This is a genomic window from Natronoarchaeum sp. GCM10025703 (assembly GCF_042661985.1).
Taxonomy (GTDB): Archaea; Halobacteriota; Halobacteria; order Halobacteriales; family Natronoarchaeaceae; genus Natranaeroarchaeum.
On sequence record NZ_JBHSZF010000001.1, the window covers coordinates 1,236,984 to 1,690,241 of the forward strand.

368 protein-coding genes, 6 tRNA genes and 122 pseudogenes (2 of these 496 running past the window's edge) are annotated in these 453,258 nt (G+C 62.9%); 257 read left to right on the plus strand and 239 right to left on the minus strand.

The window, feature by feature from the left end:
* Window positions 1-459: pseudogene (locus ACFQH2_RS07030) on the plus strand (class I SAM-dependent methyltransferase) (its annotated part extends 132 nt beyond the left edge of the window); the annotation flags it as partial.
* Window positions 460-522: 63 nt separating this feature from the next.
* Here ACFQH2_RS07030 and ACFQH2_RS07035 read toward each other — a convergent pair.
* Window positions 523-1,107: a Gfo/Idh/MocA family protein gene (locus tag ACFQH2_RS07035; protein WP_377076589.1), complete on the minus strand. Its 585-nt coding sequence runs from the start codon at window positions 1,105-1,107 to the stop codon at window positions 523-525.
* Window positions 1,108-1,241: 134 nt separating this feature from the next.
* Window positions 1,242-1,544, minus strand: a pseudogene (locus ACFQH2_RS07040) (Gfo/Idh/MocA family protein); the annotation flags it as partial.
* Between the two features lie 175 nt (window positions 1,545-1,719).
* Between ACFQH2_RS07040 and ACFQH2_RS07045 the strand changes: the two are divergent.
* Window positions 1,720-1,998: an antitoxin VapB family protein gene (locus ACFQH2_RS07045; protein WP_377052199.1), complete on the plus strand. Its 279-nt coding sequence runs from the start codon at window positions 1,720-1,722 to the stop codon at window positions 1,996-1,998.
* Window positions 1,985-2,386 carry a type II toxin-antitoxin system VapC family toxin gene (locus tag ACFQH2_RS07050; protein ID WP_377052201.1) on the plus strand — a complete coding sequence of 134 codons (402 nt, stop codon included), beginning with the start codon at window positions 1,985-1,987 and terminating at the stop codon, window positions 2,384-2,386. The genes ACFQH2_RS07045 and ACFQH2_RS07050 overlap by 14 nt, the downstream gene beginning before the upstream one ends.
* A 71-nt stretch (window positions 2,387-2,457) precedes the next feature.
* Here ACFQH2_RS07050 and ACFQH2_RS07055 read toward each other — a convergent pair whose 3' ends face one another.
* The 4 genes from ACFQH2_RS07055 to ACFQH2_RS07070 all read right to left on the minus strand — a co-directional run bounded on the left by ACFQH2_RS07055 (window position 2,458) and on the right by ACFQH2_RS07070 (window position 5,477).
* Window positions 2,458-2,910: a hypothetical protein gene (locus ACFQH2_RS07055; protein WP_377052203.1), complete on the minus strand. Its 453-nt coding sequence runs from the start codon at window positions 2,908-2,910 to the stop codon at window positions 2,458-2,460.
* A gap of 120 nt (window positions 2,911-3,030) precedes the next feature.
* Complete coding sequence (locus ACFQH2_RS07060) at window positions 3,031-3,537, minus strand: hypothetical protein (RefSeq protein WP_377076590.1); 507 nt, start codon at window positions 3,535-3,537, stop codon at window positions 3,031-3,033.
* A 345-nt stretch (window positions 3,538-3,882) separates the two neighbouring features.
* Window positions 3,883-4,161, minus strand: coding sequence for a hypothetical protein (locus tag ACFQH2_RS07065; RefSeq protein WP_377076591.1), 279 nt, complete (start codon window positions 4,159-4,161; stop codon window positions 3,883-3,885).
* Window positions 4,162-4,193: 32 nt separating this feature from the next.
* Window positions 4,194-5,477 (minus strand): hypothetical protein, encoded by a 1,284-nt coding sequence (locus tag ACFQH2_RS07070; RefSeq protein ID WP_377052208.1) that lies wholly within the window; start codon window positions 5,475-5,477, stop codon window positions 4,194-4,196.
* Window positions 5,478-5,722: 245 nt separating this feature from the next.
* On the opposite strand from ACFQH2_RS07070, the gene ACFQH2_RS07075 reads away from it, so the two are divergent.
* A complete protein-coding gene (locus tag ACFQH2_RS07075) occupies window positions 5,723-6,742 on the plus strand; it encodes an aldo/keto reductase (RefSeq protein ID WP_377052210.1) in 1,020 nt (339 codons plus the stop codon).
* Between the two features lie 9 nt (window positions 6,743-6,751).
* Here ACFQH2_RS07075 and ACFQH2_RS07080 read toward each other — a convergent pair whose 3' ends face one another.
* The 5 genes and pseudogenes from ACFQH2_RS07080 to cyoE all read right to left on the minus strand — a co-directional run bounded on the left by ACFQH2_RS07080 (window position 6,752) and on the right by cyoE (window position 10,909).
* Window positions 6,752-7,165: a universal stress protein gene (locus ACFQH2_RS07080; RefSeq protein WP_377076592.1), complete on the minus strand. Its 414-nt coding sequence runs from the start codon at window positions 7,163-7,165 to the stop codon at window positions 6,752-6,754.
* Window positions 7,159-7,470 carry a hypothetical protein gene (locus ACFQH2_RS07085; RefSeq protein WP_377076593.1) on the minus strand — a complete coding sequence of 104 codons (312 nt, stop codon included), beginning with the start codon at window positions 7,468-7,470 and terminating at the stop codon, window positions 7,159-7,161. The genes ACFQH2_RS07080 and ACFQH2_RS07085 overlap by 7 nt, the downstream gene beginning before the upstream one ends.
* Before the next feature lie 42 nt (window positions 7,471-7,512).
* A pseudogene (locus ACFQH2_RS07090) lies at window positions 7,513-8,732 on the minus strand (MFS transporter).
* Between the two features lie 49 nt (window positions 8,733-8,781).
* On the minus strand, window positions 8,782-9,465 hold the full coding sequence (locus tag ACFQH2_RS07095) for a DUF7546 family protein (RefSeq protein ID WP_377076594.1): 684 nt from the start codon (window positions 9,463-9,465) through the stop codon (window positions 8,782-8,784).
* A gap of 4 nt (window positions 9,466-9,469) precedes the next feature.
* On the minus strand, window positions 9,470-10,909 hold the full coding sequence (gene cyoE / locus ACFQH2_RS07100) for a heme o synthase (RefSeq protein WP_377052218.1): 1,440 nt from the start codon (window positions 10,907-10,909) through the stop codon (window positions 9,470-9,472).
* 118 nt (window positions 10,910-11,027) lie between these two features.
* Here cyoE and coxB point away from each other — a divergent pair, with 118 nt between their 5' ends.
* The 4 genes from coxB to ACFQH2_RS07120 all read left to right on the plus strand — a co-directional run bounded on the left by coxB (window position 11,028) and on the right by ACFQH2_RS07120 (window position 15,369).
* Entirely contained in the window at window positions 11,028-11,765 is a 738-nt protein-coding gene (gene coxB / locus ACFQH2_RS07105) for a cytochrome c oxidase subunit II (RefSeq protein WP_377052220.1), read from the plus strand.
* Window positions 11,766-11,903: 138 nt separating this feature from the next.
* Entirely contained in the window at window positions 11,904-13,835 is a 1,932-nt protein-coding gene (locus tag ACFQH2_RS07110; RefSeq protein ID WP_377052222.1) for a NosD domain-containing protein, read from the plus strand.
* The gene (locus tag ACFQH2_RS07115; RefSeq protein WP_377052224.1) at window positions 13,832-14,557 is read left to right on the plus strand and encodes an ABC transporter ATP-binding protein; all 726 of its coding nucleotides are present in this window, start codon (window positions 13,832-13,834) and stop codon (window positions 14,555-14,557) included. Before ACFQH2_RS07110 ends, ACFQH2_RS07115 begins: the two co-directional genes overlap by 4 nt.
* On the plus strand, window positions 14,554-15,369 hold the full coding sequence (locus ACFQH2_RS07120; protein WP_377052226.1) for an ABC transporter permease: 816 nt from the start codon (window positions 14,554-14,556) through the stop codon (window positions 15,367-15,369). The genes ACFQH2_RS07115 and ACFQH2_RS07120 overlap by 4 nt, the downstream gene beginning before the upstream one ends.
* On the opposite strand, the gene ACFQH2_RS07125 is transcribed toward ACFQH2_RS07120, so the two are convergent.
* Window positions 15,370-15,936, minus strand: a complete 567-nt coding sequence (locus ACFQH2_RS07125) for a nitrous oxide reductase accessory protein NosL (RefSeq protein ID WP_377052228.1) — start codon at window positions 15,934-15,936, stop codon at window positions 15,370-15,372.
* Window positions 15,937-16,257: 321 nt separating this feature from the next.
* Here ACFQH2_RS07125 and ACFQH2_RS07130 point away from each other — a divergent pair.
* Together ACFQH2_RS07130 and ACFQH2_RS07135 are read left to right on the plus strand one after the other, a co-directional pair.
* Window positions 16,258-17,096: pseudogene (locus ACFQH2_RS07130) on the plus strand (cytochrome c oxidase subunit 3).
* Window positions 17,097-17,102: 6 nt separating this feature from the next.
* Window positions 17,103-17,375, plus strand: a complete 273-nt coding sequence (locus tag ACFQH2_RS07135; protein WP_377052232.1) for a DUF7410 domain-containing protein — start codon at window positions 17,103-17,105, stop codon at window positions 17,373-17,375.
* Here the strand turns inward: ACFQH2_RS07135 and ACFQH2_RS07140 are convergent.
* Window positions 17,376-17,650 (minus strand): annotated as a pseudogene (locus ACFQH2_RS07140) (hypothetical protein). It lies immediately after the preceding gene.
* A 114-nt stretch (window positions 17,651-17,764) separates the two neighbouring features.
* Between ACFQH2_RS07140 and ACFQH2_RS07145 the strand changes: the two are divergent.
* Complete coding sequence (locus ACFQH2_RS07145) at window positions 17,765-18,037, plus strand: PadR family transcriptional regulator (protein ID WP_377052236.1); 273 nt, start codon at window positions 17,765-17,767, stop codon at window positions 18,035-18,037.
* Here the strand turns inward: ACFQH2_RS07145 and ACFQH2_RS07150 are convergent.
* Window positions 18,038-19,182: pseudogene (locus tag ACFQH2_RS07150) on the minus strand (acyl-CoA dehydrogenase). It abuts the gene before it with no gap.
* Window positions 19,183-19,282: 100 nt separating this feature from the next.
* On the opposite strand from ACFQH2_RS07150, the gene ACFQH2_RS07155 reads away from it, so the two are divergent.
* From ACFQH2_RS07155 to ACFQH2_RS07165, 3 genes are all read left to right on the plus strand, one after another.
* A complete protein-coding gene (locus ACFQH2_RS07155) occupies window positions 19,283-19,966 on the plus strand; it encodes a haloacid dehalogenase type II (RefSeq protein ID WP_377076595.1) in 684 nt (227 codons plus the stop codon).
* A gap of 177 nt (window positions 19,967-20,143) precedes the next feature.
* Window positions 20,144-21,205, plus strand: a complete 1,062-nt coding sequence (locus ACFQH2_RS07160; RefSeq protein WP_377052242.1) for a phytoene/squalene synthase family protein — start codon at window positions 20,144-20,146, stop codon at window positions 21,203-21,205.
* A 73-nt stretch (window positions 21,206-21,278) separates the two neighbouring features.
* Window positions 21,279-21,740, plus strand: a complete 462-nt coding sequence (locus tag ACFQH2_RS07165) for a hypothetical protein (protein ID WP_377052244.1) — start codon at window positions 21,279-21,281, stop codon at window positions 21,738-21,740.
* Between the two features lie 24 nt (window positions 21,741-21,764).
* Here ACFQH2_RS07165 and ACFQH2_RS07170 read toward each other — a convergent pair whose 3' ends face one another.
* Both ACFQH2_RS07170 and ACFQH2_RS07175 read right to left on the minus strand, forming a co-directional pair.
* Window positions 21,765-22,481 (minus strand): ThuA domain-containing protein, encoded by a 717-nt coding sequence (locus ACFQH2_RS07170; protein ID WP_377052246.1) that lies wholly within the window; start codon window positions 22,479-22,481, stop codon window positions 21,765-21,767.
* A 58-nt stretch (window positions 22,482-22,539) separates the two neighbouring features.
* Complete coding sequence (locus tag ACFQH2_RS07175) at window positions 22,540-22,767, minus strand: ribbon-helix-helix domain-containing protein (protein ID WP_377052248.1); 228 nt, start codon at window positions 22,765-22,767, stop codon at window positions 22,540-22,542.
* A gap of 44 nt (window positions 22,768-22,811) precedes the next feature.
* Here ACFQH2_RS07175 and ACFQH2_RS07180 point away from each other — a divergent pair, with 44 nt between their 5' ends.
* The 3 genes and pseudogenes from ACFQH2_RS07180 to ACFQH2_RS07190 all read left to right on the plus strand — a co-directional run bounded on the left by ACFQH2_RS07180 (window position 22,812) and on the right by ACFQH2_RS07190 (window position 24,690).
* Window positions 22,812-23,570, plus strand: coding sequence for a DUF2391 domain-containing protein (locus tag ACFQH2_RS07180; protein ID WP_377076596.1), 759 nt, complete (start codon window positions 22,812-22,814; stop codon window positions 23,568-23,570).
* Between the two features lie 50 nt (window positions 23,571-23,620).
* Window positions 23,621-23,887: a DUF5827 family protein gene (locus ACFQH2_RS07185; RefSeq protein ID WP_377052252.1), complete on the plus strand. Its 267-nt coding sequence runs from the start codon at window positions 23,621-23,623 to the stop codon at window positions 23,885-23,887.
* A 3-nt stretch (window positions 23,888-23,890) separates the two neighbouring features.
* Window positions 23,891-24,690 (plus strand): annotated as a pseudogene (locus tag ACFQH2_RS07190) (ATPase).
* A gap of 16 nt (window positions 24,691-24,706) precedes the next feature.
* On the opposite strand, the gene ACFQH2_RS07195 reads toward ACFQH2_RS07190, so the two are convergent.
* The 3 genes from ACFQH2_RS07195 to ACFQH2_RS07205 are packed head-to-tail and all read right to left on the minus strand — an operon-like array spanning window position 24,707 to window position 26,321.
* Window positions 24,707-25,300: a DJ-1/PfpI family protein gene (locus tag ACFQH2_RS07195; RefSeq protein ID WP_377052256.1), complete on the minus strand. Its 594-nt coding sequence runs from the start codon at window positions 25,298-25,300 to the stop codon at window positions 24,707-24,709.
* Window positions 25,301-25,354: 54 nt separating this feature from the next.
* A complete protein-coding gene (locus ACFQH2_RS07200; protein WP_377052258.1) occupies window positions 25,355-25,933 on the minus strand; it encodes an MBL fold metallo-hydrolase in 579 nt (192 codons plus the stop codon).
* Between the two features lie 49 nt (window positions 25,934-25,982).
* Window positions 25,983-26,321 (minus strand): cupin domain-containing protein, encoded by a 339-nt coding sequence (locus ACFQH2_RS07205; RefSeq protein WP_377052260.1) that lies wholly within the window; start codon window positions 26,319-26,321, stop codon window positions 25,983-25,985.
* A gap of 79 nt (window positions 26,322-26,400) precedes the next feature.
* On the opposite strand from ACFQH2_RS07205, the gene thyX reads away from it, so the two are divergent.
* The 10 genes and pseudogenes from thyX to ACFQH2_RS07255 all read left to right on the plus strand — a co-directional run bounded on the left by thyX (window position 26,401) and on the right by ACFQH2_RS07255 (window position 37,438).
* Window positions 26,401-27,144 carry an FAD-dependent thymidylate synthase gene (gene thyX / locus ACFQH2_RS07210; RefSeq protein WP_377052262.1) on the plus strand — a complete coding sequence of 248 codons (744 nt, stop codon included), beginning with the start codon at window positions 26,401-26,403 and terminating at the stop codon, window positions 27,142-27,144.
* 86 nt (window positions 27,145-27,230) lie between these two features.
* Window positions 27,231-28,451, plus strand: coding sequence for a helix-turn-helix transcriptional regulator (locus tag ACFQH2_RS07215; protein WP_377076597.1), 1,221 nt, complete (start codon window positions 27,231-27,233; stop codon window positions 28,449-28,451).
* A gap of 222 nt (window positions 28,452-28,673) precedes the next feature.
* Window positions 28,674-31,754 (plus strand): annotated as a pseudogene (locus ACFQH2_RS07220) (MMPL family transporter); the annotation flags it as partial.
* Between the two features lie 725 nt (window positions 31,755-32,479).
* Complete coding sequence (locus ACFQH2_RS07225) at window positions 32,480-33,241, plus strand: TrmB family transcriptional regulator (RefSeq protein WP_377052268.1); 762 nt, start codon at window positions 32,480-32,482, stop codon at window positions 33,239-33,241.
* A 154-nt stretch (window positions 33,242-33,395) separates the two neighbouring features.
* On the plus strand, window positions 33,396-33,821 hold the full coding sequence (locus ACFQH2_RS07230) for a hypothetical protein (RefSeq protein WP_377052270.1): 426 nt from the start codon (window positions 33,396-33,398) through the stop codon (window positions 33,819-33,821).
* Between the two features lie 54 nt (window positions 33,822-33,875).
* Complete coding sequence (locus ACFQH2_RS07235; protein WP_377052272.1) at window positions 33,876-34,433, plus strand: carboxymuconolactone decarboxylase family protein; 558 nt, start codon at window positions 33,876-33,878, stop codon at window positions 34,431-34,433.
* Between the two features lie 102 nt (window positions 34,434-34,535).
* Window positions 34,536-35,216, plus strand: a complete 681-nt coding sequence (locus tag ACFQH2_RS07240; RefSeq protein WP_377076598.1) for a sulfite exporter TauE/SafE family protein — start codon at window positions 34,536-34,538, stop codon at window positions 35,214-35,216.
* 11 nt (window positions 35,217-35,227) lie between these two features.
* The gene (locus ACFQH2_RS07245; RefSeq protein WP_377076599.1) at window positions 35,228-35,632 is read left to right on the plus strand and encodes a TSUP family transporter; all 405 of its coding nucleotides are present in this window, start codon (window positions 35,228-35,230) and stop codon (window positions 35,630-35,632) included.
* Window positions 35,619-36,482 carry an SDR family oxidoreductase gene (locus ACFQH2_RS07250; RefSeq protein WP_377052276.1) on the plus strand — a complete coding sequence of 288 codons (864 nt, stop codon included), beginning with the start codon at window positions 35,619-35,621 and terminating at the stop codon, window positions 36,480-36,482. The genes ACFQH2_RS07245 and ACFQH2_RS07250 overlap by 14 nt, the downstream gene beginning before the upstream one ends.
* Window positions 36,475-37,438, plus strand: a pseudogene (locus ACFQH2_RS07255) (patatin-like phospholipase family protein). Before ACFQH2_RS07250 ends, ACFQH2_RS07255 begins: the two are co-directional and overlap by 8 nt.
* 4 nt (window positions 37,439-37,442) lie before the next feature.
* Here ACFQH2_RS07255 and ACFQH2_RS07260 read toward each other — a convergent pair.
* The 3 genes and pseudogenes from ACFQH2_RS07260 to ACFQH2_RS07270 all read right to left on the minus strand — a co-directional run bounded on the left by ACFQH2_RS07260 (window position 37,443) and on the right by ACFQH2_RS07270 (window position 41,636).
* Window positions 37,443-38,804, minus strand: coding sequence for a dihydrolipoyl dehydrogenase (locus tag ACFQH2_RS07260; RefSeq protein WP_377052280.1), 1,362 nt, complete (start codon window positions 38,802-38,804; stop codon window positions 37,443-37,445).
* A 154-nt stretch (window positions 38,805-38,958) separates the two neighbouring features.
* Entirely contained in the window at window positions 38,959-40,479 is a 1,521-nt protein-coding gene (locus ACFQH2_RS07265; RefSeq protein WP_377052282.1) for an ATP-binding protein, read from the minus strand.
* 90 nt (window positions 40,480-40,569) lie between these two features.
* Window positions 40,570-41,636: pseudogene (locus ACFQH2_RS07270) on the minus strand (mRNA surveillance protein pelota).
* Window positions 41,637-41,747: 111 nt separating this feature from the next.
* Between ACFQH2_RS07270 and ACFQH2_RS07275 the strand changes: the two are divergent.
* On the plus strand, window positions 41,748-43,430 hold the full coding sequence (locus ACFQH2_RS07275; RefSeq protein ID WP_377052286.1) for a histidine kinase N-terminal 7TM domain-containing protein: 1,683 nt from the start codon (window positions 41,748-41,750) through the stop codon (window positions 43,428-43,430).
* Between the two features lie 12 nt (window positions 43,431-43,442).
* On the opposite strand, the pseudogene rqcH reads toward ACFQH2_RS07275, so the two are convergent.
* From rqcH to ACFQH2_RS07305, 6 genes and pseudogenes are all read right to left on the minus strand, one after another.
* Window positions 43,443-45,559 (minus strand): annotated as a pseudogene (gene rqcH, locus ACFQH2_RS07280) (ribosome rescue protein RqcH).
* 110 nt (window positions 45,560-45,669) lie between these two features.
* The gene (locus ACFQH2_RS07285) at window positions 45,670-47,271 is read right to left on the minus strand and encodes a potassium channel family protein (RefSeq protein ID WP_377052290.1); all 1,602 of its coding nucleotides are present in this window, start codon (window positions 47,269-47,271) and stop codon (window positions 45,670-45,672) included.
* Between the two features lie 348 nt (window positions 47,272-47,619).
* The gene (locus tag ACFQH2_RS07290; RefSeq protein WP_377052292.1) at window positions 47,620-48,024 is read right to left on the minus strand and encodes an SHOCT domain-containing protein; all 405 of its coding nucleotides are present in this window, start codon (window positions 48,022-48,024) and stop codon (window positions 47,620-47,622) included.
* Window positions 48,025-48,288: 264 nt separating this feature from the next.
* Window positions 48,289-49,947, minus strand: coding sequence for a tRNA uridine(34) 5-carboxymethylaminomethyl modification radical SAM/GNAT enzyme Elp3 (locus ACFQH2_RS07295; RefSeq protein ID WP_377052294.1), 1,659 nt, complete (start codon window positions 49,945-49,947; stop codon window positions 48,289-48,291).
* 49 nt (window positions 49,948-49,996) lie between these two features.
* Window positions 49,997-52,223: pseudogene (locus tag ACFQH2_RS07300) on the minus strand (DHH family phosphoesterase).
* Window positions 52,224-52,302: 79 nt separating this feature from the next.
* A complete protein-coding gene (locus tag ACFQH2_RS07305) occupies window positions 52,303-52,566 on the minus strand; it encodes a hypothetical protein (RefSeq protein WP_377057026.1) in 264 nt (87 codons plus the stop codon).
* Window positions 52,567-52,740: 174 nt separating this feature from the next.
* Here ACFQH2_RS07305 and ACFQH2_RS07310 point away from each other — a divergent pair.
* The 4 genes and pseudogenes from ACFQH2_RS07310 (at window position 52,741) to ACFQH2_RS07325 (ending at window position 54,579) form a co-directional block, all read left to right on the plus strand.
* Window positions 52,741-53,468, plus strand: a pseudogene (locus ACFQH2_RS07310) (metal-dependent hydrolase).
* Window positions 53,469-53,519: 51 nt separating this feature from the next.
* On the plus strand, window positions 53,520-53,906 hold the full coding sequence (locus ACFQH2_RS07315) for an OsmC family protein (RefSeq protein ID WP_377052300.1): 387 nt from the start codon (window positions 53,520-53,522) through the stop codon (window positions 53,904-53,906).
* A gap of 56 nt (window positions 53,907-53,962) precedes the next feature.
* Window positions 53,963-54,420, plus strand: a pseudogene (locus tag ACFQH2_RS07320) (DUF5799 family protein).
* A 6-nt stretch (window positions 54,421-54,426) separates the two neighbouring features.
* Window positions 54,427-54,579 (plus strand): hypothetical protein, encoded by a 153-nt coding sequence (locus ACFQH2_RS07325; protein WP_377057143.1) that lies wholly within the window; start codon window positions 54,427-54,429, stop codon window positions 54,577-54,579.
* A gap of 15 nt (window positions 54,580-54,594) precedes the next feature.
* On the opposite strand, the gene ACFQH2_RS07330 is transcribed toward ACFQH2_RS07325, so the two are convergent.
* The 3 genes from ACFQH2_RS07330 to ACFQH2_RS07340 form a co-directional block, all read right to left on the minus strand.
* Window positions 54,595-54,735, minus strand: coding sequence for a DUF7557 family protein (locus ACFQH2_RS07330; protein ID WP_377052304.1), 141 nt, complete (start codon window positions 54,733-54,735; stop codon window positions 54,595-54,597).
* 42 nt (window positions 54,736-54,777) lie between these two features.
* Window positions 54,778-55,158: an SHOCT domain-containing protein gene (locus tag ACFQH2_RS07335; RefSeq protein WP_377052306.1), complete on the minus strand. Its 381-nt coding sequence runs from the start codon at window positions 55,156-55,158 to the stop codon at window positions 54,778-54,780.
* A gap of 79 nt (window positions 55,159-55,237) precedes the next feature.
* Entirely contained in the window at window positions 55,238-56,215 is a 978-nt protein-coding gene (locus ACFQH2_RS07340; RefSeq protein ID WP_377052308.1) for an isocitrate/isopropylmalate family dehydrogenase, read from the minus strand.
* 264 nt (window positions 56,216-56,479) lie between these two features.
* Between ACFQH2_RS07340 and ACFQH2_RS07345 the strand changes: the two genes are divergently transcribed.
* Complete coding sequence (locus ACFQH2_RS07345; RefSeq protein ID WP_377057028.1) at window positions 56,480-57,631, plus strand: inorganic phosphate transporter; 1,152 nt, start codon at window positions 56,480-56,482, stop codon at window positions 57,629-57,631.
* Here the strand turns inward: ACFQH2_RS07345 and ACFQH2_RS07350 are convergent, their stop codons facing one another.
* The 10 genes and pseudogenes from ACFQH2_RS07350 to ACFQH2_RS07395 form a co-directional block, all read right to left on the minus strand.
* A complete protein-coding gene (locus ACFQH2_RS07350; protein WP_377052310.1) occupies window positions 57,632-58,063 on the minus strand; it encodes a universal stress protein in 432 nt (143 codons plus the stop codon).
* A gap of 103 nt (window positions 58,064-58,166) precedes the next feature.
* Entirely contained in the window at window positions 58,167-58,370 is a 204-nt protein-coding gene (locus tag ACFQH2_RS07355) for a plastocyanin/azurin family copper-binding protein (protein ID WP_377076976.1), read from the minus strand.
* Window positions 58,371-59,150: 780 nt separating this feature from the next.
* Window positions 59,151-59,785: pseudogene (gene leuD, locus ACFQH2_RS07360) on the minus strand (3-isopropylmalate dehydratase small subunit).
* Window positions 59,782-61,202: pseudogene (gene leuC / locus ACFQH2_RS07365) on the minus strand (3-isopropylmalate dehydratase large subunit). Before leuC ends, leuD begins: the two co-directional pseudogenes overlap by 4 nt.
* The gene (locus ACFQH2_RS07370; RefSeq protein WP_377052318.1) at window positions 61,199-61,444 is read right to left on the minus strand and encodes a hypothetical protein; all 246 of its coding nucleotides are present in this window, start codon (window positions 61,442-61,444) and stop codon (window positions 61,199-61,201) included. The pseudogene leuC and the gene ACFQH2_RS07370 overlap by 4 nt, the downstream one beginning before the upstream one ends.
* Window positions 61,437-62,468 carry a ketol-acid reductoisomerase gene (ilvC, locus tag ACFQH2_RS07375; RefSeq protein WP_377052320.1) on the minus strand — a complete coding sequence of 344 codons (1,032 nt, stop codon included), beginning with the start codon at window positions 62,466-62,468 and terminating at the stop codon, window positions 61,437-61,439. The genes ACFQH2_RS07370 and ilvC overlap by 8 nt, the downstream gene beginning before the upstream one ends.
* 14 nt (window positions 62,469-62,482) lie before the next feature.
* On the minus strand, window positions 62,483-63,142 hold the full coding sequence (gene ilvN / locus ACFQH2_RS07380; protein WP_377052322.1) for an acetolactate synthase small subunit: 660 nt from the start codon (window positions 63,140-63,142) through the stop codon (window positions 62,483-62,485).
* 2 nt (window positions 63,143-63,144) lie between these two features.
* A pseudogene (ilvB, locus tag ACFQH2_RS07385) lies at window positions 63,145-64,904 on the minus strand (biosynthetic-type acetolactate synthase large subunit).
* A 346-nt stretch (window positions 64,905-65,250) separates the two neighbouring features.
* The gene (locus tag ACFQH2_RS07390) at window positions 65,251-66,462 is read right to left on the minus strand and encodes a LeuA family protein (protein WP_377076600.1); all 1,212 of its coding nucleotides are present in this window, start codon (window positions 66,460-66,462) and stop codon (window positions 65,251-65,253) included.
* A 182-nt stretch (window positions 66,463-66,644) separates the two neighbouring features.
* Entirely contained in the window at window positions 66,645-67,001 is a 357-nt protein-coding gene (locus ACFQH2_RS07395; protein WP_377076601.1) for a hypothetical protein, read from the minus strand.
* Window positions 67,002-67,170: 169 nt separating this feature from the next.
* On the opposite strand from ACFQH2_RS07395, the gene ACFQH2_RS07400 reads away from it, so the two are divergent.
* Window positions 67,171-67,470, plus strand: coding sequence for a DUF5779 family protein (locus tag ACFQH2_RS07400; RefSeq protein ID WP_377052328.1), 300 nt, complete (start codon window positions 67,171-67,173; stop codon window positions 67,468-67,470).
* A 3-nt stretch (window positions 67,471-67,473) separates the two neighbouring features.
* Here ACFQH2_RS07400 and fer (ACFQH2_RS07405) read toward each other — a convergent pair whose 3' ends face one another.
* Entirely contained in the window at window positions 67,474-68,121 is a 648-nt protein-coding gene (fer, locus tag ACFQH2_RS07405) for a ferredoxin Fer (RefSeq protein WP_377052330.1), read from the minus strand.
* Between the two features lie 136 nt (window positions 68,122-68,257).
* On the opposite strand from fer (ACFQH2_RS07405), the gene ACFQH2_RS07410 reads away from it, so the two are divergent.
* Complete coding sequence (locus tag ACFQH2_RS07410) at window positions 68,258-68,938, plus strand: hypothetical protein (RefSeq protein ID WP_377052332.1); 681 nt, start codon at window positions 68,258-68,260, stop codon at window positions 68,936-68,938.
* A 52-nt stretch (window positions 68,939-68,990) separates the two neighbouring features.
* Window positions 68,991-69,425, plus strand: a complete 435-nt coding sequence (locus ACFQH2_RS07415) for a hypothetical protein (protein ID WP_377052334.1) — start codon at window positions 68,991-68,993, stop codon at window positions 69,423-69,425.
* 1 nt (window position 69,426) lies between these two features.
* Here the strand turns inward: ACFQH2_RS07415 and ACFQH2_RS07420 are convergent, their stop codons facing one another.
* Together ACFQH2_RS07420 and aglJ are read right to left on the minus strand one after the other, a co-directional pair.
* The gene (locus tag ACFQH2_RS07420) at window positions 69,427-69,636 is read right to left on the minus strand and encodes a ribbon-helix-helix domain-containing protein (protein WP_377052336.1); all 210 of its coding nucleotides are present in this window, start codon (window positions 69,634-69,636) and stop codon (window positions 69,427-69,429) included.
* Window positions 69,637-69,807: 171 nt separating this feature from the next.
* Window positions 69,808-70,725: an S-layer glycoprotein N-glycosyltransferase AglJ gene (gene aglJ / locus ACFQH2_RS07425; RefSeq protein ID WP_377052338.1), complete on the minus strand. Its 918-nt coding sequence runs from the start codon at window positions 70,723-70,725 to the stop codon at window positions 69,808-69,810.
* A gap of 225 nt (window positions 70,726-70,950) precedes the next feature.
* Between aglJ and ACFQH2_RS07430 the strand changes: the two are divergent.
* Together ACFQH2_RS07430 and ACFQH2_RS07435 are read left to right on the plus strand one after the other, a co-directional pair.
* Window positions 70,951-71,259: pseudogene (locus ACFQH2_RS07430) on the plus strand (RtcB family protein); the annotation flags it as partial.
* Complete coding sequence (locus ACFQH2_RS07435; protein WP_377057032.1) at window positions 71,251-73,839, plus strand: RtcB family protein; 2,589 nt, start codon at window positions 71,251-71,253, stop codon at window positions 73,837-73,839. The pseudogene ACFQH2_RS07430 and the gene ACFQH2_RS07435, both read left to right, overlap by 9 nt.
* A gap of 140 nt (window positions 73,840-73,979) precedes the next feature.
* Here ACFQH2_RS07435 and mce read toward each other — a convergent pair whose 3' ends face one another.
* Both mce and ACFQH2_RS07445 read right to left on the minus strand, forming a co-directional pair.
* Window positions 73,980-74,363 (minus strand): methylmalonyl-CoA epimerase, encoded by a 384-nt coding sequence (mce, locus tag ACFQH2_RS07440; RefSeq protein ID WP_377052340.1) that lies wholly within the window; start codon window positions 74,361-74,363, stop codon window positions 73,980-73,982.
* Window positions 74,364-74,457: 94 nt separating this feature from the next.
* Window positions 74,458-76,139, minus strand: a pseudogene (locus ACFQH2_RS07445) (acyl-CoA mutase large subunit family protein).
* Between the two features lie 104 nt (window positions 76,140-76,243).
* On the opposite strand from ACFQH2_RS07445, the gene ACFQH2_RS07450 reads away from it, so the two are divergent.
* Together ACFQH2_RS07450 and ACFQH2_RS07455 are read left to right on the plus strand one after the other, a co-directional pair.
* On the plus strand, window positions 76,244-76,873 hold the full coding sequence (locus tag ACFQH2_RS07450) for an NUDIX domain-containing protein (protein ID WP_377052344.1): 630 nt from the start codon (window positions 76,244-76,246) through the stop codon (window positions 76,871-76,873).
* 43 nt (window positions 76,874-76,916) lie between these two features.
* Entirely contained in the window at window positions 76,917-77,147 is a 231-nt protein-coding gene (locus tag ACFQH2_RS07455) for a hypothetical protein (RefSeq protein WP_377052346.1), read from the plus strand.
* 16 nt (window positions 77,148-77,163) lie between these two features.
* On the opposite strand, the gene ACFQH2_RS07460 is transcribed toward ACFQH2_RS07455, so the two are convergent.
* The gene (locus ACFQH2_RS07460) at window positions 77,164-77,739 is read right to left on the minus strand and encodes a GNAT family N-acetyltransferase (protein WP_377052348.1); all 576 of its coding nucleotides are present in this window, start codon (window positions 77,737-77,739) and stop codon (window positions 77,164-77,166) included.
* A gap of 306 nt (window positions 77,740-78,045) precedes the next feature.
* Here ACFQH2_RS07460 and ACFQH2_RS07465 point away from each other — a divergent pair, with 306 nt between their 5' ends.
* From ACFQH2_RS07465 to ACFQH2_RS07475, 3 genes and pseudogenes are all read left to right on the plus strand, one after another.
* Window positions 78,046-78,411, plus strand: coding sequence for a hypothetical protein (locus ACFQH2_RS07465; protein ID WP_377076602.1), 366 nt, complete (start codon window positions 78,046-78,048; stop codon window positions 78,409-78,411).
* A 54-nt stretch (window positions 78,412-78,465) separates the two neighbouring features.
* A pseudogene (locus tag ACFQH2_RS07470) lies at window positions 78,466-79,502 on the plus strand (NAD(P)/FAD-dependent oxidoreductase).
* Window positions 79,503-79,559: 57 nt separating this feature from the next.
* Window positions 79,560-81,560 (plus strand): AMP-binding protein, encoded by a 2,001-nt coding sequence (locus ACFQH2_RS07475; RefSeq protein WP_377052354.1) that lies wholly within the window; start codon window positions 79,560-79,562, stop codon window positions 81,558-81,560.
* A 22-nt stretch (window positions 81,561-81,582) separates the two neighbouring features.
* Here ACFQH2_RS07475 and ACFQH2_RS07480 read toward each other — a convergent pair whose 3' ends face one another.
* The 7 genes and pseudogenes from ACFQH2_RS07480 to ACFQH2_RS07510 all read right to left on the minus strand — a co-directional run bounded on the left by ACFQH2_RS07480 (window position 81,583) and on the right by ACFQH2_RS07510 (window position 89,169).
* A complete protein-coding gene (locus ACFQH2_RS07480; RefSeq protein ID WP_377052356.1) occupies window positions 81,583-82,323 on the minus strand; it encodes a hypothetical protein in 741 nt (246 codons plus the stop codon).
* Between the two features lie 302 nt (window positions 82,324-82,625).
* Entirely contained in the window at window positions 82,626-83,807 is a 1,182-nt protein-coding gene (gene dnaJ / locus ACFQH2_RS07485) for a molecular chaperone DnaJ (RefSeq protein ID WP_377052358.1), read from the minus strand.
* A gap of 102 nt (window positions 83,808-83,909) precedes the next feature.
* A pseudogene (locus ACFQH2_RS07490) lies at window positions 83,910-84,649 on the minus strand (NRDE family protein).
* A gap of 90 nt (window positions 84,650-84,739) precedes the next feature.
* A pseudogene (gene menE / locus ACFQH2_RS07495) lies at window positions 84,740-86,282 on the minus strand (o-succinylbenzoate--CoA ligase).
* Window positions 86,283-86,288: 6 nt separating this feature from the next.
* Window positions 86,289-87,332 carry an o-succinylbenzoate synthase gene (gene menC / locus ACFQH2_RS07500; RefSeq protein ID WP_377052364.1) on the minus strand — a complete coding sequence of 348 codons (1,044 nt, stop codon included), beginning with the start codon at window positions 87,330-87,332 and terminating at the stop codon, window positions 86,289-86,291.
* A pseudogene (locus ACFQH2_RS07505) lies at window positions 87,333-88,282 on the minus strand (1,4-dihydroxy-2-naphthoate polyprenyltransferase).
* Window positions 88,282-89,169 (minus strand): 1,4-dihydroxy-2-naphthoyl-CoA synthase, encoded by an 888-nt coding sequence (locus ACFQH2_RS07510; protein ID WP_377052368.1) that lies wholly within the window; start codon window positions 89,167-89,169, stop codon window positions 88,282-88,284. Before ACFQH2_RS07510 ends, ACFQH2_RS07505 begins: the two are co-directional and overlap by 1 nt.
* A gap of 80 nt (window positions 89,170-89,249) precedes the next feature.
* Here ACFQH2_RS07510 and ACFQH2_RS07515 point away from each other — a divergent pair, with 80 nt between their 5' ends.
* Window positions 89,250-89,648, plus strand: a complete 399-nt coding sequence (locus tag ACFQH2_RS07515) for a hypothetical protein (protein ID WP_377052370.1) — start codon at window positions 89,250-89,252, stop codon at window positions 89,646-89,648.
* On the opposite strand, the gene ACFQH2_RS07520 is transcribed toward ACFQH2_RS07515, so the two are convergent.
* Complete coding sequence (locus tag ACFQH2_RS07520) at window positions 89,642-90,022, minus strand: PH domain-containing protein (protein WP_377076603.1); 381 nt, start codon at window positions 90,020-90,022, stop codon at window positions 89,642-89,644. The two genes, ACFQH2_RS07515 and ACFQH2_RS07520, sit on opposite strands and share 7 nt — an antisense overlap.
* 274 nt (window positions 90,023-90,296) lie before the next feature.
* On the opposite strand from ACFQH2_RS07520, the gene ACFQH2_RS07525 reads away from it, so the two are divergent.
* On the plus strand, window positions 90,297-91,322 hold the full coding sequence (locus ACFQH2_RS07525) for a J domain-containing protein (protein ID WP_377076604.1): 1,026 nt from the start codon (window positions 90,297-90,299) through the stop codon (window positions 91,320-91,322).
* On the opposite strand, the pseudogene menD reads toward ACFQH2_RS07525, so the two are convergent.
* Window positions 91,255-93,041 (minus strand): annotated as a pseudogene (gene menD, locus ACFQH2_RS07530) (2-succinyl-5-enolpyruvyl-6-hydroxy-3-cyclohexene-1-carboxylic-acid synthase); the annotation flags it as partial. The gene ACFQH2_RS07525 and the pseudogene menD sit on opposite strands and share 68 nt — an antisense overlap.
* Before the next feature lie 6 nt (window positions 93,042-93,047).
* Window positions 93,048-94,388: an isochorismate synthase gene (locus ACFQH2_RS07535; RefSeq protein WP_377052378.1), complete on the minus strand. Its 1,341-nt coding sequence runs from the start codon at window positions 94,386-94,388 to the stop codon at window positions 93,048-93,050.
* A 115-nt stretch (window positions 94,389-94,503) separates the two neighbouring features.
* Between ACFQH2_RS07535 and ACFQH2_RS07540 the strand changes: the two genes are divergently transcribed.
* Window positions 94,504-96,039 (plus strand): lipopolysaccharide biosynthesis protein, encoded by a 1,536-nt coding sequence (locus ACFQH2_RS07540; RefSeq protein WP_377052380.1) that lies wholly within the window; start codon window positions 94,504-94,506, stop codon window positions 96,037-96,039.
* 25 nt (window positions 96,040-96,064) lie between these two features.
* On the opposite strand, the gene ACFQH2_RS07545 is transcribed toward ACFQH2_RS07540, so the two are convergent.
* Entirely contained in the window at window positions 96,065-96,676 is a 612-nt protein-coding gene (locus ACFQH2_RS07545; protein ID WP_377052382.1) for a sulfite oxidase-like oxidoreductase, read from the minus strand.
* Window positions 96,677-96,809: 133 nt separating this feature from the next.
* Between ACFQH2_RS07545 and ACFQH2_RS07550 the strand changes: the two genes are divergently transcribed.
* The 12 genes and pseudogenes from ACFQH2_RS07550 (at window position 96,810) to psmA (ending at window position 104,285) form a co-directional block, all read left to right on the plus strand.
* Window positions 96,810-97,262 (plus strand): hypothetical protein, encoded by a 453-nt coding sequence (locus ACFQH2_RS07550; protein WP_377076605.1) that lies wholly within the window; start codon window positions 96,810-96,812, stop codon window positions 97,260-97,262.
* An 11-nt stretch (window positions 97,263-97,273) separates the two neighbouring features.
* A complete protein-coding gene (locus tag ACFQH2_RS07555) occupies window positions 97,274-97,687 on the plus strand; it encodes a DUF4129 domain-containing protein (RefSeq protein ID WP_377076606.1) in 414 nt (137 codons plus the stop codon).
* Complete coding sequence (locus ACFQH2_RS07560) at window positions 97,684-98,265, plus strand: DUF7269 family protein (RefSeq protein WP_377052386.1); 582 nt, start codon at window positions 97,684-97,686, stop codon at window positions 98,263-98,265. Before ACFQH2_RS07555 ends, ACFQH2_RS07560 begins: the two co-directional genes overlap by 4 nt.
* A complete protein-coding gene (locus ACFQH2_RS07565) occupies window positions 98,258-99,622 on the plus strand; it encodes a DUF58 domain-containing protein (protein ID WP_377052388.1) in 1,365 nt (454 codons plus the stop codon). Before ACFQH2_RS07560 ends, ACFQH2_RS07565 begins: the two co-directional genes overlap by 8 nt.
* Complete coding sequence (locus ACFQH2_RS07570; protein WP_377052390.1) at window positions 99,619-100,137, plus strand: DUF7519 family protein; 519 nt, start codon at window positions 99,619-99,621, stop codon at window positions 100,135-100,137. Before ACFQH2_RS07565 ends, ACFQH2_RS07570 begins: the two co-directional genes overlap by 4 nt.
* 49 nt (window positions 100,138-100,186) lie before the next feature.
* A complete protein-coding gene (gene fer, locus ACFQH2_RS07575; RefSeq protein WP_377052392.1) occupies window positions 100,187-100,987 on the plus strand; it encodes a ferredoxin Fer in 801 nt (266 codons plus the stop codon).
* Window positions 100,988-101,040: 53 nt separating this feature from the next.
* A complete protein-coding gene (locus tag ACFQH2_RS07580; RefSeq protein ID WP_377052394.1) occupies window positions 101,041-101,220 on the plus strand; it encodes a DUF1918 domain-containing protein in 180 nt (59 codons plus the stop codon).
* 7 nt (window positions 101,221-101,227) lie between these two features.
* Window positions 101,228-101,667: pseudogene (locus ACFQH2_RS07585) on the plus strand (RNA-binding protein).
* Window positions 101,668-101,739: 72 nt separating this feature from the next.
* A pseudogene (locus ACFQH2_RS07590) lies at window positions 101,740-102,437 on the plus strand (RNase P subunit p30 family protein).
* Window positions 102,421-103,035 carry a class I SAM-dependent methyltransferase gene (locus ACFQH2_RS07595; RefSeq protein WP_377052400.1) on the plus strand — a complete coding sequence of 205 codons (615 nt, stop codon included), beginning with the start codon at window positions 102,421-102,423 and terminating at the stop codon, window positions 103,033-103,035. The pseudogene ACFQH2_RS07590 and the gene ACFQH2_RS07595 overlap by 17 nt, the downstream one beginning before the upstream one ends.
* 2 nt (window positions 103,036-103,037) lie before the next feature.
* A pseudogene (locus tag ACFQH2_RS07600) lies at window positions 103,038-103,516 on the plus strand (Rpp14/Pop5 family protein).
* Between the two features lie 4 nt (window positions 103,517-103,520).
* On the plus strand, window positions 103,521-104,285 hold the full coding sequence (gene psmA, locus ACFQH2_RS07605; RefSeq protein ID WP_377052404.1) for an archaeal proteasome endopeptidase complex subunit alpha: 765 nt from the start codon (window positions 103,521-103,523) through the stop codon (window positions 104,283-104,285).
* Between the two features lie 81 nt (window positions 104,286-104,366).
* On the opposite strand, the gene ACFQH2_RS07610 is transcribed toward psmA, so the two are convergent.
* The 10 genes and pseudogenes from ACFQH2_RS07610 to ACFQH2_RS07655 form a co-directional block, all read right to left on the minus strand.
* Entirely contained in the window at window positions 104,367-105,497 is a 1,131-nt protein-coding gene (locus ACFQH2_RS07610; protein ID WP_377052406.1) for a DUF2157 domain-containing protein, read from the minus strand.
* Between the two features lie 101 nt (window positions 105,498-105,598).
* Window positions 105,599-106,153: a hypothetical protein gene (locus tag ACFQH2_RS07615; RefSeq protein WP_377052408.1), complete on the minus strand. Its 555-nt coding sequence runs from the start codon at window positions 106,151-106,153 to the stop codon at window positions 105,599-105,601.
* Window positions 106,150-106,887, minus strand: a complete 738-nt coding sequence (locus ACFQH2_RS07620) for a DsbA family protein (protein ID WP_377052410.1) — start codon at window positions 106,885-106,887, stop codon at window positions 106,150-106,152. The genes ACFQH2_RS07615 and ACFQH2_RS07620 overlap by 4 nt, the downstream gene beginning before the upstream one ends.
* Window positions 106,888-107,134: 247 nt before the next feature.
* Window positions 107,135-107,218: transfer RNA gene (locus ACFQH2_RS07625), tRNA-Leu, on the minus strand.
* Window positions 107,219-107,260: 42 nt separating this feature from the next.
* Window positions 107,261-107,770, minus strand: coding sequence for a DUF7547 family protein (locus ACFQH2_RS07630; protein ID WP_377076607.1), 510 nt, complete (start codon window positions 107,768-107,770; stop codon window positions 107,261-107,263).
* Between the two features lie 206 nt (window positions 107,771-107,976).
* A pseudogene (locus ACFQH2_RS07635) lies at window positions 107,977-109,064 on the minus strand (phosphotransacetylase family protein).
* Window positions 109,061-111,157 (minus strand): acetate--CoA ligase family protein, encoded by a 2,097-nt coding sequence (locus ACFQH2_RS07640; protein ID WP_377052416.1) that lies wholly within the window; start codon window positions 111,155-111,157, stop codon window positions 109,061-109,063. Before ACFQH2_RS07640 ends, ACFQH2_RS07635 begins: the two are co-directional and overlap by 4 nt.
* Before the next feature lie 159 nt (window positions 111,158-111,316).
* Window positions 111,317-112,410: pseudogene (locus ACFQH2_RS07645) on the minus strand (metal ABC transporter permease).
* A complete protein-coding gene (locus ACFQH2_RS07650; RefSeq protein WP_377052420.1) occupies window positions 112,407-113,150 on the minus strand; it encodes a metal ABC transporter ATP-binding protein in 744 nt (247 codons plus the stop codon). Before ACFQH2_RS07650 ends, ACFQH2_RS07645 begins: the two are co-directional and overlap by 4 nt.
* Before the next feature lie 45 nt (window positions 113,151-113,195).
* Entirely contained in the window at window positions 113,196-114,638 is a 1,443-nt protein-coding gene (locus ACFQH2_RS07655; RefSeq protein WP_377076977.1) for a metal ABC transporter substrate-binding protein, read from the minus strand.
* 45 nt (window positions 114,639-114,683) lie between these two features.
* Between ACFQH2_RS07655 and ACFQH2_RS07660 the strand changes: the two genes are divergently transcribed.
* Window positions 114,684-114,890, plus strand: coding sequence for a hypothetical protein (locus tag ACFQH2_RS07660; RefSeq protein ID WP_377076608.1), 207 nt, complete (start codon window positions 114,684-114,686; stop codon window positions 114,888-114,890).
* 339 nt (window positions 114,891-115,229) lie between these two features.
* Here ACFQH2_RS07660 and ACFQH2_RS07665 read toward each other — a convergent pair whose 3' ends face one another.
* Together ACFQH2_RS07665 and ACFQH2_RS07670 are read right to left on the minus strand one after the other, a co-directional pair.
* Window positions 115,230-115,673, minus strand: coding sequence for a plastocyanin/azurin family copper-binding protein (locus ACFQH2_RS07665; RefSeq protein WP_377052426.1), 444 nt, complete (start codon window positions 115,671-115,673; stop codon window positions 115,230-115,232).
* Between the two features lie 87 nt (window positions 115,674-115,760).
* The gene (locus ACFQH2_RS07670) at window positions 115,761-116,276 is read right to left on the minus strand and encodes an Lrp/AsnC family transcriptional regulator (protein WP_377052428.1); all 516 of its coding nucleotides are present in this window, start codon (window positions 116,274-116,276) and stop codon (window positions 115,761-115,763) included.
* 289 nt (window positions 116,277-116,565) lie between these two features.
* Between ACFQH2_RS07670 and ACFQH2_RS07675 the strand changes: the two genes are divergently transcribed.
* From ACFQH2_RS07675 to ACFQH2_RS07685, 3 genes are read left to right on the plus strand one after another with little or no spacing between them, the layout of a single operon-like run.
* A complete protein-coding gene (locus ACFQH2_RS07675) occupies window positions 116,566-117,639 on the plus strand; it encodes a glutamate--cysteine ligase (protein ID WP_377052430.1) in 1,074 nt (357 codons plus the stop codon).
* A 45-nt stretch (window positions 117,640-117,684) separates the two neighbouring features.
* Window positions 117,685-118,398 (plus strand): winged helix-turn-helix transcriptional regulator, encoded by a 714-nt coding sequence (locus tag ACFQH2_RS07680; protein WP_377052432.1) that lies wholly within the window; start codon window positions 117,685-117,687, stop codon window positions 118,396-118,398.
* Between the two features lie 55 nt (window positions 118,399-118,453).
* On the plus strand, window positions 118,454-118,948 hold the full coding sequence (locus ACFQH2_RS07685) for a phosphopantetheine adenylyltransferase (protein WP_377052434.1): 495 nt from the start codon (window positions 118,454-118,456) through the stop codon (window positions 118,946-118,948).
* Window positions 118,949-118,962: 14 nt separating this feature from the next.
* On the opposite strand, the gene ACFQH2_RS07690 is transcribed toward ACFQH2_RS07685, so the two are convergent.
* Both ACFQH2_RS07690 and ACFQH2_RS07695 read right to left on the minus strand, forming a co-directional pair.
* Window positions 118,963-119,271 (minus strand): transcription initiation factor IIB family protein, encoded by a 309-nt coding sequence (locus ACFQH2_RS07690; RefSeq protein WP_377052436.1) that lies wholly within the window; start codon window positions 119,269-119,271, stop codon window positions 118,963-118,965.
* 42 nt (window positions 119,272-119,313) lie between these two features.
* Window positions 119,314-121,184, minus strand: a pseudogene (locus tag ACFQH2_RS07695) (S9 family peptidase).
* A gap of 283 nt (window positions 121,185-121,467) precedes the next feature.
* Here ACFQH2_RS07695 and ACFQH2_RS07700 point away from each other — a divergent pair.
* The gene (locus ACFQH2_RS07700) at window positions 121,468-121,767 is read left to right on the plus strand and encodes a helix-turn-helix transcriptional regulator (protein WP_377051105.1); all 300 of its coding nucleotides are present in this window, start codon (window positions 121,468-121,470) and stop codon (window positions 121,765-121,767) included.
* 9 nt (window positions 121,768-121,776) lie between these two features.
* On the opposite strand, the gene ACFQH2_RS07705 is transcribed toward ACFQH2_RS07700, so the two are convergent.
* From ACFQH2_RS07705 to ACFQH2_RS07715, 3 genes and pseudogenes are all read right to left on the minus strand, one after another.
* Complete coding sequence (locus ACFQH2_RS07705; protein WP_377052440.1) at window positions 121,777-122,466, minus strand: LysE family translocator; 690 nt, start codon at window positions 122,464-122,466, stop codon at window positions 121,777-121,779.
* A 58-nt stretch (window positions 122,467-122,524) separates the two neighbouring features.
* A pseudogene (locus ACFQH2_RS07710) lies at window positions 122,525-124,779 on the minus strand (CDC48 family AAA ATPase).
* Window positions 124,776-125,018, minus strand: coding sequence for a DUF7127 family protein (locus ACFQH2_RS07715; protein WP_377051101.1), 243 nt, complete (start codon window positions 125,016-125,018; stop codon window positions 124,776-124,778). Before ACFQH2_RS07715 ends, ACFQH2_RS07710 begins: the two are co-directional and overlap by 4 nt.
* A gap of 191 nt (window positions 125,019-125,209) precedes the next feature.
* Here ACFQH2_RS07715 and ACFQH2_RS07720 point away from each other — a divergent pair.
* Window positions 125,210-125,969, plus strand: a pseudogene (locus ACFQH2_RS07720) (alpha/beta fold hydrolase); the annotation flags it as partial.
* Window positions 125,970-125,994: 25 nt separating this feature from the next.
* Here ACFQH2_RS07720 and panB read toward each other — a convergent pair.
* Entirely contained in the window at window positions 125,995-126,810 is an 816-nt protein-coding gene (panB, locus tag ACFQH2_RS07725; protein ID WP_377052442.1) for a 3-methyl-2-oxobutanoate hydroxymethyltransferase, read from the minus strand.
* Between the two features lie 118 nt (window positions 126,811-126,928).
* On the opposite strand from panB, the gene ACFQH2_RS07730 reads away from it, so the two are divergent.
* Window positions 126,929-127,168, plus strand: a complete 240-nt coding sequence (locus ACFQH2_RS07730) for a hypothetical protein (RefSeq protein ID WP_377051099.1) — start codon at window positions 126,929-126,931, stop codon at window positions 127,166-127,168.
* Window positions 127,169-127,176: 8 nt separating this feature from the next.
* Here ACFQH2_RS07730 and ACFQH2_RS07735 read toward each other — a convergent pair whose 3' ends face one another.
* The 11 genes and pseudogenes from ACFQH2_RS07735 to ACFQH2_RS07785 all read right to left on the minus strand — a co-directional run bounded on the left by ACFQH2_RS07735 (window position 127,177) and on the right by ACFQH2_RS07785 (window position 134,177).
* A complete protein-coding gene (locus ACFQH2_RS07735; RefSeq protein WP_377057177.1) occupies window positions 127,177-127,467 on the minus strand; it encodes a molecular chaperone TorD family protein in 291 nt (96 codons plus the stop codon).
* A complete protein-coding gene (locus tag ACFQH2_RS07740; protein ID WP_377076609.1) occupies window positions 127,437-127,745 on the minus strand; it encodes a hypothetical protein in 309 nt (102 codons plus the stop codon). The genes ACFQH2_RS07735 and ACFQH2_RS07740 overlap by 31 nt, the downstream gene beginning before the upstream one ends.
* 15 nt (window positions 127,746-127,760) lie before the next feature.
* Window positions 127,761-128,668, minus strand: a pseudogene (gene nrfD, locus ACFQH2_RS07745) (NrfD/PsrC family molybdoenzyme membrane anchor subunit).
* 122 nt (window positions 128,669-128,790) lie between these two features.
* The gene (locus ACFQH2_RS07750; RefSeq protein WP_377051087.1) at window positions 128,791-129,399 is read right to left on the minus strand and encodes a 4Fe-4S dicluster domain-containing protein; all 609 of its coding nucleotides are present in this window, start codon (window positions 129,397-129,399) and stop codon (window positions 128,791-128,793) included.
* Window positions 129,400-129,401: 2 nt separating this feature from the next.
* Complete coding sequence (locus ACFQH2_RS07755; RefSeq protein ID WP_377076610.1) at window positions 129,402-131,540, minus strand: molybdopterin-containing oxidoreductase family protein; 2,139 nt, start codon at window positions 131,538-131,540, stop codon at window positions 129,402-129,404.
* A 121-nt stretch (window positions 131,541-131,661) separates the two neighbouring features.
* Window positions 131,662-131,730 (minus strand): annotated as a pseudogene (locus tag ACFQH2_RS07760) (twin-arginine translocation signal domain-containing protein); the annotation flags it as partial.
* Complete coding sequence (locus tag ACFQH2_RS07765) at window positions 131,723-131,950, minus strand: 4Fe-4S ferredoxin N-terminal domain-containing protein (protein ID WP_377051083.1); 228 nt, start codon at window positions 131,948-131,950, stop codon at window positions 131,723-131,725. The pseudogene ACFQH2_RS07760 and the gene ACFQH2_RS07765, both read right to left, overlap by 8 nt.
* Window positions 131,951-132,114: 164 nt before the next feature.
* On the minus strand, window positions 132,115-132,624 hold the full coding sequence (locus ACFQH2_RS07770) for a rhodanese-like domain-containing protein (RefSeq protein WP_377076978.1): 510 nt from the start codon (window positions 132,622-132,624) through the stop codon (window positions 132,115-132,117).
* Window positions 132,506-132,778 (minus strand): hypothetical protein, encoded by a 273-nt coding sequence (locus ACFQH2_RS07775; RefSeq protein WP_377076611.1) that lies wholly within the window; start codon window positions 132,776-132,778, stop codon window positions 132,506-132,508. Before ACFQH2_RS07775 ends, ACFQH2_RS07770 begins: the two co-directional genes overlap by 119 nt.
* Window positions 132,757-133,425, minus strand: a complete 669-nt coding sequence (locus ACFQH2_RS07780; protein WP_377076612.1) for a hypothetical protein — start codon at window positions 133,423-133,425, stop codon at window positions 132,757-132,759. Before ACFQH2_RS07780 ends, ACFQH2_RS07775 begins: the two co-directional genes overlap by 22 nt.
* Before the next feature lie 98 nt (window positions 133,426-133,523).
* Window positions 133,524-134,177 (minus strand): helix-turn-helix domain-containing protein, encoded by a 654-nt coding sequence (locus ACFQH2_RS07785; RefSeq protein ID WP_377051079.1) that lies wholly within the window; start codon window positions 134,175-134,177, stop codon window positions 133,524-133,526.
* Window positions 134,178-134,307: 130 nt separating this feature from the next.
* On the opposite strand from ACFQH2_RS07785, the gene ACFQH2_RS07790 reads away from it, so the two are divergent.
* The gene (locus ACFQH2_RS07790) at window positions 134,308-134,562 is read left to right on the plus strand and encodes a DUF5822 domain-containing protein (RefSeq protein ID WP_377051077.1); all 255 of its coding nucleotides are present in this window, start codon (window positions 134,308-134,310) and stop codon (window positions 134,560-134,562) included.
* Here ACFQH2_RS07790 and ACFQH2_RS07795 read toward each other — a convergent pair.
* Window positions 134,551-134,790 carry a hypothetical protein gene (locus ACFQH2_RS07795; RefSeq protein ID WP_377057145.1) on the minus strand — a complete coding sequence of 80 codons (240 nt, stop codon included), beginning with the start codon at window positions 134,788-134,790 and terminating at the stop codon, window positions 134,551-134,553. The genes ACFQH2_RS07790 and ACFQH2_RS07795 overlap by 12 nt on opposite strands.
* 235 nt (window positions 134,791-135,025) lie before the next feature.
* Here ACFQH2_RS07795 and ACFQH2_RS07800 point away from each other — a divergent pair, with 235 nt between their 5' ends.
* Window positions 135,026-135,799, plus strand: coding sequence for a hypothetical protein (locus ACFQH2_RS07800; protein WP_377077021.1), 774 nt, complete (start codon window positions 135,026-135,028; stop codon window positions 135,797-135,799).
* Window positions 135,800-135,876: 77 nt separating this feature from the next.
* Here ACFQH2_RS07800 and ACFQH2_RS07805 read toward each other — a convergent pair.
* Window positions 135,877-136,011: pseudogene (locus ACFQH2_RS07805) on the minus strand (DnaJ domain-containing protein); the annotation flags it as partial.
* A gap of 166 nt (window positions 136,012-136,177) precedes the next feature.
* Window positions 136,178-137,447: pseudogene (locus ACFQH2_RS07810) on the minus strand (DNA polymerase Y family protein).
* A 74-nt stretch (window positions 137,448-137,521) separates the two neighbouring features.
* On the opposite strand from ACFQH2_RS07810, the gene ACFQH2_RS07815 reads away from it, so the two are divergent.
* From ACFQH2_RS07815 to pyrI, 4 genes are all read left to right on the plus strand, one after another.
* Window positions 137,522-137,755 (plus strand): hypothetical protein, encoded by a 234-nt coding sequence (locus tag ACFQH2_RS07815; protein WP_377077022.1) that lies wholly within the window; start codon window positions 137,522-137,524, stop codon window positions 137,753-137,755.
* Between the two features lie 157 nt (window positions 137,756-137,912).
* Window positions 137,913-139,535, plus strand: a complete 1,623-nt coding sequence (locus ACFQH2_RS07820; protein WP_377076613.1) for a gamma-glutamyltransferase family protein — start codon at window positions 137,913-137,915, stop codon at window positions 139,533-139,535.
* 149 nt (window positions 139,536-139,684) lie between these two features.
* Entirely contained in the window at window positions 139,685-140,611 is a 927-nt protein-coding gene (gene pyrB / locus ACFQH2_RS07825; RefSeq protein ID WP_377052454.1) for an aspartate carbamoyltransferase, read from the plus strand.
* Window positions 140,608-141,066 carry an aspartate carbamoyltransferase regulatory subunit gene (gene pyrI, locus ACFQH2_RS07830; RefSeq protein ID WP_377052456.1) on the plus strand — a complete coding sequence of 153 codons (459 nt, stop codon included), beginning with the start codon at window positions 140,608-140,610 and terminating at the stop codon, window positions 141,064-141,066. The genes pyrB and pyrI overlap by 4 nt, the downstream gene beginning before the upstream one ends.
* Window positions 141,067-141,194: 128 nt before the next feature.
* On the opposite strand, the pseudogene ACFQH2_RS07835 reads toward pyrI, so the two are convergent.
* Window positions 141,195-141,400, minus strand: a pseudogene (locus ACFQH2_RS07835) (cold-shock protein).
* Between the two features lie 145 nt (window positions 141,401-141,545).
* On the opposite strand from ACFQH2_RS07835, the gene ACFQH2_RS07840 reads away from it, so the two are divergent.
* A complete protein-coding gene (locus ACFQH2_RS07840) occupies window positions 141,546-141,815 on the plus strand; it encodes a DUF7571 family protein (protein ID WP_377052460.1) in 270 nt (89 codons plus the stop codon).
* Between the two features lie 97 nt (window positions 141,816-141,912).
* Here the strand turns inward: ACFQH2_RS07840 and ndk are convergent, their stop codons facing one another.
* Genes ndk through rpl7ae form a run of 4 tightly spaced genes read right to left on the minus strand, consistent with a single transcriptional unit; the run spans window position 141,913 to window position 143,299 of the window.
* Window positions 141,913-142,380, minus strand: a complete 468-nt coding sequence (gene ndk / locus ACFQH2_RS07845; protein WP_377052462.1) for a nucleoside-diphosphate kinase — start codon at window positions 142,378-142,380, stop codon at window positions 141,913-141,915.
* Window positions 142,377-142,700, minus strand: a complete 324-nt coding sequence (locus ACFQH2_RS07850; RefSeq protein WP_377052464.1) for a 50S ribosomal protein L24e — start codon at window positions 142,698-142,700, stop codon at window positions 142,377-142,379. Before ACFQH2_RS07850 ends, ndk begins: the two co-directional genes overlap by 4 nt.
* Before the next feature lie 2 nt (window positions 142,701-142,702).
* Window positions 142,703-142,927, minus strand: coding sequence for a 30S ribosomal protein S28e (locus ACFQH2_RS07855; protein ID WP_377052466.1), 225 nt, complete (start codon window positions 142,925-142,927; stop codon window positions 142,703-142,705).
* 9 nt (window positions 142,928-142,936) lie between these two features.
* On the minus strand, window positions 142,937-143,299 hold the full coding sequence (rpl7ae, locus tag ACFQH2_RS07860) for a 50S ribosomal protein L7Ae (RefSeq protein WP_377052468.1): 363 nt from the start codon (window positions 143,297-143,299) through the stop codon (window positions 142,937-142,939).
* A 272-nt stretch (window positions 143,300-143,571) separates the two neighbouring features.
* Here rpl7ae and tmcA point away from each other — a divergent pair.
* A pseudogene (gene tmcA / locus ACFQH2_RS07865) lies at window positions 143,572-145,832 on the plus strand (tRNA(Met) cytidine acetyltransferase TmcA).
* On the opposite strand, the pseudogene ACFQH2_RS07870 reads toward tmcA, so the two are convergent.
* A pseudogene (locus tag ACFQH2_RS07870) lies at window positions 145,833-146,558 on the minus strand (SDR family NAD(P)-dependent oxidoreductase).
* A gap of 81 nt (window positions 146,559-146,639) precedes the next feature.
* On the opposite strand from ACFQH2_RS07870, the gene ACFQH2_RS07875 reads away from it, so the two are divergent.
* Both ACFQH2_RS07875 and rtcA read left to right on the plus strand, forming a co-directional pair.
* Window positions 146,640-147,119 (plus strand): DUF456 domain-containing protein, encoded by a 480-nt coding sequence (locus ACFQH2_RS07875; RefSeq protein WP_377052472.1) that lies wholly within the window; start codon window positions 146,640-146,642, stop codon window positions 147,117-147,119.
* A 39-nt stretch (window positions 147,120-147,158) separates the two neighbouring features.
* Window positions 147,159-148,196 carry an RNA 3'-terminal phosphate cyclase gene (rtcA, locus tag ACFQH2_RS07880; RefSeq protein ID WP_377052474.1) on the plus strand — a complete coding sequence of 346 codons (1,038 nt, stop codon included), beginning with the start codon at window positions 147,159-147,161 and terminating at the stop codon, window positions 148,194-148,196.
* 36 nt (window positions 148,197-148,232) lie between these two features.
* Here rtcA and nasA read toward each other — a convergent pair.
* Window positions 148,233-150,285, minus strand: a pseudogene (nasA, locus tag ACFQH2_RS07885) (assimilatory nitrate reductase NasA).
* 367 nt (window positions 150,286-150,652) lie between these two features.
* Between nasA and ACFQH2_RS07890 the strand changes: the two are divergent.
* The 3 genes and pseudogenes from ACFQH2_RS07890 to ACFQH2_RS07900 all read left to right on the plus strand — a co-directional run bounded on the left by ACFQH2_RS07890 (window position 150,653) and on the right by ACFQH2_RS07900 (window position 153,362).
* A pseudogene (locus ACFQH2_RS07890) lies at window positions 150,653-151,632 on the plus strand (acetamidase/formamidase family protein).
* A 212-nt stretch (window positions 151,633-151,844) separates the two neighbouring features.
* A pseudogene (locus ACFQH2_RS07895) lies at window positions 151,845-152,989 on the plus strand (helix-turn-helix domain-containing protein).
* A gap of 40 nt (window positions 152,990-153,029) precedes the next feature.
* Entirely contained in the window at window positions 153,030-153,362 is a 333-nt protein-coding gene (locus ACFQH2_RS07900) for a HalOD1 output domain-containing protein (RefSeq protein ID WP_377052482.1), read from the plus strand.
* A gap of 206 nt (window positions 153,363-153,568) precedes the next feature.
* Here ACFQH2_RS07900 and ACFQH2_RS07905 read toward each other — a convergent pair.
* A tRNA-Glu gene (locus ACFQH2_RS07905) sits at window positions 153,569-153,643 on the minus strand.
* A 169-nt stretch (window positions 153,644-153,812) separates the two neighbouring features.
* Between ACFQH2_RS07905 and ACFQH2_RS07910 the strand changes: the two genes are divergently transcribed.
* The 4 genes and pseudogenes from ACFQH2_RS07910 to ACFQH2_RS07925 all read left to right on the plus strand — a co-directional run bounded on the left by ACFQH2_RS07910 (window position 153,813) and on the right by ACFQH2_RS07925 (window position 157,099).
* Window positions 153,813-154,310, plus strand: a complete 498-nt coding sequence (locus ACFQH2_RS07910; RefSeq protein ID WP_377052484.1) for a YeeE/YedE family protein — start codon at window positions 153,813-153,815, stop codon at window positions 154,308-154,310.
* A complete protein-coding gene (locus ACFQH2_RS07915; protein WP_377052486.1) occupies window positions 154,310-154,774 on the plus strand; it encodes a DUF6691 family protein in 465 nt (154 codons plus the stop codon). The genes ACFQH2_RS07910 and ACFQH2_RS07915 overlap by 1 nt, the downstream gene beginning before the upstream one ends.
* Before the next feature lie 50 nt (window positions 154,775-154,824).
* A pseudogene (locus ACFQH2_RS07920) lies at window positions 154,825-155,558 on the plus strand (fumarylacetoacetate hydrolase family protein).
* A gap of 169 nt (window positions 155,559-155,727) precedes the next feature.
* Window positions 155,728-157,099 (plus strand): annotated as a pseudogene (locus tag ACFQH2_RS07925) (hemolysin family protein).
* 46 nt (window positions 157,100-157,145) lie between these two features.
* On the opposite strand, the pseudogene ACFQH2_RS07930 reads toward ACFQH2_RS07925, so the two are convergent.
* Together ACFQH2_RS07930 and ACFQH2_RS07935 are read right to left on the minus strand one after the other, a co-directional pair.
* Window positions 157,146-157,894 (minus strand): annotated as a pseudogene (locus tag ACFQH2_RS07930) (ribonuclease H-like domain-containing protein).
* Between the two features lie 156 nt (window positions 157,895-158,050).
* The gene (locus tag ACFQH2_RS07935; protein WP_377076614.1) at window positions 158,051-158,698 is read right to left on the minus strand and encodes a hypothetical protein; all 648 of its coding nucleotides are present in this window, start codon (window positions 158,696-158,698) and stop codon (window positions 158,051-158,053) included.
* 137 nt (window positions 158,699-158,835) lie between these two features.
* Here ACFQH2_RS07935 and ACFQH2_RS07940 point away from each other — a divergent pair, with 137 nt between their 5' ends.
* Window positions 158,836-159,099: a hypothetical protein gene (locus ACFQH2_RS07940; protein ID WP_377052496.1), complete on the plus strand. Its 264-nt coding sequence runs from the start codon at window positions 158,836-158,838 to the stop codon at window positions 159,097-159,099.
* Here ACFQH2_RS07940 and ACFQH2_RS07945 read toward each other — a convergent pair.
* Window positions 159,093-159,467: a TlpA family protein disulfide reductase gene (locus ACFQH2_RS07945; protein ID WP_377052498.1), complete on the minus strand. Its 375-nt coding sequence runs from the start codon at window positions 159,465-159,467 to the stop codon at window positions 159,093-159,095. The genes ACFQH2_RS07940 and ACFQH2_RS07945 overlap by 7 nt on opposite strands.
* An 85-nt stretch (window positions 159,468-159,552) precedes the next feature.
* Here ACFQH2_RS07945 and ACFQH2_RS07950 point away from each other — a divergent pair.
* Window positions 159,553-160,463 (plus strand): annotated as a pseudogene (locus ACFQH2_RS07950) (PLP-dependent cysteine synthase family protein).
* Between the two features lie 60 nt (window positions 160,464-160,523).
* Entirely contained in the window at window positions 160,524-161,225 is a 702-nt protein-coding gene (locus tag ACFQH2_RS07955) for a phosphatase PAP2 family protein (RefSeq protein ID WP_377052502.1), read from the plus strand.
* Between the two features lie 12 nt (window positions 161,226-161,237).
* Here ACFQH2_RS07955 and ACFQH2_RS07960 read toward each other — a convergent pair.
* The 6 genes and pseudogenes from ACFQH2_RS07960 to cyaB all read right to left on the minus strand — a co-directional run bounded on the left by ACFQH2_RS07960 (window position 161,238) and on the right by cyaB (window position 165,922).
* Window positions 161,238-162,415, minus strand: a pseudogene (locus ACFQH2_RS07960) (PQQ-dependent sugar dehydrogenase).
* A 108-nt stretch (window positions 162,416-162,523) separates the two neighbouring features.
* Window positions 162,524-163,243 carry an alpha/beta fold hydrolase gene (locus tag ACFQH2_RS07965; protein ID WP_377076615.1) on the minus strand — a complete coding sequence of 240 codons (720 nt, stop codon included), beginning with the start codon at window positions 163,241-163,243 and terminating at the stop codon, window positions 162,524-162,526.
* Window positions 163,177-163,398 (minus strand): annotated as a pseudogene (locus tag ACFQH2_RS07970) (alpha/beta fold hydrolase); the annotation flags it as partial. The gene ACFQH2_RS07965 and the pseudogene ACFQH2_RS07970, both read right to left, overlap by 67 nt.
* Before the next feature lie 16 nt (window positions 163,399-163,414).
* A pseudogene (locus ACFQH2_RS07975) lies at window positions 163,415-163,968 on the minus strand (DUF5804 family protein).
* A gap of 39 nt (window positions 163,969-164,007) precedes the next feature.
* Window positions 164,008-165,267: a methionine adenosyltransferase gene (locus ACFQH2_RS07980; protein ID WP_377052510.1), complete on the minus strand. Its 1,260-nt coding sequence runs from the start codon at window positions 165,265-165,267 to the stop codon at window positions 164,008-164,010.
* 103 nt (window positions 165,268-165,370) lie between these two features.
* Window positions 165,371-165,922, minus strand: coding sequence for a class IV adenylate cyclase (gene cyaB, locus ACFQH2_RS07985; RefSeq protein ID WP_377052512.1), 552 nt, complete (start codon window positions 165,920-165,922; stop codon window positions 165,371-165,373).
* 187 nt (window positions 165,923-166,109) lie between these two features.
* Here cyaB and ACFQH2_RS07990 point away from each other — a divergent pair, with 187 nt between their 5' ends.
* Window positions 166,110-167,048, plus strand: a complete 939-nt coding sequence (locus ACFQH2_RS07990; RefSeq protein WP_377052514.1) for an FKBP-type peptidyl-prolyl cis-trans isomerase — start codon at window positions 166,110-166,112, stop codon at window positions 167,046-167,048.
* An 82-nt stretch (window positions 167,049-167,130) separates the two neighbouring features.
* Here the strand turns inward: ACFQH2_RS07990 and ACFQH2_RS07995 are convergent.
* The 3 genes and pseudogenes from ACFQH2_RS07995 to ACFQH2_RS08005 all read right to left on the minus strand — a co-directional run bounded on the left by ACFQH2_RS07995 (window position 167,131) and on the right by ACFQH2_RS08005 (window position 173,805).
* A pseudogene (locus ACFQH2_RS07995) lies at window positions 167,131-167,756 on the minus strand (RAD55 family ATPase).
* 159 nt (window positions 167,757-167,915) lie between these two features.
* Window positions 167,916-168,434: an acyltransferase gene (locus tag ACFQH2_RS08000; RefSeq protein WP_377052518.1), complete on the minus strand. Its 519-nt coding sequence runs from the start codon at window positions 168,432-168,434 to the stop codon at window positions 167,916-167,918.
* Between the two features lie 78 nt (window positions 168,435-168,512).
* Window positions 168,513-173,805 (minus strand): annotated as a pseudogene (locus ACFQH2_RS08005) (DNA polymerase domain-containing protein).
* A gap of 117 nt (window positions 173,806-173,922) precedes the next feature.
* Between ACFQH2_RS08005 and ACFQH2_RS08010 the strand changes: the two are divergent.
* Both ACFQH2_RS08010 and ACFQH2_RS08015 read left to right on the plus strand, forming a co-directional pair.
* Window positions 173,923-174,384 (plus strand): MaoC family dehydratase, encoded by a 462-nt coding sequence (locus tag ACFQH2_RS08010; RefSeq protein ID WP_377052522.1) that lies wholly within the window; start codon window positions 173,923-173,925, stop codon window positions 174,382-174,384.
* 197 nt (window positions 174,385-174,581) lie between these two features.
* On the plus strand, window positions 174,582-177,473 hold the full coding sequence (locus ACFQH2_RS08015; RefSeq protein WP_377052524.1) for an alpha-amylase family glycosyl hydrolase: 2,892 nt from the start codon (window positions 174,582-174,584) through the stop codon (window positions 177,471-177,473).
* A gap of 18 nt (window positions 177,474-177,491) precedes the next feature.
* Here ACFQH2_RS08015 and ACFQH2_RS08020 read toward each other — a convergent pair whose 3' ends face one another.
* A complete protein-coding gene (locus tag ACFQH2_RS08020) occupies window positions 177,492-178,100 on the minus strand; it encodes a hypothetical protein (protein ID WP_377052526.1) in 609 nt (202 codons plus the stop codon).
* Window positions 178,101-178,227: 127 nt separating this feature from the next.
* Here ACFQH2_RS08020 and ACFQH2_RS08025 point away from each other — a divergent pair, with 127 nt between their 5' ends.
* Together ACFQH2_RS08025 and ACFQH2_RS08030 are read left to right on the plus strand one after the other, a co-directional pair.
* Window positions 178,228-179,226: a ComEC/Rec2 family competence protein gene (locus ACFQH2_RS08025; RefSeq protein WP_377052528.1), complete on the plus strand. Its 999-nt coding sequence runs from the start codon at window positions 178,228-178,230 to the stop codon at window positions 179,224-179,226.
* Window positions 179,226-179,522 carry a DUF3006 domain-containing protein gene (locus ACFQH2_RS08030; protein WP_377076616.1) on the plus strand — a complete coding sequence of 99 codons (297 nt, stop codon included), beginning with the start codon at window positions 179,226-179,228 and terminating at the stop codon, window positions 179,520-179,522. The genes ACFQH2_RS08025 and ACFQH2_RS08030 overlap by 1 nt, the downstream gene beginning before the upstream one ends.
* Here the strand turns inward: ACFQH2_RS08030 and ACFQH2_RS08035 are convergent.
* Window positions 179,506-180,233 (minus strand): annotated as a pseudogene (locus ACFQH2_RS08035) (MBL fold metallo-hydrolase); the annotation flags it as partial. The gene ACFQH2_RS08030 and the pseudogene ACFQH2_RS08035 overlap by 17 nt on opposite strands.
* A 99-nt stretch (window positions 180,234-180,332) precedes the next feature.
* On the opposite strand from ACFQH2_RS08035, the gene ACFQH2_RS08040 reads away from it, so the two are divergent.
* Both ACFQH2_RS08040 and ACFQH2_RS08045 read left to right on the plus strand, forming a co-directional pair.
* Entirely contained in the window at window positions 180,333-180,911 is a 579-nt protein-coding gene (locus ACFQH2_RS08040) for a DUF7504 family protein (RefSeq protein WP_377052534.1), read from the plus strand.
* A gap of 184 nt (window positions 180,912-181,095) precedes the next feature.
* The gene (locus ACFQH2_RS08045; protein WP_377052536.1) at window positions 181,096-181,233 is read left to right on the plus strand and encodes a DUF7503 family protein; all 138 of its coding nucleotides are present in this window, start codon (window positions 181,096-181,098) and stop codon (window positions 181,231-181,233) included.
* 148 nt (window positions 181,234-181,381) lie between these two features.
* Here the strand turns inward: ACFQH2_RS08045 and ACFQH2_RS08050 are convergent, their stop codons facing one another.
* From ACFQH2_RS08050 to ACFQH2_RS08065, 4 genes are all read right to left on the minus strand, one after another.
* Complete coding sequence (locus ACFQH2_RS08050; RefSeq protein WP_377076617.1) at window positions 181,382-182,569, minus strand: hypothetical protein; 1,188 nt, start codon at window positions 182,567-182,569, stop codon at window positions 181,382-181,384.
* Window positions 182,569-183,207, minus strand: a complete 639-nt coding sequence (locus tag ACFQH2_RS08055) for a hypothetical protein (protein WP_377076618.1) — start codon at window positions 183,205-183,207, stop codon at window positions 182,569-182,571. Before ACFQH2_RS08055 ends, ACFQH2_RS08050 begins: the two co-directional genes overlap by 1 nt.
* A gap of 209 nt (window positions 183,208-183,416) precedes the next feature.
* Complete coding sequence (locus ACFQH2_RS08060; protein WP_377076619.1) at window positions 183,417-184,028, minus strand: sensor histidine kinase; 612 nt, start codon at window positions 184,026-184,028, stop codon at window positions 183,417-183,419.
* A 52-nt stretch (window positions 184,029-184,080) separates the two neighbouring features.
* Window positions 184,081-184,839: a PAS domain-containing protein gene (locus ACFQH2_RS08065; RefSeq protein ID WP_377076620.1), complete on the minus strand. Its 759-nt coding sequence runs from the start codon at window positions 184,837-184,839 to the stop codon at window positions 184,081-184,083.
* A gap of 237 nt (window positions 184,840-185,076) precedes the next feature.
* Here ACFQH2_RS08065 and ACFQH2_RS08070 point away from each other — a divergent pair, with 237 nt between their 5' ends.
* The 4 genes and pseudogenes from ACFQH2_RS08070 (at window position 185,077) to ACFQH2_RS08085 (ending at window position 189,338) form a co-directional block, all read left to right on the plus strand.
* The gene (locus ACFQH2_RS08070; protein WP_377052542.1) at window positions 185,077-185,433 is read left to right on the plus strand and encodes an ArsR family transcriptional regulator; all 357 of its coding nucleotides are present in this window, start codon (window positions 185,077-185,079) and stop codon (window positions 185,431-185,433) included.
* Between the two features lie 50 nt (window positions 185,434-185,483).
* Window positions 185,484-188,255 (plus strand): annotated as a pseudogene (locus tag ACFQH2_RS08075) (ATP-dependent helicase).
* A gap of 158 nt (window positions 188,256-188,413) precedes the next feature.
* The gene (locus ACFQH2_RS08080; RefSeq protein ID WP_377076621.1) at window positions 188,414-188,953 is read left to right on the plus strand and encodes a MinD/ParA family ATP-binding protein; all 540 of its coding nucleotides are present in this window, start codon (window positions 188,414-188,416) and stop codon (window positions 188,951-188,953) included.
* A 49-nt stretch (window positions 188,954-189,002) separates the two neighbouring features.
* Window positions 189,003-189,338 carry a carboxymuconolactone decarboxylase family protein gene (locus tag ACFQH2_RS08085; RefSeq protein ID WP_377052548.1) on the plus strand — a complete coding sequence of 112 codons (336 nt, stop codon included), beginning with the start codon at window positions 189,003-189,005 and terminating at the stop codon, window positions 189,336-189,338.
* A gap of 15 nt (window positions 189,339-189,353) precedes the next feature.
* On the opposite strand, the gene sucD is transcribed toward ACFQH2_RS08085, so the two are convergent.
* Both sucD and sucC read right to left on the minus strand, forming a co-directional pair.
* Complete coding sequence (gene sucD, locus ACFQH2_RS08090; protein WP_377052550.1) at window positions 189,354-190,223, minus strand: succinate--CoA ligase subunit alpha; 870 nt, start codon at window positions 190,221-190,223, stop codon at window positions 189,354-189,356.
* A complete protein-coding gene (gene sucC / locus ACFQH2_RS08095) occupies window positions 190,220-191,437 on the minus strand; it encodes an ADP-forming succinate--CoA ligase subunit beta (protein ID WP_377057034.1) in 1,218 nt (405 codons plus the stop codon). The genes sucD and sucC overlap by 4 nt, the downstream gene beginning before the upstream one ends.
* Before the next feature lie 284 nt (window positions 191,438-191,721).
* Here sucC and ACFQH2_RS08100 point away from each other — a divergent pair.
* The 5 genes and pseudogenes from ACFQH2_RS08100 to ACFQH2_RS08120 all read left to right on the plus strand — a co-directional run bounded on the left by ACFQH2_RS08100 (window position 191,722) and on the right by ACFQH2_RS08120 (window position 196,895).
* Window positions 191,722-191,805 (plus strand) — tRNA-Leu (locus tag ACFQH2_RS08100).
* Between the two features lie 648 nt (window positions 191,806-192,453).
* Window positions 192,454-194,255 (plus strand): annotated as a pseudogene (locus tag ACFQH2_RS08105) (DEAD/DEAH box helicase).
* 242 nt (window positions 194,256-194,497) lie between these two features.
* The gene (locus ACFQH2_RS08110; RefSeq protein ID WP_377076622.1) at window positions 194,498-195,880 is read left to right on the plus strand and encodes a DUF7289 family protein; all 1,383 of its coding nucleotides are present in this window, start codon (window positions 194,498-194,500) and stop codon (window positions 195,878-195,880) included.
* 65 nt (window positions 195,881-195,945) lie between these two features.
* Window positions 195,946-196,713 (plus strand): hypothetical protein, encoded by a 768-nt coding sequence (locus tag ACFQH2_RS08115; RefSeq protein WP_377076623.1) that lies wholly within the window; start codon window positions 195,946-195,948, stop codon window positions 196,711-196,713.
* Entirely contained in the window at window positions 196,710-196,895 is a 186-nt protein-coding gene (locus ACFQH2_RS08120; RefSeq protein WP_377076624.1) for a hypothetical protein, read from the plus strand. The genes ACFQH2_RS08115 and ACFQH2_RS08120 overlap by 4 nt, the downstream gene beginning before the upstream one ends.
* On the opposite strand, the pseudogene cysS reads toward ACFQH2_RS08120, so the two are convergent.
* Window positions 196,892-198,330 (minus strand): annotated as a pseudogene (cysS, locus tag ACFQH2_RS08125) (cysteine--tRNA ligase). The gene ACFQH2_RS08120 and the pseudogene cysS sit on opposite strands and share 4 nt — an antisense overlap.
* A gap of 99 nt (window positions 198,331-198,429) precedes the next feature.
* On the opposite strand from cysS, the gene ACFQH2_RS08130 reads away from it, so the two are divergent.
* The 6 genes and pseudogenes from ACFQH2_RS08130 to ACFQH2_RS08155 all read left to right on the plus strand — a co-directional run bounded on the left by ACFQH2_RS08130 (window position 198,430) and on the right by ACFQH2_RS08155 (window position 208,744).
* Window positions 198,430-199,323 carry a DNA-3-methyladenine glycosylase family protein gene (locus tag ACFQH2_RS08130; RefSeq protein WP_377052558.1) on the plus strand — a complete coding sequence of 298 codons (894 nt, stop codon included), beginning with the start codon at window positions 198,430-198,432 and terminating at the stop codon, window positions 199,321-199,323.
* Window positions 199,324-199,890: 567 nt separating this feature from the next.
* Window positions 199,891-201,963 (plus strand): PrkA family serine protein kinase, encoded by a 2,073-nt coding sequence (locus ACFQH2_RS08135; RefSeq protein ID WP_377052560.1) that lies wholly within the window; start codon window positions 199,891-199,893, stop codon window positions 201,961-201,963.
* Window positions 201,963-204,244, plus strand: a pseudogene (locus ACFQH2_RS08140) (PrkA family serine protein kinase). The gene ACFQH2_RS08135 and the pseudogene ACFQH2_RS08140 overlap by 1 nt, the downstream one beginning before the upstream one ends.
* Window positions 204,244-205,551: a YeaH/YhbH family protein gene (locus ACFQH2_RS08145; protein ID WP_377052564.1), complete on the plus strand. Its 1,308-nt coding sequence runs from the start codon at window positions 204,244-204,246 to the stop codon at window positions 205,549-205,551. Before ACFQH2_RS08140 ends, ACFQH2_RS08145 begins: the two are co-directional and overlap by 1 nt.
* Window positions 205,548-206,440, plus strand: a pseudogene (locus ACFQH2_RS08150) (SpoVR family protein); the annotation flags it as partial. The gene ACFQH2_RS08145 and the pseudogene ACFQH2_RS08150, both read left to right, overlap by 4 nt.
* A 675-nt stretch (window positions 206,441-207,115) precedes the next feature.
* Window positions 207,116-208,744 carry an LAGLIDADG family homing endonuclease gene (locus ACFQH2_RS08155; protein WP_377076625.1) on the plus strand — a complete coding sequence of 543 codons (1,629 nt, stop codon included), beginning with the start codon at window positions 207,116-207,118 and terminating at the stop codon, window positions 208,742-208,744.
* Window positions 208,745-209,705: 961 nt separating this feature from the next.
* On the opposite strand, the gene ACFQH2_RS08160 is transcribed toward ACFQH2_RS08155, so the two are convergent.
* Window positions 209,706-210,050: a hypothetical protein gene (locus ACFQH2_RS08160; RefSeq protein ID WP_377052568.1), complete on the minus strand. Its 345-nt coding sequence runs from the start codon at window positions 210,048-210,050 to the stop codon at window positions 209,706-209,708.
* A gap of 236 nt (window positions 210,051-210,286) precedes the next feature.
* On the opposite strand from ACFQH2_RS08160, the gene ACFQH2_RS08165 reads away from it, so the two are divergent.
* From ACFQH2_RS08165 to ACFQH2_RS08200, 8 genes and pseudogenes are all read left to right on the plus strand, one after another.
* A complete protein-coding gene (locus tag ACFQH2_RS08165) occupies window positions 210,287-211,654 on the plus strand; it encodes an ABC transporter substrate-binding protein (RefSeq protein ID WP_377076626.1) in 1,368 nt (455 codons plus the stop codon).
* Window positions 211,655-211,911: 257 nt separating this feature from the next.
* Window positions 211,912-212,733: a carbohydrate ABC transporter permease gene (locus ACFQH2_RS08170; protein ID WP_377076627.1), complete on the plus strand. Its 822-nt coding sequence runs from the start codon at window positions 211,912-211,914 to the stop codon at window positions 212,731-212,733.
* The gene (locus ACFQH2_RS08175) at window positions 212,733-213,725 is read left to right on the plus strand and encodes a carbohydrate ABC transporter permease (protein ID WP_377052574.1); all 993 of its coding nucleotides are present in this window, start codon (window positions 212,733-212,735) and stop codon (window positions 213,723-213,725) included. Before ACFQH2_RS08170 ends, ACFQH2_RS08175 begins: the two co-directional genes overlap by 1 nt.
* A gap of 93 nt (window positions 213,726-213,818) precedes the next feature.
* Window positions 213,819-214,999: pseudogene (locus tag ACFQH2_RS08180) on the plus strand (ABC transporter ATP-binding protein).
* Window positions 215,000-215,157: 158 nt separating this feature from the next.
* Complete coding sequence (locus tag ACFQH2_RS08185) at window positions 215,158-217,668, plus strand: methyl-accepting chemotaxis protein (protein WP_377052578.1); 2,511 nt, start codon at window positions 215,158-215,160, stop codon at window positions 217,666-217,668.
* 252 nt (window positions 217,669-217,920) lie between these two features.
* Window positions 217,921-220,278, plus strand: coding sequence for a methyl-accepting chemotaxis protein (locus ACFQH2_RS08190; RefSeq protein ID WP_377076628.1), 2,358 nt, complete (start codon window positions 217,921-217,923; stop codon window positions 220,276-220,278).
* 411 nt (window positions 220,279-220,689) lie between these two features.
* Window positions 220,690-221,847, plus strand: coding sequence for an MBL fold metallo-hydrolase (locus ACFQH2_RS08195; RefSeq protein WP_377052582.1), 1,158 nt, complete (start codon window positions 220,690-220,692; stop codon window positions 221,845-221,847).
* On the plus strand, window positions 221,844-222,245 hold the full coding sequence (locus ACFQH2_RS08200; protein WP_377052584.1) for a secondary thiamine-phosphate synthase enzyme YjbQ: 402 nt from the start codon (window positions 221,844-221,846) through the stop codon (window positions 222,243-222,245). The genes ACFQH2_RS08195 and ACFQH2_RS08200 overlap by 4 nt, the downstream gene beginning before the upstream one ends.
* Before the next feature lies 1 nt (window position 222,246).
* Here ACFQH2_RS08200 and ACFQH2_RS08205 read toward each other — a convergent pair whose 3' ends face one another.
* From ACFQH2_RS08205 to ACFQH2_RS08220, 4 genes and pseudogenes are all read right to left on the minus strand, one after another.
* Window positions 222,247-222,414, minus strand: coding sequence for a hypothetical protein (locus ACFQH2_RS08205; RefSeq protein ID WP_377052586.1), 168 nt, complete (start codon window positions 222,412-222,414; stop codon window positions 222,247-222,249).
* A complete protein-coding gene (locus ACFQH2_RS08210) occupies window positions 222,411-222,785 on the minus strand; it encodes a hypothetical protein (protein WP_377052588.1) in 375 nt (124 codons plus the stop codon). Before ACFQH2_RS08210 ends, ACFQH2_RS08205 begins: the two co-directional genes overlap by 4 nt.
* A 314-nt stretch (window positions 222,786-223,099) precedes the next feature.
* Window positions 223,100-223,372, minus strand: coding sequence for a glycerophosphodiester phosphodiesterase family protein (locus tag ACFQH2_RS08215; protein WP_377076629.1), 273 nt, complete (start codon window positions 223,370-223,372; stop codon window positions 223,100-223,102).
* A gap of 152 nt (window positions 223,373-223,524) precedes the next feature.
* Window positions 223,525-223,812: pseudogene (locus tag ACFQH2_RS08220) on the minus strand (glycerophosphodiester phosphodiesterase); the annotation flags it as partial.
* Window positions 223,813-223,845: 33 nt separating this feature from the next.
* On the opposite strand from ACFQH2_RS08220, the pseudogene ACFQH2_RS08225 reads away from it, so the two are divergent.
* Window positions 223,846-224,555, plus strand: a pseudogene (locus ACFQH2_RS08225) (SDR family NAD(P)-dependent oxidoreductase).
* Here ACFQH2_RS08225 and ACFQH2_RS08230 read toward each other — a convergent pair.
* Window positions 224,482-225,930 carry a sodium-dependent transporter gene (locus tag ACFQH2_RS08230; protein WP_377076630.1) on the minus strand — a complete coding sequence of 483 codons (1,449 nt, stop codon included), beginning with the start codon at window positions 225,928-225,930 and terminating at the stop codon, window positions 224,482-224,484. The pseudogene ACFQH2_RS08225 and the gene ACFQH2_RS08230 sit on opposite strands and share 74 nt — an antisense overlap.
* A 223-nt stretch (window positions 225,931-226,153) precedes the next feature.
* Between ACFQH2_RS08230 and ACFQH2_RS08235 the strand changes: the two are divergent.
* Window positions 226,154-227,698, plus strand: a pseudogene (locus ACFQH2_RS08235) (acyl-CoA carboxylase subunit beta).
* 47 nt (window positions 227,699-227,745) lie between these two features.
* Here ACFQH2_RS08235 and ACFQH2_RS08240 read toward each other — a convergent pair.
* On the minus strand, window positions 227,746-228,060 hold the full coding sequence (locus ACFQH2_RS08240) for a hypothetical protein (RefSeq protein ID WP_377076631.1): 315 nt from the start codon (window positions 228,058-228,060) through the stop codon (window positions 227,746-227,748).
* Between the two features lie 106 nt (window positions 228,061-228,166).
* Between ACFQH2_RS08240 and ACFQH2_RS08245 the strand changes: the two are divergent.
* The 6 genes and pseudogenes from ACFQH2_RS08245 to ACFQH2_RS08270 form a co-directional block, all read left to right on the plus strand.
* Window positions 228,167-229,684: pseudogene (locus tag ACFQH2_RS08245) on the plus strand (acetyl-CoA carboxylase biotin carboxylase subunit); the annotation flags it as partial.
* A gap of 80 nt (window positions 229,685-229,764) precedes the next feature.
* A pseudogene (locus tag ACFQH2_RS08250) lies at window positions 229,765-230,031 on the plus strand (biotin/lipoyl-containing protein); the annotation flags it as partial.
* Between the two features lie 13 nt (window positions 230,032-230,044).
* A complete protein-coding gene (locus ACFQH2_RS08255) occupies window positions 230,045-230,728 on the plus strand; it encodes an SCO family protein (protein WP_377052598.1) in 684 nt (227 codons plus the stop codon).
* Entirely contained in the window at window positions 230,725-231,264 is a 540-nt protein-coding gene (locus ACFQH2_RS08260) for a TlpA family protein disulfide reductase (RefSeq protein ID WP_377052600.1), read from the plus strand. Before ACFQH2_RS08255 ends, ACFQH2_RS08260 begins: the two co-directional genes overlap by 4 nt.
* Before the next feature lie 67 nt (window positions 231,265-231,331).
* Window positions 231,332-231,916, plus strand: coding sequence for a cytochrome C biosynthesis protein (locus ACFQH2_RS08265; RefSeq protein ID WP_377076632.1), 585 nt, complete (start codon window positions 231,332-231,334; stop codon window positions 231,914-231,916).
* Between the two features lie 41 nt (window positions 231,917-231,957).
* Window positions 231,958-232,966, plus strand: a pseudogene (locus ACFQH2_RS08270) (sodium:calcium antiporter).
* Here ACFQH2_RS08270 and ACFQH2_RS08275 read toward each other — a convergent pair.
* Window positions 232,961-235,995 (minus strand): annotated as a pseudogene (locus ACFQH2_RS08275) (FAD-binding and (Fe-S)-binding domain-containing protein). The pseudogenes ACFQH2_RS08270 and ACFQH2_RS08275 overlap by 6 nt on opposite strands.
* A 250-nt stretch (window positions 235,996-236,245) precedes the next feature.
* Here ACFQH2_RS08275 and ACFQH2_RS08280 point away from each other — a divergent pair.
* The 9 genes and pseudogenes from ACFQH2_RS08280 (at window position 236,246) to ACFQH2_RS08320 (ending at window position 241,962) form a co-directional block, all read left to right on the plus strand.
* Window positions 236,246-236,437: an HEWD family protein gene (locus ACFQH2_RS08280; protein ID WP_377052608.1), complete on the plus strand. Its 192-nt coding sequence runs from the start codon at window positions 236,246-236,248 to the stop codon at window positions 236,435-236,437.
* Window positions 236,438-236,479: 42 nt separating this feature from the next.
* Entirely contained in the window at window positions 236,480-236,782 is a 303-nt protein-coding gene (gene cutA, locus ACFQH2_RS08285) for a divalent-cation tolerance protein CutA (protein WP_377052610.1), read from the plus strand.
* A 112-nt stretch (window positions 236,783-236,894) separates the two neighbouring features.
* The gene (locus tag ACFQH2_RS08290) at window positions 236,895-237,371 is read left to right on the plus strand and encodes a 50S ribosomal protein L11 (protein ID WP_377052612.1); all 477 of its coding nucleotides are present in this window, start codon (window positions 236,895-236,897) and stop codon (window positions 237,369-237,371) included.
* A 60-nt stretch (window positions 237,372-237,431) separates the two neighbouring features.
* The gene (locus tag ACFQH2_RS08295) at window positions 237,432-237,884 is read left to right on the plus strand and encodes a thiol-disulfide oxidoreductase DCC family protein (RefSeq protein ID WP_377052614.1); all 453 of its coding nucleotides are present in this window, start codon (window positions 237,432-237,434) and stop codon (window positions 237,882-237,884) included.
* 229 nt (window positions 237,885-238,113) lie between these two features.
* Entirely contained in the window at window positions 238,114-238,752 is a 639-nt protein-coding gene (locus ACFQH2_RS08300) for a 50S ribosomal protein L1 (RefSeq protein ID WP_377052616.1), read from the plus strand.
* A gap of 1 nt (window position 238,753) precedes the next feature.
* Window positions 238,754-239,809 (plus strand): 50S ribosomal protein L10, encoded by a 1,056-nt coding sequence (locus ACFQH2_RS08305; protein WP_377052618.1) that lies wholly within the window; start codon window positions 238,754-238,756, stop codon window positions 239,807-239,809.
* Window positions 239,810-239,815: 6 nt separating this feature from the next.
* A pseudogene (gene rpl12p, locus ACFQH2_RS08310) lies at window positions 239,816-240,165 on the plus strand (50S ribosomal protein P1).
* A gap of 105 nt (window positions 240,166-240,270) precedes the next feature.
* Window positions 240,271-240,963, plus strand: a complete 693-nt coding sequence (locus ACFQH2_RS08315; RefSeq protein WP_377052622.1) for an HAD family hydrolase — start codon at window positions 240,271-240,273, stop codon at window positions 240,961-240,963.
* A gap of 105 nt (window positions 240,964-241,068) precedes the next feature.
* Window positions 241,069-241,962 carry a bifunctional methylenetetrahydrofolate dehydrogenase/methenyltetrahydrofolate cyclohydrolase gene (locus ACFQH2_RS08320; protein WP_377052624.1) on the plus strand — a complete coding sequence of 298 codons (894 nt, stop codon included), beginning with the start codon at window positions 241,069-241,071 and terminating at the stop codon, window positions 241,960-241,962.
* 18 nt (window positions 241,963-241,980) lie between these two features.
* Here ACFQH2_RS08320 and ACFQH2_RS08325 read toward each other — a convergent pair whose 3' ends face one another.
* The 5 genes and pseudogenes from ACFQH2_RS08325 to ACFQH2_RS08345 all read right to left on the minus strand — a co-directional run bounded on the left by ACFQH2_RS08325 (window position 241,981) and on the right by ACFQH2_RS08345 (window position 246,309).
* A complete protein-coding gene (locus tag ACFQH2_RS08325) occupies window positions 241,981-242,202 on the minus strand; it encodes a hypothetical protein (RefSeq protein WP_377052626.1) in 222 nt (73 codons plus the stop codon).
* A 224-nt stretch (window positions 242,203-242,426) separates the two neighbouring features.
* A complete protein-coding gene (locus tag ACFQH2_RS08330; RefSeq protein ID WP_377052628.1) occupies window positions 242,427-242,780 on the minus strand; it encodes a DUF7344 domain-containing protein in 354 nt (117 codons plus the stop codon).
* 83 nt (window positions 242,781-242,863) lie between these two features.
* Window positions 242,864-243,523, minus strand: a complete 660-nt coding sequence (locus ACFQH2_RS08335; RefSeq protein ID WP_377052630.1) for a helix-turn-helix domain-containing protein — start codon at window positions 243,521-243,523, stop codon at window positions 242,864-242,866.
* Between the two features lie 175 nt (window positions 243,524-243,698).
* Window positions 243,699-244,420: pseudogene (locus ACFQH2_RS08340) on the minus strand (TFIIB-type zinc ribbon-containing protein).
* Window positions 244,421-244,482: 62 nt separating this feature from the next.
* On the minus strand, window positions 244,483-246,309 hold the full coding sequence (locus tag ACFQH2_RS08345; RefSeq protein WP_377076633.1) for an N-6 DNA methylase: 1,827 nt from the start codon (window positions 246,307-246,309) through the stop codon (window positions 244,483-244,485).
* A gap of 218 nt (window positions 246,310-246,527) precedes the next feature.
* Here ACFQH2_RS08345 and ACFQH2_RS08350 point away from each other — a divergent pair, with 218 nt between their 5' ends.
* From ACFQH2_RS08350 to ACFQH2_RS08375, 6 genes and pseudogenes are all read left to right on the plus strand, one after another.
* The gene (locus ACFQH2_RS08350) at window positions 246,528-246,701 is read left to right on the plus strand and encodes a hypothetical protein (protein WP_377076634.1); all 174 of its coding nucleotides are present in this window, start codon (window positions 246,528-246,530) and stop codon (window positions 246,699-246,701) included.
* Between the two features lie 114 nt (window positions 246,702-246,815).
* A pseudogene (locus ACFQH2_RS08355) lies at window positions 246,816-247,172 on the plus strand (zinc ribbon domain-containing protein); the annotation flags it as partial.
* A 45-nt stretch (window positions 247,173-247,217) separates the two neighbouring features.
* A complete protein-coding gene (locus ACFQH2_RS08360) occupies window positions 247,218-247,391 on the plus strand; it encodes a hypothetical protein (protein WP_377077023.1) in 174 nt (57 codons plus the stop codon).
* A 310-nt stretch (window positions 247,392-247,701) separates the two neighbouring features.
* The gene (locus tag ACFQH2_RS08365) at window positions 247,702-248,121 is read left to right on the plus strand and encodes a universal stress protein (RefSeq protein ID WP_377052638.1); all 420 of its coding nucleotides are present in this window, start codon (window positions 247,702-247,704) and stop codon (window positions 248,119-248,121) included.
* Between the two features lie 39 nt (window positions 248,122-248,160).
* Entirely contained in the window at window positions 248,161-248,418 is a 258-nt protein-coding gene (locus tag ACFQH2_RS08370) for a glutaredoxin family protein (protein WP_377052640.1), read from the plus strand.
* A 198-nt stretch (window positions 248,419-248,616) separates the two neighbouring features.
* Window positions 248,617-249,273, plus strand: a complete 657-nt coding sequence (locus ACFQH2_RS08375) for a lactate utilization protein (RefSeq protein WP_377052642.1) — start codon at window positions 248,617-248,619, stop codon at window positions 249,271-249,273.
* Window positions 249,274-249,363: 90 nt separating this feature from the next.
* Here the strand turns inward: ACFQH2_RS08375 and ACFQH2_RS08380 are convergent, their stop codons facing one another.
* The 3 genes and pseudogenes from ACFQH2_RS08380 to proC form a co-directional block, all read right to left on the minus strand.
* Complete coding sequence (locus ACFQH2_RS08380; protein WP_377052644.1) at window positions 249,364-250,695, minus strand: glutamate-5-semialdehyde dehydrogenase; 1,332 nt, start codon at window positions 250,693-250,695, stop codon at window positions 249,364-249,366.
* Window positions 250,688-251,521: a glutamate 5-kinase gene (gene proB, locus ACFQH2_RS08385; protein ID WP_377052646.1), complete on the minus strand. Its 834-nt coding sequence runs from the start codon at window positions 251,519-251,521 to the stop codon at window positions 250,688-250,690. The genes ACFQH2_RS08380 and proB overlap by 8 nt, the downstream gene beginning before the upstream one ends.
* A pseudogene (gene proC / locus ACFQH2_RS08390) lies at window positions 251,514-252,256 on the minus strand (pyrroline-5-carboxylate reductase). The gene proB and the pseudogene proC overlap by 8 nt, the downstream one beginning before the upstream one ends.
* A gap of 182 nt (window positions 252,257-252,438) precedes the next feature.
* Between proC and purL the strand changes: the two are divergent.
* Together purL and ACFQH2_RS08400 are read left to right on the plus strand one after the other, a co-directional pair.
* A pseudogene (gene purL / locus ACFQH2_RS08395) lies at window positions 252,439-254,611 on the plus strand (phosphoribosylformylglycinamidine synthase subunit PurL).
* A gap of 112 nt (window positions 254,612-254,723) precedes the next feature.
* A complete protein-coding gene (locus ACFQH2_RS08400; protein ID WP_377052652.1) occupies window positions 254,724-255,296 on the plus strand; it encodes a response regulator in 573 nt (190 codons plus the stop codon).
* Window positions 255,297-255,355: 59 nt separating this feature from the next.
* Here ACFQH2_RS08400 and ACFQH2_RS08405 read toward each other — a convergent pair whose 3' ends face one another.
* The 4 genes and pseudogenes from ACFQH2_RS08405 to ACFQH2_RS08420 form a co-directional block, all read right to left on the minus strand.
* On the minus strand, window positions 255,356-256,255 hold the full coding sequence (locus tag ACFQH2_RS08405) for a thiamine-phosphate synthase family protein (protein WP_377076635.1): 900 nt from the start codon (window positions 256,253-256,255) through the stop codon (window positions 255,356-255,358).
* Between the two features lie 212 nt (window positions 256,256-256,467).
* The gene (locus ACFQH2_RS08410) at window positions 256,468-257,256 is read right to left on the minus strand and encodes an SDR family oxidoreductase (RefSeq protein ID WP_377052656.1); all 789 of its coding nucleotides are present in this window, start codon (window positions 257,254-257,256) and stop codon (window positions 256,468-256,470) included.
* A gap of 58 nt (window positions 257,257-257,314) precedes the next feature.
* Window positions 257,315-258,450: pseudogene (locus ACFQH2_RS08415) on the minus strand (pyridoxal phosphate-dependent aminotransferase).
* Window positions 258,447-258,932, minus strand: a complete 486-nt coding sequence (locus ACFQH2_RS08420) for an Lrp/AsnC family transcriptional regulator (RefSeq protein WP_377052660.1) — start codon at window positions 258,930-258,932, stop codon at window positions 258,447-258,449. The pseudogene ACFQH2_RS08415 and the gene ACFQH2_RS08420 overlap by 4 nt, the downstream one beginning before the upstream one ends.
* A gap of 397 nt (window positions 258,933-259,329) precedes the next feature.
* On the opposite strand from ACFQH2_RS08420, the gene ACFQH2_RS08425 reads away from it, so the two are divergent.
* The 4 genes and pseudogenes from ACFQH2_RS08425 (at window position 259,330) to acs (ending at window position 263,918) form a co-directional block, all read left to right on the plus strand.
* Complete coding sequence (locus tag ACFQH2_RS08425) at window positions 259,330-259,872, plus strand: tRNA (cytidine(56)-2'-O)-methyltransferase (protein WP_377052662.1); 543 nt, start codon at window positions 259,330-259,332, stop codon at window positions 259,870-259,872.
* Window positions 259,873-259,900: 28 nt separating this feature from the next.
* Window positions 259,901-260,113: a hypothetical protein gene (locus tag ACFQH2_RS08430; RefSeq protein ID WP_377052664.1), complete on the plus strand. Its 213-nt coding sequence runs from the start codon at window positions 259,901-259,903 to the stop codon at window positions 260,111-260,113.
* Between the two features lie 75 nt (window positions 260,114-260,188).
* A pseudogene (locus tag ACFQH2_RS08435) lies at window positions 260,189-261,887 on the plus strand (acyl-CoA mutase large subunit family protein).
* Window positions 261,888-261,948: 61 nt separating this feature from the next.
* Window positions 261,949-263,918 (plus strand): annotated as a pseudogene (gene acs, locus ACFQH2_RS08440) (acetate--CoA ligase).
* Between the two features lie 28 nt (window positions 263,919-263,946).
* Here acs and ACFQH2_RS08445 read toward each other — a convergent pair.
* The 5 genes from ACFQH2_RS08445 to ACFQH2_RS08465 all read right to left on the minus strand — a co-directional run bounded on the left by ACFQH2_RS08445 (window position 263,947) and on the right by ACFQH2_RS08465 (window position 267,146).
* Window positions 263,947-264,234 (minus strand): DUF7520 family protein, encoded by a 288-nt coding sequence (locus ACFQH2_RS08445; protein ID WP_377052670.1) that lies wholly within the window; start codon window positions 264,232-264,234, stop codon window positions 263,947-263,949.
* Window positions 264,235-264,456: 222 nt separating this feature from the next.
* A complete protein-coding gene (locus tag ACFQH2_RS08450) occupies window positions 264,457-266,304 on the minus strand; it encodes a cbb3-type cytochrome c oxidase subunit I (protein WP_377057046.1) in 1,848 nt (615 codons plus the stop codon).
* A 96-nt stretch (window positions 266,305-266,400) separates the two neighbouring features.
* Window positions 266,401-266,670 carry a DUF6684 family protein gene (locus ACFQH2_RS08455; protein ID WP_377076636.1) on the minus strand — a complete coding sequence of 90 codons (270 nt, stop codon included), beginning with the start codon at window positions 266,668-266,670 and terminating at the stop codon, window positions 266,401-266,403.
* Between the two features lie 72 nt (window positions 266,671-266,742).
* Window positions 266,743-266,910 (minus strand): hypothetical protein, encoded by a 168-nt coding sequence (locus ACFQH2_RS08460; RefSeq protein ID WP_377076637.1) that lies wholly within the window; start codon window positions 266,908-266,910, stop codon window positions 266,743-266,745.
* Entirely contained in the window at window positions 266,907-267,146 is a 240-nt protein-coding gene (locus ACFQH2_RS08465) for a DUF7541 family protein (RefSeq protein ID WP_377076638.1), read from the minus strand. The genes ACFQH2_RS08460 and ACFQH2_RS08465 overlap by 4 nt, the downstream gene beginning before the upstream one ends.
* Window positions 267,147-267,234: 88 nt before the next feature.
* Between ACFQH2_RS08465 and ACFQH2_RS08470 the strand changes: the two genes are divergently transcribed.
* A complete protein-coding gene (locus tag ACFQH2_RS08470; RefSeq protein WP_377052676.1) occupies window positions 267,235-268,401 on the plus strand; it encodes a thiolase domain-containing protein in 1,167 nt (388 codons plus the stop codon).
* A complete protein-coding gene (locus ACFQH2_RS08475) occupies window positions 268,398-268,793 on the plus strand; it encodes a Zn-ribbon domain-containing OB-fold protein (RefSeq protein ID WP_377052678.1) in 396 nt (131 codons plus the stop codon). The genes ACFQH2_RS08470 and ACFQH2_RS08475 overlap by 4 nt, the downstream gene beginning before the upstream one ends.
* Here ACFQH2_RS08475 and ACFQH2_RS08480 read toward each other — a convergent pair.
* The 3 pseudogenes from ACFQH2_RS08480 to ACFQH2_RS08490 all read right to left on the minus strand — a co-directional run bounded on the left by ACFQH2_RS08480 (window position 268,770) and on the right by ACFQH2_RS08490 (window position 271,220).
* Window positions 268,770-269,706 (minus strand): annotated as a pseudogene (locus ACFQH2_RS08480) (alpha/beta fold hydrolase). The gene ACFQH2_RS08475 and the pseudogene ACFQH2_RS08480 overlap by 24 nt on opposite strands.
* Before the next feature lie 50 nt (window positions 269,707-269,756).
* Window positions 269,757-270,808, minus strand: a pseudogene (gene meaB / locus ACFQH2_RS08485) (methylmalonyl Co-A mutase-associated GTPase MeaB).
* A pseudogene (locus ACFQH2_RS08490) lies at window positions 270,805-271,220 on the minus strand (cobalamin B12-binding domain-containing protein). Before ACFQH2_RS08490 ends, meaB begins: the two co-directional pseudogenes overlap by 4 nt.
* A gap of 85 nt (window positions 271,221-271,305) precedes the next feature.
* Here ACFQH2_RS08490 and ACFQH2_RS08495 point away from each other — a divergent pair.
* The 4 genes and pseudogenes from ACFQH2_RS08495 (at window position 271,306) to ACFQH2_RS08510 (ending at window position 274,302) form a co-directional block, all read left to right on the plus strand.
* Entirely contained in the window at window positions 271,306-271,911 is a 606-nt protein-coding gene (locus ACFQH2_RS08495) for a DUF420 domain-containing protein (RefSeq protein ID WP_377052686.1), read from the plus strand.
* Between the two features lie 78 nt (window positions 271,912-271,989).
* Window positions 271,990-272,673 (plus strand): PHP domain-containing protein, encoded by a 684-nt coding sequence (locus tag ACFQH2_RS08500; protein ID WP_377052688.1) that lies wholly within the window; start codon window positions 271,990-271,992, stop codon window positions 272,671-272,673.
* Between the two features lie 2 nt (window positions 272,674-272,675).
* Window positions 272,676-273,783 (plus strand): annotated as a pseudogene (locus ACFQH2_RS08505) (asparagine synthase C-terminal domain-containing protein).
* A 21-nt stretch (window positions 273,784-273,804) separates the two neighbouring features.
* Window positions 273,805-274,302, plus strand: a complete 498-nt coding sequence (locus ACFQH2_RS08510; RefSeq protein ID WP_377052692.1) for a small multi-drug export protein — start codon at window positions 273,805-273,807, stop codon at window positions 274,300-274,302.
* Window positions 274,303-274,308: 6 nt separating this feature from the next.
* Here ACFQH2_RS08510 and ACFQH2_RS08515 read toward each other — a convergent pair whose 3' ends face one another.
* Window positions 274,309-275,529 carry an acyl-CoA dehydrogenase family protein gene (locus ACFQH2_RS08515; RefSeq protein ID WP_377052694.1) on the minus strand — a complete coding sequence of 407 codons (1,221 nt, stop codon included), beginning with the start codon at window positions 275,527-275,529 and terminating at the stop codon, window positions 274,309-274,311.
* A gap of 44 nt (window positions 275,530-275,573) precedes the next feature.
* Complete coding sequence (locus ACFQH2_RS08520; protein WP_377052696.1) at window positions 275,574-276,113, minus strand: GNAT family N-acetyltransferase; 540 nt, start codon at window positions 276,111-276,113, stop codon at window positions 275,574-275,576.
* An 88-nt stretch (window positions 276,114-276,201) separates the two neighbouring features.
* Here ACFQH2_RS08520 and ACFQH2_RS08525 point away from each other — a divergent pair.
* Both ACFQH2_RS08525 and ACFQH2_RS08530 read left to right on the plus strand, forming a co-directional pair.
* Window positions 276,202-276,965: pseudogene (locus ACFQH2_RS08525) on the plus strand (phosphotransferase family protein); the annotation flags it as partial.
* Between the two features lie 78 nt (window positions 276,966-277,043).
* A complete protein-coding gene (locus ACFQH2_RS08530; protein ID WP_377077024.1) occupies window positions 277,044-277,400 on the plus strand; it encodes a hypothetical protein in 357 nt (118 codons plus the stop codon).
* Here ACFQH2_RS08530 and ACFQH2_RS08535 read toward each other — a convergent pair.
* Both ACFQH2_RS08535 and ACFQH2_RS08540 read right to left on the minus strand, forming a co-directional pair.
* Window positions 277,309-277,779, minus strand: a complete 471-nt coding sequence (locus ACFQH2_RS08535) for an NUDIX hydrolase (protein ID WP_377052700.1) — start codon at window positions 277,777-277,779, stop codon at window positions 277,309-277,311. The genes ACFQH2_RS08530 and ACFQH2_RS08535 overlap by 92 nt on opposite strands.
* Before the next feature lie 72 nt (window positions 277,780-277,851).
* Window positions 277,852-278,838: a transcription initiation factor IIB gene (locus ACFQH2_RS08540; RefSeq protein WP_377052702.1), complete on the minus strand. Its 987-nt coding sequence runs from the start codon at window positions 278,836-278,838 to the stop codon at window positions 277,852-277,854.
* A 155-nt stretch (window positions 278,839-278,993) separates the two neighbouring features.
* Between ACFQH2_RS08540 and gatC the strand changes: the two genes are divergently transcribed.
* The 3 genes from gatC to ACFQH2_RS08555 all read left to right on the plus strand — a co-directional run bounded on the left by gatC (window position 278,994) and on the right by ACFQH2_RS08555 (window position 281,740).
* Entirely contained in the window at window positions 278,994-279,272 is a 279-nt protein-coding gene (gatC, locus tag ACFQH2_RS08545; RefSeq protein ID WP_377052704.1) for an Asp-tRNA(Asn)/Glu-tRNA(Gln) amidotransferase subunit GatC, read from the plus strand.
* Window positions 279,269-280,534 carry an Asp-tRNA(Asn)/Glu-tRNA(Gln) amidotransferase subunit GatA gene (gatA, locus tag ACFQH2_RS08550; protein ID WP_377052706.1) on the plus strand — a complete coding sequence of 422 codons (1,266 nt, stop codon included), beginning with the start codon at window positions 279,269-279,271 and terminating at the stop codon, window positions 280,532-280,534. Before gatC ends, gatA begins: the two co-directional genes overlap by 4 nt.
* A 279-nt stretch (window positions 280,535-280,813) precedes the next feature.
* Window positions 280,814-281,740, plus strand: a complete 927-nt coding sequence (locus ACFQH2_RS08555; protein WP_377052710.1) for an alpha/beta fold hydrolase — start codon at window positions 280,814-280,816, stop codon at window positions 281,738-281,740.
* Between the two features lie 21 nt (window positions 281,741-281,761).
* Here the strand turns inward: ACFQH2_RS08555 and ACFQH2_RS08560 are convergent, their stop codons facing one another.
* The 4 genes from ACFQH2_RS08560 to ACFQH2_RS08575 all read right to left on the minus strand — a co-directional run bounded on the left by ACFQH2_RS08560 (window position 281,762) and on the right by ACFQH2_RS08575 (window position 284,316).
* Complete coding sequence (locus ACFQH2_RS08560) at window positions 281,762-282,025, minus strand: hypothetical protein (protein WP_377052712.1); 264 nt, start codon at window positions 282,023-282,025, stop codon at window positions 281,762-281,764.
* A gap of 50 nt (window positions 282,026-282,075) precedes the next feature.
* Window positions 282,076-282,426 (minus strand): helix-turn-helix transcriptional regulator, encoded by a 351-nt coding sequence (locus ACFQH2_RS08565; protein ID WP_377052714.1) that lies wholly within the window; start codon window positions 282,424-282,426, stop codon window positions 282,076-282,078.
* Between the two features lie 102 nt (window positions 282,427-282,528).
* A complete protein-coding gene (locus tag ACFQH2_RS08570; RefSeq protein WP_377052716.1) occupies window positions 282,529-283,824 on the minus strand; it encodes a hypothetical protein in 1,296 nt (431 codons plus the stop codon).
* 48 nt (window positions 283,825-283,872) lie between these two features.
* Window positions 283,873-284,316 carry an acyl-CoA thioesterase gene (locus ACFQH2_RS08575; RefSeq protein ID WP_377052718.1) on the minus strand — a complete coding sequence of 148 codons (444 nt, stop codon included), beginning with the start codon at window positions 284,314-284,316 and terminating at the stop codon, window positions 283,873-283,875.
* 91 nt (window positions 284,317-284,407) lie between these two features.
* Between ACFQH2_RS08575 and ACFQH2_RS08580 the strand changes: the two genes are divergently transcribed.
* From ACFQH2_RS08580 to ACFQH2_RS08595, 4 genes are all read left to right on the plus strand, one after another.
* Window positions 284,408-284,983: a class I SAM-dependent methyltransferase gene (locus tag ACFQH2_RS08580; RefSeq protein WP_377052720.1), complete on the plus strand. Its 576-nt coding sequence runs from the start codon at window positions 284,408-284,410 to the stop codon at window positions 284,981-284,983.
* Window positions 284,984-285,068: 85 nt separating this feature from the next.
* Window positions 285,069-285,293, plus strand: a complete 225-nt coding sequence (locus ACFQH2_RS08585) for a hypothetical protein (protein ID WP_377076639.1) — start codon at window positions 285,069-285,071, stop codon at window positions 285,291-285,293.
* On the plus strand, window positions 285,224-285,487 hold the full coding sequence (locus ACFQH2_RS08590; protein WP_377076979.1) for a DUF3054 domain-containing protein: 264 nt from the start codon (window positions 285,224-285,226) through the stop codon (window positions 285,485-285,487). The genes ACFQH2_RS08585 and ACFQH2_RS08590 overlap by 70 nt, the downstream gene beginning before the upstream one ends.
* Window positions 285,488-285,581: 94 nt before the next feature.
* Window positions 285,582-286,580: an ornithine cyclodeaminase family protein gene (locus tag ACFQH2_RS08595; RefSeq protein WP_377052724.1), complete on the plus strand. Its 999-nt coding sequence runs from the start codon at window positions 285,582-285,584 to the stop codon at window positions 286,578-286,580.
* An 11-nt stretch (window positions 286,581-286,591) separates the two neighbouring features.
* On the opposite strand, the gene ACFQH2_RS08600 is transcribed toward ACFQH2_RS08595, so the two are convergent.
* The gene (locus ACFQH2_RS08600) at window positions 286,592-287,644 is read right to left on the minus strand and encodes a presenilin family intramembrane aspartyl protease PSH (RefSeq protein ID WP_377052729.1); all 1,053 of its coding nucleotides are present in this window, start codon (window positions 287,642-287,644) and stop codon (window positions 286,592-286,594) included.
* A gap of 451 nt (window positions 287,645-288,095) precedes the next feature.
* Between ACFQH2_RS08600 and ACFQH2_RS08605 the strand changes: the two genes are divergently transcribed.
* The 3 genes and pseudogenes from ACFQH2_RS08605 (at window position 288,096) to phnE (ending at window position 291,163) form a co-directional block, all read left to right on the plus strand.
* Window positions 288,096-289,214 (plus strand): phosphate/phosphite/phosphonate ABC transporter substrate-binding protein, encoded by a 1,119-nt coding sequence (locus ACFQH2_RS08605; RefSeq protein ID WP_377052731.1) that lies wholly within the window; start codon window positions 288,096-288,098, stop codon window positions 289,212-289,214.
* Window positions 289,215-289,240: 26 nt separating this feature from the next.
* A pseudogene (locus ACFQH2_RS08610) lies at window positions 289,241-290,013 on the plus strand (phosphonate ABC transporter ATP-binding protein).
* 127 nt (window positions 290,014-290,140) lie between these two features.
* Window positions 290,141-291,163 (plus strand): phosphonate ABC transporter, permease protein PhnE, encoded by a 1,023-nt coding sequence (gene phnE / locus ACFQH2_RS08615; RefSeq protein WP_377057048.1) that lies wholly within the window; start codon window positions 290,141-290,143, stop codon window positions 291,161-291,163.
* A 14-nt stretch (window positions 291,164-291,177) separates the two neighbouring features.
* On the opposite strand, the gene ACFQH2_RS08620 is transcribed toward phnE, so the two are convergent.
* Window positions 291,178-292,005 (minus strand): inositol monophosphatase family protein, encoded by an 828-nt coding sequence (locus ACFQH2_RS08620; RefSeq protein WP_377052735.1) that lies wholly within the window; start codon window positions 292,003-292,005, stop codon window positions 291,178-291,180.
* A 61-nt stretch (window positions 292,006-292,066) separates the two neighbouring features.
* Window positions 292,067-292,612: a hypothetical protein gene (locus tag ACFQH2_RS08625; protein ID WP_377052737.1), complete on the minus strand. Its 546-nt coding sequence runs from the start codon at window positions 292,610-292,612 to the stop codon at window positions 292,067-292,069.
* A gap of 292 nt (window positions 292,613-292,904) precedes the next feature.
* Here ACFQH2_RS08625 and ACFQH2_RS08630 point away from each other — a divergent pair.
* Window positions 292,905-293,156: pseudogene (locus tag ACFQH2_RS08630) on the plus strand (AAA family ATPase); the annotation flags it as partial.
* A 58-nt stretch (window positions 293,157-293,214) separates the two neighbouring features.
* Here ACFQH2_RS08630 and ACFQH2_RS08635 read toward each other — a convergent pair.
* On the minus strand, window positions 293,215-294,459 hold the full coding sequence (locus tag ACFQH2_RS08635) for an HD domain-containing protein (protein WP_377076640.1): 1,245 nt from the start codon (window positions 294,457-294,459) through the stop codon (window positions 293,215-293,217).
* 87 nt (window positions 294,460-294,546) lie between these two features.
* Here ACFQH2_RS08635 and ACFQH2_RS08640 point away from each other — a divergent pair, with 87 nt between their 5' ends.
* The 5 genes from ACFQH2_RS08640 (at window position 294,547) to yqeC (ending at window position 300,100) form a co-directional block, all read left to right on the plus strand.
* Window positions 294,547-294,822 (plus strand): acylphosphatase, encoded by a 276-nt coding sequence (locus tag ACFQH2_RS08640; protein ID WP_377076641.1) that lies wholly within the window; start codon window positions 294,547-294,549, stop codon window positions 294,820-294,822.
* A 306-nt stretch (window positions 294,823-295,128) separates the two neighbouring features.
* Complete coding sequence (gene katG / locus ACFQH2_RS08645; RefSeq protein ID WP_377052745.1) at window positions 295,129-297,270, plus strand: catalase/peroxidase HPI; 2,142 nt, start codon at window positions 295,129-295,131, stop codon at window positions 297,268-297,270.
* A 131-nt stretch (window positions 297,271-297,401) separates the two neighbouring features.
* Window positions 297,402-298,844, plus strand: coding sequence for an NAD(P)H-hydrate dehydratase (locus ACFQH2_RS08650; protein ID WP_377052747.1), 1,443 nt, complete (start codon window positions 297,402-297,404; stop codon window positions 298,842-298,844).
* Complete coding sequence (moaC, locus tag ACFQH2_RS08655; RefSeq protein WP_377052749.1) at window positions 298,837-299,343, plus strand: cyclic pyranopterin monophosphate synthase MoaC; 507 nt, start codon at window positions 298,837-298,839, stop codon at window positions 299,341-299,343. Before ACFQH2_RS08650 ends, moaC begins: the two co-directional genes overlap by 8 nt.
* A 10-nt stretch (window positions 299,344-299,353) precedes the next feature.
* On the plus strand, window positions 299,354-300,100 hold the full coding sequence (gene yqeC, locus ACFQH2_RS08660; protein WP_377052751.1) for a selenium cofactor biosynthesis protein YqeC: 747 nt from the start codon (window positions 299,354-299,356) through the stop codon (window positions 300,098-300,100).
* A 24-nt stretch (window positions 300,101-300,124) separates the two neighbouring features.
* Here the strand turns inward: yqeC and ACFQH2_RS08665 are convergent.
* Window positions 300,125-300,735 (minus strand): annotated as a pseudogene (locus tag ACFQH2_RS08665) (molybdenum cofactor guanylyltransferase).
* A 50-nt stretch (window positions 300,736-300,785) separates the two neighbouring features.
* Window positions 300,786-301,343 carry a hypothetical protein gene (locus ACFQH2_RS08670; RefSeq protein ID WP_377052755.1) on the minus strand — a complete coding sequence of 186 codons (558 nt, stop codon included), beginning with the start codon at window positions 301,341-301,343 and terminating at the stop codon, window positions 300,786-300,788.
* A 135-nt stretch (window positions 301,344-301,478) separates the two neighbouring features.
* Here ACFQH2_RS08670 and fdhF point away from each other — a divergent pair, with 135 nt between their 5' ends.
* The 3 genes and pseudogenes from fdhF (at window position 301,479) to ACFQH2_RS08685 (ending at window position 306,724) form a co-directional block, all read left to right on the plus strand.
* Window positions 301,479-303,590, plus strand: a complete 2,112-nt coding sequence (gene fdhF / locus ACFQH2_RS08675; protein ID WP_377052757.1) for a formate dehydrogenase subunit alpha — start codon at window positions 301,479-301,481, stop codon at window positions 303,588-303,590.
* 84 nt (window positions 303,591-303,674) lie between these two features.
* Window positions 303,675-305,419 (plus strand): annotated as a pseudogene (locus tag ACFQH2_RS08680) (aldehyde ferredoxin oxidoreductase family protein).
* 135 nt (window positions 305,420-305,554) lie between these two features.
* On the plus strand, window positions 305,555-306,724 hold the full coding sequence (locus ACFQH2_RS08685; protein WP_377057050.1) for a glutathione-independent formaldehyde dehydrogenase: 1,170 nt from the start codon (window positions 305,555-305,557) through the stop codon (window positions 306,722-306,724).
* 500 nt (window positions 306,725-307,224) lie between these two features.
* Here ACFQH2_RS08685 and ACFQH2_RS08690 read toward each other — a convergent pair whose 3' ends face one another.
* The gene (locus tag ACFQH2_RS08690) at window positions 307,225-308,328 is read right to left on the minus strand and encodes a CobW family GTP-binding protein (RefSeq protein ID WP_377052763.1); all 1,104 of its coding nucleotides are present in this window, start codon (window positions 308,326-308,328) and stop codon (window positions 307,225-307,227) included.
* A 40-nt stretch (window positions 308,329-308,368) separates the two neighbouring features.
* Window positions 308,369-309,667 (minus strand): GTPase HflX, encoded by a 1,299-nt coding sequence (gene hflX / locus ACFQH2_RS08695; RefSeq protein WP_377052765.1) that lies wholly within the window; start codon window positions 309,665-309,667, stop codon window positions 308,369-308,371.
* Between the two features lie 106 nt (window positions 309,668-309,773).
* On the opposite strand from hflX, the gene ACFQH2_RS08700 reads away from it, so the two are divergent.
* On the plus strand, window positions 309,774-310,376 hold the full coding sequence (locus ACFQH2_RS08700; RefSeq protein WP_377052767.1) for a hypothetical protein: 603 nt from the start codon (window positions 309,774-309,776) through the stop codon (window positions 310,374-310,376).
* Between the two features lie 13 nt (window positions 310,377-310,389).
* On the opposite strand, the gene ACFQH2_RS08705 is transcribed toward ACFQH2_RS08700, so the two are convergent.
* The 3 genes from ACFQH2_RS08705 to ACFQH2_RS08715 form a co-directional block, all read right to left on the minus strand.
* Window positions 310,390-311,355: an aldo/keto reductase gene (locus ACFQH2_RS08705; RefSeq protein WP_377052769.1), complete on the minus strand. Its 966-nt coding sequence runs from the start codon at window positions 311,353-311,355 to the stop codon at window positions 310,390-310,392.
* Between the two features lie 66 nt (window positions 311,356-311,421).
* Window positions 311,422-313,599, minus strand: coding sequence for a PAS domain-containing protein (locus tag ACFQH2_RS08710; RefSeq protein WP_377076642.1), 2,178 nt, complete (start codon window positions 313,597-313,599; stop codon window positions 311,422-311,424).
* 19 nt (window positions 313,600-313,618) lie between these two features.
* The gene (locus tag ACFQH2_RS08715; protein ID WP_377052773.1) at window positions 313,619-315,070 is read right to left on the minus strand and encodes an ATPase domain-containing protein; all 1,452 of its coding nucleotides are present in this window, start codon (window positions 315,068-315,070) and stop codon (window positions 313,619-313,621) included.
* 159 nt (window positions 315,071-315,229) lie between these two features.
* Between ACFQH2_RS08715 and ACFQH2_RS08720 the strand changes: the two genes are divergently transcribed.
* Window positions 315,230-315,535, plus strand: a complete 306-nt coding sequence (locus ACFQH2_RS08720; RefSeq protein WP_377052775.1) for an FUN14 domain-containing protein — start codon at window positions 315,230-315,232, stop codon at window positions 315,533-315,535.
* On the opposite strand, the pseudogene ACFQH2_RS08725 reads toward ACFQH2_RS08720, so the two are convergent.
* Together ACFQH2_RS08725 and ACFQH2_RS08730 are read right to left on the minus strand one after the other, a co-directional pair.
* A pseudogene (locus ACFQH2_RS08725) lies at window positions 315,532-316,256 on the minus strand (ribosome assembly factor SBDS). The gene ACFQH2_RS08720 and the pseudogene ACFQH2_RS08725 sit on opposite strands and share 4 nt — an antisense overlap.
* 40 nt (window positions 316,257-316,296) lie before the next feature.
* Complete coding sequence (locus ACFQH2_RS08730; protein ID WP_377052779.1) at window positions 316,297-317,271, minus strand: deoxyhypusine synthase; 975 nt, start codon at window positions 317,269-317,271, stop codon at window positions 316,297-316,299.
* Between the two features lie 118 nt (window positions 317,272-317,389).
* On the opposite strand from ACFQH2_RS08730, the gene dacZ reads away from it, so the two are divergent.
* The 4 genes and pseudogenes from dacZ (at window position 317,390) to ACFQH2_RS08750 (ending at window position 322,403) form a co-directional block, all read left to right on the plus strand.
* The gene (gene dacZ / locus ACFQH2_RS08735) at window positions 317,390-318,205 is read left to right on the plus strand and encodes a diadenylate cyclase DacZ (RefSeq protein ID WP_377052781.1); all 816 of its coding nucleotides are present in this window, start codon (window positions 317,390-317,392) and stop codon (window positions 318,203-318,205) included.
* A 19-nt stretch (window positions 318,206-318,224) separates the two neighbouring features.
* Window positions 318,225-318,991 (plus strand): annotated as a pseudogene (locus ACFQH2_RS08740) (mechanosensitive ion channel domain-containing protein).
* 48 nt (window positions 318,992-319,039) lie between these two features.
* Window positions 319,040-321,699 (plus strand): annotated as a pseudogene (gene mutS / locus ACFQH2_RS08745) (DNA mismatch repair protein MutS).
* A gap of 119 nt (window positions 321,700-321,818) precedes the next feature.
* The gene (locus tag ACFQH2_RS08750) at window positions 321,819-322,403 is read left to right on the plus strand and encodes an NAD(P)/FAD-dependent oxidoreductase (protein WP_377052785.1); all 585 of its coding nucleotides are present in this window, start codon (window positions 321,819-321,821) and stop codon (window positions 322,401-322,403) included.
* 94 nt (window positions 322,404-322,497) lie between these two features.
* Here the strand turns inward: ACFQH2_RS08750 and ACFQH2_RS08755 are convergent.
* The 3 genes and pseudogenes from ACFQH2_RS08755 to ACFQH2_RS08765 form a co-directional block, all read right to left on the minus strand.
* Window positions 322,498-324,241, minus strand: a pseudogene (locus ACFQH2_RS08755) (Rieske (2Fe-2S) protein).
* Between the two features lie 90 nt (window positions 324,242-324,331).
* A complete protein-coding gene (locus tag ACFQH2_RS08760; protein WP_377052789.1) occupies window positions 324,332-325,681 on the minus strand; it encodes an FAD-dependent oxidoreductase in 1,350 nt (449 codons plus the stop codon).
* A 107-nt stretch (window positions 325,682-325,788) separates the two neighbouring features.
* A pseudogene (locus ACFQH2_RS08765) lies at window positions 325,789-326,342 on the minus strand (class I SAM-dependent methyltransferase).
* A gap of 145 nt (window positions 326,343-326,487) precedes the next feature.
* On the opposite strand from ACFQH2_RS08765, the gene trxA reads away from it, so the two are divergent.
* The 5 genes and pseudogenes from trxA to ACFQH2_RS08790 all read left to right on the plus strand — a co-directional run bounded on the left by trxA (window position 326,488) and on the right by ACFQH2_RS08790 (window position 329,446).
* Window positions 326,488-326,919, plus strand: coding sequence for a thioredoxin (gene trxA / locus ACFQH2_RS08770; protein WP_377052793.1), 432 nt, complete (start codon window positions 326,488-326,490; stop codon window positions 326,917-326,919).
* Window positions 326,920-327,040: 121 nt separating this feature from the next.
* A pseudogene (locus ACFQH2_RS08775) lies at window positions 327,041-328,482 on the plus strand (MATE family efflux transporter).
* A gap of 70 nt (window positions 328,483-328,552) precedes the next feature.
* Window positions 328,553-329,041 (plus strand): CBS domain-containing protein, encoded by a 489-nt coding sequence (locus ACFQH2_RS08780; protein ID WP_377052797.1) that lies wholly within the window; start codon window positions 328,553-328,555, stop codon window positions 329,039-329,041.
* Window positions 329,028-329,294, plus strand: coding sequence for a hypothetical protein (locus ACFQH2_RS08785; protein WP_377076643.1), 267 nt, complete (start codon window positions 329,028-329,030; stop codon window positions 329,292-329,294). The genes ACFQH2_RS08780 and ACFQH2_RS08785 overlap by 14 nt, the downstream gene beginning before the upstream one ends.
* Window positions 329,291-329,446: a hypothetical protein gene (locus ACFQH2_RS08790; RefSeq protein WP_377076644.1), complete on the plus strand. Its 156-nt coding sequence runs from the start codon at window positions 329,291-329,293 to the stop codon at window positions 329,444-329,446. The genes ACFQH2_RS08785 and ACFQH2_RS08790 overlap by 4 nt, the downstream gene beginning before the upstream one ends.
* A gap of 931 nt (window positions 329,447-330,377) precedes the next feature.
* Here ACFQH2_RS08790 and nucS read toward each other — a convergent pair.
* Window positions 330,378-331,109 (minus strand): annotated as a pseudogene (gene nucS, locus ACFQH2_RS08795) (endonuclease NucS); the annotation flags it as partial.
* 94 nt (window positions 331,110-331,203) lie between these two features.
* Here nucS and ACFQH2_RS08800 point away from each other — a divergent pair.
* Both ACFQH2_RS08800 and ACFQH2_RS08805 read left to right on the plus strand, forming a co-directional pair.
* Window positions 331,204-332,931 (plus strand): glutamate--tRNA ligase, encoded by a 1,728-nt coding sequence (locus ACFQH2_RS08800; protein WP_377052805.1) that lies wholly within the window; start codon window positions 331,204-331,206, stop codon window positions 332,929-332,931.
* A 78-nt stretch (window positions 332,932-333,009) separates the two neighbouring features.
* Window positions 333,010-333,083: transfer RNA gene (locus ACFQH2_RS08805), tRNA-Lys, on the plus strand.
* Between the two features lie 206 nt (window positions 333,084-333,289).
* Here ACFQH2_RS08805 and ACFQH2_RS08810 read toward each other — a convergent pair.
* Complete coding sequence (locus tag ACFQH2_RS08810) at window positions 333,290-333,883, minus strand: hypothetical protein (protein ID WP_377052807.1); 594 nt, start codon at window positions 333,881-333,883, stop codon at window positions 333,290-333,292.
* A gap of 450 nt (window positions 333,884-334,333) precedes the next feature.
* On the opposite strand from ACFQH2_RS08810, the gene ACFQH2_RS08815 reads away from it, so the two are divergent.
* Window positions 334,334-334,702: a DUF7344 domain-containing protein gene (locus tag ACFQH2_RS08815; RefSeq protein WP_377052809.1), complete on the plus strand. Its 369-nt coding sequence runs from the start codon at window positions 334,334-334,336 to the stop codon at window positions 334,700-334,702.
* A 17-nt stretch (window positions 334,703-334,719) separates the two neighbouring features.
* On the opposite strand, the pseudogene guaB reads toward ACFQH2_RS08815, so the two are convergent.
* Window positions 334,720-336,209, minus strand: a pseudogene (gene guaB / locus ACFQH2_RS08820) (IMP dehydrogenase).
* Window positions 336,210-336,432: 223 nt separating this feature from the next.
* Here guaB and ACFQH2_RS08825 point away from each other — a divergent pair.
* The 8 genes and pseudogenes from ACFQH2_RS08825 (at window position 336,433) to ACFQH2_RS08860 (ending at window position 341,823) form a co-directional block, all read left to right on the plus strand.
* Window positions 336,433-336,630 (plus strand): hypothetical protein, encoded by a 198-nt coding sequence (locus ACFQH2_RS08825; protein ID WP_377052813.1) that lies wholly within the window; start codon window positions 336,433-336,435, stop codon window positions 336,628-336,630.
* A gap of 3 nt (window positions 336,631-336,633) precedes the next feature.
* Window positions 336,634-337,515 (plus strand): DUF5794 domain-containing protein, encoded by an 882-nt coding sequence (locus tag ACFQH2_RS08830; protein WP_377052815.1) that lies wholly within the window; start codon window positions 336,634-336,636, stop codon window positions 337,513-337,515.
* A 48-nt stretch (window positions 337,516-337,563) separates the two neighbouring features.
* Entirely contained in the window at window positions 337,564-337,791 is a 228-nt protein-coding gene (locus ACFQH2_RS08835) for a DUF5795 family protein (protein ID WP_377052817.1), read from the plus strand.
* Between the two features lie 47 nt (window positions 337,792-337,838).
* Window positions 337,839-338,013: transfer RNA gene (locus ACFQH2_RS08840), tRNA-Trp, on the plus strand.
* A 415-nt stretch (window positions 338,014-338,428) separates the two neighbouring features.
* The gene (locus ACFQH2_RS08845) at window positions 338,429-339,448 is read left to right on the plus strand and encodes a hypothetical protein (RefSeq protein ID WP_377052819.1); all 1,020 of its coding nucleotides are present in this window, start codon (window positions 338,429-338,431) and stop codon (window positions 339,446-339,448) included.
* A gap of 216 nt (window positions 339,449-339,664) precedes the next feature.
* Window positions 339,665-341,143, plus strand: coding sequence for a molybdopterin-dependent oxidoreductase (locus ACFQH2_RS08850; RefSeq protein WP_377052821.1), 1,479 nt, complete (start codon window positions 339,665-339,667; stop codon window positions 341,141-341,143).
* Between the two features lie 101 nt (window positions 341,144-341,244).
* Window positions 341,245-341,521, plus strand: a pseudogene (locus tag ACFQH2_RS08855) (winged helix-turn-helix domain-containing protein).
* A 2-nt stretch (window positions 341,522-341,523) separates the two neighbouring features.
* A complete protein-coding gene (locus tag ACFQH2_RS08860) occupies window positions 341,524-341,823 on the plus strand; it encodes a hypothetical protein (RefSeq protein ID WP_377052825.1) in 300 nt (99 codons plus the stop codon).
* 19 nt (window positions 341,824-341,842) lie between these two features.
* Here the strand turns inward: ACFQH2_RS08860 and ACFQH2_RS08865 are convergent, their stop codons facing one another.
* The 5 genes and pseudogenes from ACFQH2_RS08865 to ACFQH2_RS08885 form a co-directional block, all read right to left on the minus strand.
* Window positions 341,843-342,778: a hypothetical protein gene (locus ACFQH2_RS08865; RefSeq protein WP_377052827.1), complete on the minus strand. Its 936-nt coding sequence runs from the start codon at window positions 342,776-342,778 to the stop codon at window positions 341,843-341,845.
* 47 nt (window positions 342,779-342,825) lie between these two features.
* On the minus strand, window positions 342,826-344,787 hold the full coding sequence (locus tag ACFQH2_RS08870; protein ID WP_377052829.1) for an AAA family ATPase: 1,962 nt from the start codon (window positions 344,785-344,787) through the stop codon (window positions 342,826-342,828).
* Window positions 344,788-344,886: 99 nt separating this feature from the next.
* Window positions 344,887-345,721 (minus strand): annotated as a pseudogene (locus tag ACFQH2_RS08875) (MBL fold metallo-hydrolase).
* 103 nt (window positions 345,722-345,824) lie between these two features.
* Window positions 345,825-346,217 (minus strand): YlbF family regulator, encoded by a 393-nt coding sequence (locus ACFQH2_RS08880; RefSeq protein WP_377052833.1) that lies wholly within the window; start codon window positions 346,215-346,217, stop codon window positions 345,825-345,827.
* A 47-nt stretch (window positions 346,218-346,264) separates the two neighbouring features.
* Window positions 346,265-348,325, minus strand: coding sequence for a hypothetical protein (locus ACFQH2_RS08885; RefSeq protein WP_377052835.1), 2,061 nt, complete (start codon window positions 348,323-348,325; stop codon window positions 346,265-346,267).
* Window positions 348,326-348,458: 133 nt separating this feature from the next.
* On the opposite strand from ACFQH2_RS08885, the gene glyA reads away from it, so the two are divergent.
* Window positions 348,459-349,715, plus strand: a complete 1,257-nt coding sequence (gene glyA / locus ACFQH2_RS08890) for a serine hydroxymethyltransferase (RefSeq protein WP_377052837.1) — start codon at window positions 348,459-348,461, stop codon at window positions 349,713-349,715.
* Window positions 349,716-349,844: 129 nt separating this feature from the next.
* Here glyA and ACFQH2_RS08895 read toward each other — a convergent pair whose 3' ends face one another.
* Window positions 349,845-350,150 (minus strand): hypothetical protein, encoded by a 306-nt coding sequence (locus ACFQH2_RS08895; RefSeq protein WP_377052839.1) that lies wholly within the window; start codon window positions 350,148-350,150, stop codon window positions 349,845-349,847.
* 114 nt (window positions 350,151-350,264) lie between these two features.
* Between ACFQH2_RS08895 and ACFQH2_RS08900 the strand changes: the two genes are divergently transcribed.
* Entirely contained in the window at window positions 350,265-350,453 is a 189-nt protein-coding gene (locus tag ACFQH2_RS08900) for a hypothetical protein (RefSeq protein ID WP_377052841.1), read from the plus strand.
* On the opposite strand, the gene ACFQH2_RS08905 is transcribed toward ACFQH2_RS08900, so the two are convergent.
* A complete protein-coding gene (locus tag ACFQH2_RS08905) occupies window positions 350,454-350,651 on the minus strand; it encodes a hypothetical protein (protein WP_377052843.1) in 198 nt (65 codons plus the stop codon).
* An 83-nt stretch (window positions 350,652-350,734) separates the two neighbouring features.
* On the opposite strand from ACFQH2_RS08905, the pseudogene ACFQH2_RS08910 reads away from it, so the two are divergent.
* Window positions 350,735-351,585, plus strand: a pseudogene (locus tag ACFQH2_RS08910) (translation initiation factor eIF-2B).
* A 64-nt stretch (window positions 351,586-351,649) separates the two neighbouring features.
* Here ACFQH2_RS08910 and ACFQH2_RS08915 read toward each other — a convergent pair.
* The 5 genes and pseudogenes from ACFQH2_RS08915 to ACFQH2_RS08935 all read right to left on the minus strand — a co-directional run bounded on the left by ACFQH2_RS08915 (window position 351,650) and on the right by ACFQH2_RS08935 (window position 356,131).
* Window positions 351,650-352,788, minus strand: a pseudogene (locus ACFQH2_RS08915) (Gfo/Idh/MocA family protein).
* Between the two features lie 81 nt (window positions 352,789-352,869).
* Window positions 352,870-353,148: a hypothetical protein gene (locus ACFQH2_RS08920; protein WP_377052849.1), complete on the minus strand. Its 279-nt coding sequence runs from the start codon at window positions 353,146-353,148 to the stop codon at window positions 352,870-352,872.
* A gap of 204 nt (window positions 353,149-353,352) precedes the next feature.
* Window positions 353,353-353,778, minus strand: a complete 426-nt coding sequence (locus ACFQH2_RS08925) for a hypothetical protein (protein WP_377052851.1) — start codon at window positions 353,776-353,778, stop codon at window positions 353,353-353,355.
* A gap of 246 nt (window positions 353,779-354,024) precedes the next feature.
* A pseudogene (locus ACFQH2_RS08930) lies at window positions 354,025-354,992 on the minus strand (sugar phosphate isomerase/epimerase family protein).
* Window positions 354,993-355,035: 43 nt separating this feature from the next.
* Window positions 355,036-356,131, minus strand: a pseudogene (locus tag ACFQH2_RS08935) (Gfo/Idh/MocA family protein).
* A gap of 181 nt (window positions 356,132-356,312) precedes the next feature.
* Between ACFQH2_RS08935 and ACFQH2_RS08940 the strand changes: the two are divergent.
* Window positions 356,313-356,540 carry a DUF7385 family protein gene (locus tag ACFQH2_RS08940; protein ID WP_377052855.1) on the plus strand — a complete coding sequence of 76 codons (228 nt, stop codon included), beginning with the start codon at window positions 356,313-356,315 and terminating at the stop codon, window positions 356,538-356,540.
* On the opposite strand, the gene ACFQH2_RS08945 is transcribed toward ACFQH2_RS08940, so the two are convergent.
* Window positions 356,541-358,085: a uracil-xanthine permease family protein gene (locus tag ACFQH2_RS08945; protein WP_377052857.1), complete on the minus strand. Its 1,545-nt coding sequence runs from the start codon at window positions 358,083-358,085 to the stop codon at window positions 356,541-356,543. It lies immediately after the preceding gene.
* 87 nt (window positions 358,086-358,172) lie between these two features.
* Between ACFQH2_RS08945 and ACFQH2_RS08950 the strand changes: the two genes are divergently transcribed.
* Both ACFQH2_RS08950 and ACFQH2_RS08955 read left to right on the plus strand, forming a co-directional pair.
* Entirely contained in the window at window positions 358,173-358,547 is a 375-nt protein-coding gene (locus tag ACFQH2_RS08950; protein WP_377052859.1) for a cupin domain-containing protein, read from the plus strand.
* 38 nt (window positions 358,548-358,585) lie between these two features.
* Complete coding sequence (locus ACFQH2_RS08955) at window positions 358,586-359,254, plus strand: O-methyltransferase (RefSeq protein WP_377052861.1); 669 nt, start codon at window positions 358,586-358,588, stop codon at window positions 359,252-359,254.
* Here ACFQH2_RS08955 and ACFQH2_RS08960 read toward each other — a convergent pair.
* Genes ACFQH2_RS08960 through ACFQH2_RS08970 form a run of 3 tightly spaced genes read right to left on the minus strand, consistent with a single transcriptional unit; the run spans window position 359,239 to window position 360,865 of the window.
* Window positions 359,239-359,925, minus strand: a complete 687-nt coding sequence (locus ACFQH2_RS08960) for a sensor histidine kinase (protein ID WP_377076645.1) — start codon at window positions 359,923-359,925, stop codon at window positions 359,239-359,241. The two genes, ACFQH2_RS08955 and ACFQH2_RS08960, sit on opposite strands and share 16 nt — an antisense overlap.
* Window positions 359,925-360,533: a hypothetical protein gene (locus tag ACFQH2_RS08965; protein ID WP_377076646.1), complete on the minus strand. Its 609-nt coding sequence runs from the start codon at window positions 360,531-360,533 to the stop codon at window positions 359,925-359,927. Before ACFQH2_RS08965 ends, ACFQH2_RS08960 begins: the two co-directional genes overlap by 1 nt.
* Window positions 360,530-360,865, minus strand: a complete 336-nt coding sequence (locus ACFQH2_RS08970; protein ID WP_377076647.1) for a hypothetical protein — start codon at window positions 360,863-360,865, stop codon at window positions 360,530-360,532. The genes ACFQH2_RS08965 and ACFQH2_RS08970 overlap by 4 nt, the downstream gene beginning before the upstream one ends.
* Window positions 360,866-361,055: 190 nt before the next feature.
* Here ACFQH2_RS08970 and ACFQH2_RS08975 point away from each other — a divergent pair, with 190 nt between their 5' ends.
* Together ACFQH2_RS08975 and ACFQH2_RS08980 are read left to right on the plus strand one after the other, a co-directional pair.
* Window positions 361,056-362,090 carry an ABC transporter ATP-binding protein gene (locus ACFQH2_RS08975; RefSeq protein WP_377052865.1) on the plus strand — a complete coding sequence of 345 codons (1,035 nt, stop codon included), beginning with the start codon at window positions 361,056-361,058 and terminating at the stop codon, window positions 362,088-362,090.
* Window positions 362,090-362,887 (plus strand): ABC transporter permease, encoded by a 798-nt coding sequence (locus tag ACFQH2_RS08980; protein WP_377057054.1) that lies wholly within the window; start codon window positions 362,090-362,092, stop codon window positions 362,885-362,887. Before ACFQH2_RS08975 ends, ACFQH2_RS08980 begins: the two co-directional genes overlap by 1 nt.
* On the opposite strand, the gene ACFQH2_RS08985 is transcribed toward ACFQH2_RS08980, so the two are convergent.
* Complete coding sequence (locus tag ACFQH2_RS08985; protein WP_377076648.1) at window positions 362,888-363,682, minus strand: creatininase family protein; 795 nt, start codon at window positions 363,680-363,682, stop codon at window positions 362,888-362,890. It abuts the gene before it with no gap.
* Window positions 363,683-363,796: 114 nt separating this feature from the next.
* On the opposite strand from ACFQH2_RS08985, the gene ACFQH2_RS08990 reads away from it, so the two are divergent.
* Complete coding sequence (locus ACFQH2_RS08990) at window positions 363,797-364,468, plus strand: HAD-IIB family hydrolase (protein ID WP_377052869.1); 672 nt, start codon at window positions 363,797-363,799, stop codon at window positions 364,466-364,468.
* An 8-nt stretch (window positions 364,469-364,476) separates the two neighbouring features.
* Here ACFQH2_RS08990 and ACFQH2_RS08995 read toward each other — a convergent pair whose 3' ends face one another.
* Both ACFQH2_RS08995 and ACFQH2_RS09000 read right to left on the minus strand, forming a co-directional pair.
* Complete coding sequence (locus ACFQH2_RS08995) at window positions 364,477-364,680, minus strand: hypothetical protein (RefSeq protein ID WP_377076649.1); 204 nt, start codon at window positions 364,678-364,680, stop codon at window positions 364,477-364,479.
* On the minus strand, window positions 364,662-365,075 hold the full coding sequence (locus ACFQH2_RS09000; RefSeq protein WP_377076650.1) for a metal-dependent hydrolase: 414 nt from the start codon (window positions 365,073-365,075) through the stop codon (window positions 364,662-364,664). Before ACFQH2_RS09000 ends, ACFQH2_RS08995 begins: the two co-directional genes overlap by 19 nt.
* A 161-nt stretch (window positions 365,076-365,236) precedes the next feature.
* On the opposite strand from ACFQH2_RS09000, the pseudogene ACFQH2_RS09005 reads away from it, so the two are divergent.
* A pseudogene (locus ACFQH2_RS09005) lies at window positions 365,237-366,348 on the plus strand (OBG GTPase family GTP-binding protein).
* A gap of 7 nt (window positions 366,349-366,355) precedes the next feature.
* The gene (locus ACFQH2_RS09010; RefSeq protein WP_377052875.1) at window positions 366,356-366,826 is read left to right on the plus strand and encodes a TIGR04206 family protein; all 471 of its coding nucleotides are present in this window, start codon (window positions 366,356-366,358) and stop codon (window positions 366,824-366,826) included.
* A gap of 73 nt (window positions 366,827-366,899) precedes the next feature.
* Here ACFQH2_RS09010 and ACFQH2_RS09015 read toward each other — a convergent pair whose 3' ends face one another.
* The 4 genes and pseudogenes from ACFQH2_RS09015 to btuC form a co-directional block, all read right to left on the minus strand.
* Window positions 366,900-367,886 (minus strand): transcription initiation factor IIB, encoded by a 987-nt coding sequence (locus tag ACFQH2_RS09015; RefSeq protein ID WP_377052877.1) that lies wholly within the window; start codon window positions 367,884-367,886, stop codon window positions 366,900-366,902.
* Between the two features lie 276 nt (window positions 367,887-368,162).
* Window positions 368,163-369,167, minus strand: coding sequence for an ATP-binding cassette domain-containing protein (locus ACFQH2_RS09020; RefSeq protein ID WP_377076651.1), 1,005 nt, complete (start codon window positions 369,165-369,167; stop codon window positions 368,163-368,165).
* Window positions 369,168-369,256: 89 nt separating this feature from the next.
* Window positions 369,257-369,469: pseudogene (locus tag ACFQH2_RS09025) on the minus strand (ATP-binding cassette domain-containing protein); the annotation flags it as partial.
* Complete coding sequence (btuC, locus tag ACFQH2_RS09030; RefSeq protein ID WP_377057056.1) at window positions 369,466-370,560, minus strand: vitamin B12 ABC transporter permease BtuC; 1,095 nt, start codon at window positions 370,558-370,560, stop codon at window positions 369,466-369,468. The gene btuC and the pseudogene ACFQH2_RS09025, both read right to left, overlap by 4 nt.
* Window positions 370,561-370,700: 140 nt before the next feature.
* Between btuC and ACFQH2_RS09035 the strand changes: the two genes are divergently transcribed.
* From ACFQH2_RS09035 to ACFQH2_RS09050, 4 genes are read left to right on the plus strand one after another with little or no spacing between them, the layout of a single operon-like run.
* Complete coding sequence (locus tag ACFQH2_RS09035; RefSeq protein ID WP_377076652.1) at window positions 370,701-371,531, plus strand: ABC transporter substrate-binding protein; 831 nt, start codon at window positions 370,701-370,703, stop codon at window positions 371,529-371,531.
* Window positions 371,504-371,824, plus strand: a complete 321-nt coding sequence (locus ACFQH2_RS09040) for a PGF-CTERM sorting domain-containing protein (RefSeq protein WP_377076653.1) — start codon at window positions 371,504-371,506, stop codon at window positions 371,822-371,824. The genes ACFQH2_RS09035 and ACFQH2_RS09040 overlap by 28 nt, the downstream gene beginning before the upstream one ends.
* A 50-nt stretch (window positions 371,825-371,874) precedes the next feature.
* A complete protein-coding gene (gene srp19, locus ACFQH2_RS09045; RefSeq protein ID WP_377052883.1) occupies window positions 371,875-372,153 on the plus strand; it encodes a signal recognition particle subunit SRP19 in 279 nt (92 codons plus the stop codon).
* On the plus strand, window positions 372,153-372,383 hold the full coding sequence (locus ACFQH2_RS09050; protein ID WP_377052885.1) for an H/ACA ribonucleoprotein complex subunit GAR1: 231 nt from the start codon (window positions 372,153-372,155) through the stop codon (window positions 372,381-372,383). The genes srp19 and ACFQH2_RS09050 overlap by 1 nt, the downstream gene beginning before the upstream one ends.
* On the opposite strand, the pseudogene ACFQH2_RS09055 reads toward ACFQH2_RS09050, so the two are convergent.
* Window positions 372,380-372,813 (minus strand): annotated as a pseudogene (locus ACFQH2_RS09055) (metal-dependent transcriptional regulator). The gene ACFQH2_RS09050 and the pseudogene ACFQH2_RS09055 sit on opposite strands and share 4 nt — an antisense overlap.
* 55 nt (window positions 372,814-372,868) lie before the next feature.
* The gene (locus ACFQH2_RS09060) at window positions 372,869-373,345 is read right to left on the minus strand and encodes a ferritin-like domain-containing protein (protein ID WP_377052889.1); all 477 of its coding nucleotides are present in this window, start codon (window positions 373,343-373,345) and stop codon (window positions 372,869-372,871) included.
* Window positions 373,346-373,554: 209 nt separating this feature from the next.
* Between ACFQH2_RS09060 and ACFQH2_RS09065 the strand changes: the two are divergent.
* Window positions 373,555-374,936, plus strand: a pseudogene (locus tag ACFQH2_RS09065) (APC family permease); the annotation flags it as partial.
* A 423-nt stretch (window positions 374,937-375,359) separates the two neighbouring features.
* Window positions 375,360-375,713: a universal stress protein gene (locus ACFQH2_RS09070; RefSeq protein WP_377076980.1), complete on the plus strand. Its 354-nt coding sequence runs from the start codon at window positions 375,360-375,362 to the stop codon at window positions 375,711-375,713.
* 111 nt (window positions 375,714-375,824) lie between these two features.
* On the opposite strand, the gene ACFQH2_RS09075 is transcribed toward ACFQH2_RS09070, so the two are convergent.
* The 6 genes and pseudogenes from ACFQH2_RS09075 to ACFQH2_RS09100 all read right to left on the minus strand — a co-directional run bounded on the left by ACFQH2_RS09075 (window position 375,825) and on the right by ACFQH2_RS09100 (window position 381,964).
* Window positions 375,825-376,268 (minus strand): DUF4870 domain-containing protein, encoded by a 444-nt coding sequence (locus ACFQH2_RS09075; RefSeq protein ID WP_377052894.1) that lies wholly within the window; start codon window positions 376,266-376,268, stop codon window positions 375,825-375,827.
* Between the two features lie 275 nt (window positions 376,269-376,543).
* A complete protein-coding gene (gene sufD, locus ACFQH2_RS09080; protein WP_377052896.1) occupies window positions 376,544-377,755 on the minus strand; it encodes a Fe-S cluster assembly protein SufD in 1,212 nt (403 codons plus the stop codon).
* A 1-nt stretch (window position 377,756) separates the two neighbouring features.
* Window positions 377,757-379,187 (minus strand): Fe-S cluster assembly protein SufB, encoded by a 1,431-nt coding sequence (gene sufB / locus ACFQH2_RS09085; RefSeq protein ID WP_377052898.1) that lies wholly within the window; start codon window positions 379,185-379,187, stop codon window positions 377,757-377,759.
* A gap of 51 nt (window positions 379,188-379,238) precedes the next feature.
* A pseudogene (gene sufC / locus ACFQH2_RS09090) lies at window positions 379,239-380,155 on the minus strand (Fe-S cluster assembly ATPase SufC).
* A 123-nt stretch (window positions 380,156-380,278) separates the two neighbouring features.
* A pseudogene (locus ACFQH2_RS09095) lies at window positions 380,279-381,564 on the minus strand (O-acetylhomoserine aminocarboxypropyltransferase/cysteine synthase family protein).
* 88 nt (window positions 381,565-381,652) lie between these two features.
* On the minus strand, window positions 381,653-381,964 hold the full coding sequence (locus tag ACFQH2_RS09100; protein WP_377052904.1) for a DUF7521 family protein: 312 nt from the start codon (window positions 381,962-381,964) through the stop codon (window positions 381,653-381,655).
* Window positions 381,965-382,370: 406 nt separating this feature from the next.
* Between ACFQH2_RS09100 and ACFQH2_RS09105 the strand changes: the two are divergent.
* The 3 genes and pseudogenes from ACFQH2_RS09105 to ACFQH2_RS09115 all read left to right on the plus strand — a co-directional run bounded on the left by ACFQH2_RS09105 (window position 382,371) and on the right by ACFQH2_RS09115 (window position 385,267).
* A pseudogene (locus ACFQH2_RS09105) lies at window positions 382,371-383,290 on the plus strand (extracellular solute-binding protein).
* Window positions 383,287-384,104 (plus strand): annotated as a pseudogene (locus tag ACFQH2_RS09110) (ABC transporter permease). Before ACFQH2_RS09105 ends, ACFQH2_RS09110 begins: the two co-directional pseudogenes overlap by 4 nt.
* On the plus strand, window positions 384,101-385,267 hold the full coding sequence (locus ACFQH2_RS09115) for an ABC transporter ATP-binding protein (RefSeq protein ID WP_377052910.1): 1,167 nt from the start codon (window positions 384,101-384,103) through the stop codon (window positions 385,265-385,267). The pseudogene ACFQH2_RS09110 and the gene ACFQH2_RS09115 overlap by 4 nt, the downstream one beginning before the upstream one ends.
* On the opposite strand, the pseudogene ACFQH2_RS09120 reads toward ACFQH2_RS09115, so the two are convergent.
* Together ACFQH2_RS09120 and ACFQH2_RS09125 are read right to left on the minus strand one after the other, a co-directional pair.
* Window positions 385,210-386,416, minus strand: a pseudogene (locus ACFQH2_RS09120) (TIGR04347 family pseudo-SAM/SPASM protein). The gene ACFQH2_RS09115 and the pseudogene ACFQH2_RS09120 overlap by 58 nt on opposite strands.
* 2 nt (window positions 386,417-386,418) lie before the next feature.
* Entirely contained in the window at window positions 386,419-386,736 is a 318-nt protein-coding gene (locus tag ACFQH2_RS09125; protein WP_377052914.1) for an Htur_1727 family rSAM-partnered candidate RiPP, read from the minus strand.
* 136 nt (window positions 386,737-386,872) lie between these two features.
* Between ACFQH2_RS09125 and ACFQH2_RS09130 the strand changes: the two are divergent.
* Together ACFQH2_RS09130 and ACFQH2_RS09135 are read left to right on the plus strand one after the other, a co-directional pair.
* Window positions 386,873-387,951, plus strand: a pseudogene (locus ACFQH2_RS09130) (radical SAM protein).
* Window positions 387,952-388,202: 251 nt separating this feature from the next.
* Complete coding sequence (locus ACFQH2_RS09135; RefSeq protein WP_377052917.1) at window positions 388,203-389,048, plus strand: succinylglutamate desuccinylase/aspartoacylase domain-containing protein; 846 nt, start codon at window positions 388,203-388,205, stop codon at window positions 389,046-389,048.
* 54 nt (window positions 389,049-389,102) lie between these two features.
* Here the strand turns inward: ACFQH2_RS09135 and ACFQH2_RS09140 are convergent.
* The 4 genes and pseudogenes from ACFQH2_RS09140 to ACFQH2_RS09155 all read right to left on the minus strand — a co-directional run bounded on the left by ACFQH2_RS09140 (window position 389,103) and on the right by ACFQH2_RS09155 (window position 393,928).
* Window positions 389,103-390,085, minus strand: a pseudogene (locus ACFQH2_RS09140) (VOC family protein).
* A 75-nt stretch (window positions 390,086-390,160) separates the two neighbouring features.
* The gene (locus ACFQH2_RS09145; protein WP_377052921.1) at window positions 390,161-390,607 is read right to left on the minus strand and encodes a UPF0179 family protein; all 447 of its coding nucleotides are present in this window, start codon (window positions 390,605-390,607) and stop codon (window positions 390,161-390,163) included.
* Between the two features lie 95 nt (window positions 390,608-390,702).
* Window positions 390,703-391,089, minus strand: coding sequence for a DUF5820 family protein (locus ACFQH2_RS09150; protein WP_377052923.1), 387 nt, complete (start codon window positions 391,087-391,089; stop codon window positions 390,703-390,705).
* Window positions 391,090-391,231: 142 nt separating this feature from the next.
* Window positions 391,232-393,928 carry an AAA domain-containing protein gene (locus ACFQH2_RS09155; RefSeq protein WP_377052925.1) on the minus strand — a complete coding sequence of 899 codons (2,697 nt, stop codon included), beginning with the start codon at window positions 393,926-393,928 and terminating at the stop codon, window positions 391,232-391,234.
* Between the two features lie 725 nt (window positions 393,929-394,653).
* On the opposite strand from ACFQH2_RS09155, the gene ACFQH2_RS09160 reads away from it, so the two are divergent.
* The 6 genes and pseudogenes from ACFQH2_RS09160 to ACFQH2_RS09185 all read left to right on the plus strand — a co-directional run bounded on the left by ACFQH2_RS09160 (window position 394,654) and on the right by ACFQH2_RS09185 (window position 400,549).
* Window positions 394,654-394,797, plus strand: coding sequence for an HNH endonuclease (locus ACFQH2_RS09160; RefSeq protein ID WP_377076981.1), 144 nt, complete (start codon window positions 394,654-394,656; stop codon window positions 394,795-394,797).
* Window positions 394,798-394,890: 93 nt separating this feature from the next.
* Window positions 394,891-394,994: transfer RNA gene (locus ACFQH2_RS09165), tRNA-Gln, on the plus strand.
* Window positions 394,995-395,436: 442 nt separating this feature from the next.
* Window positions 395,437-397,257 carry an alpha-amylase family glycosyl hydrolase gene (locus ACFQH2_RS09170; RefSeq protein WP_377076654.1) on the plus strand — a complete coding sequence of 607 codons (1,821 nt, stop codon included), beginning with the start codon at window positions 395,437-395,439 and terminating at the stop codon, window positions 397,255-397,257.
* Window positions 397,179-397,700: a carbohydrate-binding module family 20 domain-containing protein gene (locus tag ACFQH2_RS09175; protein ID WP_377076655.1), complete on the plus strand. Its 522-nt coding sequence runs from the start codon at window positions 397,179-397,181 to the stop codon at window positions 397,698-397,700. Before ACFQH2_RS09170 ends, ACFQH2_RS09175 begins: the two co-directional genes overlap by 79 nt.
* 759 nt (window positions 397,701-398,459) lie before the next feature.
* Window positions 398,460-399,319: pseudogene (locus tag ACFQH2_RS09180) on the plus strand (TIM-barrel domain-containing protein); the annotation flags it as partial.
* A 57-nt stretch (window positions 399,320-399,376) separates the two neighbouring features.
* The gene (locus tag ACFQH2_RS09185; protein ID WP_377076982.1) at window positions 399,377-400,549 is read left to right on the plus strand and encodes a DUF5110 domain-containing protein; all 1,173 of its coding nucleotides are present in this window, start codon (window positions 399,377-399,379) and stop codon (window positions 400,547-400,549) included.
* 20 nt (window positions 400,550-400,569) lie between these two features.
* On the opposite strand, the gene ACFQH2_RS09190 is transcribed toward ACFQH2_RS09185, so the two are convergent.
* Complete coding sequence (locus ACFQH2_RS09190) at window positions 400,570-400,992, minus strand: universal stress protein (protein ID WP_377052932.1); 423 nt, start codon at window positions 400,990-400,992, stop codon at window positions 400,570-400,572.
* Window positions 400,993-401,147: 155 nt separating this feature from the next.
* Between ACFQH2_RS09190 and ACFQH2_RS09195 the strand changes: the two genes are divergently transcribed.
* From ACFQH2_RS09195 to ACFQH2_RS09205, 3 genes and pseudogenes are all read left to right on the plus strand, one after another.
* Window positions 401,148-402,188, plus strand: a complete 1,041-nt coding sequence (locus ACFQH2_RS09195) for an NAD(P)/FAD-dependent oxidoreductase (protein ID WP_377076656.1) — start codon at window positions 401,148-401,150, stop codon at window positions 402,186-402,188.
* Window positions 402,189-402,273: 85 nt separating this feature from the next.
* A pseudogene (locus ACFQH2_RS09200) lies at window positions 402,274-403,348 on the plus strand (ABC transporter ATP-binding protein); the annotation flags it as partial.
* 31 nt (window positions 403,349-403,379) lie between these two features.
* Window positions 403,380-404,252, plus strand: a complete 873-nt coding sequence (locus ACFQH2_RS09205) for an ABC transporter permease (protein ID WP_377052938.1) — start codon at window positions 403,380-403,382, stop codon at window positions 404,250-404,252.
* On the opposite strand, the gene ACFQH2_RS09210 is transcribed toward ACFQH2_RS09205, so the two are convergent.
* Complete coding sequence (locus ACFQH2_RS09210; RefSeq protein ID WP_377076657.1) at window positions 404,246-404,566, minus strand: hypothetical protein; 321 nt, start codon at window positions 404,564-404,566, stop codon at window positions 404,246-404,248. The two genes, ACFQH2_RS09205 and ACFQH2_RS09210, sit on opposite strands and share 7 nt — an antisense overlap.
* Window positions 404,563-404,805 carry a hypothetical protein gene (locus ACFQH2_RS09215; RefSeq protein WP_377052942.1) on the minus strand — a complete coding sequence of 81 codons (243 nt, stop codon included), beginning with the start codon at window positions 404,803-404,805 and terminating at the stop codon, window positions 404,563-404,565. The genes ACFQH2_RS09210 and ACFQH2_RS09215 overlap by 4 nt, the downstream gene beginning before the upstream one ends.
* A gap of 130 nt (window positions 404,806-404,935) precedes the next feature.
* On the opposite strand from ACFQH2_RS09215, the gene thiE reads away from it, so the two are divergent.
* From thiE to ACFQH2_RS09250, 7 genes are all read left to right on the plus strand, one after another.
* Window positions 404,936-405,610: a thiamine phosphate synthase gene (gene thiE, locus ACFQH2_RS09220; protein WP_377052944.1), complete on the plus strand. Its 675-nt coding sequence runs from the start codon at window positions 404,936-404,938 to the stop codon at window positions 405,608-405,610.
* Entirely contained in the window at window positions 405,607-406,437 is an 831-nt protein-coding gene (thiM, locus tag ACFQH2_RS09225; protein ID WP_377052946.1) for a hydroxyethylthiazole kinase, read from the plus strand. The genes thiE and thiM overlap by 4 nt, the downstream gene beginning before the upstream one ends.
* Window positions 406,434-407,012 (plus strand): SDR family oxidoreductase, encoded by a 579-nt coding sequence (locus ACFQH2_RS09230; RefSeq protein WP_377076658.1) that lies wholly within the window; start codon window positions 406,434-406,436, stop codon window positions 407,010-407,012. The genes thiM and ACFQH2_RS09230 overlap by 4 nt, the downstream gene beginning before the upstream one ends.
* Window positions 407,009-407,206, plus strand: coding sequence for a hypothetical protein (locus ACFQH2_RS09235; RefSeq protein WP_377076659.1), 198 nt, complete (start codon window positions 407,009-407,011; stop codon window positions 407,204-407,206). Before ACFQH2_RS09230 ends, ACFQH2_RS09235 begins: the two co-directional genes overlap by 4 nt.
* Before the next feature lie 60 nt (window positions 407,207-407,266).
* Window positions 407,267-408,310 (plus strand): DNA-methyltransferase, encoded by a 1,044-nt coding sequence (locus tag ACFQH2_RS09240; RefSeq protein ID WP_377052950.1) that lies wholly within the window; start codon window positions 407,267-407,269, stop codon window positions 408,308-408,310.
* A gap of 150 nt (window positions 408,311-408,460) precedes the next feature.
* Window positions 408,461-409,255, plus strand: coding sequence for a J domain-containing protein (locus ACFQH2_RS09245; RefSeq protein ID WP_377052952.1), 795 nt, complete (start codon window positions 408,461-408,463; stop codon window positions 409,253-409,255).
* A 159-nt stretch (window positions 409,256-409,414) separates the two neighbouring features.
* Window positions 409,415-410,104 carry an HD domain-containing protein gene (locus ACFQH2_RS09250; RefSeq protein WP_377057058.1) on the plus strand — a complete coding sequence of 230 codons (690 nt, stop codon included), beginning with the start codon at window positions 409,415-409,417 and terminating at the stop codon, window positions 410,102-410,104.
* Window positions 410,105-410,109: 5 nt separating this feature from the next.
* Here the strand turns inward: ACFQH2_RS09250 and ACFQH2_RS09255 are convergent.
* A pseudogene (locus ACFQH2_RS09255) lies at window positions 410,110-411,296 on the minus strand (threonine synthase).
* Between the two features lie 138 nt (window positions 411,297-411,434).
* Here ACFQH2_RS09255 and ACFQH2_RS09260 point away from each other — a divergent pair.
* Window positions 411,435-412,706, plus strand: a complete 1,272-nt coding sequence (locus ACFQH2_RS09260) for an NAD(P)/FAD-dependent oxidoreductase (protein ID WP_377052954.1) — start codon at window positions 411,435-411,437, stop codon at window positions 412,704-412,706.
* Between the two features lie 382 nt (window positions 412,707-413,088).
* On the opposite strand, the gene ACFQH2_RS09265 is transcribed toward ACFQH2_RS09260, so the two are convergent.
* Both ACFQH2_RS09265 and artA read right to left on the minus strand, forming a co-directional pair.
* The gene (locus ACFQH2_RS09265; protein WP_377052956.1) at window positions 413,089-413,787 is read right to left on the minus strand and encodes a metallophosphoesterase; all 699 of its coding nucleotides are present in this window, start codon (window positions 413,785-413,787) and stop codon (window positions 413,089-413,091) included.
* Window positions 413,771-414,694 (minus strand): archaeosortase A, encoded by a 924-nt coding sequence (gene artA, locus ACFQH2_RS09270; protein WP_377076660.1) that lies wholly within the window; start codon window positions 414,692-414,694, stop codon window positions 413,771-413,773. Before artA ends, ACFQH2_RS09265 begins: the two co-directional genes overlap by 17 nt.
* A gap of 169 nt (window positions 414,695-414,863) precedes the next feature.
* On the opposite strand from artA, the pseudogene ACFQH2_RS09275 reads away from it, so the two are divergent.
* Window positions 414,864-415,682: pseudogene (locus tag ACFQH2_RS09275) on the plus strand (MarR family transcriptional regulator).
* Here ACFQH2_RS09275 and ACFQH2_RS09280 read toward each other — a convergent pair.
* Complete coding sequence (locus ACFQH2_RS09280) at window positions 415,652-415,969, minus strand: J domain-containing protein (RefSeq protein WP_377076661.1); 318 nt, start codon at window positions 415,967-415,969, stop codon at window positions 415,652-415,654. The pseudogene ACFQH2_RS09275 and the gene ACFQH2_RS09280 sit on opposite strands and share 31 nt — an antisense overlap.
* Before the next feature lie 89 nt (window positions 415,970-416,058).
* Here ACFQH2_RS09280 and ACFQH2_RS09285 point away from each other — a divergent pair, with 89 nt between their 5' ends.
* The 4 genes and pseudogenes from ACFQH2_RS09285 (at window position 416,059) to ACFQH2_RS09300 (ending at window position 419,209) form a co-directional block, all read left to right on the plus strand.
* Window positions 416,059-416,412: a hypothetical protein gene (locus ACFQH2_RS09285; protein WP_377076662.1), complete on the plus strand. Its 354-nt coding sequence runs from the start codon at window positions 416,059-416,061 to the stop codon at window positions 416,410-416,412.
* Window positions 416,413-416,670: 258 nt separating this feature from the next.
* Window positions 416,671-417,429, plus strand: coding sequence for a hypothetical protein (locus tag ACFQH2_RS09290; RefSeq protein ID WP_377076663.1), 759 nt, complete (start codon window positions 416,671-416,673; stop codon window positions 417,427-417,429).
* A gap of 54 nt (window positions 417,430-417,483) precedes the next feature.
* Complete coding sequence (gene mvk, locus ACFQH2_RS09295; RefSeq protein ID WP_377052966.1) at window positions 417,484-418,473, plus strand: mevalonate kinase; 990 nt, start codon at window positions 417,484-417,486, stop codon at window positions 418,471-418,473.
* Window positions 418,470-419,209, plus strand: a pseudogene (locus ACFQH2_RS09300) (isopentenyl phosphate kinase). Before mvk ends, ACFQH2_RS09300 begins: the two are co-directional and overlap by 4 nt.
* Window positions 419,210-419,237: 28 nt before the next feature.
* Here ACFQH2_RS09300 and ACFQH2_RS09305 read toward each other — a convergent pair.
* Together ACFQH2_RS09305 and ACFQH2_RS09310 are read right to left on the minus strand one after the other, a co-directional pair.
* Entirely contained in the window at window positions 419,238-419,801 is a 564-nt protein-coding gene (locus tag ACFQH2_RS09305) for a sugar O-acetyltransferase (protein WP_377052970.1), read from the minus strand.
* Between the two features lie 49 nt (window positions 419,802-419,850).
* Window positions 419,851-420,453, minus strand: coding sequence for a metal-dependent hydrolase (locus ACFQH2_RS09310; RefSeq protein WP_377052972.1), 603 nt, complete (start codon window positions 420,451-420,453; stop codon window positions 419,851-419,853).
* A gap of 303 nt (window positions 420,454-420,756) precedes the next feature.
* Here ACFQH2_RS09310 and ACFQH2_RS09315 point away from each other — a divergent pair.
* The 3 genes and pseudogenes from ACFQH2_RS09315 to ACFQH2_RS09325 all read left to right on the plus strand — a co-directional run bounded on the left by ACFQH2_RS09315 (window position 420,757) and on the right by ACFQH2_RS09325 (window position 424,481).
* A pseudogene (locus tag ACFQH2_RS09315) lies at window positions 420,757-422,108 on the plus strand (RNase J family beta-CASP ribonuclease).
* A gap of 1 nt (window position 422,109) precedes the next feature.
* A pseudogene (gene idsA3, locus ACFQH2_RS09320) lies at window positions 422,110-423,161 on the plus strand (geranylfarnesyl diphosphate synthase).
* 102 nt (window positions 423,162-423,263) lie between these two features.
* Window positions 423,264-424,481, plus strand: coding sequence for a sugar ABC transporter substrate-binding protein (locus ACFQH2_RS09325; protein WP_377052978.1), 1,218 nt, complete (start codon window positions 423,264-423,266; stop codon window positions 424,479-424,481).
* A 12-nt stretch (window positions 424,482-424,493) separates the two neighbouring features.
* Here the strand turns inward: ACFQH2_RS09325 and ACFQH2_RS09330 are convergent, their stop codons facing one another.
* Window positions 424,494-425,366: a CBS domain-containing protein gene (locus tag ACFQH2_RS09330; RefSeq protein ID WP_377052980.1), complete on the minus strand. Its 873-nt coding sequence runs from the start codon at window positions 425,364-425,366 to the stop codon at window positions 424,494-424,496.
* A 910-nt stretch (window positions 425,367-426,276) separates the two neighbouring features.
* The gene (locus tag ACFQH2_RS09335) at window positions 426,277-426,495 is read right to left on the minus strand and encodes a helix-turn-helix domain-containing protein (protein WP_377052982.1); all 219 of its coding nucleotides are present in this window, start codon (window positions 426,493-426,495) and stop codon (window positions 426,277-426,279) included.
* Window positions 426,496-426,955: 460 nt separating this feature from the next.
* Here ACFQH2_RS09335 and ACFQH2_RS09340 point away from each other — a divergent pair, with 460 nt between their 5' ends.
* From ACFQH2_RS09340 to ACFQH2_RS09350, 3 genes and pseudogenes are all read left to right on the plus strand, one after another.
* Window positions 426,956-427,360, plus strand: coding sequence for a universal stress protein (locus tag ACFQH2_RS09340; protein ID WP_377052984.1), 405 nt, complete (start codon window positions 426,956-426,958; stop codon window positions 427,358-427,360).
* A 78-nt stretch (window positions 427,361-427,438) separates the two neighbouring features.
* Window positions 427,439-427,859: pseudogene (locus ACFQH2_RS09345) on the plus strand (universal stress protein).
* Window positions 427,860-427,956: 97 nt separating this feature from the next.
* Window positions 427,957-428,406 carry a universal stress protein gene (locus ACFQH2_RS09350; protein WP_377052986.1) on the plus strand — a complete coding sequence of 150 codons (450 nt, stop codon included), beginning with the start codon at window positions 427,957-427,959 and terminating at the stop codon, window positions 428,404-428,406.
* A 31-nt stretch (window positions 428,407-428,437) separates the two neighbouring features.
* Here ACFQH2_RS09350 and ACFQH2_RS09355 read toward each other — a convergent pair whose 3' ends face one another.
* Both ACFQH2_RS09355 and ACFQH2_RS09360 read right to left on the minus strand, forming a co-directional pair.
* On the minus strand, window positions 428,438-429,655 hold the full coding sequence (locus ACFQH2_RS09355; protein WP_377052988.1) for a CBS domain-containing protein: 1,218 nt from the start codon (window positions 429,653-429,655) through the stop codon (window positions 428,438-428,440).
* A 145-nt stretch (window positions 429,656-429,800) separates the two neighbouring features.
* A pseudogene (locus ACFQH2_RS09360) lies at window positions 429,801-430,435 on the minus strand (phosphoribosyltransferase).
* 104 nt (window positions 430,436-430,539) lie between these two features.
* Here ACFQH2_RS09360 and ACFQH2_RS09365 point away from each other — a divergent pair.
* Window positions 430,540-431,180 (plus strand): annotated as a pseudogene (locus ACFQH2_RS09365) (dienelactone hydrolase family protein).
* A gap of 106 nt (window positions 431,181-431,286) precedes the next feature.
* On the opposite strand, the gene ACFQH2_RS09370 reads toward ACFQH2_RS09365, so the two are convergent.
* From ACFQH2_RS09370 to ACFQH2_RS09395, 6 genes and pseudogenes are all read right to left on the minus strand, one after another.
* Window positions 431,287-431,883: an HAD family hydrolase gene (locus ACFQH2_RS09370; protein WP_377076664.1), complete on the minus strand. Its 597-nt coding sequence runs from the start codon at window positions 431,881-431,883 to the stop codon at window positions 431,287-431,289.
* A gap of 102 nt (window positions 431,884-431,985) precedes the next feature.
* Window positions 431,986-432,747, minus strand: a complete 762-nt coding sequence (locus ACFQH2_RS09375) for a proteasome assembly chaperone family protein (protein ID WP_377052996.1) — start codon at window positions 432,745-432,747, stop codon at window positions 431,986-431,988.
* A gap of 135 nt (window positions 432,748-432,882) precedes the next feature.
* Window positions 432,883-433,877 (minus strand): annotated as a pseudogene (locus ACFQH2_RS09380) (CapA family protein).
* Window positions 433,878-433,968: 91 nt separating this feature from the next.
* The gene (locus ACFQH2_RS09385) at window positions 433,969-434,169 is read right to left on the minus strand and encodes a DUF2196 domain-containing protein (protein WP_377053000.1); all 201 of its coding nucleotides are present in this window, start codon (window positions 434,167-434,169) and stop codon (window positions 433,969-433,971) included.
* A gap of 99 nt (window positions 434,170-434,268) precedes the next feature.
* Window positions 434,269-435,746: pseudogene (locus tag ACFQH2_RS09390) on the minus strand (AMP phosphorylase).
* Window positions 435,747-435,823: 77 nt separating this feature from the next.
* Window positions 435,824-436,705: a coenzyme F420-0:L-glutamate ligase gene (locus ACFQH2_RS09395; protein ID WP_377053004.1), complete on the minus strand. Its 882-nt coding sequence runs from the start codon at window positions 436,703-436,705 to the stop codon at window positions 435,824-435,826.
* A gap of 178 nt (window positions 436,706-436,883) precedes the next feature.
* Between ACFQH2_RS09395 and fabG the strand changes: the two are divergent.
* Window positions 436,884-437,653 (plus strand): annotated as a pseudogene (fabG, locus tag ACFQH2_RS09400) (3-oxoacyl-ACP reductase FabG).
* A gap of 93 nt (window positions 437,654-437,746) precedes the next feature.
* Here fabG and ACFQH2_RS09405 read toward each other — a convergent pair.
* Complete coding sequence (locus tag ACFQH2_RS09405; RefSeq protein ID WP_377053008.1) at window positions 437,747-438,367, minus strand: SagB/ThcOx family dehydrogenase; 621 nt, start codon at window positions 438,365-438,367, stop codon at window positions 437,747-437,749.
* A 110-nt stretch (window positions 438,368-438,477) separates the two neighbouring features.
* On the opposite strand from ACFQH2_RS09405, the gene ACFQH2_RS09410 reads away from it, so the two are divergent.
* Window positions 438,478-439,344, plus strand: coding sequence for a universal stress protein (locus ACFQH2_RS09410; protein WP_377053010.1), 867 nt, complete (start codon window positions 438,478-438,480; stop codon window positions 439,342-439,344).
* A gap of 68 nt (window positions 439,345-439,412) precedes the next feature.
* Window positions 439,413-439,904, plus strand: a complete 492-nt coding sequence (locus tag ACFQH2_RS09415) for a universal stress protein (RefSeq protein WP_377053012.1) — start codon at window positions 439,413-439,415, stop codon at window positions 439,902-439,904.
* A gap of 60 nt (window positions 439,905-439,964) precedes the next feature.
* On the opposite strand, the gene ACFQH2_RS09420 is transcribed toward ACFQH2_RS09415, so the two are convergent.
* The 4 genes from ACFQH2_RS09420 to ACFQH2_RS09435 are packed head-to-tail and all read right to left on the minus strand — an operon-like array spanning window position 439,965 to window position 442,996.
* Entirely contained in the window at window positions 439,965-440,687 is a 723-nt protein-coding gene (locus ACFQH2_RS09420; protein ID WP_377053014.1) for a 2-oxo acid dehydrogenase subunit E2, read from the minus strand.
* Window positions 440,688-440,693: 6 nt separating this feature from the next.
* Window positions 440,694-440,957 carry a lipoyl domain-containing protein gene (locus ACFQH2_RS09425; RefSeq protein WP_377053015.1) on the minus strand — a complete coding sequence of 88 codons (264 nt, stop codon included), beginning with the start codon at window positions 440,955-440,957 and terminating at the stop codon, window positions 440,694-440,696.
* On the minus strand, window positions 440,958-441,983 hold the full coding sequence (locus ACFQH2_RS09430; protein ID WP_377053017.1) for an alpha-ketoacid dehydrogenase subunit beta: 1,026 nt from the start codon (window positions 441,981-441,983) through the stop codon (window positions 440,958-440,960).
* Window positions 441,983-442,996, minus strand: coding sequence for a thiamine pyrophosphate-dependent dehydrogenase E1 component subunit alpha (locus ACFQH2_RS09435; RefSeq protein ID WP_377057062.1), 1,014 nt, complete (start codon window positions 442,994-442,996; stop codon window positions 441,983-441,985). Before ACFQH2_RS09435 ends, ACFQH2_RS09430 begins: the two co-directional genes overlap by 1 nt.
* Window positions 442,997-443,336: 340 nt before the next feature.
* Here ACFQH2_RS09435 and ACFQH2_RS09440 point away from each other — a divergent pair, with 340 nt between their 5' ends.
* Entirely contained in the window at window positions 443,337-444,068 is a 732-nt protein-coding gene (locus ACFQH2_RS09440) for a ZIP family metal transporter (protein WP_377053019.1), read from the plus strand.
* A gap of 49 nt (window positions 444,069-444,117) precedes the next feature.
* On the opposite strand, the gene ACFQH2_RS09445 is transcribed toward ACFQH2_RS09440, so the two are convergent.
* On the minus strand, window positions 444,118-444,819 hold the full coding sequence (locus ACFQH2_RS09445; RefSeq protein WP_377053021.1) for a proteasome subunit beta: 702 nt from the start codon (window positions 444,817-444,819) through the stop codon (window positions 444,118-444,120).
* A gap of 90 nt (window positions 444,820-444,909) precedes the next feature.
* Between ACFQH2_RS09445 and ACFQH2_RS09450 the strand changes: the two genes are divergently transcribed.
* From ACFQH2_RS09450 to ACFQH2_RS09465, 4 genes and pseudogenes are all read left to right on the plus strand, one after another.
* Complete coding sequence (locus ACFQH2_RS09450) at window positions 444,910-445,539, plus strand: class I SAM-dependent methyltransferase (RefSeq protein WP_377053023.1); 630 nt, start codon at window positions 444,910-444,912, stop codon at window positions 445,537-445,539.
* Between the two features lie 170 nt (window positions 445,540-445,709).
* Window positions 445,710-446,471, plus strand: a pseudogene (locus tag ACFQH2_RS09455) (ABC transporter ATP-binding protein); the annotation flags it as partial.
* Window positions 446,472-446,537: 66 nt separating this feature from the next.
* Window positions 446,538-447,218, plus strand: a pseudogene (locus tag ACFQH2_RS09460) (ABC transporter permease); the annotation flags it as partial.
* A 72-nt stretch (window positions 447,219-447,290) separates the two neighbouring features.
* Window positions 447,291-447,725: an ABC transporter permease gene (locus tag ACFQH2_RS09465; RefSeq protein WP_377076983.1), complete on the plus strand. Its 435-nt coding sequence runs from the start codon at window positions 447,291-447,293 to the stop codon at window positions 447,723-447,725.
* A gap of 748 nt (window positions 447,726-448,473) precedes the next feature.
* Here the strand turns inward: ACFQH2_RS09465 and ACFQH2_RS09470 are convergent.
* Window positions 448,474-448,620, minus strand: coding sequence for a hypothetical protein (locus ACFQH2_RS09470; protein WP_377053029.1), 147 nt, complete (start codon window positions 448,618-448,620; stop codon window positions 448,474-448,476).
* Between the two features lie 350 nt (window positions 448,621-448,970).
* Here ACFQH2_RS09470 and ACFQH2_RS09475 point away from each other — a divergent pair, with 350 nt between their 5' ends.
* The 5 genes from ACFQH2_RS09475 to ACFQH2_RS09495 all read left to right on the plus strand — a co-directional run bounded on the left by ACFQH2_RS09475 (window position 448,971) and on the right by ACFQH2_RS09495 (window position 452,430).
* On the plus strand, window positions 448,971-449,153 hold the full coding sequence (locus tag ACFQH2_RS09475) for an FAD-dependent oxidoreductase (protein ID WP_377053031.1): 183 nt from the start codon (window positions 448,971-448,973) through the stop codon (window positions 449,151-449,153).
* A 161-nt stretch (window positions 449,154-449,314) separates the two neighbouring features.
* The gene (locus ACFQH2_RS09480; RefSeq protein ID WP_377076665.1) at window positions 449,315-449,953 is read left to right on the plus strand and encodes an IS6 family transposase; all 639 of its coding nucleotides are present in this window, start codon (window positions 449,315-449,317) and stop codon (window positions 449,951-449,953) included.
* Between the two features lie 80 nt (window positions 449,954-450,033).
* Window positions 450,034-450,285: an FAD-dependent oxidoreductase gene (locus ACFQH2_RS09485; RefSeq protein WP_377053035.1), complete on the plus strand. Its 252-nt coding sequence runs from the start codon at window positions 450,034-450,036 to the stop codon at window positions 450,283-450,285.
* 63 nt (window positions 450,286-450,348) lie between these two features.
* Complete coding sequence (locus tag ACFQH2_RS09490; protein ID WP_377053037.1) at window positions 450,349-450,762, plus strand: hypothetical protein; 414 nt, start codon at window positions 450,349-450,351, stop codon at window positions 450,760-450,762.
* Window positions 450,763-451,578: 816 nt separating this feature from the next.
* Window positions 451,579-452,430 (plus strand): polysaccharide lyase, encoded by an 852-nt coding sequence (locus ACFQH2_RS09495; RefSeq protein WP_377053039.1) that lies wholly within the window; start codon window positions 451,579-451,581, stop codon window positions 452,428-452,430.
* A 32-nt stretch (window positions 452,431-452,462) separates the two neighbouring features.
* On the opposite strand, the gene ACFQH2_RS09500 is transcribed toward ACFQH2_RS09495, so the two are convergent.
* Together ACFQH2_RS09500 and ACFQH2_RS09505 are read right to left on the minus strand one after the other, a co-directional pair.
* Complete coding sequence (locus ACFQH2_RS09500; protein WP_377076666.1) at window positions 452,463-453,092, minus strand: ATP-grasp domain-containing protein; 630 nt, start codon at window positions 453,090-453,092, stop codon at window positions 452,463-452,465.
* Window positions 453,093-453,103: 11 nt separating this feature from the next.
* A protein-coding gene (locus ACFQH2_RS09505; RefSeq protein WP_377076667.1) for a hypothetical protein crosses the window boundary here: on the minus strand, window positions 453,104-453,258 show its 3' end. Its footprint extends 175 nt past the window's final position; the window shows 155 of its 330 coding nt (coding positions 176-330); its start codon lies off the right edge, out of view; it ends in the stop codon at window positions 453,104-453,106.

The following is a 453,258-nucleotide window of genomic DNA, read 5'->3' on the forward strand; positions in this document are numbered from 1 at the left end:
GGCTACTTCGCGCTCCCTGCGGCACGAATTACCGCTCCTGCAACCGTCTATGCGGTCGATATCGACTCCTCTCTGTTGGCGGAACTGTCTCATCTCGCCGACCTGCAGTCGATAGAGAACATCGAAACGATCGATTGCGACGCCCGAACGCTATCGGAGCGGCTTCCCGAGCCAGTCGATACCGTGATGGTGGCGAATATCTTCCATGGAATCGACGACCCCAACTCGTTCGTTCGGGAGGCGTTCGATTCACTCCGCCCGGATGGCCGGTTCGTGATCTTCAACTGGCACGACACTCTGCGGGAGACGACTCGAATCGACGACGAACCACGCGGGCCGCCGACCGAGTTACGCATGACGCCCGAAGAAACCCAACAGTGCGTGCTCGATGCTGCAGACGTCACGCTCGAACGGACTGTCGAACTGCCGCCATACCATTACGCGATGGTATTCAGAAGGATAAGCTCACTTACGGACCGGACTGGACGAGGATTTCTCACTCCACCGAATCGGGGCGCGGTATCAACTGTGGCGAGCGTCTGCGATCAGTTCCTGCACGTCGACGCATTCGCCACGCTCGGCCGATAGCGTCGCCGCCTCGCTGAGCGCGATGGCGCGAAGGCCGTCCTCGGGCGGCACCGCGATGTCGGCGTTGCCGCGGATCGCTTCGACCAGATTCGTCAGTTTCGCCTCGGTTAACACGACGAACTCGGTCTCGTCCTCGACGGAAATCTCCGTCGGATCGGCGCCGCGTTTGGCGAGAACGAGACCGTCCTGGGCGTACTCCAGTTGGCCACTCCTGCCGTAGACGTCCAGCGAATCGCCCACGTCCGGCGTTGTCGGCCCGTCGCCGATCAGCGCGACGCTCGCAGTCACCCGGTTCCCATTGCGCTCCAGTTCGACGGAGAGCGCGCTGTTGATGTCGACGCCGGTCCCCCGGGGATCCGTGGTTGCGCTCACGGACGCTGGCTCGGCGTCGAGAGTCCAGAGCAGGACGTCAAGCAGGTGCGACCCGGAGTCATAGAGGAAGCCGCCGCCGGATAGTTCGGCATCGCCGCGCCACGTCTTCGCGTAGTCGACCCAGTCCTGTTCGAGGTGACAGTCCACGAAGTGGGTTCGCCGACGACTCCCCTATCGAGGCGCTCGCGGAGTTCCCGATACCGCGGATCGAAGTGACGCTGGTAGCCGACCTGCACCAGTTGGTCGGACGCCGCGGCGGCGTCGACCAGTGAAGCAGCGTCCGCTACGGTCGTCGTCATCGGCTTCTCGACGTGGACGTGCGCGCCGGCGTCGAGTGCCGCCATGACCTGCTCGTAGTGGACCGAGTGGATCGAGGCGACGTTGACGATGTCGACGGCGTGCTCGTCGAGCAGTTCCTCGGCCGTCCTGTAGGCCGGGGCGTCGAATCCGGTATCGAACTTCTTGCGCGCACTCAGCGCCGGGTCGGCACCGGCGATCACGTCGACGCCGTCCATGTCCGCGAACAACTGGAGTTCTAGCTGGCCGAGGCCGCCCAGGCCGAAGCCCGCGACAGTGAGTGTCATGATTCGGGGTTGTCGCCGCGCCGACTAATCACTGTGGGATCGCGGTATCTCTCCGCTCGGCCAATCGTGAGTCGTACGCCTCGATATCTAGCAGTCCACACGATCTAATTTCTGTCTCGATCCCAGTTTTGGAGTCCTAGAAAGTATTTTGTGTTTGTGTATGCATACACAAACTATGGGGACGAAAACCATCGGCATCCGGGAGGACGTATACGAGCGGTTGAAGGCTCGAAAACGGGAGGACGAGAGCTTCACGGACCTCGTGGATCGCATACTGGACGACGCGACCGCCGATTGGCGTGAGGGATTCGGAACGCTCCCGGAGGGAGACGCAGACGAACTCGAACGGATCGTTACGGACTCCCGTGATCGGACTGGTGAAGGGCTGTCCGCACGCCAGCGGGAGGCTCTCAACGAACTCGCGGATGTAGAGGCAGACGATGAAACTGCTTGATACAACCTTCCTCATTCATTACTGGGCGGGACGGCAAGCGGTGGCGGACTATCTCGAACGGCACGAACAAGAGGAGTTCGTAACGACGACACTGAACATCAAGGAAATCGCCGTCGGACGGGAGATTCAGGGGAAGCTGGACGCAGTCAAGATCCAGTCAAAATTCGAGTGGACGACGATCCTCCCGTTCCAGATGGAACATGCGGTTACTGCTGGCGAGCTAGAAGCGGAATTTCACCGGGACGAAACAGTGAATCAGGACAAAATCAATTCCCTCGCCGGAGATCTACTGATTGCCGCCGTCGCCAGAGAGGAAGGTGCGACAGTCGTCACGCAAAATACGGACGACTTCGAGCGATTCGATGGAGTGGCTGTAGAGAGCTACTGAGTGTGTGTGCCTGTGAATCAGGACTCGCTCAGGTTACTCTTCACGCCCGATTCCCAGTGTCACGATTGCGATCACTTCTCCCTCATGGTCGAGATATGGGCGTTCGGAAGTCCCTCCGCATTCTGCTGGGGGAGGTCTTCGTAGGCGTCCTGTGTCGCCTCGGCTTTGTCGGATGTCGCACTGACTCCGTGGATCGAAATCCCCTCGAACTCCCCGTAATCAGAACTGCGAACAGTACCGCGTTCGTACTTTTCGTCCGAAAGCTTCTCGAACAGCTCGGCGAAGAGCCCTACCCCGTCGACTCTGTCGTCGTCCGATGGAATCGGATCGATCGATGACGGAACGTCTTCGATAACCCAGGCCTCGATATACATCAGTTCCTCGGATTTCTGCTCGTCCCCAGTAGTGTCTTCACGTTCACCGCCGTTTTCTTCGCCGCCAGTCGTCGAGTTGGAGTCTAGACAGCCCGCGAGGAGCGTCAGAGCACTCACGGAGAGGACCTGCCGACGGCTCGGCGGCGTCATCGACTCACCTCCGGCGCGTGTTCAGGGGCGACCATGGGTATCGGTGATCGGATCGTCGTATAGGTTTTTGCCGGCTCTACTCGGTTTTGAATCGGATCCTGTGAGCGAGATCCGGTGTCCTCACTCTTCTTGTCCAACGAGGAGCCGTATTGTGATGACCTCGTCCTCGTGTTCGAGGTATGGAGCCGTGGGGAGCCCGTCCGGACTTTGCTCGGGAAGTTCGTCGTATGCCTCCTGCGTCGCTTCGGCCTTGGAACTCGTAGCATCACTCTCGTATAGCTCGAACGCTCTGAACTCCCCATACTCGGCACTCCGCACAGTGCCTCGTTCGTAGTCCTCGTCGGCCACTGTCTCGAATATTTCCGGGAAGAATCCGACGCCGTCCACTCGGTCGTTGTCCGACGGGATCGGATCGAGGGACGACGGAACCTCGTCGATGAACCACACTTCGATGACCATGTCCTCACTCCGAGGTTCTGCCTCTTCTGGGTCCTCATTCTCGTTGTCGTCGGAGTCGTCGTTGTCATCGCCGTTCTCGTCTTCCGATTGCGACTCTTGATCGAGACAGCCAGCGAGGAGAGCCAGAGCACCCGCAGTGAGGACCTGCCGACGGCTCGGAGGGGTCATCGGCTCACCTCCGGCACGTATTGAGGGGCGACCATGGGTATCGGTGATCGGACCGTCGTATATGTTTTGTGCTGGCTGTGGCGGTTCTGTTAACGATATACAATTCTGCGAATCAGGACCTGATCCGGTTACTCTTCCTGTATAACGCGGAGACGGACACTTACGACTTCTCCCTGATGTTTGAGATATGGGCTCGTCGGAAGACCTTCTGCAGTCTGTTCAGAGAGACTCTCGTAGGCTTCTCTTGTAGCCTCTCCTTCATCAGAGTCTGGGCTAATATCGTCGGTACTGATGCTCTCGAACTCCCCATAATCAGCCGTATGAACAGTACCACGCTCATACTCTTCATCGGCGAGCCTTTCTGAATAGGTCTGCGAAGAGACCGGTACCATCGACCCGTTCGTCATCCGATGGAACTGGATCGATCGACGACGGGACATCTTCGATCACCAGCGCCTCGATACTCATATATTCGTTGTATTGTGGTTCCGTCGGTGTTTCCTCAGATTGATTATCGTCTGTACCATTCTCGTCAGACGTTGACATCTCGTCATCATCGTCCTCAGTTGGCGTTCCGTCATCCAAACAGCCCGCGAAGAGAGTGAGGAGGCTCGCGACGATCATATTCCTTCTATTAATTCCATCCATAGTCTACCTCACCTCACTTCCATATCTAGCTCCTGTTCTATATTTCCAATATACGTTCCATAGCCTAAATAATCGTCCCCAGCACGATGAATCGCAGCGGGGAGCAAGTCGTCGCCGTCTTCAACAAAATAGGGGCCTCCAGAATTACCCGATCCCTCCGTGTAAGTCCGGAAAATCTCTAGCTCTCCATCATCAGTTATTCGATTAATCTCCTTTCTACATCGACCTGACCGGATTCCCTGAGTACAAACATCCGGAAAATGATCAACTAAATCATCCTCAGCAACGATATCACCGGAAAGATCCCCTGAGATTTCGCCATTATTTCCAGCTAGCTCAGAACGAGCCTCCATTGTCCCGGATGGCTCCATGAGAGCTATATCTATGGGAGATTCCACATCATCATCTGAACTATGATACCACACGCGTTTTATTTCTCCGATCGGATCACCACCGTATGGTTGGAGTATCTCTCGTCCGATAGCATCGTCACTATCTTCGCCATCAGCAATTGCAGTGTGTGCCGCAGTGGCCATATACATCGTATATTCGTCCGGATCGTAAAGTCTTAGCCCGAGAGTCGCCCGTCTAAACGAGGTGCTGTCACCCATCGGCTGGATCTGACACCCTCCCGGAATCCCCTCGTTCCAGCGATCAGTGAGGCGATATTCTTCGTTGAAGTGAGTTCTCTCCGGCCGCCATTCACAAGTGACATCCTCACATGCCTCCTCGGAAACATACCCCTCAGAGAACTCGACTGGGATGTTTTCGACAGTGTAGGACGTATCTTTTGTCTCTCCGACTGTACCAGTTGCCTGATCAGGCAGTGTTGCCTTCAATTCGTCAGCGGTGATATCGGGCGTCTGAACGGCTGAATCGTCTTCGAGTTCGCTGACTGACTCTACCGCTCTCCGTTTTTCGGCAGGAACTCGTTTCTGAACGCTCACACTGACTGCATACTTCGTATGTTGCCCACGAGTCGTTCTCGTAATTCCGGCTGTCACCAGCCCGGTCGAATCAAGTGAATCGATTTGTTCCTGAAACCGACTGGCGGCATCTCGGGCCGTTTCGACCTCGATCCACTTGTCCCGAGAAATGGTGTAGAACTCAGGTTCTCTCGGCAACAGTTCGTCCGGATACGGCGGCTCTTCCCAGTCTTCCGGGTTCTGTACTCTGAAGGCTTTTACGCGGGGGACTTCGTCAGTAGGATCTCCGGTAAGATCTTCGAGATCTTCCTTTGTCATGTGTCGCACAGTTTCCGCTGAGAGTCCCAGTTTGCTGAGATTCTCCACGAATCGGCGACGTCCCATTCGGGTTAACTTGGTCGTTCTATTGACCATGGATGGTAGACATACCGAAGTAAAAAAAAACTTAACTGAATACAAGTAATATATTTAATGCTGTACGATCGTAGGTATTTTACATATTGTCAGTTGGTTCTTACATACTCTAGAGTTTCCGGTGCGTAGAGTGTGAACTCGAAATAGGTAGCCGCTACCCAACTGCTTAACTCGATTCCGACGGGAGAGCCGAGTGTATGGAGTACACACAGCTCGGTTCGACCGGTACGTCAGTTTCACAGCTCTGTCTCGGTACGTGGCGCTTCGGCCGCGAGACCGACGGGACCGTCGAGACGACGAAGGAGGAAGCCCACGAACTGCTCGACTCCGCCGCCGAGCGCGGGATCAACTTCATCGACACCGCGAACGTCTACGGCACGCCGAACGGAAAAAGCGAACAGTGGATCGGCGAGTGGCTGGAGGATCAGGACCGCGACGACTTCGTCCTCGCCTCGAAGGTCTACTTCCCCTACGACGGCGACGGCGAACCTGGCCCGAACGACTCCGGGCTCGGACGGAAACACATTCGATCACAGATCGAGGGCACGCTGGATCGGCTCGGCACCGACTATCTGGATCTGTACTACATCCACCGCTTCGACGACGACACGAAGGTCGAGGAGACCCTACGGACGCTCAACGATCTCGTGCGCGAGGGGAAAGTCCACTACATCGGCGCGTCGTCGATGGCGGCCTGGAAGCTCACCAAGGCCCTCTGGAAGAGCGACGTCGAGGGGCTCGAACGGTTCGACGTGACACAGCCGCTCTTTCACGCCGCCTATCGCGACGACGTCGTCGACTATCTCGATGTCGCCGCCGATCAGGACCTCGCGGTCTGTCCCTACTCGCCGCTGGCTGGCGGCTTCCTGACGGGCAAGTACGAGCGGACCGAGGAGGGGGTCGAGGCACCGGAGGGCTCTCGCGGTGCGATCGATCCCAACTTCGACGACTACTACGTCTCCGACCGCGGCTGGGAGGTACTCGACGAAGTCCGGGCCGTCGCCGACGAGGTCGGTGCCACGCCCGCGCAGGTCGCCCTGCGCTGGTTGATCGACCAGGAGAAGTTCACCTGCGTCCCCATCGTCGGTGCGCGGACCGTCGACCAGTTGGACGAGAACGTCGGTGCGGTCGACGTGGAACTCACCGACGACCAGCACGACCGGATCTCGGAGGCCCGCTACGACGAGGAGGGCAAGCGCTGGGGCCACCGCGACTAGACGTCTTCCCTACTTGCTTCTGACGACGAGCGTCGGACTGCTCGTCCGATCGTTCACGCTCCGGGTCACGGTCCCGAGGATCCGCCTGCGGAGCGAGGGCTCCGATTCCCCGACGACCAGCAGGTCGTAGTCCTCGGCCTCCGAGACGATAGCGTTCCCCGGCGATCCGGATCGCACCTGTTTCCAGCCGACCCGATCGGCTTCGATGCCGAACTCCCGTAATCGATCACAGGCACCGCGCAGGAGGAACTCCGAGCGCGCCTCGTCCTCGTCGGAGTCGGCGACGTGAAACACCGTCACGGCGGCGTCGCTGTTCCCGAGCAGTAGCCCGGTGAACTCGACGATGTGTACGATGTTCGGATCGCCCTTCAGCGGAACCAGCACATCATTGAGGCTCTCGCCCATGTCGCCGGGCGTCAACACCGCGTCGGCATCGTACTCCCTGACGACGCGGTCCAGCGTCGTTGAGCGCCCCTCGTGAAGACGACTGTCGACGTCACGTCGGTGTCGCCCTCGAACTGACTCACGACCTCCTCGACGGTCTCGCGCGCTTCGTCTCCCAACTCCTCTTCAGCCTGCTCGATCGGGGTCTGATCCGGCACCCTGTAGTAGCTCAGAATCACCAACTGATGTGGCTGTAATAGCTCGACGAGCGCAGCGGGCGGGGTGTCCGGATCGGCCACATCGACCGGGATGAGGATCGTCGATCGATCAAGCATCGTTGCCATATGTGATACTGTGTGGCCTGTAGAATCAACATCCCGGTGCAGTCACTGTTCGGTGCCGACGGCCAGCAACAACGCCGCGAGCACGGTCGAGCAGGCAACCGACGCCGTGAGTAGCCAGAACGCCGGGACGAAGCCGACCGATTCGGAGAGTACGCCGACCACCGCGGGTGCAACCGCGCCAGCGCCCATCAGCAGCGTCCGGACGATTCCCAGACTACCTCCGGCCAGCGATTCCGGGAGCACGGCCATCCAGTAGGCCCCCGCACCGGCCGGAAGCCGTGTGAGCCCAGACCGATTACGACGACGACGGCACCCAGTACGAGGGGGTTTCCGGTCGGCGTCAGGACGACCAGCGCAACGAGCGCGGCCGTCGCGAGCGCGAGCGTGGCGACGATGACTGGCAACTCGCCGACGCGGTCGCTGAGTACGCCGGAGACGACCTGCACCACGCTCGCGGCGAACAGCGCAGCGAAGACCAGTCCGGCAGTCGCCGACGTCAGCCCGGCCTCGCTGGTGAGATACAGCGGCAGAAAGGCGACCACGCCGTTGTAGGTGAACCCGAACAGCACCGTGACGACGACGAAGGCCAGCAGTCGGGGGTTCCGAAAGAGCGTGACGTACTCGGCGAGCGTCCCGCTCTGTGCGTCCGTGGGTGCAGGCCGCTCCGGGTTCGAGACCCGGACCGTGAACGTCGCGGTCGTCGCGAGTCCGACGACGCCTGCCGCGAGAAAGAGCGTTCGCCAGTTGTCGCCGAACAGTGCCGGCCCCGCGAGGACGGCGACTACCACGGCAGGTGCGGCGACGCCCGCGAACGTCCCGATGGTGTCCATCGTGCCGAGCGCGCGCCCGGTGCGTGCCGGATAGAGTCGCGAGAGCAGGCCGATGGCGACGGTCTTGTGCGCGCCCGTTCCTGCGCCCATGAGCACCATCGCGCCGACGAGGACGTAAAAGGGCGAGTCGACGCCGAGGGAGAGCGCGGCCAGCGCGGCGAGCAGGCTCCCGGCCGAGATGACGGTCACGGAGCCGAACCGATCCGCGAGCGCGCCGGAGGGGAACTGCATCGCCGCGTAGGTCAGCATGAAGCCGGTGTACGCGAGGCCGATTTCGGCATTCGTGACGCCGTAGACGCCCTGTAGCGGCTCGAAGAGTGGTGGAAAGGCGTAGCGGACGAACTTCGCGAGAAACCAGAGCAACGAGACGAGTAACAGGGCGTCGAACTCGTGCAACCGACCGGGAAGTGTTCGGATCGACGAGAGGTCCACGACTAGAGCAGCCTTTCTCCCTCTCCAGTATAAAGCGCCCGAGACGTCGCTACCGGCCGAACGGTCGCCAGTAGAGCAGCCCCACGGTCACGACGAAGACGACCGTCGAGAGCCCAAACGAAAAGCTCGAGGTGGCCGCAGTGAACGCGCTCGCGGAGCCGCCGGTGAGACTCGCCACGACGGCGGCGATCAGCGGCCAGGTACAGCTAACACACGAGACCAGGCCTGGGATCCCGGAGATGGCGGCGTTCGTCGCGTCGATGATCGTCGCGTAGACCAGATAGGCTAGCGCGGCGTAGCCGACGATGAAGGCGGGCATCAGCGTGAACTCGATCAACTCGCCGCCGTAGTACAGGTTCGGGACGAGACCGGGCGGCCCCTCGACGTTGAGGTTGAGGCCGCCCGCGTACGCGACCTCGTAAAACGACGCGCCCGGCCCGACCATCCCGCCGAGGACGGCGAGCATGCCGAAGTAGAGCACGGCGATGCCCCCGGCGAGCCAGCGCGTCCGTCCCGATGCATCGGAGGGGGACGTGCGGTAGATCGCCCACGCTCCCACGTTCAGCCAGATTAGCGGGTATATCTCGAACGTCGTCACGCTCGTTCGACCGATCAGGAGGAGATAGATGCCGACGAGGACGAGTTGCGTGTTGATGAGGACTGCATAGACCAGCGCTGTCTCTCTGTCGGGGAGGATTCGATCGAGATTCGAGCGCTGTGTGAGCGAACTCATCTGTCTACAGTACCAGCGTGTCCACGACGATTGCGACGAGCAGTGCGCCGAGATACGCGTTCGAGGCGTGGAACGCGCGGAACGCCGCCTGTTCGGTCCGTTCCCAGTGCAGTCGGATCACTGCCCAGAGGAAGACGCCACCGAGTGCGACGCTCGTTACGGCGTACAGTACGCCGAGGCCGCTGATCGCCGACAGTGCGCTCGCGCCCAGCAGTGTGGCCGCGAGATACAGCAGAATGTGCTTTCGCGTGACGGCTTCCCCGCGGACGACTGGCATCATCGGGAACCCGCCGCGGGCATAGTCGTCCTTGTACGCCAGCGCGAGGTTGTAAAAGTGCGCGGGCGTCCACAGGAAGATGACGCCGGCGAGGGCGAGACCGGGCAGACCGATCCGGCCGGTGACCGCGACCCAGCCGATCATCGCGGGAAGCGCGCCGGCCGCACCGCCGATGACCGTGTTCTGAACCGTGTTCGGCTTGAGGACCAGCGTGTAGATGACGCTGTAAAACATGATCGCGACCAGGCCGAGCGCCGCCGCGAGCAGGTTCACCTGCAGGAAGACGGCGAGCGAGGCGACCGTCAGCAGGCCGCCGAAGGCCAGCGCGTTCCGGGCCGGGACGAGATGCGTCGCCACCGGTCGGTCGGAGGTCCGGGCCATCTTCTTGTCGACGTCACGTTCGAGGACGTGGTTGTACGTGCCGCTTGCGCCGATTGCGAGCACGCCGCCCGAGAGCGTTAGTACGATGGTTCGGATCGTCAGATCTGGGCCTGCGGCGAGGGCCATCCCGGCCGACGCGACGAGACAGAGCAACCACATAAGACGGGGCTTCATGAGCCGGAAATACGCAAACGCCATCAACTTCGCCCGTCCGAACAGGCTGTCCGGAACCGTGGGCGTCGGGACGTCTTCGACCGGGTCGGCGTCCTCCTCGGGACCGGTGGGTTCTGGCTCCTCGTCGAGTCCCGCCGTCTCGGTCTCGAGCGTCCACGCGAGCGCGAGAATCAGCGTGCCGAACACCAGCATCGCGACGAGTAGATGGACGTTGGCAAGCAGGCCCGACAGTTCTGCCGTCGCCGCGATAGCGCCGATTCCGACCTGTACGGCGTAGAGCACGAGACCGAGACCGAGAGCGGCACGAACACGTGTGGACGCGTCGCCGAGCACTGCGAGCGCCGTCGTCGCCAGGACGAGCATGCCGACGATCAGCGCGATGACGCGATGGCCCCATGCGATTGCGATCTGCGTGTCCGAAATCGCGAGCCATTCGCCGCCACAGGCGGGCCAGCCACCACAGGCCGCTGCGGCATCGGTGATCGCTGTCGTCGCACCGACGACGATCAGCAGATACGCACCCATCACTGTTGCCGCGAGCAGCCACGTGAAATTGGTGTGGCTGTCGACGAGCGGAAACGACGGGTTCGTCCGGTGGGATGGATGTGTCACGAACGCGTACCTCTTGCTGTATTCTTCGACTGGGGATACTTATGCGACGCGCTTCTCCGGGGTCGATCCCTCGAAAAGTCAGCACATATTTAACCCCTTTCCCTAAGAACGACCCATCATGAAGGGATCGCGGATCGCCCTGATCACTGCGTGGGCGGGGACGCTATTACTGATGCTGGCCCAGCCAGCAGCAGCGGCGTCGACGTCTGCCGAGTTGATCAACGACCTCAACGAACGGCTGATCATCGTTGCCCTCCCGATCACACTACTGGTCGAAGGGATCCTCATCTACGCCGTTCTCAAGTTCCGGAACAACGACGAACCGAGGCCGACTCAGGAGAACCGACGTCTCGAAATCACGTGGACGATTGCGACCGCCATCGTCCTGCTGTTCGTCGGATTCGCCGCCTTCGAAGTCATGGCCGACCCGCAGATCAGTTCGATGGCCGACGACGAACCGCCGGAGGACGCAGTCGTTATCGAAGTCGAGGGAACTGACGCGTGGCAGTGGGAGTTCACCTACCAGAACGAGTACGAGGGTGTCCAGACCAGAAACGAACTCTACCTCCCCAAGGGCGAGCAAGTCTATCTGCAGGTGTCGTCCGAGAACTGGTTACATATGGTCCACATACCCGATCTGGGCGTGAAACAGCAGGCCCAGCCGGGCACGGTCAACACCGTCTCCACGACGCCGAACGAGGTCGGTGAGTACCAGGGCTACTGTACCGAATACTGTGGTGTGGGTCACTCCGGAATGCTCTTTGAGGTGTACGTCGAGGAGCCCGAGGACTTCGAGAACAGCATGCAAGAACAGATGGAAACGTCCGAGAACGGCGACGAAGCCGACGCCGAATAACGCGCCTCCCCTTTTCGACGCGCTGTCCCCTTCGAGCAGACTCGGTCCCAACGAAGACGTTGAGGAAGTGGCCGACGGCGTCGAGGATTCGAGAACCGCACCACACGATGTAAACCGATCCCACCGAAAGGAATAGCTGTGACTAGCGGACTGTATCGCGGGAGAGAGTTGTCAGTAGCACTGCTCCTGCTGGCGTGTCTCGTCGGCGCGGTCGGTGCTGGCGTCTTCATGACGGACGTCGACGACGCCGCGCCGTCACCGGAGCCGTTCGACTCCGTGACGACGCTCGGCCTCTCGCAGGAAGACGAGCGGGCCGCCGCGCAACAAGAGATATCTATCCCCCGCGTAGAGGTGTTTTACTCCCAGTACGAGTACGTGGTCGGCTACTACGGCGTCGAGCAGGCCGTCGATACGCTGAATCAGCCGGAACACGACCAGCAGTTCGGCTACCCGCTGGTCGTCTACGTCTCGAACTACGCCCACACGACTCTCGAACTCACCGATAAGGGGTATCTGACCCCGGAGACCTCGGTCGGATGGACCGACGCGAGTGAGGCCTCCTTCGTCGTCGGTAGCGAAGCGCAGACGCCCGCGGGCGAGACGGTCGTCCCGTTCAGCACCCGTTCGGCCGCCGTCGAGTTCACCGAGGAGTACGGCGGCGAAATCGTCGGCTGGAGCGAGCTTCAGAGCCGGTCGTTCGACATCGACACCGCCGCCGTCGTCCGCGACCGGGTCGACGACCAGCGCGCGCAGGCCGACGACCGGGTCGCAGCCGTCAGACCGTTGCTCGACCGCGACCCCGTTCGGACCCTCGGCGAGGACGAGACGGTCCAGGAGGCCGTCAACGCCGCGCCCGCTGGCTCGACGGTCGAGATACCCCCTGGCATCTACGAGGAGACCGTTCGCATCGACAGACCGCTCACGGTCCGGGGCGAGAACGCCACTATCCGCGGCGACGGCGAGGGGAACGTCGTCGAGGTGCGGGCCGACGACGTCGCAATCGAGGGTATTAACGTCGACGGCGTCGGCAATCAGACCCGGGACCCCGAGCAAGTAAGCGGCGAAGACGGCGACTGGGACCAGAACATCGAACTCGGCTACGGGCACGGCGATGCGGGGATCCACGTCGTCAACGCCAGCGGCGTCTATGTCACCGACGTCTCGGTCGAGACGCCGGCCAACGGCGTCTTGCTCCGTGACGCTCCTGACGCGGTCGTGGACGACATCGCAGTCGACGGGAGCGAGGAGTGGGCCGAGGGCTTCATGGGCGTCATGTCGATGCGCTCGCCCGCGGTCGTCCAGAACTCCACCTTCGACGGCGGCCGCGACGGCGTCTACCTCCATCGCTCCCACGGGACGGTGATCCGGGACAACGCCTTCTACGAGAACCGCTTTGGCGTCCACCTGATGCACACCTCCGATTCGGTAATCGCCGACAACGTCGCCCGCCGACAGGACATCGCCGGCCTGACGATCATGACGAATCCGACGCACAACGCAGTCGTCGGCAACGACATCCGCGAGTCGGATTACGGTATCCTCCCCGCCGGGTCGCGAAGCTACATCGCGAACAACGTCGTCGCCGACAACGGCTACGGGATCACGACCAGTGCCGATCAGTCGCTGTACGAGGAGAACGTTATCTACGACAACGAGGTCGGTCTGCGAACCGGGTCGATCCTCGCCTCCAACCGCGTCGTGCGAAACGACATCGTCGGCAACGACCAGCACGTCGAGGCCAACGTCGGGCCGCTCCGGATCTGGACGTTCGAGGGGCGAGGCAACTACTGGGACGGCGCGTACGGGACGGCATCGGGTGGCGTGCTCGACCGGTCGTACTCGCCGACCGACCCCGTCGACGGACAGCTTCACAGGACGGAGGGCGCGCTGACGCTCGCCGAGTCGCCCGCGGCCCGCGGGCTAAGCGAACTTCGCGGGACCACGCCGGGCCTGCGAACCGGGAGCGTCGTCGACACTGCGCCGCTCGCGGAGCCAGTGAATCCCGACGTGCTGGCGGAACTCGAAGCGGAACAGCAGGACGAAGACGATGACGGAGGTGCCGGGTCGTGAGCGACGGGCCGATCCTCCGCGCCGAGGACCTCGATCACTCCTTCGGCGACGTGGCGGTGATCGACGACGTCTCGGTCGGCGTCGAGGCAGGCGCCGTAACGGCAATCGTCGGGCCGAACGGCTCGGGCAAGACGACGCTGCTGCGACTGCTCGCCGGACTCCTGACGCCGACCGCCGGATCGGTGGAGTATCTGGGGCCGGACGCAGAACGCGAGATCGGCTATCTCCCCCAGCGCCCGACGTTCAGGCCCGGGTTCACGGTGTACGAGACGCTCGCTTTCTACGAAGCGCTCGTCGGCGACGCACCGGGTGACCGCCTGGAACAGGTCGGCCTCCCGGATGCCGCAAACAGACGCGTCGAGGCGCTCTCGGGCGGGATGACGCGCCTGCTCGGGGTCGCACAGGCGACTGTGGGCGATCCGCCGGTCGTCGTCCTCGATGAACCGGGGAGCGGCCTCGACCCAGGCATGCGTCGACGCACCTTCGAGGTTGTGACCGACCTCGCGAGCGAGGGGACGGGGGTCGTGTTGAGTTCGCACGATCCGGAACTGGTCGAGCGGACGGCCGACCGCGTACTCGTGCTCGACCGTGGCGGTGTCGTCGCCGATGGTTCGCCCGAGCAACTGATCGAGGAGTACGAGGTCGACTCGCTCTGGGACGTCTTCGAGGCGGCGATCACCGGGGCAGCCGAAACCGTCGACGTCGTGGGGGTACCCCGATGAGTGGCCGCCGCGCGGCGCGGGTGATCTTCGGCCGCGAACTCGCGAGCGTCGCCCGGTCGCGGTCGTATCTCCTGTTGTTCGTCGGCGTCGCCGCCGTCATCGTCGGCATCGCGACCGTCGGTGGCGGCACTGAGGCGGGCTACGTCCCGACTGCGGTCGATCTCCTCTTGCCACTGGAACTGCTCGTTCCGGTGGTCGCGTTCGGTATCGGCTACCGTTCGATCGCTGACGACGTCCAGCGCGAGGAACTCGAAGTGCTCAACACGTACCCGGTGCCGGACTGGGCGTACGTCGGGGGCGTCTACGCCGGTCGCGCGGTCGCTGTCGTGACGACCCTCGCCGTGCCGCTGATCGTCGTCGGCGTGCTGATCTGGCTCTCTGCAGGGCCCGGTACCACGATTGTCGCGACCCACCGTGGCATCGACTCGCCCGTTCTGTTTGGCCGGTTTATCTCCCTGACGCTCGGCTACGCGCTGATGGTGCTTTCGGTCGTCCTCGCTCTCTCAGCGCTGGCGAGCAGTCGCAAGGTCGCGCTCACGCTCGCCGTCGTTGGGGTCGGCGGAATCGTCGTCGGCCTCGACCTGCTGGTCCTCCGGGGCGTCGGCGCGGACTGGATCGCGAGCGATACGCTGGTGACTGCGCTCGCGGCGTCACCTGCGAGCGCGTTCCGTGGGCTGGTCTTCGAGACCGTGCTGTACGTCGCGTTCGACGCCGAGACCGGCTACGCCTCGCCGGTCGCGAGCGCGTTTAGCCTCGTTAGCTGGACGCTCATCGGGCTGTCAGCCGCCGCAGTCGGCGTCTCGCGTCGGTGATCACATTCCGAGCGAGTCGATCAGTTCTCGCGTAATCTCGTCGTGTGTAATGACCTGGCCGCCGTACTCGTCGGCGAAGGAGTCGGCATCAGTGGCCTCTCCGAACGGGATCAGGTCCTCGCCCATCGCGCCGCGCACGTCCGAACCGGCGACGAAGTTCAGGTCGGTCTCGTCGGCGTACTCGTCCGCCTGCAGATGCGCCGAGATGAACTGCGACTCCCCCTCACCGGAGACGGTGTACTCGACGGTGCTGTAATCGGTGAGATAGGTGACGATGGGCGTCTCGCCCCTGTCCTCGGCGTCGAACCGGTACCGGTAGGTACAGACGCCGCTACAGAAGTGGGCGGGGCCGTCCCTGTCTTCGGGATGGTCCTCGAAGAACACCTGTCCTGTCGGCCCCGGATGCTCCTCGATCACCATGCCACACTGGTCACAGGACTGCCCGGCGTCGAGTGCGATTGGCTCCGGCGCGGCCTCGTCGTCGCCGAGACAGCCGGCAAGCACTGCGACTGTGCCTGCACCCGCGAGAGCGAGCATGCGCCGTCTGGTGGGATGAGACTCGTTCATACTAAAACGGACGGCCGCGACGGCATTAGGAAATCTGGTACGACCGCCGAAAACCCTCACAGCGAGCGCGAGGAGTTGACGACCACGAGGAGACTCGACAGCGCCATCGCGCCGGCGCGCTGACGAACATTCCGAACCTGCTGATCGGGTCACTCGTCTTCGTCGGCCTGCTCGTGGCAGTAGTCCTCTACGTCGGCCGCGTAATGAGTGCGAACTACCGGCCACAGCAACGATTCTGACCTACCCGGGACCCTCTATTCGGCCCGCTCTCCACCGGCGCGGTTGGATGGATTTTTAGTAGTTCGACTGTAACCCCTCTGTATGACCGTAGCCGACGACACAGCGGACGACCACGGGCACCACCTCCCGGCGGTGAAAGACTTCCCGAGGGGGTTCGGGGAGGCGAGTTGGTGGCCCTTTATAACAGCGATCGGCGGATCGGGCTTTTACATCGCGGCCGCCATCTACATCCTCGGCGAACAGATGATCGGTGGCAGCCTCTTTGCCCTGAGCGCGCTGACCTTCCTCGGCGGCATCTACGGCTGGCTCTACCACGCCTTCGTCGCCGACTTCTGGAACCGCGAGGCCGACACCAAACACGAAGCGAAGCTTCGGTGGGGATGCTCGCGTTCCTCGGGTCCGAGATCGCGACGTTCGGCGCACTGTTCGTCTACTACTTCTTCATCCGGGTCGGTAGCTGGCCGACCGGCGACTTCGGCGACGTGCCAGCACTACTGAACTCCGTTGTGCTGTTCAACACCGCGATGCTGCTGGCCAGTAGCGCGACGATCCACTACGCTCACGTGGCGCTACTCAACGATAACCGGAAGCGATTCATGCAGTTGTTCGGCGCGACGATCCTGCTCGGCCTGATCTTCATGAGTGGCTGGGCGTTCGAGTACTACGAGTTCATCATCCACTACAACTACGGCTTCTTCGAGGGCGCGTTCTCCAACGGCTTCTTCGCCCTGACCGGGCTTCACGGCCTCCACGTGTCGATGGGAATCGTCATGATGAGCATCGTCATGGTGCGGGCACTCAGAGGACAGTACTCCGCGGAACGGCACGTCTCCGTGAGCACCGTCTCGATGTACTGGCACTTCGTCGACCTGGTCTGGGTGTTCCTCGTCGTCGTGCTGTACGTCGGAGCTGGCCTGTAATCAGCAATGGAAGAGGTCACAGCCATCGACGTCGAGGTGCCGGACGACGCCACCGAATATCGGTGTCCGTACTGTGACCGACCGTTCCGCACCGAGCGCTACCGGACACTCCATCTCGGACTGGACCACCCGGATCTGATCGACGAGGCGGAACGTGATGCGTTCCAGGACGCGTATCTCGAAGAGAACGACGATATCGGCCGGTTCAGACTGAAAGTACTCGGCACGCTCGTCCTGGTTTATTTCCTCTTTCTGTTCGTCTACCTGCTCGTCAACTGATCACATTCCCATGTCGCTCGCGTCGTCGGGGATCGGCAGGTCGTTCGGCGACGCACCGAGCAGTTCTGCGGCGTGATCCAGCGCCATGTCGAAGCCGTAGTAGCGCTCTGCTCGTCGCCGCCCTCGCTCGGCCGAACTTTCAGCATCGCGTAGCCCTCGATGTTCTGTGCGATTGCAGCACTGCGGCCGTCCCGATCGAACGCCAGCACGCGCTCGGACTCGGTGGTGTAGTACTCCGCGTCGATGTCGCCAGCCTCGGCAGTGGCGTCGCTCATACCCGGCGCTTAGGACGGCCCCTAATCGAAGTTGTCGGTTCCGGAACCCGCGAGGATTCGGGCACGCCCCATCGAACCGGAACGCCAAAGCGGCCGCCGCGACTGCTACTGGGTATGAGCCAGTGGCTCCAGAGCGGGTTCCGACGTGACCTCTGTATTCTGCTGTACGGCGAGGAACGGAGCGGACAGGCGCTCAAGACGGCGATCGAGCGCCGATACGACAGGCGATTCGAGCCCCGGCGGTTCTACGGCGCGCTCGATCAACTCGTCGACAAGGGGTTCGTCGAGGAACGAACCGAAGGGCTCCACGACATTTACGCGCTGACGGAGCCGGGTCGCCGGAGTGTCGAGCGGCAGTTCGAGTGGATGGACGAGCAGGTGGCCTGATTACCCGTCGAGTACCTGATCGCCGATGGTGTTGCGCAGGATTTCGCTGGTCCCCTCGTAGATCTCGTTGAGTTTCGCGTCTCGGTAGTACCGTTCGGCCGGGAAGTCCTTCGTGTAGCCGTAGCCGCCGTGGATCTGGATGCCCTCGTTGGCGACCTCCCGGGAGACCTCGCTGGCGTACAGTTTCGCCTGTGCGGCCTGTTTGATGTAGTCCTCGCCGCGGATCTTCCGGTCGGCCGCGCGGTGCATCAGTAGTTTGGCGGCCTGAAGTTTCGTGTCCATGTCGGCGATCTTGTGTTTGATCGACTGGAACTCGCCGATAGACTGGCCGAACTGCTCGCGCTCGTTGGCGTACTCGACGGCGGCGTCGAGGGCGGCCTGCGCGATGCCGACGCCGCGGGCCGCGATGGTGATCCGGCCCGCATTGAGCGTCTTCAACCCCTGGACGAACCCCTCGCCTTCCGCGCCGAGTCGACGGTCTGCCGGAATCCGCAGGCCGTCGAACCGTAACTCGGCGGTCGGACAGCCCTTGTCGCCGAGTTTGTGCTCGGTCCCCTCGACGTGGAAGCCGTCGTCCTCCTCGGGCCGGACGACGAACGAGGAGATCCCCTTGTTGCCGGCGTCTTCGTCGGTCTTCGCGAAGACGACGACGGTATCGGCGACGGAACCGTTCGAGATCCACAGTTTCCCGCCGTTCAGTATGTACTCGTTGCCCTCGGCCATCGCAGTCGTCTCCATCGCCGGGACGTCGCTACCCGCGCCGGGTTCCGAGAGCGCGAACGCTCCAATGTCTCGGCCCTCGTTCAGCGGTGTCAGATACGTCTCCTTCTGGTGGTCGTCGCCGAACTCGTAGAGCATGTTGCCCGCGAGGCTGGTGTGGGCGGCGACGATGGTTCCGAGACCGCCGCTCCCGCGACTGATCTCCGCGAGCGCGAGCGCGTAGCTGTGGTAATCGAGTCCGGCCCCGCCGTACTCCTCGGGAAACGGCATGCCCAGCAGGCCGAGCTGGGCCATTTCGTCGAGCAGTTTTCGGGGAACTCGTCAGTCTCGTCGATCTCGGCCGCCCGCGGGACGACCTCTTCGTCGACGAACTCCGTCACCATCTCCTCGATCTGGCGTTGCTCTTGGGAGAGCGCGAAATCCATGTTCGAAGGTTCGTCCACCCCTACTTGACGGTTTCTGTGACCAATGCACATGGACCTGGAAGATCGAGGATTATCACTCGGGCACCCGTTGTAGTCCGTGATGACGTTCGATCCCGAGCGCGTTACGACGGTTACCTTCGATTCTTACAGTACGCTCGTCGACGTGGATGCGGCCGAGAACGCACTCGCTGACCGCGTTGCGGATCCTGAACCCGTTTCGAGACTCTGGCGTGCACGATCACTGGAGTATACGTTCGTCGCGAATCAGATCGACGCGTATCAGCCGTTCTACGAGATGAATCGTGACGCCCTGCAGTACGCACTTGACGTCCACGATGCCGATATCTCACAGGCGGAGCGAGATGAGATCCTGGTAGTGTACCACGAACTCGATGTGTTCGACGACGTTCGCGACGGCATCGAACAACTCCGTGATGACGGATACGCCTGCTACGTCGTTCTGAACGGAAATCCGGCGATGCTGTCGTCGATGGTTCAACACGCCGACATCGAGGATCTGCTCGAGGACACGATCAGTGCCGACGAGATCCGGACGTTCAAGCCCGACGCCGAACTCTATCGCCATGCTGCCGCCCGGACGGGAACACCGATCGACGAGATTGCACACGTGACGGCCGGGTGGTTCGACGTCATGGGTGCACAGCACGCGGGGATGCAGGGTGTCCGGGTGGATCGGCAGGCAACACCGTGGGAACCGTTCGACGGCGACCCTGATCTGACGATCGACTCGTTGCAGGAACTGGCGATTGCACTGAGCGAGTAGGCCGACCGAGTACGATCTGCTCACTTTTCAAATCCGGAACTGGATAGTGCCTGCTCGTCGCAAAACCATCCTGAAAAACCATTTATAACCTGCGGGCGGTGGGGCCGCCCGTTCTGAGTGTCAGGACAAATTCCTCAGACCTTTTTATCCCCGGAGTCTAAGGAAACTACTACGAGGATGAACGACACCCAAGAGGTGACGTTCGACGAGGACCTGGCTTGGTGTTTCGACGCCGTCTCGGACGTCTCGCGAACGTTTGCAATCACGATCGACGTGCTGGACGAGCCGATGGCTTCGCGGATCTGCGTCGGCTATCTCCTCTGCCGTGTTGCGGACACGGTCGAAGACGCCGGCCATATCCCGCCGACTATCCAGCAGGCCCTTCTCGAAGAGTACAACGACGCGATCGCTCGTGAGGCCGGCTCGGACGTGACGGTCCACGAGTTCAGCGAGGACATCGCCGAGTGGATCCCCGAGGAGCCTGGCGAGGACAAGGACGATTGGGGAGTCGTCGCCAACGCTCCCCGCATCGTCCGGACCTTCGAGAACCTGCCCGCCGAGGACAGGGAAGCTATCCGCGAACCGGTGCGCGAACTGGTCGGCGGGATGGCGACGTTCGTCGACCGTCACGCCGAAACCGGTGGACTCCGGATCGAAACGGCCGACGAACTGGAGGAGTACTGCTGGTACGCGGCCGGCACCGTCGGCGAACTGATTACGAACCTCATCACGCGAGGGACCGACCCCAGACAGACCGAGGTACTACAGAAGAACGCCCGCTCGTTCGCCCTCCTGCTCCAGTTGGTAAACGTCGCAAAAGACGTCACTGACGACTATCACGAGGAGAACAACGTCTATCTGCCCGCAAACTGGCTGCGAGAACAGGGCGTCGAGCAGGACGCCGTCTGCGAGGCGGATAACGTCCGCGAGGTGACGACTGTAATCGAGCGCGTCACCGACCAGGCCGCGGGCTATCTCGACGACGCGCTCCTCTATCTCGAAGCGCTCCCAGAGCATCGAGGTAACACGCTGGCCGCGTGGGCGATTCCGTACTTGCTCGCTGTGGGGACGATCCGCGAACTCCGCGAGCGACCAGAGGACGTGCTCAAACAGGGTGGCGTCAAAGTGCCGAAGCCGGAGGTACTGACCCTGATCGCGCAGTTCGACGGCGGCGTCGACAAATCGACGCTCGCCGAGTTGCGCCAGCAGATGGAGCGTCAACCCCTCCACCAGCACTGATCGCGACCCCAGCATCGAGTAGTCCGCCGCCGTCTGCGGGACGCTTATTCCCTCCACGCTCTTACCGCTCAGTATGAGTCTCGATGTCGACCCGCCGGACCCACCAGAACTGAGCGAACAGGTACCCGACAAGTACGACGACGACGATCACCTGGATGAAGACTCCGAGTACCGGCGGAACGACCTGGAGACGTTCTTGCACGAGGGGGCATGGACCGACGGCTTCGACGAGTGGGCCGAGCATACTGACCTCGACGAGGACGAATACGAGATTGCGGTCGAACTCGGTATGTTCGCCGCCTTCGACTTCTTCTGGGACGACTTCGCGGATCGGGTCGGCTACAACGCGCCGGGTATCCCCGAGGACTGGCGGGAAAAAGAGTACCACCCCGACCTCGACTCGTGGGGGACCGTGTCGGGCATCAACGCCGCGATGACCGAGTTCGGTCAGACCATCTCCGAGGTGCTCAAAAACGACTACATCGACTGGGAGGCCGAGTACGACGCGCCCGACGACCTGCCGGATTTCGACTGAGTTCGCCGCGTCGGACCGCCCGCGCTACTCGATCCGCTCGGCAGGATCGGCGTTGCCGAAGTACGGTTCGGGCCCCTCCGTCGGTGCCGCCCAGTCGACGGCGTTGACGAGCACTTGTCGGATCCCCTCCTGGAAGTAGATCGGATACTCCTCGTGGCCGGGCCGAAAATAGAAGATCCGGCCGCTGCCACGGCGATAGCAGGCACCGCTCCGGAACACTTCGCCGCCCTCGAACCAGCTAACGAACACCAGCGCGTCTGGCTGTGGAACGTCGAAGCGCTCGCCGTACATCTCCGCCTCGGGGACGACGATGGACTCGTCGAGTCCCGCAGTGATCGGGTGTCCTGACTCGACCGTCCAGAGGCGCTCGGTCTCACCGACCTCGCGCCACTTGAGCGAACAGCTCGTTCCCATCAGTCGCTTGAACGGCTTGGAGTAGTGTGCGGAGTGTAGCGGGAGAAAGCCCATGCCCTCGCGCACGCGCTCGACGACGCGGTCGACCACTTCCTCAGCAACTTCGTCGTGGGCGATGTGGCCCCACCACAGCAAAACGTCGGTGTCCTCGAGGACGTCCTGCGTGAGTCCGTGGTCGTCTTCGTCCAGCGTGGCGGTGCGGACGTCGTGTCCCTCGTCTTCGAGCAGTTCGGCCAGCACGGCGTGGATGCCGTTCGGGTAAAGCTCTGCGACCGCTTCGCTCTCCTGTTCGTGGCGGTACTCGTTCCAAACTGTGACGCTGACCATACCTGCTGGTCTACCTCGCGCGTAAAATCATCCTCGCTTCGCCGCGACAGCGAACGGTCTAGAAGACGTACTCGTCGTCGTGGCCCATCATCCCGTCGTCTTCTAGTGCGTCGTCGTATCCTTGCTGCTCGTCATCGTCAGACGGACCGCTGGTCTTGTACGCTTTGAGGCCTGCTGATAGCAGGTCTTCGATTGCCTCTTCACGGTTCACGAACTCGCCTTGCTCGACCATCTGCGTGATCTGCATATCCAGATGATCTGGCACGTTGATCTCGACTTTAGGCATCAGACAGTGAGGCTTTGCCGGAGGCATATATAAGTTTGACGGGGATGGTCCGTGATCGCCCGCCGCTCACCGTCAAATATGCACAACGCTTTACACGATTCCTGACCGTCATGCGGTATGAGCGATCCAGGATCGGGAGGGGAGCCCCGTCGGAGCACGCCGGAGACGGTCCGGAAGAGCCATCCCGTCCTGATGGCGGCACACCCGACCAAGAGAAACTGCCACAGAGCGCGAACGTCGCCGACCTGATGGACGAACTCCGACTGCTCGAAGAGACGGTAGACGATCCAGCCGAACGCGAGCACGTCCAGCGGACCATCCAACTCGCACACCGGGTTCCGGGCGGGAAGACGTTTGGTAAACAGATCGACAAGTACACCGGCCGTGACGTCGCCGAGACCTTCGTCGGGAGCATCCTGATCTCGTTGCCCATGCTGGTCGAGGACGGCGTCTTCGCTATCGGTGACCACTTCGTCGCGGAGCCAGCCTTCTTCGTCGCCAATGCGGCCTTTGTCGTCGTGATGACGATCGGCCTGCTCTACTGGGCCGATATTCAGGAGGTAAAACGGGCGAACCCGATCCTCGGCATCGTCCCGCGACGGCTAGCCGGAGTCCTCTCGATTGCCTTTTTCACCGCGGCGTTCACGATGACACTGTGGGGCCGCGTCGACTGGTCAGTCCCGTGGGTGGCGCTCTGTCACGTCAGCGTCGTCTGGGCGGCCGCCGCGTTCGGCGGCGCGCTCGGCGATATCCTCCCCGGCGAGAGCAAGGGGAGCGATCTCACGCTCTCCCGCGACCGCTAGGTCGGCATCGAATCGCGCCATTTACCCACTCGACACGTCTACCGACAGCTATGCCCGTACCGAAATCCGAGTTCGACGAACTGTTTCCCTGTGACTTCAGCACCCCCGAGGACCTGCTCGAATCGGGGCAGATGTACACCGTCTACGAGATAGCGCGATTGCTCCAGCAACTCGATCCCGACGCCGAGATCGAGGCCGAGACCGAGGACGTCCTGCTCGACTGGGCGATTCCGTGGGTGATGGTCCACGCCGAGGATCTGGTGATCGCGGAACCGCGCGCGGAGGACGAACCGGGCTACTACGGCCTCAAGGAGTAGCGTATGCGGCTGCTCGTCGCCGGTAGCGATCGGGTCGACGCCGGGAAGACGACGTTCTCGACCGGACTTCTCGACTGGATCGACGGCACCGGCTTCAAACCTCGTGCGGGCAACGACTACTGGTTCGACCAGGACGACGTCCGGCAGGCCATCGGAGACGGTCGACTGTACGGCAAGGACGCGAAACGGCTCGCGGCGGCCAGCGCGGACGACGTGTCGCCGGAAGAGATCAATCCGATTCACCGCCTGTGGCGTCCCTCGCCCGGCCCGGACGGCGGGCTGATCGGTGCCGCTCACCGACGGTTCGTCCTCGACCGGGTCGCAGGGGCGTTCGTACGGAACGGGGCCGCGGACGTGCCTCACGCGGTTCGTGAGCGGCTCCCGCTCGCGGATGCGCCGACCGTCGAGACGGTCGACGAACTGAACGACGTGACGCGCAAGCGCCATCTCCCGGCCCTCGACGCCGTCGCGACGCGGATCGAGCGTCACGACCGCGCGGTGGTCGAATCCTACGGCGACATCGCGCGGCCCCTCCAGGGGTTTACGGCGGACGCCGTCGCGGTCGTCGAACCCGCTCGTGCGCGCATCTACGACGGTGACCGCTACGCGACCGCCTGCGAGGCGGCCCGCGGAAGCGCCCGCGAGGGGACGCTCGAACAGTGCGTCGAGGACGTCATCGCACAGATCGACCCGGTCGCAAGCGTCGGGCTACCAGCGCTCGGTGGCGAAAAAGGGGCGAACCGGGTGCGGTCGCAGATGCCTACTCGCACGCCTACGACGAACTGCTCGCCGTCGCCGAGTGACGTTTTAGCTGTTCTCTCAGTCGTCCGCGGCCATCGGCTCCTCGTGGTCGATTTCGGTGCCGAGCACGTCCAGGAACGCCTCGATCCAGCCGGGATGGTCGGGCCACGCCTGGGCCGTCACGAGGTTCTCGTCGACTGCGACGCCCTCGGCCCACTCGCCGCCCGCGTCACGGACGTCCGCTTCGAGCGCCGGATACGCCGTGCAGGTCCGCCCCTCGACGACGTCCGCGGCCGTGAGGATCTGGGCGGCGTGACAGATGGCCGCGATCGGTTTGTTCGCCTCGTCGAACGACTGGACGGCGTCGATCACCTGCTCGAAGTTCCGCAGATACTCCGGCGCGCGCCCGCCGGGAAGCACCAGTCCGTCGTACGCCTCGACGTCGACGTCCGCGAACGTCGCCGTCAACTGGAAGTCGTGGCCGCGCGACTCCATATACGTCTGGTCGCCACGGAAGTCGTGGACGGCCGTCTTGACCGTCTCGCCGTCCTCTTTCTCGGGACAGACCGCGTCGACCTCGTGGCCGACCGCCTGTAGCGCCTGAAACGGTACCATAATCTCGTAGTCCTCGCCGAAATCGCCGACGATCATCAGCAGTGATTTGCCAGTCATTGTCGCTCCCAGGAGTTGGCTACGACAGCAACTGTCAAAGAGCTACGCCCGGCGTTACTGCTGCCGAGCCATCTTCGCGGACAGTTCGATGTGCGAGTACGGTTCGTTCGTGATGCTGGGGCCGTGGCCGACGTACAGTTCCGCGAGCGAGTCGTCGACGCGGTCGAGCACCCGGTCGATGCTGTCGACCAGTAGCCCCCGGTCGCCCTCTGGGAGATCCGTCCGACCGAAGCTCCCGTTCTGGAAGACGAGGTCGCCCGCGAACAGCCTCTCCCTGCCTGCCGCGTAGAAACAGAGATGATCGTCCTTGTGACCGGGCGTGTGCAGTGCGACGTACTCGTCGTCACCGATCTGGACGCGCGCCTCGTCTTCGATTTCGACATCGACGCCGAACTCGTCCGGATCGTACCCCCACGCCTCGACGTCGAACGCGTCCTTGACTGCGGGGAGGTTGTCGACGTGGTCCTGATGGGTGTGAGTCAGGACGACGGCGTCGAGGGCGTCGACGCGGTCCCGAACCGCGGCGACTGCGTCGAAGTTCGCGCCCGTATCGACGAGCACTGTTCGGTCGCCGGAGACGAGAAACGCGTTGCTCGTGAACGCCTGTACGCCTTTCGCGATGTTGGTCACCATGCCGGGCAGCTATGCGTGGCCCGCGTTTGGGCCTGTCGGCTGGGTGGTCCTACTCCGGCGCGCTCATCAGCACTAGCCGTGCTCTCTCGTCGCTTGTGTTGTGGACCTGGCGGGTCTGGTCGGCCGGGAGCCGGATTGCCTCGTCCGCGCCGAGGCGTTCGGTGTCCCCGTCGAGTTCGATTTCGACCGTGCCGTCGACCACGACGTATACCTCCTCTATTTCGTCCTCGATGTGATCGTGCTTCATGCCGCTCGCGCCCGGTTCGAGTTCGAGCACGGAGACGCCGAGCGACTCCGTATCGAGTGGCTCCTTGAGAAACCACAGGCCGCCCTGTTCGTCGCCGAGCACCGATTCGACGTCGTCCGGTGATGCGGTCTGATACGACATATGGAATACTGCTCACGAGAAGCCTTCAAATCCGTGGGAGAACAGCAGCGTTATCTTTCTGCCTCCCAGCCACGTGTGTATGGAAGTCCAACTGCTCGAAGCTACGGAGAACCCGGAGGAGGTCATCTGTACCGGCGCGCGCAACGACTACATGTCGGGATTCGTCGGCGACCAGTCGTTCGAGGAGATCATGGAATCAGTCGGCGGTGACTCGATGGAAGACAAAAAGGAGACGCTGATCGGCCACCTGCTTGACCACGGCCACTTCGGCCCGTTCGAGCACCCCCAGGCGACCTTCGTGATCAAGGGACTCAGCCGCTCGTGTATGGCCCAGATCACCCGTCACCGGCACGTCTCCTTCGACGTCCAGTCCATGCGCTATGTCGCCTTCGACGAGGTCGATCCGGCGGACGTGGAGGACGGCGAGATGGTCGTCACGCCGCCCTCTGCGAGCGATCCCGACTGGGTCGGCCGGAACCAGACGGAGGGACAGGTCGACGAGGAGACCGTCGAGCAACGCGAGGAGATATTCCAGCGCTCGGTTCGTCAGTCCGTCGAGGACTATCAGGAACTGCTCGATCTGGGAATGCCCCCGGAGGACGCCCGCTTTGTCCTACCGATCGGGACCGAGGTGAACATGGTGATGTCGCTGAACGCCCGGATGCTGATGCACGTGGCTGACATGCGTGCTGCGGCAGACAGCCAATGGGAGGTCCGCGGCATGACCGAGGACATCCTCGACCTCGCGGAGGAGTGGTGCCCGATCACCTTCGAGCACTACAACGAGCAGATGAAAAACCGGAAGAACCGTCTGGCTCCCTGAGGCTACTCCCGCCCGTAGTGACGCCTTACCATACGCTGGTATCGGTCGCAAGGTCTTTTGTATGGCCCGCGTTCTTCTTATACAGTATGAACCGATCGCTGGGCATCGGGCTTTTGTTGACGATCCTGGTTGGGGCCGCTCTTCTCATGGCCCTCTCTGGGGCCGCGGCGACGCCGACGGACGGGCACGACGGTCCGCTCGCCGTGTCACCCGAATACGGCAGTGATCTCGCCGCACAGTCAGATGGCGATCTCTCACTCGCACAGTCCGGCGAAGTCGATGTCGAGCGCTTCAAGATAACGGTTCACGAGAACGGCACGGCAAAGTGGACGTTTCAGTCCGATCGCTATCTCGAAGATCAGGCGGAGCGCGATCAGTTCGAGGCGTTCGCCAAGGAGTTCAACTCGAACCGCGAGCATCAACTGTTCGTTGACTTTCAGAACCAGGGACAGACCCTCGTAGCAAACGCTGACGGCGAACTCGACCGGGAGATGAACGCCCGGGACTTCGAGCGCGAAGCCACCATCGAGAGCGATTCCCAGGGTAACGATATCGGCGTCGTCAGGATGTCGTTTTACTGGGACGGCTTCGCCAGGCAACAGGACGACCGCGTCGTCGTCGGCGACATCTACGAGGGCGGCCACTACATCGGCGAGAGCCAGTGGATCGTGTTCGAGGCTGGCGAAGGGCTCTCGTTCACCGAGTACGATCCCGAGAACGCCCAACTCTCCGGGGAGAACCTGACCGACAGCGAGACGCTGACCTGGCAGGGCGAAGAGACGTTCACCGACAACCGCCCCCGGGTCGTCCTCCAGCCTGCTGATGCAGTGCAGGACGATACGACTGCTGACGGCGACGTGAACGGGACGACGAATGGCGAGGACGATCCGCTGATGTTGCTGACGGGCATCGTCGTCCTTGTCGTCGGAATCGGAACTATCGTCGCCTGGCGACGGGACGGGAGCGTGCTCGACAGACTCCCGTCGTCCGAGGCCGAGACGGCGACGCCTGCATCACCGCCCGAGGAGTCGGCCGCGGCCGAGCAGAGCAGCGAAACGACAGTCCCCGACGAGGAACTCCTGACCGACGAGGTCCGCGTGGTGACCCTGCTCGAAGAGAACGGCGGCCGAATGAAACAGGTCAACATCGTCGAGGAGACTGGCTGGTCGAAATCGAAGGTGAGTATGCTGCTGTCCGACATGGAAGACGAGGGCGAGATTTCAGAGCTACGTGTGGGCCGCGAGAACATCATCAGCCTCGATGGCCACGAACCGGAAGCCGCGGGGTCGCCGTTCGAGGACGAGTAACCGGTCCCGACCGGGTAGTCTGCGTCCCGTGTTTTCCTTGTTGTCACCGGCTCACCAGTCAGTTGTAACGCGATTACCGGACGGTTTTGGAACGGCGGAGTCATGCTCCGATACCGACACGGTTATATCTAAAACGTTGTTAGTAGTCGAATAACAACAGGACTGTTGTATGGATCCTACTAACAGCATATTTTACGACAACGATCGAAGCGAGGTGTCGCTGTGAGTCTTCCCGAACGACTCGCATCGCTCGTAACGACCTACAGCAAAACCGCTATCGCGGTGATGCTGGTGATAACACTGGTTCTTGGAAGCGGCGCGGCGATGGTCGAACAGTCATCGTCGCTCGACCAGTTCGAGAGCGAGAACGAAGAGGTCGACGCACAGGAGTACGTCGACAACAACTTCGTCCCGCCGGGCGAGGAGAACATCACACGAGTACAGGTAATCGTTCGTGGAGACGACGTCCTCACGAGAGAGTCCGTCCTGTCGACGCTCCAGTATCAACAGACGATACAGGACGATCCGGAGATCACTGATACTCTGGCCGAAGACAACGCCATCACCGGCGTCTCGAACCTGATCGCCATCACGTCGATTCAGACCGAGCGGGCCGCCGAACTGGAAGCCCGCGGCGCGCAGCAGAAGAGGACACTGCGGCCCTCGAAGGCCGTGCCGGTGAACTCGAAGCGGCACTGAACGAGACCCGTGCACTGCAGACCGAACTCGACGAAGTCGAACGCCAGTTCGAGAACGGCGAGATAGATCAGGCGACCTACGAGTCCGAACAGCAGCGGATCGAATCCGAAATCGGTACCGTCGTCGACGACGCTACCGCGGATCTGGATGACGAAGAGACGGCGACGTTCGAGGATGCGGTCGCCCAGCTTCGGGGGCTCGTGAGCGATCGAAACGACCTCGTCGCCGCACAGGAGCAGGGTGCCGACAACGAGGCGGAGATCGAGCAGATCGACGAATCGATCGGCGAGGTCTACGAACTCGGTACTGTTGGCGTCTTCGAAGCGGAGTTCGACGAACTCGAAGAGCGCGGTGAGCAACTCGAAGCCGATCAGCAGGCGCTACAGGACGGCACGACGCCCTCGCTCGACGAGCAGATCGAGCACGTAGAGGGAATGGACGACGAGGAGTTCGAGAACGTCACGACGACGGTGCTCGATCCGGAGGAGGGTCAGGACTTCGCCTTCCAACTGATGCCGACCGGCTACGAACCGGGCAGTAGCTCCTCGGACGCGCGGATGATGCTCGTCCGACAGGACGTCGCCCAGGCCGGCAACTTCGAGACTGGTGACGTCTCCGACACGCTGATCGACAGCCAACTCGCGATGCAGTCGGTCGGCGACGAGCAGATAACCGAAGACGAAGTGATCGTCTTCGGCTTTGGCGCGATCAGCGAGGAGATCGACCGATCGATGGGTGAGTCACTGGCAATCGTTGGGCCGCTCGCCTTGCTCTTCGTCGTCGTCGCGCAGCAGTCGCCTACCGCGACCTGGTCGACATTCTACTGGGTACTATGGGAATCATCGCGGTGCTGATCTGGACCTTCGGGTTCATGGGCTGGGCCGGTATCCAGTTCAACCAGATCTTCATCGCCGTTCCCGTCTTACTGATCGGGCTCTCGATCGACTACGCGATACACATCTTCATGCGCCATCGGGAGCAACGGGAAGCCGGTGGTTACACCGGCCGTGGCGGGATCCGAGAGGCGATGACCGTCGGCCTAACCGGGGTCGGCGTCGCGCTCGTGTGGGTAACCGCCACCACCGTGTTCGGGTTCCTCTCGAACCTCGTCAGCCCTGTCGCGCCGATCCAGGAGTTCGGTATCGTCAGCAGCGTCGGCATCATCTCCGCGCTGCTGATCTTCGGCGTGCTGATGCCCGCCCTGAAAATCGAGATCGACGAGATACTCGAGGGCTGGGGCTTCGACCGCAAAAAGACGGCATTCGGAACCGGCGGCGGGCGCTTCAGCGACCTGCTCTCGACGGGATCCGTTCTCGCACGGAAGGCACCCTATGTCGTCATCGCCCTCGCGCTGGTCATCAGCGTTGGTGGTGCTGTCGGCGGATCGCAGGTCAGCACTGCTTCGACGACGAGGACTTCCTCGCCGACGACCCGCCGGACTGGATGAAAGATCTCCCCGACGTGATCGCCCCCGGCGACTACACTGCCAAGGACAACTTCGAGTACGTCAACGCGAACTTCATCCGGCAGGACACGCAGGCGAACGTGTTGGTCAGGGGTGGTGCGACCGACGCGGAGACGTTAGAGCGGATCGATGCCGCGGAAGCGGAGGCGGCGGAGACTGACTCTGCCGTGACCCTCTCGACGGGTGGGGCCGACACGCGGAGTCCGATCGGAACGATGCAGGCGGTCGCCGACCGGAACGAGTCGTTCAACGAGACGTTCACCGCAGCGGATACGGATGGCGACGGCGTTCCGGACCAGAACATCGAGGAGGTGTACGACGAACTGTACGAGGTCGCGCCGAGCGAGGCGGCCAACGTCGTCTACCAGACGGATGACGGCGAGTACGAAGCACTCCTGCTCTCCGTCTCGATTCGCGGTGACGCCGCAACGGGCGACGTGACGAGCGAGATGCGGACGGTTGCGGACGGCATCGACGACGCGGGACAGAGCGAGTCCCGAACTGCAATCGCCACCGGTGGCCCAGTGGTCAACGAAGTCGTCCAGGGTCAGCTATTCGACACCGTCATCCAGAGCCTGCTGGTGACGCTCGTCACAGTGTTCGGCTTCCTGGCCGTGATCTACCGGATCCAACACGGGAGCGCGGTTCTGGGCCTCGTGACGCTCGTCCCGGTTGCGCTCTCGGTGAGCTGGATCCTCGGGACGATGTATCTGCTCGGGATGCCGTTTAACGTGCTGACGGGGATGATTACGAGCCTCACTGTCGGGCTTGGCGTCGCCTACAGCATCCACATCAGCGAGCGGTACATTCTGGAACTCGACAGACACGAAAGCGCCTGGGATGCGATGGACGTCGCGGTCACCGGTACGGGCGGCGCGCTGCTCGGCAGCGCGGCGACCACCGTCGGCGGCTTCGGCGTGCTCGGCTTTGCCATCCTACCGGTGCTCCAGCAGTTCGGCATCATCACCGGGATGACGATCATCTACGCGTTCCTCGGGAGCGTGATCGTCCTCCCCTCGCTACTGGTGCTGTGGACACGTCACTTCGGCCCCGGTGAGAAGCTAGAGATCGAGCCGTCGGACGACCGCGACGACGACGCTGCAGCGGCGGCGGCTGATCCCGAACCCGGTGAGTCACCGGCTGGAGCCGCGAGCGAGGCGTCTTCGGCGCCCGCCGTCGACGAGGCTGACGCACAGGCGACCCGAACGGTGTCGAGAGAGGAGCTTTCGGCTGGCGAGGAGTTCGAGGCCACTGTGGCCGTCGAAGCCTCCGAGGGCCGGGTCGTCCTGGCCGAGGAGGCACCGGGCGAAGGTGGCCACGTGACGGCTCTTAGCCCGGAACCGACCGAGTGCGAACAGATCGGCCGGACGCTCTACGTGCTCTGGGAGACCGTCACGCCGGTCGATCTCCGAATGAGCTACGTCGCGACGGTGCCCGAGGACGTCCCGGGCGGTGAGACGATCGAGTTCGACGGAACGCTCACCACGGCTGACGACGACCACCCTGTCGAGGGTGCAGAGACTATCCCCGTCACGACGCCCGAGTCGGAGCGACTAGACGCGGTGGACGCCCCCGACGAGAACGTGCTCAGCGAGGCTGGCGTCAGCGCGAGAGAGGGCCGGATCGCCCAGTCGGTGCTCGAAGACGTCTATCACCGCTGGGTCTCGACGGCCGAGAGCCAGTCCGCCGCCAACTCAGCCGCGGAGGCTGACGAGAGTCAAATCGCCGAAGACTCGGCCGCAGAAGCCGCCGGTAGCCAGTCGAGCGACGACACGGCCACCGTCTCGGACCCGGCATCCCATACGGCCGATACCGACGGCGGCACGACCGAGGAGTTCCCCGAAGACTGGGAAGGTGCGGATAAATGAACGAGTCCGACGCTATCGAGTCGCTCGAACGACTCGGGCTGACGAGCTACGAGGCGAAAGTGTTCATCGCCCTCCAGAAACTCGGCGGCGGCACCGCACGTGACGTCCATCAGATAACGGATGTCCCACGCTCGCAGGTGTATAGCGTCGCCGACGCGCTGGCCGACCGCGGTCTGGTCGAGGTCCAGCAGTCCAACCCGATCCAGTACCGGCCTGTCGGGATCGAAGAGGCACAAGAGACGCTCCGCTCGCGGTTCGAGCGGGAGCAAAAACAGGCGTTCGACTACGTCGAGCAGGTTCAGTCCCAGCACGACGATGGCCAGGAGGAAAAGGAGGCGATCTGGACGCTTCGCGGCCGTGAACGGATCCATGCCCGGGCCCAGGAGGTTCTCGATGGCGCGAACTCCCGGATCGTGTTCGGTGCCGGCGAGCGAGCGCTGTTGCCCGACGAGATCGAGCAGACACTGCGGGACAGGGCTAAAGAGGGTATCTCGGTCATGGTGATCAGCGAGTCCCCGGAGATCCGGGGTATCTTCGCTGAGTACGCGGAAATCGACGTCGTCGAGCCAGCGATGCCGTACGACGAGGACAATCCTGCCGGTCGTATCGTGCTCGCCGACGGCAACGCGCTCCTCCTGAGCGTGACCGACGACGAGACGTTCGACGACTCCGGCGAGGAGACCGCTATCTGGAGCGTCGATACCAACTTCGCGGCGATGCTCTCACAGATCATCGAGTTGAATCTCGGTATCCAGTAAGCGCCGCCCTGCGAAGTCACGCGACTGCGGCCCGTTTTCTCCGCGAGAACGGAGCATCCAGAACCAGATACATCTTAAAACCAACTGCGGCAGTGTATGGAAACTGCATCATCGGAGTTGTTTAAATTAGGCGGGCAGCGTCTGTCCGATCACGATGGCTTCACTCATCGCTGGACTGATCGGCGGCCTCGTAGCAACGATCGTAATGACTGTGCTGATGTCGACACTGGGCGACGGTGGTCCGCCACCGACGGCCGGTCTCGTCGCGAAGATCGCTGGAGGCGACCCCGAGGAGTACGCAATGCCCGGAATGGCGTTACACCTCCTGTACGGGATCGGCGCGGGTATCGTATTCGCTTTCGGCGTCCCGTTCGTCGGGCTTAGCTTCGATTCGCTGGCCGTCGCCGCTGGTCTGGGCCTGCTCTACGGCATCGTCCTGATGATCGGCGGGATGATGTTCTGGATGCGTACGGTTTTGGGAATGGCTCCCGACACGAACATGATGATCACCTTTGGGGTCGTCCATCTCGTGTACGGGGTCGTTCTCGGTGCCTTCCTCGGGGCTGGCATCCTTGCGTAGAACAGATCGGGACCGGACGAACCCGCAGTGACCATCCTCAAACAGAGGTGAACCATGTCACGACTACCACTACTCGACAGAGACGAGATCCCGGAGGAGTATCACCACCTGTTCACCGACGAGTATCTGGGGGACCGCCATATCTTCCGCGTCTGGGCGCACAACCCGGAGGTGCTCGAAGCGACGCTCGAGTATCTGAACACGCTGTACGAGCAGATCGGAGACCGGCGAAAAGAACTCGTTATCCTCACCGTCGCGAAGGCACGCGGTGCCCGCTACGAGTGGCACCAACACGTCGATATCGCTCGCGACAGGGGCGTGACGATAGTGGAGATGCAGGCGATCGGTGGCGGCGACTTCTCGCCGTTCGACGACGCCGAGTTCGTCCTGTTACAGTACGCCCGTGCAGTCGAATCCGGTCGGGTCACCGACACGATTCACGACGCCCTGGCCCGCGAGTACTCGCCCTCGGAAATCGTCGCAGTTGGCCTGCTGATCGACTTCTACGTCGGCCTGTGTAACTACGTCGCCTCCGCAGACCTCTCGTTCGAGGGCGGCGAGTTCGTTGGCTGGACGCCCGACGAGGAGCGGGTAACGGAGCTATTCGGATGATCATCGGGCCAGGAGACGCCACCCGGGGATGGCCGATGGCGACGGAGTACAGTCGAGTCCGGGCGGGATCCGCCGTGTGTCAGACACGCCAAGCCGAGACCGATGACTGAACGTCGATCCGTACTGTTCGGCGCGGCGGTCAGCGTCCTCGGAGTCCTTGCTCTCGTCGCGTTACACGGATCCGGCGGCCCCAGCGCGTTCGATGGCGTTTTCGGAACGACCATCGTGCCCTCCGGCTTTCCGGTCGAGCAGTTCCTCGATCACTGGTGGGTGTTTCCGGCCTCGGTCGTCTTTTCGCTGGTCGCGCTCTCCTCGGGCGTTTCGGGGGCGCTCTTCTTCAGCCCGTTTTTCATTCTGGGCGTCGGACTCGCTCCCGCGCAGGCCATCGGTGCCGGCCTCCTGACCGAGGTGTTCGGGATGGGGAACGGTCTGCTCAACTACGTTCGGCAGGGCGTCGTCGATTACGCGACCGCAAAGTGGCTGCTTCTGGGCGCAGTTCCTGCGACTGTCGTCGGCGCGTTCGCCGCTCACGTCGTCCCGACAGTACTGTTGACTATCGCTTTCGGCGTCGGACTGCTCGTACTCGGCGGGTTTCTCGTCTACTACGATCCACCGGAGAAGTGTGTCCCCGGGGAGCGTGAAGGATCGTTCCTCGAAGAGAAAAACGACGATCGGGGCGAAACGGTGATCGAAACCGCCGACGGCGAGGTGTTCCGATACGACACCTGTTGGCGACCGCCGGGAATCGGGCTATCGACCCTGGGGGGTTCATCACCGGCCTGATCAGCGCCGGCTTGCCCGAGATCACGACGACACAGTTGATCGTTCGCTGTCGGCTACCGCCCCGCGTCGCCATCGCGACCAGCGTCTTCGTACTCGGCGTCGCGGCGATTGCCGGTGCGGTCGTGCACGCCCTCTCGGCGACGCCAGTCTGGTACGTGGTCGCGTGGTCGATTCCGGGCGTGCTCGTTGGCGGGACTATCGGGACGAGAGTCTCGAAGTACGTTCCGAGCGAAGTGATGGAGCCAGTACTCGGTGTTGTCTTCGCCGTCGTGGGCGTGGTGGTGCTGGCAACCGAGTTCGTGGCCTGCGGTGATCTCGGAGCCGTATCAAACGCCTCGTGTGTCAACTCAGTGCACGCCCGACCTACGATTATACGTAGGGGCAGTGTATTGGTCATAGTCCATGGCAAACAGTGACTTCGACCTCACGGAACCGGAACTGACAGCTGATGACCTGCTCGTTCTCGAAGACGACCATTTCACGGGCGACACCGTCGCTATCGTAACGGGTGCCGCGTCGGGAATCGGACAGGCAACGGCGGTCACGCTGGCGGCGAACGACCTCACCGTCGTCGGGGCCGACATCGACGAGTCGGGACTGAAGGAGACGGCCGATATTGCGGCCAAGGTCGATGTAGGCGGCGAGATAGTCCCAGTCGAAACGGATCTCACTGACGAGACCGAGGTCGAGGCGATGGTGGAGACGGCGGCCGATCACGGCGATCTCCGATACGTCGCCAACATCGCGGGGATGCAACATATCGCCTCGATCCCGGAGTTCTCGATGGAGCAGTACGACCTCCTGCTCGATATCATGCTCCGGGCACCGTTTTTCGTCTCGAAACTCGCCATGCCACACATCCGGGCGAACGCGGACGGCGTGGGTGCGATCGGCAACATGTCCTCGGTTCACGGCCACTACGCGACCCAGGACAAAGCGGCGTACATCACGGCCAAACACGGCCTGCAGGGGCTCACGAGATCGATCGCAGCCGAAGGCGAGGGGACTCTCCGCGGCTTTTCGGTCTCGGTGGGCTACGTGCTGACGCCGCTGATGGTCGATCAGATCGAGGACACTGCGGCCGAGCGCGGCATCTCCGAACGAGAAGTCGTCGAGGACGTGATGCTCGGACAGGCCCGGACCAAGGAGATGATGACTCCTGCAGAGGTAGCGAACCTCTTCGTCTTTGGCTTTTCGCGACACGGAAACCATCTGAACGGCGGCGATATGCTCTGGGACGGCGGGTATACGACGACCTATGAGTGAGACGGAGCCGACAAAAATCGCTATTGCCTGTCAGGGCGGGGGAGCCACACCGCGTTTACTGCCGGTGTGCTCAAGGAACTGCTCGCGAACTGGGAGGACGGCTATGAACTCGTCGGGATCAGCGGCACCTCCGGCGGCGCGTTCAACGCCCTCGCGACGTGGTACGGCATGGTGACGGCGGACGAGGACCGGGCGATCGAACTCCTCGACGCTATCTGGGATGACCTGTCGGCGTCGGACTCCTCGGATCGGTGGCTGAACGGCCTCGTCGTCGGCTTCTCGCGCCTCCGGAGTCTGGGGGTTCCGGTGGTCGAGGCTGCCCCTACGACATCCCCGGTTCGGAACTGGGCAAAGACGAGATCCGGGGGACTCTCGAACGCCACATCGACTTCGATTCGGTGCCCGACCTCTGCGGGCGTGACTCGCCCGAACTCGTCGTCGGAACCGTCAACGTCAACGAAGGTATCTTCGAGACGTTCACCAACGAGGACGTGACCCCGGAAGCGGTGCTGGCTTCCGCCGCCGTTCCGGACCTCTTCGAGGCCGTCGAAATACACGATCATTATCACTGGGACGGCCTGTTCTCGCAGAACCCGCCGATCGACGACCTCCTGAGCCTCGACGTGGACCGAAAGCCGGACGAACTGTGGGTCATCCAGATCAACCCGCAGGAACGCGATGGCGAGCCACAGACGCTCGAAGAGATCGCCGACCGACGGAACGAACTCTCGGGCAACATCTCGCTGAACCAGGAGCTACGAGCCGTCGAACGCGTCAACGAGTGGATCGAAGCGGGGCATCTCCCAGAGAGTAACTTCTCGAAGGTCGATGTTCACCGCATCTCGATGGGGAAGGCGTACCACTGCTCGACGAAGGTCGACCGAACCCCGTCGTTCATTCAGGAGTTGATGGACCTCGGCAAGCAACGGGCCATGGAGTTTCGCCAGTCGAAATAGCAGGTCAGGCCGACACGTCCCGGAACGCGGCCTCGACGACCTTGCTCAGCGTCGGATGCGCGTGAATCGTGTTTGCGATGTCCTCGACCGTCGCGCCGGTTCGCATCGCAACGACGGCCTCGTGGAGTAGTGAGGACGCCTCGTAGCCCAGCGCGTGACTGCCAAGGATATCGCCGTCCGGCGATGCGAGCACTTTCAGGAAGCCGTCGTCGAGTTTCTTGGCCCGGCCCATCGCCGAGTCGGCGTACTCGGCCCGTCCGACGACGTACTCGACGTCCTCGGATTCGAGTTCGTCTTCGGTCGCCCCAACGCCAGCGATCTGTGGCTCAGTGAAGATGGTGTGGGGCATCGCCGAGAGATCGATCGGCTGTTTCTCCTCGTGGACGACGTTCGCCACCGTGTGATGCGTCTCGTAATCGCCCGAGTGTTTGAACATCGAGTTGTCAGCGACGTCACCCTGCGCCCAGACGTTCTCGGCTGTCGTCGCCATGTGTTCGTCGACCCGGATGAACCCGTTGTCGTCGGTTTCGATCCCCGTCTGGTCGAGACCGATAGAGTCGCTGTTCGGTCGCCGGCCGAGCGCGACCAGCACCTCGTCGCTCTCGACAGTTAGCTCTGCCGCGTCTTCGGTCTCCGCGTGAACGGCATACCGACCGTCGACGTCCTCGACGGCCGTCACGCGGTGACCGGTGTGGACTTCGTGACGCTCGGCCGCGATATCGGTGAACGTCTCGGCGATCTCGCTGTCCTCGCGCGGGAGCAGCGAGTCCATCATCTCGATGATCGTTACGTCGGTGCCCATCGACTCGAAGAAGTAGCCCAGTTCGACTGCGATGTATCCCCCGCCGAGTACCACCAGACTCTCCGGGGTCTCCCGGAGGTAGAGCGCGTCCTGGCTGGTGAGGTAGTCGATGTCGTCGAGGCCATCGATCGGTGGAACGATCGGACGGCTTCCCGCCGCGACGACGACTTTCTCGCCCGTAACCTCCTCGCCATCCAGTTGGATCGTCCGGTCGTCGACAAACTCGGTGTACTCGTCGAACATCGTCAGGTTCTCTTTTTCCCGGTATCGGTCCGCCATGTCCTCGGCGAGGCCGCCCAGCAGGTCGTCCATCTCGTCGACGACGGCCGCGTGGTCGACATCCTGGAGTGACGCGTCGACGTGGAACTTCCCGGCGTCTCTGACGTCGTTGACCGCGTTTGCGGCCTGAATGAGCATCTTCGAGGGGTTACAGCCGCGGTTGAGACAGGTCCCGCCGAGCGGTCCCGGTTCGACGAGCGCCGTCTGCAGTCCGGCCTCCGCCGCGGCCGCAGCCACGTTGTTGCCTGTCCCCCCGCCGATTACGATGACGTCGAACTCTGCCATATGCCATCCACGACGACGGAGAATAAATACGGTCCGTGGCCGTGCGACTGGGATGCACAGCGGACGGCCCTATCGGTTCAGTCAGCCGGGTAGTCAGCGGTCACGGCGCTCCGTTCCAGAGGGGATCGAGACATCCAATTTGCGAGTGAACGTTTCAGACCGACGACCGCCCCACTCGCTGGAACAGGACGTACGCGAGGCCCAGCGTGACGCCCCAGACAAGATGGCCCACAAAGCCGATGACGGTGAGGTTCGGGACCGTTGCCTCGATGCCGACGAGACGAAGCCAGAGCGGCATGGCGACCCCGGCGGCGACAAGCCAGAGGATGATCCCCCACCCAGCGCCAAGGGCCGTCGCTGTCACCGTCTTGCTCGGCGAATCACGCCCCGCAAGCCGCGAACAACCGACCGCAAACAGGAGCGCGAAGACGACGCTGTGGAACAGGTGTGTGACCCAGCCGATGACCGGTATCTCGACGCCGTACAGCGCGCCGATCACCGGGAAGAGGCCGGTTGCGACCGAGTAGACGATGCCCATCGCGCCCCCGGCGACGATACCGGCGGCACCCGCCCGGTAGAGGTTCGGAAACGTCACGCCGAGCGCGGCCGCCAGTCCCCGGTCGGCCTCGTCGCGTGGAAGCCGAACCGTGATCGTAGTCGCCTCGCTATCCGCGACGGATATCCGACCGCCGTACCGGTCGACGAGTAGCCTGACGACCTGCAGGCCGAACCCGGCCGTCGGATCGTCGTACTCCGGGAACACGCCGTCTTCGAGGAGCGCCCGCTGTGTGGCCGGTAGCTCCGGGCCATCGTTCCGTACCGCGATACAGAGTTCGGGGCCTTCGATGTCGACGTCGACGCCGACCGAGGATCCCGTCCCGTGGTCGTGGGCGTTCTTGAGGAGTTCCCGGAAGATGAGGTGGAGTCCCTCGCCGGCGACCGCCATGTCGTCGGCGTGACAGTCGAACTCGACTCTCGACGATCGGTCGTGCTCGAACGTCTCGATCTCGCGTTCCAGAACGGTCGTGACGTCGATCCGTCCGGGCTTTGATCCGGTCGCATCCTGAGCGATCGTCCCGATTTCGTCGACGGTGTCCTCGATCCTGCCGACCGATTCCCGGATCGCCGCCGTTGCCTCGGACCCTCCTTCGTCCGAGCGCATCCCTGCGTAACCGTCGATGATCGTCGCGGCGTTGATCACCTCGTGTCTGAGGAGTCGATTGACGAACAGCGCACGATTCGACTGCCGGTCGATTGCCCGGCGCTGCTGTCGGTTCTCGGCGACGCGATGGCCGATCAGCATGCCACCGACGGCACCGCCCAACAGTACGTTGCCGACCAGGATCCGTGAGTCAGCAAAAAAGCGGAGTCCTCCGGTTCGGAGCAGTTCGTCGACGGCGGTCAGTCCGAACACGAACAGCATCGTCCCGGTCCCGGCGAAACTCCAGCGCATCACGGTGTTGACGTAGCCAGTCGAGAACGTACCGACGGCCAGCGTGACACCGTAGACGGCCATGCCCAGTCCGATCAGTAACGGAAGCAGGCCGACGACGAGAAACATCGTCGCCGTATCGGTCTGGACGGTTTCGGCGACGAACAGTCGGGTGATCGTGAATCCGAGCACTGCAATAGCGAGTCCGCCGTACTGGATCCATTCCTCACCCGGAACGTTCATTCTCTCGTAACGTATCCGGGCAATTCGCAATAAACCCCCTGTTGCTGTGTGTCGGCTACGGCAAGGCGGTCAGGGGATTCTCGCTGTCGCTCACTCCAGACGGTACCGAAGGAGCGCGGCAATGCCGCCCAGATTCGATAGCTGCTGGCCGGGGTCGAACTCCCCGGAGAAGACCACTACGTCGCCGCCTTGCTGTTCGACCTGCGTGATCACCTCGTCGGCGTCGATATCCCACTCGCCCTCGCCACTGCGTTCGGTTCTGAGTCGGTTGTCGAGGATCAGCAGTGTCTCGACTGCGCCGAACTCCGTCGCCTCCGCGACGTTCTCGGGGCCGTAGGAGGCCTTCGCACCGCTCGCAATCCGCTTGGTCAGTTCGTCGATGAGTTCGGCCTCCTCGGCGATGCGGGTCTCCGCCTGGACGTCCTCGACGGCACCGCGTTTGAGCACCTCGTGGACGCCCCGGTCGCCGACACCGCTCGTGTCGACCATCGTGATCTGGTCGGTGATTTCGGGCGCTTCCTCCTCGATGTACGAGAGGGCGTCTTTCTTCGTGAACCCCGGCCCGGCGAGGATGATGGCGTCGACGTCAAGCCGGGAGAGCGCGTCGGTCAGTTCGGCGAACAGTTCCTCGCGCGACCGCGAGAACTCGCCCTTGCCGGTCGTTCCGGTGAAACGGGCGTACTCCTCGGTGCCGTACTGCTCGACGGTGTGGATGTGCGCTTGCCCTTCCTCGACGGTCGCGATGGCTACATCCGGGTTTTCGGTCGCCTCGACCGCTTCCTGTAGCCGTTCTTCCTGATCGGGCTTGAATCGCTTCTCGACGGTGATTTCGTCGCGCTCTTCGACGTTGAGCGTGTGATGCAGACCGAGTTGGTCCTCCCGGGAACAGTCCTCGATGGTCCCAGCCACGCGAAGCCGGTTGGAGAACTTGTGGAACTCGACCTCCTCGACGCGGATAGTGACGTACATGTGCTCGCGCTCGCCGCCGGTGTCACGCATCTGATCGTCGTTGCGCTGGATCCGACGCGTCGTGTCGCCGCCGACGAGGTCGCCCGGCTCCAGCACGTACTGGAGATGCCAGAGGTCGTCGAGGCTCTCGGGGACGAGCGTCATCCGCTCGCGGCCCCCTCGACCCGATGGCGATCCTGAATTCTCATACCCGAACGTGGGCGTTCCGACGATAAGTGAACTGTTATTCGTGACTGCAGAATCGCCACAATCGGCACACTAAACTATCATCGAACTAACGATAGCACAGATCCTCGGCAATGCAGGAATTAGTCGCCGTTCCGGCCTGGGTATGGATCCTCGTCATCGTGGTGCTCTCAGCCTTTGCGCTGGCCGCGTACACGTTCCGGAATCGGACGATTCCTGGTGCCCTCTATCTCACAGCGATGAACGTCCTTGTCGGGGTGTACTCGACGACGTACGTTCTCACGGCGACAATGGTCCGCTCGCCCGATGTACTCATACTATTCGAACATCTTCAACTCGCGCTCGGGACGCTCTCTGTCGCGGCCTGGTTCCTGTTCGTCCTCACGTACACCGGTCGGGAAGAGTTGCTGGCTCGTCGCGGCCGCGTCGCAGTCGCAGTACTGCTCGCGTTGTTAGTCCTCGTCGACATCACTGGGCCGTACCATGGCCTCGTCTACTCGGAGGTACTCGTCGACCTGTCCGGCGAGGTCCCGGTCGTCACGACGGAATCGAACGCCGTCGGCGTCTTCCAACTGCTCGCACTGTTCTCGCTCTCGCCGATCGGACTCGTCTTCCTCCACCGGTCGCTTTCGGAGTACGATCAACTGTTCTCCGAGCAGGCGCTCGCGCTGTTGCTGGGATCGGTCTCGCCGTACGTGGTCGCCGGGATCGACGTATTACAGCTCGAACCGTATCCTGCGATGCCCCTGTTGCCACTCGGGTTCGGCTGTATGAGCATCGCTGTGACGTACGCGGCGGCCAGACACCACCTGTTCGAGTTCGTCCCGGCGACCCGCCGGATCGGCGAGGACAGAGCGCTTCAACAACTCGACGAGGGTGTCGTTATCGTCTCTACGAACGGCACGGTGTTACAGACCAACGAAAGCGCGTGCCAGCTACTGAACTGCAACCGGCCAAACTGTCTCGGCGAACCGCTGGAGTGTGTCCACGATACGGGAGCCGACGGCCCGACTGACGTGCCGGCGATCATCGAACTTCGCGGGCGGACGCTCCGGACGAGCAAGTCGTCGGTGGAGGGACCGACCGGCGACGTGATGGGGTACGCCATCGTCTACCGAGACGTCTCCCGGAAACAGCGGCGCGAACAGCGGATTACGGTGCTGAACCGCCTCCTCCGGCACAACCTCAGAAACGAGCTTTCGGTCGTGGAGGGCCACGTCAGTCAGCTAGTCGACGTCGAGGACCGGGAGCACCGCCGAGAGCAGATCGACGAGATAGAGTCGCTGGTGGAGGGGATCGTCGACCTCAGCCGGAAAGCCCACTCGGTCGAGCGCCATCTGAAGACGGACGACTGTGCAGTCGAGCGGCTATCCGTCGATGACCTTGTCGAACGGCTCGGCGAGCGAGTCGATCGGCGATACCCGTCGGCCACGATAGTGACGACGATAGAGTCCGAGGCCACGATAGCCACGTACCGCGAACAACTGGAAGTCGCGCTGGAAAACCTCCTCGAGAACGCAATCGAGCACAACGACTCGGCGAAGCCACACGTCGAGATCGCGGTCAGGACCGACGAGGATGTCGAGTTCGTCGTCTCCGACGACGGTCCCGGAATCCCCGACTACGAGATCGAAGCGCTCGAAACCGATGGCGAATCCCAACTCTATCACGGAAGCGGGCTTGGCCTCTGGCTCGTTCGCTGGCTGGTCGCCGTCCTCGGCGGCGAACTCGACTTCGACGTGAGCGAGGCTGGGACGACAGTCTGCGTCCGGATTCCGACCCACCCAAACCAGTGACTCTGGCGCGGATCAGTCCTCGATGATTCGGCTCCCGCCCGGGGGCAGGAAATGCTGGATGAGGTCGGGACTGGCTACTTTTCTGACGAACGAGGTGTCCTCGAAGCGCTCGCGGAACTGCCGGTAGATCCGCTTTGCCACGTCGCCCTGTGCGTATCGCCCCGGCTCGACCTCGATGGTCGTCTCGGCGTGCTCACGGATCGCTGACGGCGGGCCGCCGATCACGCGCGTCGATGGCTCGCAGGTGATGCCGACGCAGGCACCGATCCCGACGTCCCGGAAGTACTCCCGATCCCCGCGGATCGCGAAGCCACCTTTCTCCAGGAACTCGCCGCTCTCGGGGGTCTTCGAGACCTGATCGTGATCGACGGCGTAGACGTCGCCCGAAAAGCGCCCGTCCTTCCAGACCGACGAGTACGAGACGGCGAACTGCGCGGCCTCGCGCTCGCTGGACTCGGGAAGGCTGACGTCACGTGCCGCTTCGCTCGGATCGGTGGCCTTGAGAATCGTCACTGGGCCACCGTGGGCCTGGGCGTGGAAGAAGCGATCCCCTTTGTCGAGATACTTCTTGACCAGTTCCTCGTTCTGGTCGGCGTTGCGCCCGCCGATCACGAGGAAGTCGTCGCTCGTGTGGAACCAGCGGAACCGCTCGTACCACTGCTCCGAACTACGGACGGGGATCGAGGGCTCGGAGAGCCAGTCGCGGTCGCCCGGTTCCGTCTCTTCTTCCTCGTCGTCCTGCTGCTCCTTGCGCTCCCACTCGTCGCGGCGCTGTTTGGCGTCTTCGAGCGCCTCGCGGGTGTCCTCGATGGCGGCGAGCGCGCCCTCTTTTTCCCCTTGATGCGCTTTGCCTCGCGGTAGAGCCGATCCGCATTGTGCTCTACCCCTTCGCTCGCGTCGAGTCGCACATCGGTCCCGTCGACATCGACGGTGACGAACCCCTCGTCGGCGTCGATCCGCTGTACCGCTTCGGCCTCCTCGATCCCTTGCTCTGCGCCCTGGGCGAACGTCTCCTCGATCTCGTCCCACGGGACCTCCTCCTCGCGCGCGGACTGGATCGTCGAGAGCACCTCGTCGACCAGATCGTAGTGTGCGTACAGCAACTCGGCTTTCTCACGCTCGGCTTCGGCGTCCTGCTCGAACCCCTCGATCGCCCCCTCCTGCTGTTCGATGATCCGTTTCTGTTTCTCGATCTCGTTCTCGAAGTCGGGCCGCTGGGTGCCGCCCGCGTTCTCCTCGTCTTCGGTCAGATCGAGTTCGTAGAAGTAATCGTCGACGGCCGCGTTGAACGTGTCGAAGGCCTCGCTTTCGAGGTGGCTGTACTCCTCGAGGGGGACCGGCGTCACGTCGACGCGCCGCCTGCTCTCGCCGTCCTCTGTGTCCTCGTAGTACACTCGCGGGTTCAGTCCGCCGGTCCGGAGTTCGATCGCGAGTTCGTCGATAGCGGCGAACAGCGGTTCGTACTCGTCGTCGTCGGCCTCGCTGATGTCGATCGTCTTCTCGACGCCGGCGCGGGTACATAGCTCCTCGGCGTAGAGTCCGCCGAAGTTCAGTTGCGTCGCGAGCGTCCGGACGACGTCGGTGTCCGAATCCTCCATCATCGCGACGAACGCGTCGTAGGACATCGTCAGCGGATTGATCCGCGAGTCCGGGAACTCGTACTGTGCGCCAGGGGCTACCGTCCGCGATTTCAGGCGGACGGTGTCCAGACAGTCGACGACCTCACGGTTCGAGTCGATCACTGCGATGTTGCCGGGCCCGAACAGTTCGGTGACGATTGTCGTGTTCTCGTCGCCGCGCTCGAAGGTGAACTCCAGGATTCGGTCGAACTCGTACTGCTCGACACCGGCAAAATCGGCTCCGCTGAGCCGGTTCCGGAGCATCATCGCGAAGTTCGGCGGCCGCCCCGGCGCGTCGGGCACGTGTTCGGGCTTCGCGAGGTGGGCCCGTTTGACGTCGCCGATTTCGACCAGCAACTCGATGCGGCCGCGGTCGAAGTCCCGCATCTTCAGCCGGAGAAAATCGTCGCCGTAGAGGTAGGCTTTGTCGACTTTCGCCCCCTCGTACGCTCCGAACTCGGAGACGAGGGCTGCGAGGTCGACGCTCGTCAGCTCCTGCTTTTGATCCATACCGATAGGTCCGTCCGGGCGCAAAAATGCGTGTCGCTACGGTGGCCCCTGTCGGCCGCTCCCGATACGGCCAGCGCCGGTACGACGCGTCATCGAACATCTGGCTCGCCTCATTCGCCCTCGATGGTGGCGATCGCCCCGTCGTCGCCGACCACGAGCAGGTCGTCGTCGTCCCGGAACTCGAACGACGGCGAGATGTCCGTGAGGAGTTCGTCGTCCCGCTCGACGGCGACGACGATGTAGTCCAGCGCAGGGATACTGGTGCCGGCCATCCGCTGTCCGGAGATCTCTGAGCCCGAGATCCGAACGACCTCAAGCTGTCGATCGTACGAGAGGATCTCTTCATGTAACACCTCACGGACGAGGATCCGGCCGCTGATCTCGGGAAGCGAGAGGACGTAGTCCGCCCCGGCGCGGCGGAGCTTCGAGGAGTTTTCCGCGTGGGTTGCCCGTGCGATCGTATCCATCTCCGCGTTCTGTTCGTTGGCAACGAGAACCGTGAGGATCGCCTGATCGTCGTCACCGATCGCGACGATGAACGCCGATGTGGTCTCGATGTTGGCTGCCCGGAGCGTCGATTCGTCGGTCGCGTCACCGACCACGTCGACCGCGTCGGCTGGCTGGAGATCGATCGTCGTACACTCGACTCCGGCCGATTCGAGCGCCGCTCTGACCGTCGATCCGACGATTCCGTTCCCCGCGATGATGGCCCCGCCCTCGATCCCACGTGGCTCCGTCTCTATGGTGTCGAGGTCGTCGTCGTACCCCGCGACGAGTGCTACCGTGCCCTCGTCGACGAGACAGTCGTCGGGCGGCGAATCGACGAACTCGCCGTCCTGCCACACCCCCACGACCGTCAGCGAAGGCTCCTCCATCGCCTCGATTTCTTCGACAGTACAGCCACAGACTCGACTTTCCTCGGTAACGCTCAGTTCGACCAGCGAGTACTCCTCTCCCAGCGAGATCGAGTCGCTTCGCCCTGGGATCAGTTCGGTCAGGACCCGCTCTGCGAGACGTCGCCCGAGCAGGTCTCGTGGAGTCAGCACCTCGTCGGCACCAGCGTAGGTCAGATGCTGCTCGAACTCGAGATCGGCAACCAGCGCGATAATCCGGACCGACTCGTCGAGTTCCCTCGCGGCGAGAATGACGCTCGCGGTCCGTTCGTCGATCGTATCGACGACGACTGCGGACGCGCGGTCGAGGCCTGCGCATCGGAGCGTATCCACGGAAGTCGGATCGCCGTGGACTACCGAGATGCCGTCCTCCTGCAGCGACAGCGCCTCGGATTCGGTCGTCGCGACGACGACGTACTCGACGTCCCGTGTCTCGAACTGCTCGACTAAGCGATCGCTTTGCTGTTCGAGGCCACAGACGACCACGTGGTCCGACGCCTCGGTCGCCGTCGGGGCGTCCGGTCCCAGCGCCTCTTCGAGCACCGGCCGGAAGACGTAGGGAACGACGATAAACAGGAGCAGGAAGGTCGAGAGATCGACAGCGGAGACGAAGACGTTCCCCATCGTCGTGTCCCACGGCGAGTCCGAACCGTAGCCCGTCCCGGTGAACGTCTCGATGATTACCTGCAGACTGTGTGCGAAGAGCGGCTCTCGCCCCTCGACGGCGACCATGACGGTGTGATACAGTATCGAAGTAACGAGTACGAGTACGAAGATCGCACCAACCGTCCTGAGCGCCCGTCGGAGCCAGAGTTCCATTCGAGATCACCTAGCGATTGCAGTAAGAACTTCCGCACCAAGACCTATCATGATACCGGCACCTGCCAGTGGACCGGACCGTCGAGACGACATATCGACGAGTCCGTCGCTGTACAGATCATGAGGCCCATCGAACGTCGTCGCCGACCGACGAGCCCGATACCGCGATGGTCCGGTCAGTGGAGCGTCGACCGCCGGAGTGATCCACTGTAGCGGCTTTCGATGTCGGACTCATCGCGCTCGCTGCGGGGGCGACCACAGGCTTGGGTGCACTCCCGGAACCCCTTGCGGCGGCGGTCGGGGTCGGCGTGATGCTGGTCGTCGACGTGGCGCTCGCAGTGTGACCGCTTACTGCTCGAACTCGATGTCTCGCTCCTGTCTGCGCTGTCTGTCTTCGACGTCTTCGAGCGTCTCCGTCTCCAGCAGTCGGTCGAGTTTTCGCTCGAACTGCTCGTCGGTGAGTTCGCCGCGGGCGTACCGGTCTCGCAGGGTCTCCAGCGCGTCCTGTACCTCCTCGCTATCACTCTCGGTCGACTCGACCGGATCGTAGTCGTCGAGCCACTCGTCGATATCGTCGTCGTCGCCGTAGAGGAGGGCAACGATCGGAACCACCACGATGTAGCCGAACAGCATCACCCCCAGCCACCAGTTCCCTGGCCCGACGAACAGCAACGCAAGCCAGAGACCCGTGACCAGCATCGACGTCACCTCGACGGCGTTTTGCCGGAGCCGTTCTTCCGGTCCGTCCTTCATGCGTTAGGCTATGCGGGGCTGGATAAAAACCGTCATGATAGCTGGCGGAGCTGTCAACAGTGCTTCCGGAGGGCTGGCGGAGTCGCGACTCAGCGGCGCTTGCTCACGTACGGCCCGTCACTACGACCTTTTTCATCGTCGGGTGGCTACGCTCCGCTCGCCACCCTTCCTCGAAAAATCTCGGCCAAAAACTGCTCGCTCGGAAGACTCGCGTTGCTCGTCTTCCACGGATCTCGTTCGCTACACTCACGAGATTTTCGCTCGCTACAGTCGCTTGCTCACGTACGGCCCGTCCTGGTAGTAGTCGAGTTTTTCGCGGTAGTACTCGCGGGCACCGATGCCGCTGATGATGCTGACTTTCCCGTAGCCCGCGTCGGCGGCGAGCCCTTCAGCCTCCTCGATCAGACGGCGACCGTAGCCCTTGTGCTGGTGCTGGTCCCCTGCGGCGTCCTGTCCGATTGCGGCCTCGCTACCGTAGACGTGTAGCTCCCGGACCAGCGCGGCGTCCTCTAGTTCGCGTCTAACAGGGTTGTTCGGGAACCGAAGCCGACAGAAGCCGATCAGCAGGTCCTTCTCGAAGTCCTCGAAACTGATGAAGTGTTCCGTCCCGCCCCCCGCCTCGTAGGTCATCACGTCGAGTTCGACGTTCTCTGGCGTTTCGTCGTTCATCCCGGCCTCGCGACAGCGGATACACTCGCACTCCCAGCCGTGTTCTTCCATGCGTTTCCAGGCTAGCTGGCGGAGGTTCGACTTCCAGACGCCGGCGTCGATGAAGTCCGCAGGAATATCTCGCTGGACGCGCTGAAGCCGCGTGTAGCGGGGGATCATCGACTTGATCTCGGCGACGATTTCGGCAGCCTCCTCGTTCGTCAGGGGGTCGTACTCGCCCTCGTGCCACATATCGTAGGTCTGGGTGCCCCGGACGATCAGCGTCGGATAGATCTTCAGGTAGTCCGGCTTCCATTCCTCGTCCTCGAAGAGGCGGCGGAAGTCCTCGATGCACATCTCGTGGGACATCCCGGGCTGGCCGGGCATCATGTGGAAGCCGACTTTGAACGCGGCGTCCCGAAGCCGTCGGTTGGCGTCGATAGAGGCCTGCGCGCCGTGGCCGCGATGCATCTCGCGGTTGATCCGCTCGAAGGTGGTCTGGACGCCGACTTCGACCTTCGTCCCCCCGAGGTCGAGCATCCGGTCGATCTGTTCGGGATCACACCAGTCGGGTTTCGTCTCGAACGTCGTTCCGATGTTTCTGATCTCGTTCGTCTCGTTTTCCGCGATGACGTCTTCGAGATACTCGAACTCCGTCTCCTCCGGATCGGGCGCGAAGCTTTCCTCCTCGGCAGGCGAGGGCTCGCTTTCCAGGTCGTAGTCGTTCATCGCCTGTAGCGCGCGTTTGACGAACCACTCCTGATAGTCGTGGCTCCGGGCGGTCATCGTCCCACCCATCACGATCAACTCGGCCTTGTCGACGGGGTGACCGATCTCTCGAAGCTGATGCAGTCGGAGCGTCACTTGCCCGTAGGGGTCGTAATCGTTCTGCTCGCCGCGAGCGGCGGCCGGTTCGTGCCCCGTGTAGCTCTGTGAACTCGTGAACTCCGATCCCGGGCCGCCGGGGCAGTACAGACACTGCCCGTGCGGGCAGTTGTGGGGGCTGGTCATGATCGCAATCGGCGAGACGCCCGAGGCCGTCCTGACCGGTTTCCGCTGGAGGACGGCTTCTAGCTCTTCGCGTCGCTCCTGGGGTGCGTAGTCCAGCAACTCGGTGTGTTTGGGCACCTTCGGCGAGGAGAACTCCGAACAGACGTCGAGCTTTGCGCTCTCCAGGTCATCTCGCTCTACGTCCCCGGCGAGGATCCGATCGACCAGCTCCGAACAGGCGTTCTCGAACGCCTCGCTTTCCGTGGCGTCCGACTCGGTACTCATTACTGGATCAGAGCGACTTGCAGCGAATAAGAGTATCGACTGTGGGTCTCTACAGCTCGCTCGCGATCGAGGCGATGGCCGCTTCGAGCACCTCGTCGCGGGCGCCCGCGAGGAACTCGATGTGACCGTCGCGGCCGCCAACAGCGGTGACGGCGGCGTTGTCGGCTCGCTCGGCGGCCTGCGCTGCGATCTCGCGGACGTCGAGATCCTCGGAGCTTCGGACGTGGATCTCGTCGTCGTCGACACCCAGCGTGACCAGCGGCGTTCCGAGTTCTTCGCTCTCTCGGCGGTGGAGCGCGTCGACGAGCAGCGTCGTCGTCGGGAAGTCGTACTGGTGGGTGTAGGCGTCGGTGTCGAGGACGGCGAAATGGACGCCGTCGGCCTCTCGAGTCGTCAGGTTCCGCTCTGCGGTCTCGATTTCGGTCTCGAGTTTCGTCCGGAACTGTTCGCTAATGTGGCTCGCCAGCCCCTCGGCCTGCTCGAACAGCAGGTCGATGATCAGTTCGCGTTTGTCGCGGTAGGTCTGGTAGTAGGCTTCGAGCGCGATTGCCTCGCGGAGTTCCTGCACGGAGTCGGCGTCGTAGCCGGCCTCGGCGGCGAGATTGACGTACGCCTCGGGAGCGGCCTCCCAGTAGCCGATTGCCGGGACGTGCTCTAAGTCCTCGCGAACGTCCGGGTTGACGGCGGCGGCGACGTTCGCCGCGAGCGCGGGCGTCGTGACGCCCTCGGTGGAGACGAACGTGTCGACGGCATCGGTGACGTCCTCGTCAGGCGCGTGCGTGTCGACGACGACTCGCTCGACGTCGTAGACGTCCAGCAGTTCGTAGCCATCAGTCGACTCTTTCGTGCTGCCGACGTCGGCGAGCACGACGAGGGTAGCTGTTCGCCGTGTCGGTCACGGGCTTCCAGCATGTTCGTCACGTCGTTGGTCGCCGCCTCCATGTCGTAGATATGGCCTTCGAGCGGTCGTCGGTTGAAGTAGTTGTAGACCGCGTCCTGCCGGTCGTGCTCGTCACGGATCAGCGGTAGGGCGGCGCGTTCGATGGCCGCGCCGGCCGCGTAGCCGTCTGCGGTCGCGCTGTGTCGGACCACGATCGGTCGGCCGACCATGATCGCTCGGCGGATCGCCGTACTGGCCGCCTCGATGCCACCTTCGACCTCGGCGACGGCGTCGTTATCAGCAGCAAGTCGATCTCGTCGGGCCGAGCGGCTTCCGAGAGCGCGGCGCGGAGCCGTTCCTCGACGACGGCGCGCTCGCCGCCGGACAGCCGCATGACGGCCTCGGTCTCGACCTGCAGTTCGTCGCGGCGCAGTTCGGCCTCGCCATCGAGTCGGACGAAGTCCTCGGCCTCGATGTCGGGGTAGGCACGAACGCCCGCCTCCTCGAAGGCAGCACACTCGACAGTCCCTGTCTCGTCGCGAAGCTCGAATATAGTCGGTCCGCTCGTCTGTCGGACGCTTGCGACTTCGCCCTCGATCCGGACGCGGTCGCCGACACGCTCGCCGAGCGTTCCGATCTCGGAGCGTTCGATCGGTTCGTCCTCGACTGCTTCGCCCTCCTCATCGACCGTTTCTTTGACTGTTTCTTCGACCGTTTCTTCGACAGTCTCTTCGACAGTTTCCTCGACCGTTTCTTCAACTGTTTCTTCGACAGTCTCTTCGACTGTTTCCTCGACCGTTTCTTCAACAGTTTCTTCGACAGATTCTTCGACCGTTTCTTCGACGACAGCCGTCTCGGACTCGTCGGCGGTGGTCGGTTCGGGCTGACTGCCACCGCCGTCCGTAGTCCTGCTCTCCTCGGGCGTGTCGGTCGATTCGGCAGTGTCGGTCTGCTCGGGCGTCGCTAGGGTATCGTCGCCGGCCGCTGCCGACGACTTATAATCGTTTCCCGACTCGTCCTCGTACATCTTGTCGCCGCTCGGCGCGTCGATGAGTCGACCCCGGAAATCGCGGTCCTCCTGTCGGATCGACCAGCCCAGGTCGACGTCGCCGTTATCGCGAATAGATTTTACTTTGACGTACATCTCATCGCCAGCGTCCCAGTCGAGACTGTCGAGGCGCTGGTCGAGTTCGCTGCGGTGGAGAAGGCCGGTGACGCTGTCACCGATGTTGACGAAGACGCCGAACTCGGCGAAGCCGTCGACGGTGCCTTTGTAGTAGCGGTTCGGTGTTAGCTGATCCGGGGAGCTACCGCGGAACTCGAATGCTACGTCCTCCTCGTGCGTACTGCAGACTAGCCCGTCCACGGGCTTGCCACAGATGATACAGTTGCTCATTTAATCGGTTTGAATAGCCCCGTCCTAAAACTGTTGTCGAAACTCTCTCGCTGTGGTCGACAGTGTACGGTCGAATCTGCTACTCGAAGAGGGGGCTGTTGGCCTCGAGTTGCTCGATATCGTCGGCGATCGATCGAATGTCCTCGGGAAAGAGTGCGACCTGTATCTCGCTACCGTCTTCGTCCTCGAAGACGAGTTTGACGCGCTCGTCGCCGAACTCCCTGGCTTCGGCACTTTCGACGTCGTACAGTTTTGCGGTGGCGCTCTTGTTCGACGCCCCGACGTTCTTGATCGCACCGTCTTTGAGTTCAAGCATGAAGTCGTCCAGTTGTAGCGTGAGCATGGGTGTCGTTGGGTCGGCAGACAGAAAACGGACTCCCTGTGAGACGCATCTCCGCGGGGGTCCCGTCTCCCAGGCGAGCACGTCCCACTCGGGACCGAACAGGGGCACGACGACGTGTGGCCCCATGCTGTCAGGTATCACTAAGTGAGTGAGAGGAGTAGCTTTTGATGTACCATGGAACTCACCTGGCACGGTCATTCGACCTGGCGTGTAACGGTTGGAGACACCGATCTGTTGATGGATCCGTTCTTTGACAACCCCCACACGGACCACGATCCCTCGGAGATCGAGACGCCGGATTACGTGCTCCTCACGCACGGCCACGCGGACCACATCGCCCACATCGGCCAGTATGCCAACGTCACGGCGGTCGGGACGCCGGAGGTGACAGGCTACGTCGCCGACCAGTACGGTGTCAAGGACACCATCGGGATGAACATCGGCGGGACGGTCGAACTCGGCGACGCCTACATCACGATGCATCGCGCCGATCACACGAACGGACTGGACACGGCCTACGAGAACGCGGGTGGGACGCCGGTAGGCTACGTGATCAGCGACACCAAGCCGACTCAGATCTCCGACGAGGAGAGCACGACGTTCTACCACGCCGGCGACACGGGCCTGATGACCGAGATGCGCGAGGTGATCGCGCCGTATCTCGAACCGGACGCGGCGGCCGTCCCGGCGGGCGATCACTTCACGATGGGGCCGATGCAGGCGGCGATTGCGGTCGATTGGCAGATGTCGATCACGCGTTCCCGATGCATTACGACACCTTCCCGCCGATCGAGATCGACGTCGAGCAGTTCGAGCGCGAAGTGAAGGCGACCGGGAGTGAAGCCGAGGTCCACATCCTCGACGGCGACGAAACCTTCGAACTCCCGCCCGGTCCACTCTGAATTTTCCGGTGGAACAACCCTTACATCGACGGGGTTGAAGAGGGAGGTGCTATGGCCAAAGAAGTACACAGCACCTCCACAGAGGGTTTTTCGACACACAACAAGATCCGAGAGTTCGAGACGACCGTCGATGCGACCGGCGAGGACGCCCCCGACACGCTCGAATCCCTGCTTGCCGCCTACAGCGCGTGTTTCGTCCCGGCGCTTCGCGTCGGCTCCGAACAGCGCGGTGGCGGCGACCTCGGCGAGATCGAGATTGCGGTTACCGGCGAACTGAATGACGACGACAAACTGGATTCCATCTCGTTCGACGTCACCACCGAGACCGACCTCGACGACGAGACGGCCGACCAGATCACGGAACGCGCGTTCGAGCTGTGCAAAGTCCACGACGCGCTCAAGGACAGTCTCCACGCCGACGTGACGCTCCACAGCTAAGCCACCAGTTCCGCTTTTTCCGCAGATGTAATAGGACCGTCAGTCGTAGTACCGGTATGAGCAACAGCGACTGGACCGACAGAATCGTCGGCGCACGCATGAAAGTCGATCAGGAGTTCTCCGAGCGAGTGCAGGCCTCGGAGTTCTCTACCAGGAGTGGGGGATGATCATGACCGCGGTCGAACTCGAAATCGAGAACCCCGAAGACCCGGAAAACGCCCGCGTCGTAGCGAACACTGACAACGTTCCGCAGGTGATGCCAGCACTGGACGACGTCCGCAGTCAGATGGGGGCGATGGGCGGCGCACCGAGTGGCTCCTCGGAGAGCGGTGGCGGTATCGTCAGCGCGCTCAAAGGGCTGTTCGGAATGGACGGCGGTGGCGGCGGGGATCAGGAACGGCTTGACGCGGCGGAGGCTCTCGCCGACGAGTACGCCGAACGGCTACAGTCCCACCTCGAATCCAAGCATCAGTGGGAGACCGCCTGTAGTGCGGCAGCGCGCGGAGCCGAATAGCGCACGGTGGCTCTCCCCAGCGATAGCTCCTTTGTCTACATGTTGTTGCTGTTCGGTCTCGGCGCGTTCGGTGCGGGCCGGACCCTGGGGCTGGACGGTCGCCTCGAACAGACCGAGTTCGTACAGAACAACTCATGGCTACGCTACCTGATGGGGTAGCTACCACCTCCTTGATTACCCGCTTTTGAACAGGGTCAACTCCTCGACCTCGTAGATGTTGATCAGTTCGTTGATCAACTCGTCGTAGGACTCGTCCTCGATTTTGAGATCGTCGAGACGCTCCAGTGTCTCTTCTTCGAGTTCGACTTCAGGCATATGTGTCTCTTCGAGTCGGACGCGCTTAATCGGCGGGGGCTCTCACTCCATCTCGTACTCTCTGGACCGTGACTCGTCGTCCAGCGACTCTACATCGACCGGATCGAGATACCGTTCGAGGCGACGCTCGTACTCCGCTTCGTCGATTTCGCCCTCCACGTAGCGCTCTTTGAGCCGTTCCTCCGGCGATATCGACGAGCGTCGGCCCTTGTTCGCTTCTTCACCACCGCTCCCGTACATCGTCACCGCGGCGTACGCGATGAGCGCAAACACGACGACTGGAACGACCACCGCGAGGACGGTCCAGACGATACTGAGCGCCACCGAGATGACTGCCGTGACGACGACGAACACGACGAACAGCGCGAGCAACGCGAGTACCGTCCGCCCGAGCAGGCCGAGGGTGCGTGTATCGCTGGGCATGTCTCCTCGTACGTCCTCGTCGAGTGTAAAAATGAAGCCGCAGTTTCCCCGTCGGAAGCCGCGAACCGAACCGGCTGATTCAGAGACGGTCGACGATGGCTCCGGTGACGTCCTGGGTCGACGCCGACCCGCCGAGATCCGGCGTTCGGGGCCCCTCCTCGAGCACGGCCTCTGTAGCCGCTCGGACGCGGTCTGCCTCGTCGCCGTGACCGAGATGGTCGAGTAGCATCGCTGCCGAGAGGATCATCGCCGTCGGGTTGGCGATGCCCTCGCCCGCGATGTCAGGGGCGGAGCCGTGAACCGGTTCGAAGAGGGCGTTTTCCGCGCCGACGTTCGCGCTCGGGAGCAGGCCGAGGCCGCCGACCAGTCCCGCCGCCAGGTCGGAGAGCATGTCGCCCGCCAGGTTCGGGCAGATGATAACGCCGTAGTCCTCGGGATGGGTGATCAGATGCATCGCCAGCGCGTCCATCAGCGCGGTGTCGTACTCCGCGCCACGTTCTTCGGCGACGGCTTCGGCGGCGTCGAGGAAGAGTCCGTCCGTCTTGCGCATGACGTTCGCCTTGTGGGCGATTGTCACATCGTACTCGTTCTCTTCGGCGTAATCGAAGCCGAACTCCGCGATGTCGCGGGAGGCCTCTTCGGTGATGACGCGGGTGAGCGTCGTCACGCCGTCGGCGATCTCGCTCTCGATGCCCGTGTAGACGCCCTCGGTGTTCTCGCGGACGAAGACGAGGTCGGTCTCCGGTTGGACGGCGTCGAGACCGGGGTAGGAGACGGCCGGTCGAATGTTCGCAAAGGAGTCGACGACGTCCCGTAGCGGGAGGATCACGTCGGCGGCCGTCTCGCCGGCCGCGCCGAACAGCGTCGCGTCAGCACTGGCAGCCAGTTCGCGGGTCTCTACCGGGAGCGCCTCGCCGGTCCTGGCTTTCGTCGCGTCGCCCGCCTCGCCGTCCACAAACTCGAACGAGACGTCGAGCGCTTCGAGGACCTCGACTGCGGCCGGCGTCACTTCCTGTCCGATTCCGTCGCCCGGGATCACCGCGATCCGATGTGTCATTACCACCTCAGATGCTGTGGGGGTTGGAAAGGGATTCGGTTTGTCACCATTCGGGGTTTCTGATCGAAGTCCCAGAGGATTCTCCGGTACCCCCTCAACTATTAACGGCTCCGGCGATAGATCTCCATGATATGAACGCTGTTAGCGCCTTTCTTTGCGGACGGCAGCCAACCGAACTGACTCTGCGCTGTCTGCAGGGGTGGCGCTGACGTGTCGATCGCTTTCTGGGCTCTCGTCGGTCTGGGGACACTGACCTGTCTGTTCATGGCGTGGGCACTGGGCGCGAACAGCAACTCTCCACCCTTCGCCCCGGCTATCGGCGCGAACGCCATTTCGACGATGCGTGCAGCGTTTCTGATCGGTATCCTCGCGGCGTTAGGGGCGCTGACACAGGGCGGTGCGATCTCCGAGACGGTCGGTGCGAACCTGATCCTGAACGCTCCGATCACTGCTCTCGCGGCGATTTCAGGGCTCATGACGGCGGCGTCGTTCATGATCTTCGGCGTCTACTCGGGCTACCCGGTGCCCGCCGCCTTCGCCACCACTGGCGCGATGGTCGGCGTCGGCCTCTCGCTGGGCGGCGATCCGGCGACCGCGACCTACCGGGAGCTAATCATCTTCTGGCTACTGGTGCCGCCGACCTCCGGCGGCATGGCGTATCTCACCGCGAAACTGCTCCGTCGGGACGACATCCCGGATGCGATCGGGGTGCCACTGCTCGCCGGGATAGTCGGCGGGATCCTTGCAAATATCCGGCTCGGTGTGATCCCGTCGCCGCCCGACGTCGAACAGAGTTCCGTCGCAGAATTTTTCTCACGGACCGCCGGCGAACCGTCGGTACTGGGTACCGACATCGTCGTGATCCTGGCGACGATCGGGTTCGCAGTCGCCGGGTTCGCGTACATTCGTCGACGAACGCTCGATTCCGCAGAACAGGGGATCAGAACGTTCCTGCTGTTGCTCGGCGGCGTCGTCGCCTTCTCCAGCGGCGGAAGTCAGGTCGGACTGGCGACCGGGCCGCTGGAAAACCTGTTCGGGACCGAACTCGGGCTTCCGAGTATCGTCCTGCTCTCGGTCGGTGCCACCGGGATCATCGCCGGCGCGTGGATGGGCGCACCTCGCCTGCTCCAGGCGACCTCACGCGAGTACGCCCAACTCGGCGCACGTCGCTCGATTGCCGCACTCGTCCCCGGTTTCGTCATCGCACAGATCGCTATCGCGCTCGGCGTTCCCATCTCATTTAATAACATCATCATCTCCGGCGTGATCGGCGGCGGCCTCGCCGCTGGCTCTGCTGGGGTCTCTCGCAGAAAGATCGGTGTCACGGTCGCGTTCTGGCTGATTACGCTTTCGACGTCGATCGTCATCGGCTTCGGGCTGTATCGGCTCCTCTCGACGGTGTTAGGAATGAGCTGATCACTTCACGACCGTCACCGGAACCGGCGATTCCCCGACGACTGCGGTCGCAACCGTCCCGAGCAGTCGTCGTGCGACCCGGTTCGTCTCGTCGCTGTGACCGCCCATGACGATGTGATCGATATCCTGCTCTTCTACCATCTGAAGGATCGCATCGGCTGGATCTCCCGTCTCGATGATGACCTCGACTGGGCGGTCCGCCTCGGCGGCCCGTTCTCCGGCCAGTGTGATCACGCTCTCGGCATACTCGCGAGCGGCGTCGAGGCGCTGGTCGTCAGCGCCGAGCAGGCCGCCCTCGCTCATCGGTGCATCGAACGGCAGAACGACGTTTACGACCGTGATCGGGCAGTCGAACGTCTCGAGCGCGTATTCGAGCGCCTCGTCGGCGAGCGGTGAGCCATCGAGCGGAACGAGAACGTGTGAAGGTGCCACAGAATCACTTCGTCAGGGGGTTTAGTATCTCACGGCGTTGCTCTCCTCGCGGCCAGCAAAAAATCGCCCGTCCGTCAGTATCGCGGCCGGTCACTCGGTCGACTTACTGGTCTGGCGCGACGACGTCGACTGCGCCGAGCATTCCCAGATCGACGTGGGGTTCACAGTAGTATCGCTGGATCCCGTCGTCGAAGGACTGCTCGAAGGTTTCGCCCTCTTCGAGGACGACGCTCCCGCTTTTGAACTCAGCGGCGGAAGCCGCATCGGAGACGACGTTGTGTGCACCACCCTGCCAGAGCCACTGGATCGTGGTTCCCGAATCGACACGAACTGCCGGCGGTTGAACACGCTCTCGGCCGTCAGCGCAATCGTTACCTGATCCTGACCCGTCGCGTCAACCATTCCCCCGTCGTAGTTCGGAGCATCCTGGAGGTAATCGTCGATCTCCGTCGGGACCTCAGCGACCATCGGAACGTCATCCTCGCCGTTCTCCACTTCTTCGTCGTCGCCGTTCTCCTCGCCGTTTGCCGTTTCCTCGTCGCCGCTCTCCTCGCCGTTTGCAGTTTCCTCGTCGCCGTTCTCCATTCCCCCTCGTCGGCGTTTCCATCCGCAGAGTCTTCGTCGCCACCGAGACAGCCTGCGATTGTGGTGAGGGCTACTGCGCCGCTTGCACCGAGAAACCGTCGACGGCTCTGTCTATCAGACATGCACAGTAGGATTGGTCTCTACAGGTATACGATGCGTGATAGAATACAACTGATATGTAGTGGTCGATGATAGGGTTTCTCCGGGGCAGTCGACAAATTACGCAGGAACGTTCGGATCGCGACGAACCAGGCCGACAGCCGTCGGATTCGACGTCACCATCGGGATGCTCCCGAAGCCACTTCCGGAGGTTCCTCACGGTCTCTTTGTCGGCGGTTGCGGCGGGGATGCCAAGCGACCTGCAGTTGTCCGTGGAGCTCTCCGCGAACGTCTCGACGACGTCGCGCTTAACATTTGCACAGATACAGTTTTTATATGCAGGCTGATATATAACGGAAGATAATTTTCTTCCCACTACCGACCGAATCGCCAAGAGAGCCGGTTACTCGGCTTCGGGGATCGCAGTATCCTGCACGTAGGGCAGACTCTCAGATTTCTCGCGGACAGAGTGCGCGTTGGATTTCATCAGCGCTGTGGTATCCCAGACGCCGTCGACCAGCGCCTTGCGCTGAGCGTCGTCGACGGTGACGCTGATCTCGTTGCTACCGTACGTAACGGTCTCGGCGTCGATGTCTACCTGGATCTCGCCGTCGGGATTGTCGTCGACCCACTGCTGTAGTGCGTTGATCGTCTCGTGGTCGGCAGTCACGGTCGGGACGCCCAGCGCGAGACAGTTGCCCGCGAAGATCTCGGCGAAACTCTCGCCGATAATGGCGTCGATACCCCAGCGCATCAGTGCCTGGGGGCGTGCTCGCGGGAGGAGCCACAGCCGAAGTTCGCGTTGACGACCAGTACGTTCGCGTCCTGAAATTCCTCGTCGTTGAACGGGTGTTCTTTCTGGTTGTCTTCGTCGTCGAACCGCTGATCGAAGAAGGCGAACTCGCCCAGTCCGTCGAAGGTGACGACCTTCATGAAGCGGGCGGGGATCACCTGGTCGGTGTCGATGTCGTTTCCGCGGACGGGGATACCCGACCCGGTAACGTAGTTGACTTCCGGAATCTCGATTTCGTCGGTCATACTGTAGTCACCTCTTTCAGATCGCGCACGTCAGAGACCTCGCCGGTGATCGCCGCGGTGGCGACCATCCGTGGGTTCATCAGGACGGTGCGGCCGTCCTTGCTTCCCTGTCGACCGACAAAGTTACGATTCGACGAGGACGCGCAGGCTTCGTCGCCCTCTGCTGGTCCTCGTTCATGCCCAGACACATCGAACAGCCGGCGTTTCGCCACTCGAACCCGGCCTCCTCGAAGACGTCCTTGAGACCTTCCTCTTCGGCCTGTTTCTGGACGCGCTGGCTGCCGGGAACGACCATCGCACGGACGTCCTCGTGAACCTCGCGGCCCTTCACGATGCCCGCGGCGCGGCGCAGGTCGGGCAGGCGGGCGTTGGTACACGAGCCAAGGAAGGCAACGTCGATATCGTAGCCTTCCATCGTCTCGCCCGGTTCGACACGCATGTGTTTCTGGGCGCGCTTCGCGGTGTTCTGTTTGTCATCGGCCAGCGTTTCCGGCGCTGGGATCGGATCGTTGATGCCGACGCCCTGACCGGGCGTCGTCCCCCACGTGACGACGGGGTCGAGTTCGTTCGCGTCGATGGTGACGACGTCGTCGTATTCTGCGTCCTTGTCGGATCGGATCGACTCCCAGTAGGGTTTCAGTTTCTCGAACTCCCCTGGGTTCTCTTGGAAGTAGTCGGTCTCCTCGAGCCACTCGAGGGTGGTCTCGTCGGGGTTGACATAGCCCGCCCGGGCACCGCCCTCGATTGACATGTTACAGATCGACATTCGGCCTTCCATTCCCAGGCTCTCGATCACGTCGCCGGCGTACTCGTAGACGTAGCCAACGCCGCCCTCGGTGCCGAGCCGGCGGATGATTTCGAGGATGATGTCTTTCGCTTCGACGCCCTCGCCGAGCTCACCGTTGACCTCGATCTTGCGAACCTTCTGTTTCTCCATCGCGATGGTCTGGGTCGCCAGCACGTCGCGGATCTGGCTCGTCCCGATGCCGAACGCGAGCGCACCGAACGCGCCGTGAGTTGAGGTGTGACTGTCCCCGCAGACGATCGTCTTTCCGGGCTGAGTGATCCCCTGCTCCGGTCCGATGACGTGGACGATTCCCTGATCGCCAGTCGTCGGGTCCGAGAACTCGATACCTGCGTTGCGGACGTTCTCTTCGAGTTCAGCCATCATCTCCTCGGCGGCGTCCTCCTTGTACGGGCGAGACTGGTCCGCCGTCGGAACGATGTGGTCGACCGTCGCGTGCGTTAGCTCCGGATAGGCCACTTCCAGTCCCCGCTCCTGCAACATTCCGAACGCCTGCGGACTGGTGACCTCGTGGATGAGGTGGAGTCCGACGAACAGCTGGTCCTGCCCGGTCGGAAGTTCGGTTATCTTGTGCTCTTCCCAGACCTTGTCGTATAGCGTTCCCTTGCTCATCTGTTGTCCTTATCTACTGCTACGTTCACGGATACGTCAGCCTGCCGCTTCTTCCCGCGCTTAAAGACCGGACTCGCGCCCTCGCCGTGGGGCGGGACGTGGTCGACGTCCGCCATTCGTTCCTCGGTCTGTTCGTCCTGTCCACCGTCGGTGACGACGGTCGGGCCGCGCTCGAACGAGCGGGCAGCACTCCTGTCACCGAACGGGTGGGTGTGATCGACGTTTCGCATCTGTTCAGTCATCTGCTGGGACTTCTTCTTTTGCTTCCTCCCACGCGAACAGTTCGCGCAGGCGGCCGCCGACGGCTTCGATTTCGTGGTTCTCCTCGGCGGCGCGGAGTTGTTTGTAGCTCGGTCGATTCGTCTGGTTCTCGGTGATCCATTCGCGGGCGAACTCGCCGTTCTGGACCTCTTCGAGCACCTGCTCCATCCCTTCGCGGGCGTACTCCTCGTCGACGACGTACTCGCCGCGGGTGAGTCCACCGTACTCGGCGGTGTCGGAGACGGAGTTCCACATCCCCATCAGCCCACCCTCGTAGATGAGGTCGACGATGAGTTTCATCTCGTTCATGCACTCGAAGTAGGCCATCTCGGGCGAGTAGCCGGCGTCGACGAGCGTCTCGTAGCCCTGTTTCATCAGGTCAGTGACGCCGCCACAGAGGACGGCCTGCTCGCCGAAGAGGTCGGTCTCGACCTCCTCCTGAAACGACGTCTCGATGACGCCTGCTCGCGTACAGCCGATAGCTTCCGCGTAGGCGAGCGACTGCTCTTTGGCGTTGCCGGTCGCGTCCTGATAGACCGCGATCAGTCCCGGAACGCCCTCGCGGCGCTCGTAGGTTCGGCGGACCAGGTGGCCCGGGGACTTCGGCGCGACCATCGTCACGTCGACGTCTTCCGGCGGTCGGATCTGGCCGTAGTGGATGTTGAACCCGTGTGCGAACTGGAGCGTGTCGCCCGCTTCCAGACCGTCCTCGATGGCTTCGTACACTGCAGGCTGAATCGTGTCGGGCACGAGCATCTGGACGATGTCGGCCTCGGCGGTGGCGACGTCCGGCGTTTCGACGCGCAGGCCTTCGCTTTCGGCTTCCGGCCACGAGGACGAGTCCTCGCGCAGGCCGACGATCACGTCGACGCCACTGTCGTCGAGGTTGAGCGCGTGGGCGTGCCCCTGGCTACCGTAACCGAGTACGGCGACCGTCTTGTCTTCGATATACGAACTGTTCGCGTCCTCGTCGTGGTATACTGTCGTGGTAAACTCGTCTGCCATATGTTTCTCAATCTTCAGTCGTCGGCCGGCACTTCTTTGCTTTCCGGTTCCGCGGTCGGTGGCACTTTGGCGGCCGTCTGCTCCGCACCCCGCGTGAGTGCCGCGGTTCCGGTGCGAACGATCTCCTCGATTCCGAACCGCTCGAACGCCTCGACCGCGGCGTCGATCTTCTGCTCACTGCCCGTAACCTCGATAGTGACAGTTTCCTGGCCCGCGTCCACGGCCTGTCCGCCGTACATATCGGCCATCGCGTTGACCTGGTCGGGATGGGTGCCGTCGACCTTGATCAGCGCGAGGTCCCGCCTCGTCGCGTCGCTCGGCAGTTCCGTCACGGAGACGACCGGGACGAGCTTCTGGAGCTGTTTTTTGGCCTGCTCGACGCCCGGCCCGGGCTCCTCGATGACGAGCGTGATCCGCGCGCGGTCGTCGTCGGTCGTCGCGCCGACGGTCAGGCTCTCGATGTTGAACTGTCGCCGGCTAAACAGCGAGGCGACCTTGGCGAGCACGCCCGGTTCGTGAGCGACCAGCGCGGAGAGCACCGCGCGTTCGGTATCCGGTTCGGCCTCGGCGTCGGGGTCGATCCGGATCCCCTGTGCGTTGCGCCGTCGCGACGTCTCCGGTCGCTCGTTCGGGTGCGGTCCATCCAGTGCCTTGGAATCTGTATCGTCGCTCATTGTTAGATCTCGTCCAGTTGGCTTTCCGACAGTGCGAACTTCCCGTTGTTACCGCCGCTGGGAACCATCGGGTAGACGTTCGCCTGTGGGTCGATGCGGAAGTCGATGACCGTCGGACCGTCGTACTCCATCGCGGCCTCGACGGCGTCGGGGACTTCGTCGTAGTTCTCGACGGCCTCGCCATGCGCGCCGAAGGCTTCGGCGAGTTTGTCGAACTCGGGACACCAACCGTACTCCGAGGCGGCGTGTCGCCCCTCGAAGAAGGCGTCCTGCCACTGGCGAACCATCCCGATATACTCGTTGTTCAGCACCGCAACGGTGATATCGAGGTCCTCGCGGACCGCGACGGACAGTTCCTGCATCGTCATCAGGAAGGAGCCGTCGCCCTCGAAGCAGATGACTTCCTGGTCGTCGTCGGCCGCGACGCGGGCGCCGATGGCTGCCGGCAGCCCGTAGCCCATCGTTCCCAGCCCGTTTGAACTGACGAACGTGCCCGGTTCGAGCCAGTCCCAGTACTGCCAGGCCCACATCTGATGCTGGCCGACGCCGGTGGTGACGATTGCACGGTCGCTGGTCGCTTCGTCGAGCGCCTCGACGACGAACTCCGGCTGGAGCGCCCGGTCTTCGGGGACCGGGTAGTCCATCGGATACTCGGCTTTCCACTCCTTGCACTGGTCGCGCCAGGTGTCGGCGTCGGGCGTTCGCCCGACTGCGTCGGTGAGTTGCTCGATGACGGTCCCCGCGTCGCCGATCAGCGGGTAGTCGGCGTGGACGTTCTTCGATATCTCGGCGGGGTCGATATCGACGTGGACGACCTCTGCTTCCGGCGCGAACGTCTCGATGCCGCCGGTCAGTCGGTCGTCGAAGCGCGTGCCGATGCCGATGAGCAGGCTGGAGTGATGCAGGGCCATGTTGGCGAAGCCGGTGCCGTGCATCCCGCCGCCGCCCATCGAGAGTTCGTGGTCTTCGGGGAACGCGCCGGTGCCCGGCATCGTCGTGACGACGGGAATCTCGTAGCGCGTCGCGAACTCGTACAGTTCCTCGGAAGCCTCGCTTCGGATGACGCCGCCGCCGGCGAGGATGACGGGCCGTGCGGCCTCCTCGACGGCGCTCGCCGCCTCGTCGACGCTCTCTGTCTCGGCGTGTTCCCTGTACTGGTAGGTATCCGGCACCGAGGCCTCGCCTGGTTCCTGGTCGGTCTCGCCGTTGGTGACGTCTTTGGGCAGATCGACCAGCGTCGGGCCGGGCCGCCCCTCACGCGAGAGCGCGAGTGCGGACCCGACGTCGTCGCCGACCCGGTCGGAGTCGTCCGCGAAGATGTTGTGTTTCGTGATCGGATCGGTCACGCCGGTCGTGTCCGTCTCCTGAAACGCGTCGTTGCCGACGAAGTTCGTCGGGACCTGACCGGTCAGCGCAACGAACGGGTCGGAGTCCATCGACGCGTCGGCGATTCCCGTGATGAGGTTCGTCGCGCCGGGGCCGGACGTCGCCAGACAGACCCCGGGTCGTTTGCAACGACGCCGTAGGCGTCCGCAGCGTGGGCCGCGCCCTGTTCGTGGGCCATCGTGATATGCGTGAGCTGGTCGGAGTCGTACAGCGCGTCGTAGACGGGCATGATCGCCCCGCCCTGGACGCCGAAGAGGTGTTCGACGCCGTCGTTTTCGAGCGCGCGAACGACGGACTGAGCGCCGGTGGTAACCGGCTCCTGGTCGGTTTCCTCCTCGCTGTCCGTGATCTCTGCGGCGTGTGCTGGCTCACTCATGCGCCTGCACCCGCCGATGGCCGTTCTGGTGGCGTGGTTGTCTGGCTATACTGTCGTCGTGGGTGTCGAGGTCGATACATGGTTCGAGCGGTGGCTGTGTGATCTATGGTCGATACGGTCGGGGTCGAAAACTGTGGTAGTGGTGGGGCTATAGAGCCCCTACAATCACACCGAGAAGACGCCGGACGGACCGTCCGCTGGTGGCAGTGGCGGCACCAGTCGGAGCGATCCGTTTCATCACGCCGTACCTGATGCTCTTTGAGTACATAATTCTTGTGTGTTATCGAGTACCGGTCGTAGACCAGTCGCTCGCAGTTGTCACTACCGGCGGACCCGGACGCGGTCATCAGGCGCGGACCTCCTCCGTGCGCTTGATGCCCTGCTCGCGTGCGAACTCCTTCAGCATCGCCAGTGTCACTCGCTCCTTTTCCGCGCCGCGGTCTTTCACCTCGCGGGTGACCGCGCGGACCTCGTCGTCGGAGGGAGCGAAGCCGGCCTCTTCTAGCCGTTCGCGGACCGAGTGATTGCCGGTGTGTTTGCCAAGCACCAGTTCGCGGTGGGCGCCGACCATATCTGGGGTCATGACGCCCGGCTCGAACGTATCGGAGTTCTCGATGACGCCTGCGGCGTGGATGCCGCTCTCGTGGGAGAACGCGTTCTCGCCGACGACGGGCTTGTTGCCCGGGACGTCGATCCCGCTTTTCTCCTCGACCAGCCGCGAGAGTTCGGTGATACGCGACGTGTCGATGCCAGTATCGACCTGGTAGACCGACTCGATAGCCATCACGAACTCCTCGTATGCGGCGTTGCCGGCGCGTTCGCCGATCGAGTTGACCGACACCTGCGCCTGCCTGGCGCCCGCTTCGATGCCCGAGAGGGCGTTGGCGGTCGCCAGTCCGAAGTCGTCGTGGGTGTGAACGTCGACGTTCGCGTCGGTGTGGGAGACGACCGTGCTGATCAGGTCGTAGAACCGTCGCGGCGTCGCCACGCCACACGTGTCTGGGATGTTGATCCAGTCGGTCCCGGCATCCGAGACCTCCTCAATCACTTCGATCAGGTACCCTTCGTCAGTACGGGTCGCGTCCATCGGCGAGTACATGCAGGTCAGTCCTGCGTCCTTGACTCGCTCGACGGCCGCGACCGAACGCTCTACTACTTCTTCACGGGTCGCGTGCATCGAATCCTCGATCTGAACGTCGCTCGTCGAGGAGAACACGTGGACCATCTCGACGCCGCTGTCGATTGCGGCCTCGATGTCCTTGTCGACGACCCGCGCCAATCCGCAGGTCGTCGTCGATGTGTTCTCGGCGATGTCACGCACCGCCTCGAACTCCGCATCGGAGTTGACGGGGAACCCGGCCTCGATGACGTGGGTACCCATCTCGTCCAGCACGGCCGCTATCTCGCGTTTGTCTTCGTACGAGAATGACGTCCGTGGTGATTGTTCTCCGTCGCGGAGTGTGGTATCGAAAACGCGTGCTGACTCAATTTCGTCAGTTGAATCTAACGTGCCCTGGAAGAACTCGACCCCCTGACTGGTGTCAGAGGACGAATCCATGGACGTTTGGTCGGACATGGTATCTTAGTGAATCATGTCTCAGTATATAAGTGTGTCGTTCGTTCGGCCAATCGTCGACCTGCTTTGGCCGGCAAAAATTACAAACCGGCATCTACGGCATGCTGACGGGTACCGCTCGTCTATCGACGGGAACGCGCGACTCGAATCCTACCAGTACGACGTCACGACCACGTCGATGACCGTATTGTCGGTGTCGATATCGAGCGTCTGACCACTCCGGGATCGAGCGTCGGTGTGTAGGTTTCCCTGACAGAAGAGTCGACGTACTCCAGCGTGTCGCTGATCACCGGATCGTCCTCCTCGCCGGGATCCAGTAGCGCTACGTCGGCCACACCCACCTCGCGGACATGGACGACGACCTCCGTCTCGTCGTCTTCAGCCACGTCGAACTCGAACGACTCCGCATCGAGGATCCGGTCGTCGATACGGACGACTTCCTCCTCCGGGCCGTCGTCGCCCAGACAGCCAGCAGTAGCCACTGTCGCACCAGCGGCCAGCACGAATCTACGTCGGATCATGCGTAACTGTCACGCGTAGAACACAAAACCCCACTGTTAGGCCAAATCATCGTTGTACCTATCGGTACGAGCGATGGGGTATCTGCGCCGTCTCTCTGGGTGCGACCTGACGGCTCGTCGCCCCGTCGGACTGAGAAGGTTTTTTCTCGGGGGTTACCTCTGATGCGATATGACCGATTTCAACCTCGATCTCCGTTCGATGGAGGACCACATCGAGGACGAAGACGAGGGCGAAGCGTTCGACGGACGCGTCGTGCTCGGCGTACTCGACGGCACGACGGAACCGGACGAGTGGGTCGAAACTGTGATCGCCGGAAACGTCCTCGTCCTCGCCGTCGAGGGCGACATCAACGAACTGGCCGCCGGGTTTGCCCGAGACGTACGCGACGAGGACGGCGAACTCGTCCACTTCCGCGGGTTCCTGATCGTCTCGCCACCGGATGTGAGTATCGACACCGGCCAACTGTAACGCTCAATCCGTCGAGTAGGCGCGATTGAACCGGCTCTCCGAGAGTAACAGGTCCTCGACCGCTGGCAGGTGTTTCACGTTGAAGACGACTTTCGTGTCCTCGGTGACCGGAGCGGAGATACAGGACAGTCGGATCCCCCGGTCGATCATCTCCGAGGTGAGGACGTGGCTCGTCGGCGGCGGAACGTCCCCCTCGATCACCGCGACGGCACAGTTCGAGCACGCACCGCCGCGACAGGCAAATGGCCACGCCAGCCCGCTGTTTTCGGCGGCTTCGAGCAACGTCTCGTTTTTCTCGACCGTAATCTCGCCGTAATCGGCCTGTCCGAGATTTGCACCGGCCGCTTTCTCGAACAGATCTTCGTCTTCCAGGCTCCAGCCCTGCTCGTCGAGGCGCTGATAGTTCAGGAACTCGACGCGAAAGCGCTCCTCTTCTGCCTCGTCGACGGGATCCGTGTCGTTCTCGTGGACCGAGATCGGACCCGCCTTGCCCGCCTCGATCCGTTCGTACGCCGTCTTGACAGCCTGGAACGCGCGCGCCGATCCGCCGTGGTCCGGATGTGTCTCCTTGACCCGTGCCCGATACGCTTCGAGCAGTTCCTCGTCGTCCGCTCCGCGCTCGACGCCCAGGATGTCGTACGGCGATGCCACGCGAGCGGCTAGCGGCCCGTCGTATATATTCCCTACTCTTGGTGGGTGTTCACATATCACTCGGATCTGTTGGCGGTTCCTCTCGGGACGTTGGGGTGGGTTTATCGGGCTTGCACCCCGAGTTGTGGGCAGACAGATGCCGATCAAAGCCAGCGGAGCAGCCGAACTCGAGAAGACGGTAGACTGGGATATCGGAATGAGCTGGATCGCGTATCCCGACGAGGGAATGAAGCGCGCGAGCCACGCACTCGTCGTCGACGACGAAGTGTGGCTGGTCGATCCGGTGGACGCCGACGGCCTGGACGAGAAACTTGACGAGTACGGTCCCGTGGCGGGCATCGTCATCCTGCTGGATCGGCACAAACGAGACAGCGCCGCTATTGCGCGCCGCCACGACGTGCCGGTGTACGTCCACGAATCGATGGACGACGTCGCCGAGGATCTCGACGCCGATATCGAGCGGTTCGACGACCGGCTTGCCGAGACTGGCTTCGAGGTGCTGCCCGTGGTGACCAGGCGCGTCTGGAAGGAGGTCGCGCTGTACGACGAGGAGACCGGCACGCTGGTCGTTCCGGAATCCCTCGGGCGGGCGAGTTACTTCCTCGCGGGCGACGAGCGACTGGGCGTCCACCCGCTCCGTCGGACGACGCCGCCGCGTGACGTCTTCGAGAACCTCGATCCCGAACGGATCCTCATCGGTCACGGGACGCCGATCCTCAACGACGCAACCCGAGTGATGCGTGACGCGCTAGCCGGGTCGCGCAGGCGGATGCCCAGACTGTACCTGGAGAACGCCAGGTCGGTGCTCCCGTTCTGAGTGAGGTAACCGAGCGACACCGTTAACACTCGCTCTCCGCAAGTTACCGGTAGTGAGCCGCGATACCGGAGTGTTCGTAACCGAGGGGTTACAGGAGGCTTTGCTGGAGTACGCCGCCGAGCAGGATCCCGATCCGGTGAGCATGGCGCTCTCGGTGACGCCTGCAGACGAACTCGACGGCGCGAACGACCTCCCGGCGAACACGCCCGTTTTCACCGACCTGTACGTTCCCCAGGGCGACCGATCAGTCAATGCCGTCTTCGGCATGGACTTCACCATCCCGCCCCACCAGACGCAGGGGCGATTCCTCTCCCATCCGGACGGGAGTCTGGATGTCACGCTCGAAGACGACCTTCACGAAGTGATCCTCGTCGCGATACCGCCGTGGGAGGCCGGAGACGTCGCCGCTTTCAATCGGTCCGGCGAACGGCGGTCGCTAACTGTTATCGATGCCGTCCCGCCCACTGACTCGTTCGAGGGCCTCTGAGCTACTCCAGATAGCCTAACTCGCTTAGCTGGTCGGCGATCTCTTCGAACTCGGCCTCGGTTAGCTCTCCACGTTTCTGGTGCTGAATGACGATGCTCCGGAGCATGAACCGGACCAGATCGCTCGTACTGGAAAAGCTCGTTCCCTCGATCGTCTCGTCGACTCGGTCCGCGAGATCCTTCGGGATCGAGACGGTGGTGTACTCGGTCATGTCGGGACGTTAGAGGCGAGGCTGATAAGACCTTCCGGACTACGGTGGGCCGCTCGACGAGCAGAGAGGTGGTCTTGGCTATGCCACGGCTACGGCGCTTCGCTCGGGAACGCGGAAAAATCGACGTCAGTCGGCCTGCTCGCGCAGGTTCGCGCACTGGTTCCTTTCTGCTCACTCCTCGTCGTCGGTGATCTGCTCGATCCGCCGCCGCTGCTCCCGGTGTAGGGTCACGATCATGTCCGAGAGCACGCCGAACATGATGATCTGGATACCGAGCAGGATCGCAAAGGACCCCAGCAGGGCGAGCACCTCGTGGCTGATCCCTTCGACGAACCACCGATAGCCGACGTAGAGGCCGAGCACGCCCCCGGCGAGCATGCTCGTACTACCGATCGCCCCGTAGTACAGAATGGGGTTGTTCAGTTTCGCCAGTCGGTACAGCGTGAGGGCGATCACTGCCCCATCCCGCAGCGGATGCAGGTTCGTCTCCGAGCCATCCGGGCGTGGATGGTAGCCGATCGGGACGACCTCGGTGTCGATGCCCTGTCGGACACACTCGACTGCCAGTTCGGTCTCGATCCCGAACCCGTTCGAGGAAAGGTCGAGTCGCTCGATGGATTCGACGCTGAAGGCGCGGTAGCCGCTGAGTACGTCCGTGAGATTGCGGTGATGCACGACGGCGAAGGTCCGGTTGATCAGCCGGTTTCCGAGCCGATTGAGGCGGGTCATCGCGCCGGGGTGCATGTCGGCAAACCGGTTGCCGATGACGTGTTCCGCACGCCCCTCGCGGAGCGGTTCGAGCATTGCATCCGCGTCCTCCGGACGATAGGTGGCGTCACCGTCGACGAGCAGGACGTACTCGGCATCTATCTCCTCGAGCGCCTCTATTACTGCCTGTCCCTTCCCCTCGCCCCGTTGCTCTACGACGCGCGCCCCGTGGTCGCGCGCGATCTCTCGCGTCTCGTCCGCGGAACCGCCGTCGATCACGAGGACGTTCTCGTAGCCCTCCGCTCGGAAGCCGTCGATCACGTCCCCGATCGTTTCGGCCTCGTCGAGAGTTGGGATCAGCACACAGACGTCCTCGGTCATTGTTCTCCGATGCTCACCACGCCCGCAAAAGCCTTGTTTCTCCACGTCTTCCACGCAGTTGTTCACTTACCGCATGCTACGGTGTTCACCCCGTCCGCAGAGACCGTGATACGCCGTGCTGGCAGCGACCTCCCACCATGCGAGCCGTGTCACCTGTTCGCTAGCGACACGACAGCGTCGAGACACGTCGAAACCTATTGGGCCGTTCGCGTTGCATATTCGCGTATGACTACCTACGACGCCGACGGCATCACCCTGCATAAGGTTCGGGACTACGTCTGGGAGATTCCCCAGGAAGGCGAGATGCGCGCCCCGGCGCGCGTGCTCGCCAGCGAGCAGTTACTGGACGAGATTTCCGAGGACAAGACGCTCCAGCAGTTGAAAAACACGACACACCTGCCGGGGATCACGAAACACGCCATCTGTATGCCCGACGGCCACCAGGGCTACGGCTTCCCCGTTGGTGGCGTCGGCGCGCTCGACGCCGAAGACGGCTGTATCTCCCCGGGCGCGGTCGGCTATGACATCAACTGCCTCACGGGTGACACAGAGGTGCTCCTCGAACACGGTCGGGCGGTATCCATCGAGGACCTCAAAACACGGTTTGAGGACGAACGGGCGATGGTCGCGGACGATACGCTGACCCCGTCCTCGATACGGCTGTTCACTGAACGGGAAGACGCAACGGTCTATGAGGTCGAAACCGAAACTGGGGAGCGGATCACCGCGACGAGTGATCACCCCTTCCTGACCCCGGACGGAATGTGTGAACTCGGAGCACTCTCGAACGGGGACGAAGTGATGGTTCAGCCGTTCCGCGGCATCAAACACGAGGATCCCGAGGAGTTCACAGTACTGACCGAAGCGGATTTCGAGGACGAAAACCTACAGCTCGTTCAAGCACTGAAAGATCGCGACCTGCTCCCGCTGAAGTCGACTGACAACGAATTCAACCGACTCCTCAAACTTGTCGGATTCTTCACAGGAGACGGAGCAATCGGAAGCGGGGGACAGACTTGGTTCTACGGCGAGCCCGAAGACCTAGAGAAGATCCGGACGGACATCAGTGCGATCGGGTTCAAACCCTCGAAGATCTACGAACGGACTCGTTCTCACGAGATAGATGGTCGATCGTTCGAGAGCACGGAGCACAGTACGCGAGCGACCTCGAAGGGCTTCCAGCGGATGCTCGTGGAACTGGGTGCGCCGGAGGGGACGAAGATCCAATCCTCGTTTACCACGCCGTCGTACTTCGACCGGCTAGCAGACTGGCAGAAGGCACTGTACGTGTCGGCGTATTTCGGGGCCGAAATGAACGAGCCTGCAGCCCAACACGACAAGAACCTGTACTGTCCGAAAGTCTCACAGACTCGTGTGGTGGACGTCGCTGATGAAGGCGAACAGTTCATGGCCGAGATTGCCTCGTTCCTCGCAGATCTCGATATCGAGACGAACGAGATCGAGCGGTTCGGGACCGACTCGAATGCCGATCGGGAGACCGTTCGGCTTCGCCTCGCCATCAAAAACGATAGCCAAAACCTGATTCGGTTCTTCTCTGCAGTGGGGTACCGATACAATCAGGAGAAACGGCGCAAAGCGAGCAAGGCGCTCCAGTACCTGAAACGGAAGGAGACAGTAATTGACCGGCGCACATCGATCGCCGATCAGGCACGAACACTGGCAGACGGTGGGCAATCCGTCGAAGCGATCAAAATGGACTTCGAGATCAACGACCGGTTCATCGAACGTAGCGTCTGGAGCGGCCGTGAGGGTCGACCTCGGCCACCGGCTGATTTCCCCGGATTCGAGGAATTCTGTGAGGAGATCACCGTCGGTGATAACCTCATGGTGTCGGATCGAATCCGATCGATCGATTGCGTCGGCACGGAGTCGGTCTACGATATCGGTGTCGAGCACGGCGCACACAACTTCATCGCGGATGGGTTCATTGTCTCGAACTGCGGCGTCCGGATGATGACGACGAATCTGAGCTACGACGACGTCCAAGGTCACGAGGAGGAACTCGTCGACAACCTCTTCGCGAACATCCCCTCGGGACTGGGCGGCGGCGGGGTCGTCGAAAGCGACATGGAGACGATCGAGGCCATCCTCGAGAACGGCGTCGAGTGGGCCGTCGAGGAGGACTACGGCGTCGAGGCCGACCTGCTGGCCTGCGAGGACGAGGGACGCCGACCCGACGCCGATCCGTCAGCCATCTCCCAGAAGGCGAAGGATCGCGGGAAGAACCAGATCGGGAGTCTGGGGAGCGGGAACCACTTCCTCGAAGTCCAGCGCGTCACGGACGTCTTCCGCGAGGACGTGGCCGGCGAGTTCGACCTCGAAGAGGATCAGATCGTCGTCCTGATCCACTGCGGGAGTCGGGGGCTGGGCCACCAGACCTGCAACGACTATCTCCGAAAGATCGAGCAGACCCATAGCGACCTCCTGAATCAGTTGCCGGACAAGGAACTGGCTGCCGCACCAGCCGGTTCCCAACTCGCCGAGGAGTACTACGGCGCGATGTGTGCAGCGATCAACTTCGCGTGGGTGAACCGCCAGGTCATCATGCACCGCACGCGCCGCGTGTTCGAGAAGGTGTTCGACCGCACGTGGGAGGAGATGGAGATGAACCTGCTCTACGACGTGGCCCACAACATCGCGAAGAAGGAGACCCACACCGTCGACGGCGAGGAACGCGAACTCTACGTCCACCGCAAGGGTGCGACCAGAGCGTTCCCCGCAGGCCATCCGGAGGTTCCGGCGGCCTACCGTGACGTCGGCCAGCCGATCATCATCCCCGGCAGCATGGGCGCGGGAAGCTACGTCCTGCGCGGCGGCGACCGATCGATGGATGAGACGTTCGGTTCGACGGCTCACGGGGCGGGACGGCTGATGTCCCGCACCCAGGCCAAAAACGAGTTCTGGGGCGGCGACGTCCAGGACGACCTGCGCGAGACCCAGCAGATCTACGTCAAGGCCCAGAGCGGCGCGACTGTCGCCGAGGAGGCCCCCGGCGTCTACAAGGACGTCGACGAGGTCGTCCGCGTCTCGGACGCACTCGGTATCGGCGACAAGGTCGCCCGGACGTTCCCCGTCTGCAACATCAAGGGCTAATCCTCCGTCCGGCGTGCGCGAGGGACGCGCGCGAGGGCACTCGCGCCCCTCCGTGGGCGCGACACCGGTTGGGGAGGACGAGGTCTGAAAGATAGTGAGGCCTCAAAAGAGTGAGGCCTCGCGAGCAATGCGAGACCCACTCACTCCTCGACGAACTCGACCAGCACGCCGCCGGTGTCGTTCGGATGCAGGAAGGCGACGTCGTGGCCCCACGCGCCCTCCCGTGGCTCTTCGTCGATACATTCGATTTCCAGTTCGCGGGCCGTCTCCAGGGCCGCCTCGATATCCTCTGTCAGGACCGCGACGTGGTGGACGCCGGGGCCGTGCTTGTCGAGAAATCGGGCAACAGTGGCGTGCTGAATGGGTTCGAGTAGCTCGAAGTAGCCCCCGTCGACTTCGAGCATGACGATACGCAGGCCGTCGAGTTCCTCCTCGTGAACGACGGGTGCGTCGAACAGCGCACCGTACAGATCGATCAACTGGTCAGCGTCCTGCGTCGCGACACCCGTGTGATGAAACTGCATACAGTATTCGACTACCGGCAAGTAGTTTAGCGTTTGGTGGCTTCCAGTCGGGCGACAACCATCGATGCCGGCGGCGACCGCGCCCACGCTCCGTTCAGACTGCGCCTGCGCCGCGGTACTCGCCGAACTCGTCGCGGAGCACGTCACAGACCTCGCCGACCGTCGCGTAGACTTTCACAGCCTCGATCATCGGCGGGAGCAGGTTGCCGTCGCTCTGGGCGGTCTCGCGCAGCGTATTTAGTTTCGCTTCGACGGCCTCGTCGTCGCGCTCCTCGCGGACCGAGTTCAGTCGGTCGATCTGTCGGCGTTCGTCCTCCTCGGTGACCTCCTCCAGATCCATCTCCTGGCGCTCCTCTATCTCGAACTTGTTGACGCCGACGACGATCCGGTCGCCGGATTCGGTCTCTTGCTGGCGGTCGTAGGCGACGTCCTGGATCTGGCGCTGGACCCACTGGTCCTCGATGGCGCGGAGCATCCCGCCGCGTTCGTCGACGGAGTCGAGGATGTCGAACGCCTCCGCTTCGAGGTCGTCGGTCAGCGACTCGACGTAGTAGCTTCCGCCGAGCGGGTCGACAGTGTCGGCAGCGCCGGATTCGTGGGCGAGGATCTGCTGGGTGCGTAGCGCGGTCCGAACGGACTCCTCTGTCGGCAGCGCAAGCGCTTCGTCTTTCCCGTTCGTGTGGAGGCTCTGGGTACCGCCGAGCACTGCGGCGAGCGCCTGATAGGCGACGCGCACGACGTTGTTGTCGACCTGTTGGGCGGTCAGTGTCGAGCCCGCAGTTTGCGTGTGGAACTTCAGTTGTTTAGACGCCGGATCGGTGGCGTCGAAGCGCTCCTCCATGATTCGGGCCCACATCCGACGGGCGGCACGGAACTTGGCCACCTCCTCGAGGATGTTGTTGTGGGCGGCGAAAAAGAAGGATAACTGCGGTGCGAACTCGTCGACGTCGAGGCCGGTCTCGACGGCCGCGTCGACGTACTCGATACCGTTGCCGAGGGTAAAGGCGAGTTCCTGCGCGGCAGTCGCACCCGCCTCCCGGACGTGATAGCCGGAGATGGAGATTGTGTTGAAGTTCGGCGTCTCGTCGGCGCAGAACTCGAAGATGTCGGTGATAATCCGCATCGACGGCTCGGGCGGGTAGATGTAGGTGTTCCGCGCGATATACTCCTTGAGCACGTCGTTCTGGATCGTGCCGCGAAGCTCTTCGCGGGGGACGCCCTGCTGGTCGCCCAGCGCGATGTACATCGCGAGTAGTACCGATGCGGGCGCGTTGATCGTCATGCTCGTCGAGACGTCCGCGAGCGGGATACCGTCGAACACCGTCTCGAAGTCCCGGAGCGAGTCGATAGCGACGCCGGATTTGCCGACCTCCCCTGGGCCATCGAGTCGTCCGAGTCGTAGCCCATCTGTGTCGGGAGGTCGAAGGCCATCGAAAGCCCCGTCTGTCCCTGATCGAGCAGGTAGTGAAACCGCTCGTTGGTCTCTCGTGCGGTGCCCATCCCGGCGTACTGGCGCATCGTCCAGAGCCGCCCGCGGTACATCGTGGGATAGACGCCGCGGGTGTAAGGCTCCTCGGCGGGGTACCCGACGTCCTCCTCGTAGTCCTGTTCGGCGATATCGGCGGGCGTGTAGAGCCGTTGCACCTCCTGTCCGCCGGTGTCGGTGGTGAACCGCTCCCGGCGCTCGCCGAAGCGTTCGAGCGTCGGCTCGACCTGCTCGCGCTCCCACTCGTCTTTCCCGGCGCGGATCGCCTCCAGGTCGTCGGGGTCGAACATCGTTTCCCACGTTGGTGGCCGGGTGCATAAGGATTGGCGACGGCGATTCGAGTCCGCTGTATATTGACAGTCTTTTTACCGGACTGCACAGACAACCGAACGTCATGAGCTATCGTGAGATCAAACTCGACGCAGTCGAGCGCCATCGCGATCGGCTCTTCGATCGCTTCGGCGAGAAACCCGTGTACCAGCGCACTGACGCCGTCGACCCGGATCGGTTCGAGCAGTGGCTCGAGGGCTCGGAGAACGGCTACGTCGGCAGTGCCTACGCGCTCGTCCGCCGATGGCCCGAGCAACAGGCTCCGCTTTCGGAGACGCTCCCCGTGGACGGTCCCGAGCGCGAGCGCGTTCTCCTGATTCTGGGCCGCGGAAACACGAAGTGGAGTCTCCCCGGTGGCGGAAGAGAGACCGACGAGCCGTTCGATCGGACTGTAGAGCGCGAGGTTCGCGAGGAGGTCGGGATCGATATCGAACCGCGGACGATCAGTCATCTCCGCCACGACCGCATCATCTGTGAGGGGTACGAGGAGCGTCTCAATATGCTCCGCGTGTTCTTCCGGGCCGACTACGTCGACGGATCGATAACGGTCCAACCGAGTGAACTCAACGGTGCCGTATGGGTTGTCGATCCGCCTGACAAGGACGAGTTACATTTCGGAACGAAACGGGCGCTCGCCGGATGGTCGGTAGGAGATGACAGTTCACCGGAGACGGAACGCGGCGACGCCGGATGATGGACCGCGCCGTTTTTGATCGTGTAGCACCCAGTCGTCAGTAATGAGTGCGCCGTTCCCCGAGACCGACGACGATTCGCCGGGCACCAGCCGGATCAGGGCGGCGCTGTACATCCTCCCGTTTCTCCTGCTCGGGCTGGCGAACGTCGCACTGGTGATGGTCTGGGGAGCCGAACCGCTGTGGGTGTTCGTCATGCTCCCGCCGATCATCTTCATCACCGTCATCGGCTGGGTCGCGTTCAAATACGGAATCGGTGAGGAACAGGGCGCTTGACCGCGGCAAGTGCCGCCTAACCCGTATCGTATTTGTACGTCGCCGACTCCGGGTCGATGCCGAAGTCTTCTGCGGGCTCATCCGGCTCGTCGGAGCTCTGTTCTCGCGCGTTCTTGAATCGCTCGCGGAGTCGGTCGGGCATCCGGAACTCGTCGACGTCGATGACGAGTGGCACGGCGTCCGGCGCGGTGTTCTCTCGTTTCGCTTCGAGACGCTCCTGCAGTTTCTCGGGGAGCTCCGCGGCCGGGATACCCTGGAACCCGAACTGCATGAGATAGCCCGGCTCGTCCGTGAGGCTGTAGACCTGCTCGAACCCCTCGTCGCGGGCGTGTTCGATCAGCCGTTCGATAACGTGCGCGCCGACGCCCTGCTCGCGCCACCCGTCGAGGACGCCGATACTGGTCAGTTCACAGAGTTCCCCCTCGTCGATCCGGTGGATACGGATACGGCCGAAGCCCGCTTTCGTCCCGGACTGCTCGTCGAGCGCAATGACGTAATCCCGCGAGCGAAACGCGGTCTCGTCGAGCCCCATCGCTTCGATATGGTCCAGCAACCAGACCTCTTCTCGGTTTTTTGCGTCCCGGACGTACATATGCAACACTAGCCGGCCGCTGAATAAATGATTTGTGTGCATTGAGCCGCAGAATCGCAAGATTCGAGGGTGTCGGGCGGGACGTTCCAGTATGTCATCACCGAATCGTGTCGTCGCGGCGCAGTCGGTCGCGCTGCTTGGAATCTTTCTCGGGATCGTCATCATCGGCATCTACGCGCTGGTGACGGGCACTGCATGGGCCGAGCGGCTCGCCCGGGTGCTCGTCTTTCTCGGGGCCGCGAACCTCGGCCTCATGGAGCTATACGAGAACGCCGAAGAGTCGACGTACAGTCTCCTCGGCGGGGGATGCTGTTTCTCGGCAGCGGCTACGGCGTCGTACTGGAGGCTCTCGGCACGAGCGGATTCAGCAACACCGCCGTTGCGACGATTGTCGTCGGCGGTGTCGTGCTCACCTGGCTGGGCCCCGGTCTCAACGCCGGCAAAGACGGAGAGGCGAACGGCGACGAGGCCGCAGAAATAAATGACGATGAGGTGCCCGAGGTGAACGATAATGAGGTTGCTGAGACGAACGACGACAAAGTGACCAACGACGAAATCGCCGGAGAGCGAGTCGCCTCGAACGACGGCGCGGCGACGGAGGACGACATCGATGGAGAGCAGGTGCCGGAGGACGCCTCGGAGGACCCGGATAATGAACGCTCCGTAAGGTAGCGTGCATCACCCCCATCAGAGCGACTATCCTTGTCCAGCCCCTAGCCGAATGCGATGACACGAATCGGGATCGTCGGTGCCGGTGCGGCCGCGGCCGCGACGACCTACGTGGTAGATGAGGCGGTACCGGATGCCGACGTTACTATTCTTGAGAAATCTCGCGGCGTCTGCGGGCGGGCGGCGACGCGGCGTCGCGACAACGTGACCTACGATTACGGCGCAAACTACGTCAGATCCGAGGACGACCGGGTCGTCGAACTGCTGACCGAAGTGGTAGACGACGACGGACTGGTCGACGTCCCGGAGCCGATCTGGACGTTTACCGAGGACGACGACGTCTCAGAGGGGCGAGACGATGACGAGTACAAGTGGACCTATCGCGACGGGTTGACACAGATCGCCAAACGCCTGCTGGGCGAGACCGACGCGACGGTTCATCAGGAGACGCGCGTCGAAACAGTGCGGCGGGACGGCGACACGTGGCAACTCGTCGATACCGACGGTGAGACGTGGGGGCCGTTCGACGTGCTCGTGCTGAACCCGCCCGCGCCGCAGACTGCGGAACTGTTGGCTGATGCCGACTGGGACGCCGACATCCGGCCTGACCTCGTCGATGCAGTCGCTGACGTCGACTACCGGCCAGTCTGGTCGGCGATCCTGCATTACCCCTTCGAGATCGACCGTCCGTACTACGCGCTGATCAACACCGACAACGAACACGAGATCGGCTGGGTCGCACGGGAGGAGTGCAAACCCGGCCACGTCCCCGACGGCGAATCGCTGCTCGTCGTCCAGGCCAGTCCGGAGTGGTCGGCCGCCAACCACGACGAACCGGCCGACGCGAATCTCGACGAACTCGCAAGACGGACTGCGACGCTGCTCGACGACGAGCGACTCGCCGATCCGGACTGGACGGATCATCAGGGATGGCGGTACGGGCTCCCCGAGGGGCAGTCCTCGGTGGCCCACTCCAGTCGGCCGAGGAACACGGGCTCTACTGCGTCGGCGACTGGGTGCCCGGCGAAGGGCGGATCCACGCCGCACTCCGAAACGGACTGGAGACCGGCGAGCGGATCGCCTACTCGGTCTGACCGGCCGAACCTGTCGCCCCGGAAACCTTCTTAATCGTTCGTGTGGAATCCCGAGGTATGCCGTCTCTTAGCGACGTCGACGAGATCGTCCACGAGCCTTCGAGCGAGTTCGTCGAGTCGACGAACGTCTACGAGTTCATGCGCGAGTACGGGATCGACGACTACGACGAACTGATCGCGCGGACGACCGGTGAGGTCGCCGGCGAGCCAGCCTCCGGAATCGACTGGTTCTGGGACGAACTCGTCGAGTATCTCGGGATCGACTTTTTCGAGTCCTACGAGACCGTCCGTGACGACACCGATGGCCCACAGTTCACCGACTGGTATCCCGGCGGCGAGATCAATGCGGCCCACAACGTCGTCGACCGTCACGCCAGCGACGAAGCCAGCGAGGACCTTGCCGTGATCTGGGAGGGCGAACCCGGCGACGTCCGCGAGATAGCGTTCGACGACCTCGCCGCACAGACGAACCGGGTCGCCAACGCGCTCGACGACCGGGGCGTAGAACCGGGTGACACCGTCGCGCTGTACATGCCGATGGTACCGGAAGTCGTCTCCATCCTCTATGGCTGTCTGACAGTCGGTGCAATCGCGGTCCCGGTCTTCTCGGGCTTTGGCACCGACGCCGTCGCGACACGGCTCGACGATGCCGACCCGGACGTGCTGTTTACGGCGGACGGGTTCTACCGGCGCGGCAATCACGTCTCGCTCAAACCGACCGCGGACGACGCGCTCGAGGAGGTCGGCGGCGTCGAAAGCGTGATCATCTACGACCGGCTTGGTAGCCGGGAGGGTGACGGAATCGATCTGACGTGGAACGACGGGACCGACCAGTGGTGGGACGACGCCGTCGGCGAGGCCGACGACGAGTACGAGACGAAATCGCTCCCTGCCGATCATCCCGCGATGTTGCTGTACTCCTCGGGAACGACTGGAAAACCGAAAGGAATCGTCCAGACCCACGCTGGCGCGCTGATGCAGGCGGCCAAGGAGATCCACTTCGGCTTCGACCAGCAACCGGACGATCAGTTCTTCTGGCTCTCGGATATCGGCTGGATGATGGGGCCGTGGACTCTACTGGGTAACCATGCCTTCGGCGGGACGGTTGTGCTCTACGAGGGTGCGCCAGACCACCCTGAACCGGATCGGCTCTGGGAACTGATCGATAGCCACGACGTGACGACCTTCGGCATTTCGCCGACGGCGATCCGTGCGCTCCGGAAACACGGCGAGGAGTGGCTCGACGGCCACGACCTGTCGAGCCTTCGACTGCTTGGCTCGACCGGGGAACCGTGGGACCCCGAGTCGTGGCGCTGGTTCTACGACCGCGTCGGCGGCGGTACCTGCCCGATCATCAACATCTCCGGCGGGACCGAGATCATGGGCTGCTTTCTCATGCCGATGCCGACCCAGCCACTCAAACCCTGCACGCTCGGCGGCCCCGGTCTCGGCATGAATATCGACATCGTCGACGCCAGTGGGGAATCGATCGCCGACGAGCACGAACGGGGCTTCCTCGTCGCGCGGGACTCCTGCCCCTCGATGACGAACTCACTCTGGAGCGGCGACGAGCGGTATTTAGAGGAGTACTGGTCGACGTGGGACGACCTCTGGGACCACGGCGACTGGGCACAGATCGACGAGGACGGCTTCTGGTTCCTCCACGGCCGGGCCGACGACGCCATCAACGTTGCAGGCCGCAAAGTCGGCCCTGCCGAGGTTGAGGGCGCGCTAATCGACCACGAGACAGTCAATCAGGCCGCCGCGGTTGGCGTCCCAGACGACACGACGGGCCAGGCCGTCGTCGCGTACGTCGTCCTCGAAGACGACGCTGAGCCGAGCGAGGACCTGAAGGCGGCGCTTCGGGAGCAGGTAGGGGCCGAACTCGGCAAGCCGTTCCGGCCGCGAGAAGTGTTGTTCGTCGAGGCGTTCCCGAAGACACAGAGCGGAAAGATAGTCAGACGTGCCATCGAGGCAAGCTACACCGGCGAAGACCTCGGGGATCTTTCGAGTATCGAAAACCCCGAAGCGATCGAGGCGCTCGAAGCGGCGACGTAGGCGCAGGCGGCACGACTCTTTCTCAGAGATCGACCGTTCTGATGTCGATCCAGCGAGCGCTCGATGGTTCTTCCCGCGCGACGATTTCGGCGTCGGCCTCCGAACCGTCCGCGCCGAGTTGGACTGCACCGCCGGCGATCAGCGGTGCGAGCACGCCCGTCGCAATGGTTCGTGGGTCGACGAGCGGGGCCCGTACTGCGACCATATCCGATGCGTCGAGCGAGAGTCGATCGATCGCCGAGTAGGCGCTATCGATCAGGCGTTCGTGGGTGTAGCTTCCCGAATCGTCGACGAGTACCGGTGCCGAAGGGTCACGGTCCTGTGGCGGGAACGAGGGGTTCTCGCTCCAGATGTTCTCCTCGAAGTACCGGACGCCCGGTTCGGTGGGATCCGCGCCGTAGCCCACGCGCTGTCCCCCGGCCGGGAGTTCGTACCGGTCGATGCTCTCTGTCGGGGCGAGGACGACTCTGGCGTCGACCGTCTCGGGCGGGTCCAGTCGCACATGCGCGCCGAGCAGCGCCGCGCCGAACAGTCCGAGCAGTGGTTGCGGTCTGGGATCGGCGACGATACCGACGGTGACGCCCTCGCGGACGCCCAGATGGCGGAAGAAGTTCCCCGTCTTCCAGGCGGTGGTCAGGAAGCGTCGATAGGTGTAGACGTGGTCGGTGTCGCCGTCCGCACGAACCGCGACGTCCCCTGAGCGACGCTCGCGGTCGAGGATGTCGTCGAGTGTCCGTACTGTCTCCTCGTCGAGCGTGTCCATGCAGGGTGCTGGGAGTCACCTGTGAAAAAGACGGAGTATTCCGGGGCACTTCCGTCCACGCTCCAGGATCCGGGTACGACGACAGTTCCCCAACTGTACGCCGGCCGCGAGCGACACCGACTCCGATCATGTCGACCAGCACGTGCGGCGCTGATCCCGTCACGGGAGTGCCATCTGCAGTGTGTCACTCCGGGTCGGCCCGCATCGTCGTGTGTGCCCCCATTGGTGCTCTGGAGGAGTTGCTACTTGGTTACCAGTTGTATAATCGCGGGTAGGAACCGTTTACCGTCCGTCGCTGGCGATCAGAAGGAGTTCTTGATCTTCTCGAAGAACCCTTTCTCGATCTCTATCTCCTCGCCGCCGGCCTCCGCGAACTGTTCGAGTGCCTCGCGTTGCTCGTCGTTGAGGCTCTCAGGGGTGACGACCTGCACCTGCACGTACAGGTCGCCCTGTCCGCGTCCACGAAGTCGTGGCATGCCTTTGTTCCGGATGCGGAACGTCTCGCCGCTCTGGGTCCCTGCCGGAACGTCCATCTCGACGGTGCCGTCGAACGTCGGGACCTCGACGGTGTCGCCGAAAACGGCCTGCGGGAACGAGACGGCCTTGTTCAACTGGAGGTCGTCCCCGTCGCGCTCGAAGTCGGGGTGGTCGGCGACCGACACCTCGATCAGAAGGTCGCCGTTCGGGCCGCGACCCTCGGAGGGTGCGCCCTCGCCGTCCATCCGGAGGGTCTGGCCGTCCTTGATTCCGGCCGGGACCTCGACAGTTAGCGTTGCCTCGTTCATCACCTGTCCGTCGCCGCCACAGTCCGAACACCGCTCGTCGTAGACCTCACCGTCGCCCTCACAGCGTGGACAGGCCTGGGTCTGTTGCATCCGACCGAGCGGCGTCTGGGTGACCTGTGTGACCTGCCCCTGGCCGTTACACTCCGGACAGGTCTGGGAATCAGCCTCCGGCGGATGGCCCGCCCCATCGCAGGTAGTACAGGTCTCGGGACGGCGGATCGTGATCTCCTTGTCGACCCCGTTGTAGACGTCTCCGAGGTCTAGTTGAAGCCGCGTTCGTAGATCCGAGCCCTTGCGCTCCCGGCGACTGCGACCGCCGCCGCCCTGACCGCCGAAGAACTGCTCGAAGATGTCGCCCATACCGCCCGCACCCCCGGCACCGCCAGCGCCGCCACCGAACGGCCCGCCCCCACCGCCGAACGGCCCACCGGCCCCGCCAGCACCGCGGCCGCCATCGAACCCGCCGCGTTTGTCTGCCTGCTCGAAGCGGTCGTGGCCCATCCGGTCGTACGCCTGGCGTTTCTCCTCGTCGGTGAGTACCTCCTTTGCCTTCTGGAGCTTTTTGAACATCTCCTCGGCGTTCGGATCGTCGCTCACGTCCGGATGGTACTCGCTCGCTTTCTTCCGGTAGGCCTGCTTGATCTCGTCCTCGGACGCGTCGCGGCTTACGCCGAGCACATCGTAGAAGTCCTCACTCATTCGTTGTCCCGCTATAATCGGTTGAGACACTTCAAAAGCGCGGCTTGCGCTTCACGGCTCACAGCGTCTAGTCGATCTCATGACTCCGGGATCTGATGGCTCTCAGGACTCCAGATGGACGTCCCGGTACGGCGTCTCGCAGGGTGGGCCGTCCGCAAACCGGTAGTATGCGCCCCCTCGCCGAGCGTGATCACCGACGAGGAGCGCGTCCCGAAGCCGTCGCCGTGGATACAGACGCCATGCTCGTGATCGCCGAGTACGGATTCAGCGCGCGAGCGCCATTCCGCGGGGGTTTCATCCGGGGCGACCGCGAGCGTCTCGCGGAGGTGGTCGGCGTTTTCGGCCTGTCGCTCGCCGACGTCAGGCCGCGATTTGGGAATCGTATATCGTCCGTCCGCGCCGACGTTCACGATGACATGGATGCCCGGGCCGAACTGTCTGAACGCCAACTGGCCGCTCCACTCGTAGTAGAGCGCGGCGGTCCGGTCGACGACGGCGAGATTGAACCCCTCGTACTCGTGTTCCTGGACCGATTGCTCGACGTACCGGGCCGCGGCCTGTGCGCTCTCCCGACGTAGAGCGTCGCGGACGAGCAGTCCGCGCGAGCGCTCCCCGGCGAGTTTGGCATCGTTCCAGCGGTTCGTGATTCCGACCAGCACGCCGTGCTCGTTGTAGCCGATCCACGTCCCCGACGCCTCTTCGTCCTGTGGCGCGACGATCCGCGGATCGGACTCGATAACAGCGGGTGGCGTCGACGGCCGGTCGAGCGCTTCGTCACGGTTCGCCGCGACGACCACCGGCGCGCTCTCGAAGGTCTGCCACGCGAGCGTCAGTGTGCACACGAATATAGGTCAGACGAGCAAGGCGATAAAATCCTTGGTCGTACTGGGGGTGTAGCCCCGCCCACCGGCGGAGTGCGCCCGGGTGGCCGGTCACTCCGGGTCGAGGAGTCGCTCCCGGACGGTGGCCCGGTCGACGGTCCCCGACGCAGTGCGGGGCAACGACTCGGCGACTGCGATGGACCGGGGAGTTTGTAACCAGCCAGTCGCTCGCGACAGTGCTCCCGGAGTGCGTCTGCGTCCGGACGGGCCCCTTCGGACGGCACCACGAGCGCCGCGACGCGCTGGCCCCACTCCTCGTCCTCGAGGCCGACGACTGCGGCGTCCTCGACGGCAGGATGGTCGCGGAGGGTCGTCCGTACCTCGTCCGGATCGACGTTCTCGCCGCCGGTGACGATCCGGTCGACTCGCCGGCCCGTAATCCAGAGCCGACCCCCTCGTCTCGATGCCCGAGGTCGCCGGTGTGGAGGCCATACGGGCCGAACGCTTCGGCCGTCGCCCTCGCCCCGGTGTAGCCGGGCGTCACTGTCGGGCCGGCGACGACGAGTTCGCCGGTCTCGCCCGTCTCTACCGGCGTTGCCTCCTCGTCGACGATAGTCACCTCGGTTCCGAACAGCGGGCGACCGACAGTACCCTCGTGTTCGACTGCCTCCGCGGGCCGTGCTGTCGCGATCTGTGAGGCGGTCTCGGTCATCCCGTAAGTCGGACAGACTGGGATCCCGTCCTCCTCGGCGCGCTCGATCAACGAGGCATCCGCGGGACCCCCACCGAGCAAGACGAACCGAAGCGAGTCGGGGAGCGTTTCGTCCGCGTCGAGGATCCGGTGAAGCATCGTCGGCACGAGAGAGAGTCCGGTGACGTCGTGGGCCCGGGCGGCTGCGGGCGTCCGCTCGGCGTCGAACGACGACTGGAGCACCACGGTCGTCCCGTACAGCGTCGAGCGGAACACCGGGGCGAGGCCGCCCATGTGATACATCGGCAGGGCACAGAGCCAGCGCTCGTCCGGCGTGACACCGAGTCGGAACGCCGAGGCGACTGCCGAGGCGACCAGGTTTCTGGTCGTCAGCGGGACGGCTTTGGGCGTTCCCGTGGTCCCCGAGGTGAAGAGTACGAGTCGCCGATCCGCTGGCGAGCGCTCGATCACTGGGAGCGAACCGGCTGGCTCTCGGTCCCAGACAGCAGTTCCGGAGTCCGTCTCGCCGTCGACGAGCGCAACTCTATGTTCGGTATTCGATCGGTCCCGCAGGGCCGCTGCGACCGCTTCTGCTTGCTCCGCCTGCGCGGCGGTAGAGAGTAACGTCTCGACGCCGACGCGTTCACACTGGGCCGCCGACTCTTCTGGCGTGAGCCTGCTGTTGAGCGGCACCAGTACCGCACTCAGGCGGTCGAGCGCGTGGACGACCGCGACGAACGGGAGGCCCGTATCCAGCAGCGTGGCGACGTGCTCGCCCGGTTCGATCCCGAGCGTCGTCAGTCGTCGCGCAAGGTCGTCGACCAGGGAATCGAGGTCGGCGTAGCTCAGGTGGTCGGTAGCCGCACCGGTGGCTGGTCCGTCGCCAGCATCGATCACGGCGATGTCCTCGGGCGACGTGGCCGCTCGCGCCGCGAGGAGATCCGTTTCGAGCCAGTTGTTCATGGACCGTTACCCCTCCTCCCACGCCCCGCGTGTACCGAGACCGGCGTCCTGTGGTACCGTGGCGTCGCCGTCCTCGATCGGTGCGGGATCGGTCGCGAGATCCTCCGCGAGCAGTGCTCCCGTCGCCAGCCCACAGGCGTCGATCCCCGGCAGTGACGCCGCGAGGTGGACCGCGCCGGTGCGGGCAACGACCGCGTCGATGGTCGTCGTGACGATGGGGATCAGTCCCTCGCGTCTGGCGTAGATGGCGATCCGGCGCGCACGATCCAGTCCGCCCAGCGCCATCGGCTTCAGGACGAGGACGTCAGCGGCGTCAGCCGACTGGATCTCCTCGAAGGAGTGGCTCGCGAGCGACTCGTCCAGCGCGATGTCGACGCGAGACGAGCGCCGCAGGTCAGCGTGACCCGAGAGATCATCCGCGTCGAGTGGCTGTTCGACGTACTCGACCGACGAGGCGGCCAGTCGGGAAAGCGCGTCCTGGGCCTGCTCGTGGTCCCACGCGGCGTTGGCGTCGACGCGGATCGCGACATCCGGCCCGACGGCCTCCCGGACCGCCGCTACGCGCGCGGCGTCATCGTCGACTGGCCGGGTGCCGACTTTCAGTTTGATCGTCGTGAAGCCCTCGGCAAGCGCGTCGCGGGCCGCGGTCGCTGCTGCATCCGACGCTACGTCGCCGACCGTCGCGTTGACCGGGACGCGCGTGGTGCGGCCGACGGAGCCGAGAAAGCGATAGAGCGGTTCGTCGGCTTCGTGTGCGCGGAGATCCGCCAGCGCGAGCGAGACGGCGTGACGGGCGGCGGGCCGCTCTTCGACCGCATCGAGTGCGCCGGCAGGATCGTCGTCGTTGAGCCGCTCCAGCGCGGTCGAGACGCCGTCCCGACAGTCCGACAGGGACTCGGTCCTGCCCGGTAGCGGCGTCGCCTCGCCGACGCCAACGGTCCCGTCGGACTCGATTCGGAGCGCGATACCTTGCCTGCGCTGGATCGGTCCGGCGGCGGTCGACAGCGGTTCGGAAAGTGCCAGATCGAAGTGTGTCGTTTCGGCGTCCATTCAGATCACCATCCCGAGTGCGAACAGAACGGCGAAGCCAGCGAGCAGTTTGCCGGTCCGTTCGAGGGCGGGGTTGAGCGCGTCGCCGTCGGTCCGGGTCAGCACCGTCCGTGCGAGCAGCGCGGCGTACGGCAGCGAGAGGAACGGCAGCAGGATCGCCCCTCCGAACTCGCCCGTCGCGAAGAAGTACAGCGGGACCGCGTATGCAAGCGCGAGCAACCCGGTAAACTCCACGCGACTCCAGCGATAGCCCAGCAGGACCGCCAGGGATAGCTTGCCCGCCTCGCGGTCGGTTTCGAGATCCCGAATATTGTTTACCACGAGGATGTTCGTCGAGATGCCCGCGATGGGCAGGCTAGCGAGCAGTGCGGTCGTCGTGACTGTTCCTTCGGGGATGGTCATCGCAAGCGGGTCCGCGAGAACTGCGGCGGCCTGCACGTAAAGGTCCCCACCACGGCGATGACGCCGAAGAAGACGAATACGAACAGATCACCCAGTCCGTGCGAGCCAAGCGGGAAAGGGCCGCCGGCGTAGGCGTAGCCACTCACGATGCTCGCCAGTCCGATCACGAGGATCGGGAGGCCGCCGACGTAGACCAGATACGTGCCGACGAGTATCGCCGCGGCAAAGGTGAGGATCATCCCTCGCTTTACTTGCTCGGCGGGGATCAGTCCGGAGTTGGTGACCCGTGTGAACCCCTGTCGTTCCTCCGAGTCGACGCCTTTCACCGCGTCGTAGTAGTCGTTGGCGAGGTTCGTCCCGATCTGGATCAGCGCCGCGCCGACGAGTGCGGCGACGGCGGGACCGAGCGAGAACACCCCGGCGCTGTAGGCCAGTCCGACGCCGACGATCACCGGGGCGGCGGCCGCCGGCATCGTCTGTGGGCGGGTGGCGATCAGCCACGCCCTCGCCCGCGACATCTCCGGCGTTTCGGCCTCTGTCGCCGTCATCAGTAGCGCCACGGTACGTCGTCGAAATCAGGTTTTCGCCCCTCGACGAACGCGTCGCGACCCTCCTCGGCCTCGTCGGTCATGTACGCCAGTCGCGTCGCCTCGCCGGCGAACACCTGCTGGCCGACCATGCCGTCGGAATCGAGGTTGAAGGCGTACTTGAGCATCCGCATCGCGGTGGGGCTCTTCTCGTTGATCCGCTTGCCCCACTCCAGGGCGCGCTCTTCGAGTTCCTCGTGGGGGACCGCCTCGTTGACCATCCCCATATCCGCGGCCTCCTCGGCGCTGTACGTTTTCCCGAGGAAGAACACCTCTCGGGCCTTCTTCTGGCCGATCTGTCGGGCGAGATAGGCGGAGCCGAACCCGCCGTCGAAACTGCCGACGTCCGGATCGGTCTGGAGGAACTTGGCGTGTTCCTCGCTCGCAATAGTGAGGTCACAGACGACGTGGAGGCTGTGCCCGCCGCCGACGGCCCAGCCAGGCACGACGGCCACGACGACTTTCGGGATGTGGCGGATCAGCCGCTGTACTTCGAGGATGTGGAGCCGTCCGTGCTCGCTGGCTTGCTCCTCGTCCCCCTCGTACTCGTAGCCGTCCGCGCCGCGGATCGCCTGATCGCCGCCCGAGGAGAACGCCCACCCACCGTCCTTCGGCGAGGGCCCGTTGCCGGTGAGCAGCACGCAGCCTACGTCTGTCTGACGTTTGGCGTGATCGAGCGCATCATAGAGTTCGTCGACAGTCTTCGGCCGGAACGCGTTCCGGACTGCGGGTCGATCGAACGCGATTCGGACCGTTTTCCCGTCGGAAGAGCGGTGATAGGTCACGTCATCGAAATCGAAATCTTCGACCGCTTCCCAGCGGTCTTCCTGCATGAGTTCCGAGACCATTTACCCGAACTCGGGTCGTCATGTTCAAATAGGTTCCCGTCGCGGGACAGGTCTTTATTATTCGATGCCGAACGGGGCATGTGGATAGAGAACGTATCACACGCGAGCTAACAGGCGCGGTCGCGGGCGGTCTCGGCGTCGCCTCCGACTACGAACGCGGCCGCGTCCCCTGCAAGCAGTGTCGCTCCGAGTCCGACCACGGGCCGGATCGGTCGGCGCTCGTCGCTGGCGACCGGGTCACCGTTGCGCTGCGGAACTACGAGGGCTACACCTGGGAACCGGTCGGCGTCTACTGTCGGACGCACGGAATCGAACAGGTCGACGATACGATGGACGTCCTCGCGGAGGAACAGGTCGTCGTCGCGGCGACGCTCGAACCGACGGGCTATCTCGACCCGCTTTCGGACCATCATCCGAGTGCGCTCTCCTTCGGCGGCGTCGAGCTCCTCGATTACAGTCCGGCTGCAGACGGCTACTGAACCGGCTGTCTCGGGCCGTTCCCTTCGGGCATCTGCTCGCTCAACAGGTGTACGAGCGTGCGTTTGACCCGCTCGGGGTTCGGGACGCTCCGAAACGTCACGTCCTCCGTGTCGGTCCCGGCGGTGAAGACCCTCACGTCGCCGAAGGAGAGGAACCGTTCGAGAATCGTCTGCTCGTAGGAGGTGTTCTGTACCCGTTCGAGTCGAATCGCCGTGACGTCGCGGCTGATCAGCCCGTGTTTGACGTATAGCTGTTCGTCGGTGATGACGTACAGCAGACGGAGCCAGTCGAGATAGACGGCAATCGCCCAGCCGATCCCCCGAACATCACGAGCAGGGGCAGCGCTGATGCCCAACTCGGTAGGTCCGTCCATGCCGCCAGTAATGCCGACGCGACGAAGCCGAGCACGGTGACGAGCGCCGCAAGCGCCAGTGCTACGGCAATCGTGAACTTCGACGGCCGTCCCGTCCATCGGATCTCCTCGTCCTCCCCCAGATGAATCCAGTCTGCATCCTCGACGGTCTCCGCGAACAGTGAACTCCCCATATGGCACTATCTACGAGGTAGTTTGTATAATCGGGTGGTGAACGCCCTCTGGCTACCGAACGTTTTAGTTCGACCGAGAGAAACCTTCGGCGAACAGCCCGATGGCCAATGACTTCTACGACGTGCTGGACGTCACCGCCGACGCCACCCAGGACGAGATTACCGCCGCCTACCGGGAGAAGGTCAAGGAGTACCACCCGGACCAGAGCGACCGCGATGATGCCAGCGAGCGGTTTCAGGCGGTCGTCGACGCCGAGGAAGTGCTGGGCGACGAGGCGGAACGCGAACGGTACGACCGGCTTGGCCACGAAACGTACGTGGGCGACGGGGGAACTCGCCGCAGGCAGAGAACCGGTGACGACCTGGATTTCGATGGCTTCGACTGGGACGTGGACCGTGGGGGTACCTCCGATGGCTGGTGGGAGAGCCACCACGCCAGACAGCGCCGCCGCCGGCAAACGGCCGACTGGGAGTGGGTCGGGGACTCGGCCGGCACGGCCAGTGCGGGCGGCATGGGTAGCACAGGCAGTACGAGCGGTATGGGAGGTCCCGCCGGTATGGGAGGAACAGGTGGCACCTCGGCGACCAGTAGGGCGTCTACCGCGGGCGGTACGACAGCAACTGGGAGCACGTCTACAAAGGGGCGCGGCTTCGACGGCCATGCACAGAGTGGCGACGACTCCTACACGGTCAACGACTGGGAGACCGAACCGCAGAGCCGTGGGCTGTCGATGCCGTCGATTACGCAGGAAACGGTCTTTCTGATCGTCGTGTCGATGCTCCTCTACCCGCTGTTGCTGGTCTCGACGATCACGGAGCTCTTTTTCGCCCCGATACGGGTCGCGACCGGTTTGCTACTGATCGCTACTGCGGGCTATCTGCTCACGATTCCCGGCATCGGTGTGATCGTCTTCGGCGGTCTGAGCGTGCTCGTTCCCGGGGCACTCTTCGCCACTGGCATGCTGGAACCCCTGACAATGCGGGTCGTCGTCGGCGTCATGCTCGTCTGGATCCCGCTCGGCTACGCCGTCGCGGTGGTGAGCGTCGTCGGGCGCTGCGCAACCGTTCACAGACCGACTCGTAGAGCGCGTCGCGACGGTCGTGACTCGCCTGACTGTCGATCCTGAACTCGATTACCTGTGTTCCCTCGCTGGCGAGCGACGCCTGGTAGACTTCCGTGAACTCGTCCAGCCGGTCGACGCTGGTAAGCGAGAGGTCGTAGAGGTCGGCTGTGGGGGCGAAGTCCAGCCCGTGTGGCGTCTTGAACTGCCCGGTGAAGGGCGGATCGAACTCCTCGATGGGGAGCATATGGAAGATGCCGCCGCCGTCGTTGTTGAGCAGGACGATAGTAGCGTCGACGCCACACCGCTCCAGCGCGAGTAGACCGTTCATATCGTGATAGAAGGCCAGATCGCCGGTGATCGCCACGAGCGGGTCGTCGGTCGCGCTCCCCGCGCCCAGCGCCGTGCTGACGATGCCATCGATACCGCTTGCACCGCGGTTGCCGAGCACGGTCAGTTCGTCCGTCGCGGGCCGGGCGAAGCGGTCGAGGTCCCGAACCGGCATCGAGTTCGAGACGAAGACGGTGGCGGGGTCGGGCGCGCCCTCGATGGCGGCGGCGACGACCGCTCCCTCGAATCGCTTGCTCCTCTCTCGGCGGGCGTCCTCCCGCGCCGTCCCGATCCGATCCCAGTAGGTGGCGTCGGCATCGAGCCAGCGGGACTGCCAGTCTGGCGCGGGTGCCACGGCATCGGCGTCGAGCGATTGGAGCACCGACTCAACGAGCGCCGTCGGATCGGCTTCGAGCAGATCCGTCGCGGTAAACGTCGCCTCGCGCCAGCCAGCGGCGGGGTCGACGATATACTGGCGCGCGTCGACACCGGCGAGATAGCTCCGGAGCGGCTTGGACGTCGGCGACGCGCCGAAGCGGACGACGACATCGGGGTCGGGCCAGTCGCCGGTGACGCGCTCGTCGAGGTAGCCGTCGTAGCCACCGATCACTTGGGCCTCGGCGACGTGGTCGCCGAACCGGAGTCCGGAGAGCGGGTCGGCCAGCACCGGAAAGCCCGTTGCACTGGCGATTGCGGCGACGCTCTGCCGGTCCACGTCCGGGATTGGTGGATCTGCGGGCCCGGCGACGAGCAATCCCCGCTCGGCGTCCTCGATGGTGGTCACGAGGTCGGCGACAGTTTCCTCGTCGGGGTCCATCCGCCCGCCGGCGGTCTGGACGAACGGCCCGTCACGCCCGGTCGCACCGAGTGGCGCGGTTTCGGCGATATCGTCGGGCACGTCTCCCGGCACCTCGACCGGTTCGAGGGGCTTCCGGAAGGGGACGTTCAGGTGGACTGGGCCGGAGGGGTTCCCGTTGCTTCAGCCACCGCGCGGGCGGCGTCGGTGCGCAGGCGGCGCAGTTTTCTCCCCGTGGGTTCCGGCTCCGGCAGGTCGCGGAACCACCGGACTGCATCGCCGTAGAGCTTCTCCTGATCGATGGTCTGGTTCGCGCCGCTATCTCGGAGCTCTGGTGGGCGGTCGGCTGTCAGCATGAGTATGGGGACCCGCGCCTGATTGGCCTCGATCACGGCGGGGTGGAAGTTCGCCGCGGCGGTGCCGGAGGTGCAGATGAGCGGCGTCGCGGTCCCGGTCCGTCTGGCGCGGCCGAGCGCGAAGTAGGCCGCCGAGCGCTCGTCGAGATGCGAGAAGACGGTCAGACCCGGATGGCCGGCCGCGGCGACGGTCAGTGGCGTCGACCGGCTTCCGGGGGCGACACAGACCGCCTCGATCCCGTTGGCGACGAGTTCGTCGAGTAACGTCTCTGCCCAGAGCGTGTTTCTGTTAGGTGCAGACATGAGTAGCTACTCCAGCGCGTCTAGCATCGGTCCGTATTTGAGCTGTACCTCGTCCCACTCGCGGTCCGGGTCGCTGTCGGCGACGATTCCGGCCCCGGCAAACAGCGTCGCCCGGCCGCCCTCGGCGACTGCAGACCGGATACCGACTGCGAACGCGCCGTCGCCAGCGGCGTCGAACCAGCCGATGGGGGCGGCGTACCACCCCCGGTCGAACGCCTCGGTCTCCTTGATCGTCTCCCAGGCACCGTCCGGCGGGAGCCCGCCGACTGCGGGCGTCGGATGGAGCGCCTCGACCAGCGAGAGGACGTGTTCGGCGTCGTCGAGTTCGGCCGTAATCGGCGTCTGTAGGTGCTGGACGGTCGGGAGCTTTCGGATGGTCCGCTGGCCGGTCTGAACGGAACCGGCATACGGTGCGAGCTGGGCGCGGACGGCATCGGCCACCAGTTCGTGTTCGTGGATGTCCTTCTCGCTATCGAGTAGTTCGGCTGCGAGCCACTCGTCCTCCTCCGTGGTGTCGCCACGACCGGTCGATCCGGCGAGGGCTTCGGTGTGCACCGTCCGGCCGGAGAGCGAGACGAGTCGCTCGGGCGTCGCCCCGAAGAAGGTCGGGCCGTTGCCCGGCTGGAAGAGAAAGCGCTGGCAGTCGGGGTACGACCGATCCAGCCGCGCCATGACGTCCGGCAGCGATATCGGCTCGTCGAGGGCGACCGATAGTGACTGCGCGAGGACGACTTTCTGCAGGTCGCCGCCCGTGATGCGGCCGATCGCACGCGTGACCTGGTCGCGCCAGTCGGCCCTCGACGGGCACCGCTCGCGACTCGCCACACCCGGCGGGTCGGCCGGCCCATTGTCGGTGGTCGCCGCCTCTATCTCCGTGGCGACTCGGTCGAGTCGTTCCTCCAGTGCGGCCTCGCTATCGGGGTCGACGGCGTTGACCGTGAGCCAGACGTCGTCGTCGCTCCAGACCACCTGTGCCTGGGGCAGCACGAACCGCGCGCTCTCGAACCCGGTCCACGGCGGGTGCGGTTCGTGCTCGTCATGAAACGCGAAGCCGCCGACGAGTCGGGGGCGCGCCGCTGTCGGCGCGTCGTCGGCGTCGATGCGTGAGAACAGCTCGTCAGCCGCCGATCTAACGGCCTCGAACCGGTCAGGACCGGTCGCCGAGAGGGTCGTCGCGGTGCCCCAGCCGACGAAGGCGGGGCCGTCCGGCGGCGTCCACAGTCCCCGTGGCGGTTCGAACTCGTCGAGAACGGCCCGACGCGAGACGGCGTCCAGCTTGCGGCGTCGCGTCACCAATGCCGCGTCAGCCCGCGCGCTGGCGTCGCCCCCACTGCGCAGGGATTCCATTGCTCTCATCTCAGGAGCGTGGCTTCTTCAGCCTGTCCCTCTCTCGTGGTGGTGGCGCGGCGGTCGAGTCGGTAAGCGACCGACTTTTGACGTAGCACCGCCCGAATGCCAAACCGTGTCCCGAGACGACGAGGAGTCGATTCCAGACGAGGAACGCGAGGCCCTCCTGACAATCGCCCACGGAGCCGTCGTTACCTCCGGTGGCGTCTCCGGGCAACGTGCGCTGATCTCGACGGTCGAGATCATCCTCGCACGCGGACTGGGACCAGCCGCATACGGGGTGTACGCACTGGCGTGGCGGATCGCCCAGGTTCTCGTCCGGCTCGTCACCTTCGGAAGCGTGCCGGCGCTCCAGCGCTACGTACCCGAGTATCGGGGCGAGCCTCGACGACGCTCCGCTGTCGTCGGGTTAGCCTACGCGACGACGATCGGTTTTGGCGCGGTGTTGGCCCTCGGCGTCTGGGTGGTAGCGCCGTGGATCAACGACCGCACCGTCGAGCAGGCCGCCTTCGTTCCGACGATGCGGGTCTTTGGCCTTCTGGTCGGACTGCTCGGCGTCGTCCTGGTCGTCGCCGGCGTCTTCCGGGCGGTCGGCTCCGCACGCGGTGAAGTCGTGTTCAATAAACTGCTCCGCCCGGCCGTCCGCCTGGCCGGGGCAGTCGTGGCGCTCGGTCTCGGCTACTCCGTCGTCGGTGTCGCCGGCGCTATCGTCGTCGGGACGGCCGTGCTTGCGGCGGTCGCCATCCCGCTATCCGCGCGTTCGACGGGGATCCGCCCGTCGATTCGGGGAGTGAGCGCCGAGGCCGGACGATTCTACAATCACGCCGCCCCGGTCGCAATGAGCAGTTTCGGAAAGGTGTTTCAGAACCGGGTCGACGTCCTGCTCGTCGGAGCGCTGCTGACAGCGGTCGCGGCGGGCGTCTACAACGCCTTGCTCGTGTTGGTCGCTATCGCGTGGATCCCCTTGCTGTCGTTCAATCAGTTGCTCCCGCCGGTCGCGTCCGATCTCTATGCCGACGACCGAATGGCGACGCTCAACGCCATCTATACGGCCGTAACGCGGCTGATCGTCACGACCGTCGTTCCCTTCCTCGCGGTGATGGTCGTCTACGGGCAGGACCTGCTCGCCCTCTTCGGCCCGACGTATACGCAGGGATACGTCCCGCTGATCGTCTACCTCGGCGGCGTGTTCGTCGGCAGTGCGGTCGGGGCAACCGGCTGGCTACTGATGATGACTGACCACCAGTACGCGCGGATGCTCCTCGACTGGCTGCTCGCCGTCCTCAACGTCGTGTTGACCTACACGTTTATCGTGGAGTTCGGTCTCGTCGGTGCCGCGCTCGGCACCTCGCTCGCCATCTCCGTACAGAACGTGATTCAGGTACTGTTGTTACGCCGGTTCGAGGGACTCTGGCCGTTCGATCGGACCTACCTCACCCCAATCGTGGCTGGCGGCGTCGCACTCGCCGTCATGTGGGCGATCCGTGCCGTCGTTCCCGGCGTAGTTGCTCTCCTCCCCGGCGTCCTGATCGGGCTTGTCGTCTACGTCGCGGCGCTCGACGTGTTGGGCGTCGATCCGCGGGATCGGTTCGTTGTTCGCGAGCTATACACGAGTTATAGCGCCGCGCTGGGAGAGCGGTTCGCCCGATAGCTCGGCCGGACGGCGGTTCCACGACCTAGCTATACCGCTCTTCGTTCCACGGGTCGGCCGTGTTGGAGTAGCCGCGTTTCTCCCAGTAGCCTCGCTCCTGTTCGGTGAGTATCTCGACGCCACAGAGCCATTTCGCGCCCTTGTAGGCGTACTTGTGCGGCGTCACGGCGCGGAGTGGCCCGCCGTGGTCGGCCGGCAGCGCCTCGCCGCTGAACTCGTAGGCAAAAAGTAGTTCGGGTCGCAGACAGTCCTCGAGCGGGAGATTCGTGGTGTAGTCGTCCAGCGCGTAAAAGAGTACGTGCGAGGCGTCGTCGTCGAGACCGGCGCGTTCGGCCAGCGTCGGAAAGGTGACGCCGGTGAACTGACAGTCGAACTTGCTCCAGCCAGTGACACAGTGAAAGTCCTGGCGATGGGTCTCTGTGGGGAGTGCCTGAAACTCCTCCCAGTCGAACGATAGCGCTTCCTCGACGGCACCGGTGACGCGGAACTCCCAGTCTTCCGGGTTCCACTCGGGCGTACCGCTCTTCGAGAGGACGGGGAACTCCGCCGTTTCGCGCTGTCCGGGCGGGAGTCGCTCGTCGCCGAACTCCGTGTATAGCTCCGTACAGTCCCTGTCGACGTGCACGCTGTCGGTCATCGGTTCCAGTAGGACCCTCCGACGCGTATGTCTGACGCTTGGGGGATCGGTACACTTTTTTGGGACACGTCCACGCGCCTGTAACGGACTGTCCCGTGATCCCCTCCGCGGCGACAGTGTTCGAACAACTACTATGCGCTCTACTACAGTACGGCCGGCCGTCACGGCAGGTGTCTGTCTCGTCGCGTTCGGCTTCGGCGCGGCGACGATCGCCGATCCCACCGACGCGGCCTCGACGGCCGGTCTCGGCGTCTCGGCACAGCTATCACTACCAGTCTCCTCGACGCTCGTGTTCGGCGTGCTGACCGTCCTCGTGGTCGGGCTTGCCGCCGGCGTCTACCTTCTCGGCGACGCGCAGGCCTCGGACATGACGATGGGCAAGGCCATCCCGTTTCTCGCCGGCATACTGCTACTCGGGACTGTGGCTGCCGGACTGTTCCTGCCTCCGGCGGCGACGGCAGCGCGGCACAGGAAGGGCTCGACGGGATCAGTGATGTCACGCCGGATATCGGCGTCGCAGAGAGTGACGAGAGTGCGGAACCCAAGGCGGGCGGCGGCGGAAGCCCGCTCGCTACGATCGGATTGATCGGACTCCTCTTGCTGACTGCAGTCGGGGCGTTCTGGTACTGGCTCACTCGAGACGAGGATGACGTCGACGCGGAAACGGTCGACCTCGCCGACGACCCCGAGGAGGAGACCAAACTCGGCGAGGCGGCCGGCGACGCCGCCGACCGGATCGAGGCGTCTGAGGACGCCTTCCAGAACGAGGTGTACACCGCCTGGAACGAGATGGTGGAGGTGGTCGACCTCCGGAATCCAGAGACGAGCACGCCGAAGGAGTTCGCCGCGGCGGCGACCGACGCCGGGATGGACCGGGGCCACGTCGAGACGCTCCGGGACGTTTTCGAGGAGGTCCGCTACGGCGAGCGGGCAGTGACGCCCGAGCGAGAGGAGCGGGCCGTCGACGCGCTCCGGGAGATCGAAGCGGCGTACGCGGGTGATCGCCAATGACGACCATCGAGCGCCGGATCGCCGCCGGCATCGGGGTGGTGATCACCGCACTCGGCGTCGCGACGTTCCTTTCGCCCGATCTGGGCGCGATGTTCTCGGCCGACGAGTTCCTGCTGACCATCGTCGGCATCGTTGCCCTGGCTCAGGGTGCTCGGATCGCCCGCGACCGGTGGGGCTCCGAACTCGGCTACGCACGCACTGGCGATCCGGAACTCATCAAGGGGATTCCGACACCGGGCGAAGGGTTCGACGTCGCCATGCGGTCGGCGTCGAGCGTCCACGAGATATCCGGCCGCGAGACGGTGAACGACCGACTCGAAGCGGTCGGCGTGACCGTCCTTCAGCGCCGTCGCGGCTACACCGAAGCGGAGGCGAGAGAGCGACTGACGAGCGGCGAGTGGACCGACGACCCCGTCGCGGCGTCGTTTTTCGACGGGACGCCATGGTCCGCGTTCCCCCTGTCGCTGCGGCTTCGGGTCCGTCTCGGGCGCGAGTCGAAGTACGGGCTCACGGCGAGACGGGCCGCCGGAGAGCTAGAGCGTCTCTGGACGAGACCCACGGAGGAGACCGATGAGTGAGCAACGCCAGACCGAACCCGAACCGAACGCGGAACCAGACGATGCCGACGAGGCGACGGTCGACAGTGCCGGACGACTCCACGAGGACGTCCTGCGCCGGACCGGTCGCTGGACCGGTGTCAGCGCGCTCGCACTGTTCGGCGTCGCCTTCGGCGTGTTCGCTCAGAACCCCGCTCCCTTCCTCGCGGGCGTCTTCGGCGTCACGTTTGCGGCCTACGCAGGGGCCGGGCGCGCGCCCGACGCATACCTCGATATCGAGCGCGACTTCGAGGACCGTCCCGACCCGGGCGAGGAAATCGAAGTCACCGTGGCGGTCGAGAACGCCGGCGAGTCGAGCCTTCCGGACGTTCGGATTGTCGACGGCGTCCCGGGGCAGTTACACGTCGCCGCGGGGACGCCACGCTGTGCGGCCTCGCTCGACCCCGGCGAGACGGCGACGTTTAGCTACACAGTGGTCGCCGAGCGCGGGACCCATCAGTTCAAGCCAGCACAGGTGCTCGTCAGGGGCTTCAGCGGTGCGGCCGAGCGGGAGACGCGAGTCCCCGGCGAGAGTGACCCGCTGGTCTGTACTCCCGGCTCCCTGCCCCCGTCGACGAACCTCTCCCTGCAACCGCTGACGACGCCGTATGCTGGCCGCGTCGAGACCGATATCGGCGGCGACGGACTCGAGTTCTACGCGACGCGGGAGTACCAGCCGGGCGATCCGCTCTCCAGAGTCGACTGGAACACCCGCGCGCGGACTGGCGAACTCTCGACGCTCGAGTTCCGCGAGGAGCGGGCGGCCTCGGTCGTCCTGCTGATCGACGTCCGCACCGAGGCGTGGTGTCGGCCCGACGAGAGCGCCACCAGTGCAGTCGAGCGCTCCGTCGAGGGTGCGATGCAGGTGTTCTCCTCGCTGATCGACGCCGGCGACAGGGTCGGCATCGCCGCGCTCGGGACGACTGAGTGCTGGCTGCCGCCCGGAAGTGGCGGGGACCACCGCACCCGCGCTCGTGAGATGTTCCAGACCGAGCCGCTGCTATCGCCGGATTCGGTCGACGACCTGATCGAGCGCCCGATCAGCGTCGCGGCGCTTCGCCAGCAGCTACCCAGTCACGCCCAGATCATCCTCTTCTCGCCGCTCGTGGACGACCTGGTCGTCGAGCAGGCGAAACTGCTGGATGCCAGCGGCCATCTGCTGACTGCAGTCAGTCCGAACCCGACGACGACGGCGACAACTGGCGAATCGGTCGCCCGGATGGAGCGGGACCTGCGGATGGCTGACCTCCGGCGATCCGGACTGCGGGTCGTCGACTGGAACTGGGAGGAGCCACTCGTCACGGCGATTTCGCGGGCCGGCGCGAGGTGGTCGGCGTGAGCCCTGCCGTCGACCGCCGGCCGACGCGTCCCGGCACCGTCATCTCGCTCGCCGTGGCAGTGCTCGCGGCGACCGTGCTCGGCGTCTCGATGGCCCCGTCGGTCGGGCTATCGCTGCCCGGTATCGTCCTGCTCGGTGCAGGCTTGCGCTACGGCCGAGAGCGCCTCGCAACCGGCGGCGGACTGGCGCTGTTTGCGGCCGCACTCGTCGCCGGGATCGGTGATGCGGGTGTCGGTTCCGTCCTGATCGGCGGCGCGCTCGCCGTCGTCTCGTGGGACGTCGCGGTCAACGCTATCGAACTCGGCGAGCAGGTCGGTCGTGAGGCGGAGACGCGCTCGGCCGAACTCTCCCACGCCGCGGGGACTGTGTCCGTCGCGTTCGGGACGGCGGTCGTCGCCTACGCGCTCTACGCCGGTCTCGACGGCGGTCGACCGATCGTTTCCGTCGTGCTGTTGACCGCCGCCGCCGTATTGCTCGCGTCGGCGCTCAGGCTCGAATCGCCGTCGAGCACGTGATCGACGGACGAGTGCATAGCTTTACTTTTTTCCGCTGGAGAGTAGAGGTATGGGGCAGTTACAACACGTCGATAGTGACGATCTCAGGCGCTGGCTCGAGGAAGCACGTAGCAAGGAGTCGACACAGCTCCTGATGACCGCAATCGCCTACGACGAGGGTGCTTCGGTCTCCGAACTGGCAAACTGGTACGATCTCTCGAACGAGGACGTGCAGGGCTGGATCGATCGGCTCGAATCGGAGACGATCATCGTACCGGTGGCCGAAAACGAGGGCGTCGATTTCGATGAACTGGCCAACAAATCCGGGCTCGGCGGTCAGACGGTCGTCGACTGGTTCGCGTCGCTAGAGGCCAAACCGGTCGCGGAGGCCGCGAGTATCGTCCAGCGGTACAGTCAGCAAAACACTGGGCCGCTCATGGCCGGCACCGAGTCCCGGGTGCAGTATCTCGATTACGCCGTCCTCGACGAGCACGGCTGGTCGCTCGACGATAGCGACCTCTTCGAGAAGGCCTCCGACACCGATCTCGATCCGAGCGATTACGGCCGGTTTCTCGTCGAACCGGGCGAGACAATCCTCGAAGCCGCGGAGAATCGTGATCTGTCCTGGCCCTACGCCTGTCGCGGCGGGGCCTGTGCAAACTGTGCGGTGATCGTCAAGGAGGGCGACGTCGCCATGCCCGGCCAGACGATTCTCACTGACAAGCAGGTCGAACGGCTGAACGCTCGGCTGACCTGTGTCGGCGTGCCGGCGACATCCGAACTCAAACTCGTCATGAACGTGCAGTTCCTCGACGAGTTCGAGGATCTTCGACTCCCGTCACCGATGGCCGAATCGGGGCCTGCAGTCTGACCGCACCGCCGGGAATCAGTCCCTTTTTACTGGCTGAGGGGGTAGTCGAACCCATGAGCTTTGAAGAAGACGATAGCGTTATTCTGTACGACGAGCACAGCGAGTACGACGGCGAAGAGGGGACGGTTACGCAGGTCATGGAGACCATGTTCGGCGACGAGACCTACACCGTCAGCTTCGAGGACGGCCAGGAGACCGGTATCTCCGAGGATTCGCTCGAAGCGGCAGAGTAACTCCCCGATGGCGAGCGTCCCGTTCCACTACATCGATCTGCGGGCCTTCTGCTACGCGACCGAAGACGAAAAGCGCGTCAGAGAGGCGCTGCGGTTCTTCCTCCCCGAGGAGACGGAGATAGAGCGCACCGAGAGCGAAGGCCACTACGGTGACCGAATCGTCGTCCTTTCGACGCGCGTCGAAAACGCCGACGACATGCGCCACATCCTCCGACGAGTCGCCGACCTGAAAGAGATCGACCGGGTCCTCGACGAGTTAGACCAGCGCGTCGACGAGAACTGCTCGCTCTTTTTGAGCCTCGACAAACAGGCGGCCTTCAACGGCCGTGCAGAGATCGGCGACGGCATCACGCTCCGCGCGAAGGTCGAAGCCTATCCCGCAAAAAGCCCGCGGCCGTCGAGAACGCCACCGAGGCGATCGAGGCCTGCCGCGACGACGAGTTCTGATCGGGGCGGTCGAGCCACCGTTTGCCGCCCGATAACGTAACAGCAAAGAGCCGTGGGGCTGGTTGCTGTTCTATGTACGAGGCGGTCCACGCCTGGCCCGATGGAGACGCGACAGTCGCCCGACTGGCCAACACGGCGGGCGAGTACGGGTACGACGGGATCGTCGTCAGGAACGCCGACGACGCTCGGCCGGACCACGCTGACGAGGATATCGATGACGACGTCGCCGTCGTCGAGGCAAACGAGATCTCGACCGACAATCCACAGCGTGCCAGCGGCTTCGTCGGCAACTACCGCGAGCGCGACCGACTCGTCGTCGTGGGGGCGGGACCAACGCCATCAATCGCTTCGCGGTCGAGCAAGAACGTGTCGACGTGCTCGCGCACCCAATGCGCGGCGACGGCGATTTCAACCACGTGCTCGCCCGTGCTGCACGGGAGAACGGGGTTCGCGTCGAGTTCGACCTCTCGCCGGTCCTGCGTGCGGACGGCGGCGAGCGCGTCCGGGCGCTCAAATCGCTTCGGAAGCTTCGGGAACTGATCGAGCAGTACGACGCCCCCTACGTCGTGAGCGCGACGCCCGAATCACATCTTCACCTGCGGGCGCCCCGAGAACTCGTCGCCGTGGGCGAGACCATCGGGTTCGACGCCGGGATGATCAGAGAGGGGCTTGCCGAGTGGGGGCGGCTGATCGAACGAAACGAGCGGATCCAGTCCGAGGAGTTCATTGAGCCGGGGGTCGAACGGGGGAGATATGACGAAGACGCCTGAGGCCCACGGGGACCGGTTCGACGAGAAGGCCGCGGAGTACGACGACAGCGAGAGCGAGGAGTATCGCGCCTGTGCAGGCCTCGTCGTCGAGCACGCCGCGCCCACGGACAGCGACACGGTCCTCGACATCGGCACCGGCACAGGGGCCATCGCGCTGGCGCTCGCAGACGACGCCGAGAGAGTGATCGGTCGGGACGTCAGCGAGGGCATGCTCGAACAGGCTCGCGCCAAGGCGAGCGAGAACGGGATCGACAACGTCGAGTTCGGCGACGGCCGGTTCCGCGTGCCGAACATCGACGAACCGGTCGATATCGTCACCTCGAACTTCGCGATGCATCACCTCTCGGACGGAGAGAAACGCGAGGCGATCGACGTGATCGCCGGCCTGGGGCCGCGACGGTTCGTGCTCGGTGACGTGATGTTCTTCGGGGAACCCGATCCGGAGGAGCCGTTTTACAGTCCAGAGGTCGACGACCCCGCGACGGTTGGCACGCTCGTGGACGCGCTGACAGGCGCTGGCTTCGCGCTAACCGCCGTCGAGCGCGTCCACGAGCAGGTGGGCGTGCTCGTCGCCGAACGGGCCGCCGGAGGCGAGTAGGCATGAAACATCTCCCCAAACACTTCCGTCCGCGCTGGCGATATCTCGCGGTCGCCCTCGAATCGACGCCCGACGCTGATCTCTCTCGGGGGCCTTCCAGCGCGAACTGTGGTATGCGGCACAGAACCTCGTCGGCGACACCGGCAGTGCGGACGCTGACCTCACGGTGCTCGATTTCTCGTTCTCGGACGGGCAGGGGGAGACGGTCGTCCGGGTTCGCCACGGACACGGCACCGAGGCTCGCGCCGCGCTTGCCTGTATCGATAGTATCAATACTCACTCGGTGGGCGTGCGAGTCATCGGTATCAGTGGTACGATCCGTGCCTGTGAAGAAAAGTATTTAGGACGACAGACGGAACTTTTCCACGAGAGAAACGTCGTGTTCGACGGCGAGGAGCGGCCAGCAGTTATCCGCGACAGTTCCGTGGATGTACGGGTCGACTCCTCGGTTGTCGGCGCGATGACACTCGATTTACAGTGATACTATGCAGGGACAAGCTCAACAACAGGCCTACGACCGAGGGATCACGATCTTCTCGCCGGACGGACGGCTCTACCAGGTAGAGTACGCCCGCGAAGCAGTCAAACGTGGCACAGCCAGCATCGGCGTGCGGACCGAGGACGGCGTCGTCCTCGCCGTCGACAAGCGGATCCGTTCGCCGCTACTGGAAGGAACAAGCGTCGAGAAGCTCCACAAGGCTGACGAACACATCGGCATCGCCAGCGCAGGCCACGTGGCCGACGCGCGACAGCTGATCGACTTCGCCCGCCAGAGCGCACAGACCAACCGCCTCCGCTACGACGAGCCGATCGGCGTCGAGACGCTGACGAAGGAGGTCACCGACCACATCCAGCAGTACACGCAGGTCGGTGGCGCTCGCCCGTTCGGCGTCGCGCTGATCATCGGTGGCATCGAAAACGGCGAGCCCCGTCTCTACGAGACGGACCCGTCGGGAACGCCCTACGAATGGAAGGCACTCGCAGTCGGTGCCGACCGCGGCGACATTCAGGAGTTCCTCGAAGAGAACTACGACGGCGGCGACAGCCTCGAAGACGGTATCGTGCTCGCACTCGAAGCGCTGGCCTCCGCTCAGGACAGCGGGTTGACCCCGGAAGGTCTCGCACTGGCGACCGTCGAGACCGAGACCGAGGAGTACGCCGAACTCGACACGGACGAGATCCGCTCGTACCTCGAAGAGAACGACCTGCTCGAAGAGGAGTCTGAGGAAGCGGACGAAGACGAAGAGTAAGCTGGTAGCCGTCCGACAGGCCTTTCTTCCTTTTCGACCGCATTGAACCGATACGAGTCACCTACCCGATCCGACGGTGTCTCACTTGCTTCGCTCCCGAGCAGCAGCGCCCGACGCATCCATCCGTTCGAGCAACGTCCGCCGGCCGCGTTCGAGGCCGAGGCCGACGGCGAGCAGGATCAGTCCGCCGATTATCAGCGTCAACGACCCGGATAGCACGTTGGCGACCGTCCGAGCAAGGAAGGATAACACGACCGCCAAGAACGCAAGGGCGGAGATGTTGACGACACCTGTCTCACGGAGCCGATAGCCGATTCCCACCGTGACGAGCACAAGAACGAGTGCGAGTAGGTGAGCGATCACCGACGTCGCGAACGACGAAAGGTCAACCGACGCGAGGGGTGGGAATACCAGCAGTACGACGATAGCGACGGCCGCCCAGAGCGTGAGAGAGTCGTCGCCGTCCGAACGCGAGTCGACGGCCGTCCGAACCGCCATCGCGGCCGCACCGAGGGCGACGCCCACGAGGACGAGATCCAGTTCCGGCGACGGACCCAGACGCCCACCCGACGTCGTCAACGCGACTGTTGATCCGAGCGTCGCGGCGACGCCGACGAGCAGATAGCTCATCGACCATCGCGGCTCCCTGTCCATCGCGCCGTGGACGAACAGGACGATTCCGTAGAGCCCGGTCACCACTGCCGGATCGAACGATGTCGCCGTCACGAGTGTCGCCGCGCCGACGCCGAGGCCCAGTGCCGTTATCAGCCGCGACTCCAGCAGATGGCCGGAGGGCAGCGCTACCGCTGTCCACGCGATCAGCAACCACTCGGCCGCGATATCGATCTCGTACAGGTCGGCCAGTGCGAACAGGCTCACACCGACAAAGGCCGCCCCGAGGACGAACAGCCCATGCCCGACTCGCGGGTACTCGCCGCGGCGGAGCCACCCACCCGAACCGTAGGCGGCAGTTGGAACCGTAAGAAGGATTGCGGCCCGGAGGGTCCGCGGGAGTTCGGCCCAGTTCCCCGTGAGATAGAGGATCGCTCCCGCGCCGATCAACACCGCACCCATGATCGAGAGCGCCGTGATTAGCCGCAACGATCGCTCGTCGCCCTCGTGACGGGCGAGGATCGCCTCGGCCTGTTCATGAGTGATGATTTCGGCCTCCACCCAGTCGTCGACCGCGTCTTCGAGTTCTTCGCGGTCCATCTCATCTAGGATATCTGTCTCGATAACTGATAAATACAGGGGGAGAACACTCTGTTTATCAACCGTTCCCTGACGGTACGGGACGTGGCGATCGGTTGTGCTCAGAGCCACCCGTCGCTGCCGACCGAACACATCAGTGGGTCGCCCGCTCGACCGAGGAACACGACGAGCAGGAGGATTCCGCCCGCCCGGAGCAGGTTGCCGTCGAACGGGAGCATTGCCATCGCGCCGACGAAGCCGAGCGCCCCGAGCACGCCGGCACCGCAACTCGCACACCCCGCTGCGAGCACGCCCGGAACGACGCCGAGCAGCGTCGACGCACCGGTACGACGTGCGCGCCGGAAGAGCGTGACGGCGTTGGTTACCGCGATGCCCGTCAACACTGCATACAGGGTGACGAGGCCGATACCAAGCCAGCCAGTGCTCAGATACACTTCCCTCGTAAGGGCGGTCACGGCATAGCCGAGGTCCGTAATATCGTTCGCGAGTAACTGGATCGAGAACTGTGGAAACGTGCTCAGCACCAGGAGGACGTAGGTCAGCCCCGTCACTCCCCCGGCGAACAGCAGTCGGGCGTTCGACGTGAGCGGATGGACGAGGGCGTCTCCGACGTCGCGGGCCCAGTCCCGCATCACGGCGACTCGCGTACCCGTCATGCCTCTCGTACCTGCTCGATGGCATCGGCAAAGCCGTCGTACGGCTGTGCCCCGACGATTGTCCCGGCCGCGCCGCTTTCACGGTTGTACAACACGAACGCCGGCGTTCCCTGCAGGCCGACCGATCGGGCAGCCTCGTAGTCGCCGTCGACGGTCTCCCGAACGAACCCCTCGTTGGAAGCGCGATACTCCTCGACGGCGGCACGGTCGACACCGTCTACTCGGTCAGTGAGACGCGTGAACGTCTCCTCGTCAGCCCAGTCGTTGCCCGACTCGGCCTGCGCGTCGAACACCGCAGTGTGCCAGTTCCAGAACGCGGTGGGATCGCTTTCGGCCACCCGATTCCAGACGCTTCGACCCCACATCGCCGCTGGCATCGAGTACTGGCCAATATTGGGATACGCGAGGACGACAACTCTGACCGTCCCGTTCTCGACGTACTCCTCACCGATTGCTGGCAACGTCTCGGTTTCGAACTTCTTGCAGAAGGGACACAGATAATCAGTCCAGTAGTAGATGTCGACAGGCGCATCGCGTGCCCCGACGAGCGGTCGGCCAGCCAACTCGACGCCGAATCCGCTCGTCCCGTCGCTCGTGTGGAACTCCGAGGGGACGTACTCCTGGCCCTCTGACTCCGAACGCGATGCGACGTACGCGACGCCACCCCCAAATACGGCGGTCCCGCCGCCTGCGAGGAGTGCTCGCCGTCTCGTGATCTTGCTCTGCTCACCCATTCGTCCACAGGTTTGAACGAGGGGATGTAAAACGGTTCGGCGTGGGTGCGAGTGACTGACCAGTTCGACCGTGTTGCTCCGCGGGGAGTTCAGGTCGTTGGGGTGAGAACATGGCCGGTTTTGCAGGGGGAGAGGGACCGGATTTGAACCTCGTCGAGACGGTCGCTCACTTCGTTCGCGCTGCGACTCGTCTGGTTCAAGTCCTCATTGCGCACTCACGGCTCTCACGTTTGTTCGAGCCGAGAAGTGCGCGGGACCGGATTTGAACCGGCGGACCCCTACGGGACAGCGTCCTAAGCGCTGCGCCTTTTCCTGGCTTGGCTACCCGCGCGCTACCCGATGTTCCCGAGTTGAAAGTAAGTATGTGTCGTTCTCAGTCCGTGTCTTCCTCGGGCGATTCGTCGTCCTCCCCATAGCGGCTCCGAAGCGACTCCAGTTCCGAGTCGACGTCGACTTGCACCGGGTCGGGTTCGGCCTCCTCGTCGTCCGTATCGGCGTCTTCCTCGTCACTTCGACGCTCGCGCCCGGTTTGCTCGTCGACGCGTGCTTCGGCGTCACGGACCTGTTCGTCGAGGTCGTCGCGTAATTCTCGGGCCTCGGTGAGAATCTCGCGGGCCGTCTCGTCCTGTGGGAGTGCGCCCTCGTCGACGGCGCGCTGTAGCTCTACGAGCGCGTCGTCGAGTCGGTCCAGCGTCTCCTCCCCGAACCGACCCGCCGTCTCACGGACCTCTCGGCTGCGGCGCTCGGCCTCACCGCGGATCTCTTCGCCGCGCTCGCGGGCCTCGCGTTCGGCTTTGGCAATCTCGATAGCGCGCTGGACCGCCTCCAGGATTCTGAATGTTCGCTTCGAGCACTGCAATCGCGGCCGGGATTGCGACGTCATCGGTGAATTCGAGCACCTCTCGCGGAGAGGGCGGGCGGGGGAGACCGAGGGGGCCGCGCCGGGGCTGTGGCTCGACCTCTTGCCGGAGGTCGCGCAAGGTGTCGGCCAGCTCCTCGGCTGTACGGGCGAGTTCCTCGTCTGTGTCGTCGCCGCTGTCGCTCATACCATCGAGTTGGTGCGCTGGCGACAAAAGAGAGGCGGTCGGTCTACTCGTCGTCGGAGTCCGACCCTGACTGCACGCCGATCAGTCCGTCGACGTCTGCGTGGCTGGCAAGCAGTTCCTGCATGCGTTCTACGGTCTCGGCGTCCTTGGTACGACCTTCGCTGACGACGCCCTCGGCGCGGTCGATGGCCGTCAGCGTGTCAGTCTGCAGGAGGAGGATCGGCACACCCTTCTCCTCGGCTTTCCCGACGACAGCGCCGGTCGGGCGGTGGCCGCCGGTGAGGATGAGACATTCGATGCCGGGTGCCTGCAACGCGGCGGTCTGGACTTCCGAGCGGTCGCCCCCGTGATGACTGCGGCGTCACGGGTCCGTCGGAAGTGACGGAGTGCGGCGTCCCGGCCCATCGCACCGACGCTGAAGCGCTCGACGTACTCGTCGGTTGCGGCGTTGGTCAGGATCTCTGCGCCGAGTTCGTCGGCGAGGTCCTCGACAGTGATGCCGGCGAGTTCCTGCTCCCGCGGCAGTGCGCCGTGGACCGAGATTCCCTTGCTCTCCAGGAACGGAACGGCATCGGTTTCGAGGCTGTCGAAGGCGTCGTCGGTGACGGCGTTGAACAACACGCCAGCAAGGCGATCGTCGAGCTGTCGAGCCGCCGCGAGTACCCCGTCGATGTCTGCGGGAGTGTCGTAGCCGCCCAGCAGGACGACTTCTGCATCGAGGAGCTCCGCGATGTCGGCGTCGGTCAGGTCGACGATGCCGCCGGTCGTTAGCGAGCCGCCGCCCTCGACGATCATCAGGTCGCGCCCAGCCGCGAGCGTCTCGAAGTGCTCTTTGACCTGTGTCTGGAGGTCGCTGGAGTCCTCCTGACCACGGATCACCTGCTCGATGAACGTCGGCGAGTAGACGACGGGTTCGAGTTCGTGCATCTCCGCGTCCATCTCCAGCAGTTCGCGGGCAAGCATCGGATCCTCGTCGAGGGTCTTGCCGACGCGGCTGCGGAGCCGCGTTCCTTTGGGTTTCATGTAGCCGACGTCGAGCCCGCGCTCCTTGGCGAGCATACCGAGCGCGATCGAGACGGCCGTCTTGCCGGTGCCTTCTTCGGTCGAGGTTACGAGTAGGGTCTTCGTCATAGTTTATCAGTGTCCACGGTCAGTTGCAGGTCGATCGCCGTCGCGCCGTCCGGCCCTGCGACGAGCGGGTTCACGTCGAGTTCGAGGATGGCCGGGAAGTCAGTCGCCAACTGTGAGAGCCGCTGGAGCGACTCCGAGATGGCGCCCGTATCCGCCGGTGTCCGTCCCCGGGCACCACGTAGTAGCGGTGCGGCCTGAATGTCGTTGATCATGGCGTCCGCCTCCGGTTCGCTGATCGGTGCGATCCGAACCGTGGTGTCTTCGAGCACTTCCACGAAGATCCCGCCGAGTCCGAACAACACCATCGGGCCGAACTGTGGGTCGCGGTTGAGGCCGACGATCGTCTCGGTTCCATCGTCGAGGTCGACCATCTCTTGAACCTGGATCCCGATGAGGTTTGCGTCCGGCTGATAGTTACGGGCCCGCGTCACCAGGCTCTCGAAGGCGTCTGCGACGTCCTCGGTCTCGACACCGACTTTCACGCCGCCGATGTCGGACTTGTGGAGGATGTCGGGGCTGACGATCTTCATCACTGCAGGACCGTCGATACCCTTCGCCACTTCCTCTGCGGCAGCGGGCGAGTCGACGACGTCGCCGTTCGGCGTCGGGATCCCGTACGCGTCGAGCAGATCCATCGCCTCGACGCCGAGGCGATTGTCGTCTCGCCCTTCGGCGCGTTCGAGGATCTCCCGTGCGCGCTCGCGGTCGACGTCGAAGTCGGCCGGGTCGTCGTGGGTCGTCTCGCTGATGTCCCGGTACTCCGAGAGCGCGCCGATGCTCCGGATCGCACGCGCGGGGTCGAAGTAGTTCGGGACGCCGTTGTCCTTGAGCTTCTGGGCCGCGGCTTCCGTGCTTTCGCCGCCCATCAGCGCCGAGACGATCGGCGTCTCGTGTTTCTCTTTCATCTTGCTGATGACGTCGGCGAGGTTGCCGAAGTTGAGCACGGCTGTCGGCGCGGCGACGACGACTGCGGCACCGACGCCATCGTCGGACAGTGCGGCGTCGAGCGCCTCCTCAAACCGGCCCGAGTCGGCGTCGCCGAGCACGTCCACGGGGTTGTAGATGTTCCCTTCGTCGGGGAGCATCTCGCTGTAGATTTCCAGAGTCTCGTCGGAGAAGCCCGCAAGGTCCAGCCGCGAGCCACCGATCGCATCAGTCGTCATCACGCCGGGACCGCCGGCGTTGGTGATGACGGCGACGTCGTCACGGTCGGGCAGGGGCTGGCCCGATAGCATCTGCGCATAGTCGAACATCTCCTGGACGGTTTCGACGCGCAGGACGCCGGCCTGATCGAGGCCGGCCGCGTACGCCTGCTCGCTACCGGCTATCGTCCCGGTGTGTGAGGAGGCTGCCTGCGCACCGGCCTCGGTACGGCCGGATTTGACCAGCACGACCGGGGTATCGTCGGTGACCTCCCGGGTCGCATCGATGAACTCGCGACCGTGGTCGATCCCTTCGAGATAGCCGATAATTACGTCGGTGTCGGGGTCATCGCCCCACTCTCTGACGAAGTCGGTCTCGTCGAGAACGGCCTCGTTGCCGAGCGAGACGACGTCTTTGAAGCCGAGATCCTGATCGTTCGCCCAGTCCAGCACTGCCGTAATGAACGCGCCCGACTGGCTCATAAAGGAGATCGAGCCTTCCTGTGCGTTGTCGGGGCCAAATGTCGCGTTCATCCCGTTCGGCGTGCTCATCACGCCGAGGCTGTTGGGACCGACCAGATTGAGGTCGTACTCTTTTGCGACCTCGACGAGTTCGTTCTCGCGTTCTGCGCCTTCACTGCCGGTCTCGCTGAATCCAGCCGTGATGACGACGACGTCGTCGACACCTGCCTGTGCCGCTTCCTTCACCGCGTCGATGACGATCCCTGACGGGACGACGATCACCGCCAGATCCGTCGGTGGCGCTTCCGCCACTGATTGGTAACAGTCCAGTCCCAGCACTGCATCACGGTTCGGGTTGATTGGAACAACGTCACCGGTGTAATCTTCCTGGAGGTTCGTCAGGATCGCCCGCCCAACGGATCCCTCTCGGTCGGTTGCACCGACGACTGCTACACGTTCCGGCCCGAACAGGTCCGATAACGCTCCCATCGCAGGTAAAACTGAGTATACCCACGGATAAAAACTGACTGACATCGTACGGAGTATAAACAGGGGTCTTATAATGGCAAAGCAATATTCGTGATAATTCTTGTTCTTTGTATAACACTCACAAACACTCGACATCTCTTGTCGGTGATCTGTCCGCAGCTATCGTGTCGTGAGTGCGGCCGAGCGGTCCGACAGCGCTACCGTCACGAGATAGATCGCAATGGCGACAACGATCACCGACCCGCCGGAGGGCAGACTCTGCCAGATCGCCAGGCCGATCCCGGCGAGGATCGCCGTCTGCCCGAACAGTACGGAGAGATACAGCGTCTCCCGGAAGCCCTGTGCGATCTGTGACGCCGCCGCCACCGGGATCACAAGCAAGCCGGCGACGAGGATCACACCGAGGATCTGCATCGCACCGACGACAACCACCGCGGTCATCGTGACCAGCAAGGCGTTGTACCAGGTGACGTTGAACCGCGCGACTCGCGCGGCCGTCTCGTCGAAGGTGATGAACAGGAACTGTTTGTAGTTGAAGGCGACGAGGGCCACCACGACGACGCTGAGGACGGCGACGATCCGGGCGCCTTCCGCGGTGACGACTGCCATGTCGCCAAAGAGGAACTGCTCGATATCGATCGGGACCGAGACGAACTCACGACCCCACGAGATCAACAGCGTCCCGACGGCGAAGCTACCGGTCAGAACGATTGCGATCGGAACGTCCCCGTAGCTGTCGGTGTGTTCGGTGAGCCACTGCAGGCCGAGCGCCGAGAGGACGCTCACGACCAGCGCGACCAGCACCAGCCGACCGTTCGTGGCGTTCAGGCCGAGCGCCCCCACCACGACGATACCGATAGCGACTCCCGCAAAGGCGGTGTGGGCGAGCGTCTCGCCGATCAGCGCCATCTGTCGGTGGACGAGATACGTCCCGACGAGCGGCCCGACGATACCGACGAGGACGCCCGTGGCGATTGCCCGCCACATGAACGGATACTGGAAGACGTTCGTTCCGAGGTAGTAATCCGCCCACTCGCCAGCGATCAGGAACTGCTCGAAGCCGGTTTGGGCAGCGCGCCGACCGCGCCGGGAAAGGTACGGAGCCAGTCGACGGCGATAAATGCGATCATCATCGCGCCTAACAGCCCCGTCAGGACCAACAGGACCTCCTCGACCCGTCGCCGTGTGGGAACTCGTCTGGCCGGTTCGCTCACCGATTGCTCCGTCTCCCCGTCGGCAGTGTCCGTACTCATGGATGGTTGTGATCGAGGACGCCTGTCGATTTCCCGTACGCCTCGGCCAGCGCGTCGCTCTCGATAAACGAGACCGTATCGCCGTGGTGGTATAGCTCCCGGTTGATGCACGCGACGGTGTCGACGTGTTTGGTGAGGACGTCGACGTCGTGTTCGATGAGGATGATCGTGATCCCCTGGCGGTTCAGGTCGTCGAGGAGATTGTAGAACTCGCTCCGCGAGTCGGCATCGACGCCGACGGTTGGCTCGTCGAGCGCGAGAAGGTCGGATTCGGAGGCAAGCGCCCGGGCGATGAACGCTCGCTGGCGCTGGCCGCCGGAGATTTCGCTCACTGGGCGGTCGGCGAGGTCGACGATGTCGACCGTTTCGAGCGCCTTGTCGACGATTTCGTGGTCCTCCGGGCCGAGTCTGGAGTGGCCAACGTGTGCGAACCGTCCCATCAGAACGACTTCGCGTACCGTCACCGGCATCGCGCCGCCGCGGTCGGTAGACCGCTGTGCGACGTAGCCGAGGCGTTCGCCGTCCTCGAACTCCGCCGCGGGCTCTCCGAACAGTTCGATGGAGCCGTGATCGGGCTGTGCGAGGCCGATCATGAGGTGCAACAGCGTCGTCTTCCCGGAGCCGTTCGGCCCGATCATACCGAGGAAGTCGCCGGCCTCGACGGACAGAGAGATGTCTTCGACTGCAACGGTCTCTCCGTACGAGAACGTTACGTCCTCGACGTCGACGACGGTCGTCATCTATTCACCATTACCAGCAGGCTGGGTTTGTCTCTTTTCATCGATCTATGCGTCGAGTGCCGCCCGGAGCGATGGGAGGTTCACTTCTTCCATCTGTTCGACCCAGCCCCAGTCGTTCGCCGCCCAGTCCTCGGTGACACCCGAGAGCGCCGAGAGCGGCTCTGCCTGATCGACGTCGCTGTTCTCGAATATCGTCTGGACCATCTGCGGGTGCTCCTGGCCCGGGTTCGACACCTCGAACGGATCGTATAGCACGGTGTCGATGTCGTTCGCTTCGATGATGTCGAGGAGGTCGCCGATGTCCTCGAACGATGTCGCGGCGTTCGGTGAGACGCCAGTCGGCGTCCGTAGGTCGAAGCCGTACCGGCGTTCGAGATACCGGAACGAGTCGTGCCCGGCAAGGATCGCGACGTCCTTGTCGGCGTTCGCCGCGAGCGTCTCGAACTGTTCGTGGACCTCCATAATCCGGTCGGTGTGTGCCGCTGCGTTCTCCTCGTACGTCGTCGCGTTGTCCGGGTCGATTGCCGCGAGTTCCTGGCTGACGCGCTCGACGATGCGCTCGGCGATTACGGGATCGATCCAAACGTGCGGGTCGTGAAAGTCGTCAGCGCCCTCACCACCGAGTTGCTCGACGACTTCGACGGACGTGGTCTCCTCGGCAGTCTCGTAGACGAGTTCGTCACCGCGTCGGATCTGGAACACGACGCCGGCATCGCCCACCTCGCGACCGTGGAACTCCACGTGGTCGCCGTGGGACTCGATTTCGACGACGCCATCGGGTTCGCCGTCGGCGAGCCGAGCATCGAGCTGGTAGGTTTCGTCCTCGCCCAGCGGGACGACCCGCCCCTGCTCGTCCTTGAGCAGGATGCCGACCGGAACGCTCTCGTCGAGCAAGACGTCCGGCACGCCGCCCTGCCAGTGTCCGGTGTGCCAGCCACCGAGTCGGGTACCGGACCGGAGGTCGACGATATCGAACTCCTCCAGTACGAGGCTCTCGACGGGGTAGTCGGGTTCGTGGTCCGGCTCCGGGATCGGCTCCTCGTCGAAGGGGATCAGGTAGGGCTCGATCCCTCGCATCGCGTCGACGACAGCGACGTCCTGATAATCGCGCCGGAGTTCGCTCGCGACGTCCTGTGCCCACGCGAACTCCGGCGTGTCCAGATACAGAAACATCCGGGTCGCGGCGATGTCACGCGTCAGATCGCCGTCCGGGCTCCAGCCGTGGCCCATCGTTCCCGTTTCGACCGGGTTCTCGAAATAAAACTCGTCGCCGCCGACCGCATTTGCGAGGCTCTGGAGAGCGTAAAAGACCGTATATCCTCCTTCGCCTCCCCCTGATCGCCGCCTGGCCCCTCCAGACAGCCAGCCAGGGTTCCCAGGGCAGTTACCCCGGCACCGGCTTTCAGGACGGCACGTCGTGTTCGTTCCATGATTGGTAGTTGTGGTGTCGCGTGTAAAAGCGTTATTATATATTCGGTCTTGATTAATAACTTGATGGGGTGACGGTTAGTCGGCACGGAACTCCATGACCGCGTGACCGTCGTCAAGTTCGACGACGTATTGGTCGATCAGATTGCAGTTTTCGGCGGCGTCGGCGTGCTCGAGGTCCCCCTCGATGATGTTCGCGCTACCGCCGCGAGCGAAGAGAACTACAGACTCGACGGTGTCCTCGTTCTGGTGGTCGTCTTCTTCTTCGTGCTCGTCTTCCTCGTCGTGATTGTGCCCATCGGCCCCTTCTGAACAGGAACGTTACGGAGGCGGTTGGTGTATCGTCCGTTCCGTTCCCCTTAGCATCGTTCTCGTCTCCGTTCGCTCCCTCAGCCTCGTCGAGACAACCGGCAAGCACGCTTGCGGTTAGCAACCCAGTGGTGCCGGCGAGTACACGGCGTCGTGATGGCTCCATTCTATCGGTGTGTGGTGTGCGCTACAAAGGTAGTATCATATTTTTAGGTTCAGTTAATAACCAATAGCATAACTGGGGGCATTTGTTACTAACGATGGGCTATCAGACCGATGTTATCGTCTTCGGAGACGAGTCTACTCCTGGTTTGAATTACAGAAGAACAGGGTCCGTGCGATTTATTGTACGACGATGGTGCCGACCATACCCTGGGACTCGTGGGGGTCACAGACGTACTCGTACGTGCCTTCGACGTCGAACGTGTGTTCGTGGACGAACCCGGCCTCTTCGATCGGTTCGTGCCCCTCCCATCCCCCGTTTGTTCCCTCGACCACCGTGAGGTTGTGTGTATCCGATTCCCAGACGAACTCGACGGTCGTTCCCACGTCGATCGTCAGTTCTCCCGGTTCGAAAATGAACTGGTCTTCCGGACCGACGAGTACCATCGTCGCGCCGCCGTCCATCTGATCGTCTTCGGAACCATCAGTCTCTTCGTCACCGTTTTCAGAGCCATTGGTGGGTTCTCCTCCGTCGTCTGTACAGCCTGCGACGACACCGGCAAGCCCGACTGCACCGGCTGTTTTGATATACGTGCGCCTATCGACCGTCGGTTCGCCAGTCATAATCGCGTAGACGTAGCAGTTGACCCCTGAAAAGGCTGATTATCATACTTGATAACAGATGCTTGCTGGATGATTTCTGGGCGTCGCCTACTCGACGTCGACGGACCCGCCATCAGCAACTGTTGCTCCGCGGTCCTCCTGGGCGGCCGGTTCCTCCCGTTCCATCTCCTGGACTTTCGGTTCCCAGACGGAATCGATTAGCAGTCTGACGTCGTACTCGACGACCTGTGAGAGGTCGAGTGTCTCGGTGAGGATCCGGTGGATCTCGCACTCGTCGACCGTCGCCCTCGCCACCACGTGTGCGTCCGCTGTCGCGTACACGTGATCGACGGTCTCCAGCGGTGCAAGCCGTTCGATGACGTCGTGGACGGTCCCTGGACGAAGGTGGAGGTCGACGAGTACGCCGACGCCGTCGCTGATCCGCGAGCGGTCGATATCCAGCGTAAACTGGCCGATAACATCGAGTTCTTCCAGTCGCTCGACGCGGTCCGAGACGGTCGGCGGCGAGACGCCGACTTGCTCGGCGATGTCGTTGTACGGCCGACGGGAGTTCTCGGTCAGTAGCTGTAATATATGCAGATCGGTCTCGTCCAGTTCGACCATACGCGCTCTTGTCGATATCTCCATAAACTACTTTCGACATTGTTTTCCTGATTTTTATGCCTAATATACGTATCGAGGTGAGGGATCGATACCGACCAGCCCGTCGCTCCCCGACGGCGTTGCCGCCATCGCTGACAGTAATCGAATACAGGCGTTCGTTCCGGTCACCCACTGGTCGTTCTCTTCGATATCGAGACGTCTACGCGAAGTTATAGGTTCGTCGGTGGCTCTGTGGACTGGGCGCACGAGTCCAAACGGTATTTATTCGCGGATAAATTACAGACTTCCAATGCAAGGTGGTTCGGCCGACGTGTTTACCGAGCTGGGGACGATCGGTATCGAAGAGGAGTTTTTCATCGTCGACGAGACGGGTCGGCCGACCTCCGGGACGGACGAACTGGTCTACGAGACGGAACCTCCGGCGATACTGGATGATCGGCTCGACCACGAGCTGTTCAAATTCGTCATCGAGACCCAGACCCCGGTCATCGACGGACTTGACGATGCGCCGGAGACGCTCCACGATATCCGGTCGGCACTCGTCGACCATGCGACCGAGCACGGGTATCAGATCGCCGCGGCCGGCCTCCACCCGACAGCGAAGTGGCGCGAACTCGAACACGCCGAGAAACCACGGTATCAGCAACAACTGGATCGCATTCAGTACCCACAGCACCGGAATACGACGGCGGGACTCCACATCCATATCGGCGTTGACGACGCCGACAAGGCGACGTGGGTGGCAAACGAGGTCCGGTGGCATCTCCCCATGCTACTCGCCCTCTCGGCGAATTCGCCGTACTGGGACGGCTACGATACTGGACTGCAGTCCGCGAGGGCGAAGATATTCGAGGCGCTGCCGAACACGGGGATGCCGACCGCCTTCGACGATTTCGCTGAGTTCGCAGCCTTCGAGCGGATGATGATCGAGACGGATTCGATCAACGACCGCGGCGAACTCTGGTACGACGTCCGGCCACACTCCGAACTGGGGACGGTCGAGATCAGAACGCCGGACGGGCAGGCCGACGAGGACCGGATCATGGCCTTCGTCGAGTACGTCCACGCGCTGGTGCTCGACCTGGCCGAGCGCTACGAGGACGGCGAGTCGGGAACACCGATCCGCCGGGAACTGCTCGACGAGAACAAGTGGCGAGCGATGCGATACGGCCACGACGCCTCGTTTATCGCGCCCGATGCGGACGACACTGTGACACTCGGCGAACTCGTCGAGGTCGAGTCCGATCGGTTGGGCGTGAGTGGACTACGCGACCTCTTCGACGCCGAGAGCGGAGCGACGAAACAGCGTCGCCTCCGAAATGAGGAGGGTGTCGACGCGCTCTGTGAGTCGCTACTGCTCTGAACAAGGTTTTTATCCTCTCGCGGCTTGTGTCCTTCTAAACAACGCATGTCTCCCGAAGATACCACAGATCCGGATTCGCCGGCCGATGATGCACAGAACGCTGGACACGACGGTTCGGACGAGAGACTGCTCCCCGAGGACGGAAGCGGGACGCGCGAACGTCTCGAAGAGGAGGCAGACCGGGCCGTCGAGGGGTTCGATCAGGGAATCGTCGACCTGCTCTCGTGGCTCCTGGAGACCGAGACGCGCGCACGGATCTACGTGTACCTCCGGCAGCACCCCGGTAGTACGAGCGAAGAGGTCGCCGAAGGAACCGGACTCTACCCGAGCACGGTTCGTGAAGCGCTCGCCGAACTCCACGACGAGGAGAAGGTAACCCGGAGCAAACGCGAGAGCGAGGGCGCGGGCAACAACCCTTACGAGTACGATGCGATGGCACCGAGCGACCTCGTCGGAAGCGTCGCCGGACAGGTCCAGAAGGAGCTCAACACGGTGTTCAACATGGATCAGTATCTCGACCGTGAGGACGCCGGCGAGGCCGACGAGGAGCCGGTGACGATAACCGTCGAAGAGCGCTCGGGCGAACCGGAACCGGACGAAGCCGACGAGACGGGGACCGAGGAAGGGATGGACGACCACGACGAGGCGGACGAACACGAGCACGAAGAAGCGGACCACCACGACAAGACTGACGAGCACGACCACGACGAGACTGACGAGCACGAACACGACGAGGCGGACGAACACGACGAGAACTGATCCGGTTTCTGTTCCGACTCCGACTCTTTTAAGAATCGGGCCGGAGAATGGGGGTATGAACGTCGCGCTGGGGGGAACGTTCGACCCGATCCACGACGGTCACAGAGCGCTCTTCGAGCGTGCATTCGAGCTGGGCGACGTGACCATTGGACTGACCAGCGACGACCTCGCACCGAAAACGCGGGACGAGAACCGCTATGTCCGATCCTACGAGGAGCGCAAAGCCGACCTCGAGGCCGAACTCGAAGAGTACGCCCGACGGTACGACCGCGAGTACGAGATCCGAACGCTCAGCCAGCCAACGGGCATCGCCACCGAGGAACGGTTCGACTGTCTGATCGTCTCACCGGAGACCATCGACGGTGCCGAGCGGATCAACGAACTCCGGGAACAACGCGGTATCGACCCGCTCCGGATCGAAGTCGTCGATCACGTCTACGCCGAGGACGGCGAGATCATCTCCAGCACCCGAATCGTCAACGGCGAGATAGACGAGAAAGGCAACCTCACGCCCGAGCGAGAGGGTCGTGATCGGGTTCAGTCGGACTGATTTTTCGTCTCCCATTACCAGCCAGGTGGTTCCATCCCTGCTTCACGCAGGAGGTCTTTCCACCGTTGCTGGATAGTGAGTCGGGCAACCCCGGCGGCGTCGGCGACGGCGCTCTGTGATCTGGCCTGACTCGTGATCAACGCCGCCGCGTAGATACTTGCGGCCATCACCGCCCGTTTGGATCGCTCTGTCTCCGGGACGCTGGAGAGAAACAGATCCGTCGCCGTCGACTGCGCGTCGGCGTCCAGATCGAGTTCGTCGGCCGTCGCCGCTATCTCTTCGATCCACTGTTCGTTCTCCACCCGGGTGCGGGCGCTATACATCACTGCTGGCTTTGCACCGGGTGCGGATAAGCCCCCTGCCGGCTACTCGCTCCCGACGCGCCGGTCGAGGAACTCCGTGAGCAGTCGGAACATGCGGAGTTTCTGGTCCTGATCGGAGGACGCGTGACCCTCCTCGCCGAGTTCGCGGTACTCGTAGTCGCTGTCGTCGCCCTCCTCGTAGCCCAGTTCGTCGAGCGCGTCACTGAACAGTCGTGCCTGCGAGACGGGGACTCGCCGGTCGTTGACACCGTGAACGAGCAACAGCGGAGCGTCGAGGTTGTCGGCGTACGTGATCGGCGAGCGCTCCTCGTAGAGGTCAGGGTTCTCCTCGGGCGTCCCGAGATACTTCTCCATGAGTTCGGTCCGGAAGTGTGGCATCGTGGTCTCGAACATCTCTTCGAGATCCGTCAGTCCGATCCACGCGATGCCGGCGTCGTAGAGGTCGGGGTACTGGACCATCTGCCAGTAGGCGGAGTAACCCCCGTACGAGCCACCGAACACGACGACGCGGTCGTCATCGATCCAGTCGTACTCGGCGACGTGCTCCGCGGCGATGGCGACGTCACCCTGCTCCGCCCCGCCCCAGTCGTCGATCAGCGACTCGACGAACTCACGGCCACGACCGGTCGAGCCACGGTAGTTGACCTGCAGCACCGAGTAGCCCTGCGAGACGAGCACCTGCGTGTAGAGGTCGAACGATTGCTGATCTCTGGCGCGCGGCCCGCCGTGTGGGTTGACGATCAGCGGGGAGGGTCGTTCGCCGGAATCGTACAGCAACGCCCCGATTTCGAGTTCCTCGTAAGAGTCGTGGTCGACGGCTTTCGCCGGCGTCTCGGGCACGCCATCGGACTCGACGGTGAAGTACTCGGCATCGGCGAAGTCATCCGGCTCGAACGGGCCGTACTCCGCTTCGACGAGCACCTCGTACTCGTCGGTTGCGAGGTCGTAAGCGAGCAGTTCCGGCCGCCGCGTCGGGGTGGTGTGCTGGAAGACGAGTCGCCCGTCGTCGAGGACGACTTCGCCAGTTGAGACCTGCCCGAACGACGAGACGCCCTCCGGGACATCCAGTTCGCGGCCCTCGCCGGAGTCCAGATCGTAGACGACCGGTACCGAGACGGCGTCCCGGTCCCGGGTAGCGATGGCACGGTCCCCATCGGGGTGGAAACAGACGCCTGTTTCCTCGTACTCGCCGTCGCCGTACCATGTCACCGCCTCAGTTGTGAGGTCGTAGAGGCCGATACGGCCGAGATCCTCGGTGTTGTCCATCACGAGCAGTCGGTCGCCATCGGGTCCCCAGTCGACAGGGTTCGCTTCGGCGCCGACTTCGCCGATCTGGAGGTTTCGAGGGTCGCTCCCGTCGCTCGCCGCGACGTAGACGTCCTGGTTGTCGTAGTCGTCGGTCTCGTTGGTGGAGTAGGCGATCCGGTCGCCGTCCGGCGAGAGTAACGCCCCCAGACGGCCCGTTCGTAGTCGGTCAGTTTCTCCGTCTCCCCGGCGGTCAGATCGTGTCGGTAGACGTTCATCTGGCCGTCCCGCGACGATCCGACGAACAACCTGTCCTCGTGGATGTCCGAGATCATCACCTGCCCGTCCATCTCCAGTACGGGTTCGGCCTCGCCGTCTCGGCTTAGGGCGTGGACGTCGTTCTGTTCGTTGCCGTCGTCATCGAGGTGGAAGAGGACGCGGTCGCCATCGTCGTCCCACTGGACGAACCAGCGGGCGTTCCGCGGAACCTCGCCCTCCGACCACTGTGTGATCTCACCGCTCTCGACGTCAAGTACGTGGAGTTCGTTGCGGCCAGTCACGTCGTAATAGAACGCGATTTCGTCGCCGTCGGGCGATACTGTCGGATGGGCGAGGGTGGGTAGACTCGCCAGTTCCTCGATTACGTCTGGACTCTCTGAGTCAGCCATCATCTTCCGTTTTTCACTAACCTTAGTTAAATTCTCGACAGGAAGGGAATTTGGCCGGGATCGGGAGTGTCTTTCGCAGTCGACTGCCTCTCGCGAACCGGGGCGTCATCCTCTCGATCTACCGATAGTTACCTGATCTATCAACTCTGGGCCAAGTGTAGTGTACTCTACTATTTCGGCGAGCAGTTCATCTACGATCCGGTTTCGAGGGTCTTTCGACCGCTTTCTGAACTACCGCAAAACACATACATTCATAATACCCTTGCCTCTTATACTATACAGAATGTTCGATCTGACCGCCTTCCAGCGCGACTGCCTGTACGTCATCCAGGGGCTCGACGAACCGAAGGGCCTCGCAGTGATGGACGAACTCGAGGAGTACTACGAATCCGACATCAACGCCGGACGCCTCTACCCCAATCTCGACGAACTCGTCGACAAGGGACTCGTGGAGAAACACCAGAAGGATCGACGGACGAACGCGTACGTCCCGACGCGACGCGGTCGGCGCGAAATCGAGGCGCGAGCGGAGTGGAAAGAAAACCAACTCGGCACCAGCGCCGAGACGCCCGCGGACGACTGAGCAGGCCCCTCACAGGAGCCCTGCCGCTCCGACCCAGAGGAAGACGAGGCCGAACCCGGCCAGCACCACGCCACTGAGCCCCGCGATAATCGGTGCGAACGCGTCGATGCGCCGCCCCACTCTGACCAGCCCGCCTGGATACACCACTATCCAGATGGCGATGCCGGCGAAGAAGCCACTCAGGAGCGCAATGCTTCCCGTCTGTACGATCAGTGTTCCCGCCAGCCGCTCGCCCACCAGCGGGACGTATTTAAATACGTCGAGCCGTCCGGGAGTGAGCAGTCCGACGCCGACGGTGATCCAGAACCCGATCTGATAGGGGTTGGTCAACGAGAGGGCGAACGCCTTCCGAAAGCCGGTCGATTCGTGAGAGATGTCGCCGGTGAACGACCCTGCCGCACGGGCGTCCCGGTAGGCCCCGAACGCGAAGTACAGCATCAATACGCCCCCGGCGATGTACAGCAGTCCCCGGACCCAGTCAGTTCCGTCGATGAGGGCTGCGATCCCCAGCAGCGTCAGTATAAAAAACAATACGTCGGCGAACATCGCACCGAGGCCTGCCTTGAACCCTGCTGTCCAGCCGCGGAGCACGCTCTCCTCGGCGATAACAGCATTCATCGGCCCCGGCGGCGACGCGAGGACGAGTCCGAACACGGCCCCGACAGTCGCAGTAGTCAGCGCGGAGAGCACACTCAACATTGCCGGAGAACCGTGAAAAATTCGTCGACAGCGGTTCTACGTCGGTCGTCTCGCCGCTTTACTGGAAGGTTCGGCCGAGCTGTTCGGAGTCCGGTTCCGTTCGCGTGAGTTCGGATTCGAGCTCCTCGTAGCGCTCGCGAACGTCGTCGGTCACGCTCGGGCCGACCTCGTCGAGGGCCTGCTCGAAGTGTTCGCGCGTGATACGGACGTTCCCGATGCTCTCTTTGATCCCCTCGGGTTCGACCGAGTTGATGAACTCGCGGGAGGCGGCCATCGACGCCTCGCGGGTCACGGCCTCGATGTCCGCGCCGACGAAGCCCTCAGTCTGGCTTGCGAGCCACTCCATGTCGATGCCCTCGGCGAGGGGCTTGTTTCGCGTGTGCACCTCGAAGATGGCCTTGCGGGCGTCCTCGTCGGGCACCGGCACGTGGACGTGACGGTCCAGTCGACCGGGCCGGAGCAGGGCGTTGTCGATCAGGTCCGGACGGTTGGTCGTCGCGATGACGACCACGTCTTCGAGCTGTTCGAGCCCGTCCAGCTCGGTCAGCAGCTGCGAGACGACGCGTTCGCCGACGTTCGAGTCGCCGCCGCCGCTTCCGCGCTCCGTAGCGATGGCGTCGATCTCGTCGAAGAACACCACGGTCGGGGCGTTCTCGCGAGCCTTGCTGAACACTTCACGGACGCCCTTCTCGGACTCACCGACCCACTTCGACAGTAGCTCGGGGCCCTTGACCGAGATGAAGTTCGAGTCGGCCTCGTTGGCGACTGCTTTTGCCATCAGCGTCTTCCCAGTCCCTGGTGGGCCGTACAGCAGGACGCCCTTGGCGGCCTGCATATCCATCGTCTCGAACACGTCGGGGTACTCAAGCGGCCACTGGATCGTCTCGACGAGTCGGTCTTTCGTGTCGTCGAGTCCACCGACGTCGTTCCACGTGATGTCGGGGACCTCGACGAACACTTCGCGGAGTGCGGAGGGTTCGATCCCCTTGATCGCCTCCTTGAAGTCGCGTTCGGTGACCTGCAGGGAGTCCAGGATCTCGGCATCGATCTCGTCGCTTTCGAGGTCGATCTCCGGTCTGATCCGCCGGAGCGCGTTCATCGCGGCCTCTTTGGTGAGGTTGGCGAGGTCAGCGCCGACGAACCCATGCGTGTTCTCCGCGTACGATTCGATATCGAAGTCCTCGGTCAGGGGCATCCCGCGGGTGTGGACCTGCAGGATCTCCTCGCGGCCGCCCTTGTCGGGGACGCTGATCTCGATCTCGCGGTCGAACCGCCCACCACGCCGCAGTGCGGGATCGATCGCATCGACGCGGTTGGTCGCCGCGATGACGGTGACCTGACCGCGCTCTTCGAGCCCATCCATCAGGCTCAGTAGCTGTGCGACGACCCGGCGTTCGACGTCGCCACCGGCCTCGCCGCGCTTGGGTGCGATCGAGTCGATTTCGTCGATGAAGACGATCGCAGGCGCATTCTCCTCGGCTTCTTCGAACACCTCACGGAGCTGTTCTTCGCTCTCGCCGTAGTACTTCGACATGATCTCCGGGCCGGAGATGGTCTCGAAGTAGGCATCTATCTCGTTGGCGACCGCCTTCGCCATCAGCGTCTTTCCGGTGCCTGGCGGTCCGTGAAGGAGCACGCCTTTCGGCGGCTCGATACCGAGTTGCTGGAACAGTTCCGGATGGCGCATCGGCAACTCGATCATCTCTCGGACCTGCTCTAGCTCGTCGTCGAGGCCACCGATGTCCTCGTAGGTGACCGACGGTCCGGTCTCGGAGCGTTCGGCCTCGCCGCTGATCTGTTCGGCGGGCGTCTCGCTGATCTCGATGTCGGTCGAATCGGTAACGACGACTGTTCCGCTCGGCTCCGTGTTCGCGATTTTCAGCGGCACCGAGCGTCCGTTCCCGGACATCGGGCCGAACGAAAGCGGGAACGGCACTGTCTGGTTCTCGGTGATCGCCTGTCCGCTAAGCTTGTCACGGACAAGCGGACCGATGTTTCCGCGGATGCGGAGGTTCTGGGGAGTGCAACAGTCACACTCGTCGCGGGCTGGACGTCCGCCTTCTCCACGGTGACGCTGTCGTCGATACCGACGTCGGCCTCCTGTCGAAGACGGCCGTCGATCCGAATGACGTTCTGTCCCTCGTCCTCGGGGTAGCCCGGCCAGACGCGGGCAACCGCTTTCCGCCCGTCGCTCCCCTCGATGACGATGTAATCGCCGTTTTCGAGGTCGAGTTCGCTCATCGATACACGATCGATCGCGGCGAGTCCCCGGCCTGCGTCTTTCTGTTTGAGTGGTTTGACAGTGAGTTTCATCGTCGCTCCTCCAGTTCGATAGTGAGGACTCCGTTTTTGATAAACGCTTGCGCATCCTCGTGGGGCAGATCGATGTCGATCTGCTCGCCCTCTTCGGGCAGGACGATAGCGGTGTCACCGACGACGTCCACGGTGGCGTCCACGCCGCTTCCGAGATCCGCAACGACCCGGCGAGTGCCGTCGACGTCGTACTCCCGCACCGGCCGATCGTCTCGTCGTGAAAACTGTTTGATATCCATGATTCCTAACAATAGGTTAGTCGTGCTAGTATATAAACTTTACTCTCAGAATCGCAAGAGGGCATATATAGCACAAGTATAGACGAAAAGCGGTTCACACCAGATTTCGGTACGACTGCTTCCGGAGAGGCTACTATCGACCGGGCTCTGTCGGGGGGAACATTCACGTCGCGTTGCGGTCAACATGTAGTATGGAAACGTACACACACCACGGTCGGACGACGGCATATCGGCGGACCGACCGCGGTGGCGACGGCCCGACGGTCCTGTTCGTGCACGGTAGCGGTGCGACGAGCGATATCTGGCGGCAACAGCGAACGCTCGCGGATCGGTACGAGGTCGTAACGATGGACCTCAGCGGCCACGGCGAGTCGGAGGACGCCGACGTTGGCGCCGGCTACGAGACGCTCTCGGTCTATGCCAGCGATGTCGTCGCTATCGCACAGGAGACCGACGCGGACGTGCTGGTCGGGAACTCGCTTGGCGGTGCCGTCCTGTTGCATATGGCGCTCGAACGCGATTACGACCCCGGAGCGCTCGTGCTGACTGGGACCGGCGCGAAACTCGCCGTGCTCGAGGACTTGCTGGTTGGCTGACGACGACTTCGAGCGTGCCGTCGAGTTCCTCCACGCGGACGGGCGATTGTTCTACGACCCCGACGAGGAACTACGGTCGGCGTCGGCGGCGGCCATGATGGAGGTCGGCCGTGAGATCACGAAACGGGACTTTCGGACCTGCCACACGTTCGACGTTCGCGATCAGTTAGAAGAGACCGACGTGCCATCGCTTACAATCTACGGCGAGCACGACCAGTTGACGCCGCCGCGCTACCACGGGTATCTCGCCGAGGAGTTGCCCGACGCCGCACGAGCAATCATCGAAGATGCGGCCCACCTCTCGATGCTCGAACGGCCGGACGCTTTCAACACCGCACTCGAACGGTTCGTCGACGGGCAGCGGAGAGCGGTTCGCTCGATTAGTATAGATCGTCGAGTTCCTCCGAGTACTGACTATGCTCCTCTGCCGGGAACTCACCCTCCAACACCGCTTCGACGTAGCTATCGATTGCCGACTGCATCTCCGCTCGGACGTCGCCGAACTGCTCCGCGAAGGGCGGCGACCACTCGCCGAGGCCGATGGCGTCGTTGAACACCAGTACCTGCCCGTCGGTTGCCGGGCCGGCCCCGATGCCGATGGTCGGTATCTCCAGTTCGTCGGTGACCGTCTCTGCCAGATTCGCCGGGACGTGCTCTAGCACCAGCGAGAACGCGCCCGCTTCCTCGTGGGCGTGTGCGAGGTCGATGATCTCCTGGGCGGCTTCTGGATCCGAACCCTGCTGAGTGTAGCCGCCGAGTTCGTTGATGCGCTGTGGCGTCAACCCCAGATGCGCCATGACCGGGATTCCCAGTTGGTGGAGTCGCTCGGTCAGTTCGACGGTGTGTTCGCCGCATTCGAGTTTGACCGCATCTGCGTGGGCCTCCTTGAGCATCCGACCGGCGTTCTCGATGCTCGTCTGCCGATCGGTGCCGTAGCTGAGGAAGGGCATATCCGCGACGACCAGTGCCTCTTCAGCGCCCCTGGCCACGGCGGCGGTTCGGCTCGCTACCTCGTCGACCGTTACCGGCAACGTGGAGTCGTAGCCCAGTACGGCGTTGCCCATGCTGTCGCCGACCAGTATCACGTCGACGCCTCGTTCGTCGATCAACTCTGCGGTCGGTGCGTCGTACGCTGTCAGCATCGTAATCGGCTCCTCGCCCGCCCGGGCGCGGATGTCCTGCACGGTCAGTCCCATACAGGGTGGTTGGTGATGGAGCAAATAAATGGCGTGGGAAGATCAATAGCCCGACATCGGCGAGGACGGCCGGCCACGATGTCGGATATTTATACCCACCCGTTCCGAACCCGGCCGTATGTACGGAGTCCGGGAGATTCTTGCGGCCGTGCTGGCGTTCGGCCTCGGCCTCGCGCTCGTCGTCGCGCCGAACGCAGTGGTCAGACTGCAGTTTTTCGCACAGGGGCCCACCACAGGCCGGCACGGCGAGTATGGCGAGGACCAGGTGCTTACGGAGCAACAGGCATGGCTTGCCCGTGCTGTCGGGCTGATTCCGATCGGGATCGCGGGCTACATCCTCGCTCAGCCGCTGGTGTGATCCCTCGATCACTCGGCGTATCGTTCGCCCATCGCTTGGACGACCGAATCGAGCGTCCGGACGGCCCACAGATAAAACCCTGAGTCCGAAGTCGCCTCGACGCGCTCGCGAAACGCGGGGATCCAGTCGAAGTGGGCTTCGTGAAAGTTGGCATACCCCTCGTGTTGCTCTGCTTCCAGCAACAGACTCGCGTACTCCAGCAGCAGGGAGACGTGATCGGCTGGATACTCCGGAGGAACCGCGGCGTCAAGCGCGTCGTATCGACTCTTCATGTCGCTCGCCGGCGGTCCCGAGAGGATGCCGCGTTCGGTGCCGTCCCACCACTCTTCGTAGGCGGATTCGGCGGGGGAGCGTACTCGCCTTCGAACGCTCTGAAGGTCCGGAGATACTCCCTGCGGGCCCGGGCAATATCTTCGAACCGGGGCGGTGCGTCGACGCTGTCAATCGGTAACGATGCTGCACACTCTGCGACGATCGTCCCGAGCGTTCCGTTCCGGACCGCGTCAACGAACGCTTCGTCCGGATGCTGGAAACACGTCGCAAGCGTGGCGTAGAGGCGGGTGTGGTCGTCGTTCATCGTTTGTGTAGTTGCTTATCCGACGTAGACTGGCTGGTGGATCGCCGCGTAGATTATCACAAATCGTAGCATGAACGATCCGGCGATAACCAGCCCGAACTTCGTCGTACAGATCCGTTTGGTCATCAACACGTTCTCTTCGCGGAGGAACTCGACGACCTGCTGGGCGCCCGAGATAACGAGCGGAACCACCAGTCCGAGGCCGAGCACGCCCACCCACAGCAGGAGACCGTACCCCTCCGTGAGGCTGGCGTACGTCTCGGTGTCTGCTGCCCGCCCGTAGACAGCGTGTACAGCAACGCCGCCAGCACCACAATCTCGACGATGATAATCGCGTCGTCGAGGATGCTAAACCGATGGACGAGATGGCTGTCTATGTCGCTGGCTAGCTGCGAGAGCATCAGAACCGCCGCGATACCCGCCGAGAACCCGCTCGCCAGGAACAGCAACGGGAGGATGTTCGGGTTCCACAGCGGCACGTTCCAGCCGACGTCGCTCAGCAGCAGTGCCGTGTAGACGATCAGCAACACGGCGAGGACGATGCCGATCACCTGCACGGCGACGGCGGCGAGGCCGGTCGGGCGCGTCGTGTCGGCAGCACGATCGATGTAGCCCTCGAACCCGGTCCGTGCCACGACGTGTCGCGGGAGTCCACTGGGGTCGTCCGTCGCTTCTGTTCCGAACGTGGCCCAGATGGCCCGGAACATGACGAGGAAGCTGAAGATCACGATCACCCAGGTCCCGATCGCCATCCACGAACTCCAGTTGGTGAACTGGACCGGGAACGTAAACGCCCTGAGGAAGGGGCCGGAGAGGTGCAACAGCAGGGTGATCGACCCCGCGGCGATCGTCAGGAAAGAAGTGAGAAAACCCCACTTCGTGACGTACTCGTACCCCTCGTAGCCGCTACGTGACCCAATCACTTCCGCGAGAGATGCGACCAGGAACGCCCCGCCCGAGAGCCCCCGAGGAAGAGGTAGATCGCGACGAACACGTCCCAGTGGCCCGCGTCGAGCCAGTAGAGTTCCGGTGCAGTCATGATCGACTACACCTCGTAGGTCACTGCACCGGCTTCGTCGTCGTCCTGGTCCGCCTCGACGATAACGTTCGCCGGTTGAGAGGCGAACCGTTCGATAGCCTCCGTCGACGCTTCGGCTTTCAGTTCGCTAACCGGTCCGGCCTTGATCGCACCGCCGACACAGTTGTCGACGCATGCGGGCGTCGAGCCGCCGTCTTCTTGTTCCTCCCGAGGAGGCATGTCGTGGCCGCCACCGGGCCCCTCTCCGAGACACAGGTTGCACTTCGACATGGTGCCGCCATCGTCGTAGGTCGGTGCACCGTACGGACACGCCCATGCACAGTAGTGACAGCCGATACAGCTGTCCCGGTCGACGGTGACGATACCGTCTTCCTCGCGCTTTTCGATCGAGTTACACGGACACACCTTCTCGCACGGCGCGTCGGTACAGTGCATACACGACATCGAGATGGGCATCGAGCTTACATCGGGGAACTCCCCGCGCTCGACGTTACGGACCGTCCGCCACTCGTCCTGATCCGAATCGCGGTCGTGGCGTTGCTTGCACGAGACCGAACAGGCATGACAGCCGATACATTTGTTCGCGTCGAAGTAGAACGCCCACTGTTCACCCATCGTTACTCACCTCCGCTGGTGACGTCGACTGCGATGTGTCTGTCCGGCTGTCCGGTAATCGGGTCCATCTGTTTGGCGTGTAGTTTCATGGTGTTCATCCCCTCGTAATCCTCCTGTGCCGATCCCTCGCCGAAGCCGTACTCGGCGGTAACAATGCCCGGCTTGATTGTCTCGGTGACGTGTGCCATCAACTCTCCTCCGCCCGTCTCTGATTCGACGGTCACCATGTCACCGGTCTCGATGCCGCGTTCCTCGGCGTCCTCGGGATTGAGGTGCAGATAGTTGCCGCGGTAGTCCTCGTCTTCGAGTTCGTTCTTCCGGGCGAACTGGTCCAGACACCGGTCGATCCCCTGATCGCTACCGTGTGAGAAGAACACCGATCGGATGTCGTAGAACTCCAGCGGGTACTCCTCGTCGAGTTCGTCGCCGTAGGTCCCCGGAGGCTGCCACTCGGGAGCCGTATCCATTCCCGCCTCCTCGGCAGCCTGCACGAACGGCGGTATCTGGTCCAGATCGAAGCTGAACGCCGGGCCGTCCTCGTCGCGCCATTGCTCGTAGCCGTACTCGCCGACGAGTTCGTAGTTCTTGTCGCCGCTGTCGAGCTCTTCGAGGGTAAGATCGACCGCCTGTAGCTGATCGTCGATGAACTCCTCGTGGTCGTCCCACGGGAAGTTCTCGCCCCAGCCCATCGCCTCGGCGATGCCAGTCAGGATCTCCCAGTCCGGTTTGGTGTTGAACTGTGGTTCGACGGCGGCTTTCCCGCCGACGACCCACTGGTGTTCGGGGTAGGCGCTCCAGGAACCGGTGCCGACAGTGTCTTTCTCCAGTTGGGTCGCGTCGGCGAAGACGACGTCGGCGTTGCGCGTGACGCCGTTCCAGTAGGCGTCGACGGCGATCACCAGATCCATCTCGTCGAGGGCATCGAGCCACGCCTCGGCGTTGCCGTCTTTCAGCGGCATGTCGTGGTGGCAGTAGATGCCGTTGATGTGGTCGTTCTCGACCATCTCGGGGACGAGATTGTGGGCGATCCCTTCGATGTGCCGAAACGGGTACTCCTCGTACTCCTCGTACTTGTGGAGGGCCGGCTCTTTGCCCGCGGCGTTGTTCGGCAGGTCGACACCGATCGTCGCCTGGGTCCCTTTCTCGTCGGGCGTCCATTCGCAGACCTCGAACGGATCCGCCGTGGGCGTACTCTTCCACAGTCGGAGGCCGCCGGGGCGGTCGATGTTGCCGACTAGCCCGTTCAGCGCGGTGATGTTCTGGGTAGCCTTCCAGCCGTTGCCCATCTGGGCCGTTCCGGTCCAGACCGAGATTCCCGCTGCCGGGGCTGCCTCGGCGAAGCCGCGGGCGATCTCTCGGATCTTGTCGGCATCGATCCCGGTGATCTCCGCGGCCCACTCGGGCGTCTTGTCCGCGACAGACTCCCGGTAGGCCTCGAAGCCGTGGGTGTGCTCCTGTACGAACTCCAGATCGAGGCGACCCTCCTGGATGATGACGTGTGCTATCGCCAGCGCCAGCGCGCCGTCGGTTCGGGGCTCGATCGGGAGCCATTCGTCGGACTTCTCGGCCGTCTCGGTGTACTGGGGGTCGATCGTTACTAGCGTCGCGTCGTTCTTCTCGATGGCTTCGAGGACGCCTTTCGCCTCGAACTGCCCGGCAAAGGAGCCAAGCGGGTTCCGACCCCACATGATGAGATACTCGGAGTTCTGGTAGTCGGGAACCCGGTTGTTCGAACCGACGCCCATCATCCCGCCGGTGACGAACGTCGGCCCGGCACAGACGTGGACTCCCCGGCCGATCCGTTCGGGCGTGCCGTAGAGGTCGCGCCAGATCGTCCGGAAGATCGGCGTCTCCGCCCAGCTTCCGGCGTCGAGGAACGTCTCCGCACCGTGTTCCTCGTCGAACTCCTGAAGCCGTTCGGCTGTGTACTCGAAGGCCTCGTCCCAGGTCGCTTCCCGTAGCTCGCCGTCCTCTCGGATGTAGGGCTGTTTGATCCGGTCGGGGTCGTGAGTCTTGTCGAGCTGGGCTGCCCCTTCGGACAGAGCGTTCCGTTTGTGCCGGGACCTGCGCTCCCCGGGGGTTACCGTCGACGCCAGTGATTCCGACGACGGTATCGTCGTTGACTTTGACTTCCTGGGCACAGTTGTGACAGCACATCCAGCAGTTGCCGAAGGCGGTGTCGGCGTCCGCGACCGGTGTCGCAGACCGATCCGTACTTGCCAGCCCGGGCGCGCTATCCAGACAGCCACCGAGTGCGGCGGCCCCTGCGGCGGCCGCGCCGGTCTTCAGCAGGTTTCGACGGGTCAGTCCGCTCCCGTCCTCGCTACTCATCCGCGATCACCTCCGCTGGCGTGTAGTCGTCGCCGAACTCCTCGCGGAGTCGTTTGTCGTACTTTTCGTGGAACTCCGTCTCGGTGAGTTCGCCGTTCGCGACGCGCATCGCGTCGATGCCGACCTGCCGGCCGAGCTCCTGATCGTATTCGCTCTCTTCGGGATCGGTTCCAAGGGCGGACAGCGCCTCGAGTGGATCCTGTTGGTTTTCTGGGCTCATGGAGTGCTCACAATAGGAACCACGGTTCTGACCGCATAGGTCGTCCTCGGGATCTATTCAGGTTTTATATGCTGGTGAATCCCGGACGTGCCGGACGAACCATCGGATCGGCCGATCAAAAGAGAGTGTTGCGCGCTGACGGCGATAGCCCTTCAGGTCCGGACTCAGAGCGTCGGCGTCGCGACCGAGCTACAGCCCCAGTCGCCGCCTCCGTCGCCCCCGTCGCCCCCGTCGTCGGTCTCCATCTCGTCGCCGGCCATGTATGCGGCATCGGCCGCCTCGATCTGGTTCGCACCAGCGGACGCGAGTTCGGGGATCTCGTCGACGACGATCTCCAGGTCGCTATCGCCGGTATCGCCGTCCGTCCGGTCGTTAACGTCGACGCGCCACTTCTCCGGCGGGACGTTACCCTCCGTGTTGTTCCCGTCGTACTGGGCCCACTGTCTGGAGAACGAACCGTCGTAGACGACGACGTCGTCGTAGCCCAGAATCCCGTCGAGGGCGAAATATCCCATCGACGCACGGTAGCCGCTCCCGCAGTACGTGACGATCGTATCACCGTCCTCGACGCCCTCGAGGCCGAAGACGTGGGATTCGATCGCGTCGGCATCCTTCCAGTCCCCCCTCGGCGAACTTCGTCGAGTAGCTGTCGCCCTCGTTATAGTTCCCCGGATCGTCGACGGTCGCGGTCGAGATCGTCGCGCCCGGATCCGGCCGGTTGTCGAGGAATACGTCGTCGCGCTCGCCCTCGTGTTTGAGGTCGACGCGCTGGATCATCTGGGCGATGCCGAGCCGGTCGTCGTTGTTCAGCTCACTGTTGGCCTGCACGCTAAACGTCGCGGACGGCGCGTCGGGTTCGCCGCCGGTTTCGAGCTCGTACTCTTCGCCGTACCCGGCGTAGCCCCCGTTGAGGACTTTGACTCGCTCGCGGGGAAACCCCAGTAGCGGAGCGTCCAGTAGGCCCTCGCCGTCCGGAGCGAGCTCGGCCCCGAGAGGACGATCGTCGTCTTGGGACAGACGCCGCTACGCTGTAACACCGCGTCCATCTGCGCACCGTTCGGGACCATCGGAGCGACCTCGCCCAGCCCCTCCACGCGAGCGGCGTGGAACTCGTTTGGACCCCACTTGAGCGCCCCCGGAACGTGACCGTCATCGTAGGTTTCGGTATCCCAGACGCGCAAGACGACGACCCGCTCGCGGACGTCCAGCTGGCCGAGGTTAACCAGCCCAACGTCTTGCCACTCTTTCAGCGTCGCGGGTTCGATCAACGCGTTGTCCGTCGCCGTCGGATCCGGAATGTCCTCCTCTGTCTCCTCTTCTTCCGGCCCGTTTTCCGATTCGTCGCCGTTTTCCATCCCGTTCTCGTCGCCGTTTTCGGCCGCCGGCTCGTCGTCACCGAGACACCCGGCGAGCGCGCCGAGACCGGCCGCGCCAGTAATCTGTACGAACCGCCGTCGATCGAGTTTTCGGTCCATACCCGTGACTACACGATGGGGGTCGTTGAGGATATCCCGGGATCAATTCGGATTTTATATAGGGGTCAGTATAATAGAGGTTGCAATGCCGTGGCTGGTCACGCCTCCCAGCACGAGCAGTCACAGGAGAGCTGCCGGACGACGTTCGACTCGGCACGTCGGAGTCGCTGTGACGTCGCCGATAGGGAGATGCCGAGTTCGTCCGCGATCGCGTCGAGCGGAATCGACGAGTCCGAATCGTAGTAGCCCAACTCCTGGGCGACGTTCACTGCCTCTCGCTGCTTGGCGGTCAGTTCCGAAATATCGACAGAACAGAGTTCTTTGACCTCGGATCCGTCGGTCGAGACGATGCTACGCACCGAGACGCGCGTGCAGGCCTCCCGGACCTCCGCGACGATCTCGGCAACCGTCTCGGTATCGGAGACGTACGTCTCCATGACGAACTCGCCGTCCCCGACCTCAAGATAGCGCGGAAGACAGCCGTACTCCGAGAACACTTTGCCGGGACAGTGGTCACAGATTTCGTTCGAGGTGTGTTTCGTGCAGACGCTCTCGTCGTCGTCGTCGCGAACCGCGATATCGAGGTTGCAGTGCTCCTGATCGAGACGGACGTCGATGTCGATGACGTCCTCCTCGATCGCGTCCATCACACAGGCACCACCACGTTCGATCTCGAGGACGACCCGTAGGTCACGGTCCTCTACGGGCGGAATGACGGATTCTTCTTCGTCGGACGGAGACCCAACAGCCATACGACAGTCTAACGAGCGACGCAGTATAAACGAGTGAGTGCATTCCTGTCCAGTGGGAATCCGTTCGAGAAACCGCTCGTCACCGGTCAAATCCGGATACTACTTTATGTTTGGGTCGTAACCGGGAGGCGTGCCAGAGCCAGTCGAGACCAGCGATCCCGAGGGCGTCGACTACGGATGGGTGATGCAGACCACCTTCGTGCTCACTATCGTCGTCGGCGCGCCGGTCGTCGCCCTCCTCTCGGTCCCGTACACCCTGCCGACGTGGGGTGTCCGAGTGGAGTTTGCGATCCGGGTCGGTGCTGTCGTCTGGATTCTGATCGCTCTCCCGGTGTTTGTTTACGCAAAGCGAAACGTCGACGCGGGGAACGACTCAGGCGAGTAACCGACGGAACGGCGTCCAGACGAACCGTCTCCCGATGAGGAACACCCCGGCCAGCACCGGCACCAGCAGATAGCCGAGTAGATCGACGTAAAGCGGTAGCGTGCCGAGTGCGGCGTTCCCGACGAGTGCGGCCAGCGGTGCGAACACCGCGAGCGCGAACACGTACGAGAGATTACGGCCGCGATGTTGGCGCGTTCTCCGGATCGCGAGGAAGAACACCAGCGGCATGACCACGACGCCGAGCGCAAGGACGGCGCTTGGCCCTATCTCCGCGACTTCGGTCGCGTAGACGTACTCCCACGCCGAGGTGATGCCGTAGGCAGTCGTGTACTCGGTGAGCAGTGCCTGTAAGGCGGCCGTATCGGTGCCTGCCGCTCTGAGTTCGATTGCGAGTTCCTCGATACTGACCGCGTTCTGGTAGCCGTAGTGTGCAAGCCCGGCTAGATACAGACCGAACGCGGCGATGATCGCCCGCCAGCCGAGGCGTTTCGCCCCGATCCATCGGGCGATCGGGTTGCCGAACAGGAGGCCCGAGGCCGATCCGGACGTGTCGCTTTCTGCCGCGCCGTCGGTTGCCGTCGCCCCGCCGGTGTTCGTACTCGCCGACGCGCCGGCCCCTCCTGCTGTAGAGGCGGTTTCGCCACCTGTCGCGGAGCCAGTGCCGCCCGTCGCTCCTGCAGTGGTTCGGTTCCGGGACGTCGATCCGCCTGTGTTCGTACTCGACGAGGCCGACGACCCGGCCGAGCGGTTCGACGGTCCCGACCCGCTACTGGACGCCCCCGAACTGCTCGTTCGCGACGAGGTGCGATTGGACGTTCGGGAACTGCTCGAGGAGGGACTGGACGACCCGGAACTCCCGGATGAACGGCTGGACGATCCGGAACTCCCGGACGAACGGCTTGAACCGCTGGACGATCCACTGCTATTGGATGCCGAACTACTCGTCCGGGTCGAGGACGAAGTGGTCCGGCTACTCGACGTGCTGGTAGAACTGCCTGCTGATCTGCGGGTCGAACTGTTCGACGCACTGCTACCGGTCGTCGACCCGGCAGTCGATGTCCCCGAGCGCGTCGAACCGGTGCTCGAACTGGTACTCGTTTGCGAACTGCTTCCGGTCGTCGCTCCGGAGTCAGAAGCCCCGCTCGAACTACCTGCCGACCCCGACGACTCCGCTTCGTCGTCGTTGGAGGGCCAACTACTCGGCTCGGGAATCCCGTCGAGCCGTTTGGCGACGTAATCCGTATGGCCCAGTCGGTCGTACGACTGACGCTCGGAGGGATCCTTGAGCGTGTCGTAAGCCTTCCGCAGAGCCGTAAACTGGGCGGTCGCGCGCGGGTCGTCGTTGCGGTCCGGATGGTACTCCTGGACCATCTCCCGGAACGCGTCCCGGATCTCGTCTTTCGAGGCGTCCTCGTCGACGCCGAGCAGTTCGTAAAAATCTCTCGTCATATAACGGCGGTCACTTGCGGCAAATGAGGCGCAAGTTTATACTATTTTCGAGGCAAATACCCGGAGCAACGGTGGGCATTATATCACTTTGCCGTCTGATCGACCCTGTGCACCCGCCTGCATCCGGGAAAATATACTCTCACTGAAACCTCACCGGGGATGCTGATTACGAGAGATCGGAGAAATCAGCCAGCGACGACTGTCCCGACTCCTCTCCCGGTGATGGCTCCTCGGTCCGTCCCCCGTCATCCGTCGGTTCCGCGTCGGTGCCGCCGTCGCTGTCGGCGTCCCAGCCACTTAGTCGCGCCTGCTCGCCGCTCGGGAACTCCAGGTTCGAGACGCGCACGCCGACTTTTCGGACTGCGGCGTCGTCGAACTCGGTGATCTGTTCCAGTGCGATCCGTTCGACGAGGTCCGGATCGTCGATGGGCCCCGGCAGGAGCGCTCGCGCGTATTGACATCGTACGGCGGCGTGACGGCTTTGACGCCGATAGTTCGGTAGAGCGCGCCCCTGCTTCGAGCGCGGTCAGCGACCGCGCCGGCGAGGGCGCGCACCTGCTCGCGCTTTCGCTCCGGGTCCTCGACGGCGTCGGCGAACGCCGATTCGCGCGAGAGGCTCTTGGGATCGCCGGTCGGGGTTACCGGGCGAGTATCTGCGCCCCGTGCGCGGTCGTACAGCTCTCGCCCGCGATCACCGAAGGCATCGGTTAGCGCGTGTGGATCCGCGGTCGTCAGATCGCCAGCGGTCTCGATCCCCATTCCGCGGAGCGATCGGGCGGTAACGGGACCGACGCCGTGGACCTCCTCGACCGACAGCGGGGCGAAAAAGTCCGCCACTTCGCCCGGTTCGACGACGACGAGCCCGTCCGGCTTGTCGCGGTCGCTGGCGACTTTCGCGGCGCTTAGCGTGGGCGCAACGCCGACGCTGGCGACTACGCCGACCTCGCGCTCGATCCGGTTTTTGACGTGGCGACCGAAGCCTTCGGCGACCTCCCAGGCGGTGCGATCTGTGACGTCCAGATACGCCTCGTCGATGCTCACCTCGCGGACCACGTCGGCGCAGTCGTGGAGTATCTCCTTGACGTCTGCCGCGATGGACTGATAGAACTCCAGATCGACGGTGCGGTAGTAGCCTGCGGGCCCCTCCGCAGGTTCGTCGCTCCCCTCGTCGAGGCGGGGGAGCCGATCGAGCGCGGTCGATATCGCCTGTGCGCTCTCGATGCCGTGCTCGCGGGCCTCGTAACTCGCCGTCGCGACGGCCCCGATGTCGTCGCCAGGTTCGTAGCCCATCCCGACGACGAGCGGTTCGCCCTCTGCTCCGGTTCGCGCAGGCGCTCGCAGGCGGCATAGAAACAGTCCATGTCGACGTGGAGAACGATCTGATCCGGCGGCTCGTCGTCGACGCCGGGCAGCGTAGCGTCCCCCGCACTCGGCATACCCGTCGGTTGGGACGGCTCCGTCCTAAACGTCCCGCTCCGGGCGCACTACCTACAGGGTACAGAACGCTTTTTTGCTCGCGTTCGAAGCCTACGTATGGTCATCTCGCCAGACCCCCTTCGATCTCGAAGAGATAACTGGAGCGTCCCGAACGTTCGAAGAGGCCATCGTTTACGCCGACATGGAGGGTAAAACCGTGCTACACGAGGGAGTTGTCCGACTGCTCGGAAACGGCTGGGTGGAGCTACCCACCGGCTGCCTGCTATCACCGGACGCCGTCCACCACATCGACCGGCAGATGGACTGAGACGGCGTGAATGGCTTGGTCGCGATGCTCCGGCCAGCGCAGTTCGGCTGCCTTCCGAATCGACTCGTCGAGTCGTATCCGGGCGAGCCTGACTCTCGCACCGAACAGCATCTTCCGGGTTCCGGTGTTTTTCCTACCGGCCACCCAATAGGTCGGTATGGACGCCCCCGACCTCGATCGGTTCGAATCCCGGCGCTCGACCGTGCATGCACCGGAGGGTATCGTCGCGACCAGTCAACCGCTCGCCGCCGAAGCGGGCGTCTCGATCCTCCGTGACGGGGGTAACGCCTTCGACGCCGCCGTCGCGACCGCGGCCGCGCTGAACGTCGTCGAGCCAACGAGCACCGGACTCGGCGGCGACGTCTTCGCGCTATACCGCACAGCAGAGGGCGAGGTCGGAGCGATGCGTAGCTGTGGCGGCGCACCCGCCGACGCCACGCTCGACCGGGTTCGGGACGCGGTGGCCGAGGAGCAAGACGTCGCACCGAGTGATGCTACAATGCCCCAGCACGGTGCACATCCCGTGACTGTTCCCGGCACAGCGCGTGGCTGGGAGGCCACCGTCGACCGGCTCGGAACGCGCTCGCTTGGCGACGTGCTCGCACCGGCGATCCGGTACGCGACCGAGGGCTACCCCGTCAGCGAAGTGATCGCCAGCGCATGGGAGCACGGGGAGGACCTCTTCGACGACCCGCATGCCCGGAACGCCTATCTCGTCGACGGCGAGCGCGCGCCACGGGTCGGCGAGCACGTCACCCTGCCCGAACTCGGGGGAGTCTCCAGCAGATCGCCGAAGAGGGCTGACGCCGTCTACGAGGGCGAGATCGCCGATGCCATCGTGGACGAAGTGCAGTCGAACGGCGGCTTTCTGCGCCACGACGATCTCGCCACTTTCGAACCGGAGTTCGTCGACCCGGTGAGCGCCAGCTATCGGGGCGCGGAGATCTACGAACTGCCCCCAAACAATCAGGGGCTAATCGCCCTCGAAGCGCTCGGCATTGCCGAGGAGATCGGTGCGGGCGACGAGCCGTACGACTCGCCCGAGCGCGTCCACAAGTTCGCCGAGGCGACGAAGATCGCCTTCCACGATGGCCACCAGTATATCACCGATCCGGAGTACGAAGCGGTTCCCCCACTCGCCGACCCGGAGTACACTGCCAGTCGAGCCGAAGAGATCGGGTCGGAGCCGATCCAGGACGTCGACGTCGGGTTCGGTGACGGCGCGGGCGAGAACGCGGATACCGTCCTGCTGACGGTCGCCGACGGCGAGGGCAATCTCGTCTCCTACATCAACTCGCGGTTTGCCGGGTTCGGGAGCGGGCTTGTCGCCGGCGATACCGGCATCGCCCTGCAGAACCGCGGCTGGTCGTTCTCGCTGGATTCCGACCATCCGAATCGGATCGAACCGGGCAAACGCCCGTTTCACACGCTGATCCCCGCGCTCGCCCGCTTCGGCGAGGACGACTGGGCGGCCTTCGGCGTTATGGGCGGATACATGCAGCCGCAGGGCCACGTCCAGGTCGTCTCGAACATCGTCGACTACGACATGCCGCTCCAGCGGGCACTGGACGAACCGCGGTGGCGCTACCAGGCTGATGGGCGACTCGCCGTCGAGGGACAGTTCGACGGGGCGCTCGCCTCGAAACTCGCTCGGCGGGGGCACGGGGTCTCCGTCCTCCCGCCGATCCGCTTCGGCGGCGCACAGATCGTCCGCAACCGGGAGGGGACGTTATCGGGAGCGACGGAACCGCGAAAGGACGGCGAAGTCGTGGGCTACTGACGCAGGGGCTGGTCCGCGGTCCGGTTACTTTCGGTGAAAAATGGTGGCATCTCGTACTGCAGAGATGACTCCTTCTAACGACCCTGTTTTCTGTTCCCGGTTGGGACAGATGGGGAGATTCAATAGGGACCGGCTACCGTTGATACACAATGCGGGACGAGCACCTCATAACGGCAAAACAGCTAACGCGAGAGGAGATCGAGAGCGTCCTCGACCGGGCTGCCGAGATCGCGGCGAACCCCTCGGCGGTCCGCGAACGGCACGCCGACACGCTGCTCGGGTTGCTCTTTTTCGAGCCGAGCACCCGAACCAAGATGAGTTTCGAGGCCGCGATCAAACGCATGGGCGGGGATATCGTCGATATGGGCTCGGTCGAGTCCTCCAGCGTGTCGAAAGGCGAGAGCCTCGCGGATACCGTCCGCGTCATCCAGGGCTACGCCGACGCGCTCGTGTTGCGCCATCCGCGCCAGGGATCGGCCAAGATGGCCAGCGAGTTCGTTGACGTCCCGCTGGTCAACGCCGGCGACGGTGCGGGTCATCACCCCACCCAGACGCTTCTCGATCTGTACACGATGCGCGAACAGAACGGCCTCGACGATCTCACGATCGGCATCATGGGCGACCTGAAGTACGGCCGAACCGTCCACTCGCTGGCGAACGCGCTGACGAACTTCGACGTCCGCCAGCACTTCATCAGCCCCGACAGCCTCCAGATCCCCCGGAGCGTCCGGTACGACCTCCATCAGGAAGGCGCGTCGGTCCGAGAGCACACCGATCTCGACGAGATCCTACCGGAACTAGACGTCCTCTATGTTACGCGCATCCAGCGCGAGCGGTTCCCCGACGAGAACGAGTATCACGCCATCGCGGGCGAGTATCAGATCGACGAAGAAACCCTCGACGCCGCGAGCGACGATCTCACTATCATGCATCCGCTCCCGCGCGTCAACGAGATCGCACCGGCAATCGACGACACCGAGCACGCGAACTACTTCTCGCAAGCGCACAACGGCGTCCCGGTCCGGATGGCGCTCCTCGACATTCTGCTGTCGAACCAGCGAGGTGAGTCCCAATGAGCGAACACGAACTCCGCGTCAGCAAGATCCGCAACGGTACCGTCATCGACCACGTCCCCGGCGGCCAGGCGCTGAACGTCCTCGCCATCCTCGGCATCGACGGCTCAGGCGGCGAGGAAGTCAGTGTCGGAATGAACGTCCCGAGTGACAGACTTCCACGAAAGGACATCGTCAAAGTCGAGGGGCGCGAACTCAGCCAGAACGAGGTAGACGTCCTCTCGCTGATCGCCCCCGACGCGACGATCAACATCGTCAACGAGTACGACGTCGTCGACAAGCGCCGACTGGACCGCCCGGATACCGTCGAGGGCGTGCTGGAGTGTCCTAACCGCAACTGCATCACGACCGACGACGAGCCAGTCGACTCGAAGTTCGAGGTGCTCGACGACGAAGTTCGCTGTGTCTACTGCGATACGATCCTCCGCAATAACCTCGCGGACCACATCAGTAACTGACGCGTCTCCCGCTTTCGGCGTTTTTTCTCGGCACTGCTGGTGCTACGTATCGATAACTGCTCAGAGCGCATCAGCCGTGGCTCGTGGGCTATAAAAAAACTGAAAAGTATCCGTTGCGGAGAACTCGTTTACTGTCGGACGAGGTTCGTCGCGCGGGGTCCCTTGGGGGATGATTCGATGTCGAACTCGACTTCCTGACCCTCTTCTGGTCGGGACCGCCGACGTCTTCCATGTGGAAGAACACGTCCTCGTCGTCGTCTACATCGTCGCTGTCAGTGGAAATGAAACCGTAGCCGCCTGTGTCGTTGAAGAAATCAACCTTACCTTCTGCCATTACATACTATTCGAGGGGCGTGGGATGTATAACACTTGCGAGAGTCGAGGTACCATGACCCGCCGTCGATCCGTGGACGATGCCAGTCAGCTGGTTCGGGGGACAGATACTTGTGATGTGATCTCATACCAATAGTTGAATCGCTATGAAACCATGCCACAGCTGTCAGGCGGTCATCGACGAGTACCTTCTTGATAAACAACTCGAACCCCTGCGTGAACTCACAGTTGACGACTTCAACCTCTGTGCGGACTGTGTAACGGTCGTCGACGACGAGTGTGTAGAATGTGGCGGCGCGGTGTACGTCCCCGACGGAACATCTGCGACTCCCGACTACTGCCCGGCGTGCCGGGCCGACCTGATCGACCAGACAGGCCAGGATCCCGGCTGGCAGGCGAACACGGTGTCGAACTGAGCGATTCCGTTTCTGAGCAGTCTTTTTGATCGGAACCGTTCGACAGAGGTGTCGCTCCGGAGTCGTGAAAGAGAAAACCCGAACTGCCGGGCCTACGCTACTCGTAGAGCCAGGTCGCTTCGTGGTTGTCGTACTCGACGAGTTCGTCCTCGTCGAAGAAGAGGTCGATCTCGCGTTCGTTCGCGCCCTCGTCCTCGTGGTCGGCCGCGTGGACGACGTTGCGGCCGAGGTCGACGGCGTAGTCGCCGCGGATCGTCCCCGGCGCGGCCTCTGCGGGGTCGGTCGCGCCGATCATCTGTCGGACCTGTCGCGTCGCGTCCTCGCCTTCCCAGACCATCGGGAGGACGGGGCCGGACGTTATGAACTCCACGAGGTCGTCGAAGAACGGCTTGTCCTCGTGCTCGCCGTAATGATCTTCGGCGAGGTCACGATCCAGTCGCGTGAGCTTCATGCCGACGAGCTTCAGCCCGCGCTCCTCGAACCGACCGACGATTTCGCCGACCAGCCTGCGCTGGAACGCGTCCGGCTTGATCATCACAAACGTCCGCTCGCGGCTCTCGCTCATTGGTCGTCCTCTTCGTCGGCGGCCTCGTCGGCGTCAGCCGCTTCGTCCGCTTCGACGTCTTCCTCGTCTGCCGATTCTTCGACGTCCGGCTCTGCTTCTTCCTCTGGTTCGGGTTCCGGCTCCGGCGCATCGCCTTCGTCGGACCAGTTGCCGCCTTCCTCGGTCCATTCGAGGTCGCGCGGTTCGCGGCCGAGGAAGTAGTTCTTCTCGCACTTCGAGTCGGCGAAGTGGAGCACTGTACCGTCGGTACGGACGTACATGATGCCCGTACCCGGCTCGATCTCTTCTCCGCTGTAATCGCACGTTCGGTGCTGAACCATTGTTACTGACCTCCGATCGAATCGGCTTCGCGGGCAGTTTCACGGAGTTGGAGGATGTCGCCCTCCCGGACGGGACCAAGGACGTTTCGGGTGATGATCCGTCCCTGATTCTCGCCCTCCCGGATGCGGCACTTGACCTGCATGGCCTCGCCGTGCATCCCGGTCTTTCCCACGATCTCGATGACTTCTGCGGGCGTGGATCCGCTTTCAGACTCTTCTGCGCTCATGAGAGATCTCTACTGAAGGTCCTCGACCTTGGTTGCGATCTCGTCGACGTCGTCGGACGCCTCGCCGGCGTCGACGATCGCCGCGGCGGCGCTCCCGACTTCGAGACCGGCCGCGTGGCCGACGTCGTCCTGCGTCTCGATGAAGATGACCGGGATGCCTTTCTCCTCTGAGAGTTCGGGGAGATGCATCACGATCTCTTCGGGCTGGACGTCCTCGGCGACGAAGACGAGGTCGGCGTTGCCACGCTCGATCGCTTTGGTGGTTTCGTTGGTTCCTTTCTTCACTGTTCCCGTGTCTCGTGCGACTTCCAGGGCGTCGACGGCGTCGTCCTGAAGGTCGGCTGGTACGTCGAAATCTACGTATACTGGCATGGTTGTTCACCTCCCGCGCGTGGGCTCGCGCTCCCCTGCCGTCCGGATCCCCTGTTCGGAGAGCCTGTCCGACCGCCCGAAGGCGGTCAGCGAAAGTCCTGTGTGGCAGGAGCATCATCAACCCCGCGCAGGCTGTACACTTGCGTTGCACACCACTCCATAAAAGCGCTTTCAAACGTCCCAGGCCATGAGCCACGGTCACAGGGAGATCAAGGGGGTGTCTGGCGTCGGCGAACCGTCCCCTTTGTATTCGCCCGGGAACAGCACCACGTATGGACGTGCAGACGGTCGCCGAGGCGCTCCGTCGCGAAGCGACTGCGACGAACGAGCGGCGCGTACTGGTGCTGTCGGGCAAGCAGTCGGCCTGCCAGGACGCCGCAGCGACTGCGCTCGACGTGGCCGGAATCGCCCGAAGCGAGACGACCATTGTCGGGTCAACCGACGCGCTCGGCTGTGAGCGAATCGCCCACCGCAACGCCAACGAGTTGCTCGGAACCACTCGTGACGCTGTCGTCTTCGATGCCCACGACGGCTTGCGCCCGAACGCGCTCGGCCGGGTGGTCGGCGCAGTCGACGGCGGGGGCCTCCTGATCCTGTGTAGCCCGCCGCTCGACGACTGGCCGGACCGTAGCGATCCGTTCGACTCTGCGCTTGCGGTACCGCCCTTCGGCGTCGAGGACGTTACTGGCAACTTCCGCCAACGGTTTGTCGAACGGCTTCGCGCCCATCGCGGCGTCGCCATCGTCGACGTCGATACCGAGCGCATCGAGGCCGACGGCCTGACCGATCCGGCGCCTGTGCTCGGGGACGTGTCAGAACCCGTCACCACCCCCGAGGACGCGGTGTTTCCTGACGCGGCCTACGAGGCCTGTCTGACCGCCGACCAGGCCGACGCCGTTCGCGGACTCGAAGCGCTCGCCGACGGGGGGCAGGCGGTCGTCGTCGAATCGGACCGCGGCCGGGGAAGTCGAGCGCGGCCGGACTCGCGGCCGGTAGTCTCGTACGCGCGGGCGAGAACGTGCTTGTGACCGCGCCGGAGTTCCGGAGCGCCCGGGAGTTGTTCGCGCGGGCCGACGAACTGCTCGACGCGGTCGGCACTGATCGGGCTACAGAGGCCGACGGCACCGCTGTCCCAACGCGGATCGACCTCGCAGACGGTGGCTCGCTTCGGTTCGCGGAGCCAACGGCGGCCGCCGAGTGTGCGGGCGATGCGGACGTCGTCTTCGTCGACGAGGCCGCCGCGTTCCCGGTCGGACTGCTCGAACGGTTCCTCGCGGCGGACCGCGTCGCCTTCGCGACCACCGTACATGGCTACGAAGGGGCTGGCCGCGGGTTCTCGGTGCGGTTCCGGAGCCGACTCGACGAGAGCAACCACGAGGTCACGGATCTCTCGCTGGCCGAACCGATCCGGTACGCGCCCGGCGATCCGGTGGAAGTCTGGGCGTTCGACGCGCTCTTGCTCGACGCGCGCCCGGCGGTCGACCAGTTGGTCGCGGACGCCACACCCGAACGCGTCGAGCATCGGCGGTTCTCCGCGGAGGAACTGCTCGACGACGAGGTGCGCTTTCGTGAGGTGTTCGGCCTGCTGGTGCTGGCGCACTACCGGACCGAGCCGAACGACCTGGCCCGACTACTCGACGCGCCGAACCTCACGGTCCACGCCCTGCTGTACGACGGTCACGTCGTCTCGGTCGCCATGCTGGCCCGGGAAGGCGGGCTCTCGGCCGACCTGCGGGCGAAGATGTACGACGGCGAGCGCGTTCGCGGCAACATGTTTCCGGACGTGCTGACGACACAGTTACGGGACGAGCGCGCCGCCGTGCCGGTTGGCTGGCGCGTCCTCCGGATCGCTACCCACCACGCCGCCCGCTCCTGTGGACTCGGCTCGGCGCTCCTGGACGCCGCTCGGGAGCACGCAGTAGAGATCGACCTCGACTGGATCGGCGTCGGCTACGGTGCAACGCCGGAGCTACTCCGGTTCTGGCACAGGAACGGCTTCTCGACGCTGCATCTCTCTACGACCCGGAACGACACCAGCGGCGAGTACTCCGCGATCATGATCGATCCGCTCTCCGGGGCGGGTCAGGACCTCCGCGACCGGACCACCGAGCGGTTCGTCCGCCGGATCGGCGGCGTGCTCTCGGACGCGCTGTCCGATGCCGATCCGAATATCCTTCGGGCGACGCTTCGTACGGTCGCCGGATCGGTCCCGCTCGATCTGACCGCGTGGGAGTGGCGCGTCGTCGTCGGCGCGGCATACGGCCCCGGACTCTTCGACGTCTCGCCGCGACCGTTCCGCCGACTGGTGCTGGCGTACTTTCTCGACGGGGAACAGCCACGCCTCGACGATCAGGACGAACGCCTGCTCGTTCTGCGTGTCCTGCAGGCCCACGACTGGGAGACCGTCACCGACCGACTCGGCTATCACTCGACGGGCCAGTGCAAACGCGCACTCGGCACGGCGTTCCAGCCCCTCGTCGACGACTACGGCACCGAGACGGCGCTCGACGAGCGAGCGCGATATTCCGAGTAACTACGCGAACAGCCGTTTTAATACGGATTCCGGAAGCGCCCGCAGGAGCCACGCGACCGCCCGCCAGCGTCGGGTAACGTAGGCGTGCGTTCGTTTGCGGTCGATCGCTTGCCGGATCTGCCGGGCCGCCGTCTCCGGGCTTGCCATCCAGAACTGGTCCTCTCCCAGCGCCAGATCCGTGTCGACGAAGCCGGGTTCGATAGTCGTCACGGTCACGTCGGCCTCACTGTTGGCGGCCCGGTATCTGAGTCCCTCCAGATATCGCGAGACGAACGCTTTCGAGGCGTTGTAGGCGGGCGCGCCTGCGTTGCCGAAGTTCCCCGCGACGGAGGAGATGCCGACGAGGTGGCCGGCACCCCGTTGCTCGAAGTGGGCCATCGCCGCGACCGCGAGTCCGGCGAAGCCCCGGACGTTGACGTCGACGGTCTCCCGTTCCGGCGGCCAGTCGAGGTCGTCGTTCAGTTCGCCGACGGCCGCACTCAACACGACGAGGTCGACGCCGCCCATCGCTTCGACGAGGCGCTCGAACCGGTCGATAGCCTCGTCCGTTTCGGCGACGTCCATCGTCGCAACGTATGCTTTGGTCGGGAGCTCCTCGCCCAGTTATTTCAGTAGTTCGGTCCGCCGTGCCGTCAGTCCTACCTCGTACCCCTCTCCTGCGAGTTCGTGTGCGAGCGCCCGGCCGATTCCGGAGGACGCGCCGACGACCACCGCGCGTTCTGTCATACCGGTCCCTGCGAACGCGTCCGGTGTAACGGTTCGGGTCAGCCGAAACCCCCATTTACCGATCCTCCCGAAAATATGCACATGGTAGAGGTCGCTTTCGCCGTCGCCGTCGTGCTGTTGATCGCCGGCATCATCGGGAGCATTGTCCCGATGGTTCCCGGCCCCCTCCTGTCGGTAGTCGCTGTCGTCGGCTACTGGTGGTCGACCGGCTACACGGACCCGGGAGTCGTCGTGCTCGGCGGACTCGTCCTCGTGGCCGTGCTGGCTTTCGGCGTCGAACTCCTCGCCAGCGCGATCTCCGCGAGGGCAGGTGGTGCATCCTGGCGAGTTACCGGGGTTGCGGGCGTTGCCGGCGTCGTACTGCTCTTTCTCACGGGTCCCCTGTTGATGATCCTCGGCGTCGGCCTGCTCGTCTTCCTGCTGGAAGTCCGCCGGCACGACGACGTCTCTCGCGGAGTCACGTCGGCGGTGTACACCACGATCGGCATTTTAGGGTCGACGGTCGCGCAGGCGCTACTGACGTTTCTCGTGCTCGTCGGATTCCTCCTCGCGGTCGCGTGAAGGCCTATCACTTTACTCGTTGCCGAGGGTAGTCTGCGTATGCTCGACATCGACGGGACTGCCGGGGGCGGTCAGATCGTTCGGTCGGCACTTTCGCTCTCGATACTGACTGACACGCCGATCCGTATCGAAGATGTCCGAGGGAATCGACCGAATCCAGGGCTAAAACACCAGCACTGTAGCGCGGTCGAACTCGTCGCCGATATCTGCGATGCCGACGTGACTGGCGCGGATCTCGGCTCGACGACGCTGACCGTCGATCCGGGCACAGTCTCTGGCGGACGCTACGAAGCGTCCATCGGGACCGCCGGCAGCATCACGCTCGTGTTCGACACGCTCCTCCCGCTTGCGCCATTACTCGACGAACCGCTATCGGTGACCGTGGACGGCGGCACCGACGTGAAGTGGTCGCCCCCGCTCGACTACTACCGGCGAGTGAAATTCCCCTTCCTCCGCCAGCACGGCTTGCAGGCCGCCGTCGAACCGGGACCCCGCGGCTTCTACCCCGCCGGCGGTGGCGAGGCAACGCTCCGACTCGGTCCCTGCACACTGGGACCGATTCGGTCGACCGAACGCGGCGAGCGCCGGGATGTCCGCATCTACTCGGTGGCGTCCGAGCATCTCGACGAGTCAAACGTCGCCCCGCGACAGGCAACCGCCGCCATGGACGAACTCCCGGAACACGCCTCTGTCGTCGAGCGTGTCTCGACGGTCGCCACCGCCCAGTCCCCTGGCTCCGTGGTCGTCGTCGTTGGCTCGTACGAGGACGGTCGAGCGGGGGTCTCGGCGCTCGGGGAGCGCGGGACACCCGCAGAAGAAGTCGGCACCGCCGCCGCCGCCAAACTCCGCGAGTTCGAGCGCAGCGGCGGCGTCGTCGACGAGCATCTGGCCGATCAGGTACTGCTCCCGCTCGCCGTCGCCGGGGGCGAACTCGCCATCCCGGCAGTGACAGATCACGTCGAATCGAGCATCGAACTGCTGGAGACGTTCGGCGTCGACGTCCTGCTGGAGCAAGAAGACGAGGCACCGGGGGTGACGGTGCCCGATCCGATCACGAACCGAGACTCAGGAAAATAAGCTCCGAGTATCGGCTCTCCACTCCTGCGAACTGCATCAGACACTATCCGGCGCACGGACGTCGACGGCACACTGTTTGAAGTTCGGCTCGTCGGAGTCCGGATCGACTGTCGGGAGCGTGAGTGCGTTGACTGCCGGATGGTGGATCGGGAGCCAGATCAGCCCCTCGGGCACGCCCTCGTCGGACTGGACCGACACCGTCACCGACGCCCGCCGAGAGACTACCACGGTCTTCCCGCGCTCGAACGCCTCGCCATAGGTCAGCATCGTCTCGGGATGGATCCGTGCGACCGGCGGAACGTCCGTCCTGTCGCCGCGAGTCCGGACCCCGGTGTTGTACGCGTCGGGCTGTCGCCCGGTTGTCAGCGTCAGCGGATACGTCTCGTCGCTTGGTTCGGCGAGTCCGGCGTGTGTCCCCGTCGAGAACCGTGCCCGGCCGGATGACGTCGGGAAGGTCCACCCGTCCTCGGAGTAGTAGCGGTAGCCGCCCTGCGTATCGGAGTCAGGTGCCGGCCAGCGAACCGCCATCTCCGACTCCAAGCGGTCGTAGGAAATTCCGGAGAGATCCGCCGGCGTCCCGGCCGTCAGGTCGCGGAACTCCTCGAACGCCGATTCCGGGTCGAGGACCGACTGCTCGAACAGTTCGCTGTCGAGTCGATGGCCGATTGCGGCGATGATGTCGATATCCTGTCTGACCTTCGGGGGCGTCTCGGTTGCGGCCCTGACCTGTGAAACGGTCCGCTCCATGTTGGTCACGGTCCCCGCTGACTCGCCCCACGTCGCGGCTGGGAGGACCACGTCTGCCACCTCGGCCGTCTCGGTCATGAAGGCGTCCTGGACGACGAGGAACGTCTCGGAGAGGGTCTCCCTGACACGGTCGGCGTCGGGCATCCCCGCAACCGGGTTCGTCGCGACTGTCCAGCACGCCTCGGGGTCGCCGTCGGCGAGCGCGTCGACGATGCCCACCGGTCCGGGGCCCGGATCCTCGGGCAGGCGACCCTCAGGGACCCCCAGGCGTCGGCCACCGCTTCTCGGTCCTCGGGCGTACCGAACGGACGGTGACCCGGCCAGGTTCCCTTCGAGGAGCAGAGTCGCGTTCCCATGGAGTTGGCCTGTCCGGTCAGCGAGAAGGGGCCACTCCCCGGTCGAAGGTTATCGGTCGCCAGACAGAGGTCGATGAGGGCCCGCGCAGTTGCGGTTCCCTGAACGCTCTGGTTCACGCCCATGCCCCAGTAGACCAGCGTCTGATCCCCGAAGGCGTCCGCGATGCGCTCGACCGTCTCGACGGACACGCCCGCCGTTTCTGCAGCAGCCTCCACGCTCGGCAACTCCCCGAGCAGGGCGTCGAAGCCGACGGTTGCCTCCTCGACGAACTCCTCGCAAACCCCGCCGTCGGCGACGACCTGGGCCAGCACGGCGCGGGCGAAGGCGAGGTCGGTCCCCGGTTCTGCTGGACGTGCTCGTCTGCGTCCTCCACAGTCTCGCTCTCGACGGGGTCGACGACGATCATCTGGCTGTCGTCGTCGCCGGCGCTGTCGGCGATCCACCGGTACATCACCGGGTGGGCCGCCGCAGGATTCGCACCCCAGATCAGGTGAGTTTCGGCCTCCGGTACGTCGTCGTAGGTCGGCGGCGGTGCGTCGCTACCGAACGCCTGATAGTAGGCCGTGACGGCCGACGCCATACACAGCGTGGTGTTGGCGTCGTAGTACCGTGTACCGAAGCCGCCCCGGGCGAGTTTCCCCAGCGCGTAAGCCGCCTCGTTCGTCTGCTGGCCGCTCCCCAGTACGGCGACGCCATCATGGGTCGCTTCGAGGGCCGACCGGAACTCGTCGCCGACGATTGCGAGTGCAGTGTCCCAGCTAGTCGGAACGAGCGTGCCGTCTCTACGAACGAGCGGACGCGTCAGCCACTCGCCGTCGGGATCTGCGGTCTCGTCGATCCCTCGCTGACACGCCATCCCCTGGGTCACTGGATGATTTGTATCCCCGCGGACCGTGTCGAGTCCGTACCCGGCGTCGACGCCTTTCTGTAGGTGGCCACAGCCGACGGCACAGCGCATACAGGTCGTCGGCGTCCAGCCGTTCATTGTACGCTCCGTCCGCCGAGACGCTCGCAGTCATCGGGAGCGATGAGCGCATCGGGACCGCGGCGTGTAGTATCCCTCATTACTGTGCTGATCTTGCCCGAATATCTGGAGGTTAGCGGTAAAACTGTTCTGATAGGTATGTTATTTAAGAAATTATTAGATTTTACAAACATTCGTGTGTGCATACTCTTACGCGTAGGCCAGCCTGTCCGACCGGGGGCGAGTGTACATGACCGACGGGCGGACGAGAACACCTGGCAGTCCCAGCCCACTGAACACGTCTCCGCCGATGTCGCACCCGAACGCTTCGTCTGACGTTCGACACAGCAAGTGGTCTATTTACCCCTGAGCGCTGTAGTGCGGTCACATGGCGAAGGACCTCCCGGCTGTCGATCATCGAGTGAGCACCGACGAAGAGGGTGTGCACACTGCGTGGGACAACGGGATCGATCCGGTACAACGGATCGAACCGGGTGACGTCGTCGAATTCACATGTCGTGACGCAACGAACGGACAGATCGGACCGGATTCGACCGTAGAGGACCTCGCAGAGCTAGATCTCGAAGAGATCCACCCGTTGACCGGCCCTCTCGCGGTAGAGGGTGCTCGTCCGGGCGACGTGCTACAGATAGAACTGTTAGATGTCGAGCATCGAGGCTGGGGCTACACACTGGTTCTGCCGGGAGAGGCTGAACTCGGCTTGCTGGCCGACGAGTTCCCGGAGCCAGCACTCCACGTCTGGGATCTAGATGGGGACGTTGCCCGGTTCGTAAACGACATCGAGGTACCGGTGGCTTCCTTTCCCGGTATCGTCGGCGTTGCACCTGCTGAGGAAGGCGAGCACGGTACGTTTCCGCCGCGCCCCCGGGCGGCAATCTCGACATCAAGCATCTAACAGCGGACTCGACGGTGTATCTCCCTATCGCGGTCAAGGATGCTCTGTTCAGCATCGGCGACTGTCACGCCGCACAGGGGGACGGCGAAGTCTGTGGGACGGGAATCGAGGCACCGATGTCGGTCACGTGCCGGTTCGACCTACGTTCGGATCTGACGATCGATCGGCCACAGTTCGAGACTGACAGGCCGTTTACCCCCACCGGCCGTGACCAGCGCATGTTCGGCACATCGGGCATCGACGAGGATCTGTACACCGCGAGCGAGAAAGCGGTCCGGTCGATGGTCAGCCATCTTCACGACGAGCGGGATCTGACCCGCGAGGAGGCCTACATCCTCTGTTCGGCGGCTGTCGATCTGAAGCTCAATCAGGTCGTCAACGCGCCGCACTGGACGGTCTCCGCGTATCTCCCGGAGAGCATCTTTCCGGAGGCACTCCAGCGGCAACCATGATTCCAAGACGGAGGTGTCCGACACGACCCCCTGAAACACACTTGTTCACTGAGGCCATACCGTTGCTGTGGCCAGAAATCGACCCGTCGGTCCGCCGTTCCGTCGGCGAACCGTTTACACACCAGTCAGGGGGTGGCAATCGACCGGGAGTGGAACCGTCGACGGCCTGCTCTCCCCGTGAGTAACAGGGTCAACGACGAGCATGTGAGAGCATGACGAACAGCTCGGACGACGGCTCGCGGAGCGGCGACTTGGCCCCAGATGGCCAGTCAGACGGCGATGGGGGCACCCCCTCCCAGAGCCTCGCATACCGCATGTTCGAGGCAAGTCCCATCGCGCTGGTCGTGATCGATGCGGGCGGTGAGGTCGCGTATGCCAACGAGCGCGCGACGGAGACGCTCGACTGTCCGCGCGCGCGACTTCTCGGTCGGACATATCACGCGTCAGACTGGGAGATCTATCACGAGGGAGGAACGGTCACGGTCGACGATCATCCGGTCACGCACGTCTTCGAGTCGGGGAGGCCCGAGTTCGGCTACGAACAGCGGCTCGAACTGCCGGATGGCTCCGAACGATGGCTAACGAACAACGCCGCCCCGATACTGAACGACCACGGCGAGGTCGAGTTCGTCGTCGTCGCGTTTCAGGACGTGACAGCACTGAAACGCCGGGAGGAACGGCTGAGTAGCGATCACATGCAGCGGGTCGAATTTCGAGCGAGCCAGTCGGCGGTCCCCCGTCTCTTCGTATCGAAGCAGGTGAACACCGGCTCGAAGTCGAATCCGTCGTCTCTTTACCGGATGGAGCGACCATTCAGTACATGGGGACGCGGGACCTCTCCGCGGGTGATTTCGTCACCGCCGTCGAAGAGGTGCCACATTACGTCAACGTCCGCTTGCTCAGTACTATCGATGGTTATAGCCGTATTGAAGCCCGCGCCGAGTCGGCGACAGTGGCCGAAGTATTCCAGTCTCTCGGCGGCCAGCCACGGGCTATCGTCATCGCGCACGATCAGGTTCGGTTTTTGGGCGAACTCCCGGGCGACGTGGATCCTCGCCTCGCGGCCGAGGGTATCGCCAGGTTCCATTCCGAAGTCGAACTGGTATCGGAAGAACTGGTCTACTCGCCGCACCTGCTGTACGACATCGTCGAAGACGCGCTGACCGACCGACAGCTTGCCACGCTCAACGCCGCGTACTTCAGCGGCTACTTCGACTCGCCACGCACGAGCAGCGGCGACGAACTGGCCGAGCGGTTTGGCGTGACCAGACAGACGTTCAACCAACACCTCCGTATAGCCCAGCAGACCGTCTTTCAGCATCTTTTCGAGAAGTCGGCAACAGACGAGGCTGACTAGTCAGTCTATGTCCTTATTCCGATCCGCCGTGTATCCGCCCATGGACAACGAAATGGTCGACTCAAGTAACAATTCATCACGGTTTTTAAGCCAAGACACATCCAGCGACCCTGACGCCGAAGTTATTGATCTATCAAATAATTCAGAGGGCGAACTCGTCGTCACCATCGTCGAGCGTGTCGCCGACATCACCGATCAGGACGTAACGGCAATGCCGCCACTGTACGACAGCGTCAACCCCGGTGCACTGGCTGACCTGATGTCGTCTTCGGTCTCTACGGACCTCCCAATCGAAGTCTCGTTCTGGTACCAGGATTGCCAGATCACTGTCTCGAACTCCGGGACGTTCACAGTCGAGACGTCGTCGCAGTAAACGTCGATTCTAACGGACCTAGCACGTCGCTGTTACTCAGTCTCGATTCCCCGCTCGTGTGACCAGTGGTTTAGAGGCGGCTACGACGAACCCAGCCGGACGCGTCGACGTATTTTCGTCATGAGTAATAACTGCGGAGAATGGAACCGTTCTCTGCGAGAATCAAATCCCACAGCGTGCGCTTTTCCTCACGAAGTTCGGAAAAATGCTCCGTCTGGGATTTGAACCCAGGTCATCGGCTCGAAAGGCCGAAATGATTGGCCGGACTACACCAACGGAGCGCACTTCGCCCATGCGAAGCGTATCTTCGAGTTGCTGGCTATTTTGCTTAAACCTGTCGTTACGACGTCGCCGTGTGAACGTGTTCCGCGGGACTGTCAGCCGTTCTCGTACCCAACGATCGGAACCGACATACAGAACGGCCACGTTATCCGGGCAACGAGAGATTCCATGATCGATCCCGTTCTCCTCACGCTCACGTTCGAGGCACTGTTTCCGAATCACGTCTGGCAGTACCTGATCGGCGGCGTCTTCATCGGACTCGGCGCCTCGGCTATCTATCTGGGCACGGGGATCACCGCGGGCGCGAGCACGTTTCTGGAGTCGACGCTCTCGTACGGCTCGAAGCTCCCGCGACTCCAGCAACGACGGTTCGTCACCTCCCGTGACTGGCGCGTCGTGTTCACCGTCGGCATCGTCCTGGGTGCGGGCCTCTACGCGCTCGCCTTTCAGGACGGTATCTGGACGACCGACGTCCAGTGGTGGCGGTTGCTCGTCGGCGGCGTTCTCATCGGTATCGGGACCCGACTCGGGAAAGGCTGTACGTCAGGCCACGGCGTCTGTGGCGTCGGCTCCCTCTCCCGGACGTCCGTCGCGAACGTCGCGGTGTTCATGGCTGTCGCAATCGGAACTGCGATGCTCGTTGGTGTTGCCGGGGTGAGCCCGTAATGTCCGAGCAAGAAGGCGGGACGGCCTTTCTCGCACTCGTCCTGTTCGGCGGGATCCTCTTTGGCTTCGGACTCGGCTTCAGTGAGATGGCCCGGCCCGAAGTCGTGCTCTCGTTCCTCCAGCTAGTCGACCTCGGTCTGGTGTTCGTGATGGGCGGGGCCGCGACGGTCACGGCGCTGACAATCTTCCTCGCGATGCGCCTTCGGGAGGACGCCCCGCTGACGGGTCGCCCCTACGAGCGTCGCCTCAAGTCGATGGACAGGAACGTCCTCTCGGGCGGTTCGATCTTCGGCATCGGCTGGGGGCTCTCGGGGATCTGTCCCGGTGCAGCCTACGCGAGCCTCGGGATCGGCAACTATCCGATCCTGATCGGCATCGCGGGGATGTTCGTCGGCGCGTATCTGCAGGCGTACTGGCGGTCCCCGCGCACCGAGTCCGGGACGGCCGCGGTCGGCGCGGACTGAGCGTTCGCCGTTTTCTGAACTTTTAACGCGCCGGACGACGAGTGGTCGGTATGAGATCCGTTCGCTTCCGAGATCCTGCCGGTTCGACTCGACGCGGTGAGCTGACGAAGACGGCGTCGTCCGGTTCGGCGACAGTCGCTACGACCTGTCGAGCGTTGACGTCCTGCCGCCGGCGACGCCGGACAAACTCGTCTGTATCGGTCGCAACTACGCCGACCACGCCGCCGAACGTGGCGAAGACGTCCCGGACCGGCCCTTGCTCTTCCTGAAGCCGCCGAACACGCTGGCTGGCCACGGCGATACGGTGACCCTTCCTGCCGGGAAAGAAACGATCGAACACGAGGCCGAACTCGGGGTCGTCATCGGCGAGCAGTGTCGCAACGTCGACGCCGCCGAGGCGATGAACGTCGTCGAGGGCTTTACTTGTGTCAACGACATCTCGAACCGGGACGACCAGCGTCGGGAGACCAACTGGGTTCGCGGGAAGGCGTTCGACGGCGCGGCACCCATCGGCCCAGTCGTCGCGTCGCCCGAGCACGTCCCCGAGGATGCCGCGATCCGGCTTCGGGTAAACGGTGAGGTTCGGCAGGATTCGACGCGAGACCACCTCATCTTCTCGGTCCCCCAGCTAATCGAAGAGATTACCGCGTACATGACCCTCGAACCCGGCGACGTGATTTCGACCGGAACGCCGGAAGGCGTCGGCCCACTGGAAGATGGGGATCTCGTCGAAATCGAGATCGAGGGGATAGGAACGCTCGAACACGGCGTTAGACAGCCCTAACCGTGCTGAGAGGCTCTCGACACTCTCTTGTGGGAGGGCTTTCATCTGAAAGTATGCACCCCTCTATCATGGATGGGCAGATCCAGTTCCACAGCGAGTGGTTATCCGCATTGACAGAACTCGATCCTTCTTGCACCCGCGCGCAGCCCACCAATACGGGGTGGGCGGCGTGGTAGACCTACTGGTCTCGGGCGGACGGCTCCTCGCGGCGCTGTTTTTGGTCGTACTGAACGGGTTTTTCGTGGCCGCAGAGTTCGCCTACGTCCGGATCCGATCGGAAGCGGTCGACACGCTCGTCGAGGAAGGGAAAGCGGGCGCAGGACAGCTAGAAGCGGCGATGGACAACCTCGACGACTATCTCGCCGTCACGCAACTGGGCATCACCATCGCATCGCTCGGCCTGGGATGGATCGGTGAACCTGCGGTCGCGGCGCTCCTCGACCCCGTGCTGGCACCGCTACTCCCCGAGAGCATCGTCCACTTCGTGGCGTTCGGGTTAGGGTTCGGTTTCATCACGTTCCTCCACGTTGTCTTCGGCGAACTCGCGCCGAAAACGATCGCTATCGCACAGGCAGAGCGCGTCGCGCTGTTCGTCGCGGCACCGATGCGAGCGTTCTACATCGTGTTCGTGCCGGGGATCATCGTCTTCAACGGTACGGCCAACTACTTCACGCGGCTTATCGGGATCCCCCGGCCTCCGAGAGCGAAGAGACCTTCACCGAGAGCGAACTCCGCACCGTCCTCGCCCGCGCGGGCAGGGAGGGTAACATCGACATGGAGGAAGTCGAGATGATCGAGCGCGTCTTCGAGTTCGACGACGTCAGCGTGCGCGAGGCGATGGTCCCGCGTCCGGACGTGGTCTCCGTGCCCGCCGATATGTTAGCGTCAGACCTCCGCACGCTGATCATCGAGCAGGGCCACACCCGCTATCCGGTCGTTGACGGCTCCGACACCGATCAGGTGGTCGGCTTCGTCGACGTGAAAGACGTGATGCGCGTGAGCGAATCCAGCGATGCAGACCCTGTAGATCCGACAGCAGGCGAAATCGCACGCGAGATGCCAGTCGTCCCCGAGACGACCCGTGCGAGCGAACTCCTGACTCAGATGCAGTCCGAGAGCCGACAGATGGCCGCCATTATCGACGAATGGGGCGCGTTCGAGGGGATCGTGACGATCGAGGACCTCGTCGAGCGGGTCGTGGGCGATATCCGTGACGAGTTCGACGAGGAGGCACGCGAACCGACGATCGACCGTCGAGACGACCGGACGGCACTCGCCGACGGGGGTGTCACGCTCACGGACGTCAACGACGCGCTCGATGCCGACTTCGAGAGCGACGAGTTCGAGACCATCGGCGGGCAGTGCTTGCGGAACTCGGACGGGCCCCAGAGGTCGGCGATGAGGTGATGGTCAGGGACTGGCGGCTTACCGTCGAGGACGTCACTGGGACGCGGATCGCCGCCGTGCTCGTGCAGGACGAGCGGCCCGACGAGGAATCCGAGGACGGATCCGACGGTGAGGAATCGGACGACGAAAACTGATCGCCGGGTCGCGGCCGGGGATCCACGCCCGGTGAGAAAGAGACTGTTACTGCTCGCGGGCCGTCTCGAAGACGTCCTGATGGAGCTTCTCCTGTACCGTTTCCATCAGCGACTGGAGGTTCACTGCGTCGTCACGGTTGTACGAGACCAGCGTGTCGAGCGCGCTCTCGTCGCCGCGTTCGTACTCGCGCCAGAGCCTGACAGCGTCCTTCCCGGTGATGTCGGGTTCGTCGCGCTCGACGCCGAGGTCCCCCTCGATCGATTTGAGTCCCCCGAGTAGCCGAGCTGTTTGCAGGGGTACATCAGATCGACGTGGGGCATGTCGAGGTCGACGTCGAACGAGGTTTCGAGGAAGGGGACGTCGAAGCGCTTGCCGTTGAACGTCACCAGTAGCTTGGCGTCCTCGAACTGCTGTGCCAGCGTGTCGGCGGTGAGATCCTCGCCCTGGACGAGCGTCGTCGTCTCGCCATCGCGGTGAAAGCTCACGGTCGTCACGCGGTCCCGGTGATGGTCGAGGCCGGTCGTCTCGATGTCGAAGAAACACGTCTCCGCGCGGAAGTTCTCGTAGAGTCGCCAGCGCTCGCCCGAGGGGAGGGTTCGGTCGAAAAAGGAAGCGTCGCCGTCGTCGAGGTGGGGCCACGCCTCCGCGATGAAGGTCTCTATCCGGTCGGCGCGCGTCGGGCCGACGACCGAGCCGTCAAATTCGTCCCAGTGTGTGATCCCGTTCGACCAGAGTTTCCGTTCAGTCGCCTCGCCGACGCCCTGGACGGGGATGAAGCTATTCTCGATTCGCACGGGCAAGTGAACGTTGCAGTGGACTGTAAACCCTCCCTTTCCAGTCGCGGTACTCCCTCCAGAACCGGTCCCCTCACTCCGGGACCCAGTCGGGATCCGTCGTCGGACTGAGCGTCCACTCCTGCGTTCTGATCCGTGCCTCCTTCGCGTGGTCGGTCAGCGACGGGACGTGTCGACGCCGAACGACCGCGACCGGGTGGTCGTACGACTGCTCCTCGACCCCCGGCGAATCGTCTCGAACAGGCGGGCGCTCTCGCTCTCGATGGTCGCGCCGAGATACGCCAGGACGTACGCGCTCGCCAGTGCGACCGCGGCCACGCAAAAGACGACGCCGCCGAGTCCGGGTGCGACGAGTCCGTAGATTGCCGCCAGTAGCAGGACGAGCGTGACGACCCAGCCGCCGAGATGCCACGGTAGCGAGACGGTATCGACCGCTGTGAGGGGTGACCGACCCACCGATTCGACTGGCAGGCCGCGCTCGTCGGCGACAGCGTCGACTGCCTGCCGGTCGAACTCTCTGCTCGTGGTTCCGTAGCTAGCGTAGTCGCTGAGGACTGCGATGGCGGCCGGAATGCCGAGTAGCGCCAGCGCAGGATTCAGTCCGTACGCCCGCCAGCGGTCGCGTCGAGAGAGCACCGTCCCGTCCCGGTCGGTGAACAGCGCGTCGGCGTCCTCGGGGACGGCGTCGCGAAGCGTCTCCGGAAGCCCGTCGTCGCCGCGGTCGACGCCGAGCACTGTCAGCGTCGCCGGTCGGTCGACGGTCTCCGCACGATCCGGCCACGGTCCGTCGGAGGGTCCGGGCATTCGCTGTGGACGGCACTGGGTGGCGGGTAGACTTAAACGCTCCCCGGGCACTCGCTTCGCGTCGGTGGCTGTGCCGAGACGCTACGCTTACCCGTCTTTGTCTCCTCCATACGGGCAATGAACGGAGAGTGGTCGCCGTGAGCGAAGGATCCTGGTGGTCGATTTCCGGCGAGACGCCGGGCGAGCGGATGCGCAACGGCTGGCTACAGCTACTCGTCCTCGCGGCGGTCGTCTGGATCGGGACGCTCGTCGTCTACAACGCAGTCTCGTTCGTCCTCGATCCGATCACGGCGACGGCCGTGTTGCTCGTCGGCGGGCTATTCGTCGGCTTCAAACTGCGCGATTGGCTGGTCGAGGGGCAGGGAGGCGAGGATAGGGAGACCGAACCGGCCGATCAGTGAGCGAGTTCCGACTCGCGTAGCTGATCGGCGAGATAGATGGCCGCAGGCACTGGCTCCTCCTCCTCGAACCGTGCGACCTCCTCGCCGTCGCGCTCGACGACGACCGTTGCGATCAGTTCGACGTCGTACTCGTCGGTGAGCGGGCCCTCCTTGTCGCGGTCGACCGCGTACTGCTCGATTCGCTCGTCGGGGACGCCGGCCGCGTCGAGCGCGGCGGCGAAGTCCGGTAGCTCCCGACGGCAGTCCTTGCACCAGTCTGCCCCCCACACTTTGAACGTGAGGTCGTCCAGTTCTTCGAATACCTCGACCGTGCGCTCGTGCGCCGTACCGTCCCACGTCGGCGTGGGTTCCATCGTTTCGAGACTCATACCCGTTGGTTGGCACCGGGAGAGTATAACAGCCCCGCACCGGATCCGCTCACTCTTTAGGCCTCGCCTGTGAACGAGTGTATAAATGAAGACGAGCATTCTCGAGACGATCGGTTCGCCGCTCGTACAGGTCGACTCACCGGAGGGGGCGACGATCGCGGCGAAGATCGAGTCGTTCAATCCCGGCGGGTCGGCGAAGGACCGGCCGGCGCTGGCGATGGTCCGCGCCGCCGAGAAGGAGGGTGCTATCTCACCGGGCGACGCGCTTGTCGAACCGACGAGCGGGAACACGGGGATCGGACTCGCGCTCGTCGCCGCGGCGCGAGGCTACGATATGACGCTCGTGATGCCCGAGGGGAAATCCAGGGAGCGACGACAGATCATGCGCGCCTACGGTGCGGAGATCGAACTCGTCGACGGCGACATCTCCGCGGCCCGCGAGCGCGCGGACGAACTGGAAGCGGCCGGGGCGACCCAGCAGGCCAGTTCGAGAACCCAGCCAACCCGGAGGCGCACTACGAGACGACCGGGGTCGAGGTTCTCGAACAGATCGGTGACCGCGAGGTAGACGCCTTCGTTGCCGGCGTCGGGACCGGCGGCACGATCAGCGGGACGGCCCGCCGCCTTCGCGAGGCCTTCCCCGAGATGGACGTCGTTGCCGTTGAACCCGAGGAGAACGCCGTGCTCTCGACTGGCGAGTCCGGTCACGACGACTTCCAGGGGATGGGACCGGGCTTCGTCAGCGAGAACCTCGACGTCGACCTGATCGACGACGTCGAGACGGTGAGCCTCGACGACGCCGAGGCCGAGTGCCGTCGCCTCGCACGCGAGGAGGGGATTCTCGTCGGGCAATCTAGCGGCGGGACGAATCTTGCCGCGAAACGCGTCGCCCAGCGTCTCGCCGACCCGGAGGGCAACGACGCCGACGGCCCGCTGGTCGTGACGGTCTACTGGGACAGCGGCGAGCGCTATATGTCGACGGGCATGTTCGACTAGGCCGTTCGAACTCGTCGACGAACCTGAAAAGCTATCTGTCAGTCGTGACTACGCGCCGGTATGTCTAGAGGATTCGGTGAACTAGGGCCGATTCAGGAGGCCATCCCGGAGTCGCTGGCCGTGGTCGTCGCCCTGCTCACTCAGTTGGGTGACGTCTGGTTTCTGGCGCTTCTCCTGACAGGACTGTACGTGTCTGGCCTGGCGAGACGCGAGGACATCGCAACGGTTGGTGGGCTCTGGTTGGCAGGGCTGGGGCTGTACAACGGCCTGAAGGAGTTCTTTCAGTTCCCCCGTCCTGACCAGCCACTGGCCGACCCCGCGGCACTGCCGGAACTGATCCAGCCGATATACGAGGCGACTGCGATGGCGGGCGGCTACGGGTTCCCGAGCGGCCACGCCGTCAACAGCACCGTCGTCTACGTCGCGCTGGCGGCGGTACTCACGGTTAGCACGCGGAGACGGCGCTTCGCGGGCGCGGCAGCCATCGTCTCGACAGTCTGTTTCACCCGCCTCGCTCTCGGCGTGCACTACCTCGTCGACGTGCTTGCTGGGGTCAGTGCTGGCCTGCTCCTGCTGGGCGTCGCCGCGACGCTGATCGACCGAGAGGTCGCGGACCGGCCGTCGGTCGCGTTCGGGATAGCGATCCCACTTGCCGTCTTTTATCTCCTCACGAGCGCGGCAAACACGGAGTCGCTGCTCGTCCTTGTCGCCTCGGTCGGTGGCTTCGTCGGCTGGCGGCAGTTCGGGCCGGATCGCGGGTGACCGCCGGATCGGCTACGTCTCCGGAACGAGGCGGACGAGCGGTGCGTCCTCGTCGTCGATAACTACGTAGAGATGCCCGGTTCTGGGGTGGGCTTCGACTGCGCGGATCCGCCAGCCCCGTTCCGCAAGCAGTGGATCGAGTTCGGTCACCTCGCGCCCGTCGACGGCGAACCGCCCGAGAGAGCGCCCTGCGAGGTTGCCGACGAACAGATCGCCGCGCCAGTCGGGGAACGCGTCCCCGTCGTAGAACGTCATCCCGGCAGGCGGGAAGCCGCCGGAGCCACACTCCCAGTAGTACACCGGTTCGACCAGGTCCTCGCGCTCGTCCGGTCGATCACCGACCGGGTCGTCGGTTCCGTACCGGCAGGCGTAGGTGGCAATCGGCCAGCCGTAGTTGCCGCCTCGCTCGATGACGTTGAGTTCGTCGCCGTCCTCCTCGCCGTGCTCGCTCTGCCAGAGGTCGCCGGTTTCCGGATGGACGGTCATCCCCTGTGGGTTGCGGTGACCGTAGCTGAATATCGAATCCTCCACGTCCGGGTCGTCGACGAAGGGGTTGTCGTCCGGAATCGTCCCGTCCGGATCGAGGCGGAGCGTCGTGCCGAGTTCGTTCGTCGGATCCTGGGCGACGTGCTCTGGGCCGAAGTTCTTGAACTGTCGGTCTCCGGCGGTCATGTACATCGCGCCGTCCGGGCCGAAGACGACCCGGGAGCCGTAGTGGGCGTCGCTCTCGACGAACGGCTCTGCGACGTGCAGGCGCTCGAACGCAGTGAGCACCGCCGCATCCGGATCCAACCGCCCCCGTCCCAGCATCGTCGCCGTCGCGCCCGCTCCATCGGTCCCCGAGTAGGTTAGATACAGCCACGCAGGCTCCGGATAGTCTGGATGGAGCGAGACATCGAGAAGGCCCCCTGACCGGCCGTCGAGACGTCCGGGACCCCGTCGACCCGTTCGATATCGCCAGTCTCCGGAGCCACGATTGCCGTCGCTCCCACACGCTCTGTAAGGACTACGCGGTCGTCGGGCAGGAAGTCGATTCCCCACGGGCTCTGCAGGCCCGTCGCGACGGTTTCGACGGTCACGTCTTCGATACTCGGCTTCCCCGACGAGCCTATACAGCCGGTACTGCCGAGGATGCCAGCGCCGACGCAAGCCCGGAGTAGCGCCCGCCGGTCGAGTGTGTCCTCGCTCATCGGTTCTCGTGCAGTAGCTACGGTCTGCCGATGAATGAACGTCTCGCCGGGTGGAGTCGCTCGGCCAGCCACTGCCGGTCCCCGACCGAACTGATGGCTCCGGAACTCTCAGAGAAAGGTCGCCAGAACGTCGTTAAACACGTCCGGACGCTCTCGCGAGGGCCAATGGCCACAGCGCTTGATCACCATCAGCCTCGCCCCGGGAATCGACTGTGCGGCAGTCGCCGACCACTCGACCGGGACGAGCGGATCCTCCGCGCCATGGACGAGTAGCGTCGGAACGCCGAGGTCGTCGAGCCGATCCGAGTAATCGGTTCGGACGCCGTCCGCCTGGAACTCCTCGCGCATGAACGAGAAGAAGGCCTTCCCTGCACCGGGTTGTCGAAGTCGCTCGTTGACCTCCGCGACGAACTCGTCGTCGAGCGATGCGGGGTCGTGGACGAACTCGCCGACGGCGACTCTGGTACCCGCCACAGTGGCGCCAGCGAACTGCCGTCCGAACAGGTTCGCAAAGGGAATGTTCGCCAGCAGATACGAGCCTGTTCCACCGGGTACCTCGTCGCGGAGGCCATAGCTATCGACGAGTACGAGCCGTGAGACCCGATCCGAGTTGTCGAGCGCGTAGCCGAGGGAGACGCTCGCCCCCATCGAGATACCGACGAGAGCGGAGCGGTCGAGATCCAGTGCGTCAGAACGCCCGTCAGCACCTCGACGTAGTACTCGGTCGTCGACGCGGCGGGGTCGTCGCTCTTGCCGTAGCCCGGCCAGTCCGGCGCGAAAACGTGTCGTCCGAGGTCGTCTGCGACGAACTCGATGGTGTGCTTCCACGAGAGCGCGGCATCGTCGATGCCGCTCCCGTGCAGAAGGACCACGGGTGGTCCGTTGGAGTCGTTGTCGATACCCGCTTCGAGATAGTGGATCCGCCGGTCGTCGACAGTTACGTATCGTGAGTTGGCCGCCGGAACGCGTTTGCTTGCGATCATACTGTGTGCGGTCCTGTCACGCCTCGAACTCCGATTCGGAAACCCTGACGACGACCGTCTCGTCGACGTCGCGCAGGTCGTACTCGGGGAGTTCCCGGTCGGTGCGCCGGACGTAGAGCGGTTCGACGAGGCGTCGTTTCGTCTCCGTCTCCACCTGGACTGCTCCGGCGTGATCCGCGGTCGATTGCTGATCCGGCGTCTCCTCGTCTCCCTGCTGTCCGTCACTCGGTTCGGCCCCATCCACCACGCCGTAGAGCTTCAGGTACTCCCCGTCTCTTCGGGATCGACCTGGTTCGTCCTGACGGCTTCGGCGAGGTCCCGCGAGAGCCACTCCTCGTCGCTGATCGATGGCTCCCTGACGAGTGCCGTGTCGACGAAGCGGACGAGATACCAGTTGAGATCGTTCAGTAGCGAGACCGCGGCGCCGACGCTGACAGTGTCGAGCGCGATAGCGTTCTCGAACGGTTCCTCGAGGGTGTACGTCGAGAGGGCGTCCCGGGACGTCTCACGCGAGAGCAGTTCGTACTTCAGAACGACATCCGGGGCACCGACGAGACAGACGCGGGTCACTAATTCACTGTCGGAGACGGGGCGTATTGTGGATTTCGACTAGAACGTCGTCAGTTCGCCGTCGATGACGCGCTGGGTGATCGAGGTGACGTCGGCGAGTTGGTCGTCGACGATGCCGACGATTTCGTCCTCGACGTCGTCGAGCACGACACCGTCGTCGGTGACGATATGAACGTCGGCGACGTGTGGCTGATCGATGGGGCGGCCGATCTGGCTCAGCAGTCGTACGCGCATGTCACGGATACCAGTCACGTCGTCGACCACGCTTTCGGCAATCTCGGTCGACAGCAGATTGTAGATCTTCCCGATGTGGTTGACGGGGTTCTTGCCGCTGGTCGCTTCCATCGACATCGAGCGGTTCGGCGTGATTAGCCCGTTCGCGCGGTTTCCGCGGCCGACGGAGCCGTCGTCGCCCTGTTCGGCGCTGGTGCCGGTCGTGGTGAGATAGATCGACCCGTCCTCGTAGTTGTCCGCGGTGTTGACGTGGACAGACACCTCGCGGTCGGTGTACTCGCCCGCGAGTTCGACGACGTAGTCGTGGATGTTCGTGATGGCTTCGTCGTATTCGTCGAGGTCGGCAACGTGATCGTCGATGATCGCCACGGCGACGGTGATATCTATCTCGTCGCTCTCGCGTTTGCCCATGATCTTCACGTCGGGGCCGACCTCGGGATTCTCGGCGGCGTAGGGGCCGTTCAGACGCTGTTCCGTGTTCAGGACGATCTGTTCGGTCTCGGTGAGCGGCGCGTGGCCGACGCCGAAACTCGTGTCGTTGGCCATCGGTACTGTCGGGACCGCTTCTCGCGAGGCGTCCCCGCTCGAACCCTCCGAGGAATGTTCCTCGTCGGTATCCTCACCGAAGACCTCCTGCAGGTCACCGCTCCCCTCCCCGAGTTTGACGTCGACGATGATGTCCGTCCCGACATCTAGCTGGGGGATGTTCTCGTTGAGATACTCGCGGGCGGCTTCCAGCGCGATGCGCTCGGCCGGAATCTTCGTCCCCTCGTACTCCTTGGTTGCACGGCCCACGATAAGCAGATAGATCGGTTCGAGAACCTCGCCGCCGTCGAAGGCTGGCGCGGCGTTGCCGGCGACGAGTTGGGTCTCATCGGTGTTGTAGTGGAGCACCTTCCCGACGCGGTCGAGATACTCGCTGGCAATCGCCTGTGCGACGTGTTCGGCGATACCGTCACAGATCGAGTCTGGATGTCCAATCCCCTTTCGCTCTACGATTTCGACGTCCTGATCCTCGACTGCACGGCGGTCGATCGGCTCGACCCGGATATTCCGTTCTGTCATTGGCCGGAGTTTAGTCACCGGCCGTTCTATAACTTGCGGAAACCTCTGGGCACCAAGTAATGTTTCGGGGTTATACCAATCCACCAGCCGTCGACGGTACGGGCTACTTCTCGGCGAGCAACAATCCGAGGTACGACGTCTGGATCTGCTCGTCGGGATCGAGTCCCAGGCGGTCGAGCACGGCCCGTCCGCCGTCGCGTGCATCCTCGATATCGGCCGACTCGATTTCGGTTTCGACCTCGACGAACTCGTCGAGGCCTTCGACGCTGTCGAGCGTCACCGTGTAGCCGTCCAGCGAATACGTTTCGCGATCCTTCGAGACAGTCGCGGTCGGATCGTAGCCAAGCCCCTGCAGGATCCGGTCCATCGTCTCGCCGTTGTCGACGCCGGTCTCGAACTCCTCTCGCGATTTCGATTCGGCTTCCAGCAGTGGCCCCTTATAGGTGACCCGCGCCGTCGCCTCCTCGTCGTCGACGCCGCCCGGTCGAACGCGCCGGATCCGCAGTGCTTCGTCGGTCTCCGCGAAGTCCCGGTCCGGCGCATTGTAGTAGGTATCCTCCTGGTAGAGCCGTTCGTCTCGGTCGGCTCCGAGTTCCTCTAGCCGGTCGCGAACAGCCCCGTGGTCCGCTCGGACTTTTAATTCGACCTCATACATACTCGCTCGAACGTGTCCGGCCGGAAAAGGCGCGTCGTTTCGATGGTCGTGGTCCCGGCAGGTCAGTTGTGCCAGACCCCCTGCCCACCGATCCGGCCCTTGCAATCGCTACGAGTCACCCAGCGACCTCGAACGCTGACGGGACCGAAACGTGGTGTTTAAATGCTGAACGGGAAACGTTTAGAGTATGAGTGACGATCAAGAAGCCGAAACAGAAGCGAACGACGACCAGCCCGAAGCGGAGGGGCTTGCCGATGGAGACTTCGTGCGTATCGCCTATACGGCCCGCACCGTCGAGGACGGTCAGCTAGTCGATACCACCGACGCGGAAGTCGCCGAAGACGAGGGCGTCGACGATCAAGAACAGACCTTCGAGCCGCGCGTCATCGTGCTCGGTGAGGGCCACATCTTCGAGAGCGTCGAAGAGGACATCAAAGGGAAAGAGATCGGTGAGGAGGGCGAAGTCGTCGTCCCCGCCGAGGAAGCCTTCGGCGAGCGCGACCCCGACGAAGTTCGCACCGTCAGCGCCGACAAGATCCCGGAGGACGACCGCTATCCCGGCGCTCACGTCGACCTCGACGGCGAGCACGGCCACGTCGAGGCCATCATCGGCGGCCGCGCACGCGTCGACTTCAATCACCCGCTCGCGGGACAGGACGTCAAATACGAGTACGAACTGCTCGAAGCCGTCGACGACCGAGTCGAGCAGGCGAAAGGCCTGATCGGCATGTACGTCGACACCGACCTCGAAATGTGGATCGAGACGGACGAGGAAGAAGAGGAAGTCGTCGTCGAAAGCGATGACGACGACGAGGACGCTGAACCCGAGACCGAAACCGAGACCGTCGAGAAGGAGACGCTGTACATCGAGGCGACGCCGCAGCTCTCGATGAACCAGCAGTGGATGTTCTCGAAACAGCAGATCGCGGACGACGTCACCCAGAAACTCGACCTCGATCGCATCATCATCCAGGAGACCCTCGGTGAGGGCGCAGGTATGATGGGCGGCGGTATGGGCGGTATGATGGGCGGCGGTATGGGCGGCGGCGACATTGAGGACGCTCTCGAGGACGCCGACGTCGACGCCGACGAGATCGTCGAAGAACTCGAGAACGCAGAAGAGTAACGCGGCTTCCGAGCGGTATTTTTCTTCGTGACCGGGGTCGTAGCGGCGCAGATGCCGTGTTCACCCTCGTAGAGATCGGGGCCTATGCGATATCTCGGCTCGTGTCGATGGCGACTTCGTCTTTGAGTTCCAGTTTGATCGTCTCCGTGAGCGCCTGCCCGCCGCGGAACTTCGGTACCGAGAGGCGGTTTTCGAGGTCCGTCCCGCGGACCGTCGTGGTCAGATCGAAGACGATATCCGCCATATGTTTGGTCGTATCCCGGTTCTCCGGGAGCGAGTGGCCGGACAGGCAGTGTAGAATGGCGATGCTCCCCGTATTCACCATGTGGTTCTGGAGGTCGTTGAGGAAGTTCTGATAGCGAGTCGGCTCGCGGCGTTCGAGCGAGTCGGCGGGGTCGATGATGAGGTTTGCCCCTCCGGAAGCGCTCGGATCAGTCTGTTGGCCTGATCGAGCGGTTCGCTACCGCTGATGTCCCTCACGGTCGGACTACCGGTCGGTGCGCTGGCCGACTCGATCGCATCTCTGACCGCCTGATCAGTCCGCTGACTCGTGAGGTACAACGACCCGCGCGCGGCAGTCAGTTGGTACAGCAGGAGTTCGGATTGACTTGCCGGCGGGGCAGTAAAAGCGATGATACTCCCCGGCGGAATACCGCCGTTGAGCTTTCGGTCGAGGACGTCAATACCGGTGTCCAGTCGACCACTCATTGTTTGGTATCATACTTTCGTTTAGTACATAATTGTTTGCCTCCTCTCCTGATCGGCGACGAAACTATATCTTTTCCAAGGTAATCGGCTAAATACAGACGCCAGGCAACAATGCTGAAGGGACGAGCGAAGAACGGATTGTGAGAGGAAGCGGTGCTGTCAGTCGTCTACATCCCCGCCGGTCGACAGCGGTTCCGCCGGGACGCCGGCGACTGTCTCGCCCGGCGGGACGTCCTCGGTCACCAGCGAGTTCGCAGCGACCTGTGCCCCTGCACCGATTTCGACGCCGGGCAGGACGACCACACCCGCGCCGATCATCGCCCGCTCGCCGACGACAATCTCGCCAAGCCGGTACTCGTGCTGGAGGAACTCGTGGCACAGCAAGGTTGCGTCGTAGCCGATGATGGCGTGGTCCTCGACGGTGATCCGTTCGGGCCAGAAGACGTCGGGCGTCGATTCGAGTCCCCACGACACACCCTCGCCGACGCTCACGCCAAGCCGTCGGAGGAGCCAGTTTTTCAGCGTCAGACTCGGAGAGACGCGGCAGAGAACGATTACGACGTAGTTCAGCATCACGCGCAGTGGATGTTTCGCGTCCGGCCAGTGCTGGAGCGAGTTCAGGGGCCCGGGCGTTCCGTGGTAAGATAATCGGTCGTGGCGGGACTCTCGATCTGTCACAGTACTGGGGTTCCTCGCGTAAGAGTATAAACCGGTCGCCCGGCGACCGCGTGTTCGGGGCCGTGCCGGCCCGACGAATTACATGAAGCTTCCGAGTCCGGTCTGTTCCTGCCCACTTTTGACCTCGCCCCACGAGATGTCCAGCGCTTCGAGGACGCGCTCGATGGGGCCTTTGAGCGTCTTGTCGAGCATCTTCCCGTAGTCGACCTCGAACTCCTCGGGGATCTGATCGTCGTACTCGAAACAGATCACGTCCGGATCACGCTTGAACTCGCCGTACAGCGGATCGGTCTGGGGGTCGAACCCTTCCTCGGCCTCCAGCCGTTCAGAAGTAAGAGGGATGGACCTTCTTCAGGTAGAGCCGTTTCGGCTTCGATCCCGACGAGAAGTTCGTTCCCAGTAGCTCGTTTGCGTACTTCGCACCACGGACCTGGGCCGTGTCGGTGTCGTAGTTATCGAGTTTCTTCCCGATCCCACCCGGGATCCCGATCTCGTCGAGGGAGATATTCCCGGCCTGTACCTCCTGAATGATCTCGTGGACGTACGTCTTGACGTCCTCGATGTCCTCACCGCGGACGATTCGGGTGATCACTTCCAGTTGGACCTCCTTCGTGATCTGGGCGATGTCCGAGCGCTTGTACTCGAAGCCGGTGATATCGATGTCGTCGACGTCTTTGCCCTCTTTCCAGACGATGTGGCCGGCGTAGCGTTTCTTCTTGCCCGCCTGGAAAAAGCGCCGGTAGAGCTTCTCGAACTCGATCTGGAAGCGGTGCTGCTCGGCGTTTAGCTGGTCGAGGGCGAACTCGTCGTACGCGGAATTGATGTGTTCCTCTATCTCGAAGGACTGTTCGATGGCGTCGTCGGTCTCGATGTCCGGGCCGAGTTCGAGCATCACGGAGTCGGTGTTGTGCAGAACGACACCGCCAACACCGTCGACGAAGTTCTCGTTCTCGGCAACGCTCAGGTCATAGACGTAGCCGTCGTGGTCGACCTCGCGGACGACCGGCTCTCGGCCCGACCGGTAGAAGTCACACGTTCGGATCGTGTAGCTTCCCTTCTCGGACCGGTATTTGAGCGAGTGCTTGCGCCCGCGCTGGGTGAGCAGCATCGAGAGGCCAGCGGCGAGTTCGCGACTCACGGTTTCGTAGTCGAAGTTCCGCTCGCGGTACTGTTCGGAGTACCGCGGGAACTCTCGGGAGCCGTCCCCTTCGACGAGGACGTTGATAAACAGGTCTTGGAGTTCCGATGGCAGATGGAAGACGAAAGAGGGGACACGTTTCCCCCAGACGTCTGACCAGCGAACTCACGGAAGAACACCGCCGAAAGCTCGTTCATCATCTGGAGTTTTAGCGTCCCATCGTCGTATACGTAGTCGTCGCTGTCGTCGGATTCGATGGTACGCTGTTCCCGGCTGTCAGAAGCTGTGATCCCGGCAGTTGCACCGTCGAATAGTCTCCGGTAATCGGTCTGGAGTCCTTCTGCCACTCCCGTCGGGACTCGGCAATCGACGCACCGAACTTCGCATCCGTTGTCTCGACTGTCGAGGCGCTCCCCTCGGAAATGTACGCAGCGAGTAGTCGGACGAGCGCCCGACCGTCCTCGGAATCGATGTCGATGTGCCGCTGGATCGAGATCGTCGACTCGATACCGTCGTGGTGCTCGTGTCCAAACCAGACCCGCTCGTCGTCTGTGTGGACGCGTTTGGTTTTCGAGATGGCGTTCTCGCTGCCCACGCTCCGACCGTCCTCGTACTCCCGGACGTATCCGTCGAGCATCTCGTAGACGTCAATGGTTTCGACAGGCTCGACCGGTGGAATATCGGGGACTCGAAGCGGTTCGTCGACGTTTTTGGGCTTCGCTTCGACGTACTCGTTGTCCTCCTCAACGACGAACGAGTGATCACGTGTCACCGTCGACTCGCCGAACTTGTGCTGGAGCGTACAGACGGACTTGTCCGTCTGGTGGCGAACTACTCCTCGATCGGTTGCCATTCGGCCTGTCCCGTCTCGGACAGCGACAACGCCTGCCAGCCGTCGAGTGTCCGGCGATCTTTCTCTGTCGTCGCTGTGCCGACTGTGCCGCCGTCGGCAGTAATGACTACCTCGCCAGGGACATCGAGATCCCTCCCTGCCCTGAACAGTTCCTCGATCGGTCTGATCCGAACCGCTCCGGAAGGGTCACGAACCACGATCGGTCGATCACCGGTGACGCTGTCCCCATATGTTACATCGTAATCAAGTTCGTTCGCAGCCTCCTCCGTGAACTCGATTACCTCCCGACCTGTCGCGGTCACTGCTGCACCCATTTCCTTGTCGTACAGGCGGAACCGATCCCACCCCAAAACGCCGTATAGCGACTGGCCGACGAACTGGAACTTACCGTTCCGCCCGGCGAGCAGCGTATGGTTGTCCTCGACTGTGACACAGTACACGCCATCGTCTGCGGTACTCCGAGAGCTACTGCGATGCATCCGGAGCGTGTTTTTCGCGTTCTCGGTGACGTAGACGCGCCAGGTTCCGCTGTCTTTGCGGTAGTTCGCCGTCAGGCCGAGGTGTGTACACAACCGGAGGACGTCGTCACGGAGTTCATCGCTGGCGGTGCTGTACCGCCAGGAGTTGGGCTGTCTATCCCCATCACCGGCGATCAGCGTGTCGAGGAAGGACTCCTTTTGCGATCGGCTTGCGTCGAACACCAACTTCGGAACCCGTTTCTCGAAGCTGTTATCGCCACAGAGTTCACGGAGCAGGTCACCGAGCAGTTTCGACGTGAACTGATAGCCCTTGTCGTCGACGTAGTAGTCGAATCCAAGCCGATCAAGCATCGTGCCGATGGCAGCGTGATCACTACCGCCATCCGTGACGGCGGCGGCGTCGTCCGTCACGTCCTGGGCCAGACTGATCGTCGTTGCGGAGCCCCGGAACTGTTCGCCGAACTGCTTGTCCTCTGACGTTTGGACCGACCCTTCAGTAATATACCACGCCAACAGTTCGATGAAGTCGTCGGCATCGTAGGTGCGTGGGATCCACTTCCGACCGGAGTCCCGATGGATAAAGCTCCGTTCGCAAACTTTCTCTATGTACTCTCGATGCGTCTCGAACTCCTCGGCGGTAAACACGTAGCCCGTCTCGCCGACGTCTGCTTTGGGAACGCGGCGCGGCGTCCAGCCCAGTTCCGCGGTGAACGTGTGTCCGTGGACTGACGGCCGAACCCAGACTTCGTGCTCGTCGTCGAGCAACCGCGTTAGATCGATTTCCTCGATCGGATCCGGGTCAGGGCCATCCCAGTCGTGCGGGAGTTCGTAGTTCGTGGCGTCGTCGAGTTCGCCCGCCTCCACGAAGCCGTAGCCATCTTCCGTGATCCCGTTCGTCTCGTTCTTTCGGACCAGCATCCGGTGGTTCGGCGTCACGCTGAAGTCGGTCTTGCTGGTCTCGATATCGATCAGTTCGCCCCGGTAATCGGGATACGCCTGTGTCTCGACGACTGGCTTGGTCTCCATCTCCATCGTCTCGGGATCGATCGAGTATACGTCGTCGCCGACCCCGAGGTCCCGGATGTTCTCGACGCCACGGGGCGTCAGCACGTCAGTATCCGGCGTGAAGCAGTTCATAATAACCTTGACAGCTCCCTGCTGCTGGTCGTATCTGGCGTAGGCTTCGCTGTCGGGGTCGTGCTCGTTCCGGAGTTCCTTCTTGCTCTCGCGCTCGGTCAGCAGTTCGTCGACCATCTCCCGGATGATGCCGTTCGGCTCCTTCCGGAAGTGGGTCCCGTTGGGTGCACGGTAGGTCTCACCGCCGTAGTCGTCAGGGTCGACTTTCGTCTCCGGCGACGCGTTTGTCGTCACCATGCACATTGGATAGAGACTCTTCAGATCTAGAACTGTGACGTTTTCTTTGACGCCGGTAATCGGGTCGAAGACGGCTCCGCCTTCATAATCCTCGCCCTCGTGTTTACCTTTCGAGGGGAGCGAAAAGTTGCCGTGAACCTTGTGGAGGACGTACATGTCGACCGCGTCGCCGGGCGTCGGCGCGTCTTCGAGTTTACAGCCAACGAACGTGCGGACCTCGTCCCAGAACTCGACGATGTTCTGTTTGCGATCCAGTTCGACGCAGAGTTCGACGTCCCGGAGGTTGTACTCCAGTAGCTGTTCGGGGTCGCCCTCCCAGAGGTCGCCGATATCGCCGGTGTAGCGCTCTTTCCCGACGCCGAGTTCCTGTTCGCCGACGGCGTCCAGCCGGTAGGATTCGAGTTCGGTGAACTGCGTGCGCTTGTAGGCGTACAGCAGATCGAAGACGACGCGACCCTTGATCTCCGGGCCGCCCCAGCCCCCGGCCCAGACCTCGCCCACGCGGGAGAGGCGGTCGTAGGAGAGTCCCAGGTTCTCCAGCCGATTGACCAGATACGGCGCGTCGAAGTCCTCGAAGTTCCACCCCGTCAGCACGTCGGGATCCGTCCTTTCGAGATACTCTATGAAGGCGCGAAGCATCGCTTCCTCGCTGTCGAAGGTGCGAACCTCGTGGTCGGCCCCGTCGGTCAGGGGGTCGTAGCCGTCCAGCGCCTCGGGGGCGTCGATGCCGCCGACCGGAGCGTCGTAGAGCCAGACGACGTACTGGTCGTCGTAGGAGTCGTGGCTGGTCAGACAGATGATCGGCTGCTCGGCGTCGTCAGGTTCGGGGAAGCCGTGGCGGTCGTCGACCTCCAGGTCGAAGGTGTTCACCCGTGGTGTCGCCGTCATCTCGACGGCTTCGACTTCCTCCTGGGCGACGATGAGCGAGCCGTCCTCGTCCCGGCGCACGGGCACCTCGACGCCGCTCTGAATGTCCTTGTCGATCAGGAATCGGTTCGGAAACAGGATGTCGGCCTCGTAGTGGTCGAACTCGTCACGGACGTTTCCGACGTCTCTCGGCGTCCGGCCGTAGATCTTCGTGAGGTGTTCGCCGCGGATGCTCTCGAACGGTTCGCCGTCCTCGTCCGTGTCGTCGGAGCCGACCAGTTCGTCGTACTCCTCTTCGGGCGGCCTGTCGAGAGAGTCGGTGGGGGCGTAGAAGTACGGCTGAAACCCGAGCACTTTGACGTGGTGTGGATCGTCCTCTGCGTCGCGGCCGTACAGGTGAATGATCGGCCGTTCGTTCGGCTCTCGTCCCGCAACGGTGTAATCGATCTGCATCACCGACAACTGGAGGCTATCGCCCGGTTCTCCGTACCGGGCATCTAACCCGTCCCGCGTCGGATCGATCATCTCGATCCCGTTGCCGTCGCCGTCGCCGGCGATGGCTCGGGCCTCCGCGGCGAGGTCCCGCTCGTCGCCGGAGGGCGACGTATCGTCCACCCCGTCGCGGAATTCCGCAAGTCCCGTCTGCCCGTCGTCAGTCATGTCCGTCCGGTAGGTCGCCCTCGGTTAAAAACCACCGTAATCCCACAGTACAGTTACGGGCCTGTCGGGTGACGATTCCGGCGGTGGGCTTTTCTCCTCCCTGTCTGATGCTCACGTATGGCTGGCAACTACTTCGAGGAGTTCGCAGTCGGGGAGCGCATCGTCCACGAGAAGCGGCGCACGATCAGCGAGAGCGACAATCAGCGTTTCTGTGATCTGACAATGAACCAGCAACCGCTCCACCTCGACGCCGACTTCGCCGCCGAGACGGAGTTCGGCGAGCGCGTCGTCAACGGACTGTACACAATGAGCCTCGCGGTCGGATTGACGATTCCCGAGACGACTGATGGTACGATAGTAGCTAACCTCTCGTACGACGACGTCGAACATCCCGCGCCGGTGTTTCACGGCGACACGATCCGTGCCGAGACGACGGTGACGGACAAGCGCGAGACCAGCGACGGTGAGCGTGGCGTCGTCACGATGGAGGTCGAAGTGTTCAATCAGGACGACACAGTAGTCTGCCAGTTCGAGCGGACGGTGCTCTCGAAGAAACGGCCCGATGCAGATGAGGGATGAAAGCCGGACTGGCCGGAGTCTGACGGAACTCCGATTCGGGCCGATCCGAACCCGGTGCGAACTCGACGATAACAGATCGACCGAGCGCTACCGGCCGATCAGCCCGAAATCCTACCGCTCTCCCCCTCGTGAGGCCATATTTATGAAGTAATCTTTCACCATAATTATTATCAGGGTGTAGCCTAACGGGTGGTACAGTGCAACGCAGAACCTTCATAACCAGTCTCGCCGCAGTCGCCGGTGCGACGGCGACTGGCGTACCCGCCACGGCGGATCACAAGGAGAACCGATCGGCGCTCGATCTGGAGACCGACGACGGCTCCCATCACCCCGGCCCGCCTCGCTTCACCCACGTCGGCGACGGGATCGTGAACCCGAACTTCGACGAGGAGACCATCCGCGACGACCTCGCCCCGCGCAATCCCGACGGGGATGCGGAGTACTCCTGGTCGATCGTCGACGCGCCTGCTGGCTCCTCGGCGACGCCAACGGACGCCGCCGTCGCGGAGTTCGAGCCGGACGTCCCCGGCGAGTACACGCTCGCTCTGGACGCGCCCGATGGGACTCATGACCTCACCGTCCGCGTGTTCCCCGAAGAGAACGAGGAGGATCCACGGCCGCGCGTCGATCTGGACGCCCAGATCGTCGACGGGCAGGTGCTGCTCTCGGCGAACGCGATGGCACCGGATCGCGAGGACGTCATCGAGGAGCACGTCGACGTGGAGTTCTACGTCGACGACCGCGACGCGGATGTGCTCTCCGGCGACGGTGCGGTTTCTGCCAGCGAGATCAGCGAGCGAGTTCGGATCCACGCCGTCGCAGTCGGCGACCGTCACTCCGTCTCGGACATGCTCACACTCGTCCCGGATGGTGACGAACTCCACGTCGAGCATCCCTACGAACCGCCGGAGTGGATCGCGAACTCGGTCATCTACGAGATATTCTCCCGGCGGTTCCCGGAACAGCAACTCGAAGACGGCACCGTCGTCGGCGAGACGCCCGGCTTCGACGACATCGCGGACAAGTTCGACCACCTCGAAGAACTCGGTATCGACGTGCTCTGGATGACGCCGATCACGCCGACCGACCGCGGCTTTGGCACGCCCCCGGAGCAGGGTGGGCCGCACGGCTACCACAAGACGGACTACTTCGACGTCGACCCCGACCTCGGGACGATGGCGGAGTTCGAGGCGATGGTCGAGGAGGCGCACGACCGGGACATCAAGGTCGTCTTCGACCTCGTCATCAACCACGCCTCGGAGAAGCACCCGTACTTCCAGGCCGCGATCGACCCCGACCACGAGGACCACGAGAAGTACTACGACTGGTTCCGCTGGACCGAGGACGGCGAGCGCGACGCCTACTACGGCTGGGACGCCATCCCGAACCTGAACCACGAGAACCCCGAGGTGCGCGAGTGGCTACTGGACGTCGTCGATTTCTGGGCCGAGAAGGTCGACGGGTTCCGCTGTGACATCGCCTGGGGTGTTCCGAAGGGTTTCTGGACGGAGGTTTACGACCGGGTCACCGGCTACGACTCCGAGTTCTTCCTGCTCGACGAGACGCTACCGTACGCCGAGGAGTTCGGCGCGGGCGGGTTCGACGTCCACTACGACAACCACCTCCACGGCGCGCTGGGGGCCGCTGCGGAGGGGACGGCTGGAGATGTCCTTGAGGCCTACGAGGGACGGTTCCAGAACGGAGCACACACCGACTCGCTGTTCATGCAGTACATCGAGAACCACGACACGGACCGCTATCTCGACGAGCACGGCTTCATGGCCCAACTCGCCGCTGGGGCGGCGACGTTTACCCTCCCCGGCGTGCCGATGATCTACTACGGGCAGGAGACCGGCCTGACGGAGCACCGCGAACCGATGAACTGGGGTAACTTCGACGGGAACACGCTGGGGTTCTACCAGAACCTCGTCGACCTGCGAAAATCCCATCCGGCGCTCCAGCACCGCGCCCGCGTCGAGCGGATTGATTACGAGGCCGACTCGGACTCGACGCTCGCGTACGCCCGCTACGACACCGAGACCGATCGGCGCGTCGTCGTCCTGCTCGACTTCAGCGACGACATCCAGACGGTGCGGATCGGCGACTACGTCGACTCGGAGAACCTCATTACGGGCGACGATGCCGGACTCGAACGCAACGAGCAACACGAGTTCGTCGAGGTCGACGTCGCGACTAGCGTCGTGCTCGAAGCCGACGAACCGACCGAGTTCACCCTGCCCGGCAACGTCATCGCCGAGTTCGAACAGCCGGAGGGGACAGACGCCGGACCGGGCAACTACACCTATCCGACGACCCCGGAGATCCCCGAGGGCGAGTTCGACCTCGCCGGTGTCCGGATCGAGGAGACCGACGAGTCCTACCGCTTCGCGTTCGCGTTCCACAACGAACCGACGAACCCGTGGGGCATCGATACCGGCATCTCCCACCAGCACATTCAGGTGTATCTCAACGATCCCGAAACGGACGCCGGGGCGACGGAAACCCGAACCGGCGTCAACGCCGAACTCGATGCGCCGTACCAGCACGTGCTGGTCGCACAGGCTGGGAACCCGACAGTATACGACGCGGAGGGGAACGTGGTCAGCGAGGACGGCAACTACAGCTACGATCCCGAGGAGGCCCCCAACACTATCGTTGCGGAGTTCGACAAGAGCGGCATCGAGTATCTCCCCAATGGTGGCATGGCCGTCACCGTAATGAGCATGGACGGTTACGGCGAGGGTGGCGTCCGACAGGTCGAGTCCGAAGCCAGCGAGTGGCAGTTCGGCGGTGCGGAGAGCGAGACGGCACCGAACGTCATCGACCTGCTGACCGCCGAGGACGTCGATAGCGCGGACGCGCTCGCGTACGACGAGAACACCCCCGCACAGATCCCATACGTCGCGCTCGGTGACGACGACATCGAGGCCGAGGACGGCGACGGCGAGGACGAAGACGAAGACGCCCCTGCCGACGAAGCGGACGACGAACTCCCCGGCTTTGGCATCGCCGCCGGTGCGGCGGGCGTCGCGGGTGGTGCCGCCTACGCCGCGAACCGGGTGCTCGGTGCCGAAGACGACGACGACTGAGCGTCCACCGCTCGCGTCTCAGAACGTACCAGTCGTGGCAGCGGTCGTTGCGGCGGTCGTCGCCGCGCCGTTCTGATGATATTTCAGAGGTTCTCCCCACGCGACGGGTGGAATCTCGTCGTCGCCGTCGTCCTGGGACTCGATCTCCCGGCGCAGTTCGGCCGCGTCGAAATCCGGTTCGCGCCCGAGTCGGTCCGCCAGCGCTGGCGTCACGGCGATCCGGCGTTTCTCCCGCTCACCGATCCACGAGTCGTCCCCGTAGACGAGGTGGATGTCGTAGTTCCGAACGTGGCTGTCTGCGAACTCAGGGTGGACTGCCCCGAGGACGGCCTCGGCGATCCGGTACCCCGTCGCCCGGTCCGGTTCCTCGTCGGTCGCCAGTTCGACCTCGATCACGGGGACGACGATCGGTTCGCCGTCGCGGTGCGTGTTCACCTCCGGCGTCGACTCGACTGATGACGGTTTGGAGACCAGATCGGAGTCTCGGCCGAACGAGACGGATTCGAGTGCGGCACGCGCGGCAACTGCAGAGTCCGACTCGTCGCTCCAGTCGCCCATATAGACAGCAGCGAGGGTGCCGACAAGCGTGATAACGCCTCCTCCTGCGATTATTGCTACTACGACCATACTGTAACTGATTCGTGACTGGAACATAATTCCTTTGATCGTTCTGAGAAAACAAGCGGGGGTTGGGGCCACGTCAGGTACAATTCCTCACCGGGCGTTTATGCCCCGATAGCTCCGTTATCAGAGTATGCGCCGTTCGGCTCTACTCGTGCTACTCAGTCTGTTGGTAGTGACCGCTGGCTGTGTCGGCGAAGTGCCACTGGATGCCGCCAGCGAAGAGCCAGAACCGCCACTCGACGACGCCGTCGAGATCCATCATATCGACGTCGGGCAGGCTGATGCCACGCTGATACTCGAACCAGAGGGTGAAACGATGCTGATCGACTCCGGCGACTGGCGACAGGACGGTGAAGCGGTTATCGCGTATCTCGAATCGCAGGACTTCGACCGGATCGACCACCTCGTCGCGACCCACGGCCACGCCGACCACATCGGCGGCCACGAGGCGGTGATCGACCACTTCGAGGAAGAGAAAGACGGCATCGGGCGGGCCTACGACAGCGGCGTTACATCTACCTCCCAGACCTACGAGCGATACCTGGATGCGGTGGAGCGCCACGACGTCGACCTCCGAACCGTCGAGGACGGCGATAGCTTCGAGTTCGGAGCGACGACGGTCGATATCTACAATCCGCCCGCGGGCGACTCCGGATCGGACCTCCACGAGAACAGCGTTGCGCTCTCGATTCGTATCGGCGAGACGAGCTATCTGACGACCGGTGACGCCGAGGGCCACGTCGAGGAGCGCCTCGTCGAGGTACATGGCGAGGCACTCGACGCAGGCATCTATCAGGCGGGCCATCACGGCTCCTCGACCAGTTCGACCGAACCGTTCCTGGACGTCGTCGATCCCGAGGTGGCGGTGATCTCCAGCGCTCAGGAGAGCCAGTACGGCCACCCGCACGACGAAACCCTCGAAGCCTTCGCGGACAGGGGCATCGAGACCTACTGGACCGGCGTCCACGGCGACGTGGTGGTTCGGACCGATGGCGAGGAGACGACGGTCACCACCGAGTACGACGAGACGACCGATCCGGCCGAACTGCTGGATGAAAAGCCCGATGACGAGACCGCCGCCATCGCCGCACCCGGGACTCAAGCGGTTGGCGTCCCTATCGCCGAGTGATGACCGAGACCTACGACGTCGTCCTCGACCGGATCGTCGACGGCGAGCACGCGACGTTACTGCTCGAAGCCGACGACCGCGTCGTCGACGAGTTCGTCATCGACATCGAGCGAGTCCCCGACCCCGGGCGTCACGAGGGGGCGGTGTTCCGGGCAACGGTCGCTGACGATTCTCTCCTCTCACTCTCCTATCGACCCGACGAGACGACGGCGCGCAAAAAGCAGGCTCAGGATCGACTCGATCAGCTCTCTCGACCGCTCTCGGACGACGAGTCCTGCCGATTCGGACCGTCATGACGTCCTTGGCGAACCGCACGTCGCCGCCGTAATGCTCGCCGATGGCGTCGAGCATCTCCTCGTGACGGCCGTCCGTATGCGGGTACAGATGCGTAAGATAGACCCTGCCGTACTCGTGGCCGGATAGCACCCGCCCTGCTCAGTCGGTGTCGGGTGGTTGTCGACGTCGACGTCGTCGGGGAACGAGCAGTCGTGGACCAGTACGGCCGATCCGTCGGCGAAGGCCGCAAGCCCCTCGAACGCCTCGGTGTCGCCGCTGAGCGTCAGGCGGTCGTCGAACCGGTAGGCGAGGGTCCGCTTCGAGTGGCGCACCTCCCGAGCGCTCATCTCGAACCCGGCGATATCGTAGTCGCCGTCGGCTATCTCTCGGACGCCGACGTCGATCCTGCCGTCGAGATAGTCGTGGACCTCGAACAGGCCGTCGACCAGCGCCTTCGTCCCGCGCGGACCGACGACCGAGAGGTGTTCCTCGCCAGCGAGCCAGCGGGCCTTCAGTAGCGGCATCAGATCCGCCACGTGATCGAGGTGGTGGTGGGTCAGCAGAACCGTCGAGATAGACTCGTAGCCGACCCCGCTCTGCTGGAGGCGCTGCAAGACCCCCGCACCACAGTCCACGAGCAGCGTACTGTCGTCGGCTCTGAGCACCGTCCCCGCCTGATATCGTTCGCCGGTCGGCATCGCACTGCCAGTGCCGAGAAACGTAACGCGCATGGTAGTAATCCCGTGCCGGCCATCCTAATCGCTTTGGACGTCACGTTCGATCCATCAATTTCACAATGTGTTTATGCGTGGCTTCCAAGTTCCACTCAAATGGCCGAAGACGAGGAACTGACACCGGGAGACTCGGGGCCCGTGGCGGCCGCGGAGGCGGGCACCAGCTCGTTGATACTGACAGCCGGAACCGACGACGATATCGAGTTCACCGAACGGTTCGTAGACGAACGAGCGCCCGAGGATCTGCTCTTGCTCGCAGGATATTCCGAGCGGTCCGACGCAGTCGACCGATTCGCCGATATCACTGTCGACGGCCGCAAACGGCTCCTGACCGCGGGGCAGGATGGCGAGGAACTCACAATCGACGACGCCCTGATCCAGACGCTGGCTGACCCTTACGACCTCAGCACGGTCGGGATCAAGATCAGTTCATTCCTCGACGACGACGGCGGAACGGTTGTCTGTCTCTACTCGCTGACTGCACTGCTCGAAACGGTAGGCGTCGAACGGCTACTCAGGTTCCTTCAGATCCTCACGAACCGCATCGCGGCGGCCGACGCCGTCGGACAGTTCTACCTCGACCGCTCCGAACACGACGACCAGACGATATACATGCTCCAGAGCGTCTTCGAGAATGTCGTCGAGACGGGTATTACCGCCCGTTTCTCGTACTGAGAGTCCTTTCGTTCCTCATCGGCTCTCTCGTCTATTCCCTCGCTTACGGCCTTAAATCGTCGTATGTGCAAGATACAGTGTATTGATAGATACTTTCTCTTATATTGTATATAATCTATTATTTTTACTGTAAGCAAGTTTTAAATATACTTATTTCCATTGGCAATTACCGTTAGCATGTACGATGGAAGACAACAATAGCGGAAAGATGGAAGCGTTCCTCAAGAACCACCCGCGGATGATCGGCGCGCTATTCACGATACTGCTGGCGCTCAGTCAGGTTGGTGGTGCAGCGGCGGCGATGGCTCACACGATTGATTAAGTAACCGAGATTTCGGCTGCTAGCTCAGAACTCCACCGAAGACGTCCATCGAATCTTACTGGTACCTTCTCAAGCCGTAGAAAGTCGAGTAAATCTGCTCTCGAAAGATTGATTGACTCTGTTGTTCCCGAGTTCAGCGTATAATTAGCTACTTGCTCGATATGTGGAGAGAATATCCCCCCATACCTCCAGATGTCGTTGGGAATCCTCTCAAACAAACGTTGAATTTGTCATCGTCTTTTTGTTCGAGCTGGATAAGTATCGGAGTCCCACTCTCCGCCTGCGTGATTGCCAGACCGCCGTCGCCGATCACGAGGTACTGGCTCCCCACGATGCTCTCGCCTTTCGCAATCTTGAGAGCGGCCCGAAGCGGGAATCCGGAGTTCAGCAGGCGCGAGAGCGTCGACCCGATACGGATCGCACCGGAGTTGACCACGTCACTCAGCGTGACGACGCCACCGATCGCTCCGCCTTCGATCAGTGCCATTCCCTGGTGGTAGGACTGGCAGGCGTTGAGCAGGAACGCGTCGATGCCGATGGTCTCCACGTCGGCGACGTCGAGAAGACCGTCAGTACAGCGGAAGCCGCCGTCCTCGATGTGGCCGATATAGTGGAGGAAGTCCGACGGCTGGGCGAGGACGTCCGCCAGTTCCTCCTTTGTCAGGTCGTGATGCATCGCTACCTCGAATGGGAGATCGGTTCGTGAGCCGTACACGTCGTCGACGACGCCCCGCTCGCGGTCCATCCGATCGTCGTTGCAGACGACCGTGATCGAGATGTCGCCGTCCGATGGGTCGCGGTCGAAGCGGTTTCGGTAGGCTTCCGGCGTCGCCTTGGACAGTCCGACCGGCGTCTCGTCGCCGATCCACGCCTGTTCGACGGCTTCGTCGTCGTCCTCGACCTGTACGTAGGTGGTGTCCGAGGACTGGTTGACGGCGCTTCGGGTGTCGCTCCCGCGAGTGTACGCGCCCATCCCGGAGTCTTCCACGGAGGACCGAGAGACAGTCTGGGGGTCGGCAGTTCGGACTATCGCCAGGTCGTTGATGAGGTACGGTAGCGTCTCGATTGTCTCCGCCGTCGGCGAGACGTGCGTCGTAAGCTTCCAGTCCGGCAGGAGATCCTCGACGGCCGAGTAGGGCACGTCGAGATACGTCGCAAGGCGATCCGCTGGCGACAGTTCGTACAGTCTGCCGAACGGCAGGTCGATCCGGTCTTCCAGGGAGGTGCGTTCCCGGAGCGGCACCGGGTACAGCCCTTCCGTCCGGGTTACACAGTCCAGGAAGAACACCTGCTTGAGGGTGCGGGCGATCCGCTCCTCGTAGGAGTGTGCAGCCACTAGCTCGTGCGTGTAGCCCCCTCGGTGACGATCTGGGGCTCCTCGCCGGGCCGCATCTCCGCTCCGAGGTAGTACGCGAGCGGGGCCGCGGGGAAGATGTGCCGGTAAGTCGGCGGAACGTGGAGTTCGATACCCGTGTCGGGTGCCGAGAGTTCGTCGGGAATCGAGAGCGTCTCGCCGAGTTCGATCTCGGGTGGGTGGCCGCGGAGCGTGGGCAGGGAGCGCTCCGGCGATATCGTCTTTAGCGACGAACTCAACGCGGTCACCGTTTTCATGATGTCTCGCGGTCGATCCGTCGTCGTGATCGTCCCGGCTGGCTGTTCGTGTTTCGACCGGACGCCGATCGAAACGTCCGTCTGCTCGCCGAAGTCGATCAGTAGTCGCTCGTCATCGGAGGAGAACTCGATAGCGCTCTCGACGCGGATGTATAGCTTGAGCGGGAGAGATAGCTCGATGCTGTACTCGCCGGAGGGGAGGGTTTCGTCCGAGAAGTGTTCGACCTGTGCGACGACCGTTTCGGATTCGTCCCGCACGAGCGTCGCCGGGACAGTCGGGAGGGTTATCCGCTGGCTTCGGAACCCAGCGGCCGCATCGACGGGGAAGCGAAACTGCTCGGTATCGGCCTCGGCGACGCTCACTGGGTCGGGCGTAAACAGCGTGTAGTGGACGCGCTCGATCGGGTCAGCGATCTCCAGACCACCATCTTCGAGGGGGCGAAATCGATGTTCACCGAACCGAGCACCTCCACTCTACCGGAGACCCACCCATTTGAAGAGGTCTACACAGAGGACTCGAATAAAATTACCGACGGCCCGCTCCGGGCCGTCAACCGCGTAACTCGCCTGTCCTATCGCCGGGATTCCTTCGTTTCCAGGTCGGCCGTGGGTAACGATATTGTCACGACGGTGCCGGCGGTACCGTCGACAGTGACGTCGAGTTGTCCGCCCGAAATCGAGACGATCCAGTTGACGATCCACAGGCCAAGCCCACTGCCATGCTCCAACGGCGTCTCCATATCACCGTTGAGCACCGCTCGTTCCGACGGGGCCAGTCCGGGCCCGTGATCGATCACGTGGATCTCCGTCCACTCACAGCCGGGATCGATCCGCATCTCGACGCCAGCATTCGACTGGGCATGTTCGAGACCGTTCTCGACGAGTTCGGAGAGCACGGTTACTAGCCGTGAATCACCGCTGACCCAGCAGCTATCGGGGGCTACGACATCGATGTCGGCAGACGGGTTTTCTGCACGAGCGTCGCAGCGAACACGCCGGGCGACCTGTACGAGATCGATCGCGGTGGGATCGATGTCGTCCCAAGTCTGGCGCAGCGTACTCGCAGTGTCTCCAAGACCGACGAGGCTGGCTGCTGCTTGCCGGATTGCCGTGCCTGCCTCCTGCGCGTCCGGGTCGTCGACTCCGGACAACAACCGGTCGACGTTACCGAGGATGACGTTCATATTGTTGCGCAGATTATGGCGCAATACACGATTGAGGACCTGTATCTGCTGTTCACGACACTTCTTTCCGGTCACGTCGGTGTACGTAATCCAGAGATCGGACTCGCACTGATCGGCCTCTATCATTCTGAACGAGGAAATCCCGCCGGCCGTGTACGGTGTCTCGACGGAGAGCACGTTCTACCGTCTCCCCGGCCAGCGCTCGGTCGACGAGGCGGGAAGTGTACTCCGCCACCGTCTCGGGAACGATGAGTTCGTCGAGGTTCGCGTTCACGAGCACGTCCGCATCGAAGCCGAATTCGGTCGCAAACGCCGAGTTTGCCTGCCTCACGATTCGGCGACCGTCTTCGACGTCGACCGCGAGTGTCGGGTCCGGAATGCAATCGATCCCAACGAGAGCGTGATCCGGCTTCGTCTGACTGTCGCCTGTCCTGGTCATCGTATTGCGGATCCGTGCTTCGAGCGCTTCGGGCACCAATGGCGGTTGAAGCACGTCGTCGATCATCTCCCATACGTCCGTCGGTATCGTGGATGTATCCGTAGTCAGATACAGTATCGACGTCTCGGAGTTGCCCCGCTCCGTCATTTCAGGAACCGGTCCAGGGGAACTACCCGACTCCTCGAGAATCAGCAGATCGAACTCCTCGGGAGATACGGGGGCGCCCTCGATCTCCGTGATCGAGAACGAGGTCGGCACTGCTGTCCGAACCTGGGTTCGGTACTCATCGCTCTGGAGCAGGAGGCCGACTGTTGGCGCATGTGGGGAATGCCGACCGTCTTCGATGGGTTCCACACAACTGTGGTCCGTCATAGTCGGTCCCCGAGGAGCGGGTAGTTGTAGGGCTCTGACATGGCTAAACTGTGGTCCGGTCGTGTTTGGGGGGCATCTGGGGGCAAACACGCCGAGCCACGAATACCCCATCGTACCCTCACAACTTAAAATTGCCGATGGTAATTACCTACAGCATTTGATTACGGCACTTCAACATGGTAGTAAAGGGATGGTTACTTATCGGGGCCGGACTATCTTTACGCAAGGAGAAAAACCGTGAAATTGCGCCAGCCTACAGACTTCCTGATACTCGAAGCACTACACGCATACGGGCGAAACGTGGCGCCTAACCTCTCGCACATCACTGGCAAGAGTCGGAAAAACGTCAACAACCGACTGCCAGTGCTGGAGGATTACAGCCTCGTCGAGAAGATCGGACCGGCCGAACGGTCGGGTCTGTACGAAGTAACCGAACGTGGTCGGGTCGCGCTACGCTGTCGCGACGAGTACGACTCTACCGCCGATTTCGAGGGGCTGATCGACCGGCGTCTGGAAGTGACCGATTCCGCAAGCGCCAGCGCCGCGATGGCTCGTGGCGGAGACGAGCCAAGCAACGACGGCGACGTCGAGTAGTAGGGATCCGGTCCAAACCCACTTGAGCTATCAGCCCTCAGTAGCGGGTAATGGGCTGGAAGGAGGTTCTCTCGGACGTCGGGGACGAGTCTGTCGACAGCAGCGCTGTCGCCGACGGCGAGGTACTGGAACGGCTCGATCCACACGTCCAGGAGTGGTGGATTCGGGAGTTTGGTGAGTACGTCGACGAGAACGCGGGATTCTTCACACCGCCACAAAAAGACGCGATTCCGCTGATCGACGACGACGAGAACACGCTGATCTGCGCGCCGACGGGGAGCGGCAAGACCCTCGCCAGTTTCACGGCAATCATCGACGAACTGTTCGCCCGCGAGCGCGAGGAAGGACTCGAAAACTCCGTTTACTGTCTGTACGTCTCCCCGCTGAAGTCACTCGCCAACGACATTCATCGGAATCTGACCGTCCCGCTCGATGGCATTGCCGATATCGAGCGCGAGCGGAGCGACGGTGAGCCTGCGGCGGCGAACATCCGCCACGCGATCCGACACGGCGACACGAAAGACAGCGAGCGCCAGCGGATGCTCGACGAGACGCCGCACATCCTCAACACGACGCCCGAGACGCTAGCGATTCTGCTTAACTCCCCGAAGTTCCGCGAGAAACTGCGAACCGTCGAGTACGTCGTCGTCGACGAGATCCACGCGCTGGCGGCCGGGAAGCGCGGGACCCACCTGAGCATGAGCCTCGAACGCCTCGACTGGCTAGCCGAGAGCTCTCCGACACGCATCGGCTGTTCCGCGACCATCGATCCCCTCTCGACCGTCGCTGAGTTCCTCGTCGGGCAGGCCGAACCGGGCGGCGATCCGCGGGAGTACGAAATCGTCGACGCCCGCTTCGCCCGCGAGTTCGACATCGAACTGCAGTCGCCGACTGACGACCTGATCCATACCCCGCGTGACGTGATCCAGAGTCGCTTTTACGATCAGCTACACGACCTCATACAGGACCACACCAACACGCTGGTGTTCACGAACACCCGCTCGGGGGCCGAACGCGTCCTCCACAACCTCAGGGAACGGTTCGACGACTACGACGAGGACAACTCCGGCTGTCACCACGGGAGCCTCTCGAAGGGGAGCGCGAACGCATCGAAGGGGCGCTCAAGGAGGGGTCGCTCGACTTCGTCACGTCGTCGACGAGTCTCGAACTCGGTATCGACATGCCACACGTGGATCTGGTCGTGCAGGTCGGCAGTCCCAAGTCCGTCGCCGCGCTGCTCCAGCGCGTCGGCCGTGCCGGCCATCGCGTCGGTCAGACGGTGACCGGTCGAGTCATCGCGCTCGACCGCGACGAACTCATCGAGTGTGCGGTCATGCTCAAGAAGTCCCAGGAAGGGTTCGTCGACAGCGTCAACATTCCCGAAAAGCCCCAGGACGTCGCCGCCCAGCACGTCTACGGCATGGCGATCAACGAGATCCGTCCCGAGCAGTCGGTGGTCGATACGCTCCGGCGGGCCTACCCCTACCGCGAGTACACCGAAGCCGACTTCGAGCAGTTGGCCAGATATCTCACCGCCGACTACGACGGACTGGAGGAAAAGAACGTCTACGCGAAGATCTGGCGGGATCCGAACGACCCGCCCGAGGGCGAACATCACCACGAGGAGTTCCCCGTCGGGAAGCCGCTGATCGGGAAGCGCGGCCGTCTGGCGCGGGTGATCTACATGACGAACATCGGGACGATTCCCGATTCCTTTAGCTGTGACGTGTACACTCGCGCGAGCGACGAGTGGGTCGGCCAACTGGATGAGACGTATCTCGACACGCTCGAAAAAGGCGACGTGTTCGTCCTCGGCGGCTCGAACTTCGAGTATCAGTACCGCCGCGGGTCGAAAGTCTACGTCGACCGGACGAGCGCCCGGCCTACAGTGCCGTCGTGGTACTCCGAGCGGCTTCCCTCTCCTACGACCTCGGCAAGGAGGTGCTTCGGTTCCAGCGGGATATCGTCGAGCGCTACGACGATGGTGGTGCCCCAGCAGTCCGCCACTGGCTCCGGGAGTTCCCGCTCGACGACGACAGCGTCCGCGCCGTCGCACGGATCTTCGAGCACCAGATCAGATACGCCGGGACCGAGAGCGTCAGCACGGACGAACGCCTTGCGATCGAAGTCGAGCGCGACCACGACGAGTACGAGCGGAACTTCCACGTCCACTCGAACTACGGCCGGCGGTTCAACGATGGCCTCTCACGACTGCTTGCCTATCGCTGTGCTCAGGAGGCCAACGCCAACGTGACTGTCGCCGTCGCCGACAACGGCTTTACGATCTCGATGCCGCTGAACCGGAAAGTCGATGTCCGGGGCATTCTCGAAGAGACGAATCCGGAGCGAGTCCGCGAACTGTTACGCGCAAGTCTCGACGGCACCGACCTGCTCCAGCGGTATTTCCGGATCAATGCGACGCGCTCGCTGATGATCCTCAAGCGGTACAAGGGCTACGAGAAGTCCGCGAGCGAACAGCAGGTCTCCAGCGAGATGTTGCTCGGGTTCGCCCAGGATCTGGAGGACTTCGCGGTGATCGAAGAGACCTACCGCGAGATCCTCGAGGACAAACTGGATCTGGCGGGCATCGAGACGGTGCTCGGTGCCATCGGAGCGGGCGATATCGACGTCGTCAGCCAGTCGGTCGATTCGCCGACGCCACGGGCGTTCGGGCAGCGACGCTGTCTGCCAGCGACGTGGTGCTAGCAGAGGACGAGAGCGCCGTCTTGCAGTCGTTCCACGAGCGTGTCATGGCCGAAATCGGCGAGGGAGAGAGCGTGACCGATCGGAGCGGCTACGGGGCCGCCGGCACCGACGAGTAGCACCCGAGGTTTAAATCCGATCCCGACGCCAGAACGGTCGTGATCGCGATCGCAGGCGGGAAAGGCGGCTGTGGAAAGACGACGACTACGGTAGCGCTGCGCGATCCGTCGCGTCGAGGACGTCGCGTCCCGTCGTCGGCATCGACGCGGACTGGGACATGCCCGACCTCCACTCGCTCGCGCGTGTTGCGCCCTCGCTCTCGGCGACGACGGGGTCGGTTACTGCACCGAACCCAGCCACGCAGATCGATAAACGCGGCGTCACGGTACTCGAAGCCCCGACGGAGCGGGATCACCCCCGCCCGCGCCCGACGTTCGAGCGGATCGGCCGGACGCTCCGGGACGCCACCGCGCGGACGCTGATCGACTGTTCCGCCGGGGCCGGGCGTGACGCGGCGGTGCCCATCGACGTCGCGACTGGCGTCGTGCTCGTCTCGACGGGCGAACCCGCGAGTCTGCGTGACACCGCCAAGACGGCGGCGATGGCACGGGAAGTCGGGACACCGATTCTCGGTGCGGTCCTCACGAGGACGGACTCGGTCCCGAAAGGCACGGCAAGCCTGCTTGGCACTGAGCGGATCGTTGCGGTCCCCGACGCTCGGCGACCGCTGGACTCGCCCGCCGTTAGACGGGTTTATGACCGTCTTCCTGCGCTACTTGATAGCCAAAGAGATAATCCGGTCCGGCAAGTCCCTTGAGCCTTGCTAACACCGGAATAATATGAACGATGCCAACGAAGGGTACAGTATGGCAGACGACATCGAAGAACCCGAGGAACTACCGTCAGTACCCGGACGACTCGCCGCCGAGCATCCCGAGGTCTGGGATAGCTATGCCGACCTGGGCGAAGCCTGTTCGGACGCCGGGCCGATCGACGGGGAGACGAAGCGCCTCGTCAAACTCGCGCTGGCGGTCGGTGCACAGTCCGAAGGCGCGGTCCACTCGCATGTCCGCCGCGGCCTCGACGAAGATATCGATCCCGAGACGCTGCGTCACGTCGGCGTCCTCGCCATCCCGACGCTTGGCTTCCCGGAGTCGATGGCGGCGCTTAGCTGGATCGAGGATCTGGCGGACGGCGAATAAAAAATACGATCGCTTCTACAGCAGGTCTTCGACGGCGTCAGCGACCTGTTCCGGCGTATCGCCGACCGGAACGCCGGCGTCGTTGAGTGCGTTGATCTTCGACTCTGCGGTACCGGTACCCGAACCGGAGACGATAGCGCCTGCGTGGCCCATTCGCTTGCCCGGCGGCGCGGTACGGCCCGCGATGAAGCCAGCGACCGGCGTATCCATGTTGTCGGCGATGTACTGGGCGGCCTGCTCCTCGTCCTCGCCGCCGATTTCGCCACACATCACGACGACGTCGGTGTCGGGGTCTGCCTCGAACGCTTCGAGGGCGTCGATGAAGTTCGTCCCGATGATCGGATCGCCGCCGATGCCGATGGCGGTCGACTGACCCAGTCCGCGGTCGGTAAGGTTATCGACGACCTGGTAGGTTAGGGTACCCGAGCGCGAGACCAGCCCCACGTTCCCCGACGAGAAGATGTTCCCGGGGAGAATGCCGAGTTTCGACTCGCCCGGCGTGATGATGCCGGGACAGTTCGGGCCTATCAGCCGCGTGTCGGTCTCGGTGAGGCGTTTGTTGACCTTCGCCATGTCCTGAGTCGGAACGCCTTCCGTGATGGCGACCGCCAGATCCAGCGGCGAGTCGAGCGCCTCGAAGATGGCGTCGCCCGCGAACGCCGGCGGCACGAAGATGACCGATGCGTCGGCGTTCTCCTCGCGTGCTGCCGCCTCGACGGTGTCGTAGACCGGGACGCCGTGGACGTCCTGCCCGCCGCGGCCCGGCACTGCGCCGGCGACGACGTTGGTCCCGTACTCCATCATCTGGCCGGCGTGGAACTTCCCTTCGCCGCCGGTGATACCCTGCACGACGACGCGCGTGTCTTCGTCGACTAGAACACTCATGCTTCCACCTCCGTCGCGTACTCGACGGAGCGTTGCACCGCATCCTCCAGCGTCTTCTCGACGGTCACGAGGTCCTCGTTGAGGATCTCCATGCCTTCCTCCCAGTTGGTCCCGGCAAGTCGGACGACGACGGGCTTGGGGATCTCGTCGAACTGTTCGAGTGCGCTGTTGATCCCCTTGGCTACCTCGTCGCCGCGGGTGATCCCGCCGAAGATGTTGAAGACGACCGAATCGACGTTCTCGTCGGAGAAGACCATATCCAGCGCGTTGGCGATCCGCTCAGCCTTCGCACCACCGCCCACGTCGAGGAAGTTGGCGGGTTCGCCGCCGTAGTAGTCGACCAGGTCGAGGGTCGTCATCACGAGACCGGCACCGTTGCCGATGATGCCGACGTTGCCCGACAGGCGAACGTAATCGAAGCCGTACTCGCCGGCTTTGGCTTCCAGTTCGTCGCCGCCAGCGGAGTCGTCCTCCATCTCGGCGAGTTCTGGCTGGCGGAACAGGGCGTCTTCGTCGATGTTCATGACGGCATCGGCCGCGATCACTTCGTCGTCGGCCGTCACCATCAGCGGATTGATCTCAGCCTCTGTGGCGTCGCTATCGGCCCATAGCTGGTAGAGTGTCCGCAGGACTGAGGCGACATCTGTCGCAACCTCGCGGTCGACGCCGGCCTCGAAGACGGCGCGTCGCGCCTTGTAGGGAAACATTCCGAACGAGGGGTCGATATGCTCGCGGACGATGGCGTCGGGGTCCTCCTCGGCGACCTCCTCGATATCGACGCCGCCTTTCGTCGATACCATGGCGACGGGCTTGCCCGCGTTACGATCCATCGTGACGCCCAGATAGAGTTCGTTGACGAAGTCGACTGCGCCCTCGACGAGTACGCTGTCGACGTGGAGGCCCTTCAGATCCATCCCGAGGATCGACTCGGCGGCCTCGCGGGCTTCCTCCTCGCTATCGACGAGTTCGATCCCGCCGGCCTTTCCACGTCCTCCGACCTGAACCTGCGCCTTGATGGCGACCGGATACCCGATCTCTTCGGCGGCAGCGACCGCTTCGTCGACGCTTTTTGCGAGCGTCGACGGCGGTGTCGGAATCCCGGCGTCGGCGAACACCTGCTTCGCCTGATATTCGTGTAGCTTCATTTCTGACTCGTCCCGTACTTTCGGTGAACCCGAGTTAGTAGTGTCGAAACGTGGTGCGGAGGGACACACCGCCAGTCTGGCCGACGGACCGTCGCCGCCTCGATTCGTCCGCTCGCGGTCGACGTCTCGGAGCTGCACGGAGAGCGTCGGTCAGATCGGTTCTCGACGTTTTACGCGAGATCCACTCGAAGCCCGTTCGGCGTCGGAAGTCGATCGAACACCCGGTACTGGGGCCGGAAAATCGAGTGACGAGGGCGCGGTACTTACCGACGTGGTAACCTCTGTCTCTCCGCCCGTAAACGAAAGCCCTTTTATTCACCCGTGGAATAGAACTGAGTGCAGTAAGACAGCGGGCGTGGGTAGCCAAGCAGGCCAACGGCGCAGCGTTGAGGGCGCTGTCCCGTAGGGGTCCGCCGGTTCAAATCCGGTCCCACGCATCGCATTGGTGGGCATACCCCACCGGAAACGATGCACGGTGCATTCCCCCTGGGACTGCACCCACGCACAACTTCTACCGAAAATAAACACGGAGCAGTAGTGCTGTCCCGCAGGGATCCACCGATGAACGAGCGGTTGTGTTACTCGCGTGTGACTCCAGGGAGCGCAGCGAAACGACGTCGACTAAATCCGGTCCCACGCATCGTCTGCGAACCGTCGGGTTCGCAGGCTCGGAAATCTCGGATTTCCGGTGCATTGGTGGGCATACCCCACCGGAAACGATGCACGGTGCATTCCCCCTGGGACTGCACCCACGCACAACTTCTACCGAAACAACGTTCGAGAGAGCAGTCAGTAGGCGCGTGTTCCGGGTCAATTAGGATTGGGAAGCTACAGCTCCGTGGGCATAGCTCACCGTAGACGCCGGTGGCCGAGGCGCGCTGTATGCGCGCCGACGGGGGAGGGCAGGCGGTGCGTGGCGGGAGAGACTGGGGAGGAACTACTGCGACAGCGAGGCGACGACGAAAGTCGTTTGACCACCGCGACCACTAGAACGGACAGTGACAGACGAGTCCCCGACAGCCGACGGATCGACCGAGGACCCCGAGGCATCCGACGACCCCACCGACCCTGCGCGAACGCTCTCCATGCGAGGCTTTCACGACGCCCTCGAAGGCCTCGGCCGACCGGTCGTGACGGCCAGCGAAGTCGCCCGTCAGAGCGACTGGACCCAGTCCGAAGCGATGGGCGCACTGGAGAACCTCGCCGCGTCCGAGGAGATCCAACACGTCGACGTCGGCACCGATCCCGTGGTCTGGTTCCCCACCGACTGGGGCAAGCTTGCCGACCACGAGCGCGTCGTCCCGTTCCCCAAACGCCGCGAGATCGTCGTCGACCAGCCGACCCAGTTCACCCGGGCACAGCTATCCCAGTTCGCCCATCTCGTCGACGTCTCCGGCGCGGAAGCGTACCGCTACGAGATCAGAAAGGAAGACATCTGGCAAGCGCCATACGAGTCTTTCGAGCGCCTGCTCCGAACCGTCCAGCAGGTGCTTCCCGACCGACTGCCCGAACTGGAGGAGTGGATCGAGGACCAGTGGCGCAGAGCACGCCAGTTCCGGCTGGTGACCCACGAGGACGGCTACACCGTACTCGAAGCCCAGAGCGCCGAGTTGATGGGCAACGTCGCCAGACAGGAACTCGAGGAGGCACAACTTCGCGCGCCCATCTCCGATACCGAAAGTTGGGTCGCCGAGGGCTCGGAGGCGTCGATCAAACGGACGCTTTACGAAGCGGGCTATCCCGTTCAGGACGAGCGCGAACTGGAGGAGGGCGACCCGCTCGATATCTCGCTCGGCCTCGAACTGCGCGGCTACCAGCGCGACTGGGTCAATCGCTTCGTCGACGCGGGATCTGGCGTGCTTGTCGGCCCGCCGGGGAGCGGGAAGACCGTCGCCGCGATGGGGATCATGGAGGCAATCGGCGGGGAGACGCTGATCCTCGTCCCGACCAGAGAGCAGCGAGCCAGTGGCGCGACGAACTGCTCGCCCGCACCGACCTCACCGCCGAACAGATCGGAGAGTACCACGGCGGTAGCAAGGATATCCGGCCCATTACCATCGCCACCTATCAGACTGCGGGGATGGATCGGCACCGCTCGCTGTTCGACGGCCGACGCTGGGGGCTGATCGTCTACGACGAGGTTCATCACATCCCTGCAGACGTGAGCCGCCGGAGTGCCGACCTCCAGAGTCGCCACCGACTCGGTCTCTCGGCGACGCCGATCCGCGAGGACGAGCGTGAGAAGGACATCTACACGCTGGTCGGCCAGCCGATTGGCACCGACTGGGACGAGCTGTTCGACGCCGGCTACGTCCAGGAGCCAGAAGTCGAGATCCGCTACGTCCCGTGGGACGAGGAGGTCTACCGCTCGGAGTACGCGACCGCCGAGAGCCACGAGAAACGCCAGCTCGCTGCCGGAAATCCCGTGAAGATCGACGAGATCCGGTCGATCCTCGCCGACCACGGGAACTCGAAGACGCTCGTCTTCGCCGACTACATCGATCAGGGCGACGTGCTCTCCGAGGCGCTTTCGGTGCCGTTCATCAGCGGCGAGATGCCACACGCACGCAGGGAGAAGTTGTTCAGCCAGTTCCGCCAGGATGAGCGGGACATCCTGATCGTCTCCCGCGTCGGCGACGAGGGGATCGACCTCCCCGATGCAGATCTGGCGATACTGGCCTCGGGACTCGGTGGCTCCCGACGCCAGGGCTCACAGCGGGCCGGGCGAACGATGCGTCCCGCCGGTAAATCCCGCGTCTACGTCCTGGCGACTCGCGGGACGACCGAGGAGGATTTCGCTCAGCGACAACTGCAGCACCTCCGATCGAAGGGGATTCGGGTCCAAGAAGTCGATAGCGAGCGTGTAAACGACGGACCGATTGAATAGCGTTTTCGCAAGACGTAATCGGATAGTGTTAACCACATTAGGGGCTATTTTTACCAGATAATATTTAATTTTCATACTTCGTTATATTTTAGTAATACAAACCTATATCTTACGAGAAGATGACTTGGGAACGAATATCACACCGGGAAGACCGGGGCATCACTCCTGTGGTGGCGATCATTCTACTGTTCGGGCTCGTCGCGATAAGTGCGATGATCACCATGGTTGCCGGCATGAGTTTGATGGATACGATCGAGACCCAGACCGATATCGAGCGGACACAGCAGAACTTCGACGTGACCTCACAACAGCTACAGCAGGCGGTAATAACTGGCGATCCCCAGGGATTGCCCGATATGGCGGCATCGACCGAGCTACGATCCGGTACGACGACGATAGCGTTCAAGCGGGCGGACGTCGACTTCGACGAGGCGGACTACGATACTGATTGGGAAAAAACGTCCTCTCCGTACGAGATAGATCTCAACTCCGTCCGGTACCAACCTGACGGCGCCAACGAGCAGTTCGTATTTGAAGGGGGTGGACAATGGCGCGTCTCGGGCGACCGGGTCACTGTCCAGTCGGCACCCCAGTTCCAGTTCTCTTACGACGAGACGCTCGGTCTCGATGTCTCGCTCCTGAACGTCGACGACTCCTCGCAATTTTCTGGTGCCGATGTGGTCGCCCGGACTGAGGGGCCCGGATCGAATGCTATCGATGAGTCGAAACTCGCCGACGTTCTTGAGCACGACGGGACCGACGGCGGTGAGGACATCGTGATCGAAATCGAAACCGAATACTACGAAGCATGGGAGGCGGCGCTGGAACGCCACAGCGACCTCGACCACGAGCACATCAACTACTATCATGATCCGGACGAGGATCTGCTTCGCATCGCGATCAAACAGTTAGCGACCGAACGGTCGCCGACATTCAACGTCGACTCCATCGATACCGTCACGGAAACCGTCGAGCACGGAGAGGACCTCGTTGTCGAGGTAACAGTCGGGAATACGGGGACTGCTCCCGGGAGTACGGCAGTCGATATGTCTATCGAGGGAGATGCAATGGAGACCCTCTCGACAGACGAGTTATCGCCGGGCGAGCGGCAGACGATCACTTTCGAGTACGCCTCTAACCCCGGTGGTGGCGGTGCCGATGGCTCGCTAGTCGATGTCGGCGGGATCAGTAATCAGAAACATCAGATTGTCAGCCAGTACGACGAGTACGCCTTCGAGATAGCGACTGACAACGACAGCGGAACCGGGAGTTTCCTGTTTAGCCAGCCCAAAGCGTTCTACCGGATCGAAGCCCACGAGTACGATCCGAGTTCCGGCGTCGTCACCGCGGAGTTCACAAACATAGCGGGCGACATTCAGGAGTACGATGTTACCTTCCTGCTCGAAGGCGAAAGCGCCGACGGCGAAGTCGAAATATCGGAGGAGCGAACGCTTGAAGACCTCTCACAGCGATCCTGGGAGGAGTCGACCTACGAGATAGATATCAACCAGAGCCGACTCCCCTATGGCGAGTATACGTACACGATTGACGTCGCAGACACCAACTTCCCGTCAGCCCACAACAACAATCCGGACGCAGCATTGCCACCGGAACGTTCGAGCTAAACGCCGGTAACGGCGTCGGTACTGATCCCGGTGAGATCGTCGTTGACGAACCGACCGACGTGAACGTGAGCCTGATCGGGACGGAGATTTCGGCGGAGTGGTACGATCCGTGGGAGGACCACTGGACAAAGCGGTGGGCTGGCGTCACGTCGTCGGCAGTGGTCGGTGACACGCGTTACCGGTTCCTCCCTGATGGCTCCACCCGAGAGATCGATCTCGACGACCCACACACTACCGGGCCGGGAGCGGAGATGGAGGACTTCAATCTGAATACGTTCGGAACGCAAGAGCAAGTGTACGAACTCGAAGAGTCACTCGACGAGGGATCAGTTACGATCGAAGCGACGTACTGGCGGTGTGAGACGTACGAGTACGAAAGCAGCGATACGTACAACTCTCGGAACTACGATCACTACGAGTGTACTGATTTCGGTGATCCGATAACCGTCGACGTCTCTGACGGCGAAATCGACCCCGGTTCCGGGTTCGTAATGACCCGGGATCACCAACGGAACGATCTCCCGAATATCGAAGAAGGCTACGAACGCCAGCGAAGCGTCGCGGAGGTCTTCGATCACGGTACCGACGATGTCGAACTCCAGGAGGACGGACTCCAACTCGGCACAGAAGACTTTGCGTTCATGATGGAGGTGACAATGGATCAGGACGGGTTAGCAGACGAGTACGATCACGCCAGTGGGTACGACGGTGAATACTCCGAGGCGTTCGATTCGGCTGATCCGACACTTGCGAATCAAGCGGCCTGGGATATCGCTGGGGGTACCGAGACAGATCACAGACGGATACCGGTGACCCCAACTTCAACGACGTGATCGGTCTGGTCGAGGTCGACCCCGGCGAGTCCTACGTCGAGAGTGAAAACCCCCTCGACGAGGACCCGACTATAGACGGCGAACAGCGCGAGGTAGACACCGAGACGAGCGGCGTCAGCGGATCGACCGATGACGGTTCGCGCACCGTCGACGTGGGCGTCGACGAGATCGTAATCGGTTAGAACCGGTACTCGACGCCGTCGTCCGAATCTTCGACAGTGACCCCGAGCGCTTCCAGGTCGTCACGCAGTGCATCGGCCCGCTCGTAGTTTCCTGCTTCGCGTTCGTCCTCGCGGACGTCGAGCACGAGTTCGACCAACTCCTCGGCGAGTCGCACGTTCCCGCCGGTCTCGCCGTCGAACGCGAACCCGAGCGCCTCGCCGCCGAACGTCTCGAACGCCTCGATGGCGTCGGCCAGCCCCTGATAGTCGTAGGTTTCGTGCCCGACGTGTTTGTTTACAGCGCCGGCAATCTCCAGCAGGGCCGCGAGCGCCCTGCGCGAATTGAAGTTGTCGTTCATCGCACGCTCGAACTCCTCGCGGGCGTCCGCTACGGTCGCGCGGAGTTCCTCGTCGACGACTTTCGCCGCGGCGTCGGGACTGTCGGCGGCGTCGACCGCAGTCCGATAGCCCCGCTCGAGTCGCTCCCAGCGCTCGACGGCTTCGTCGAGTGCCGCCTCGCTGTAGGTCTGTCTGCTGTCGAACGCGGCCGACAGCAGAAACATCCGAATGGCGTTCGGGCCGAACTCGCGCACGGCGTTGCGGACGGTAAAGAAGTTCTCCAGACTGGAGGACATCTTCTCGCCCTCGGTTTCGAGCAGATTGACGTGGAGCCAGTAGCGGGCGAACTGCTCGCCGGTGGCGGCCTCGCTCTGGGCGATTTCGTTTTCGTGATGCGGGAAGATCAGGTCCTGTCCGCCGACGTGGATATCGATCGAATCGTCGAGATGGGTCGTGCTCATCGCCGAGCACTCGATGTGCCACCCGGGGCGCCCCTCGCCCCACGGGGACGCCCAGGTCTGTCCACCCGGGTCGGCGTCGTCGGGATGTGCCTCGCCGGCCTTCCAGAGCGCGAAGTCCGCGGGATTGCGCTTCTCGGAGCGTTCGTCAGGATCCCCTGTGATTCGATCTCGTCGAGATCCTGATTCGAGAGTTTGCCGTACTCGTCGAACGTCGAGATGTCGAAGTAGACTGAACCGTTGGCCTCGTAGGCGTAGCCCCGGTCGAGTAGCGTCTCGACGAGGTCGATGATATCGGGGACGTGCTCGCTCACACGGGGGTAGACGTCCGCACGCTTGAGGTTCAGCGAGCGCATGTCCTCGATGGTCTCGCCGACGAAGTGACGAGCCACCTCGCTCTCGGTGTCGCCGTACTCCTCGTTGACTCGGGCGACGATCTTCTCGTTGACGTCGGTGAAGTTCTCGACGTGGCGGACGTCGTAGCCGAGATACTCCAGCCAGCGGTGCATCACGTCGACGTGGGCCCAGGCGCGGGCGTGACCGAGATGCGGGAGGTCCGAGACCGTCAGTCCACAGTAGTACAGGAGAACGGAGTCGGGGTCCTGTGGCTCGAACGGTTCCGTCTCGCCCGTCAGGGAGTTCGTGACCTGCAGCGTCATCTACCCGGTAGTTCTTCCAGCATGCGCTTGAATCCACCGACTGCCACCGTCCGGGAGGACTCGAAACCCACAAGCCTTCGTCGGCCTACCCTCCCGGTAATGCCCACGGGTGCGATACCGACGGCGTCGCTGGCGGGCGGGATGGATCTTCACCTCACCCTCGAAAGCGGCCAGTCGTATCTCTGGCGGCGCGAGGACGGTCGGATGTACGAGAACGCAACGGAAGGGTCGCCGTGGTACTACACGGTCGTCGACGGCGAAGTCGTCCGGGTTCGCCAGACCGAGTCGGCCATCGAGTGGCACGCCAGCACGGAGGCCGAACCGCTCGTCAGGGAACTGTTGCGCCTCGACGACGACCTCCCCGAAATCTTCGGGGCCGCCCCCGACGAGCAGATACTCGAGGCCGCCTACGAGTACGCCAGGGGACTCCGATTGGTCGCCGACCCGGTCTTTCCGACCCTGATCTCGTTTATTCTCTCCCAGCAGATGCGCGTCGAACGGATTCACTCGATGACGACGACGCTGGCCCGCGAATACGGCGCGGAAGTCGAGTTCGATGGCCAGACGTATCGCGCCTTCCCGACGCCCGAGGAACTCGCCACAGCGTCCGAGAGCGAACTGCGTGACTTCGCTCTGGGCTATCGCGCCCCATACGTCGTCCGAACGGCAGAGATGGTCGCGGACGGCGATGCGCATCCGAACGAGGCTCTCGGACTCTCTTACGAGGACGCCCGCGAGAGCCTCACGCGCTTCGTCGGCGTCGGCGACAAGGTCGCGGACTGCGTCTTGCTGTTCTCGCTGGGCTATCTGGAGGCCGTCCCGCTGGATACCTGGATCCGGACGGCCATCGAGGACCACTTCCCCGACTGCGACTGCGGTAACTACGCCGAGACGTCACGGGCCATTCGCCAGCGCTTCGGCGTCGGTGACGGCGACGACTACGCGGGCTACGTCCAGACGTACGTGTTTCATTACCTGCGAACGCGCGAGTGAGACGCCAGGGCGGGCGAGGTACGGTTCGGCATCGGCCAGCAGTGTGTGCAGGACTGAGACGATTAGCACCTTCCTCCTGCAGGGGACGCCGTGGGCGACGGCTGCGCGGGACCACGACCACATTCTACTACCGTGTCTCGACGATGTCCGGCGACCGACCGGTAGTCACGACCACGTCGCGCTCGCGGGCCCACCCCCCGTGTGAGACCCACACATACATTACCGAGGTCGCTCATACCGTCTCATGGATGTCAATAAAATACACTCTTCGTCGGGATACCAACAAGTATTATAAGGGGGTTACTAATCATAAATATGGTTTGGGGACAAGCTTATATAGCTTGGATTCTGTGACTAGCACACGATTCGGTGACCGCCCGCCGGACCCCCACCCGGACTTCGACGCGTCTAGCACTGTTGAGTCGTTCATTGCCGAGTCACTCGTTGCGCGGAACGGTCTGGGGAGTGACAGCACATGACATATACGATCCGAACCGACGGCGAACCGCCCGACGTGGCATCAGCCGCGACGATGGAACAGTCGACCGATCGGTGTTTATCGAAAGCATGAACGGAGATACAGAAACGCTCGACGAGCTCAGTCAGGAGTACAGAGAGTCGATACCGTCAGACCTGCGTGAGACCAGATCCTTTGACTGGTATCTGGACGAGGTCTACGAGGATCCGAAGATAGCGCGGAACGCACACCAGCGGGTGGCTGACATGTTCGACCACTACGGTACCGAGTACGACGAGGAGGCAGGCGTCGTCGAGTACCACCTCGCGTCGGAGGATCCGCTTCACGACGGCGAAAACCGCTTTTTCGGCCGCGTAATACACGACTCGATGCACGAGTTCGTCAACAAGGTCAAAAGCGGTGCCCGACGGCTCGGCCCAGAACGCCGTATCAAACTGCTGCTCGGGCCAGTCGGGTCAGGTAAGTCCGCCTTCGACCAGCAGGTCCGGCGGTACTTCGAGGACTACACGATGCAGGAGGAGGGTCGGATGTACACCTTCCGGTGGACCGACCTCTGTTCGGTGATCGACGATCAGGACCCCGCCGACGACACGGTCCGATCGCCGATGAACCAGGACCCGCTCGTCCTGCTGCCGCTCGAACAGCGCCAGCAGGTCATCGACGGGATCAACGACCGACTAGAGGCCCCCTACACGATCCGCAACGAGCAGTCGCTGGACCCGGAAAGCGAGTTCTACATGGACCGACTGCTGGGGCATTACAACGACGACCTGCAGAAGGTGCTCGAAAAACACGTCGAGATCATCCGGCTCACTGCCGACGAGAACAAGCGCCAGGCCCTGGAGACGTTCGAGCCGAAAGACAAAAAGAACCAGGACGAGACCGAACTCACCGGCGACGTCAACTACTCGAAAATCGCAGTCTACGGCGAGTCCGACCCGCGCGCGTTCGATTACTCCGGCGCGTTCTGTAACGCGAACCGCGGCGTCTTCTCGGGCGAGGAGCTACTGAAACTCCAGCGGGAGTTCCTCTACGACTTCCTGCATGCAACCCAGGAACAGACGATCAAACCGAAGAACAACCCCCGGATCGATATCGACCAGGTGATCGTCGGCCGGACGAACATGCCGGAGTACAAGGACAAGAAAGGCGACGAGAAGATGGAAGCGTTCAACGACCGCACCAAGCGGATCGACTTCCCCTACGTCCTGTCCTATGACCAGGAAGCCGAGATCTACCGAAAACTGCTCGGCAACGCCGACGTGCCCGACATCCACGTCGAACCGCATACCCTGGAGATGGCCGGGCTGTTCAGCGTCCTCACGCGGATCGAGGAGCCGGATACGGACACGGTCGACCTGCTTCAGAAAGCCAAAGCATATAACGGCGAGGAGGACGAGGCCGACGAAGTCGACGTGAAGAAACTGCGTGAGGAAGCCTCGACCACGGCGGAGATCGGTGAAGGAATGGACGGTATCTCGCCCCGGTTCATCGGCGATGAGATAGCCGAAGCGATCATGGACAGCAAACATCGCGGCCGTGGCTTTCTCTCGCCGCTGATCGTCTTCAACTTCTTCGAGGAGAACCTCGAACATCACGGCTCGATCCCCGAGGACAACTTCGAGACGTACTACCGCTACCTCGAACGCGTCCGCGAGGAGTACCGCGAGCGAGCCATCGAGGACGTCCGCCACGCCCTGGCGTACGACGTCGACGAGATCCGTCGACAGGGCGAGAAGTATATGGACCACGTCATGGCCTACATCGACGACGACACCGTCGAAGACGAGATCACGGGCCGCGAACAGGAACCGGACGAGACCTTCCTGCGCTCGGTCGAGGAGAAACTCGACATCCCCGAGGACCGGAAAGACGACTTCCGACAGGAGGTCAGCAACTGGGTTTCCCGGCGTGCACGCGAGGGTGAGGCGTTCAATCCGCAGGACAACGAGCGGCTTCGCCGCGCGCTCGAACGCAAACTCTGGGAGGATAAGAAACACAACATCAACTTCTCGGCGCTGGTCAGCGCGAACGAGTTCGACGACGACGAGCGCTCGGCGTGGATCGACGCGCTCGTCAAGCAGGGCTACAGCGAGGACGGTGCGCGCGAGGTGCTCGAGTTCGCCGGTGCCGAGGTCGCAAAGTCCGAACTAGAACAGTAATGTCTCGAGGAGAAGAGTACGTCAGCGAGGCCGATGCCGCCCTCGAAGGGGCTTACGAGGAGCCACACAGTCTGGCCGAGTACGTCGACGAGGTCTTCGAGCGCCCCCGGATCGCCTCACACGCGAGCAAGTATCTCGTCGAGGCGATCGAGTCCCAGGGAACCCGGACGGTCATCGAAGAGGGCGAAGAGAAAGAACGGTATCGCTTCTTCGACGACCCGCACAACGACGGCGAGCACGCCGTACTCGGCAACACTGAGGTGCTCAACGCCTTCGTCGACGACCTGCGGACGATAGCCGCCGAACGGGGGAAAGGCGAGAAGATCATTTGGTTCGACGGGCCAACGGCGACCGGCAAGTCCGAACTCAAACGCTGCCTGATCAACGGGCTACGGGAGTACTCGAAGACCGAGAAAGGACGCCGGTACACAGTCGAATGGAACGTCGAGGGGGCCGCCGATACACGGGGACTGAGCTACGGCAGCGAGCAGCGCTCGGACGAGGACGACTGGTACGAGAGCCCCGTGCAGGCGCACCCCCTCTCGGTGTTTCCCGACGAGGTCCGGTCGGAGATATTGGCCTCGATCAACGACACGTCCGACGATCACGTCGACCTTCACGTCGACGCCCGACTCGATCCGTTCTCGCGGGAGGCGTACGACTACCTCGAAGAGCAGTACCGCCGGAACGGCGATGCCGAACAACTGTTCTCTGCGATCACCGACCCCGAGCACCTGCGAGTGAAAAACTACGTCGTCGACGTCGGACAGGGGATCGGCGTCCTGCACTCGGAGGACGAGGGCCATCCCAAACAGCGTCTCGTCGGTTCCTGGATGCAGGGAATGTTACAGGAACTCGACTCCCGCGGTCGAAAGAACCCGCAGGCGTTCAGCTACGATGGCGTGCTCTCGCAGGGCAACGGCCTCCTGACTATCGTCGAGGATGCGGCCCAGCACGCGGACCTGCTCCAGAAGTTGCTCAACGTCCCCGACGAGCGAACGGTAAAACTCGATAAGGGGATCGGGATGGACATCGATACGCAGATGCTGATCATCTCGAACCCGGATCTGGAAGATCAGCTGAATCAGCACTCCGATCGCAACGGGACGGACCCGCTGAAAGCGCTCAAGCGACGCCTCGACAAACACGAGTTCACCTACCTCACGAACATCTCGCTGGAGACCGAACTGATCAGGCGGGAGTTGACCGGTGAAACGACCGTCTGGGAGACCGAGGAGTACGACGAGCTGAGGCAAAGATCCGCGAACCGATCAGTATGAAGGTGCGGGGATCGGATAGCGAGATCTGGGAGCGCGAACTCGCACCGCACACTATCGAGGCGGCGGCGATGTACGCCGTCGTGACGCGTCTGGAAGACGGCGACCTCCCCGCGGGAATCGACCTCGTCGACAAGGCCGTCCTGTACGACAAGGGCTACCTGCAGGACGGCGACGAGCGACGCGACGAATCCGAGTTCGAGTTCGACGACGAGACGAATGGCGAGCAGGGGATTCCCGTCACCTTCACGCGTGACGTGCTGGCAGAGCTCCTCCAGACCGAAACGGATCGGCACCACGCCGACCTCCCTGTCGAACGGGTGGTCATGCCCCGCGACGTTCTGAACGCGATGGCGGAGGGCCTCGAGGACGCGCCGATGTTCTCGGCGGGTGAGCGCGCCGAATTCGAGAACCGGGTCGTGCCGGTGAAGAACTTCCTGTTCGGCCAGCAAGAAAGCGACGTCCTCGAAGCGATGCTTCACGACAACCGCGTCGACGAGGAGACGGTCGGCGAGTACGTCGAGCACGTCTACGCGTGGGCGACCGACGAGCGGATCACCAACGACCGCGGCGAGCGGATCGAACCGGACCCGCTGAAGATGAAACTGTTCGAGGCAGAGCATATGGGTCGGTTCGCCGAAAGCGATTACGACGGCAACGAGCCCTCTACCGCGGTCGCGGAGTTCAGGCGGAGCAAGATCATCACGTCACTGAACCGCCACGCGTGGGAGCACCGTGACGAGGACTTCTCCGTGTCGAACGTGGATCTGACCGAGATCCCGATCATCCGAAGTCTTCTGGAGAGCTACGACTGGGACGATGTCGCGCGGATCTACGAGGACTTCGAACCGAACCAGTGGGACGATCCCCCGGCAAATACGGAGACAGAAAGCGTGAAAGCACAGACGATAGAGAACATGATCGACCTGTTCGACTACACGGCGGCGTCGGCCGAGTTGACGAGCCGTCACGTCGTCGGACAGATCGCCTACAAGTGGGAATAATGGGACTGCAAGACGACCTCGAACGATTCAGGGCGGTGGGCGAACAGCGCCGCGAAGACCTCGAAGAGTTCATCCAGTACGGTGATCTCAGTGGGAGCGAGAAGGACGAGGTAAAGATCCCGATCAAGATAGTCGACCTGCCCTCGTTCGAGTACGACCAGCGCGATCAGGGCGGCGTCGGTCAGGGTGAGGGCGACGTCGGCGATCCGGTAGGGCCGCCACAGCCACAGCCAGGGGACGGCGACGAGGAGGGCGACCCCGGCGAGGAGGGCGGCGAACACGAGTACTACGAGATGGATCCCGAAGAGTTCGCCGAGGAACTCGACGAACGACTGGGGCTGGACCTGGAGCCGAAAGGCAAGAAAGTCGTCGAGGAGAAGGAAGGACCCTTCACCGATCTCACCCGGAGCGGCCCGGACTCCACCCTCGACTTCGAGCGGATGTTCAAAGAGGGGCTCAAACGCAAACTGGCGATGGACTTCGACGAGGAGTTCCTCCGTGAGACACTCAAAATCGACGGCTGGGGGCCCCAGCGCGTCTTCGAGTGGGCCCGCGGCGAGAACATCCCGGTCTCGAAGCCGTGGATCGAGGAGGCGTACAGCGATATCGCCGCCGAGGAACTCGACACGTGGGAGAGCTTCGAACAGCTAGACGCGAACGTCGACCGGGAGCCGATCCAGCGAAAGATCCGACGCGAAGGCCTCCAGCACGTCCCGTTGCGCCGCGAGGACGAGCGGTACCGACACCCGGAGATCATCGAAGAGAAAGAGAAGAACGTCGTCGTGGTCAACATCCGGGACGTCTCGGGATCGATGCGACAGAACAAGCGCGAACTGGTCGAGCGGACGTTTACGCCGCTGGACTGGTATCTCCAGGGCAAGTACGACAACGCGGAGTTCGTCTACATCGCCCACGACGCCGAGGCGTGGGAGGTCGACCGCGACGAGTTCTTCGGGATCCGTTCGGGTGGCGGGACGAAGATTTCCAGCGCGTACGAACTCGCAGAGCAACTGCTCGAAGAGTACCCCTGGCACGAGTGGAACCGCTACGTCTTCGCCGCAGGTGACAGCGAGAACTCCAGCAACGACACCGAATCGGGCGTGATCCCGCTGATGGAGGAGATTCCGGCGAACCTCCACGCCTACGTCGAGACCCAACCCAGCGGGAACGCGGTTAATGCGACCCACGCCAAGGAACTGGAGAGCCACTTCGGCGAGGACGACGACGTTGCGGTCGCGTACGTCTCGAACCAGAACGACGTCGTCGACGCCATCGAGGAGATCCTCAGTACGGAGAGTGAAGAATGAACTTCGATCGATACAACGCACAGCGCGAGGCAACGAAACTACAGGAGCCAGTCGACGAGGCCCGGAAGCTGCCGAACGGCTCGGATTAGAGCCGTATCCGGTCAACTACTGGATCGTCGACTACGACGAAATGAACGAACTGATCTCCTACGGCGGGTTTCAACAGCGATACCCGCACTGGCGCTGGGGGATGCAGTACGACCGCCAGCAAAAGCAGGGCCAGTACATGGGCGGGAAGGCCTTCAGAATCGTCAACAACGACAACCCATCACACGCCTTCCTGCAGGAGTCGAACGAGCTAGCCGACCAGAAAGCGGTCATCACGCACGTGGAGGCGCACGCCGACTTCTTCGCGAACAACGAGTGGTTCGGCCTGTTCACCGACGGGCGCAGCGACGATACCGTCGAGGCGGCCGCCATGCTGGAGCGACACGCACGACAGATCCGCGAGTACATGGAGGACCCCGAGATCGATCGGGCCGACGTGGAGCGCTGGATCGATCACGTGCTCACGCTCGAAGATACGATCGACCAGCACCAGGCGTTCTCGGCGTCACGCCCCGGAGAACCCGACGCCGAAACGGAGCAACTGGAAGAGGATCTCGCGGAGAAACTCGGCGAACTGAACATGAGCGACGAGGTCCGCGAGGAGGTGTTCTCCGACGAGTGGCTCGAAGGCCAGTCGTCCGAGGAAGACGCCGCAGAGCCAGAGACGCCCGAGAAGGACGTCATCGCCTTCCTGGGCGAGCACGGCAAACAGTTCGACCAGGATACCGGGAAGGCCCGCGAGTACGAACCCTGGCAGCGCGACGTGCTGGAGATGCTGCGGACCGAGTCGTACTACTTCGCCGGCCAGAAGATGACGAAAGTGATGAACGAGGGATGGGCCTGTGTCGCTCCTGATACTCCTGTGTTCACCGTAGATGGGGTGCTTCCGATGCGGGAGGTCGTCGAGAGACACGTTCCGGTTTCGGACGGGACCGACGATCAGACAGTGTATGACTCGAACGTCATACACGATCACGAGACAGTAACGATCGAAAGCAGGCGAGGATTCTGAACTGACCGGCTCGAATAATCATCGTGTACAGCGGCCTGATGGATCCTGGGTACGGTTGGACGAGCTAGAAACCGGCGACTCAATCGAAGTGTCAGGAGGGAACGGACTCTGGCCGGAGGAGTACGTACCGGTCGAATGGACGAACCCCCAACAAAAGACGCTTGACGATGTCGCAACTCAGGCAGGCGTATCTGTCTGGACGGTATTGCGATACAGAGAAACCGGCTCCGCACGGAAAGCGGATGCGATAGAAACCGCTCTGACGGACTACAAAGGACAGAACCTGAGCGTCTCGACACGGAACGGTATTCACATCCCGGATACTGTATCCGAAACTTTCGGGCGGTTCCTTGGTCTGCTGACCGGTGATGGGCACGTCTCGGCGAAATCCCGACAGGTCGGTCTCACCAGTGGCTCACGGGATCGTGCAGAGGAATTTGCGGGGCAGCGGACGAGCTTTTCGGGACCAACGCATCTGTTGAAGAGTCGGGGGATCGATGGCGTGTGTATCTCTATTCACAGAACCTGGTAGAGCTTTTGACTGAGGGGATCGGGTTACCATCCGGTAAATCGGCAAGTGATAAATCGGTTCCAGAGTCGATCCTTCGATCACCGAAATCAGTTGTCGCCGCGTTCCTTCGTGGCCTCTTTGATGCTGATGGCTATGCGGGAGAACAGGGTGCCATCCTCAGTACGAAAAGTGAACAGCTGAGCAAGGAAGTGCAGCTTCTGTTGACCAATTTCGGAATACTGACCCGGCGGCGCCAGCAGTCGGATGGTTGCTATCACGTCCATATAACCGGGAAATCTGCAAGTATTTTCGGTGAAGAGATCGGGTTCGGATACCAGGAGAAACAGGCCCTGCTTGATCAATACGTCGATGAACTGGCCTGGTTTGAGGAAGAAAGCTGGACTGACGAAGTTATCGATACGTCAGTGAGTACCGGTACAGTGTACGATATCTCGGTTGACAACACACACAGATACGCCGGTGCTGGATTCGTCAATCATAACTCCTACTGGGAATCCGGGATGATGGCCGACGAGAACTTCGCCAGTACTGACGAGTTTCTTACCTACGCAGACCACATGGCGCGGGTGCTCGGTTCGCCCGGACTCAATCCCTACAAACTCGGCCTCGAACTCTGGCAGTACGCCGAGAACACGGCCAACCGACGCGAGGTGCTGGACAAACTCCTCCGCGTAGAGGGAATCTCGTGGCGGAACCTGCTTGATTCGGTCGATTTCGATAGCGTGCTGGAGACTCTCGAACCCCCGTCGGCACTGAAACTGATCACCAGTGACCGACTCGACAAGGTGGCCGCGCTCCCGGACGAGTTCGTCGACGGGGAGCACCTGAAGCGCGCCCGCGAAGGTGAGATCGACGTCGACCAGTACCCCTGGAAAGTACTCACCTACGAGGGGCTTGCTCGACGACACTTCTCGCTCACCAAGCCACAGCACCGGCGCTTCCTGCCGAGTGTGAGCCAGTCCGAACTCGAACGGATCGGCCGATACCTGTTCGACGACGCCATCTACGGGAGCGTCGACGAGGCCCTCGAAGACGTGGAGTACACCACTGGCTGGGATCGGATGCGCGAGATCCGGGAGAGCCACAACGACGTGACCTTTCTCGACGAGTTCCTCACACAGGAGTTCATCGAGGAGAACGAGTACTTCACCTACGAACACTCCCATGCCACCGGCCAGCCACGGGTTGCCAGCAGGGACGCCACGGACGTCAAACAGAAGCTACTGCTACGGTTTACCAACTTCGGCAAACCGACCATCCTCGTCAAGGACGGCAACTACAACAACCGCAACGAACTCCTGCTGGCCCACCGGTACAACGGTGTGATGCTCGATATCGAGCAGGCAAAGAGCACGCTCGAACGCGTCTTCGAGCTATGGGGTCGCCCCGTCAACCTCGTGACAATCGTCAAGACCGTCGATGATCACGACCTCGAAGTCGCCCGCCGCCGCAACGAGGAACCCGAACCCACCGAGCAAGGCCGACTGATCCGGTACGACGGCGACGGGTTCGACGAGCGCGAACTCCCCTGGGAGGACGTCGAAGATATCGCCGCAAGCGACGTCGACTACGACACGAAACCCGACGACTGGCTAGCGTAAGCCCTGTAGAACCGTCGTCCGACGAAACGCGGTCCCGCATCGGGACCGGGAACCGGCCTCTGGGGACGACAGATGATCGGATTGATTCTGTAAGACCGCAACGTCGGATGCGGCCGAGCGATCAACGCTGTGTTTCTGTCCAATACGATGGGGGTGATGCTGCGCGCGAGCGTGTCCCCCGTCGAATGATCAGCGGAGGATAGTTTCGTTGGCCGCCAGTCGCCACGAAATTCCTCATCTACAGATATAATATAAAATTGATATTAATGAGAATTAAAAGCTAACGTATATTATAAGATATCATATTGCAATAAGTGGATCGGTAGCCCTGGTTCAATATTCCCGGTGAAAACTAACTGATTTTGAACGGTTGATAAGTCTTAAAACACGATTTGAATCCGCAAAATATGGACGTGGCGGAGGCAGTTTTATCTCCGGATAGAAACGGAGTTAGCATTCAGAAGTAGAGTATAATTGGTTTTATAGGCTCTAGCGGCGGAGACAGCGTAAATTTGGATGACGTCGACGATACTAACGAGAGTATAATAAATAGAAGAAGTAACGGAAATATTGAAAGTTAAAAATAGTTGTTTTTCACGTGAGTACTATAGTAATGACATTAATATCGTTAAATTAGTTCGCTGCGGCTCAGAGACCGATCGACGCCACAACCTCGCTCCATGCTTTGGTAGCCGGAGCATCTGAACACGTCTGAGGACGGGCTATTACAGAGGTACAGTCGTAAATCTATTCTCCGATCAGCGTTGAGTTCGTACCCCGGAAGTAGGGAGAGCTATATAGTAGTACTAGTTTTCCACATTTACCCCCCGATCCGCAATACTAGTAATACTTCCGGCAGTTTTCGTGTCCACCTGTCTCGACAGAGCGGTACGATACGATTATCGGCACTAGAGAGGCTGAGTGGCGGTCCAGTTCAGAATCGTCTAACGGAATCGGGCGATTACTCGTATTCGTCCTGGATGTACTCGAGCATCGCAAGTGTATCATCGCTATCCGACTGGTTCAGGCTGTTCAGACCTACTGCTGCCAGTAGGGGGTAGAAGTCCTGTAACTTCTGTAGATCGTAGTTGCTGGTACGCTTGCAGTCGTAACTCACCTCTCGGTAGGTTAGTTCCAGCGCGTCGTGTAGCTCTTCAGGCAGATAGATCGTTACGCTCTTCCACTCTTGCTTGACGTTTCCTAGATCCGTGAGGTCGTAGTCGTCGGTCGGTGCTTCGTCGCCGAGTGATTCCCCCATATCGGGGATTCCCGACTGCATATCCTCGCTATCCGAATCCTCAGTCATCGCTACCCCCGTCCGACGAGCGTTCATCGGGCCCGACCACCGTTCGCACAGTATTACTTTCATGGACTATACTGATAGTCTCATTTCGTATTACTGTTTCGGTTCCCCGCCTGGCGCGCTCACGCGGGCACCCGTACCTCGTCACCGACTTTCGACGACTGAATAAATAAGAAAATTGTGCTCCAAAGCAAAATTTTAAGTGGTGTGGTCCGAAGTACCCGAGTGGAATCTCGAATATGAGCGAAAAAAACACTGCAATTCTGAACCACTCACGACGTAAGATTATCCAAGCAGCGAGCGCGCTTGGTGTCGCCGGTACGACTGGCCTCGCCGGCTGTCTCGGCGGCGGCGACGAGAACGGCGACGAGAACGGCACCGAGAACGGCGACGAGAACGGCACCGAGAACGGCGACGAGAACGGCAACGAGGCCAGTCAGCAAGAGATGGAACTCGTCCACTGGTGGACGGCCGGTGGCGAGGAGGAAGCACTGAACGCCCTGCTGACTGGGTTTAAGGAGGAGTATGGCTACGACGATAGCAATATCAACGAGAACCCCGCACCGGGTGGTGCTGGATCCGCAGTCGACGCTGCAATCCAGTCGCGGATCATCGATCAGGACCCGCCGTCCTCGTTCCAGATCTGGCCTGGCGAGTCGCTCCGTCCGTACACCGATGCAGACGTGCTGGCGGACATCGGCGACATCTGGTCCGACGACATGCAGGACGCGTACGTCCAGGGGGTTCAGGACACTGCACAGCCCGACGGCAATTACGTCAGCGTCCCAATCAATATTCACCGGCTGAACAACCTCTTTTATAACACTGATGTCCTCGACGACGCGGGCGTCGACCCGGCGAATATCAACGACCCCGAAGGGCTACTCGATGCGCTACAGACTATCGACGATGCTGGCTACACGGCCTTCGCTCACCAGACGGGCTCAGTCTGGTCGACGCTCCAGCTATGGGAAACGGTGTTCATCGGTCACACCGGCGTCGATGACTTCATGTCGTTCCTCGACCGGGATGTCGACAGTCTCGAAGAGGAGATTCGTGCTTCGCTACAACTCGTTGCTGACTACAGAGAGTACTTCAGCCCCGATGCCAGTTCGATCGCATGGGACGAGGCGAACGGCCAGGTGATTGACGGGGAGGCTGCCTTCATCCATCAGGGCGACTGGGCGGCCGGCCAGTACGGTGCCACCGACCTCACATACGGCGAGCAGTGGGACCACATCGCGTTCCCGGGGACAGAGGGAACGTACTCGCTGGTCATGGACTCCTTCGTGATGCCCGAGCCGAACCCGTCGCCGGAACTCACCAAGGACTTCCTGACCTACTGTGGATCGATCGACGCACAGCAGCGGTTCAACAGTATCAAGGGCTCGATCCCGCCCCGAACTGACGTCCCGTCCGACGAGTTCGGTCCGTTCCTCCAGAGCCAGATGGAGGACTTCGAGAGCTCGGACCAGCAGCCGCCGACGATCGCACATGGATCGGGTATCGATCCGCAAGGCAAGAGCGTTCTCGAGGAAATCTTCTCCGGGTTCATCGAGAACTGGGACGCAGATGCGACGACGGCTCGCATCCTCGACGAGCTGTAAATAGGGTCCACACCTATGATTCATATATTTCGACGAATACTGAACCGATTACGGGCCGGTAATCCGCGAGATCGGCGTGAGGGCTCCTCCGATGGCACCGGTGATTCCGGTGCGGATAGCGATGCGATTCGTACCGACGGCGGCGAGTCGGTGAGCGCTACCTCGACCCCCACGGTCAGCGTCAGCACCCGAATCAGACGTCTGTTCCAGGACGAGCGCGTCGCCGGGCTTCTCTTTGGGTTCCGCCGTTTCTCCTGATGGGGTGGTTCGTATACGGCGCTATCGGCTGGAACGTCGTGATTTCGCTGACCGACTGGAGCGGTCTTGGTCAGCCCCTCTACGATTCGTTCGATCTCGGTATGTATCGAGACTTGCTGTCCGACCCCTCGTTCAAGGTCGCAGCACGTAACCAGGTCGTGCTCATGATCAGCTTTACAGTCGCGGCGCTGGGTCTCGGACTGTTGTTAGCGATCATGATCGACCAGAATATCCGGTTCGAGAACACGTTCCGGACAGTCTATCTGCTCCCGATGGCCCTCTCGTTCGTCGTCACGGCTATCTTCTGGTCGTGGCTCTACAACGCGGACATCGGTCTGATCAATCAGGCACTGGAGACGGTTGGATTGGGCGCAGTGGCGCTGGACTGGCTGGGCAATCCGCGGACGAAACTGGCTGCAATCATCGTCGCACTGACCTGGCAGTTCAGCGGCTACTGTATGATCGTCTATCTCGCGGCGCTCCGTGCGATCCCGAACGAGCACTACGAGGCCGCCAAGGTCGACGGTGCCTCCACATTCCGGATGTACTGGCGAGTCATCGTCCCGCAGCTTCGGTCGGCGACAACCAGCGCGACGGTCGTGTTGATGGTTTTCGCGCTGAAAGCGTTCGATTTCATCTTCGTGATGTTCGGAGACACACCCGGCCCGTCGGCCGATATCCTGTCGGTGATGATGTTCCGGGAAGCGTTTTCGCGGAGCAACTGGGCGTACGGATCCGCCGTCGCGACAGTGTTGTTCCTGTTGGCACTGGCGATCGTCGTCCCGTACCTCTACACGCAGCACAAGCGAGGTGACCTCTAATGACTGATTCCGACACGTCCGACGGTACTCACAGCTCTGACCAGGATTCGACGACAAACGATAGCGGGGCCCTCGGACGGGTCCGCGCTCGTCTGAACGCGACCAGTCCGCGACGGCTGGCACTCTATGCCGTCCTCGCAGCAGTGCTAGTGTTGTTTCTGTCGCCGCTGTGGAGCGGCCTCATGACATCCTTGAAAAATCAGACGGCGTTCGCCACGACCGCTCCGTACATACCACCGTTGCCCGGTGAGATGGTCGCACAACCGTGGTTTGAGGCATGGTCACGCCTGCAGGGTGGAATGTTCAACAGCCTACTGTTCGGCATTCCGGCAACGATATTCTCGGCGCTTCTGGGGAGTATGGCCGCGTTCGGACTCACCAAGATCGACTGGCGGGGACAGTTGGCAGTCCTCTTGCTGTTCGTAGCCGGCGTGTTCATCCCCTACCAGTCCGTTCTGGTCCCACTTCGGGTTTTCTGGGGGATGGTCGAGATCGAGAGTATGATGCTGACCGCAGAGTCGAGCGTCGCGGTGCTCCCAGTGCTACCCGCGCTGTTCGCCGCGCTGGCGGAACGTGCTGATCTGATCGAGTTGATGATCACACACACCGCCTTCGGTATCCCGATCTGTACCGTGCTGTTCCGGGGCTACTACCTGACGATCGACAACGATATTCTCGAGGCGGCCAAGATCGACGGCGCATCGACGATCCGCGTCTACTGGCGCATCATCCTGCCGCTCTCGAAGCCGATGTTCGCGGTTACGCTCATCTACCAGTTCACGAATATCTGGAACGACCTGCTGTTCGCACTGGTGCTCGTAACCTCGTCGAGCAGTCACGTTGCCACCCAGAAACTCAACGAGTTGCAGGGTGCAATGGTCTCCGAATACAACCTACAGATGGCGGGTGCGTTCCTCGTGGCGCTCCCGACGCTGATCATCTACGTCGTGTTCGGTAAACAGTTCGCGAAAGGAGTCGCGGGAGAACAATGATTCGACTGACTAACGGTACACGAATGACAGATATAGACGCGTACGATGGTGGTATCAGTTCGACGAACGGCGGAGGATCGGAGGTGCTCTCCCATGGCTGATCTGACGCTCGACGGGGTGACGAAAGTGTTTCAGGACGGCAGCGAGGAGGTCGTCGCCGTCGACGACGTCTCCATCGAGGTCGAAGACGGCGAGTTCCTCGTCCTGGTCGGCCCCTCCGGGTGTGGCAAGTCGACGACGCTGCGGATGGTCGCAGGGCTCGAAACGATTACCGAGGGTGCCCTCCGACTCAACGACAGGGTCGTCAACGACACTCCCGCACAGGAGCGCGACATTGCGATGGTCTTCCAGTCGTACGCTCTGTATCCGCACATGACTGTGCACGGGAACATGAGCTTTGGCCTCGAGGAGTCGACGGATCTCTCCGATAGCGAGATCGACAGCCGGGTCGAGGAAACGGCCTCGATGATGGGTATCAACGACCTCCTCGACCGAAAACCCGCCGACCTCTCGGGGGACAGCGACAGCGGGTCGCACTCGGCCGAGCGATCGTTCGTGAGCCACAGGTGTTCCTGATGGACGAACCCCTCAGCAACCTGGACGCCAAACTGCGTGCCGAGATGCGGACCGAACTCCAGCGCCTGCAGGAGGACCTGGATACCACGACGGTCTACGTCACGCACGATCAGACCGAGGCGATGACCATGGGCGACCGAATCGCCATCCTCGACAAGGGTGAACTGCAGCAGGTGGGGACGCCCCTGGAGTGTTACCATCGGCCCAACAACCAGTTCGTCGCCGGGTTCATCGGAGACCCCTCGATGAACTTCTTCGACCTCGAACTCGACCGCGGATCGGAAGTCGGAACCACTGACGGAGCGGCCACCAGTGGTGCATTAGTCAGAGACGGGTTCCAGTACTCGCTGTCCGAGGAGTCTCTCGAAACGCTCGGTGACGTGACGGATGTCGTACTCGGGGTCCGGCCAGAGGATATCGAACTACTGGAATCCGGGTCCAGCGTGCACGACTACGAGGCAACCGTCGACGTGGTCGAGCCGAAGGGTGACGAGAACGTTGTCTACCTCGAATTCGAGGGTGCGGACTACGACAGAACGTTTGTCGCCACCGTCGGCGGTATGCATCGTATCGAGGCAGGGCAGTCGATCACCGTTCGGTTCCCGGAAGATGCCGTCCATATCTTCGATGGCCGCACCGGAACCGCACTGCAGAACCGTCAACTCTCGGGAACGGAAGAACCGGAACTGACATTATAGCTCCGCGCCAGCGGTCCGCGATCCGATTTTGTCGCTGCTGTCGTCGATCCACCCGATTGGGTGTCGGTCACTCTTGTTCGTGCTATCTAACTTATCTCTGAGACCAACATAACTGAAAACCAAAACATTAATAAAACTATTCATCATTACATAATTCGATGTTACACTGGCTTCGCCGTCTCATACCGACAGTAGTTCGCAGAAGCTACGCGCTGAAATTCGGGATCCTCCTGCTGGTTATTGGGGCCTCTGTCGGCGCGGTGGGTCTGCTGGCGACCGAAGCGATCGGCGCAGAAGTCCAGGAGAACACCAACGATGAGTACGCGACGCTCGCCGAACAGGAGGCACAGAACCTGCAAGGGTGGTCCGAGAGCAACGAACAACAGGTCCGGACGCTCGTCAGAAATCCGGACCTCCGTGGGCTCGGTACCACGGATCTCCGACAGTATACACAGTCTCCGGACAGGGCGCGTGCGATTCACATAATCGACCAGAACGACCGCAGTATAACGGCCAGTACGGATCGTGAGTTGGTGGGCGAATCCGTCGACAACCTCTCGGTTCCCGATACTGATCGGATGCTCACGGAGCTCGAACCGTTCTCGGTCTATACTTCGGAGCCGTACCGTCTAGACGACGGTGAGGGGACCCCCGTAGTGACCTACGGACAGGCCACCGAGGACGGCGCTATCGGGGTCGTGTACACCGTCGAACTCGAGCAGTACGCCGAGAAGTTCAACAGTTACGGCAACGACCGCTCGACCACGCTCGTAGTGGATAGCCAGAGCAGAGTCGCCTTCGACGATGCTGGCTTCGGCGAGCAACGACAACACTTCCTGCAATCGTACAATGGAGACGTTCTGGAAGGACAGAGTCAGACAATCGGGGCTCGTACGGTCGCGGCCTCTGACAGCGCTGGGGCGCTCTCCGCGTACGACTTCCCCGATGAGGAGTACGTCGTCGGCTACGCACCGGTCGACGGCACGGACTGGGTCGTTCTCGTGCACGAACCAACAGCGGACGCATACGGGTTCGTGGCGACGGTCCAGCGGTTCGGTCTCGGTGCGACGGGTGCAGGCGTGTTACTCATCACAGTGATGGGGGCAGTTATCGGGCGAAGTACCGCGGTTTCGATCAACCAGCTCACCGAGCGAGCCGAACGCATGGAATCCGGCGATCTAGATGTCGATCTGGAAACCACACGGATCGACGAGATCGGACAACTTTATGACGGGTTCGCGAACATGCGGGATGCATTACGGGAGCAGATCAGCGAGGCGCAGGCCGCGCGTTCGCAGGCCGAGTCCGAACGCGAGCGAGTCGAGCGGATCAACGATGACTTGCAACAGAGCGCCGAGGAGTACTGTGCCGTGATGGGGGCCGCCGCGGACGGAAACCTGTCCGTCCGCGCGGACGTCGATACGGAGAACGAGCAGATGCGTGGCATCGGCGAGGACTTCAACGAGATGCTGGGAGAGATCGAGGTGACCGTTGCGGACCTGAAACAGTTCGCAGAGCAAGTAGCGGTCGCCTCAGAGCAGGCCACGGCGTCGAGTGAGGAGGTTCGCAGCGCGAGCGAGCAGGTTACCGAGTCGATCCAGGAGATTTCCGACGGGGCCGAACAACAGAACAACTCGCTCCAATCCGTCAGCCAGGAGATGGGTGGCCTCTCGACGACGACCGAGGAGATCGCCGCCTCGTCGAACGAGGTCGCCGATATCGCCGAACGGACGGCCCGAACGGGCCGAGAGGGGCGCAAGGCCGCTCAAGAAGCGATCGAGGGGATGAGCAGTATCGAACGTGGGAGCCAAGACGCCGTCGAAGAGATCGAGGCCCTACAGGAGGAAGTCTCACAGATCGACGAGTTGCTGGAGTTCATCACCGAAGTGGCCGAGCAGACGAACATGCTGGCACTCAACGCCAACATCGAGGCCTCTCGATCCAGCGAATCCGGCGACGGGTTCGCCGTCGTCGCCGAGGAGGTCAAAGAGTTAGCCGCCGAAACGAAAGATGCAGCCGAGGACATCGAGGACCGCCTCGAACGGGTCAAATCACAAACTGACGAGACGGCACTGGAGGTCCAGAAGACGAGCGACGAGATCACCAACCACACGGACTCGGTTCGCGATGCCGCCAACGCGCTCGACGAAATCGCCGACTACACACAGGAGACGAATACCGGCGTTCAGGAGATCTCTGCGGCGACCGAACAGCAGGCCGCCTCGACGCAGGAGGTGGTCGCGATGGTCGACGAAGCAGCGACGATCTCCGAAGAAACGACCGCGGAGGCGGAAAACGTCGCCGCGGCGGCCGAGCAACAGACAACCGCACTTACCGAGGTTTCACATTCGGTGTCCGACCTGGCCAACCAGGCCTCACAACTTTCGGAGGCACTCGACCGCTTCGAGACCGATGCTTCGGAGGAGCACTCGGATCTCGACACGGGCGGCGAACTCCCCGCAGCGGACGATTCCAGTGAGACTGACGGGGAATCGACGGAGCGTAGCGACGCTCCCCCGGAGACGGCCGATGCCGATGTGACGACGACGTCGACGGATACCGGGACACCGGCGTCCGAAACGGAGGCGGACAGTAGCGACGAGTCGGAGGAAGACATGTTCTCGTTCACCGGGACCGACGCAGAGAGCACCGACTCCCGCGAACACTGATCCCCTCTCCGGGGTCAGCGATACCGCATTGGTAATCCCGTCGTCGCTGGAGGCCCCGGCGGGGTGTGGTTCGTTCCGAGTGTGGATCGACGTCTCTGGCTATCACGTATTCGATGACCTAACCAGTATGCTAGATGTATTTCTCTGTTAACTATCTGTTACAGCAAACCGATACGAACTACAAAGTATAAAAAATTTACAATTTGCCTGTAGTCAGGAGGTTTAAGCTATTTCGTCAACAGCGTACAGTATATGTTTAATATTCTACGACGGATGATCCCAAACAGGGTGCGGCGGAGTTACGCCCTGAAGTTTGGAATCGTCCTCCTGATCATTGGGGTGTCCGTCGGGATGATCGGACTGTTGGCGACCGAAGCGATCGGTGCACAGGTTCAGGACGACGCTAACGATGAGTTCGCGACGCTTGCGGAACAGGAGGCCCAGAGTCTCCAGGCCTGGTCCGAGAGCAACGAACAACGGGTCCGGACGCTCGTCCGGAACCCTGAACTGCGGAGCCTTAGCACGACGCAACTGCGCCAGTACACTCAGGCACCCGACAGGGCTCATGCGATCCATATTGTCGATGCCGGGGATGGAACGATTACGGCGAGTACGGATCGTGGCGTCGAAGGAGAGGGTATCGACGTGCTTTCGATTCCGGACTCGGACCGACTGCTGGAAGGACTCGGGCCGTTCTCTGTCTACCGGTCGGAGCCCTACCGTCTGGACGATGGTGAGGGGTCACCTGTCGTAACGTACGCACAGACGACTGGTGACGGCGCTATCGGGGTCGTCTACACAGTCGAACTGCAGCAGTACACGGAGACGTTCAACAGTTACGGAGACGACCGGTCGACTACACTCGTCCTCGACAGTCGGAACAGAGTCGTTTTCGACGACGCCCACTACGGTACTGAAGGAGATAACTTCCTGTCGGAGTACGGTGCCAGCAGCGCGCTCGACGACGAGAACGGGCTGTCGGGAGCTCATACGGTGGCGGGTAGTAACCGCGCCGATGCGCTTTCCGAGTACGGTTTCCCCGAGGAGGAGTACGTCGTCGGCTATGCACCGGTCGACGGCACGGACTTTACTGTCCTGGTGCATCAGCCGACCGCTGACGCGTACGGGTTCGTGACGACCGTCCAGCGCTTCGGGTTCGCCGCAACCGCGACGGCTATGATCCTGATCACTGCTATCGGTGCTGTACTCGGCCGGAATACGGCGCTTTCGATCAACCGACTGACTGATCGTGCTGCTCTAATGGAGGACGGTGATCTGGACGTCGACCTGGCGACCGAACGTATCGACGAAATCGGTCAGCTATACCTGGCGTTCGATGGCATGCGTCTCTCGCTACGGGAGCAGATCGAAATGGCTCAGCAAGCGCGACAAGAGGCCGAACAGGAGCGTCGACGGATCGAAGAGATGAACGAGGATCTCACAAAGACGGCCAATGAGTACGCGGACGTGATGCAGGCGGCCGCAGCGGGCGATCTAACCGCACGCATGGATCCTGCGGCCACGGAGACCGATGCGATGTGGGAGGTCGCCCACGAGTTCAACAGCATGATCGAAGAACTCGAACACACTATCGCCCAACTGAACCAGTTCGCGAGCGAAGTTTCGGCCGCCAGCGAACGGGTGACTGCGTCGAGTGAGGCCGTTCGATCCTCGTCGGAGCGTGTCGCCAGCTCGGTCCAGCAGATTTCGGCGGGAGCAGACCGTCAGAACGACTCGTTGCAGGACGTGAAAGCGGAGATATCCGATCTCTCCTCGACCACCCGAAGTATCGCAACGTCGTCAAACGAGGTTGCCAATATTGCAGAAAAAACGGCTCGTACCGGTGCGGAAGGGCAGGAAGCGGCCCAGGAGGTGGTCGCAGGTATCGGCCAGATCGAAGCCGAGTCCGAGCGTGCGGTCGAGCAGATAGAGGAACTGGGCGAGGAGGTCGCCCAGATCGACGAACTCATCGATCAGATCCAGGAGATCGCGGATCAGACGAATATGCTGGCGCTCAGTGCAAACCTCGAAGCCGTCCGCTCGCCCGGGGGCGAGCAGGACGATGGGTTCGACAAGGTCGCCCAGGAGGTCAAAGAGCTATCCACGGATGCGAAATCTGCCGCAGGGGAGATCGAAACCCGACTGGGACGCATCCGGACACAGACCGAACAGTCTATCGATGCCGTCGAAAAGACGAGCGACCGAATCGAAGACGCGAGCAGCAGCGTTCAACACGCCGCCGAGGCGCTCGAATCCATCGCCACGTACGCCGACGAAACGTCCTCCGGCGTTCAGGAGATTTCCTCCGCGACCCAACAACAGATGATCTCGACCCGGGAGGTCGAACAGCGGATCAGCGAAGTAGCGTCGATCAGTCAGGAGACGGCTTCGGAGGCGAACACGGTCGTCGCTGCTACCGAAGAACAGACGAACGCCCTTACCGAGGTTTCCGGTTCGATGTCCGATCTGGCAACACGTGCTACACAACTGGCCGACGCACTGGACCGCTTCGATGCCGACGGTGACGCCGAACCCGGTGGGCCGATCGACGTTCTCTGCTGTAGTGGTACTCCGATATTTGGGTTCTTATTTTATATCGTATATACATAGCCAACTGTTACTCTGCCCCGTCTCGGTGAGAGCGATCATAGCCAGTACCGAACGCGCGAATGCAGATACGCTCCGAGAAAACGCTGGTAACTGCTGGAGTAGCGGCTATAGCCGATCAAGATTCGGTTGTACGACTCCGGATAGATGCCTCTGAACTGATTCGACATGTCACGAACGCTGGCACTCGCGAAGACCCCAATACGCCCGTCTTAGCCGTAATTGGAGATTAATACGGCAGTTACTGTTGACTGATTCGCCGTGGAGCCGCTGTGAGCCCTCTTATATAGTAGTTATTACAGTACTACAGTTGCATAGGAATTCTTAATTAAGTAAGGGTCCCGTCCAACTCCAGACCGCTATCGCTCCCGAGAGTCGGACTACGCTTTTACTGGCCGATCACGAATAATCGATATGACCAAGACGATCACCGCGGAGGAGTTCCGCGACGTACAGGACAGCGGCGAGCCCTACACGCTCGTCGACACGCGCCCGGGAGAGAGCTTCGAGTCGTGGCATATCGACGGCGCGATCAACTACACCTACAAGCCCCACTACGACTTCGACGCCGAAGACTTTCGGGCACAGACCGGGCTGAAGCCGGACGACCGGATCCTGACGATCTGTGCCAAAGGCGAGTCGTCGTTCGAGATCCTCGACGAACTGGACGAAGCGGGCTACGACGACGTCACCGTCATCGAGAACGGCATGCGGGCGTGGAGCCGTGTCTACGATCACACCACCGTCCCGACCGACAGTGACGGCGTCGAGATCATTCAGGTACAGCGCAGAGCAAAAGGCTGTCTCGGCTACGTCGTCGGCTGTACGGAAACGGGCGAGGCATGCGTGATCGATCCGACAAGACACGTCGCGGAGTTCGTGGACGCCGCCACGGAGGCTGGCTACGATATCACCGCGGCTTTCGACACGCACGTCCACGCCGACCACATCTCCGGCGCTCGGACACTCGCCGACGAGCAGGACGTGCCGTACTACCTCGGGGCCGACGCGACCGACCGGGGCGTGACCCACGAGTACGAACCGCTGGAGCGAAACGAGGTCGTCAGCGTAGGCGAACTCGACATAAAGGCGCTGTCGACGCCGGGCCACACGTCCGAAATAGTGAGCTATCTCGTCGAGGACGAGGCCGTCGCGACCGGCGATACCCTCTTCGTCGACTCGGTCGGACGCACCGAACTGCAGTTCGGCGACAGCGAGGCCGCGGAGGGTGCCAGCGAACTCTACGACTCGCTCCATCGCACCCTGCTCGCCGAACCCGACAGCGTGACCGTCCTGCCGGGGCATTTCCCCGTCAGCGACGCGGGCGAGGACGGCGAGCTAACCCCTGGCGAACCGATCACCCGACCCATCGGCGATATCCGGCAGTCGGTCGACCTGCTCGACCAGCCCCGGGAGGCGTTCGTCGAGCACGTCACCGAGCGTCGCCCCGAGAAGCCACCGAACTACGAGCAGATCATCGGCCTCAACACCGGCCGCGAGGCAGTCGCGGACGAAACCGAGGCGATCGAACTGGAACTCGGGCCGAACCGCTGTGCCGCGGAGGTCCAATGACGAGTCGCAACCAGTTCTCGGTGTCGACGGGCGACCGACTCACCGTCGTCGACGTCACCGACAAGGTCGAGCAGGCCATCCCCGACGATGTCGAGCAGGGACTCTGTACCGTATTCGTCCAGCACACGACTGCGGCACTCGTGATCAACGAGGCCGAACCACGATTGCTCGACGATATCGAAGGGTTCCTCTCCAGTCTGGTGCCCGACGAGGGACACAGCCACGACGAACTCGACGAGAACGCCGACTCGCACCTCCGAACGACGCTTCTGGGCCCGAGTGAGACCATCCCGGTCGTCGAGGGCACCCTCGACACCGGCACCTGGCAGTCGGTACTGCTCGTCGAGTGCGACGGCCCGCGGACGCGGACGGTGTCGGTGACGGTAGTCGGGGCGTAGCTCACGCGCCGGAGGTACTGTCGGTACCGACGATGATCCGGCCCAGTGCGTCGGAGCCGACGGGTGCGACGACGAGCGGTGCGGACGCCGGGACACCCGTCGTAAACAGAAGGACACAGCCCAGACCGACCGCCACGGCGAGCAGCCAGCCGGTGTTCTGGACGTTCATACGTAGAATGAGACGAGTACAGTCGCGTTCCACGCCACCACGACGAGGCCGAGTACGGCGAGCGTACCGGAGATGGCGAGGCGGTGGGCTGGCCGCAGCTGTCGGGCGACCACCACGAAGCAAGTCATTACGACCGCTTTCCACGCGGTCAGTGCGACGGCCGGACCGAGGGCTCCCGGGACGACTTCGACGAGCATGGCAGGAAGCGGGTTCCCCTCTGTCGCGCCGAGGCCCAGTCCGACGAGCGTCGAGACGAGGTCGCCGAAGCCGTAGAACAGGAGTGCAAGCACCCACAGCGCGCGCTCCGCGGATCGGTGATCGATACCGGCCGACGCCTGATTGACCCGGCCGGGCGCGTTATCGGCGGCCACGGCGACACCTCTCGTTCCGGGTGGCGACGTTCAGGTGGCGACTGGCCGTGGTGTCGGACCTGGACGGTCCGGGCCCGGCATCGACTTTGCACAGTAGGGCCGCTCTGGCGTGTCGATACCGGTCTGCGGGCGGGACTGTCGTACGGTACATGAGCCTCGACGTCGCCCCGAGAGGCGACTCCGTTTCGACGCTCGCTATCGCCACCCTTTGATATGACTTCGATACCAGTACGCAGGAGCGGCTTACCACCGACAGGAGCGGAATATGCTGCGTCTAGGGGCGTTTCGACTCGTGGACCGGCGACTGCTCGACGCTACAGATACGGGCGAGCGACCGCAAGCCCGTCCGTGGCGATACCGTCGACGCCGCGCCAGGCAAGCAGGCGGGCGAGACGGGCGTTATTGACAGTCCAGACGTTGATGCCGAGGTCGACCGCTCGCGCACGGGAGAGCAACCGCGAGTACAGCAGGAGCGTGAAGCGGGGGTGGACGTACTGGCAGTCGAGTTCCACGGCACGGCGAACTGGCTCATCACGCACCCGTTTCGTGATATACGCGGTCTCGACGGTCCGGGGGATGGACTGCACCTCCCGCAGCGCCGCGGCGGAAAACGAGGAGACGATCGGGTCGTTCTCGACCGCGGCGAGTGCCTCAGTACGTCGTCAGCGATGCCGGTCTCCTTGAGTTCGATGTTGACGTCGACCTCCGGCGGGATGGCGTCGAGAACGGCGTCGAGTGCCGGGATGGACTCGCCGCTGTCGAGGATGTCGAGCGACTGCAGGTCGTCGAGGGCGAACTCGTCGACGCGCCCAGTTCCGTCGGTGACCCGGTCGACCGTCTCGTCGTGGAAGACGACCAGTTCGCCCGAGCCACACCGACGGACGTCGAACTCGATGCTGTCGGCCAGGTCGCTCGCCTGCTCGATTGCGGCCAGCGTGTTCTCGGGGGCGTCCGCGGAGAACCCCCGGTGGGCGATCACTCGCATAGCGGAGTCTCGGTCGCCGGCGTAATGAACTGCCCGCCCCATGGATTCATTTTCGTCCCGCCCTTTACCGTGGATATGTCCGTTAGCTTCGATTTCAGTGATCGTGTCGTCGTCGTGACCGGTGCCTGTGGCGCGCTCGGGAGCGCCGTCGCCGACGAGTTCAGCGCGGCAGGAGCGGCGGTCGCCGCCGTCGACGTGCTCGCTCCCGACGACGAGGACTCCTTGCTCAACCTCAACGAGCGAACCGAGTACTACCAGATCGATCTTACCGACGAGGACGATGTCGAGCAAGGGTTCGGCGAAATCGTCGATGACCACGGCGGGATCGACCACCTCGTGAACGTCGCGGGAACCTGGCGCGGCGGCCAGCCGATCGATGAGACGCCGGTCGACGAGTTCGAGATGCTGTTCGACGTCAACCTCAAGACGGCGTTTCTCGCCTCGAAACACGCGCTGTCACACCTCCAGGAGAGCGAGGGCTCGATAGTGAGCATCAGTTCGCGCTCCTCGCAGAAGGTGGCGAGGGCGACGGTCCTTACCGGGCGTCGAAAGCGGGGATCCGACGCCTCACCGAAACGATAGCGGAGGAGAACAACGGCGTCGTCCGGGCGAATGCGGTGATGCCGAGCGTCATCGACACGCCCATGAACCGCGACATGATGCCGGATTCGGACCACGAGAAGTGGGTCGACCCAGCCGCTATCGCGACCGTCATTGCGTTCCTCTGTAGCGAGGGCGCGAGTCCGACGAGCGGCGCGGCGGTACCGGTCTACGGCGAGGCCTGAAACGCGAGTCGCGGTCAGCAGCCAGCCACTCGCTGAACGGCCCGGTTAGGAACTCGTGGTAGCCCTCGATACCGAGCGCCAGCGTGACGACGAGGACGACGACAAGCGGGATACGGACGAGCCACAGCCAGATGTCCCCGCGCTTGCCGATGTCGGTGATCCCTTTCGCGAGTTCGTCCCGTCCGGCGTCCGGAATCACCCATCCGACGAGCAACACGAGTAACAGTGCTCCGAGCACGAGCAGGAAGTCGTTGACGAAGCCGTCCAGCAAGTCGAGGAAGATCAGGTCCTGAGTGACGGGGATACCGAGCAGGAAGATGCCGCTACCAGCGACAGCAGTTGCGGGCCGTCGGTCGACGTCGAACTGGTCGATGATGTACGAGACGACGACTTCGAGGATGCTGATCGCACTCGACAGCGCCGCCAGCGCGACGGTCCCGAAGAACAGGAGGCCGAGGATCCGGCCACCGGTAATGTCGCTGAACGCGGCCGCGAGACTGACGAAGACCGCGTTGACCGTCTCCTCGCCTGCGGCCTCGACGCCCGCACCGGTGATGATGATCGGGAAGACGGCAAAGCCGACGAGAACGGCGATTCCGGTATCGAAGCCGATGATCGTCAGCGCGTCTTTGACGAGGTTCCGGTCCTCACCGAGATAGGACGCGTACGTGATCATCACGCCCATTCCGAGCGAGAGCGTGAAGAAGGCCTGTCCCGCGGCGAGCGGAAGCAGGGTCTGCCACTCGGCGGCGATGACGCCGAAGTCCGGCGACAGGTAGTAGGCGTAGGCCTCGCCAGCACCGCTCAGCGTCGCCCCGTAGGCGGCCAGAACGACGAGCAGGATGATGATCGCCGGTACCATGAACTTCACCGCTTTCTCGATGCCGTCCCGGATCCCGACCGCGACGACCCCGATCACGGCGGCCATGAAGACGATGTGATACAGTAGGGCGTCCATCCCAGTCGAGACGCTGCCGAACAGTGCGGCCGCGCTGTCGGGATCGGCGACCGTATACCCATCGGTGATGCCGATCACGAAGTAGCGGACGAACCAGCCAGCGACGACGCTGTAGTACGCCATGATCGCGAACCCAGTGGCGAGGAACAGATAGCCGATATATCGCCACGGGCCCGTTGCGAGGGACTGCAGCGCTCCGACGGGGTTGAGGTTCGTGCGACGGCCGATAACGAACTCGACCAGGATTGCCGGGAATCCGATAATCGCGATGAATAACAGATACACCAGCAAGAACGCTGCACCACCGCCCTCTCCGACAGCGAAGGGAAACCGCCAGATGTTACCGAGTCCGACGGCGCTCCCGACCGCGGCAAAAATGAAGCCGGTGCGGGTTGCCCAGGTTTCTCTCTCTGACATACACCACTGGCTCCGCAACAGTGCTATAAAAAGACACGGACCTATCCCGAGGGGACGTTCATTCGGAATCCGAGTCGAGAGGCGGTCTCGTCGCCGTTCCTGACAACGAACCCACATTCCGGCTCGTATCTCTCCGCCGAGGGTGAGTACTGTGACCGAAATTTTTTCCCCTACTAGTTGTCAGAGGCGGTATGGACTGGACTCGGAGGCAGCAACTATGACGATGGAAGATCGGTTAGCGGAGCTACGGGGTCTCCGCGAGGAGGCCGAACTCGGTGGCGGGGAGTCTCGGATCGAGCGCCAACACGACAAGGGGAAAATGACGGCCCGTGAGCGCATCGAATATTTCCTCGACGACGGCACCTTCTACGAGTTCGACAAGCTTCTGAACCCACGGAAGCCACAACTTCGGGATGGAAGAAAAGAAGATCCTGACCGACGGCGTCGTGACGGGCTATGGCGAGGTAGACGGCCGGAAGGTGTTCGTCTTCGCACACGACTTTACCGTCTTCGGCGGGTCGCTGGGTGAGGTGTTCGCCGAGAAGATCTGTAAAGTGATGGACACCGCGATGGAGGTCGGCTGTCCGATCGTCGGCCTGAACGATTCGGCCGGCGCACGGATTCAGGAGGGCGTCAACAGTCTCGCTGGCTTCACCGAAATCTTCCACCGGAACCAGAAAGCGAGCGGCGTGGTTCCGCAGATCTCCGGCATCATGGGCCCGTGTGCGGGCGGGGCCGTCTACTCGCCCTCGATCACCGACTTCATCTTCATGGTCGAGGACACGAGCCACATGTACATCACGGGGCCCGGTGTCACCAAGACGGTCACCGGCGAGGAGGTCTCGCACGAGGAACTCGGCGGCGCGTCGACACATAGCTCGACGACCGGCGTCGCGCAGTTCTCCGTTCCGGACGACGAGACGGCACTGGACAAGATTCAGCATCTGCTCTCCTATCTCCCGCAGAACAACGTCGAGGACCCGCCGCGCGTCGAGCCGTGGGACGACCCTGACCGTCGCGACGACGAGCTGAGGAGATCGTACCCCCGAGTCCGCAGAAACCGTACGACATGGTCGACGTGATCGGCTCGGTGATGGACGAAGGCTCCTTCTTCGAGGTCAACGAGAACTTCGCGAAGAACATCGTCGTGGGCTTCTCACGGCTCGACGGCCACTCGGTCGGCATCGTCGCCAACCAGCCGCGGGTCAACGCCGGGACGCTCACCGTCGATTCGAGTATGAAAGCGGCCCGGTTCGTTCGTTTCTGTGATGCGTTCAACATCCCCATCGTCTCTTTCGTCGACGTACCGGGCTACATGCCCGGAACCGATCAGGAACACCGCGGAATCATCCGTCACGGCGCAAAACTCCTGTACGCCTACTCGGAGGCGACCGTACCCCTGCTCACGGTGATCACCCGGAAAGCCTACGGCGGGGCCTACTGCGTCATGGCGTCGAAACATCTCGGCGCTGACGTCAACTACGCCTGGCCGACCGCCGAAATCGCGGTGATGGGGCCACAGGGTGCGGTGAACCTGCTCTACAGCGACGAACTGGAGGCGGCCGACGACACCGAAGCGCTCCGCCAGGAGCTCATCGACGAGTACCGCGAGGAGTTCGCGAACCCCTACACCGCCGCCGACCGGGGCTATCTCGACGACGTCATCGAGCCAACCGAGACGCGACCGCGACTCGTTCAGGATCTGGAGATGCTTCGCTCGAAGCGCGAGGACGGTCCGGACAGGAAACACGGCAATATCCCGCTCTGATCGATGGACGACCGACCGACCTCCACGACCGATCCGGAGGACGTCAATCAGCCACTGGGGAACGTCCTGCCCGAGCACGTGTCGATGTCGCTCCCCCGGACGCGACGGACGCCGAGGCGGCGGCGATTGCGGCCGCTATCGGTGCGCACCTGCGCGACCGCGAGATAGCCGCTGCCCAGGCCGGGAGCGAGGAGGACACCTGGGAGGGCAAGCGCTGGGTGTTCGACGGCAAACTCTCCAACCGAGGCGGCTCGTTCCGACGCGTCCCGCTCGACGCGCCGACTGATCCGTGGACTGCGGCGGGTCGTCGCGACCGGTTCTGACGGCTGTTGGCGGGCCGCCCTCGCCGCGGCCGACGCCACGGGCGAACCGACCGACCGATTTCTACGATTGTGGGTGATTCGCCGCGGACTCGGACTTCCCGAACCGGAAAAGTAAGGTACGTGGTGGGTGATACTTCCATCAAGAATGTTCCGGAAGGTTCTGGTCGCGAACCGCGGTGAGATAGCAGTTCGGGTGATGCGCGCCTGTGAAGAGTTGAACGTCGGAACCGTCGCGGTCTACAGCGAGGCCGACAGGGACGCCGGACACGTCCGCTACGCCGACGAGGCGTACAACGTCGGCCCGGCCAGAGCGAGCGACTCGTATCTGGATCACGAGGCCGTGATCGAGGCGGCGCGGAAGGCAAACGCCGATGCGATCCACCCCGGCTACGGCTTCCTCGCGGAGAACGCCGAGTTCGCCGCGAAGGTGGAGGAGACCGAAATCACGTGGATCGGCCCCTCCGCCCACGCGATGGAGCAACTCGGCGAGAAGACGAAAGCCCGCAAGGTCATGGACTCCGCGAACGTCCCCATCGTTCCGGGGACGACCGATCCAGTCACCGAGACCGATGAGGTCGAGACGTTCGCCGAGGAGCACGGCTATCCCGTCGCAATCAAGGCCGAGGGTGGCGGCGGCGGCCGCGGGATGAAGATCGTCGAGAGCGAGTCCGAGATCGACGAGCAACTCACGAGCGCGAAACGCGAGGGAGAGGCCTACTTCGACAACGATTCGGTCTATCTCGAACGGTTCCTGGAGAACCCCCGGCACGTCGAGGTACAGATCCTCGCGGACGCCGAGGGCAACGTCAGACATCTGGGCGAGCGCGACTGCTCGCTTCAGCGCCGCCACCAGAAGGTGATCGAGGAGGGCCCGAGTCCGGCGCTCTCGGACGAACTACGCGAGGAGATCGGTGCGGCCGCCCGGCGCGGCGTCAAGTCGGCCGACTACACCAACGCGGGGACCGTCGAGTTCCTCGTCGAGGAGGACGACGACCGGGAGGCGGGCGAACTGCTCGGGCCCGAGACGAACTTTTACTTTCTCGAAGTCAACACCCGCATTCAGGTCGAACACTGCGTCACCGAGGAGATTACGGGCATCGACATCGTCAAGTGGCAGATCCGGGTCGCCGCCGGCGAGGAACTCGGCTTCGAGCAGGACGACGTCGAGATCAACGGGCACGCGATCGAGTTCCGCATCAACGCGGAGAACGCCGCCGAGGAGTTCGCCCCCAGACGGGGACGCTCCGGACCTACGACCCGCCGGGCGGGATCGGCGTCAGGGTCGACGACGCCCTGCGCCAGGGCGACGAAATCGGCGGCGACTACGACTCGATGGTCGCAAAACTGATCGTCTACGCGAGCGACCGCGACGAATGTCTCAGCCGTAGCCTGCGCGCGCTCCGGGAGTTCGATATCGAGGGCCTGACGACGGTCATGCCGTTCCATCGGCTGATGTTGAGCGACGAGGCGTTCGTCGACGGCCGTCACACGACGAAGTATCTCGACGAGGAGATGGACCGAAGCAGGATCGAGGAAGCCCAGAAGCAGTGGGGCAGCGACACCGAGACAACCGAGGCCGAGGCCGAGGAGGTCGTCGAACGCCAGTTCACCGTCGAGGTCAACGGGAAGCGCTTCGACGTCGACCTCGAAGAGCGCGGCGCGACGCCGATCACGTCACAGCCATCCGCGAACACCGGGAACCGGCCCGACACGGTCGGCCCCGGCGGCGAGGATGAAACCGCGATAACGGGCGAGGGCGAGACCGTCACCGCGGAGATGCAGGGGACCATCCTGGAGATCAACGTCGAGGTCGGCGACGAGGTGGCCTCGGGCGACGTGCTCTGCGTCCTCGAAGCGATGAAGATGGAGAACGACGTCGTCGCCGAACGGGGCGGCGAGGTCACTCAGATCGCCGTCGCAGAGGAGGACAGCGTCGACATGGGCGACGTGCTGGTCGTGCTCGACCAGGCGTTCGAGGATCGCACCAACGAGGCTTTACTCGGCCGCTAGCTATTCCCGACAAATGAACCGCCGTCACTATCTTCGAGCGGCCGCCGGCGTCGCCGTCGTCGCGGGCGCTGGCTGTCTCGGCGACGATGGACCGACCGCGCTGTCAGCACCCGAGGACCAGTTGGCCGACCCGGAGGACCTGGCCTATCCAGCCTTCGGTCAGGAGTTGCCCGATGTAACGGTCCCCTCGCCGATCCACGACCGGGAGGTGAACACCCGGGAGTTCGTCGGCGAGCGCCACGCACTGTTGACGTTCGTCTTCACGCGCTGTCACGAGGTCTGTCCCGCGCTCACCTCGAACCTGGCGCAGGTCCAACTCGACGCCGCCGAAGCGGAGTACGCCGACGACGTCGTCCTCATGCCGGTCACCTTCGATCCAGTCTACGATAGCGCCGACGTGCTCCGGGAGTTCACCGAGGCCCGTGGCGCTGATCCGACCGCCGAGAACTGGCAGTTCCTGCGGCCAGAGAGCGAGGAGCGCGCCCAGGAGGTCGTCGGCGAGGCGTTCGGCATCCCGTTCCAGAAGACAGACGCGTTCACGCCCGACGAGGACGTCGAAGAGATGGAGTTCATGCACCAGTCGCTGACGCTACTGGTCAACGTCGACGGCTACGTTGAACGGGCGTATAGCGGCGATGTGCCGCGACCGGACGTCGTACTGGAGGATCTGACCGAGGTTCGAAACCACTTCGAATGAACCGCAGAGAGTTCGTCGCCGCGGCGGCAAGTCTGGGCGTGCTCGGGGGCGGGGCGGCGGTCGCGACGGGCCGACTCGATCTCGGCGGATCGCCGGGCGAGGCGGGGGCCAAGCCGGTCGAAATCGAGACGCTCGACGCGCCCGGAAGCGATGCGGGAACGATTGCTGTCCCCGAAGAGGGCAGAGTGACACTCGTCACCTTCTTCGCCACGTGGTGTCGGATCTGCCGGCGCTCGATGCCGGCGCTCGGGACCGTCTACGACGAGCGCGGCGACGAAGTCCAGTTCCTCTCGGTGACAAACGAGGCCGTCGGCGGGACGGTGACCCGCGAGGACGTCGTCGACTGGTGGGAGCGCCACGACGGTCGCTGGCCGGTCGCCGTCGACACCGATCTGGAACTGACGGCCAGACTCGACGCCTCGTCAGTACCGACCGTGCTCGTTCTCGACGCCGATAACGAGGTTGCGTGGTCGGCCACCGGCGAGAAGACGGCGGCGGAGCTTCGGGCCGGAATCGACCGCGCGGAGGGCGGATGAGTTCACTCGGCTTCCTCGCCACCGCAGGGCTGGCCGCCGGGGCAGGCGTCGCGACCTTCTTTTCCCCGTGTGCGTACGCCCTCCTGCCGGGCTACGTCGGCTACTACGTGGCGTCGACTGGCGAGGACCAACCCCGCTCTCCGGCGCACTGGTCAGGGGCGGTGCCGCGACTGGCGGGGTCTTCCTCTCGTTCGCCGCGCTGGCGCTGGTAGCGGTCGCCGTCCAGCAGTCGATCGAGGCGTATCTCCCGGCTGTCGAACTGTTCGTCGGCGGCGCGCTGGTCGTGCTCGGAATCGCGCTGGCGGCCGGTCGCGGCCCGCGCCCACACGTCTCGTTGCCCGAGCGGCGGACGACAGTGCTCGGGTTCGGCGGCTTCGGCGTGCTGTATGCGCTCGCCGCGGCGGGCTGTGTCGCCCCGCTCTTTCTCTCCATCGTCTTCCAGTCGGTGACGCTCCCGACGGTGGAGACGGTCAGCGTCCTCGCGGTCTACGCCGGCACCGTCGGCGCGCTCATGCTGGCGACGACGGTGCTGACCGCGATCGGTCACGGCATCGGGGTCGACCGGGTGGCGTTGCCGACGCGACGACTCGTCCGGATCGGCGGGGGCGTGCTCGTCCTCGCCGGACTGGCCCAGATCTGGCTGGCGCTCTGAGCGCTTCGGCGCTTTCTTTACCCCCACCCGTTCCTGCTCGTATGCTGACGCTACTCTGGCTGTTTACTCTCGCCGCGGTCGCCACTGCGTTCGTCTGGAAGGGCAGTCTCTATCTCGAAGGCGCGGCCGACCGGTTGGCCCTGTACTACGGGCTCCCGGCAATCGTTCAGGGTTCGATCATCGCGGCGGCAGGCTCTGCTTCCCCGAACTCGCGAGCATCGTAATTTCGACGCTCCGATACGGCGAGTTCGAACTCGGCGTCGGCGCAATCGTCGGTTCAGCGGTCTTCAACATTCTCGTGATTCCGGCGATGTCAGCACTCGCCCGCCGGGGGACGCTGGAATCGAGTCGTGCGCTGGTCTACCGCGAGGCGCAGTTTTATATCATCTCCGTCGCGACGCTGCTGTTGACCTTCTCGCTCGCCGTCATCTACTTCCCGGCTGGCAACGGAGGGCTCGTCGGCGAGATCACTCGGCCACTCGCGCTGTTCCCGATCGGGCTATACGCCGTCTACCTGTTCATCCAGCAACAGGAGACGAGCGATTACGACGCCCCCGCCCCGCCGGAATCGCTGTCGGTCGGCAAACAGTGGGCACTGCTCGCGGCGGGCCTCTTTTTGATCCTCATCGGCGTCGAGTTGTTCGTCCAGTCCGCCCTCGGCCTCGGCGAGTACTTCGGGACGCCCTCGTTCCTCTGGGGGCTGACGATCATCGCCGCCGGAACGAGTCTGCCCGACGCCATCATCAGCGTTCGTGCCGCTCAGGGGGCGATTCGACAGTCAGCCTCGCGAACGTCTTCGGGAGCAATATCTTCGATCTGCTCATCGCGATCCCGATCGGCGTCATGCTCGCGGGGGCGACCGAGATCAACTTCGCGGTCGCGGCCCCGATGATGGCGTTCCTGATCGTCGCCACGATAGCGCTGTTCACAATCGCACGGACGGACTTCGAGATCACCGATCCCGAATCGTGGGTCTTGCTCTGCCTGTACGGGATTTTCGTCTGCTGGATGTTCCTGGAGAGTATCGGCGTGACGAGCGTCGTGTTATAGCAGGCGATCGACCAGTTCGACCGGATGTGGCGGTTGCTCCTCCTCACCATCGTACTCCTCTGCTGGCTTCGACAGGACGTTCCCGGCGCGGTGACGAGTTCGCCGTCGCTGTCCTCGACCTGCTCGAAGAGAATCGAGCCGATAGCCTGGCTCATCGAGTAATGTTCGGCCTCGTAGCCGAAGCTTCCAGCCATCCCACAGCAGCCACTGTCGAGTTCGTCGACGTCGTAGCCCGCCCGTTCGAGAACGTTTGTGGTGTGATGCTCGCGTTTGATCGCTTTCTGATGGCAGTGGCCGTGATACGTCACCGGCTGGTCGCCATCTGTCGGCACGTCGAGCGCGAAGCCGTCGAGATACTCCATGACCCCGTAGCTGTTGCCGGCGACCCGGTCGACGTCCTCGCCGTCGAGCAGGTCGCGGTAGTCCGACTGGACCATCACCGCGTCGGAGGGCTCGATGAAGACGACGTCCCAGCCCTCTCGGACCTTCGGTGCGAGTTCCGAGACGTTCTTTTCCGCTCGGTTCCGGGCCAGATCGAGAAAGCCCTTCGAGAACGGCGGGCGGCCGCTCCCTGTCACGTCTTCGGGGACGTCGACGTGGACGCCCGCCGCTTCGAGGACACGGATCGCCGCCAGCCCGATATCCGGGTCGCTGTAGTTGCTGTAGGTATCGGGGAAGAGCAACACCTTCCGGTCGGCCTCGGCCTCCGAGACTGCCGGGTCGCGGTCGGCCGCCTGATCGACGAGCGAGCGGCGCTCGAAGGTCAGCAGGTCGCGTTCCCGGGCGATTCCGACCAGTTTCTCGGTCAGTATGCCAGACCCAGGTATCTTCTGTGCCCAGTTCGCCAGCGGTGCCGTTGCGCTCCCGACCTTGGCGAGCAACTCGACGTTGGCGAACAGCCGATCACGCAGGTTCGCGCCCTCGCGCTGGTGGTACTCGTGGGTCAACTCGGCTTTGAGCTTCGCCATGTCGACCTCGCTGGGGCAGTCCCGCGCACAGCCCTTGCAGCCGATACAGAGATCGAGCACCTCGGTGACGAACTCGTCGGAAAACGTTTCCTCGTCGGGCAGGTCGCCGCTCATTGCCCGACGGAGCGCGTTGGCCCGCCCACGCGTGCTTGTGACCTCCTCCTCGGCCGCCCGGTAGGTCGGACACATCACGCCGCCAGTGGTCTCCTGTTCCCCTCGACAGCCGCCACAGCCGTGACAGAGTTCGGCCATCCCCTGAAAGCCGTTCTCGTTCTCCCACGAGAGCGTCGGCTCGAAGCCAGCCTCGAAGTCGTAGTCCGGGTCGAACCGGAGGTTCTCGGTCATGTCCGGGGAGCGTCCGCCCTCTCCCTCCTGCGGGCGATAGCCGCAGACCTGTCCCGGATTGAGTAGCCAGTCCGGATCGAACGCCGCCTTCAGATCCCGAAAGACCGTCCAGACGTCGTCGCCGTAGAGCTTGCGGTTCCACCCCGTCCGGGCGCGTCCGTCGCCGTGCTCGCCCGACACCGAACCGTCGTGCTCGACGACGAGGTCAGTGACGGCGTCCGCGACAGACTCCATTCGCTCGACGCCCGCCGACGTCTTCGTGTCGATCAGCGGGCGGATATGGAGACAGCCGGGACCCGCGTGGCCGTAGAAACTGGCGAACGTGTCGTGCGCTGCGAGCACGTCCTGGACGTCGCTGACGTACTCGGGGAGGTTCTCCGGCGGGACGGCGGTGTCCTCGATGAAGGAGATGTGTTTCGCGTCGGAGGTCCGAGAGAGCAAGATCGGGAGCCCGGATTTGCGGAGTTTCCAGAACTCCGCCCGTCGAGCGGGTTCGTGGGCCTCTAGCGCATCGAACGCGGTCACCGGAACCTCGGTGATAAGCCCGGCGTCCGCGTCGGCGTCGCCCGTCGGCGTCGCCGCGGGGACGCGGTCGGCGTACAGATCGGCGACTCGACCGACGCCCTCGGCATCGGTCTCGGCGTAGAACTCCACGAGCAGAGCGGTGTCAGTTCCCTCCGGTAACATTGCGACGAGGTCGGCGAACTCCTCCGTCTCTCGCGCCATATCGAGCAGGACGTCGTCGAGCACCTCCAGAGCGGCCGGATCGTGGTCGAGAATCGGTGCGACGTCTTCCATCGCGTGGCGGAGGTCCTCGTAGCAAAGCAGTGCCAGCGATTTCGTCTCGGGGATCGGCTCCAGCGAAACTGTGGCTTCGGTGATGATGGCGAGGGTCCCCTCGCTCCCGGCGAGCAGGCGTGCGAGATTGACCGACCCGCCTTCGGCTTCGTCGAGCAGTCGATCCAGATTGTAGCCCGAGACGTTTCGTTTCAGTTGCGGGTAGACCTCGCGGATCGACGCATCGTGCTCGTCGATGACGTCGGCGACGCCCGCGTAGATCCGTGCTTCCGGATCGCCGTCCGGGTCGGCGCGCTCGCGGAGCGTCGAAAGCGATACCTCGCCGAACGTCGTGACAGTGCCGTCCGCGAGCACGGCCTCGACCTCCTCGACGTAGGCGTCGGTCAGCCCGTACTTCAGCGAGTGCGCACCGGTCGAGTTGTTGCCGATTGCGCCACCGACGGTACTGCGGTCCCCCGCGGCCGGGTCCGGCGCGAACTTCAGGCCGTGCTGTTCCAGCGCCAGATTCAGTTCGTCGACGACTGCGCCTGACTGGACGCGGACCGTCCTCGCGTCGGGGTCGAACGCCAGCAGGTCGTCCATGTACCGATCGAAGTCGAGGACGACGGCCTCGTTGACCGCCTGTCCAGCGAGGCTCGTTCCGCCCCCACGGGGGAGTACCGGGATCAGCCGTCGCGCACAGTACTCCATCACCGCGGCGACGTCCGCGGTCGAACGCGGGTAGACGACGCCGATAGGTGTCACCTCGTAGGCGCTGGCGTCAGTCGCGTACAGTCCCTTCGAGTACTCGTCGAAGCGGACGTCACCCTCGATCAGGCGTTCGAGGTCGTCGACCAGACCGCTCCGACGAACCTCGTCGCTTCGGTAATCGTACGATGCTCGCGGGTCGGCGGACGGTGGATGCAGGGAGTCGCTCATAGATCTGTGAGGGGGCGTTCCGGACATGGACCGCCCGTGGAATCGAACTAGTTATGTATGTCTGACTTGGCGGTAATGAATGGTTCGGGATATCGCCCCGCACGTCTGGGCTGTATCCGTGGATCTCCAGTTTTTTGCCCGGCTTCGTTACAAACAGTCAGGGGATCCGGGAGAGCCATGCGTAGTGTTAGCACCATCCGCCCCGAATTACGGCAAATAAATTATTACCCCGGGGCACGTTACGCAACGTATGGCCACAAGGATCCGAAAGCCGCGCTCCCGTGAATGCGAACTCTGCGGCCGACAGGAAGCCTGGAGCGATGAAAAAGGCACGTGGGAGATCGTCAGTGCCGATGGCGAGCGACAGGTGGGCAATCCCCACTGCATCCACGAGTGGGACATCACGGGCGCGTTCACGCCGATCGAGCGGACCGACGCATAACGGTCTCGTAGCTTTTTCTGCTCTCGTCCCCGTCGTACACCCATGCCCACTGCGTACATCACCGCGCCGCCCGAGGCGGCCGACGATATCGCTCGAACGCTGGTCGCGGAGCGACTCGCCGCCTGTGTGAACCGCATCGACTGCGAGTCGACCTACCGCTGGGACGGCGCGGTGCACGACGACGCCGAACAGATCCTGTTAGCGAAGACGACGGGGGAGGCGTATCCCCGACTCGTCGAGCGCGTTGAGGCGCTTCACCCCTACGATGTCCCCTGTATCGAGCGGTTCGACGAAGCAGGGATGCTCGACGCGTTCGCGGACTGGCGTGCGGGTGCAGTCGAGTAATCGGCCGCCGGACACGGTAAAATCGGGAGCCAGATTGTGTGAGGGTGTCACATAGTAGCACGGCCACGACAGAAAGATAATCCTTAAAAATCGCGCGGCGGTTCTACACCATATGGCTGGAACTATCGAAGTACTCGTCCCCGGTGGCCAGGCTGATCCTGGCCCGCCGCTCGGACCGGAGCTCGGCCCGACCCCCGTGGACGTGCAGGCAGTTGTACAGGAAATCAACGACCGCACGGAAGCGTTCGACGGCACCGAAGTCCCCGTCACCGTCGAGTTCGAGGACGACGGCTCGTTTACCGTCGAAGTCGGTGTCCCGCCGACGGCCGAACTGATCAAGGACGAGGCCGGCTTCGACACTGGCAGCGGTGAGCCTCAAGAGAACTTCGTCGCGGACCTCTCGGTCGATCAGGTCAAACAGATCGCCGATCAGAAACACGCAGATCTGCTGTCCTACGACCTCAAGAACGCCGCGAAGGAAGTCGTCGGCACCTGTACCTCGCTCGGTGTCACCATCGAAGGCGAGAACCCGCGCGATTTCAAAGAGCGGATCGACGCCGGCGAGTACGACGACCAGTTCGAAGCGTAATCGACGCCATCGCTTCTCACCCTCGCTTTTACTGTGTTCGACCGGTAGCTACGGGCACGTATGGCCGAACCAGCAGCGCGCGACGACCCGGACAGTACGGTCGACCCCGAGCATCTCGAGGGGCCGGTCCTCCTGTTCGACGGGGTCTGTAACCTCTGTAACGCCTCGGTGCAGTTCATCATCGAGCGCGACGACGAGGGCGTCTTCTCCTTTGCTTCGCTCCAGTGGGACAGCGCGGACGAGCTGCTGGATGCCGTCGGCGCGCCACACGGCGACCTCGATTCGGTCGTCCTGATCGAGGACGGTCAGTACTACCGCAAGTCCTCGGCCGCGATTCGCGCCGCGCGCCACCTCGGCCTCCCGTGGTCGCTGCTCGCAGTGGGGACGATTCTACCGAAGCGAGTTCGGGACCGGATATACGACTTCGTCGCCGAACACCGGTACGGCTGGTTCGGCAAAAAGGATCAGTGCATGATCCCGGACGAGGACGTCTCGGATCGGTTTCTTGATTGAGGATGCTCGTCGTGGGAGTTCGCGATCAGTTCCGGATCAGCAGCCCTCGAACGTCGATCCGAATGGTGCCCGAAGCCATGCCACAGGCCCCCGAACGGGGCCGTACCCCCAAAATCTCGCGTCCGTAACGACGACTTTAAGTGTCGCATCGGACTCGTTACGGGTGAGACAGGCTACGCCTGTTTCACTGACCCGTAGGAGCATACCCTGCGTACTACGGAGGTGAACGATGGCAGATCAGGAACTAGAGCAAGCAGTATCGCGCGCACTCGAGGATGCACCTCCGCGGAATTTCCGCGAAACGGTGGACCTTGCAGTGAATCTGCGCGATCTTGACCTTAACGAACCGTCGAATCGAGTCGACGAGTCCGTGGTCCTGCCCAGCGGTACTGGACAGGAGACACGGATCGTCGTGATCGCCGAAGGCGAGACAGGCCTTCGAGCAGAGGACGCCGCTGACGAAGTTCTCGACAGTGACGACCTCGCAGATCTGGGAGACGACGACGACGCGGCGAAGGATCTCGCCGAGGAGACCGACTTTTTCATCGCGGAGGAATCCAAGATGCAGGACGTCGGTCGCTATCTCGGTACGATCCTCGGGCCTCGCGGTAAGATGCCCGAGCCGCTGTCGCCCGACGACGACGTCGTCGAAGTCGTCAACCGGATGAAAAACACAGTGCAGATCCGTAGCGGCGACCGACGCACATTCCACACGCGCGTCGGTGCCGAGGACATGAGCGCGGAGGAGATCGCTGACAACATCGACGTGATCCTTCGCCGTCTCCACGCGGATCTCGAGAAAGGTCCACTCAACCTGGACACCGTCTTCGTGAAAACGACGATGGGTCCGGCCGTGGAGGTGGCCTGAGATGAGCGCCGAAGCGGAGCGCAAGACGCAGAACCTGCCCGAATGGAAGCAGGCCGAAGTCGACGCGCTTGTCGAGGTCATCGAGAGCTACGACAGCGTCGGCGTCGTCAACATCGCGGGGATCCCCTCGCGACAGCTCCAGGAGATGCGCCGCGACCTGCACGGGAGCGCGGAACTGCGCGTCAGCCGCAACACGCTGCTCGCGCGAGCGCTCGAAGCGGTCGACGAGGGCATCGAAGAGCTTACCGAGCATATCGAAGGCCAGGTCGGCCTGATCGGGACGAACGACAACCCGTTCGGACTGTACCAGCAACTCGAAGCGTCCAAGACGCCCGCACCGATCGGTGCTGGCGAAATCGCGCCGAACGACATCGTCATCCCTGAGGGTGACACCGGCGTCGATCCGGGGCCGTTCGTCGGCGACCTGCAGACGGTCGGCGCATCGGCGCGGATCCAGGACGGTTCGATCAAGGTCACCGAGGACTCGACCGTCCTCGAGGCCGGCGGAGAAGTCTCACAGGACCTCTCGAACGTCCTCAGCGAACTCGGTATCGAGCCCAAGGAAGTCGGGCTCGACCTGCGATCGGTCTTTTCCGAGGGCGTCATGTTCGCACCGGAAGACCTCGACATCGACGTCGAGGAGTACCGGACGGACGTCCAGACGGCGGCCGCTCGCGCACGGAATCTCTCGCTCAACGCCGAATACCCGACCTCGTCCACCGCGCCGACGCTCATCGCGAAGGCGACCGGCGAGGCCAAGAGTCTGGGTATCCAGGCGTCTATCGAGAGCCCCGACCTCGCGGGCGATCTCGTGAGCAAGGCGGACGCACAGGTCCGCACGCTTGCCGCGCAGATCGACGACGAAGAGGCGCTTCCCGAGGAGCTCCAGGGCGTCGAAGCCCCCGCCGCTTCCGAGGAAGTTGACGAATCGAGCGACGAAGAAACCGCGGACGAGACCGACGAGGCAGACGACACCGAAGACGCCGACGACGATGACGACGACGACGACGGCGACGACGGCGACGCCGCGGAAGGTCTCGGCAACATGTTTGGGTAACTACCAATGGAATACGTTTACGCAGCACTCATCCTGAACGAGACGGGCGAAGAGATCAACGAAGAAAACCTTAACGGCGTCCTCGAGGCCGCTGGCGTCGACGTGGAAGAGTCCCGCGTCAAAGCGCTGGTCGCCGCTCTCGAAGATGTCGATATCGACGAGGCAGTCGCCGAGGCCGCAGCCGTCCCCGCAGGGGCGCAGCGGCAGGCGGTGCCGCGGCGGAAGCCGAAGACGAGGAGACCGACGAGGCCGAGGAGGCCGAGGAAGGCGAAGAAGACCTTCCGGACACGACCGACGAAGACGATGACGAAGACGAAGATGCCGATGGCGAGGGCCTCGGCGAGCTGTTCGGTTAAATCGTCGGAGACCAGTTCCCGATTTTTTTGATGTAACGCCAGCCAGCGACGGCTGTCGCGCGCCGGAGCCGTACGTATTAGGCTGGGCGAGACCATCCGTCTCGTATGGACCGGATCGAAGCGGTCACGTTCGACCTCGACGACACCCTGCTTCAGTACCGTCGCTCCCCTGGCGCGGTGCTTCGCGCGTCGTTCGAGCGTCTCGGGGTCGACCCGCTGTTTGCCGTCGAGGAGTACTACGCCCGGTACGACGAGTTCGCGGAGACCTGTGATTCGATGGACCAACTGCGTTCCGACTGTTTCGCCGCCCTCGCCGCCGGGAACGGCTTCAACCGGGAGCGTGGCCGGGAGGTCGCGGCGACGTTCAGCGACGAGCGCGATCAGTCGAACGTCGAACTCCTCCCTGGTGTCGAGCGCGTCCTGACCGCAGCCAGTCGTCAGTATCCGGTTGCAGTGGTCACGAACGGCGCGCCCGATGCACAGCAGGAGAAATGCGACGCGGTGGAGCTAGAGCGGTGGGTCGAGCGGATAGTCGTCGCCGGGCACGAGACGCCGCCGAAACCTGCCCCCGACGCCTTCGAGCGGGCGCTCCAGTCGCTCGACGTCGCACCCGACCGGGCCGTCCACGTCGGCGATTCGCTCGACACGGACGTTGCTGGGGCGAGCGCGGCCGGACTCCATTCGGTGTGGGTCGGCCACGGGAATCCGGAGACCGTTAAGCCAACCCATCAGGTGGAAACCGTCGAAAACGTGCTATCGCTACCGTGGCTACGCGACGGATCGGACGACGCCAGGTGACTGCGGGCGCTGATATGCATGTATATGCATAATTGTCCCTCTATACAGGTGGAGATGCACACGAATCCGAGAGTTTGAAGGCCACGGCGAGCGCCCACCTACGTAATGACGGAGATCATCGACGGGAACGCAGTCGCAGACGACATCCGGGCGGAGCTTTCCGAGAGCATCGATGCGCTCGCCGACGCGGACGTCACGCCGGGGCTGGCGACTGTGCTCATGAGCGACGACGGCGCAAGCGACACCTACGTCTCGATGAAACAGCGCGCCTGCGAGGAAGTCGGGATCAACGGCATCCACGTCGAAATCGACGCCGACGCGCCCGCCGAGGAACTGTACGACACCATCGACGACCTGAACGACGACTCCGAGGTCCACGGCATCCTCGTCCAGATGCCCGTCCCCGACCACGTCGACGAGCGGGAAGTGATCAACCGGATCGACCCCGCGAAAGACGTCGACGGCTTCCACCCCGAGAACGTGGGCAAACTCGTCGCGGGCTACCCGCGATTCAAGCCCTGTACCCCCCACGGCGTCCAGAAACTGCTCGCATCTGCGGATGTCGACACAGAGGGGAAAGACGTGGTCATCGTCGGGCGCTCGAACATCGTCGGGAAGCCCCTTGCAAACCTGCTGATCCAGAAGGCCGAGGGCGGCAACGCGACGGTGACGGTCTGTCACTCCCGCACCGATGATCTCGTGGCGAAGACCCAGTCGGCGGACATCGTCGTCGCGGCCTGTGGCGTCCCCGAACTGGTCGACGGCGAGATGCTCTCGGAGGGTACCGTCGTGATCGACGTGGGCGTCAACCGCGTCGACGCCGACACCGAGAAAGGCTACGAACTCGTCGGGGACGTCGACTTCGAGAGCGCGAAGGAGAAGGCAAGCGCTATTACGCCTGTGCCGGGCGGCGTCGGCCCGATGACCATCGCGATGTTGTTGTACAACACGACGAAAGCGGCGAGTCTCTCGGAGGGCGTCGACGTCGAGTTGCCCTGAGACTCCGCGATCAGCGTCTCACGCCTGTCTCGCCGACCATCTATCAGCGATACCGAGTACCAAGAGTACCACAGCAACGATCATTGTGACCGGGACGACTGTCGAGATACCGATTCCGAGGCCTGTAACTGCAGCGTCGACAGTTAGCCCCTCTCGGAACAGGCCTACCGCGACCCCGCCAACGAGGAGGGCTACAAACCCGATCCGGAAGGCTTGGAGTAGCTTCTGCCGGTGATCCATTGTCGTGAGAGTAGTTCGTCATGTATCGACTTATCTTTTTGCTGTACCGGGCCCAGTTCGTGGCCGAGTTCGGTTCTACTGGCTCTGTTGAACTCCCCGAAGCTGATAGAAACCGCGTACTGAAGAAAGACTGTGGATTCAGCATGGAGGTTCCTGCAGTGAGAGGGCGGCCCCCAGCGACACTTTCCTCTACATATCACAGGTCAGCATACCGTGCCGTTGTTTCAGTCTACTACCGGTTCTTTATTGCTTACATCTGGCGATGATACCAGATTCGGAGCGAGCAACTCAGCTGGCAACTGTGAGCCTACCGCAGTCAGTGTAACCTGATTCTGTTCTGAATCCCAGGTGAGAAGTTCTGCTTCCGCCAGCTCCGGAAGACGGACGTGGTGAAGCCTGACCCTCATCGTGTCGGATCTCTCCTCAGTGGAGCCATACCCCCGCTTGAGGAGCTGCTGTGCCACGTCCTCGATTTGTGCCACTTGAACGCCTTTGAGGTATTGGAGCAACTCCCGGCTCTCCTCATGGGCCAGGGCGGCATAGATCGTCTTCCATGCCGCACGGTCTACGGTTGTCATCAGAGAGTAGTTCGATGCAATCTCTACTGAGTCTTTGCCTGTTATGTAAGTCGGTATAAATGGCTCTACCTGACTAGACCCCATCACGATGGGTCAGATTCGGACGGATTCAATACCACCTGTTTTAACACCTTGTTAGCCCCTCGGCGAAGGTTTTCCGAGGCGGTCTGTTCAGAGATGCCGATTTTGCCCCCGACATCACCGAGTGTCGTTCGACGAGGGACCTCGAAATACCCGTCTCTGACAGCCTGGAAGAGCGTCTCTCGTTGCGAGTCCGTTAACTCGAACTCCGGGGTAGCTCTCGGATCTGTCAACGTGTGCAAACGGTCCAGTTTGATCGAAATGTCGTGTTGTCGACAGAAGTTATTGAACTCAGTGAGTTCCACGGGGGAGTCAAACCGGACTCGAAAGAACCACTCTTCTTTTCCACGGGCTTCGAGGATAGTCGCGTCAGTTTCAGCGATTCCGTCAATAAGGCTTTCCGCCTCGTCCTCCCAGTCGATGCGATACAGCGCGCTCCCGTTTGTCTGGTCTAACTGCTTGAGGTCTTTCACTTGCTCGCTGGCATGGAGCGACGCCTCGAATTGGTCAAGCTCGTCTCCATGTATCCAGACGTATGGCATTATCCGCCGGGCCGCCGGGACGACGCGCTCCATCTCAATGTGGGCGACCGGGTCGCGGGCAAGCGTTTTACCGAGGAGAAACTCATCGCCATCGATAGTGAACTCTGCAACGATGCTCATACCCGAAGTAGCGGGGTCACGTGTTATGAATACTCGCTATGCAACCCTGACGGTGAAGCGTTGCGAGACACGCGCGCTATATTCAGCACGGCCGTCGATAACTGTCACTGCTTGAGTATTTCAACAAGGCCGCTCTACCGTAGTTCGGAGTTCCGCCAGCGCGTTTGTAACGTTATCAGGTCGAGAGCCGTTTCAGTCGGTCCTGACACCGGACCAGCGCGTCCTCGTCGTCCCAGCGCAGGTATTCGCCGAGCGCGCGGGCCGCCTTGACAAGCCGTTCGGCCGTCTTCGGGTCGACGTCGCCCTGCAGGGCCCGGACTCGCTTGATATGCTCGGAGAGCGACTGGAGCGCCGAGAGGGCCTCGTTGTCGGTCCGGTTCAGGTCCTCGGCGTAGGTCTTGAGGTCTTTCCGATACTCGTCGATGGCGTCGGCATAGCCCAGTCCGCGCGCCTCGCGGATCGAGTCGGGGACGCTCTCGGGATCGGGTCGTTCCCCGTGGTCGGCACCCCGAAGGAGAGAGAGGTAGTACAGTTCCTCCTCATCCGTGGGATCGAACGAACGCGCGAAGACGTCCGCGACCTGCCGGAGTTCGTGGGCAGCGAGATAGACGTCTTCGAGCGCCTGCAGTTCCCCGGCGTCGATAAAGCCCTGTTTGAGCACGTACTCCCGGCATTCGTCGATTGCCGCCGACGCGATATCCTCGCGGGGGCCTCGTCGATCATGTTCCGGACCGACGTGAGATTTAGCGTCGCCGGTGCGGCCGTATGTTGTTTGCGTTCGTCGTCGATACCGACACTTTTGACGCTGCCACAGGCCGGACACGAGATGGTCCCCGTCTCGTAGTAGGACCACCTGGTCTCACACTCGGTACACTCCCGCTCGCCGCGTATCTCCATACCCGGTCTAGCGCGTGGCGAGTCAAATACTCACTCCCTCGCAGTTGGCAGTTCGGCCCGACTCACTCCCGTCGTGCGAGCAGTTCCTCGACGAGAGCGTCTATTTCGGCGCGGATCGGCACCAGATCGTCGATGGTCGTTCGGTTGTACGCTCGCTTGCTCACGTCGGTATGCTCGGGGACGATGCCGTGAGCGGCGCGGGAGAGGTCGGCCAGCCGATCCGCTGCCCGGGCGTCGACGTCGTCGAGTCGCGGGAGTTCGAGGCGCGAGACGACCGACTTCGAGAGGCTCGATTTGCCGCCCGAGGAGACGTCGTCGAGCGTCCGCTGATAGATCGAGGAGTTGAGTAACGCACAGAGGAAATGCGCCTCCGATCCGTCGTCGGTACCGATGAACATACAGTGGTCGCCGGGCACGATTGGCTGCTCGCCCAGCAGGTCGTCCTCGACCGTCGAGACGACGACGAAGTGGGGTTTGTAGCCGAGTCGACACCAGACCACCTTGTACTCCGCCCAGGTGTACTCGCCGAGGCCGAAGACGTTGTAGAAAGTGCCGTTGTCGAGCCACGACGACGAGCGGGCCGCGAGCGCCTCGCGGTTCGCGTCGAGATACGCGTAGGTCCGCGGGCACTCGGCTTCGAGCCACGCCTCGTTGTCCTCGTCAGCACTATCGAGCGGGACGAGTCGGTAATCGTGGCCGAAGAGCCCGAACTTGACGACGTGTCGGGACTTCAGATAGGGAAAGACCCGGTCGGGTTCGAGGTCGTCGACGCGCTCGGGATCGAGTTCGAAGACGTCCCGCGCGTCGTCTTTGACGCCGTGGCGGATCTCGTGGGAACACTCGCCGAGGGCTTGCCGTTCGGCGTCACGCCGGAGCCACGAGGAGGCCGGATCGTCCTCGTCGACCGGGGCAAAGCCGGTCTCCTCGCACGCGAGCGTCTCGCGAAGTCGGTCGAGGGTTCCGAACTCCGGCAGCATCCCGTCCCGCGACCACGCCGTGACGGGGACCGGCGCGGTCGGTTCCGACCCCACCGAGAGCGAGTAGATTGCCGCGCCGGCGCGTGCGTCGCCGAAGGGGCGCAGGTCAGTAAAATCGTGGACGTGGTCGACGGCGACCGGCGCGCCGTTCAGGCGCTGTTCTCGAAGGCGACGGCCGGCCGGTCCTTTGACGATGCCACGCTTGAGGACGAACGCGGCATCACCGCCATCGAGATAGCGGTCCATACAGGCGAGAACGAACGGGACCGAGATATCGTCGTTGGCGTGGCCGAGTTTCGCGTCCGCGCCGCGGTGGACCACGAGGTCGAGGCGGTCGGCCGGCCCTTCGCGCCACGCCTTCCTGACATCGTCGGGAAGCGCGCTCCAGGTGAGCCACGGCGGATTCCCGACGAGGTGGTCGACGGTCGGCGTGAACCTCTCGCCACCGTAGCGGAGGTCGTCGTCCCGTGTGAGTCCGAGCGCGTCGGTCAGAAAGACCGGCAACTCGACGGCGTCGACTGCGTCGTCGAGCAGAGGGGCGAGCGAGAGCAGATACCCAAGCCGCGCACTACGGACTGCGATAGGATTGAGGTCGATGCCGTACACCGAGTTCGTAATCTCGGCGACCTGCTGGGCTGGCGTCGGTGCGTCGTCGGCCTCGGCGTAGCCCGCGCGCTTTCGCTCGACGACCGTCGATAGGAAGACGCCGGAGCCACAACCCGGGTCGAGAAACGTCTCCGTGGCGAGGTTCTCGATAGCGAGGTCGTCGACGGCGAGGTCCGCGACGCCACGCGGGGTGTAGTACTCGCCCAGTGCGAGTCGAACGGGCTGGGTGACGACAGACTCGAAGAGTCGCCGGAGCACGGAGCCGTCGAGTACCGTAACCTCGACAGCGGCGATGGATTCGTCCACCTGTTCGGCGAGTCCATCGCAGCGACCATATCGTGGACGGCGACGAAGTCGACGTCGAGCGCATCGGTGTTCGAGCCCGGTTCCCGGTTGCTCACGTCGACGCCGAGCACCCCCTCGGCACGCGAGAGTAGTCGCTCGATCAGGAAGTCGTAGTAAAGCGCGTCCGCGAACACGGCTTCAATCGTCACGCCGTCGGGAAGTCCGGCAAAAGCGTCGCCATGGCTCTGTCTGAAGAACGACCGCCACGCCGCGAACGCCGCCGTGACGACGCCATCGTCGTCGAGGGCCGCCTCGACGCCGTCAGTATACTGTCGGTAGCAGTCGCCGTCACGCGCAAATCGGTCGAGGAGTCGCTCCGTCGCGGTCTGTCGGGTTCTATCTGTCACGTGTAGCTCTGTGGGGCGTCGCCGCCCGGTTCATCGCCTCTTTGGAGACCGGCGGTTTAACAGTATGGGTGCTAAGTCGTCTTCCTCAACGAACACAGTGAGTAGGGGGTGATACAGCACCCGTCCGGGACAACGAAAGAGTGTGCATCGTGCGGTGTAGAGTCAGAGAAACCGTTGTGGGTGCGTGAGCACTCGTGTCCGTCATATGGGTACACAACAGACCGGGATTTCAACGCAGCTGCGAATATTCTACACCGAGGATTGGAAGAAGTAGGAGTGGTTCACTCCGAATCAACGTCCTCAGAATCGCACGGCGATTCTGATGTGCGAACGAGAGCTCCGCTCTCGTCAACGCCTGTGGAGACTGCGACCGCTGTGTCTACCGACGGAGGCGATGCTTCCGTTGCTGTGGATGCAAGTCGCGTCGTGGAAGCAGGAAGCCGCGTCCTCAAGGAAACCGTTTCCACGGTTGAGTAGGGCGCGGTAGTTCACCGACTGGGAATGTAGCCCGTCGCGGGTTTCATGACGCTACCGACGGTACGGACCCACATGCGTGACGAGGACGAGATTCGCGAACAGTACGAATACCTGCAAGAACAGCTCGAAAGCGAGGAAATGCGCCACGAGGGGGTCCGGAAACTGTTCAGTCATTACAAGCGAGCATTGGGGTGGGCCCTCGAAGAGGAACATATGTGAGAGTAGTTGCGGATTTGTGATGGTCAATGGCCGAACGATTACACCGTGTCGGTACATTTATGAGGCACCAACGGTTTCGTTTAGGTGACGCTTCGCTTTGGAGGGCCGAAGCGTCAGCGGGGACCAATTCAGGGCGGCAAGCGGCACTTCGCGCTTTTTACGCGAGTGCCGCTTTCCTGTTTCAAACTATCGCGAGCGGCCGCTCCGCCGAACTAGCTTCGATACGCAGTATCTACTCGACGAACCCCTGTTTGAACCCGCGCACTACGTTGGGAGGGTGCTTTTGATAGCTCCGCCCGTCAGTTTATCTATGGCATCTCGTGTCCTCGTCGCGCTCGACGGATCCGAACAGGCCGAAGCGGCGCTCGAACACGCCATCGAGGAGCACCCGGAGGCCGAACTGATCGCGGTGCATGTCATCGACATCCTCTCCGGGATGTACGGCGAGCACTACGTCGATTACCAGTCGATCCGAGAGGGCCAAGAACAGCGCGCGGAGCGGATACTCGATGACGCCGTCGAGATAGCGGACAACCACGACCGCGAACTCGTGACCCAAATCCTCGTCGGCAAGCCCGCATCGGGGATCATCGACGCCACCGAGGAGTTCGATGTCGACCACGTCATCGTCGGAAGCCGCGGGCGCTCGGGCGTTTCCCGGGTACTGCTCGGGAGTGTTGCCGAGACCGTTGCCCGCCGCTCGCCCGTTCCGGTAACTATCGTCCGGTAGGATCGCAACGTATCTTGGTCTGCGCCGGATAGGATCTGTATGGCCGAACCGCTACCGATCACGGTGTACACGCGTGAGGACTGTCACCTCTGTGACGAGGCCGTCGACACGCTCCGCCGGATCGCCGATTCGGAGGGCGTCGACATCGAGATCGACCTCGTGGACGTCGACGAGGATCCCGAGCTCCACGAGGAGTACAGCGACCGCGTTCCCTACGTTCTCGTCGACGGGACGCCGAAATTCAAGTATCGGGTCGATCCCGCGAAAGCGCGGATGGAGCTGAAACGGTACGCGTAGCAGCAGTGAGCCGCTTCTCTGCCGGGACTGGCAATGACTCGTAGTTGGGACTGGATCTACTGCTGCCCTCCCCGAGCCGTCACGAGGCCTCTTTCTGCCTGAAGTAACACTGATGATACTACCGGACACCGGTGTCCGCGAGCACTTATCCGCCAGCGCCGACTACGAATCATTGCTGTCATACCGTCTATTTCAACTATGTCTCAACAGAAACCGGACTACGTAGACGATGCCGAGATCGACGAATCGCTCGACGACCTTCCCACCGAGGAGACCATCGAAGAAACAGTCGAAAACCTGGAGGCGAACGGCTTCGATGTCGTCGTCGTCGACTCGCCTGCGGACGCGCTCGCACACGTACAGTCGCTCATCCCCGCCGGAGCCTCCGTGATGAACGGACACTCGACGACGCTCGAGGAGATCGGATTCGCCGAGTATCTCAACGAGGGCGATCACGACTGGGAGAGCCTCGCCGACGAAATCTGGAGCATCGACGACGACGCAAAGCGACAGGCCGCTCGCCGCGACGCGCAGACGGCTGATTACTTCCTCGGCGGCATCAACGGTATCGCACAGACCGGCGAACTCGTCGCGGCTGATCGCTCGGGCAGTCGCATCGGTGCGTACCCGTTCGCCGCCGGCAACGTCGTTATCGTCAGCGGCGTGAACAAGGTCGTTCCGACGCTCTCCGACGCGCTCGATCGACTCGAATCAGTCGCCTATCCCCTCGAAAACGAGCGCGCCAAGGAGGCCTATGGCGTCGACTCTGCCGTTGCCAAACAGCTCATCTTCCGACAGGAACTCGACGAAGGGCGCACGTCCGTCGTGCTCATCCGCGAACAACTCGGCTACTAGTCGGGCAGAATCGTACGGTGCAACGAGCCTCGTAACTGCTGACCACGAGGCATGTCGTTTTCGGTTGTCGGCGAACGAGCGTTGGGGGTTTTACTCTCGCGAGAGGCGTCCCGGCGACCAGTCGCCGTCGAACTCCTCGTGGGTGAACGGTGCGGCGTCCTCGCCGGCGTAGGTGGCGACGAGGTGGCCGTCGCCTTCGAGGTGATACTTGTAGGTCGTCAGTCCTTCCAGACCGACGGGACCGCGGGCGTGAATCTTGCCCGTGCTGATCCCGACTTCCGCCCCCAGACCGAACCGGAAGCCGTCGGCAAAGCGCGTCGAGGCGTTGTGGAAGACGCTCGCCGCGTCGAGGCTTCGCATGAACCGACCCGCGCGGTCGGCGTCCTCGGTGACGATAGACTCCGTGTGTTTGGAGCCGTAGGCCGTAATGTGCTCGATGGCGTCGTCGACCGAGTCGACGACTCGGATCGAGAGTTCGAGGTCGCCGTACTCGGTCGACCAGTCCTCCTCGGTGGCGGCGTCGACGTCCACGACGGTTCGGACGCGCTCGTCGCCACTGATCGTCACGTCGGCGTCCTCGTACCGCGCGACCATCGCCGGGAGGAAGTCGGCGGCGACGTCCTCGTGTACCAGCAGGGTCTCGACGGCGTTGCAGACCGCGGGATACTGCACCTTGGCGTCGAAGGCGATCTCCTCGGCCATCTCCAGGTCGGCGGCCTCGTCGACGTAGACGTGACAGATGCCCTCGGTGTGGCCGAGGACGGGAATCTGCGTGTTGTCCTGAATATAGCTGACGAACTCCGAACTGCCGCGAGGCATCAGCAGGTCGATTTCGTCGTCCATCTCCAGCATCCGGTCGACTTCCGCGTGGGCCTCGATCTGCTGTGTCCAGCCAGTCGGTAGCTCCGCTGTCGCTTCCAGAATCGTCTCGTAGAGCACACGGTTCGAGTGGCTGGCCTCGCTGCCACCCTTCAGGATGACCGCGTTGCCAGATTTCAGGCTTAGCGCGGCGATCTGGACCAGCGCGTCCGGGCGGGACTCGAACACCGTCCCGATGACGCCGATCGGTACCGCGACCTTGTAGAGTTCGAGGTCCTCGTCGAGTTCGCGGGCGGTCAGGGTTTTGCCCAGCGGGTCCGTCTGCCCGGCGACACTGCGCACCATATCTGCGATGCTCTCCAGTTTCGACTCGGAGAGTTTCAGCCGGTCGACCAGCGCCTGACTGTACTCGCCCGCTTCGAGCAGTTCCTTACCGTTCTCGACGTCTTTCGCGTTCGCTTCGAGGATCGCCTCGCTGTTCGCCTCGATGGCGTCAGCGATCGATCGGAGCCCCTCGTTTCGTCTCGCTTCGGAGACGTTCGCGAGTTCGAGCGCGGCGGACTGTGCCTCACGGACTTTGGTAGTGGCGTCCCTGTCAGTCATGATCGACACCGTTTATGGGTGTAAATATCGTTCCGACGGTCTTGGTTGCAGCGATCTGTTCGAGCACGTCCGGTTCCGTCGATTCCGCGATCACGGCCGGGATGCCATGCTCGCTGACGCGGCGTGCGCCCTCGACTTTCGTCATGATCCCGCCGAAGCCGTCCGAGGAACTCTCCTCGACCAGTTGGTGGACGTAGTCGTAGTTGGTGCCGACGGCTTCGATCCGCTCGGCGTCGTCGTCGTGCTTGGGGTTGCCGGTGTAGACGCCGGGAACGTCGGTGAGCGTGACCAGCAGTCCGGCATCAACCGCGATAGCGATCGACGACGAGAGCATGTCGTTGTCGCCGATGCGGATCTCCTCGGTCGCGACGGCGTCGTTCTCGTTGACTATCGGGACGACGCCCCACTCCAGCAGGGTCTCGACTGTGTTCCGGAAGTTCGTGTACCGTTCGGGATTGTCCAGATCCTTCTGTGTCAGGAGTAGTTGCGCTGTCTTCAGCCCGTAGCGCTCGAAGCTTTCGGTGTACCGCCGCATCAGGTGGCTCTGACCGATCGTCGAGAGTGCCTGAGACTTCTCGACGGTGTCGCCGGTGTAGTCGATCCGGCCGATACCTGCGCCGACCGCGCCGGAGGAGACCAGCAGGACCTCCTTGTCGCGCTCTCGCAATGCCGCGATGTCGTCGACGAGTTTGTCGACTTTCGTATCGTCGAGGTTCGAATCGGCATCCGTCAGCGAGTTCGTCCCCGCCTTGACGACGACTCGCCCGGCGTTGGCAGCGAGTTCTCTGGTCCTTTCCACCGCCGCGCTGTCGATCTGCTTACTCATCGTCGACGGCCTCCGCTAACTCTCTGGAGCGCTCCTCGGCGGCGGCAACGGCCTCGCTGATTTCCGCCTGTACGTCGCTATCCCAGAGCACTTCCATCCCCTCGATAGTGGTCCCGTTCGGCGAGCAGACGGCGTCGATCATGTCGTCGAGGTCGTCGTCGGACTGGAGTGCCATCTCCGCAGCGCCTCTGAACGTCTGTGTAGCCAGCGTTTCGGCCTGTTCGGGATCGAGTCCCCCGTCGATCCCGGCCTGTTTCATCCCCTGAATGAGATAGTAGACGAACGCGGGGCCGCTGCCGTTGACCGCGGTTGCGATGTCCATCTGCGCCTCGTCGATTTCGGCGTACTCGCCGGCGGCGTCGAGGATCCCCCGTACCTCGTCGGTGACGGTATCCTCGGTGACCGCGGCGGCCATGTTTCGGGTCTCCGCGGCGAGGTTCGGCATCACCCGGACCACGGTCGCGGGGTTCGCCCGGCGACGAAGTCCGTCGAGACGCCGGCGGCAAACGTGACGAGCGTGTGCTCCGGCGAGAGTTCGAGTTCGTCGAGAATCGTCCCCACAACGTCCGGTTTGACGGCGATGATCACGACATCGGATTCGGCCGCCGCGTCGATGTCGTGGGTGGTCCAGTCGCTGTACTCCTCGACCGCTGCCAGCGCGTCCGGGTCGACGTCAATCGCTGTCACCCGGTGTGCGTCCGACGCCGAGAGCCCTTTGACGAGGGCGCTCCCCATATGTCCGCAGCCGATAATACTCACGTCAGTCATCCTGGTTGTCCTTACTGTAGTGGCCGATATACCAACTTTGATTCCGTCCGGCGAACGGCCGCTGTCTGGACCCGGATGCCGACCCGCCTGACTCCCACGTTCGTGCACATGGAAAGCCATTTATCCGCCCTGAGTCAACACGGGGATGAATGAGTCTCTCCGATTCGGACAGGGAGGTCGTCGTCGACGAGTTGGGACGGGAGCCGACCCCGGCCGAGACGGCGCTGTTCGAGAACCTCTGGAGCGAACACTGTGCGTACCGTTCGTCACGACCGTTACTCTCCGCCTTCGACAGCGAGAGCGATCAGGTCGTCATCGGCCCGGGCGATGACGCCGCAGTCGTCGCCCTGCCCGAACCGTCGGGCGACGGCAACAGCGAGACGTACATCACGATGGGTGTCGAGAGCCACAATCATCCCTCGTACGTCGACCCGTTCGACGGCGCGGCGACGGGCGTCGGCGGCATCGTTCGGGACACGCTCTCGATGGGTGCGTATCCGATTGCCCTGCTCGATTCGCTGTACTTCGGCAACTTCGACCGCGAGCACTCTCGGTACCTGCTCGACGGCGTCGTCGAGGGGATCAGCCACTACGGTAACTGCATCGGCGTCCCAACGGTGGGCGGGAGCGTCGACTTCCACGAGCGCTACGAGGGCAATCCACTGGTCAACGTGGCCTGCGTCGGCCTGACGAACGAGGATCGACTGATCACCGCAGTCGCCCAGGAACCGGGCAACAAACTCGTCCTTCTCGGCAACGCCACGGGTCGGGATGGCCTCGGGGGGCCTCCTTCGCCAGCGAGGATCTGAGCGAGGACGCAGAAACCGAGGACCGCCCCGCAGTCCAGGTGGGCGACCCCTACAGCGAGAAGCTACTGATCGAGGCCAACGAGAAACTGGTCGAGGACAACCTCGTCGAGTCCGCACGGGACCTCGGTGCGGCCGGTCTCGGCGGCGCGTCGAGCGAACTCGTCGCAAAAGGCGGCCTCGGTGCGGATATCGACCTCGAAGCCGTCCACCAGCGCGAACCGAACATGAACGCCCTGGAGATCCTGCTCGCAGAATCCCAGGAGCGAATGTGCTACGAGGTGACGCCCGAAAACGTCGACCGCGTCGCCGAGGTTGCCGAGCGGTTCGACCTTGGCTGTTCGGTGATCGGGGACGTGACCGACACGGGCCGGTACGTCTGTCGCTTCGAGGACGAGGTGGCAGTCGACGCCCCCGCCGAGTTCCTCGGCGACGGCGCGCCGATGAACGACCTCGATCACGTCGAACCGCAACAGCCGGAGCGTGATCTGCCGGACGTCGCGGTCGAGGACGCCTTCGAGGCCGTCGTCGGCAGTCCGAGTACGGCGAGCAAACGGTGGGTCTACCGACAGTACGACCACGAGGTCGGCGTCCGGACGAGCGTTCCCCCGGGTGACGACGCCGCCGTGCTCGCCATCCGCGAGACGGAAGGCGACGACGGCGTCGGGACCGGCCTCGCGCTCTCCTCGGGGGCCGCGCCGAACTGGACCGAAACAGCGCCGTACGACGGTGCCCGAGCAGTCGCCCTGGAGAACGCGACGAATATCGCGGCCAAGGGCGCGACACCGCTCGCCGCGGTCGACTGTCTGAACGGCGGCAATCCCGAGAAGCCGGAGGTCTATGGCGGCTTCAAAGGCATCGTCGACGGCCTCGCGGACATGTGTTCGGAGCTTTCGGTGCCGGTCGTCGGCGGGAACGTCTCGCTGTACAACGACTCGCCGACGGGGCCGATTCCGCCGACGCCGACCCTCGCGATGACCGGAACGAAAGCGGGCTACGACGCCCCGCCGCTCGCGGCCGACGCCGACGCCGAGGTGTTGCTCGTGGGCGACCGCGGCATCGCGGAGGGGACGCCCCGACTCGGTGGCTCCGAGTATCTCGCACAGTTCGGTGGAACTGACGCCTTCCCCGACCTCCCGGAGCGTCCTGCCGTTCTCGTCGAGACGCTCGCGGACGTATCAGATCGGGACTCGACGACCGCGGTCCACGACGTAAGCCACGGCGGCCTCGCCGTCTCGCTCGCCGAGATGGTGACAGAGACTGCCGGTCTCGACGTCTCCCTGCCGGGGAAGCACCCCTTGCCGAGTTGTTCCACGAACAGCCAGGCCGGGCGATCGTGGCGACGACTGACCCCGAGGCCGTCGAGGACGCGTTCGACGGCATCGCACCGGTCGAACGGCTCGGTACCGGGACTGCAGGCGGCGAACTGACTATCGATGTCGGCGACGAGACGGTCCGGTCGGATGCCGAGACCATCGCCGAGCGCCGCGACGTGATCGAGCGCGAACTCGACTGAACGGCTCGCTCTCTTCCGTCGAATCCCCACATTTGCTCTCTCGCATAGCCGTTATATTGAAGTAACTCCCCTGCGAAAGTTAGATCAATGACAGGTACAGAGGTTGTAACTAATGGCTCAGACGGTTGATCCAACGGTGCTGATCGCCGAGGACGAACCGGACCTCGCCGACCTGTACACGGCCTGGCTTCAGGAAGACTACGAGGTTCGAACCGCCTACAACGGGAGCCAGGCACTCGATTCGATCGACGAACGCGTCGACGTGGTGCTTCTGGACCGCCGGATGCCGGGGCTCTCGGGGGACCGGGTACTCGACACGATCAGGGACCGTGAACTCGACTGTCGCGTCGCGATGGTGACCGCCGTCGAACCGGATTTCGAGATCATCGAGATGGGGTTCGACGATTACCTCGTGAAACCGGCATCCAGTGACGAACTGCGTGCGATGGTCGAGCAACTGCTGTTGCGAAGCGAGTACGACGGCATGTTACAGGAGTTCTACGCGCTGGCATCGAAGAAAGCGATTCTCGACAAACAAAAGCCGGACTACGAACTCCGGGCGAGCGAGGAGTACGTTCGACTCGAGGACCGACTGGCTGTTCTCCGCTCGGATATCGACGACACGATGGCCAAACTGTCGGACCGGGACGCCTACGACCGGGCCTGTCAGGACATCGCCCGGTAACAGAGAGGGCGCCGTCGAGAGCCCCCACCTCGCTCTGATACTTTACAATACTCTTGTACTCACGACTCGCGGTCACGCCCGTCCATTGCGCTCTCGACGAGATCGATTGCCAACTCCGCGGCATCGACCGCAGTCTCGCCCAGCACGTAGGTCACTGGCTCGATACCGAACTCGCCGCGATGGTAGAGAACCAGCGGGACCGACTCCCGTTCGGCGAGTCGTTCTCGGAGATGCTCTTCACGCCCCTCGTAGCCCGCGTCGAACTCCAGCGGGTCGATTCCGGCGTCCCGGGCGGCATCGAGCAACGCATCGCTCGTTGCGAGGTTGAGCGCTGCCCTGAGGTCGTCATCCGCCTCTTTCGCGACGAGGACCGTCCCTGCAACGTGTTCTGACGCGCCGAACTCGGGGTTTGCCGCGCGCTCGACCGTCCCGCGGATCCGGTAGATCCGGCCCGGAATCGCCGCCAGGTCGGTCGGCCCCTCGGCCTCCGGCAGTGCCATTCCGATGTTCGTCCCCACGTTCGGGACGTACTCGGTGACGGCATCGGTGCCGGTCAGCAGGCGTGCGGCCCGACGGACGGACCGGAGCACGTCCCGCTCTGCGAGGACCTGTGAATCCGTTCCGCGGACGCAGAGATCACAGCCCAACCCCTCCAGTTCCGGCATCAGTTCCTCGTGGATGGCACAGATCGGCCCTCTATCCTCGAACTCGCGGATCAGCGCCAGCAGTTCCGCGAGGGCGTCCACCTCGTCCATCTCGCCGGAGTCGAACCCCTCGGCGATCCGCTCGACCGTTGCGATCATCCGTTCGTCCTCGCTAAATCGCGGCTCGATGGCGACGTTTTCGTTGACGAGGTTGCTGATCGCGGCCTGCGTGACCCCAAGCCGATTTGCGATTTCCTGCTGGGTGAACCCTCGCTCGTCGAGTTCGCTCGCGAGCAACACGCGGGCCGTCGGCATGAACCGCTCGACGACGATCTCCCCGGGAGGACCAGCGACATACCAGCCGATTGCGCGGGATCGTATATAAGTGACTCGTCGATTCGTGGAGTAACTGGCCGTCCATTTATCAACAATGCCGCGGCGAGGGCCGGCATGATCTGACTGTCGACGTGCGGTGGCTGCCGTTGTGCGACGTCCCACCGCACGATCCGTCTTCGTCGCCTGTTCGCTCAGAGGTTCGACGCCCCGGCGCCGCCGTCGATGGGCACCGCCACGCCGTTGATGTAACTCGACCGCGGAGAGCTTAGAAACGCGACCGTGTCGCCGAGTTCGCGGGGCTCACCGATCCGCTCCATCGGGTTCCCCTCGCTCCAGTCCGCTAACCCCTCCTCGTAGCTGTCGAACTCGCCGCGCTCTATGGACTGCTCGATTAGCTCCTCGACGCGGGCCGTCTCGTGAGCGCCGGGGAGGACGGCGTTGGCGCGCACGTCCGGCGCGAGTTCCTTCGAGAGCGTCTTTTCCAGCCCGATGACGCTCATCCGGACGGCGTTCGAGAGCACCAGCTGGTCGATGGCCTCCTTGACGCTCCGGGAGGTGATGTTTACGATGGTGCCCTCGCCCTCACGGAGATATGGCTCGCTCTCGCGGACGAGTCGGACGACGCTCATCACCAGCAGGTCGAACGCCTCGTACCAGTCCTCGTCGGTCGTGTCGAGGAAGGGGCCGCTCGGCGGCCCGCCGGCGCTCGTCACGAGGTGATCGATGCCGCCGAACTCCTCGACGGTGCGCTCGACGAGTCGCTCGATGTCGTCTTTCTTCGTGAGGTCGGCCTGAACGGCGACGACCTCGCCCGTCGCGCTCTCACGGATCTCCTCTGCCGCCGCTTCGAGACGCTCTTCGTCGCGACCGTTCACGACGACGTTCGCGCCGTTCTCCGCGAGCGCCGTCGCCGATGCCTTGCCGAGGCCGCTGCTCGATGCTGTGACGAGCGCTGCATTCCCGTCGATTGCCAGGTCCATAGGGAAAGTGGGCACGAGCGGAGCGTTAAAAGCTTCGTCCGGAGACGAAAGCGTGCTCTCAGTCAATATAGCTCTCGATCCGTCGCATCGCCTCTTTCAGGTCGTCGAGGCCGGTCGCGTAGGAGACCCGGAGATGTCCTTCGCCGTCCTCGCCGAAGACATCACCCGGGACTGCGGCGACTTGCTGCTCTTCGAGCAGTCCTTCGGCGAACGCCTCCGCGTCGCCGCCAGGCACTTCTGGGAAGACGTAAAACGCCCCCTCAGCCTCGAAGCAGTCGATACCAATCTCCTCGAACCGCGAGAGGACGAAGTTTCGACGACGGTTGTACTGGGTGACCATCTCCCGGACGTCGTCATCACAGTTTTCCAGCGCTTCCAGGGCGGCGTTCTGGGCGGTCGTCGGGGCCGACAGCATCGCGTACTGGTGGATGCGGTTCATCGCCTCGATGGCTTTCGCCGGCCCCATCGCGTAGCCAAGGCGCAGTCCGGTCATCGCGTAGGCCTTCGAGAAGCCGTTAAACACGATGGTTCGCTCGCGCATCCCTGGCAGCGTGGCGATCGAGGTATGCTCGCGGCCGTAGGTGAGATCTGCGTAGATCTCGTCGCTCAGCACCGTTAGATCGTGTTCACGGGCAAACTCCGCAATCGGCTCAGCTCGGATTCGGTCATGATCGCGCCGGTCGGGTTGTTCGGGTAACAGAACAACATCGCGTCGGCGTGCTGTGCGCCGGCGCGTTGTAGCTCCTCGACGGTGAGCTTGAATCCGTGATCGCTGGTCTTGACCGGCAGCGGATCGGCCCCCGCGAAGGTGATTCCCGGCCCGTAGGAGACGTACGACGGATCGGGAACGGCGACGGTATCGCCGGGATCCACGAGCGCCCGGAGCGCCACGTCGACCCCCTCGCTGACACCGGTGGTAACGATGATCTCATCGTCCGGATCGTACGTCAGCCCGTATCGCTCGTCGACGTGCTCGGCGATTCCCTCACGGAGCTCTCGTTTCCCGCGATTCGCCGTGTAGGACGTCTTTCCGCGTTCGAGCGAGGCGATAGCAGCCTCACGAGCGCCCCACGGTGCGGAGAAGTCCGGTTCGCCCACACCCAGGGAGATTACGTCGTCCATCTCCTCGGCTAGCTCGAAGAACCGCCGGATCCCCGACGGTGGGACCTTCCGGACGCGCTCGCTGATCTTCATGGAGAGATCGACAGCCTGTCGTCGTCGTCGTCCTCACTCATTCGGATGCCACGGTCCTTGTAGGTATCCATGACGTAGTGGGTTACCGTCTGAGTGATCTCGGGGACGGGTGCGACCTTGTCGCTGATGAACTTCGAGACTTCCTGCATCGACTCGCCCTCGACGACCATCTCGAAGTCGTAGTCGCCACTGACGAGCCTGAGCGTCTTGACCTCCGGAAACCGCGCCAGCCGCTCGGAGATATCGTTGTAGCTAGTCTCCCGGTCGAGTTTGACGTTCAACTCGACCGACGCGCGGACGCGTTCTTCGTCGACCTCGTTCCAGTCGACGACTGCCTGATACCCTCTGATGATACCTTCGTCTTCGAGCGATTCGATCGTCGAGATGACCTCGGTCTCGTCGAGGTCGGTCATCCGCGCCAGGTCCTCGGTGGAGTACCGTGCGTTCTCCAGAAGGAGCTCCAGCAGCTCGCGCTTGCTCATGCCATAACCAGGCCGTGGCGGGAACAAAAGGGTTTCTCCGCACCCTCATGACATGTGGTGTGGTACCGCGACCCTGCCCGTCACCGGCCTCCCGACTGGCAGGCGTCGCAGATGGATACTCTGGCGCTGATACTGCCGTTCTGCTCCGACCCGATCTTGATCGGGGTAACCGGGACGTAGCTTCTGCAGTACGCACATCGCTCAATCGCATCGATCTTCGATTTCATGCGGTTTACCCAGAGATAGTTAGCACGTTATTTAAAATTCGTGTAAAGTTTCTCGTATCTACTTGCTCTGAATAACTCTCGATCCTCGTTGAGTGAAAACGTGTCTGTCGTCCGGCATAGTTCGACTGGGAAGCGAAACGCCCTAACACGCGTCGTGCTACGGATCGGACATGCACAACGAATCCGAAGTCACCGTCCTCCGACTCGGCCACCGCCCCGGCCGAGACAACCGGATGACGACACACGTCGGGCTGACCGCGCGCGCGCTGGGTGCCGACCGGGTACTCCTCGACGGCGCGTCCGGTCCGGCAGAGACCGTCGAGGACATCACCGAGCGCTTCGGCGGCCCCTTCGAGGTAGAGGTTACGGAGAGTCCCAAAGGCGTCCTGCGGAACTGGGAGGGGGTCGTCGTCCACCTGACGATGTACGGCGAGCGCGTTCAGGACGTCGAAGCGGAGATCAGGGAGTCCCACGAATCGGGCGAGCCGATACTGGTCGTCGTCGGCGCGGAGAAAGTCTCTTTCGACGTCTACGAGGCGGCCGACTGGAACGTCGGCGTGACGAACCAACCCCACTCCGAGGTTGCGGGGCTGGCCGTCTTCCTCGACCGCCTGTTCGAGGGGCGCGAACTCGACCGCGAGTGGGAGGACGCAGACCAGCACGTCGTGCCGATGGCGACCGGAAAGAAGGTCGTCCCGGACGACGAAGAGTAGTTTTTCTGCCCGGCACCCCACATCCGCTATGTCACTCGCTCTCGCCATCGTTGGGGTCGTACTGCTCCTGATGGGTCTTTCAGGCTACTCCTCGCCGGAGGGTATGATGGAAGCCCAGAACCGGTATCCAGTCGGCCCCACCGACGATATCGAGTCGGAGACGCAGTATCGTCTGACCCGCTTCGCCTCGGTGATAGTCGCGGCAATCGGTGCGGCCCTGCTCGTTTTCGCGTATCTGTAACTCGGCTACTGTTGCCCGAACGCTCGACCCCCGGTAACCCGAATTATTAATCATTCACCACGACAATAGGTAGCTATGTACGACGAGGAGGATCTGGCGTCGATCCGAGAGTCCCGCGAGGAGTGGGAGGAAGAACGACTCGATCCCGTACTGGAGCAGTACGGCGAACGCAAGGAGCGCTTCGCCACCGTCTCGAACCACGAGGTCGATCGACTGTACACGCCCGACGACGTTGCAGACCTCGACTACGAGGCCGATCTGGGCTTTCCCGGGCAGGAGCCGTTCACCCGCGGCGTCTATCCGACGATGTACCGTGGGCGGACATGGACGATGCGACAGTTCGCGGGTTTCGGCACCGCCGAGGAGACGAACGAGCGGTTTCACTACCTGACCGACGAGGGCCAGACTGGGCTCTCGACGGCTTTCGACATGCCGACGCTGATGGGCAAGGATTCCGACGACCCGCTCACTGATGGCGAAGTCGGCAAGGAAGGCGTCGCGGTCGACACCCTGCGGGACATGGAAATCCTGTTCGAGGGGATCGATCTCGCCGACGTCTCGACGAGTTTCACGATCAATCCCTCCGCGCCAGTGATCTACGCGATGTACGTCGCACTGGCAGACCGGCGCGGCGTACCGCGCGAGCAGGTTCGGGGCACCCTCCAGAACGACATGCTCAAGGAGTTCATCGCGCAGAAGGAGTGGGTGATCCCGCCGGAACCATCGCTGACCTCGTCACGGACGTGCTCGAGTTCGCAGTCGACGAGACGCCGAAGTTCAAGCCTATCTCCATCTCTGGCTATCACATCCGCGAGGCTGGGTCGACCGCCGTGCAGGAACTCGCCTTCACTCTCGCCAACGGCTTCGCCTACGTAGAGGACGCGCTGGATCGTGGCCTCGACGTCGACGAGTTCGGGCCACAGCTTTCCTTTTTTTCAACTGTCACAACTCCTTTTTCGAGGAAGTCGCGAAGTTCCGCGCGTCGCGTCGCATCTACGCACGACTGATGGACGAGTGGTACGACGCCGACTCGGACGGGGCGAAACAGCTCAAGTTCCATACCCAGACCGCCGGGCAGTCACTGACAGCCCAGCAACCCCTGAACAACGTCGTCCGGGTGACGATTCAGGCGCTCGCGGGCGTGATGGGCGGCACACAGAGCCTCCACACCAACAGCTACGACGAGGCGCTAGCACTGCCCAGCGAGGACGCCGTCCGGGTTGCGCTCCGGACCCAGCAAGTTATCGCCGAGGAGTCCGGCGTCGCGGACATCGTCGACCCGCTCGGCGGAAGCTACGCCGTCGAGACGCTGACCGACGAGGTCGAAGCAGAGACGATAGCGTATCTGGAGGAGATCCGGGAGATGGGCGACGGGTCGATGCGCGCCGGTGTCCTCCGGGGGATCGACCGGGGCTACTTCCATCGCGAGATACAGGACGCCGCCTACGAGTACCAGGAACGGGTCGAACGCGAAGAAGAGGTGGTCGTCGGCGTCAATGCCTACCAGATCGAAGAGGAGACCGAACCGGAGATACTCTCGGTCGACGAGGACGTTCAGGAGCGCCAGCGCGACCGACTTACGAACGTCCGCGAGGAACGCGATGATGAGGCCGTCGAATCCGCACTCACCGACCTTCGTGAGGCCGTCGAGGCGGGCGAGAACACGATGCCGGCGATCCTCGCGGCGGTCAAAGCGTATGCGACGATGGGCGAGATCATGACCGTCTTCGAGAACGAGTACGGCTCCTACACCGAACAGCTAGCACCGACGTGATCTGGCCGGCAGTTCTCGGGGGAATGTTTATTCCGAAGCACGGTGCATATCATGATGAAATATGACAGATGAGCCCGATGTGGAGTTGGAGGCGCGGCTGGCAGAACAGGAAGAGTTCGAACCACCGGAGGAGTTCGTTGAACAGGCCAACGTCTCCGACCCGGAGATATACGACGAGTTCGAGGAGCCAGAAAGTTGGGAGCGGGCCGCTGACCTGCTCGATTGGGATACCGAGTACGACGACGTGCTCGTCGACGACGACGCCCCGTTCTACGAGTGGTTCGTCGACGGCGAACTCAACGCCGCGTACAACTGTATCGACCGACACGTCGAGTCCGGCCGCAAGAACCACGCCGCGATCAAGTGGGAGGGCGAACTCGGCGAGACCCGGACCTACACCTATCAGGACCTCTACCGCGAGGTAAACGAGTTCGCCGCGGGACTCCGCGACCTCGGCGTCGAGGAGGACGACGTCGTCACACTGTATATGCCGATGATCCCGGAGCTACCGATCGCGATGCTCGCCTGCGCGCGGATCGGAGCACCCCATTCTGTCGTCTTCGCCGGGTTCTCGGCTGACGCCCTCGCCACGCGGATGAACTCCGCGGACTCCGAGTATCTGGTCACCTGTGACGGCTACTACCGCCGTGGCGACGCCCTGAACCACAAGGAGAAAGCCGACAAAGGCCTCCGGAGCGTCGACGAAGACGTCGAGACGGTCGTTGTCGACCGACTCGGCGACGAACTCAACCACTTCCTCGGCGAGCAGTCCCACGACTACGACGAACTGGTCGCGGCCCACGACGGCGAGCGCGTCGAACCGGTCTCCCGCGACGCCGAGGATATGCTCTTTCTCATGTACACCTCGGGCACGACGGGCCAGCCCAAAGGCGTCAAACACACGACCGGCGGCTACCTCTCCTATGCGGCGTGGACGTCCCACTCGGTACTGGACATCAAGCCAGAGGATAGCTACTGGTGTGCGGCCGACATCGGCTGGATCACGGGCCACTCCTACATCGTCTACGGGCCGCTCGCTCTCGGCACGACGACTGTGATGTACGAGGGGACGCCAGATTACCCCGACAAGGACCGCCTCTGGGAACTCGTCGAGAAGTACGCCGTGGACATCTTCTACACCGCGCCCACGGCGATCCGCTCGTTCATGAAATGGGGCGAGGAGTACCCCGCGAGCCGGGACCTCTCTAGTCTTCGTCTGCTCGGGACAGTCGGAGAGCCAATCAACCCCCGCGCCTGGAAGTGGTACTACAAACACATCGGTGACGAGTCCTGTCCAATCGTCGACACTTGGTGGCAGACCGAGACCGGCGGAATGATGATCACGACACTGCCGGGTATTGGCAACATGAAACCCGGGTCCGCCGGCCCGGCACTGCCCGGCATCGACACCGAAATCGTCGATACGGCCGGCGAACAGGTCAGTCCGGGTGATGCGGGCTATCTGACCATCCGCAACCCCTGGCCCGGCATGTTGCGCACCCTCTACGACAACGACCAGCGGTTCCTCGACGAGTACTGGCGGGACTACTCCGACGAGGACGCCGACGAATGGGTCTACTTCCCCGAGGACGGCGCGAAGATCGACGAGGACGGCTACATCACCGTCCTCGGTCGCGTCGACGACGTCATCAACGTCTCCGGGCACCGCCTCGGTACGATGGAGATAGAGAGCGCCATCGTCGGCGTACCGGGCGTCGCGGAGGCGGCGGTCGTCGGCGGCTCACACGAGGTCAAGGGGAGGCGGTGTATGCCTACGTCATCACCGAGGACGACGCCGAGGGCGGCGAGGAGCTTCGCGAGAAGGTGATCGACAACGTCGAGAAGGCCATTGGTCCGTTCGCACGGCCGGAGGAAGTCATCTTCACGCCTGAGCTACCGAAGACCCGCTCCGGGAAGATCATGCGCCGTCTGCTCGAAGACATCGCCAACGAGGAGGAACTGGGCAACACGTCGACGCTCAGAAACCCCGAAATCGTCGAGGACATCCAGGCGCAGGTCAGCAGCGACTAGCCGGCTTCCCTGACTCCGTTTTTTCGACTCAGTTGTTCTCGCCGAGGCCGTAGTACCGGATCGCGAACAGCGGGATCCCGAGCAGAGTAGCGATCGTTATCGCGCCGTACAGACCAAGTCCGAGCGCGTTCGGCGGCATCTCGATGAACCCGTAGAGCGCGACCGTCTCGAGCTCGTCCGAGAGGACCACCGACAGGACAACACCCATGAACGCGGCGATACCGATGAGGATGAAGTAGAGACGGATGACGACTTGCTGTCCGTTGAGATCTGCTGTCGCGTCGACGCCCTCGAACGACGTTTCGCTATCTGTCACGAGTACTCATTGGGGTGGCAAACGATTAGGTTTTTCCACTTGCCCCGCCAAACAACGGTATGACTCAACAAGAACTGCTCGGGCTGATACTGACCGCGGTCGCCCTGCTCATGTTCTCTACCGGCTTCGTTATCGCACTGAGCTGCTCGTCGCGCCGTCGGCTCTCTATCACGCTCTGACGTAGTTCCCGAATCCACGATATTCGACAAAAACAGCGGTCAGCTATTCGCTCGAAGCGTCGTCGCTCGCGTCCGCAGCGTCGGCGTCGGTCTGTAGTTCGCCCGGCGCCTCTTCGCCGTCGACCGCTCCGCCGTCCGAACGCAGTTCCGACGAGGACTGCTCGTCTTCACCGCCGTCGGTCATCGGCAGAATCTTGTTGTCCTTGAACCAGTCCCATTCGCGGGTCTTCATGCCGTGTTCGTCGAGGTTCCACGGGTCGCCGTCGCGGACCTTCGGTCCCTCCAGCCAGGAGATGACGAAGTTGTAGACGAAGATCATCTGTCCGATCAGCAGGATGAACGCCCCGACCGTGGCTAACTGATGCAGATCAGTGAACAGTGCCTGCGGACCGAGGGTCACCTCATAGTTCGCGTACCGGCGCGGCATTCCGCCGTAGCCGAGGAAGATCATCGCGAAGAACGTGACGTTCGTCCCGATCATCGAGAGCCAGAAGTGCCACTTGCCGAGGCGTTGCTGGTACATCCGCCCGGTGTACAGCGGGAACCAGTAGTACAGCCCTGCGAAGACGGCGAAGCCGATCACCCCCATCACGATGAAGTGGAAGTGTCCGACGACGTAGTAGGTCTCGTGGAGCACCTGATTAACCGGTACCGCACCGAGGAAGACCCCGGTGACGCCGCCGATAATGAAGTTAAAGATGAAGCCGAGACAGAACAGCATCGGCGTGTTCAGCCGGATAGAGCCGTTCCAGAGGGTCGTAATCCAGTTGAACGTCTTCACTGCGCTCGGTATCGCAATCGATAACGTCACCGCCATGAACGCCGATTCCAGCCGGGGATCCATCCCGGAGGCGAACATGTGGTGCGCCCAGACACCAAACGAGAGGACGCCGATTGCGAGCGTCGAGTAGACGACGAACTTGAAGCCAAACAGCTTCCTGCCCGCAAAGCGGGGGAGGACGTAGCTAATGATTCCCATCGGTGGTAACACCAGTATGTACACTTCGGGGTGGCCGAAGAACCAGAACAGATGTTGCCAGAGGATCGGGCCACCGCCAGCTGGATCGAAGAACAGCGTGTCGAGGTTCCGATCGGCCAGCAGCATGAGGAGCGCGCTACCGAGCAGCGGGAAGGCAAAGAGGATCAGGCCGGACTGGGTGAGCATCGTCCACGAGAAGATATCCAGATTGTGCCAGCCCACGTCGTCGCCACGCTCGGTGAAGATAGTCGCGATGAAGTTGATCGCTCCCATCGTTGCCGAGACACCTGAGAGGTGTAAGCCGAGCATCATCAGGTCCGCGCCGGGGTTGAGCGGCCCGCCCCCGGATGGGGTGCCGGCGATAGTCGAGTCAGTCGAGAGCGGCGGGTACATCGTCCAGGACGTCTGCGCGCCAGCGATGCCGTCGATGACCGGCCCGAGAATCAGCCCGGACCAGACCAGCAGTGCCGCGGGCGGGAGCAACCAGAACGCGATGGCGTTGATCCGTGGGAACGCCATGTCGTCCGCGCCGATCATCAGTGGCAAGAGATAGTTCGCGAAGGCCGCGATGATCGGCGTCCCGAACAGGAACAGCATCGTGATGCCATGGGACGTCAACAGGGCGTTGTAGGTGTCCGCCTGGATGATCGACGTTCCAGGGTAGGTGAGTTCCACGCGCATGACGATCACAGCGAGTCCGCCCCACGCGAACGCGATGATCGCGTAGGCCCCGTAGAGCATTCCGATATCCTTGTGATCGACAGTCGTGAGCCATCGGATAACGCCACTTGGCTTTTCAGAGTGCGTCGTCTCGGTGTCGTCGCCATAGCCCGTGCCACCGACTGGCGAGTACGTACGCCAGCTTTCGAGGCGCGTGAGCCATGCGACGACGGCGACGAGGAAAAGCCCCATGAACGCCGTCAAAGCTACTTGTCCGTTTACCATATAGACACCCTCTGTATTGAGGAGTAAAGAAAGGTTCGTTATTTTGGCTTAGTTTCGGGCCGGTTAGTGAAAGAATACGGAGAGGAAGCAGTGTTCCTCGCCGCCGAACCGTTCCTCGTCGGTTTCGATTGCCTTCGCCGAGAGGTAGGTCAGCACCGCCAGTAGTCCGAACCAGAACGCGATCATTCCGAACTGAAGCGTGCTGTACAGCGAGTCCCATCCCCAGGGGTTCAGGATGACGTACATTGCGACGAACAGGGCCAGAATACCCAGCGGGATGAAATTGACCGTGAGGTCCAAAAGCGTATCCCGGTCGAAGATCTCTCGTGACATTGGGCTTCGGTAGTGTATGCGAGCAGAAATAGATTCCCCTTCAGCGTGTCCGCTGTCGCCGACGCGTCACGCTTAGACGCTCGGTTGCGTCCGAAGTCGTGAACGGAGGATCGGCGCGAGCACCGCCCCGACGAGACCCGCGGCGGCTATCGATAGCCCGCGAAGCGCGATCGAACTGTCTGCAGCCGAGATAGTCAGGCTCTGGCTGATCGTCCCTCCAGCAAAACTGAACAGACTCATCCCGACGGCGACGAGTACGACGGAGAGCCCAAAGAATACAGGCCACGGGCAGAGACGTACTCCGTCTCGCGCAGGATGCCGCCGATGCTCCCGAGCAACAGTACCAGGCCACCGACCGCGACGGGGAACAGTGCGAGCACGATTCCGACCTCCGAGAACACGATTCCGAGGGCGATCAGCATCGGCCACGGGCTCGATTTCCGGTACTGATCGGACAGTCCGGGTTCCTCATTCATAGAGATAACTTTGGCTGGAGAGTATAGAACCCACCGGTATATGATGGGCACCCAAGGTAATATATGCAGTTCGTGATCTAGGTATTGTATGAACGGGCCACGTGTTGCTGGAGTGGGTGTCACCGAGTTCGGTAGAGCACCCGAACGGACCGGCCGTGATCTCTTCGGCGAAGCGGCGGCGACAGCTATCTCTGATGCCGGAGTCGATCATAGCGACGTAGAGGCCGTCTACTACGGTAACTTTATGGGCGAACTCGCGGAGCATCAGGGCCATCAGGGTCCGATGATGGCCGAAGCCGCCGGGGTACAGGCACCAGCGACGCGCTACGAATCGGCGTGTGCGTCGAGCGGGGCGGCCGTCCGGCAGGCCGTCTACGATGTCCGGAACGGCGAAGCGGACGTGCTTCTGATCGGCGGGGCGGAGCGCATGACGAACCTCGGCACGGCGGCTGCGACGGACGCGCTGGCAATCGCCGCCGACGACCTCTGGGAGGTCGGCCATGGGATGACGTTCCCCGGCGCGTACGCGCTGATGGCGCGGGCGTACTTCGAGGAGTTCGGCGGGTCGCGCGAGGACCTCGCGTATATCGCCGTCAAAAACCATGCAAACGCCGTCGAGAACGAGAAAGCACAGTACCAGCAAGCCATCTCGGTCGAGGACGTGCTCGATGCTCCGATGGTTTCGGCACCGCTCGGACTGTACGACTCCTGTCCGATCAGCGACGGTGCGAGCGCGGCCGTCATCGTGAGCGAGTCCTACGCCGCCGAACACGACCTCGATGCCGAGGTTGCGATCACCGGGACTGGACAGGGCGGCGACCGCCTCGCGCTACACGACCGCGCACATCTCGCGACCTCCCCCGCCGCGGACGACGCCGCCGCGGAGGCCTACGCGGACGCCGACATCGATGTCGACCGGATCGATGTCGCCGAGGTCCACGACTGCTTTACGATCGCGGAAGTGCTCGCCATCGAATCGCTTGGGCTCTACGAACCCGGGGAGGGAATCGGGGCGGCACGCCGCGGCGAGACCACTATCGACGGGTCGGTCCCCGTCAACCTCTCCGGGGGACTCAAGGCGAAGGGTCATCCCGTCGGCGCGACCGGCGTCGCCCAGATCGCGGAAGTAGTCAAACTCCTCCGGGGAGATCACATCAATAGCGACGCCGTCCCCGACGCGACGACCGGCGTCACGCACAACGCGGGTGGCACCGTTGCGAGTGCACTCGTTCACGTACTGGAGGTTCAACAATGAGTGATTCCGAGGAAACCGTGCGCGACCGCGGCTACGACGACGCTCTCGACGCTATCGAATCCGGCGAGGGCTACTATCTGGAATGTTCGGCTGGTCATGGCTCGCTTCCACCACGCCGACTCTGTCCGGAGTGTGGCGACGACCAACTGCGCGAGGAGCCACTGCCCGAGACTGGACGGGTCGACACCTACAATATCACCGAGGTCCCGGCACCGGCGTTTGCCGACGACGCGCCCTACGTGCTGGCAATCGCCGACTTCGGCCCGGTCAGACTGACTGGCCAGGTACAGGGCGTCGATCCGGAGGACGTCTCTGTCGGTATGACGGTCGAGGTAGAGATTGCGAGAAGCGAGACGAACGGCGAACGTCTACTCGCTTTTCGGGAGCGATAGCTCCTCGCGGAGCAGTTGCGCGAACGTTTCGGGGTGCTCGGCGTGGGGTAGCAGTCGGGCGTAGTCGACGACGACCAGCCGCGCGTCGGAGCGATCGGCGAGGTCTCGCCCCTCCGAGAGCGGGGTCGTCTCCGTCTCGCGGCCCCAGACGAGCGTCGTCGGGATGTCAGCTCCTTTAGCTGATCGGCAAGGTCGAGGTCGGGGTCGAGATAGCCACTAATGAAGGAGGCGGGTGCGTAGCGCGCCCCCGGTTGGTGTGCGGTTTGCCACTGATACTCGACCTGTTCGTCGGTGATCTCGCTGGAGTCGTAGTAGCCGTGATCCGCGCTGAAGTAGCGGATCCCCGGCTTGCTCGTCACGAGGTTGTTGATCGCCGTACCGATCAGTGGCGTCCGCAGCAGTGATCGGAGCCAGGTGCGCTGGCCGGGCATCGTCTCGGCCGTCGGCGAGACGAGCACGAGCCGTTCGATGTCGACATCTTCGGCCGCCGCAGCGGTGTATGCGCCGGTCAACGAGGACGCGACCACGGTGGGCTGGTCTGTGACGTCACTGATGAAGTCGGCGACAAAGCCCTCGTACAGCGTCGGGGAGTAGATCAGCGGCGGTCGATCCGATCGACCGAACCCTGGGAGGTCGGGAACGATCACGTGATGATCCTCGGCGAACTCGTCGATCACCTCGGCGAACTCGTAACTCGACCCCGCGGCGCCGACGCCGTGGAGCATGAGGAGATCCGGATCCGACGGGTCCCCACGCTCCGTGTAGGCAACGTCCATCCCGCGCCATCGGTACTCCTTCTGGTCACCCTCGATCGCTGGGGGAGTTCCTCGGCACGTCGAGCGAGGACGGTGTTCGCCACAGCGGCGGTTCCAAGCGCACCGACCGTACCCGCGAGCAGTGTTCGGAGCTTCATACACACCCATTCGTCCGGAGGGGACTTATAAAGCTCGCTGAATTGACCAGTTACCCGTCGCGTTGCTCTGCGAGACACTCCTCGATGGGGGTGAGTATCTCGTCGGACAGCGTGTAGGGGTCGCGGTCGCCGTCGATCATCGACTCGACGAGCGCGTCGATCCCACCCTGGTGTTCGATCTCGTCTTCGACCATCCCGTTGAGATCGCTCCGCAGGAGTTGGCGGAGTTCCTCTGCGGACCGGGTGCGTTCGCGCTCTGTGCGCCGGCCCGACTCGTCGAGATACGATCCGTGGGCAGCGAACTCCTCCATGAGTTCGTCGACGCCGTCGCCCCGCGTCGCGACCGTCTCGACGATCGGCGGCGTCCAGTCCGCCTCCTGTGCGTCGCTTTCTGTGCTCTCCGTCCCCGTCCCGTGGCCGTGTTTCGCCCCACCGTCGATGATCGGGTTCACGTCGTCCCCCAGGCCGACCATCTCCCGGAGTTCCATGACCGTTCGATCCGCGCCCTCCAGATCGGCCTTGTTGACCACGAACACGTCCGCAATCTCGAGGATCCCGGCCTTGAGCGTCTGAACGGTGTCGCCGCTCCCCGGCGGGACGAGGACGGCAACGGTGTCGGCCGCGCGGACGATATCGATCTCGTTCTGTCCGGCGCCGACGGTCTCGATGATGATCCTGTCCATTCCGAAGGCGTCGAACGCCTTGACGGCGTCCGCGGTCGCCGTCGAGAGGCCGCCAAGGCTCCCCGGGCGCTCATCGAGCGGACGAAGACGTCCATGTCGCCGACGTTCGAGGCCATTCGGATCCGGTCGCCGAGGACGGCCCCGCCCGTGTACGGCGACGAGGGGTCGACAGCGATGATGCCGACCTGCTCGTCGCGCTCCCGGTAGGCGAGTGCGAGCTTGTCAACGAGCGTCGACTTCCCGGAGCCAGGGCTTCCCGTAATCCCGATCACGTCGGCGTTCCCGGTGTAGCCGTGGAGCGCGGCGACCAGTTCCCGATACCCATCCTCCCGGTTCTCGATTACCGTGATGGCTCTGGCGAGCGCGCGGTACTCGCCCGCCAGTAGTCCTTCGATCAGCGTTTGCTGCTTGCCGCTCATCGCTCGGGCACGTTCTCCCTGACGAACTCGATCGTCTCCTCCAGTTCCGTGCCCGGCCCGAACACTTCGGCGACGCCCTTCTCTTTTAGCGCCGCCTTGTCGTCGTCCGGGATCACCCCCCGACGAGCAACAGGGTATCCTCGAACGCATCGTACTCTTTCAGGCCGTCGACGACTTTCGGGACGAGCGTGTTGTGTGCCCCCGAGAGGATCGATATCCCCAGTACGTCGACGTCTTCCTGCACTGCGGCCTGCACGATCTCTTCGGGCGCTTTGTGCAGGCCGGAGTAGATCACCTCGAACCCGGCATCGCGGAAGGCGCGGGCGATCACGTGTGCACCCCGGTCGTGACCGTCGAGACCGACCTTCGCCACGAGACACCGGATCGTCCGCTGCTGTCCATCGGCGCTCATACATGATCGTTTGCTAGCGACTCGTTTATACTTTGATCTCCTTGGAAGCGACAGGAAAATACCGGACCACGCCTAATCGCCCGCTATGGCGACAGCGACACCTGCCCGTCCGATCAAAGGTCGGGTCACCGAGTGGACGGTTCTCCTGACGGCGGTCGGCTACCTGCTGGTGATTGGAACGTTCGGTGGCTGGTTCCCCTACCCGAACATCACCGAGTCCGGCGTCGACCTGCTGGGCCATGCTATCGCGGCCGTGAACGCGCTGGCGACGGTCTGTCTCGTCGCCGGGTGGTACTGGATCCGCAACGGCGAGGTCGACAAACACCGCAAGGCGATGGCTTCGGCGTTTACGCTGATCCTCGTCTTCCTCGTGCTGTATCTCCCGAAGGTCGGCGGTGGCGGGCAGAAAGCCATCGCCGACAGCGCCCCGGAACTGGTCAGTTACAGCTATTTCGCGATGCTCGCGATCCACATCCTCCTGTCGGGCCTGGCGATCCCGGTCGTCGTCTACGCCCTCCTGCTCGGACTGTCTCACACGCCGGGCGAACTCCGCGAGACACGCCACGCTCAAGTCGGCCGGATCGCCGCCGCCTCGTGGATCCTGAGTCTCGTCCTCGGCGTCGTGACCTACGTCATTCTCAATCACACGTACGGAAACACGTTCGAGCCAGCACTCGTGGCGCTGTTCTAACAGATCGGTTAGGTCGGTTTACCGGCCGCGGTGACCCGTATCGAGTCGCTTTTGTCGGTACGCTCTAAACACGGGAGCGTGCTGTCGGTCGAGCTACACACCCATTCGGCGCTGTCATACGACGGTCGTGACCCAGTCGATCTGCTTCTCGAACAGGCCGAAGCGGTCGGCCTGGACGCGATAGCGGTCACCGACCACGACGAGATAGACGCCAGTCTGGAAGCCGTCGACAAGGCACCGGAGTACGGACTTGTCGGGATTCCGGGGATCGAGATCACCAGCCAGGCTGGCCACGTGCTTGGGATCGGTATCGAGGAGGCCGTTCCACCCGGGCTCTCGTTCGGCGAGACGCTCGACCGGATCCACGATCTGGGCGGGATTGCTGTCGTCCCGCATCCGTATCAGGAATCACGTAGCGGCGTGATGGCGAACATCACGCCCGAAGCGCTCGGGACCGCAGACGCCATCGAGGTTTACAACTCTCGACTGCTGACTGGCCGCGGTAACCGACAGGCCCGGACGTTCGCGACGGAGTACGATATGCCGATGACGGCGGGCAGTGATGCCCACATCAGCGAGATGGTCGGACAGGCGGTGACGCGGATCGACGCCGAGGAACGCTCGGTCGACGCCATTCTGGACGCGATCACGGCAGGGCATACGGAGGTCGCGGGGAAACGAACGCCGTGGCGGATTAGCCTCCGGCAGGCCGCCGGCGGCGCGAAACGACGCGTCAAGAACCGGATTCAGGAGCTGTTCTGACGGTGCAGGGGGCCGATCCCAACGCCGTCCGCCGGGCGGTCGAGACAGGCGATCCGCTGCCGGGCACTGCGGGCTTTGCCGGACACGTCGACGAGATGCTCGTCCGGGACGTCCTCGGCCGGTACCCGCTGTTCGTCGAGGGCGATGACGCCAGAGAGTGGCCCGCCGACCCGACGTGGGCGACCGATCCGAACGACCTCGACGAGCCTCTTTCATTTCCCGCCGGTCACGTACAACACGAGTGCGAGGAGCCTCAGCGGCGCTGGTCGCTGCCGGATCCCGCCCCTTCGAGCGCGAACGCGGCGCTGTGCGCGAACTCGTCGACGCCGTCCGGGACGGCATCGCGGCAACGCGTCCCGACGAGGCCGACGCCGTCGCGGTCGCCTTTTCGGGCGGCGTCGATTCCTCGGTCGTCGCCGCGGGGTTCGACGCCCCGCTGTACGTCGGCGGCTTCGCGGGGAGTCACGACCGCGAGGCGGCGGCGACGGCGGCCGACGCGATGGGAGCGGAACTCCGCGAGGTGGCGTTCACCCCCGAAGACGTCGAACGGGCGGTGCCAGAAGTCGCACGGGCGATCGGTCGCCCGAGCGCGATGGCGGTCCAGATCGCGCTGCCGCTGTATCTCGTCGCCCAGCGCGTTCGCGAGGACGGCTACGACTATCTCGCGGTCGGCCAGGGAGCGGACGAACTGTTCGGCGGCTACGCGAAAGTCGCCCGTGCGCCCGAGGACCCCCGCGTCGACGCCGACACCGTCCGCGGCGCACAGCGTGAGATGATCGCCACCCTGCCCGATCAGCAGAACGTGATGTTCTCGCGCTCCGCGCGGCGGGCGTCGAACCGGTCGCCCCGCTACTCTACGACGGCGTCGTCGAGACCGCGCTTCGACTCCCCGCCGACTCGCTCGTCGACGACCGCGGCGAGCGCAAACGAGCGTTTCGGCTCGCGGCACGGGAGTTCGTCCCCGACAGTATCGCCTTTCGCGAGAAGAAGGCCGTCCAGTACGGCAGTCTCGTCGGGCGCGAACTCGACCGACTCGCCAGACAGGCCGGCTTCAAACGCCGGATGGACGACCACGTGAGCGAGTACATTCGCTCGCGGGTCGACGACTGACCGTCTGCGGTCACTCTCCCCATGGACCTCCGCATCGGAATCGAAGCCATCGAAGCGGTCGAGGGCCCCCTTGCGTACCTGCTGGTGTTCGTCTTCGCGGCGGTCCCCGTCGTCGAGGTACTCGTCGTTATCCCGTTCGCTATCGCAGTCGGTCTCGACCCACTGCTGGTCGGCGTCGCCGCGGCGACCGGCAACCTCACGACTGTCTACGCCGTCGTCGTCGCCTCCGACTGGAGCCTGCGCTTCGTCCGGCGGCGCTACGGCGATCCGACAGCCGATACCGACTCCAGCACCGTCCGCCGCGCCCGCCGGATCTGGAAGGGATACGGCCTGCCGGGCGTCGCACTCGCCGCGCCGGTGACGACGGGCGTACATCTCGCCGCCGTGTTGGGACTCGCCTTCGGCTCCTCGCGTCGTCGGGTGCTCGGCTGGATGACGGGGAGTCTCGTCCTCTGGTCGACTGTGCTCGCCGCCGCGTCGTGGTACGGCATCGAGCGTCTGCTGGGACTCGTCGGGTGACGTGATTTACTCCCCGAACCGCGTAATCCGCTCTAGCTCCTCCATCGGCGGGTCCTCGAAGGCTTCGCGGGCGATGGAGCGTTTGTGGACCTCGTCCGCGCCGTCGATGATGCGGAACTGCCGGACGCTCTCGTAGAAGTCCGCGAGGGGAAGGTCCCGGCTGATGCCGGTGCCGCCGCAGTACTGGAGCGCCGAGTCGACGGCCTGCTGGGTGGCGTTCGCGGCGAACGTCTTGCACATCGCCACCTCGATTCGGGCGTCTTCGCCCTGCCGGATCTGCTCGGCGGCGTGGCGCACCATCGTCCGGGCGGCGTGTAACTGGATCCGGTGCTCGGCGACGTCGAACCGAATCGCCTGCTTCTCGGCGAGAGGCTCTCCGAAGGCTTCCCGTTCGCTGGCGTAGGCCGTCGCCACGTCGAGCGCACGGTCGGCCATCCCCAAAAAGCGCATGCAATGGGTCAGTCGGGCGGGGCCAAGCCGTTGCTGTGCGATGGCGAAGCCGGCGTTTTCCGCACCGAGCAGGCTTTCCTCGGGGACGCGGACGTCGTGATACTTGATCTCGGCGTGGCCCATCTCCACGAGATCGGGGCCGAGATGCGGCACGTCACGGACGATTTCGACGCCCTCGGCGTCCGTCGGCACGAGAAACATCGAGGTACCCTGGTACGGGTGGGAATCCTGATCGGTTCGGGCCATCACGAGCAATACGTCCGACTCGCTGCCGCCGGTGGTCCACCATTTGTGGCCGTCGATCACCCATTCGTCGCCGTCTTTCTCGGCAGTCGTGGCGATCATCTTCGGGTCCGATCCACCGCCCTGTGGCGGTTCGGTCATGGAGAACCCGGAGTGGGCCTCGCCAGCGACGAGTGGGTCGAGCCAGCGCTCTTTCTGGGCCTCGGTCCCCACCAGTTCGATGGTGTGGATATTCCCCTCGTCGGGCGCGCTACACCGTAGCGCCGCCGGGCCGAGCAGACTCCGCCCCGCTTCCTCGAACACCGGCAGCATCTCGCGGAAGTCCAGTCCGAGGCCGCCGTGTTCCTCGGGCACCTGCGGGGCATAGAGGTCGCGCTCCCGCGCCGCGTCGCGGAGTCGGTCTATCTCATTGCCCGGGACCGGTCCCCGCCCGAGATACTCGCGTTCGACCGGCAGGACGACCTCGTCGACAAAGTCGCGGGTGCGTTCGGCGACCGCTCGTCCGCGCTCCGGGTCGTCGTATGTGAAATTCATATTTGTTCATTATTGTAAGACGTGAAAAACGTGTTCCTGGGAGTTCACTCGCGCCACGCTTCGCGGAACAGCACGTACTGGACGGTATCGATGTACTCGCCGTCGATGAACCGGTCACGACGAGTCCGGCCTTCCTCCTCGAAGCCGAGCGATTCGAGCAGTCCGCGCGACGCCTCGTTGAACTCGTAGACACCTGCGCCGATGGCCGGGTGGTCGTGCATTCGGAAGACGTAGTCGATGACGAGACTGACCGCGGCTTTCCCGTAGCCCTGACCGTGGACCTCGGATTTGAGCCAGTAGCCCAACTCGGGTCGTCGCCAGTCGACGTCGTCGACGGAGACAGCGCCGATGCGCTCTACCTCGTCCTCGGGTGTCCCCGGTCCCGCGTCGTCGAGACAGACGAGAAACTCGGGAGTTTCGCCGTCCTCGTGGCGCTCTTTCAGTTCCGTGCGAGTCTTCAGTGGGTTCCCGATCGGATACCTGATCTCGGGATTAGTAAACGAGCGCTGGAGAAAGGACAGATCTTCCGCTTCGAGCGACCTGAGCGTCACGTCGCCGTCTGTCGCGATGCGTGATCCTGGCATGGGTACGACATATCGAACTCCACCTAAATGCTTTCTCCAAATTTATCGCATCACTGCTCCGTCCCAAGCTATTTGATAACGGTCGACTATGAACGACGTATATGAACGGACAACTCGTGGAGGGTGGTTCGACGTGAGCGAGGAGTATCTCGACAGACTCGTCGACGAGGGATCGCTATCCGACTATCTCACCGACGAACTCGGTTCGGCGGAGGAGTTCACGGTGACCCGGCACGATCAGGGCCACTCCAACGAGACGCTGTTCGTGGAATGGGGCGACCGGGAGTTCGTGTTGCGACGCCCGCCAGCGGGCGAGACCGCGGAGACTGCCCACGAGGTCACCCGGGAGTATCTGGTGATGGACGCCCTGCAGGAGACGCCAGTGCCTGTCCCGACGACCGTACTCGCCTGTGAAGACGAGAGCGTTCTCGGGGCGGAGTTCTACCTGATGGAGCGCCAGCACGGCGACGTGTTGCGGACGGACGAACCGGAACGGTTCCAGTCCGAGACTGCCCGCGAGCGCCTGAGCGAGGAGGTAATCGACACGCTCGCGGCGATTCACTCGGTCGACCCGGCCGCCGTCGGCCTCGACGACTTCGGCTACCCCGAGGGGTTCACCGAGCGGCAGGTCCGGCGCTGGTCCGAGCAGTTCACGTGGGCCTTCGACGTCACCGGCGAGGAGCGCGAGGTGCCGGAAGTGTACGAACTGATGTCCTGGCTCACCGAGCACGCGCCCGAGGGCATCCCCACATGCTCGTCCACGGCGATTTCAAGCTGGACAACCTCATGTTCGCGCCGGGGACGCCGCCGGATCTCACCGCCGTCTTCGACTGGGAACTCTCGACGCTGGGCGATCCACACACTGATCTCGGCCTCTTGCTCCTGTTCTGGCAGGAACCGGACGACCCGGACCCACCGATTCCGGAGCTAATGCCGACGTTCACCGCCAAACCGGGCTATCTGTCGCGGGAGGAACTGATCGAGCGCTACGAGCGCGAGAGCGGTATCGAGGCCGAGAACCTGCGCTTCTATCGGGTGCTCGCGGCGTACAAGATGGCCGCGCTCGGCGAGATGTTCTTCCGCCGGCATCTGGAGGGCAACGCGGCCGACTCGCTCTACCCGAAGATGCGCGACGGCGTGCCGCGGCTGGCAAAGCGGACTCTAGAGATGGCAAAGGGGTCGGGCGACGTCTCCCTCAGGACTCTACTGTCTCGATGGCGTCGATGCCGGCCGCCACGACGTCGGCTTCGAGTTCGTCGCGTCGTTCTCGCAACTCGCCTTTCGTGAACCACTCCCACGCACTAGCCGGGGCCTCGCCATCGGACGGCGATAGCTCTCTGTTGTCGGTGTGGGCGTAGTAGACGAAGTCGATGTGCTGGTGGGCGACGTCGCCGTCGATCCGGTCGATATCCTCGAGTTTGAACTGTTCGGGCTCTGGAAGGGGCCGAGCGGAGTCGGAGGCCGTCCCGTCGGCGTCGGCGACCAGATCAACGTCCAGTCCGGTCTCCTCGTGGACCTCTCTGAGTCCGGCCTCGTGCGGTAGTTCGTCACGGTCGATATGACCGCCGGGCGGCAGCCACATCCCGAGTTTCTCGTGTTCGTGTAGTGCCGTCGCGCCGTCGTTGACCACGAGGACGGTCGCTACAAAGTGTCGAGTGGTCTCCATACCGTCCGCTTGGTGAGGGTCGATTTGTAGCCGTCGCTTTCGGTAGAAAACGAGCGCCGAAGACGAAACGGATCAGTCAGCAGTGTGACCGTCGGCTTCCAGCAGCTCGTGGTAGCGGTTCCGGATGGTCACTTCGCTGATGTTCGCTACCTCGCTGACGGTGTTCTGTGTGACCTTCTCGTTGGTCAACAGCGAGGCGGCGTATACCGCGGCGGCGGCGAGGCCGACTGGGCTCTTACCGCTGTGGATGCCTTCCTGCTTGGCGTTCTTGAGTAGGCCGCGAGCGCGACGCTCGGACTCGTCGGAGAGCTCGAGATCCGACGCGAATCGGGGGACGTACTGCTCGGGGTCGGCAGGCTGAATTTCGAGATTGAGTTCCCGGACGATGTACCGGTAGGTCCGGGCGACCTCGGAGCGATCGACGCGACTCACGGTGTTGATCTCGTCCAGGCTCCGTGGGGTGCCAGCCTGTCTGGCAGCAGCGTACAGCGAGGCCGTCGAGACGCCCTCGATGGAACGGCCCGGGAGGAGGTCCTCGTCGAGTGCGCGGCGGTAGATGACGCTGGCGGTCTCGCGGACGTTTTTCGGGAGTCCCAGCGCGGAAGCCATCCGGTCGATCTCGCCGAGCGCCTGTTTGAGGTTACGCTCTTTTGCGTCGCGGGTGCGGAACCGCTCGTTCCAGGTACGCAGCCGTTGCATCTTCTCGCGCTGGCGTGAAGACAGCGACCGCCCGTACGCGTCCTTGTTCTGCCAGCCGATGTTCGTAGAGAGACCATCGTCGTGCATCATTTTCGTGGTGGGTGCGCCGACGCGTGATTTCTTGTCCTTCTCTTTGGAGTCGAACGCACGCCACTCGGGACCTCGGTCGATCTCGTCCTCGTCGACAACGAGACCGCAACCGAGACAGACCGTCTCGCCACGTTCCTCGTCGGAGACCAGCTGTCCATCGCATTCCGGACACTCCAGTTGCTCCTCGTTTTCCGACTGGGATTGTTCTTTCTTCTGTCTACGCGCGTGCTCGCGCGTATTCGAGTGATCGCGAATCGTTGTATCAGTCATTGCTCTTAGGGTTGGGGACTGCAGACGGAGAACGTCGTATTGCAATCATTTGTTGCACTGCGAGCAACTTAAAACTACCGCGGTATGGCCCCCACCTGCGCACTATCGATTCAGGGATCGAAACCCTTACTCCCGATCCACCAGTTTCCCCGTATATGAGCGACACCCCCGCCGGACCCGACACTGTCCGCCACGCCGCGGAGCTCGCGCGGGTCGACCTCGCCGACGACGAGGTCGACCAGTTCGCCGAGCAGTTCGCCGACATTCTCGATTACTTCGAGACGCTAGACGAGGTGCCTGAAGTCGATCGTGACGCCGACCTCGTGAACGTGATGCGGCCGGACGAGGAACGGGAGGGACTCACGCAGAACGAAGCGTTGTCGAACGCCGAAGAGAGCGAGGACGGCTACTTCAAGGGGCCGAACGTCTCATGACTGATAACGTCTACATCACCGAAGAGCGAATCGAGGGTGACGAAGAGGGCCCCCTCGCCGGAAAGACGATCGCAGTCAAGGACAACATCTCGACTGAAGGCGTCCGGACGACCTGTGGCTCGGCGATGCTCGACGAGTACATCCCGCCGTACGACGCCACCGTGGTCGACCGACTGAAAACAGCCGGTGGGACGATCACCGGCAAGACGAATATGGACGAGTTCGGGATGGGAACGACTACCGAAACCTCCGCGTTCGGTGCGACCGAGAACCCGGCCGCGCCGGGACACGTTCCCGGTGGCTCCTCCGGTGGCTCCGCGGCAGCAGTCGCGTCGGGCGAAGCCGACCTCGCACTGGGCACCGATACCGGCGGCTCGGTCCGCTGTCCCGCCGCGTTCTGCGGCGTCGTCGGCATCAAGCCGACCTACGGGCTGGTCTCACGATACGGCCTGATCGCGTACGGCAACAGCCTGGAACAGATCGGCCCGCTGGCCGAGACCGTCGAGGACGCTGCCGAACTGCTCGACGCCATCGCTGGCGAGGACCCAAACGATGCGACGACGCGTGAGCGTCCCGACGACGAGTACGCCGCCGCCGCTGACGGCGACGTCGACGGTCTTCGGATCGGCGTCCCCACGGAACTGGTCGAGGGTGCCGACGAGGGCGTCGTCGAGCAGTTCTGGAACGCCATCGACGAACTCGAATCGCAGGGCGCAAGCTATCACGAAGTGAGCCTCCCGTCGGTCGAACACGCCGTCGAGGCCTACTACGTCATCGCCATGTCGGAGGCCTCCTCGAACCTCGCGCGGTTCGACGGCGTCCGCTACGGGAAATCGGGCGGCTACGAGGGCAACTGGAACGAGGCGTTCGCCGCGTCGCGCCGCGAGGGCTTCGGCGACGAGGTCAAACGCCGGATCCTGCTCGGTACCTTCGCGCTCTCGGCAGGCTATCAGGACAAGTACTACAAGAAGGCCCAGGACGCCAGAGCGTGGGTCAAACAGGACTTCGACGAGGCGCTCTCGGACGCTGACGTGCTTGCGAGTCCGACGATGCCCATTACCCCTTTCGAACTCGGCGAGAGCCTCGACGACCCGCTCAAGATGTATCTCGCGGACGCCAACACCACACCGGTCAACCTCGCGGACCTGCCAGCCATCTCGGTTCCGGCAGGCGAGGCAGACGGCCTCCCGGTCGGTATCCAGTTTGTCGGTCCCGCGTTTGGTGAGAAAGAGATCATCCGCGCCGGTAGCGCCCTCGACTGATTACGTCGCTCCTTCTCGTTGGCGTTTCCGAATCTCCAGAACAGTTGCTTCGCCGATAGCCGTCAGAACCACCAGCGCGAGGAACAGTCCTACCTTCGGAACGGAGTTTCGGTGCCTCTCGTTCGTCGTCTTCCGTGGTCGCCGCCATGTCTGTATCGTCCGCGTCGAAAACCTTCTTGAGAACGCCCAGATTCGATATCACGGGTGTTCTGGGGTTCAAGCATCATAAGCGCCCTGCGCTACCCGAACGATTTTACTGTCACTCTCGAAGGGGTATGTATGCAAACCGACGCCAGCCTTCTCGACGCGCCCTCCATCGAGTCGACAATGCGAACGGTCAACGGGGTCGACCTCCACGTCGTGACGGCCGGCGACCCCGATGACCCGCTCGTCGTTCTCCTCCACGGGTTTCCGGACTTCTGGTACGGCTGGCGGGACCAGATCGAACCGCTGGTCGACGCTGGCTATCGCGTTCTCGTCCCCGACCAGCGGGGCTACAACCTGAGCGACTCACCCGAGGGCACCGACGCCTACCGGATCGAGGCGCTGACCGGCGACATCCGGGCGCTCATCGAGACCGAGGGCCGCGACTCCGCCCACGTTATCGGCCACGACTGGGGCGCAATCGTCGCGTGGGAGCTAGCCATCGATAGCGAGGTCGTCGACCGTCTCGGAATCATCAACGTCCCGCATCCGAGAGCGTTCCAGGAGGCACTCCGGTCGAGCGCCGAACAGCTCCGGCGGAGCTGGTACGTCTTCTTCTTTCAGATCCCGCGGATCCCGGAGTGGGCGCTCGGTCGCGACGACTACCGGGGTCTCGGTGACGCCCTGCTGGAAAGTGGCTCGCCAGCGGCCTTCTCCGACATCGATATCGAGCGCTATCGGGCAAGCTGGGCGGCGGCAGACTCGCTATCGGGACTTATAAACTGGTACCGCGCGGCCGGGCTTCACCCGACCGACCTGTTGCTCGGAGACTCGTCAGAAAGGGCTGAGGGCACTGGCCACTCCCAGGACGAAGCGATAGACCACCCGACGCTCATCGTCTGGGGCGAGGAAGACACCGCACTGATCCCAGACCTCGCGCCGATGAGCCTGCAGTACTGTCAGAACGGCCGCGTCGAGCGGTTCCCCGACGCGACCCACTGGGTCCATCAGGAGGAGTCGGAGGCGGTGACGGAGCTACTGCTGGAGCATCTGTCGGAATAACGGAAAACGGATCGCCGGGTCCTACTCGTCGTCGCTATCGCCGCCACGGAGCTTTCGCAGCGTGACGAAGGCGATACCGGCGCTCAGGGCGACGCCGGCACCCTTTATTAGCGTTCCGAGCCGCGAGCCGCTCGATTCGGCGTCTTCGTCCTCCGTCTCTTCGTCTTCGGTCGCTTCCTCCTCCGTCTCGGTCTCTTCGGCCTCTGTTTCGGTCGCTTCCGCTTCGGCTTCGTTGGTTTCGGTACCGTCCAGCAGCGACGGTGGGCGTAGCTTTTTGAGCGCCATACTAGTCGGTAGAGCAGGGGTGAGTATAAAGATACGAACCGTGACCGGGCTTACTCCTCGTACGCGAGGTTCATCATCCACTGCGAGAAGGCGTCGCTCTGGGGATCGATCTCTTCCTCGCCGATAAACGGTGAGAGCATGTCGCCAGCCATCAGCAGGGAGAAGTCCAGATCCATCGCTGTCGGGGAGACGTAGTAGGTGTTGTGGCCCTGATACACCGTCTCTTCGCGGTCGACGAGGTCCTTTTCGGCGAGGGAGTCGACGATCCGGCTCCCCTGCCGCGACGAGATGTCGAGTTCCTTCCAGAGTTCGCTCTGGTGAATCCCTCCCGTCTCGCGGACTAGTTCGAGCCCGGCGTGCTCTTCCTCCGTGAGCTCCTCTTCTGCAGCCGAGATGCTCATCGATATCGCCCCCACGTCGCGGAGAGATCTGACGGCATGATCATATATGCAATACTGAGAGCAACGGGCTTAAAATTGGCCTTCCTGCCGTCGCAGACGTCCCTAGATCCAGCCCATGAGCGTTGCGCCCAGAAGCGCCACCCACAGCGTGCCGCCAACGACGAGCCAGTCGTTCGGTAGGGCCTCGTTCGCCTGTCTGGTCGCCCGGTCAGTCGAACCGATGGCGATCAGTCCCAGTGCGAGCACGATACCCGCCCGCTGGAGGACGATTCCGATGGGCATCACGGCTACCGATAGCGCCATCAGATCCAGTACCACGGCCGTCGACAGCGCGCCGGCGGCGACGACGCCGGCGTCCATCCGTCTGGTCATGCGGCGTGCGATCAGATACGTCACGAGCGGAATCCCCACCGCGATAAACGGGTACAGGAGCCCAGCGATGTTGTGCATCGTGAGCGCGGGGACGTGCCGTTCCAGCAGTATCCCACCGACCCGAACGCCGAAGTACAGCCCGACGATTCCGCCGAACAGCAGGATGTGATTCAACGTCAGGCGGTTGTACGCGGCGCGGAGACGCCGCCTGTCGACGTAACTCAAGCTCTGCCAGAGCCGCCTGACACTGTCTCGGAGGCGCTGGCGGCTGATCGCCCCGATCATGAACAGGGGGAACATCCACGCGAACTCGACGACGGTCATCCAGCCATCGTTGTCGTAGGGTTCGTCGTTTCCAACGTACATTCGCCAGACTTCGTCGGTGAACGGCTGGTTCCTGAAGTCGAGTTCGACCTGCCGCTGAGCTTCGTCGTTACCGTGGACCGCGTGGCGAAGCGTGAACCAGTCGAAGTGCTCGTTGTGGGCCTGCATGATCACCCACTCGTCGTTGGGGTGGGGTGCCTCGTACATCCGGATGTGATACCGATGGCCGTAGTAATCGCCGAAGTGGATCTGGGCGGACTCGGTGACGAACTCGCCATCGTCATTGCTGTTCGTGTCGTCGACGAACGCGTACCGTGTTGCACCGCCCGCTTCGTCCCACTCCATCGAGGTGCCGCCGGCCGTGTCGAGTTCGATCTGTTCGGCGGAGAGTTCCTCGGGCCCGACTTCCTGTTCCTCTCCCTGAGTCACGTTCCAGTCACCGGTTTCGGTCATCCGCTGTAGCGTAGTGTCGAGGTCAGCGCGGACGACGACGTTGACCGAACTCCCCTTTTTGTGTTGCTTCGTCGAACTCAGATACGGCGAAAAGGCACTCTCACTGCCCTCTAGCTGGACCATGTTGCGTTCGGTGTCGTCCTCGGGAGCGACGAGATCCGTAGTCGGTGGTGCAACAAGCGACATTGCCGTCGAGACCCCCACAGCGATCACGAGAATTGCCAGAACGATACTGACTGTCCGTCTCACTGGATATCCATACTGCGTAGCCTGAGTTATATTTACTGGGCGAGAGGATCAGTCGTTTCTGGCATCGGACTCCAGCGCCTCTGCTCGCAGTCGTTCGCCCCGTTCCGACTCGATGGAAAGATCCGGAACCTCCACCGGCGATCCGTCGTCCAGCGCGACGAAGACGAACGCTGATTCGGTCGTCTGCTCCTGGACGCCGGTTCGGGGGTTCTCCCGGAACGTCCGGAGACGAACGCGGACGCTCGTCCGGCCGGCCTCGTAGACGTACGCTTCTACGAGGACGTTGTCGCCGATCGGGATCGGTCGCTGGAAGTCGAGTTCGTCCACGTTTGCGGTGACACAGGAGTGGCCGGCGAACCGCATCGCCGACATCGCGCCGACCTCGTCCATCCACTTCATCACGTTCCCTCCATGTGCGGTCTCGTAGTTGTTGGCGTGGTTCGGCTGTACGCGGTACCGGTTCTCGATGTGAGTCTCCAGAAGGCTCGGCATGACATGTCGTAGACGGCGGGGACCCAAGAGTCCGCGGGATCTGACAGCACCGATCACGCCTCTTTTTGCCGGCCGGGGGACAAGTATCGCTATGTCCGGATCGAGCGACGTTCGGTATTTCGACCTGTTTGCGAGGTTCTATGACCTGTTTATGCCGGATGCGGACCCGGCGGTGTTACGGCGAGGACTCGATCTCGGTACCCGGGAGATCGAGATCGGTTTAGATGTCGGCGGCGGGACCGGTCGTGCGGCACGTGCGCTGCCCGGCGTGAACTGGACAGTCGTCGACGCGTCCGCCGATATGCTCGCACAGGCCGCAGAACGCGACATTCCGGGCATCCGCGGTGACGCCGTACGGCTTCCGGTCGCGGACGAGTCCGTCGACGCGGTGACGATCGTCGACGCTTTACACCATATCGGTCGGCCGAGAGAGGCTATCGCGGAGGCGGCACGCGTCCTCGCACCGGGCGGGGTGCTGGTGATCCGCGATTTCGATCCGAACACCGTCCTCGGGCGGTTGCTCGTGGCGGGCGAACATCTGATCGGCTTCGAGTCGACCTTCTTCGGCGCCGACGAACTCGCAGGGATTCTCGGCGACGCTGGCCTGTCGCCGACCGTTCCCGAACGTGGCTTCGACTACACGGCTGTCGGCGTCAAGCCCGATTGAGCGGCGCGGTCGACGCCTCTCCAGCACCCGATCTGGCCCGCTCTGATTCCAGTACGTCCTTATTCGTCGAGCCAAAAGTCCGAGTATGTCCACGCTCTCCGCACGCCTCCCGCTCGGTGACTCGAGACGGCTAGGCGTACTCACCGGCGACCTGCTCGCAGTGATCGGTATCGTCTCGGTCGGCCTGTACCAGCACCACGGGGCGGCCGGCTTTGCTGCCCGCTGTCGGCGGCCGAGACGATCACCCCATTCGTCGTCGGGTGGCTCCTCTGTGCGGGCCTCGCCGGTCTGTACGGAACCGAAGTACTGACCGATCTCGGGACGGCGGCCCGACTGAGCGCGGTGGCCTCTTTCGCTGCGGTCAACATCGCCCTCGTCCTGCGCGCGTCGCCGCTGTTCGAGGGGAGCGCCACGTGGCCGTTCAATCTCGTGATGACTCTGACCGTCCTCGCCGTTGTCGTGCCGTGGCGACTCGTCGTTGCCCGCTTCTGGGCGGGTCGATGACCGCTGACTGAACGGTACTGCTCGCCCGACGCCGGGCAACCCGCGGGGTCGACCGCCAGTGGACTCTTCTCGGATGCGCTCGTAGACATCGCGTATGACGCAGGCACTGTTTCTCTCCAGTAGTGACGTGGATGGCTTGGCAAGTCCGGACGAGTTCGTCGAGGCGGTCCGCGAGGGCTATCGACAGCACGGCGAGGGCGCTCCGGCCCGCCCCCGGACCAGACTGTTGCGCGGCGATCCGCCGGGGATGCTCACCGATTACGCGGCCGTCCTTCCGGAGACCGGCGTGATGGGTGGGTACATGTACGCCGCAGGTTTCGGCGAGCAGGACGCGTGGTTCATGACCCCGCTGTTCGACGCCGAGAGCGGGGAACCGCTCGCCATACTCGACGGCGCGAGCATGAACCCGTTCAAGACCGGGGCGACCGGTGCGGTCGGCGTCGACGCGCTCGCCCGGGACGACGCCGAGACGCTCGCAGTCATCGGGAGCGGGGCACAGGCGCGTGGACAACTTCGCGCGACGGCCACGGTCCGTGATTTCAAGCGCGTCGACGTGTTCTCGCCGACGCGCGAGCACCGCGAGTCGTTCGCCACCGAGATGGACGACCTGCTGGAGGCCGACGTCCGGCCTGTCGAGGCGAGCGCGGCCGCCGTCGAGGGGGCCGACGTGGTGATCACAGCGACGAACGCCAGCCAGCCAGTCTTCGACGGCGACCGCCTCGAGGCAGGCACCCACGTCACCGCGATGGGCCAGTACAACGCCGAGAAGCGCGAACTCGATACGACGACAATCGAGCGGGCGACCTACGTCCCCGATCTGCGCGAGCGGATCGAGATCGACGCCGGATCGTTCATCCACGCCGTCGAGGAGGGAGTGGTCGACGAGAGCCACGTCCACGCGGAACTGGGCGAGGTCGTTGCCGGAACAGTCGAAGGGCGGAGTTCGGCCGACGAAATCACCATCTTCGACAGCGGCGGCACCGGTATCGAAACCGTCGCCGGCGGCGCGCTGGTCTACGAACGAGCGCTGGATGCGGGACTAGGGACGGAGATCGAGTTCTCGCCCGCAAGCGAGGCACTCACCGGACGCTGACCCGGCCGCGTTCAGAAGGGGTTGAGGCCGACCGCCTGCAACAGCGTGATGCCGCTGCCGAGTGCGCCGAGCAGGTAGCCCGCGATTGCTCCGCCGTTCAGGAGCGGGAGTCCGGCGTGTGCACGCCCTTCGAGCACCATCCGGAGGAGTATCACGAGTCCGATGAGCGTCCCAACCATCGCGCCGAGGGCTGGGAGATTCATCGATATGACCGGGATATCGAACTGGGCGGCCGCCTCCGCCGGAATAAAGAACGCGGCGCTCGCGATCAGAATCGTCGGCATCACGGCGTCGCCGAGACCGATGTACAGAGCATCCCGGACGCCCTCCGGGGCCTGCTCCTCATCTCCGGTATCTGCGGATTCGTCCTCCTCAGCGTCCACGATATCGTCAGATTCGGCCTCCACGTCTCCGCCGTCTGGGGCGGTTTCGTCGGTCATCTCATCGCCCGCACCGGCCTCGCGGAACGAGTACGAGAACGTGGTCGGAATGACGAGCAGGACGGGAATCTTCTGGCCCATCACGCCGTCCGCGAGGGTGAGCATGTGCTCCGTCTTGTAGACGCTGATCGCGTCGTAGACGGCCAGCACGGCGAGGAAAACGATTGCTGGTAGGAGTCCGAAACTGATGCCGAACATCCCTGCGGCACCCGCGCCCATCAACACCCCGGCGGCGTCGATGACGTACCACTCGGGATGATAGACCAGGCCGAGGATGACGGCGAGCGCCGCCAGTATCGGCAGGAGAGCGAGCGGGACACCCGCGACGGATCCTACTGGGACGATGGCGTTGAGCACGTACCAGGCGAGCATCCCGCTGACGCCGATGACGCCGGCGCGGATCAGCCACTCGGCCTCGTACTTGATCACGGCCAGCATCACGAGGGTGGCGACGAGGATAGCCCCGAAAAAGAGCGCGCTGTTCGCCGGGTCTGACGGGTCCTCGACGGCCTGATACTCGGCTTGCTGGAACGGCTCGACCAGCGCGAGTGCGCCCAACTGGACGAGGACGAAGAGTGCGACCGTTCCCGCCACGGCCGCAACGAGTCGCGTACGATCGTTCATACCACCTTCTTACCGATGGGGGTAATCGGCGTTGTGTTGTCGGTCGTTCCGTAGCTACCGCTCACCCGAGCGGCTGACACTATGAGAAACGTAGACGTTTCCCCGAGCTCCGAACCGAACTGCGTCACGTTCGCTTTTGCTCGGCTCCCGCCGTACCCGGTCGACCTGTACACTCATTGTCGGACCGTGTCCCGTAACTGGTGACGACATCATGATCGACTCCACACGACGAACACCGTTCCGGTGTGTTCTCGGGAGACTGGCTCTGTACGAAGGTCCGGTCCCCGGTATCCTGGGAAACGACGCCCAACCAACCATCCCGGGCGTCGCCACCTTAGCCGACCGTGGATCGGTTACGATACTGGATCCTTTGTTGGAAGATACAAAATCTATTAAGAGATATATATCAGTAATAGAAACGCATTTTATCATTGAGTAAAGTGATGGTATCATGGCAGATAACAGACCATCGGCGAACAGGCGAAGGTTCTTAAAAACCGCGGGAGCCGCAGGGATCCTCGGCATATCCGGATGTGTCGGAGGCGACGGTGAGAATGGCGGCGAAAACGGCGGGACTACCGGTGACACCGACGACCCGACGGAGGTCACGTGGGTAATGAATCCCGCAGAAGAGGAGATCGATATTCGGGTACAGTATCAGCCACTGTTCGAGTATCTCGAATCGGAGGCGGACGTCGAGATCGTCGAGCAGCCCACTCAGAGCTACTCCGGAACAGCACAGGAACTCCGGCGCGCGTCCGAGGGCGACCGTGTCTTTGCGGACACCTCGCCCGGCGCGGTCGCACAGATCCCCGAGGAGATCGACGTCACGGGGCTGCGCGTTGCCTACGGGGCGGAACGGTACTTCTCGCTCATTACCACGAGAGCCGACAGCGATATCGAGGAACTGAGCGACATCGAAGGCGAGGTCTTCGCATCCGCGGGGGCGACATCCGTCTCCGGAACACTGTTCCCCCTCCTGATGCTCAGAAACGCGGGCCTCGATATCGGCAACGCACCCGCTGGCTCGCCCGAGGATTTCGACCTCAGGACCTCGGACCACTCCACCGCACGCGATCAGCTTATCAACGATGACCGGATCGCTGCCGCCGGTACCGGTGCGTTCTCGACGGCAGGGCACGTCCCACAGGAGCAGTTCGACGAGATGTCACAGGAGTTCGTCGATATCTCCGCGGAGTACGATAGCGCCGGCGAGCGAGACCCCGAGCTCCAACTGCTCGCCGTTTCCGACCCGATCCCGCGGGCCCCGATCGTGAGCAACGCCGCGTGGGACGAGCCGATCAAGGACGAACTCCGACAGCTCATGATCGACGCACCGGAGGAGGCGTTCCAGCACGAGTCACAGGCCGACATCGCGGAGGCACTCAGCATTGATCCCGAACTGCTCGACATGGAAGAAGACGAACTCTCCGAGGATGAACTCGATGACGTCCAGCTCGTTCAGGACCACGAACTGTGGTTCAGCGGCGTCGTCGAGGCAAGCGTCAGCGATTTCGACCCGGTCGCGGAGCTGGGTCAGGAGCTCGGGCTGGACTGGGCCAACCTCTAGGCGTCGGTTACTATGTATTTATTACTATGAGCTATATCGAAGTAGACGGTCTCACGAAACGATTTGGCGACACAGTTGCGCTCGACGACGTGTCCTTCTCGGTGCCCGAAGGAGAGTTCGTTATCGTTCTCGGCGTCTCTGGCTCCGGCAAATCCACCCTGTTACGGACGCTAAGTGGATTACTCTCACCGACCGATGGCGAGATAGTGATCGCCGGCGAGCCGATGGTTGACCCCCGCCCCGAAGTGGCGATGATCTTCCAACAGCACAACATCATCGGCGATATGACGGCGTACTCGAACTCGCTTTCCGGGGGCATCTATCGCTCCGGATTCTTTTCAGTGTGTTGCAGCTACAGGACGAGAAGGAGAAACACCGGGCGCTTGACGCGCTCGACACTGTCGGCCTGCTGGAGGAGGCCCAACAGAAGGCGCGCAGCATGAGCGGTGGCCAACAACAGCGGGTCGGGATCGCCCGAGCACTCGTCCAGCAGCCGGAGGTCCTCCTCGCGGACGAGCCGGTCGCGAGCCTCGACCCGGGCAGCGCACAGGACGTGATGCGGTACTTGTTGGCCGCCTCGAAAGACCGTGGACTGACCACCTTCTGTAGTCTCCATCAAGTGAACATCGCGCGGAAGTTCGGACAGCGGTTCATCGGCCTGCGAAACGGCCACAAAGTGTTCGACGGGTACCGCGACGAACTCACGATCGACGCGATCGACACCATCTACGGTGATATCGATACCGATGGGATGTTTGTCGGTGGTGAAACGGCGGACAAAGAGAACGCAACACAGTGACACAAACGGAGCTGATCATCCAGTGAGAGACGATGACAACGACGTGGACGTAGGATCCGCCCACACCGATTCGAGTGAATCCGGCGACACGCCAACCACCGACGGTGGCGAGGAGATCGATAGCGATATGACTCCGGGTCGGATCGCGGAACAGTTCGAGAACATCAAACGGACGAGACGGCGCCGCGCAGTCGGCTGGGTCGCGCTCGCTGGGTTCCTCGTCTTTGCGACGATCCAGGCATTCGCCGCGACCGAACTACTCAACCCCGACGCGCGCCTCGAGACGTTCGTCGAGTCGCTGACCGGGTTCTTCCCGATCACGAGATACTTCGACGTAATCCCGTTCCTCGACATCAGCCAGTACATCTCGTTCATCCGCCAGGAGAACCTGCTGTACGACCCCGAGATCGGTGGGCTGTTGTTCCAGTTCCCGCCGAACCTGACCGACATGTATGCGTTCTTTTTCCAGGAGCTCGGGATCTTCCAGATCTTCGGTGAGGCCGGTATCACGCTCGCAATGGGATTCGTCGGGACCGTCATCGGGTTCCCGTTCGCGTTAGTGTTCGGGACGCTCGGCTCCGAACGTGTCACGCCGTTTCCGTTCAACTTCATCTTCCGTGGCACGATGTCGTTCATCCGGGCGATCCCGGCGATCATCTGGACGCTGATCTTCATTCCCTTCCTCGGACTGGGTCCTGCGTCCGCGGCGATCGCGATCGCGTTCGACACGATCGGGAACCTCGGACGCCTGTTCGTCGACGAACTCGAGGAGATCGAGGACGGGCCGATCGAGGCGATGCGGACGACCGGTGCGAACAAACCCCAGATCGTCTTCTTCGGCATGTTGAGTCAGGTTCGCACAGCGTTCATCGCGTGGACGCTGTACATCTTCGAGATCAACGTCCGGATCGGCGTCACCGTCGGCGTCATCGGCGCGGGCGGGCTGGGCTACGTCCTGACTGCTCAGCAGAATCTGCTGCGGTTCACCGAGATGATGGCGACGTTGCTCGCTATCTTCGTTCTCATCATCTCCGTCGAGCTGTTCAGCCAGCGGCTCCGATCGCGGCTCCGCTCGGACGACGTGGAAATGAGCCTGTGGGAGCTGATCACTGGCTTCCCGCAGCGGATGGCCGACTCGCTCATGCGGTAGACGTCTCTCCTTTTTTATCGCGCCGCGTCGATCTCGGCCACCGCTTTCAGCAGTTCCTCGTGGGCGTTCCCGTTCGATGCGACGAGGCCGCGACTCTGCGGGGTCCACGGCTCGCCGTCGAGGTCGGTGACCTCGCCACCGGCCCACCGGACCATCGCGACGCCCGCGACCGTATCCCAGGCGTTCGTCTCGACGTTCGTGAGAACGCCCTCGACAGAGCCAGCGGCAAGTAGCGATAGCGCCGCCTGCGCCGACCCGACCCGCCGGAGGTCGCCAAATCGGCGGACTATCGCGCCCGTTGCCGCGCCGTACTCCCGCCGCCGGTCCCGCGGCCACCAGACCGTCGGGACGACCTGAAACGTCTCCGGATCGGAGCGGTCGCTGACCGAAACTGGCTCCCCGTTCCGCCGGATACCCTCGGGCGTTCCGACGTAGGTGTCGCCCAGTGCCGGCATATCGTTTACCGCCGCGACCGCTTCGCCGTCGACGAGACAGGCGACGCTCGTCGCCCAGCGACGGTTCTCCCGGACGAAGTTGTTCGTCCCGTCGATCGGATCGACGATCCAGACGGTGCCCTCCTCCGGTAGCTCTCCGGTCGCGCTCTCCTCGCCGTAAATCGTGGCTTCGGGCATCGACTCCCGGATGCGTTCTTCGACCGCGGCTTCGGCCTTGCGGTCGGCCGCGGTGACGAGATCCGTCTTCTCCGATTTCTGCTCGACGTCGAGATCCGTCCGGAACGACGCCGCGGCGACTGCGCTCCCCGCGGCGGCGCTCTCCCGTGTGATCGTCGTCAACTGCTCGCAATCCGGCGTCCCGTCAGCGTCGGTCGACGTTCGGTCCATCCCAGAAAGTTCAGGTGCTAGGGGTTTAGCGGTGGCGATTTCGGCGACCGTTCGGAGCGGATCAGACGCGCTCGCGAAGCCGTTCCGCCCGGTCGAGAAACAGGTCGCGCGCTTCGCCGGGACGCCCCGGCGTCAGTTCGTGAGACAGGTCCGGAACCGGCGAGGGCGCAAACTCCGAGAGCAGTGTGTCGGCCTCGTATCTGAGCAACATGTCGTCGGCGTCCATCACCGCGGTCCACTGCTCGTCGGTCGGAGCGGGAACGTCCAGCCGTTCCCAGACGGCGGCGAGAATCTCCCGCTCCATGGAGTCGTACTCCTCGAGTTTGCGTTTCACTGGGCGGGGGACGTCGGTGATGTACGCCTCGCTTGCGTCGTGAAAGAGTCCGTAAAGCTGTACAAGCGGCCCGTACTCCTCGAGTTCACGGCTCACGTAGAGCGCGTGGGTCGCGACGGAGTAGTAGAACTGACACTGGCCGGCATACCGACAGGTGTTCGCCAGCCCGTGTGCGACGTCCTCGACCCTGACCGATGCTGGCTCCGGGTCGAGCGGGTCGAAGGCGACGCCGGAGTAGGTCTCGATGGCACTCGTTCCCTCGAAGTTCGGCATACCGACAGGATTGGCGAGCGGGGACTAAAGGGTGTCTACCGCTCCCGGCGTAGTCGAAGCTATTTTGCACCCGCTGGTCCGACGTGACAGCAAGACCCGGCACCTGGGTCGGAATACAGTATGTCCGGAGACCACAGCGACGGCGAGGCAACAGCGCAGGGTGAAGACGGCGAACCGGCGGGCGGCGACGACCCGTGGCTCGTCGTGCTCTGTGGGCTTCCCGGCGTGGGCAAGTCGACTGTCGGGGCGGTGGTCGCGGAGCGCCTCGGGGTGCGACGCCTTCAGAACCGACGTGGTCCGCAAGGAACTGTACGACGACCCCCAGTACACCGACGAGGAGATAGCGAGCGTCTACCGCGAACTGCTCGACCGAACCAGGCAGACGGTCGAGGCGGGCGAATCAGCCGTTCTCGACGGGACGTTTGCAGCGCGCGACCGTCGACGCACTGTCCGGGAAATCGCGGAGGAAGCGGGCGCACGGTTTCGCCTGCTCGAAGTCGTCTGCGAGCGCTCGGTTGCAGAGGAGCGCATCGCCGACCGTGAGGGCGGTATGAGCGACGCGGATGTCGAGGTGTACCACCAGTTCCGCGAGGAGTTCCACCCTATCGAGATGTACCACGTCGCCATCGACAACTCCGGTACGGAGCAGGAGACCCGCGAGCAGGTCGCCCGGACGTTTCCCGATACCTGCGAAGGCCCAGCACGTCCCGGGCGGCGCGTTCGACCGACTGCGTCTGTTCTTCGGGAGCGTAGACGCCGAGGCGCCAGCGCGCCCGCTCGGCCATCCGGATACCACGGACCAACTCCGAGGCGTCCTCCAGTTGCTGGACGACGCCGTCGACGACGACGCTCGTCGATGATTCCTTGAGTCGCGGACGGTCGGGGATGTCGACGATCACTGCGGCGGGGTCGACGCCTGCCGCTTCGGCGATCTCGCGCTCGGCCTGCCGTTCGTCCTCGTAGTCCACGTCCGTGATCTCTCGGGGGACGTTTTCGATGCCCGTCCAGACGGCGCGTTTGTAGAGGTCGCGGTGCTCCAGTCGCCGGCCGAGCGTCGGGACGTGCTCGGCCAGTGCGACCAGCAGGTCGTGGTCGGCCATCCGTCGGAACGACTCGATTCCGGTCTCGGTGGCGTCTAGATACTGCTCACAGGCCCGGTCGAGCATCGCACCGGCGATCCGGGAGACGTGATGACGGTAGACGATAGCGTTCATCAGCGCCCGCGAGAACAGCATCGACTCGGCCGTCGCGACGTTGCCCTCGCCGAGAGCGAGGTGGCCGTTCTCCAGTCGGAGTTCGCGGACGAGGCGTCCGTGGTCGATTGCGCCGTAGGGGACGCCGGTGTGGTGGGCGTCCCGGGAGAGGTAGTCCATCCGGTCGACGTCGAGTTCGCCCGAGACGAGCGAACCGAGTCGGCCTTCACCGGCGACGAGCGTGGCGACGCGCTCCGGATCGAGGTCGAGGCCCTCCAGTGCCTGACAGACGGGGCGGTCGGGATCGGTCAGTAGCCAGCCAACATCGTCGTGATCGTTCCCGGTCCGGCGGTGAATTACCTCCTCGGTCTGGTGGCCGTAGGGGCCGTGGCCCACGTCGTGGAGGAGCGCCGCGGCGCGGAGGTGGGCCGCGGTGTCGGCGTCGACGTCGAGATGTCCGATAGCGGTGTCGGCGAGGTGGTAGACGCCGAGGCTATGCTCGAACCGGGTGTGGTTGGCCGCGGGAAAAACCAGCCGAACGGTAGAGAGTTGCTTGACGTGGCGAAGCCGCTGGACGGTCGGGGTGTCGACCAGCGCTTCCGCCTCCGGACCGAGCGCGATGTAGTCGTGGACGCTGTCCTTGATCGGCTTCATTGTGGGGTGGACGAACCCCCGGTGCATTTCGTTTTCGACTCGCCGTGCGCCCCATCATTTTTGATCGCTGGCGATCCATCTTCGAGTATGACGCGAACTCGCGCACACGTGTTCGTCTCCGGTCGTGTCCAGGGCGTCTTCTACCGGGCGACGACCAAAGAGACGGCGGAATCGAACGCTGTCGACGGCTGGGTCAGGAACCTCGACGACGGCCGCGTCGAGGCAGTTTCAGAAGGCCCCGAAGAGGCCATCGAAGAGATGGTCGAATGGTGTCACACTGGCAGTCCCGCAGCGACTGTCGAGGACGTCGACGTGGAGTACGAGGAGCCACAGGGAGAGGACGGCTTCCGGATCCGGTACTAGCGGTCGGCCGTAATACGACCAATAGGGCCGGCTACTGGATACTGCAACTCTCGCACGGTCCGACGATAGTTTCCGAAGCTTTCTGCTCCAGAAATTGAAGTCAGGCGTACAAGACTCCAAGCGTGTAGTCAATCGTCCTATGCCCATATTTATTCCAGCCTGCTTGTTCTGAACAAACACGTCCGTGAGACTGTAAAGCAGTCACTCGAACATAATAATACATTCGACAGACTGCTTAGAGGTTAACAAAGACATTGTCAGTGAGTTAGACAAGATTAATACGCGAAAGACTGCAAATCGCCGGTGATGAATTGGTCCGACCCAGACCAGTGGCAGAATCAGCTGAACTTGGAGATTCTCGACCAGAACGCCCGCCAGGCCGATCCGATGGGCGAGGAGTTCGATTACGGCACGGAGTTCGAGACACTCGACCTCGAGGCCGTGAAGACGGACATCGAAGAGGTGATGACGACATCACAGGAGTGGTGGCCGGCTGACTACGGCCACTACGGCCCGTTGTTTATTCGGATGGCGTGGCACAGCGCCGGTACGTACCGAACCACCGACGGCCGCGGCGGCGCGTCCGGCGGAACCCAGCGGTTTGCACCCCTCAACAGCTGGCCGGACAACGCGAACCTCGACAAGGCGCGCCGCTTGCTCTGGCCGGTCAAGCAGAAGTACGGCCGCAAACTCTCGTGGGCCGACCTGATCGTCCTGGCCGGGAACTGCGCCCTGGAGTCGATGGGATTCGAGACGTTCGGCTTCGCCGGCGGGCGCGAGGATGCGTTCAAGCCCGACGAATCCGTCAACTGGGGGCCCGAGGAGGAGTTCGAGGCCCACCAGTCCGAGCGTCGTAACGAGGAGGGACAGCTCGACGAGCCAGTCGGGGCCAGCGTGATGGGGCTGATCTACGTGGACCCCGAGGGACCGAACGGTGAGCCGGACCCGCTTGCGTCGGCCGCGAACATCCGTGAGTCGTTCGGCCTCATGGCCATGAACGACGAGGAAACCGTCGCGCTCATCGCCGGAGGCCACACGTTCGGCAAATCCCACGGTGCCGACGACGAAGACCTCGGGCCAATCCCGGAAGAGGCCCCTATCGACGCGCAGGACCTCGGCTGGGAGAACGACCACGGCACCGGCAAAGGTCCCGACACGATCACCAGCGGCATCGAGGGCGCCTGGAACGGCACGCCGACGATGTGGGACACCTCCTACCTCGACAACCTGCTCGACTACGAGTGGGAGGTAGAGGAAGGCCCCGGTGGTGCGGTACAGTGGGCACCGACAGACGAAGCCGCACAGGACACCGTCCCGGACGCCCACGATCCGTCGGAGAAACACGCGCCCATGATGATGACGACGGACATCGCGCTCAAGGAAGACCCCGAGTACCGGGAGATCGTCGAGCGCTTCCGCGAGAACCCCGACGAGTTCCAGCAATCCTTCGCAAAGGCGTGGTACAAACTGATCCACCGCGACATGGGCCCGCCGACCCGGTTCCGCGGTCCCGAGGTTCCGGACGAGGAGATGCTGTGGCAGGACCCCATCCCCGAAGCCGACTACGACCTGATCGGGCAGGACGATGTCGCCGCACTCAAAGAGGAGATCCTCGACTCGGACCTGTCCGTGCCCCAACTGGTCAAGACCGCATGGGCCTCGGCGTCGACGTACCGCGACAGCGACAAACGCGGCGGCGCAAACGGTGCCCGTCTCCGCCTCGAACCCCAGAAGCACTGGGAGGCGAACGAGCCGGAACAACTGGACACCGTGCTGGAGACCCTGGAAGGGATCCAGACAGAGTTCAACAGCACACAGTCCGACGGGACGCGAGTCTCGCTCGCTGACCTGATCGTTCTGGGTGGCTCTGTGGCCATCGAGCAGGCTGCGGAAGACGCCGGCTACGACGTCGATGTCCCGTTCGAGCCGGGACGGACGGACGCCTCGCAGGAACAGACCGACGTCGACTCGTTCGACGCGCTCAAACCGGCGGCGGACGGGTTCCGTAACTACCTCGGCAGCGACGCCGACCGACCGGCCGAGGAAGTACTGGTTGACAACGCGGAACTGCTGAATCTGGCGGCCGACGAGATGACGGTTCTGGTCGGCGGCATGCGCGCACTGAACGCCACCTATCAGGATACCGACCTCGGTGTGTTCACTGACCGACCGGAGACGCTGACCAACGACTTCTTTGTGAACCTGCTCGATATGGATACGGAGTGGGAAGCGGCCCCGGACTCCGAGAACGTGTTCGAGGGGCGCAACCGTGAGACGGGCGAAGTCAGGTGGAGAGGCACCCGCGTGGACCTCATCTTCGGTTCGAACTCCCGGCTTCGGGCGCTCGCGGAAGCCTACGGTGCCGACGACGCAGAGGAGAAATTCGTGCATGACTTCGTGGATGCGTGGACCAAAGTGATGACTCTCGACCGGTTCGATCTCGAGTAATCACGGCCCGGAATCCGGGCTGGTATCTCCCGACAACGCCCGGTCCCGATCTCCTGTCTCGGCTTCTGTTTTTTCGCTGTCGACGCCGAGCCTCCAGCATCGTTTTGTCGCCGGACGCCGAACCTCGCTATATGATCACGAGCGAGCGCATGGCCGCGGTAGACGCGAACGCCGAGGCGCTTGGCGTCCCGCGGAAACAGCTCATGGAGTCGAGCGGTAACGCCGTCGCCCAGGCCGTCCGAGACGTCGCCGAGCGGGGTACCCGAGTCGTCGTCGTCGCCGGCCGGGGCAACAACGGCGGCGACGCCTTCGTCGCGGCGCGCTTTCTCGACGCATACGACGTCTCGGTCCACCTGCTGGGCCGGGCAGAGACCATCACGACCGATATCGCACGGGAGAACTGGGATGCTCTGCGGCAGGGCGAGTACGATATCGAGGCGGTCAGAGACTCGGCCCAGATCGCACTGCCCGACGCGGACGTCGTGGTCGACGCGATGCTGGGCACTGGCGTCACCGGCGCACTGCGAGAACCGGCCGCGAGCGCCGCCGAAGCGATCAACGCGAGCGATGCGACGGTCCTCTCGGTCGACGTCCCCTCCGGTGTCGACGCGGACACGGGCAATGCGCCGGGCGTCGTAGTCGAGGCCGATCACGTAGTGACGTTTCACGACGCGAAGCCGGGGCTCGAAGCAGTCGACGCCGATATCACGGTGGCCGATATCGGCATCCCCGCGGCCGCCGAGTTGTTCGTCGAACGCGGCGACCTGCACTCGCTCGCGCGCGATCCGCAGAGCCACAAGGGCGACCACGGCACGGTGCTGGTAATCGGCGGTGGCCCCTACTCCGGCGCACCCGCGCTCTCCGCGCACGCCACCCTCCGCGCCGGCGCGGATCTGGTCTACGTCGCGACGCCCGAATCAGTCGCCGACGCCGTCGCGGGCTACTCCGAGAACCTCATTGTCGAGGCCCTGCCCGGCGACCGTATCGCGCCGGTCCACGTCGACACCTTGCTCTCGCTCGCCGCGGACGTCGACACGGTGCTCGTCGGCCCCGGACTGGGTACCGCCGAAGGGAGCCTCGACGCTGTCAGCGAGTTCCTCGCATCCTACGACGGGCGCGCGGTCGTCGACGCCGATCCGGTCCGGGTCGTCCCGGATGTCGAGACCGACGCACAGCTCGTCTGCACGCCCCATCAGGGCGAACTGGCGGCGATGGGCGGCCCGCGCGAGGAGGACTGGCGCGAGCGCGCCGACGCCGTCGAAGCCTTCGCCGGAGAGGTCGGCGCGACACTACTGGTCAAGGGTGCCTACGACATCGTGAGCGACGGCGAGCGAACGCGAGTCAACAGAACGGGCAACCCCGGCATGACCGTCGGGGGCACGGGTGACGTGCTGGCTGGGGTCACCGCCGCCCTGGTCGCGACGCTCGACGACTCCGTACAGGCCGCGGGCATCGCGGCGTACGCGAACGGCACTGCGGGCGATCTGGCCGTCGAAGATCACGGCTACGGGCTGGTCGCCACTGATCTCCCACCGCTGGTCGCCCGGGCGCTGTGGGGTGATGGCGATGAGTGAGGAGGACGGTGCGACCGAGACCCCGGCCGACGAACTAACGCACGTCGACGACTCCGGCGATGCGCAGATGGTCGACGTGGGCGACAAGCCCGACAGCGACCGCCGGGCCGTCGCCGAGGGCGCGATCCGGCTTCAGCCGTCAACGGTCGAGGCGATCCGGGCCGACGACGTAGAGAAGGGCGACGTGCTGGCGACGGCGCGGATCGGCGCGATACAGGCGGTCAAACACACCTGGGAGACGATTCCACTGTGCCACCAGATCCCGGTCTCGAACGTCGACGTGGATTTCGAGGTCGAAGACGACCGCGTCGGCCTCGCCGTCGCCGTCGAGACCACCGGGAAGACCGGCTGTGAGATGGAAGCCCTCGAAGGTGTGACGACCGGTCTGAACGTCGTCTGGGACATGGTCAAAGCCGCCGAGAAGGACGCCGACGGCCAGTATCCGGACACCAGAATCGAGAACGTACACGTCGCACAGAAACGTAAGGAGCGACTGTGAGTATCCAGCGATGACTGTTCTCGATCCACCGCCACTGGCCGACGCGCTCGACGCTCGCTCGGGCCTCGTCTGCGTCGTCGGCGCGGGCGGCAAGAAGACGACGCTGTACGCGCTTGCGAACCGACTCGACCGGGCCATCGTCACCGCGACGGTTCGGATTCCGATCTTCGACAGCCAGGTCTCCGAAGTCGTCGTGACCGAGGATCCGATCACGGCGGCCCGCGAGACCGACGAGTGGCCGCTCGGTCTCGTCCCGGAGCGCGAGCGCGAGGACCGGTATCTGGGCTACGACCCCGAGACCGTCGACGCGCTCGCCGACGCGGACGTCGAAGCGCCGATACTCGTGAAGGCCGACGGCGCACGGACGCGACTGCTGAAAGCGCCCGCCGAACACGAACCGCAGATCCCCGCCGGGGCGGATACCGTCCTCCCCATCGCGAGCATCCGGGCGGTCGGCAAACCGCTCACTGACGAGTACGTCCACCGGCCCGAGCGCGTGGCGGCGATCACGGACCTATCGGTCGGCGACGAGATCCGCCCTCAGACCGTCGCGGGCGTCCTGACGAGCGATTTCGGTGCGCTCAAGGGCGTTCCCGAGAGCGCTACCGTGATCGCAGTCGTCAACATGGTCGACGATGCGGCGGCCCTCGACGTAGCGAGAGAGATCGGGACGCGGGTCCGCGAGGAGCCACGGATCGACGCCGTTGCGCTCACTGCGATGATCGAGGAGGACCCGGTTCGCGAACTCCTCGACTGACCGGCCCGGAAACACGGACCGGACTCACTCGAACTCGGCGGTCGCCTCGTCGAACTCTTCGTTCGTATTGAGGTTTCTGAACGTCTGCAGGTCGGCGTGATCGCGAACCGCGTCTTCCTCCACCGTGACGTACTCGATCCGGTCGAGTGCGGCGAGAACCTTCCGCTCACCGGCGTCGAGGGCGCGCTCACAGGCATCCGCCATCGCCTCGGCGCGGTAGACGGCCTGCGTGGTCTGGTACCAGCCATCATCGAGTAGCGGAACTGCGCCGTCGTGGCCTGCGGCGCGGTCGAACAGGAACTCCACGAACGAGGGGTCGACGAAGGGCATGTCGCAGGCGACGACGAAGGCGTACCCGGAATCGACGGCGCGGAGGCCGGTCATCATCCCTGCTGTCGGCCCGGCATCGGGGCGTTCGTCCTCGGCGATACTGACGGGGGCATCGTAGCCAGCCATCGCCGACTTTATCGCCGCACGCTGGTCGGCCCGGCAGTTGATGACGACCGAGTCGACCTCCTCCGCGACGGCGTCTGCGACGCGCCGGATCATCGGCGTCCCCCGAGGTCGGCAACGGCTTTGTCCTGGTCGCCAAAGCGCGTCGAGCGTCCCCCTGCGATAATCACGGCCGTAGACATACTCCGACTATCGACTTGCGGGGTAAAAGCCCCTGTGGGAGCCGCGGCTCTCAGCGATCAGAAAGCTGTCGGAGAGCCTGATATAGCGTCCAGAGGTCGCAGTCGAACCGGTCGGCGAGTCCCTGACAGACGTCGAGATACTCCCTGTACTGGTCGAGCGTGGGCGGATCGGGGTATGGCTCCGAGAGGTAGTCGGCGTCGTGCAGGACGTCCCACTCCGTCTCGCTGACGACGAGATAGCGGTCGGGATCGATAAAGAACAGGAACGCCGATGCAACGGTGATGTCCACGCCGGAGAGCGCAGTGAGAGAATCGGTTGCGGCGTCGAGCGTGTCTGCGTTCGCGGCGTCGACGACTGCCCGTTTTATCTCCCGCCGGTCGTTCTCCTCGAACTCGTCTTCGAGGGCGCGTCGCTCGCGGTTCGAGACCGCGCCCAGTTCGCGGCGGTAGTACCACTCGACGATCCAGATGGCGTCCCGGCGGCCGAACTCACCGTTCTTGAACGCCGCGGGAAGCGTCTCGATGGACTCCTGCTCGACCGTATAAAACGGCGCGTCCCGTTCGTACTCCGTCGCTGATTGTTCGATGAGCGCTCGAGTTAGCTCCATCGTGTCCAGTGTCGAGCGCCGGCGTTGTGAGCATTGCCCCATCTGATCCATAACTAGTCAGATATCGTAGGATAACTTGATGAGTGCTGAACTGTCATTATATATCATAGGCACCTCAACAGGGAGGCTTCAACTATGTCAAGCGATAACCAAGAACCAGTCAAAACGATCTGTCCGTACTGTGGTGTCGGCTGCGGAATCAAAGTGCAGCAAGGCGATGAACCGGGCGACGTTCGCTTCATGCCGTGGGGCGACGCACCGGTCAACGAGGGGCGCGTCTGTATCAAGGGCGGCGCGGCGACAGAGGTCGTCGACCACGAGGACCGTCTGACAGACCCGATGATCAAGGAGGACGGCGAGTTCCGGGAGGCATCGTGGGAGGAAGCGTACGACCGGATCGTTTCGGAGATGGAACACATCCGGGACGAGTACAACCCGGACGCCATGGGCTTTTACGGCTCCTCGAAGACGATGAACGAGGAGAACTACCTGCTCCAGAAACTCGCCCGCCGCTACGGCACCAACAACGTCGACAACTGCACGCGGATGTGTCACGCCTCGACGGTGTGGGCGCTCCGGACGAGTCTGGGTGCGGGCGCAATGACCAACAGCATGGCGGACCTCGAGGAGGCCGCCGACGTGTTCTGGATCCAGGGGGCGAACCCCGGCGAACAGCACCCCATCGCCAACAGCCAGTACTTCCGACAGGCCGTTCTGGAGGGGGCCACCGTCATCCAGGTCGACCCACACGCCAACAAGACCACCCGGTCGTTCAGTATCGACGAGACCGACCGCCACATGCATCTCCAGTTGAATCCGGGAACCGACATCCCGCTCCTGAATATCGTACTCAAGACCGTTCTGGAGAACGACTGGATCGACGAGGAGTTCATCGCCGAGCGGACGGAAGGGTTCGACGACCTGAAGGAGACGCTAGAGGACTTCGACAAGGAGGAGGCCGCCGAGCAGTGTGGCGTCCCGCTCGAAGATATCGAACTCGCCGCGGAGAAGTACGCGAAGGCGAACAACGCGGCCATCTTCACCGGAATGGGGATGAGCCAGCACGCCTGTGGCGTCGACAACGTCCAGAACGAGATCAACCTCGCGCTGACCACCGGTAATCTCGGCCGCCCCGGCACGGGCGTGAACCCGCTGCGCGGCCAGAACAACGTGCAGGGGACCTGTGACGTCGGTGCGATGCCGAACGTCCTGCCGGGCTACCAGCTAGTCGACGACGACGAGGCCCGCGAGAGCGTCGAAGAGGAATGGGGCTTCGAGATACCGGACGAACCCGGACTGACCAACGTCGAAATCTCGAACGCCGCGGGAAGCTCCGTTCACGGACTCTACATCATGGGCGAGAACCCAGTGATGTCCGAACCGGATGCCAACGAGGTGCGAGAGCGCTTCGAGGAACTGGAGTTCATGGTCCTCCAGGACATCTTCATGACGGAGACAGCCAAGTTCGCCGACGTGATCTTGCCGGCGACGACCTGGGCCGAGCGCGACGGCACCGTCACGAACACCGACCGGCGCGTCCAGCGGATGCGCGGCGTCGACAAGGTCCACGAGAACACGAAACACGACCTCGAGATCCTGATGGAGATGGGCAGTCGGCTGTTCGACGAGGAGACGTTCCGGTTCGAGGACGTCGAAGCCGTCTTCGAGGAGCTCCGGCAGGTCTGTCCGAGCTATCACGGAATGACCTACGAACTGCTCGGCGAGGAGGGCCTCCACTGGCCTTGCTACGAGATCGGTGACGAGGGCGATCCGTTCCTCTACGAGGAATCCTTCGACACCGAGAACGGACTCGGTCAGATCGAGGGTGTCGTCCACCAGCCACCGAGGGAGGTGCCCGACGAGGAGTACCCGCTCACGCTCACCACCGCACGCCTCGAAGAGCACTACAACACGGGGACGATGAGTCGACGCTCGCCGACGCTCAAGCGCCAGCACCCCGAGAACTTCGTCGACGTCCACCCCGAGGACGCCGAGCGGTACGGTATCGAGGACGGCGATTACGTCACTCTGAAATCCCGACGGGGTGAGATCACGCTGAAAGCGCAGGTCACGACTGACATCAAGGAGGGCTCGGTCTGGACGACGCCACACTTCGCCGAGGCGTCCGCGAACGTCCTGACGAACAACGTCCTCGACGAGCGGGCGAAGATCCCCGAGTACAAGGCTGCAGCAGCCGAGGTCGACGTCGGTATCGAGCCAGCCGACGAATCACCCGCGGACGACTGACGTGATCGCTCACGAGCGGTGCGGACACGCCCCGCCCGGGAACTCCCGGGTGGGACCGAACCGAGAGTCCCGACTGGCGTACCGATGACGGAGCCACTCACGCCCGACCGGCTCCTCCGCGTGGACCTCTCGACGCGGTCCGTGACGAGCGAGCGCGTCCCGAAGCCGTGGCTACGGAAGTTCATTGGAGGCAAAGGACTCGGCGCACGCTACCTCTACGACGAACTGGCCCCGGGTACCGATCCCCTCGGTCCGGAGAACGTCGTCCTGTTCATGCTGGGCCCGCTCACCGGCGTCCTGCCGGGCGACGCCCGGTACGCCGCCGTCACGAAGTCACCGCTGACTGGAACCTTCCTGGATTCCTACGGTGGCGGGGAGTTCCCGGCAGTACTGGCTGGAGCACTCGACGACCATATCGGGGTGCTGGTCGAAGGCGAGGCGAGCGAACCGCTTCGGCTCGACATCGAGTCCGGCGACGCTACCCTCGAACCGAGCGACAACTGGGGCGAGGACACCGTTTCGACCGCGGAGAGCCACGACGGGGCAGTCGCCTGTATCGGCCCCGCAGGCGAAGGGCGCGTGGCCTACGCGACGATTGCCTCTGACGCTGGCGAGCACCACGCAGGGCGGGGCGGTGCCGGTGCGGTACTCGGGGCCAAGCGTCTGAAAACGGTCGTCGCACGGGGCGACCCCCGACCGGTCTGGAGACGCTTCGGGAGCGCTACGAGGAGCGCTACGAGAGCGACGCGGCAACCGGCTGGCACCGGGCCAGCGGCACGGTCGAGAGCATCGATTTCGCCGACGCCGTCGGTGCGCTCGCCGCCGAGGGGTGGCAGCAACGCGGCGTCGACGACGTCGATGCCGTGGGAATCGAAGCCGTCCGGGAACACGCCACCGAGCGCGAACGACCTGACGACGCCGCACCGGGCGACTTCCGTATCGAGACCGACACCGGAGAGAGCGTCCCGCGCGGCGGGACTGCGATGTCGCTCGGCGCGGGCCTCGGTATCGACGAGTTCGATGCCGTCGTCGAACTGGGCGCGCTCTGTGACGACCTCGGCATCGACCTGATCAGCGCCGGCAGTGCAGTCGCCTGGACGATCAGGGCGAGCGAAGACGGTATACTGGACAGGAAGATCGACTTCGGTGATCCCGTCGGGGCGCGACGGCTACTCCAAGAGATCGCGACCCGTGACACGCCCCTCGGTGACGTTCTGGCCGAGGGGATCGATGCGGCGGCACACCGGTTCGGTGGGCGAGAACTCGTCCCGACGGTCAAGGCGATGGCACTGCCCGCCTACGATCCCCGGGGAGCGCCGAGTATGGCGCTCGCGTACGCCACCAGTGATCGAGGTGCCTGCCACCGCCGAGCACTCCCCATCGAGAACGAAGTGTTCGAGGACGGCTGGACGCCAGAGCGCGTCGCAACTGCCGTGGCCGAGGAGCAAGACCGCAGAGCGGTCCTCTGGAGTCTCGTCCTCGACGACTTCGTCGCGCCCGTGTTCAGCGACCTCGGGGCGGAGTGGCTTGCTGCGGCCGGCGTCGTCCCCGATACCGACCTGCGCACTGTCGGCGAACGCATCTGGACGCTCACGCGCCTGTTCAACGTCCGCGAGGGGTTCGACAGAGCAGACGACGCGCTCCCGCCCTCGCTCGCCGGAGACGACGGCATCGATCCCGAATCGTTCGAGACGACGCTCGACCGATACTACGAGGTCCGCGAGTGGACCGCCGACGGCCGCCCGACGCGTACGCTACTGGACCGTGTCGGACTGGATAACGTCGACAGGAACGGCTTAAATGGGTTGCCGGTGCAGTCCGATATCTGATCCCCGAGGGATGCAAGCATATATTAACCCACTATATTCGTTAATATATTCGAGATGGTACTCTCAGATCGCCTGAAATAACTATAATAGTTGATCTGTGGAAACATTCCGTGCAGGGGGAGTTACAATATGTCAATGAATGCTGTCGTATACCAAGGGGAATACGACGTAGCGATCGAAGAGGTAGATGAACCGGAAATTCAACATCCGAACGATGTCGTGATAGATATCACTACGTCGGCCATCTGTGGGTCCGACCTCCACATGTACGAGGGCCGCACTGCGGCGGAACCCGGCATCGTCTTTGGTCACGAGAACATGGGGGTCGTGAGCGAAGTCGGTGAGGCCGTCAGTACGCTGGAGGAGGGCGACCGGATCGTCCTGCCGTTCAACGTTGCCTGCGGGTTCTGTCAGAACTGCGAGGATGGATTCACCGGATTCTGTACGAACGTCAACCCCGGCTTTGCCGGTGGGGCGTACGGATACGTCGCGATGGGACCGTACAAAGGCGGGCAGGCGGAGAAACTGCGCGTTCCGTACGCGGACTTCAACGCGCTCAAACTGCCCGAGGGAGAGGAACACGAGGACGCGTTCGCACTGCTGGCCGACATCTTCCCGACGGGCTGGCACGGGACCGAGCTGGCGAATCTCCAGCCCGGAGAGTCCGTTGCTATCTTCGGTGCCGGACCGGTCGGGCTGATGGCCGCCTACAGCGCCAGTATCAAGGGCGCGTCGGAAATCTACGTTGTCGATCAGGTGCCGAGCCGACTGGAACTCGCCGAAGAGCACTGTGATGCGACGTCGATCAACTTCACCGAAGGAGATCCGGTCGAGCAGATCATCGATGAACACGGCGGCGAGGTCGACAAAGGCGTCGACGCGGTCGGCTATCAGGCGACCGATCCCGATGACGTCGACACCGATACCGATGAGTACGCGTACGACCCGGCCAAGGAGAACCCGGCGGTCGTCCTGAACCAGCTGATCAAGGTCGTCCGTCCGACCGGTCAACTCGGGGTGCCGGGGCTGTACGTCCCCGAAGACCCCGGCGCGCCGGACGAAATGGCCGCGCAGGGTCGACTCGGCATCGACTTCGGCAAGTTCTTCGAGAAGGGTCTCAAAGTCGGCACTGGCCAGTGTAATGTTAAACAGTACAACCGCCAGCTACGCGACCTGATCATCGAAGGGCGCGCCGACCCGTCGTGGGTGGTCTCTCACAGAGTCGATCTGGAGGAAGCACCCGAGATGTACGAGCAGTTCGACGCGCGCGAAGAAGGCGTTATCAAAGTGCTGCTCGAACCGTAGCGCGACGCCCTCTCTTCGATTTTTTAGGCTTGCAGCCAGGCTTTCGGATGGTGTTCTTTTAGGTGTGAGTGGTAGGATTTGATAGCCTCGGGGAACGTTTCCGCGAAGGCCGCCCACTCACATTTACTACAACCGTGTTCAACCCACTGTCCTTCCTGCTCCATGTAGTTCGCCGAATTCATGCTTGACCTCGTTACCGCCGATCGGTTATCTCACCCGGTACCTAGAACCTCATGCATAAGTATTTATTGTCCCACGTTGTATATTCACAGGGACCCTGCGAAATCGAACCCGGCAGGCCAACTCATATATTCTCTCCCGTAAACGCTATCGTATGTGTAAGTACTGCACGGCGGCGTTCAGCGAGGGGTGGTCACAGTTGCTCGAATACGACGACGTGTACCAGTCCGCAATGTCGACCGACTCAGCATCGACCCACGGCTTCCACGAGGAGTGGGACGACCTCAGAGAGACGTTCGAGGGCAGAGCGGGAAACCGCCTTACAGCGGGAACGGATCCGTCGCTGGCCGCCAGTCTTCTCCGTCCGCCTCCTGGGCCAGACAGCCGTCCAGTTCGTCGGTTATGCGTGCTTCGTCGAGTGATTGTCCGATGAAGACGAGTTCCGTTCGCGGGTCGTCTCGTTCGGGGTCCCACGTCCCGATGGGTCCCGCCTCGACGGAGGGTCCGGCCTGACTGAGCCCGATCACGTCGTCGTCTCGGCCAGCGATCCGACAGATCCCTTTCGCCCGGATCACATCGCCCGTCCAGTCGTCGAGCCAGTCGGCGAACTGATCGGGGTGGAAGGGCTGTCGCTGGCGGTAGACGAACGAACTGACCCCATGAGCCTCGGCCACCGAATGCCCGTCCTCGTGGTCGTGGCCGTCCCCGCTCAGTTGCCGTTTCCAGCCCTGTGACTGCTGTGCCGCCTCGAAGTCGAACCGGCCCGTATCGAGGACGAGTTCCGGATCGATCGCCGAGTACTCCGTCCGCTCGATGTGGGCACGCGGCTGGAGTTCGGTAACTGTCTCCTCTATCTCGTCGATGACGTCCTCCGATAGCGTATCCGTCTTGTTGAGCAACAACACGTCACAGAACTCGATTTCGTCGATCATCACAGCCGAGAGCGGCCGTTCGACGTCCTCGTTTGGCTCACGGTCCTCCGGATCGAACTCCTTCCAGAAGCCGAAACTATCCAGTACGGTCACCATCGTATCCAGTTCGAGACTGGCTCCCCCGGCCACCGCGTCGTCCTCGATGTCGAGTAGCGTTCGAGCGATGGGAACTGGCTCGCTGATCCCCGACGCCTCCACGACGAGCACGTCGAACTCCCGGCTTTCCGCGAGCCGTGTCGCCTCCGTCGCAAGGTCGTCACCCAGTTCACAACAGATACAGCCGTTCGAGAGGTCGACGACACCCTCTTCGTCGTCTCCTTCTCTGGCGATCAGATCCGCGTCCACGTTCACCTCTCCCATGTCGTTGACGATGACGGCTATCCTCCGGTCGCCGGGGTTCGACAGGAGGTAGTTGACCAATGTCGTCTTCCCCGCGCCCAGATAGCCAGAAACTACCGTCACCGGAATCGCGTTCGTGTTGTTCTCCCCCATACGTACGTGTTCATCTCCGAAAGCAAAAGCCCCACCCTCGTCAGGCCGATTCGACGGCCGGAGAGAGGTCGCGCGCTTTCGCCCGCGATTGCTCGACGACCGTCGGTCTGGCCTCGAAATCGACCAGCACGTCGTCGTCGCCGTAGTTCACGTCGTTGACCTGTGCGTTGTCGTGGATCCACGAGACGATGCTCATCGTCTCGTCGGTCATCGGCATGACGAGTCGTTCGTGCTCCCATGCGGGTAGTTCCTGGTCGATGCGTTCGATCAGGCGCTCGACGTTCTCGCCCTCTTTCCCGCTCACGGCGACCGGGTTCGGGGCGAGCGCCGACAGCGCCGCGCGCTTCTCCGCGAGTTCCTCGTCGTCGACCTTGTCGATCTTGTTCAGCACCGTCACGATCGGCGCTTCGTTGCGCTCGTAGAGGGTGTCGTGACTCGTCACGACTTTCTCGCGGATCTCCTCGACCGGATCGGTGACGTCGACGACGAGCAACACCAGATCGGCCCGGTAGACCTGATCCAGCGTCGACTTGAACGACTCGACGAGCCAGTGGGGGAGATCACTGATAAAGCCGACCGTGTCGGTCAGCAGGACGTCCCGCCGACTCGTCTCCATCTGTCGGGTCGTCGTCCCGAGCGTAGTGAAGAGGCGGTCTTCCGACTCCGCGGTGGCGTCGAGGTCGGGATGAAGCTCCTCGTTTTCGTCGACATCCAGATCGGACGCTAACTGTCGCATCAGCGTCGACTTGCCGGCGTTCGTGTAGCCCGCCAGCGCGACGAGGTCGAACCCGGATTCCCGGCGTTGCTTTCGCCGGTTCGCCTCGGTTTTCTCGATCTGTTCGAGTTCGTCCCGGATGTTGCTGATCTGCTTTTTGATGTCCTGCTCGCGGCCCTCGTCATACTCGCCGAGACCCATAAAGCCTGGCCGCTCGTCGCGTTTTGCCAGGCTGGCCTTGGTTTCGGCTCGCGGAAGTTCGTACCGTAGCTCCGCGAGTTCGACCTGTAACTGGGCCTTGCGCGTCTGGGCGCGCTGGCCGAAGATATCGAGGATCAGGGTGAAGCGATCGATCACCTCGATCCCCGTCGGAAGTTTCTGTCCCAGGTTGTAGGTCTGGTACGGATCGAGGCGGTTGTCGAAGATGACGGCCTCGACGTCCTCCTGGGCGGCGAGCACCGCCAGTTCTTCGACCTTCCCTTCGCCCATCCCGAGGGCTGGATCTTCAGTCCGGGTCTGAGTTACCTCGCCGACGACAGTGTAGCCCGCCGCACGGGCGAGGTCACTGATCTCGGACGTATCTGGCGTGCCGGAATCGACGCGTTTTGCGATTATCGCGTTCATGTGAGTGAGCCTGTCCGCTATAGCAGAGGATAGACGCTCGACGCGTATTAAATGCCGGTACGGCATCGACGAAACACTTAGCCTCGATGAGTGATACGTCAGAGCTATGCACCGCCGCCGACTCCTCGCGCTGTCCGGCGCCCTCTTTGCCGTCCCGCTCGCCGGCTGTTCGTCGTCGGACGACGGTGACGAGCAAGCGCCCGAGCCAGTCGTCGAATCGGTTCGGTATCCCGACCCGTACCTGCCGGAGCGGGACGTGCTGGACGTCACGCCGGTCCCCGAGGACAGCACGCCGATCACGGAGAGAGTCGGGAACGCAGGCAACACCGGCGAGGTCGACGTCGCACTGACGCTGCTGGAGAGTGCGGAGGACGAAACCGATGGCGGGACGGTCTACACCGGCAGCACCGATCGTGTTCGAAGAATCACAATCGACGAAGCCGGGATAGGGGAGGTATCCTTCGAGGGCATCGCTACGGGATACGACACCTACTGGATCGACGCGCGCCCGGCCAGCCTCACCGCCACTGTGACGAACGAGAGCGAGGACGGCCGCGTTGTCGTCTCAGTGTCGTCGCCCGACGGCTCATCGGTCCACGCCGAGGAACGGATCGACCTGGCGGCGGGAGACACTACCGAGCTAACCTTTCGTGGCTACTACGTCGCGATGTCGGCGGATGACCTGGTCGTAGAGGCGTCCGCGGCGTGAGTCCCTCGGAGCCTCAGTTCCGCCAGGGGTAGATCCCCATCGTCTCGACGGAATCGAGCCGTCTGCGTTCGTCCTTCGTAAAGTCGACGTCGAGCGCGGCGATGTTCTGGTCGAGTTGCTCCAGCGTGCTGACGCCGATGACGGGGACGGTGGGCTGTTCGCGGTCGAGTAGCCACGCGAGCACAACCTGATTGCCGTTCAGAGCCTTCTCGTCGGCGATTTCCTCGACGATATCGCGTTTGACCCGGTTTTCGGTATTGACGTAGCCCTCGGGGATGCCCCGGTCGTCGCGGCCGTAACAGCCACTCAGGGTCGGCGAGTACGGCAGGACGGTCAGGTCCTCGTGGTCGGCGTAGGAGAGTAGTTCGTCGGTTCCTTGCACCTGCCCGCCGAAGTCGGCCCCACGGTTGGGCGCGTAGTACGAAAAGCGGGGCTGGACGCACTGGTACGGCGTCAGGCCCTGCTCCTCGGCGATCCGGTTCGCGCGGGCCAGTCGCCACCCGAGGAAGTTGCTGGCTCCGAGATGGCGAACCGTGCCCGCATCGACGGCGCGCTGGAACGCGCGCATCGTCTCCGCCTGTGGCGTGTCGAAGTCGTCGACGTGGGCGTACAGCAGGTCGAGTTGGTCGATGCCGAGACGGTCGAGGCTTCCCGCAATCTCTCCCTCGATAACGTCCGGTGCGAGGCTCTGTGGTGTCTCGCCGAAATTGAAGCCGAGTTTGCTGGCGATGGTCATCTCCTCGCGGACGCCGCGCTCGTTCAGCCACTCGCCGAGGAGCGGTTCGCTCTGGGGTTCGTCGTACCCCTCCATCCACGTCGCGTAGTTGTTCGCCGTGTCGAGGAAGCGTCCGCCCGCCTCGTAGTACCGGTCGAGCAGGTCGAACGAGGTGGCGCGGTCGACCTCGGTACCAAAGAGCATCGGACCGAGACAGAGAGAACTGACCGTTTCGCCGGTCGTACCGAGCGGTGTCGTCTGCATGCGACTATGTGGACACCGTCGGCTGAAAAGTGTTGTAGTTGCCGTGAGTGTGTGACCTGACGGCGATCAGTTCGCTCCCGAAAGTTCGATTGTGACGACGGTTCCCCGTGGTTCCCTGTCTTCGACGCTGATCGAGCCACCCGACCGTCTGACGATCCAGTAGACCAGCCACAGACCGAGTCCGCTTCCGTGGTAGAGGTCCCCGGTCGCCCGGCCGCTCACCAGCACGTCCCGATCCATCTCCGGCATGCCGGTGCCTTCGTCGGCGACGTGGATCCGAACTCCCGACTCGTCCCGTTCGACGCGCAGTTCCACGGACGAAGACCCACAATCGCAGTGAACGACCGCGTTTTCGAGCAGTTCTTCGAGCGCCAGATCGATCCGCTGTGTGGCGAATACATCGCCCGGGTCCTGAACATCGACATCGATCTCTGCGCCCGGGTACGACCCAGCAACCGATTCGGCCACCACGCTCACGGTCTCGCCGATATCAATCCGGCCAACGTCTACCGTCTCACTCAGCACTTCGGTAATTGCCCGGGACTTGTGACTGGTCGTCAGCAGGTCGTCGCTCCGTTCTATTATCGTATCGGCCAGCGTGCTCATCTGTTTGTCACCCTGCGCGCCCATCTGTTCGGCGTGGCCCCGGATCAGTTGGAGGCTGTTCCGCAGATTGTGACGCAGGATCTGGTCGACAACGCGTAGCTGTTTGGTCTTCTCCTCGTTTTCGGTCACGTCCCGAAGCACTCCGACGATGCCGATGACACCGTCCTCGTCATCTCGGAGCGGATGATACCGCACGTCGAGTGTCCGTTCGCCACGGATGGGATGCGTCCTGGTGGTGCGATACTGGACGCTCTCGCCGTTGAGGGTGCGCTCTATCGACTCGGCGACCGTCGTGTACGCTTCCTCGCCGATGACATCAGTGAGCGAAAGCGAGCTGATCTCATCTGGGGAGATATCGTGATACTCACAGTACTGTGGGTTGGCAAACAGGAACTCCTCATCGATATCGACTGCCGCGATGAGGTCGTTTGCCTCGGTGATCGCCCGCTCGTACTGCCGAAGTTCCATCTGGCGCTGTTTGAGACCCGTGACGTCCCGGCAGATAGCCATCGTCCCAGCGAGTTCGCCGTTCGGGTCGTAGTAGGGGTAGCGTTTCGTGCTGAACGTTGGCTCCCTGTCGGTACGCTGGAACGTGGGCGATATCTCGTACTGGAGCGGTTCTTCCGTCTCCAGCACCGTTTCCTTGTTCTCCGCTATCGTCCGAGCGGATTGCTCGTCCATGAACGGCATCTCGTCCGCCTCACGGAGGTCCGCTTTCGAGAGCCCCGCATACTCGGTTACAGCCTCGTTGAGTAGTCGGAACTCCCCGTCCGTGTCCTGCATCATGATCGGGTCGTCGAGTCGCTCGATGATTGCGGCGGACTGCTTGACGTCCCGCCGGAGCTGTTTTTGTTCGGTAATGTCGGCCTGGACGGCGACGAAGGCACATGTCTCTCCGTCGGTGACAATCGGTGCGATAGTCTGATACGCTGTATATACGGTTCCGTCCTTGCGTTGATTGCGTATCTCTTCCTCCCAGACCTCGCCGGAGAGTATCGTCTCCCACAGGTTCTGGATGTACGCGTCCGACATCTCGCCGGAGTCCATGATTTCTGGCGTCGAACCGACCGCCTCGGACGAACTGTAGCCGGTAATCTCCTCGAACGCCGGATTGACGTACTCTATCTCCCCGTCGAGGTTTGCGATGTAGACAGCGTGTCCGGACGCATCCACCGCTTCTTTGAACCGACGGAGTTCGCTCGCCTGTGCCTCTAGGGCCTCGGACTGCTCTTGCAGGCGCAACAGTGCCTTGATCCGCCACCCGAGTTCTGCCTGTCTGATCGGTAGCGAGACTATCTCGTCGATTGTCGTCGCGAAGACGTTGTCCGCAATCTCGCCAGCGTCCTCGTCGATGACGTCCATCCGGCGCTCCGGGAGGAGGAGCAGGATCGGTAACAGTCTCGGGCTGATGGCCTCTTTCAGCCGTTTCAGCTCCGTTGCATTGCGCTTTAGCTCCCGATAGTCGACGACGCAGAGATCGAACTGGGCCTCCTCGAGCGAAGTATCCGGGTCGGCGGCCCGATACTCCTCGTGACCGTCGAGCCACTCCCGGAGAACGCGTCGGTTGCCGCTGTCAGCCAGCAACGGGAAGATGACTGTTCTAGGCGGCGAGTCATCACTGTCGTCCTGTCGCTCCATGTCGGTTCCCGAGGGCCGTTCAGACGTCATCGTCCCAGTCCGGCGTGCCGGTCAGGATGCCACGTAACCCAGTCAGTGACTCGCCGACTGACATGCCGTCTTCGGAGATCTCCAGGTCGTGGATCGCGGAGTCGCACTGGCTGGCTCGCATCTTGAGGACGCCGATTACCTTGCGCAGTTCGCCGTCGTACTCGACGTGGCGAAGAACGACAAGATTATCGCTGAGGTGGCTCAACCGCTGTTCGGTCGCCTGAACGTCTCCCGTTATCTGATGGACTTCGTTGGTGAAAATCCCCGTGACCCCCATGTTACGGAGATACCGCCCGATCTTGATCAACTGTCGCGTCCCGTCGTCCGATGCGCCACGAAGCGACCGCGTGTAGCCCGTGATGCCGTCGATCATGACGACCTGTGCGTTGTCCGCTTCGACGCTCGTCCGGAGTCGGTCCGTGAACTCGTCGACCGCGATTTCGTCCGGATCGATCTCTTCGATGATCAGTGTTCCCTGTTCGACCATCTCCCGTGCCGGGATGCCGATGTCGTCCGCCCGTGCGAGCATCGTCTTCTGAGCCTCCTCGAAGCTATACAGGACCGCCCGCTGTCCACGGCTCGCGGCTTCGGTGAGGAACTGCAAGCCGGTAGTCGTCTTTCCGGCACCTGTCGGCCCGCTCAGGAACGTGATCGTTCCCGTAGTTATGCCGCCGTGCAGGAGGTTATCGAGCCCATCGACGCCGGAGGGGAGCGTGCCGAGCGAGGAGTCTCGATGATGATCGGCGGGAAACAGTTGCGGCCACACGTGTATCCCCTCGTCGTCGATGGTGACCGTGTGTGGGCCGGGCTTCGAGCCGGATCCACGGAACTTCGGCACCTGCAGTGTCCGACGATTGGAGTCTGCGTCCAGTTCGATCACCGCGTCGGCGAGGAACTGCAGATCGTCGTCGGCCATCGACTCGGCGGCCTGGGACGTCAGCAGGACGGTTGCGCCTTCGTCCTTGAGAAGAGCAAGCAGACTCAGGATCTGCGTTCGGAACTGGTGTTCGTCCGAAGAGAGGTATTTGAGTTCGGTAACCGGATCGACCACCACGCGGTCGGGAGAGATATCTTCGATCTCACCTCGAATCGCCTGGACAAGCGACGGTTGTTCTACTTCGCTCGATTCGAAGATATCGTAGGATTCGGAACTCTGGAACTGTTCTTCGGAGGGAGAGAGATCGAGAAATTCGACGGCGCCGATATCGAGTCCGAAACGTTCGGCAGTGTCGCGCAGATACTCGGTCGGTTCGCCCAGATTGATATAGAGCGTCGACTCGTCGGCTTCGACACCGGCCGCAAGAAAGTGTAGCCCGAAAATCGTCTTGCCCGCACCGGGTGAGCCTCTGACGAGGGTTGCAGAGTTCGGAACGAGTCCTCCCTTCAGGACGTCGTCCGCGCCAGCGACTCCTGTCTGTATCCGATTGTTCTCGGCGATCACAATTACAATGGTGGAAGGCCTTGTGATTCAAATAGTTACTGGCTACTCCCGGAGAGTAACACTCGATCGTCGACTCCTCCGCGAATCTTCGATATCCCGTTCACCAGATGATCGACCAGTGACACAGTGCTTATTATGCTCGGCTTACCCCTTTCCTGTATGGAGATCGAGGCCCAACAACTGGCCCTGGAGTTCGGCGGCGGCGCGCTGATCGGCGGACTGATCGGCTACGGGACCAAGAAAATCGCGAAACTACTTGCTGTGATCGTCGGCGTCCAACTCGCCCTGTTCCGCTTTCTGGAGTCGAAAGGGATCGTGATCGTCGACTACAACCGACTGACCAACGGCGTCGTCTCGACACAGGAGACGGTGCAGAACCCTGGCTGGATCGTCCCGATCCTCTCGACGCTCTCGATCGGCGCGGGCTTCATCGGCGGCTTCTGGGTCGGCTACCGTCGAGGCTAACGCGTTTTGATGTCGTCTTCGTCCTTGAGGATCTGTGTCTCGGCTTCGCCGCTCGTCACTTCGTTCGCCCGCTCGAAGAACTCGTTTTGAAGCCCGGCGGGGAACTTGAGGACGCCGATCCACGAACCGTCGGCCTGCCACTCCTCGCGCTGGAGTTCTCCGAACTCGCGGAGTTTCGCCTGCGCACTGCCGGCCTTGTCGGCAGGTACCTGCACGGCGACGGTGACCTCGTCGAACCGGATCGGAATGACCGGACGCAGTGCGTCGAGCGCGTCGTCGACCTGTTCCTCGACCGGTTCCATCGGATCGACGCTAAATCCGGCGTCTTCGAGCGCGCTTTCGATCCGGTCCGGCGGGTGCGGCGCGTCGTCCATCTGCGGATTGACGGCGTTTCGCGTGATCTGGTTGACTAGCTGTTTGTGCTTTTTCTCCTGCATCTCGCGGCGCTGCTCGGCCGTAATCTGGATCTCGCCGCGCTCGATGACCTCCGGGATTATTTCCAGTGGGTCCGTCGTGCCGAACACGTCCTCCAGATCGCTCTCGGTCGGCCGATCCCCCGACTAGCGTTCTCGAAGACGTCTTCGGCGGCGATGACGTCCTCCAGTTCGCCATCGAAGTCGTCGCGCTTGATCGACAGCGCGGCGTCCGGATCGACGAGCACCTCGAACCGCTCCCCGTGTGATTCCAACCGTGCCGTCACTGCCTCGTCGAGCGATATCATAGCTGATAGTAGCAGACGGGGATAAAAAGGTGTTTCCCGATCAGAACTCGAACGCGCTGGCGACGAGTAGCGGGACCACGAGCGTCGCCTCGGCCTCGACCTGCGTGTAGTTCGCATCGGTATCCTTGATCTTCCCCCACGAGACGGCTTCCTCCGGCGGTGCGCCCGACAGTGAGCCATCGCCCTCCATCCCCGTGGAGACGTAGACTGCGTAGTCCGCGCCGCCGCGGAACAGGTTCGTCATGATGGCGTGGTGTTTCGGGACGCCGTCCCCGAGTGCGATCAGGCCGGTCGTATCAGCGAGCATACCGTCCTCGATGAGGGTCTCGTAATCCTCCAGAATCTCGATGCCGATGTCTTTCTCGGCCTGCTGGCGGTAGTAGTAGAGGAAGTTCCCGACCTCGGCGTCGGTCAGCGCCGGGCAGAACACCGGAACGTCGTTGTCCGCGGCCTGTTTCAGTACCGAGTTCTCGTCGTCGAGCGTCGCGCCCAGTTCCCGGGCGAAATCGGTCGGCGTCCGCACCGCCTCCTCCGCGAAGAAATCGTCGAAGAAGTCGTAGAGATACTCCTCGAGCCAGACGTACCGGTCCGACGGAACGTAGATGTTACCGAGACGGTTGATCCCTTTCTCGCGGAGTTCGGCCTCGTCGGCGTCCCACGAGCCCATCTTGAACGGCTTCGCCGTCTTGATGACGTCCTCGGTCAGCGATCCGGACGTGGTGATCAGGACGTCGACGTGCCCCTCGCGGATCAGCGCGGCGATAACTTCGCGTAGGCCCGAAGAGACCATGTTCGAGGTGCAGGTGAGATAGACCGTCGCCTCGTCGTCTTGCATCCGCTCGACGATGTCGATGGCCTCGGCGAGAGCGGTCGCCTGAAACCCGGTCGTCGCATACGAGTCGAGTAGAGATTCGAGGGTGACGTCGCCGGTAAAATCGAAGCCTTCGACGTCCGCCGTGTCCAGTTCTTCGTCGCTATCGGGAAGCACGTGCTCCCGTGACTGATCGTCGCTCATACCCGTCCTTGTGTGTGGCCGAACTTGAAACGATTGAGTTCGATCGATCGGCGAAATCGGGGCGTACGCCACCCCTGTGACCAAAACCTTTTGCCCTCACACGGAGTTGGTACGGGCAATGTCGGACGTCAGTGAGTTATTCGAGGATTTATTTGTCGGTGCGGACGGAATCGTGCTGTTCTCGCCGAGTAGTTCGTACTACCAGGCGTTTGCCGAGATGGAGGATACCGACGTGATCGTTGCCGGTCGGGAAAACGAACACGGGGCCGACAGTTTCGTCGAGCTACCGCTGGTGTTCGATGACATCGCCGAGCAACTGACCTTTGCGATCGAAGGGGCACTCGACGACGACCTGGTCGAGGAAGGCGACGAACTGCTCTGTGGCGCGAAACTGTTCGACGAAGACGAAGTTGATACTGTCGCCCGCGTCAGGGCGAGTGAGGGCGAGAACTCCGGCGTCTACGATCTCTTTACACAGTCTCGGGCCGAGCCATCGGTGATCCGTTCCGTCTTCGAGGTGGCGATCGAACTGGGACAGAAGGGCCAGAAAGGGAAGCCAGTCGGCGCACTGTTCGTCGTCGGCGATGCCGGGAAGGTGATGAACAAGTCCCGGCCGCTGTCGTACAACCCCTTCGAGAAGTCCCACGTCCACGTCGGTGACCCCATCGTGACGGTCATGCTCAAGGAGTTCTCCCGACTCGACGGCGCGTTCGTCATCAGCGACTCCGGGAAGATAGTCAGCGCTTACCGCTACCTCGAACCCGCGGCGGAGGGCGTCGACATTCCCAAAGGTCTCGGCGCGCGACATATGGCCGCTGGGGCGATCACCCGCGACACGAACGCGACGGCGATCGTACTGAGCGAGAGCGACGGACTGGTCCGCGCGTTCAAAGGCGGGGAACTGATTCTGGAGATCGATCCGGAGAACTACTGATATGCAGGTCGACCAGGCGCTGGTGGAAGTGGGCAACCTGATACAGGAACCGATCGTGCTCGCACTGCTGGTGCTGGTGTTCGGTCTACTGTTGGGCCTTGGCATCGGCCGCATCAACAAGCAGATCCTCATGACTGCAGGGATCGGCGACACCGTCGAGGGGACGGCGTTCGAGCGCACAGCCAGAAGCATCGGGACGTCGACGGTCGCGCTCATCGCCCGGGTCACCTCGTGGTTCATCTACGGCGTAACGATCCTGACTGCGATCCACATCTCAGGACTCTTCGACGCGCCGGCGTTCTGGGTCCGCGTCGCCGAGTTCGTCCCGCGCCTGTTCATCGCCGTGCTCGTGCTGATCGCGGGCTTTATTCTCGCCGACAAGGCCGAACTGGCCGTCAGCGAGCGACTCAAGGACATCAAACTGCCGGAGGTCGGCGTCCTTCCGCTTGTCGTCAAGTACAGCGTCCTCTACATCTCGCTGCTGATCGCGCTCGGGCAGGTCGGCGTCAACACGACGGCCCTGCTCGTGTTACTGACCGTCTACGTCTTCGGCGTCGTCCTGATCGGCGGGCAGCGTTCAAGGACTTCCTCGCGTCGGCCGCGGCGGGGATGTATCTCCTGCTCAATCACCCGTACGGGATCGGCGACGAGGTCCGAATCGGCGGCCGACAGGGCATCGTCCAGGAGATGACAGTGATGACGACCCGGATCGAGAACGAGGAAGAAGAGTACATCCTGCCGAACCGCCTCGTCTTCGAGGAGGGCATCGCCCGGATGCGGAACTAACCGGCGCGGAACGGAGAGTATTTTTGCCCGGAGCCATCGCCCCTACGTATGGACGCGGCGCTTGGACCGCCCGAGAAGATGGCCGATCGGGGCGACGAACTGACGCCGATGCTGTCACAGTACTACGAACTCTGTGACCGCTACGACGACTCGCTGGTCCTCTTTCAGGTCGGTGACTTCTACGAGGCCTTCTGCGAGGCGGCCGAGGCCATCTCCCGGCTCCTCGAGATCACGCTGACCAAGCGCGAGGACTCGACCGGCACCTATCCGATGGCCGGCATCCCCATCGACAACGCCGAATCGTACATCGAGACGCTGCTAGACGCCGGCTACCGGGTCGCCGTCGCCGATCAGGTCGAGGAGCCCTCGCAGGTCTCCGGCGTCGTCGACCGTGCCGTCACGCGTATCGTCACGCCGGGAACGCTGACCGAGGACGAACTGCTCCGAACCGACGACAACAACTTCGTCGCCGCGCTGACCGCGGACGGCGAGGAGTACGGCCTGGCCCTGCTCGACGTCTCGACCGGCGACTTCTACGCGACTGCCGTGGGATCAGCAGCCGCCCTGCGCGACGAGATCAGCCGGTTCGACCCGCAGGAAGCCATCGTCGGCCCCCACGCCGATCCCGACCCGTTCCCCGACGGCTGTATGGTCACGCCACACGACGAGCGAACCTTCGAGCAGGAAAACGCACGCGAGCGGGTCAGCGCGTACTTCGGCGATCCGGAGCGACTGCTCGCCGGAGCGGTCGAGATCCGGCCTGCGGCGCGCTGCTTGCGTACGCCGAGTACACCCGCGGTGGGAAACACACCGAACTCGAGCCAGATACGTTCGCCAGACACGCCGACGAGGATACTGAGGCAGAAGCCGAGGCGGCAACGCTCGACTACATCAACCATCTCACCCGCTACGATCCGCGGGAGTACATGGTGCTCGACCGGGTGGCCATCCGAAGTCTCGAACTGTTCGAGCGCCGGGGTGCCCACGATCAGGCCGGGGCCGCGCTGGTCGACGTGCTCGACGAGACGTCCTGCGCGCTCGGGAGCCGAGAGCTACAGGACTGGCTCCGCCGGCCCCTGATCGACCGCCCCGAGATCGAGGCCCGGCACGACGCCGTCGAGGAGTTCGTCGGTGACCTCCGGAGCCGAGAGGAACTGAGTGACCTGCTTCGGGACGTCTACGACATCGAACGCCTCATCTCGCGAGTCGCTCGCGGCCGGGCGAACGCTCGCGACCTCCGCTCGCTCAAGCACACGCTCGATGTCATCCCGGAACTCCGGGACGCCCTCGCCGACGTCGAAACCGACGTGCTGGTCGATCTGCGTGCGGATCTCGACGAGATGGCTGACGTGCGCGAACTGATCGGGGCGGCGATCCGGCCCGATCCGCCGACCGGCGTCACGGACGGCGACCTGATCAGAGAGGGGTACAGCGACCACCTGGACGACCTCCGGGCGACCGAGCGCGAGGGGAAAGCCTGGATCGACGACCTGGAGGCCGGCGAGCGCGAGCGCACCGGCGTCGACTCGCTCAAAGTCGGCCATACCTCGGTCCATGGCTACTATATCGAGGTGACGAACCCGAACCTCGACGCCGTCCCGGAGGAGTATCAGCGCCGACAGACGCTGAAGAACTCTGAGCGGTTCGTCACGCCCGAACTCAGATCCCGAGAGGACGAGATTATCAGCGCAGAGGAGCGCGCGGACGACCTGGAGTACAGGCTGTTCACCGAGGTGCGCTCGGAGGTCGCCGCCGAATCAGCCCGAATACAGGCGGTCGCCGAACGGATCGCGGAACTGGATGCCCTCGTCTCGCTGGCGACGGTGGCGGCCCAGCACGACTACTGCCGGCCCGAACTGGGCGGCGACGGTATCGACATCGAGACCGGTCGCCATCCGGTCGTCGAACGCACCGAGGAGCGGTTCGTCCCGAACGACGCCGACCTCGACGACGACGCCGTCATCACCGTGCTCACCGGACCGAATATGTCCGGCAAATCGACGTACATGCGACAGGTCGCGCTGATCGTCGTGCTGGCCCAGATCGGCAGTTTCGTCCCCGCTGAGAGCGCCACTCTACGGCTGGTCGACCGGGTGTTCACCCGCGTCGGCGCGAGCGACGACATCGCCAGCGGGAAATCGACATTCATGGTCGAGATGACCGAACTCGCGGAGATTCTCGACGCCGCCACCGAGCGCTCGCTGGTCCTGCTCGACGAGGTGGGTCGGGGAACCAGCACGACGGACGGACTCGCCCTCGCTCGGGCAGTTACCGAGCACGTCCACGACCGGATCCGCGCGACGACGCTGTTTGCGACCCACCATCACGAACTGACCGAGATCGCCCGAGAGCGGGCAGGCGTCGTGAACCGCCACTTCGCGGCACGCCGGGAGGATGGGTCAGTCACCTTCGACCACCAGCTATCCGACGGCGCTGCAACGGCATCTTACGGCGTCGAAGTTGCGAGGATGGCGGGCGTCGACGGCCGGGTCGTAGAGCGAGCGCGAGAGCTACTGGGTGATCGACAGGATGATAGCTTGGCTGGAACCTCCGCCGCCTCGCAGCCAACCCAGCCAGCCGACGCCATCGGCGATGGTGGGGGAACCGATGCCGCGGTCGCCGCCCGCCTTCGGGACGTCAATCTCGCCGACACGACGCCGCTGGAAGCGTTACAGCTACTTGACGAGTTACAGCAGGAGTTCGAGTAACGCCCTGGACCCGGGGAATGGCCCTTGTAGACTGATCGCGTCGGACCGATACCGGGTCGATCCTGTGGTATGGTCGGTCTCACTATAGCTTTGAAGTTCCTTCGTACAGATGTACACATATGACACACGTAGCTGTCGTCGGCGGTGGACCGGCGGGACTCAGCGCGGCACTGTTCACACAGAAAAACGGTCTCGATGCGACTGTCTTCGACACCGACGAGACGTGGCTCCACAAGGCACACCTGTTCAACTATCTCGGCATCGGCTCTGTCGGCGGCAGCGAGTTCCTCGCGACGGCGCGCCAGCAGGCCGACGATTTCGGTGTGGACCGCCGGCAGGGCGAGGAAGTGACAGGAGTTACGGAGACCGACGACGGCTTCACCCTCACCACGGACGACGACGAGATAGCGGCCGACTACGTCGTCCTCGCGACCGGAGCGAACCGCGACCTCGCCGAGGATCTGGGCTGTGAGTTCGATGAGGACGATACCGTCGACGTCGACATCACGATGGAGACGAGCGTCGAGGACGCCTACGCGACCGGTGCGATGCCGCGGGCCGAGGAGTGGCAGGCGGCGATTTCGGTCGGTGACGGTGCGGCCGCGGCGCTCAACATTCTGACAAAGGAGAAAGGCGAACACTTCCACGACTTCGACGTCCCCGCGGACGCCGAAGCAGTGTTCGGCGGCATGAGCAAGGAGTAACGCGGTTCGATCCTACGGAGTCGGTTGTCCTCGCCGAGTGACCGCCTGTTCGTTGGGCATCGGATTGATCGACAGCCCTCCCTCAACGAACTGCTCAGTCTTCGTGGATCTCTTCGCCGCGGTTGAGTCGCTCCGCGATCCGGAACGTCTGCTCGCCCGCACGACGGGTCGGCGTGTGAGCCGCGAGATATCGTGCAGTGGCGACGAGATGGACGCGCGCTCGCTCCTCGTCAACGGCGTCGTACTGGGCGAACGCCGCCTCGACGTTCTGTCGGGTGTGGAAGCCGACGTCCTCCCGGAGTAGCGCCTTGCCGAGCGTCCGTTTCAACTCCCCTGCCTCGCCGCCAGCGGCGAGGTACTCGGCGGTCAGGTTGCCAGCACGAGTGACTACCTCGTTGGCTTCGACCTCGAAAGTCTCCTCCAGGTCGGTGAGGACCGTCGATGGGTCGCGGTCACCGTCGGGGTCGGGCAGCGGGATCGGCGGCGTGTTGAGGAATCGGTCGAAGTAGACGGCGAACGCAGCGTCGAAGATACCGCGGTAGAGCTCCGGGGCGTCCGTGCGCTGTGAAAGGGCGTGTACGGCGTTGCTGTAGGTGTAGGTGTGGTGGACGGTGTCCCAGTCTCTGAACTCGTTGGCCGTCCCGAACTGTGCGATCCGGCGGGCGGCGGCGTGCGCGACAGTCTCTGCCAGCTCTGTCGCCGTCGCACCAGCCGTGATCGCCTCGGTTAGCGCGTCGGCGATATCGTGCGGGTCGTCACCCAGCAGTGTCGCAACGAACCCGTCCGGCTCCTGCCACTCCTTGCCGTCGCCCGCGGCCAACAACGTCGGTAGCTCCTCCGCTATCTCCGAGCGAAGCGCGGCGACGTCGATCGGTTGTCGCCAGGTCGAGGCCTCCTCGGCGCGGCTTGCGCTCGCTGCCCGGGCACGAGACTGGGCAGGACGTCGTCCGCGCGGTCCCACCCCACGTGATCGAGCGTCTCGAACGCCTTGTTGATAAAGTCCAACCGGTGGCCAGCGTCGAGGTAGATATGATCGGTCGCGGCAGCAACGAGCAGTCCGGCGATTTCGTTCTCATCGAGGCCCGCGTTGATCGCCGCCCGGATGACTCGTTCCGCACCGTCGGAGTCGCGGACCTCGATGTTGTCGCGGAACCAGGACCGAAGGCGCTCCGGGGCGACGTCCTCGGTCGACAGCGGATCCTGCACGAAAAACGGCGGTTCGCCGGCCGACTCCTCGGCGACCTCGGTCAGACCGGTGTAGAGTGCCCGGCGGCGGTCTTCGCTCCGGAGATCCGACAGGAGGTTCGTCATCACGCCGAGCGTCGTCAGTCCACGGCCCCAGCCCTCTCGCCGGTAGTGCGTGCCGAAGTCCACGCCGATGTCGACCGGCGTCGTGTAGGCCACGTCGGCGTCATCGAGACCGATCACCGATTTGGCGACGACGAGGCTCAGGTTCTCCTGTAACCCGTGATCGAGACGCTCGCTCCAGCGCTCTGCGGGGTCGCGGTTTCGCTCCGGATGCGGGTCGACGTACACCTCTCCATCTCGCAGTTCGACGGGATACGTCTGGACGTCGTCGGCGAAGGGGTCGAACGTATCGCCACAGGAGACCTCGAAGCGCGCGTGGTGCCACGGGCAGGTGAGGATACCGTCGTCGACCGATCCTTCCGAGAGCGGAAACCCCATGTGCGGACACCGGTTGTCGACGGCGTGGATCTCCCCTCGTGGTGGACGATAGCGAGTGGCCGCTCCTCCGTGCTGACCAGAAACGGTTCCTCTCGCGGAACGTCGTCGAGATCACAGGCGTAAACGAACGCACTGGTATCATCGAGTGACATGATAGGATACAGCACGCGAAGGACTCTAAAGATTTCCTGAAGCGAATATATGTAGGATAATTAATACGCCTCCGGAACACGGCCCTGCGGTCAGTTCTCGAGTTTCCCGGCGAGCACTTTCGCCGCCGTGAGGACGGGATCCCAGACCGGGCTGAACGGCGGCGCGTACGCGAGATCGAGATTCTGGAGTTCCGTGACGGTGAGTGCAGAACTGAGCGCAGTGGCGACGGTGTCGATCCGCTTTGCACCCTCACGACCGACGATACTGGCGCCGAGTACGCGTCCGGTCTCGGTGTCGCCGACGAGGGTCACCGTCAGTTCCGAACTGCCAGGGTAGTAATGTGGACGCGTCGGAGCGTCGATACTGACGGACACTGGATCGAAGCCGGCTTCTCGGGCCCGCTCCTCGTCGAGAACACCGGTCCGGGCCGCGCCGAGGTCGAACGCTTTCACGATAGCCGTCCCGGCAATTCCCCCGGTCGGTGTCGGATCGCCCGCGACCGTGGTCCCGATGGCCCGTCCGGCGCGGTTTGCGGTGAGCGCCAGCGGGACGTGCTCCGGTTCGCCGGTGACGACGTGTTCGGCCTCGGCACAGTCGCCGGCCGCGTAGACGTCCTCGTAGTTCGTCCGGCCGTACTCGTCGGTCGCGATAGCACCGGTCGGCCCGAGTTCGATCCCGGCCTCCGCTGCGAGTTCGACGTTCGGTACGACGCCCACGCCGACGATAACGAGGTCGGCGGCGGCCGACCCGCCCTCGTACTCGATCCCCTCGACGCTTCCATCGCCCGCAAAGCCCTCCACGGCCGTGTCGAGGTGCAGATCGACGCCCTGCTCGCGGAGGTGGTCCTCGACGGTCCGGGCCGTCTCCTCGCCGAAGGGCTGGAGCGTCCGGGGTAGCATCTCGTAGATCGAGACGTCGAGGCCCCGCTCGACGAGCGCCTCGGCCATCTCGACGCCGACGTAGCCGCCGCCGACAATCGCCGCGCTCGCAGGGTCGGCATCGGTGACGTAGCCCTGGATCGCGTCGGCCTCGTCCATACTTCGCAGCGTGAACACGCCGTCGAGATCGAGGCCCTCGAACGGCGGTTCGATCGCTCGCGCGCCCGTCCCGATTAACAGGGAACCGTAGGGTTGCTCGAACGGTTCGGCACCCGCGCTGACGGTGACCGTTTTCGCCCTGGGGTCGATATCGACGACCTCGTGGCCGGTTCGCAGGTCGACGTCGCGTTTCTCCCGGAACGTTTCGGGCTCGACCGCGACAAGGTCATCGAGTTCGTCGACCTCGCCTTTCACGTAGTACGGCATCCCGCAGGCGGCGTAGGAGACCCACTCTCCCTTCTCGAACACGATTACGTCGAGTTCCGGGTCCTCCCGTTTGGCCTTGCTTGCGGCACTCATCCCTGCGGCGTCGCCCCCGACGATTACGAACGGATCCTCCATACTGTATACTACGTGGACCTGGATGTAAAGTATTTCGCAGAACTTACAATACTACTGTTTGAGGTTCGATTACTTCGAAAACAGAATACTCAGCGAGGTCGTGGAGATCAGCGCCGAGCGACGACTGCGAGCGTCTCGGGGCGGTCGTGGACGCGTTCGACGGTGAATCCGGCCGCCTCGAACTGCTCGCGCACGTCCTCCGGCCCGAACCGCTCGTCGGGGTCTGGCCCGTCCTCGCCGGTTCCGGTCGCCGACCAGTCGACGGTGACGACACGGCCACCGGGGCGGAGTACGCGTGCCAGTTCGGCCATCGTCTCGTCGCTGGCGTACTCGTGGTGGGTCATCGTCGAATACGCGCCGTCGAGTTCGTCGTCGTCGAAGGAAGCGAATCGACGTTCGCGGCCACCAGTTCGACGTTCTCGGAGACGCCGTTCTCCCGATGGACATCGTGCATCTCGGACTGGACGTCGACTCCGTACACCGCTCCGACGAACGGCGCGACGTCGTCGGTGTAAAAGCCCGTCCCCGAACCCAGGTCGGCCACGACGGCGTCGGCGGCCACGTCGAGCATCTCCAGTAGTTCCTCACGAGAACAGAAGCGATAGCGCGCCGGATCGTCGAGCGCATCGGCACGGTCGACGGGGAAGGTATGAAAACCCATGTAAAGGCATTGTGCGGCGAACGCAAAAGCGTATCCGTTCTGGCATCTGTCAGGTGCTACATATCGGTCGAGACGGCGTTAGTGCCAGAGAGTATTGCACTTTATATGCACAAGTATTATACTTCGGAGCGCCGTACTGGGATCTATGAGCAGCGACGACGAACGTGAGCGGATCCGTGAACGAAAGAAAGAGCAACTGAAACGACAACTCGAAGGCAACGACGCCTCCAGAGAGGAGAGTGCTGGCGATAGCGCCGCCCCCAGCGAGCCGATCCACATCGACGGGTCCGCCGAGTTCGAGGAGGTCGTCGACTCCTACTCGGTCGTGCTCGTCGACTGCTACGCCGACTGGTGTGGGCCGTGTAAGATGATGGAGCCGGCAATCGAGGCGCTGGCCGCCGAGACCGACGCAGCAGTAGCGAAAGTCGATGTCGACGCCAACCGGCAACTCGCAGGCCAACTCGGTGCCCAGAGCATTCCGACCCTCCTGCTGTATGCCGACGGTGACTCCGTCGAGCGGCTTGTCGGCGCACAGGACCGGGGGACGCTCGAATCGCTAATCGAGAAGTACAGTTGAACAGTAAGCGTCGAGTAGCCAATCGGCTGCCACGGCGTGGTGTCCGGACACAACCCTCACGCCGGCGACTTTCGACACATAACAAAGCGCATTTGACCACGGAGTGGTAATTTCGTACTCCGTGTATCGCCCTCCGAACCCGATCCGTCTGCTCATCCTCTGGATCGGGCAGCGCTCGCACGTGCCGGCCTGATCGACCGCGAGCGTGCGGTGCAGACGACCGAACTCGCGTGGCCCCGTATCGTCACTGGGATCGCGCGGATGTCAAAGAACGCGGTCGACGTCGCCCTCGTCGGCGTCGCCGTCGGCACCTCCGCAGTTGCGGGTGTCGGTTTCGCCGGTCCGTACTGGGGGCTCGCGTTCGCACTCGGCGGCGGCGTCGCCGGTGGATCGATCGCGCTCGTCTCCCAGCGCTACGGCGCTGATGCCCACGACGAACTGGGGCTTGCGGTACGGTCAAGCGCGCTGCTGGCGACCGTGATTACGATCCCTGTCGCGGCCGTCTTCTGGCTGGTCCCGCACACCCTCATCTCCATCCTCTCCAGCAACGAAGCGGCGATAGAGTACGGCGCGACCTACCTCCAGATCGTCGGCTTCGGGGTTCCGTTCGCCGGACTCAATCTCGTCGGGAGCCGTGTACTCGTCGGTGCCGACGACGCCTACACAGCCATGCAGGCCCGGGCGGGCGGCGCGATCATGAACATCGCGCTGAGCGCGCTCCTGATCTTCGGCCTCGATATGGGCGTCGCCGGGGCGGCCGCCGGGACCGTCCTCTCGAACGTCGCCGTCACGGCGGTTTTCGCGATAGGCCTCGTCCGGGGGCAGTTCCCCGGCATGGGCGCGTTCCCGGTACAGATCGATCCGTTCGGAAGCTACGTTGATCCCGGCACGCTCCACGATCTGGTCGAGATCGGCGTGCCCGTCGGCGCACGCAACCTCGTCTGGACCGCCGCGGAGTTCCCGATGCTCGGTATCCTCGACATCTTCGGCGAGAACACCGTCGCCGCCTTCGTCATCGCCCGCCGCATCTGGGGCATCATGAACGCGCCCGGGTGGGGCTTCGGCCTCGCATCGTCGAGTCTCGTCGGACAGGCGCTCGGCAAGAACGACGAGCGGACCGCGACGGCCTACGGAAACGACATCATCGTCTTCTCGGTCGTGACCTACATGTTTTCGGCGGTCATCATCGCCATCTTCGCCGGGGACATCGTCGTCCTGTTCGCCGAGGACTCGACGAGCGGCGAGATCCCGATTGCAATCGACCTGGTCTACGCCGCCTGTGTGGCGGTGGTGTTCGCCGGCGTCTCCAGCGGCGCGGCCGGCCCGCTGGACGCCAGCGGCGACACCCGGGTCCCCTTCCTCAGCCAGTTCCTCGGGATGTTCGGCGTCTCCATCCCGCTTGCCTACCTCGGTGCGACGACCTCGCTCGGCTACTGGGGGCTGTATCTGGCGTTCCTCGCGGAGACCACGGTTCCCGCGGCGATCAACTACTGGCGCTTCCGGACGGGCAAGTGGAAGCGAATCAGTAAAGCGTATCGTCCGGACGTCACCGCAGACGACTGATCGCAGTCGTCCCATCCGGTCGCATTGGCCCCACCACAACGACTACACTCTGCCGGTTTGATGATCCTGTATGGTCCGAACAAGTGCGTTCATGACCGAGGATGTCGAGACGGTGCATCGGGACGACCGCGTCGACGAGGTGCTCGAACGCCTCGCAAAGGCCGACTTCGAGGGGTACCCGGTCGTCGACGACGACGACCAGGTCGTCGGCATCGTCACGCAGACCGATCTGGTACAGTTGTTTCGCAGTAAAGACCGGATCGTCTGGATCCCCATCGGCGTCCCGCCCTTCAGCGAGACGCTGACATACGGCTTCGACCTCTCGCTCGACGAACTCGACATCGGCATCGACGCCGCGAGGGCCGCCCGCAAACCGATTCACGAGATCATGACCGAGGACGTTGTGACGGTCGAACCCGACACCGACCTCGACGAGGTCATCGAACTGCTCACCGACGAGACGCGAGATATCAACCGCCTCCCGGTCGTCGAGGACGACCTGATCGTCGGCATCGTTACCCGAGAGGATGCCCTGCGGGCGGTGCGTGACGAGACGTAGGCAGAACTTCCGATCGACGGTTCGGGTTGCTCGCTCGACGACGGTCGACTCCGCGCGGGTGATCGACCGGACGGCTTCGTCGGTGTACTCCAGTGTCACGCTCGGCATCCCACTGGTCAGCACGCTCGCAAGCGATCCCTCGATGACTGTTCCGGGGTCGAACGTCGCAGTGAACTGGAACGCGTCCGCTTCGGTCCGCAACGGCCCGGCAAACCGGAACTGGTCGTCGACAAAGGTCCGTGCTTCGTCGTGAGTGAACACGTCTCGGACGGCGGGCCAGAACGCCGATCTGTCGCTCTCGACGAGCGGTGCCATCGCGTCGCCGAGGCGGAGTTGGCGTTCTACGAGTCGGTCCTCTATCTCGTTCCGGCGCGACGGATCGACGTCTTTCCGGAGGGCGTCTAGATACGCGTCCTGGGTGAGTATCGGATCCCGGTACTCCTCTCCGGTCGCTGTCGGATCGGCGGCGTACTCCAGTACGACCTCGAACTGGTCGACGATCTGATCACGATACTCCGATAGCTCCGGCCCGACGACCTTGCGGTCGAACGCCTCCGAGTTCTGTACGATCCGATCGACGACCGATCCTGACACGCCCCGACTCCCAGTCAGCACCCGCGAGACGCTGAACTGCGCTCTGGTGGCCTCGATAGCGTCGTCGACGAACCGTTCGAAACCCCTGAGTGCCGCCTGTTCGGTCATTACCGAGAGACAGGACGGCAACGGCTTCAATGCCTCGGCCACGACAGCGCTACTGATCGCCGCCAGCGCAGTCCGATCGCAGGTAATTCTGGCTTATCAGTCGGCCTCGGCGAACAGGCCGTTTCTAACTAACCCCGTTCGCCGACAGCACGTATGCATGGCCGAAGGGCAGTCCTCCCCAGCGGCTGGTGAATCACGGACGCCACAGACCGCGGAAACGAGCGGCTACGGCATCACGGTCACTATCCTCGGTGCGGTCCTGCTGGCGCTGGCGTACTACGGCGTCGTCGCGATCCAGGAGGGGCGGATGATCGGCGAGGCACTGCCCGAACCGTTCTATTTCCTCGCAGTTGCGTTTCTGTTCGTCATGGAGTTGCTCAACAGCCGGCATCTCGGCTCGCTCGGCTTCCTGCGAGCCATCGCCTTCGCCGCTATCTACGGCGCGCTGTTCGTCTTCGCCGTCGAGGGCGGGCAGTATCTCTGGGAAGAACCGTCGGTTGCGCAGGGGTACGTCGGCGTCACGGTGCTTGCAGTCGCGCTCGTCGCCGCCGCGCTCGTCTACGTCGGCTATCTGACGGTCGTCGAGACGCGTGCGGGCCGAGTACAAGCCGAGTAGTCGAGGTTCGTTACTCGCGGGGGCCGCCGAGACGAACTCCAGTCCGTTTCGCTCCAGGAGCTCTGCTGCGCGGTCAGTCACCGACGGTGAGACGAGGATCCCGCGGATCTCGGCGTCGTCGTGGAGATCACGCCGGAGCGCGTCGACGTACCGCCCGAGTTGGCCGACCGCGTCCGGACCTACGCGCTTTCGCTTGAGTTCGACCGCGACGGTCCGGCCGTCGCTATCCTCGCCGAAGATGTCGATTGCGCCCGCGGCGGTGTCGCGCTCGGTCGCGAGCGGCGTAAAGCCCGGTTCGACGAGTTCCGGATCGTCCAGGATGCGATTTCGGAGATCCTCCTCGGTGCCGTCGAGGGTGAGTTCGGTGGCGTCCTCGACGGCAAAGGTCGACACCTGAGCGATCTGCTCGAACCGGACCACCAGTCGCTCGTCCGGGGTCGAGCGCTCGCTTTCGAGGACGAGTCGGTCCTCAGCGACGCCAGCCTCGTGAGTACAGCCTGGTGGTTGCCAGTTGACCGGTTGCTGGCTCTCGTCGGTGTGGACGAGAATCGAGCCGTCGGGCTTGCACATGACGTGGCGGTCACCGAGTCCGAGCGTCGAGGACGCCCGGCCGTCGTACTCGACGGTACAGCGGCCAAAGAGCGTCACTAGCCGTTCGGCCTCGAATCCGCTTTCGACCGCCTCCGTGGCGGCGTCCAGCGAGGGGTCGACGAGGGTGTTGATCACCGAGTCTCCGTCCGTCCCTGTCACTGGTTCCGGTTACGCGTTCGAGTATAAAAACGGCCCGTTCGTCGTCGCCGACAATCCACGGCAGTTTTGACGCCGCGCCCAGTATCGACCGGTAATGAACGACGAACTCCGCGAACGGGTCGAGCGGGCAGTCGAGAAACACGCGCTGATAAACGCCGTGAAACACGAAAGCGACGCGGACGTCGGCGCCATCATGGGGCCGCTGATGGGCGAGAACCCCGAGTTCCGCGAGCACGGCGACGAGATCCCCGGTATCGCGGGCGGCGTCATCGCCGAGGTGAACGGACTCGATACTGACGAGCGACGGGAGCGACTCGCCAACCTTGCTCCCGAGGAACTCGAAGAACTGGAAAGCGAGGACGAGGAGGACGAACAGGTCCTGCCCGACCTCCCCCGTGCAGAGGAGTACGACGAGATCAAGATGCGCGTCGCTCCGAACCCGAACGGTCCGTGGCACATGGGTCACGCCCGGATGCCAGCCGTAATCGGGACGTACAAAGAACTGTACGATGGCTGGTTCTGCGTCCGCTTCGACGACACGGACCCCGAAACCAAGCGGCCAGACCTCGACGCCTACGACGAGATACTCGACGCTATCGAGTATCTCGTCTTCGAACCGGACGCGGTCTACCGCGCTAGCGACCGCGTCGAGACCTACTACGAGCACGCCCGTGACCTGATCGACAACGGCGGGGCGTACACCTGCTCCTGTCCCGGCGAGGAGTTCTCCGCGCTGAAAAACGACGCGAAGCCCTGCCCGCACCGCGACAAGGACGTTGAGACGATCCACGAGGAGTTCGACGAGATGGTCGAGGGCGAGTACGAGAGCGGCGAAATGGTCCTGCGCGTCAAGACCGACATCGAGCACAAAAACCCCGCACTCCGGGACTGGGTCGGCTTCCGGATGATCGACACGCCCCACCCCCGCGAGGAGGCCAGCGAGTACCGCTGCTGGCCGATGCTCGACTTCCAGAGCGGCATCGACGACCACCTGCTCGGCATGACCCACATCATCCGCGGGATCGACCTGCAGGACTCGGCCAAACGCCAGCGCTTCGTCTACGATTACTTCGACTGGGAGTACCCGGAGGTCCTCCACTGGGGTCACGTCCAGATCGACGAGTACGACGTCCCGATGTCGACGTCTTCGATCAAGGAACTGATCGACGAGGGCGAACTCGACGGCTGGGACGACCCGCGCGCGCCCACGATAGCTAGCGTTCGCCGACGGGGGATTCAGGGCGAGGCCATCACCGACGCGATGGTCGAACTCGGCATCTCCACAAGCAACGTCGACCTCGCGATGTCGAGCGTCTACTCCAAGAACCGAGATATCATCGACGACGAGGCGGACCGGGCCTTCTTCGTCCGCGATGGCGTCGAGGTGCCGCTCACTGGCTCCGGACCGGACACTGCGACCCCGCCGCTTCACCCCGACCACGAGGACCGCGGCACTCGCGATATCCCCGTCGGTCAGGCCGTACTGATCGAACCCGATGACCGCCCGGACCACGAGGAGCGCGTCTGGCTGAAAGGCCTGGGTTGCGTGAAACACACCCGCGATAGCTTCCAGTTCACCGGCGACGACATCGATGCCGTGCGCGAGGAAGGCGTCGACGTGATCCACTGGGTGCCGGCCGCCGAATCCGTCCCCGTCCGGATGCGCACGATGGGGGGCGATATCTCCGGCCGTGCCGAACCCGGCTTCGCCGAGCGAGCGCCCGACGAAATCCTCCAGTTCGAGCGCGTGGGCTTCGTCCGCGTCGACGATATCGACCCCGCTGGCGAAGCGGAGGCAGTCGTCTACTACACCCACTCCTGAGAAGGCCACAAACTGCCCGCCGGACCGACCTGTAAACGTAACGTATTTCACTATACCCCGGCAACTTCGGGGTACGTTGGGCCGGTAGCTCAGTCCGGCAGAGCGTCTGACTCTTAATCAGACGGTCGCGCGTTCAAATCGCGTCCGGCCCGCTTCTGTGAGGAACAGTTCGTGACGAGCGAAGCGGATAGAGCGATTTGAATCAGAACAGAAAGGCGCAGCGAAGCGAGCATTTCTGGGCGTGGTTCGCAATCGCGCCCGGCCCGTTTTAGCCACGAACACTCCGTGAGACAACTGTCAGTCCGAACCGACCTCGAGGGTAAGTATCGATACGCCGCCGGGCCGCGAGATACACAACTCAATTCGCTTGAATCGCATCGATAACGACGGTCCCGAGCACAATCGGCTCTATCGGAACCGAGCTGGCGTCGGTAATCGTGATTTCGTACTGGTCAAACATGGCGAAGTCGCTCTCGATAGAGCCGATAGTTTCGCCCTCTGCATCGGTTATTTCGTACTTGTGGCCGATCCACTGGCCAAACGGCAGAACCTTGCGACCAGCGGTGACGAGTACACCACGCGAGTCGATTTCGGCGAGGAGCGACTGGTCATCGGCGTCGCGGATCCGCCAGGTGTCCTGAACCAGTGAGAAATCGTTGTCCAGTATGACGAGGTCGTCTCCAGTGTGACTATCTGTAAGGACGTAATCGCCGGCGATATCCCAGGTGCCACTTGCCTTCACAGTAAACATCTCGTTCCCATCAGTGTCGACGAAGGGAAACTCGTCTTCCTCCTGGTACATCTTGTACAAGCCGCTGAAGACGGTGTCGCCAGCAACGTTTCTGGCCTCATACTCGGGTCGAAGGTTCTTGTCCCGTCCCGTCTGTTCGACGATATACTGGCTGCCGGAGAGGTCAATCGCTGTGAGATCATACTGTTGTGGAGGTGTCATACTTCTACATATCGCGCAGTGCCAATAAAGAACAAGGCAGTGTTTCAGAGTCGGAACTACCAACTCACGGAGAATCGCTAGTGGGCTTCCCGCCACACTGAGTGAGCGTCTGGCTTCAGAAGAGGCGGTGTGCGAATGGTTCTATGACTCCCTGAAAAGATACAACTGCGCCAACTTGGTGTTTCAGCCCGATCTTCATAGCCCCCTGGCTCCGCACACGTAGCAGAATTGATTCAAGCGGAATTGAACCGGTAAACGACACGATTACGAGTTGAACAGTCGACCCTGGCTTCTTCGATATCATCTACGGAATGAGACGACGTTTGTTATCGAATTATTACTCGATACTAACGTTCGATTTCGGCTTTCTAACGCTATTTCACCGCTGCTGAGCGATAACCAATAAACGTACAAACATTATATGTTCGCGGGTTTTATGATGGACTACTAATGGGAATGCACCCACAGTCACCCTCCGACGACAGCCCCCCAACAGCGGAGCGGATCGACGAGGAGGGGGTAGCCGCATCGTTCGGACTCCTCGCGAATCGACGCCGCCGTCGAGTACTCGAGGTTCTCGGCCATCATCCGCGGGAATCGGTCGAGCGACACGAGATCGCACAACAGATCGCGACCGACACGTCCGAAGTCGAGCGGCGGGGAGAGAACCAGATACGTCGGATCGAGATCTCGCTGCATCACAACCATCTGCCGGCACTCGACGAGGCAGAACTGATAGCATACGACAGCGAAGAAGCGGTCGTCCGCCTCGAACGTCCCGATATGGTTCACCGACTCCTCATGCGATTGCGCCAATAAACGGATCGGAAAAGTCGTTACTCTTCTGGGCTGTAGTTCGGCGCTTCGTCAGTGATGACCACGTCGTGGGCGTGGCTCTCGCGCTGGCCAGCACCGGAGACGCGGACGAACTCGGAGCGCGTTTTGAACTCGGGAATCGTCTCCGCACCGACGTAGCCCATGCCGCTTTGCATGCCGCCGGTTAGCTGGTGGAGTTCGCTCGCGAGGCTCCCCTTGTACGGCTTCGCCGCTTCGACGCCCTCGGGGACGTACTCTTCCTCGTCGGGTTCCTCTTTGAGATAGCGGTTCTCCTCACTGTCGCCGCCCTTCATCGCGCCGACGCTACCCATTCCACGGTACTGCTTGTACTTCTTGCCGTTCATCGTGATGACCCGTCCGGGCGCTTCGTCGGTGCCTGCGAAGTACGAACCGAGCATCACGGCGTCCGCGCCGGCCGCAATGGCCTTGATTGCATCCCCGGAGTACCGAATTCCGCCGTCGGCGATGACTGGCACGTCCTCGGTGGCCGCGATGTCGGCGACCTGTGAGACGGCGGTGATCTGTGGCATTCCGGCCCCGCTGACGACGCGGGTGGTACAGATGCTGCCGGGGCCGATGCCGACCTTGAGTCCGTCGGCGAAGTCGACCAGATCCTGGGCCGCTTCGCGCGTTCCGATGTTGCCGACGACGACGTCGGCCTCGACGTTGTCTTTGATTTCCCTGGCACCGCCAACGACGTTGCGGTTGTGGGCGTGTGCACAGTCGATGAAGATGATATCTGCACCCGCTTCGTCCGCCATTATCGCTCGCTCAGTGCTGAACGGGCCGACGGCGGCGCCACAGCGCAGGCGGCCAGTCTCGTCGCGCGCCGCATTGTTGTACTCGCGGCGCTGGAGGATCCCCTGCATCGTGACGAGTCCGGTGAGTCGGTTCTGCTTGTCGACGACGGGGACGCGCTCGATTTTGTGTTCGTACATCAGTTCCAGCGCATCACGGGCCGTGACGTCTTCGGGCGCGGTGATGACCTCGTCGGTCATCGCTTCCTGACCTCGTCGCTCTCGCCGACTTCGAGATACGGTCGGATGTCGGTCCCGCTGATGATCCCCAGTACCTCGTCGTCGTCGTCGACGACCGGTGCACCGCTCACACCTTCGTTCTCCATCAGCGTGTCGACGTGATGGACAGTCTGGTCGGGTTCCGCGGTGACGACGTCACGAATGATCAGCTCGTCGGCGCGCTTGACTTTGGTGATTTCGTCGACCATCCGGTCGTCGTCCATGTTTCGGTGGATGACGCCGAGGCCGCCCTGTCGTGCCATCTCGATGGCTAGCTCGCTCGTCGTCACCGTGTCCATCGCCGCCGACAGGATCGGAACGTTGAGTTCGACGTTGCTCGATACGCGCGTCGAGAGGTCCGCCTCGTCGGGTTCGACGGTACTTTCTTTGGGCCGCAACAGCACGTCGTCGAAGGTCAATGCCTCTGGAACGTTTAATTTCGAAGAGAATCGATCGTTTGCGTCGTTCGCCATGTCAACCGTCCGATTCGGTCGCTGAAAAACGTTGCGAGACGCGCCGAGGATCCGGCTGTTCGTAGCCGCTGTTACGGGGTTCAGTACAGGATCTGACCGATCGTCTATCGATCTGTCGTACAGTCGGTCACATCGATGAATAAAACAGTACATACTGCGTGACCCGCGATATGTGGACGCTCCTCACGCAACGTTTATCACTCGATATGAACAATAGTGATGTATGCAGTCTACCAGTTCCGTCGTCCAGAGCAACGCCGGTCAGATGACCATTCGTTCCGGCAACTGCTTCAATTTCTTCTGGATGGGGACAAAACTGGTGGACATCTCCACCGCGATCGACTGGCTGTCCCACGAGGCCTCCGATTCGCATCGCGGTATACACCACCCATCGGCCACGGGGTACGGCCACGCAAGTTGATCGATGAGTACCTCACAACACCCGATTGCACTGGAGCTAGAGCGACGCGTTGGTGGTGCGACTCGGCTCCTTGCAACGGTGATGTTCCTTCCCCTACTCGACGGCATCTTCCCAGCACTCGTCCTTGCAGGGGCACTCGACACGACCGCCGGCATCGTACAGGTCGGCTTACTCGTGTTCGGCGGGAGTGCAACGGTTGCGGTCATTTTGGCGGAGATGAACGGCACCTCCCGTAGCCAGGCAAAGACGGTGACGCTCGTCGGTATCCCGCTGTTGATCCTGGCCGCGGTCGAAGCCGCGCTCGCGCCGTCGATCGCAGAACTCGTCGATCTGGTGATCTTCGAGCGGTTCGCCGCGCTGGTGATCCTGGCAATCGCGGCGAAGACGGCGAGCGCTACGGTCGGCGAGTACATGCCACGCCCGGCGATTATCGTCGCCCTTGGCCTGTTCGCCAGCATCGACCCGAGCGGCGCCCAACTCGCCTTCGTCTCCGACCTCGAACTGGTCGCTCGTGGCGTTGCGGCGGCCGGCGTCGGCGTCGGCTTCGCGCTGCTGGTCGCACTGTTCGGGCCCGTGCTCCGGTCGATGGTCGACCTCGATCGGTTCCGATTCGGGAGCGCCGTAGCACTCGGTCTGCTACCGCTCTCGCTCCTCGACCTTCCGCTCGGCGACCTGGCCCCGCTGGCCGTACTCGCCCTGACTGCGCTGTTTGCCCTCGACCCGAACGCGTCGAACAACGCCGAAACCACGAGCGCCACTCCGTCGGACACCGGTGCCGGAGACGCACATCTGGCTGATGGTGGTCCAAGCGCCTCGTGGACGCCAGGCGACGACGATGACGGCGACGACAACGCAGGCAACGAACGCCGCGAACCATGGCTCTAACCCCGCCAAGCAGAACGCCTTTGGTGCCGCCAGCCCCTCGTTCACACGATGAGTGATAACCGCGTCGTTCAGGGTCGAATGGTCACGCCTGCACACCTCGCAGAGATGATCGAAGACGAAAGCATCATGGAGGCCGAATCCATCGAGGAGAGCGATACCGACTGTCCGGACTGTGGCGGTTCGGTTCTCGAAGTCGTCTATATGCCGACCGTAACGGAACTGGTCACAGGAAAGAAATGCCAGGACTGCGACTGGGCGAAGGCCGAACGAGATTGATCTGAATCGAAACCACTTTAGGGCGGTCCGGGTTATGGAGTAGTGACGGGGTTGTGGCCAAGCCAGGCATGGCGACTGACTCCAGAGACTGACACCCGGTGACGAACTCCAGACTGATATACTGAGCGTGCGACTGATCATCGTTCGCGTTGACGACTCTCTGGAGAACCGAGGTGAATCGGAGATATCAGTCAATCGGGGGTTCAAATCCCTCCAACCCCATTCTCTGCCGCGAGCAACACCACGAGCGGCAGGTATGTTCTGAGTGATTTGAACCCAGAGAACGAGCGCAGCGACGTTCTTGTGGTTCACAATCTCTCCAACCCCACAGCGTTCGTAGCTCTACTTCTCTACTAATAACCCCAATCCGCCGGCACCTGGAGATGGTTGGTCCGAGTCTCCCTCATTCCAACACACTCGGTACGACGAGTGTCGGGACTGCTGGCCGAAGACGACCGTCTGATCCAAATATATGCCGAGTATGACGCCAACGAAGTTCCCTGATCGTTTAATTAAAAACGCTGTACTAGAGCCGAACTATGGACGAAGTTTGAACGGGGTTTGAACGGATGTTGGTCACAATTTGTCCGCTTGTTGAAAAATCTCTTTTAATCTTCTATATCTCTGTGTAGTCGTAATGTCAAACAAGTCACGGCGGAGATTCCTACAACTCGCAGGCGGATCGGCGACAATCGCACTGGCTGGCTGTATAGGCGGCGACGAAGAGGACAGCAACGACGACATGGACGATGAGATGGACGACGATGAGATGGACGACGACATGGACGATGACGACATGGATGGTGAGATGAGCGGGATGGATCCGGACGAAGCACCACGCGCCGCCATCGACCGTTTCAGCGAATCGGCCGGGACTCTACTGGTGCGCAATGACGAGAACGGGCTTCCCGGTCCCGATGAACCAGTCGATTTCGATCAGGAACCGTTCATTACGCAGGGATTCGGTCCCGACGGCAACACGGTGGAGTACTACAACTTCGACGTCCAGGAGACCACGCCAGCACCGATCTACGCCTTCTTTTACGAGAACGGCGATCCGGTCGAAGAGCAACTCAACATCGTCGATGCAGTTCCCGGCGACGAACTGTACAACGACTTCTGGCGTGTCAACATGGTTACCGTCCCCGACGAGTACGAGGCGAATACGGTGACCAGTGTCTCCGGTATCTCCGAGGCTGGCTACGACGTCGAACAGACGAACACGATCAAGAACTGTCCGATCGTCCCCCAGGGGTCGACAGCCTCGAAACATCACGGTGACGGCCACGACGAGGCACCGCTCGTTCAGGGCTGGTACGAGGATGAGGTGGTCCAGTACTTCCTCTTCGAGGAGGACAGTTTCGAGACCATGGACGGTAGCGTTCCGCTCTCCCAGATCTACGTCAGTTTCAACACCAACCCTGGCCAGGACGGCGGCGGTCCGGCGTCAGGGTTCATGACCGAGGAGATGAGCGCTCAGACGCACAACGTCGTCGCCACGCTTCCGGGTGATGCCGGCTACTCGCCGCTGTGGCGGGTCAACGTCTACGACAACGCTGACTTCGAGGACGTTTCCGATCTCGACTCGGCGACGAGCGCGACTATCCTCGACGACGAGGCAGCACACGTAAACTGCCCCATCGTCTCTACAGAGTAAGAGTATGAGTGTCCAGTCTGTCAACTATCGGTCGTCGCTTCGCCGTCTATCAGCCGTCTCTTCAACACTGAACACTCGTTCTTCGCAGAACGTGTCGGCCTCTGGGATCGCGCCTGACGACGGACTGGTACGGTACGGAATGGAACAGCCAGGCCACTGTCCGGTCTCCGTCCGTGGCCCCGACCGCCGACGTAACTGCCAGGAGGTGAGCATCCCATGAGACGCCCGACGCAAACTGAGGTGATTTTCGCGTTTCTCGCGGGGGTCACAGCGGTCATCGGTTCGTACGCGACGGCCGGCTACACGCGGTCGTTTGTCATGCAACCGGTCGACGACTTCGTCGTCAACATGACGCCGGGCGTGATTTCCCAGTATATGATCGAAAACGTCGGACAGGAGGCCCACCACCTGCATCGGGCGCTGTCGGTTTTCATCCTCGTCGGTCTGTTCGGCCTGATTGCGCTTGGTGGGTTCGCAATCGCCAGACGGTTTGAACGATCGGTCGCTGGCATTGCACTCGCGGGGCTGCTCAGTTGGGCGGTGACAGCGGTGCTCATTGGCGATCCCATGCTTGCAATCGGCGCTGCGGTTCCGGTCGCAGCGTTCACCGCCGTCGGAATCGCGCCGATCCCGGCCGATCCGGATCACTCCCGACGGCGTGTGCTTGCTGCGAGCGCCGGCGCAGTCGGGTTCGCCGGACTCGGAATCACCGCTGGCAGTACCCTCGTCGGGGACGGACTCGACATCGGTGAGAGCGCTCCCGGAGCGGACGAAGAAGAAATCGAACAACGGTTTCAGAAGACACAGAGTCAGGAACTCGATGTCGCCAGCGACGACCTGCCCGGACTGGTGAGCACGATCGACGATTTCTTCCGGACGAGCATCTCCGGTTTCGATCCGGAAGTGCCCTCCGACGACTGGGCGCTGACGGTCAGCGGCGAGGTCGGAATGAACACAGAGATCGAATACGACCAGCTAACGGAGATGCCCGTCGAGCACCGGCTTATCACCCTGCGCTGTGTCGGCGAGAACCTCAACGGTCACAAACTGGATTCGGCCATCTGGACCGGGACGCCGATCCGCTCCCTGCTCGACGAGGTCGATCCGGAAAGCGAGTGTGGCTGTGTGATGCTCCACGGCGAGGACGGCTACTACGTCCAGTTCCCCGTCGACGTTCTGGAGGACGGCTTCCTCGCCTGGGGCATGAACGGCCAGCCTCTCCCCCAGAAGAACGGGCACCCCGTTCGCCTGCTCGTGCCGGGCCACTGGGGCGAAACTAACGTCAAGTGGATCAACGAAATCGAACTGCTCGAAGCCGAAGAAGACGGCTACTGGGAGGAACGTGGCTGGGAAGGCACAGGCCCGGTCAACACTGTCGCCAAACTCTGGGACGAGGGCATCACCGAACTCGACGACGGGCGGTACGAACTTGCCGGCCACGCATACGCGGGCACTCGTGGCATCGAGCGCGTCGAGGTCTCCACGGACGGCGGGGAGACGTGGGAAGACGCAGAACTCTCCGCACCGCTGCCCGACGAGGACGTCTGGCGGCAGTACCGCTACGAATTCGACCCCGACGGAAGCCACGAGGTCGTCGTCCGAGCGACCGACGGGATAGGAGAACTGCAGGAGCAGAACCGGTCGGACCCATCCCCGAGCGGGGCGACTGGCTGGGTCAGTAAGACTGTCAACTAATGGTCGAACGGCTTGTACGGAAGTCCTATTGCCAGTTCTCTACGGCTGGTCCAGATGTCGAAACGACTTTGATTGCGCGCTTTACACCAACTACACAGCAAATGGAGAAGGCCCTGTGGTACCTGTTTGCCGGAAGCCGTGGCGGGACAAACAGGGTTCAGAATCGTCAAAGAACTCCGTGATCGGCCCCGGAACGCGAACGAGTTGGCCGACCAACTGGATGTCGATTACAACACGATCACCCACCATCTGGACATGCTCACAGAACACGACGTCGTCGAACCGAGTGACCACGACTACGGAAAAATGTACTTTCTGACCGATCGGTTCGGACGACACTCGGAGACGTTCGAACAGATCGCAAGCAAGGTGGAGTAACCATGGCGATGGAAGGCTTTCGGCTCGCCGGCATGGTTCTATCGGGGGTCAACAGCGCTCTTCTCGTCGTCCTCCTGTCCGTCTGGCTGAAGAACTACCGCACCTTCAGATCCGGGATGGTGCTCGGACTGGTCGGCTTCAGTGGTGTGCTCCTGCTCGAGAACATGGTTGCAGTGTTCTTTTTCTTCCGGAGCATGCAGATGCTGTACTCCACGGACCCAATGGTCGGCCAGGTCGTCGTCGGGATGCGCCTGCTCGAACTGCTCGCAATCGCCTTCCTGACGTACGTGACCGTACAGTAACTCTCTCCAGCCAGCCCCATCACACCGCGAGCGCCGAATCGCGCGCCGAACCGACGATCAGTTCCTCGACGAACGAGACCGCCGCGGAGCGCTCGGTGACGTTCTCCATCAGCACGGTTTCGCTGGGGAACAGTCGCTCGCCGAGTTCGAGGCCGTGCTCTCTGGCCGTCGACCCGGTCATCGTCAGATAGACGCCGAGGCCCACGTCGGCAATCGAGGCCTCCTCTTCGCGGCCCTCATCAGGGTAGCAGAAGGTCACATCTTCGACTGCGGCAGTGCCGAGCACCGCTTCGACCAGACGCTCGTACCGGGGCGAGATACAGAGTGGCCCCTCGTAGGAGCGAATGAACTCCCGGTCAAACGCGTCGGCATCCAGTCGCTGGCGCGTCTCCGGCGTGCCCATCAGCGTGTGATGCACCGTGTCGCCCAGACCGCCGACGACACGAACGTCGGTGTCCCGCGGGTCGATCCGGGCGTTGATGTCGCTGATGCGCTCGATGGGCTCCTCACGGAGGCGGACGACTTCCTCCAGAACGAGGTCGGCGCTATCGAAGCCGAGGGTGAACTCGTGTGTCCGGAGCGCCCGGAACGGCTCTTCGCGGCCGATCAGTTGGAGGTCGACGTCGCCCAGCGGGACCGTGACGCTGTCGAAGACGATCCGTCGCGGGCGGCCGCCGCGGTCGTCACGCAACAGCGTGTACTCTGGCTTGGTCGGATCGTCGAGCGTGCTGTACGCGGCCAGCCGTTCGTAGACGTCCTCGCTGGCCTGCTGGCTCCCTTTGGTGATTGCTTTCTCGTATCTGAGCGTCGAACTGATAGAATCCGCGAGCGCTGCGATGTCGGTAGTCGCGTCGTCGGGCGTCTGAGCGCTCTCATCGACGCGCCGTGCCACCCGATTCAGGACGGCTTCGAGGGGCCGTCCCTTTCGCGGCACGGCAACCGAGATGGTCGTCATTGTGGCCACAAACGGCTCCGGCTGTCAAACAGGTTGTGTTTTCCCGATTAGCTGAACATCTCGCCGAGCTGTTCGCGCCAGTTTCGGATCTCTTCGACATCGCCGGCCACGTCGTCAAGGTCGTCGCCAAGCGCCTCGAGCGACCCGGAGAGCTCGTCGATATCGGCCGCCGTCTCGTCGGCGGTACCTTCGACGTCGTCCAGTCGTTCTGCGACCTCAGAGAAGTCCGAGTGGACGCTCTCGACATCGTCGCTGACTGCATCGAGATCCGCGGCGACCCCGTCGATCCGTTCGTCCGCTCCGGCGACCGTCTCGCGGATCTTCCCGACTTCGTCGTCGAGGCCGGCCATCCGTTCTTCGAGGCGTTCGTCGAGGTCGTCGATGACCTCGGCGTTGGACGTGACCGCCTGGTCGACGCCGTCGAGGTCGGCACGGAACGACGCGAGCTCGTCCTCGAACTCCTCGATCAGTTCGTCGCCGCGACCGTGTTCTTCGAGGAACGTCTCCAGCGCACCCGTGTACGCGGCGACTTCCTCGACGCGAGACTGGAGGTGGTCGATCCGGGCGACGACGCTACTGTCGACGCCGGTATCCTCTGTCGCGACGTCGAGTTCCTCACGAAGGACCGCTTTGTCCTCCTCATCGACGTTGCCCGCGCGAAGCTCAGCCGCGAGCGCGCTTGCGACGCCGCCGGCTTCGATTGCTTCTGTCGCTTCGTCGTCCGTCTCGGCGTCCGCCGCGGCCGAAACGGGCTCCGTTGCCGGCGTCTCGTCGTCGGTTGTCGGTTCGTCGATAGCGTCGGTCTCGTCGTCCACCACTTCGTCGGCGGACTCCTCGACCGTCTCTGTGTCGTCCTCTATATCTTCGACCGTTTCGTCGACTTCGTCCGCGTCTTCGTCCACTTCTTCCGTGTCCTCGACATCCTTGTCGAAGTCCTCTTCGAGGTCTTCAGCATCCTCGTCTTCGAGGTCTTCGTCTGTCTCCTCGATCTCTTCGTCCACTTCCTCGACTTCATCCAGACCGTCTTCGATATCCTCGTCGAGGTCGTCCTCGGCGTCTTCGTCTCCGGCGTCTTCGGCTTCGGCGTCTTCGACTTCGAGACCCTCGTCCACCGCTTCGATCTCGTCAAGTTCTTCTTCGATGTCCTCGTCGAGTTCGTCCTCGAAGTCTTCGGTTTCCTCGGTCGTTTCCTCCACCGGTTCGTCTGTGTCGTCTTCGAGGTCCTCGTCCACGTCGTCGACATCCTCGTCGTCCTCGTCGAGGTCGGCATCGGCTTCGATTTCGAGATCGACCTCTTCGCTCTCTTCTTCTGGTTCCGGGACACCTTCCTCGATACCGAGGTCGATATCGGGGACGTCGTCGTCCTCGTCGGCGTCTTCGTCGTCCGAGTGGTCCGGTTCCAGATCGACGTCGTCGAGACCCAGGTCGAGGCCGGAATCGTCCTCTTCGGCCGCCTCGTCCTCCGAGTCGTCAGCCTCGACTGCTTCGGCCGCCTCGTTCTCGTCTTCGAGACCGGGGACCGTGTCGGACTCGCCCGAGATCATGTCTTTGACGGCCTGACTGCTCTCTTCGGAGGCGATGTCGTCGATCATCGAGTCCTCGACTTCGTCCTCGTGTTCCGTCGCGGCCTCGTCGGACTCTCCGGTGGGCGTGACATCTGCAATCTCCGGTTCGGTCATGAACGCGCCTGCCTGTTCCGGCCCGTCGATCCGGACCCCGTAGACGGTGATTAGCTCTTCGCCCGCGTCGATCGTTTGCTCGAACTCGACAGTGTGATCCTCGAACGCCGTCCAGTTCTCGCTCTCGTACTCCGGGTGAAAGCCGATGCCATCCATGGAGAAATCGTCGGGAATCGCCTCGGAGAGTCGAACCGTCGCCGAGTCGCCTCGCTCCGACGTGAGTGTGAACTTGACCGTCGGTACCGCGAACTCGTCCGTCTTGAACGCCTTTTCGACGGTGATCCCGTCCGCGGAGACTTCGATGTCGTCCTGATATGCCTCTTCGCTCATAGCCACTCCTATCCACACCACAACCATAAAACAAACGGGCACCAGATCACAGGCAATTTTGTCTAACGTTACCCAACCCGCAACTACGATCGGAGCGGATCAGAGATCTACGCGATCACCGATCTCGACGACCTCCAGGCTATCCGGGTACTCGAAACTCCGGGCGTGGTGGTGGAGCACCTTCGGATCGGCGGTCAGCCCCTTCCACATGTCCCAGTGGCAGGGAGGAATCGGTCGAACTGCAGATCGCTGGCGGCCTTGATTGCCTGATTCTCGTCGTTGTACCAGCGCGTCCGGACTGGTTCGCGTGTCTCCTTGTCGGGGATGTTCCCGACGGTACCGAAGGCCAGAATTCCCAGATCGATATCGTACTGCTCGCCGATTCGGGCAAACTCGTCGGTGGGTTTGGTGTCACCGCCGTGGAAGACCGTGTCGCCCTCGTGTTCGATGACGTACGACACCGGATGCGTGGCGTCCGCGTCGTAAGCGTCTTCGATGTGGATCGTAAACCCGCCGACTTCGATGGTCTCTCCTCGTTCACCTCGACGAACTGCTCGTCGTCGATGTCGTACTCTGCCTGCCAGTCCTCCTCGTCGAGGGCGACGTCGAGGCTGTCGTCCGGCGCGTACAGGTCCGCTCCCGTCGCTTCGAGGATCGGCGCTTGCGAGGGGCCGTGGACGTGATCAGTGTGTTCGTGCGTCGCAAGTACGGCGTCGGCCTGCTCGACGTCTGCCGGGTCGAACGGGACCGGGATCATCCGGATCGTTCTCGGCGGATCGCCGAGTCCGACGTACGGGTCGATAAAGAGGGTCGTGCCGTCGCTCGCTTTCAGGACGAACCCGTTACAGCCCAGATACCAGACTGCGATGCTTTCGGGAGTCGCGTTCCGAACCGCGTTCGGGAGCCAGTCGCCCCAGTCGCTTTCGATGTCCATATCGGAACTCACCGTTCACCCGGAGGGTAAGTGTTCCGCTCTCGGTGGAGCAGTACCGGTACACTAAGCGGGACGACTCACAGCAGAAAAACCGGTCAGCCGATCAGTCCTGACAGCAACCGCCAGCCTGCTCGCCGAAGTCGACGTCGAGCGGTGCGGAGATGGCTTCGTTCACCGCCTCTAGTCGCGCGTCGAGTCGTTGCTGGGCTTCGAGATACTCGGACATGGTGGGCTGTGAGTGGAGTTTACTCTGGGCCTGCTGTAGCTCTTGGAGGTCCTCGTCGCTGGCGTCGCCCGTCTGCCGGGCGAGCATGAACTCCTGACGAAGCGATTCGAACTCCTTGATCTGCTCTTGCAGGTCGTCGTCCGCTTCGACTGCCGCCTTTGCGGACTCGAAGGCCTCGTACTCCGGCAGATTGCGGATCGCTTCACCAAGCTGTCGTCCGAGCGTCTCGACGTCGTCGTCGGGAACGGTCACGTCAGTGTCGATGCTCATACCTCGGATTACGACTGAGTGTGTATCAACCTGCTGGTCTCAGCCATCTACGCGTCGAGCAGGGTCGCGAGACGCGTCGACCAGTGGATATCGCCGTCGTAAACGACGGGCAGTTCCGCCCGGGTGAGATAGGACACGAGTTCGTCACGGCCGAGCGTGAACTCCGATTCGTTGCCACACAGGTACGAGTACTCGTTGTCCTCCAGATACGGATGGTAGAAGCTTCCCGTATGCCGGGACGAGAACTGGTCGTAGGTCAGCAAGAATCGCTGGCCATCCTCGATCGGTTCGAGCCTCGCCGTGGCGGGCACCCGGTTCTCGCTCTGTGTCAGCGCGTGGGTGCCGTCCCCGACCACCGCGTAGTCCTTGCCCATCATGATCCGACAACGGGCGTGCTGGAGCGCACGCTCGATGCCGAAGCCGTGGGCCAGTAGCTTCGCGAACGTCGATCCGACCTTCACCGCATGATCGTTGAGCACCTGCGAGAACGTCACTGCCCCTGCGACGGCGCCGCGCTCGATCAGCTCTTTCCCTTCGTAGTAGGAGCCACAGGCGTTCAGAAAGAACGTCTCGACGCGACAGCGATCCAGCGTCGAGGCCGCCATATAGCCGTCCGGGCAGCGCAGTCCGTCCGTCTCGCAGTGGCCGATATAGTGGACGAAGTCGTACTCCGACTCGAACGTACGCGCCAGCTGTTCCGTCGTCAGCCCCTCCTCGACGGTGACGTCGATCGGAAGCCGTTCGCCACGCTCCCGGTAGATGCCGGCGACGTCCTCGTGTTCGTCAGCCATCTCCTTGTCGTTGAGCACGACGACGACTCCGATCCCCTCGCGATCCTCCCGCAGGAACTGCAGTCGGTTCTCGTAGGCCGTTGGCGACGTGGTGAACACGTCCAGCGGCGTGCCCTTTGCGAGCCAGCCGTGGATTCGACCACCCCGTAGCTCGGGCTTGAGAATGTCGACCGACGCGACCTCCCCTGCGGCGCGGCCGCCACGGTAGAAGTCGTCGAGCGAGCGCTCCACGAGTTCGCTCCCTTCCAGTTCCGAGGTGCGTGGCGTGTACACGAGGCTCATTCGATCCAACAAGAACGGGATCGTCGAGAGATGCTCGACCGACGGGTCGACGTACGTCGAGAGATGCCAGTCGGGGATCCGGTGCTGGATCGCATCGTTCGCCACCGAGAGATACGTCGCGAGGCGCTCGGCCGGTGTCGCGTCGTAGAGGACGTCCACGTCGAGACCGAGCGTGTCGAGGAGGCTCCCCTCGGAGAGTTCGGTGCCGTACGGTCCCGCGTTACGGACCAGACAGTCGAGAAAGAACACCTGTCTGAGGAGCCGCTCGGTCTCCCGTTCCAGCCCTGGCTGGGCGGGTAGCTCCCACTCCATATCGAGTTCCGGCGTCCGGATCACGGGCCGGTCTCGCTCCCGGACGTCGACGGTCGCTTGCAGGTAGTACGCGAGCGGGGCGAGCACGAACAGCGCCTCGAAGTCGGGCGGCGAGACGATTTCTATCCCGGTGTCGGGCGTCGCCGCGACGACCTGATCCGGGACGTCGACGGCGTCGCCGGTCGATAGCTGTGGGGGATGCCCGCGAAGCGTCGGATAGCTCCGGTCGGAGCCGGACGTCTTGTGAGAGGCGTGGAGATGTGAAAGCGCGGTGGCCAGTCCACCCGGCGTCGGTGGCACCGTTAGCTCGTGGCTCGGCAGTTCGGCTCGACTCCGCAGGCCGATAGTCGTCGCCGTGCGCTCCGGAAAGTCGATGCGAATCGCGTCGTAGTTCGGTGACCGATCGATAGAGAGAGCACTCTCGACGCGCAGATACGTCTTGATCTCACCGTCGACGTCGATCAGATACTCGTCCTCTGGCAGGCTGAGTGACTCCTGATCCGCGCCGAGTTCGTACGTCTTGCCGCCGGAGAGGGGCGTGACGTAGACGACCGCAGAAGGGACCGATAGCTCGGCCGTCGAGCAGGTGAACGTCGCATCGGTGGGCCGCTGTAGTTCGGCGTGGGAGCGCACCAGATCGAGATCGGGGCTGTCGATGACGAGTTCGGCATTGCCCCCATCGAGGGCTCTGACCCCCGAGTCCATCACCTCCCACTCGATCATTCGGTCGTAGGAATACGCTGGGATCAGTTATTACTATCGGTGACGTGGTATGTTGTGTCACCACCCGGTTTTCGGGCCGCGCGCGCGTCGAAGAAAGGTACAATTATACGCCGTCGTCCCCCGACGTAGACGTATGAACTACGATACCGTCCGGGAGAACGATCCCGTGGTCGCCGACGCCCTCATCGGCGAGGTAGAACGACAGCGCAACTCCCTGCAGATGATCGCGAGCGAGAACCACGTCAGCGAGGCGGTGCTCGAAGCCCAGAGCAGCGCACTGACGAACAACTACGCCGAGGGCTACCCTGGCGCTCGGTACTACGCAGGCTGTGAGTACGCCGACGAGGTCGAAGAACTCGCTATCGAGCGCGCCCACGAGCTATGGGGCGGCGACCACGTCAACGTCCAGCCTCACTCGGGCACGCAGGCTAACCAGGCGGTCTACCTGGCGACGCTCGATCCCGGCGACAAGATCCTCTCGCTGGATCTGACCCACGGCGGCCACCTTTCCCACGGCCACCCCGCGAACTTCACCGGCCAGCTTTACGAAGTCGAGCAGTACGAGGTCGACATCGAGTCGGGCTACATCGACTACGAGGCCGTCCGCGAGCAGGCCGAGGAGTTCGATCCGGACATCATCGTCTCCGGCTACTCCGCATACCCGCGCACTGTCGAGTGGGAGAAGATTCAGGACGCCGCCGACGCCGCCGACGCCCTGCATCTCGCCGACATGGCCCACATCACCGGCCTCGTCGCGTCGGGCGTCCATCCCTCGCCGGTCGGTGTCGCCGACTTCGTCACTGGCTCGACGCACAAGACCATTCGCTCGGGCCGCGGTGGCATCGCCATCTGCGACGAGGAGTACGCCGACGACCTCGACAATGCCGTGTTCCCCGGCGGTCAGGGCGGTCCCCTGATGCACAACATCGCGGGCAAGGCCGTCGGCTTCGGTGAGGCCCTCTCCGACGAGTTCGACGAGTACGCCGAACAGACCGTCGAGAACGCGAAAGCGCTCGGCAATCGGCTTCAGGAGCACGGCTTCACGCTGGTGTCGGGCGGTACTGACAACCACCTCGTACTCGCGGACCTCCGCGAGTCCCACCCCGACGTCACCGGCGGCGACGCCGAGGACGCGCTCGAATCGGCCGGCATCGTCCTCAACGCCAACACGGTCCCCGGCGAGACCCGAAGCCCGTTCAATCCGAGCGGTATCCGCGCTGGCTCCCCGGCGCTGACCACCCGTGGCTTCGATACCGACGCGATGGAGACGGTCGCAGACTGCATCTCGACCGTTGTCGACGCCGTCGCCGAGGACGAAGTCGAGGCGGCCGTCGAGGAGGTTTCGGCCACCGTCGACGACCTCTGTGACGAACACCCGCTCTACGAGTAGCGTTTCTGCCGACGTCTGCGGCGCTGTCTTCGTTCTTCCTGCGGTCTCATCTCACCTGTCGCTCTTATCGTTGTACCGTACTCTCATCGACATATCCGGAGAGCCAGGTGTTATGCCTCAGATGCTCACTTAGGGTCGGAAATCGAACTTCGGCGAATCCTCCAGGGACGGGCCGTCGTCGCGCTCCCGGCCGCCCTCGAACTTGACGTAATTGAGGTAGAACGTTCGACCACAGCCCTCGTCGCTCGACGTCTCGTCCGGCCGGCCGATACAGACGAACTCGATGCCGTCCGCGTCCTCGTACTCGCCCGTCGTCGACGCGTACTCGTAGTCCGACAGCGGTTCTCGGGTCACCGACTTGTCGGCCATGTAGGCGTCCCGCTCTATCTCGACGACGGCGTCGCAGTAGGGACAGGTGTACGTTACGGATGCCACACGGAGAATACGGCGTCGACGAGTATCAGGGTTCCCCTGCCAGTCCGGTGGTGACGCCGGCCAGCCCAGATGGCAGACACAGTTTTATACTCCGGTACGAACAACTGGCAGGTCATGAGTGCCCTCGGCGTCTTCGATAGAATAATTCAGGTCCTCGTCGGCCTCGCCGTTCTCGTGCTGGTGCTGGGACTGGTCGTCGACGCCGGACTGCTGTTGCTCGGCGGCTTCCTCTTCATCGTCGCCGGCATCTTCTACGTCGGCGTCCGGATGCTGAAGATCAGAGCGGAGACGTCGCGGACCTGATCAGGCCTCGACCTCGTCGCCCTCGAACAGTTCCGGCCCAAGCCCTGCCAGTAGCGTTCCGATAGCTATCAACAGGGTTGCGACGGCGAGGACGAGCAACGGCAGGTCTACTCCCGCGGCGGTGACGATCAGCATGGCCCCTCCGAGAAGTATCAGGACGAGGCCGGCGATGGTCTCCGTTTGTTCGACGAGCGCCATACTGTACTTTTCGCCGGCCCGACTCATAAGCGTAGAGCCCTTCCCCCGCAAGGACTTTGACGAGGAGTGGTGATGAATGAGATATGATCGACGAGACTGTCGAAGAGATCGAAGATATGCAGACTCATAGCTCGTCTACCGTCGCGGTCAAGGCCGCAACAGCGCTCGAATCCATCACCGACCGGGAGGTCGCGACCACCGAGGAGTTCGAGCGCGACCTCGAGCGGAACGCTGGCGCACTGCGACGTGCGAATCCCTCTCACGCCACCCTCCAGAACGCGATGCTCGAAATCATCAACACGGTAAAGAGGGCCGATAAAACGACCGTCGAAGACGCCAAAGCCCTGGCTCGCTCGACGATTACCGACGTCGTCAAGGATATAGAACAGGCGAAGGGCCGTGCCGCCCGGAACGCTGCCACAGTACTCGAAGACGGCGCGACGGTGCTCACACATGACTACTCCACGACGGTTATCGAAGCCATCGAGAGGGCGGCCGAGGACGGTCGGGAACTGGACGTCTACACTACCGAGGCCCGCCCGCGGTTCCTCGGTCGCAGAACTGCCCGCAGGCTGCGTCTGTCGACGGCGTCGAGACGCATCTGGTCACCGACGGAGCGGCCGGCCACTACCTCCCAGAGTGTGACCGTGTACTCACCGGGATGACCTGCATCGTCGACGACAAACTCTACAACCGCATCGGCACCCTCCCGCTGGCTGCGACCGCCGAAACGGTCGGAACTCCCCTGTCGGTCGTCGGTGCGGAGTCGAAAATCGTCCCCGGCGGCTTCGTCTTCGAGAACGAGTATCGGGCAGCAAGCGAAGTGATGCGCGAACCCGCGGAAGGATTCACGGTCGAGAATCCCGGTTACGACGCCACCCCGCTCTCTCTGGTCGACAGTGTGGTGACTGACGAGGGGCACAAAGAGCTATAGACCGATCTCACGGTCCTCGAAGCCGACACACTCACTAAAACCTCTGATCGACGCCGTCGAGAGGCTACCAGTTCTCCACGGTGACCCAGGCGCCGCGTTCGTCACTGCGCTCGACCGCATCCAGCACCCGCTGGGCGGCGAGGCCGTCCTCGAAGTTGGGGTGGAACTCGCCCCCTCAGCCACGGCCGAGAGGAACTCGTAGTTCTCGTGGACGAACGTGTGCTCCCAGCCGATGACGTGGCCCGGCGGCCACCAGTGCTCGATGTAGGGATCCGACTCGTCGGTGACGAGAATCGTCTCGTAGCCCCGCGAATCCTCCCGCAGCACTTCGAGTTCGTTGAGGCGTTCGAGCGAGAACTTCAGGCTTCCGTTCGAGCCCTGAATCTCGATGGTGTGATCGTTCTTGTGCCCGTTCGCGAAGCGCGAGGCCTCGAAGGTGGCCATCGCGCCGTTCTCGAACTGGGCCTGGGCGGAGTACGCGTCGTCGACGGTAACCGGCCGCGTTTCGACGGCTTCGTCGTCCGGAGTCTCGCCGTCTTCGACCGGACGCTCGTCGACAAACGTCTGCAGTTGGCCCGAGACTCGTTCGATCTCTCCGGCCTGCTCGCCGACGAGAAAGTGCGCGAGATCGATCGTGTGGCTCCCGAGGTCGCCCAGGGCACCACTGCCGGCCATCTCCTCGTCGTTTCGCCACGACCACGGCGCGTCGGGGTCGACGAGCCAGTCCTGTAGATACCGGCCGCGGACGTGGTGGATCTCGCCGAGTTCGCCGTCGTCGATCAGGCCCTTTGCGTAGCGGAGTGCGGGGACGAAACGGTAGTTGAACGCGCTCCCGGCAGGGACGTCCGCCGCACGTGCCGCCGCGGCCATCTCCTCGGCGGCGTCGAGCGTTGGCGCCAGCGGCTTCTCACAGAACACGGGTGTGCCCGCCTCCAGCGCTGCTATCGACGGTTCTGCGTGGACGTGATTCGGCCCGAGATTGTAGAAGACGTCGACCTCGTCGACGACTGCTTCCCAGTCGGTCGACGTTCGGGCGAACCCCAACTGATCGGCGGCATCGGACAGCGCCGCCTCGTCGCGACCGACCAATACGTCTCGTTCGACTTCGGGCGCGTCCTCGAAGAACATCGGCAGTCGAGCGAGGGCGTTCGCGTGGGCCTGTCCCATGAACCGATAACCGAGTACGCCGACCTGTAGGGTCATGGGTTCACGTTCGTCGCGTTCGGTAATTAGTGGTTATGGTGGAGAGGCAAGCGCTTCGTCAAAAGAATACTGCGGCGCAGTCTATCGGGGCTTGCGCGCGGTGATTCGGTACTCGATGGCTCCGACGCCCGGCACGCGGAGCTTCCGGGTTCGGTCGCTGTCGGACCGGTGCGCGAGGTAACTACGAACGCTCAGAGCGGTGACGAGGGCCCCCACGAGTACGGCCATACTGATGAGCGGATAGCTCACGAACACGGCGATTGCGGCGACGAGGACGGCGAAAGCGGCCATCCCTCGAAACGTCGGTGGTTCGGTCGGTCGAGTCGACGGTCCACGTATTGGCTGCGGAGGTATTGACATATTGAATACATAGTGCTGGAGGCATATATATCTTTCAGAATATAGATAGTTATCGAGAACAGTTAGCATGGACCAATGAAGAATAGTGGTATAAAGGCCCTCTATTGGTGTGTAAGCAATACCATGTCAAACCGTATCAACAATTCGGAAATCTGAGGGTTGTTCCGTTCGTCGTTTTCTGAGAGACGCCAGAGGCGAGTGAGATCACTGGACGAGAGTCGTCAGCAGCGCCGCAAGTGTCGCTGTTACCGCCGTCCCGATGCCGATGCCAGCGAGCGCTCCGAACGAGAACGTCGCGCCGATGCCGCCGATATCGACGAGGACTGCTAGCAGGTAGATAACCATACTCGTGACAGTCGACCCGAACGCCGCCCCCAGACCGGCAGCAAGCAGTACCGCCTCACGTTCCGCGTGGAAAGTGAGACCCGTCAGTACACCCGTTCCGACTGCGACGAGCGGTAACAACAACACCGCGAACCCGAGCGCCGTCTGTGCCGCAAACGAGTTGATGCCGCTGACGCCCGAGAGTGCACCGACGAGAAACCCACTCAGTCCGAACCCGATACCAGCCACGAGGAAGAGTCCGGCCGAACGCCCGATATGCTGCTGCGTCGACGGACGTTTGAGCATTGCTTCGAGCCGACGTATCCGGCTATCTATAGTTTTTCTGTCTCCTGCCCCGCCGTCCATGTCCGGTCTATCTACCGCCATTACGACAGAGTCTCTCGATTCCCACCTGATAAGCACGGCGTTATATCAGAGCTTTGGAACATATATGGATGGCATCTGTGACCAAGATATTGTATCTATAATTAACCAGTAGCTAACTATAACCTACCTGCAACAGTAGTAGCGAAATACGATGCTACTGGGCAGTCACGCCCAGAACGCCTCGTCAGGATGCGAATCGAAAACGGCCCGATCCAGCATCTCGACGGCTTTCTCCAGTCCCTCGAGAGAGGAGGTCAGTGAGTCCTCGTGTTCGATCGAGAGGGCGCCGTCGTAGCCGACCATCCGGAGCGTGGAGACGACATCTTTCCAGTGGAGTTCGTCGTGGCCGTAGCCGATCGATCGGAAGAGCCACGAGCGGTTCGCCTCGTCCGTGTACGGTGTCGTGTCGAGAACGCCCTTCTCGCGCGCCTGCTCCTCGTAAACGCGCGTGTCCTTGGCGTGGAAGTGGTGGATCGCATCCTCGTCACCGAGCAGGCGGATTGCATCGGTGATCTCGATCCCTTGCCAGTAGAGATGCGAGGGATCGAAGTTCGCACCGATCCGTTCGTTGGTCGCCTCGCGCAGGCGGAGCAGTCCGTGCGGTTCGTAGACAAGCATATTCGGGTGCATCTCGATGGCGACGTCGACACCGTGGCTCTCGGCGTGCTCTGCGATACCGCTCCAGTAGGGGATTCCGACCTCCTCCCACTGGTACTCGTGCGCCTCGGCGTGCTCGCTGGGCCATGGCGCAGTGATCCAGTTCGGCGTCTCGTCGTTGGGACTGCCTGCCGGGAGGCCGAGAAACACGTCACTGTGTTCACGTCCAGTTGCCCCGCGAGTTCGATCGCCTCGCGGAGTTCGGTGTCGGCCTCGGCGGCGCGCTCCTCGTCCGGGTGAATCGGATTGTTATGCGTTGCCAGCGCGCTGATACGCATATCGTGTTCGTCGAGGAGTGCGGTGAGATCCGCCTGTGCGTCCTCGTCGTCGAGATAGGCCCGGCGGTCGAGATGCTCGTCGCCGGGATAGCCGCCGACGCCGGGTTCGACCGCGTCGACGCCGATATCGTCGAGGTATGCGAGCGCTTCCGCGAAGGATCTGTCGTACAGCGGTGGGCTATGTACGCCGATATCCATGCGTAGTACGTCTATGGTTGACAAGAAAAAGCTTCGGAGACCCTCAGTGCTCAGTTAGCCGGCAGGTCGGCTTCAGTTCGTCGTCGATTTCGACCGCACGTCCCGACGCGCTCGAGCGGTAGATAGCGTCGATGACGCGCTGGACCGTCAGCGCCTCCTCAACCGTGTTCATTCCCGACGGTTCGCCGGCGGCGACGGCTTCCAGGAACGCCACCTGTTCCTCGCTGTGAGGATTGTGCTCCTGTGTGTCGACATCCGTCGTCTTCAGGTTGTGTGCGCCCTGCTGATCGGCGTCGTACAGCGTCAGATCGCCGCTCGACTTGTCGAACCGCGCACCGCCCTCCGTCCCGCGGACGAAGAACTCCTGATTCGGCGGGCGGTTCGTCGCCCATGCGACTTCGAGCGATATCGTCTTCCCGTCCGCACACCGGATCAGCGCAGTCGCCGAATCGTCAACATCGAACTGTTCGGGGCCCTGATCCTCGCCCCACATTGTCACGTAGGAGTACTCGTCGTCGGTGCCGAATTCGCTCCGCGTTTCACCGCTGACCTCGACGACCTCAGGGTAATCGAGACAGTACAGGGCGAGGTCGAGCGCGTGAACGCCGATATCGATGAGCGATCCCCCACCGGAGACTGCCTTGTCGGTGAACCACGATCCGCGGCCGGGGATTCCACGTCGTCGGATATAGTTCGCTTCGATGTGGGTGACATCGCCGAACGTCCCTGATTCCTGTTCCTCCTTTATGATCTGCGCCTGGTGGTGGAACCGGGTGTGGAACCCGACCATACAGAACCCTTCGGCGTTGCTGGCCGCTGTAGCGATCCGCTCGGCGCTTTCGAGCGAGTGAGCAAGCGGCTTCTCCAAGAGGACGTCGAGTCCCGCGTCGAGTGCTTCGACGGCGTACTGCTCGTGGAACCTGTTCGGCGTCGTAACGATGACAGCGTCGACTTGCTCGAACAACTCGGACGCCTCTTCGTATGTCGGCACGCCGAACTCGTCAGTGAACGTTTCCCTGGCGTCCGCGCTGATGTCGACACCCCCGACGATAGTCGCGCCCGTCTCGACGAGCATGTTCGCGTGGTGATGGGCGATGTTCCTGCCCCACGATTCCGACGCGCACGTCGTTTGGATCCATGCATCTACATCGGTTAGTGACCTGTTTAACTCTTTCAGATCCGGGTAACGCTCGATTTCTGCCCTACCGATGCTACGCCTCGTGGAGAGTGCAGTGCTCGCCCCGCGGTCGAGCGCAGATCCGACCAGTCGGTCGGTCTCCGTGACCATACTTTTACCAGTAGCGCACGAAACGGGCCAGTATGGACCAGTTCGACAAATTCGTCTCGTCGACGACGTTGCGGGAGGAAAACGACTCGATCAAGCTGTACCAGAACACAGTCGCGCTGGCCTGTCCCGCCTGCGACGAGCCGTTCGACGACATGGTCGTGTGCAAAGGCGAGTTCACCAGCCTCAACCAGACGATGCCGCTCGACCTCTGTGCGACGGTGCACGACGGCACGCCGGTGCTTTTCACCCACAAACCCTGACTACTGATCCGACCCGGTCCACCGCTGCCAGAAGGTTTCGAACTCCGCGTCCTCTTCGGTGAGCCGCTGCCACTCGGCGAGTCCCCGCTCTTCTCGGGTGCCCGGAATAGTGTTGTCGAGCACGAGCGCGGCCAGACCGCCGACCGCCATCCCCGTCGAACCGATCACGAATACCGTGTCGGCGATCACTCGCTCGCTGAGCACCGGGCCGAGTACGGCGACGCCGTCCATCACCGCACGGAACTCCGCTGCACCGCCGACGTTGGCCATGTACTCGGGGATCGACAGTCCGACGAACAGCGCGAAGCCGATCACGAAGACGTTTCGCGAGGAGTCCAGATCGACGTGTTTCAGGTTCGAGATACCGACGGCAACGATCTGAGCGAACATGGCGATAAAGAGACCACCGATGATCGGATCGGGAATGGTCGCTATCAGTTGCCCGAAGTAGCCGATGAAGCCGACGAAGAGCATGATCAGTGCTCCAACCTGCACGACGTACCGGGAGGCGACGCCAGTCAGTCCAATCGCGCCAATGTTCTCGGAGTACGACGTCGACCCGCTCGTTCCCATGATCCCCGAGAAGACGTTCATCAGTCCCTCCATCCCGATGCCGTGGTTGATCCGTTTCGCGCTCGGGGCCGCCGAACCGGTGATGTTCGCGACGGCGTAGTAGTCGCCGAGGCTCTCGACCATCGACGCAAGCACGCCTGCAAACATTCCGATAATGAACGCGCCCGTGATCTCCGGCATCCCCCACTGGAAGGGGTAGATCGGCAGTATCATGGTCGTATCAGTGACTTGCCCGAGCGGGACGTATCCCGGATGACCCGACCCCAGCGTCCCCGTAACCGAGAGTCCCGCGGCGACGAGCCACGAAATGCCGAGCGCCAAGATGACCGGATAGAGTCGGAACGCACGCCGTTTGACGTCCAGATACTGCGAGAACAGGACGATCAGACCGAGCGTCAGGCCGAGTAGCCACCAGCTCTGGTCTGTCGTCGTGATCTGAGGTGCGCCGAACAGCGAAAGGCCGATCAGCGCGATTGTCGGTGCGATGACGACCGGCGAGAGGAACCGTCGGAGTTTGCCGACCAGGCCGAAGTAGCCCATTGCGACCTGTACCGTCGCGGCGACGATAATCGCACCCTGTAACTGGACCAGAGCGTCCTGCCAGTTATTGGCTGGATCGGACGTGACGACCAGCACGATTGCCAGTGCCGGCGCGAGCATCGAGAAGGGCGCACCCTGAACGATCGGGTAGCGGTTCCCGAAAGTCGTCTGGGCGAGCGTGGCGATCCCGGAGACGACGAAGAACGTCCCGACGAACTGTGCGGTGATGTCGTCCGGCATCCCCATCGCGCTGGCCAGAATCAGCGGCACCGCGATGTTCGCACCGACCATCGTCAGATAGTGTTGCACGCCGAGCACGGCCGATTCGCCGGCCGGCGGTTTCTCATCAATACCGTATTCGATCGCATCGCTGGGGTCGATCCCGTCTTCCCCAGCAGAAGGTTCCTCCGCCATTTTGTTGTCGTCGGTCATAATTCGGAGGGAGGTAAAAGGGGTGTTGATCCGTCGTCGCGGGCGGAGGTATCGTTAAACCCCTGGCCCGTCGATACTGTGATACCGATGTACACGAAGGTGAACTACGAGGAGGTCGACCCGGTCGGGGAGGCGATGCATCTGCTCCGCGAACCCCTCGATACCGAACAGGTCGGCGTGACTGTCGCGCGCTGTCCGCCGGGGTGGAAGTCCGTCCCGCACGAACATACCGACAACGATCACGAGGAAGTGTACGTGCTGATCGAGGGCGAGGCCGAGGTGATCGTCGACGACGAACGAGTCGAGATGGCTGAAGGCGACGCCATCCATATCCCACCGGAATCGACCAGGCAGATCCAGAACGGCGATGTCGAGAGCGCGTTCGTCCTCGTCAGCGGGCCGGAAGGTCTGGAGAGCGAGGGTGTCGAATCCGAGTGGATCATCGACGGATTCAGCGGCTAACCCACAGTTCTTTGCGATCCCCGTACGAGCTAGCAGCCATGACCCAGATCCTCCCGGACGAGACAGCACGGTTCGTCAGCGCCGCGGGGCCACAGCCGGACGACGTGCTGGTGGAGATGCACGAGTACGCCCGCGAACACGGCTTTCCACACGTCGGCCCGGAGGTCGGCGGCTGGCTTCAACTGCTGGCGCGGATGGTCGACGCCGAGCGGGTGTTCGAGTTCGGATCGGGCTACGGCTACTCGGCGTACTGGTTCGCCCGCGCACTCGACGAGGACGCTGAGATCGTTCTGACCGAGTTCGACGCCGACGAACTCGACATGGCGCGGGAGTATATGAAACGCGGCGGCTTCGACCCGCTTGCAACCTACGAACACGGCGACGCTATCGAGATCATCGAGGGGTACGACGGCCCCTTCGACGTGGTGCTGGTCGACGTCCGGAAGGACCAGTATCCCGCGGCGTTCGAGGCGATACGAGAGAAAGTCGCACCCGGTGGCGTCATCGTCGCCGACAACGCGATGACTGCCGGAACGATAGAGTTCGAAAAGCTACTGGCGATCCAGGAAGGCGAGGACGTCACCGACCTCAGTGAGGCGACGCGCGGTATCGCGGAGTATCTCCGGGCCACACAGGACGCCGCGGAGTTCACGACTGCGGTGATGCCGGTGGGTGAGGGCATCGCCGTGAGCTATCGCTCGGCGTAGCCGTCAACGCCGACCACGACCCGGATGCCCTCCGCGTACTCATCGTCGATCCACGTCGACCAGCCATGGACACGGGCGAGCGCCCGGACGTTCGGCAGTGCGACTCCTGCTTCCGCGGTAGGGACCGCCGAGCCGTACTCGAAGTACTCGTCGAGCTGGGCGACTGCCGGCGGTTCCCCGTTACCGCTCATCGCTATCTCGCCGTTCGCCAGCGAGACGACGACGCTGTCAGCACCGTTCCGGTCGAAGAACTCGTACGCGCTCCGGCACAGCGCCCGAAGTCTCGCTTCGTCGGCCTCCACCTGAAGATCACCTTCGATAGTGAGCAAGAGCCCATCCGCTTCGACCTCGTCTCTGGCCGTCTTTGCCGCGTCGCCGACATCGACCTGGCTGGTCTCCCGAACCGTCTGCCCGTGTTTCGCCAGGATCGAGAGGTCGTTGACGATCCCGGTCATCGTGTTCGCAGAGCCGGACGCGGCTCTGAGCGACTCGTTTGCGGTTCCGATCTGATTGTCGGTGATCGCGTCGCCGGCCAGCGAGACGTGGCCTTCGATGATCGTTAGCTTGTTCCGTAGTTCGTGGGTGAGCGCCTCGGCGAAATCGTGCAGTTGGTTGTTCTGTCGTTTTAGCTCTCGGCGTCGCTTCTCGGTCTCGGTGATGTCCGTGAACATCAGTAGCTTGCCGATCCGCGTCGCCCCGATTTCAAGGACGTCGTCGACGCGAGATAGTAATTCATCGATCCATCCGTCTCGCGTTCGAGCGTCTTCTGTTCCATCGTATCGCCCTCGCTGATCTCCGGGAGGACCGTCTGTATAGACTCGCCGATGGCGTCGTTCAGCTCTGGCAACAGTGCGGCTGCACGGTAGTTAAAATCTCGAATTCGGTCGTCGTCGTCCAGGAAGACTGTCGCTTCGTCGACGTCGTCGGTCAACTGGATCGCCATGAACCGGTCCTGATGAACGAACAGGACGCCGATAGCGAAGACGGCGACGCCGAGCGGCGAGTAGATCATCCCGAGCAGCAGATCGCTCTGATAGCCGACGAGGTCGAACACGACCGGAAGCCCGGTGAGGGCGGCCAGCCCAGTAAGCGGCCTCGTGTCGTACTCCGACTCCGCGAACATCTCCAGTAGCATAAACAGGCCGATTGCGGCGAGCATGTAGGAGACGGCGGTCGTCACCCAGTGGAACGGCTGATGGACGACATTCAGATGAACGAACGGCTCCGTCGCGGCCTCCATGGTGAAATACTGGCCGTGAATCGGGTTCGTGACTTTCACACCAACGACAGCAGATAGACGCCAACTGCGAGTTGACGCAGTTGTCGGTTTTGATGATAGGTCCGACCGGTGTACGCCGAGCAGAAGTACAGCCACCAGCCGACGGTTGCGAAGCCGACAGTTAGACCAAGAACGTAGATGATGTTGGTAAGTTCGTCCGTGGGTAACACGAAATAGCCGACGTAGGACAGCGACCAACAACCGGAGGTCGTGAGCAGCCCCATGAGGCCGATTCGGGTATCCCTATCGGTCACTTTGCGGGCCCGTAGCAGGGCGAGAAAACAAAGGATCGCCGCGGCAGCGAACCCGCCGAAGTGGAGTGAAAATATCATGGATAGATATGGTTGACGACTCGTCCATTGCTTTCTTATCGGATAAATCCCTTCTTTACTCGGATGGATTCTGGGAGTCTCGGTCCTGGGAATCGAGCGTATCGTCTCCGCGATTGGGAACGTCGACCTCACACCTCTCACGCGGCGGGGAACGTACGACTTAACCGGCTCCTCGGCCTTTCATTAGCCAATGACAGCAGCGATCCAGACGCAGGATCTTCTCAAAGAGTACGGCGATCTGCGAGCGTTAGACGAACTCTCGCTCCGTGTCGAGGAGGGCGAGTTCTTTGGCCTTCTCGGCCCAAACGGGGCGGGCAAGACGACGTTTATCAACATCCTCGTCGGCCTCGCACGCAAATCGGGTGGTGATGCACACGTCTTCGGCCACGACGTCGTCGAGGAGTATCAGGACGCTCGGAACGCAATCGGGCTTGCACCCCAGGAGTTCAACGTCGATCGGTTCTTCCCGATCCGGGAGGTGTTGATGCACAAAGCCGGCTATCACGGGATCCCGGAGGACGAAGCGGAGCGTCGCGCCGAGTATGCGCTCGAACGGGTGGGAATCGCCCACAAGGGCGACGAGCGGTTCGACTGGCTTTCGGGCGGAATGAAACGTCGGTTCCTGCTGGCGCGTGCGCTGGTCACCGATCCCGACCTCCTGATCCTCGACGAACCGACTGCGGGCGTCGACGTCCAGTTACGTCACGACATCTGGGAGGTCATCCAGCAACTGAACGACGAGGGGACGACCGTCCTGCTCACGACCCACTACATCGAGGAGGCCGAACGGCTCTGTGACCGCGTCGCCATCGTCAACGAGGGATCCGTCCTCGACGTCGCGACGCCGGGCGACCTGATGGACCGCGGTACGGACACCATCTACGTCACGGTTCGGGCGGACGTCAGCACACCACAGGCCGCGACTACGGCTGTCGCCGGTGCGGCCAGTGAGACGACTGGCGCTCGGACGGCAACGGACGGTATCGGCATTGACGGCCAGGACCGACTCACCGCTCTCGACGGCGTGGAGACGGTCAGCGTCGAGGATGGCCGGCTAGCGATCCGCGCGGACGACGGCGGCGCGCGGGCCCCGGGCGTCCTGAACGTGCTCGAAGAGCTGGGCCACGAGATTACCGACATCGAAATCTCGCGAACCTCGCTCGAAGAAGTGTTCGTCGAGATGACGAACGAGGAGCGCTCCGACCGCGAGGGGATCGAAGCATGATGGGGATCACGATGGGGCTTCCGACGGGCGTCCGAACGCTCCTCAAACGCGAAATCCAGCGCTACGTCCGGCGTCCGACGAACACGTTTATGCCGCCGCTGATCACCAACATCCTCTACTTCTCTGTGTTCGGGATCATCCTCGGCGGGCGGATCGATCAGATTCAGGGCTTCGATTACATCGTGTTCATCATTCCGGGCCTCGTCGTGCTCGGGACGATATCGAACGCCTTCGAGAACGCTTCCTTTTCTATCTTCCACGGGCGGTGGAACGAGTACATTCACGAGACGCTTACCTCGCCGCTCTCGTACTCACAGATGGTCGGCGCATACGTCGCGGCGAGCGCGTTGCGAGGGCTGCTCGTCGGTGCCCTCATCGCCGTCATCGGCGTCCTCTTCACGGTCATCAGCAGTGACTTCGCCACAATCGGCGTCGAGCAGCCGATCTATCTGCTTGCGTTTATGCTCATCATCTCCGTGCTGTTCGCTGCCTTCGGCGTCATCGGGGGCCTCCTTTCGGAGGATTTCGACCACCTGACCGTAATGAACCAGTTTATCGTCCGCCCGCTGGTGTTTTTCGGCGCGGTGTTTTACTCGCTAGAGACGCTCTCGCCGCTCTGGCAGACGGTCTCGCTGCTGAATCCAATGGTCTACATGGTCGACGGCGTCCGTTTCGGCTTCCTCGGCTACTCGGACGTCGAGCCACGGATCTCGATTGCCGTCCTCGGCGGACTGACGATAGCCGTCCTGCTGGTCGATATCGTGCTGTTCCGGGAGGGCTACGGACTGACAGACTGATCACCGTCGGCGCGGCCCCGCAGACCTGACGTGTGGTTTCGCCGCGAGCGCCTCGTAGGGCTTGTCGTCGAGCCAATCGAGCAATGCCACCAACTGCTCGACTGCGGCATCGAACATCACTTCACCTTTCTCCGCAGTCGCGTCGCGCTGATCGCCGAGGACGCCGTTTTCGGTGTTGTCGATGGCGTCGTAGAAGGTGCGTGCGCCGTGGTGTCGTAACTCCTGTTCGTCCATTCTGGTAGCACCGCCCTGCGCCGCGTCGTCGATGCGCTCCTCCCGGACGAGGTCGGGGGCGATGTGCTGGATCATCGCTGTTTCCTTGGGCCCGCCGTGTGGCCCGTTGTGCTCGAAGAGGTCGTCGACCAGGTCGGGGATGCTCTCGTTCCACATCCACTCGATGGCGTAGGCGGTATCGTCTTCGCGGAGTCTGCGGCCGACCTCGCGGAGGTGGTTGATGTTGCCGCCGTGAGCGTTGACGTAGACGATTCGGTCGATTCCGTGCTCGGTGAGGCTCCGGGAGAGGCTCTCGACGTAGTCCCGGAACGCGGGCGGATCGACCGACATCGTTCCGTGGAACTGGCGATGATGCGAGGAGACGCCGACGGTGATCGGCGGGGTGCAGAGATACCCGGTACGCTCCGTCGCCTTGCGTGCCAGCGCCTCCGCGATCATGTGGTCGGTGCCCTCGGGGAGATGCGGGCCGTGCTGTTCGGTCGAGCCGAGCGGGACGACAGCCAGAGAGTCCTCTCTGCAGTAGGCTTCGATCTCCGGCCAACTGTGTTCGGCGAGTTGCATACTCGTACCAGAGGCGAGACGTACAAAGGAACTCCGACAGTCGTGAGTGGACCTCTCGTCCTACGTCGCGGGTATCTCAAAACGCATTAGAACGGGTCGGTCCGTAGTACCCCTATGACCGCACCCCTCGTACTGGATATTGACGGGACGCTAACCCGAGCAGACGGCGAACCGGGGATTGATCCCCGCGTGTTCGAGCCATTGCGGGCCTGGCCCGAACCGGTCGTCGTCGCGACCGGCAAGGCGTTCCCGTTTCCGGTTGCACTCTGCCAGTTTCTCGGCATCGAAGAGCGTGTAATCGCGGAGAACGGCGGGATCGTCTACGCGGACGAGGCGTTGGCCGTAAACGGTGACCGGGAAGCAGCCGACGCGGTGGCCGAGGCGTTCCGCGAGCACGGCCACGACCTTGGCTGGGACGGCCCGGACCTGGTGAACCGCTGGCGCGAGACCGAGATCGCCGCGCGGCTAACAGTTCCCGAAGAGGTCCTGCGCGAGGTCGCCGCCGAGACGGGGCTGGAAGTCGTCGATACGGGCTATGCGTTCCACGTCAAGGACGCCTCGATCAGCAAGGGCGACGGCCTCGAGAGCATCGCCACACTGCTCGATCGACAGCCGTCTGACTTCGTCGCGATCGGCGATTCGGAAAACGACGTCTCGACGTTCGGCGTCGCGGGCGAGAGCTACGCCGTCGCGAACGCCGACGCCGCCGCGCGCGAGGCCGCGGATCACGTAACTGACGGCGTCCACGCCGCCGGCACGATAGAACTCCTCGACGAACTTCGGTGACGATCCGGTTAGCGCGGTGGTGATCCGACGGCGGTGTCGACTGCCCCGTAGGTCGCGATAAGACTCTCTCTGAGCACCGGCGCGCCGTCGTAGAGCCAGAGGATTGCTGTGAACGCAAGTACCCCGCTCTGGACCAGCAGGTACGTCGGTGGGTCACTCGCCGTCAACGTGGCCCAGTACTCGACGAAGTACGTCAGCGTGAGATCGACCAACCCGTCGGTGCCCCCGTTCCGGCAGGCTCCGCAAACGGCCAGAACAGCACCTCGAACCGTTCGGTTCCGCGCAGGTAGTGAGGGACGGAATCGCCCAGCGGATGGAGGAGATAGCCGACGCCGAACGCCAGTCCGACCCGTGGTCGACCGATCCGGTGCGCCACGATGCCCACGAGGATGGCGAACGGGATGCCGACGAAGACCGAGTGTCCGAGTGCATAGCCGGTGTCGAACATGCCGTACTGGTAGGCAAGCGGCTTATCGATCAGATCCGGCAGCACCGACGCGAAGACGACGGTGAGAGCGGCGAGCGCGCCCGGCGACTCACGATAGTACGCGTGACTGAACAGCGAATAGACCAGATATGCGACGGCAGCGTGTTCCCATGGCCACATCGGTATCGTCTGGGCGTCCGATACGATTAGTTATGTTCCGGCTTTGCACCGAAACTCGGAGTAGGATGCGCTTTCGGGAGTGCATTGATACCGACTGTCGTACCCCACTCACGCGACACGAAGGGAAGGGTTTTCGGCAAGCAGTCTCCAAGCCCAGTGTAATGGGGCTTGAAGAGGAAATCGAAGAACTCCGCGAGGAGATTACGAGTACGCCCTACAACAAGTCGACCGAACAGCATATCGGTCGGCTCAAATCCAAGCTCGCGGAAAAGAAGGAGAAACTGGAGGTCCGTCAGCAGTCCTCGGGTGGGGGCGGTGGCTATCACGTCGAAAAACACGGCGACGCGACGGTCGCCCTCGTGGGCTTCCCGAGCGTCGGCAAGTCCACGCTCGTGAACGCGCTGACCAACGCCGACAGCGAAGTCGGCTCCTACGAGTTCACGACGCTCGACGTCAACCCGGGCATGCTGGAGCTCAACGGTGCGAACATCCAACTGCTCGACGTGCCGGGGCTGATCGAGGGCGCGGCCAGCGGTCGCGGTGGTGGCCAGGAGGTGCTTTCGGTCGTGCGCGCCGCCGACCTCATCGTGTTCATGCTTTCTGCGTTCGAGATAGAGCAGTACGACCGTCTCTGCGAGGAGCTCTACCACAACAAGATTCGGGTCGATGAAGAGCCTCCCCGCATCTCGATCCGACGGAAAGGAAAAGGGGGCTGAGAGTCACCTCCAGCGTCGAACAGGATCTGGACGAGCAGACGATCAAGGAGGTACTGCGAAGCCACGAGTTCATCAACGCCGACATCACGCTCAACGAGAAAGTCGACATCGACCGATTGATCGACGGAATCCAAGACAACCGCGTCTATCTGCCGTCTATCGTGACGGTCAACAAGACCGATCTGATCGATCCGAGCTATATCGACACGGTCAAAAACGACCTCCGTGATCACGACCTCGATCCCGAGGAAGTCATCTTCATTAGCGCCGAAAAAGACAAGGGACTCGACTCGTTCAAAGAACGGATCTGGGAGGAACTGGGCCTGATACGGATCTACATGGACAAACCCGGTCGCGGCATCGACTACGAGGAACCGCTCATGGTCGATCAGGGAAGCACGGTCGAGGACGCGACAAAAAAGCTCGGTGGTGAGCTCCAGAAACGGTTCCGCTTCGCCCGCGTCTCCGGCGAGAGCGCGAAACACGACGGCCAGCAGGTCGGCCTCGACCACGAACTCGCCGACGAGGACGTCCTCCGACTTATCACGCGGAAGTGAGCGTCGGATGGATCTCCGACCTCCGGTCAGGCGTCTCGTCGCTGTTCTACTGCTCGGCGTTGCACCGTGGGTAGTCGTGCGCTTTCCGGGCCAGTTCGATATGGTGTTCTCGTGGGGCTGGATCAACAGCTACAACTGGAACGTCGTTACCATGTGGAAGTACCTGTTCGAGTACACGCTCGGCCTGCGCTCCCTCCCACGGCACCTGCAGGCGTGGCCGGTCGCGACAGTGCTGTACCTCTGTGCGCTCACCAGCGCGTCGAGCGGGGCAGTAATGGCGACCGAGGATCGGCGCGTCACGGCGGGACTACTGGTGCTCGCCGCGCTCTCGATACTCAGATACACGGTCGGCTTCAACAATCCGAGGGCGACCGTGGTTCCGCTCTTCATTCCGGCAGTGCTTGTCGTCTGCTGGTGGTTCTACGCGGACGTACTGACGCCGGAGCAGCTAGTCAGTAGAGACAGAGAACAGCAGTAGCTACTACCTTCGAGTCCGGTACGAAAAGAACCGCGTCCGACCGCAAAAACCGCTCCACGGAGACTACCCGTTCTCAGGCGAACTGCTCCTGACCGTCGGCTTCGAGTAGCTCCTTGTAGCGGTTGCGGATCGTCACTTCCGAGATGTCGGTGACCTCGCTAACCTCCGACTGGGTGACCGATTCGTTGCAGAGCAGCGGTGCCGCGTAGACGGCGGCGGCCGCGAGGCCGACGGGACTCTTGCCGCTGTGGATGCTCTGCTCTTTGGCGTTCTGTAGCAGTTCGCGAGCGCGGTGCTCGGCTTCGTCCGAGATGCCGAGTTCGCTGGCGAACCGGCCGACGTACTGCTCGGGGTCGGCAGGCTGGATCTCGAGGTTGAGTTCGCGCACGATGTAGCGGTAGGTGCGTTTGAACTCCATCTCGTCGATCCGGCTGACGACGGCGACCTCGTCGATGCTGCGTGGCGTGCCGGTCTGGCGTGCTGCGGCGTATAGCGCGGCCGTGGCGACGCCTTCGATCGAACGCCCTGGCAGGAGGTCCTCGTCGAGTGCGCGACGGTAGATGACGCTGGCCGTCTCGCGGACGTCCTCCGGGAGGCCGAGTGCGCTGGCCATCCGGTCGATCTCGCCGAGCGCCTGCTTGAGGTTGCGCTCTTTGCTGTCACGGGTGCGGAACCGCTCGTTCCAGGTGCGGAGCCGCTGCATCTTCTCGCGCTGGTTCGAGCTCAGCTGGTTGCCGTAGGCATCCTTGTTCTGCCAGCCGATGTTCGTCGAGAGGCCGTCGTCGTGCATCATCTTCGTCGTCGGTGCGCCGACGCGCGACTTCTGGTCCTTCTCGGCCGAATCGAACGCGCGCCACTCCGGGCCGCGGTCGATGCTGTCTTCCTCGATGACGAGTCCGCACTCTTCACAGACCATCTCGCCGTGCTCTTCGTCACTCAGGACGTCACCGCCACACTCGGGACAGATATCCTCCGTCTCGCTCGCTTTCTCGGTCGGTCGCTCAGTCTCCTCTGTCGTTACGCTCGTATCTTCGTTGTATTGTACTCGTGTATCAGTCATGGTTGTCTCCGTGGATTGCGGTTGGAGGGCCGGGGCTGCCGGTCGGGAGTATCCCTAAGAAATACCGGGAATCCGTTCTCCTATCTATACGTACGGGGGAAAGCCTTATAAATGTTACGAACATAACGTTAGTGCAGTATATATAATTATCCCTCACACTCGCCCGGACTCCAGCGTCCCCGATTCACCGCCACACGATTCGGTCACCTCCCCTGTTCCGTGTTAGACGGTATTGTCATTTCCTTACAATCTCGTATGTTGCCGTTCCGCTCTCACTCACTGCTCTCCGGATCGGGGGACGTTCGCGTCCGTCTGGTCAGGGCTTGGGTCGTCGTACTCTGGGTCTGACGGGGCTATCTCGGACGCATCGGCGTCCGCCAGGACCGCCGTCACCGCGTCGACGACACTCTCCGGTCCAGTCGTCCGAACATCCTGGTCCTCGAGTTCCTCCGACCTCGGTTCCTCGCTGGGTTCGGCCTGGACGATCACAAGCGGTTCGGCATCTTCCAGAACGTTCCGGACGACTGTAGGGTCGACGCCGTGCTCACCAGTGACGAGGACGGCCGCACTGGCCGTGCGCGCACGCTCCGTCGCGGTCTGTAGCTCTTCGGCGCTCGGGGTCGAGAGGGGCGGCGTCACGACGGTTTCGCTCCCGAGACTGCGGGCGGCCGAGACGGCCGTATCGCCGGCTGGCACCGGTCCGAGCGATAGATCGAAGCCAGCCCCGTCGAGGGCCGCGATTACCCGTGAGGCGTCGGTCCCGCTCCCGAGAACGTGCACACGCCGGCCTCTCGGCGGGTCCCGGTCCTCGAGCGCTCGTACCGACGCCGTGCCGGTCACTGGCTCCGTTCCGACGACCGACCGCACGTCGAACGTCGTGGAGATAGTCGACTCCGTCAGGACGGACTCCGGCGAACCGGTTGCAACGACCTCGCCCTCAGAGAGCAGGACCAGCGAGTCACAGTAGCGTGCCGCCAGGTCGAGGTCGTGGATGGCGGCGACCGCGGCGGTGCCGTCGTCGACCAGCGAGCGGACCAGTTGTAGCGTCTCTATCTGATGGTTCACGTCGAGGCTGGCTGTCGGTTCGTCGAGCAACAGCGCCGGCGTCTCCTGTGCGATAGCCCGCGCGAGGAGCACTCGCTGGCGCTCGCCGCCGCTGATCGCGTCGATAGAGCGCTCGGCGAACTGTTCTGTTGCAGTCCGTTCCAGCGCCGCCTCGACCGCCGCATGATCCGCCTCGGTCGTCGCCTCGAACCGGCCCCGGTGGGCAGTCCGCCCCATCCCGACGATCTGGCGGACGTCGAAGGAAAACGAGATCGAGGTGTCCTGTGGGACGACCGCGACGCGCTGGCTCGCCGCCTTCGAGGAGAGCGCATGGACGTCGTCGCCGTCGACGCGGACCTCCCCGAGTCGGGCGTGAGCGCGCCGCTGATCGTTCGGAGCAGGGTCGTCTTCCCCGACCCGTTCGGGCCGACGAGACCGACCAGTTGTCCCGATTCCGCCCGTGCAGAGACCTCGGAGAGCACCGGCACGTCCTCGAACGACACCGACACCTCCTCGACCTCGATGCTGCCACGGGTCACAGTCCATGCACCTCCCGACGGAGCAACAGGAAGAGGAAGAAAGGTGCACCGATGGCGGCGGTCACGATGCCGACCGGTAACTCGGCCGCGCCGGATCGCGCGAGAGTGTCGGCGGCGACCAGAAACGCCGCGCCGGCAACCGCGCTCGTCGGTAGCAAGATCCGGTGATCCGGCCCGACGAGCAGGCGCATGATGTGGGGGACGACCAGTCCGACGAAGCCGATGACCCCCGAGACTGCAACTGCGGCCGCAGTGATCAGACTCGACACGGCGAGCAGGATCCGTTTGGTGCGCTCGACTTCGATTCCGAGGTGGTGGGCGTCTTCCTCGCCGAGCAAGAGGACGTTCAGATCGCGCGTGTAGACTGCCAACAGGGCGAACCCGACGAGGGCGACCGGGAGCGCGAAGACGACGTGATCCCACGTGCTGTAGTGGAGATGGCCCATCAACCAGTAGACGGCCTCCTCAAGACTGTCACCGGCCTGGAGGAGCAGGTACGAGATAACCGCCCCCAGAAACGTCTGGACGGCGACCCCGGCTAGCAGGAGCGTGGCGACCGGCGTCCGGCCGCCCTCGGTCGCCATGGCGTAGACGCCGAAGGCAGTGACCAGCGCGCCGACGAACGCGGCAAGCCTGAGATCCACTACTGCGAGGCCGGGAATCGTGATAGTCGCGACGGCCCCGACTGCCGCGCCCGACGAGACGCCGATGATCGACGGATCGGCGAGCGGATTCCGGAAAAAGCCCTGCATCACGGTGCCCGCACTCGCGAGCGCGAACCCGACGATTGCCCCCAGCAGGATCCGCGGCAATCGGATGTTGACCACGATCGTTCGGGTCGTATCGGCGACGTCGAGTCCGAACAGCGGCCGATACTCCACCGTGGGGGCCGGGTACGGCACCGACCCGAACGGCCCGATCGTCACGCTCCCGGCGTCGACCGTCGCACCCACCGGCACGACGAGTTCGTCGAGAACTGCACGCACGACATCGAGTGCGGCGATTTCGACCGGCCCGATGGTCGCGCTGACGACGACAGTACCGAACAGAAGGGCCACCAGCCCTGCCGTCCACGCGAGGGTCCGCGTCAGTCGAGGGGCGTTCGCAACCGTCTGCTCCGCTGGCGAGGAGTCGCCGGACTCACCAGCCGAGTCGGTTGCTGTGCCCACGTTGTATGCAACTGCGCTTTCATTAGACAAATATTTATTGATTACTCTGCATCGTTCATTTGATGACACGAACTGGACTGCGGTTGTTCGTTGCACTGCTGGTCGTTATGGCCGGTGTTGCCGGCGGTATCGCCCCCGGCGTGGCAACGGCGGAATCGACGGCACAGGACGCCCAATGCGAGTTCCCCGCCACCTTCGAGGACGCCGGTGGAGCGGAGGTAACGCTCGCTGAAGAACCGGAAGAAGTCGTGACGCTGAATCCGTCGGCCGCCCAGACGATGTGGGAGATCGGCGCTGAGAACAAAGTGACTGGCGTCTCGCAGTACGCCAGCTACCTCGACGGTGCCGAGAACCGCACCGCTATCTCGGCCGAAGACGGGTTCACGTCCGTCGAGACCGTGATCGATCTCGATCCCGACCTCGTGCTCGCACCGAACACGATTCCGCCGGAAACGGTCGAACAGCTCCGGTCCGAAGGGGATCTGACGGTGTATCAGTTCGAGTCGGCCTCGTCGATCGACGACGTCCGAGACAAGACCCGCCTGATCGGCCAGCTAGTCGGCGAGTGCGAGGGTGCCGAGGAGACGGTCTCGTGGATGGACGAGGAGCTTTCGGCGGTCGAGGACCGGATCGAGGGCGAGCAGCCGGCAGTCTACTTCGAGTTCTTCGAGACGACGCCCGGCCAGAACACGTTCCAGAACGACGTTCTCACGACTGCGGGCGGACAGAACGTCGCCGCTGAAGCCGGGATCGACGGCTGGGGACAGATGTCACAGGAACAACTCGTCGAGCAGAACCCCGAGTGGCTCGTCGTGACCGAGGGCTATCCACTGCCGGAGGGGAGGGCATCGAGTCCAGCACCGCAATGGAGGAGGACAACATCGTCAATGTGACCGAAGAACACATCCAGCAGCCAGCACCGCGCGTCGTCTACGCCGTGAGCGCGATCAACGAGGCGCTCTACCCAGAGACTGAAAACGGCGAGTCGGCTGACGACGAAAGTACCGATGAGGAGAGCACTGATGACGAAACCGCAGACGAGACGAACGCCGACGAGGAGTCGACCGACGACGAAACGAATGACGGCGGCGCGAACGACGACGAAGCCACGGATCCGGTCCCTGGCTTCGGGATCGCTGCCGCCCTCGCCGCCCTGCTGACCGTTGTTGCGCTCCGACGCCGATAACGCCGTTCGAGAAAACGACCTTTTTAGGTGCCGACCGCACACTGTCGAGTATGGTCGAGAACGTCATCTGGCCCGCCTATCTCGATGCCGAGCTATCGCGCTCGCAGGGACGGCGCGTCCCGCAGGAGCTAGCGGTCGAAGAACCCACCGTCGACGAGATTGCACAGGCCGTCCAGCAGGTCGGCTACGATGCCAAGATAGAACGCGACGTGGCGTATCCCCGGAACCACTACACGCCACGGGGCCGCGTACTGGTAAAGGACAGCGAGGACTCGAAAAACGACGTCGTCCAGGCCGTCGCGGCGTACGTCTCGACGATGCGGGACTGATGCAGCGGCTTGGCACTGTCGACCGGACGGCACAGGGCCTTGCGATCGCCCGTGTGTCCGGCGATTACGACCCTGCAATCGGCAACATGGTCATCGACGAGTCTCTCGAAACGATCGGACGGGTCGTCGACGTGTTCGGGCCCGTCGAAACGCCCTACGTGGCTGTCACCACCGACGACGACGTGAACCTCGCGACACTGCTCGGCGAGAAGCTATACGTCAAGTCCTAGTCGGCCTTTCCTTCCATCTCGACGACCAGACAGTCACACTGGTCGGCTTCGGGGTCGAAACAGTCCGGACACTCCGGGCGGCGGTCGATGATCGTATCGAGTCGTTCCGCAACCGTGTCGTCGATGACGCTCTCCAGCGCTCGCGCTTCCTCACGGTAGTTTTTCACTTCGAGTACGTTCGCGAGGAACCGCTCGATGATACAGTACGTCTGGATCGCATCGCGGGCGCGGCCGATCCCTTCGTCCGTCAGGCGCGCGCCCTTGTACTTCTCGTGGTCGGCTGCCCCCGGTCCTCTAGCTTCCCGACCATCTCGTTGACGCTTGCCGGGCTAACGTCGAGCATCTCCGCTAGCTGGCCGGTAGATGCCGGGCCCTCGTCGATCATCTGTGCGAGATAGATCGCTTTTAGGTACTGGTCAGCGGTGTTCATGCGAAATCACCCTGCAGATCGCCCCGAGCTAGAAACGACGCAGTCGTTTCGGTGTTCATTCGTGGTCCTCCATAATTCGCGTCACTTCTTCTACACCCTCCTCTTCCTCCGAACGGATCTCCCGGAGGGTCGCCAGCACGCGCTCGCGCTCGATGCTGTACTCCGTCTGACTACACTCGATAGCCTCGATCAGGTCGTCGTAGAACTTGTAGGCGGTTTCCTCGTTACAGAGCTGGTCGTACAGGACGTCATCGAACTTATCGTCGGCCTCGTAGGTCGCCTCGACGAGCGTTTCGATCTGTTCGAAGGGGACGGTCTCGGCGTCTAGATCCGCGATCAATCCCTCCAGACGGTCCCGGTGCCGGGCGGATTCTTCCGCGGCCGATTCCATGTACTGCTCGATCTTCGTCTCCCCAGCGACCGTTTCGACGTGTTTCGAGGCTCTGGCTTCGACGACTTCTTCGAGAACGATCCCGATCTGGAGCATCCGTGCAAGTTGGTGGTCCGTTCCCAGCGATTCGCCGACGCTCACCGTACTGCCACCTCTCGGGGGTCGATGCGGACTGTCATAATCAGTCGTCCGGGAGCGGGACCCTTAAGCGGTTCCCTCCGGGCCGGTTCGGGCACGCTTGCGAGCGCGTGAGCAGTCCGGCCACAACTAGATCTTTATAATTCTAACCGAACCTTCCTATGCATGGACAACACCGTCGACAGGGTTGACGGACGCTCCGTCGACCCCCGGACGGAGAAGCACCGCCTGTCGATGCCGTCGAGACGACCGACGAGGTAACCGTCGAAGACGACACCGAACTCGAACGGACCATCGGCCTCGTCGGCGGCCTCGCGATCGGTATCGGGACGATGATCGGCGCGGGGATATTCGTCTTCCCCGGTATTGCGGCGGGAGAGGCCGGGCCCGCCGCCGCGCTGTCGTTCGCCATCGGCGGCTTCGTTGCACTGCTGTCGCGTTACCGGCCTCCGAACTCGCGACGGCGATGCCCAGAAGCGGCGGCGGCTACTACTTCATCTCCCGCGGCCTCGGATCGGTCTACGGGGCGGTCGTCGGCATCAGCCTCTGGCTTGGACTGGTGTTCGCGTCGGCGTTCTACCTCGTCGGCTTCGGCGAGTACGCCGGGGCGGCAATGGCGGAGATCGGGATCACGCTACCGGGTGGGTCAAGCGTCGTGCTCGGCGTCGTATTCGGGGCGATCCTGACGGTCTTCAGCGCCACGGGGACCGAAAACGCGGCCAAACTACAGAACCTCATCGTCGGCTTTCTCCTGCTGATCCTGTCGATCTTTCTGACCTACGGATCGCTCAATGCAGTCGGCGTCTTCGGTGGTGGAACGGTGCCCGAGACGTTCGCGGCCGAGGGCCAGTTCGCCATCCTGACGACCGCGGCGCTCGTCTTTACATCGTATCTCGGCTTTGCACAGATCGCCACCGTCGCCGGTGAGATCAAATCCCCGGACAGGAACCTCCCGCTTGCGATGGTTGGCTCCGTGATCGTCGTGACGGTCTTTTACGTCGCCACAATCTTCGTCGCGACGAGTGCGCTTGGGAGCGACGCGCTGGAGGGGTTCAGCGAGACTGCGATGGTGGAAGTCGGTCGCGAGTTCTTCGGTACGGGCGGCGCAGTCGCTATCCTGGTCGCGGGGTTGCTCGCGACTTTTTCGAGCGCTAACGCGTCGATTCTCAGTTCCTCACGGGCGATTTACGCGCTGAGCAAGGACGCCCTGCTTCCTGCGAAGGCCAGCGAGATCAACCTCCGATACGGGACGCCGCACATCGCACTCGCGCTTGCTGGGGGCCCAATCGTGGTACTGACCGCAACCGGGCAGGTAGAACTGCTCGCCGAGGTCGCTTCCTTCCTCCATCTCGTCATGTACGGGCTGATCTGTATCGCCCTCATTGTCCTCAGACGAAACCCGCCGGACTGGTACGATCCGGACTACCGGATGCCGGGCTACCCCGTCCTCCCGGTGGTCGGGGCAGGAGCGAGTTTCGGACTGATCGTCTTCATGCAACAGTGGTCGATCATCGTCGGGACAATCATCATGTTGCTCGCAGTGGTATGGCATCGGTACTACGCTCGGGAAGTGCGACTCAAAGGGATCCTCTGACATGAATCCAACACTTATCGTTCCGGTACGCGTGCTCGAAGGTGAAGGCATAGAACAGGGCGTCATCGACCTGCTGGCCGACGCCCGCGTGGTGCTGGTCGGCTATCACGTCCTGCCCGAACAGACCGCTCCCGGGCAGGCCAAGTCCCAGTTCGAGGATCGGTCACAAGAGCGCCTCACTGATCTGGCCGACCAGTTCGAGTCCGTCGGAGCCACGGTCGAAAAGCGGTTGGTGTTCACGCACGACGAAGACCAATCGATAGACAGGATCGCAGACGAGGTCGATGCTGACGGCACACTGGTGCTCAACCCAGCCACGAAGATGGAGCGTGTTCTGGTCGCGGTACGGGGCGACGTCATACTCGATCGGATCGTCGACGTGACCGGGGGCTGCTCCGGGATACCGATATTTCGATCACGCTACTGCACGTCGCGACACCCGAGAGCGAAGTCGATGGGGAGGCACTGCTCGACCAATCTGCCTCGGTCCTCCAGGAGCAGGGCATTGATGCGGATCGGATCGAATCCCGGATCGAAACGTCTGGGACGCCGCTGGATCGGATCGCCGAGATCGCAAACGAACACGACGCTATCGTGCTCGGCGAATCCAACCCCTCGGTGACGACGTTTCTGTTCGGCCAGACGAGCCAGAAGGTCGCGGAACGGTTCATGCGGCCGGTCGTCCGCGTCAGACAGCCGCGGGCGTCCGAAGGGCCTGACGCCGACATCGCCGAAGCGGCCCGGAAATCGAGCGACGGAGAGAGCGGAGACACATAGCCGTCGTGTGGGTGCGCCATCCATCGCTGTCGAGGACTGGCTCGGCGAACGCGATTGCCGGAAACGGTTCGATATCGGCCGGGAATACGTCGGGTGGCCGTGTGGCGGCCCTCAGACGTAGTCGGCGGCGATACCCCCGAGAACCGGTAGCTCGAATCGGTCACCCTGATACGCTTTGACTATCAGGACGATCCATAGGACGAACGCAAGCGGTGCCAACAGTGTCGAGAACAGTCCAGCACCTAGCGCGAATATCCAGCCGACAAACGGGATAAGGTCCAGGGTGACCTGGATAGTACCCAGAGCGAACCCCAGTAGTGCAAGCCCACCGAAGACGAGTATGCTCTGTGCAGCGTGAAACCGGACGAACTCGTTCTCCTCTTCTATCAGATAGAAGATCAGTCCGGTAATGAATCCGAATACGTACGTCAGGGCTCCTGCGACGTTCTCGTCGAGGTCCCCGACGACCTTCTGCTCGAACTCCGGTCCCTCGGTAGTCGTCCTCGGTTGTCCCCCGTTCGGTTCCGCGTCCGTATCTGTATCGTTGGTGGCCATCTGGTCTCCCTCCAATGTGGTATTTCTCAATCGCCGGTGATTGAGTGTTCAAATAAACACAGTTCATAAAAATAGGGATTTGGCAGATTTAGTTAATAATACGCTTGTTTAGTTAATTCTGACATCGTATACGTATAGATTAGTTAAAATTCTATATCCGACTACCAATGTCCAGTGGGATGTATCAGGTGTGCCTGTACCGGGCTACATGTTGCCAAAAAAGGCTCTCTCAGAAACGAAAGCTGACGACGCCGCGACTCGGACGGTCGCTACGCTCAGTTTGCCAGGCGCTGCTTGACGTTTTCTCGCAGATCCTCGCGGAGTTCGTCGACGGCGACTTCTTCGAGAACCGGGACGAAAAAGCCCTCCACGAGCATGTCTTTGGCCTGCTGTGCGCCGATACCGCGGGCCATCATGTAGAGGAGGTCTTCCTGATCGACCTGGCCGACCGTCGCGGAGTGGCTGGCCTCGGTATCGTGGTTGTTGATGATCAGTTTCGGGGAGGCGTCGGCCTCGCTCTCGTCGGAGAGCATCAGCGTGTTCTCCCGCTGGTAGGAACTGGTGTCCCACGCGTCGCTGCCGACGTCTTGGACGCCCTCGTAGACCGTCCGGGCGACGTCGTCGATGACGCCGCGGGTGACGAGGTCGGCGGTCGTGTGCTCGGCACGGTGCCAGACTTTGACGTCGAGGTCGAAGTGCTGGTCGTTGTGGCCGAAGAACGTACCGACGATCTGGCTCTCCGAGGAGTCACCGTTGAGTTCCGTGGAGACCTCGGTCTTCGTGAGTCGGGAGCCGATGTTCCCCTCGATCCAGTCGATCGAGGCGTACGTGTCGGCGTCGCCACGCTTGAGCGTGAAGTTGTACGTCTCCTCCGAGAGGTTCTGGAGGGCACCGTACTGGACACTCGCGTTCTCGGCGGCGGCGATCTCGACGATGCCGCTGTAGTACCGTTCGCCCTCCATGTCGTCGCCGGTCGACTGTCGTTCGAGAAGCGTCACCGAGGACGACTCCTCGGCCACGATGAGCGTGTAGTTGAACAGCGAGCGACTGTTCATCTCGGTCCGGATCTTCACGTCTTCGGCGTCGACGCCCTCGGGGACGTAGACGACCGTACCGGTGTTAAACAGTGCCGTCGAGAGCGCAGTGAGATAGTTCTCCTGCGGGTCGACGATACTGCCGAAGCGCTCTTCGAGCAGTTCCTCGTGCTCCTGGACTGCCTCGCTCCACGAGAGTACGTCGACTTCCTCGGGACCGACCTGGTCCTTGTCCTCGGCGGCGTTGAGCGGATCGACGAGGCTCTCGTAATCGAGGTCTTCGAGGTTCGTCCAGGTGCGTCCCGGCGTGCGGATGACCGACGGCATGTCGAGGTCATCGAGTGCTGCGAGTGCGTCGAGACGTGTCTCGAGGAGCCATTCTGGCTCGTCGAGGTCCTCTGAAATCTGGCGAACGGTGCTTTCGTCGACTGCTGCGTGTACCTGCGTAGACATATTATCCGAGCGAACCCTCCATCTCGAGCTCGATGAGTCGGTTGAGCTCGACTGCATACTCGATCGGCAGTTCCTCCGTGATCGGCTCGATGAAGCCGGCGACGATCATCTGCTTTGCGTCGTCGTCATCGAGACCGCGGCTCTGGAGGTAGAAGATGTCCTCGTCGCCGATCTTGCCGACTGTCGCCTCGTGGGCGACGTTGACTTTCGACTCCTCGATCTCCATGTACGGCATCGTGTCGCTGGTCGACTCGTTGTCGAACATCAGCGCGTCACACTCGACAGCGGTCGAGGAGTTCTCGGCGCCGTCGGCGATGTGGACGAGACCACGGTAGTTGGTGCGGCCGCCGTCCTTGCTGATCGATTTGGACTCGATGGTCGACTTGGTGTCCGGTGCGTTGTGGTAGACCTTCGCGCCGGTGTCGATGTTCTGGCCCTCGCCAGCGAAGGCGATGGTGATGTGGTTGTCCGTTGCGCCTCGACCCTTGAGGATCGTAGAGGGATACAGCATCGTTGCCTTCGATCCCATGGACCCGGAGATCCACTCCATCGTACCGTTCTTCTCGACGATGGCGCGCTTGGTGTTGAGGTTGTACGTGTTCTTCGACCAGTTCTGGACGGTCGAGTACTGAACGTGAGCGTCCTCCTTGACGAACACTTCGACGCCGCCGGAGTGGAGGTTGTGACTGCCGTACTTCGGTGCGGAACAGCCTTCGATGTAGTGGACCTCGCTACCCTCTTCGGCGATGATGAGGGTGTGCTCGAACTGGCCCATTCCTTCGCTGTTCATCCGGAAGTACGCCTGCACGGGCATCTCGACGGTGACGCCCTCGGGGACGTAGACGAACGACCCGCCCGACCAGACTGCACCGTGCAGTGCGGCGAACTTGTTGTCGCTCGGGGGGACACAGGAGGTCATGAAGTACTCTTTGACGAGCTCTTCGTGCTCCCGAACGGCCTCGTCCATGTTACAGAAGACGACGCCTTTCTCCTCCCACTGCTCCTGCATGTTCTGGTAGACGACTTCGGACTCGTACTGTGCGCCGACGCCCGACAGCGCCTTCCGCTCGGCTTCCGGGATACCCAGTTTCTCGAAGGTATCCTGGATCTCGTTCGGAAGGTCCTCCCATTCGTCAGCGCCGGAGCGCTTCTCGACGTCCGGGCGGATATACGGAACGATTTCGCCGATATCGAGTTCCGTCAGGTCCGGCATTCCGGGCCAGTCGGTCGGTAGCGGCATTTCTTTGTACTGACGCAGCGAGCGGAGACGCCGCTCCCGCATCCAGTCCGGTTCGTCCTTGTCGTCGCTGATGAGACGGACGACCTCTTCGGTCAGTCCCTTCCCCGACTTGACGGCGGACTTCTCTTCTTTCTTGAACTCGAACCGCTCTTCGGTGTCGGTCTCTTTGAGGTGATCTTGATCTGAACTCATGATTTTGAATTACGTCTGGTTGCTTATAGGCCTACTTCTAGCCACTCGTGGTTACGCAGTCTCGTAGACCTGCTCGCGGACCCAGTCGTAGCCTTCGTCCTCGAGCTTCTCTGCAAGCTCCGGGCCGCCGCTTTCTGCGATCTTGCCGTCGAGCATGACGTGAACGTGGTCTGGCTCGACGTAGTCGAGAATTCGCTGGTAGTGCGTGATCTGGAGGATACCGGTGCCCTCCTCGTCGCGCAGCGCGTTGATCCCGTTGGAGACGTCCTGCAGTCGGTCGATATCGAGTCCGGAGTCGATCTCGTCGAGGACGGCGATCGACGGCTCGAGGATCGCAGCCTGGAGGACCTCGTTCTGTTTCTTCTCGCCACCGGAGAAGCCGGCGTTGAGGTAGCGCTGGGCGAACTTCTCGTCCATATCTAGCTGCTCCATCTTCCCGCTGAGGATCTTCTGGAACTCGGCGACGCCGATGTCGCCTTCGTCCGCGGCACCCTCCATCGGCGAGGACTCGTAGCCCTCGTCTTCAGCTTCTTCCTCGTCGGCTTCCTCGTCTTCGTCCTCGAAGAGCTCTTCGCGTTCCTCGATCTTCGCGTTGAGCGCCGTCCGGAGGAAGTTCGTCATCGTGACGCCCTCGATTTCGGCCGGATACTGGAAGCCGAGGAAGATGCCGAGTGCGGCACGCTCGTTGGGTTCGAGGTCGAGGAGGTTCCACGTCCGGTCGTCCTCGTCGATCTCGATTTCTTCGCCGAACTCTCCTTCTTCGATATGGAGGAGAACCTCTCCTCTGTTACGTCATAGGCGGGGTGACCGGCGATGATCTTCGCCGTCGTCGACTTCCCGCTACCGTTCGGTCCCATGAGAGCGTGAATCTCGCCGGATTTGACTTCGAGATCGACGCCGTCAAGGATCTTCTCGCCGTCTTCTTCTGCCACTTTCGCGTGTAGATTTTTAAGTTGGAGCGTAGCCATTGATGTAAGCCTCTGTCGTCAGTACGGAGGGGGTCGCCACCCATAATGGTTTCGGATTTCAGGCAATCAGTTCTCGTTCGAGAAAAATAGTTTTTGCAAAACAGAAACAATCGGGATATTTCGTTACGAGGTCGCCTGCTCGATCGCCTGGTCGAGATCGGCGATAATGTCCTCGATATCCTCCAGTCCGACCGAGAGCCGGATGAGGTCCGGCGTCGTTCCGCTCTCTAGCTGTTCTTCCTCGGTCAGTTGCTGGTGGGTCGTACTCGCGGGATGGATGATGAGCGTCTTGGCATCGCCGACGTTTGCGAGCAGGCTGGCGAGTTCGGTCGATTCGGACATCGTCCGTCCGGCCTCCTTGCCGTCCGAGAGGCCGAACGTGATCATCCCGCCGTAGCCCCCGTCGAGATACTTCGTCGCCTCCTCGTGGGTCTCGTGATGTTCGAGGCCGGGATAGTTGACCCACGCGACCTCGTCGTGACCGTCGAGATACTCCGCGACCGCCATGGCGTTGTCGGAGTGACGCTGGACGCGTAGCGGGAGCGTCTCCAGTTTCTGCAGGGTGACCCAGGCATCGAACGGGGCCTGCTGGTTACCGAGGTCACGGAGCGCTCGTGCGCGTGCGGTGGCCGCAAACGCGGCGTCGCCGAACGTCTCCTTGAAGTTCATCCCGTGATAGGCGGGGTTCTCCGCCGCTATTTCGGGGTAGCCCTCGGCGTCCCAGTCGAACGTGCCGCCGTCGATGAGGACGCCGCCGACGGTCGACCCGGAGCCGTGAATCCACTTGGTGGTCGACTGCCAGATCAGATCCGCGCCGTGTTCGATCGGATTGCAGAGATACGGGGTGGCGAAGGTGTTATCGACGAACAGCGGCGCGTCGTTGTCGTGTGCGATCTCTGCGATCCGTTCGATGTCCGGCGTCACGAGCGCCGGATTGCCGATCGTCTCCAGATGGACGTAGGCGGTGTTCTCGTCGATCGCCTCCTCGTAGGCGTCGTAATCCAGCGTGTCGACGAACCGCGCTTCGACGTTGCGCCGGGGGCGGTGTGAGTGAAATAGGTGTAGGTCCCGCCATAGAGCGACGAGGACGTCACGATGTTGTCGCCCGCCGAGGCGAGCGTGAAAGTCGCGAGGTCCAGTGCGGCCATCCCGCTGGAGGTCGCGATTGCGCCGACGCCGCCCTCCAGTTCGGCGAGACGGCCTTCGAGCATCCCGTTCGTCGGATTCATGATCCGGCTATAGATGTTGCCGGGTTCTTCGAGGGCAAACAGAGATGCGGCGTGTTCGGCGTCGTCGAAGACGTACGAGGTAGTCTGATAGATCGGCGGCGCTCTGGCTCCCGTCGACTCGTCAGGCTCCTGTCCCGCATGAACGCTATCGGTGAAGAAGCCGTAATCGTTGTCTGACATACGTTCGCCCGTTCTCATCGGGCTAATATAAAACGACGGCGACCGGCAGGAACCGCCGCTCGTTCGGACATCCGGCAGAACTCGCCGCTCACTTGGTCGCCTGGCCGGTCTGTCGTGTCGTCCCATGGTTCGACTGGAGCGAGTACGCCATGACGACGAACCCGGCCGCGATAGAGATACTCTGCACTGCGACGGCGAAGAGCAACGAGACGAGCGCGAACTGGTACAGCGCGATGCTAGTCAGCGTTCCACCCGTGATCAGTCCGAAGCCGACTGCCAGCGCTTCGAGCTGTCTCGATTCGGTCCGGGTGAACGCCTGATATGCGAACAGCGTTATCGCGCCCCCAAATACGAGTATCACTGTGTACGCGCCCACGATGATGGCGGACACTCTATCCACTGGAGACACCCCCGCAAGCTAGTGTTTTGCGGACCGATACCGGCCTCCCCAATTGACAGATAGTGGTAAAGTCACACATGGTATCGTCTCTCTAGCATAAATCGGGTGGAACAACACTATTAATCATCCTAATATTCTCGCGGACTGAGAATGTGCTGACAGACCAGATGAATAGCAGGGATATCGTGTCTACCGGGATGGGATGGATCCGATACTGGATATGGCCCGCCCCTGCCCGTCGGCTGAAACGATTCTCAGTTACGGTGTTCGCTTGCACCGCTCAAATAGCGAAAAAGTAACTATATATGATTTCATTCTACACTTTTGGGAAACGAGATAAGTTATATACACGACTCAGTACAAGCATCAACCAATGGTGGAGATGACCGCTCGGGGCCAGTCTGTCATGGACCGCCGCTCGCTACTCGCGGCAACGGGCAGTCTGGCAGGGGTCGCCTCGTTTGCTGGCTGTCTCGGCGACGAGGCGACGAGCGTTACCGTGCTTGCCGCCGGAAGCCTCGCCCGGACGTTCGAGGAATACGTCGGCCCGGCGTTTCGCGAGGAGACGGGCATCGACGTCCACGGGGAGTACTACGGAACGAACGCGGTGATGCGGATGGTCGAGGAGCGGACGAAACATCCGGACGTGATCGTCAGCGCCGACGCGACGTTGCTCCGGGACCGACTGTACGGCGAGTTCACCGACTGGGACGTCGAGTTCGCGACGAACACCCTCGGTATCGGCTACAACGAGAAGACGACGTTCGGACGCCGCCTGGACGACGGAGAGCCGTGGTACGACGTGGCGCGCCAGACCGACGACGGCGACCTCGCGATCGGTGACCCGGACCTCGACCCGCTCGGCTACCGGGCCGTACAGGCGTTCGAGCTGCGGAGAGAGAGCACGACCTGGACGGGTTCAGAGAGCAGATGCTGTCGCTGGCCTACAGAGAACCCGAGGAGCCACAGATGATGGCTGGCGTCGAGAGCGGGTCCCGTGCCGCGGCGTTCGTCTACCGGAACATGGCGGTCGATCACGGACTACCGTTTTTCGAGTTTCCCGACGCGTACAACTTCGCAGAGCCGGATCTCGCTGATCACTACGCAACCGCGGAGTTCACTACCGACGAGGAGGGCTACACCGCCACGGGGCGGCCGATCCTGTACAACGCGACGGTTAACGATGACGCCGACGCGCCGGACGCCGGCCGCGACCTCGTCGCGTTCCTGGCGGAGAATCCCGATCTGCTCGACGCCGCAGGACTGACCGTCGCCGACTCACTTCCACGCTCGGTGGGCACCGTTCCGGGGGCGATCAACGTGTGAGCCTGGCCGATGCCCTCTCGCGCCAGCGCCCGACTCGGCCCACGGGATTGCTGCTCCCGGCGCTACTCGGTGGTCTCCTCGTCGTTTACTTCGCCGTCCCGTTCGCCGCGTTCCTCGCCCGGACCGGGTCGGTCGATATCCTCGGTAGCCTGTCGTCGCCGGAGGCACGAACGGCGATTCGGAACTCACTGCTCACCGCGCCTGCCGCGACCCTGATCGCGACGGTGTTCGGTATCCCGCTCGCGTACGTCCTCGCGCGCAAGTCGTTTCCAGGGAAACGGCTCATCGAGGGCCTCGTGATCCTCCCACTGATCGTGCCGCCGGTCGTCGGCGGCGCGATGCTGCTGACCGCAGTCGGCCGGTTTACGCCGATTGGCTCCGCGGCGGCCGCGGCCGAGATCCCGCTTACTGGCAGCCTGTTCGGGGTCGTGCTGGCCCAGACGTTCGTCGCCGCGCCGTTCGTGATCATCACTGCACAGTCCGGCTTTTCTGCGATCGACGAACGGCTCGAACAGTCCTCGCGCTCGCTGGGGCACGGCCCGCTCGCGACCTTCTGGAACGTCTCGCTCCCGCTGGCCAGAGGGGCAATCGTCGCCGGAATCGTCCTGACGTTTGCCCGCGCAATCGGGGAGTTCGGCGCGACGATGATGGTCGCGTACAACCCCGGACGATGCCCACGCGGATCTGGGTCGAATTCATCGCGGGCGGCATCGATGCGATAGTTCCGCTCGCGCTTGCGCTGTTCGCGATCACGCTTGCAGTGCTTGCCGCAGTCCAGTACTTCGGGCGAGTACCGACGGTGATCGACGGATGATCCTGGACGTCGACTCGGTCTCGAAACGGTACGGCGACGACATCGCAATCGACGACGTCTCGCTCACCGTGGACTCGGGCGAACTGGTCGGCCTGCTCGGGCCATCGGGCTGTGGGAAGACCACGCTGGTCCAGGCGATTGCGGGACACGTCCGACCGACCGCCGGGACCGTCTCGCTCCGCGGCGAGGCAGTCACCGAGGAGCCACCGGAACAGCGGCAGGTCGGACTGGTCTTCCAGCAGTCGACGCTGTTTCCGCATATGACCGTCGCCGAAAACGTCGCCTATGGGCTCGAAGCGACCGGTATGGACCCCGAACGGCGTGCAGAGCGCGTCAGCAAGCATCTCGATCTGGTCGGTCTTGACGGCCGCCGGGAGGCCTACCCCGCGGAGTTGAGTGGCGGACAGCAACGCCGCGTCGAACTGGCTCGCGCGCTCGCGCCTGGCCCGGACATCCTGTTGCTCGACGAACCGCTGTCGGCGCTGGATCGCACGCTCCGCACCCGGCTTCGCGATGAGATCGGTCGCATCCAGCGGGCGACCGGGGTGACGACTCTCTTCGTCACCCACGATCAGGAGGAGGCGATGGCGCTCGCCGACCGCCTTGTCGTCATGGACGACGGACAGATCGCCGGAGCGGGGCCTCCCCGTGAACTCTACGAGTCCCCACCGAACTCGTTTGTCGCCGATTTCCTCGGCCGGTCGAACGTGCTGCGCGCGCCGGTGGACGGGTCCGACCCCCTCACGCTCTCCGTCGGCGGCCGGGACCTGCAGTTCGAGCCAGCGGGCGACTCGACGACTGGCGATGCCGTGACCGTTCGCGCCCGGCCACGAGGGCTGAATCTTGCTGTTCCGGACGATCCGGACGCGACGCTGTCGGTTCCCGTGACGGTGACCCGAATCTCGGATCGCGGAACGAGATACGATCTCATCTGTCGAACAGGCGGCGACGAGGAGTTCGTCGTCGAGCACGAGGCCGAACCGCCCGGAATCGGCGAGTCGCGGACGCTCTCGATCGCTCTCGATGATCTCGTGGTGTTCGACGACGGGACGGGTGAACGGATCGATGGGACTCTCTCGATGCCCGCACCAGCAACGCCGACCGCTCAGTCCGACGGCGTGGGCGATGACGAGGAGGGGACGCGTTCGTCAGACTTCAAATAACACTGCGGATCGGGCGCGAACGGGTCGTCGTGGACCGCCAGCGCGCGGAGGCGAGAGCCCCTCGACAGATCTCCTGATACTGGCAGTCGCTACAGCGACCTTTCAGATGCTCGGAGCGCTCTCGGAGACGGGCCAACAGCGGGTTGGACTCGTCCTCCCAGATCGCGCCGAACGAGCGGTCGCGGACGTTGCCGAGGCTGTAGCCCTGCCAGAACTGCGTGAGGTGGACGTTGCCCTGATAGTCGACGTCGGCGACGCGCTCGCCCGCCGGATCGCCCCCGTTGCGCCGCAGATACCGGTAGATCCGGTTGGCCTGTGCCTCGCCCAGTTCCTCGCGGGCGTACTCGACGAGGAAGCCGGCGTCGGCGTAGTTGCCGACCAGTAGCGTCTCTATCTCCTCGCCCTTCTCGTGGTACTCGCGGGTCATGTCACAGAGCCGTCGCACTGCTTCCCGGCGTTTTTCGGGGGTGAGATCCACGTCGCTGATGTCGGCCCCGCGGCCGCCGTAATCGAGATGGTAGAAACAGAAGCGGTCGACGCCCTCGTCGCTCAGCAGGTCGACGACCCCCTCCAGATCCGGTGCGTTCATCTCCGTGATCGTATACCGGAGACCGGTCTTCAGGCCGACGTCCTGACAGGCGTGGATCCCGTTGAGCGCCGCCTCGAACGCCCCCTCCTGCCCGCGGAACTCGTCGTTGCGTTCGGGGAGGCCGTCGACCGAAACGCCGGCGTATTTCAGCCCGGCGTCGCGCAGTTCGCGGGCGCGCTCCCTGTTCAGCAGGGTGCCGTTCGTCGACAGCACGGGCCGGATACCCTGATCGTCGGCGTAGGAGACCAGTTCGGCCAGATCCTCCCGAACAAGGGGCTCACCCCCGAGAACAGGACGACCGGCGCGCCGTACTCCGCCAGGTCGTCGAGCAGGTCTTTGCCTTCCTCGGTCGTCAGTTCACCCGGTGCGGCGACCGATTCCGCACCCGCGTAGCAGTGAGAGCAGTAGAGGTTGCACTGCTTGGTCGTGTTCCAGACGACGACCGGCCGCCGCTGTTTCTCCTCGGTGATCTGGGACTTGTCGGACTCGTCGGCGGCGTCGTACCGCAGGCCATCGCCCTCGGCATCCAGGTCACAGAGGAGTTTGCTGATCGAAATCATCGTCAGAACTCCATCGTTCGCGATTCGGTCCCGTCCTCGGGCGTCGCGTCTTCGCCCTCCGGACCGAGCGAGTGCGTCGAGAAGCGGTGCATCTCCCCGGCCGGACAGATCCAGACGTCGCTGGCGAACCAGCCGAACAGCCGACTGGCGTGTTCGTGGGCTGTCTCGGCCGTTGCGGCGCTAACGCTCCCGACGTGGGACATTTTGGCGTCCTCGTCGTCCCGGAGGAACACCTCCCACTCGGGGAGGTCGTCGCCACGGTTCTCGTCGCCCACGCGTGTGCGCGACGCCTTCTCAACCTGTGTCGATCCGTCGTCCATACCTCTGCTCCGTGATTCGTTCAAAAGGCGGGCACGCCGATTTTCAGCCACTGGGAATCGGCTTCGTACTACATAGCCGATCCGAGGTAACACCCGGTACCGCTCGGACACATGCTGCCAAGGCCGCTTCACCACCATGCACGTCGATACTGACCGTCAACCGCTCGTACTGATCTGGGAACTGACGCAGGCCTGTGATCTGGCCTGTGACCACTGCAGAGCAGACGCCGTTCCGGACCGACATCCCGAGGAACTGACGACGGGCGAGGCGAAGGCTATGCTCGACGACGCCCGCGAGTTCGGCGAGGGCCAACTGGTCGTCTTCTCGGGGGCGACCCGCTCAAGCGTGACGACCTGATCGAACTCGTCGAGTACGGCACCGATATCGGGCTGAGCGTGACGCTGACGCCGAGCGGGACGGCGTCGCTCACGCGTGATCGGATCGAGGCGCTGGCGAACGCTGGACTCCGCCGGATGGCCCTCAGCATCGACGGGGCGTCGCCGGAGACGCACGACTCCTTCCGCGGCGAGGACGGAAGCTACGCGGATACCATCGAGGCCGCACGAACTGCGGCCGAGTTCGATATCCCGTTACAGATCAACTCGACTGTCTGTCAGCGGACCGTCTCGAACCTCCCGGGACTCCGCGAGGTCGTCCGTGACCTCGGAGCCGTCCTCTGGAGTGTCTTCTTCCTCGTCCCGGTCGGCAGAGGCAAAGCCCTCTCGCCGGTCAGTCCGGACCGGTCGGAAGCGATCATGGAGTGGCTTCAGGACGTCGCGGACGAGGAACCGTTCGGCGTCAAGACGACCGAAGCACCCCACTATCGACGCGTCGGCATCCAGCAGCGCGAGGACGAAGATGGCGAGGCGACGGGAAGCCGGGGTCGGTCGATGGGGATCACGGCGGGCGACGGCTTCGCGTTCGTCAGCCACACGGGCGAACTCTTCCCGTCGGGCTTTCTACCGATGTCGGCGGGGAACGTCCGCGAAGAATCAGTCGTCGAACTCTACCGGAACGCCGACCTTTTCGAGGGGCTCCGGGATCCCGACGCGCTGACTGGCAAGTGTGGCGCGTGTCCTTATCGGGCGGTCTGTGGTGGCAGTCGGTCCAGAGCGTTCGCGACCACTGGCGACCCGCTGGCCAGCGATCCACTCTGCCCGTTCGTCCCGGAGGAGTACGACGGGCCGCTTCCAGCCGACAGCAACGCTGACTAACCGTACATTGTCGGCGTCGGAAAAACCGATAGAGAGAACCGGTCCGAAGTGCCCAGCTTCGGAGCGGCACTTGGATGAGAACGAACCTGATGGATCGGCAGTTGAGCACTCGTCGTTTGTCGCGCTGGCGCAGTGCCAGCGGTACGGAGTAATGGCTGCAGACGGGTATAGCGTGCACCGGCGAACGGCGGCAGTATAAGTCCCCTCCCGGAACCGAACGCCATATGAATCATCAGCCAAACGATTCTCCAATGCGCGTGGAGCAACTCGGAGAGGGAACCCCAACCGTCGCCATCGTTGCCGGTATTCACGGTGACGAACCGGGTGGAGTCGCCGCCGTCGACCGTCTCGTCGAGGCGTCACCGCCTGTCGAGCGTCCGGTCTTGCTGGTCGTCGTCAACGAACGCGCCCTCTCGGCGGGTATCAGATACGTCGATACGGATCTCAACCGGGCGTTCCCCGGCGACCCTTCTCAGGACGCTCACGAACCGAAACTCGCACACGAACTCGCGGACCTCCTGGACGGCTGTACGGTCCTCTCGTTGCACTCCACGCAGTCCCACCCTGACCCGTTCATGGTCGTCGACCGGGTGGATCCGCTCGTCGAACGGCTTGCCGCACAGCTACCGCTCGAATCGGTCGTCGACACCGGAGAGTACATTCAGGGTCGGTTGTTCGCGGCCGTCCGAACAATCGAAGTCGAGTGTGGCCTCCAGGGATCCGACGCCGCCGCAAGCACCGCGCTCCGACTCTCGCTCGCCTATCTCCGGACGATGGACGTCCTCACGCCCGAGGTCGCCGACGACCTCGCGGCGGAGTTTGACGTCGCCCCGCTGGTCGATCCGGACTCCTCGGAGACGCCGGTGTACCGCCTCACCGAGCAGATCCCCAAAGACCACGAAGCGGAGTACGAGGTGCTCGTCGACAACTTCGATCACGTCGAGAGGGGGACGGCCTTCGCCAGAAACGGACACGGCGACATCGTCGCTGACGAGCCGTTCTACCCGGTCCTGCTCTCGGCGGACGGCTACGAGGAGATACTCGGATACGCTGGGCGGCGCCGGCGCATCGTGTCCAGAACCGCGGCTCAAAAGTAAGCGTCTCACCGGTGCGCTGCTGGTAGTTACTCCGTGAGTGCCGACCCTTTCCGCTCAGTCGTCGGCTTCGGCAACGTCTGCCCGCGGAACCGTGATATCGGCCAGCGCTGCTTCGGTCGCTTCCCGGCGGTTCTCGAACTCCCCGGAAGGACGAGTCGTCCGCCGAGGTCATCCAGCGGTTCGTCGCTGGTGTAGCCGGGGCCGCTCGTCGCCAACTCGAAGAGGACGCCGTTGGACTCGCGGAAGTAGACCGAGCGGAACCAGTGGCGGTCGATCTGTTGGGTTGGCCGTAGTCCCTCGGACTGGACGGCCGTGCGCATCGCCTGCTGGTCCTCGTCGGTGGGTGTCTGGAAGGCGACGTGGTGGACCGTCCCGTGCCCCTGCTGACCTGCCTCGATTGTCGGTAACACGTCGACGTACTTTCCGACCGGCCCGCTCGCGGCGAACCGAGTCCGTTTGTCGCCCGGTGCGTCGCCCTGTGCCTGCTCGTGACCGACTTCGTCGAGACCCATCGTCCGGAGGAGTTTCTCGGTCGGGCCGGGATCGGCCAGCCAGAGCGTTACGGAGTGGAACCCACGAATCGCGGCGTCCTCGGGGACGAACTCGGTCCACGGGACGGTCGGGTCGTCGTCGGGAATCTCGGTTTCGACGAGTTCGACAGGAAGCCCGTCAGGGTCGCGGAACGGGAGCACGGTTTCCTCGAACCGCTCGACGCGCTCGTCGTAATCGACGTCGTACTCGTCGAAGCGCACCTCCCAGTAGTCGAGACTTCCCTCCGGGACGCGAAAGGCGGTTCGGGAGACCTGTCCGGAGCCGACGCGCCCGCTGGAGAGGTTCTCCCACGGGAAAAACGTCATACTCGTTCCGGGCGTCCCCTCCGCGTCGGCGAAGAAGAAGTGATAGGTCTCCGGGTCGTCCTGATTGATCGAGCGTTTGACTAGTCGCAGGCCGAGCGTCTCCACCCAGAAGTCGAGGTTTCGTTGCGGATCACCGGCCACGCAGGTGACGTGGTGGATACCGGGCGTTGGGTTCGTCATCACTCTCCCTATGCGTCGCAACGACTTGAGTTGCCGCTGACGTGAGTGTTACCGGGAGGAAGTCCTGTCGGGGCGCTACTCTTCGGGTGTGAACTCGACGAGCGTGAGATCCCGGTCGAGTTCGCAGTGGTCGTGTGGCGGGTCCCCGATGACCGAGTCGATCCGGCGCTCTTCGCCGAACTCCACGCCGTCCGGTTCGCAGTAGACGTGGCTCGGACACTCCGTATGTGGACAGGGGCCTTCGAGTGTCACCTTCGAGCCAGCGTAGGCGTTCCGCGAGGAGACGTTCGCCGGCACTGAGGCCGGTTCGACTTCGACGGCCTGGACGCCAGCATCGTGGACTGCACAATCGAGGACCTGTGCGTTCTCCCGTACGTCCGTGACCCGGTACTTGACGCCCGTAGTTAGCCCGAGACACTGGCTGCGATACGGACAGCCGGCACAGCCGCTCGCCTCCCCCTCGAAGACGAACTCCTGCCCCTCCGAGGCGAGGCGGGTCCCGATCAGCGTGACCTTGCTCATACGGGGTGATACCGTAGGGAAGAGGTTAAGAGTCCCGCACTGGTACGGGGTGATACCGTAGGGAAGAGGTTAAGAGTCCCGCACTGGTACGGCGCTCACTCGCCTGTCACTTCGTCCAGTTTCTCGAAGTACTCCGGTCGGGGCACCTGATACAGCTTTCGGTAGTCGATCTCACCGTCGGCGAAGGCTTCGGCGAGTTCGACGACGCGCCGAACTGCCGCTTCGCGGTCGTCGAACCGCTCGTTCTCCCGTTCGACCTCCGGTTCGAGATACAGGATGACGGTCCAGCCACTCCCGGACTCGATGGGGTCGTGCCCGGCGGGCCGCCGCGACGGTCGCCCCCGCGTCAGATAGATCGTCGGCAGACACTCCGCCGGAAACCGGTTCGCGTCGAAGATGTCGGGACGGTAGGCGAGGACGCTACGCCCGTCCGGCTTGTCGTTCCAGACGACCCAGCCGTCCGGAAGGTTCTCGTAGCTCATGTCTCCGGGTATGGTTCCCGTCGCCAAAAGCCGTCCTACTCGACAACGATCCGACCGGGAGAGAGCCACATCGAGCGGCAGGTCCTAAACGAGTGTCACACAGACCGCCGACTCCGACTTCGAGCGCGCCGATGCGGCGTGGTCAGCGTCCCGCCCAGTCGACCATCCGCGCGTAGCGCTCGTCAGTGGAGAGCGCGTCGGCGTCGCCGATCAGGACGAGCGAGCGCTTCGCCCGGGTCAGCGCGACGTTGATCCGCCGGTAGTCCTCGAATATCGGCCCGTCGAGGCTCCCGCTGGCGACGAAGGAGACGACGACGACGTCCTTGCTCGATCCCTGGAACCGGTCGACAGTATCGACCGCGACCTCCTCCGGGGTTCGGCGTCCGATCTCGGCGACCTGCGCCCGGAACGGCGCGATTACGGCGATTCGGTCGGGTGCGACGCCCGCCGAGAGGAACTCCTCGACCACCCTGCCGACGCGGTCGGCCTCTACGGCGTCGGTGTGTTGTCCGCCGTCGCCCGGCACGTCGAACAACGTGACGCGCTCGCGTAACGGGGCCGATAGCTGGCTCGCGTCGACGCCGTCGAGAGTAGCGATGTTCCTGCCTGCGACCTCGCCTGTGGCGGGCCGTAGCTGTCCGTCGTAAAACTCGCGGGAGGCGAACGCCTGAATCCGCTGGGCCATCCGATACTGCCGGGTGAGTAGCACGGACGCCTCGGGGTGTTCCTCGTGCATACGCTCGAACAGCGACGTCGAGAGGCCGTTCTCGCTGCGGACGACCGGAGGTAGCTGGTGGTGGTCGCCGACGAGGACGAACCGGTCGGCGCGGTTGATCGCCGCGAGCGTGTTGGGTTCGGTTAGCTGTGAGGCTTCGTCGACCACCGCGACGTCGAAGGACTGCTCGCGGAGTTCGCGTGAGCCACAGGTCGCCGTGGTCGCCGCAACGACCTGTGCGTCTTCGAGTTCGGCCGCCCGTTCCTCCGGATCGCCGCGCGACTCCAGTCGGAGATCCTGCATGTCCTCGCGGATGCCGCTTTTCGTTCCCACTCTGACGACGTCGGCCGCTTCACTGCCGTCGTCTTGCCCCTCTGGCGCGACGCCGTACCCCTGCTCACGCAGGGCTTCGAGGGCGTTGTCGACCGCCCGGTTGGTAAAGGCCGACAGCAGGACGCGCTCGCCCCGGTCGACCATCGCCCGGATCGCTCGCGCGATGGTGTACGTCTTCCCGGTGCCCGGCGGGCCGTGGATCAGTGCCAGATCCTCCGCGGTGACGGCCTTCTTGACGGCCTCGTTCTGGGCCGTGTTGTTGTCGATGAACGTCTCCCCGGTCGTCCCGAACTCCGGGTCACGACGCCCGAACAGGACGTCTTTCCGGCGTTCGCTTCCCTTGAGCACCGTGTCGTGTAGTGCCGTTAGCATCCGGTCGACGCCCAGTTCGGAGGGGTAGACGTCGAGTCGCGTGAGTGAAACGGGTTCGTCCGCCGTCACGACGACTCGGTCCTCTTCGAGCCGTTCGATCCGGGCCATCTCGGAGTGGCCCTCGATCGGATCGCCGTCGCTCGCGAGCACCACATCACCCTCCCGGAGTTTCGAGACTGCCGACCCCGTCCGGTCGGCGTGTAGCTCCCAGCGCCCACCCGGTAGCTCCTGCCTGTCGGTCGGTTCGAGGCCGATCAGTGCGCGGTCATCGTCGGCCCGCTCCTCGGGCGTCTGCTCCCAGAGTTTTGCGTACTCCTGATGCGTTTCGCGCCGCTCCGCTTCGAGCCACTCGTAGAACCGATCGAAATACTCGCGTTCCTCCTCCGGTACCGCACGACCGATCTGCCCCGCTTTGGACTCCTGGTTCAGTCGCCCGGAGACGACCATGCAGGTGTCCTGCTCGAAACAGGAGTCACAGTTCGCGTCCGCCTCGTAGCCAGTCGGGACCGTCATGCCGTGTTCCATCGCGGCAATCCGATTCCGCTCGCGGACGACGAACTCACAGAGGCCTCTCCCGATGGAGAACTCCTTGGCCGGCGAGAGGTCACCCGTCGCCTGGCCTCGATCCAGCGTCGTGTTCTTCGTGTAGAGCAGGGTGCCCGTATCCGCCGGGACGTCCCGCTCGCGCAGCAGCAGCGCGTACGCGGCCGCCTGTATCTTGTCCTGAAACCGCGGGTCGCGCCGCGTGTTCTTGCCGGTTTTTAGCTCGACCGGCATCCCGCGACGGATCGCGTCGGCCCGCCCCTTGATGCCGAACCGGTGGCTGATCAGCAACTGCTCGCTCCGCCAGTTGTCCTCGTCAGTGAGCGTTCCCTGGCTCAGCCAGCCGTCGATTGCCGCGGCGTTCCCGCGGACGTCCTCCCGAACCTCTTGGGCATCGCGGCCGAGCAGGCCGAGTTCCAGGCCGACCTCTTCGACCCGATCATCGATGGCGTCGTCGAGGTCCCGGCCACGCAACAGGTCGCCGAACACCTCGTGGACGATGGTCCCTTTCACGACGGGGTAGTTCAGCGGGATTGCCGAAATCTTGTTCAGATAGTACATCCGCGGACACTGCACCCACGAGCGGATGTGGGTCACGTTGACTAGGAACGATGGCTCGACGATCACGTACGAATCGCCCGTCGTCGAGTACTGCTCCTCGCCGTCGTAGTCGTCCTGCTTGGCGTCCGTGACGACGAGTTCCATCCCCGCCTCGACGTACTCGCCGGTCTCGGCCCACTTGCCCCACAGCGTCACGGTGACGGGGTCGCTGTCCTCATCACGGCGGACCGATAGCTCCGCAAGATCGCTCTCCCCGTGTTTCGTCGTGATCGTCCTGGGCTCTTCCGCGTCGACGATCACGCCTTCCAGATTCACGATAGCCAGTCCGGCGTCGTGGGGCAAAAGGGCTCGGGTCTTCGGAGACGATGATGGCTACCAGATATAATCAAATCCCCATGGATAAAATTATGTGTTTCTATATCTATTGAATTGCATGGAGTGTCCGTCCTGTAACAAAGAGTTACGCACTGAACAAGGAATGCGGCAGCATCATACCAAAGTTCACGAAACTCCCCTCGCTAACCGGGAGTGCAAGGGATGCGGGTCCGAATTTCACGATTCTAAAGCGCGTAATGACTATTGTGAGAATTGCAACCCCAATGCGGGAGTGAATAATGGAAATTGGAAAGGTGGGAAGACCGAAACTGATTGTGCGGAATGTGGTTCAACCTTTTTATACTATCCTTCAAATAAACAGGGAATGTACTGTTCCAGTTGCGTAGAATCGGCAGAGGGAGTGCTTCCTGAGGACTGCTTCCCATCCACGGAGAAAATAAGCACTTGCTGTCGTTGGTGTAGCGCAGAACTCTCCCGCTACGCATCAGAACTTGAGGAAGCGAAACGGGGGCCGTTTTGCGATCTCGAATGTTATGGCGATTGGCTCTCGGACAATATAATCGGAGAAGCGCATCATCAATGGTGTGGTGGGGCTATCAACTACGGTCAATCTTGGTGGAGGATGAGACGTACTGCACTCGAACGGGACAACTACGAGTGTCAGAATTGCGGAAAAGGTGAAGAAAGCCTTGGACAGAATCCGGATGTTCATCATCAGAAGCCAGTACGAGAATTCAGAAGCACCTGCTGAGGCACACTCACTGGAAAATCTAATTACTCTTTGTCGTAGCTGTCACCGACTCGCCGAGGAAGCCTCGATCATGGTATCGGCAGAAACAGAAAAGTAAGACTATTATGCCAACGAGCAGAATATCCGATTCGCTAACACGGTACTGCGAATAAGTCGTAGAAATCGTGGGCGGTTAGCGCAAACGCGGTTTAGTCCCGTGGTGTAGTGGCCAATCATATGGGCCTTTGGACGTGTTCGGTTACGGCCGTCACGGAAGTGAGCCCACGACGGCGGTTCTGAATCCGCCCGGGACTATATAAAATAAACTATACAAATATTCTACCAAAGATCATTTCGCGTACTCAAACCTCTCCGAGGCGTTTTTTGATAGTCTAATTTGTGTCAGTTATATCTAACGTGACCGAGGCCGTTCAGTAGCCGACGCCGTCGACGCGACTTGCTTTCAGGCTGGTTGGTGAGTATCATATAGTTTTACTGGCGATCGCTAGAGTATCGTTTTCACCCCCAGTCCGGGGGTGACACCCTGTCAAGAAATTATCAACTTCTTATACTTGCAAAAGGTAGTGTCAACAGAGATATTTTCAACAACAGTTGTGTATCTCGATTAAGTTGCTAAAATCAATTTATTTGGTTTTTGATCTGCTCTGAAAACGTAATAATTGATATGTAATTCTACATCTTATTTCCATACATATCGAAGAAGTTTTACCATATCACTGTTAGGTGGTAATCAGCCATGTCAGAGCGACACGAGTTCACGGGGACCAGACGTACAGTACTCAAAGGGATCGGTGCGGCAGCAGTCGGTGCTGGTATGTCGGGGACGGTGAGCGCAGGCACCAACACCGTGGTTTCGGACGGTGAGCGTCTCGGACCGGTAACACCTCACGACACCGTCTACCAGATCCTCGTCGACCGGTTCAGTGACGGAGATCCGAACAACAATGATTTCTCGGACTTCGACAGTAGCCTGGTCGACGGGACGGGACAGGATCTGAAACTCTACCAGGGCGGCGACTGGCAGGGTATCATCGACCGGATCCCGTATCTCGTCGATATGGGCATCTCCGCGGTGTGGATCTCGGCCCCGAACCAGAACCGAGAGGAACGGATCGAGGACGATCAGGACGACGGGACGGTCGACGTCTGGACGAGCTATCACGGCTATCACGCGAAGAACTACTTCTCGCCCCACCGGTTCTTTGGCGACATGGGAGACTTCGAGGCCATGCGTGACGCCCTCCACAACAACGGCATCAAACTGGTCGTCGACTTCGTCTCGAACCACACCAGCCGATGGCAGAACCCAACGCGAAACTACCAAGCAGAGCACGGGCGGCTGTACGAACCGGATAAGGACAGCAACGGGGACTACGTCTTCGACTCGGAGGGCAACGCGGTCGGCTCGAACCTTTTGGCCGATCCACACGGCGATAACGCCGACTGGTTCCACAACCTCGGGGACCCCGAAAGCGGCGATAGCTCGCGGTTCGCGTATCGGTACAACGATCTGGCGTCGCTCGCGGACTTCAATCACGAGTACGCCGATCCGGTCTCTCACCTGATCGATGCCGCACACTTCTGGAAGGGGAAAGGTATCGACGGGTTCCGCCACGACGCGACGCTACATATGAACCCGGCCTTCGCTCGCGTTCTCAAAGATGCGATCGACGGCGATGCTGGTGGCCCAGTAACGCACTTCGGGGAGTTCTTCATTTCCCGTCCGGATCCGAAGTACGACGAGTATACATCGTTCCCGGATAGAACGGGAATCAACAACCTCGACTTCGAGTATATGCGCGCCCAAACCAGCGTCTTCGGGGACTTCTCCGCGACGATGACCGAGTTCGGGCAGATGCTGATCGACACGACTGACGACTATACCCACGAACATCAGGCGATCAACTTCGTCGACAACCACGACGTCGGCCGGTTCCGACTCAAACAGCAGAACGATGCAGTGTACAACGCGGCTCTCGCAGCGGTGATGACGGTTCGCGGGACGCCCAAAATCTACTACGGAACCGAGCAGTACGTCGATCCGGACGGCGACAGCCCGAACGAGGGTCGTGTCTATATGGAGGCCGATTACTCCTTCGACAAAACGTCCACGGCATACAACGTGATCTCCAAACTGTCCTCGCTCCGGAAGGACAATCTGGGGCTCGCGTACGGTCAGACGTTCATCCGACACGACTCCGACGACGTCATCGTCTTCGAGCGGTCGTTCTACGACCACGACGTCGTCGTGGCGATCAACCGCCAACCGGACCAATCGGAAGCGGTCCCCTCGGTCAGCACCGAACTTCCCGACGGAACATATGGCGACGAGCTGACAACCTCCTCGGCGGCGGCTCGATCAACGCCTCCGGCGGGACGCTCGACTCGTTCACGCTCGGTGGGGGCGAAGTCAACGTCTGGGCATCGACGCCGACGACTTCTCCGACGACGCCGCGACTGGGGACACTCGTCAGCACGATGGGATCGGCCGGTCAGACGGTCTACCTCTACGGCGACGGACTCGGCACCGACGTGTCCGTCCAGTTCGGCGGTGTAGACGCAACCGTCGTCGACGGATCGGAGAATCACGTCGAAGTTGTCGTGCCGAACGCGACCCCGGGAGATGTTGCCGTGACGGCATCCCGCGATGGCCAGACGAGCAACGAGTTGGCTTTCTCGCTCCTCTCGGGGCCGCAAACCCAGGTCGTGTTCCACGTCAACGCCCAAACGGATCCCGGCGAGAACATCCACGTTGTCGGCAACGTCCCCGAACTCGGCGACTGGGACCCGGCAGAAGCGCCCGAAGCAATGCACAACCCGAACTACCCCGAGTGGTTCCTGCCGGTGGGCGTGCCGACAGACACCAACCTGGAGTTCAAGTTTGTCAAGATTGCCGACGACGGCACGGTAACGTGGGAGAGCGGGAGCAATCGCACGTTCACGTCGCCGGCCCAGCGGTCGGGCGTCGGATCGACGCCGACCTACGACTGGCGTAGCTAAATTCTCTGTCAGGCGGTCTCCCGATCCAGCCGTGGATCCGGAGAGCAGGCCTCAGGTATTCAACGACCGACTAAACGGACTGTCGTACCATCCTGATTCTACCGGGCGTCGGGAAGCCCGTGTGCGATCTCTGGAACTAATCACTATCATTTATCACCTGTAGTCGAGTGGCTCAAAAACATGGACTTACAGGAGTACCACGTCCCGGATTTCGAGCCAGTGGCGGACGACGCTTCAGTCGTCACAGGGCCGAACTGCCGATTTACCGTGCTCTCTTCACGTCTCGTACGGCTCGAACACGACCCCAACGAGACCTTCGAGGACCGGCCGAGCCAGCTCGTCTGGTATCGGGACCAGCCAGTCCCCGAGTTCGACGTCGAGAAGACGGACGAACGGCTCCGTATCGAGACCGACCACCTCACGCTCGAGTACGAGTATGGCGACGGCTTCACGGGGGAGACGATCTCGATCGAACTCGCCGACGGGACCGTCTGGTCGTACGACGACGAGGAGGAGAACCTCGGCGGGGCGCTCCGGACGCTGGACATGGTCGACGGGCCGGCGGAACTCGAGGACGGTCTGCTCTCGCGTGATGGCTGGGCCGTCGTGGACGACACCGACAGACTCGTCTTCGACGACGAGGGCTGGGTAACGCACAGAGAGGCCGCCGCCGGCTACGAGGACCTGTACTTCTTCGGCTACGACACCGACTTCGAGGCGTGTCTGAGCGCCTACACCGATATCACGGGCGAGGCGCCGATGCTTCCCCGCTGGGCGCTGGGCAACTGGTGGAGTCGCTACTGGGACTACTCTCAGGACGAACTTCGCCAGCGCGTCGAGGGGTTCCAGGAGTACGACCTGCCGCTCTCGGTCTGTATGATCGATATGGACTGGCACGTCGTCGACAACCCCCATCACAACGGCTGGACCGGGTGGACGTGGGACGACGAGTCCTTCCCGGACCCCGGGGGTTCGTGGACTGGCTCCACGAGCAGGACGTGAAGACCTCGCTCAATCTGCACCCCGCCGATGGCGTCCATCCGCACGAGGACCAGTACGAGGAGTTCGCCGAATTCGTCGGTATCGACCCCGAGAGCGAGGAGCCGATACCGTTCGACGCCTCCGATCCGGAGTTCCTCCGGGGCTATTTCGACTACCTCATCGATCCGATGGAGGATGAGGAGGGAATCGACTTCTGGTGGATCGACTGGCAACAGTGGGAGGAAGCGCCGGAGATGGAGGGCCTCGACCCGATGTGGGCGCTCAACCATCTCCACGCGCTCGACCGGACGCGGGACGGCAAGCGCCCCTTCATTCTCTCGCGCTGGCCCGAACTCGGCGGCCATCGCTATCCGATCGGGTTTTCCGGCGACACGATCATCTCGTGGGACTCGTTGCGGTTCCAGCCACACCTGACCGCGCGGTCGGCGAACGTAGATTTCGGCTGGTGGAGCCACGACATCGGTGGCCACATGGGCGGTACGGGCGACCCGGATGGGTTCGGCGAACTGTACACTCGATGGACCCAGTTCGGCGCGTTCAACCCGATCAATCGGATCCATACGACCCAGTCCCCATCCGTGGACAAACGGCCCTGGGAGTTCGGCGGCGACGTCTTCGCCGCGCTGGCGGATGCGCTCCGACTGCGCCATGCGCTCGTGCCCTACCTCTACACGATGGCGTGGCGCGACCACACCGAGAGCGTCCCGCTCGTCAGGCCGATGTACTTCCACCATCCCGAGGCGGAAGCGGCCTACACGACGCCTCATCAGTACTACTTCGGGAGCGAACTCGTCGTTGCTCCGCATCTCAGCGAGCGCGACGACGACACCCACCTCGCCCGGCGCTCCGTCTGGCTTCCCGAGGGCGAGTGGTTCGACGTCTTCTCCGGTGAACAGTACGATGGCGACCGCTGGCACGCTCGCTACGGCGACCTCCAGGACCTGCCGGTGTACGCGAAAGCCGGCGCAATCGTTCCGACCGATCCGGACGTCGGGTCGGGGGATGTCGACACCCCCAAGCGACTGCGGATCGTCGCCTTTCCCGGCGACGACAACGAGTTCGAACTCTACGAGGACGACGGTACTTCGCTCGACCATCGGGACGGCGCATTCGTCACGACGACACTCACGCAGCAGTATCAGGGCGACCGCCTGCAGTTCGAAATCGACCCGGCCGAGGGGGACCGCTCGCTCGTCCCCGACGAACGGGAGTACGAGGTGGCGTTCCGCGGCGTCGTCGACCCGGACAGCGTGTCGGTTTCGTTGGACGGTGAGCAGGCTGGCGACGGGAGTATCGAGACGAACTATATCGCCGAGGAGGCGACGCTCGCAGTCGAACTGCCAGCCGTCGCGGTTACTGACGGCGTGACGATCAGCCTCGATACTGAGGACGACTCGCTCGTCTCACGCCGTGACCGAACCGACGAACACGTCGAGCGGATCTTGCACCACTGCGAGATGCCGGTCAGTGCGAAAGATCAGTTGCTCGAAGAGACCTTCGACACGGACGATCTGTCGTGGGTCGCGGACTACCTGCAGGTCATGTCCGCCTCACAGAAACGGGCGTTCTTCGAGACGCTCACGGGTGCCGGGATGGACCGCCTCGATCACGACGGCGAGGAGCGCATCGTGCTGTGGAACCCCGAGGAGCGCTCGGACGTCCGGTTCCGCTACACCGCTTGGGATTACGACATTCATCCGTTCGAGCAGGGTGGCGAATCGGAGGCCGACGTTGTCTCGGAGTTCGACCGCCTCGATTTCGACGAAGAAGACGTCGACGCGACGGTTGCGATGCACTATTCTGACCTCGCGACGGTTGTCGTGGAGAGTCCGTCGGTCGAGGACTGACCATCGACGAGTAACCGCGATTATAACGCCGACCGATCCAGATCCGCCGGGACGATGGTCACGGGAACCTGGGCCCCATCCGCGACGACGAGTCCGGTGTGTCCTTTCCTGACCTCTCCGAGCCAGGACTTCGAGCGGTGACCGATGACGATGTGATCGATGGTGACGTCCTCCGCGAGGTCGATTAGCTGACGACCTATGGCACCGCTCGATCGAAATCCGTTCCGATTGACGTACTCGATCCCCACGTCGAAGGCCACGTCCCTGTCCTCGAACTGCTCGCGGACGTCGTCCCGGATCCGCCGTTCGTGTGCGTTCGCGTACTCGTTGTCAGTGAGGTGTACCACGTACAGGTCCTCGTCGAACCCTGCCCCGAGTTTGCAGGCGACGTCGACGACCGCCGTAGAGACCTCGTCGTCGGCAACTGCGACGAGAATTGTCATACGCCTGCTAGTGACTAATCGGATTTGTAGTTACCGCCGAGGTGCGGTTCTCTCCGTCGCTATGGCCAGAACCTTCGAGCGACGACCGCTGGGATTCTCTCCCGACAGCGTGCCGGAGAGCGCAGGTTTATACGAATATATCCGCTGGGAAGACAATGAGTGCGACCGATAACGACGTGTACGAACTTGCAGTCGTCGGGGGCGGACCGGCCGGTCTAACGACCGCGCTATACGGTGCCCGACTCGGACACGAAACAGTGGTAATCGACCGCGGTGGCGGCCGGGCGGCGATGATGACCGACACCCACAACGTGATCGGTGTCACCGAGGAGGTTTCGGGCAACGAGTTCCTCGAAACCGCTCGCGAACAGGTAGCCTCCTACGGCGGCGAGTTCGAGCGTGGTTTCGTGATGGATATCGAACGGACCGACGACGACCGGTTCCGACTGTCGACGACCGACAGCGAAATCGTCGCCGAGCGGGTGACGCTTGCGACCGGCTTTTCTGACGAGCGCCCGGATCCGCCCCTCCCCCGAACCGGCCGCGGTCTTCACTGGTGTCTTCACTGTGACTCGTACATGTTCGTCGACGAACCGGTGTTCGTGATGGGTCACGGCGACTCGGCTGCTCACGTCGCGATGATCATGCTCAACGTCACCGACGACGTCGATCTGCTAACTCGCGGTGACGACCCGACGTGGAGCGACGAGACGGCAACGATGCTGGAGAACCACCCTGTCGACGTCATCCACGAGGACGTAACTGGAATCGAGAAGGACTCCGAAACTGGCTGGCTCGAAGCAATGGAGTTCGAAGACGGTAGCCGCCGGGAGTACCGCGGCGGCTTCCCGATGTACGGCTCCGACTACAATACGGCCCTCGCGGAGTCGCTTGGCTGTGAGCTAACCGACGACGGAACGATAGACGTCGACGACCACGGCCGAACCAGCGTCGACGGCGTCTTCGCCGTCGGTGACATCACGCCGGGGCACAACCAGATTCCGGTCGCGATGGGACAGGGTGCGAAAGCGGGCCTCGCGATCCACAAGGAACTGCGCGAGTTCCCGCGCTCGGCAGAGGCGGTCGAAGCGGACGGCCCGGTGAGCGACGAGGAAGTGCCGGCAATCTCCCCGAACTACTCGCGACGGCGGTCGAACACGAAGGGCACGCGGGTGGTCCGCGCGAATCTTCCGTAGCCCCGCCCACCGACGACGACTGAGCCGGAGAGTTCTGGACAGAGACGGGTGTCGCTTATCCATATCGAGTCCCTACCAGTAGTCGATGGCAGACACCTCGTCGGCGGCCGAAGACCCTCCCGAGCGGGTGACTGAAACTGATCGAGGACGGATGAGTGAGAACAGTTCCCGTCGCGGTACCGAGACGTTTGCAACCGACGAGACCGATGGGCAGTCGGCTCCTGCACTGGTCGTCGACGGCGTCTCGAAACGCTACGGCTCCGGCGAGGAAGCGTGCTGGCGGTCGACGACGTGAGTTTCACCGTCGAACGAGGCTCGGTGGTGGGGCTGCTCGGCCCGAACGGGGCCGGAAAGACCACGCTCATCAAGTCCGCGCTCGGCATGGTCCTGCCCGACGACGGCTCCGTCTCCATCCTTGGGTCGGACGTAACCCCCGGGAGTCGAGCGGCATACGCCGACGTCGACGCCATGCTGGAGGGCGCTCGCAACGATTACTGGCGGCTCACCGTCCGGGAGAACCTCAGATACTTCGCAACGATCAGCGGCGTCGATCCCGACTCAGTGACGGCGCGTCACGACCGCCTGCTCGAACGCCTCGACCTGGCCGAACATGCCGACACCGCCGTCCGCAACCTCTCGCGGGGAATGAAACAGAAGGTGTCGCTGGCGAGCGTACTCGCCGGCGGTGCCGAACTCGTCTTTCTCGACGAACCGACGCTTGGCCTCGACGTTGATAGCTCCCGGACGCTTCGCGAGGAACTCCGCAGACTTGCCCGCGAGGAGGGACTCACTATCGTCGTGAGCAGCCACAACATGAGCGTCATCGAAGACGTCTGCGACCGCGTTATCGTGATGTCCTCGGGCCGAATCGTCGCGGACGACTCGGTCGAGGGCTTCTGGCGCGTGCCGAGCAGGACGTCGTCCGCATCACCAGCGGCGACATCGACGATAGCGTCGTCGCGACCCTCGCCGACGGGTTCGAGATACTCCGTGACGTCCCGATCGGTGATCGTCGGCAGATCGACGTCAAAGCGCAGGGCGAGCGGCTGTATACGCTGCTCGACGCCCTTCGCGAGGCGGGCGTTACGATAGAGGGCCTCCACACTGCCGAACCGGATCTGGAGGACGTCTTCGTCGCGCTGACTGGCGACGAGGGAGGCCTCGTCTCCCCGGACGGTCGGAGGGGTCGGAATGACGGGCGCCGTCGACGCCGAGGAGGGGCCACAGTCGGGCAGTTCACAATCGAGATCCGACGCACAGAGCAGTCACGACCAACTCGATGAGCCACGACCGGCGACCTACTACCACCTCGCTCGTGCCGTGCTGTACCGCGAGTTTTTGTTGTTCGTCCGGTATCCTGCGAACGCTATCGGCGGCATCGTCATCTCGCTGTTCTTCTTCGGAGTGCTGTTCTACGGTGGTCAACTCCTGGCGGGACAGGCGCTATCGGATTCGCTGGCGGGGATCATCGTCGGCTACTTCCTGTGGACGCTGTCGGTCGGCGCGTACTCGTCGGTATCGAACGATATCGGGAGCGAGGTCCAGTGGGGCACGCTGGAGCGACACATCATGACGCCGTTTGGCTTCGCGCCAGTCGCCCTGCTCAAGGGCGTCGCAAAGATCGTCCGTACGTTTCTGACCTCGCTGATCGTGCTGGCGGCGATGCTGCTGTTGACCGGGACGCGACTCCAGTTAGAGCCGATTACGGTCGTTTCCATTGCAGTGCTGTCGATCACGTCCGTCCTCGGACTTGGCTTCGCTGCAGGAGGAATCACCGTACTGTACAAGCGGATCGGGAACTGGCTCAACCTGTTGCAGTTCGGCTTCATCGTGCTGATCTCCGCACCCGTGTTCGACGCGCCGTGGACCCGACTGCTCCCGCTGGCACACGGCAGCGCCCTGCTCCAGCAGGCGATGGTCGACGGAACCCGACTCTGGATGTTCGATCCGGCCGACCTCGCGCTGCTGGTCGGGGTTGCAGTCGTCTATCTGGGAGGCGGCTATCTCGTCTTCCACTACGCGACTCGTCGGGCCAGACGACTGGGTGTCCTCGGCGACTACTGAATCCGTCGGTCGCTCAGTTCTCCGGTTTCGGCGTGTCGAAGTAGTCCAGCATGTCGAGGATGGCTCCGAGCAGGAAACTGATGATGGCGACGACCAGCACGGCGGCAGTAAGGAGGTTCAGAAATCGGGGACGGGAGCGTTAACTGGAAGGCTGCGATGAACACGCAGGTCACGATACCGACCACCAACAGGAACGATCCCGCGTTCGGGTTCTCGCCCGTGACGAAGACGAACCCGTCGATGACCGACGAACTCTCTATCTCCTCGACGTCAGCGCCGGGTTCGTCGTGTTCGGAGACGGACTCTTCGCTCATGATTTGGCAACGCTTGCATTCTTTTCTTTCACAGCGTTGTGGACGATTCCGACCAGGTGCGACACCCAGAGGCCGGCGGTAAACCCGAACAGGGTGCCGACAAGCGCAACCTGCGTCAGTTCGGCAAGCGGTGCGACGGCGGCGAGCAGACACAGCCCACCAAACAGGATCATCAGCGCGTACTGGACGCGAGTATCCATATCGACCTTCCGGATCGACTGCGATATGCTACTACTCATTTCTGGTATTCGTTAGCAACCCGAGATGGATAAGTACATAGGATTTTTGGGGAATACCTCTGTATCTGCCGCCCCTGCCGTGACAATCGCCAGTAGTAAAACCGCGTGGTACGAAATACGGCCGAGTAGTATGAATGTAGATATCGGGACGTATCTCGTAACGCAGGAGGACATCTCAGCGGGCCGACGCACTCTCGAAATCGTCGAGGATGCGATCGCTGGCGGCGTTGACGTCGTACAGGTCCGGGAGAAACATCGTAGCGCGGCCGACCAGTTGGCGATCGCAGCGGCCCTGCGAGAACCGACCGCCGATGCCGGCGTCACTCTCGTCGTCAACGACCGAGTCGACGTGGCTGTCGCCGCCGACGCGGATGGCGTCCACCTCGGCGACGACGATCTGCCAGTCGCAGTCGCGCGCGAGCAACTCGGCGACGACGCCATTATCGGCCGATCGGTCTCGACGGTCGAGGGTGCCCTGGACGCGGAAGCAAACGGGGCCGATTATCTCGGCGTCGGTGCGCTCTACGCGACCAGTTCCAAAGACGTCGACGAGGCCGAACAGGCGATCGGACTGGACGTCCTCGCCGACATCGCCGATTCGGTCGAGATACCGATCGTTGGGATCGGCGGCGTCACGTCCGAGCGTACGCCCGACGTGATCGAGGCGGGTGCGGACGGCGTCGCCGTCATCTCGGCGATCACCGCCGCCGACGATCCGGAGGCCGCGACACGGGCGCTCTCCGAGGCCGTCGCCGAAGGGAAGCGCCGCCGTAGTGACGAGGCCGCCATGGAGGGGTCGGCATGACGGTTGATCTGGAGGCCGACCTGGCGGCGGTTGCTGACGGGTCGCCCCTGGTGAACGCCGTCACGAACAACGTCACGGTCAACGACGTCGCCCAGGTCATCCTGCACTGGGGTGGGCTTCCGGTGATGTCCGACGACGAGCGCGAGGTCGGCGATATGGTCGCCGGCGCACAGGCCTGTCTGCTCAACATGGGTACCGTCAGCGAAGTCGGTGAGGCGACGATGGTCGAGGCGGGCGAGTCCGCGAACGAACACGGCGTGCCGGTCGTGCTGGACCCCGTCGGCGTCGGCGCGACACCCACCCGCAACCGCGTCGCGGAGCGACTCGCGGCCGATATCGACGTCGCCGCGATCAAGGGCAACTACGGCGAGATCACCGCGCTGACCGGGGAAGACGCCGACGTCCGGGGCGTCGAATCTGTCGGCGAGTACAGCGACATCGCGACGACCGCAGTCGCGTGCGCACAGAAGTACGACACGGTCGTCGTCGCCTCCGGCGAAACGGACGTCGTCGCGACCGATGAACGCGCCTACGAGGTCACTGCCGGTCATCCCGACATGGGCACCGTCGTCGGCACTGGCTGTATGCTCGGCGCGTCGGTCGCCACGTTCGCGGGTGCGATAGCGGACACCGAGCAGGCCGCACTTTCCGGGACTGTCGCGTTCGGTCTGGCCGGTGAAGCGGCCGCGAACGGCGCGTTCGGCGAGGTCCACGGGCCAGGAAGCTACAACGTCGCGTTCAAGGACGCGGTAGCCGGACTCCGCGATACCGAGTACGATCCGGCGGCCGACCGTGTCGAGCAGGTGCTCACTGCCGGCACCCAATGACGGGCGACGGCGAGACGGCTGACGAGGATACGACAGATGATCCCGTCGCGCTGATCACCGGGGCGAGTCGGGGCATCGGTGCGGCGACCGCGACTCGTCTGGCCAGCGACGGCTACGACCTCGTGCTCGCGTCGCGGACGGAGAGCGACCTCCGGGCAGTCGCCGACCGAATCACTGCAGAGCGTGGCGTCGAGGTTCGGGTCGTCCCGACCGACGTGACTGATCCGGCCGCGGTCCAGTCGCTCGTCGATGCCACCGTCGAGCGGTTCGGCCGACTCGACGCCGTCGTCGCCAACGCCGGCACCGGCGAGCAACGAAACCAGCCGATAGACGACCTCCCGCTGGCGGAGTATCACGCCGTCCGGGCGACGAACGTCGACGGGGCGTTCTACACCGCCCGGGCCGCGCTCGAACCGCTCCGCGAGTCGGGCGGTACGCTGGTGTTTCTGGGCAGTTTCAAGGCGAAGTACCCCAGCACGTCGACACCGGTCTACGCGGCCTCGAAGTGGTGGCTCCGGGGTTCGCCCATAGCCTCGCCGGGCGCGCCGGACCCGACGGTGTCGCCGTCTCGTTGATCAATCCCTCCGGCGTTCCGACCGAGTTCGCCCGCGAACGGCGCGAGACGACCAACGTCGAGCGGCTAGACCCCGACGAGGCGATTTCCGCGGACGACGTTGCGGACGCCATCGCCACGGCCATCGGACAGGACGCGCCGGGCGCGATTACCGAACTGGATCTGTTCCGCCGGGACATCCACGAGCGGTTCTGAGCCGTCACCGTCGGCCCGTCGTGCAAAGCCTGATAAATTGGGGGTGACCAGTAGCAGGTAATGGAGACACGTCATCGCGTCGTCGTGGGCGACGCCCGGACGCTCGCCGAACTCGACGACGACTCCGTCGAACTCGTCGTCACGTCGCCACCGTATCCCATGGTGGAGATGTGGGACGACCTGTTTGCGGAGCTACGGCCAGAGGTCGCGGAACTGCTGGAAGAGGGCGACGGACAGGCGGCCTTCGAGGCGATGCATCAGGCTCTGGACACGGTCTGGGCGGAGGCACAGCGCGTGCTCGTCGACGGGGGCATCGCCTGCATCAACGTCGGCGACGCGACGCGGAAAGTCGACGGCAGTTTTCGAGTGTACCAGAACCACTCGCGGATCGTCGATGCCTTCGAGGACCTGGGGTTCGAGCCGTTGCCCGAACTCCTCTGGCGAAAGCCCGTCAACTCCGGGACGAAGTTCATGGGCAGTGGGATGGTGCCGCCGAACGCCTACGTCACGCTCGAACACGAGTACGTGCTGGTGTTTCGCAACGGCACCGACAGTCGGTCGTTCGAGCCAGGGGCCGACCGGCGTTACGAGGCCGCGTACTTCTGGGAGGAGCGCAATCAGTGGTTCTCGGACGTCTGGACGGACATCAGGGGTCGCGCGCAAACCCTCGAAGAGGACGAACTCCGGAGTCGGTCGGCGGCGTACCCCTTCGAGATACCCTATCGACTGATCTCGATGTACAGCGTCTACGGCGATACCGTGCTGGACCCCTTCTGGGGGACGGGCACGACCAGCCTCGCGGCGATGGTCGCCGGCCGGAACTCCGTCGGCTACGAACTCGATCAGGAGTTCACTCGTCTCTTCGACGAGCAGGTACTGGAACTGCCGGCGCTCTCGGCCGAAATCGGTGGGGAGCGCCTCGACGACCACCGCGAGTTCGTCGAGAAGCGTCTTGACGACGGCGAGAGCTTCGAGTACGAGTCGGATCAGTACGGCTTCCCGGTGACGACGAAACAGGAAACGCGGCTCCGTCTCTACGCCGTCGACGAGATCACGGATACCGACGAGGGATACGCGGTGACTCACACGCCGATCGAGGAGTAAATCGAACCGGCGAGCAGAGCGGATCACAGCGAGCATCGCGGTCGTCGCCCGAATCGGCTGAGACGCGCTCCCCGAAGTTGTAGCTGCTGCATCATTTTTACCAATGGTTACACAAGATATTTTTGTAATGGCTTCGAGTGAACAAATACGATGGATCGTCCGTACACTGTCCTCGGTCTGGACCCGGGTGCCGATCTCGATACCGTTAGATCGGCGTACCGCTCGCTGTTGAAAGAGCACCATCCGGATCAGGGTGGATCGACCGAGGCGTTCTTGCGGATAAAGCGTGCCTACGAGGCGATCCAGGAGCGCAGCGGGGGCGGTTCGGAGCAGTCTACCTCGGCGACGGCACAGACGAAGACGGCGACGGATGGCGGAGCGACGATACGAGACCAGAACGCGAACTGGCGGCTTTCGGGCGACGAACGGGTGACCGAACACTCGGATGCGACGCCGATGTCGTGCTGTGCCGGGATCGGCCTCGGACTACAGGGCGAGTATGCTACGCTTACCCTCGTTTCGCTCGTCGAGGAGGCCCCGCTCGACGGCATCGCTTGGAACACGGAGGACGACCAACCGAAACGACGGGTCGCGTATCTTACTGTCGAGAACACGAGTGACCGGCCGTTCCGGTGGCGTGGCACCCAGTCCACGACGTTCGTCGGCACTGATGGCGAGAAGTACGATCCATCGAGACGGTTTCGACCCTCGGATACGCTTCTCCCCGACGACTGGCGTGGCTCCGACGTCGAACTCGATCCCGGCGAGACGATGCGGACAGTCGTCATCTGTGAGCGACTCCCGCCGTCGGTCGGGGTCGGCCGCATCTCCTACACACAGACGTTGTTCGGAGGGGATGGAGAACCAGGCGTTACCGACAGGGAACGCTTCGCGTTCGCTATCGGGGCGGGCACCAGACCGCAACTGTCCCGTCGGCCCTTCTGAGTGCTCACAGAATGCCCTCGCCTTCCCGGAGCATGGACTTTTGGAAACGCTCTCGCGGCGGTTTCGCTACTCGCGCTCCAATATACGTAACGCCTAAGAGTCGAACGGACCTTTGTGATACTAACATGAACATTGCACATACGCCTACGAGGTGGTTCCGTGGTGGTTGAAATAAAGGAGTCCCGCGTCTCCGAAGAGGAGTTCGCGGATATGGCCGACTTCGTCTTCGAGTATCTCTCTGCAAGCGTCCAGAACGAGGACGAGGGCGGGCGAATGCGGTGGTACCCGTGGCACAGCGCCGAGTACCGACACAACCACATCCTCAACGTCGTCGAACTCGCGACCGAGATCGCGCGCAAGGAGGGCGCGGACGTCGACGTCACACGTGTCGCCGCGCTCTTTCACGATATCGCGAAACTCGACGCAGAACAGGACGTCCACGCGGAGGAGGGCGCGAGTGTCGCGCGCCAGTATCTCGAAACCCACGGGGAGTTCCCCGAATCGTTCGTCGATAACGTCTGCCGGGCCGTGCGGGATCACTCCTACCAGGGACCACTGGACGACCTCCCGCTGGAGACCCGGTGTCTGATCGAGGCCGATCTCCTCGACAAGATCGGTGCGAACGGGACGGCGCTGATGTTGCTCCGGATGGGCTACGAGGCGCGCACCCACATGGATACCGCCGAGATGGTCGAGCGGGTGCTCGAACGCGGGCAAAGCGCCGCCGAACGGGTCGAAAGCGAGACCGCACAGGACATCGCACACCGCCGGCTTAAACGCGTACGATGGTTCAGCGAATGGCTCGACGATGAGGTCGCAGCGATCGACCTCGACGATATCGGGGAGTAAGGTTCCTAGATCCCCTGACTCATCAGGTGGCTCCGGAGTACGTCGTCGTCCTTGCTCCCGGCACCGGTGTTGAGGACGACGACGCAGTCGTCCTCGCCCAGTTCGCCCTGTTCACCGAGCGACCACGCTCCGCCGAGCGCCGCACCCGTACTCGTTCCGACCTCCAGCCCTTCGCTCGACGCCGCGGTGACGGCACTCTCCAGAATCTCCGGATCTTCGACCGAGACAGCACCGCCGTCCGTGTCTGCCAGCGCATCGAGCACGTGTTCTGAACCCTTCGGTGCGGGTATCTCTAACTCGCCACAGATCGTGTCGGGCAGTTCGACGGGCGTGCTCTCGTCCTCGCCAGCGCCCCACGCCTCGGCGAAGGGGGCACAGCCAGCGGCCTGCGCGGCGTAGAGCGCCGGGAGGTCCTCGATGAAGCCGAGTTCTCGTAGCTCTCGGGCCGCCTTGTGGAAACCGACGATAGAGAGGCCACTGCCCGTCGGCGCGACGATAGCGTCGGGGAGCGAGTCGAGTTCCTCGACGACCTCGAACAGCGCCGTCTTGTGCCCCTCGTGGCGATAGGGCGTGTCGAAGGCGGCCAGCGAGTGCCAGGATTCGCCCTCGATAGCGTCCTCGAACGCCTCGACAGCATCGTCGAAACGCCCGCCCACGACGTTCATATCGCCGCCGTGGACGTTGATCATCGACTTGTTGGTAAACGGTGTCCGCGAGGGGACGAACGAGTGAGAATCCAGCCCCGCTCGCGCGGCATACGCCGCGGCCGACTGCGCGCTCGCACCGGGGGAGGGGAGCGCAACGTCGCTTTCACCGTGTCCCTCGGCCGCGGTGAGCGCGAGCGCCTGTCCGCGGTCCTCGATGGATCCCGTCGGAAGCCGCCCATCGTCCTTGATCAGCACGCGCCCGACGCCGAGTTCGTCGGCGATTGCCGGACACTCTACCAGCGGCGTGCCGCCCTCGTCGAGGCTCACGGCGCTCTCGCGGGTGAACGGTAGTAGCTCCCGATATCGCCACTGGGACCGATCCCCTCGGTCGGCGAGCGTCGCCGGATCGAGGTCGATCTCGTCGTACTCGTACTGCGGGTCGAGAACGCCGCCACAGTCGGGACAGCGGCCAGTCGACTCCTCGGCCGACATCGTCGTGCCACAGTCGAGACACTCTGCCCGCGAAACGCGTGGGTCGTCTCCATACCCCGAGTTACGACGGGGCGGCCTAATTCCTGTCCATCCCGGCGAATCCGTTGATCGGCGAACACAGATGGACCCGGCGACCCTCGCGACGGATCAATATGTATGGAATTTTGACCCGGGGGTACTAACGACGAGGCATGTCAGAAGCAAAGCGGGTGCTCGTCGCGGGCGCCGGTCTCGCGGGACTTGTCGCGGCACGCCACCTCGCAGAGACGGGCGTCGACGTCGAGGTACTGGAGCGGCGCGACGAGGTCGGCGGGCGCGTCCGAACGGTTCACGAGGACGGCTACACCTTCGACCGCGGCTTTCAGGTGCTCTTTACGGCCTATCCGGCGGTCCAGCGCGAACTGGATCTCGACGCTCTCGATCTGAGACATTTCACACCCGGGGCCTGTATCGCCCGCGAGGGCCAGCGCTCCATCCTCTCGGACCCGTTGCGCGACCCGGGTGCGTTCACGCAGTCCCTGTTCAACCGCGAGGTGACCACACGGGACAAGCTACGTATCCTGAAACTGCGGCGCGACCTCGCCGAAAAGTCCCACACAGCGATCTTCAGTGGCTCGGATCGGTCGATCCGGGAATATCTCCAAGAACGAGGCTTCTCCGAGCAGTTCATCGAGAACTTCGCCGCCCCTTTCTACGGCGGAATCACCCTCGACCGCTCGCTCTCGAACTCGGCGCGCGTCTTCGAGTACACCTTCAAGATGCTGACGGAGGGGCTGATCGCTGTCCCGGCCGACGGGATGGGTGCGATCCCCGCGCAGTTGGCCGACATCGCCCGCGACGCCGGTGCGACGATTCGCCTCGACGAGACGGTCGAAGAGGTCACGGCGAGCGACGACGGCGCAACGGTGACCGTCGACGGCGATCCCAGAGCGGTCGACGCGGCCATCGTCGCGACCGATCCGCCGACCGCGGCCGATCTCACTGATGTCGACACGATCCCGGTCGCTGGCCGTGGCTGTGTCACCCAGTACTACTCGATGCCCGCGAGCAAGAGCCTCGACGCCGGCAAGCGACTGATTCTCAACGCCGAGAGCGACTCGCCGAACCAGTTACTCGTCAACTCCAAAGTCGCGCCCGAGCACGCGCCGGAGGGACGTAAACTGGTCAGCGCAACCTTCCTCGGCGACCGTGAGGAGGCCGACGCACGACTCGACGATATGACTCGCCGGGCGCTCGCGTCGTGGTATCCCGAGCGTAACTTCCCGGACTTCCGACTGCTCCGGACCGAGCGCGTCCCGTTCGCCCAGTTCCGCCAGCCGCCGGGGTCGCTTTCTGACCTTCCGAACGTCGACGACCCGGCGGGCCGGTGCTATCTCGCCGGGGACTACACCCGCTGGTCCGCGATCAACGGCGCGATGGAGAGCGGGAAAGACGCCGCCCAGGCCGTGCTGAGCGATCTATAAAAAAGAGCAGCGCGAGTACCACGGGTCACCGCACCCGTGGGTGAAGCGCGTCAACTATTGTCCAAATGATTAAGTATCTCGTACACGTTTGTTCGAGAACGACCAGAAAACGATACGCAAAGTATGGGATTGAAGACCTCAATTCTTTTGCTGGTCGTCCGATGGCATGAAAATGCGGCTCCTCTCAAAACCCGTCACGAGGCGGTGAGACGGGAGTTGTCGGGTCGTGGTGGAGCGACCGACCCTCACGGAGCAACGTTCGCTTCGGGTGTTTACCCGTGCCGGGCACGAGCCGTAAGGCGAGTGCGAGGGGATTAAAGTCTGGTGCTGGTGCAGTGCAGCCCTAAACCCGGACGCCACGGGCCACCGTGCCCGTGGTACTTCACAGCATCTCTCTGAACTCCGAAAGCGGCGGAAAGCGGAACGTCTCCTCGGCATCGGCGTCCCGAACGATCGGTCGAAACCGACCTAGAGCGTCGACGAGTGGCGACTCCAGGCTCCGCGTGCGATTGAGCAGGACGCCCGGTGCGAGCCTGTTGAACGCCGGCAGGACGAACACGTCGCTCCCCCGGTAGACGGCTTCACCGTAGAGATGGCAGGGGCGGCGTTGTCCCTCGATCTCGATAGATGGGTGATCGTGGCCGATCACGTAGCGCTCGGCGTCGGCGCTCGGTGTCTCGTGGCCGTGCAGGACGACGGTTCGGTCGTCGGCGAGGCGGTGTTCGTCGACCACGTCGCCCTCCCACATCGCGTCGAGCATCCCATCGTGGTTTCCGGCGACGAGAATCGGCGTCGCGCCGGCGTCCCTGACGGTTTCGACGAGCGCTGCGAGCGTCTCGTCCGCTCCTTCCGGAACGCTGTCGAACGCGTGCAGGATATCGCCGCCGAACACGACGGTCCCGGGGGCGAACCGGTCGAGAAGGGAGGACAGACGCTCGGTCAGATCCTGGCGTTCGCCAAGCGGCAGTTCGACGTTCGAGGCGGCGTCGCGACCGATGTGGACGTCGGCGAGAACCAGCGCGTCAGCGTCGGGCAGGTACACCGAACGGCGACCGATCCGTAGCTCACTCGTCGCCGCCATCGGTACGAACCGTGTCTACCCCGAGTTCGGCCCGGAGGTCGTACTCGTCGCCGGTCAGGACGAAGAGCAGTTCGTCGAGCACGTCGAACAGCTCCGGCAGGACGCGCACCACGAGCAGCGTGATGCCGACCAGCGCGACGATCGAGAGCGTCTGCGAGATCATGTGGTGGGAGACGAAAAACGAGGTTCGCATGCTTTCGCCGGCGAACAGTACGGTGATAGATTCGAGGATCGGGTAGTCGAACCAGGCAAGCGGGGAGGCCAGTCCGACGAAGACATTCCGGGCGAGGTTGAGGATCCAGATGACGCCGACGGCAAGCGCGAACGCCTTGACTTTCCGGGCCAGTGGCGCGCGCACCGAGGCGATCAGGCCGCCGAAGATGGAGATGCTTCCGATCCCGGTACACGCGAGGACGATGTACGTCGAGTAGCCCTCGAACGCAAAACGGCTCACGAGGCCGTTAGAGCCCTCTTCGAGCCCCGGAGAGTAGCCGAGCAGTTCCATCCCCATGTGCGATTGGATCGCGACCGTCTCGATGAGCCAGATCCGGAGCGGGTCGATCGTGGTAAACGGCAGGTAGATCAGACCCATCAGCCCGACGGCCCTGGTCAGCATCAACAGCGAGTCGCGGCCGCCGTAGAGCAGGTAGCCGGCGTAGACGCTCAGTGGCAGCCCTGCGATACTGAGGATCGTTTCGAGGGGGCTCTGGGCCTCGTAGTAGAAGTGCGGAACCATCGTGAGCCAGAACACGCCGAACAGTACCCACGCACCGGTACCGACGTACCGGGCCTGCTTCCGGTTCCCAGCCGCGTCGAGCGCGGCCGTCAGGAGGAAGGCACCGATGGCGACCCAGACGAAGTGGTCCGTCGGATCGAAGGAGACGATCCCATCGACCACGAGCGGCATACTCGAAGCTACAGTCACTGAAGACGGGTAATCCCTGATTAAATATAGGCTTATCGGGATCTGACGGCGCTCGCACATGACCGGCATTGGCCCACACTCACGGCGAGGACGTGGTACTGCACGGCGACACCGTGGTGTTTTTTTACGGCTGCGCGGCTACTGTGGGGATATGTCCGACGTTCTCGAGAACAAACGATCTGCGACTCGCTTTCGTATCCTCGTCGAAATCGCGGATCGACAACCTGCAGTGAGTCAGGGTGAGATTGCAGATGCCGTCGGCGTCACGAGTCAGGCGGTAAGCGAGTACATCCGGGAACTGGTCGACGATGGCCTCGTCGAGAAGGAGGGCCGGTCGCGCTATCGGGTCACAAAGGAGGGCGTCGACTGGCTACTCTCTGAAGCGACTGACGTCCGCCGGTTCGCCGACCACGTCACCGAGGACATCCTCGGGAGCGTACAGGAAGACGCCGCCATCGCCGCCGATACGATCGAAGAGGGCGAACGCGTCACGCTCACCGTCGAGGACGGCCTGTTGCACGCGACTCCCGGCGAGTCGGGACCCGCGACCGGTGTCGCGACGACCGACGCGGAGGGGGCGAAGACGTCGGCGTCACCGGCTTCGAGGGGATCATCGATCTCGACCCCGGCGACGTCACAGTACTCCAGATCCCGCCGGTACGGTCGGGTGGAAGCCGGGCCGTCGAAAGCGACGCGCTCGAAACACGCTGTAGCGAGGTAGATATCGTCGCGGCCGCGGGTGTCGAGGCCGTCGTTGCCCTACGTTCGGCCGATGTGGACATCGATACACAGTTCGCCGCCGGCGAGGTGGCCGTGGATGCGGCGGGCAGGGGCTGATGTGCTCGTGGCGTCGACGACCGACAACGTCGGGCGCGTGACCGACGCGCTTCGGGACGAAGAGATCGCGTACGAAGTCGCGGATCTCTGCCCGTCGCGCGCTCAACTCGCGTGTTCTTTTGCGGCGTCGTAGGCGTCCTGGACCTGTTTGAACTCCGCGTGGTCCCCGCCGTGATCGGGGTGGACGTCGATGACTCGATCCCGGTAGGCGTGTTCGACCTCGGCGAGGTCGGCGTCGGTCGAGAGGCCGAGTTCGGCGTACGCGCTCGTCGGCACACCCTCGGAGCGATCGATGGTCACAGTCGGCGTCTCGAACGGGAGGCGGCCGCCGAGCGCGATGCCGGGGAGTTCGTGTTCGACCAGTACGGGTTCGCTATCGCTCGATCGTAGCGTGAAGTAGACGCGGGGATCGAACGTCACCGCGACGTCGCGTTGTGGAAGATAGAACTCGGTCGTCTGGCCTTCGATGGTACGTCCTTCCTCGTATCGTTCGCCGATGGCTTCAAATAATGTCTGATCTCGGCGCGCCGTCGTGCCATCCCGTCGCCCGCTCCGTCCGCTCTCCGCTCGCGCTGGCTGCTCGATTGCGGAGCGAACCGGTGGCCGATAAAGAAGATTCCAGCGACGATAGCCGAGAATACACCGGCCAGGGTGATACCGCCGATGAGCCAGTCGGGGAGCACAGCGAGTGTTTGCCAGACCACACGCGTGATTACTGCTGGATGCTAATGAAGGTCTCGGGGACGGATCGAGTCACAGATCTGAGATGGCAGGGCGGAGCGCGGTATCTCCCAACCGATCTCGGTTCGGGTAGCTACGTCAGTAGCTTCGTCGTCTGTATTACAAAAAGGGCGCTGATCTGAAGGCCGCAACACTCAATTAGCTTCCAACGAAGACACAGTAGCGACTGTGAACCGTCGAACACTACTTGTCTCCGTCGGAGCAGTCCTTGCCGGTACGGCTGGCTGTACCGATCTGGAGTCCTCGCTCGACGAAGCGGGGGATCGGTTAGGCGGAGACTCCGGCCCGGACCGCCCCTGGGGGAGCTACCGGTCACCGTCTCTCTCGACGACCGGACCGATGGCGGTCGGCAGGGGTTCGAGGCACTCCTCGTCGAGGGGATGGAGTACTGGGAGGCACGGAGCGAGGAGTTCGCCGGCTACGGGATCGAGTACGCTTTCGACCCCGACCGGGACGACACGGACGTTATCGTCGAGTTAGTCGAGAACGTCCAGACCTGCTCGGTCGATGGCCACAACCGTGAAGCGGTCGGCTGTGCCCCGGTAATCGTCGGCGACGCGCCCGACACTGCGACGATCGAGATCAAGGACGGCTTTTCGGACGAACTAACCCTCACCACGATCAAACACGAGTTCGGCCATACGCTCGGCCTCGGCCACGACGACGATCCGGTCGAGATCATGTCCGACGACCCCGGCGACCGGATCCCCGACTACGACCTCCGTGTCGAGATCCACGAGCGCTATCGCGAGACAGTCGAGCAGATCAACGAGGGGACGGATCGGTACCAACGGGGAACCGAACTGCTCGGCGACCTGGAGTGGGCCGAAGCCGTTGAGCCGTTCGAGGAGGCCAGCGAACACTACAACACCGCCCGCGACGCGCTAACCGAGATGCGAGAGGATGCCGAATCTATCGACGCCCACCGGGCCGTAGCGCTACTCGGCGAAACGGAGAGCTTCGCCAACCTGTACGGCGACGCCGCCGAATCATACGCGCTGATGGCGGCGGCCCGGGCCGACGAGAACTTCGCCGAGGCGCGCGGACACCGTGAGGACGCAAACGAGGCTGTCGGAGCGGCACTTGAGTACGACGTCGAGGTCGGGTATTCGCTCGCCGAAGCACTCGGCCTGCAGTAGCGTCGGTCGCGACGTTCCGCAACCATTGTAACTCAGGCACCCAGAGACAGTGCCATGACCACTTCGAGCGCCCCCGGCAAGGTCTACCTGTTCGGGGAACACGCCGTGGTGTACGGCGAACCCGCGGTGCCGTGCGCTATCGAGCGCCGTGCGCGGGTGACGGTCGAACAACGCGAGGACAGTCGCCTCCGCGTCCATGCCGACGATCTGAGCCTGAACGGCTTCACCGTCGAGTACAGCGGTGCGACGGACGAGACGCCCGACGTTGACGTCGCCGAGCCGCTGATCCGGGCCGCGATGGGCTACGTCGACGCCGCTGTCAGGCAGGCGAGAGACGCCGCGGACGCACCCGAAGCCGGCTTCGACATCACCATCGAGAGCGACATCCCGCTCGGGGCGGGTCTCGGTTCCTCGGCCGCTGTGACCGTCGCCGGCATCGACGCGGCGACGCGCGAACTCGGCGTCACCCTCGATCCCGAGGAGATCGCCGACCGCGCGTTCCAGGCCGAGTACGAAGTGCAGGACGGACAGGCCTCCCGCGCCGACACCTTCTGCTCGGCGATGGGCGGCGCAGTCCGGGTTGAGGGCGACGACTGTCGGGCCGTCGACGCGCCCGAACTCCCCATCGTGGTCGGCTTCGACGGCGGTGCGGGCGACACCGGCGAACTCGTTGCCGGTGTCAGGGAACTCCGAGACGCGTACGGCTTTGCCGCCGATACGGTCGAGGCCATCGGCGACATTGTTCGCGAGGGCGAGCGCGCACTCGCAGATGGCGACGTCGAACGCCTCGGCGAACTGATGGACTTCAATCACGGACTGCTCGAAGCGCTGGGCGTCTCCTCCAGATCACTCGACAACATGGTGTGGGCGGCCCGCGACGCCGGCGCGTACGGCGCAAAGCTCACCGGTGCGGGCGGCGGCGGCTGTATCGTCGCGCTCGACGACAGCGAGGAGACCGAGACGGCACTCCGGTTCACCCCTGGCTGTGAGGAGACGTTCCGGGCCGGACTGGACCGCAAAGGCGTCCGCGTGGAGAACCAATGACCGTCGTCCTGAAACTCGGCGGGAGCGTCGTCACCGAGAAAGACCGCGAGGAGACGCTCGACGGCGAGTCGCTCGACGCCGCGGCGACCGCGGTGGGCAACGCGCTGGATGGGCTGGACGGCCTGATCGTCGTCCATGGGGGCGGAAGCTTCGGCCATCCCAACGCCGCGGCCTACGACGTCTCGACGACGCAGGGCACGCACGACTCCAACGGTGTGCTGGCGATCCACGGCGCGATGAAGACGCTCAACACGTTCGTCCTTCGACGGCTTCGCGAGCACGACGTGCCCGCCGTCCCCGTCCATCCGCTCTCGGCGGCGAGCAGGGATGGTGATGGGGAACTGACCCTGCCCACGGAGCAGGTACGGACCCTGCTCGACGAGGGGTTCGTCCCCGTGCTTCACGGCGATGTCATCGCTCACGCGGGCGAGGGCGTCACCGTCGTCAGCGGCGACGAACTGATCGTGGAACTGGCACAGGGCGTCGACGCCGACCGGGTCGGCCTCTGTTCTGCCGTGCCGGGCGTTCTCGACGCTGAAGACGAGGTCATCCCGCTGGTCGACGAGTACGACGACGTCGCAGACGTACTCGGCGCAAGCGACGCAACGGATGTGACCGGGGGATGGCCGGGAAAGTGCGGGCGCTACTCGAACTGGACGTCGAGGCGTCTATCTTCGACCTCGACGCCGTCGGGCCGTTCCTCGCAGGCGAGCGCGTCGGGACGACTATCCAGTAGTCCGTTTGTAGCGTCTTTCGCTATCTGCTCAGTCGTTGTCGAGTTCCTTTATAACAGTCGCAGGGTTCCCCTGCACGACGACATCGTCAGGGACGTCCTCGGTAACCACCGCACCCGATCCGATCACGACCCCGTCGCCGACCGTCACACCGGGGTTGATTACCGCCTGCCCGCCGATCCAGACGTCGTCGCCGATTGTCACCGGTTTGCCGTACTCCAGCCCCTGCGATCGTTCGTGGGCGTCGATCGGATGGGTCGCAGTGTAGATGTGAACGCTCGGTCCGAGCATGCAGTCGTCGCCGATCTCCACGGGGCAGACGTCCAGGATGATACAGTTGACGTTCGCGAAGAAGTCGTCGCCAACGGTGATATTGAAGCCGTAGTCACATCGGAAGTCGGGTTCGACGTACGGGTTCTCTCCGACCGATCCGAACAGTTCGGCCAGCAGTTCCTGTCGTTGCTCCTCGTCGTCTATCGGGGCATCGTTGTACTGCCGGGTGAGTCGACGGGCACGGTCGTGTGCGGCGTCGAGTTCGGGATCCTCCGGATCGTATAGCTCTCCAATAACCATCTTCTCCTTCTCGCTGGTCATGGCTGGGGTTCGCTGGGCCAGCGAGAAAACCGTTCCCGTCTCGCCCCGACTACTGCAGATACCGCTCGGGGACGTACTCCTCGACCGGTCCGGGGACCTTCGAGAAGACCGTCGGTGCAAGGTCTGCCAACCACTTCCGCAAGAGCACGTAGACGAGCGAGATGGAGAGCAGGGCGGCAACGAGGGTGATCGCTGGACCGTCCAGCCACACGATTGCTGGTACGGCGAACCCACTCGCGAGCACCAGATCCTCGGGGGCGCCGTCGTAGCGGATCAGCCGACGTGGCGCGACCCAGCGGCCGTTGTAGTGGTCGTAGACCGCTCTGGTGGAACTCCCTTCCCACGGCCGGAGTTCGAGACCCCCACCGAAGACGTCCATCAGACAGTGGGCGGCAGCAGCGGCGACGCCGACCGCCAGCGCGACCGTCAGGGCGGTCGGGACGAGGAGAGCGACTGCTGCGGCGGGAACAGCCAGTATCGAGTAGTACACCGGGAAGTGCAGCGTCTGACGATGGCCTGCGTACATGTCGAGGTCCGGAACGGCCCCGCCGAGCGCCCCGGCGACGAGGGCCGCCGGTGCGAGTTCGGGAGCCACGGCCACGACTGGTAGCGCGAGTGCAAGCCCTGCCAGCACGTGGGTGGAGAGCATCATCGTGTATCACCGAACGTCTCTCAGAAATATATGCTTGCTGTGGGTGAGTCTGTCAGCCGGAGTAGTCTCAAATCCGCTGTACGCCCCCCATTTCAGTCACGGCCAAGCCGCGCCTTTTTAGTACAGGGACTCGTAGGCAGGAGTATCACGACCCGCGGGTAGTAGTGTCCGTCGCCGGGACCGGCACTGCGGGCGGGTGCGAGGCCGACGTGCTGTAAGACGCCGGGGTCACGTTCCCGTTGCTCGCGGGCGTTTCAGTGAGCGGACGCGCCACGCTTGTGGCTTTGAATGCTCGGACCAACTATGGAAATCGAAATTGCAACAATCGGCGGCTACGAAGCGGTCGGACGGCAGATGACTGCCGTCCGCGCAGGCGATGACGTGGTAATCTTCGACATGGGACTGAACCTGTCCCAGGTGCTGATCCACGACAACGTCGAAACCGAACGGATGCACAGTCTCGACCTGATCGACATGGGAGCGATCCCGGACGATCGGGTCATGAGCGAACTCGAAGGCGACGTCAAGGCCATCGTTCCGACCCACGGTCACCTCGACCACATCGGTGCGATCAGCAAACTCGCACATCGATACGACGCACCGGTCGTCGCGAGCCCCTACACGATCGAACTGACGAAACAGCAGATCGAGAGCGAACAGAAGTTCGGCGTCGAGAACGATCTGGTGAAAATGAACGCTGGCGAGACGATGAGCATCGGCGACTCCGGTAACGTCGAACTCGAGTTCGTCAACGTCACACACTCGATCATCGACGCGATCAACCCGGTCCTTCACACGCCCGAAGGCTCGGTCGTCTACGGCCTCGACAAGCGGATGGACCACGATCCGGTCATCGGCGACCCGATCGACATGAAGCGGTTCCGTGAGATCGGCCGCGAGGAGAGGGTGTCCTCTGTTATATCGAGGATTGTACGAACGCAAACAAGCAGGGCCGCACGCCCAGCGAGTCAGTCGCTCGGAACCACCTGAAAGACACGCTCTACAGCATGGAGGACTACGACGGTGGAATCGTCGCGACGACGTTCTCCAGTCACATCTCGCGGGTCTCCAGCCTCGTCGAGTTCGCCAAGGATATCGGCCGACAGCCAGTGCTGCTCGGTCGCTCGATGGAGAAGTACTCGGGCACGGCAGAACGCCTTGACTTCGTCGACTTCCCGGACGACCTGGGGATGTTCGGCCACCGAAAGAGCGTCGACCGGACGTTCAAGCGGATCATGAACGAGGGCAAGGAGGACTTCCTGCCCATCGTCACCGGCCACCAGGGCGAGCCACGTGCGATGCTCACCCGCATGGCCCGCGGCGAGACGCCGTACGACCTGCACGACGGCGACAAGGTCGTCTTCTCGGCCCGCGTCATTCCGGAGCCGACCAACGAGGGACAGCGCTATCAGGCGGAGAAGCTCCTCGGCATGCAGGGCGCACGGATCTATAGCGACATCCACGTCTCCGGACACCTCCGTCAGGAGGGCCACTACAAGATGCTCGACGCGCTGCAGCCCCAGCACGTCATCCCGGCCCACCAGGATATGAAAGGATACTCGGGCTACGTCGACCTCGCATCGAGCCAGGGCTACAAACTTGGCCGCGACCTGCACGTAACCCGCAACGGCAACCGCATCCAGCTCGTCGACTGATATGACGGATACCGAGGCCCGCGAAGAGCGCGTGTTGGAGGCGGTTCGCGAGCGACGCGAACTTGTCAACGCCGCGATTCCAGAAGAGCTACCGGTTGTAGAGCCAGAACGGCTCTACGAGGCCTCGCGCTATCTACTCGACGCCGGTGGGAAGCGACTCCGCCCGACGGTCTCGCTGCTCGTCGCCGAAGCGCTCGCCGCGACAGAGCCGGTTCCGGGCGACTATCGCTCGTTCCCGACGCTCGTCGACGGCGAAGAGATCGATCTGATGGCGGCGGCGGTGAGCGTCGAAGTCATCCAGTCGTTCACGCTCATCCACGACGACATCATGGACGACGACGACCTTCGTCGGGGGTCCCCGCAGTCCATCAGGAGTACGATCTCGAAACGGCGATTCTCGCCGGCGATACGCTGTACTCGAAAGCCTTCGAGATCATGCTCGACACGAACGCGCCGGCGGAGCGGACCGTCCGCGCGCTCGACGTCCTCGCGTCGACGTGTACGCATATCTGCGAGGGACAGGCCCTCGACGTTGCGTTCGAGACGCGCGACGACGTCTTGCCCGACGAGTATCTCGATATGGTCGAACAGAAGACCGCAGTGCTGTACGGGGCCTCGGCCTGTCTCCCGGCCATCCTGATGGGTGCCGACGACGAAACGGTCGACGCGCTCTACGGCTACGGAATCGACATCGGTCGCGGTTTCCAGATCCAGGACGACGTGCTGGATCTGACTGTCCCGAGCGAGACGCTCGGCAAACAGCGCGGCAGCGACCTCGTCGAGAACAAGCAGACGCTCCTGACCCTGCACGCCAGGGAACACGGCGTCGACGTCGAGTCGCTCGTCGAGACCGACTCGGTCGAAGCGGTCACGGAAGCCGAAATCGACGAGGCGGTGGCCCGGCTTCAGGAAGCCGGTAGCATCGACTACGCCCGCCAGACGGCGGCGGAACTCGTCGAATCGGGGAAATCACGGCTCGAAGTACTTCCGGAAAACGAGTCCCGTGAACTGCTCGAGTCGCTTGCCGACTACCTGATCGAACGCGGCTACTGAGTCGCCGTTCGTCTGTCGTTCTTTTTGGACCACCCTGTGCGCGCTTCAGATCGCAATAGCCGTACCGCAGGCCATATGTCGATACTACCTCAAGAGAGCATAATGGATCGACGAACGGTTCTGAAGACCGCAGGTGGGATCGTCGCGACGAGCGCGCTGTCCGGGTGTCTCGGCGGCGAGGACGCGCCCGGAGACGCGAGCGTCTGGCACGAACTCTCCGATCCACTCGCAGAGGCGTTCACGACGAGCGTCGACGCGTACGAGGCAGAGACCGATGCCCAGATCAGCGTTCAGCAGCAGTCCGCCCTTGAGAGCCAACTCGCGACGGCGGTGGACGGCGGGTCGGCCCCGGAGCTATATATCAGGACGCACGACCGCGTCGGTAACCACGACGACCGCGGCTTCCTGTTCGACGGGAGCGAGTATCTGGACGTCGACGTCGACGAGACGTTCGACGATCTGGCCGCCCAGTCGGTACGGACCCCCGACGGCGGGGAGACGATTGGACTACCCCGCTCGGCGGAAGTACCGACACTACTGTACAACGAGGCACATCTCGATAGCCCGCCCGAGACGTTCGACGAACTGATCGCCGATGCCCAGGCGTTTCACGCCCCCGGCGACGACCAGTACGGCTTCACCTGTCCCGGGCGAGCATACTTCATCAGCGCGTGGCTCCTCGCATTCGGCGGCTTCGTCTCTCGACTGGACGACGAAGGCTCACCCGAACTCGGGATCGAAAATCAGGAGTTCCACGACGGGATGGCGCTGTACCGCGACGAACTGTCCGACCTCCAACCGACGGAACTGACATACGACGAGCAGACCGACACCTTCGCGACGGGGGACGCGCTGTTCCACATCAACGGTCCGTGGGCGGTAAACGACCTGCACGAGGCCGACGTCGAACTGGGCGTCGCGGCGCTCCCGGAGCTAGCCGACGGGGAGTTGACGCCGTACGCCAACGTTTCGTTGTTGTACTTCACCACGAGCATGACCGACGACGAGGAGGACGCACGGCGTGACGCGGCAATCGATTTCGCGGAGTGGTACGCAACCAACGACGAGGTCGCCGAACGGATGGCCGAAGATCACTCGCGTATCCCGGTGCAGGACGACATCGATCCCGCGACACTCTCCGATGACGTCGCGGCCTTCGCCGAGACGTTCGGACAGGCCCGCCTCCAGCCAGCCCACCAGTCGATAGAAGCAGTCTGGGGGCCACTCGACGACGCTATCGTGGACGTGCTCGACGAGGGTGCGGACATCGCGGATCGGTTCGCGGACGCGGCCGATGAGATCCGCGACGAGTGGACCTGATCGGCACGGCTTTTAGTCCGGCAGTTCCTGCAACAGCACTGTCGCCGTCCCGTCGACCGCGACTGTCCCTTCCTCGCCGTACACCCGGGTCGCCAGCCGATACCTGTTCTGACCGAGATCCTCGACGAACTCGCACATTGCCGTGACCGTCTCGCCGACGGGGATCGCCTCGCGAAAACTGACGTCCTGCGAGAGATAGATCGTCAGTCCGGGGATGCGAGCGAGCGCCGAACTGATCAACCCGAGGGTGAGTACGCCGTGGACGATCGGTTTGCCGAACTCCGTTTTGCTGGCGAACGACTCGTCGAGATGGAGTCGGTTCGTGTCCCCACTGGCCTGTGCGAACGCCCGCACGTCGGCTTCGTCGATGCGCTTCGTGAATCGGACCGTGTCCCCGATGTTGATCGTCTCCTCTTCCGCACCGTCGACGTATTCGAGTTTCCAGTCCTCCTCTTCGTAGGTCACCCCGAGATGCGGGTCCAGATCGTGATTTTCCTCCGGAATCCCGAGTACGAGCCTCGGAACGTAGTTCGAGACCGATTTGGTCGTGACGATACCGACGATTCCGTCCTCGGTGACGGCGAGACGTTTGATCCCCTTCCGGTCCATCTTTCGAGCAACGGTTTCGATCGTTGCGTCGGCCCGGATCGTTTCCAGCGGTGACGACATGATATCGGCGGCCGTCACTTGATTTGTGTCGGTCTCAGTCGCCAGTAGGTCGACGATATCCGTCTGGGTAATGATTCCTCGTGGCTCCTCACCGACGAGTACAGCACCGACAGGGCCATCCCGTAGCGTCCGCGCGACTTTCTGCGCGGATTCGCGGGGGTCGACGATGTCCACGGTTTCGGTCATGACGTCCTCGGCCCTGATCTGAATAATCATATGCAAACTACACAGGATCGGAGCAAGTATCTGGTGCAGACGAGGGAGCGGGCCGGTCGAGTCCGATGGATCGTTACTCTCCCGCCTACCCGTTCTGAGATGCAGTTGCAATGCTGATGAGCGAGCGTTTGTTTCCAGATCGCTACGTCGACGGTGGCGTCACGTCCGATAGTCGGACCATCTGGGTAATTTCATCAAAATAGTTAGTATTAATTTAGAACAATATTATTTACGATCAGTGCTGAATCTGAACGGTTAGCATCTGAAGACGGCGGATAGACGTACAACTCCCGTCAAGACGATTAGCACCGAGAGGAGTAGATAAAACCACTTTAGATAGACTATAGAAGTATGTCGATGTCTATGACGCCACAGAGAAAATACTCCGCGACTGTATGTATGTGTCTATAGTTCAGACCCATTGAAAAGACGATAGCGGCATCAGTGGGCGATATCGACGCAGCACACGAGAGGATCTTGACGATACTTGATAGAGTCAGGGTCCGAATCGAAGTAACGCACAGCCACCGTACTTTTTAATACCGTATTTATTATGGTTCGAACTATATACAGGATTTATTATAATATTATACTGGCCTCCGCTAACGGCTGGGTTGCCACGATGAACCGTTCGTTCGGGATCATCTGCGTCTACCACTGAGAGTGCGTACCACAGCTCACGTATGGCGAGAGCGATCTTCCTGCCGACAGCGGTCCCCGCGCTCTAGAAAACCGATCGAAACAACACCGACCGATTTCGTCGACGAAGAGATCATCGCCTATCACGTCATCGGTCTGATCGAGTCCGGACCTGGCCTCATCGAAGTCCTGCCTCCGCGGTTCGAAGACGGTCCCTCCCGGATCCGTCTCGTGGAGTACTGGTGCGAGTGGCGAGGGCAGGCCGAGGATATCAGTCACAGCAGTAGCCATTCTCCGCTTGCTGCACCAATCCTCTGGACGTGAGGGTTTCGAGAACGCTAAACAGCGTCAGTTTCGGGATATCGAGCCTCCGTTGCAGTTCACTCACCGCGGCCTCGTCGGTGGTGGTGAGGTACAGATACACCAACTTTGCATCGGCTGAGTCCAGTTCGTCCGGCAGCGAAAGCCTCGGTTCGGCACTGGATTTCATGCACTAGTCTACCGGTTGCCTCGGTCTTCGTTATATTACAGATACCGCAGGACGCTGTATGGACGGAAACGATCTGGCTGGCGAACAAGTGTAGCTTTCCGAGTGGTCCGGTTGATCCCGCTGAGGTGGTCTGTCTCGGAAGTCCAGGGTTCGCACGAGGGTAAGTGAGGTGGTAGTGACAGATCTGCATTGACAGTCGTACCGTTGTAATAAAAGCGTGAATACTGCAAGCCAGAGCGAATAATAAGCTTAGTGAGAAGTATACTAGTCTTACCGAGAACGATTGGCGCATTTCGGCATCTCGAACGGGATACTCGCGACCAGTTCGACGCCACAGCGTAACTCCTGTATCCGGGCCGCGAACGAGTCTGAAGCCTACTGATCAAACGGGTTACTGTACTGTTGCTCGCTCTACAGAGCTAAACGTATTTATTGCTGTCAGTCGTCTACATACCACCCCATGTATGATAGAATCCTCGTAGCAACGGATGGGAGTAACTCGGCAGAGCGGGCGATCTATCAGGCTCTAGACCTGGCGAAGACGTTCGATGCTGAGCTATACGGCATCTCCGTTATCGATACCCGCCGGTACGGCGATTCGATGCTATCCGATTCGGAACAGGTCCTCGGCGACCTCGAGGAGCATGCCGACGAACTCCTGGAGGACGTGCGTTCCCGGGCCGACCTCGATGTCACGACCGAGTTGCGTGAGGGTCGCCCACACGTCGAGATCGCGGAGTACGCGACGGAGATCGATGCTGACCTGATCGTACTCGGGAACCGGGGTATGGGGAGCGGTGAGGATATCGGTAGCACCGCCGAACGCGTCGTCAGGAACGTCGCCCGGCCCGTGCTCACGGCCTGATCTCGCTCCCACTGCCGTCGTATCATCCGACAGTAAACGACCTATTTGACAACTTTCGTCGTAATTAAACGTGTGAAAATGTACGAAACGATTCTGGTACCCACCGATGGCAGCGAACCGGCGAACAGAGCAGTAGAACACGCGCTGGAACTCGCCGACCGGTACGACGCCCACGTGCACACGATCTACTGTGTCGAAACGAATCGGTACGGCCAACCCGCGTTGAGCAGCAGCGAACTCGTCCTCGACGACCTCGAGGATCGAGGGGCGACGATGCTGAGACGAGGTCGACGACCGGGCAGCGGATATCGGCATCGAGAGCGACCAGACAGTGTGTCGCGGGGGGCCCTGGGAAGAAGTCCACAAGAAGGCACTCGAAATCGATGCGGATCTGATCGTCATCGGATCCCGGGGACAGAGCCACCAGCGAACGGGCAGAATCGGTAGCATCGCGGAGCGGATACTCCGAAGTCCGGATCGGCCCGTGTTGACTGTCTGATCGGCCCGGAACTACGGACCCCATCCGTTCGAGATCCCATCGCGAGGATCGGAACTCCGCCTCGACATTTACGTACACTCAGGTCGAACGTACACCTATGAGGTGTCTCGTCGCCGTCGACGGCTCTTCCGAGTCAGAAACAGCACTCGCGTTCGCGACCGACATCGCGGATGCGACGGACGGAGCGATTACGATGGTGCACGCGGTCGACCCCACCGTCTACGAGGAGGGCGGGACCGAACCGATATCGTCGCTCTCGGATGCGGACCAGCGACTGATCATCGAGAGCGTCGAAGAGGCCGAACAGCGTGGGCTGGACCTGCTCGACGAGGCTGCCGCCTTCGCGGACGAACTGGGCCACAGCGTGGAAACCGAACTGCTCTACGGCGATCCGGTCGCGGAGATCTCCGGCTACGCCGAGAGCCAGGAATTCGACATCATCTTTGTCGGCCACCATGGCCTCTCCCAGCAGACCGAGCGGGTTCTCGGTAGCATTGCGAAGTCACTCGTCGAGCGCGCGACCGTCCCCGTAACAGTCGTCCGCTGACTGCGTCGCGTGGGTAGGGTCGCGTCGTCAGCTAGCTCTCTAGCAGCCAGCCAAACCGTTTGTCCCAGAACTCCTTGTCCGGGGGCTTTTTGCTTCGACCGTGGGTCTTCTGATCACGGATCTGGCGCTCGATGATCTCTCTGGCCTCGTTGAACGCATGGCTCGCTCCGTATCCCTCACCCGAAGCGATATAGAGCCCCTGGTCGGTGTGAAGCCGAACGCGAGCGAGCAGCAGCGGGACGCCACGTAGCCGCTCGTCGTGTTTGTGAAAGTGGACCTTGGCGTCGAGGACGTTCATGCCGTGGTCCCGATCGTCGAACTTGTCGATCATCGCAACGATGTCGTCGTAACTCAGATCGTCGACCATCTCGATGCCGTAGATCTGGACGCTTCGGTTCCCACCGGCTTCCCACGTCAGCGCGTCGAGGGCGTCCGTTTTCGTCACGATCCCGTGTGGCGACCCGTCCTCGGTGACGACCAGCGATGACGCGCCGGCTTCGAACATGTCTGCGACCGCCTCGTCGAGGGTTGCACTCGGGTGAATCCCCTTGACGGGTTCGGTCATGACGTCCCGGATCGGCAGATCCAGCATCCGATCGCTCTCGCCCTCGCGCGCGCCGTAGCCGCCGCGCCGTGACCGAGCAGTGCTCGAGGAAATCTCACCGCCGAACGGGTCGGTTCCACCGGCATCGCCGCCCTGGCTCTGCACCTCGGCTCTGATCGTGAGATCCGTTATATCGTACAGGCTGAGGATACCGACCGCCGTGTCGTCCTCGACGACCGGGAGATGCGTGATCCGGTTGCTCCGGAAGGTGTTGATCGCGTCACCGAGCGTCGAGTCAGGATCGAGCGTGACGAGATCGGAGGAGTGAGCCTCCGCGACGGTCGCCGCATCGAGGAACGGCTCGACCTTCCGGAGGATATCATCGACTGTGACGACGCCGATCAGTTCTCGCCCCTCGAACACGGGCAGGATCTGTGCATCGGTGTCGATCATTAGCTGTGCGACTTCGCGGATATCCTCGTCCGGTGCGAGTCGTGGGACGTGCCAGACCAGCGAGCCCAACTTTTCGTTCGGCTGATGATGCGAGGAGGCGAGTTGTTTTCTGGTCACGACGCCCTCGAACTCGTCGCCACGGACGAGGACGCCCTTGACGTCGGAATCCTCGAACGTTCCGACCAGTTTCGAGACTGACGCTTCCGGATCCAGTTCGACGTACTCCGTCGAGACGATGTCGGCTATATTCATCTGGAATCGATATTACAATACTGGCAGTTGTGTCGCGATACTGTCACGGTCGCTTCCACAGGTGTAGTTCGATAGCTGTTCACAAGTATTCGAGGGTACTCGCGAGACGGCGGGTGGACGAACCACCCGCACGTACCGACGGTGATCAGTCCTCGAGATAGGTCATTGCCTCCTCGTCCGAGACCTGATCGAAGCGCTCGTAAAACTGTCCGACGCTTCTGAAGCCACTCGGCGTCTGGAGACAGACCACCTCGTTTGACTCTTCCAGTTCGGTGATCCTACCCGGCGGCCCGACCGGCACCGCCAGTACGATACGGTCCGCATCGGTGGCGTTGAGGCGCTTGAGGCAGGCCCGAACGGTCGATCCCGTCGCTACGCCGTCGTCGACGACGACGAGGGTTTTGTCAGCCAGATCCGGGGCGGATCGGTCTCCCCGATACCGCTCGGCTTTCTGGCGGGCGTTCTCCGCTTCCTCTTCGCGCTGTCGCTCGAAGTATTCTTCGTCGGCACCAGTCCCACGGATGGCCTCTTCGTTTCGCCAGACGCTTCCGTCGCTTGCGACCGCGCCGATAGCGTACTCCGGATTGCCCGGGGCACCGATCTTCTTCGCGACGACGATATCCAGCGGTGCATCGAGCGCATCTGCAACTGCCCGTCCCAGCGGAAGCCCCCTCTCGGAATCGCGAGGACGATGTCGGCATCGATCTCTCGCTCCCGGAGTGCGTCCGCGAGTTGTTCTCCCGCGTCTGTCCGGTCTTTGAATCGCTGAGATGGCACCATCGTTTGCAAATACGTCGCGAATCCGCATAATACACGGGTGTAGGGGCTCGGTCGAGCCTGAAACACCCCCGTCGGTAAATATCCTGGTTGCAGTATCTCCACGTATGACACAGTCCGACGAACAGCTCGTCTCGATACCGGTCGATGGCGTCGAACTGGAAGGAATGCTCGAAGTGCCGGCTGACGCGTCAGGAGTAGTCGTCTTCGCACATGGAAGCGGCTCCAGCCGAAAGAGCCCGCGGAACAACTTCGTCGCGGACACGATCCGAAATCGAGGTCTCGGAACGCTGTTGTTCGATCTGCTCACCGAGGAGGAAGACCAGGTGCGTGAGAACCGCTTCGATATCGAACTGTTGACGGACCGTCTCATAGCGGCGACCGACTGGCTGTGGGACCGGGACGGAACCCGCGACGTGAACGTCGGATACTTCGGCTCGAGCACGGGCGCTGCGTCCGCACTTCGGGCGACGGTCCGTCGGGGAAACGACGTGGACGCTGTCGTCTCGCGCGGTGGCCGGGTCGATCTGCCTCGGAAGTGCTTGACGACGTCGACGTCCCGACGCTGTTCATCGTCGGTGGTGCCGATACACAGGTGCTCGAACTCAACCGGGACGCGCTGGAACAACTCACCTGTCGGAACGAGGTACACGTCGTCGAGGGTGCGGGCCACCTGTTCGAGGAAGAGCACGAACTCGAAGAAGTGGCCGATATCGCGGCCGACTGGTTCGTCGAAACACTGGACTGACCCCTCGGGTCCGAGCGCGGCAGCGCTCCGAAAGGAGCGCCTCGAAAACGTGGACGGCTCAGTCCGTGTCGATGATGTCGTGTTGTTCGAAGTACAGCCGCAACTTTCAGATCGAGGTCACGACCACGTCACAGTGGGGCTCGACGACAGGGTCCGGTTTGAATCCGATAGCGGTTCCCGCCGTCTGGAGCATCGGGAGGTCCATGATCCCATCGCCAACTGCCAGCGTCGCTTCGAGCGGCGTTCCCTCGGAGAGCGCGATTTCTTCGAGCGCCTGGTGTTTCGTCCCATCCAGGAGGGGGCCGTCGACTCCACCTGTCACTGCATCGTTTTCCAGCATGAGTCGGTTTGCGACGAGGTGGTCGACAGTTACGTCCGCTTGCTCGAAGGCCATCCCGATGCCGCGCTCGAGACTCCCAGTGACGACGGCGACTGCCATGCCGGACCGGCGGAGATCTGCGAGCAACTCCGGGACATCGTCACGTAGCTTGCACCGCTGAAACGCCGACATGACCTGATCTCTCGGCATCCCTTCCAGTAGCGAAACCCGTTGACGGAACGTCTGCTCGAACGAGCCATCATCCGGACTCGCCTGCTCCGCAGGCTCCGCCATCTCGCCGGCTACGTCGTACTCCCTGCCCAGAAGGAGCGTGGTATCTGATCGAGTGAGCGTCCCGTCGAAGTCGAAGACGACCAGAGACATATGCGTCACTTCGCTCGCTGACAGTATAATACCGCCACGTCAAACGGTTCGACCTGGTCGACAGTACGTCCTGCATCGGCCGACACTGACTAATTCTGCCGCTTACTGGAACATCCCTCTCTGGACCTGCTGTTGCTGGTCCTGTTGTTCCTCGGCCATCTGCTGGTACTGCTGGGCGACCTGTTGCATCCGCTCTCTGATCTCGTCAGCCTGTTCTTCGAGCTGTGTCGTCTCGATATCGAACTCGACGAGTGGCTCCAGTGCCGTCTCTATCACCGCCCTCGCCGCCTCGGGATCCGGCAGAAACGGGTGGGACCGAACGATCAGGAGCGCTGCCGGGACGTCAGCGTGGTAACACGCCTGCACCAGCGCACCCGTGATTCCGCCGACGAGTCCGGGGTCGTCCGGCACCGAGATTCCGGCTTCGATAAGTTCGTTTTTGAGCGCCTCGGTCGTCGCAACGCCGGTCACCCGACCGATTCCTTCTTCGGACTCCGCCGGTGCCCCCGCGAGAAAGACCGCGCGGCTGAACTCCTCCGCGAGTTCTTCGAGCACGCATTGTGAGAGTGGCTCGAACGACGGGGCCGGAAGCGCAATATCGCTTTCGAGAGTCATCACTGCCGGATCCGAGCCACTGTACACCCGAACGAGATCATGAACCCGTCCGTTTTCGAAGGTCACGGCAGGAGGGAACTCCTTGGAGGTGATGTTCCCGACGTGTTCAAGCCCGAGTTGTTCCGTGACCTGATCGACGGCAATCGCTGCGACGAGGCCGTGACCGGGTAATCCTTCGATAAGCGTCGGCGACGCTTTCGGCATCTCTGCTACCTCCTCGAACTCCGCGGCAGTAGTTTCGTTCGTCATACATGTACATGCTTCAACGGCATCGGATATGATCGTATGGATGAACCATGCTGTGGCACATGCGACCCGAATACGGCTACTGAGCCATCGGTTGCGTTTACTGCCATCCGACGGCAAGCGCAGTTGCGAGACGCCTCACTCATCCAGTGAGAGGACGAGTTCCTCGCCCTCCTGTTCGAACGCCGTTCCGAACTCACTGGATAGCGACCGCATCCGGTCGCGGCTCCACTGTGCTGAGTCCGGGGCGACCGCGTGCACCGCACAGTCGTCGATCCCGGTCGGAGCCAGACGGAGTTCCGTTAGCCGCCCGTCGGCGGTACTGGAGAGTTCGAACAGGAAGCTTCGATCGTTACGGAGACGGTCGTCGACCGCGTAATCGTCGACGAAGTCCCCCGTATCGTACAGGATCGGTTTCCCGTCGTACACCTCGATTCCGTGGAAGACGTGCGCGCTGTGGCCGTGGATCACGTCGACACCTTGGTCGACGAGCCACCGTCCGAATTTCCTGAACGAATCGGGGGTTCTTCGACCATGTTCGGCCCCCAGTGGAGCGACGCAACCAGGAGGTCGGGATCTTCCTGTCTGGCGCGGTCGAGCGCCTCCCGAACCCTCTCGCGCGTTTCGTCGTTGTCGACATCTATCTCGATGAACGCCGTCCCCGGCGAGGTGTCGTCGGCAGCGTACTCCGGGACGTTGTCGGTGAGGGAGACGATGGCAACGGTGAGGTCGTCGACGGTGACGAACGCGGGGTCCAGCGCGTCGTCGAGCGTTCGTCCGGCACCTGCGTGAGCGATGTCGGCATCGTCGAGTTCGTCGAGCGTGTCGCGGAGCGCTACCTCCCGGAAGTCCAGGACGTGGTTGTTCGCGAGCGCACAGTAGTCGACTCCGGCGCTCTCGAGTGCGGGCACCGCCCAGTCCGGGTCCGCCCGGAAATGAAACGGGCGGTAGGTTCGTTGCCACGGCTCACCCTGCGCCGATAGACAGCATTCGAGATTGACGAACAGGGCATCCTCGGACTGCAGGCGCTCGTGCATGCTCCCCCAGACCGCCTCAGGGGGTCGGCTCTGCTGGCGCTCGTCGACCAGTCGGCCGAGCATCACGTCGCCGGTCAGGCCGATCTGTGACACCATTTCCAGACACCCGGTCTCGCAGGACTAAAACGATGGAGGCTCGGTCGAGCGCGATCCGTCGTGCGGGTCACGGTCCCGAGGACGAGGAGCGTCATTGGCCCACATCCGGCCCGATCCGCTTGACGCGTCCGCGGACGCCGGATTTGAGTTTGACGAGTATCCCCTCGGGATGGGTTCGTTCGTCGGAGAGGATGGGACCGACCTCCCCGATGATGCGGTCGCCGTTCTCCTGTTCGACCTCCACGGTCATTCCCGTCATGAGTTCGTTCCGGGTCGGAAGGTCTGCAGACATGTTCAGAACATACGAGACGGCCCATCATAGAGGGAGGGTATCACCAGAAATCGAGGGCCACACCTCTTTGCTGCTGTGTCTGTCACTCCAGCGACGGGGTTATCGCCGCTCGACGAGCGCGTCGGCCTTGCTCCGTACCCGAACGGGTTCGAGGCGGTCGGCCAGCGTCTGCGCCTCGTCGAGTTTCGATGACTGCTCGGCGTAGATCGTATACAGCGGATCGTCAGCCTCGACCGCATCGCCGACCGACCGATGGATAACCAGTCCCGCTCGACTGTCGAGGGGGCACCCGCCCGTCGCGCGAGGTCGCAGAGCTGTCGGTTGTCGACGCGCGTCGTGAAGCCGGATCGCTCCGACCTGATGATCGTCGATTCGGTGCCGGGGCTGAGGTCGTCCGAGGTGATCTCTGGATCGCCGTTTTGGGCTTCGAGGATCCGACGGACCCGCTCCAGTGCCCGACCGGATTCGAGGATGTCGGTCGCCGACGCGTCGACGCCACAGTGATCGAGCAGCATCTCCGCAAGCCGAAGTGATTTCAGTCGGAGCGACTCCGGGCCATCCCCTTCCAGGACTGCGAGGACGTCCCTGGCTTCGAGGACGGGCCCGACGCCGCGGCCGATCGGATCAGTCCCGTGGGTGATCGCACAGGTGACATCAATATCCAGATGCGTACCGACGCCCTTGAAATCGTCCGCGAGTTCGCGTGCTTCGGCGAGGTTCTCGACTTTCGCGCCCTCCCCGTAGGGAATGTCGATCACGACGTGTGTCGAGCCTGCACTGCGCTTTTTCGAGAGCACTGATGCGATAACCTGTCCCGGCGGATCCATCGACAGCGGGTTCTCAGCGCGGATGATCCTGTCGTCGACGGGCGAGAGGTCCACGCCACCGCCCCAGACGAGACAGCCGTTCGTCTCGTCGACGATCGATTCGATCTCGTCGGTCGTGAACTCGACGTCACAGAACACCTCCATGACGTCCGCGGTTCCCGCCGGCGAGGTGACCGCACGAGAGGACGTTTTTGGCATCGTCAGCCCCGCTTCCGTGACGATCGAGACGATGATCGGCGTCACGCAGTTACCGGCCACGCCGCCGATGGAGTGTTTGTCCGCTACTACGGGGGCGTCCCACGTCAGCCGTTGTCCCACGTCGCTCATCGCCTGGGTCAGGTTTTTGGTCTCTTCGAGCGAGAGCCCGTTCGTGTACACGGCCGAGACGTACGCACTGAGTTCGATATCGGAAAGCCGGTTCTCGTGGATGTCCCGAACGATCGTATCGAGTTCGCGCGCCTCGAGTTCGATATCGTCCAGTTTCTTCCGGACGTACCGGACCGACTGGGGCGTTCCGGCGAGGCGCACGCCGACGGGGCCCCGAACGTGATCGATTGGTTCGGTGACGCCGATGGTTCCCGGTTCGACTAGCTTGTCGGTTCGCTTGACGATTCCTGTCGTCGCCCCGTCTGCGTGTTCGATCCGGACGCGGTCGAGTGGATGGGCACCCAGTTCGTCCGCGTCGCCGTTATTCAGCAGGACAATCGGGCGAGTCGTGCCGAGGTCGACGGTGTCGGCTTCGAGTTGCATGTGTCCATCTACGGTGTCCGCACAGAGATACCGATGGGGGAGAATCCGTCCGCTGGCCGAGGTCAGTAGCCTGCGATTCACCGACGGGACGGTATCGGCACTCGTTCGACGATGTTGACCTGCACGCTCTGTTTGACTGACGGCCAGAGCCCCTGGCGAACCAGTTCGGCGTCGCTCTCGATCCCGTCGCCCGCTTCGTAGTCGACACCGCGGACGAGGACGACCGGTGTTCGCTCGGCCGCCTGTCCAGAGAGTAGTGCTGCGCCGGCGGCGAGTTCGTCGGCGATCAGATCGACGCCGCCGAGTTTCGGGTTGCCGAAGAGGTCGGTCGCGCCGAAGTTACTGTCCACTGGCTCGATTCCGGCACAACCGATTGCGACGTCCACACTGCCGCCGTGGTGGCTGACCTCCGAATCTGCAAGCACGATTGCCACGTCCGTGCCTGTTCGATCCCGGATCTCCTCGCGAATCCGGCGGGCGCTCGCGTTCGGGTCGGGCGGCAGGAGCGTCGCCATTCTGTCGGGCGAGTTCGAGAGGTCAATCCCGGCGTTCGTGCAGAGCCGTCCGTTCCACAGTGTCACGAGCAGCGACGGCAGTGCTTCGAGGGCGTCTTCGGCCGCGTCGGAACTCACTGCCGCCGATTCGAGGAGTTCGGTGCCGATTTTAGAGACCGGAACCGCGCCGAGGAGCGTCGATTCCCGCAACACGAGTTCCGCCTCGCGCGGATCGACCCCTGTCACATCGGCGACCCGTCTGGCTGGGGGTGAGACGGTCAGGCTATCCAGATCGACCAGCAGTTCCTCCGCGAGCGAGACGACTTTCGACGAGACGACGAGGACGTCGTCGTCCTCCAGCGACGGGACATCGCTCTCGCCGGTCGCTCCGAGTATCAGGTCGACAAGGTCCTCGCCACCCTCCAGCAGTCCGATATCGATCCCGTAGTAGGTCATCTCACTCATATGTAGTGTGCCAACGAGAAGATACGTATATCCGGGCGATTGTTGCCTGGTAACTATGAGCGAACGGCACGAAGACCCACCCCGGAGGCGACAGTGACACCCTCGGTTGGCCTGAATGCCTGTCGACTACGTGGCACAATTACGGTCGCGTCCATCGTAGCCTCTCACGGAGCGAACTATGACTGTAGAGAACTCGATAGCAGTCGTCACTGGCGGTGCGCGCGGTATCGGGAAGGGAATCGGCGAGGTACTCGCTGAAAAGGGTGCGACGGTCGCACTGGCCGACGTGGACAAGAGCAAAGCGCAGGCGGCGGCCGACGAACTTCCGGGGAGTCGATGGCTGTCGGCGTCGACGTGACCGATCCGGCGGAGACGGAGGCGCTCGCAGCAATGGTCGTCGACGAGTACGGCCGGATCGACGTGCTGTGTGCCAACGCCGGTATCTTCCCGTCTGCCGACCTCGACGAGATGACGGTGGACGACTGGGACGAGGTCCTGGACGTCAACGCGAAGGGTATCTTCCTCTCGGTCCAGGCGTGTCTTCCCGCGATGCGGTCGCAGGACTACGGTCGGATCGTCCTCACCTCCTCGATCACCGGACCGATGGTCGGCTACCCTGGCTGGACCCACTACGCCGCCAGCAAAGCGGCGATTACGGGGTTCATGCGGACCGCGGCGATGGAGGTGGCAGACCAGGACATCACGATCAACGCCGTGCTACCCGGCAACATCCGCACCGGGGGCCTCGACGACCTCGGCGAGGAGTATCTGGACCGGATGCGAGCGTCGATCCCGAAGGGTGAACTCGGCACCCCCGAAGACATCGGTCACGCGGTCGCGTACCTCGCCTCCGAGGAAGCAGGCTACGTCACCGGCGCAAGCCTCGTCGTCGACGGCGGACAGACGCTTCCGGAATCCCAACTCGCCATCGAAGAGATCGGCGAGTGATGATCAGCCGGAGGAGTCACGAGACGGCCAACAGGTGTTCATCTTCCCACCACCCCGGTACTAGCTTGGCCGGGGGCGATAGAGAGCGCTGCGTCAGGCAGGCAACGGCTTACCGAACGGCAGCAAGTAGAGCGGATCCAGCCGATCCGGCAGGTCCAGCACCTCCGCCACCTCGGCGTCGGCAAACGCCCCGACTGGGCAGCTATTCAGATCGCGCAACTCGCAGACGAGATGAACGTTCTCGGCGGCGTGACCGGCCTCCATGTGGACGTACCGATCGCCGTGCTCCGGATACTGCCGCCGCGTGCGGTCGTAGTTCCCGGTCAGTACGATAGTCGTCGGAGCCTCTGCTATCACTTCCTGGTCTCCCGCCGCCCGCGTGAGTTCCTCGTGTACCGGTGCGGTCCCGCTGACATCGAGAGCGTGGCCGATCGGATCGTACTGGTAGACGCCCTGTTCGAGGTCCTCACAACCGCCCGGAGCGACTTCCAGAAACGTCGTGAGTGGGTACGTCGCGCCAGCACTCGGTGCCGCCCGCATCTGGACGCCGTCGGTGCGATGCGTGATCCCCTGTACAGCCCAGAGCAGTTGCGCTACGTCTTCCATCCCGACCGGAGACTCGGCGAATGCCCGACGACTCTCTCTGGATGCAATCGCTCGTTCGACGCTCGTTTGCCCGTCGGTATCGGGTCCGGGGAGTTCGATCTGAGCCATACCGGATGTCCTACCCTCGGAGAAAAATACTACCGACAGTTCTGAGTTCTGATAGCTTCGCGCCCCGACTACCGCCGGTATTGATGAGGACACGCGTCGAATCAGTCCATATGTTCAGAACCATGCTCGTTCCGACGGACGGTAGTCCGGGCGCCGAGGTGACGATCGAGCACGCGACCGAACTGGCCCAGGCGTACGGTGCGGCCGTCCACACGCTCTACGTCGTCGAGATGGGGGGCGAACCGGTCGGACTCTCCGGTGAGGACCCGTCCGAACTTCACGAGTCGTCCGAGCGGCGGGGACGGGAAGCGACGATCAGGATCGCCGAAGAGGCCGAACAGCACGGACTCGACGCCGCCCGGTCGGTACGCGAGGGAACCCCGTACAGAGCAATTCTCGACTACGTCGACGAGCACGACATCGACCTCGTCGTGATGGGAACACACGGGAGGACCGGGGCAGACCGAGTCCGTCTCGGCAGCACCACCGAACGCGTCCTCATGCGGTCCGAGATCCCAGTGCTATCGGTTCGACTGACCGACGACCCCGTCGAGGACGTGACCTACGACCGAATCGTCATCCCGACCGATGGGAGCGACGCGGCCGAACGGGCCGCAGAGACCGCACTCGACGTCGCCGAGAAATACGATGCCGACGTGCACGTCGTCTACGTCATCGATCCGACGACGTTCGACCTGGAAGACGCGCCCAGAAGCATCATCGGGATGCTCAAAGAGGGCGGACGGACCGCGACGGACGAGGTAGCCGCGATGGCGCGCGAACGGGGCCTCGACGCCGGGACGGACATTCTGCGTGGCGTCCCCAGTGAGGAACTGCTCGAGTACGCCTCGGGCGTCGATGCGGACCTCATAGCGATGGGCACTCGCGGACGAGCGGTCGGTTCGGGCCGCCTCATGGGGAGTACGACGGCCCGCGTCGTGCGTCGTTCGTCGATGCCAGTTCTGACCGTCGACTAGTCGGTCGATCGCTGGGCGAGACCGTATCGCCCCTTGGAGTTATTGCTCGATACCTCCTCGTACTAGACATGGCATTCGTCGTCCCGTTCGACGGCTCAGACCTCGCCGAAGCCGCACTCACAAGGGCAGTCGAGTACGCGCGCGTCCTCGACGAGGACGTGGTCGCTGTAACGGTCGTCCCCGAACGGAAACGCTACGGTCGGGAGAAGGGCTGGATCGACCCGGGCCAGTCCTACGACCCGGACGAGATCATTGAGTCCCTGCACGAACAGGTCCAGGAGCTAGCCCCCGAGGCATCGTTCGACTACGAGCGGATCCGGGAGTTCCCGCCCGAAGCGGAACTCGCCGGTCATATCGAACGGCTGGCTATGGAACACGACCCGAGCGTCCTCTTTCTGGGGAGCGACAACGTTGGCCGAGTGGTCACGCCGCTGACGAGTGTCGGCGTCCGCGTCGCCGCGGAGGACGTCTACGACGTGTTCGTCGTTCGTCGCGCGGATCCGCCGAACATCGACGCAATCGAGCCACACGAGGAGTTCTACGAGGACGAGTCGTCATAGCGAGCAGGGGTATGCAGGGATGTGGTACTGCCACAGCTCGCCGCCAGGCCTGCAGACCGCTCAAGAGGTCGTCTCAATGTACTGTGTGGCGTCCTCGACGTGCTCGGCCAGCGTCCCGAGGAAGCGGGCGGCGTCGGCGCCGTCGACCACCCGATGGTCGAAGCTCAGATCGAGTGTCAGTTGCCGGCGGAACTCGACGCCGCCGTCATCGTCACTGTCGCCCGGACGCGCCCGCTCGACGATTCGGCCAACGCCCAGAATCGCCACCTCGGGCGGATTGATGACCGGCGTGAACGAGTCGACGCCGAGGACGCCAAGGTTCGAGACGGTGATCGTCCCGCCCCTGAGATCGCTCATGTCGTACTCGCCGCGCTGGACGAGCTCCGTCAGGCGACGGCGCTCGGCGGCTATCTCGCCCGGTGACTTCGAGCCGACATCCGCGATCACCGGCGTGACGAGGCCGGCGTCGATATCGACGGCGACGCCGACGTTGTGCTCCTCGTAGCGCCGGTGCGTTCCGTCCTCGAACGTCCCGTTGAACGCGGGGTGGGACTCCAGTGCGTCCGAGAGCGCACTGAGCAAGACGTCGGTGAGCGAGACGGGATCGTCGAGGGCGTCCGCCGCTCGCACCAGCGCTTCGGCATCCACCTCGCGGCTCACAGTCACGTGAACGGCGTTCTGATAGCTCTCCTGCAGTCGGTTCGCGATGGTTCTACGCATCGGCCCGAGCGAGTGCTCCTCTGCAACCGTACGCGGGGCAGGGCCGTCGGTGTCGTCGCTCACACCGTTTCACCCCGGCTCGATCCAGGCGAGCGTATCGCCGATGGTAAACTCGTCGTCTTCCCCGCGAGCGATATCGACCAGCGTGCCATCAGTGGGTGCGAGGACGTCGATACTCACCTTTTCGACCTGGATCTCACAGAGCGTGTCGCCCTCGCTCACACTGGCCCCCTCGCTGGTGAACCAGTTGACGACGATGCCCTCCTCTTCGTCGACGTCCGCCGTCCACTCGCCGTCGGCGGTGACCGCGACCCCATCGGTAGCCTCGGACATCTATTGAAGATCCTGGACGGCGGTTTTAATGTCGTCAGCGTCCGGGATGACCTCGTCCTCCATGGGTCGGGCGTAGGGAATCGGGACGTCCGGAAGCGCGACCCGTTCGACGCTTTCGAGGTCGTCGAGCGCCTCATCGGCGACGCTGGCGACGATTTCGCCGGTCACGCCGAACGAGCGGTAATCCTCGTCGACGACGACCAGACTCCCTGTTTTCCGGACCGAGTCGACGACCGTCTCCGTGTCCAGCGGGACGAGCGTTCGGAGGTCAACCACCTCCGCGCTGATCCCGTCCTCGGCGAGCGACTCCGCCGCTTCGAGGGCGCGGTGGACGTGCAGGCCGAGGGTAACGACTGTCACGTCCGAGCCCTCGCGTTTGACGTCGGCGCTGCCGAACGGGATGGTGTAGTCGTCCTCTGGAACCGGCGTTTTCGGCCCGGTCGGGGCTGGCATCCAGCCGATGCCCATCAGGCGCTTGTGGAACATGTAGACGACCGGGTCGTCGTCGCGGATGGCGTTATGCATGAGTCCCTTCGCGTCGTAGGCGGTCGACGGGACGACGACTTTCATACCCGGGAGATGCGCGAAGGTGCCATAGAGCGTCTGGGAGTGCTGGGCGGCGTCGTTGTAGGTCCCGCCGACAGCAGTCGTGAGCACCATCGGGACGTTCACTGACCCGCCGCTCATGTAGGTGTTTTTCGCCATCTGGTTGTAGATCTGGTCCATCGCGACGCCGAAGAAGTCGACGAACATTAGCTCCGCAATCGGGCGCATTCCCGACTGTGCGGCACCGACTGCCGCGCCGAGATACGCCGTCTCGCTGATCGGGACGTCCATGATCCGATCGTAGCCGAACTCGTCGAGCAGGCCCTCGGTGCTGTCGAAGATGCCGCCGTAATCGGCGACGTCCTCGCCCATGTAGAACACGTCGTCGTTCTCGCGCATCTCGTGGCCGATCGCTTCGACCATCGCACGGCTCATCGTCAGTTCTCGCTCGATCGTTCGTTGTGGTTCCTGTTGTGCCATCAGTCGTCACCTCCTGTGAGTTCGAAGTCCGGTTCGGTCTCTGTCACGCCGGCCGGCGGGTTCACGAACACGTCGTCGTGTGCCTCTTCCGGGTCCGGCTTTGGCTGGTCTTTCGCCCACTCGATCGCCTCGTCGACGCGCTCGTGGGCAGCCGTCCGGATCTCCTCGAGCGTCTCGTCCGCCACGCCGTCCGCTCGGAGATCCTCGGCGAGGCGCTCGATCGAGTCCCGCTCTTCGGCGGCTTCCTGGTCCGCTTCGGATCGGTAGGTCTGCGGATCGCCCATGAAGTGGCCCATCCGCCGATGTACCTGTACCTCGATGAGCGTCGGTCCGTTGCGGTCTCGTGCCCGACCGATCGCCTCTCTCGCGGCGTCGTAGATAGCGATGGCGTCGTCCTGGTCGACGCGGACGCCGGGCATCTCGAACCCGCCTGCACGGTCGGAGCCCTCCCGGACGTCGGTGATCCGATCTTTGGGCATGCTGATCGCCCAGTCGTTGTCCTCGACGACGAACACGACCGGCAGGTTCTGGACGGCCGCGAGGTTCAACGATTCCAGAAAAGCGCCCTGGTCAATAGCGCCCTCGCCCAGGAACGCAACGGCAACGCTGTCCTCGTTGCGCTTTTTGGCTGCGAGGCCGGCACCCACGGCAGGCGGGCACCCCTCGGCGATGATGCCGCTACACGCGAAGTTGACGTCCGGGTCGAACAGGTGCATGTGGCCGCCCTTGCCCTTCCCGAGTCCCGATTCACGGCCGAATATCTCGGCGGTCATCGGCTTCAGATCGACGCCTTTCGCGATGGCGATATGGTGCGGTCGGTGGGGAGCAGTCACCGTGTCGTCGTCGCGCAGGTGTTGACAGACGCCCGCGCCGGACGCCTCGTGACCGGCGGCGAGATGCAGTTCGCCCGGGATCGGTCCTGCCGAGATGTCAAAGGCCGGTTGCTTTCCCTCCAGGTACTCCTCCTGGAGTCGCTCTTCGTAATACCTGGCCGTCACCATGTCCTCGTACATCTCTTTCAACCGCGGTGTGTTAACAACCATTACAATACTGGTCTCATCGTAACGGACATAATAACTACGTGCGGGTTCGTTGCCGGGAGGTTACTTCCGGGAGATAACTGGGGGCAAGCACAAACGGTGGTTCCAACAGATCAGAAACGGCCACACGACCATACCGGCCGAAACACCGTCAGCTAGCCGCCCCTACAGTCGGACGAGCAGTGGTTTTACCATCTGACTGCATAGTTCTCAGTATGACGCAACCAGAGCGGTACAGCTCGCCGCGCAGGAGGCATCCTCTCGTGGCCAGGAGCAACAGTGCGCATCTCCCGTTGGTGACGAAACATCGGTCATGCTAGCGTTTCAGGAGGAGTTCTACTGGATCGCGGTGTTTGCCATCGTCGCCGCAGTCGTGAACGGGGCAGGCATCATCGCAATCTTGCAACACCGGGAGCGGGCGGAACAGACGCTTCCCTTTCTCATGTGCTTTGCCGCGGGAATCCTGCTCACGACGCCGCTGATTCACGCGCTACCGAACGCGATCGGAAGCACCGCTGACGCGGGATTCACCGCCCTGGCTGGCTTTCTCTTCATGTACCTCTCCAACGAACTGATCCAGCGCCGGACCGGAGAGGCGACCCTCGCGTTCGGGGTGACGGCCGCGGAGGGCATCGGGATCCACTCGCTCGTAGACGGCGTCGTCTACACGGTTACGTTCAACATCTCCCTCCTGACTGGCGTCCTTGCAGGAACGGGATTGGTGGTCCACGAGTTCGCCGAGGGGGTGATCACGTACCTGGTCTTGCTGAAAGGGAACGTCAGCGAGCGAACCGCGGCGATATACGCGTTTTTCATCGCGTCACTGACGACGCCGTTTGGGGCCTTCGTCGCCTATCCGCTGGTGAGCGGCCTGGAAGCACACCGTCTCGGACTCCTGCTCGGCTTCGTCTCGGGTGTGCTGATCTACGTCTCCGCCGCCCATCTGCTTCCCGAGGCGCGGTCGTACGAAAAAGCACATTCGGTGCTTGCATTTCTGGCCGGCGTCGGGCTGGCGTTGTTCATCGTGTTCTCGCGGACGGTGTGATACGGACTGTTGACGGCGACACGACCAACCGATTGAGCCGTCGGATGCCCTACCGAAATTCGTCGACGGAGTCGTATCGGTCGATATCGACACCCCTCTGCGAGATTTCGGCGACGTGAACCCCGACCCCGGTCTGGACATCTCGCTCGATGGCGCTTTCGATGGCACGACCCGCAATCAGTCGGGCTTCCGACAGCGACGGCGACTGTGGAACTTCGGCGTCGAGAATTCCATAGGCGGCCTCCCGACCGCTTCCCACGGCAGCATACGTCTCCTCGACGACGCCTTCGTCCCGACCGATGGTGAACACGTGCGAACCGTCATCGACGCCCCCGAGGAGAACGGTTATATCGGATACGGCGTGTTCTCGAAGCTCCCTTGCCGTCACGGTGCTGAGCGTTGCACTGTCCATCGGTTCGTCGTGTTCGGTCTCGTAGCGGTCGGCTTCGGCTCTGATCGTCCGGACGAACGATTGCAGTTCTCCGAGGTCCCCGGTCGATCCCAGTACAGCGGTCGGATGGACCTGACTCATCTTCTGGACGTCCTCACTGCTCGTGACCGTGCCCCGACTCGTGCGTGTATCTGCTGCCATGAGTACACCATCTCCCGTCGTAATCCCGAGGAGCGTACCGCCCGACGCGGTCCCACCATCGGCTATCCGAACCGGGTCGAACGACCCTCGGTGGATCGTGCGAGGTCGATCCATCTCGTCGATAGCAGACCCATCGTTCTCATCCCGTGACTCAGCCATATGGGTGCCTACGGAACAGGTTCGTAACAAGCTTTCTCGGAACTGGAGTAGAAGGATACATTGGTAGTGCCGGGGAATCTATATCCGACTATGCCGAAATCAGCGCCGTTCGAGACCCACACTGAACGATACGAGGGTTGGTTCGAGAAGCACGAGGACGCCTACCAGTCCGAACTGGCTGCGCTGGATCGGCTCGTCCCGGCGACCGGCCGCGGCATCGAGATCGGTGTCGGGAGCGGACGCTTCGCCGCCCCACTTGGCATCGACGTCGGGATCGACCCGGCCGAGGCGATGCTCGAACGGGCCCGCAAGCGGGGAGTCGACGTGGCCAGAGGCGTCGCTGAACAGCTCCCCGTCCGGGACGCCACGTTCGACACTGCGCTGATCGTGACGACGATCTGCTTCGTCGACGATATTCCCCGAACGCTGGCCGAAGCCGACCGGATCCTCTCGGCGTCGGGCCAACTCGTGATCGGCTACATCGACAAAGACAGTCCGGTCGGCCGGATCTACCAGGAGAACAAAGAACAGAACCCGTTCTACAGGGAGGCGACGTTCGTCTCGACGGATGACCTCCTCGACTCACTCGAAGCCGCCGGCTTCAGTGAGTTCGAGTTCGTCCAGACGATCTATCAGTGGCTCGATGAGATAGACGATCCCGAACCGATCGAAGACGGATACGGCGACGGTTCCTTCGTCGGTATCAAAGCCAGCCGCTAGTGGCGAGAGGCGCCGAATAACCCAGATAAGTTGTAATCTGCTCCTTGTCTGGCCGATCACTGTACCCCACCACAATCATATATCCGTGAATTCGCCGTAGCTTTTCGTATGCTGCAGCTAGCGTTGGTAACTCCCATTAGCCGCCCGCCAAGCGGAGGTGGGGCCAGGAGATGACCGATTCTACCGTTGCCGAGACGGACAGTCACTCAGATACGGCAGTTTCCGTCCAGCAAGTGGTGAAGACGTACTACGTCGGTCAACCCGTGCATGCCCTTGATGACGTGACCTTCGAACTACCACGTGGCTCCTACACGGCGGTTATGGGGCCGAGTGGCTCCGGGAAGAGTACCCTGATGAACCTCATCGGGTGTCTTGATACGCCGACCGAAGGAACTGTCGTCGTGAACAGTCAGGACGTGACAAGCCTCTCCGACCGCGAGCGAACACGGCTACGCGGAGAGGAGATCGGTTTCGTTTTTCAGACGTTCAACCTGATGCCCCGGCTCACCGCCCTGCAGAACGTTGCCTTGCCGATGGTCGCTCGGAACGTGTCTCGTGACCGGCGGGTCGAGCGTGCACAGTCGCTACTGGGCCGGGTCGGCCTGGCTGATCGGGTCGATCACTTGCCAAACGAGTTGTCCGGTGGCCAGCGTCAGCGGGTTGCCATCGCCCGGGCACTCGTCAACGACCCCACACTGCTTCTGGCCGACGAACCGACAGGCAACGTCGATACCGATACGGGAGCAACCATCATGAATCTCTTCGCCGAACTCCACGCCGCCGGGAACACTCTATTGGTGGTCACCCACGAGCGCCGAATCGCCGAACATGCTGACAGAATACTCCACCTCCTCGATGGCGAACTGGAGCGTATCGAACGGATAGAGACACCACGGCGGCCGACAGTTGACAGTGGGGAGGAGACTGATGGAGGTCTTCGAAGCTTTCGGATGGCCTGGCGGTCGATCCGTGGTCATCGCCTCCGCTCGACGTTGACCACTCTCGGGGTCGTCATCGGCGTCGGTGCAGTCATCACCTTCGTCATGCTCGGCGCCAGCCTGGAAGGTGCGATCATCGGTGACGTCGCCGCCGGACAGTCGCCTGCGATGGCCGTCTCGGCCCAGCAAGTAGACGGTCAGGGTGGTCCGGGCGTAGAGAGCGGTCAGGCGGTCTTCACCGAACACGATATTCAGGAGATTCAGCGCCTCGAAGGGGTCGAATCAGTCGTTCCTGAGGGGACCGTTTCGCTATCAGGGGTTACGTTTCAAAACCAGACCATCGGACTCAGGTCGATGACCACAACCACGCCGAACTACTTCAGAGCGACGGGGACCCAGAACTTCTCTGAGGGTGGAACCTTTGCGCTCGGTCAACGCGAAGTGGTTCTCAACGACGCGGCGGCGACGGTCTTCGATACAAATGTCTCGGTTGGAGACACGATTGCGATAACGTACAGCAGCGGAGAGACTGTGGACGCCGCGGTCGTGGGCGTCCTCAAAGCGACGTCGACTGATGGCGGGGGATTTCAACCCGGTGGCATCGGTCGACCACAGGTGTACGGACCAACCGATCCCTTTGCGCAATCTCAACTTACGAGTCCATCTACGGGCGAGCGCCAGCGGGTCTACTCGCGGTTGACAGTTATCGCGACGGATTTCGACCAGGTCGACGCAGTCGCCGAGAGAGTCAGAGGCTATCTCGAGTCCGAGTCCGATGCAAGCGAACTCCTCCCGTCGTCGTACGAGACGTCCGTGCAAACGAACGAGCAGTTCGTCGAACAGATCCAGAACGTTTTGAACACGTTCACGGGATTCATCACCGGTATCGCGGTCATCTCACTCGTCGTCGGTGCGATCGGTATTGCCAACATCATGCTGGTCAGTGTGACTGAACGGACTCGTGAGATCGGCATCATGAAAGCCGTCGGCTTCCAGAATCGGGATATCCTCCAGCTATTTCTGGTCGAGGCAGTCATTCTCGGACTGATCGGGTCGGTCGTGGGAATTCTGGTAGGGATACTCGGCGGGTATGCAGTCACACGGGTTCTGGATCTTCCGTTTACGTTCCCACTGGAATGGGCCGTTATCGCGGTAGTCGTCGGTATCGTCGTCGGTGTGGTCGCCGGTCTCTATCCGGCGTGGGACGGTGCGCGAACTGATCCGATCGAGGCGCTTCGATACGAGTGAACTGCAGATTCCAGTTCATCGGCTCTGAAACGGGACCACGTTGTCGATGAAGTTTCCCTGTTGACGTCGATCAGTGTCGCAAGCCATTCACTCGCTGCGTCGAGATCGGCTGGCGTATTCACATTTGTTCGTCACCTGTCGCGTTCGGCCAGTTCGACGTACTGATCGGCCACTAGCTAACAGTTTCGCTCAGTTCGTGTTCACCCTCTTTTGTGGCTGTACTAACTACGTGTAGTTTCTGTGTAGGGGACGTACCAGTCGAGCCGACCAATCCACGGTCGTTTACATAGCTGCTGATCGATACAGAGCGTTCTCCTTCGAGTCTCTAGGTGGCTCAGACGTCGTAACGGACCGATCATACTGCTCTCACGTCCGGTACTGTGTAGAAGTTAGCTACGATCCCCGATCTAGGAACGAAATCACACAAGGGCAAGAAGAGATAGAGTGGCCTCCAGAGCGGGTGGACAGTCTGTGGTCCCGGTATCCACAATCAACGATTTGAGCGTCGACGTCGAACACACAGTTGACTGCTTCATAATCGGGTTCCGTCTATCGGTTTCTCCTCTGCGGGCGTGAGATGGCTGTCAGAAGACATGAGGCACTCGTCTGTATCACAGTTAGCCAGCGGGTAGATCCGGTCTATCCTCCGTTTTCGTCGAGTATGACGTATGATCTGCCGGGCTGGGTTGCTCGACGACGGAGCGTCCCATACTGGCGCTACAGACGCTTACTCGCCATTACAAGCCGATTATGAAGTTTTGACGTCTCCCGCTTCGGAGCCGAGAGTTTCGAGCCACCAGTGGGAGGCGATTCCCTGCTTTTCCGCCTTTCTGTGCTCGTCGCTCGCTCCGACTGCCAGTTTTTCTCCTAGATCATATCCGAACTGTCTGTCCACACTCTCTTGCGGGGCTGAGAACCGATTATGAATCATCGACGACGACGAGACCGCCATCCGGACAGGCGCTCAACGACGGAGGTGGCTTCGGAGTGAGTATGACATTTACCGTTTCTTCCCGGCATGAAGAGTTGATAGAAGGTTCGTCAGGGGAGAGCGCGTCTCCGTACCCTTACCGTTCTCACTGATGAGCAGCCGAGCGAAACAGCGAAGCACTAATTACCTGCGAGAGTGCCCCCGTCTTTGTCAGGCACAGCCTCAGTATTTCACTCGTGCATAATACTCAAGGAGACAGTATCTACTTCTAAGATATGGAGACCTAAGACATTGCTATTGTCGGGGGTGGCTGCGTGGGGTGTTCGGTCGCGTACCACCTGGCGAGGGACTCGTCTCTCGATATCTGTGTCATTGAGAAGGAGCACCACCTCGCCGAGCACCAGAGCGGTCGGAACTCCGGGGTCTTACATCCCGGATTTAATTATCCACCCGGGTCACTGAAAGCCGGTTTGCAACCGAGGGCACTCGACGAATGAAAGAGTAATGCAGGGCCAACATTCTCCCTCTCGATGAACTCGGTGTCGTAGTAATCGCAACCGATCAGGAAGAACGACACCGTCACACTGAACTTCAGGTTCAGGCCACCGAGAACGGTCGTGTTAAGTTAGGAACGAGGCGGTCGAAGATTCGGATGTTCATGGCCGAAACCGACCGCCTCAACGAATCTACAGACTGGATCGACTTGGAGTTTGTGCAGCGTGAGAGGACACCCCCGCAGCTCATTAAAAAGGGTATTCGCCACCATCTTGCGGGCCTATCACTCTCGAATACAGTTGTGTTACGTGAGGAGTCGGGTGTCAAACGCAGTCGCACTGCGGTTCACAACTGGGTTCAAAAAGCGGATTTACAGCCGAGCGGCGGTGAGAATCTGGATCGAGTTGCGGTCGATCAAAAATCGATCCGGATCAACGACGAGCAATACTGGCTGTACACCGCGGTTGATCCTGAATCCAACAAAATTCTCCATTCACGACTGTTCCCAACGTATACGGTGCCGATTGCACGAGAGTTTCTCACTGAATTGACCGAGAAACACGCCGTCACAGACGCCGTGTTTCTCGTCGATGACGCAGATGACCTCATCGCCGGCCTTCGACGAGAAAATCTCAGCTACCGCGTCCAGCAACACGGCTTTCAGAACGCCGTCGAACGTGTCTTTCGTGAGGTAGAACGACGAACATCTTCGTTTTCAAACTGCTTCAGCCACGTTGATCCAGATACCGCAGAATCATGGCTACAAGCTCACGCCGTCTGGTGGAATCAATGGCTAAGTTAACACCGCCCCGAGAACGGGGTTAAAACCGAACTCCTCGAGGACCAGGGCGCGATTCGAGAGCAGGAACAGTTGCTGTTGGAGTGACTGCTCTCTACTGTCCGGAGGCTGCATCGGTTGACTCACAGAAATACGTCTACTCGCTTGCTGGAGATGCAGAGAACATGGGCGTGGATTTTTTCACCGGCTACGAGGTTGAGGCGATCCGTACTGGCGATCATAGCCATCGTATTCAGACATCAAACGGAACGATCACGAGTTCGTATCTGGTCAATACTGCAGCCCTCAACGCAGACGAACTCGCCCATCAGATGGATGTCGGAACCGAGTATTAGATCGTTCCGTTTCGTGACGAGTACTACGAACTGGTCCCGGAGCAACGCCACCTGGTACGATCGATGATCTGTCCAAGGCCCGATCCTGACCTGCCCTTCCTGGGCGTCCACTACACCCGGCGGACCGATGATAAAGTGATTATCGGTCCGAACGCCGTCCTCGCATTCGACCGTGAGGCATACGAAAACACACCATTTGATATATCTGAACTCCTCGATACGCTTGGATTCGAGGGATTCTGGAAGTTGTTCGCGTCCCCAAAGATGATTAGCGTGGGTATTACCGAACTGAACAAGTTCCCTAACGACGGGACACTGATCAAGGATCTACTCTTCGAACACGGCCCTTGTTCCATTCACGTACTCAATGCTGTGTCGCCGGGATTGACGTCGTCGCTTCCCTTTGGCGAGTATCTTGCAAGTGAACTCACAGATCGGTTCGAGTCATTATGCCACCGGATGAGGATGATGACGTGAATCCGGACGATGTGCTTCTTCTTTGTTTGGAATCACCATGTCGAACTTCGACTTCAGCTCAGAGGCACCATATGCAACCGATAGCCGATGGCTTGAGATTCAGTTCTTTCTCCGTGTGTGGGGTGGCGAATCGGCCCCACTGTGACCTTTCGTTTGGATCCACCTGAGAACCCGTCCAGCCCGGCTGGTTGCGAGTGCATCGCGTGCCGAAACCGCTTTTATTTCTGGTTCTGATCCGTCCGAATCTACAGAAGTATAAGGCCGACGAACAGGCCAAGGAAAACCGACGAAACGCCCAGGCCACCGAGAAAGTGAGACTCGAAAATCATATAGACGTATATTGCGCTGGCCTTACCAACAACGTACGCATTCCATGTCGTCCAGCGCTTCCTGATTCCACAACCGAGTGCGTAAGCGAGCGATCTGAGGTAGAGTGAACCTGCAATTAGCCCTGGGCTTGGAAGTGGATATAGATAAGAACGTATTTATATAACATATTTTTGAGGTTAAGCAGGCTTGTTATTGTTATGAATCAAGCGAGAATAGAATCCTCTGGTTGGGCACCCGACAGGCTGCTTCGGTTCAATTCTATTGTGGCGAATTGTTTCAACAATAGCCATTGGAAGAGTGTCGACGGAAAGACCGGTTAGGGCCGACTCCTGTTGATCGCAGAACAGCTTAATGCACGTCTGCAGCCAGTAAGCCAACCCCTTTCGCCCGCTACCGTGCATAAGATATTTATACTAATATTATCTGCGACGGTAGTACACGTGGATGCACCGGCGGCAATATCTAGGACTGATCTTGACCGGAGCCGTGGCACTCACGGGCTGTACGAACAACAGTAGCGAGGACGCGCCGGCAACCACTGACCAGCCCAAGGAGACTACCGTCGGTGACAATCAGGCATATATCTCTTACGATTCCCTGGCGTACCGCGAGGTCTTTGACTATGAGGAGGAACGAAGTAGGGACCTCCTCACGAACTCCCCCTCGCACAACGGCTCGGCGCTCGAAGTTCCTATTCCGGAGGGGCAGCACCGTGGGATGCGGATGCGCTTCTGGTTTGCGGACCACTTCAGCGAGGAACCCGAAGCCGCGTCCGCCACTTACTGGCTGTACGTCCCGAAGGACTTCGAGTTCGCCGCGTCGCACTCCGGTGGTGGGAAGCTACCTGGGTTCCAGGGAACGTATGGGAACTGTGGCGCTGGTGACCTCGGCCCCTGTGACGGCTCGGACGGCTGGTCGGCGCGGATGAGCTTTATCCGTCCGAAGGCGGCGTACCTTGATACAGATATTGGGCTCGCACACTACGTCTATCACGGCGAAATGAACTACAGCCCAACCTACCCGTACGGCACCTACCTACGATGGAATCGCGGTCTCACGCTCGGTGAGTGGCACCGCATTGACCAATTCGTCCAGATGAACACTCTCGGTAACCACGACGGTATACTCCGCGGCTGGGTTAACGGTAAGCTGGCGCTCGACCGAGACGGGTTGCTCTTCCGTGGGGCCGAGGCCGAGGACATCCGTATCGAGGAGTTCGTGAACACGGTCTACTTTGGTGGCCAGTGGCCATCCCCAGTGGACAACGCGATGTACTTCGGGGATCTCGAGATCAGGACCGGGCCGCCGGAGTCCTCGTCACTTGACAAGCCGACATGACGGGCGTCGCGAACACCCTCACCCGTCACGAGTTACTTTCCGAGGTTGAGGTCGTCTGCGAAGATATGGTCGTCGTACCGGATCATATAACGGTCGGCGACGTACCTGTCGACAGGCGCTACCGTCTCGTGGAGCGCGTCCCTAACGAGGAGGTCAAACTCATTGACGTCAGCCGCGACAGTCAGACACGAGGTCGACGAGAACCGGGGATTAACCTCGATAGTTTTGGGGATTCCCTCGGCGTCCAGCACCTGCTGGACGTTCACCGGCCCCTTCGGGTCTAGCGTATCGAAGATGCTGCGACACGAGTCCGCAACAGCGGGCGCGCGACGCGTCACGCCGAGCACCGTCGAGCCGTCCTTCTCGATTGCTTCCTTGGGGACGACGCCGAGCAGGCGGCCGTCTCTCGTTCCGACCACGCTAGTCGTGAACTCGGGGCCGTCAAGGTATGCTTGCACCAAGAGGTCCTCTGGGTTCCTCTCGGTCCGCGCCAGGTGGTCGTGGAGGCTAGACTTGTCGTCGACACGCTGGACACCCCGGCTTCCGCGCCCGCGTCGAGGCTTCACGATGAGCGGGTACACTTCTTCGTCGATACGCTCCGCCTCGGAGGCGAGCCAAGTCGCGGGCAGGTCATCGCCCGCGTCGGCCAGCCACTGGTGCATCTCGTATTTGTCTAGGGCGGCGTCGATAACGGGCTGCCGGGGGCGACTATTGGTGTCTCGGATGGCAGCGCCGCCCGGAGGCGTGTGAGTTCGGCTAACTCCTCGTCGACGGTTGGGACCAACACGTCTACACCGAACCGATCGACGACCGCGGCCACCGCAGCTG

Bases quoted from the DNA above. Each gene is read 5' to 3' on its own strand.
- ACFQH2_RS09370 (WP_377076664.1), bottom strand. From the start codon at position 431,883: ATGTCTCTGGTCGTCTTCGACTTCGACGGGACGCTCACTCGATCAGAT.
- ACFQH2_RS07900 (WP_377052482.1), top strand. From the start codon at position 153,030: ATGGACAACGAAATGGTCGACTCAAGTAACAATTCATCACGGTTTTTA.
- ACFQH2_RS08710 (WP_377076642.1), bottom strand. From the start codon at position 313,599: ATGGAGCGACAGGACGACAGTGATGACTCGCCGCCTAGAACAGTCATC.
- ACFQH2_RS07525 (WP_377076604.1), top strand. From the start codon at position 90,297: ATGGCCAATGACTTCTACGACGTGCTGGACGTCACCGCCGACGCCACC.
- ACFQH2_RS07400 (WP_377052328.1), top strand. From the start codon at position 67,171: ATGACCGATTTCAACCTCGATCTCCGTTCGATGGAGGACCACATCGAG.
- ACFQH2_RS07620 (WP_377052410.1), bottom strand. From the start codon at position 106,887: ATGGGTGAGCAGAGCAAGATCACGAGACGGCGAGCACTCCTCGCAGGC.
- ACFQH2_RS07480 (WP_377052356.1), bottom strand. From the start codon at position 82,323: ATGGACACGCTCGACGAGGAGACAGTACGGACACTCGACGACATCCTC.
- ACFQH2_RS07705 (WP_377052440.1), bottom strand. From the start codon at position 122,466: ATGTTGAGTGTGCTCTCCGCGCTGACTACTGCGACTGTCGGGGCCGTG.
- ACFQH2_RS07460 (WP_377052348.1), bottom strand. From the start codon at position 77,739: ATGTACGTCCGGGACGCAAAAAACCGAGAAGAGGTCTGGTTGCTGGAC.
- ACFQH2_RS08065 (WP_377076620.1), bottom strand. From the start codon at position 184,839: ATGACGGACCACAGTTGTGTGGAACCCATCGAAGACGGTCGGCATTCC.
- ACFQH2_RS07050 (WP_377052201.1), top strand. From the start codon at position 1,985: ATGAAACTGCTTGATACAACCTTCCTCATTCATTACTGGGCGGGACGG.
- ACFQH2_RS09330 (WP_377052980.1), bottom strand. From the start codon at position 425,366: ATGATTATTCAGATCAGGGCCGAGGACGTCATGACCGAAACCGTGGAC.
- ACFQH2_RS07680 (WP_377052432.1), top strand. From the start codon at position 117,685: ATGTCTCCCGAAGATACCACAGATCCGGATTCGCCGGCCGATGATGCA.
- ACFQH2_RS09405 (WP_377053008.1), bottom strand. From the start codon at position 438,367: ATGGCTCAGATCGAACTCCCCGGACCCGATACCGACGGGCAAACGAGC.
- ACFQH2_RS08130 (WP_377052558.1), top strand. From the start codon at position 198,430: ATGCCCACGGGTGCGATACCGACGGCGTCGCTGGCGGGCGGGATGGAT.
- aglJ (WP_377052338.1), bottom strand. From the start codon at position 70,725: ATGACCGAGGACGTCTGTGTGCTGATCCCAACTCTCGACGAGGCCGAA.
- phnE (WP_377057048.1), top strand. From the start codon at position 290,141: ATGACTCCGGGTCGGATCGCGGAACAGTTCGAGAACATCAAACGGACG.
- ACFQH2_RS07980 (WP_377052510.1), bottom strand. From the start codon at position 165,267: ATGACAGAACGGAATATCCGGGTCGAGCCGATCGACCGCCGTGCAGTC.
- ACFQH2_RS07800 (WP_377077021.1), top strand. From the start codon at position 135,026: ATGATCGCCCGCCAGCCGAGGCGTTTCGCCCCGATCCATCGGGCGATC.
- ACFQH2_RS08990 (WP_377052869.1), top strand. From the start codon at position 363,797: ATGACCGCACCCCTCGTACTGGATATTGACGGGACGCTAACCCGAGCA.
- ACFQH2_RS08870 (WP_377052829.1), bottom strand. From the start codon at position 344,787: ATGAGCGAAGAGGCATATCAGGACGACATCGAAGTCTCCGCGGACGGG.
- ACFQH2_RS07200 (WP_377052258.1), bottom strand. From the start codon at position 25,933: ATGGTGACCAACATCGCGAAAGGCGTACAGGCGTTCACGAGCAACGCG.
- ACFQH2_RS08810 (WP_377052807.1), bottom strand. From the start codon at position 333,883: ATGACACCTCCACAACAGTATGATCTCACAGCGATTGACCTCTCCGGC.
- ACFQH2_RS08335 (WP_377052630.1), bottom strand. From the start codon at position 243,523: ATGAGCATCGTTGCAGAGTTCACTATCGATGGCGATGAGTTTCTCCTC.
- ACFQH2_RS08330 (WP_377052628.1), bottom strand. From the start codon at position 242,780: ATGACAACCGTAGACCGTGCGGCATGGAAGACGATCTATGCCGCCCTG.
- ACFQH2_RS07545 (WP_377052382.1), bottom strand. From the start codon at position 96,676: ATGACCGACAGCGTGCACGTCGACAGGGACTGTACGGAGCTATACACG.
- ACFQH2_RS07750 (WP_377051087.1), bottom strand. From the start codon at position 129,399: ATGGGTGAACAGTGGGCGTTCTACTTCGACGCGAACAAATGTATCGGC.
- ACFQH2_RS08200 (WP_377052584.1), top strand. From the start codon at position 221,844: ATGACGAGTCGCAACCAGTTCTCGGTGTCGACGGGCGACCGACTCACC.
- ACFQH2_RS09175 (WP_377076655.1), top strand. From the start codon at position 397,179: ATGGGATCGGCCGGTCAGACGGTCTACCTCTACGGCGACGGACTCGGC.
- ACFQH2_RS09305 (WP_377052970.1), bottom strand. From the start codon at position 419,801: ATGACCAGCGAGAAGGAGAAGATGGTTATTGGAGAGCTATACGATCCG.
- ACFQH2_RS07780 (WP_377076612.1), bottom strand. From the start codon at position 133,425: ATGGACCGAAAACTCGATCGACGGCGGTTCGTACAGATTACTGGCGCG.
- ACFQH2_RS09290 (WP_377076663.1), top strand. From the start codon at position 416,671: ATGGAGTACTGGGAGGCACGGAGCGAGGAGTTCGCCGGCTACGGGATC.
- ACFQH2_RS08470 (WP_377052676.1), top strand. From the start codon at position 267,235: ATGAACGGGCCACGTGTTGCTGGAGTGGGTGTCACCGAGTTCGGTAGA.
- ACFQH2_RS08325 (WP_377052626.1), bottom strand. From the start codon at position 242,202: ATGGATCACCGGCAGAAGCTACTCCAAGCCTTCCGGATCGGGTTTGTA.
- ACFQH2_RS07560 (WP_377052386.1), top strand. From the start codon at position 97,684: ATGACGACCATCGAGCGCCGGATCGCCGCCGGCATCGGGGTGGTGATC.
- ACFQH2_RS08605 (WP_377052731.1), top strand. From the start codon at position 288,096: ATGGCAGATAACAGACCATCGGCGAACAGGCGAAGGTTCTTAAAAACC.
- ACFQH2_RS08135 (WP_377052560.1), top strand. From the start codon at position 199,891: ATGAACGGAGATACAGAAACGCTCGACGAGCTCAGTCAGGAGTACAGA.
- ACFQH2_RS09435 (WP_377057062.1), bottom strand. From the start codon at position 442,996: ATGTACGAGGACATGGTGACGGCCAGGTATTACGAAGAGCGACTCCAG.
- ACFQH2_RS07795 (WP_377057145.1), bottom strand. From the start codon at position 134,790: ATGCCGCTGGTGTTCTTCCTCGCGATCCGGAGAACGCGCCAACATCGC.
- ACFQH2_RS08780 (WP_377052797.1), top strand. From the start codon at position 328,553: ATGGTCCGAACAAGTGCGTTCATGACCGAGGATGTCGAGACGGTGCAT.
- fer (WP_377052392.1), top strand. From the start codon at position 100,187: ATGGGGCAGTTACAACACGTCGATAGTGACGATCTCAGGCGCTGGCTC.
- ACFQH2_RS07345 (WP_377057028.1), top strand. From the start codon at position 56,480: ATGGCGTGGGCACTGGGCGCGAACAGCAACTCTCCACCCTTCGCCCCG.
- ACFQH2_RS08700 (WP_377052767.1), top strand. From the start codon at position 309,774: ATGCACCGCCGCCGACTCCTCGCGCTGTCCGGCGCCCTCTTTGCCGTC.
- ACFQH2_RS07175 (WP_377052248.1), bottom strand. From the start codon at position 22,767: ATGCCTAAAGTCGAGATCAACGTGCCAGATCATCTGGATATGCAGATC.
- ACFQH2_RS07730 (WP_377051099.1), top strand. From the start codon at position 126,929: ATGTACGGAGTCCGGGAGATTCTTGCGGCCGTGCTGGCGTTCGGCCTC.
- glyA (WP_377052837.1), top strand. From the start codon at position 348,459: ATGAACTACGATACCGTCCGGGAGAACGATCCCGTGGTCGCCGACGCC.
- ACFQH2_RS08300 (WP_377052616.1), top strand. From the start codon at position 238,114: ATGGCAGATCAGGAACTAGAGCAAGCAGTATCGCGCGCACTCGAGGAT.
- ACFQH2_RS08900 (WP_377052841.1), top strand. From the start codon at position 350,265: ATGAGTGCCCTCGGCGTCTTCGATAGAATAATTCAGGTCCTCGTCGGC.
- ACFQH2_RS08190 (WP_377076628.1), top strand. From the start codon at position 217,921: ATGTTTAATATTCTACGACGGATGATCCCAAACAGGGTGCGGCGGAGT.
- thiM (WP_377052946.1), top strand. From the start codon at position 405,607: ATGACGGTTGATCTGGAGGCCGACCTGGCGGCGGTTGCTGACGGGTCG.
- ACFQH2_RS08020 (WP_377052526.1), bottom strand. From the start codon at position 178,100: ATGGTCGTAGTAGCAATAATCGCAGGAGGAGGCGTTATCACGCTTGTC.
- rpl7ae (WP_377052468.1), bottom strand. From the start codon at position 143,299: ATGCCAGTATACGTAGATTTCGACGTACCAGCCGACCTTCAGGACGAC.
- ACFQH2_RS09020 (WP_377076651.1), bottom strand. From the start codon at position 369,167: ATGGGGCGGACTGCCCACCGGGGCCGGTTCGAGGCGACGACCGAGGCG.
- ACFQH2_RS08920 (WP_377052849.1), bottom strand. From the start codon at position 353,148: ATGTCAATACCTCCGCAGCCAATACGTGGACCGTCGACTCGACCGACC.
- ACFQH2_RS09350 (WP_377052986.1), top strand. From the start codon at position 427,957: ATGAGGTGTCTCGTCGCCGTCGACGGCTCTTCCGAGTCAGAAACAGCA.
- ACFQH2_RS09135 (WP_377052917.1), top strand. From the start codon at position 388,203: ATGCGCGTGGAGCAACTCGGAGAGGGAACCCCAACCGTCGCCATCGTT.
- sucD (WP_377052550.1), bottom strand. From the start codon at position 190,223: ATGAGTGTTCTAGTCGACGAAGACACGCGCGTCGTCGTGCAGGGTATC.
- ACFQH2_RS08465 (WP_377076638.1), bottom strand. From the start codon at position 267,146: ATGAATGAGGAACCCGGACTGTCCGATCAGTACCGGAAATCGAGCCCG.
- ACFQH2_RS09195 (WP_377076656.1), top strand. From the start codon at position 401,148: ATGAGTGCGACCGATAACGACGTGTACGAACTTGCAGTCGTCGGGGGC.
- ACFQH2_RS08635 (WP_377076640.1), bottom strand. From the start codon at position 294,459: ATGAAGCCGATCAAGGACAGCGTCCACGACTACATCGCGCTCGGTCCG.
- ACFQH2_RS09115 (WP_377052910.1), top strand. From the start codon at position 384,101: ATGATCCTGGACGTCGACTCGGTCTCGAAACGGTACGGCGACGACATC.
- pyrI (WP_377052456.1), top strand. From the start codon at position 140,608: ATGAGCGAACACGAACTCCGCGTCAGCAAGATCCGCAACGGTACCGTC.
- ACFQH2_RS07260 (WP_377052280.1), bottom strand. From the start codon at position 38,804: ATGGCAGAGTTCGACGTCATCGTAATCGGCGGGGGGACAGGCAACAAC.
- ACFQH2_RS09000 (WP_377076650.1), bottom strand. From the start codon at position 365,075: ATGTGGCCATGGGAACACGCTGCCGTCGCATATCTGGTCTATTCGCTG.
- ACFQH2_RS08170 (WP_377076627.1), top strand. From the start codon at position 211,912: ATGGGGTGGTTCGTATACGGCGCTATCGGCTGGAACGTCGTGATTTCG.
- ACFQH2_RS07595 (WP_377052400.1), top strand. From the start codon at position 102,421: ATGACGAAGACGCCTGAGGCCCACGGGGACCGGTTCGACGAGAAGGCC.
- ACFQH2_RS08010 (WP_377052522.1), top strand. From the start codon at position 173,923: ATGGCTGGCAACTACTTCGAGGAGTTCGCAGTCGGGGAGCGCATCGTC.
- ACFQH2_RS07285 (WP_377052290.1), bottom strand. From the start codon at position 47,271: ATGGAACTCTGGCTCCGACGGGCGCTCAGGACGGTTGGTGCGATCTTC.
- ACFQH2_RS08360 (WP_377077023.1), top strand. From the start codon at position 247,218: ATGACGCTACCGACGGTACGGACCCACATGCGTGACGAGGACGAGATT.
- ACFQH2_RS07055 (WP_377052203.1), bottom strand. From the start codon at position 2,910: ATGACGCCGCCGAGCCGTCGGCAGGTCCTCTCCGTGAGTGCTCTGACG.
- psmA (WP_377052404.1), top strand. From the start codon at position 103,521: ATGCAGGGACAAGCTCAACAACAGGCCTACGACCGAGGGATCACGATC.
- ACFQH2_RS08565 (WP_377052714.1), bottom strand. From the start codon at position 282,426: ATGAGCATCTCGGCTGCAGAAGAGGAGCTCACGGAGGAAGAGCACGCC.
- moaC (WP_377052749.1), top strand. From the start codon at position 298,837: ATGAGTGAGGAGGACGGTGCGACCGAGACCCCGGCCGACGAACTAACG.
- ACFQH2_RS09445 (WP_377053021.1), bottom strand. From the start codon at position 444,819: ATGGCTGAGTCACGGGATGAGAACGATGGGTCTGCTATCGACGAGATG.
- ACFQH2_RS07955 (WP_377052502.1), top strand. From the start codon at position 160,524: ATGTCTAGAGGATTCGGTGAACTAGGGCCGATTCAGGAGGCCATCCCG.
- ACFQH2_RS08380 (WP_377052644.1), bottom strand. From the start codon at position 250,695: ATGACTGACAGGGACGCCACTACCAAAGTCCGTGAGGCACAGTCCGCC.
- ACFQH2_RS09385 (WP_377053000.1), bottom strand. From the start codon at position 434,169: ATGTCTGCAGACCTTCCGACCCGGAACGAACTCATGACGGGAATGACC.
- ACFQH2_RS08705 (WP_377052769.1), bottom strand. From the start codon at position 311,355: ATGCAGACGACACCGCTCGGTACGACCGGCGAAACGGTCAGTTCTCTC.
- ACFQH2_RS07630 (WP_377076607.1), bottom strand. From the start codon at position 107,770: ATGACGTCGCAATCCCGGCCGCGATTGCAGTGCTCGAAGCGAACATTC.
- ACFQH2_RS09355 (WP_377052988.1), bottom strand. From the start codon at position 429,655: ATGAATATAGCCGACATCGTCTCGACGGAGTACGTCGAACTGGATCCG.
- ACFQH2_RS07315 (WP_377052300.1), top strand. From the start codon at position 53,520: ATGGCCAAAGAAGTACACAGCACCTCCACAGAGGGTTTTTCGACACAC.
- ACFQH2_RS07935 (WP_377076614.1), bottom strand. From the start codon at position 158,698: ATGCCCGGACCCTCCGACGGACCGTGGCCGGATCGTGCGGAGACCGTC.
- ACFQH2_RS08280 (WP_377052608.1), top strand. From the start codon at position 236,246: ATGGCCACAAGGATCCGAAAGCCGCGCTCCCGTGAATGCGAACTCTGC.
- ACFQH2_RS09035 (WP_377076652.1), top strand. From the start codon at position 370,701: ATGACACGAACTGGACTGCGGTTGTTCGTTGCACTGCTGGTCGTTATG.
- ACFQH2_RS08080 (WP_377076621.1), top strand. From the start codon at position 188,414: ATGCCCGACCTCCACTCGCTCGCGCGTGTTGCGCCCTCGCTCTCGGCG.
- ACFQH2_RS07615 (WP_377052408.1), bottom strand. From the start codon at position 106,153: ATGACGGGTACGCGAGTCGCCGTGATGCGGGACTGGGCCCGCGACGTC.
- ACFQH2_RS09145 (WP_377052921.1), bottom strand. From the start codon at position 390,607: ATGAGCAAGGTCACGCTGATCGGGACCCGCCTCGCCTCGGAGGGGCAG.
- katG (WP_377052745.1), top strand. From the start codon at position 295,129: ATGAATTGGTCCGACCCAGACCAGTGGCAGAATCAGCTGAACTTGGAG.
- ACFQH2_RS07145 (WP_377052236.1), top strand. From the start codon at position 17,765: ATGAGCCAGTGGCTCCAGAGCGGGTTCCGACGTGACCTCTGTATTCTG.
- ACFQH2_RS09150 (WP_377052923.1), bottom strand. From the start codon at position 391,089: ATGAGCTACGAGAACCTTCCGGACGGCTGGGTCGTCTGGAACGACAAG.
- ACFQH2_RS08865 (WP_377052827.1), bottom strand. From the start codon at position 342,778: ATGACGACCATCTCGGTTGCCGTGCCGCGAAAGGGACGGCCCCTCGAA.
- ACFQH2_RS07155 (WP_377076595.1), top strand. From the start codon at position 19,283: ATGACGTTCGATCCCGAGCGCGTTACGACGGTTACCTTCGATTCTTAC.
- cutA (WP_377052610.1), top strand. From the start codon at position 236,480: ATGCCCACTGCGTACATCACCGCGCCGCCCGAGGCGGCCGACGATATC.
- trxA (WP_377052793.1), top strand. From the start codon at position 326,488: ATGAGCAGCGACGACGAACGTGAGCGGATCCGTGAACGAAAGAAAGAG.
- thiE (WP_377052944.1), top strand. From the start codon at position 404,936: ATGAATGTAGATATCGGGACGTATCTCGTAACGCAGGAGGACATCTCA.
- ACFQH2_RS09125 (WP_377052914.1), bottom strand. From the start codon at position 386,736: ATGGACGACGGATCGACACAGGTTGAGAAGGCGTCGCGCACACGCGTG.
- ACFQH2_RS07335 (WP_377052306.1), bottom strand. From the start codon at position 55,158: ATGCCCAGCGATACACGCACCCTCGGCCTGCTCGGGCGGACGGTACTC.
- coxB (WP_377052220.1), top strand. From the start codon at position 11,028: ATGAAGGGATCGCGGATCGCCCTGATCACTGCGTGGGCGGGGACGCTA.
- ACFQH2_RS09040 (WP_377076653.1), top strand. From the start codon at position 371,504: ATGGAGGAGGACAACATCGTCAATGTGACCGAAGAACACATCCAGCAG.
- ACFQH2_RS09500 (WP_377076666.1), bottom strand. From the start codon at position 453,092: ATGCACCAGTGGCTGGCCGACGCGGGCGATGACCTGCCCGCGACTTGG.
- ACFQH2_RS07475 (WP_377052354.1), top strand. From the start codon at position 79,560: ATGCCGTCTCTTAGCGACGTCGACGAGATCGTCCACGAGCCTTCGAGC.
- ACFQH2_RS07765 (WP_377051083.1), bottom strand. From the start codon at position 131,950: ATGAGCCCAGAAAACCAACAGGATCCACTCGAGGCGCTGTCCGCCCTT.
- ACFQH2_RS07165 (WP_377052244.1), top strand. From the start codon at position 21,279: ATGAGTCTCGATGTCGACCCGCCGGACCCACCAGAACTGAGCGAACAG.
- ACFQH2_RS07580 (WP_377052394.1), top strand. From the start codon at position 101,041: ATGAGCTTTGAAGAAGACGATAGCGTTATTCTGTACGACGAGCACAGC.
- ACFQH2_RS08580 (WP_377052720.1), top strand. From the start codon at position 284,408: ATGTCCGGATCGAGCGACGTTCGGTATTTCGACCTGTTTGCGAGGTTC.
- ACFQH2_RS08730 (WP_377052779.1), bottom strand. From the start codon at position 317,271: ATGAGCGACGATCAGTCACGGGAGCACGTGCTTCCCGATAGCGACGAA.
- ACFQH2_RS08670 (WP_377052755.1), bottom strand. From the start codon at position 301,343: ATGGAGCTAACTCGAGCGCTCATCGAACAATCAGCGACGGAGTACGAA.
- ACFQH2_RS09170 (WP_377076654.1), top strand. From the start codon at position 395,437: ATGTCAGAGCGACACGAGTTCACGGGGACCAGACGTACAGTACTCAAA.
- ACFQH2_RS08350 (WP_377076634.1), top strand. From the start codon at position 246,528: ATGGCTCTGTCTGAAGAACGACCGCCACGCCGCGAACGCCGCCGTGAC.
- ACFQH2_RS07225 (WP_377052268.1), top strand. From the start codon at position 32,480: ATGAACGAGTCCGACGCTATCGAGTCGCTCGAACGACTCGGGCTGACG.
- ACFQH2_RS08845 (WP_377052819.1), top strand. From the start codon at position 338,429: ATGTCAAACAAGTCACGGCGGAGATTCCTACAACTCGCAGGCGGATCG.
- ndk (WP_377052462.1), bottom strand. From the start codon at position 142,380: ATGAGCGAGAGCCGCGAGCGGACGTTTGTGATGATCAAGCCGGACGCG.
- ACFQH2_RS07075 (WP_377052210.1), top strand. From the start codon at position 5,723: ATGGAGTACACACAGCTCGGTTCGACCGGTACGTCAGTTTCACAGCTC.
- ACFQH2_RS07170 (WP_377052246.1), bottom strand. From the start codon at position 22,481: ATGGTCAGCGTCACAGTTTGGAACGAGTACCGCCACGAACAGGAGAGC.
- artA (WP_377076660.1), bottom strand. From the start codon at position 414,694: ATGCCGCTCGTGGTCGATGGGATCGTCTCCTTCGATCCGACGGACCAC.
- ACFQH2_RS08145 (WP_377052564.1), top strand. From the start codon at position 204,244: ATGGGACTGCAAGACGACCTCGAACGATTCAGGGCGGTGGGCGAACAG.
- ACFQH2_RS08085 (WP_377052548.1), top strand. From the start codon at position 189,003: ATGGCAGACGACATCGAAGAACCCGAGGAACTACCGTCAGTACCCGGA.
- ACFQH2_RS08410 (WP_377052656.1), bottom strand. From the start codon at position 257,256: ATGGACCTGGCAATCGACGGGAATGCAGCGCTCGTCACAGCATCGAGC.
- ACFQH2_RS08060 (WP_377076619.1), bottom strand. From the start codon at position 184,028: ATGAACGTCATCCTCGGTAACGTCGACCGGTTGTTGTCCGGAGTCGAC.
- ACFQH2_RS07205 (WP_377052260.1), bottom strand. From the start codon at position 26,321: ATGTCGTATCAGACCGCATCACCGGACGACGTCGAATCGGTGCTCGGC.
- ACFQH2_RS08885 (WP_377052835.1), bottom strand. From the start codon at position 348,325: ATGATCGAGTGGGAGGTGATGGACTCGGGGGTCAGAGCCCTCGATGGG.
- ACFQH2_RS08260 (WP_377052600.1), top strand. From the start codon at position 230,725: ATGAACCGCAGAGAGTTCGTCGCCGCGGCGGCAAGTCTGGGCGTGCTC.
- pyrB (WP_377052454.1), top strand. From the start codon at position 139,685: ATGCGGGACGAGCACCTCATAACGGCAAAACAGCTAACGCGAGAGGAG.
- ACFQH2_RS08460 (WP_377076637.1), bottom strand. From the start codon at position 266,910: ATGAGTCTGTTCAGTTTTGCTGGAGGGACGATCAGCCAGAGCCTGACT.
- ACFQH2_RS07215 (WP_377076597.1), top strand. From the start codon at position 27,231: ATGAACCGATCGCTGGGCATCGGGCTTTTGTTGACGATCCTGGTTGGG.
- ACFQH2_RS08540 (WP_377052702.1), bottom strand. From the start codon at position 278,838: ATGACTGATACAACGATTCGCGATCACTCGAATACGCGCGAGCACGCG.
- ACFQH2_RS09340 (WP_377052984.1), top strand. From the start codon at position 426,956: ATGTATGATAGAATCCTCGTAGCAACGGATGGGAGTAACTCGGCAGAG.
- ACFQH2_RS09335 (WP_377052982.1), bottom strand. From the start codon at position 426,495: ATGAAATCCAGTGCCGAACCGAGGCTTTCGCTGCCGGACGAACTGGAC.
- ACFQH2_RS08185 (WP_377052578.1), top strand. From the start codon at position 215,158: ATGTTACACTGGCTTCGCCGTCTCATACCGACAGTAGTTCGCAGAAGC.
- ACFQH2_RS07340 (WP_377052308.1), bottom strand. From the start codon at position 56,215: ATGACACATCGGATCGCGGTGATCCCGGGCGACGGAATCGGACAGGAA.
- ACFQH2_RS07390 (WP_377076600.1), bottom strand. From the start codon at position 66,462: ATGGATTCGTCCTCTGACACCAGTCAGGGGGTCGAGTTCTTCCAGGGC.
- hflX (WP_377052765.1), bottom strand. From the start codon at position 309,667: ATGAACGCGATAATCGCAAAACGCGTCGATTCCGGCACGCCAGATACG.
- ilvC (WP_377052320.1), bottom strand. From the start codon at position 62,468: ATGGCAGACGAGTTTACCACGACAGTATACCACGACGAGGACGCGAAC.
- ACFQH2_RS08315 (WP_377052622.1), top strand. From the start codon at position 240,271: ATGGACCGGATCGAAGCGGTCACGTTCGACCTCGACGACACCCTGCTT.
- ACFQH2_RS07855 (WP_377052466.1), bottom strand. From the start codon at position 142,927: ATGAGCGCAGAAGAGTCTGAAAGCGGATCCACGCCCGCAGAAGTCATC.
- ACFQH2_RS08940 (WP_377052855.1), top strand. From the start codon at position 356,313: ATGGACCAGTTCGACAAATTCGTCTCGTCGACGACGTTGCGGGAGGAA.
- ACFQH2_RS09325 (WP_377052978.1), top strand. From the start codon at position 423,264: ATGGATCGACGAACGGTTCTGAAGACCGCAGGTGGGATCGTCGCGACG.
- ACFQH2_RS07060 (WP_377076590.1), bottom strand. From the start codon at position 3,537: ATGACCCCTCCGAGCCGTCGGCAGGTCCTCACTGCGGGTGCTCTGGCT.
- ACFQH2_RS07235 (WP_377052272.1), top strand. From the start codon at position 33,876: ATGTCACGACTACCACTACTCGACAGAGACGAGATCCCGGAGGAGTAT.
- gatA (WP_377052706.1), top strand. From the start codon at position 279,269: ATGACTGATAACGTCTACATCACCGAAGAGCGAATCGAGGGTGACGAA.
- proB (WP_377052646.1), bottom strand. From the start codon at position 251,521: ATGAGTAAGCAGATCGACAGCGCGGCGGTGGAAAGGACCAGAGAACTC.
- ACFQH2_RS07520 (WP_377076603.1), bottom strand. From the start codon at position 90,022: ATGGACGGACCTACCGAGTTGGGCATCAGCGCTGCCCCTGCTCGTGAT.
- ACFQH2_RS08970 (WP_377076647.1), bottom strand. From the start codon at position 360,865: ATGATATTTTCACTCCACTTCGGCGGGTTCGCTGCCGCGGCGATCCTT.
- ACFQH2_RS08475 (WP_377052678.1), top strand. From the start codon at position 268,398: ATGAGTGATTCCGAGGAAACCGTGCGCGACCGCGGCTACGACGACGCT.
- ACFQH2_RS07535 (WP_377052378.1), bottom strand. From the start codon at position 94,388: ATGGAATCCCTGCGCAGTGGGGGCGACGCCAGCGCGCGGGCTGACGCG.
- ACFQH2_RS08420 (WP_377052660.1), bottom strand. From the start codon at position 258,932: ATGAGCAAGCGCGAGCTGCTGGAGCTCCTTCTGGAGAACGCACGGTAC.
- ACFQH2_RS09425 (WP_377053015.1), bottom strand. From the start codon at position 440,957: ATGTCCGAGGCTACCGATGGGGTCGCGGTCACCGCCGACGGCGAGTGG.
- ACFQH2_RS08040 (WP_377052534.1), top strand. From the start codon at position 180,333: ATGGCCGAAGACGAGGAACTGACACCGGGAGACTCGGGGCCCGTGGCG.
- ACFQH2_RS07650 (WP_377052420.1), bottom strand. From the start codon at position 113,150: ATGACGACCGTCGTCGACGTCGAGGACGTAACGTTCTCGTACGGAGAG.
- ACFQH2_RS08295 (WP_377052614.1), top strand. From the start codon at position 237,432: ATGGCCGAACCAGCAGCGCGCGACGACCCGGACAGTACGGTCGACCCC.
- ACFQH2_RS07295 (WP_377052294.1), bottom strand. From the start codon at position 49,947: ATGAGTACCGAGTCGGACGCCACGGAAAGCGAGGCGTTCGAGAACGCC.
- ACFQH2_RS07120 (WP_377052226.1), top strand. From the start codon at position 14,554: ATGAGTGGCCGCCGCGCGGCGCGGGTGATCTTCGGCCGCGAACTCGCG.
- ACFQH2_RS07945 (WP_377052498.1), bottom strand. From the start codon at position 159,467: ATGAGTCTCGAAACGATGGAACCCACGCCGACGTGGGACGGTACGGCG.
- ACFQH2_RS07850 (WP_377052464.1), bottom strand. From the start codon at position 142,700: ATGGTTCAGCACCGAACGTGCGATTACAGCGGAGAAGAGATCGAGCCG.
- ACFQH2_RS08110 (WP_377076622.1), top strand. From the start codon at position 194,498: ATGGATACGATCGAGACCCAGACCGATATCGAGCGGACACAGCAGAAC.
- ACFQH2_RS08175 (WP_377052574.1), top strand. From the start codon at position 212,733: ATGACTGATTCCGACACGTCCGACGGTACTCACAGCTCTGACCAGGAT.
- ACFQH2_RS08830 (WP_377052815.1), top strand. From the start codon at position 336,634: ATGAGTACCTCACAACACCCGATTGCACTGGAGCTAGAGCGACGCGTT.
- ACFQH2_RS07370 (WP_377052318.1), bottom strand. From the start codon at position 61,444: ATGACTGAACAGATGCGAAACGTCGATCACACCCACCCGTTCGGTGAC.
- ACFQH2_RS08555 (WP_377052710.1), top strand. From the start codon at position 280,814: ATGCAAACCGACGCCAGCCTTCTCGACGCGCCCTCCATCGAGTCGACA.
- ACFQH2_RS08320 (WP_377052624.1), top strand. From the start codon at position 241,069: ATGACGGAGATCATCGACGGGAACGCAGTCGCAGACGACATCCGGGCG.
- ACFQH2_RS09010 (WP_377052875.1), top strand. From the start codon at position 366,356: ATGGATCTCCGACCTCCGGTCAGGCGTCTCGTCGCTGTTCTACTGCTC.
- ACFQH2_RS07785 (WP_377051079.1), bottom strand. From the start codon at position 134,177: ATGGCTGTTGGGTCTCCGTCCGACGAAGAAGAATCCGTCATTCCGCCC.
- ACFQH2_RS07510 (WP_377052368.1), bottom strand. From the start codon at position 89,169: ATGGTCTCGGAACTCATGCAGGAAGACCGCTGGGAAGCGGTCGAAGAT.
- srp19 (WP_377052883.1), top strand. From the start codon at position 371,875: ATGGTCGAGAACGTCATCTGGCCCGCCTATCTCGATGCCGAGCTATCG.
- ACFQH2_RS07275 (WP_377052286.1), top strand. From the start codon at position 41,748: ATGCAGGAATTAGTCGCCGTTCCGGCCTGGGTATGGATCCTCGTCATC.
- ACFQH2_RS08600 (WP_377052729.1), bottom strand. From the start codon at position 287,644: ATGAACGATCGTACGCGACTCGTTGCGGCCGTGGCGGGAACGGTCGCA.
- ACFQH2_RS08720 (WP_377052775.1), top strand. From the start codon at position 315,230: ATGGAGATCGAGGCCCAACAACTGGCCCTGGAGTTCGGCGGCGGCGCG.
- ACFQH2_RS09490 (WP_377053037.1), top strand. From the start codon at position 450,349: ATGATCTGTCCAAGGCCCGATCCTGACCTGCCCTTCCTGGGCGTCCAC.
- ACFQH2_RS08535 (WP_377052700.1), bottom strand. From the start codon at position 277,779: ATGGAGACCACTCGACACTTTGTAGCGACCGTCCTCGTGGTCAACGAC.
- ACFQH2_RS09215 (WP_377052942.1), bottom strand. From the start codon at position 404,805: ATGAGTAGTAGCATATCGCAGTCGATCCGGAAGGTCGATATGGATACT.
- ACFQH2_RS08835 (WP_377052817.1), top strand. From the start codon at position 337,564: ATGAGTGATAACCGCGTCGTTCAGGGTCGAATGGTCACGCCTGCACAC.
- ACFQH2_RS07085 (WP_377076593.1), bottom strand. From the start codon at position 7,470: ATGGCAACGATGCTTGATCGATCGACGATCCTCATCCCGGTCGATGTG.
- ACFQH2_RS08430 (WP_377052664.1), top strand. From the start codon at position 259,901: ATGTCACTCGCTCTCGCCATCGTTGGGGTCGTACTGCTCCTGATGGGT.
- mvk (WP_377052966.1), top strand. From the start codon at position 417,484: ATGACCACTTCGAGCGCCCCCGGCAAGGTCTACCTGTTCGGGGAACAC.
- menC (WP_377052364.1), bottom strand. From the start codon at position 87,332: ATGGACGCCGAAACGACACACTTCGATCTGGCACTTTCCGAACCGCTG.
- ACFQH2_RS07450 (WP_377052344.1), top strand. From the start codon at position 76,244: ATGAGCTATCGTGAGATCAAACTCGACGCAGTCGAGCGCCATCGCGAT.
- ACFQH2_RS08800 (WP_377052805.1), top strand. From the start codon at position 331,204: ATGAACGACGAACTCCGCGAACGGGTCGAGCGGGCAGTCGAGAAACAC.
- ACFQH2_RS08955 (WP_377052861.1), top strand. From the start codon at position 358,586: ATGACCCAGATCCTCCCGGACGAGACAGCACGGTTCGTCAGCGCCGCG.
- ACFQH2_RS07265 (WP_377052282.1), bottom strand. From the start codon at position 40,479: ATGAACGTTCCGGGTGAGGAATGGATCCAGTACGGCGGACTCGCTATT.
- ACFQH2_RS07550 (WP_377076605.1), top strand. From the start codon at position 96,810: ATGCGCTCTACTACAGTACGGCCGGCCGTCACGGCAGGTGTCTGTCTC.
- ACFQH2_RS08690 (WP_377052763.1), bottom strand. From the start codon at position 308,328: ATGGGGGAGAACAACACGAACGCGATTCCGGTGACGGTAGTTTCTGGC.
- ACFQH2_RS08495 (WP_377052686.1), top strand. From the start codon at position 271,306: ATGGCGACAGCGACACCTGCCCGTCCGATCAAAGGTCGGGTCACCGAG.
- ACFQH2_RS07135 (WP_377052232.1), top strand. From the start codon at position 17,103: ATGGAAGAGGTCACAGCCATCGACGTCGAGGTGCCGGACGACGCCACC.
- ACFQH2_RS08165 (WP_377076626.1), top strand. From the start codon at position 210,287: ATGAGCGAAAAAAACACTGCAATTCTGAACCACTCACGACGTAAGATT.
- thyX (WP_377052262.1), top strand. From the start codon at position 26,401: ATGGAAGTCCAACTGCTCGAAGCTACGGAGAACCCGGAGGAGGTCATC.
- ACFQH2_RS07250 (WP_377052276.1), top strand. From the start codon at position 35,619: ATGGCAAACAGTGACTTCGACCTCACGGAACCGGAACTGACAGCTGAT.
- ACFQH2_RS07395 (WP_377076601.1), bottom strand. From the start codon at position 67,001: ATGATCCGACGTAGATTCGTGCTGGCCGCTGGTGCGACAGTGGCTACT.
- ACFQH2_RS07185 (WP_377052252.1), top strand. From the start codon at position 23,621: ATGCCCGTACCGAAATCCGAGTTCGACGAACTGTTTCCCTGTGACTTC.
- cyaB (WP_377052512.1), bottom strand. From the start codon at position 165,922: ATGTATGAGGTCGAATTAAAAGTCCGAGCGGACCACGGGGCTGTTCGC.
- ACFQH2_RS08205 (WP_377052586.1), bottom strand. From the start codon at position 222,414: ATGAACGTCCAGAACACCGGCTGGCTGCTCGCCGTGGCGGTCGGTCTG.
- ACFQH2_RS08305 (WP_377052618.1), top strand. From the start codon at position 238,754: ATGAGCGCCGAAGCGGAGCGCAAGACGCAGAACCTGCCCGAATGGAAG.
- ACFQH2_RS07410 (WP_377052332.1), top strand. From the start codon at position 68,258: ATGCCGATCAAAGCCAGCGGAGCAGCCGAACTCGAGAAGACGGTAGAC.
- ACFQH2_RS08195 (WP_377052582.1), top strand. From the start codon at position 220,690: ATGACCAAGACGATCACCGCGGAGGAGTTCCGCGACGTACAGGACAGC.
- ACFQH2_RS07685 (WP_377052434.1), top strand. From the start codon at position 118,454: ATGAACGTCGCGCTGGGGGGAACGTTCGACCCGATCCACGACGGTCAC.
- ACFQH2_RS08230 (WP_377076630.1), bottom strand. From the start codon at position 225,930: ATGTCAGAGAGAGAAACCTGGGCAACCCGCACCGGCTTCATTTTTGCC.
- ACFQH2_RS09410 (WP_377053010.1), top strand. From the start codon at position 438,478: ATGTTCAGAACCATGCTCGTTCCGACGGACGGTAGTCCGGGCGCCGAG.
- ACFQH2_RS09190 (WP_377052932.1), bottom strand. From the start codon at position 400,992: ATGACAATTCTCGTCGCAGTTGCCGACGACGAGGTCTCTACGGCGGTC.
- ACFQH2_RS08880 (WP_377052833.1), bottom strand. From the start codon at position 346,217: ATGAGCATCGACACTGACGTGACCGTTCCCGACGACGACGTCGAGACG.
- ACFQH2_RS07875 (WP_377052472.1), top strand. From the start codon at position 146,640: ATGGTAGAGGTCGCTTTCGCCGTCGCCGTCGTGCTGTTGATCGCCGGC.
- ACFQH2_RS08025 (WP_377052528.1), top strand. From the start codon at position 178,228: ATGCGCCGTTCGGCTCTACTCGTGCTACTCAGTCTGTTGGTAGTGACC.
- ACFQH2_RS08425 (WP_377052662.1), top strand. From the start codon at position 259,330: ATGCACAACGAATCCGAAGTCACCGTCCTCCGACTCGGCCACCGCCCC.
- ACFQH2_RS08760 (WP_377052789.1), bottom strand. From the start codon at position 325,681: ATGGAGGATCCGTTCGTAATCGTCGGGGGCGACGCCGCAGGGATGAGT.
- sufB (WP_377052898.1), bottom strand. From the start codon at position 379,187: ATGAGTTCAGATCAAGATCACCTCAAAGAGACCGACACCGAAGAGCGG.
- ACFQH2_RS07910 (WP_377052484.1), top strand. From the start codon at position 153,813: ATGATCGATCCCGTTCTCCTCACGCTCACGTTCGAGGCACTGTTTCCG.
- ACFQH2_RS08515 (WP_377052694.1), bottom strand. From the start codon at position 275,529: ATGAATTTCACATACGACGACCCGGAGCGCGGACGAGCGGTCGCCGAA.
- ACFQH2_RS09245 (WP_377052952.1), top strand. From the start codon at position 408,461: ATGGATCGTCCGTACACTGTCCTCGGTCTGGACCCGGGTGCCGATCTC.
- ilvN (WP_377052322.1), bottom strand. From the start codon at position 63,142: ATGAGCGACGATACAGATTCCAAGGCACTGGATGGACCGCACCCGAAC.
- ACFQH2_RS08625 (WP_377052737.1), bottom strand. From the start codon at position 292,612: ATGCCGAACTTCGAGGGAACGAGTGCCATCGAGACCTACTCCGGCGTC.
- ACFQH2_RS08620 (WP_377052735.1), bottom strand. From the start codon at position 292,005: ATGGACCGAACGTCGACCGACGCTGACGGGACGCCGGATTGCGAGCAG.
- ACFQH2_RS08925 (WP_377052851.1), bottom strand. From the start codon at position 353,778: ATGCTCAAACGTCCGTCGACGCAGCAGCATATCGGGCGTTCGGCCGGA.
- ACFQH2_RS07465 (WP_377076602.1), top strand. From the start codon at position 78,046: ATGCTGTTTCTCGGCAGCGGCTACGGCGTCGTACTGGAGGCTCTCGGC.
- dacZ (WP_377052781.1), top strand. From the start codon at position 317,390: ATGTCGGACGTCAGTGAGTTATTCGAGGATTTATTTGTCGGTGCGGAC.
- ACFQH2_RS08290 (WP_377052612.1), top strand. From the start codon at position 236,895: ATGGCTGGAACTATCGAAGTACTCGTCCCCGGTGGCCAGGCTGATCCT.
- ACFQH2_RS07290 (WP_377052292.1), bottom strand. From the start codon at position 48,024: ATGAAGGACGGACCGGAAGAACGGCTCCGGCAAAACGCCGTCGAGGTG.
- ACFQH2_RS07180 (WP_377076596.1), top strand. From the start codon at position 22,812: ATGGTCCGTGATCGCCCGCCGCTCACCGTCAAATATGCACAACGCTTT.
- ACFQH2_RS09480 (WP_377076665.1), top strand. From the start codon at position 449,315: ATGGCCGAAACCGACCGCCTCAACGAATCTACAGACTGGATCGACTTG.
- ACFQH2_RS08450 (WP_377057046.1), bottom strand. From the start codon at position 266,304: ATGGGGCTTTTCCTCGTCGCCGTCGTCGCATGGCTCACGCGCCTCGAA.
- ACFQH2_RS09415 (WP_377053012.1), top strand. From the start codon at position 439,413: ATGGCATTCGTCGTCCCGTTCGACGGCTCAGACCTCGCCGAAGCCGCA.
- ACFQH2_RS09050 (WP_377052885.1), top strand. From the start codon at position 372,153: ATGCAGCGGCTTGGCACTGTCGACCGGACGGCACAGGGCCTTGCGATC.
- ACFQH2_RS08685 (WP_377057050.1), top strand. From the start codon at position 305,555: ATGAATGCTGTCGTATACCAAGGGGAATACGACGTAGCGATCGAAGAG.
- panB (WP_377052442.1), bottom strand. From the start codon at position 126,810: ATGGGACTGACCGTGCAGGACATCCGCGCCCGGGCGGGCGAGGAGCCG.
- ACFQH2_RS07455 (WP_377052346.1), top strand. From the start codon at position 76,917: ATGAGTGCGCCGTTCCCCGAGACCGACGACGATTCGCCGGGCACCAGC.
- ACFQH2_RS07640 (WP_377052416.1), bottom strand. From the start codon at position 111,157: ATGGGAGCGTTATCGGACCTGTTCGGGCCGGAACGTGTAGCAGTCGTC.
- ACFQH2_RS07675 (WP_377052430.1), top strand. From the start codon at position 116,566: ATGCAAGGTGGTTCGGCCGACGTGTTTACCGAGCTGGGGACGATCGGT.
- ACFQH2_RS07840 (WP_377052460.1), top strand. From the start codon at position 141,546: ATGAAACCATGCCACAGCTGTCAGGCGGTCATCGACGAGTACCTTCTT.
- ACFQH2_RS08950 (WP_377052859.1), top strand. From the start codon at position 358,173: ATGTACACGAAGGTGAACTACGAGGAGGTCGACCCGGTCGGGGAGGCG.
- ACFQH2_RS07420 (WP_377052336.1), bottom strand. From the start codon at position 69,636: ATGACCGAGTACACCACCGTCTCGATCCCGAAGGATCTCGCGGACCGA.
- ACFQH2_RS08985 (WP_377076648.1), bottom strand. From the start codon at position 363,682: ATGCAACTCGCCGAACACAGTTGGCCGGAGATCGAAGCCTACTGCAGA.
- ACFQH2_RS09260 (WP_377052954.1), top strand. From the start codon at position 411,435: ATGTCAGAAGCAAAGCGGGTGCTCGTCGCGGGCGCCGGTCTCGCGGGA.
- ACFQH2_RS07665 (WP_377052426.1), bottom strand. From the start codon at position 115,673: ATGACTGGCGAACCGACGGTCGATAGGCGCACGTATATCAAAACAGCC.
- sufD (WP_377052896.1), bottom strand. From the start codon at position 377,755: ATGTCTACGCAGGTACACGCAGCAGTCGACGAAAGCACCGTTCGCCAG.
- ACFQH2_RS07610 (WP_377052406.1), bottom strand. From the start codon at position 105,497: ATGGACCGCGAAGAACTCGAAGACGCGGTCGACGACTGGGTGGAGGCC.
- ACFQH2_RS08905 (WP_377052843.1), bottom strand. From the start codon at position 350,651: ATGGCGCTCGTCGAACAAACGGAGACCATCGCCGGCCTCGTCCTGATA.
- ACFQH2_RS08980 (WP_377057054.1), top strand. From the start codon at position 362,090: ATGGGGATCACGATGGGGCTTCCGACGGGCGTCCGAACGCTCCTCAAA.
- ACFQH2_RS07160 (WP_377052242.1), top strand. From the start codon at position 20,144: ATGAACGACACCCAAGAGGTGACGTTCGACGAGGACCTGGCTTGGTGT.
- ACFQH2_RS08405 (WP_377076635.1), bottom strand. From the start codon at position 256,255: ATGCCGACGGCCCGCGTGTTGCTCGCGAGCGAACTCGACGAGCGAGGG.
- ACFQH2_RS07740 (WP_377076609.1), bottom strand. From the start codon at position 127,745: ATGAACGACGACCACACCCGCCTCTACGCCACGCTTGCGACGTGTTTC.
- ACFQH2_RS07330 (WP_377052304.1), bottom strand. From the start codon at position 54,735: ATGCCTGAAGTCGAACTCGAAGAAGAGACACTGGAGCGTCTCGACGAT.
- ACFQH2_RS08530 (WP_377077024.1), top strand. From the start codon at position 277,044: ATGCCGACGTTCACCGCCAAACCGGGCTATCTGTCGCGGGAGGAACTG.
- ACFQH2_RS07990 (WP_377052514.1), top strand. From the start codon at position 166,110: ATGAGTGACGATCAAGAAGCCGAAACAGAAGCGAACGACGACCAGCCC.
- ACFQH2_RS09285 (WP_377076662.1), top strand. From the start codon at position 416,059: ATGTCTGATCTCGGCGCGCCGTCGTGCCATCCCGTCGCCCGCTCCGTC.
- fdhF (WP_377052757.1), top strand. From the start codon at position 301,479: ATGTCAAGCGATAACCAAGAACCAGTCAAAACGATCTGTCCGTACTGT.
- ACFQH2_RS09185 (WP_377076982.1), top strand. From the start codon at position 399,377: ATGGCGTGGCGCGACCACACCGAGAGCGTCCCGCTCGTCAGGCCGATG.
- ACFQH2_RS07565 (WP_377052388.1), top strand. From the start codon at position 98,258: ATGAGTGAGCAACGCCAGACCGAACCCGAACCGAACGCGGAACCAGAC.
- ACFQH2_RS09075 (WP_377052894.1), bottom strand. From the start codon at position 376,268: ATGGCCACCAACGATACAGATACGGACGCGGAACCGAACGGGGGACAA.
- ACFQH2_RS07305 (WP_377057026.1), bottom strand. From the start codon at position 52,566: ATGCTCACGCTACAACTGGACGACTTCATGCTTGAACTCAAAGACGGT.
- ACFQH2_RS08945 (WP_377052857.1), bottom strand. From the start codon at position 358,085: ATGACCGACGACAACAAAATGGCGGAGGAACCTTCTGCTGGGGAAGAC.
- ACFQH2_RS09395 (WP_377053004.1), bottom strand. From the start codon at position 436,705: ATGAGTGAGATGACCTACTACGGGATCGATATCGGACTGCTGGAGGGT.
- ACFQH2_RS07195 (WP_377052256.1), bottom strand. From the start codon at position 25,300: ATGACTGGCAAATCACTGCTGATGATCGTCGGCGATTTCGGCGAGGAC.
- ACFQH2_RS07125 (WP_377052228.1), bottom strand. From the start codon at position 15,936: ATGAACGAGTCTCATCCCACCAGACGGCGCATGCTCGCTCTCGCGGGT.
- ACFQH2_RS09440 (WP_377053019.1), top strand. From the start codon at position 443,337: ATGCTAGCGTTTCAGGAGGAGTTCTACTGGATCGCGGTGTTTGCCATC.
- ACFQH2_RS08585 (WP_377076639.1), top strand. From the start codon at position 285,069: ATGTCCACGCTCTCCGCACGCCTCCCGCTCGGTGACTCGAGACGGCTA.
- ACFQH2_RS07690 (WP_377052436.1), bottom strand. From the start codon at position 119,271: ATGTATAGCGCCCGCACCCGGGTGGAGAACGAACAGTGGATCGAAGAG.
- ACFQH2_RS08365 (WP_377052638.1), top strand. From the start codon at position 247,702: ATGGCATCTCGTGTCCTCGTCGCGCTCGACGGATCCGAACAGGCCGAA.
- ACFQH2_RS08825 (WP_377052813.1), top strand. From the start codon at position 336,433: ATGCAGTCTACCAGTTCCGTCGTCCAGAGCAACGCCGGTCAGATGACC.
- yqeC (WP_377052751.1), top strand. From the start codon at position 299,354: ATGACTGTTCTCGATCCACCGCCACTGGCCGACGCGCTCGACGCTCGC.
- ACFQH2_RS08455 (WP_377076636.1), bottom strand. From the start codon at position 266,670: ATGTCACGAGAGATCTTCGACCGGGATACGCTTTTGGACCTCACGGTC.
- gatC (WP_377052704.1), top strand. From the start codon at position 278,994: ATGAGCGACACCCCCGCCGGACCCGACACTGTCCGCCACGCCGCGGAG.
- rtcA (WP_377052474.1), top strand. From the start codon at position 147,159: ATGCTCGACATCGACGGGACTGCCGGGGGCGGTCAGATCGTTCGGTCG.
- ACFQH2_RS07915 (WP_377052486.1), top strand. From the start codon at position 154,310: ATGTCCGAGCAAGAAGGCGGGACGGCCTTTCTCGCACTCGTCCTGTTC.
- ACFQH2_RS07240 (WP_377076598.1), top strand. From the start codon at position 34,536: ATGACTGAACGTCGATCCGTACTGTTCGGCGCGGCGGTCAGCGTCCTC.
- ACFQH2_RS09265 (WP_377052956.1), bottom strand. From the start codon at position 413,787: ATGGCGGCGACGAGTGAGCTACGGATCGGTCGCCGTTCGGTGTACCTG.
- ACFQH2_RS09015 (WP_377052877.1), bottom strand. From the start codon at position 367,886: ATGACTGATACACGAGTACAATACAACGAAGATACGAGCGTAACGACA.
- ACFQH2_RS08815 (WP_377052809.1), top strand. From the start codon at position 334,334: ATGGGAATGCACCCACAGTCACCCTCCGACGACAGCCCCCCAACAGCG.
- ACFQH2_RS09375 (WP_377052996.1), bottom strand. From the start codon at position 432,747: ATGACGAACGAAACTACTGCCGCGGAGTTCGAGGAGGTAGCAGAGATG.
- ACFQH2_RS08750 (WP_377052785.1), top strand. From the start codon at position 321,819: ATGACACACGTAGCTGTCGTCGGCGGTGGACCGGCGGGACTCAGCGCG.
- ACFQH2_RS08575 (WP_377052718.1), bottom strand. From the start codon at position 284,316: ATGCCGAGCCTTCTGGAGACTCACATCGAGAACCGGTACCGCGTACAG.
- ACFQH2_RS08255 (WP_377052598.1), top strand. From the start codon at position 230,045: ATGAACCGCCGTCACTATCTTCGAGCGGCCGCCGGCGTCGCCGTCGTC.
- ACFQH2_RS07065 (WP_377076591.1), bottom strand. From the start codon at position 4,161: ATGATCGTCGCGAGCCTCCTCACTCTCTTCGCGGGCTGTTTGGATGAC.
- ACFQH2_RS08045 (WP_377052536.1), top strand. From the start codon at position 181,096: ATGGAAGACAACAATAGCGGAAAGATGGAAGCGTTCCTCAAGAACCAC.
- ACFQH2_RS07095 (WP_377076594.1), bottom strand. From the start codon at position 9,465: ATGAGTTCGCTCACACAGCGCTCGAATCTCGATCGAATCCTCCCCGAC.
- ACFQH2_RS08960 (WP_377076645.1), bottom strand. From the start codon at position 359,925: ATGTTCACGGACATCACCGAGACCGAGAAGCGACGCCGAGAGCTAAAA.
- ACFQH2_RS08370 (WP_377052640.1), top strand. From the start codon at position 248,161: ATGGCCGAACCGCTACCGATCACGGTGTACACGCGTGAGGACTGTCAC.
- ACFQH2_RS07670 (WP_377052428.1), bottom strand. From the start codon at position 116,276: ATGGTCGAACTGGACGAGACCGATCTGCATATATTACAGCTACTGACC.
- ACFQH2_RS07230 (WP_377052270.1), top strand. From the start codon at position 33,396: ATGGCTTCACTCATCGCTGGACTGATCGGCGGCCTCGTAGCAACGATC.
- ACFQH2_RS09310 (WP_377052972.1), bottom strand. From the start codon at position 420,453: ATGATGCTCTCCACCCACGTGCTGGCAGGGCTTGCACTCGCGCTACCA.
- ACFQH2_RS08595 (WP_377052724.1), top strand. From the start codon at position 285,582: ATGACGCAGGCACTGTTTCTCTCCAGTAGTGACGTGGATGGCTTGGCA.
- ACFQH2_RS08975 (WP_377052865.1), top strand. From the start codon at position 361,056: ATGACAGCAGCGATCCAGACGCAGGATCTTCTCAAAGAGTACGGCGAT.
- ACFQH2_RS08510 (WP_377052692.1), top strand. From the start codon at position 273,805: ATGGACCTCCGCATCGGAATCGAAGCCATCGAAGCGGTCGAGGGCCCC.
- ACFQH2_RS08375 (WP_377052642.1), top strand. From the start codon at position 248,617: ATGTCTCAACAGAAACCGGACTACGTAGACGATGCCGAGATCGACGAA.
- ACFQH2_RS08860 (WP_377052825.1), top strand. From the start codon at position 341,524: ATGGCGATGGAAGGCTTTCGGCTCGCCGGCATGGTTCTATCGGGGGTC.
- ACFQH2_RS09240 (WP_377052950.1), top strand. From the start codon at position 407,267: ATGGAGACACGTCATCGCGTCGTCGTGGGCGACGCCCGGACGCTCGCC.
- ACFQH2_RS09160 (WP_377076981.1), top strand. From the start codon at position 394,654: ATGTTCATCATCAGAAGCCAGTACGAGAATTCAGAAGCACCTGCTGAG.
- ACFQH2_RS07715 (WP_377051101.1), bottom strand. From the start codon at position 125,018: ATGGATATCAAACAGTTTTCACGACGAGACGATCGGCCGGTGCGGGAG.
- ACFQH2_RS09450 (WP_377053023.1), top strand. From the start codon at position 444,910: ATGCCGAAATCAGCGCCGTTCGAGACCCACACTGAACGATACGAGGGT.
- ACFQH2_RS08560 (WP_377052712.1), bottom strand. From the start codon at position 282,025: ATGGCGCTCAAAAAGCTACGCCCACCGTCGCTGCTGGACGGTACCGAA.
- ACFQH2_RS08850 (WP_377052821.1), top strand. From the start codon at position 339,665: ATGAGACGCCCGACGCAAACTGAGGTGATTTTCGCGTTTCTCGCGGGG.
- ACFQH2_RS09430 (WP_377053017.1), bottom strand. From the start codon at position 441,983: ATGGCACAACAGGAACCACAACGAACGATCGAGCGAGAACTGACGATG.
- ACFQH2_RS08520 (WP_377052696.1), bottom strand. From the start codon at position 276,113: ATGCCAGGATCACGCATCGCGACAGACGGCGACGTGACGCTCAGGTCG.
- ACFQH2_RS07700 (WP_377051105.1), top strand. From the start codon at position 121,468: ATGTTCGATCTGACCGCCTTCCAGCGCGACTGCCTGTACGTCATCCAG.
- ACFQH2_RS08160 (WP_377052568.1), bottom strand. From the start codon at position 210,050: ATGACTGAGGATTCGGATAGCGAGGATATGCAGTCGGGAATCCCCGAT.
- ACFQH2_RS08030 (WP_377076616.1), top strand. From the start codon at position 179,226: ATGACCGAGACCTACGACGTCGTCCTCGACCGGATCGTCGACGGCGAG.
- ACFQH2_RS07820 (WP_377076613.1), top strand. From the start codon at position 137,913: ATGGACGCCCCCGACCTCGATCGGTTCGAATCCCGGCGCTCGACCGTG.
- ACFQH2_RS08400 (WP_377052652.1), top strand. From the start codon at position 254,724: ATGGCTCAGACGGTTGATCCAACGGTGCTGATCGCCGAGGACGAACCG.
- ACFQH2_RS09210 (WP_377076657.1), bottom strand. From the start codon at position 404,566: ATGAGCGAAGAGTCCGTCTCCGAACACGACGAACCCGGCGCTGACGTC.
- ACFQH2_RS07045 (WP_377052199.1), top strand. From the start codon at position 1,720: ATGGGGACGAAAACCATCGGCATCCGGGAGGACGTATACGAGCGGTTG.
- ACFQH2_RS09205 (WP_377052938.1), top strand. From the start codon at position 403,380: ATGACGGGCGCCGTCGACGCCGAGGAGGGGCCACAGTCGGGCAGTTCA.
- ACFQH2_RS08640 (WP_377076641.1), top strand. From the start codon at position 294,547: ATGACGCGAACTCGCGCACACGTGTTCGTCTCCGGTCGTGTCCAGGGC.
- ACFQH2_RS09230 (WP_377076658.1), top strand. From the start codon at position 406,434: ATGACGGGCGACGGCGAGACGGCTGACGAGGATACGACAGATGATCCC.
- ACFQH2_RS08650 (WP_377052747.1), top strand. From the start codon at position 297,402: ATGATCACGAGCGAGCGCATGGCCGCGGTAGACGCGAACGCCGAGGCG.
- mce (WP_377052340.1), bottom strand. From the start codon at position 74,363: ATGCAGTTTCATCACACGGGTGTCGCGACGCAGGACGCTGACCAGTTG.
- dnaJ (WP_377052358.1), bottom strand. From the start codon at position 83,807: ATGAGTGAGGACTTCTACGATGTGCTCGGCGTAAGCCGCGACGCGTCC.